The 461,373-nt window shown below is 63.9% G+C and carries 414 protein-coding genes, 2 tRNA genes and 3 pseudogenes (2 of these 419 only partly in view); 190 read left to right on the top strand and 229 right to left on the bottom strand.

The annotated features are described in order from the left end of the window. The 3 genes in view from G5S35_RS22985 to G5S35_RS22975 are tightly spaced (each overlapping or abutting the next) and all read right to left on the bottom strand, a layout consistent with a single transcriptional unit that may run on beyond the window. Nucleotides 1-185: the 5' portion of an NAD(P)/FAD-dependent oxidoreductase gene (locus G5S35_RS22985; RefSeq protein WP_237181401.1), read on the bottom strand. It extends 1,024 nt beyond the left edge of the window; 185 of the gene's 1,209 nt are visible here — the first part of the coding sequence; the start codon lies at nt 183-185; its stop codon lies beyond the left edge, outside the window. Then, nucleotides 182-1,606: an NAD(P)/FAD-dependent oxidoreductase gene (locus G5S35_RS22980; RefSeq protein WP_124260476.1), complete on the bottom strand. Its 1,425-nt coding sequence runs from the start codon at nt 1,604-1,606 to the stop codon at nt 182-184. The genes G5S35_RS22985 and G5S35_RS22980 overlap by 4 nt, the downstream gene beginning before the upstream one ends. Beyond that, a complete protein-coding gene (locus G5S35_RS22975) occupies nt 1,599-1,913 on the bottom strand; it encodes a (2Fe-2S)-binding protein (protein WP_231957782.1) in 315 nt (104 codons plus the stop codon). The genes G5S35_RS22980 and G5S35_RS22975 overlap by 8 nt, the downstream gene beginning before the upstream one ends. Before the next feature lie 146 nt (nt 1,914-2,059). Here G5S35_RS22975 and G5S35_RS22970 point away from each other — a divergent pair, with 146 nt between their 5' ends. The 6 genes from G5S35_RS22970 (at nt 2,060) to G5S35_RS22950 (ending at nt 6,327) form a co-directional block, all read left to right on the top strand. Then, the gene (locus tag G5S35_RS22970) at nt 2,060-2,887 is read left to right on the top strand and encodes a transporter substrate-binding domain-containing protein (RefSeq protein ID WP_065065465.1); all 828 of its coding nucleotides are present in this window, start codon (nt 2,060-2,062) and stop codon (nt 2,885-2,887) included. Between the two features lie 84 nt (nt 2,888-2,971). After that, complete coding sequence (locus G5S35_RS22965; protein WP_237181400.1) at nt 2,972-3,436, top strand: amino acid ABC transporter permease; 465 nt, start codon at nt 2,972-2,974, stop codon at nt 3,434-3,436. Beyond that, nucleotides 3,433-3,639: a hypothetical protein gene (locus tag G5S35_RS39540; RefSeq protein ID WP_237181399.1), complete on the top strand. Its 207-nt coding sequence runs from the start codon at nt 3,433-3,435 to the stop codon at nt 3,637-3,639. Before G5S35_RS22965 ends, G5S35_RS39540 begins: the two co-directional genes overlap by 4 nt. After that, a complete protein-coding gene (locus tag G5S35_RS22960; RefSeq protein WP_183039092.1) occupies nt 3,639-4,328 on the top strand; it encodes an amino acid ABC transporter permease in 690 nt (229 codons plus the stop codon). Before G5S35_RS39540 ends, G5S35_RS22960 begins: the two co-directional genes overlap by 1 nt. After that, nucleotides 4,306-5,043: an amino acid ABC transporter ATP-binding protein gene (locus G5S35_RS22955; RefSeq protein ID WP_074982509.1), complete on the top strand. Its 738-nt coding sequence runs from the start codon at nt 4,306-4,308 to the stop codon at nt 5,041-5,043. The genes G5S35_RS22960 and G5S35_RS22955 overlap by 23 nt, the downstream gene beginning before the upstream one ends. A gap of 51 nt (nt 5,044-5,094) precedes the next feature. Then, entirely contained in the window at nt 5,095-6,327 is a 1,233-nt protein-coding gene (locus tag G5S35_RS22950; protein ID WP_110326749.1) for an ArgE/DapE family deacylase, read from the top strand. Nucleotides 6,328-6,396: 69 nt separating this feature from the next. On the opposite strand, the gene G5S35_RS22945 is transcribed toward G5S35_RS22950, so the two are convergent. Then, nucleotides 6,397-7,068 (bottom strand): GntR family transcriptional regulator, encoded by a 672-nt coding sequence (locus tag G5S35_RS22945; protein WP_065057974.1) that lies wholly within the window; start codon nt 7,066-7,068, stop codon nt 6,397-6,399. 97 nt (nt 7,069-7,165) lie between these two features. On the opposite strand from G5S35_RS22945, the gene G5S35_RS22940 reads away from it, so the two are divergent. The 8 genes from G5S35_RS22940 (at nt 7,166) to G5S35_RS22905 (ending at nt 13,234) form a co-directional block, all read left to right on the top strand. After that, nucleotides 7,166-7,390: an FmdB family zinc ribbon protein gene (locus G5S35_RS22940; protein ID WP_074982515.1), complete on the top strand. Its 225-nt coding sequence runs from the start codon at nt 7,166-7,168 to the stop codon at nt 7,388-7,390. Nucleotides 7,391-7,546: 156 nt separating this feature from the next. Continuing rightward, nucleotides 7,547-8,290, top strand: coding sequence for an IclR family transcriptional regulator (locus G5S35_RS22935; RefSeq protein ID WP_065057973.1), 744 nt, complete (start codon nt 7,547-7,549; stop codon nt 8,288-8,290). 68 nt (nt 8,291-8,358) lie between these two features. Further along, nucleotides 8,359-9,411, top strand: a complete 1,053-nt coding sequence (locus G5S35_RS22930; protein WP_183039091.1) for a cyclase family protein — start codon at nt 8,359-8,361, stop codon at nt 9,409-9,411. A gap of 58 nt (nt 9,412-9,469) precedes the next feature. Then, nucleotides 9,470-10,171 (top strand): SDR family oxidoreductase, encoded by a 702-nt coding sequence (locus G5S35_RS22925; protein ID WP_065057976.1) that lies wholly within the window; start codon nt 9,470-9,472, stop codon nt 10,169-10,171. Nucleotides 10,172-10,173: 2 nt separating this feature from the next. Then, nucleotides 10,174-11,184 (top strand): 3-hydroxyacyl-CoA dehydrogenase, encoded by a 1,011-nt coding sequence (locus tag G5S35_RS22920; RefSeq protein ID WP_183039090.1) that lies wholly within the window; start codon nt 10,174-10,176, stop codon nt 11,182-11,184. A 68-nt stretch (nt 11,185-11,252) separates the two neighbouring features. After that, the gene (locus G5S35_RS22915; RefSeq protein ID WP_110326745.1) at nt 11,253-12,581 is read left to right on the top strand and encodes a short-chain fatty acid transporter; all 1,329 of its coding nucleotides are present in this window, start codon (nt 11,253-11,255) and stop codon (nt 12,579-12,581) included. Nucleotides 12,582-12,636: 55 nt separating this feature from the next. Further along, nucleotides 12,637-12,921 (top strand): muconolactone Delta-isomerase, encoded by a 285-nt coding sequence (catC, locus tag G5S35_RS22910; RefSeq protein WP_065057970.1) that lies wholly within the window; start codon nt 12,637-12,639, stop codon nt 12,919-12,921. 16 nt (nt 12,922-12,937) lie between these two features. Next, nucleotides 12,938-13,234: a YciI family protein gene (locus G5S35_RS22905; protein ID WP_065057969.1), complete on the top strand. Its 297-nt coding sequence runs from the start codon at nt 12,938-12,940 to the stop codon at nt 13,232-13,234. A 102-nt stretch (nt 13,235-13,336) separates the two neighbouring features. Here the strand turns inward: G5S35_RS22905 and G5S35_RS22900 are convergent, their stop codons facing one another. The 3 genes from G5S35_RS22900 to G5S35_RS22890 form a co-directional block, all read right to left on the bottom strand. Beyond that, nucleotides 13,337-14,773, bottom strand: a complete 1,437-nt coding sequence (locus G5S35_RS22900) for a purine-cytosine permease family protein (RefSeq protein WP_183039089.1) — start codon at nt 14,771-14,773, stop codon at nt 13,337-13,339. A 142-nt stretch (nt 14,774-14,915) separates the two neighbouring features. Then, the gene (locus G5S35_RS22895) at nt 14,916-16,055 is read right to left on the bottom strand and encodes an acyl-CoA dehydrogenase family protein (protein WP_074982522.1); all 1,140 of its coding nucleotides are present in this window, start codon (nt 16,053-16,055) and stop codon (nt 14,916-14,918) included. Beyond that, nucleotides 16,048-17,307, bottom strand: a complete 1,260-nt coding sequence (locus tag G5S35_RS22890) for a CaiB/BaiF CoA transferase family protein (protein WP_074982531.1) — start codon at nt 17,305-17,307, stop codon at nt 16,048-16,050. Before G5S35_RS22890 ends, G5S35_RS22895 begins: the two co-directional genes overlap by 8 nt. A gap of 140 nt (nt 17,308-17,447) precedes the next feature. On the opposite strand from G5S35_RS22890, the gene G5S35_RS22885 reads away from it, so the two are divergent. From G5S35_RS22885 to G5S35_RS22875, 3 genes are all read left to right on the top strand, one after another. Then, nucleotides 17,448-18,359: a LysR family transcriptional regulator gene (locus tag G5S35_RS22885; RefSeq protein ID WP_074982535.1), complete on the top strand. Its 912-nt coding sequence runs from the start codon at nt 17,448-17,450 to the stop codon at nt 18,357-18,359. A 125-nt stretch (nt 18,360-18,484) separates the two neighbouring features. Beyond that, complete coding sequence (locus G5S35_RS22880; protein WP_074982537.1) at nt 18,485-18,661, top strand: DUF1328 domain-containing protein; 177 nt, start codon at nt 18,485-18,487, stop codon at nt 18,659-18,661. Between the two features lie 372 nt (nt 18,662-19,033). Then, complete coding sequence (locus G5S35_RS22875; RefSeq protein ID WP_065057965.1) at nt 19,034-20,206, top strand: porin; 1,173 nt, start codon at nt 19,034-19,036, stop codon at nt 20,204-20,206. Between the two features lie 99 nt (nt 20,207-20,305). Here the strand turns inward: G5S35_RS22875 and G5S35_RS22870 are convergent, their stop codons facing one another. The 4 genes from G5S35_RS22870 to G5S35_RS22855 form a co-directional block, all read right to left on the bottom strand. Further along, nucleotides 20,306-20,701: a PPC domain-containing DNA-binding protein gene (locus G5S35_RS22870; RefSeq protein WP_124260472.1), complete on the bottom strand. Its 396-nt coding sequence runs from the start codon at nt 20,699-20,701 to the stop codon at nt 20,306-20,308. 265 nt (nt 20,702-20,966) lie between these two features. Then, nucleotides 20,967-22,124 carry a porin gene (locus G5S35_RS22865; protein WP_065057963.1) on the bottom strand — a complete coding sequence of 386 codons (1,158 nt, stop codon included), beginning with the start codon at nt 22,122-22,124 and terminating at the stop codon, nt 20,967-20,969. Between the two features lie 540 nt (nt 22,125-22,664). Continuing rightward, the gene (locus G5S35_RS22860; protein ID WP_183039088.1) at nt 22,665-24,218 is read right to left on the bottom strand and encodes a DHA2 family efflux MFS transporter permease subunit; all 1,554 of its coding nucleotides are present in this window, start codon (nt 24,216-24,218) and stop codon (nt 22,665-22,667) included. Nucleotides 24,219-24,413: 195 nt separating this feature from the next. Next, nucleotides 24,414-25,355 carry a carbon-nitrogen hydrolase family protein gene (locus tag G5S35_RS22855; RefSeq protein WP_065057961.1) on the bottom strand — a complete coding sequence of 314 codons (942 nt, stop codon included), beginning with the start codon at nt 25,353-25,355 and terminating at the stop codon, nt 24,414-24,416. A gap of 78 nt (nt 25,356-25,433) precedes the next feature. Here G5S35_RS22855 and G5S35_RS22850 point away from each other — a divergent pair, with 78 nt between their 5' ends. The 8 genes from G5S35_RS22850 (at nt 25,434) to G5S35_RS22815 (ending at nt 31,868) form a co-directional block, all read left to right on the top strand. Continuing rightward, a complete protein-coding gene (locus tag G5S35_RS22850; RefSeq protein ID WP_183039087.1) occupies nt 25,434-26,375 on the top strand; it encodes a LysR family transcriptional regulator in 942 nt (313 codons plus the stop codon). A gap of 174 nt (nt 26,376-26,549) precedes the next feature. Further along, nucleotides 26,550-26,867: a YXWGXW repeat-containing protein gene (locus G5S35_RS22845; RefSeq protein WP_183039086.1), complete on the top strand. Its 318-nt coding sequence runs from the start codon at nt 26,550-26,552 to the stop codon at nt 26,865-26,867. A gap of 140 nt (nt 26,868-27,007) precedes the next feature. Then, nucleotides 27,008-27,763, top strand: coding sequence for an RNA polymerase sigma factor (locus G5S35_RS22840; protein ID WP_373681590.1), 756 nt, complete (start codon nt 27,008-27,010; stop codon nt 27,761-27,763). Next, complete coding sequence (locus G5S35_RS22835) at nt 27,760-28,266, top strand: hypothetical protein (RefSeq protein WP_110326729.1); 507 nt, start codon at nt 27,760-27,762, stop codon at nt 28,264-28,266. The genes G5S35_RS22840 and G5S35_RS22835 overlap by 4 nt, the downstream gene beginning before the upstream one ends. After that, nucleotides 28,263-28,811, top strand: coding sequence for a periplasmic heavy metal sensor (locus G5S35_RS22830; RefSeq protein WP_065059916.1), 549 nt, complete (start codon nt 28,263-28,265; stop codon nt 28,809-28,811). The genes G5S35_RS22835 and G5S35_RS22830 overlap by 4 nt, the downstream gene beginning before the upstream one ends. A gap of 110 nt (nt 28,812-28,921) precedes the next feature. Then, nucleotides 28,922-30,409 carry a DUF1800 domain-containing protein gene (locus G5S35_RS22825; protein WP_183039085.1) on the top strand — a complete coding sequence of 496 codons (1,488 nt, stop codon included), beginning with the start codon at nt 28,922-28,924 and terminating at the stop codon, nt 30,407-30,409. A gap of 3 nt (nt 30,410-30,412) precedes the next feature. Next, a complete protein-coding gene (locus tag G5S35_RS22820) occupies nt 30,413-31,564 on the top strand; it encodes a DUF1501 domain-containing protein (protein WP_183039084.1) in 1,152 nt (383 codons plus the stop codon). 88 nt (nt 31,565-31,652) lie between these two features. Continuing rightward, on the top strand, nt 31,653-31,868 hold the full coding sequence (locus tag G5S35_RS22815) for a YXWGXW repeat-containing protein (RefSeq protein ID WP_065059919.1): 216 nt from the start codon (nt 31,653-31,655) through the stop codon (nt 31,866-31,868). Nucleotides 31,869-31,950: 82 nt separating this feature from the next. Here G5S35_RS22815 and G5S35_RS22810 read toward each other — a convergent pair whose 3' ends face one another. Further along, nucleotides 31,951-33,363, bottom strand: coding sequence for a carbohydrate porin (locus tag G5S35_RS22810; protein WP_183039083.1), 1,413 nt, complete (start codon nt 33,361-33,363; stop codon nt 31,951-31,953). Between the two features lie 1,191 nt (nt 33,364-34,554). Between G5S35_RS22810 and G5S35_RS22805 the strand changes: the two genes are divergently transcribed. Further along, nucleotides 34,555-35,817: a multidrug effflux MFS transporter gene (locus G5S35_RS22805; protein WP_065059922.1), complete on the top strand. Its 1,263-nt coding sequence runs from the start codon at nt 34,555-34,557 to the stop codon at nt 35,815-35,817. Between the two features lie 6 nt (nt 35,818-35,823). Here G5S35_RS22805 and G5S35_RS22800 read toward each other — a convergent pair whose 3' ends face one another. After that, nucleotides 35,824-36,324 carry a plasmid fertility inhibition factor family protein gene (locus G5S35_RS22800; protein WP_065059923.1) on the bottom strand — a complete coding sequence of 167 codons (501 nt, stop codon included), beginning with the start codon at nt 36,322-36,324 and terminating at the stop codon, nt 35,824-35,826. A 227-nt stretch (nt 36,325-36,551) separates the two neighbouring features. Between G5S35_RS22800 and purU the strand changes: the two genes are divergently transcribed. From purU to G5S35_RS22785, 3 genes are all read left to right on the top strand, one after another. Next, entirely contained in the window at nt 36,552-37,430 is an 879-nt protein-coding gene (purU, locus tag G5S35_RS22795; protein ID WP_074982552.1) for a formyltetrahydrofolate deformylase, read from the top strand. 36 nt (nt 37,431-37,466) lie between these two features. Then, a complete protein-coding gene (locus G5S35_RS40185) occupies nt 37,467-37,784 on the top strand; it encodes a hypothetical protein (RefSeq protein ID WP_065059925.1) in 318 nt (105 codons plus the stop codon). 147 nt (nt 37,785-37,931) lie between these two features. Next, nucleotides 37,932-39,038: a GlxA family transcriptional regulator gene (locus tag G5S35_RS22785; RefSeq protein ID WP_183039082.1), complete on the top strand. Its 1,107-nt coding sequence runs from the start codon at nt 37,932-37,934 to the stop codon at nt 39,036-39,038. Between the two features lie 10 nt (nt 39,039-39,048). Here the strand turns inward: G5S35_RS22785 and G5S35_RS22780 are convergent, their stop codons facing one another. The 13 genes and pseudogenes from G5S35_RS22780 to G5S35_RS22720 form a co-directional block, all read right to left on the bottom strand. Next, the gene (locus tag G5S35_RS22780; RefSeq protein WP_065059926.1) at nt 39,049-40,041 is read right to left on the bottom strand and encodes a GlxA family transcriptional regulator; all 993 of its coding nucleotides are present in this window, start codon (nt 40,039-40,041) and stop codon (nt 39,049-39,051) included. A 138-nt stretch (nt 40,042-40,179) separates the two neighbouring features. Next, entirely contained in the window at nt 40,180-41,076 is an 897-nt protein-coding gene (choW, locus tag G5S35_RS22775) for a choline ABC transporter permease subunit (protein ID WP_065059927.1), read from the bottom strand. After that, nucleotides 41,069-42,346, bottom strand: a pseudogene (locus G5S35_RS22770) (quaternary amine ABC transporter ATP-binding protein); the annotation flags it as partial. The gene choW and the pseudogene G5S35_RS22770, both read right to left, overlap by 8 nt. Nucleotides 42,347-42,570: 224 nt before the next feature. Then, a complete protein-coding gene (locus G5S35_RS22765) occupies nt 42,571-43,431 on the bottom strand; it encodes a glycine betaine ABC transporter substrate-binding protein (protein WP_237181398.1) in 861 nt (286 codons plus the stop codon). 124 nt (nt 43,432-43,555) lie between these two features. Further along, nucleotides 43,556-44,704, bottom strand: coding sequence for an FAD-binding oxidoreductase (locus G5S35_RS22760; protein ID WP_183039081.1), 1,149 nt, complete (start codon nt 44,702-44,704; stop codon nt 43,556-43,558). A 31-nt stretch (nt 44,705-44,735) separates the two neighbouring features. Then, entirely contained in the window at nt 44,736-45,977 is a 1,242-nt protein-coding gene (locus G5S35_RS22755) for an aromatic ring-hydroxylating oxygenase subunit alpha (RefSeq protein WP_183039080.1), read from the bottom strand. Nucleotides 45,978-46,027: 50 nt separating this feature from the next. Continuing rightward, nucleotides 46,028-46,819, bottom strand: coding sequence for a drug:proton antiporter (locus G5S35_RS22750; RefSeq protein ID WP_074982558.1), 792 nt, complete (start codon nt 46,817-46,819; stop codon nt 46,028-46,030). Beyond that, the gene (locus G5S35_RS22745; protein ID WP_183039079.1) at nt 46,816-48,009 is read right to left on the bottom strand and encodes an electron transfer flavoprotein subunit alpha/FixB family protein; all 1,194 of its coding nucleotides are present in this window, start codon (nt 48,007-48,009) and stop codon (nt 46,816-46,818) included. The genes G5S35_RS22750 and G5S35_RS22745 overlap by 4 nt, the downstream gene beginning before the upstream one ends. Nucleotides 48,010-48,013: 4 nt before the next feature. Then, nucleotides 48,014-49,942: a (Fe-S)-binding protein gene (locus G5S35_RS22740; RefSeq protein WP_074982561.1), complete on the bottom strand. Its 1,929-nt coding sequence runs from the start codon at nt 49,940-49,942 to the stop codon at nt 48,014-48,016. A gap of 3 nt (nt 49,943-49,945) precedes the next feature. After that, nucleotides 49,946-52,009: an NADH:flavin oxidoreductase gene (locus tag G5S35_RS22735; protein WP_183039078.1), complete on the bottom strand. Its 2,064-nt coding sequence runs from the start codon at nt 52,007-52,009 to the stop codon at nt 49,946-49,948. A gap of 77 nt (nt 52,010-52,086) precedes the next feature. Continuing rightward, entirely contained in the window at nt 52,087-52,620 is a 534-nt protein-coding gene (locus G5S35_RS22730) for a DUF5943 domain-containing protein (RefSeq protein WP_065059933.1), read from the bottom strand. A 99-nt stretch (nt 52,621-52,719) separates the two neighbouring features. Further along, entirely contained in the window at nt 52,720-53,691 is a 972-nt protein-coding gene (locus G5S35_RS22725) for a dipeptidase (RefSeq protein ID WP_065059934.1), read from the bottom strand. A gap of 75 nt (nt 53,692-53,766) precedes the next feature. Beyond that, nucleotides 53,767-55,050: a serine hydroxymethyltransferase gene (locus tag G5S35_RS22720; protein WP_074982564.1), complete on the bottom strand. Its 1,284-nt coding sequence runs from the start codon at nt 55,048-55,050 to the stop codon at nt 53,767-53,769. 542 nt (nt 55,051-55,592) lie between these two features. Between G5S35_RS22720 and G5S35_RS22715 the strand changes: the two genes are divergently transcribed. Beyond that, the gene (locus tag G5S35_RS22715) at nt 55,593-56,615 is read left to right on the top strand and encodes a GlxA family transcriptional regulator (protein ID WP_065059936.1); all 1,023 of its coding nucleotides are present in this window, start codon (nt 55,593-55,595) and stop codon (nt 56,613-56,615) included. Nucleotides 56,616-56,714: 99 nt separating this feature from the next. Here G5S35_RS22715 and fdhA read toward each other — a convergent pair whose 3' ends face one another. The 8 genes from fdhA to G5S35_RS22675 all read right to left on the bottom strand — a co-directional run bounded on the left by fdhA (nt 56,715) and on the right by G5S35_RS22675 (nt 66,532). After that, nucleotides 56,715-57,911 carry a formaldehyde dehydrogenase, glutathione-independent gene (gene fdhA, locus G5S35_RS22710; protein WP_183039077.1) on the bottom strand — a complete coding sequence of 399 codons (1,197 nt, stop codon included), beginning with the start codon at nt 57,909-57,911 and terminating at the stop codon, nt 56,715-56,717. Between the two features lie 160 nt (nt 57,912-58,071). After that, nucleotides 58,072-58,515, bottom strand: a complete 444-nt coding sequence (locus tag G5S35_RS22705; protein WP_074982567.1) for a dihydroneopterin aldolase — start codon at nt 58,513-58,515, stop codon at nt 58,072-58,074. Then, complete coding sequence (locus G5S35_RS22700; RefSeq protein ID WP_074982569.1) at nt 58,512-59,147, bottom strand: sarcosine oxidase subunit gamma; 636 nt, start codon at nt 59,145-59,147, stop codon at nt 58,512-58,514. Before G5S35_RS22700 ends, G5S35_RS22705 begins: the two co-directional genes overlap by 4 nt. Continuing rightward, entirely contained in the window at nt 59,137-62,145 is a 3,009-nt protein-coding gene (locus G5S35_RS22695; protein WP_183039076.1) for a sarcosine oxidase subunit alpha family protein, read from the bottom strand. The genes G5S35_RS22700 and G5S35_RS22695 overlap by 11 nt, the downstream gene beginning before the upstream one ends. Further along, nucleotides 62,142-62,453 carry a sarcosine oxidase subunit delta gene (locus tag G5S35_RS22690; protein WP_065059941.1) on the bottom strand — a complete coding sequence of 104 codons (312 nt, stop codon included), beginning with the start codon at nt 62,451-62,453 and terminating at the stop codon, nt 62,142-62,144. The genes G5S35_RS22695 and G5S35_RS22690 overlap by 4 nt, the downstream gene beginning before the upstream one ends. 22 nt (nt 62,454-62,475) lie before the next feature. Then, complete coding sequence (locus G5S35_RS22685) at nt 62,476-63,720, bottom strand: sarcosine oxidase subunit beta family protein (protein ID WP_065059942.1); 1,245 nt, start codon at nt 63,718-63,720, stop codon at nt 62,476-62,478. 40 nt (nt 63,721-63,760) lie between these two features. Next, nucleotides 63,761-65,146, bottom strand: coding sequence for an L-serine ammonia-lyase (locus G5S35_RS22680; protein WP_176080148.1), 1,386 nt, complete (start codon nt 65,144-65,146; stop codon nt 63,761-63,763). 243 nt (nt 65,147-65,389) lie between these two features. Beyond that, nucleotides 65,390-66,532, bottom strand: coding sequence for a porin (locus G5S35_RS22675; protein ID WP_065059944.1), 1,143 nt, complete (start codon nt 66,530-66,532; stop codon nt 65,390-65,392). Nucleotides 66,533-66,888: 356 nt separating this feature from the next. On the opposite strand from G5S35_RS22675, the gene betI reads away from it, so the two are divergent. From betI to betA, 3 genes are read left to right on the top strand one after another with little or no spacing between them, the layout of a single operon-like run. Beyond that, nucleotides 66,889-67,500: a transcriptional regulator BetI gene (gene betI / locus G5S35_RS22670; protein ID WP_065059945.1), complete on the top strand. Its 612-nt coding sequence runs from the start codon at nt 66,889-66,891 to the stop codon at nt 67,498-67,500. A gap of 16 nt (nt 67,501-67,516) precedes the next feature. Beyond that, a complete protein-coding gene (gene betB, locus G5S35_RS22665) occupies nt 67,517-68,986 on the top strand; it encodes a betaine-aldehyde dehydrogenase (RefSeq protein WP_183039075.1) in 1,470 nt (489 codons plus the stop codon). A gap of 11 nt (nt 68,987-68,997) precedes the next feature. Then, nucleotides 68,998-70,719: a choline dehydrogenase gene (betA, locus tag G5S35_RS22660; RefSeq protein ID WP_124260465.1), complete on the top strand. Its 1,722-nt coding sequence runs from the start codon at nt 68,998-69,000 to the stop codon at nt 70,717-70,719. Nucleotides 70,720-70,895: 176 nt separating this feature from the next. On the opposite strand, the gene G5S35_RS22655 is transcribed toward betA, so the two are convergent. The 9 genes from G5S35_RS22655 to G5S35_RS22615 form a co-directional block, all read right to left on the bottom strand. Beyond that, nucleotides 70,896-72,542, bottom strand: a complete 1,647-nt coding sequence (locus tag G5S35_RS22655) for a trimethylamine N-oxide permease (protein ID WP_124260464.1) — start codon at nt 72,540-72,542, stop codon at nt 70,896-70,898. Nucleotides 72,543-72,760: 218 nt separating this feature from the next. Further along, on the bottom strand, nt 72,761-73,711 hold the full coding sequence (locus G5S35_RS22650; protein WP_065060026.1) for a choline ABC transporter substrate-binding protein: 951 nt from the start codon (nt 73,709-73,711) through the stop codon (nt 72,761-72,763). Nucleotides 73,712-74,129: 418 nt separating this feature from the next. After that, nucleotides 74,130-75,320 carry a lytic transglycosylase domain-containing protein gene (locus tag G5S35_RS22645; protein ID WP_183039074.1) on the bottom strand — a complete coding sequence of 397 codons (1,191 nt, stop codon included), beginning with the start codon at nt 75,318-75,320 and terminating at the stop codon, nt 74,130-74,132. Nucleotides 75,321-75,652: 332 nt separating this feature from the next. Further along, nucleotides 75,653-75,740 (bottom strand) — tRNA-Ile (locus tag G5S35_RS22640). A 160-nt stretch (nt 75,741-75,900) separates the two neighbouring features. Beyond that, nucleotides 75,901-78,309, bottom strand: coding sequence for an RNA polymerase sigma factor RpoD (rpoD, locus tag G5S35_RS22635; protein ID WP_183039073.1), 2,409 nt, complete (start codon nt 78,307-78,309; stop codon nt 75,901-75,903). Between the two features lie 163 nt (nt 78,310-78,472). Beyond that, entirely contained in the window at nt 78,473-80,374 is a 1,902-nt protein-coding gene (gene dnaG, locus G5S35_RS22630) for a DNA primase (RefSeq protein WP_065059951.1), read from the bottom strand. 123 nt (nt 80,375-80,497) lie between these two features. After that, complete coding sequence (locus G5S35_RS22625) at nt 80,498-80,944, bottom strand: GatB/YqeY domain-containing protein (protein ID WP_065059952.1); 447 nt, start codon at nt 80,942-80,944, stop codon at nt 80,498-80,500. A 283-nt stretch (nt 80,945-81,227) separates the two neighbouring features. Beyond that, entirely contained in the window at nt 81,228-81,440 is a 213-nt protein-coding gene (gene rpsU / locus G5S35_RS22620) for a 30S ribosomal protein S21 (protein ID WP_065059953.1), read from the bottom strand. Nucleotides 81,441-81,540: 100 nt separating this feature from the next. After that, nucleotides 81,541-82,758: a BaiN/RdsA family NAD(P)/FAD-dependent oxidoreductase gene (locus G5S35_RS22615; RefSeq protein ID WP_183039072.1), complete on the bottom strand. Its 1,218-nt coding sequence runs from the start codon at nt 82,756-82,758 to the stop codon at nt 81,541-81,543. 138 nt (nt 82,759-82,896) lie between these two features. Between G5S35_RS22615 and tsaD the strand changes: the two genes are divergently transcribed. Continuing rightward, nucleotides 82,897-83,925, top strand: a complete 1,029-nt coding sequence (tsaD, locus tag G5S35_RS22610; RefSeq protein WP_065059955.1) for a tRNA (adenosine(37)-N6)-threonylcarbamoyltransferase complex transferase subunit TsaD — start codon at nt 82,897-82,899, stop codon at nt 83,923-83,925. 76 nt (nt 83,926-84,001) lie between these two features. On the opposite strand, the gene folE2 is transcribed toward tsaD, so the two are convergent. From folE2 to G5S35_RS22590, 4 genes are all read right to left on the bottom strand, one after another. Next, nucleotides 84,002-84,811: a GTP cyclohydrolase FolE2 gene (gene folE2, locus G5S35_RS22605; protein WP_065059956.1), complete on the bottom strand. Its 810-nt coding sequence runs from the start codon at nt 84,809-84,811 to the stop codon at nt 84,002-84,004. A gap of 182 nt (nt 84,812-84,993) precedes the next feature. Further along, nucleotides 84,994-86,901, bottom strand: a complete 1,908-nt coding sequence (dxs, locus tag G5S35_RS22600) for a 1-deoxy-D-xylulose-5-phosphate synthase (protein ID WP_110326689.1) — start codon at nt 86,899-86,901, stop codon at nt 84,994-84,996. Nucleotides 86,902-86,986: 85 nt separating this feature from the next. Beyond that, nucleotides 86,987-87,868 carry a polyprenyl synthetase family protein gene (locus G5S35_RS22595; RefSeq protein WP_065059958.1) on the bottom strand — a complete coding sequence of 294 codons (882 nt, stop codon included), beginning with the start codon at nt 87,866-87,868 and terminating at the stop codon, nt 86,987-86,989. After that, a complete protein-coding gene (locus G5S35_RS22590; RefSeq protein WP_065059959.1) occupies nt 87,865-88,179 on the bottom strand; it encodes an exodeoxyribonuclease VII small subunit in 315 nt (104 codons plus the stop codon). Before G5S35_RS22590 ends, G5S35_RS22595 begins: the two co-directional genes overlap by 4 nt. Before the next feature lie 309 nt (nt 88,180-88,488). On the opposite strand from G5S35_RS22590, the gene G5S35_RS22585 reads away from it, so the two are divergent. Continuing rightward, the gene (locus G5S35_RS22585) at nt 88,489-89,595 is read left to right on the top strand and encodes an aromatic ring-hydroxylating oxygenase subunit alpha (protein WP_065059960.1); all 1,107 of its coding nucleotides are present in this window, start codon (nt 88,489-88,491) and stop codon (nt 89,593-89,595) included. Between the two features lie 164 nt (nt 89,596-89,759). Continuing rightward, nucleotides 89,760-90,629, top strand: coding sequence for a sulfurtransferase (locus G5S35_RS22580; RefSeq protein WP_074982588.1), 870 nt, complete (start codon nt 89,760-89,762; stop codon nt 90,627-90,629). Between the two features lie 55 nt (nt 90,630-90,684). On the opposite strand, the gene G5S35_RS22575 is transcribed toward G5S35_RS22580, so the two are convergent. The 3 genes from G5S35_RS22575 to polA all read right to left on the bottom strand — a co-directional run bounded on the left by G5S35_RS22575 (nt 90,685) and on the right by polA (nt 96,038). Beyond that, nucleotides 90,685-91,557 carry a dienelactone hydrolase family protein gene (locus G5S35_RS22575; RefSeq protein ID WP_065059962.1) on the bottom strand — a complete coding sequence of 291 codons (873 nt, stop codon included), beginning with the start codon at nt 91,555-91,557 and terminating at the stop codon, nt 90,685-90,687. Between the two features lie 65 nt (nt 91,558-91,622). Then, on the bottom strand, nt 91,623-92,969 hold the full coding sequence (locus G5S35_RS22570) for an NAD(P)/FAD-dependent oxidoreductase (protein ID WP_065059963.1): 1,347 nt from the start codon (nt 92,967-92,969) through the stop codon (nt 91,623-91,625). A 267-nt stretch (nt 92,970-93,236) separates the two neighbouring features. Then, nucleotides 93,237-96,038, bottom strand: a complete 2,802-nt coding sequence (polA, locus tag G5S35_RS22565) for a DNA polymerase I (RefSeq protein WP_183039071.1) — start codon at nt 96,036-96,038, stop codon at nt 93,237-93,239. 1 nt (nt 96,039) lies between these two features. Between polA and G5S35_RS22560 the strand changes: the two genes are divergently transcribed. After that, complete coding sequence (locus tag G5S35_RS22560) at nt 96,040-96,795, top strand: LOG family protein (protein ID WP_065059965.1); 756 nt, start codon at nt 96,040-96,042, stop codon at nt 96,793-96,795. Between the two features lie 189 nt (nt 96,796-96,984). Here G5S35_RS22560 and G5S35_RS22555 read toward each other — a convergent pair whose 3' ends face one another. Then, entirely contained in the window at nt 96,985-97,896 is a 912-nt protein-coding gene (locus G5S35_RS22555; protein ID WP_065059966.1) for a transcriptional regulator GcvA, read from the bottom strand. 95 nt (nt 97,897-97,991) lie between these two features. On the opposite strand from G5S35_RS22555, the gene G5S35_RS22550 reads away from it, so the two are divergent. The 4 genes from G5S35_RS22550 (at nt 97,992) to G5S35_RS22535 (ending at nt 100,468) form a co-directional block, all read left to right on the top strand. Then, a complete protein-coding gene (locus tag G5S35_RS22550) occupies nt 97,992-98,600 on the top strand; it encodes a chromate transporter (protein WP_183039070.1) in 609 nt (202 codons plus the stop codon). Further along, nucleotides 98,597-99,124 (top strand): chromate transporter, encoded by a 528-nt coding sequence (locus tag G5S35_RS22545; protein WP_065059968.1) that lies wholly within the window; start codon nt 98,597-98,599, stop codon nt 99,122-99,124. Before G5S35_RS22550 ends, G5S35_RS22545 begins: the two co-directional genes overlap by 4 nt. A gap of 493 nt (nt 99,125-99,617) precedes the next feature. Continuing rightward, complete coding sequence (locus tag G5S35_RS22540; protein ID WP_124260457.1) at nt 99,618-100,166, top strand: hypothetical protein; 549 nt, start codon at nt 99,618-99,620, stop codon at nt 100,164-100,166. Continuing rightward, complete coding sequence (locus tag G5S35_RS22535) at nt 100,163-100,468, top strand: hypothetical protein (protein WP_065059970.1); 306 nt, start codon at nt 100,163-100,165, stop codon at nt 100,466-100,468. The genes G5S35_RS22540 and G5S35_RS22535 overlap by 4 nt, the downstream gene beginning before the upstream one ends. A gap of 63 nt (nt 100,469-100,531) precedes the next feature. On the opposite strand, the gene G5S35_RS22530 is transcribed toward G5S35_RS22535, so the two are convergent. Continuing rightward, nucleotides 100,532-102,058, bottom strand: coding sequence for an AMP nucleosidase (locus G5S35_RS22530; RefSeq protein WP_065059971.1), 1,527 nt, complete (start codon nt 102,056-102,058; stop codon nt 100,532-100,534). A 248-nt stretch (nt 102,059-102,306) separates the two neighbouring features. Here G5S35_RS22530 and G5S35_RS22525 point away from each other — a divergent pair, with 248 nt between their 5' ends. From G5S35_RS22525 to G5S35_RS22515, 3 genes are all read left to right on the top strand, one after another. Beyond that, complete coding sequence (locus G5S35_RS22525) at nt 102,307-102,720, top strand: hypothetical protein (RefSeq protein WP_065059972.1); 414 nt, start codon at nt 102,307-102,309, stop codon at nt 102,718-102,720. Between the two features lie 136 nt (nt 102,721-102,856). Further along, nucleotides 102,857-103,861 (top strand): homoserine kinase, encoded by a 1,005-nt coding sequence (locus G5S35_RS22520; RefSeq protein WP_074982596.1) that lies wholly within the window; start codon nt 102,857-102,859, stop codon nt 103,859-103,861. Further along, on the top strand, nt 103,852-104,643 hold the full coding sequence (locus G5S35_RS22515) for a BPSS1780 family membrane protein (RefSeq protein WP_183039069.1): 792 nt from the start codon (nt 103,852-103,854) through the stop codon (nt 104,641-104,643). The genes G5S35_RS22520 and G5S35_RS22515 overlap by 10 nt, the downstream gene beginning before the upstream one ends. A gap of 271 nt (nt 104,644-104,914) precedes the next feature. On the opposite strand, the gene G5S35_RS22510 is transcribed toward G5S35_RS22515, so the two are convergent. The 19 genes from G5S35_RS22510 to G5S35_RS22420 form a co-directional block, all read right to left on the bottom strand. Next, the gene (locus G5S35_RS22510) at nt 104,915-105,316 is read right to left on the bottom strand and encodes a hypothetical protein (RefSeq protein ID WP_183039068.1); all 402 of its coding nucleotides are present in this window, start codon (nt 105,314-105,316) and stop codon (nt 104,915-104,917) included. Between the two features lie 284 nt (nt 105,317-105,600). Continuing rightward, nucleotides 105,601-106,815 carry a hypothetical protein gene (locus tag G5S35_RS22505; protein ID WP_183039067.1) on the bottom strand — a complete coding sequence of 405 codons (1,215 nt, stop codon included), beginning with the start codon at nt 106,813-106,815 and terminating at the stop codon, nt 105,601-105,603. A gap of 20 nt (nt 106,816-106,835) precedes the next feature. Then, the gene (locus tag G5S35_RS22500) at nt 106,836-107,621 is read right to left on the bottom strand and encodes a hypothetical protein (RefSeq protein ID WP_183039066.1); all 786 of its coding nucleotides are present in this window, start codon (nt 107,619-107,621) and stop codon (nt 106,836-106,838) included. An 18-nt stretch (nt 107,622-107,639) separates the two neighbouring features. Next, a complete protein-coding gene (locus G5S35_RS22495) occupies nt 107,640-108,449 on the bottom strand; it encodes a hypothetical protein (protein WP_183039065.1) in 810 nt (269 codons plus the stop codon). Next, nucleotides 108,449-109,477: a hypothetical protein gene (locus G5S35_RS22490; RefSeq protein WP_183039064.1), complete on the bottom strand. Its 1,029-nt coding sequence runs from the start codon at nt 109,475-109,477 to the stop codon at nt 108,449-108,451. Before G5S35_RS22490 ends, G5S35_RS22495 begins: the two co-directional genes overlap by 1 nt. A gap of 47 nt (nt 109,478-109,524) precedes the next feature. After that, complete coding sequence (locus G5S35_RS22485; protein WP_183039063.1) at nt 109,525-112,707, bottom strand: glucosaminidase domain-containing protein; 3,183 nt, start codon at nt 112,705-112,707, stop codon at nt 109,525-109,527. After that, on the bottom strand, nt 112,707-114,593 hold the full coding sequence (locus G5S35_RS22480) for a hypothetical protein (RefSeq protein ID WP_183039062.1): 1,887 nt from the start codon (nt 114,591-114,593) through the stop codon (nt 112,707-112,709). The genes G5S35_RS22485 and G5S35_RS22480 overlap by 1 nt, the downstream gene beginning before the upstream one ends. Nucleotides 114,594-114,651: 58 nt before the next feature. Further along, entirely contained in the window at nt 114,652-115,044 is a 393-nt protein-coding gene (locus G5S35_RS22475) for a hypothetical protein (RefSeq protein ID WP_183039061.1), read from the bottom strand. Continuing rightward, nucleotides 115,045-116,766: a hypothetical protein gene (locus G5S35_RS22470; protein ID WP_183039060.1), complete on the bottom strand. Its 1,722-nt coding sequence runs from the start codon at nt 116,764-116,766 to the stop codon at nt 115,045-115,047. It lies immediately after the preceding gene. A gap of 20 nt (nt 116,767-116,786) precedes the next feature. Next, entirely contained in the window at nt 116,787-117,401 is a 615-nt protein-coding gene (locus tag G5S35_RS22465) for a phage adaptor protein (protein ID WP_183039059.1), read from the bottom strand. Between the two features lie 43 nt (nt 117,402-117,444). Further along, the gene (locus G5S35_RS22460; RefSeq protein WP_183039058.1) at nt 117,445-117,858 is read right to left on the bottom strand and encodes a hypothetical protein; all 414 of its coding nucleotides are present in this window, start codon (nt 117,856-117,858) and stop codon (nt 117,445-117,447) included. Between the two features lie 12 nt (nt 117,859-117,870). Beyond that, nucleotides 117,871-118,050, bottom strand: a complete 180-nt coding sequence (locus G5S35_RS22455) for a hypothetical protein (RefSeq protein WP_183039057.1) — start codon at nt 118,048-118,050, stop codon at nt 117,871-117,873. Continuing rightward, complete coding sequence (locus G5S35_RS22450; protein ID WP_183039056.1) at nt 118,050-118,325, bottom strand: hypothetical protein; 276 nt, start codon at nt 118,323-118,325, stop codon at nt 118,050-118,052. The genes G5S35_RS22455 and G5S35_RS22450 overlap by 1 nt, the downstream gene beginning before the upstream one ends. 3 nt (nt 118,326-118,328) lie before the next feature. Continuing rightward, nucleotides 118,329-121,034, bottom strand: coding sequence for a portal protein (locus G5S35_RS22445; RefSeq protein ID WP_183039055.1), 2,706 nt, complete (start codon nt 121,032-121,034; stop codon nt 118,329-118,331). Between the two features lie 166 nt (nt 121,035-121,200). Further along, a complete protein-coding gene (locus G5S35_RS22440) occupies nt 121,201-122,148 on the bottom strand; it encodes an SU10 major capsid protein (protein WP_183039054.1) in 948 nt (315 codons plus the stop codon). A 53-nt stretch (nt 122,149-122,201) separates the two neighbouring features. After that, complete coding sequence (locus G5S35_RS22435) at nt 122,202-123,353, bottom strand: hypothetical protein (protein WP_183039053.1); 1,152 nt, start codon at nt 123,351-123,353, stop codon at nt 122,202-122,204. 38 nt (nt 123,354-123,391) lie between these two features. After that, entirely contained in the window at nt 123,392-124,843 is a 1,452-nt protein-coding gene (locus tag G5S35_RS22430; protein WP_183039052.1) for a PBSX family phage terminase large subunit, read from the bottom strand. After that, entirely contained in the window at nt 124,843-125,289 is a 447-nt protein-coding gene (locus G5S35_RS22425) for a hypothetical protein (protein ID WP_183039051.1), read from the bottom strand. The genes G5S35_RS22430 and G5S35_RS22425 overlap by 1 nt, the downstream gene beginning before the upstream one ends. Nucleotides 125,290-125,487: 198 nt before the next feature. Continuing rightward, the gene (locus G5S35_RS22420; protein WP_183039050.1) at nt 125,488-126,006 is read right to left on the bottom strand and encodes a hypothetical protein; all 519 of its coding nucleotides are present in this window, start codon (nt 126,004-126,006) and stop codon (nt 125,488-125,490) included. A 187-nt stretch (nt 126,007-126,193) separates the two neighbouring features. On the opposite strand from G5S35_RS22420, the gene G5S35_RS22415 reads away from it, so the two are divergent. The 3 genes from G5S35_RS22415 to G5S35_RS22405 all read left to right on the top strand — a co-directional run bounded on the left by G5S35_RS22415 (nt 126,194) and on the right by G5S35_RS22405 (nt 126,878). Further along, nucleotides 126,194-126,424: a hypothetical protein gene (locus tag G5S35_RS22415; RefSeq protein ID WP_183039049.1), complete on the top strand. Its 231-nt coding sequence runs from the start codon at nt 126,194-126,196 to the stop codon at nt 126,422-126,424. Between the two features lie 11 nt (nt 126,425-126,435). Then, complete coding sequence (locus tag G5S35_RS22410; protein WP_183039048.1) at nt 126,436-126,618, top strand: hypothetical protein; 183 nt, start codon at nt 126,436-126,438, stop codon at nt 126,616-126,618. Nucleotides 126,619-126,680: 62 nt separating this feature from the next. After that, entirely contained in the window at nt 126,681-126,878 is a 198-nt protein-coding gene (locus tag G5S35_RS22405) for a hypothetical protein (RefSeq protein WP_183039047.1), read from the top strand. Nucleotides 126,879-126,990: 112 nt separating this feature from the next. Here the strand turns inward: G5S35_RS22405 and G5S35_RS22400 are convergent, their stop codons facing one another. Then, nucleotides 126,991-127,194: a hypothetical protein gene (locus G5S35_RS22400; RefSeq protein ID WP_183039046.1), complete on the bottom strand. Its 204-nt coding sequence runs from the start codon at nt 127,192-127,194 to the stop codon at nt 126,991-126,993. 207 nt (nt 127,195-127,401) lie between these two features. Between G5S35_RS22400 and G5S35_RS22395 the strand changes: the two genes are divergently transcribed. Continuing rightward, nucleotides 127,402-127,716: an H-NS histone family protein gene (locus G5S35_RS22395; protein WP_183039045.1), complete on the top strand. Its 315-nt coding sequence runs from the start codon at nt 127,402-127,404 to the stop codon at nt 127,714-127,716. A 52-nt stretch (nt 127,717-127,768) separates the two neighbouring features. On the opposite strand, the gene G5S35_RS22390 is transcribed toward G5S35_RS22395, so the two are convergent. The 7 genes from G5S35_RS22390 to G5S35_RS22360 form a co-directional block, all read right to left on the bottom strand. After that, the gene (locus tag G5S35_RS22390; RefSeq protein ID WP_183039044.1) at nt 127,769-130,510 is read right to left on the bottom strand and encodes a hypothetical protein; all 2,742 of its coding nucleotides are present in this window, start codon (nt 130,508-130,510) and stop codon (nt 127,769-127,771) included. A gap of 11 nt (nt 130,511-130,521) precedes the next feature. Next, on the bottom strand, nt 130,522-131,940 hold the full coding sequence (locus tag G5S35_RS22385) for an SPRY domain-containing protein (RefSeq protein WP_183039043.1): 1,419 nt from the start codon (nt 131,938-131,940) through the stop codon (nt 130,522-130,524). A gap of 21 nt (nt 131,941-131,961) precedes the next feature. Continuing rightward, the gene (locus G5S35_RS22380) at nt 131,962-132,324 is read right to left on the bottom strand and encodes a hypothetical protein (RefSeq protein WP_183039042.1); all 363 of its coding nucleotides are present in this window, start codon (nt 132,322-132,324) and stop codon (nt 131,962-131,964) included. A gap of 152 nt (nt 132,325-132,476) precedes the next feature. Then, complete coding sequence (locus G5S35_RS22375; RefSeq protein ID WP_183039041.1) at nt 132,477-132,809, bottom strand: hypothetical protein; 333 nt, start codon at nt 132,807-132,809, stop codon at nt 132,477-132,479. A gap of 57 nt (nt 132,810-132,866) precedes the next feature. Next, the gene (locus G5S35_RS22370) at nt 132,867-133,295 is read right to left on the bottom strand and encodes an antirestriction protein (protein WP_183039040.1); all 429 of its coding nucleotides are present in this window, start codon (nt 133,293-133,295) and stop codon (nt 132,867-132,869) included. A 53-nt stretch (nt 133,296-133,348) separates the two neighbouring features. Further along, the gene (locus tag G5S35_RS22365; RefSeq protein ID WP_183039039.1) at nt 133,349-133,588 is read right to left on the bottom strand and encodes a hypothetical protein; all 240 of its coding nucleotides are present in this window, start codon (nt 133,586-133,588) and stop codon (nt 133,349-133,351) included. A 254-nt stretch (nt 133,589-133,842) separates the two neighbouring features. Next, nucleotides 133,843-134,289, bottom strand: coding sequence for a hypothetical protein (locus G5S35_RS22360; protein WP_183039038.1), 447 nt, complete (start codon nt 134,287-134,289; stop codon nt 133,843-133,845). A 296-nt stretch (nt 134,290-134,585) separates the two neighbouring features. On the opposite strand from G5S35_RS22360, the gene G5S35_RS22355 reads away from it, so the two are divergent. The 3 genes from G5S35_RS22355 (at nt 134,586) to G5S35_RS22345 (ending at nt 137,597) form a co-directional block, all read left to right on the top strand. After that, entirely contained in the window at nt 134,586-135,479 is an 894-nt protein-coding gene (locus G5S35_RS22355; RefSeq protein WP_183039037.1) for a hypothetical protein, read from the top strand. A gap of 1,080 nt (nt 135,480-136,559) precedes the next feature. Further along, nucleotides 136,560-136,913: a GIY-YIG nuclease family protein gene (locus G5S35_RS22350; RefSeq protein WP_183039036.1), complete on the top strand. Its 354-nt coding sequence runs from the start codon at nt 136,560-136,562 to the stop codon at nt 136,911-136,913. Nucleotides 136,914-137,033: 120 nt separating this feature from the next. Continuing rightward, nucleotides 137,034-137,597, top strand: a complete 564-nt coding sequence (locus G5S35_RS22345; RefSeq protein WP_183039035.1) for an HNH endonuclease — start codon at nt 137,034-137,036, stop codon at nt 137,595-137,597. Nucleotides 137,598-137,620: 23 nt separating this feature from the next. On the opposite strand, the gene G5S35_RS22340 is transcribed toward G5S35_RS22345, so the two are convergent. Together G5S35_RS22340 and G5S35_RS22335 are read right to left on the bottom strand one after the other, a co-directional pair. Next, entirely contained in the window at nt 137,621-138,670 is a 1,050-nt protein-coding gene (locus tag G5S35_RS22340) for a hypothetical protein (RefSeq protein WP_183039034.1), read from the bottom strand. A gap of 54 nt (nt 138,671-138,724) precedes the next feature. Beyond that, nucleotides 138,725-139,381 (bottom strand): hypothetical protein, encoded by a 657-nt coding sequence (locus G5S35_RS22335; RefSeq protein ID WP_183039033.1) that lies wholly within the window; start codon nt 139,379-139,381, stop codon nt 138,725-138,727. Nucleotides 139,382-139,541: 160 nt separating this feature from the next. Between G5S35_RS22335 and G5S35_RS22325 the strand changes: the two genes are divergently transcribed. Genes G5S35_RS22325 through G5S35_RS22310 form a run of 4 tightly spaced genes read left to right on the top strand, consistent with a single transcriptional unit; the run spans nt 139,542 to nt 140,840 of the window. Continuing rightward, nucleotides 139,542-139,787, top strand: a complete 246-nt coding sequence (locus tag G5S35_RS22325; protein ID WP_183039031.1) for a hypothetical protein — start codon at nt 139,542-139,544, stop codon at nt 139,785-139,787. Further along, the gene (locus G5S35_RS22320) at nt 139,784-140,017 is read left to right on the top strand and encodes a hypothetical protein (protein ID WP_183039030.1); all 234 of its coding nucleotides are present in this window, start codon (nt 139,784-139,786) and stop codon (nt 140,015-140,017) included. Before G5S35_RS22325 ends, G5S35_RS22320 begins: the two co-directional genes overlap by 4 nt. A gap of 5 nt (nt 140,018-140,022) precedes the next feature. Continuing rightward, on the top strand, nt 140,023-140,535 hold the full coding sequence (locus tag G5S35_RS22315; RefSeq protein ID WP_183039029.1) for a hypothetical protein: 513 nt from the start codon (nt 140,023-140,025) through the stop codon (nt 140,533-140,535). Then, nucleotides 140,532-140,840 carry a hypothetical protein gene (locus G5S35_RS22310; protein WP_183039028.1) on the top strand — a complete coding sequence of 103 codons (309 nt, stop codon included), beginning with the start codon at nt 140,532-140,534 and terminating at the stop codon, nt 140,838-140,840. Before G5S35_RS22315 ends, G5S35_RS22310 begins: the two co-directional genes overlap by 4 nt. Nucleotides 140,841-141,111: 271 nt before the next feature. On the opposite strand, the gene G5S35_RS22305 is transcribed toward G5S35_RS22310, so the two are convergent. From G5S35_RS22305 to G5S35_RS22290, 4 genes are all read right to left on the bottom strand, one after another. Then, nucleotides 141,112-141,309 carry a hypothetical protein gene (locus G5S35_RS22305; protein WP_183039027.1) on the bottom strand — a complete coding sequence of 66 codons (198 nt, stop codon included), beginning with the start codon at nt 141,307-141,309 and terminating at the stop codon, nt 141,112-141,114. 25 nt (nt 141,310-141,334) lie between these two features. Beyond that, nucleotides 141,335-142,405, bottom strand: a complete 1,071-nt coding sequence (locus tag G5S35_RS22300; RefSeq protein WP_183039026.1) for a site-specific integrase — start codon at nt 142,403-142,405, stop codon at nt 141,335-141,337. 290 nt (nt 142,406-142,695) lie between these two features. Beyond that, entirely contained in the window at nt 142,696-142,875 is a 180-nt protein-coding gene (locus G5S35_RS22295) for a DUF3563 family protein (protein ID WP_183039025.1), read from the bottom strand. 124 nt (nt 142,876-142,999) lie between these two features. After that, nucleotides 143,000-144,193 (bottom strand): extracellular catalytic domain type 1 short-chain-length polyhydroxyalkanoate depolymerase, encoded by a 1,194-nt coding sequence (locus G5S35_RS22290; RefSeq protein ID WP_183039024.1) that lies wholly within the window; start codon nt 144,191-144,193, stop codon nt 143,000-143,002. 271 nt (nt 144,194-144,464) lie between these two features. Here G5S35_RS22290 and G5S35_RS22285 point away from each other — a divergent pair, with 271 nt between their 5' ends. Continuing rightward, nucleotides 144,465-145,175: a phosphatase PAP2 family protein gene (locus G5S35_RS22285; RefSeq protein WP_065059977.1), complete on the top strand. Its 711-nt coding sequence runs from the start codon at nt 144,465-144,467 to the stop codon at nt 145,173-145,175. 89 nt (nt 145,176-145,264) lie between these two features. Here G5S35_RS22285 and G5S35_RS22280 read toward each other — a convergent pair whose 3' ends face one another. Next, nucleotides 145,265-146,134 carry a TOBE domain-containing protein gene (locus G5S35_RS22280; protein WP_065059978.1) on the bottom strand — a complete coding sequence of 290 codons (870 nt, stop codon included), beginning with the start codon at nt 146,132-146,134 and terminating at the stop codon, nt 145,265-145,267. Nucleotides 146,135-146,198: 64 nt separating this feature from the next. Beyond that, complete coding sequence (locus G5S35_RS22275; RefSeq protein ID WP_183039023.1) at nt 146,199-147,635, bottom strand: CHAD domain-containing protein; 1,437 nt, start codon at nt 147,633-147,635, stop codon at nt 146,199-146,201. 530 nt (nt 147,636-148,165) lie between these two features. Here G5S35_RS22275 and G5S35_RS22270 point away from each other — a divergent pair. Together G5S35_RS22270 and ppk2 are read left to right on the top strand one after the other, a co-directional pair. After that, a complete protein-coding gene (locus G5S35_RS22270) occupies nt 148,166-148,384 on the top strand; it encodes an HP1242/YdcH family protein (RefSeq protein ID WP_065059980.1) in 219 nt (72 codons plus the stop codon). A gap of 365 nt (nt 148,385-148,749) precedes the next feature. Next, the gene (gene ppk2, locus G5S35_RS22265; protein WP_074982602.1) at nt 148,750-149,952 is read left to right on the top strand and encodes a polyphosphate kinase 2; all 1,203 of its coding nucleotides are present in this window, start codon (nt 148,750-148,752) and stop codon (nt 149,950-149,952) included. A 90-nt stretch (nt 149,953-150,042) separates the two neighbouring features. Here ppk2 and G5S35_RS22260 read toward each other — a convergent pair whose 3' ends face one another. Next, on the bottom strand, nt 150,043-150,426 hold the full coding sequence (locus tag G5S35_RS22260; protein WP_074982604.1) for a tautomerase family protein: 384 nt from the start codon (nt 150,424-150,426) through the stop codon (nt 150,043-150,045). A gap of 147 nt (nt 150,427-150,573) precedes the next feature. Here G5S35_RS22260 and G5S35_RS22255 point away from each other — a divergent pair. Beyond that, nucleotides 150,574-150,693, top strand: a pseudogene (locus tag G5S35_RS22255) (LysR family transcriptional regulator); the annotation flags it as partial. A 232-nt stretch (nt 150,694-150,925) separates the two neighbouring features. Further along, nucleotides 150,926-151,777 carry a LysR family transcriptional regulator gene (locus tag G5S35_RS22245; RefSeq protein WP_183039022.1) on the top strand — a complete coding sequence of 284 codons (852 nt, stop codon included), beginning with the start codon at nt 150,926-150,928 and terminating at the stop codon, nt 151,775-151,777. 30 nt (nt 151,778-151,807) lie between these two features. On the opposite strand, the gene G5S35_RS22240 is transcribed toward G5S35_RS22245, so the two are convergent. After that, entirely contained in the window at nt 151,808-152,542 is a 735-nt protein-coding gene (locus G5S35_RS22240; RefSeq protein ID WP_183039021.1) for a metallophosphoesterase, read from the bottom strand. A 226-nt stretch (nt 152,543-152,768) separates the two neighbouring features. Between G5S35_RS22240 and G5S35_RS22235 the strand changes: the two genes are divergently transcribed. The 8 genes from G5S35_RS22235 to treY all read left to right on the top strand — a co-directional run bounded on the left by G5S35_RS22235 (nt 152,769) and on the right by treY (nt 172,409). Then, complete coding sequence (locus tag G5S35_RS22235) at nt 152,769-153,431, top strand: DUF1345 domain-containing protein (protein ID WP_074982607.1); 663 nt, start codon at nt 152,769-152,771, stop codon at nt 153,429-153,431. Between the two features lie 329 nt (nt 153,432-153,760). Continuing rightward, nucleotides 153,761-157,279, top strand: coding sequence for an alpha-1,4-glucan--maltose-1-phosphate maltosyltransferase (locus G5S35_RS22230; RefSeq protein WP_183039020.1), 3,519 nt, complete (start codon nt 153,761-153,763; stop codon nt 157,277-157,279). Further along, a complete protein-coding gene (gene treS / locus G5S35_RS22225) occupies nt 157,276-160,752 on the top strand; it encodes a maltose alpha-D-glucosyltransferase (RefSeq protein ID WP_082991909.1) in 3,477 nt (1,158 codons plus the stop codon). Before G5S35_RS22230 ends, treS begins: the two co-directional genes overlap by 4 nt. Then, entirely contained in the window at nt 160,745-162,961 is a 2,217-nt protein-coding gene (glgB, locus tag G5S35_RS22220) for a 1,4-alpha-glucan branching protein GlgB (RefSeq protein WP_110326669.1), read from the top strand. The genes treS and glgB overlap by 8 nt, the downstream gene beginning before the upstream one ends. Before the next feature lie 66 nt (nt 162,962-163,027). Next, complete coding sequence (glgX, locus tag G5S35_RS22215) at nt 163,028-165,235, top strand: glycogen debranching protein GlgX (RefSeq protein WP_074982612.1); 2,208 nt, start codon at nt 163,028-163,030, stop codon at nt 165,233-165,235. 27 nt (nt 165,236-165,262) lie between these two features. After that, entirely contained in the window at nt 165,263-167,224 is a 1,962-nt protein-coding gene (treZ, locus tag G5S35_RS22210) for a malto-oligosyltrehalose trehalohydrolase (RefSeq protein WP_183039019.1), read from the top strand. Continuing rightward, nucleotides 167,221-169,488 carry a 4-alpha-glucanotransferase gene (gene malQ, locus G5S35_RS22205; protein WP_183039018.1) on the top strand — a complete coding sequence of 756 codons (2,268 nt, stop codon included), beginning with the start codon at nt 167,221-167,223 and terminating at the stop codon, nt 169,486-169,488. Before treZ ends, malQ begins: the two co-directional genes overlap by 4 nt. Further along, entirely contained in the window at nt 169,485-172,409 is a 2,925-nt protein-coding gene (gene treY / locus G5S35_RS22200; protein ID WP_183039017.1) for a malto-oligosyltrehalose synthase, read from the top strand. Before malQ ends, treY begins: the two co-directional genes overlap by 4 nt. An 8-nt stretch (nt 172,410-172,417) precedes the next feature. Here the strand turns inward: treY and G5S35_RS22195 are convergent, their stop codons facing one another. Together G5S35_RS22195 and G5S35_RS22190 are read right to left on the bottom strand one after the other, a co-directional pair. After that, nucleotides 172,418-173,881 (bottom strand): hemolysin family protein, encoded by a 1,464-nt coding sequence (locus G5S35_RS22195; protein WP_065059991.1) that lies wholly within the window; start codon nt 173,879-173,881, stop codon nt 172,418-172,420. A 195-nt stretch (nt 173,882-174,076) separates the two neighbouring features. Then, nucleotides 174,077-174,847 (bottom strand): sensor histidine kinase, encoded by a 771-nt coding sequence (locus G5S35_RS22190; RefSeq protein ID WP_183039016.1) that lies wholly within the window; start codon nt 174,845-174,847, stop codon nt 174,077-174,079. Between the two features lie 252 nt (nt 174,848-175,099). On the opposite strand from G5S35_RS22190, the gene G5S35_RS22185 reads away from it, so the two are divergent. Beyond that, complete coding sequence (locus tag G5S35_RS22185) at nt 175,100-175,441, top strand: FKBP-type peptidyl-prolyl cis-trans isomerase (protein ID WP_065059993.1); 342 nt, start codon at nt 175,100-175,102, stop codon at nt 175,439-175,441. A gap of 36 nt (nt 175,442-175,477) precedes the next feature. Next, nucleotides 175,478-176,323 carry a helix-turn-helix domain-containing protein gene (locus G5S35_RS22180; RefSeq protein WP_110326659.1) on the top strand — a complete coding sequence of 282 codons (846 nt, stop codon included), beginning with the start codon at nt 175,478-175,480 and terminating at the stop codon, nt 176,321-176,323. 30 nt (nt 176,324-176,353) lie between these two features. Here the strand turns inward: G5S35_RS22180 and G5S35_RS22175 are convergent, their stop codons facing one another. The 6 genes and pseudogenes from G5S35_RS22175 to folC all read right to left on the bottom strand — a co-directional run bounded on the left by G5S35_RS22175 (nt 176,354) and on the right by folC (nt 183,130). Further along, nucleotides 176,354-177,223, bottom strand: coding sequence for an MOSC domain-containing protein (locus tag G5S35_RS22175; protein ID WP_183039015.1), 870 nt, complete (start codon nt 177,221-177,223; stop codon nt 176,354-176,356). Nucleotides 177,224-177,230: 7 nt separating this feature from the next. Beyond that, a complete protein-coding gene (locus tag G5S35_RS22170) occupies nt 177,231-178,421 on the bottom strand; it encodes an O-succinylhomoserine sulfhydrylase (protein ID WP_183039014.1) in 1,191 nt (396 codons plus the stop codon). Nucleotides 178,422-178,673: 252 nt separating this feature from the next. Further along, nucleotides 178,674-180,218: an amidophosphoribosyltransferase gene (gene purF, locus G5S35_RS22165; protein WP_065059997.1), complete on the bottom strand. Its 1,545-nt coding sequence runs from the start codon at nt 180,216-180,218 to the stop codon at nt 178,674-178,676. Between the two features lie 138 nt (nt 180,219-180,356). Next, nucleotides 180,357-180,851 (bottom strand): CvpA family protein, encoded by a 495-nt coding sequence (locus tag G5S35_RS22160; RefSeq protein ID WP_065059998.1) that lies wholly within the window; start codon nt 180,849-180,851, stop codon nt 180,357-180,359. Nucleotides 180,852-180,858: 7 nt separating this feature from the next. Beyond that, nucleotides 180,859-181,757, bottom strand: a pseudogene (locus tag G5S35_RS22155) (SPOR domain-containing protein). 62 nt (nt 181,758-181,819) lie between these two features. Next, entirely contained in the window at nt 181,820-183,130 is a 1,311-nt protein-coding gene (gene folC / locus G5S35_RS22150) for a bifunctional tetrahydrofolate synthase/dihydrofolate synthase (RefSeq protein WP_176080119.1), read from the bottom strand. Between the two features lie 11 nt (nt 183,131-183,141). Here folC and G5S35_RS22145 point away from each other — a divergent pair, with 11 nt between their 5' ends. Continuing rightward, a complete protein-coding gene (locus G5S35_RS22145) occupies nt 183,142-183,360 on the top strand; it encodes a hypothetical protein (RefSeq protein WP_065060001.1) in 219 nt (72 codons plus the stop codon). A gap of 42 nt (nt 183,361-183,402) precedes the next feature. Here the strand turns inward: G5S35_RS22145 and accD are convergent, their stop codons facing one another. The 12 genes from accD to G5S35_RS22085 all read right to left on the bottom strand — a co-directional run bounded on the left by accD (nt 183,403) and on the right by G5S35_RS22085 (nt 197,179). Next, nucleotides 183,403-184,275, bottom strand: coding sequence for an acetyl-CoA carboxylase, carboxyltransferase subunit beta (gene accD, locus G5S35_RS22140; protein ID WP_065060002.1), 873 nt, complete (start codon nt 184,273-184,275; stop codon nt 183,403-183,405). Nucleotides 184,276-184,395: 120 nt separating this feature from the next. Then, the gene (gene trpA / locus G5S35_RS22135; RefSeq protein WP_065060003.1) at nt 184,396-185,211 is read right to left on the bottom strand and encodes a tryptophan synthase subunit alpha; all 816 of its coding nucleotides are present in this window, start codon (nt 185,209-185,211) and stop codon (nt 184,396-184,398) included. A 60-nt stretch (nt 185,212-185,271) separates the two neighbouring features. Then, nucleotides 185,272-186,216, bottom strand: coding sequence for a DNA-methyltransferase (locus G5S35_RS22130; protein ID WP_183039013.1), 945 nt, complete (start codon nt 186,214-186,216; stop codon nt 185,272-185,274). A 21-nt stretch (nt 186,217-186,237) separates the two neighbouring features. Continuing rightward, on the bottom strand, nt 186,238-187,431 hold the full coding sequence (trpB, locus tag G5S35_RS22125) for a tryptophan synthase subunit beta (RefSeq protein WP_074982629.1): 1,194 nt from the start codon (nt 187,429-187,431) through the stop codon (nt 186,238-186,240). A gap of 61 nt (nt 187,432-187,492) precedes the next feature. Then, a complete protein-coding gene (locus tag G5S35_RS22120) occupies nt 187,493-188,194 on the bottom strand; it encodes a phosphoribosylanthranilate isomerase (RefSeq protein ID WP_065060006.1) in 702 nt (233 codons plus the stop codon). Between the two features lie 85 nt (nt 188,195-188,279). Beyond that, nucleotides 188,280-189,083, bottom strand: a complete 804-nt coding sequence (truA, locus tag G5S35_RS22115) for a tRNA pseudouridine(38-40) synthase TruA (RefSeq protein WP_183039012.1) — start codon at nt 189,081-189,083, stop codon at nt 188,280-188,282. Nucleotides 189,084-189,093: 10 nt separating this feature from the next. Beyond that, complete coding sequence (locus tag G5S35_RS22110; protein ID WP_183039011.1) at nt 189,094-191,442, bottom strand: FimV/HubP family polar landmark protein; 2,349 nt, start codon at nt 191,440-191,442, stop codon at nt 189,094-189,096. A gap of 166 nt (nt 191,443-191,608) precedes the next feature. Continuing rightward, a complete protein-coding gene (gene asd / locus G5S35_RS22105) occupies nt 191,609-192,730 on the bottom strand; it encodes an aspartate-semialdehyde dehydrogenase (protein WP_065060008.1) in 1,122 nt (373 codons plus the stop codon). 364 nt (nt 192,731-193,094) lie between these two features. Continuing rightward, entirely contained in the window at nt 193,095-194,162 is a 1,068-nt protein-coding gene (gene leuB / locus G5S35_RS22100; RefSeq protein WP_065060010.1) for a 3-isopropylmalate dehydrogenase, read from the bottom strand. Between the two features lie 633 nt (nt 194,163-194,795). After that, on the bottom strand, nt 194,796-195,446 hold the full coding sequence (leuD, locus tag G5S35_RS22095) for a 3-isopropylmalate dehydratase small subunit (RefSeq protein WP_183039010.1): 651 nt from the start codon (nt 195,444-195,446) through the stop codon (nt 194,796-194,798). A 12-nt stretch (nt 195,447-195,458) separates the two neighbouring features. Next, nucleotides 195,459-196,868, bottom strand: coding sequence for a 3-isopropylmalate dehydratase large subunit (gene leuC, locus G5S35_RS22090; protein WP_065060012.1), 1,410 nt, complete (start codon nt 196,866-196,868; stop codon nt 195,459-195,461). Between the two features lie 143 nt (nt 196,869-197,011). Next, nucleotides 197,012-197,179 carry a hypothetical protein gene (locus G5S35_RS22085; protein WP_156773744.1) on the bottom strand — a complete coding sequence of 56 codons (168 nt, stop codon included), beginning with the start codon at nt 197,177-197,179 and terminating at the stop codon, nt 197,012-197,014. A gap of 112 nt (nt 197,180-197,291) precedes the next feature. Here G5S35_RS22085 and G5S35_RS22080 point away from each other — a divergent pair, with 112 nt between their 5' ends. Beyond that, on the top strand, nt 197,292-198,233 hold the full coding sequence (locus tag G5S35_RS22080) for a MipA/OmpV family protein (protein ID WP_080180226.1): 942 nt from the start codon (nt 197,292-197,294) through the stop codon (nt 198,231-198,233). A 70-nt stretch (nt 198,234-198,303) separates the two neighbouring features. On the opposite strand, the gene loiP is transcribed toward G5S35_RS22080, so the two are convergent. Then, a complete protein-coding gene (gene loiP / locus G5S35_RS22075; protein ID WP_065060013.1) occupies nt 198,304-199,068 on the bottom strand; it encodes a metalloprotease LoiP in 765 nt (254 codons plus the stop codon). Between the two features lie 279 nt (nt 199,069-199,347). On the opposite strand from loiP, the gene G5S35_RS22070 reads away from it, so the two are divergent. From G5S35_RS22070 to G5S35_RS22060, 3 genes are all read left to right on the top strand, one after another. Continuing rightward, nucleotides 199,348-200,331: a TerC family protein gene (locus tag G5S35_RS22070; RefSeq protein WP_065060014.1), complete on the top strand. Its 984-nt coding sequence runs from the start codon at nt 199,348-199,350 to the stop codon at nt 200,329-200,331. Between the two features lie 153 nt (nt 200,332-200,484). Next, the gene (locus G5S35_RS22065) at nt 200,485-200,751 is read left to right on the top strand and encodes a TFIIB-type zinc ribbon-containing protein (RefSeq protein ID WP_065060015.1); all 267 of its coding nucleotides are present in this window, start codon (nt 200,485-200,487) and stop codon (nt 200,749-200,751) included. A gap of 47 nt (nt 200,752-200,798) precedes the next feature. Then, nucleotides 200,799-201,209 carry a tellurite resistance TerB family protein gene (locus G5S35_RS22060; protein ID WP_065060016.1) on the top strand — a complete coding sequence of 137 codons (411 nt, stop codon included), beginning with the start codon at nt 200,799-200,801 and terminating at the stop codon, nt 201,207-201,209. Between the two features lie 107 nt (nt 201,210-201,316). On the opposite strand, the gene G5S35_RS22055 is transcribed toward G5S35_RS22060, so the two are convergent. Further along, the gene (locus G5S35_RS22055) at nt 201,317-201,973 is read right to left on the bottom strand and encodes a response regulator transcription factor (RefSeq protein ID WP_065060017.1); all 657 of its coding nucleotides are present in this window, start codon (nt 201,971-201,973) and stop codon (nt 201,317-201,319) included. Between the two features lie 48 nt (nt 201,974-202,021). Continuing rightward, nucleotides 202,022-203,356: a sensor histidine kinase gene (locus G5S35_RS22050; protein WP_124260443.1), complete on the bottom strand. Its 1,335-nt coding sequence runs from the start codon at nt 203,354-203,356 to the stop codon at nt 202,022-202,024. A 219-nt stretch (nt 203,357-203,575) separates the two neighbouring features. On the opposite strand from G5S35_RS22050, the gene G5S35_RS22045 reads away from it, so the two are divergent. Beyond that, nucleotides 203,576-204,040 (top strand): VOC family protein, encoded by a 465-nt coding sequence (locus G5S35_RS22045; RefSeq protein WP_074982634.1) that lies wholly within the window; start codon nt 203,576-203,578, stop codon nt 204,038-204,040. A 132-nt stretch (nt 204,041-204,172) separates the two neighbouring features. On the opposite strand, the gene gltA is transcribed toward G5S35_RS22045, so the two are convergent. The 7 genes from gltA to G5S35_RS22010 all read right to left on the bottom strand — a co-directional run bounded on the left by gltA (nt 204,173) and on the right by G5S35_RS22010 (nt 210,086). Continuing rightward, nucleotides 204,173-205,474 carry a citrate synthase gene (gene gltA, locus G5S35_RS22040; RefSeq protein ID WP_065060020.1) on the bottom strand — a complete coding sequence of 434 codons (1,302 nt, stop codon included), beginning with the start codon at nt 205,472-205,474 and terminating at the stop codon, nt 204,173-204,175. Nucleotides 205,475-205,553: 79 nt separating this feature from the next. After that, nucleotides 205,554-205,820 (bottom strand): FAD assembly factor SdhE, encoded by a 267-nt coding sequence (locus G5S35_RS22035; RefSeq protein ID WP_065060021.1) that lies wholly within the window; start codon nt 205,818-205,820, stop codon nt 205,554-205,556. 15 nt (nt 205,821-205,835) lie between these two features. Next, entirely contained in the window at nt 205,836-206,537 is a 702-nt protein-coding gene (locus G5S35_RS22030; RefSeq protein WP_065060022.1) for a succinate dehydrogenase iron-sulfur subunit, read from the bottom strand. 29 nt (nt 206,538-206,566) lie between these two features. Further along, entirely contained in the window at nt 206,567-208,342 is a 1,776-nt protein-coding gene (gene sdhA, locus G5S35_RS22025; protein WP_074982636.1) for a succinate dehydrogenase flavoprotein subunit, read from the bottom strand. A 4-nt stretch (nt 208,343-208,346) separates the two neighbouring features. Next, the gene (gene sdhD / locus G5S35_RS22020; protein WP_065064678.1) at nt 208,347-208,715 is read right to left on the bottom strand and encodes a succinate dehydrogenase, hydrophobic membrane anchor protein; all 369 of its coding nucleotides are present in this window, start codon (nt 208,713-208,715) and stop codon (nt 208,347-208,349) included. Nucleotides 208,716-208,717: 2 nt separating this feature from the next. Further along, entirely contained in the window at nt 208,718-209,134 is a 417-nt protein-coding gene (gene sdhC / locus G5S35_RS22015) for a succinate dehydrogenase, cytochrome b556 subunit (RefSeq protein ID WP_065064680.1), read from the bottom strand. 148 nt (nt 209,135-209,282) lie between these two features. After that, entirely contained in the window at nt 209,283-210,086 is an 804-nt protein-coding gene (locus tag G5S35_RS22010) for a GntR family transcriptional regulator (protein WP_420874529.1), read from the bottom strand. A 553-nt stretch (nt 210,087-210,639) separates the two neighbouring features. On the opposite strand from G5S35_RS22010, the gene G5S35_RS22005 reads away from it, so the two are divergent. The 5 genes from G5S35_RS22005 (at nt 210,640) to acnA (ending at nt 218,010) form a co-directional block, all read left to right on the top strand. Then, a complete protein-coding gene (locus G5S35_RS22005) occupies nt 210,640-211,623 on the top strand; it encodes a malate dehydrogenase (protein ID WP_065065354.1) in 984 nt (327 codons plus the stop codon). 240 nt (nt 211,624-211,863) lie between these two features. Next, entirely contained in the window at nt 211,864-212,880 is a 1,017-nt protein-coding gene (locus G5S35_RS22000) for an HpcH/HpaI aldolase/citrate lyase family protein (RefSeq protein ID WP_110325650.1), read from the top strand. Between the two features lie 314 nt (nt 212,881-213,194). Beyond that, entirely contained in the window at nt 213,195-213,731 is a 537-nt protein-coding gene (locus G5S35_RS21995) for a hypothetical protein (RefSeq protein WP_065065352.1), read from the top strand. 19 nt (nt 213,732-213,750) lie between these two features. Beyond that, nucleotides 213,751-215,205: a bifunctional 2-methylcitrate dehydratase/aconitate hydratase gene (locus tag G5S35_RS21990; RefSeq protein ID WP_183039008.1), complete on the top strand. Its 1,455-nt coding sequence runs from the start codon at nt 213,751-213,753 to the stop codon at nt 215,203-215,205. Nucleotides 215,206-215,292: 87 nt separating this feature from the next. Further along, a complete protein-coding gene (acnA, locus tag G5S35_RS21985) occupies nt 215,293-218,010 on the top strand; it encodes an aconitate hydratase AcnA (protein ID WP_124260441.1) in 2,718 nt (905 codons plus the stop codon). A 214-nt stretch (nt 218,011-218,224) separates the two neighbouring features. Here acnA and G5S35_RS21980 read toward each other — a convergent pair whose 3' ends face one another. After that, nucleotides 218,225-218,827: a response regulator transcription factor gene (locus G5S35_RS21980; protein ID WP_065065349.1), complete on the bottom strand. Its 603-nt coding sequence runs from the start codon at nt 218,825-218,827 to the stop codon at nt 218,225-218,227. 270 nt (nt 218,828-219,097) lie between these two features. On the opposite strand from G5S35_RS21980, the gene G5S35_RS21975 reads away from it, so the two are divergent. The 5 genes from G5S35_RS21975 to G5S35_RS21955 are packed head-to-tail and all read left to right on the top strand — an operon-like array spanning nt 219,098 to nt 224,444. After that, entirely contained in the window at nt 219,098-219,838 is a 741-nt protein-coding gene (locus G5S35_RS21975; RefSeq protein WP_183039476.1) for a TetR/AcrR family transcriptional regulator, read from the top strand. Then, on the top strand, nt 219,835-220,839 hold the full coding sequence (locus tag G5S35_RS21970; protein ID WP_183039007.1) for an HlyD family secretion protein: 1,005 nt from the start codon (nt 219,835-219,837) through the stop codon (nt 220,837-220,839). Before G5S35_RS21975 ends, G5S35_RS21970 begins: the two co-directional genes overlap by 4 nt. A 26-nt stretch (nt 220,840-220,865) precedes the next feature. After that, nucleotides 220,866-221,819 (top strand): ABC transporter ATP-binding protein, encoded by a 954-nt coding sequence (locus G5S35_RS21965; protein WP_065065357.1) that lies wholly within the window; start codon nt 220,866-220,868, stop codon nt 221,817-221,819. Continuing rightward, nucleotides 221,816-222,958 carry an ABC transporter permease gene (locus G5S35_RS21960; RefSeq protein ID WP_074980957.1) on the top strand — a complete coding sequence of 381 codons (1,143 nt, stop codon included), beginning with the start codon at nt 221,816-221,818 and terminating at the stop codon, nt 222,956-222,958. The genes G5S35_RS21965 and G5S35_RS21960 overlap by 4 nt, the downstream gene beginning before the upstream one ends. A 7-nt stretch (nt 222,959-222,965) precedes the next feature. Beyond that, the gene (locus G5S35_RS21955) at nt 222,966-224,444 is read left to right on the top strand and encodes an efflux transporter outer membrane subunit (RefSeq protein ID WP_183039006.1); all 1,479 of its coding nucleotides are present in this window, start codon (nt 222,966-222,968) and stop codon (nt 224,442-224,444) included. A gap of 22 nt (nt 224,445-224,466) precedes the next feature. Here G5S35_RS21955 and tcuC read toward each other — a convergent pair whose 3' ends face one another. The 6 genes from tcuC to G5S35_RS21925 form a co-directional block, all read right to left on the bottom strand. Next, complete coding sequence (gene tcuC / locus G5S35_RS21950) at nt 224,467-225,777, bottom strand: MFS transporter (RefSeq protein WP_074980961.1); 1,311 nt, start codon at nt 225,775-225,777, stop codon at nt 224,467-224,469. Between the two features lie 82 nt (nt 225,778-225,859). Continuing rightward, nucleotides 225,860-227,122 (bottom strand): tricarballylate utilization 4Fe-4S protein TcuB, encoded by a 1,263-nt coding sequence (tcuB, locus tag G5S35_RS21945; protein ID WP_183039005.1) that lies wholly within the window; start codon nt 227,120-227,122, stop codon nt 225,860-225,862. Beyond that, entirely contained in the window at nt 227,109-228,590 is a 1,482-nt protein-coding gene (gene tcuA / locus G5S35_RS21940) for an FAD-dependent tricarballylate dehydrogenase TcuA (RefSeq protein WP_183039004.1), read from the bottom strand. Before tcuA ends, tcuB begins: the two co-directional genes overlap by 14 nt. Before the next feature lie 141 nt (nt 228,591-228,731). Beyond that, nucleotides 228,732-229,655: a LysR family transcriptional regulator gene (locus tag G5S35_RS21935; RefSeq protein ID WP_183039003.1), complete on the bottom strand. Its 924-nt coding sequence runs from the start codon at nt 229,653-229,655 to the stop codon at nt 228,732-228,734. 191 nt (nt 229,656-229,846) lie between these two features. Continuing rightward, nucleotides 229,847-230,146 carry an AzlD family protein gene (locus G5S35_RS21930; protein ID WP_065065340.1) on the bottom strand — a complete coding sequence of 100 codons (300 nt, stop codon included), beginning with the start codon at nt 230,144-230,146 and terminating at the stop codon, nt 229,847-229,849. Continuing rightward, nucleotides 230,139-230,870 carry an AzlC family ABC transporter permease gene (locus G5S35_RS21925; RefSeq protein ID WP_065065339.1) on the bottom strand — a complete coding sequence of 244 codons (732 nt, stop codon included), beginning with the start codon at nt 230,868-230,870 and terminating at the stop codon, nt 230,139-230,141. The genes G5S35_RS21930 and G5S35_RS21925 overlap by 8 nt, the downstream gene beginning before the upstream one ends. 404 nt (nt 230,871-231,274) lie before the next feature. On the opposite strand from G5S35_RS21925, the gene G5S35_RS21920 reads away from it, so the two are divergent. Next, nucleotides 231,275-232,750 (top strand): amidase, encoded by a 1,476-nt coding sequence (locus tag G5S35_RS21920; RefSeq protein WP_074980965.1) that lies wholly within the window; start codon nt 231,275-231,277, stop codon nt 232,748-232,750. A gap of 62 nt (nt 232,751-232,812) precedes the next feature. Here G5S35_RS21920 and G5S35_RS21915 read toward each other — a convergent pair whose 3' ends face one another. The 4 genes from G5S35_RS21915 to G5S35_RS21900 form a co-directional block, all read right to left on the bottom strand. Beyond that, nucleotides 232,813-233,652 (bottom strand): ABC transporter permease, encoded by an 840-nt coding sequence (locus G5S35_RS21915; protein ID WP_065065337.1) that lies wholly within the window; start codon nt 233,650-233,652, stop codon nt 232,813-232,815. 13 nt (nt 233,653-233,665) lie between these two features. After that, the gene (locus G5S35_RS21910) at nt 233,666-234,943 is read right to left on the bottom strand and encodes an ABC transporter permease (RefSeq protein WP_065065336.1); all 1,278 of its coding nucleotides are present in this window, start codon (nt 234,941-234,943) and stop codon (nt 233,666-233,668) included. Between the two features lie 113 nt (nt 234,944-235,056). Then, on the bottom strand, nt 235,057-236,082 hold the full coding sequence (locus tag G5S35_RS21905) for an ABC transporter substrate-binding protein (RefSeq protein ID WP_231957773.1): 1,026 nt from the start codon (nt 236,080-236,082) through the stop codon (nt 235,057-235,059). An 87-nt stretch (nt 236,083-236,169) separates the two neighbouring features. Then, a complete protein-coding gene (locus G5S35_RS21900; RefSeq protein WP_065065334.1) occupies nt 236,170-237,273 on the bottom strand; it encodes an ABC transporter ATP-binding protein in 1,104 nt (367 codons plus the stop codon). A gap of 177 nt (nt 237,274-237,450) precedes the next feature. On the opposite strand from G5S35_RS21900, the gene pdxR reads away from it, so the two are divergent. From pdxR to ubiT, 4 genes are all read left to right on the top strand, one after another. Further along, the gene (pdxR, locus tag G5S35_RS21895) at nt 237,451-238,989 is read left to right on the top strand and encodes a MocR-like pyridoxine biosynthesis transcription factor PdxR (RefSeq protein ID WP_110325665.1); all 1,539 of its coding nucleotides are present in this window, start codon (nt 237,451-237,453) and stop codon (nt 238,987-238,989) included. 247 nt (nt 238,990-239,236) lie between these two features. After that, a complete protein-coding gene (gene ubiU, locus G5S35_RS21890) occupies nt 239,237-240,271 on the top strand; it encodes a ubiquinone anaerobic biosynthesis protein UbiU (protein WP_183039002.1) in 1,035 nt (344 codons plus the stop codon). A 34-nt stretch (nt 240,272-240,305) separates the two neighbouring features. After that, nucleotides 240,306-241,193, top strand: a complete 888-nt coding sequence (ubiV, locus tag G5S35_RS21885; protein WP_065065331.1) for a ubiquinone anaerobic biosynthesis protein UbiV — start codon at nt 240,306-240,308, stop codon at nt 241,191-241,193. A 25-nt stretch (nt 241,194-241,218) separates the two neighbouring features. Further along, the gene (ubiT, locus tag G5S35_RS21880; protein WP_065065330.1) at nt 241,219-241,680 is read left to right on the top strand and encodes a ubiquinone anaerobic biosynthesis accessory factor UbiT; all 462 of its coding nucleotides are present in this window, start codon (nt 241,219-241,221) and stop codon (nt 241,678-241,680) included. A gap of 118 nt (nt 241,681-241,798) precedes the next feature. Here the strand turns inward: ubiT and G5S35_RS21875 are convergent, their stop codons facing one another. Next, nucleotides 241,799-245,644 (bottom strand): DUF748 domain-containing protein, encoded by a 3,846-nt coding sequence (locus G5S35_RS21875; RefSeq protein WP_183039001.1) that lies wholly within the window; start codon nt 245,642-245,644, stop codon nt 241,799-241,801. Between the two features lie 334 nt (nt 245,645-245,978). Further along, nucleotides 245,979-247,412 (bottom strand): DUF1254 domain-containing protein, encoded by a 1,434-nt coding sequence (locus tag G5S35_RS21870; protein WP_065065328.1) that lies wholly within the window; start codon nt 247,410-247,412, stop codon nt 245,979-245,981. Between the two features lie 287 nt (nt 247,413-247,699). On the opposite strand from G5S35_RS21870, the gene G5S35_RS21865 reads away from it, so the two are divergent. Both G5S35_RS21865 and G5S35_RS21860 read left to right on the top strand, forming a co-directional pair. Further along, nucleotides 247,700-250,300: a heavy metal translocating P-type ATPase gene (locus tag G5S35_RS21865; protein ID WP_074980973.1), complete on the top strand. Its 2,601-nt coding sequence runs from the start codon at nt 247,700-247,702 to the stop codon at nt 250,298-250,300. A gap of 415 nt (nt 250,301-250,715) precedes the next feature. Continuing rightward, nucleotides 250,716-252,746 (top strand): methyl-accepting chemotaxis protein, encoded by a 2,031-nt coding sequence (locus G5S35_RS21860; RefSeq protein WP_074980975.1) that lies wholly within the window; start codon nt 250,716-250,718, stop codon nt 252,744-252,746. Nucleotides 252,747-252,911: 165 nt separating this feature from the next. Here G5S35_RS21860 and G5S35_RS21855 read toward each other — a convergent pair whose 3' ends face one another. Next, a complete protein-coding gene (locus G5S35_RS21855) occupies nt 252,912-253,793 on the bottom strand; it encodes a peptidylprolyl isomerase (protein ID WP_110325679.1) in 882 nt (293 codons plus the stop codon). A 696-nt stretch (nt 253,794-254,489) separates the two neighbouring features. Between G5S35_RS21855 and G5S35_RS21850 the strand changes: the two genes are divergently transcribed. The 17 genes from G5S35_RS21850 (at nt 254,490) to hypE (ending at nt 269,673) form a co-directional block, all read left to right on the top strand. Then, nucleotides 254,490-255,536 (top strand): HoxN/HupN/NixA family nickel/cobalt transporter, encoded by a 1,047-nt coding sequence (locus G5S35_RS21850; RefSeq protein ID WP_065065356.1) that lies wholly within the window; start codon nt 254,490-254,492, stop codon nt 255,534-255,536. A gap of 163 nt (nt 255,537-255,699) precedes the next feature. Further along, nucleotides 255,700-256,818 carry a hydrogenase small subunit gene (locus G5S35_RS21845; protein ID WP_110325681.1) on the top strand — a complete coding sequence of 373 codons (1,119 nt, stop codon included), beginning with the start codon at nt 255,700-255,702 and terminating at the stop codon, nt 256,816-256,818. Further along, the gene (locus tag G5S35_RS21840) at nt 256,815-258,605 is read left to right on the top strand and encodes a nickel-dependent hydrogenase large subunit (RefSeq protein WP_065065324.1); all 1,791 of its coding nucleotides are present in this window, start codon (nt 256,815-256,817) and stop codon (nt 258,603-258,605) included. The genes G5S35_RS21845 and G5S35_RS21840 overlap by 4 nt, the downstream gene beginning before the upstream one ends. Before the next feature lie 20 nt (nt 258,606-258,625). Beyond that, nucleotides 258,626-259,357, top strand: coding sequence for a Ni/Fe-hydrogenase, b-type cytochrome subunit (gene cybH / locus G5S35_RS21835; RefSeq protein ID WP_065065323.1), 732 nt, complete (start codon nt 258,626-258,628; stop codon nt 259,355-259,357). 1 nt (nt 259,358) lies between these two features. Next, nucleotides 259,359-260,045, top strand: coding sequence for a HyaD/HybD family hydrogenase maturation endopeptidase (locus G5S35_RS21830; RefSeq protein WP_065065322.1), 687 nt, complete (start codon nt 259,359-259,361; stop codon nt 260,043-260,045). Then, a complete protein-coding gene (locus G5S35_RS21825) occupies nt 260,045-260,398 on the top strand; it encodes a HypC/HybG/HupF family hydrogenase formation chaperone (protein WP_124260429.1) in 354 nt (117 codons plus the stop codon). The genes G5S35_RS21830 and G5S35_RS21825 overlap by 1 nt, the downstream gene beginning before the upstream one ends. Continuing rightward, on the top strand, nt 260,395-260,832 hold the full coding sequence (locus G5S35_RS21820) for a thioredoxin domain-containing protein (protein WP_065065320.1): 438 nt from the start codon (nt 260,395-260,397) through the stop codon (nt 260,830-260,832). Before G5S35_RS21825 ends, G5S35_RS21820 begins: the two co-directional genes overlap by 4 nt. Next, entirely contained in the window at nt 260,829-261,707 is an 879-nt protein-coding gene (locus tag G5S35_RS21815) for a hydrogenase expression/formation protein (RefSeq protein ID WP_065065319.1), read from the top strand. Before G5S35_RS21820 ends, G5S35_RS21815 begins: the two co-directional genes overlap by 4 nt. Next, a complete protein-coding gene (locus G5S35_RS39530; RefSeq protein ID WP_237181397.1) occupies nt 261,689-261,925 on the top strand; it encodes a rubredoxin in 237 nt (78 codons plus the stop codon). The genes G5S35_RS21815 and G5S35_RS39530 overlap by 19 nt, the downstream gene beginning before the upstream one ends. Then, a complete protein-coding gene (hybE, locus tag G5S35_RS21810) occupies nt 261,912-262,433 on the top strand; it encodes a [NiFe]-hydrogenase assembly chaperone HybE (protein ID WP_237181396.1) in 522 nt (173 codons plus the stop codon). The genes G5S35_RS39530 and hybE overlap by 14 nt, the downstream gene beginning before the upstream one ends. Then, nucleotides 262,430-263,515, top strand: a complete 1,086-nt coding sequence (locus G5S35_RS21805; protein ID WP_183039000.1) for a HupK protein — start codon at nt 262,430-262,432, stop codon at nt 263,513-263,515. Before hybE ends, G5S35_RS21805 begins: the two co-directional genes overlap by 4 nt. Next, on the top strand, nt 263,508-263,849 hold the full coding sequence (gene hypA, locus G5S35_RS21800; protein ID WP_183038999.1) for a hydrogenase maturation nickel metallochaperone HypA: 342 nt from the start codon (nt 263,508-263,510) through the stop codon (nt 263,847-263,849). Before G5S35_RS21805 ends, hypA begins: the two co-directional genes overlap by 8 nt. Nucleotides 263,850-263,912: 63 nt before the next feature. Beyond that, on the top strand, nt 263,913-264,776 hold the full coding sequence (hypB, locus tag G5S35_RS21795) for a hydrogenase nickel incorporation protein HypB (RefSeq protein ID WP_183038998.1): 864 nt from the start codon (nt 263,913-263,915) through the stop codon (nt 264,774-264,776). A gap of 28 nt (nt 264,777-264,804) precedes the next feature. Next, a complete protein-coding gene (hypF, locus tag G5S35_RS21790; protein WP_183038997.1) occupies nt 264,805-267,195 on the top strand; it encodes a carbamoyltransferase HypF in 2,391 nt (796 codons plus the stop codon). Between the two features lie 12 nt (nt 267,196-267,207). Further along, complete coding sequence (locus tag G5S35_RS21785) at nt 267,208-267,447, top strand: HypC/HybG/HupF family hydrogenase formation chaperone (protein WP_065065312.1); 240 nt, start codon at nt 267,208-267,210, stop codon at nt 267,445-267,447. Further along, on the top strand, nt 267,444-268,601 hold the full coding sequence (hypD, locus tag G5S35_RS21780; RefSeq protein WP_110325691.1) for a hydrogenase formation protein HypD: 1,158 nt from the start codon (nt 267,444-267,446) through the stop codon (nt 268,599-268,601). Before G5S35_RS21785 ends, hypD begins: the two co-directional genes overlap by 4 nt. 7 nt (nt 268,602-268,608) lie before the next feature. Then, nucleotides 268,609-269,673 carry a hydrogenase expression/formation protein HypE gene (gene hypE, locus G5S35_RS21775; protein WP_183038996.1) on the top strand — a complete coding sequence of 355 codons (1,065 nt, stop codon included), beginning with the start codon at nt 268,609-268,611 and terminating at the stop codon, nt 269,671-269,673. Nucleotides 269,674-269,761: 88 nt separating this feature from the next. Here hypE and G5S35_RS21770 read toward each other — a convergent pair whose 3' ends face one another. The 11 genes from G5S35_RS21770 to G5S35_RS21720 all read right to left on the bottom strand — a co-directional run bounded on the left by G5S35_RS21770 (nt 269,762) and on the right by G5S35_RS21720 (nt 282,943). Continuing rightward, nucleotides 269,762-272,347: a penicillin-binding protein 1A gene (locus G5S35_RS21770; RefSeq protein WP_408583562.1), complete on the bottom strand. Its 2,586-nt coding sequence runs from the start codon at nt 272,345-272,347 to the stop codon at nt 269,762-269,764. 109 nt (nt 272,348-272,456) lie between these two features. Then, nucleotides 272,457-272,753: a hypothetical protein gene (locus tag G5S35_RS21765; RefSeq protein WP_065065309.1), complete on the bottom strand. Its 297-nt coding sequence runs from the start codon at nt 272,751-272,753 to the stop codon at nt 272,457-272,459. Nucleotides 272,754-272,868: 115 nt separating this feature from the next. Next, nucleotides 272,869-273,483, bottom strand: coding sequence for a flavin reductase family protein (locus G5S35_RS21760; RefSeq protein ID WP_183038995.1), 615 nt, complete (start codon nt 273,481-273,483; stop codon nt 272,869-272,871). Between the two features lie 501 nt (nt 273,484-273,984). Then, nucleotides 273,985-274,254 (bottom strand): hypothetical protein, encoded by a 270-nt coding sequence (locus G5S35_RS21755; RefSeq protein ID WP_065065307.1) that lies wholly within the window; start codon nt 274,252-274,254, stop codon nt 273,985-273,987. Beyond that, a complete protein-coding gene (locus tag G5S35_RS21750) occupies nt 274,251-274,871 on the bottom strand; it encodes a hypothetical protein (RefSeq protein WP_124260697.1) in 621 nt (206 codons plus the stop codon). Before G5S35_RS21750 ends, G5S35_RS21755 begins: the two co-directional genes overlap by 4 nt. Before the next feature lie 107 nt (nt 274,872-274,978). Continuing rightward, nucleotides 274,979-275,818, bottom strand: coding sequence for a hypothetical protein (locus G5S35_RS21745; RefSeq protein WP_124260696.1), 840 nt, complete (start codon nt 275,816-275,818; stop codon nt 274,979-274,981). Between the two features lie 31 nt (nt 275,819-275,849). Continuing rightward, a complete protein-coding gene (locus G5S35_RS21740) occupies nt 275,850-279,812 on the bottom strand; it encodes a type VI secretion system Vgr family protein (RefSeq protein ID WP_183038994.1) in 3,963 nt (1,320 codons plus the stop codon). Nucleotides 279,813-279,820: 8 nt separating this feature from the next. Continuing rightward, nucleotides 279,821-280,075, bottom strand: coding sequence for a PAAR domain-containing protein (locus tag G5S35_RS21735; protein WP_183038993.1), 255 nt, complete (start codon nt 280,073-280,075; stop codon nt 279,821-279,823). Between the two features lie 541 nt (nt 280,076-280,616). Next, a complete protein-coding gene (locus G5S35_RS21730) occupies nt 280,617-280,772 on the bottom strand; it encodes a hypothetical protein (protein WP_167371389.1) in 156 nt (51 codons plus the stop codon). 226 nt (nt 280,773-280,998) lie between these two features. Next, complete coding sequence (locus G5S35_RS21725; RefSeq protein WP_183038992.1) at nt 280,999-281,925, bottom strand: hypothetical protein; 927 nt, start codon at nt 281,923-281,925, stop codon at nt 280,999-281,001. 331 nt (nt 281,926-282,256) lie between these two features. Next, the gene (locus G5S35_RS21720) at nt 282,257-282,943 is read right to left on the bottom strand and encodes an MgtC/SapB family protein (protein ID WP_065065691.1); all 687 of its coding nucleotides are present in this window, start codon (nt 282,941-282,943) and stop codon (nt 282,257-282,259) included. A 193-nt stretch (nt 282,944-283,136) separates the two neighbouring features. Here G5S35_RS21720 and G5S35_RS21715 point away from each other — a divergent pair, with 193 nt between their 5' ends. Further along, the gene (locus G5S35_RS21715) at nt 283,137-284,243 is read left to right on the top strand and encodes an AGE family epimerase/isomerase (protein WP_183038991.1); all 1,107 of its coding nucleotides are present in this window, start codon (nt 283,137-283,139) and stop codon (nt 284,241-284,243) included. An 82-nt stretch (nt 284,244-284,325) separates the two neighbouring features. Here G5S35_RS21715 and G5S35_RS21710 read toward each other — a convergent pair whose 3' ends face one another. Then, entirely contained in the window at nt 284,326-285,954 is a 1,629-nt protein-coding gene (locus tag G5S35_RS21710; protein ID WP_183038990.1) for a methyl-accepting chemotaxis protein, read from the bottom strand. Nucleotides 285,955-286,231: 277 nt separating this feature from the next. On the opposite strand from G5S35_RS21710, the gene G5S35_RS21705 reads away from it, so the two are divergent. After that, nucleotides 286,232-286,669 (top strand): PaaI family thioesterase, encoded by a 438-nt coding sequence (locus tag G5S35_RS21705; protein ID WP_065065688.1) that lies wholly within the window; start codon nt 286,232-286,234, stop codon nt 286,667-286,669. Nucleotides 286,670-286,772: 103 nt separating this feature from the next. Here G5S35_RS21705 and G5S35_RS21700 read toward each other — a convergent pair whose 3' ends face one another. The 9 genes from G5S35_RS21700 to G5S35_RS21660 form a co-directional block, all read right to left on the bottom strand. After that, nucleotides 286,773-287,621 carry an ureidoglycolate lyase gene (locus G5S35_RS21700; protein ID WP_176082048.1) on the bottom strand — a complete coding sequence of 283 codons (849 nt, stop codon included), beginning with the start codon at nt 287,619-287,621 and terminating at the stop codon, nt 286,773-286,775. Nucleotides 287,622-287,723: 102 nt separating this feature from the next. After that, nucleotides 287,724-288,467, bottom strand: coding sequence for an SDR family oxidoreductase (locus G5S35_RS21695; protein ID WP_065065686.1), 744 nt, complete (start codon nt 288,465-288,467; stop codon nt 287,724-287,726). Nucleotides 288,468-288,713: 246 nt separating this feature from the next. Next, entirely contained in the window at nt 288,714-289,583 is an 870-nt protein-coding gene (locus tag G5S35_RS21690; RefSeq protein WP_183038989.1) for an amidohydrolase family protein, read from the bottom strand. Continuing rightward, a complete protein-coding gene (locus G5S35_RS21685) occupies nt 289,580-290,629 on the bottom strand; it encodes an aldo/keto reductase (RefSeq protein ID WP_183038988.1) in 1,050 nt (349 codons plus the stop codon). Before G5S35_RS21685 ends, G5S35_RS21690 begins: the two co-directional genes overlap by 4 nt. A gap of 78 nt (nt 290,630-290,707) precedes the next feature. Beyond that, nucleotides 290,708-292,054, bottom strand: coding sequence for a UxaA family hydrolase (locus tag G5S35_RS21680; RefSeq protein ID WP_065065683.1), 1,347 nt, complete (start codon nt 292,052-292,054; stop codon nt 290,708-290,710). Between the two features lie 14 nt (nt 292,055-292,068). Continuing rightward, nucleotides 292,069-292,398: a UxaA family hydrolase gene (locus G5S35_RS21675; protein ID WP_065065682.1), complete on the bottom strand. Its 330-nt coding sequence runs from the start codon at nt 292,396-292,398 to the stop codon at nt 292,069-292,071. 15 nt (nt 292,399-292,413) lie between these two features. Then, nucleotides 292,414-293,454: an ABC transporter permease gene (locus G5S35_RS21670; protein ID WP_183038987.1), complete on the bottom strand. Its 1,041-nt coding sequence runs from the start codon at nt 293,452-293,454 to the stop codon at nt 292,414-292,416. Next, nucleotides 293,444-294,979 (bottom strand): sugar ABC transporter ATP-binding protein, encoded by a 1,536-nt coding sequence (locus G5S35_RS21665; protein WP_110325995.1) that lies wholly within the window; start codon nt 294,977-294,979, stop codon nt 293,444-293,446. The genes G5S35_RS21670 and G5S35_RS21665 overlap by 11 nt, the downstream gene beginning before the upstream one ends. 59 nt (nt 294,980-295,038) lie before the next feature. Next, nucleotides 295,039-295,986 (bottom strand): sugar ABC transporter substrate-binding protein, encoded by a 948-nt coding sequence (locus G5S35_RS21660; RefSeq protein WP_231957798.1) that lies wholly within the window; start codon nt 295,984-295,986, stop codon nt 295,039-295,041. Between the two features lie 461 nt (nt 295,987-296,447). On the opposite strand from G5S35_RS21660, the gene G5S35_RS21655 reads away from it, so the two are divergent. Then, nucleotides 296,448-297,314, top strand: a complete 867-nt coding sequence (locus G5S35_RS21655) for an IclR family transcriptional regulator (RefSeq protein ID WP_082992305.1) — start codon at nt 296,448-296,450, stop codon at nt 297,312-297,314. 157 nt (nt 297,315-297,471) lie between these two features. Beyond that, complete coding sequence (locus G5S35_RS21650; RefSeq protein WP_074981013.1) at nt 297,472-297,948, top strand: VOC family protein; 477 nt, start codon at nt 297,472-297,474, stop codon at nt 297,946-297,948. A 19-nt stretch (nt 297,949-297,967) separates the two neighbouring features. On the opposite strand, the gene G5S35_RS21645 is transcribed toward G5S35_RS21650, so the two are convergent. Continuing rightward, nucleotides 297,968-300,004, bottom strand: coding sequence for an O-linked N-acetylglucosamine transferase, SPINDLY family protein (locus G5S35_RS21645; protein WP_183038986.1), 2,037 nt, complete (start codon nt 300,002-300,004; stop codon nt 297,968-297,970). Between the two features lie 204 nt (nt 300,005-300,208). Between G5S35_RS21645 and G5S35_RS21640 the strand changes: the two genes are divergently transcribed. After that, nucleotides 300,209-300,754 (top strand): hypothetical protein, encoded by a 546-nt coding sequence (locus G5S35_RS21640; RefSeq protein ID WP_065065678.1) that lies wholly within the window; start codon nt 300,209-300,211, stop codon nt 300,752-300,754. A gap of 100 nt (nt 300,755-300,854) precedes the next feature. Here the strand turns inward: G5S35_RS21640 and G5S35_RS21635 are convergent, their stop codons facing one another. Next, complete coding sequence (locus G5S35_RS21635) at nt 300,855-303,215, bottom strand: bifunctional acetate--CoA ligase family protein/GNAT family N-acetyltransferase (RefSeq protein ID WP_183038985.1); 2,361 nt, start codon at nt 303,213-303,215, stop codon at nt 300,855-300,857. Between the two features lie 339 nt (nt 303,216-303,554). Between G5S35_RS21635 and G5S35_RS21630 the strand changes: the two genes are divergently transcribed. After that, nucleotides 303,555-304,745 carry a GGDEF domain-containing protein gene (locus G5S35_RS21630; RefSeq protein WP_065065695.1) on the top strand — a complete coding sequence of 397 codons (1,191 nt, stop codon included), beginning with the start codon at nt 303,555-303,557 and terminating at the stop codon, nt 304,743-304,745. A gap of 126 nt (nt 304,746-304,871) precedes the next feature. On the opposite strand, the gene G5S35_RS21625 is transcribed toward G5S35_RS21630, so the two are convergent. From G5S35_RS21625 to G5S35_RS21615, 3 genes are all read right to left on the bottom strand, one after another. Then, nucleotides 304,872-306,473 carry a peptide chain release factor 3 gene (locus G5S35_RS21625; protein WP_065065676.1) on the bottom strand — a complete coding sequence of 534 codons (1,602 nt, stop codon included), beginning with the start codon at nt 306,471-306,473 and terminating at the stop codon, nt 304,872-304,874. 501 nt (nt 306,474-306,974) lie between these two features. Then, nucleotides 306,975-307,271, bottom strand: a complete 297-nt coding sequence (locus G5S35_RS21620; protein ID WP_065065675.1) for an H-NS histone family protein — start codon at nt 307,269-307,271, stop codon at nt 306,975-306,977. Nucleotides 307,272-307,412: 141 nt separating this feature from the next. Further along, on the bottom strand, nt 307,413-307,640 hold the full coding sequence (locus tag G5S35_RS21615) for a hypothetical protein (protein ID WP_074981360.1): 228 nt from the start codon (nt 307,638-307,640) through the stop codon (nt 307,413-307,415). Nucleotides 307,641-308,018: 378 nt separating this feature from the next. On the opposite strand from G5S35_RS21615, the gene G5S35_RS21610 reads away from it, so the two are divergent. Further along, nucleotides 308,019-309,257 (top strand): helix-turn-helix transcriptional regulator, encoded by a 1,239-nt coding sequence (locus tag G5S35_RS21610; RefSeq protein ID WP_183038984.1) that lies wholly within the window; start codon nt 308,019-308,021, stop codon nt 309,255-309,257. 67 nt (nt 309,258-309,324) lie between these two features. Here G5S35_RS21610 and G5S35_RS21605 read toward each other — a convergent pair whose 3' ends face one another. Beyond that, nucleotides 309,325-309,648 (bottom strand): hypothetical protein, encoded by a 324-nt coding sequence (locus G5S35_RS21605; protein ID WP_338048720.1) that lies wholly within the window; start codon nt 309,646-309,648, stop codon nt 309,325-309,327. 55 nt (nt 309,649-309,703) lie between these two features. Beyond that, on the bottom strand, nt 309,704-310,207 hold the full coding sequence (locus G5S35_RS21600) for a BON domain-containing protein (protein ID WP_065065694.1): 504 nt from the start codon (nt 310,205-310,207) through the stop codon (nt 309,704-309,706). Nucleotides 310,208-310,492: 285 nt separating this feature from the next. On the opposite strand from G5S35_RS21600, the gene G5S35_RS21595 reads away from it, so the two are divergent. Together G5S35_RS21595 and G5S35_RS21590 are read left to right on the top strand one after the other, a co-directional pair. Beyond that, nucleotides 310,493-311,893 carry a GntP family permease gene (locus tag G5S35_RS21595; RefSeq protein ID WP_065065672.1) on the top strand — a complete coding sequence of 467 codons (1,401 nt, stop codon included), beginning with the start codon at nt 310,493-310,495 and terminating at the stop codon, nt 311,891-311,893. A 440-nt stretch (nt 311,894-312,333) separates the two neighbouring features. Next, nucleotides 312,334-312,792: a DUF2846 domain-containing protein gene (locus tag G5S35_RS21590; protein WP_074981018.1), complete on the top strand. Its 459-nt coding sequence runs from the start codon at nt 312,334-312,336 to the stop codon at nt 312,790-312,792. 3 nt (nt 312,793-312,795) lie between these two features. Here the strand turns inward: G5S35_RS21590 and G5S35_RS40310 are convergent, their stop codons facing one another. The 6 genes from G5S35_RS40310 to G5S35_RS21565 form a co-directional block, all read right to left on the bottom strand. Further along, on the bottom strand, nt 312,796-312,888 hold the full coding sequence (locus G5S35_RS40310) for a hypothetical protein (protein WP_373681575.1): 93 nt from the start codon (nt 312,886-312,888) through the stop codon (nt 312,796-312,798). 401 nt (nt 312,889-313,289) lie between these two features. Next, nucleotides 313,290-315,029, bottom strand: coding sequence for a ShlB/FhaC/HecB family hemolysin secretion/activation protein (locus G5S35_RS21585; RefSeq protein ID WP_183038983.1), 1,740 nt, complete (start codon nt 315,027-315,029; stop codon nt 313,290-313,292). Between the two features lie 53 nt (nt 315,030-315,082). After that, the gene (locus G5S35_RS21580) at nt 315,083-315,370 is read right to left on the bottom strand and encodes a DUF6881 domain-containing protein (RefSeq protein WP_124260681.1); all 288 of its coding nucleotides are present in this window, start codon (nt 315,368-315,370) and stop codon (nt 315,083-315,085) included. Further along, entirely contained in the window at nt 315,367-315,897 is a 531-nt protein-coding gene (locus G5S35_RS39300; RefSeq protein WP_202035002.1) for an HYD1 signature containing ADP-ribosyltransferase family protein, read from the bottom strand. Before G5S35_RS39300 ends, G5S35_RS21580 begins: the two co-directional genes overlap by 4 nt. Then, nucleotides 315,798-317,573 (bottom strand): two-partner secretion domain-containing protein, encoded by a 1,776-nt coding sequence (locus G5S35_RS21570; protein ID WP_183038982.1) that lies wholly within the window; start codon nt 317,571-317,573, stop codon nt 315,798-315,800. Before G5S35_RS21570 ends, G5S35_RS39300 begins: the two co-directional genes overlap by 100 nt. Nucleotides 317,574-318,008: 435 nt before the next feature. Next, nucleotides 318,009-319,718 (bottom strand): dihydroxyacetone kinase family protein, encoded by a 1,710-nt coding sequence (locus G5S35_RS21565; RefSeq protein ID WP_074981022.1) that lies wholly within the window; start codon nt 319,716-319,718, stop codon nt 318,009-318,011. 256 nt (nt 319,719-319,974) lie between these two features. Here G5S35_RS21565 and G5S35_RS21560 point away from each other — a divergent pair, with 256 nt between their 5' ends. Both G5S35_RS21560 and G5S35_RS21555 read left to right on the top strand, forming a co-directional pair. Then, a complete protein-coding gene (locus G5S35_RS21560) occupies nt 319,975-321,657 on the top strand; it encodes a hypothetical protein (RefSeq protein WP_074981024.1) in 1,683 nt (560 codons plus the stop codon). After that, nucleotides 321,654-323,150, top strand: coding sequence for a hypothetical protein (locus G5S35_RS21555; protein WP_202035001.1), 1,497 nt, complete (start codon nt 321,654-321,656; stop codon nt 323,148-323,150). The genes G5S35_RS21560 and G5S35_RS21555 overlap by 4 nt, the downstream gene beginning before the upstream one ends. Before the next feature lie 57 nt (nt 323,151-323,207). Here G5S35_RS21555 and G5S35_RS21550 read toward each other — a convergent pair whose 3' ends face one another. From G5S35_RS21550 to G5S35_RS21520, 7 genes are all read right to left on the bottom strand, one after another. After that, nucleotides 323,208-324,092: an alpha/beta fold hydrolase gene (locus G5S35_RS21550; RefSeq protein ID WP_074981365.1), complete on the bottom strand. Its 885-nt coding sequence runs from the start codon at nt 324,090-324,092 to the stop codon at nt 323,208-323,210. Between the two features lie 61 nt (nt 324,093-324,153). Continuing rightward, nucleotides 324,154-325,434 carry a 3-(3-hydroxy-phenyl)propionate transporter MhpT gene (gene mhpT / locus G5S35_RS21545; protein ID WP_074981026.1) on the bottom strand — a complete coding sequence of 427 codons (1,281 nt, stop codon included), beginning with the start codon at nt 325,432-325,434 and terminating at the stop codon, nt 324,154-324,156. Between the two features lie 116 nt (nt 325,435-325,550). Then, a complete protein-coding gene (gene dmpG, locus G5S35_RS21540) occupies nt 325,551-326,576 on the bottom strand; it encodes a 4-hydroxy-2-oxovalerate aldolase (protein WP_124260676.1) in 1,026 nt (341 codons plus the stop codon). 12 nt (nt 326,577-326,588) lie between these two features. Continuing rightward, complete coding sequence (locus G5S35_RS21535; protein ID WP_183038981.1) at nt 326,589-327,539, bottom strand: acetaldehyde dehydrogenase (acetylating); 951 nt, start codon at nt 327,537-327,539, stop codon at nt 326,589-326,591. Nucleotides 327,540-327,564: 25 nt separating this feature from the next. Beyond that, nucleotides 327,565-328,353, bottom strand: a complete 789-nt coding sequence (gene mhpD, locus G5S35_RS21530; protein ID WP_065064299.1) for a 2-keto-4-pentenoate hydratase — start codon at nt 328,351-328,353, stop codon at nt 327,565-327,567. A gap of 62 nt (nt 328,354-328,415) precedes the next feature. Then, complete coding sequence (locus G5S35_RS21525) at nt 328,416-329,375, bottom strand: 3-carboxyethylcatechol 2,3-dioxygenase (RefSeq protein ID WP_183038980.1); 960 nt, start codon at nt 329,373-329,375, stop codon at nt 328,416-328,418. A gap of 17 nt (nt 329,376-329,392) precedes the next feature. Next, nucleotides 329,393-331,243 carry a bifunctional 3-(3-hydroxy-phenyl)propionate/3-hydroxycinnamic acid hydroxylase gene (locus G5S35_RS21520; protein ID WP_183038979.1) on the bottom strand — a complete coding sequence of 617 codons (1,851 nt, stop codon included), beginning with the start codon at nt 331,241-331,243 and terminating at the stop codon, nt 329,393-329,395. A 240-nt stretch (nt 331,244-331,483) separates the two neighbouring features. Between G5S35_RS21520 and G5S35_RS21515 the strand changes: the two genes are divergently transcribed. Both G5S35_RS21515 and G5S35_RS21510 read left to right on the top strand, forming a co-directional pair. Continuing rightward, entirely contained in the window at nt 331,484-332,281 is a 798-nt protein-coding gene (locus G5S35_RS21515) for a DNA-binding transcriptional regulator (RefSeq protein ID WP_065064306.1), read from the top strand. A 95-nt stretch (nt 332,282-332,376) separates the two neighbouring features. Then, a tRNA-Val gene (locus G5S35_RS21510) sits at nt 332,377-332,453 on the top strand. Between the two features lie 154 nt (nt 332,454-332,607). Here the strand turns inward: G5S35_RS21510 and G5S35_RS21505 are convergent. The 3 genes from G5S35_RS21505 to G5S35_RS21495 form a co-directional block, all read right to left on the bottom strand. Beyond that, nucleotides 332,608-333,525 (bottom strand): glutamate/aspartate ABC transporter substrate-binding protein, encoded by a 918-nt coding sequence (locus tag G5S35_RS21505; protein WP_065064439.1) that lies wholly within the window; start codon nt 333,523-333,525, stop codon nt 332,608-332,610. Nucleotides 333,526-333,572: 47 nt separating this feature from the next. Further along, complete coding sequence (locus tag G5S35_RS21500; RefSeq protein ID WP_183038978.1) at nt 333,573-334,829, bottom strand: D-amino acid dehydrogenase; 1,257 nt, start codon at nt 334,827-334,829, stop codon at nt 333,573-333,575. Between the two features lie 170 nt (nt 334,830-334,999). Next, nucleotides 335,000-336,637: a methyl-accepting chemotaxis protein gene (locus tag G5S35_RS21495; RefSeq protein WP_074981038.1), complete on the bottom strand. Its 1,638-nt coding sequence runs from the start codon at nt 336,635-336,637 to the stop codon at nt 335,000-335,002. Between the two features lie 580 nt (nt 336,638-337,217). On the opposite strand from G5S35_RS21495, the gene G5S35_RS21490 reads away from it, so the two are divergent. Continuing rightward, nucleotides 337,218-338,852 (top strand): hypothetical protein, encoded by a 1,635-nt coding sequence (locus G5S35_RS21490; protein WP_124260672.1) that lies wholly within the window; start codon nt 337,218-337,220, stop codon nt 338,850-338,852. A 4-nt stretch (nt 338,853-338,856) separates the two neighbouring features. Next, nucleotides 338,857-339,990 (top strand): coiled-coil domain-containing protein, encoded by a 1,134-nt coding sequence (locus G5S35_RS21485; RefSeq protein WP_183038977.1) that lies wholly within the window; start codon nt 338,857-338,859, stop codon nt 339,988-339,990. Between the two features lie 96 nt (nt 339,991-340,086). On the opposite strand, the gene G5S35_RS21480 is transcribed toward G5S35_RS21485, so the two are convergent. Continuing rightward, complete coding sequence (locus G5S35_RS21480; RefSeq protein WP_065064315.1) at nt 340,087-340,995, bottom strand: LysR family transcriptional regulator; 909 nt, start codon at nt 340,993-340,995, stop codon at nt 340,087-340,089. Nucleotides 340,996-341,142: 147 nt separating this feature from the next. On the opposite strand from G5S35_RS21480, the gene gltP reads away from it, so the two are divergent. Continuing rightward, nucleotides 341,143-342,468, top strand: a complete 1,326-nt coding sequence (gene gltP, locus G5S35_RS21475; protein WP_124260671.1) for a glutamate/aspartate:proton symporter GltP — start codon at nt 341,143-341,145, stop codon at nt 342,466-342,468. A gap of 57 nt (nt 342,469-342,525) precedes the next feature. Beyond that, nucleotides 342,526-343,815, top strand: coding sequence for an aminotransferase class V-fold PLP-dependent enzyme (locus G5S35_RS21470; RefSeq protein ID WP_065064319.1), 1,290 nt, complete (start codon nt 342,526-342,528; stop codon nt 343,813-343,815). A gap of 84 nt (nt 343,816-343,899) precedes the next feature. On the opposite strand, the gene G5S35_RS21465 is transcribed toward G5S35_RS21470, so the two are convergent. The 10 genes from G5S35_RS21465 to G5S35_RS21420 form a co-directional block, all read right to left on the bottom strand. Next, nucleotides 343,900-344,412, bottom strand: a complete 513-nt coding sequence (locus G5S35_RS21465; RefSeq protein WP_124260670.1) for an HPP family protein — start codon at nt 344,410-344,412, stop codon at nt 343,900-343,902. Between the two features lie 6 nt (nt 344,413-344,418). Then, entirely contained in the window at nt 344,419-345,621 is a 1,203-nt protein-coding gene (locus G5S35_RS21460) for an NAD-dependent formate dehydrogenase (protein WP_183038976.1), read from the bottom strand. A gap of 156 nt (nt 345,622-345,777) precedes the next feature. Then, nucleotides 345,778-346,722 carry a LysR family transcriptional regulator gene (locus tag G5S35_RS21455; protein ID WP_176079737.1) on the bottom strand — a complete coding sequence of 315 codons (945 nt, stop codon included), beginning with the start codon at nt 346,720-346,722 and terminating at the stop codon, nt 345,778-345,780. Between the two features lie 259 nt (nt 346,723-346,981). Further along, nucleotides 346,982-347,569 (bottom strand): BPSL1445 family SYLF domain-containing lipoprotein, encoded by a 588-nt coding sequence (locus tag G5S35_RS21450; RefSeq protein WP_065064326.1) that lies wholly within the window; start codon nt 347,567-347,569, stop codon nt 346,982-346,984. Between the two features lie 210 nt (nt 347,570-347,779). Then, nucleotides 347,780-348,742 carry a DUF2950 domain-containing protein gene (locus G5S35_RS21445; protein WP_065064328.1) on the bottom strand — a complete coding sequence of 321 codons (963 nt, stop codon included), beginning with the start codon at nt 348,740-348,742 and terminating at the stop codon, nt 347,780-347,782. Nucleotides 348,743-348,762: 20 nt separating this feature from the next. Next, on the bottom strand, nt 348,763-350,220 hold the full coding sequence (locus tag G5S35_RS21440) for a DUF3300 domain-containing protein (RefSeq protein WP_183038975.1): 1,458 nt from the start codon (nt 350,218-350,220) through the stop codon (nt 348,763-348,765). A gap of 289 nt (nt 350,221-350,509) precedes the next feature. After that, nucleotides 350,510-351,868, bottom strand: coding sequence for a TAXI family TRAP transporter solute-binding subunit (locus tag G5S35_RS21435; protein ID WP_065064332.1), 1,359 nt, complete (start codon nt 351,866-351,868; stop codon nt 350,510-350,512). A gap of 161 nt (nt 351,869-352,029) precedes the next feature. Next, nucleotides 352,030-352,461, bottom strand: coding sequence for a MarR family winged helix-turn-helix transcriptional regulator (locus tag G5S35_RS21430; protein ID WP_065064334.1), 432 nt, complete (start codon nt 352,459-352,461; stop codon nt 352,030-352,032). Between the two features lie 128 nt (nt 352,462-352,589). Then, nucleotides 352,590-353,822, bottom strand: a complete 1,233-nt coding sequence (locus G5S35_RS21425; protein WP_183038974.1) for a thiolase family protein — start codon at nt 353,820-353,822, stop codon at nt 352,590-352,592. A 209-nt stretch (nt 353,823-354,031) separates the two neighbouring features. Then, nucleotides 354,032-354,568, bottom strand: coding sequence for a carboxymuconolactone decarboxylase family protein (locus G5S35_RS21420; protein ID WP_065064337.1), 537 nt, complete (start codon nt 354,566-354,568; stop codon nt 354,032-354,034). Nucleotides 354,569-354,727: 159 nt separating this feature from the next. On the opposite strand from G5S35_RS21420, the gene G5S35_RS21415 reads away from it, so the two are divergent. Next, on the top strand, nt 354,728-355,696 hold the full coding sequence (locus G5S35_RS21415) for an AraC family transcriptional regulator (protein ID WP_237181393.1): 969 nt from the start codon (nt 354,728-354,730) through the stop codon (nt 355,694-355,696). A 40-nt stretch (nt 355,697-355,736) separates the two neighbouring features. On the opposite strand, the gene G5S35_RS21410 is transcribed toward G5S35_RS21415, so the two are convergent. The 7 genes from G5S35_RS21410 to G5S35_RS21380 form a co-directional block, all read right to left on the bottom strand. After that, nucleotides 355,737-357,212, bottom strand: coding sequence for an efflux transporter outer membrane subunit (locus G5S35_RS21410; protein WP_183038973.1), 1,476 nt, complete (start codon nt 357,210-357,212; stop codon nt 355,737-355,739). 99 nt (nt 357,213-357,311) lie between these two features. Continuing rightward, nucleotides 357,312-358,847: a DHA2 family efflux MFS transporter permease subunit gene (locus G5S35_RS21405; RefSeq protein ID WP_065064441.1), complete on the bottom strand. Its 1,536-nt coding sequence runs from the start codon at nt 358,845-358,847 to the stop codon at nt 357,312-357,314. Between the two features lie 118 nt (nt 358,848-358,965). Then, a complete protein-coding gene (locus G5S35_RS21400) occupies nt 358,966-360,057 on the bottom strand; it encodes an HlyD family secretion protein (RefSeq protein ID WP_183038972.1) in 1,092 nt (363 codons plus the stop codon). A gap of 73 nt (nt 360,058-360,130) precedes the next feature. Further along, nucleotides 360,131-360,667 (bottom strand): MarR family winged helix-turn-helix transcriptional regulator, encoded by a 537-nt coding sequence (locus G5S35_RS21395; RefSeq protein ID WP_183038971.1) that lies wholly within the window; start codon nt 360,665-360,667, stop codon nt 360,131-360,133. A gap of 124 nt (nt 360,668-360,791) precedes the next feature. After that, a complete protein-coding gene (locus G5S35_RS21390) occupies nt 360,792-361,751 on the bottom strand; it encodes a LysR family transcriptional regulator (RefSeq protein ID WP_080180861.1) in 960 nt (319 codons plus the stop codon). 109 nt (nt 361,752-361,860) lie between these two features. Continuing rightward, a complete protein-coding gene (locus G5S35_RS21385) occupies nt 361,861-362,217 on the bottom strand; it encodes a helix-turn-helix domain-containing protein (protein ID WP_183038970.1) in 357 nt (118 codons plus the stop codon). An 11-nt stretch (nt 362,218-362,228) separates the two neighbouring features. Further along, a complete protein-coding gene (locus tag G5S35_RS21380; RefSeq protein ID WP_183039472.1) occupies nt 362,229-363,755 on the bottom strand; it encodes an aminotransferase-like domain-containing protein in 1,527 nt (508 codons plus the stop codon). A gap of 219 nt (nt 363,756-363,974) precedes the next feature. On the opposite strand from G5S35_RS21380, the gene G5S35_RS21375 reads away from it, so the two are divergent. Further along, nucleotides 363,975-366,296 (top strand): FdhF/YdeP family oxidoreductase, encoded by a 2,322-nt coding sequence (locus G5S35_RS21375; protein WP_074981059.1) that lies wholly within the window; start codon nt 363,975-363,977, stop codon nt 366,294-366,296. Nucleotides 366,297-366,423: 127 nt separating this feature from the next. On the opposite strand, the gene G5S35_RS21370 is transcribed toward G5S35_RS21375, so the two are convergent. The 5 genes from G5S35_RS21370 to G5S35_RS21350 all read right to left on the bottom strand — a co-directional run bounded on the left by G5S35_RS21370 (nt 366,424) and on the right by G5S35_RS21350 (nt 371,609). After that, complete coding sequence (locus G5S35_RS21370) at nt 366,424-366,789, bottom strand: response regulator (protein WP_065064350.1); 366 nt, start codon at nt 366,787-366,789, stop codon at nt 366,424-366,426. A gap of 41 nt (nt 366,790-366,830) precedes the next feature. After that, entirely contained in the window at nt 366,831-367,847 is a 1,017-nt protein-coding gene (locus G5S35_RS21365; protein WP_183038969.1) for a chemotaxis protein CheX, read from the bottom strand. A 78-nt stretch (nt 367,848-367,925) separates the two neighbouring features. Then, a complete protein-coding gene (locus tag G5S35_RS21360; RefSeq protein ID WP_074981062.1) occupies nt 367,926-368,468 on the bottom strand; it encodes a hypothetical protein in 543 nt (180 codons plus the stop codon). Then, the gene (locus G5S35_RS21355; protein WP_074981064.1) at nt 368,465-369,235 is read right to left on the bottom strand and encodes a methyl-accepting chemotaxis protein; all 771 of its coding nucleotides are present in this window, start codon (nt 369,233-369,235) and stop codon (nt 368,465-368,467) included. The genes G5S35_RS21360 and G5S35_RS21355 overlap by 4 nt, the downstream gene beginning before the upstream one ends. A gap of 19 nt (nt 369,236-369,254) precedes the next feature. Next, entirely contained in the window at nt 369,255-371,609 is a 2,355-nt protein-coding gene (locus G5S35_RS21350; RefSeq protein WP_183038968.1) for a HAMP domain-containing protein, read from the bottom strand. 241 nt (nt 371,610-371,850) lie between these two features. Here G5S35_RS21350 and G5S35_RS21345 point away from each other — a divergent pair, with 241 nt between their 5' ends. Next, complete coding sequence (locus G5S35_RS21345; RefSeq protein ID WP_110325767.1) at nt 371,851-372,705, top strand: AraC family transcriptional regulator; 855 nt, start codon at nt 371,851-371,853, stop codon at nt 372,703-372,705. 13 nt (nt 372,706-372,718) lie between these two features. Here G5S35_RS21345 and G5S35_RS21340 read toward each other — a convergent pair whose 3' ends face one another. Continuing rightward, complete coding sequence (locus G5S35_RS21340) at nt 372,719-373,306, bottom strand: LysE family translocator (protein ID WP_065064447.1); 588 nt, start codon at nt 373,304-373,306, stop codon at nt 372,719-372,721. Between G5S35_RS21340 and G5S35_RS21335 the strand changes: the two genes are divergently transcribed. Further along, complete coding sequence (locus G5S35_RS21335) at nt 373,293-373,535, top strand: hypothetical protein (protein ID WP_146229917.1); 243 nt, start codon at nt 373,293-373,295, stop codon at nt 373,533-373,535. The genes G5S35_RS21340 and G5S35_RS21335 overlap by 14 nt on opposite strands. After that, on the top strand, nt 373,532-374,302 hold the full coding sequence (gene cobF, locus G5S35_RS21330) for a precorrin-6A synthase (deacetylating) (protein WP_124260658.1): 771 nt from the start codon (nt 373,532-373,534) through the stop codon (nt 374,300-374,302). The genes G5S35_RS21335 and cobF overlap by 4 nt, the downstream gene beginning before the upstream one ends. A 9-nt stretch (nt 374,303-374,311) precedes the next feature. Here the strand turns inward: cobF and G5S35_RS21325 are convergent, their stop codons facing one another. Continuing rightward, the gene (locus G5S35_RS21325; RefSeq protein WP_124260657.1) at nt 374,312-375,235 is read right to left on the bottom strand and encodes a DMT family transporter; all 924 of its coding nucleotides are present in this window, start codon (nt 375,233-375,235) and stop codon (nt 374,312-374,314) included. A 139-nt stretch (nt 375,236-375,374) separates the two neighbouring features. Between G5S35_RS21325 and G5S35_RS21320 the strand changes: the two genes are divergently transcribed. After that, a complete protein-coding gene (locus G5S35_RS21320) occupies nt 375,375-376,286 on the top strand; it encodes a LysR family transcriptional regulator (RefSeq protein WP_183038967.1) in 912 nt (303 codons plus the stop codon). Between the two features lie 33 nt (nt 376,287-376,319). Here G5S35_RS21320 and G5S35_RS21315 read toward each other — a convergent pair whose 3' ends face one another. The 3 genes from G5S35_RS21315 to G5S35_RS21305 all read right to left on the bottom strand — a co-directional run bounded on the left by G5S35_RS21315 (nt 376,320) and on the right by G5S35_RS21305 (nt 380,275). Further along, a complete protein-coding gene (locus G5S35_RS21315; protein ID WP_176079723.1) occupies nt 376,320-377,003 on the bottom strand; it encodes a PepSY-associated TM helix domain-containing protein in 684 nt (227 codons plus the stop codon). Continuing rightward, the gene (locus G5S35_RS21310; protein WP_110325771.1) at nt 377,000-377,683 is read right to left on the bottom strand and encodes a Fe2+-dependent dioxygenase; all 684 of its coding nucleotides are present in this window, start codon (nt 377,681-377,683) and stop codon (nt 377,000-377,002) included. The genes G5S35_RS21315 and G5S35_RS21310 overlap by 4 nt, the downstream gene beginning before the upstream one ends. Before the next feature lie 312 nt (nt 377,684-377,995). Beyond that, nucleotides 377,996-380,275 carry a TonB-dependent receptor gene (locus tag G5S35_RS21305; protein ID WP_183038966.1) on the bottom strand — a complete coding sequence of 760 codons (2,280 nt, stop codon included), beginning with the start codon at nt 380,273-380,275 and terminating at the stop codon, nt 377,996-377,998. Nucleotides 380,276-381,213: 938 nt separating this feature from the next. Between G5S35_RS21305 and G5S35_RS21300 the strand changes: the two genes are divergently transcribed. The 5 genes from G5S35_RS21300 (at nt 381,214) to G5S35_RS21280 (ending at nt 388,190) form a co-directional block, all read left to right on the top strand. Further along, nucleotides 381,214-382,863 (top strand): methyl-accepting chemotaxis protein, encoded by a 1,650-nt coding sequence (locus G5S35_RS21300; RefSeq protein ID WP_183038965.1) that lies wholly within the window; start codon nt 381,214-381,216, stop codon nt 382,861-382,863. Nucleotides 382,864-383,438: 575 nt separating this feature from the next. Beyond that, nucleotides 383,439-383,684 (top strand): hypothetical protein, encoded by a 246-nt coding sequence (locus G5S35_RS21295; RefSeq protein WP_065064376.1) that lies wholly within the window; start codon nt 383,439-383,441, stop codon nt 383,682-383,684. A 344-nt stretch (nt 383,685-384,028) separates the two neighbouring features. Beyond that, on the top strand, nt 384,029-385,018 hold the full coding sequence (locus tag G5S35_RS21290) for a DedA family protein/thiosulfate sulfurtransferase GlpE (protein ID WP_065064378.1): 990 nt from the start codon (nt 384,029-384,031) through the stop codon (nt 385,016-385,018). 120 nt (nt 385,019-385,138) lie between these two features. Beyond that, the gene (locus G5S35_RS21285; protein ID WP_082992222.1) at nt 385,139-386,926 is read left to right on the top strand and encodes an FAD-dependent oxidoreductase; all 1,788 of its coding nucleotides are present in this window, start codon (nt 385,139-385,141) and stop codon (nt 386,924-386,926) included. Further along, a complete protein-coding gene (locus G5S35_RS21280; RefSeq protein ID WP_183038964.1) occupies nt 386,919-388,190 on the top strand; it encodes a winged helix-turn-helix domain-containing protein in 1,272 nt (423 codons plus the stop codon). The genes G5S35_RS21285 and G5S35_RS21280 overlap by 8 nt, the downstream gene beginning before the upstream one ends. Before the next feature lie 49 nt (nt 388,191-388,239). On the opposite strand, the gene G5S35_RS21275 is transcribed toward G5S35_RS21280, so the two are convergent. Beyond that, on the bottom strand, nt 388,240-388,515 hold the full coding sequence (locus G5S35_RS21275; protein ID WP_065064380.1) for a hypothetical protein: 276 nt from the start codon (nt 388,513-388,515) through the stop codon (nt 388,240-388,242). Nucleotides 388,516-389,137: 622 nt separating this feature from the next. On the opposite strand from G5S35_RS21275, the gene G5S35_RS21270 reads away from it, so the two are divergent. Together G5S35_RS21270 and G5S35_RS21265 are read left to right on the top strand one after the other, a co-directional pair. Further along, a complete protein-coding gene (locus tag G5S35_RS21270; RefSeq protein WP_183038963.1) occupies nt 389,138-389,944 on the top strand; it encodes a class I SAM-dependent methyltransferase in 807 nt (268 codons plus the stop codon). Between the two features lie 83 nt (nt 389,945-390,027). After that, nucleotides 390,028-390,339 (top strand): thioredoxin family protein, encoded by a 312-nt coding sequence (locus G5S35_RS21265; RefSeq protein WP_221415612.1) that lies wholly within the window; start codon nt 390,028-390,030, stop codon nt 390,337-390,339. A 34-nt stretch (nt 390,340-390,373) separates the two neighbouring features. Here G5S35_RS21265 and hpaR read toward each other — a convergent pair whose 3' ends face one another. Further along, nucleotides 390,374-390,769 carry a homoprotocatechuate degradation operon regulator HpaR gene (hpaR, locus tag G5S35_RS21260; RefSeq protein ID WP_074981377.1) on the bottom strand — a complete coding sequence of 132 codons (396 nt, stop codon included), beginning with the start codon at nt 390,767-390,769 and terminating at the stop codon, nt 390,374-390,376. 214 nt (nt 390,770-390,983) lie between these two features. Between hpaR and G5S35_RS21255 the strand changes: the two genes are divergently transcribed. Genes G5S35_RS21255 through hpaI form a run of 7 tightly spaced genes read left to right on the top strand, consistent with a single transcriptional unit; the run spans nt 390,984 to nt 396,983 of the window. After that, nucleotides 390,984-391,760 carry a fumarylacetoacetate hydrolase family protein gene (locus tag G5S35_RS21255; RefSeq protein WP_183038962.1) on the top strand — a complete coding sequence of 259 codons (777 nt, stop codon included), beginning with the start codon at nt 390,984-390,986 and terminating at the stop codon, nt 391,758-391,760. Continuing rightward, nucleotides 391,757-392,539 (top strand): fumarylacetoacetate hydrolase family protein, encoded by a 783-nt coding sequence (locus G5S35_RS21250; RefSeq protein ID WP_183038961.1) that lies wholly within the window; start codon nt 391,757-391,759, stop codon nt 392,537-392,539. The genes G5S35_RS21255 and G5S35_RS21250 overlap by 4 nt, the downstream gene beginning before the upstream one ends. A gap of 7 nt (nt 392,540-392,546) precedes the next feature. Next, nucleotides 392,547-394,004 (top strand): 5-carboxymethyl-2-hydroxymuconate semialdehyde dehydrogenase, encoded by a 1,458-nt coding sequence (gene hpaE / locus G5S35_RS21245; protein ID WP_183038960.1) that lies wholly within the window; start codon nt 392,547-392,549, stop codon nt 394,002-394,004. Nucleotides 394,005-394,042: 38 nt separating this feature from the next. Further along, complete coding sequence (hpaD, locus tag G5S35_RS21240; protein ID WP_065064390.1) at nt 394,043-394,906, top strand: 3,4-dihydroxyphenylacetate 2,3-dioxygenase; 864 nt, start codon at nt 394,043-394,045, stop codon at nt 394,904-394,906. A 30-nt stretch (nt 394,907-394,936) separates the two neighbouring features. Next, nucleotides 394,937-395,338 (top strand): 5-carboxymethyl-2-hydroxymuconate Delta-isomerase, encoded by a 402-nt coding sequence (locus G5S35_RS21235; RefSeq protein ID WP_110325794.1) that lies wholly within the window; start codon nt 394,937-394,939, stop codon nt 395,336-395,338. Between the two features lie 25 nt (nt 395,339-395,363). Beyond that, nucleotides 395,364-396,167: a 2-oxo-hept-4-ene-1,7-dioate hydratase gene (gene hpaH / locus G5S35_RS21230; protein WP_124260651.1), complete on the top strand. Its 804-nt coding sequence runs from the start codon at nt 395,364-395,366 to the stop codon at nt 396,165-396,167. Nucleotides 396,168-396,206: 39 nt separating this feature from the next. Then, the gene (hpaI, locus tag G5S35_RS21225; protein ID WP_074981093.1) at nt 396,207-396,983 is read left to right on the top strand and encodes a 4-hydroxy-2-oxoheptanedioate aldolase; all 777 of its coding nucleotides are present in this window, start codon (nt 396,207-396,209) and stop codon (nt 396,981-396,983) included. 29 nt (nt 396,984-397,012) lie between these two features. Here hpaI and G5S35_RS21220 read toward each other — a convergent pair whose 3' ends face one another. After that, nucleotides 397,013-397,456, bottom strand: a complete 444-nt coding sequence (locus tag G5S35_RS21220) for a MarR family winged helix-turn-helix transcriptional regulator (RefSeq protein ID WP_065064395.1) — start codon at nt 397,454-397,456, stop codon at nt 397,013-397,015. Nucleotides 397,457-397,631: 175 nt separating this feature from the next. On the opposite strand from G5S35_RS21220, the gene G5S35_RS21215 reads away from it, so the two are divergent. Beyond that, on the top strand, nt 397,632-398,405 hold the full coding sequence (locus tag G5S35_RS21215; RefSeq protein WP_183038959.1) for a class II aldolase/adducin family protein: 774 nt from the start codon (nt 397,632-397,634) through the stop codon (nt 398,403-398,405). Nucleotides 398,406-398,417: 12 nt separating this feature from the next. Continuing rightward, complete coding sequence (locus G5S35_RS21210) at nt 398,418-399,443, top strand: 2-dehydropantoate 2-reductase (protein WP_183039471.1); 1,026 nt, start codon at nt 398,418-398,420, stop codon at nt 399,441-399,443. 37 nt (nt 399,444-399,480) lie between these two features. Here G5S35_RS21210 and G5S35_RS21205 read toward each other — a convergent pair whose 3' ends face one another. Then, complete coding sequence (locus tag G5S35_RS21205; RefSeq protein WP_183038958.1) at nt 399,481-400,812, bottom strand: MFS transporter; 1,332 nt, start codon at nt 400,810-400,812, stop codon at nt 399,481-399,483. A gap of 383 nt (nt 400,813-401,195) precedes the next feature. On the opposite strand from G5S35_RS21205, the gene G5S35_RS21200 reads away from it, so the two are divergent. The 5 genes from G5S35_RS21200 (at nt 401,196) to G5S35_RS21180 (ending at nt 408,929) form a co-directional block, all read left to right on the top strand. Beyond that, nucleotides 401,196-402,389: a CaiB/BaiF CoA transferase family protein gene (locus G5S35_RS21200; RefSeq protein WP_183038957.1), complete on the top strand. Its 1,194-nt coding sequence runs from the start codon at nt 401,196-401,198 to the stop codon at nt 402,387-402,389. Further along, complete coding sequence (locus G5S35_RS21195; protein WP_183038956.1) at nt 402,377-403,678, top strand: CitMHS family transporter; 1,302 nt, start codon at nt 402,377-402,379, stop codon at nt 403,676-403,678. The genes G5S35_RS21200 and G5S35_RS21195 overlap by 13 nt, the downstream gene beginning before the upstream one ends. A gap of 42 nt (nt 403,679-403,720) precedes the next feature. Continuing rightward, nucleotides 403,721-404,887, top strand: a complete 1,167-nt coding sequence (locus G5S35_RS21190) for an acyl-CoA dehydrogenase family protein (protein ID WP_183038955.1) — start codon at nt 403,721-403,723, stop codon at nt 404,885-404,887. A gap of 69 nt (nt 404,888-404,956) precedes the next feature. Beyond that, nucleotides 404,957-405,709 carry an IclR family transcriptional regulator gene (locus tag G5S35_RS21185; protein ID WP_074981102.1) on the top strand — a complete coding sequence of 251 codons (753 nt, stop codon included), beginning with the start codon at nt 404,957-404,959 and terminating at the stop codon, nt 405,707-405,709. Nucleotides 405,710-406,178: 469 nt separating this feature from the next. After that, complete coding sequence (locus tag G5S35_RS21180) at nt 406,179-408,929, top strand: mechanosensitive ion channel family protein (protein WP_237181391.1); 2,751 nt, start codon at nt 406,179-406,181, stop codon at nt 408,927-408,929. A 298-nt stretch (nt 408,930-409,227) separates the two neighbouring features. Here the strand turns inward: G5S35_RS21180 and G5S35_RS21175 are convergent, their stop codons facing one another. From G5S35_RS21175 to G5S35_RS21145, 7 genes are all read right to left on the bottom strand, one after another. Next, complete coding sequence (locus tag G5S35_RS21175) at nt 409,228-409,995, bottom strand: hypothetical protein (protein WP_183038954.1); 768 nt, start codon at nt 409,993-409,995, stop codon at nt 409,228-409,230. Nucleotides 409,996-410,278: 283 nt separating this feature from the next. Further along, complete coding sequence (locus G5S35_RS21170; RefSeq protein WP_065064415.1) at nt 410,279-411,613, bottom strand: ABC transporter ATP-binding protein; 1,335 nt, start codon at nt 411,611-411,613, stop codon at nt 410,279-410,281. A 16-nt stretch (nt 411,614-411,629) separates the two neighbouring features. Then, complete coding sequence (locus G5S35_RS21165; protein WP_065064417.1) at nt 411,630-413,381, bottom strand: ABC transporter permease; 1,752 nt, start codon at nt 413,379-413,381, stop codon at nt 411,630-411,632. 208 nt (nt 413,382-413,589) lie between these two features. After that, on the bottom strand, nt 413,590-413,763 hold the full coding sequence (locus tag G5S35_RS21160) for a hypothetical protein (protein ID WP_161495606.1): 174 nt from the start codon (nt 413,761-413,763) through the stop codon (nt 413,590-413,592). Between the two features lie 872 nt (nt 413,764-414,635). Further along, nucleotides 414,636-415,100 carry a hypothetical protein gene (locus G5S35_RS21155; RefSeq protein ID WP_183038953.1) on the bottom strand — a complete coding sequence of 155 codons (465 nt, stop codon included), beginning with the start codon at nt 415,098-415,100 and terminating at the stop codon, nt 414,636-414,638. 222 nt (nt 415,101-415,322) lie between these two features. Next, nucleotides 415,323-415,775 (bottom strand): zinc-finger-containing protein, encoded by a 453-nt coding sequence (locus tag G5S35_RS21150; protein ID WP_074981106.1) that lies wholly within the window; start codon nt 415,773-415,775, stop codon nt 415,323-415,325. Nucleotides 415,776-416,165: 390 nt separating this feature from the next. Then, nucleotides 416,166-417,434 carry an MFS transporter gene (locus G5S35_RS21145; protein WP_065064423.1) on the bottom strand — a complete coding sequence of 423 codons (1,269 nt, stop codon included), beginning with the start codon at nt 417,432-417,434 and terminating at the stop codon, nt 416,166-416,168. Between the two features lie 274 nt (nt 417,435-417,708). On the opposite strand from G5S35_RS21145, the gene G5S35_RS21140 reads away from it, so the two are divergent. Together G5S35_RS21140 and G5S35_RS21135 are read left to right on the top strand one after the other, a co-directional pair. Next, on the top strand, nt 417,709-418,311 hold the full coding sequence (locus tag G5S35_RS21140; RefSeq protein WP_074981108.1) for a hypothetical protein: 603 nt from the start codon (nt 417,709-417,711) through the stop codon (nt 418,309-418,311). A 236-nt stretch (nt 418,312-418,547) separates the two neighbouring features. Beyond that, complete coding sequence (locus G5S35_RS21135; protein ID WP_124260648.1) at nt 418,548-419,882, top strand: DUF2325 domain-containing protein; 1,335 nt, start codon at nt 418,548-418,550, stop codon at nt 419,880-419,882. Between the two features lie 32 nt (nt 419,883-419,914). Here the strand turns inward: G5S35_RS21135 and G5S35_RS40305 are convergent, their stop codons facing one another. The 3 genes from G5S35_RS40305 to G5S35_RS21120 all read right to left on the bottom strand — a co-directional run bounded on the left by G5S35_RS40305 (nt 419,915) and on the right by G5S35_RS21120 (nt 421,608). Continuing rightward, entirely contained in the window at nt 419,915-420,238 is a 324-nt protein-coding gene (locus tag G5S35_RS40305) for a winged helix-turn-helix domain-containing protein (protein ID WP_065064456.1), read from the bottom strand. A gap of 230 nt (nt 420,239-420,468) precedes the next feature. Beyond that, nucleotides 420,469-421,020, bottom strand: a complete 552-nt coding sequence (locus G5S35_RS21125; RefSeq protein WP_065064458.1) for a nitrogen fixation protein NifQ — start codon at nt 421,018-421,020, stop codon at nt 420,469-420,471. A 159-nt stretch (nt 421,021-421,179) separates the two neighbouring features. After that, on the bottom strand, nt 421,180-421,608 hold the full coding sequence (locus G5S35_RS21120; RefSeq protein WP_065064460.1) for a TOBE domain-containing protein: 429 nt from the start codon (nt 421,606-421,608) through the stop codon (nt 421,180-421,182). Between the two features lie 206 nt (nt 421,609-421,814). On the opposite strand from G5S35_RS21120, the gene G5S35_RS21115 reads away from it, so the two are divergent. The 3 genes from G5S35_RS21115 (at nt 421,815) to G5S35_RS21105 (ending at nt 424,973) form a co-directional block, all read left to right on the top strand. Continuing rightward, nucleotides 421,815-422,699: an extracellular solute-binding protein gene (locus G5S35_RS21115; RefSeq protein WP_065064429.1), complete on the top strand. Its 885-nt coding sequence runs from the start codon at nt 421,815-421,817 to the stop codon at nt 422,697-422,699. Nucleotides 422,700-422,709: 10 nt separating this feature from the next. After that, nucleotides 422,710-424,563 (top strand): ABC transporter ATP-binding protein/permease, encoded by a 1,854-nt coding sequence (locus G5S35_RS21110; protein ID WP_183038952.1) that lies wholly within the window; start codon nt 422,710-422,712, stop codon nt 424,561-424,563. 113 nt (nt 424,564-424,676) lie between these two features. Continuing rightward, on the top strand, nt 424,677-424,973 hold the full coding sequence (locus G5S35_RS21105; protein ID WP_183038951.1) for a hypothetical protein: 297 nt from the start codon (nt 424,677-424,679) through the stop codon (nt 424,971-424,973). Nucleotides 424,974-425,210: 237 nt separating this feature from the next. Here the strand turns inward: G5S35_RS21105 and G5S35_RS21100 are convergent, their stop codons facing one another. Beyond that, on the bottom strand, nt 425,211-426,245 hold the full coding sequence (locus G5S35_RS21100) for a hypothetical protein (RefSeq protein ID WP_183038950.1): 1,035 nt from the start codon (nt 426,243-426,245) through the stop codon (nt 425,211-425,213). 809 nt (nt 426,246-427,054) lie between these two features. Here G5S35_RS21100 and G5S35_RS21095 point away from each other — a divergent pair. The 11 genes from G5S35_RS21095 (at nt 427,055) to G5S35_RS21045 (ending at nt 440,619) form a co-directional block, all read left to right on the top strand. After that, nucleotides 427,055-428,422, top strand: coding sequence for a DUF2957 domain-containing protein (locus tag G5S35_RS21095; RefSeq protein ID WP_074981118.1), 1,368 nt, complete (start codon nt 427,055-427,057; stop codon nt 428,420-428,422). A 123-nt stretch (nt 428,423-428,545) separates the two neighbouring features. Then, the gene (locus G5S35_RS21090; protein WP_065064437.1) at nt 428,546-429,820 is read left to right on the top strand and encodes a DUF2957 domain-containing protein; all 1,275 of its coding nucleotides are present in this window, start codon (nt 428,546-428,548) and stop codon (nt 429,818-429,820) included. A gap of 196 nt (nt 429,821-430,016) precedes the next feature. Next, nucleotides 430,017-430,841, top strand: a complete 825-nt coding sequence (locus tag G5S35_RS21085; protein WP_065064462.1) for an OmpW/AlkL family protein — start codon at nt 430,017-430,019, stop codon at nt 430,839-430,841. Between the two features lie 129 nt (nt 430,842-430,970). After that, nucleotides 430,971-431,876 carry a MerR family transcriptional regulator gene (locus G5S35_RS21080; RefSeq protein ID WP_183038949.1) on the top strand — a complete coding sequence of 302 codons (906 nt, stop codon included), beginning with the start codon at nt 430,971-430,973 and terminating at the stop codon, nt 431,874-431,876. Between the two features lie 351 nt (nt 431,877-432,227). Further along, nucleotides 432,228-433,784, top strand: coding sequence for a flavin-containing monooxygenase (locus G5S35_RS21075; protein ID WP_237181390.1), 1,557 nt, complete (start codon nt 432,228-432,230; stop codon nt 433,782-433,784). A 29-nt stretch (nt 433,785-433,813) separates the two neighbouring features. Continuing rightward, complete coding sequence (locus G5S35_RS21070) at nt 433,814-434,752, top strand: SDR family NAD(P)-dependent oxidoreductase (protein WP_074981124.1); 939 nt, start codon at nt 433,814-433,816, stop codon at nt 434,750-434,752. Then, nucleotides 434,749-435,651, top strand: coding sequence for a metal-dependent hydrolase (locus G5S35_RS21065; protein ID WP_065061694.1), 903 nt, complete (start codon nt 434,749-434,751; stop codon nt 435,649-435,651). The genes G5S35_RS21070 and G5S35_RS21065 overlap by 4 nt, the downstream gene beginning before the upstream one ends. 6 nt (nt 435,652-435,657) lie before the next feature. Further along, the gene (locus G5S35_RS21060) at nt 435,658-436,578 is read left to right on the top strand and encodes an alpha/beta fold hydrolase (RefSeq protein WP_176079699.1); all 921 of its coding nucleotides are present in this window, start codon (nt 435,658-435,660) and stop codon (nt 436,576-436,578) included. A 93-nt stretch (nt 436,579-436,671) separates the two neighbouring features. Then, the gene (locus tag G5S35_RS21055; protein WP_420874535.1) at nt 436,672-437,718 is read left to right on the top strand and encodes an alpha/beta fold hydrolase; all 1,047 of its coding nucleotides are present in this window, start codon (nt 436,672-436,674) and stop codon (nt 437,716-437,718) included. A 140-nt stretch (nt 437,719-437,858) separates the two neighbouring features. Beyond that, nucleotides 437,859-439,619, top strand: coding sequence for an AMP-binding protein (locus G5S35_RS21050; protein ID WP_183038947.1), 1,761 nt, complete (start codon nt 437,859-437,861; stop codon nt 439,617-439,619). Nucleotides 439,620-439,677: 58 nt separating this feature from the next. Further along, complete coding sequence (locus G5S35_RS21045) at nt 439,678-440,619, top strand: DUF1571 domain-containing protein (RefSeq protein WP_110325823.1); 942 nt, start codon at nt 439,678-439,680, stop codon at nt 440,617-440,619. Between the two features lie 320 nt (nt 440,620-440,939). Here the strand turns inward: G5S35_RS21045 and G5S35_RS21040 are convergent, their stop codons facing one another. Both G5S35_RS21040 and G5S35_RS21035 read right to left on the bottom strand, forming a co-directional pair. After that, nucleotides 440,940-441,554, bottom strand: coding sequence for a thioredoxin fold domain-containing protein (locus tag G5S35_RS21040; protein ID WP_065061689.1), 615 nt, complete (start codon nt 441,552-441,554; stop codon nt 440,940-440,942). Between the two features lie 8 nt (nt 441,555-441,562). Beyond that, the gene (locus G5S35_RS21035) at nt 441,563-441,826 is read right to left on the bottom strand and encodes a hypothetical protein (protein WP_146229922.1); all 264 of its coding nucleotides are present in this window, start codon (nt 441,824-441,826) and stop codon (nt 441,563-441,565) included. A 444-nt stretch (nt 441,827-442,270) separates the two neighbouring features. Here G5S35_RS21035 and G5S35_RS21030 point away from each other — a divergent pair, with 444 nt between their 5' ends. The 15 genes from G5S35_RS21030 to G5S35_RS20960 all read left to right on the top strand — a co-directional run bounded on the left by G5S35_RS21030 (nt 442,271) and on the right by G5S35_RS20960 (nt 451,900). Beyond that, on the top strand, nt 442,271-442,948 hold the full coding sequence (locus G5S35_RS21030) for a Crp/Fnr family transcriptional regulator (RefSeq protein ID WP_065061688.1): 678 nt from the start codon (nt 442,271-442,273) through the stop codon (nt 442,946-442,948). A gap of 98 nt (nt 442,949-443,046) precedes the next feature. Then, nucleotides 443,047-443,601: an RNA polymerase sigma factor gene (locus tag G5S35_RS21025; RefSeq protein WP_065061687.1), complete on the top strand. Its 555-nt coding sequence runs from the start codon at nt 443,047-443,049 to the stop codon at nt 443,599-443,601. 144 nt (nt 443,602-443,745) lie between these two features. Continuing rightward, nucleotides 443,746-443,982, top strand: a complete 237-nt coding sequence (locus G5S35_RS21020; RefSeq protein WP_065061686.1) for a RebB family R body protein — start codon at nt 443,746-443,748, stop codon at nt 443,980-443,982. A gap of 22 nt (nt 443,983-444,004) precedes the next feature. Continuing rightward, nucleotides 444,005-444,724, top strand: a complete 720-nt coding sequence (locus G5S35_RS39525; RefSeq protein WP_237181388.1) for a hypothetical protein — start codon at nt 444,005-444,007, stop codon at nt 444,722-444,724. 29 nt (nt 444,725-444,753) lie between these two features. Beyond that, nucleotides 444,754-446,169 carry a patatin-like phospholipase family protein gene (locus G5S35_RS21010; protein WP_074981134.1) on the top strand — a complete coding sequence of 472 codons (1,416 nt, stop codon included), beginning with the start codon at nt 444,754-444,756 and terminating at the stop codon, nt 446,167-446,169. 223 nt (nt 446,170-446,392) lie between these two features. Continuing rightward, nucleotides 446,393-446,860, top strand: a complete 468-nt coding sequence (locus G5S35_RS21005; protein ID WP_074981136.1) for a hypothetical protein — start codon at nt 446,393-446,395, stop codon at nt 446,858-446,860. Then, entirely contained in the window at nt 446,848-447,966 is a 1,119-nt protein-coding gene (locus G5S35_RS21000) for an extracellular catalytic domain type 2 short-chain-length polyhydroxyalkanoate depolymerase (protein ID WP_237181387.1), read from the top strand. The genes G5S35_RS21005 and G5S35_RS21000 overlap by 13 nt, the downstream gene beginning before the upstream one ends. Continuing rightward, the gene (locus tag G5S35_RS20995) at nt 447,963-448,625 is read left to right on the top strand and encodes a hypothetical protein (RefSeq protein ID WP_183038946.1); all 663 of its coding nucleotides are present in this window, start codon (nt 447,963-447,965) and stop codon (nt 448,623-448,625) included. The genes G5S35_RS21000 and G5S35_RS20995 overlap by 4 nt, the downstream gene beginning before the upstream one ends. A gap of 43 nt (nt 448,626-448,668) precedes the next feature. After that, complete coding sequence (locus tag G5S35_RS20990; protein WP_183038945.1) at nt 448,669-449,109, top strand: lysozyme; 441 nt, start codon at nt 448,669-448,671, stop codon at nt 449,107-449,109. Nucleotides 449,110-449,202: 93 nt separating this feature from the next. Then, the gene (locus G5S35_RS20985) at nt 449,203-449,406 is read left to right on the top strand and encodes a hypothetical protein (protein WP_065061679.1); all 204 of its coding nucleotides are present in this window, start codon (nt 449,203-449,205) and stop codon (nt 449,404-449,406) included. After that, on the top strand, nt 449,399-450,109 hold the full coding sequence (locus G5S35_RS20980) for a hypothetical protein (protein ID WP_065061678.1): 711 nt from the start codon (nt 449,399-449,401) through the stop codon (nt 450,107-450,109). The genes G5S35_RS20985 and G5S35_RS20980 overlap by 8 nt, the downstream gene beginning before the upstream one ends. A gap of 71 nt (nt 450,110-450,180) precedes the next feature. After that, nucleotides 450,181-450,504, top strand: a complete 324-nt coding sequence (locus tag G5S35_RS20975) for a RebB family R body protein (RefSeq protein ID WP_065061677.1) — start codon at nt 450,181-450,183, stop codon at nt 450,502-450,504. 28 nt (nt 450,505-450,532) lie between these two features. Further along, on the top strand, nt 450,533-450,859 hold the full coding sequence (locus G5S35_RS20970) for a RebB family R body protein (protein WP_065061676.1): 327 nt from the start codon (nt 450,533-450,535) through the stop codon (nt 450,857-450,859). A gap of 56 nt (nt 450,860-450,915) precedes the next feature. Then, nucleotides 450,916-451,242, top strand: a complete 327-nt coding sequence (locus tag G5S35_RS20965; RefSeq protein WP_065061675.1) for a RebB family R body protein — start codon at nt 450,916-450,918, stop codon at nt 451,240-451,242. Nucleotides 451,243-451,351: 109 nt separating this feature from the next. Then, nucleotides 451,352-451,900 (top strand): hypothetical protein, encoded by a 549-nt coding sequence (locus G5S35_RS20960; RefSeq protein ID WP_065061674.1) that lies wholly within the window; start codon nt 451,352-451,354, stop codon nt 451,898-451,900. Nucleotides 451,901-452,089: 189 nt separating this feature from the next. Here the strand turns inward: G5S35_RS20960 and G5S35_RS20955 are convergent, their stop codons facing one another. Further along, on the bottom strand, nt 452,090-452,689 hold the full coding sequence (locus tag G5S35_RS20955; protein ID WP_231957649.1) for a hypothetical protein: 600 nt from the start codon (nt 452,687-452,689) through the stop codon (nt 452,090-452,092). Between the two features lie 31 nt (nt 452,690-452,720). On the opposite strand from G5S35_RS20955, the gene G5S35_RS20950 reads away from it, so the two are divergent. Next, a complete protein-coding gene (locus tag G5S35_RS20950; RefSeq protein ID WP_124260639.1) occupies nt 452,721-452,912 on the top strand; it encodes a hypothetical protein in 192 nt (63 codons plus the stop codon). A 40-nt stretch (nt 452,913-452,952) separates the two neighbouring features. Here G5S35_RS20950 and G5S35_RS20945 read toward each other — a convergent pair whose 3' ends face one another. Next, nucleotides 452,953-453,444, bottom strand: coding sequence for a nuclear transport factor 2 family protein (locus tag G5S35_RS20945; RefSeq protein WP_065061672.1), 492 nt, complete (start codon nt 453,442-453,444; stop codon nt 452,953-452,955). Between the two features lie 83 nt (nt 453,445-453,527). After that, nucleotides 453,528-454,133, bottom strand: coding sequence for a TetR/AcrR family transcriptional regulator (locus G5S35_RS20940; protein ID WP_065061671.1), 606 nt, complete (start codon nt 454,131-454,133; stop codon nt 453,528-453,530). A 248-nt stretch (nt 454,134-454,381) separates the two neighbouring features. On the opposite strand from G5S35_RS20940, the gene G5S35_RS20935 reads away from it, so the two are divergent. Beyond that, nucleotides 454,382-455,050, top strand: coding sequence for a YceI family protein (locus G5S35_RS20935; protein ID WP_065061670.1), 669 nt, complete (start codon nt 454,382-454,384; stop codon nt 455,048-455,050). A gap of 10 nt (nt 455,051-455,060) precedes the next feature. Here G5S35_RS20935 and tdh read toward each other — a convergent pair whose 3' ends face one another. Continuing rightward, complete coding sequence (gene tdh, locus G5S35_RS20930) at nt 455,061-456,098, bottom strand: L-threonine 3-dehydrogenase (protein WP_074981145.1); 1,038 nt, start codon at nt 456,096-456,098, stop codon at nt 455,061-455,063. Beyond that, nucleotides 456,095-457,315 carry a glycine C-acetyltransferase gene (locus G5S35_RS20925; protein ID WP_074981146.1) on the bottom strand — a complete coding sequence of 407 codons (1,221 nt, stop codon included), beginning with the start codon at nt 457,313-457,315 and terminating at the stop codon, nt 456,095-456,097. Before G5S35_RS20925 ends, tdh begins: the two co-directional genes overlap by 4 nt. 123 nt (nt 457,316-457,438) lie before the next feature. Between G5S35_RS20925 and G5S35_RS20920 the strand changes: the two genes are divergently transcribed. From G5S35_RS20920 to G5S35_RS20910, 3 genes are all read left to right on the top strand, one after another. Next, nucleotides 457,439-458,104 carry a helix-turn-helix domain-containing protein gene (locus tag G5S35_RS20920; protein WP_183038944.1) on the top strand — a complete coding sequence of 222 codons (666 nt, stop codon included), beginning with the start codon at nt 457,439-457,441 and terminating at the stop codon, nt 458,102-458,104. 112 nt (nt 458,105-458,216) lie between these two features. Continuing rightward, nucleotides 458,217-458,621 (top strand): DUF2471 family protein, encoded by a 405-nt coding sequence (locus G5S35_RS20915; RefSeq protein WP_183038943.1) that lies wholly within the window; start codon nt 458,217-458,219, stop codon nt 458,619-458,621. 117 nt (nt 458,622-458,738) lie between these two features. Then, entirely contained in the window at nt 458,739-459,776 is a 1,038-nt protein-coding gene (locus G5S35_RS20910; protein ID WP_065061665.1) for a tyrosine-type recombinase/integrase, read from the top strand. Nucleotides 459,777-459,859: 83 nt separating this feature from the next. Here G5S35_RS20910 and G5S35_RS20905 read toward each other — a convergent pair whose 3' ends face one another. Beyond that, nucleotides 459,860-461,080, bottom strand: a complete 1,221-nt coding sequence (locus G5S35_RS20905; RefSeq protein ID WP_074981150.1) for a DNA-binding protein — start codon at nt 461,078-461,080, stop codon at nt 459,860-459,862. A 128-nt stretch (nt 461,081-461,208) separates the two neighbouring features. After that, on the bottom strand, nt 461,209-461,373 hold the 3' portion of the coding sequence (locus G5S35_RS20900; protein WP_074981152.1) for a hypothetical protein. The gene runs 81 nt beyond the window's last position; only the last 165 of its 246 coding nucleotides appear in the window; the start codon falls outside the window, past its right edge; it ends in the stop codon at nt 461,209-461,211.

Below are 461,373 nucleotides of genomic sequence, written 5' to 3'. Positions count from 1 at the left end.
CCCGCGTTCACGCCGGACGCCGCGCGGCACAGCGCATCGCGTTCGACGAGCGCCACGCGCATGCCGCCGCGCGCGAGAAACAACGCGGTGGTGCAGCCCATCACGCCGCCGCCGACCACGACGGCGTCGAAGTCGCGCGCTGCTTGCGCGTCGGTCGCTGCGTTCGAATTGATTGCGGTATTCACAGCGGCGCCGCCTTCGGAATGGGAATGTCGTCGTAGGTGTAGGTGCCCGTGAGCGCGGCGACGGAGACCGGACGCAACGGCGTGCGTGCCGACCATGCGCCCACGTCTTCGCGCGTTTTTCCAGGCACGCAATGCGTCAGCAATTCAGCGGCGACGTCGCCGCAACTGCGACCCTGACACGGCCCCATGCCGCAGCGCGTCCATGCCTTCAGTTGATTGGCGTCCTGCGCGCCGGCTTCGCAGGCGGCTTCGATGTCCGCGCGCGTGACGTCCTCGCATCGGCATACGGTCGTGTCGGGGCCGATGCCTTGCACATGTCCCTCGCGCAGCGCCATCAGACGCGCCATCGCACGACCAAAACGCGCGTCGCGTTCGTGCGCGGCGCGCGCCGACGCCAGCGCGGCATCGGAGACGCCGGACGGGTTCGCGCCGAGATCGCGCGCGCACGCGAGTCCGGCCAGCGTGCCGTGCGCGGCGGCGGCCGCCGCGCCCGCGATGCCCGCGCCGTCGCCGCAGACGTAGAGGCGTTCGCGCGAGGTGCGGCCATCGCGGTCGATATCGGCGATCCAGCCGCCCGCCGCGCGTTCGTATCGATGGCGCGCGCGCAGCAGCCGCGTGATCTCCGTCGACGGCACGAGGCCGTGCCCCACCGCGACACAGTCCACGTCGACGGTGCGCCGCGCGCCGGCGACCGGACGCCCGCTCGCATCGCAAGGCGCGAGCGTCGCGCGCAGGCGCTCGCCCACGGGTTCGACGCGCTCGAGCGTGTGACGCGCATAACGCGGCGTGCCCGCGCGGCGAATCGCGCGCCACCACGCAATACCTTGCGCGAGCAAGTCGGGACGCGTGACGAGCGCGGGCAGCGTGCGCAGCCAGTCCGCGCTGCTCGCGAGATCGGCGATGGCCACGACTTCGCCGCCGCCCGCGATCGTCTTGCCCGCAACCGCCGCGAGCAACGGACCGCAGCCCGCCACCAGCGTCGTGCGCCCTGGCAGCACGCCCTGCGCCTTCAAGAGAATGGTCGCCGCCGCGAGGCCGATGACGCCCGGCGTCGTCCAGCCGTCGAACGGCACGACGCGCTCGGTCGTGCCCGTTGCGACGATCAGCGCCCGCGCGGTGCAATGCAACGGCCCGTCCGGCCCGACCGCATCGACGCGATAGTCGCCCGTCACGGCCCAGACCGAATGCGCCGCGAAGACACACACGGGGCTCGCGGCCAACGCGTGCCGCAGCGCGTCGCCGGCCTGGCGGTCGGCCTCGCCATGCGCCGGGATGCCCCCATGCGGCGCGCGATACACCTGGCCGCCCGCCTGTGCGTTTTCATCGAACAAAGCGACAGCAAGGCCGCTCGACGATGCGGCGAGCGCCGCTTGCACGCCGGCCGGCCCGGCGCCGATCACGATCAGGTCGAACTCATTCATGACGCGCCGGGCCCTTGTCCAGATCCACGGTTTCCACGCGCATCTGCGCACGCACGGGTGTTTGACACGCCAACGCGCGCCGGCCGTCCACCATCACGAGACACTCCTGACACGAACCCATCAGACAAAACATGCCGCGCGCGCCGTGCGCCCGGGGACTCGTGCGCAGGCGCCGGATACCCGCCGCGAACAGCGCCGCCGCGACGCTCTCGCCGTCGCGCGCGGACACGGGCCGGCCGTCGTAAATCAGCTCGACGCACGGCGCGGCGCGCAGACCGTGCACATGCATCCCATCGTCCGAAGCCATCTTTTTCACCTCGCTTGACAAGGAATTTAGGCGATGTTTTGATCCTATCGTATACGAACCGTATACGACAAATCGCCAAAAATAAGGCGCACGCGCAGACGGTTCGTCACCTCGATCCACCCTCACGCTTCTCACGGAGTCAGCAGATGAAACCTTCGATGTTGGGACGCATGCTCGCCGCGACGGTCGCGGCAGCCGCGTTGTTCGGTTCTACCGGCGCTCACGCGCGCACGCTCGACGAAATTCTCGCCTCGAAAAAAATCGTCTTCGGGATCAATCCGAACCTGCCGCCGCTCGGCACCTATGACGCCAAGAACAACATCGACGGCTTCGACGTCAGCGTGGCGCGCAAGATCGCCGACGGCCTTGGCGTGAAGCTGGAAATCGTGCCGGTCGGCTCGAACGACCGCGTGCCGTTTCTGATGACCGACAAGATCGACGCGGTGATGGGCGGCATGACGCGCAACGCCGACCGCATGAAGGTGATCGATTTCACCGACCCGGTGAACACCGAAGTGCTCGGCGTGCTGACGACGGCGGGCAAGCCGTACAAGGACTGGACGCAACTCAACGACCCGTCGGTGCGGCTCGTGCAGGTGCGCGGCACGACGCCGGTGAAGCTCATTCAGGACAAGCTGCCGAAGGCGCAACTGCTGCTGCTCGACAACTACCCGGATGCCGTGCGTTCGATCGCGCAAGGCCGTTCCGACGCGCTGATCGACGTGCTTGATTTCATGCTCAGTTATACGAAGCAATATCCGGTTAAGTGGCGCGTGGTCGATACGCCGATCGAAGTCGATTACGACTGCGTGGGCGTGAAGAAAGGCAATACGGCGCTGACCGAACGCCTGAACAAGGAGATCGCGGCCATGCAGAAGTCGGGTTACATCGCGTCGAGCTGGAAAACCTGGTTCGGCAGCCCGATGCTGTACGACCCGACCGCCGCGCCGCCCACCGTCGCCGCCGCGCAGTAAGCAACACGCTCGCGGGCGCTGCAAGGCAGCCTGCGAGCATTTCACCTTGATTGTTTATTTCCGCTTCCAGGGAGCGCCCACGACATGACGCTTCAATTCGGGCCCGTTCTCGAGCAATGGCCGTATCTGCTCGGCGGCGCGTGGCTCAGTCTGCAGATCGCCGTGCTGGCCTTCGCGTTCGGCATGCTGATCGGTCTCGCGTGCGCGTCGATTCAGCGTTTCGGGCCGGCGTGGCTGAGCCGCATCGTGCGCCTGTACGTGACGTTCGCGACGAATACGCCGCAACTCGTGCAGATATTCTTTCTCTTTTTCGCGCTGCCACAAGCGGGCATCACGCTCTCGCCGTACGCGGCGGTGCTGATCGGCGCCACGTTCAACGCGGGCGCCTATCTTTGCGAAATCCAGCGTGCCGGGTTTGCCTCCGTGCATCGCACGGAAATCGAGGCGGCCGAAGTGCTGGGCTTTTCCTCGCTGCAAATCGTTCAGCACGTGATCTTTCCTCATGTGGTCAAAGTCATGTTTCCCCCTTGTCGAACCAGTTCATCATGATGACGCTCGGCACCTCGATGGCGTCGGTGTTCGGCGTGGAAGAACTCACCGGGCGCACGTACAACATCAGTTCGGAAACCTATCTTTCCGTTGAGGCATTCACCGTGACGGCAGGGATTTATATCGTCATCACGCTGCTGGCCACGCTCGCGCTCGCCATCTTCGGCCGATACGTGTGCCGCGCCAGAGTGAAGGTGTGGTGATGGCAGATTCGACCATTCAGGAAATCGCGCAGCTGTTTTCGCATTACAACCTCCTGCTGCTACTGGAGGGATTCGGCACCACGCTCGCGCTCTCCGCCATCGGTTGCCTCGCGGGATTCGCGGGCGGCTTCGCGATTGCCGTCGTGCGCGCGACGCGTTCGCGCGCGGCCGCCCCGTTGCGCGTGCTGGCATTCGTCTGGTGCATGCTGTTCCGGCGCGTGCCATTTCTCGTCACGCTGATGCTGGTGTTCTTCGCGACGCAATCGCTCGGTGCGAATTTTTCGACATTCACGGTGGCGCTTGGCAGCGTGTGCCTGATCGCAAGCGCGTATCTCGGGGAAATCGTGCGCAGCGGTCTCGACGCGGTCCACCGCAATCAATGGGAAGCCGCGCAAACCCTGAACTTCAGTTTCATGCAGACGCTGTGCCACGTCGTCATGCCGCAAGCGTGGCGCGTGATCCTTCCGCCGACCTTCGCGTTCTTCGTCATGTTCATCAAGGACACCGCGCTTGCCTCGCAGATCGGCGTCATGGAACTGACGTCGGCGGGCAAAGTGCTCAGCAACAAGGGATTTTCCGCGACGTGGGTGTACGGCACGGTGCTGGTGCTCTATTTCGCCATGTCCTATCCACTCTCGCGTCTTGGTAAGCGCCTGGAGAAGAATTTTGCCGCAACTCGAAATCGTTGATCTCAAAGCGTCCTATGGCACGCAAACGGTGCTGGAGCGCATCAACCTGCGTGTCGACAAAGGCGAGATCGTCAGTCTGATCGGCCCGTCCGGTTCCGGGAAAAGCACGCTGCTGCGCGTGCTGATGGGCCTGCTGCCGCCCGAAGCGGGTGCGGTGCGCCTGAACGGCAAAGAAGTCGATTACGCCAGCAAGGCTGCCGTGCGCGCGCTGCGTTCAGATATAGCCATCGTGTTCCAGCAGTACAACCTGTTCCAGAACATGAGCGTGATGGACAACGTGACCATCACGCCCACGCGTATCAAGGGCTGGCCGCGCGCCGAAGTCGAGCGCGACGCGAAGCGGCTGCTCGAACGCGTGGGACTCGGCCATCGGCTGAAAGCGTATCCCGACGAATTGTCCGGCGGACAGCAGCAGCGCGTCGCCATTGCGCGCGCGCTCGCGCTCAAACCCAAGGTCTTGTTTCTCGACGAAGTCACCGCGGCGCTCGATCCCGAACTCGTGAACGAAGTGCTCGACACGATTCGCGAACTGGCCTCGGACGGCATCACGATGTTTATCGTCTCGCACGAAATGAGCTTCGTGCGCGAAGTTTCGTCGAAGGTCGTGTTCATGGCGGGCGGCCATGTGGTCGAAACCGGTACGCCGCAGCAGATCTTCGACGCGCCGCAAGAAACGCGCACGCGCGAGTTCGTCGGCAAGATCCTGCGCCATTAACGGCATGTTCGGGCGTTTGCATCAAACGCCCCTGTTTTCAAGGCAAATCGAATGACAGACGCACACTTCACAACTGCATTGTTCCAGGCCGTCGATCACAACTTCGACAACGAGATCGCATTTCTCGCCGACCTCGTGCGCCGCCCTTCCGACAATCCGCCCGGCTACTGCGCCGAGCACGCCGAACTCACCGCGCAGGCGCTCGAGGCACTCGGCTTCGACGTCGAACGCCATCGCGTGCCGACGCCGGTCGTCGAGCGCGCGGGCATGATCAGCGCGACGAATCTCGTCGTGCGGCATCGCTTCGGCGCGGGCCCGGTGATCGCGCTCAACGCGCACGGCGACGTGGTGCCGCCCGGCGAAGGCTGGAGCGCCGATCCTTATGGCGCGGAGATTCGCGACGGCTGGATGTACGGGCGCGGCGCGGCCGTCTCGAAGTCCGACTTCGCAACCTATGCGTTCGCGCTCAAGGCGCTGATCGACGCGCGCGCGCCGCTCGCCGGCACGGTCGAACTGCATCTCACCTACGACGAGGAAAGCGGCGGCCTGATCGGTCCTGGCTGGTTGCTCAAGGAAGGCATCGTGAAGCCCGATTACGCGATTTGCGCCGGGTTTTCCTATGCGATCACGACGGCGCACAACGGCGCGATCCATCTCGAAGTGACCGTGCGCGGCAAGTCGGCGCATGCGGCCCGTCCGGACACCGGGCACGACGCGCTCGAAGCCGCCGTGCGCGTGCTCAACGCGCTGTACGCACATCGCGAAGACCTGCGCCAGATCCGCTCGGCCACGACCGGCATCGAGCACCCGACGCTCGTGGTCGGGCTGATCGAAGGCGGCATCAACACGAACGTCGTGCCCGACAAGGTGACCTTCCGGCTCGACCGCCGCGTGGTGCCCGAAGAATCCGCGCAAGACGTGCTGGCGCAGTTGCGTGCCGTGATCGAGACGGCCGCGGCGCTGCCCGGCATCTCGGTCGAGATTCGCGAAGTGCTGGTGACGTCGCCGCTGCGTCCGATCGACGGCGCGCAGCGTCTCACGTCGGCGTTGCAGGCGGCGGCGGAAGTCACGCTGGGCGCGCGCATCCCCGAGGAAGGCGTGCCGCTCTACACCGATGCGCGGCTGTATTGCGAAGCCGGCGTGCCGACGGTGATCTACGGCGCCGGTCCGCGCACGCTGCTGGAAGCGAACGGCCATCGCGCGGATGAGCGCGTCAAGGTCGAGGATGTGCGGCTGGCCACGCGCACGGTGGCGCTGGCGTTGACGAATCTGCTGGGCGTTTGAGCCATCGGGAAAGAAGCGGCGCGCAGGCGCCGCTTCTTGTGACGCGACTGCGCGGCGTGGCGACCGGATTCAGCCGACCGATCCTTCGGCAAGCCGTTCGAGCACGAAACGGCGCAGATTCTGAAGATGCGTGCGCATGGCGCTGCGTGCGAGATCGGCATCCTCCGCGAGGCAGGCTTCGAGAATCGCGACGTGTTCGGCGCGATCTTCTTCGATCCGGTTGAACGGCGTAGCAAGTTCGAACAGGCGGCTGTTCGTGCGCACGATGTCGATGGTGCGCGCCAGCACTTCGTTGCCGCCCGCGCGCGCCATGAGCGTGTGAATCTGGTCGTCGACCTGCCAGTGCGCCTGCTCCTGCTGGCCGCTGCTCAGGGCGCGCGTTTTCTTGATGAGCGCCTGAAGCTGCTTCTTGTCGATCTTGCCGACCGCGAGACCCACGGCTTCGACTTCGAGCATCTCGCGCACTTTCATCGCCTGAAAGTATTCCTGCACGCTCACGAAGCGCACGGAATAGGAACGCGCGCCTGCGCGCACGAGCAGGCCTTCGCCTTCGAGACGCAGAAGCGCCTCGCGCATGGGCGTGCGCGAGATCTTGAGATCTTCCGCGAGCCGCCCTTCGACGACGGCGCCGCCGCTGCGCAGGGCCTTGTCGAGAATCATGCGGCGCAGCGTCTGATAGGCGAGCTCGCCTAACTTCTCTGAACTGGAGGTGGACGGATTGGACACGATATCGAATGACAATGTTATGCGCTCAGTATACGGTAAGTATACGATCAGGCATAGAGCGCAGGACGAGCGCTCACGCTCCACGCCCTGAAATTTGAACGAGGAAGGTGACATGCCCCTGTACGACTATCGATGCGAGCGTTGCGGTGTCTTTGAATGCACGCGCAGCGTGGCCACGCGAGACAGTGCGCCGCCGTGTCCGGAATGCGGCGAGGCCACGCAACGCGTGACGGTGACGATGCCGCGACTGGCTCGCTCCTCGGATCAGGACAGCCAGGAGACCCCGCCCGAAGGGCGCTACGGCATGCGCCACGCAGCCGCGTGTTCCTGCTGTTGAACGCCGACTCCAACGCGTTCGCCGCGAGCGACCGGATCGGCACGCGCTGCCCTGCGGTCGCCACACGCATCGGCTTCCGGCTGGCGCTCCGGTCGTCTTAGGTGTTTACCCGTAAGCGTATTGTCAGACCACTATCGATATGTCGATAATGCTCTCATGGATGTGAAAACTGCAGTCCGCGTCTTCGACGTGATCAACCTCTTTGCCGAAGTCCGGCAACCGATGATCTACAGCGAAATTGCGCGTCGAACCGAGATCCCGCTTTCGAGCTGTCATGCCCTGTTGCAGACGATGGTGGCCAAGGGCTACCTCTACGCGCCGGGCGTGAAGGCGGGCTATTACCCCACGCAACGCCTGCTGCACGTCGCGCGCGACATCTGCAGCGAGGACCCGTTGACGCTGATGTTCCAGCCGCTGCTCTCGGCGCTGCGCGACGCGACCGGCGAAACCGCCGCGCTCGCCACGCTCGCGGGCAATCGCGTCGTCTATCTCGACGTGATGGAGTCGCGCCAGAAGATCCGCTACAGCGACGAACCCGGCGGCTTCATGTCGATCGCGAGCGCCGCAGGCAAGGCGCTGCTCGGCGCGCTCGCGCCCGCCGCGCGCCGCAAGCTGCTCGACAGTTGCTCGCCGCCGCTGCTCACGACCGACGGCCGCGAGATCGACCGCGCGGTGTTCGAGCGCGAAGTCGACCAGGGCGTGATCGACGGCTGGCATCGCTCGACGGGCGAAAGCGTGGAAGACGTGGCCGGCCTCGCGCGCGGTTTCCTGATTCATGGCGAAGCGTTCGCGCTCGTCATCGGCGCGCCCAAGGCGCGGCTCTTGAAGAACGAGCAGCATGCCGTGCAGGCGCTGCTCGAGGTGTACGCACAAATCCCGCCGTCGCTGCTCGCGATCTGAGCGCGCCGCCGCGCCATATCGTGCGCCGCGTGCGCCGCGCGCGAAGGCGGGGAATGGAGGAAGACAGCATGCGTTGGAAGAATCGGCCGGACGGCTCGAACTGGGGCGACTTCGGTCCCGACGATCAATTGGGACGCCCCAACCTCATCGGCACGGAACAGGTGCTCAAGGGCGCGCGCGAGGTGCGTGCGGGCCTGAGCTTCACGCTCTCGCTGCCGCTCGACTTTCCGGGCGAGAGCAAGCTCAACGTGCGCCGCCATCCGCCGGTGCTGCGCCCCACGATGCGCGACGGCCTGCCCTACGTGAATTTCCCGTTCGCGCGCAACGAAGCGGGCGCGACCGATGTCGTCAGCGACGACCAGGTGCTGCTCTCGCTGCAATATTCGACGCAATGGGACGCACTCGCCCACGTGGGCGCGCGCTTCGACGCCAATGGCGACGGCGTGGCCGAAAGCGTCTATTACAACGGCTATCGCGCGAACGAGCACATCGTCGGGCCAATGGACTATCGCGCGGAAAACAACTTCGCGCCGCACGCCTGCGGCGGCGAACACAGCCACGCGGATGTGCTCGGCATCGAGAATCTCGCGGTCAAAGGCATGCAGGGCCGCGGCGTTCTGATCGATTTCGCCGCGCATTTCGGGCGCGAATTCCGCACGGTCGGCTATGACGATCTGATGCGCGTGATCGAAGCGGACAAGGTCGAAGTCGAACGCGGCGACATGCTGGTGCTGCGCACGGGCTTCGCCGAAATGGTGCTCGAAATGAATCGTCAGCCCGACGAGGCCGTGCTTGCGAGCCATTGCAGCGCGCTCGATGGCCGCGACGAAAAACTGCTGCAATGGATCACCGACTCGGGCATCGCCGCGCTGGCCGCCGACAACTACGCGGTCGAGCGTTATCCCGCGCGCGCACCGGCCACGCCGGGCGAGCATCCGCTGATGCCGCTGCATCATCACTGCCTGTTCAAGCTCGGCTTGCCGCTCGGCGAGCTTTGGTACTTGCGCGATCTCGCGTTGTGGCTGCGCGAGCATGGGCGCACGCGCTTCATGCTCACCGCGCCGCCGCTGCGTCTGCCGGGCGCGATGGGTTCGCCCGTCACGCCGGTCGCCACGGTGTGATTCGAATTTCAATTCGATTCCTTTTAGTTAGCATTCCTGCTATTTTCGATTGACCGACATGGCTAAAGAACGAGTTCTGATCACCGGCGGCGCTGCCGGCATCGGTGCGGCATGCGCCGCGCGCTGCGAAGCCGACGGCTACGAAGCGGTCGTGATCGATCGCATCGGCGACGGCATCATCGCCGATCTTTCGGATACGCAGGCGACGGCCGCCGCGCTCGAACGCGCGCTGCAAGGCGGCCCCATCACGCGCCTCGTCAACAACGTGGGCGTGGTGCTGCCCGCCGACGCCGAACATCAGACGCTCGACGAACTCGAACGCGCGTGGGCGCTCAACGTGCGCTGCGCGCAGCAGTGCATGCAGGCGCTGCTGCCGGGCATGAAGGCGGCGGGCTTCGGGCGCATCGTCAACATGTCGTCGCGCGCGGCGCTCGGCAAGGAATTGCGCACCGCGTACTCGGCGACCAAGGCCGCGCTGATCGGCATGACGCGTGTGTGGGCGCTCGAACTGGGCGCGTTCGGCGTGACCGCGAACGCCATCGGTCCCGGCCCGATCCGCACCGAACTCTTCGACCGCGCCAATCCGCCCGGCGCGCCGCGCACGCAGGCGATCATCGACGCCGTGCCCGTCAAGCGCGTGGGCACGCCCGACGACGTCGCGCACGCCGTTTCGTATCTGCTCGACGCGCGCAGCGGTTTCGTGACCGGCCAGGTGCTCTACGTGTGCGGCGGGATGACCGTCGGCGTCGCGGGAGTCTGACGATGTCACCGACTTCGTCGAACGCCATCGCTTCCCCGCAAGATTCGCGCCGCGCGGGCATCGTCGGCGCGGGCAGCATCGGCGTGGCCTTCGCCATCGTCTTCGCGCGGGCGGGCTGGCGCGTGCGTCTGTTCGATCCCGACGCGCAACGCCGCGCCGCCGCGCCCGCCGAAATCGCGCTGCGTCTCGACGACCTCACGCGTTTCGCGCTGATCGACGAAAGCGCCGCGCAAATCGCCGCGCACGTGGAGATCGTCGATACGCTCGAAGCCGCGGCCGCCGACGCCGATCTCGTGCAGGAATGCGCGCCCGAGCGCGCGGAACTCAAGCGCGACCTGTTCGCACAACTCGATCGCGCCGCGCCCGCGCAGGCGATCCTCGCGAGCGCTTCGTCGTTTCTCGCGGCGTCGAAATTCGTCGACGAAAGCCTGCCGGGCCACGCGCGCTGTCTCGTCGCGCATCCGGGCAATCCGCCTTATCTCGTGCCGGTGGTCGAGATCGTGCCCGCGCCCTTCACGTCGGCGGCGGCCACCACGCGCGCGATCGCGCTCTATGGCGAAGCGGGCCTCATGCCCGTGCGCGTGAAGCAGGAAGTCGCCGGCTTCATCTTCAACCGCCTGCAAGGCGCGGTGCTGCGCGAAGCGTATTGCCTCGTGCGCGACGGCGTGGCTTCCGTGGACGACATCGACACCGTGATGCGCGAAGGACTCGCGCCGCGCTGGTCGGTGATCGGTCCGTTCGAAACGGTCGATTTGAATACGCGCGGCGGCATTGCTTCGCACGCGCAAAAGATGGGGCCGTCGTACGAACGCATGGGCGCCGAGCGCGGCCAGCACGATCCGTGGACGCCCGAGCTGGTCGCTCAGGTGGAAGCCGCGCGCCGCGCTGCGCTCCCGCTCGATCAATGGGACGCGCGCGTGGCCTGGCGCGACCGTCAACTGATGCAACTCGCGCGTCAGCGCAAAACCGCTTCGAACAAGGACGCCGACACGCCCAACAGCCGCGACGATTGAACCACACGCTCGCGGCATGGACCGCGAGAGAGACCCAAGAACTACTACGAATTGAAAGAGACACAGCCATGCAAAGAGTCACCGCCTTCTTCACCGAGCTGATGCGCCGGTATCTGCCCGATCCTTTTGTCTTCGCCATCGGCCTGACGTTGCTCACGATGGCGCTCGCCGTGATCGTCCAGGGCCAGGCCGTCACAGCGCTCACCACGAGCTGGGGCAAGGGCTTCTGGGCGCTGCTCGCGTTCACCACGCAAATGGCCGTGATTCTCGCAATGGGTTACGTGCTCGCAACCGCGCCGCTCACGGACCGCTTTCTCGATCGCCTCGTCTCGCACGTGAATTCGCCGCGTATGGCGATCATCGTCGCGACGCTGGTGGGCGGCATCGGCAGTTATCTGAACTGGGGCTTCGGTCTCGTGGTGGGCGGCATCGTCGCGCGCAAGCTCGCGATGCGCGTGAACGGCGTGCATTATCCGCTCATCATCGCCTCCGCCTATAGCGGCTTCACGCTCTACGGCCTCGGGCTGTCGGCCAGCATTCCCGTGCTGATCTCGACGAAGGGCCATCCGCTCGAAGCACAAATGGGCGTCATTCCGTTGTCCGAAACAATCTTTTCGCCGACGATGCTGATCACGAGCCTCGTGACCATCATCACGCTGCCACTGCTCAATGCGTGGCTGCATCCGAAGGCCGGCCAGCCCGTGAAGGAAATCGACCGCGCGCGCGAAGCGCAGTCGAAGGCGGACACACCCGCCATCGACGTGGACGACGGCAAAACGCTCGCCAACCGCCTGAACAACAGCCGCGTGCTGAGCTACGTGATCGGTCTGATCGGCATGGGTTATGTGGCGCTGCATTTCGTGCAGGGCGGCAGCATCGACCTGAATCTCATCAACTTCTTCATTCTGTTCCTCGGCATCCTGCTGCTCGGCACGCCGATCCGCTATGTGGAGAAACTGAACGAAGGCATTCGCACGATCAGCGGCATCATTCTGCAATATCCGTTTTATGCGGGCATTATGGCGATCATGGCGTCGTCGGGGCTCGTCAACACGTTTTCCGAAGCGTTCGTGAAAGTCGCCACGCCGGCCACGCTGCCGTTCTGGGGCTTGATCAGTTCGTTCGTGATTAACTTCTTCGCGCCCTCGGGCGGCGGCCACTGGGTCATTCAAGGCCCGTTCATGATCGAGGCGGCCAAGACCCTCGGCGCGTCGGTCGGCCATACGTCCACGGCGGTGATGCTCGGCAACGCGTGGAACGATCTGGTGCAGCCGTTCTGGATTCTGCCGGCGCTCGCGCTGTCGAAACTCAAGCTCAAAGACATCATGGGCTACACGGTCATCATGATGATCTGGATCGGCATCGTGTATTCGGCGGCGATTCTCATCTGGGGCTAACGCTCGAACCGGCATTTTTCTTCGCTCGCCTCATTCGAATCAACAGGAGTTCACGATGCTGTTTCTCGTTCATATGCAAGTCCAGATCCCGGCCGACACCGACAAGGCTTTCGCCGACGCGCTGAAGGCCGAGGAAAAGGCCTTTTCGCAGAAGCTCCAGCAGGAAGGCAAATGGCGCCATCTGTGGCGCGTGGTGGGCGAGTATGCGAATTACAGCGTATTCGACGTGGAATCGAACGACGAACTGCACACGATGCTTTCCGCGCTGCCGCTGTTCCCGTTCATGAAGATCAGCGTCACGCCGCTCGCGCAGCATCCTTCGGCCATTGCGCCCAATTAAGCGGAGTGCGATTGCCATGCCCTTTCTGATCGAAACCTTCGACAAGCCCGGTCACGCGCATGTACGCGCCAGCGAGCGCGAGGTGCATCTCGCGTTTCTCGAAGCCAACAAGGCGCTGCTGCTCGCCTGTGGCGCCAAGCTCAACGACGACGGCAGCAGCGCGGGCGGCGGCATTTATATTGTCGACGTTGAAACGCGCGACGCGGCCGAACAGTTCATCGCCCAAGATCCGTTCTGGAAAGTGGATCTGTTCGAGCGCGTGAGCATCGTGCGCTGGCGCAAGGCCTACGTGGACGGCACCTGCTACCTCTGAGCACGACGCTCGTTTAAAGCATCAACCCTCGGACGGCGCCGTGCCTGTACGGCGCCGCTGTTTGGCCCGGCGTGCGCCCCTCCTGCGCGTCTGGGCCGTTTTTTATCGGGCTTCGATACTGCCCGCCGCTTCCGGCAGGATCATCTGCTCGGGCACGTTCGAGCGGGCAAACCGCGTCGCGCAGTAATACAGCGCGCCCGGCACCACGATGCCGACGATCCACGAAATATCCACGCCGCCCAGCCGATCGACCCACGGCCCCGTATAAAAGCCCGTGGCGACAAACGGCAACTGCACCAGCACGCCCAGCACGTACACCGCGATGCCCACGCCGTTCCAGCGTCCATAGCGGCCATTCGCGTCGAACAGCGCCGGGACGTCGTAGCGTTCGCGCGTCACGCAGTAGTAATCGACGAGATTGATCGCGCTCCACGGCGTGAAGAAGATCAGCAGAAACAACAGAAACGACGAGAACGCTTTCAAAAACGCGTGCTGCCCCGCGAGCGCGATCGCGCTTGACACGCTCACCGTGAGAATCACGAATGCAATCCGCGTGCAGCCCGAAATCTCGCGGCGCTGGCCGATGCCGGTAATGATCGCCGCCACCGACATCACGCTGCCGTAGGCATTGAGCGTGGTGATCGTGAGCTTGCCCAGCGCGATCGTCAGATAGAGAACGCCCGCGATCGCACCCGTTGCGCCGAGCCCGACCACGAAGGCCACCTCGTGGCCCGCGAAGCGGTCACCCGCCAGCGCGGCGGCGAACACGCCGAAGGTCATCGCCACCTGCGCGCCGACCACCGTGCCGCTGAACACGGCGAAAAAGGTTTTCAGCGGCGACGTCGACTTCGGTAGATAGCGCGAGTAATCGGCCACGTAAGGACCGTAAGCGATTTGCCACGACGCCGAAAGCGACACCGCCAGCAGAAACGAAGCGGGCGTGAAATGCCGGTTGGCCGCCAGCGTCGCCCACGCGTGACCGTGCAACAAACTCGCGAACAGATACAGAAACGCCAGCGTGCCGACCACGCTCGCCACACGCCCCATCGCATGTATGGTGCGATAACCGAGACCCGCCAGCAGGATCACGATAGCCGCGAAGATCAGGATGGCCGAGGTATTGCCCACGTTGAGCAATTCAGCAATCGCCTGCCCGGCCAGCACGGTGCCGCCCGCCGAAAATCCCACATACATCACGCAAACGAGCACGAGCGGAATAATCGCGCCGTACACGCCGAATTGCACGCGACTCGAAATCATTTGCGGCAAACCGAGTTGCGGACCCTGCGCGCCGTGCAGCGCCATCACGACACCGCCCAGCAATTGCCCGATGAGCAAACCGATAACCGACCAGAAAACGTCGCCGCCCAATACCACCGCGAGCGCGCCGACCACCACGGCGGTGATCTGCAGATTCGCGCCGAACCACAGCGTGAACTGACTGCGCAGGCTGCCGTGGCGTTCGGCGTCGGGAATATAGTCGATCGAGCGCCGCTCGACCAACGAAGGTTTTGCAGTACGTGTTGCGGTGCGAACCATGCTTCGCTCCTTGTGGGCAGAACTGCTGGGGTATGAGAGTGCGAATAAAACGGCTTAAAAAACCGGCTCGATGAATTTATATGAACAAAAACCGTGTGTGCCAGACTTGATAAACCCTGTGTGCGTCCGGCATCCGCAGCATTCAGGCGAGCACGGCGCGCGCGATCACCGTGCGTTGAATCTCCGATGAGCCTTCGTAGATCCGCAGAATCCGCGCGTCGCGCACGAGTCGCTCCACCCGCAGCTCGCGCGTAAAGCCGTATCCTCCATGCATCTGCAACGCGGCGTCGGTGACGAATCCCACCATTTCCGAGGCGTAAAGTTTCGCCATCGACGCGGCATCCGTGAACGGTTCGCCCGCGCCTCGCCGCGCGGCCGCCTGCAAGGTGAGCAACCAGGCGGCTTCGAGCCGCGTCTTCATATCGGCGAATACCCACTGCAAGCCTTGCTTGCGCGCGAGCGCTTCGCCGCCCACTTCGCGTTGCTTCGCCCATTCCACCGCGTCGGAGAGCGCCGCTTCGGCAATGCCGAGACTCGTCGCCGCCACGTCGAGGCGGCTGTTATCGAGCACTTTCATCGCCGTGCGAAAACCCGTGCCCTCTTCGCCCAGACGATTCGCCTCAGGCACAAAGCAATCGAGCGCGATTTCGTGCGCCGGTGCGCCGCGTATGCCCATCAGCTTTTCCGCGCCTGAAATGGTGACGCCCGGCGTGTTCGTATCCACCACGAATGCGCTGATGCCGCGCGTGCCCTGCTCGGGCGACGTCTTCGCATACACCACGATAAAGTGCGCCGCGCCCGCGTTTGAAATGAAATGCTTGGTGCCGCGCAGCCGGTAGCCGTCGCCTTCGCGCAGCGCGACGGTTTTCATGCCCGCGGGATTCGAACCAGCCTGGGGTTCCGTCAACGCGAATGCGCCGAGTTTGACGCCCGCCGCCGCGTCGGGCAAATAGCGCTCGCGCAATGCGTCGTCGGCGCCGATCAGCAGCGAGTCGGTGGCGAGATAATGCGCGCCGATCATCGACGATGTGGCTGCGCATGCGGCCGCGATTTCCGAAAGCGCGAGGATGATCGCGGCAGGCGTCGCGCCAATGCCGCCCCATCGCTCCGGCAGATTCATGCCCATCACGCCGAGTTCGGCGAGCGCGCTCACGTAGCGCGTCGTGGCGATTTCCTCGTGATCGACCTGTGCCGCGCGCGGCGCAAGTTCGGTTTGCGCGTAACGGCGGATTGCATCGGCGATCTCCAGATCGGCGTCGCTCACACCCAGTCGCTTAAGCATGCGTATTCTCCTCTTTTATTTCGTTATACGAATCTTTGTTCGCGTGATGATGTAGCGCGGTGATTGCACCGGCATCGCACAACGCGGCGATCTGTTCGTCGTCGAGTCCAAGCTTTTGCGACAGCACGGCCAACGTATGCTCGCCGAGGCGCGGCGCGCGCGTCGAACGCGTGTTCGGATACGCGGAAAATTTCACCGGCTGGCGCGGCAGACGCACGGTCTTACCGTTGCCTGAAGGCGCGTCGATCAACAAGCCGCGTTCGCGCGCCTGCTCGCTTTCGAGCGCCGCGCGCACGCTTTGAATCGGCGCGACAGGAATGCCGGCGTCGCTCAACGCCGCGTTCACCTGTGCGACGGTCAATTCGCTCGACCATGCTTCGATACGCTCGCGTAGCGCCGCTTCGTGCTCGCAGCGCAAACTGTCGCTCTCGAAGCGCGGGTCGCCGGGCAGTTCCGGCGCGCCGATCGCCTGCGCCAGCCGCGCAAACAGCCGGTTATTCAGCACGGCCACGACGAAGTGGCCATCGCACGCGCGGAATGCCCCGAACGGCGCCGAGGACGGATGGCGATTACCCACGCGCCGCTGCGAAGCACCGGTCGTGGCATAGCGCGAGACGAGCGTGGCGGTCAGGCTCAGCGTGGCGTCGAACATGGCAACATCGACGTGCGTGCCTGTGCCCGTGCGCTCGCGAGCCAGCAGCGCGGCGAGCACGCCCCACGACGCGAAGATGCCGCTCACCACATCGGACACCGATTCGCCGATGACCGTGGGTTCGCCATCGGGCGCGCCGGTCGCGTCCATGAGCCCGCACATCGCTTGCAGGATGATGTCGTAAGCGGGTCGATGCGACTCCGGCCCGCTCTGCCCGAAGCCCGACACGCTCGCATAGACGAGCGCCGGATTGCGCGCCACCAGCGTCTCGTAGCCAATGCCGAGCCGCGTCGCCACGCCGGGGCGAAAGTTCTCGACCACCACGTCGGCCTGCGCGCAAAGCGACTGCGCGAGCGCGCGCCCCGCGTCGGTCTTCAGGTCGATCACGACGCTCTGCTTGTTACGGTTCATCGCGCTGAACAAGCCGCTTTCGCCTTCCGCGAAGGGGCCGATCGCGCGATAGTCGTCGCCGCCCGGCGGCTCGATCTTGATGACCTCCGCGCCCAGATCGCCGAGCAGCGCGGAGCACAGCGGCCCCGCCAACACGCGGGAAAAATCGATCACACGAATACCTTGCAGCGGCAACACGGAATCAGTCACGGCGGAGTCTCCTGAACATCCGGTCGAGTCGACCGGTGAGCCGATTCTGCACCGCGCCAGCCATAAGATAAAATACTGGAATAAATTAACGCCTATACGTTTTTTATATAGCCTCGCGCGCACCGATCCGAGCTAGCCGAATGAGCCTTTCACTGCGACTGCTGCGTTACTTCGCCACCGCCGCCGAAACCGGCAGCACGACTGCCGCCGCCAAACATCTGAACGTTTCGCAGCCGTCGATCTCGGTGGCCATCCGCGAACTCGAAACGCATTTCAGCGCGCCACTATTTTCGCGTGGCGCGGGCACGGGCATGACGCTCACGCAGTTCGGGGAGCGCAAACTCACGGAAGCGCGTGCGCTGCTCGCCTCGGCCTCGGCATTCGAAACCGACGACACGGGCGACGAAGACGGCGGCCACGTACAGGTAGGCGTGTTCCGCACGATTGCGCCGGTCTATCTGCCGCGCGTGCTCAAGATCGCACAAGCGCGTTTCCCGCGCCTGTCGATCCGGTTCGTGGAGGGCGATCTCGCCCAGCTCGACACCTGGCTGCACAAACGGCAGATCGACTTCGCGCTGATGTACGACGTGGGCCTGCCCGACGACATCGAACGCGAGTGTCTCGCCGAACTGAAGCCGTATGCGCTGGTGCCCGCCGACTCCGCGCTCGCGAAGCGCAAGCGCGCCGTATCGCTGCACGATCTCGCGAAAGAGCCGTTTATCCAGATCGACCTGCCGCAAAGCCGCGACTTCCTGATGGCGCCGTTCTGGCAATGCGGGCTGTCGCCCAACGTGCGTTATCGCGCGACCTCGATCGAACTCGTTCGCTCGATGGTGGCGAGCGGGCTGGGCGTTTCGCTGCTCATCACGCAAAGCCCCGGCGTGGCGCAGACGACGCTCATCGCCGAACGCCCGATCCGCGAATCGACCATCGTGCAGCCGCTCGTTATCGCGCGCCCTGCTCGCGCGGCGCACACGCACGCGTCCGATCTGCTCGCGGCATGTGTGCGCGAAGCCGTGGCGCAGGCCATGCGCGAGCGCACCGGGCGTTGAAGCGCCGGCGAAACCGCTCCGGGAACACCGTTTGCTCTCTGTCCGGAAGGTCAAACTGGCCTTGGCCGGGCGCCTGAAGCAATCAGGCGGTGTCCGGCTCGCCCACGCTCGTCAGGAGAAAACGAATGCTCAAGATGGCATTGTTCTTTGCTATTGTGGCCGTTGTTGCGGCCTTGTTTGGTTTTACGGGAGTCGCCGCCGGTGCGGCCGCGATCGCCAAGATTCTGTTTTTCATTTTCCTCGTGCTGTGCATCGCGTTTCTGGTGCTCGGTGTCTTCGTGGCTAAAAAGATCGTCGATTAGCCGTTCGTCGCGTTCGTCGATTAGCGCGTCAATCAGCGCATCAATTAGCGTCGCTCCCGCGCCACACATTCTGCAACGTGGCGCGGTTCGCCTGCCCTGTGCATCCGCTTTCAAGACCTTTCGGTGTGCTTCTCCGCGCACCTCGCCTCCCCTGTTCCGCGCGGTGTTCACGCCTGCCGTGCGCGATTCTAAATTTTCCGCATCAACAACTTAAACCATGTTTCATTTTTCAGGCCGTTTTCGACACGGACCTGTAATTGCATTTCCTTAAATTCTCGGTTCCCGCCGCACGGGCCCACAGATCCCCATCGGACTACTAATCACACGCTCTCCTGTCCGCGCGGCGAAATTCTTTTCATCTACGGAATCGACATGAAAAAAGCGTTGTTGAATACTCTCGCCCTCGCCACCGTGGCAGCGTCGTCGATGGCGCACGCACAAAGCAGCGTCACGCTGTACGGTACCGTCGACGCAGGGATCGACTACATCAGCAACCAGAAGTCGTCGGCGGGTCACGGCACGGCCTGGGCCGTGCAGTCGGGCAACCTGAGCACGAGCCGCTGGGGTCTGCGCGGCTCCGAAGATCTCGGTGGCGGCCTCAAGGCGATCTTCCAGCTCGAGAACGGCTTCTCGGTCGTCAACGGCAAGGGTTCGAACGGCGGCTATCTGTTCGGCCGGCAAGCCTGGGTCGGCCTCGCCAGCGATCAATACGGCTCGCTCACGCTGGGCCGCCAGTATGACGCGCTCGTCGACATGATCGCGCCGATGTCGGCAACGGGCTCGGGTTTCGGCGGCAATATCGCCGATCACCCGTTCGACAACGACAACCTGAATAACGACGTGCGCATGAACAACGCCGTCAAGTACCGCAGCCCGATCTACTCGGGCTTCCAGGTCGAAGGCGCCTACGCGTTCAGCAATCAGGGCGGCGGCTTCTCGATGAACAACGCGTACACCTTCGGCGCGTCGTGGAACGGCGGCCCGATCAACCTCGCGGTCGCGTACTTCCAGGGCAACAACCCGGGCTCGACCACGGGCGGCGCACTCTCCGCGGGCAGCAGCACCGACAACGATCCGATGTTTGTCAGCGCGCGTACGCGCACGCTCGGCGCAGGCGGCAGCTACACGATCGGCGCGGCCAAGGTGGGCGTGGTGTTCACGCGCACCATGATCGCTTCGCCGACGGAAATCGCGCAGGGCGGCTCGCTCAACACCTTCGACGCCGACTACCTCACGTTCAACAACTACGAAGTGAACGGCCGCTACCAGCTCACGCCGCAATTCAGCCTGGGCGGTTCGTACACCTACACCGACGGTTCGCTGAGCCGCGCGGCAGGCAATGCGTCGCCGCACTGGAACCAGTTCATGCTGCAGGCCGACTACGCGCTGTCGAAGCGCACCGATCTGTATCTTGAAGGCACGTATCAGCGCGTCTCGGGCGCGAACGGCATCGCCGTGCTGGGCAACGCGTCGATCTATAACCTCGCGGCTTCGTCGAGCAACACGCAAGCCGTGGTGGCCGCGGGCATGCGTCTGAAGTTCTAGGTCGCGCGCAGCGGTATAGCGGCTTAGCCGACAAGAAAACGGCGGCACGGTCATCGACCGTCCGCCGTTTTTTCACGTCCGCGTTTTTCGCGCTACACGTTACGCCTTGCGCACGACGAGTTCCATGAAGCCGGTTTGCGCATCGTGCTCGCGCGTGAACGCGTAGTCGGGCAACAGCATGAGCAGCACTTCGGCAGTTGTGCGCACGATGCAGCCGTGCGCGACGTGGCCGCCCGATACGCGGCCGTGTGCGTCGGACACGCTCGCATGCAGATGGGCGCCGTCGCGCGACAACGAACCGGCCAGCGTGAGAATTTCGAAATCGCCGCGCAGCGACGCCGGTGTATCGACGCCCGCATAGCGCAGTTCCACCGCGCTCAGGCTGCCGATGCCCTGCACCACGAACGCCGCCTGCACGCCGTGCTGGGCGAGCGCGGCGGCCAGTGTTTCGCGCAGATCGTCTCCGGGCGACAAACGTAAGGGCAACGCTTGCATCGGCGGACTCCGGTGTGAGATGGCGACTCACAGGGTAAAGCGGTTCCGTGCGCGCTGCAATAACTGACGATGCGTTCGTACGCACGATCGGGCGGCGCAAAAACATGCGCCACCAAAACAAACTGGCCCGCCAGCGAAACGCGCCTTGTGAGCGCGATCCGCATGACGGGCCAGTTCGATCGCCAGTCGAGCAGCGCGGGACCGGACCGGCCGATCCGGTTCGCGCGCCCTTCGTCCGACGATGAAGGCTTACATCAGGCTTCGATTAGAAGCGGTGACGCAGACCAACCGTAGCAGCGATCTGGTTCGGCGTCGTCGACGGCGACAGCGTGTTGATCATAGCCACGTTTGCCTGGTTGCCCAGCGAACCCGATGCGTGCTGGTAGACGCCTTCGACGTACACATCGGTACGCTTCGAGAGCGAGTAGTCAGCTTGCAGCGAAACGGTGTGCCACTTCGGATCCGTCGAGCCAGCCGAGTTCTTCAGCTTGCCGTCCGTGAACGTGTACGACGCGTCCAGGCTCAGAGCCGGGGTCAGCGCGTAACGGCCGTTCAGTTCGAAGTTGTCGAGGTGCAGGTTCGTGTTGTTCGCGAACGTGTACAGCGTGTCGCCGCCTTGCGAGCCAGCGATCAGGCCTTCGTACTGCGTGTGGGTCCACACGAAGCCGACCGTTGCCGGGCCGTACGAGTAGTTCACGCCAGCGCCGAACGTGCGTTGCGTTTCAGCCGACAGGTTCGTGTTGTTGCCTGCGCCAGCCGAGTTCGCGCCGCTCGTGTTTGAGTTCGTGCGCGAGTTGTTCATTTGCAGGTAAGCAGCGGCTGCGTTCAGCGGGCCGTTGTTGTACGAAGCACCGACGCTCCATGCGCGGTTGTTCGAGAACTGGCCGGCGTCGTTGCTGAAGCCGTACAGGCCGCCGACCTTGAAGCCAGCGTAGTTCGCGCTCGTGTACTTCACTGCGTTCTTGATCGAGAACGAGTGGTCGAGGTTGTCGTTGTCGAACGGGTGAGCGGCCAGGTTGTTGCCGTAGCCAGCGCCTGCTTCCGACAGCGGCGACAGGTAGTCAACCATCGAGTCGTACTGGCGGCCCAGCGTCACCGTACCGAAGCGATCGCTTTGCAGACCAACGTAAGCCTGACGGTTGAACATGGTGTTGCTTTCCGTGTCCTTGCCGTTGTTCAGGTTAAAGCCGTTTTCCAACGTGAAGATCGCATGCAGACCGCCACCGAGGTCTTCGCTGCCCTTCAGGCCGAAGTACGTGTCGGACAGAGCGCCGCTGCCCTGGTTCCATTGCGAATGGCCGCCTGCGTTGTTCGCGTAGACGATACCCGCATCCAGCGAACCGTACAGCGTGACGCTGCTTTGTGCGTGAGCCGAAACTGCGAAGGCGCTCAGGACGCCCGCGATAATCAGAGTGTTCTTCATGACTTTCCTTAAATTGACATTCAGACTGACCTGAATGGATCCGGGTATTGGAGCCATCCCGGCAATCTCGCAGCGAAGTTTAAGTGCCAAAGTGCGCAAATCGCAGTACGCAAGTGCTGGAACAGATATTTGCGAAATCTGGAAATATCCGAAAATCGACGCTTAAAACCTTGTGCGCAAAGGGAAAAATCGAATCGCCCGCGTCATCTGTCTGTCACACGGCTGTGGCAATCACGCGACGCCACTGTCAAGATCACGAACTTGATTATTGTCAAAAGTGCGTTAATTCAAGGCTTGAGGCCATGGTAATATTTCCGGGTCTGAAGAAACTCCGGAACAGTTGCAACGGACAGGTGGGGTGGTCCGTTGCTGCGGGCCGCCCCATTTTTATTGGCGGCCCATGCGGCCAAACGTCGCGATTTCGCTGCGACAATGCGCTGTCAATTACGCCCGGCTTTCGCGTGCGTTTCAATCCCCGATTAAAAAACAACGGCCCGAAATATCGGGCCGTATTCATTTAAACGCAAAAAGTTCCCGTAATCAGTGGGCGCCGGCAGTATTTGAAGAATCTGCGGAACTTTTTGAAGGACGCGTAATCCAGATGAGCGGAATAATGGCGATAAATATGAACGCCGAGATATAGAAAATGTCGTTCAGCCCCATTACCGCGGCCTGTGCATCCACCGAGAAGTTGAACAGCCCATAGGCCGCGTCGGTGCTCACGTGCAGCGACTGGCGCGCCGACTCCACGCTCTGCATGAAGGCCGGATTGGTCACGCTGGCCTGCTCCGTGAGCCGCACGTGATGCAGGATCGTGCGGTCGTTCCAGGCGTTGCCGATCAGCGAGGTGCCCACCGCGCCGCAGAATGTGCGCGCGAAGTTCGAGAGCCCGGCGGCCGCCGGAATCTTCTCGGGCGGCAGCCCCGAAAGAATGATCGAGGTAAGCGGCACGAAGAACATCGCCATCGGAATGCCCTGCAGCAGCGTGGGCAGCACGAGGTCCCAGTGCGAGACGTCGGTGTAGAACTGCGTGCGCATGAGGAACACCGCGGCGAAGCCGATGAACGCGAGCGTGGCGATGTAGCGTGGGTCGCTACGCGGCAGAATGCGCCCGATGATCGGCGTGAGCACCACGGCGAAGATGCCGAGCGGCGCGGTGGTGAGACCCGAATCCACGGCACGGTAGCCGAGATAGCCCTGCATCCATTGCGGCAACAGCACGAGCGTGCCGAAGAACATGCCGTAGGCCACCGAGATCGAGATCGTGCCGCCCGCGAAATTGCGCTGCGAAAACAGGCGGATGTCGACCACCGGATTCTTTTCGGTCAGTTCCCACACCACGAAGAACGCGAAGCCCACCAGCGCCACGATCGCGAGCGTCACGATCAGCGGCGAATCGAACCACGCGAGATCCTTGCCCTTGTCGAGCATGATCTGCAGCGAGGCCACCCACACGACGAGCAGGATCAGCCCCACGCCGTCGATCGGCACGCGCCGCGTGGCCGACTCGCGGTCGCGATAGATGAACCACGTGACGGCGGCGGCGAACAGGCCCACCGGCACGTTGATATAGAAGATCCACGACCAGTTGTAGTCGTAGGTGATCCAGCCGCCGAGCGACGGCCCGGCGATCGGCCCGATCAGCGCGGTCATCGACCAGAGCGCGAGCGCCGTCGACGACTTCTGTTTGGGCCACGAGCCGAGCAGCAGCGCCTGCGAAAGCGGCGCGAGCGGTCCGGCCACCACGCCCTGCAGAATGCGCGCGGCGAGCAGCGTGGGCAGGTTCGGCGCCATGCCGCACAGCCACGAGGCCAGCACGAACAACAAGATCGAGGTGGTGAACAGTTTCACCTGGCCGAAACGCTGCGTGAGCCAGCCGGTGAGCGGAATGGAAACGGCGTTGGCGGCCGCGAAGATCGTGATGACCCACGTGCCTTCGTCGACGGACACGCCGAGGTCGCCGGAAATGGTCGGGATGGCGACGTTCGCGATCGACGAATCGAGCACGTTCATGAACATCGCCAGCGACACGGCAATGGTGCCGAGCGCGAGCTTGCCGCCGCTGAGCGGCGCGGTGGATTGCGGTGCAGACATGGAGCGTGCGTGGAGTGATGGGCGGCGCCTCGCGGGCCACCCGGGAGCCTAACGGCCCCTCGCACGCCGATCAATGTCGCCGCGCGCATCAATCAATGACGCGGGCGGCAACAATGCGGCGCGCGAATCGCGCCGCGCGGCGCATGTTTCATCAGCAAATTACTTAGCGATACGAATCAACTCGACGCAGGCGATTCACAGGCCGCCAGGCTCGCCGCCCGTGAACTGCACGCTGCGCTTCGCGCGCTCGTCCACGTTCAGCGCGAACACGTCCGGACGGGCGTAATGGCCCACCACGTCGAAGTCGTAGCGCGCGCGGATCAGTTCGTCGGTGTCGATCTGTGCGACCACGAGGCCGGTCTCGCCGTGCAGCGGTCCCGCGAGGATTTCGCCGAGCGGCCCGACGATCACGCTGCCGCCATTGATCAGCGGACGCGCCGGATCCCAGCCCGGCACCTCGATGCCGAGCGCCGACGGCGACGGTTGCACCTGGCACGCGCTGATCACGAAACACCGCCCCTCGTGGGCAATATGTCGCATCGAGCATTGCCAGATCTCGCGCTCGTCGACGGTCGGCGCGCACCAGATCTGCACACCTTTCGCGTACATCGCCATGCGCAGCAGCGGCATGTGATTCTCCCAGCAGATCGCCGCGCCCGCCACGCCCGCCGCCGTGTTCACCACGGGCAGCGTCGATCCGTCGCCCTGCCCCCAGATCAGCCGTTCGGTGCCGGTCGGCATGAGCTTGCGGTGCTTCGCGACCAGCCCCGCCTGCGGATCGAAAAAGAGCGCCGTGCAATACAACGTGCTGCCCGCGCGTTCGATCACGCCGATCACGATCGACGCCCCGCAGCGCGCTGACAATTCGGCGAGCGCGGCCGTTTCCGCGCCCGGCACGTCGATGGCGTTCTCGTAGTAGGCCGCGAACGCCTCGCGTCCCTCGGGCAGACGGTAGCCCAGCCGCGTGCCGAAGATCTCGCCCTTCGGATAGCCGCCGAGCAGCGCCTCGGGCATGACCACGAGCTGCGCGCCCGAGTCGCGGATCGCCGCCTCGAATGACAGGATGTGCTCGAGCGTTGCGGCCTTGCCCTGCGCCGACGAGCCGATCTGCAATGCCGCCACCTTCGATTTCGACATGATGTTCTCCGTATGTGTGCGTGTCCGTATCATGGCGGGATCGCCACCGCGCGCCCACCGGCGCAGTCCATTTCAGCTATGCCTGCGAGTGATATCTCCGACGTCGACCTGAATCTGCTGAAGATCTTCGAAGCACTCTTCGAGGAAGGCGGCGCGAGCCGTGCGGCGATCCGCCTCGACATGACGCAGCCCGCGGTCAGCGCGGCGCTCAAGCGTCTGCGGGAACTCTATGCCGACCGCCTGTTCACGCCGACCGGACGCGGCCTCGCGCCGACCGCGCGCGCCCGCGAGCTGAAGCCGCTGATCAGCGAAGCGCTCGACAAATGCCGCCAGTCGCTCGCGATCGCCTCGCCGCACGCGACGCACTTTCACGGCCGCGCCGTCGCCATCGGCCTCTCCGACGACTTCGAACTCGCGCTCGGCCAGCCGATCATGATGCACCTCGCGCGGCACGCGCCGGGCCTGCGTGTGATCTTTCGCCAGACCTACAGCCAGATCGTGAGCGACAGCCTCGCCAATCAGGAAATCGATCTGGCGATCGCGGCGGGCGGCTTTTCCGCGCGCGGGCTCAGCCATCAGGCGCTCGGTCAGGGCGATTACGCGTGCCTGCTGGACGCCGCGTCGTGCCCGCCCGGCGACAGGAACACGCGTGAGAGCAACGGCCTGACGCTCGATGCCTTCGTCGCGCGCGGCCATATTCTCGTGTCGTCGGGCGGCGTGGTGGGCATCGTCGACGAAGCGCTCGCGGCGCACGGCCTGAAGCGCAACGTGATCGCATCGACCACGCATTTCGCGGCGCTGCCGCATCTGCTCGCGGGCACCCGGGCCGTGGCCACGATTCCGCGCCACGCCGCGCGCGCCATCGCGGCGCTCACCGGCCTGCGCATGGTGGCGTGCCCGCTCGCGCTGCCGGGCTATCCGATCGAACTGGGCTGGCGCGCCAGCGCGATGCGCGACGCAGCCGTCGTGCGCGTGCGCGACGCCGTAGCGGCGTGTGCGCCGGCGTTGCTCGCACCGTAATGCTTGCACCGTAAACCGAACGCAACGATCGCGCTCGAAGCACCGAAAAACGGCCCACTCGCCGCATCGAAAAAATTTTCACCTCTCCCGCGACGGATTTCTCCGCCTCACTCCGTTCAATTCGCACAAGGGCCACGCCAGCACCGCGCCCGTCACGAAAGAGGGAGAGTTTCCATGTCGAACCCATCGCTTCGCACGCTCGTCAGCGCCGCCGTTCTGGCGCTCGCCAGCGTTTCGTTTGCCGTGCCGGTCACCGCATTCGCGCAGACCGTCATCATCGCGCCGCACGGGCCGCCGCCGATGCGCGTCGAAACCGTACCGCCGCCGCGTCCCGGCTTCGTCTGGGATCCGGGCCACTGGCACTGGGCACACGGAGACTACGTCTGGCGTCCCGGTCACTGGCAGCCGGTGCGCGCGGGCTACCGCTGGGTGCCGGGCCACTGGATCGCGCACGGTCCGAACTGGCGCTGGGTGCCGGGCCACTGGGCCTGAACCCGTCCAGGTGAATGACTCCGACCGAACCGGCGCACGATCATGAAGATCCTCATCCTGCTCACGCTCGCGGCGGCCATCCTGACCGGCTGCGTCGTGGTACCGGCCCGTCCGGCCTACTCCCGGCCCGCGGTCGTCGTATATTGAACGTTCGCGAACCGGCCGACGCCGCTACGGCGGCGCACCACGCACCGGCCCACGCCCTGGGAGGGGACGACGATGAGACTCGTGCGGCGCAGGCAGGCGGCACCGCGCCCGATGCCGCGGCGGCAGTTGCTGCACCGGCAGCGGCCCCATCCGCGCCACCCGCATCCGCCGCGCCGCGGCGTCGCGCCTTGAACGAGCGCGACCCCGACGCGGAACTCGTCGCGCGCGTCGGCGCACGCGACGCCGGCGCGGTGCGCACGCTCGTCCTGAGCAAGCTGCCGCGCCTGCTCGCGCTCGCCACCCGCATGCTCGGCGACCGCATGGAAGCCGAAGACATCGCCCAGGAGGCCTTCGTGCGCATCTGGAAACAGGCGCCCCACTGGCGCAGCGGCGAAGCGCGCTTCGACACCTGGCTGCACCGCGTCGCGCTCAATCTCTGCTACGACCGTCTGCGCGGCCGTCGCGAGGAGCCCGCCGAGACGCTGCCCGACGAAGCCGATCCGGCCGCCACGCCCGATCTGCGCATCGAAGCCCGCACGCGCGACGAACGCGTGCGCGCGGCGCTGGCCGCGCTGCCCGTGCGGCAACGCGAAGCGCTCGTGCTCACGTACTATCAAGAGCTTTCGAATCTCGAGGCGGCCGGCCTGATGGACATTTCGGTCGACGCGCTCGAAAGCCTGCTGGCGCGCGCCCGGCGCACCCTGCGCGCACAACTGGCCGGTGATGGCGCCGGCAAGGACTCCGCATGACACCCGAACGATTCCACACTCTCGTCGAAGCGTGGGGCGCCGACCCGCGGCGCTGGCCGCAGGCGGAACGCGCCGACGCGCTCGCCTGGGCGCGCACGCATCGCGCCGAAGCCGATGCCGCGCTCGAAGCCGCGCTCGAACTCGACGCGTGGCTCGCCCGCGACATGGTCGCGCCGCCCTCGCGCGCGCTCGTCGAGCAGATCGTGGCGAGCGCGCCCGCGCCGGTGCCCCAGCGCCCCGTTCGCGCCGATGCATCGTCGAAACGCCGGCGCTTCTGGTGGTCGGGCGCGGCGTTCGCGGGCGCGGGACTCGCGGGCGCCGTGGCGGGCGCGCTCGCGATGTCGCTGATGCTGCTCGGCCATCCGGCGGCGTCCGTGTACGGCCCGCGGGCCGCGTTCGAATCGCGCGACGCGGCCCGGGACGCCGCGCACGAATTCACCCACGAAAGCAGCTATCTGGGATCGAGTGTCGGCGATGCCGGCGACGACGGGAGCGACGAATGAACGGCCGTTCCTGGAAAGCGCTGCTGGTGGGATCGGTGCTGCTCAACGTGTTTCTGCTCGGCGCGATTGCAGGCGGCGCGTGGCGCTGGTTCGCCGCGCGCGGCGCGATCGATACGCTAACGCAGATGCAGACGCAAAGCCCGCCGACGCCGATGGCGCGCGCGGCGCTGCGTTTCGCCACCGACGGCCTGACGCCCGAGCGTCAACAACAGTTCATCGACGCGCTCAAGGCCGCGCGCCGCGCAGGCCGCGAGGATGCACGCGCCGCTCGCGAAGATCGCCGCGAGGTGCTCGATCTGCTTGCCGCGCCGCAACTCGACCGTGCCGCGCTCGACACCGCGCTCGCGCACACGCGCGAAGCGGACAGCGCCTTGCGCGCGAAGGTGGAAAGCGGCGTCGCCGACTATGCCGCGACGCTCACGCCCGACGAGCGCCTGAAGTTTGTCGAAGGTTTGAGGCGCAGCGGTCAATGGCGACTGCCCGCGCCGCGCAAAGCGCCGCGCGCCGCCGCGAGCGCGGCCAGCGAAGCGGGCGAGACGAACTGACGTCGCGCGGCATCGCGTGACAGAACAAGCGCAAAAAAATCGCGATCCTCGCGACGGATTCCCGACGCCACCGCGTTTAAGGGAAATACGCCACGTCACGAGGAGCGCGCATGAACAGCTTGCCGACCGCCCGCGCCGCCGCGATCGCCATGAATCGCTTCGGCCTCGGCGCGCGCCCCGACGAAGCGCCGCCCGACAATCCGCCGCATTGGCTGCTCGATCAGTTCGCGCGCTATGAAGCGCTGCCCGCCGCCTGGCGCGATCAGCCCGGCGCGATCGCGCTTACGACGCGCTTCGGCGAGGAGCGTCAGCAAGGTTTGAGCGGCGATATGGCGGCCAACAGCGCGGCCAACAGCGCGACGAACAGCGCGATGAAAGACGCCGCCAGCGACGCCGCGCCCGCCACATCGACTCAGGCCAAACGTCAAGCCGTGAATCGCACGATCCGGCGCGAAGGCGTCGAGGTCTATCGCAGCGCCGTGAACGCGCGCCTCGACAGCGCCTTGCAGACGGACACGCCCTTCGTCGAGCGCCTCGTCCACTTCTGGTCGAATCACTTTGCGGTTTCCGTCGACAAACCCGCGCTCGCCGGACTCGCCGGTTCGTTCGAGATGGAAGCGATCCGCCCGCACGTGCTCGGCACTTTCGACGCGTTGCTGGTCGCCGTCGAACAGCACGCGGCCATGCAGGTCTTTCTCGATCAGATCCGCTCGGTCGGCCCGAACAGCCGCGCCGCGCTGCGCGCCGATCAACGCGATCCCTCGCATCAACGCGGTCTCAACGAGAATCTCGCGCGCGAAATCATGGAGCTGCACACGCTCGGCGTGCGCACCGGCTACACGCAGGCCGACGTCACCGAATTCGCGCGCGCGCTCACGGGCTGGAGCGTGGCGGGCGTGCGCGGCCCGCAACCGGGCAACGCCGCGCCCGGCGCGTTCGTGTTCCGGCGCGCGCTGCACGAGCCCGGCACGCGCACCGTGATGGGTCGCCAATATGATCAGGATGACGAACGACAGGCGCGCGCGATTCTGCACGACCTCGCGCACGCGCCGCCGACGAGCCGCCATATCGCGTTTCAGCTCGCGCGTCATTTCGTGGCCGACAATCCGCCGCCCGCGCTCACCGACCGCCTCGCGCAAGTGTTCGAACAAAGCGGCGGCGATCTGCCGAGCGTCTATCGCGCGCTGGTGGAAGCGCCGCAAGCCTGGTCCGCCGACGACGCCAAGTTCAAGACGCCGTGGGACTGGACCGTCTCGTCGATGCGCGCGCTCGGCTGGCGCGATCGCGGCGGCTCGGGCGGCCTGAACGCCGCGCCGCTGCTCACGCAACTGGGCCAGCCCGTGTGGCGGCCCGGCTCGCCCGCGGGCTACGACGACATCGCCGCAAGCTGGGCCGCACCCGACGCGCTCGTGCGCCGCGTCGAAGTCGCGCAACGCTTCGCCGCGCGTGTCGGCGACACGCTCGACCCACGCACGCTCGGTCAGAGCGTGCTGCCCGGCACGCTCGGCGCGCCCACGGCCACGGCCGTCGCGCACGCCGAAAGCGCGCAGACCGCCGTCGCGCTGCTGCTCGTCTCGCCCGACTTTTTGAGGAGATAACGCATGCTCTCCCGTCGCCACTTTCTGCGCGTCGCCGCCGCCGGCGCGGGCGCGATGCTCGTCGCGCCGCAACTCGTTTTCGCGAGCGCGGCCACCGATCGCCGCTTCGTGTTCGTGATCCAGCGCGGCGCCGCCGACGGCCTGAACATCGTCGTGCCCTATGCCGATCCCGCTTACGCGTCGCTGCGCGGCGCGCTCGCCATCGACACGGACAAGGCCGCGAAACTCGACGGCACGTTCGCGCTGCATCCGTCGCTCGCGCAGACCGCGCAACTGTATCGATCGGGGCAGGCGCTGTTCGTTCACGCGATCGCTTCGCCGTATCGCGACCGCTCGCATTTCGATGGCCAGAACGTGCTCGAAACGGGCGGGCGCGCGCCGTATCAGGTGAAGGACGGCTGGCTCAATCGCCTCGTTGCGCAAATCGGTCCGACGCGCGGCGACAGCGCCATCGCGCTCGCGCCCACGGTGCCGCTCGCTTTGCGTGGCGCGGCGCACGCAACGTCGTATGCGCCCTCCGCGCTGCCCGCCGCGTCGGACGATCTGCTCACGCGCGTCTCCGCGCTTTACGAGAGCGACGCGCAATTGCGCGGCCTCTGGACCTCGGCGATGAACGCACGCGGCCTCGCGGGCGACGCGAGCGCGAAGCAGGACCCGACCAGTCTCGGCAAGCTCGCCGCCGATTTTCTGGCGCGCCCGGACGGCCCGCGCATCGCGATGATCGAGACCGGCGGCTGGGACACGCACAGCGCGCAGAACGCGCGGCTCGGCAATCAGTTGAAGGCGCTCGACACGATGCTCGCCGCGCTGCGCAGCGGGCTCGGTCCGGCGTGGGACAAGACCGGCGTGCTGGTGGCGACGGAGTTTGGCCGCACCGCCGCCGCGAACGGCACCGGCGGCACCGACCACGGCCAGGGATCCGTGGGGATGCTGATGGGCGGCGCGGTCGCGGGCGGACGCGTGATCGCCGACTGGCCCGGCCTGCGCCACGCCGACCTCTACGAGGGACGCGATCTCAAACCGACTGCTTCGCTCGATGCGCTCATCGCAGGGGCCGCCGCGGAAAGCCTCGGCCTCGATCCGCAACGCACGGCTGCCGCGCTGTTCGCCGAAGCAGGCACGACGCGGCCGATGATGGGTCTGATCCGCACATGACAAGACGCCTGGCGCGACGCAATTCGCAGCGCCGGACGCATCCCCGCACGACCAACAAGCCAATCACACATCAAGGAGGAACCCGATCATGAAAACGAAGCCGATGCTGCTCACCGCTTTGTTCACGAGCGCCGCGCTGCTTTCGGCCTGCGTGGTGGAGCCCGCGCGGCCGCCCGAGCCGGCCCCGCGCGTCGAGGTCGTGCCGCCCGCGCCGTCGCCCGGTTATCACTGGGTGAAGGGCCACTACCGCTGGGAAGGCAATCACTGGGCGTGGGTGCCTGGACACTGGGTTGCGGCTTATTGATCGCCACGAATCCGGACACAAAACCGGACACAAAGCGATAAAAAGGCGCGCCACGCACGGCGCGCCTTTTTATTGGCATCGATCAGAACGCAACGACGGTCCTCACGCCGACCACCGCCTCGTCGCCGATACGACGGGACGTATTCTGCGGATCGGGCACGCCGCCGCCCGGACGGAACACGTACTGAAAGTCGGCCTGCACCTGCCACCACGGCGCAATCTGAAACTGATACGTCGCTTCCAGCACCGTTTCCGAACTGAGCGCCGGATAGCCTGGCGTCACAGCCGCCGTATCGTTCGCGAGACCTCGCGCGTGCGAGCCGATTTTCGCGTAGCTCACCGCGAGCCCCGCCACGTCGTTGTCGCGGTCGGTGAACGGCGCCTTGAGCGTGACGCCCGCATTGACTGCGAGATCGACGAGATTGCGATCGCCCGGCGCGCCCATCACGCGTGCGAACACGCCAAGCGATTGCGGACTGTCCGCCGAGGGACGCCAGACCATCTGATCGGCCACGGCGTACAGGCCGTAATCGCCGCGATGCGATTGCGCCATGCCCGTGCTCGCGGGATTGGCGAGCGAAACACCGCCGGTATCGAATTGCTGATCGGCGAAATGTTGCGTGTTGTACCAGAACCCCAGTTTGTAGGTACCTGGCAATCCTGATGATTTGGCATCGGGCGCAGATGTATCGGACGCATTCAACGCATATTGCACTTCGCCGATGAACAGCGCGCCATCGTGCAGATTGAAATTCGTGCCGTGCGCGTCGCCGTTGCTGTTGGCGCTTCCGCTGCCGATGCCCGAAGGATTGCCGTCGAATACGCCCGCGAGCACGGTCCACGCATTCGACGGCGTCACGCGCAACCGTACGCCGAGCGACGAAAGCGGATACGCGGGGCCGCCCGCGGGCATATCGACGGACGGCAGCACCGGCCAGCCGAACGTGGCGTTCATGAACGCGCCCGCGTACTCGCTGGCCATGAATTCCTGATCGGCGCTTTGCTGGCCGATCTTGATGTCGGCCTTGCCGCTCGCGAACGACTGCTGATACCAGAGTTCCCACAGACGCGTGCCGGCATCGGCTTCGACACCGGACACCGCCTGCAGCGCCTGAAGATTGCGTTGCGTGAGGCTCGTGCCGTGTATCTGCAGCGCGGAAACATTGAAGACGCCGCCAGGCCAGCCGAACGCTTTTTGCGTATCGACGCCGACGCTCAATTCCGTGAATCCGTCGTACGCGCCGCTCCGGTGCGTGCCGCCCGAGAGATTGTTCAGATACTCGCTGGTTTCCTGCAGCCCGAACGTCACGCCACGCGCATCGAGCCAAGGGCGCAGCCCGCCCAGATCGCCGAACAGCGTCGAGCGGCTCCACAAACCAGTGGGCGCATCCGCACTTTGCGCGAATGCGGACTGCGCGAGGCAAAGTGCGATCAGCGCGCCAAGGCGAACGGGCGTCGCTGCCTGCATCACTGCGCGTTTGCGGGGCATTTTCATGATTGTCGCGGCGAGTGCGTCCGGCGCAATTGCCTGGACGATTGCGAGGTCATTAAGCGATTTCTTTTTTAAAGCCGCGTGAAATACGGCAAATACATCTCGCGCGACCACGCCACGGTGCGATACCGAAAAATTTTTGACGAACATAAGCCCACCTCCGTCCGGCCAGACGAGCCGGAACGGCGAATGATGACGCGACGGCGCAACGCAAAACGCGTGTGCGCGCGACACGATTCAATTCAACAAAGGGAGCGTGCTGATGGCGACACCAATGCGAGCACAAGCCCGACAATCGGCGCGACGATGAAGCGCGCTAACCCGACAAAGCGAGCTAGCGGCGAAGGACATGTCCTGTGCGACGAATTCGCGGCTAACTCGCGGCTGCGACGCCGGCGTGGACCGGCATCGAACTTCCACTGCTAGAGCTTGTGTCCACGAGGGACTCCTTTCGTTGTGACGCGGCGGATTGTATTCGGGTCTTCTGCAGAACCGCAAGCAAAAAAAGCAGCCGATGGGGCATCGCGTCCCCTTCAATCGAATTGATTCTCAATGCACAGGTTGGCTGTGCAATTCGCCGTACGATTCTCGCAATATTGCGTGCTCTGCCTACCACGTCCCTTTCAAACTCCCAGCTTCATACCGACCGGAAGTTTATTCGATGCGCGGCGTAAGACCGTGTTGACGCGCCATGTGCAGCCGCCGTCTCGTCGGCAGGCCGATCGAGCGCGCCGTAGCGATCTCTCTTCAGCACCTTTGAATCGCGTCTCCCGGATGCCGCTTTCGCACGTCCGTTCGCACGCATGCCGCCGCGCACAAACCCGCCGCCGCCGCAGCGGCATTTGCCGCCTTTCAAAACGCATCGGGATGGGCGTAATGCGTGGTTATCTTTTTGCTCGCGGCGACGCTCGTCTGCGCAAAAATCGCGCAGATACTGTTTTTTGCCTGATTTTCAGGGCGCGAACGCGTAAAAACCCACGCATTTCGCATGCGGCCGAAGGTTGTCGCCGATGGCCACAACGCGGCGATGTCGATCCGCGCGAGCCACGTCGAGCAGACTCGCGCAAGCACAGGCACAATATCGGCTATTCACGCGGTCAAAACACGCGGCGTGCGCGGATCACGCGCGCGCCGCGCGCCTGCATCCGGCCCCACCCCCGCCGCGCCGCCGCATTCCGCCTCTTCGACGCTGTGATGAACCACGATAACGCCAATCCGCCCGCCATTGCCCGGCGCGCGACGAATACGCCGGGCTTTTTGCTGTTCATGATCTGCCTGTTTTCCTCGGCCGGACAACTCGCAATCGATATTTATGTACCGGCGCTGCCCGCCATGGCGCACTTCTTCACGACTTCGCCGCAAGCGATCCAGTCGAGCGTTTCCGGTTATATGGCCGCGTACGCGCTCGGCCAGCTGATTTTCGGCCCCATTGCCGACGCCCACGGACGCAAGCGCGTACTCGCGTTCGGCATTGCGATCTTTACGATTGGCTGTCTGCTGTCGCTCGTCGCGCCGAATCTGGAAACCTTCGTGCTCGCGCGCTGCCTGCAAGGCTTCGGCATCGCGACCACGAATCTGCTGGCGAAAGCCATCATCACCGATTCGTTTTCCGGCACCGCGTTGCTGCACGCGTTCACGTATATGTCGATTGCGTGGGGACTCGCGCCGATTATCGCGCCCGTGATCGGCGCGCATTTGCAGACGTGGTTCGGCTGGCGTTCGTGCCTCGTGTTTCTGCTTGTTTGGGCCGTGGTGATGTGGGGCGTGCTGTGGCGCTATCACGATACGCTGCGCCAGCCGGTGAAGCTCGAAACGCGCACGCTCATCGCCAATGCGCGCAAGGTGCTCGCGAGCCCGGTGTTTCAGAGCTGTTTTCTTGCGCAAGGACTGTGCTACAGCATCTTGCTGGTTTTCAATATCGTCGGGCCGTTCATGGTGCAGAGCACGCTGCACAAACCGCCGACGTTTTTCGGCTATCTCGCGCTCGGCATCGGTCTGATGTATTTCCTCGGCGGACTTTCGAACCGTCTGCACGGCCCGCGTATGCCGACGCCCGAAGTGCGTTTGCGCGCCGGTTCGTTCGCGATGGCGGCGTCGGCCATCGTCATGCTCGTGCTCGCGCTGACCGTTGGCCTGCGCGTGTGGACGCTCGCCACGCCGGTGCTGTTCATGGGCTTCTGCGCGGGCGCGATGTACCCCACGCTGATGGCCAAGGGCAACTCGCTGTTCCCCGAAGTCGCCGGGCTCACGAGTGCGATTCTCGGCTGCGCGCTGCTGCTGGTTTCCTCGGCGATGATGGGACTTGCAGGTTTTGTCTCCGTGCAGATTCTCACGCCGCTCGCGGTGTTCTTCGTCGTGCTCGCGCTGACGGTCGTGATGATGGTGTCGAAGCTGTTGCGCCATCTCGCGCAGCTGGAGAACGTGCAGGCGTTGCAGCGCGAGGGGAAGGCGGCGTAAGGACACTCAGGCGGGCGCAACCGGAATCAGCTCCGCCACCCGCCTCCACTTGTGCGCGCCGGTCCCCGCGTGGCGCGCGAGCCGCGGCGCTTCGTCCACGCGGCACTCCACCGGAAAGCACGATGCGCCGTGCGCTGCGAGCCAAACCGTGCGGATCACACCGTCGCTTAACGCCACCCACGGCGTCTCGCCTCCGGCGCAGCGCACTTCGGCCAGCGGCACCGGATCGTACTCGCCGAAACTGAACCCGTCGGTCGCCAGATCGAAGCGCCCGTCGACGCGCCAGGTAAGCATGCTGCCGTCCGCATACGCGGCATGCAAACCTTGCGGATCGCGACGCCATAACGCGAAAAAGCGTTCGCGCTCCACTTCCACCACGGCGCGCTCCTCGTTGCCGTAATTCGAGCGAATCACTGCCATATAGACGTCGTCAAACGACGTGCGCACGCGAAACAGCGCGTGGCAGTGCTCCGCCGCGCCCGCGCGCAAGCCAACGAACGTTTCCATCACTCACTCCCGGTCAAAGCACCGCACTTCGCCTTTTAATCGTCACCGGACTAAAAAGCGGCAACGCGATAAAAAGCGACACCGTGCGACTCAAACACGACCTGGCGTTTCCATACGTGCTAAAGAGCGCAACCGTTCTATCTGTGATGCACCAAACAATGGCTTACTCGCGACATCGCCTTTCGCGTGCGATGCGAAAGGCGCACCACGATAACCGGAGAATCCGCATGTCCGCCGACGTTCGTCCGCATCAATACGTCCTCACGCTGTCCTGTCCGAGCGCCGCTGGCCAGGTGGCCGCCGTCGCGAGCTTTCTGGACCGGCACCACTGCTATATCGACGAGCTCACCGTTTTCGACGACGACATCAGCGAACGCTTTTTTCTGCGCTGCGTCTTTCACGAAGTCGTGCGCGACACGACGGCACGCTGCAATCTCGCAAGCCTGCGCGACGAATTCGCGCCCACCGCGCGCGAGCACACGATGACGTGGTCCATCCACGATCTTCAGGTGCGTCCGAAAGTGCTCATCATGGTTTCGCGGCTCGAACATTGCCTCGCCGATCTGCTGTTTCGCTGGCGCATGGGCGAATTGCCGATGGATATTGCCGGCATCGCGTCGAATCACCGCGATTTCGAAACGCTCGCACATCAGCACGATTTGCCGTTTCATTATTTGCCGATCACGCCCGACACGAAACGCGAGCAGGAAGCGGCGATTCTCGATCTATTCGATTCGACCGGTTCCGAATTGCTCGTGCTCGCGCGCTATATGCAGATTCTTTCCGACGAAACGAGCCGCCGCCTCGCGGGTCGCGCGATCAATATTCATCATTCTTTTCTGCCCGGTTTCAAGGGCGCGCGGCCTTATCACCAGGCGCATGTGCGCGGCGTCAAACTGATCGGCGCGACGGCGCATTTCGTCACCGACGACCTCGACGAAGGACCGATCATCGAACAGGAAGTGCAGCGCGTCGATCACAGCTTCGATCCGGAACGGCTACTGGCTGTGGGGCGCGACGTCGAATGCGTGGTGCTCGCGCGCGCCGTGAAGGCGTTTCTGGAGCGCCGCGTGTTCATCAACGACGGGCGCACGGTCGTGCTCTGACGCACCTGCCTGAGCGACCGCGGCAGACTCGTCGCGATGGCGCCGCTGCGCCTGCGCCGCGAGTGCCGCGAGGGCTCGATCGCTCATTTTTTCAGCCACGCGCCGCGCATAATCATGATGCCGCGGCTCCAGCGCGGCGCCCAGCCGGCGCGCCTGCCAATAGCGCAACAGCCCGATGCGCCCGTGGCCCCGACCGATGCTGTGCTCCAGCAGCGCGAGCGCCGCGGCGGCATCGCCATGGCAGGCGCGATCATTCAGCTCGACAGTTTGGGCACGCGGCACGCGGGGCTCCTTTCGGTGCAGGGAACACTGACCACGCAGTTGACCAAAGGCCGCTGCAAACCGATAGAATGAAAACGCCAGCGCGACGGTACGCCGTCGCCAGCACGCCCGCGATATGCGCTTTTGCGAAAGTCGATGGCGGAAAAACACAAGCGCGCGCCCTTTCGATCGGCGACGCTTGCGAAAACCGCCTCGCGCCTCCCACTTTCACGCGCCGCCATGTCTAACCCGCTCCCGATCGTTCCCTCGCCCGAGACCGCCGAGAAGGCGCGCATCCGCTTCGGCATCGTGCTGTTGCCCAATTTCACGCTGACCGCCTTTTCCGGTTTCGTGGACATGCTGCGCCTCTCCGCCGACGACGGCGATTTCAGCAAGCCGGTGCGCTGCTCGTGGCGCGTGCTGGGCGAAACGCTCGCGCCGGTACGCGCGAGTTGCGGCATTCAGATCACGCCATGGGAAACCTTCGACAACGCGGAGCCGGTCGACTACCTCGTGATCGTCGGCGGCCTGCTGCATTCCGGACCGCAGGCCAGCGAGGCCACGCTGCAATACATCCGCCGCGCCGCCGCGGGCACGACCACCGTGGTCGGCATCTGCACCGGCGTATTCACGCTGATGCGCGCGGGCGTGCTCGATGCGCACCGCATCTGCGTGAGCTGGTTTCACTATTGGGACTTTATCGAGCGCTTTCCGTCCGTCAATGCGGACGCGATCGTGGCCGACCGTCTCTTCGTGATCGACCGGCGGCGCATTACCTGTTCGGGCGGACGCGCGTCGATCGACGTGGCCGCCGCGATTCTGTTGCGCCATTTCGATCACGCCACCGTGCAAAAAGCGCTGCGTATTCTGCTGGTGGGTGAAATGCAGAAAGGCAACGCGCCGCAGCCGCATCCGCCGGGACTCGAACCCGCCACGCATCCGAAAGTCAAACGCGCGATCCTGCTGATGGAGCAACAGGTGGGACGCAACGTGCCGCTCGAAGAGCTGGCCTGCAAGCTCAATCTTTCCGCGCGGCAGCTCGAACGCCTGTTCAAATCGGAAACGGGCAAAAGCCCGCGCACCTTCGCCAATGCGCTGCGCCTGCGCACCGCTGCGTGGCTGCTCACGAGTTCCGACCGCACGGTGGCCGATATTGCATCGAGTTGCGGCTTTTCGGACGCCTCGCATCTCGGGCGAGAATTCCGCAAGCAATTCGGCGTGCCGCCGAATATGTTTCGCGAGCAACGCAGCGGCCAGGAACCGACGCAACTCCCCGATCTCGACGCATTCTTTCGCCCCGATTCCTCGCTGACAAGCGACGTGGAACCCGGCGCGTCGCTGCACTAGGCGCTGATCGTTAGCCCGGCGCGCGCCGCTCGTGACTAGGCGCGTGTCCGAATTGCACGCGATACGCCTTGCTGAAATGACACGGCGAATTGAATCCGCAAATCGACGTTACGCGTGCAATCGACGTATCGGTCGTACGCAGTAATTCGCGCGCGCGTTTCAATCGCAAACTCAAATAATAATGTGTCGGCGACACGTTCAAATATTCCTTGAACATGCGCTGCAAATGGCGTTGCGATAGCCGCACGAGGCGCGCGAGTTCTTCAAGCGAAAGCGGCTCCTTGATATTGGCTTCCATGAGGCGCACGACTTCCACGAGTTCCGCACGCGAAAATCCAACGCGCGCATCCACGGGAATCGGCTGCAGATCGGTCGAGCCGCGAATGCGTTCGAGAATGAATTGTTCGGAGACTTTTGCCGCAGCTTGCCGTCCGAGACGCGCGCCCACCAGTTCAAGCATGAGATCGAGCGGCGCGGTGCCGCCGGTGCACGTGAGCCGGTCGCGATCGATCACGAAGAGCTCGTCGGCAAATTGCACGTCGGGAAACGACTCGTAGAACGTCGAGAGATTTTCCCAATGCACGGCGCAACGATATCCGTCAAGCAAACCGCTCGTAATCAGCGCATAAGCGCCCGTGCAGATACCGCCGAGCGGAATGCCGCGCGCGGCGACCTCGGCCAGCACGGCGCGCACGCGCTCGTCCACGGCTTCCTGAATGCGAATGCCGCCGCACACGATCAGCACGTCGGGCAGCTTGTTCAGATCGAGGCGTTGCGCGGGACGTACCGCAATGCCGTTGCTCGCGCGCGCAGGTTCGCCGTCGAGCGTATAGACCGACCATCGATAGTGATCGCCACGGCCCACGTAATTGGCCATGCGCAAGACTTCGACCGCGCTGGAAAACGCGATCATTGAAAAGTTCGGCAAAGTCAGGAAACCGAAATGCTCGAACGTCGATTCAATCGCCGCTTGCACGGCGGTCGAGGCGAGGGCGGACGTCACATTGCGCTCCTGCTGGGCGCGCCGGGCCGATATTCACGTGCCCGCGACGGACAGAAATAAACCGGCTTTCGCACGCAATCGCCACAAGCCGGGCAAGCAGTCCGCGCGCCAACACCGCGGCGCGCGGAACGCCATACTTCAAGCCTCGGCAATCATCGGCCGCGGACGAAACAGTTGCTTGATGCCGGAGAACAGCGGCGCTCTCACGGCGCCGGGTGCGCGGCCAAAGCTCTCGGTAATCCGGTCTAGCATGATGGCGAGCAGCACGACCGACAAACCGCTCTCGAAACCGAGCCCGATATCGAGGCGTTGAATACTCGCCAGCACGTCGTTGCCGAGACCGCCCGCGCCCACCATCGACGCGATGATCACCATCGACAGCGCCATCATGATCGTCTGGTTCACACCTTGCATGATCGACGGCAGCGCATTGGGAAACTGCACCTTGTAAAGCAGTTGCCACGGCGTGCAGCCGAATGCCTGACCGGCTTCCACGATTTCGCGGTTCACGTGCTTGATGCCGAGGCTCGTGAGCCGCACGGCCGGCGGCATCGCGAAGATCACCGTGGAGAGAATGCCCGGCACGCGGCCAAGACCAAACAGCATCGCAGCGGGAATCAGATAAACAAAAGCCGGCATCGTTTGCATCAGGTCGAGAATCGGCCGCACGATGGTTTGCACGAGTTTGTTCTTCGCGGTCCAGATACCGAGCGGAATCCCGACCACGAGACTGATCAATGTCGACGACAACGTCAGCCCAAGCGTGACGACGGTCTGATCCCAGAAGCCGGTCGCGTAGATCAGCAATAGCGACGCCGTAGCGAACATGGCGAAACGCCAGCCCACGCGCCACAGGCCGACAGCAATGAAGAACGCCATCAGCGCCCACATGGGAATGGCCTGCAAGCCGTGCTCGATAAACGCGGCAAAGCTCTCGATGGCCTTGCCGACGGCGTCGAAACTATTCGCGTCATGATCGAGCAGATAATGAACCGACTGATCGACCCAGCGGCCAAGGGGAATGATCTCAGACATGGGCACTCCTGTTACGCGTAATGACCTTCAGGACCGCAGCCTGATCGATGGACCCGCAATAGCGGCCCTCTTCGTCGACCACGGGCAACGCGGTGACGTTCGCGCATACGCGCGAGACGACCTGTTCGAGCGGCGCGGCGAGCGAAATGCATTCCACCTTGCGCACCGACGGTTGCGCCACGCCGATCGCATCGCGCGTGACAAAGCCGCTGATGCGGCGTTGCGCGTCGAGCACGAACGCGTAATCGGCGCTGCCGTTCAACGAAGCGGCCACGCTCTTCGGATCGAGCGCGTGGACGAGCGGCACAGCTTCGCGCTGCATGAGATCGCCTGCCGTGAGATAGCGGCTGGTATCCACGCCATCGAAAAACGCACGCACATATTCATCGGCAGGATGACTGATGATTTCCTGCGGCGTGCCGATCTGCACGATACGACCGCCTTCCATGATCGCGATGCGCGTGCCGATGCGCAGCGCCTCTTCCAGATCGTGCGAAACGAACATGATGGTGCGCTGCTGTTCCTTCTGCAATTGCAGCAACACGTTCTGCATTTCCTTGCGCTTGAGCGGATCGAGCGCGGAGAACGCTTCATCCATGATCATCAGCGACGGATTCACGGCCAGCGCGCGCGCAAGGCCCACACGCTGCTGCATGCCGCCGGAAAGCTCGGCGGGCAGCTTCTGCGCGAAGGCGGCCAGCCCGACCTGCTCCAGCACCGCGAGCGCGCGTTGCTCGCGCTCCTTGCGCCCTACGCCGGCCACTTCGAGGCCGAACGCGGCATTCGACAGCACCGTGCGTTGCGGCATCAGCGCGAATGACTGGAACACCATGCTCATGTCGGTGCGGCGCAGCGAAACCAGCTCGGAACGCTTCACCGCCGCAATATCGCGGCCATCGATCACGACTTTGCCCGCCGTGGGTTCGACGAGCCGGTTAATCAGACGAATCAGCGTGGACTTTCCGGAACCCGAGAGGCCCATCAGCACGAAGATCTCGCCTTCCTGCACCGAGAACGACGCCTTGTTCACGCCGAGCACGTAGCCGGTCTTTGCGAACATCTCGTCTTTCGTCGCGCCGCTCATGAGCAAATCGCGCGCGGTTTTCGGATTCGGTCCGAAGACCTTACTGAGTCCTTCGACTACGATCTTGGGGGCTTTCATCGATTCCGTCTCCTCGTGCCGCACGCGCCGCACACTGTATCTACATGGTTGCCAGAAAAAACCCCGCGGGGATGGCGATTTGCGACAGACGCTTACGCAAAAGCGACACGGCTATTCAACGCCTGCCGCAATCGGCGCAGCAAGCCGGCCGCGCCACCGCGCGCACCTGAACGGGGCACTGTGTGGGCGAAACACCGCTGAAAAACGAGCTGATTGAAAAACGAACCAAGGCGCGTTGCGCGCCTCGCGCATGCTGCATTGCACCCGGCGCGCCGTCGCGAAACATCAAGCCTGTTCGCTTCGCGACGCACGCACGGGGCGCTGGCTCACGCTTACTGCGCCGCAACCCAGGTATTCACGCGGTCGCCATGAGCAGCGATCCATGTATCGGCGGCGGCATCCGGCTTTTCGCCGTTTTGAATCGCAAGCATCACGCTATCGATTTCGCCGGGCTTCCACTGAAACTTCTTCAGGAACGACACGACTTGCGGCGCTTTCGTTTCCAGCTCCGGATTCGCCACGTTGTCGACATGCTCCGCCGCGCCATACACATTCTTCGGATCGTCGAGGAAGCGCAGTTTGTATTTCGCAAACATCCAGTGCGGCGTCCAGCCCGTGACGATCACCGGCTTTTTCGCATTCAACGAACGCGCGAGTTCCGCCGTCATCGCGCTGCCCGAACTCGGCATGACGGTGTAGCTCAGATCGTATTGCTTGACGGCCTGATCGGTCTTGGTCATCACGCCCGCACCGGCGTCGATGCCCACGATACGGCCACCGAATGCGCTCTTTTGCGCATTGAGATCGTCGATGCTTTTCGCGCCGACATAATCGGGCACGACGAGCCCGATTTTCGCGCCTGGAAAGTTCGTGCCAAGATCGACGACCTTGTTCTTGAACTGCGCCCAGTACGCGCCCTGGGTCACCGGCAGCCACGCGGAGAGCGTCGCGTCGAGGTCGCCGCGCGCGACGCCCTGCCACATGATGCCCGCGGCCACGGGCACGAGTTGCACCTGATAGCCGAAACGCTTTTCGATAATGCGCGCCGCGACGTTGGATGTCGCCACGCTATCGTCCCAGCCTTCGACGTAGCCGATTTTCAGCGTCGGCTTGCCGTCGGCCCACGCAGGGGCGCTCAGGCCCACCATCGCCGACAGCACGCCGGCCCACACATATTTTCCTGGCAGCTTCAAGGTCGATCTCCTGTAACCGGGCAACGCGCCCCGTGCACCTCCAGATTCCCCCGCCACAATTTGCCGATATCGTCGAATTCCGACGCAATCTTGTCGTCTAGCGACGCGGGCTTTTTCCCTGCTTTTATTTATCGACGACGAGATCCGAAAGCGGCTTCGAACAGCACAGCAACGCCATGCCCTGATCGATTTCGCGCTGACGAATGCCGCCGCTGTGCTTCATCTCCACCTGCCCGGAAACGAGTTTGACCTTGCAGGTTCCGCACATGCCTTGCGCGCACGACGAGGCGAGACGCACGCCGGCCTGGCGCGCCGCTTCAAGCACGGTTTGCTGCGAGTTGCAGGCAATCTCGCGACGGCTTTTTGCGAAGGTGATCGTGTACGTGGTCGCGTCGGCGAAAGTTTGCGTGGCAGCCTGCGCGAGTTCGTGCGTCTGCGTGTCGGGTTCGTCCGCCGTCAGTGTTTCGAACGAGAAACTTTCTTCGTGATAGTGTTCGCGCGCATAGCCCGCTTCGTCCAGCAGATTGCGCACGGCCTGCATATAAGGCGCGGGCCCACAACAGAAAATCTCGCGCTCCATGAAATCCGGTGCGATCAATTTGAGCAGGGGCAGCGAGAGAAAGCCCGTCACGCCATGCCAGTCCGTCCGTGCGCCCACGCGTTCGCAGACGAACGCGGTGCGAAAATGCGCATGACTCGATGCAATCAATTCGAGTTCTCGCGCGAAGATAATGTCGTCCGGCGTGCGTGCGCTATGCGTGAATACGATATCGCGGTCCTCAGCAAGATCGTGATGCGCACGGCTCATCGACATCAGCGGTGTGACGCCCGAACCCGCCGAGAGAAATAGAAATTTGTTCGCCGGATGCCGTGCACACGTGAATTCGCCCGCGGGACCGAGCACGCGCAAGGTCGCGCCCGGTTGCAGATTATCGTGCAGCCAGTTGGAGACCTTCCCGCCCGGCACGCGCTTCACCGTAATGGAAATAGTATGCGGCCGCGCGGGCGAAGACGAAATCGTATAGCAGCGATTCACCGACTCGCCGTCTATTTCGAGTTCGAGCGTCACGAATTGCCCGGGTTCGAACGAGAACGTGCGCCCTTGCGGCGAGCGCAGAAAAAAACTCTTCACGTCGTGCGTTTCCTGCCGCACGTGACAGCACACGAGGGTTTCCTCGACGTCGCTCGTCCAGCGTTCGGGCAGCGTGCCCCAGAACGCCGGGCGCGTCACCCGGCTGTCCGTGGGATCGAATTGGGCCGCATCTCGCATCATGTCAGACTCTCCGCGTCATACGCGTTCTACGTTATGCGCCGATCTTCTCGGCAAGACGGCCGACATACCAGGCCGTGAACTTCTCCACCAGCCCTTCCGTGTACGGCGAATACGGGCCCGGCTCATACGCGCTGCTGGCCGCGCCGCGCTGCGAATATTCCACCAGCGTACGGTCCTGGTCGTTGGTCGCATTCCATACCGCCGTGAGATTCGCCACGTCGTAATCGATCCCTTCGCGCGCTTCCTGATGGACGAGCCAGCGCGTACGTACGAGCGTTTCGCCCGCCGACAACGGAATCACCGAAAACGACACGATGTGATCGCTCATGAAGTGATGCCACGAATTCGGCTGCGTCCAGAACGACAGACCGCCCAGATCGGCATTGCGGAATTCGCCGAGCAGTTTCTTCGAGGCCACTTTCGCATCGAGCGTCTGCGATTCACCGCTGCGATCGAGCGGCAGTCGTTGCGTGCGAAATCCCGTGACGTCCAGCAGTTTTTCGATTTCCACCGACGGCAGATTCATTTGCTCCCATTGCTGCGCGCGTTCCGTGCAGGTGCGCTCGAACGCGTCCATGCCTTCGGCATTTGCCGTCGTGCGCTGGTAGCCGAAGCCGTATTCGTAGAGCGAAATCGTGAGTTCGGGATGGTTGGCAACGCAGTGATAACACTCGCGATTGTTTTCCATCACGAGCTTCCAGTTGCCTTTCTCGATGATGTCGACCTGCGCGGCGACTTTGCACGCCGGCAAATCGTGCGGCAACAGATACGGCTCCATGGCGGCGCGCATCATCGCGAAGTCGGCGGGCGGTTCGTCGGCGAGACACACGAAGATCAAGCCGGCCAGGTTTTGCACGTGCACCGGCTTCAGGCTGTGCTTGCAACGGTCGAATTGCTCGCCCATATGCTCGGCGAACATCAGTTCGCCGGTGAGGTTGTACGTCCAGCTGTGATACGGGCAAACGATATTGCCCACGGTGCCTTTCTGCTCGTTGCACAAACGCGCGCCGCGATGGCGGCAAACGTTATGAAACGCGCGCACCTGCATGTCGTCGTCGCGCACGATCAGAATCGAATCGCCACCCAGTTCCACGGTCACATAATCGCCCGGCTCCGGCACTTCCGGCTCCACGGCGACCTGAATCCAGTGTTGGCGGAAAATCGCCTCCATATCGAGCGCGAAAATTTCTTCGCTGCGGTAAAACGGTGCTTCGAGGCTATACCCTTCTTCGCGGCGCGCCAGCAGTGCGCGAATGTCTGCCGATACGTTCATCGTGTGCTCCGGATTTTGCATCCCTGGTTCTTGCCGACAGACCGGCAAATTCAGTAATCGATGAGTTGATGCTCGCGCAAATACGCGAGAATCACTTGTGCTTTTTCGACCGAACTCCCTTCAATTACGACGTTGCCGCCGCGGCTTTCGGTCGTGGTGGCGGAAAGCATGCGCGCATGGCCCGAACGCTTTTCGGCGGCGGCGAATTTCACCGGTTTGCGCTCCGCCGGCCCCACGCGCCACGCGCCCGATTCGTCAGACTTGAAACGTCCGATCACGGCAGGCTGGATCGTGCCGGCACGCATGCGCGCGTAGGCATAGCGCGGTTGCGCGTTCGCCAGTGGATGCACCGCAATCACGGCGGGCAGTGCGATCTGCACGCGGCGACGCAACCCTTTCGGCAAGAACTGGCGCACGATGGCGCTGCGACTCGCCGCGTCGACGTCGATGTCGACCGCACCGCCGACGATCGGCAACGCCAGCGCCGCCGCCACGCCATACGGCAACATGCCCGAATCGTGCGCGCCTTCCGCGCGCGTGCCGGTCAGCACAAGGTCATAGCCGCGCACGCGTTCGGCGAGCACGCGCGCCGCGTCGTCGTGTTCCGCACAGGCGAGCACTTGCACTTCGCGCGCGCCGAGCGCGAGATAGTCGTTCAAAGCGGGATCGTGCGGATCGCCCGCGTGAATCACGTCGATCAATGCACGATGGCGTTGCGCGAGTTGGTGCCCGAGTTCGAGCGCGAGCGCATCGTTACGGCTATAGCGCGGCGTACCGCTCACCGGATGGCGTCCTGTCGAGACGAGCACCGCGATGCGTTCGATCCGTCCAGGTGCGTTCATGCGGCCACTCCTGCGGGATGACGTTCGCGCGCGACGACGCGCGTTTCAGCGGGCGTCGCGCGACTCGCGCCGCGCGCCGCCTGCACCTGTTCGATCAACGCGGCGATTGTCGCCTGTGCATCGCCCACCACGGTGAGATTCGCGCGTTTGGCAATGGGCGCGCTGCCGTCGAGATTCACGGCGATCACGTGACGGCAATCCTTGATACCCTGCAAATGCTGCACGGCGCCGGAAATGCCGAACGCGATATACACACTGGCCTCCACCGTCTTGCCAGTCGCGCCCACCTGCTTGTCGCGCGTGAAATGACCGTTGTCGACCGCCACACGGCTCGCGCCGATCGCTGCGCCAAACACGCCAGCAAGGCATTCGAACTGAGCGACATCGCTTACACCGTTGCCCGCGGCGACGATAAAGTCCGCCTCTTCCAGCGCGACCTGCGCAGCATCGATCTCTTCGATGCCGAGATCGCGATACGGTTGAGAAAGATCGCTTGCCGGTCGAATGAAATCGCCAGCGAGGCGCTCGCCCGCACCGATAAACGGCAGCTTCGCTTCCACCGCATTGGGCGCCAGCAGCATCACATCCGGCAGGGCGCGCGTCGCGAATGCACGCTTCGCCTGCTCGTAGACCCCCACATGTTTCGCGTCGATTTCCACCACATGCGCGGCCACGCTCGCGCCGGTCGACGCGGCATAACGGCGGCCGAGATCGCCGTCGCCGCTCGCGTTGTCCGGCAGCAGCACGTGACGCGGCGCAAGCGCCGCAGCACACGCCTGCAGCGCGCGCAATTCGCTTTCCGGCGCGAACGTGCGGCGGTCGTAGTCCGTCAATTCGATCAGTTTGTCCACGCCCAGCGCGGCCGCGTCGTCCTTGAGTTCACCGAATACCAGCAGCGCGACTTCGGTTTGCGCATCGGCGAGCAGCGCGGCGGCCGCAATGACCTGGCACGCGTGATCGTCGAGCGCACCTCGCTCCGTATGGGCCGTGGCCAGAATGATTTGATTCGGATGCCTGATCGTTCTTTTGGGTTTGGCGATATCACCGTGCGCACGATGCGCGTCCCACTGACCATCGCCTGTATTGGCACTTCCGGTCTCGCCCAGCGTGATCCGCTTGAGCCCCGTCGCCGTGACAATAAAAGGCCGACGCGGATCGATCCGCTTGATTGCGTTCGTCGTTGCGTTCATCGATTTACTCCAGCGAAGCGGCTACGAGTTCGGCCACGTCAAGCACTTCCGCGCGCGGGCCCACGACGCCTTCGAGCATTGCCGTGCAATTCGGGCACGCCACGGCGACGACGTCCGCCCCCACTGCGCGCGCATCGGCCATACGAATATCCGGAATACGCTGCTTGCCCGGAATATCCGTAAGCGGCGCGCCGCCGCCGCCACCGCAGCATCGTCCGCGCAGACCGTTGCGCTCCATTTCCACGACCTGAATGCCAATGGTCTTGAGCAATTTGCGCGGCGCTTCGATCTCGCCGTTGTAGCGGCCCAGATAACAGGGATCGTGGTACGTCGTGCGTTTCTCGCGCAGCGCTTCGGCTGCCTTCGGTGCGATGCGACCGCTCGCGGCCAGTTCTGCGAGCAAGGTCGTGTGATGCAGGACGTCGTAGCGCGCACCCAACGCGCGATATTCATTGCGCAGGCTGTGCATCACATGCGGATCCGCGGTGACGATGCGCGCGAAACTCAGCGTCGCCAGCGTGCGCATCATCTGCTGCGCCATGTGCTGGAACGTGGCCTCGTCGCCGAGACGACGCGCGACGTCACCCGTATCCGCTTCCTGCGCGCCGAGCACCGCATAATTCACGCCCGCCTTGTTCAGCACTTTCACGAACGCCCGCAGCGTGCGTTGATAACGCATGTCGAACGCGCCTTCGCCCGCGACGAGCAGCACGTCAACGCGCTGGCCCGCTTGCGCGATGGGTGCATTGAGATCGACCGACCAGTCGTAGCGAGCCGCCTTGTCGTAGCCGCCCGCCGTCCCCGTCTCGCGCAGATTCGCCAGCACTTCCGGGCCTTTGCCCGGCACGGTGCCGTGTACGAGCGTCTGATTGCGACGCATATCGACGATGGCATCGACATGCTCGATCAGCATCGGGCACTCCTGCACGCACGCGCGGCAGGTGGTGCACGACCACAGCGTTTGCGCTTCGATCAAGCCGGAGACGATCGGACCATTCGGCGTGCCGCGATGCTGGCCGACGGGAATGCCCGGCGTCGGGCTACCTGCATACGCGGCGTCCGTTCCGCCCGCCATGCCCACGACGAGATCCTGAATCAGCTTCTTCGGATTGAGCGGTTGACCGGCCGCGAAGGCGGGACACGCCGCCTCGCATTTGCCGCATTGCACGCAGGCATCGAAACTCAGCAATTGATTCCAGCGAAATTCCACCGCCTTCGCTACGCCATAGTCCTGTTGCTGCTCGACATCGGCGAGTTTCAGTGCAGTGGGCGGCGTGGCGATGCCATTGCCAGTCCACGCTTCACGTGTAGCGGCGAAGCGTTCCTGGCGCGGATGAAACGCGAGATGCAGCAAACCCGCCACGGCGTGTTTCATCGGGCCGCCTTTTGCGGCGCCAAACGTCATCGCGAACGCACCCACACCGATCAGTGCCGCACACAGCACCGCGAATCCGCCCGACATCGCGCTCGCGGGCACCAGTGTAAAGAGCGCGATGCCCAGCGCGAACGAACCCAGCAGCCACGGCAGTGCATTCCACGGACCGCGGGAAAGTCGTGCGGGCAGCTGCTTCGCACGACGTCGGCGCCACACGAACACCACGCCGATCAGCATGGCGATTGCCGCGAGAAAAATGAGCTTGTCGATCCACGGCGAATAAATAGCCAGCCCATAATTGATGAACACGAGCGCCAGCGCCGCAATCGCGCCGCCTGCCGTCGCCACGTGCGTCTTGGCGATATAGGGATCACGCGCGACCACATGATGCAGATCCACGAAATAACGCTTTGGAATGCTGAACAGCTTGTCGACGCCAGTAGACGAAGGCGCTGCTGCGCGTCCCACTCGCCAGTATGACGCGCGCCTCGCGACTGCGAACGCCAGCCCCGCCATCGACAGCCACAGTAGCGCGGTAATCAGCCAGGTCGGGTTCATGGTTCAGAAGTCCTTCGCGAGGCGCAGCGCGTCGTAAATTGCACCGTGGATGTTGTGCATCGAAATGCAGTCGCCCACGCGGAACAGCAGGAAACGGCCATTGCCCAGTTCTTCGGACAATGAGGGCTGCGGTTCGGCAGCAAACAGTTTGTGCACATCCACCTGGCCGCGATTGAGCGATTCGGGTTTGAGTTTCCAGTACAAAGCGTCATTGGGCGTGCTGCCGTTTTCGATCACCACCTGATCGACCGCGCGCTCTTCCTGCTCTTCCGTATATTCGTTGCGCAGTACGGCGATCTTCTTGCCGTCCTCCTCGTACACGCGGTCGAGCCAGTAATTCGGCGTGTGAATGACGCCTTGCGCGTAAAGTCGGCGATAGAAAATCGGGAATGTCGTGCCGCCCACGTCGTCGGCCACTTTCACGTCCGGCGTCACGATCTCCACCTTCGATCCCCGGCTCGACATGAAGTCGGCCACGCCCGCGCCCGCATGCGTGCTTACGCCGTCGTAGACGAGCACATTCTGCTTCGGCGCCACGCGGCCCGAAAGAATGTCCCACGAACTCACCGCAAGCCCCGTGTCGACGCTCCACGCAGGCACCTGTTGCGTGAAGGCCGAGCCCCCGGTCGCGAGCACGATGATGTCGGGCCTCTCAGCGAGAATGGTTTTATCATCCGCTTCCACGCCCAGGCGACGATCGACGCCAAGACGCTTCGTTTCCATATCGAACCAGCGTACGATGCCGGCCATCTGCTCGCGCTGCGGCGCTTTCGCGGCAAGCAGAATCTGACCGCCAACGGCGTCGCCCTTTTCGAACAGCACGACGTCGTGACCACGCAAACGCGCTACGCGCGCCGCTTCCAGTCCCGCCGGACCCGCACCCACGACGACCACCTTGCGCTTCGCTCCGCGTGATTTTTCGATCACATGCGGCATGGTCGCTTCACGCGACGTCGCCGCGTTCTGCACACAGAGCACGTCGAGCCCGTTGTACTGGCGGTCGATGCAATAATTCGCGCCCACGCATTGCTTGATTTCGTCTTCGCGGCCGTCGCGAATCTTGATGACCATATGCGGGTCGGCAATCTGCGCGCGCGTCATGCCCACGAGATCGACCATGCCGTTCGCGAGCAGGCGCTCGGCCTGGCCCGCATCGCGAATGCTCTGTGCATGCATCACGGGCAGATTGACCACCGACTTGATACCCGCCGCGAGATGCACGAACGGCTCAGGCGGCAAGGCCATCGGCGGCATGCAATTCGCGAGCGTGTTGTGCGTATCCGCGCCCGAGCCGATCACCCCGAGATAATCGATCAAACCGGTTTCCGCCATGGCCTGCGCGATCTCTTTTAATTGCTCGTGATCGAGACCGTCTTCGTGGAATTCGTCGCCACACATGCGCAAGCCCACGCAAAAATCCTTACCGACCGCTTCGCGCACGGCTTCGAGCACTTCCACGCCAAAGCGCAAACGGTTCTTCAGCGAACCGCCCCATTCGTCGGTGCGAAAATTGGTGCGCTGGCTCCAGAATTGATCGATCAAATGCTGATGCGCGGCGGAGATTTCTATGCCGTCCATCCCCGCGTCCTTCACGCGCTTTGCAGCCGCCGCAAAGTCCGCGATGATGCGGCGAATTTCCTCCACCTCGATGATCTTCGCATTGCCGCGATGCACCGGTTCGCGCACGCCCGACGGCGTCATCAGATGCGGCCAGTGCTCGCCATGAAACGCCGAACGGCGTCCCATGTGCGTGGCCTGAATCATGATCTTCGCGCCGTGACGATGCATCGCCTCGGCCAGACGCGCGAGCGGATCGATAATCTTGTCGGTCGAGAGATTCACCGACTTCCACCATCCTTGCGGGCTGTCGATCGACACCGGACTCGAGCCGCCGCACACCGCGAGGCCCACACCGCCCTTGGCTTTCTCTTCGTAGTAGCGGATATAGCGGTCGCCCGGCAGCCCGCCCGGCTCGGCATAGACCTCGGCATGGGCAGTGCTCACGATGCGGTTGCGCAGCGTAAGCTGATTGAGCGTCAAAGGTTTGAACAGGTGGGGATAGCGCATCGCTGACGGCCTCGGGTATTCGGGTAATTCGTAATGCGGGCTTTTTTTAAGGCTGATGATCCGGTCGCGAGAATGCGTCAGGACGTGATTGGCGAAACCTCGAAGACGCAATGCGCATGACCTTCGGCGGCGCATTGCACCTCCCTGGATTGCGCACGCGGCGCATGCGCGCCGGCACCGGCCGTGTCGTTGACCCAGTCCATCGCACCTGCAAACCAGCCCGCGAACATGTAGCAGAGCTTGCCGTGCTTACCCGGCTGCGCGAGCACGAACGAGGAATGACGCAATTCGATGCGTGCGTGCGCCGTAGCGGGATCGGCTTCGACGATCGTGAAGAGGCCCCAGCCGCGTTGCGAGAGGCGCTTCAGATAATGCTCGAAGACGGCCATGCCGCTCATTCCGTGCTTTTCGGCTTCCTTCGCGCACCAGTGATACGCCGATTTATAGCCCGCCTTATAGAGAATCTCCGCGTAGGTCTCGCGGCCCAGCGCCTCTTCGACTGCCGTGTGATTGTTGGTGAAGAAGTGGCGTGGCACATACAGCATGGGCAGTGCGTCCGTGGTCCAGACGCCGGTATTCGCGTCGACGTCGATCGGCAATTGCGGTTGCATTTCGTGGGGCTCCGGAATAATCGTTTTATCGGTTTGCAGCTTTTAGGGTTCGGAATGGCTAAACGTATTTTTGTTTTCGCGTTACGAGACGTCTGAAAATCACGCGCCCCAGACGTCGCGAAACACTCGCACCCAGTTTTCACCCATGATCTTGCGGATACGCGATTCTTTCCAGCCGGCGCGTTCCATGGCCGCCGTGAGATTCGGAAACTCGCCGATCGTGCGAATGCCTTCCGGATTCACGACCTTGCCGAAATTCGTCAGACGGCGATAACGGCCCTTGTCGTGCGTGAGCCAGTCGAAGAAGTCCACGCTATAACCCTGCGTGAAGTCGGTGCCGATGCCGACCGTATCCTCGCCGATCAGATTCACCACGTAGTCGATCGCTTCGATATAGTCTTCGACGCTCGCGTCGATGCCGCGCTTGAGGAACGGCGCAAACATCGTTACGCCGACAAAGCCGCCCGCGTCGGCGATTTCCTTGAGCTGCGCGTCGCTCTTGTTGCGCGGATGTTCCTTCAGGCCCGAAGGCAGACAGTGCGAATAGCAGACCGGCTTCTTCGAAAATGCGATGGCTTCCGAAGACGTATTGCCGCCCACGTGCGAAAGATCGACCATGATCCCCACGCGATTCATTTCCGTGATCACTTCGCGGCCGAAATCGGAGAGGCCGCCGTCGCGTTCATAACAACCGGTGCCCACGAGATTCTGCGTGTTGTAGCAAAGCTGCACCACGCGCACGCCCATATCGGCGAATGCTTCGATATAGCCGATGTTGTCCTCGAACGCATGCGCGTTCTGGAAGCCGAGAATCACGCCCGTGCGGCTTTCCTTTTTCGCGCGCAGGATATCGTCGGTCGTGCGCACGAGCGTGAGCAATTCGCCGTTGTCGCGAATCTGCTGTTTCATCTGCGCAATATTATCGACGGTCTTCGTAAAGCTCTCCCACACGGACACCGTGCAGTTCGCCGCGGTAATGCCGCCTTTGCGCATGTCTTCGAATACCGAGCGGTCGAACTTGGAAATGTTCAGACCATCGATGATGATGCTGTTTTCGTGCAGATTGCTCATTGCTGACTCCGAAACGGGCGTGGGGTTTGAATGGGTAGGTATTGCGCGTGAAGCGAATGATGCATACGACGCCGGTTATGCGTGCGTGTAAATCGGGAAGCGCTCGCAGAGCGCGAATATCTCGCGGCGCACGCGCTGCTCCGTGGCGGCATCGCCTTCGGGATGCGTGCGCAGCGCATCGACGACCTCGAGAATCAGCCTGCCGATGTCACGGAATTCCGCCACACCGAATCCGCGCGTCGTTCCCGCCGGCGTCCCCAGACGAATGCCGGAGGTGACCGTGGGCTTTTCGGTATCGAAAGGAATGCCGTTCTTGTTGCAGGTAATGCCCGCGCGCTCGAGCGCCTGTTCGACCTGCGCGCCATTGAGGGCCTTGGGCCGCAAATCGACGAGCAGCAGATGGTTGTCCGTGCCGCCCGTCACCAGATCGACGCCGCCCGCCTTGAGCACCTCGCCGAGTGCGCGCGCATTGGCGAGCACGCTGTCGATATAGGTTTTGAAACTGTCGTGAAGCGCTTCGCCGAACGCCACCGCCTTGCCCGCGATCACGTGCATCAGCGGGCCGCCTTGCAGACCCGGGAACACGGCCGAGTTGATCTTCTTCGCGATCTCCTCGTCGTTCGTGAGCACCACGCCGCCGCGCGGGCCGCGCAGCGTCTTGTGCGTGGTCGACGTCACCACATGCGCATGATCGACCGGATTCTGATGACGGCCGGCGGCGACGATGCCCGCGATATGCGCCATATCGACCATCAGCTTCGCGCCGACGCGATCGGCAATCGCGCGAAAGCGCGCGAAGTCCAGCGCGCGCGGATAGGCGGAAAAGCCCGCGATGATCAGGCTCGGCTTGTGTTGTTGTGCCAGCTCCTCGACCTGGTCGTAATCGATCAGCAAGGTGTCGCGATTCACGCCGTACTGCACGGCGTTGAACCACTTGCCCGAGAGCGCCGGCTTCGCGCCATGCGTGAGGTGGCCGCCTGCGTCGAGCGACATGCCCAGCACGGTGTCGCCTGGCCTGGCAAGCGCAAGCATGACGGCGCCATTGGCCTGCGCGCCCGAATGCGGTTGAACGTTGGCAAAGCCGGCGTTAAAGAGTTTCTTCAGACGATCGATGGCGAGCGCTTCGATTTCGTCTGCAAATTCGCAGCCGCCGTAATAGCGCTTGCCCGAATAGCCTTCGGCATATTTATTCGTCAGCACCGATCCTTGCGCTTCGAGCACCGCGCGCGACACGATGTTTTCCGACGCGATCATTTCAACCTGCGACTGCTGACGTTCGAGTTCTTTCAGAATGCTGCCGCGCACGGCCGAGTCGTGCTGCGCGAGCGTTTGCGAGAAGAAAGATTCAGTGTGCGACATAAGGCGTCCGTGACGAATGGAACAGCATTTCCAGTAACGCGCAAGGCCCGCCCCGCCTGGCTTTGCAGCCGCTGCGCAAGGTTCTGGCCGACGGCTCTATTCTTGTCGTTCGAATTCCCCGCCGATGTATGAATTCAGACGCGTTCTTTTCCTTTTCCGCCATCCGCGTCCATTTTTCACAAGTCAGCGCGCAAGCCATTCAACGCATGGCGTGCGCAGGCGGTCGATGCAAGTGGACTTAAAGTGGATATGTCAAATCGAATATTTCCCGATCCGAAACAAGTTTTCGATGCACCGCGCGTGGGCGACGTGCAGGTGATGGTGCAAGCTGTCCATGTTTGCTCACGCTTTGCCAGTTAAGCGGGCAACGCTGCACCAGCTTCGCCGCACGTTCGTGTTTTTTACGCCTGAAGGATTTTTGACGTCGTGGACTTAGGGTTTTGCCGCATGGCACACTGCCCTTGCCCGATTCCAGAATTGCGGTAGCCTGGCCCGGGACCCCGGCCTTCTCAGGCTGCCGACTACAAGGAATGGCCCCCCACATGTTGCCCGACCGCACAGCGTCGTTAGCGCACTTCGCGTTCATGCCGCTGCCCGACTTCACGATGATCGCGTTCACGAACGCCATCGAAGTGCTACGCATGGCTAACTACCTTAGCGGGCAACCCCTCTACCGCTGGTCGATCATCAGCCCGGACGGCGGCCCGGTCGCATCGAGCAACGGCCTGTCCATCGACAGCGGCCCGGCCGAATGCGCGGGCCAGCCCGATATCGTGTTCGTCTGCGGCGGTGTCGACGTGCAGCGCGCGACCACCGCGGCGCATCTTGCCGTATTGCGTCGCTTCGCACGCTCGGGCGTCGTGCTGGGCAGCCTGTGCACCGGCACCTATGCGCTCGCCAAGGCCGGACTGCTGGCCGGCTATGCATGCGCGATTCATTGGGAAAACATGTCGGCGCTGAAGGAGGAATTTCCGTCTACGCGCTTTCTCAAAGAGCTATTCGTGATCGACCGCGACCGCGTGACCTGCACGGGCGGCGTCGCGCCGCTCGACATGATGCTCAATCTCATCACCACGCGCGTGGGGACGGCGCGCGTCACGCAGATCGCCGAACAGTTCGTGGTCGAGCACGTTCGCGACACCAGCGCGCAGCAGCGCATGCCGCTCGTGGCGCGACTCGGGTCCGCGAACAAATCGCTTTTCGAAGTCATCTCGCTCATGGAGAACAACATCGAGGAGCCGCTTTCGCGCGAGGACCTCGCGCGGCTCGCGAATATGTCGCAACGGCAATTGCAGCGACTCTTTCACGAGCATCTGGGCATGACGCCCACGCATTACTATCTGACCTTGCGCCTGCGCCGCGCGCGTGAATTGCTGCTGCAAACCGATATGTCGATCATGCAGATCACGATGGCCTGCGGCTTTCAGTCGGCGTGTCATTTCAGCAAGAGCTATCGCGACGCATTCGGCAGCGCGCCCACCGGCGAGCGTCGCAAGCGCCTCGCGCCGCTTTCGGGCGCGGATACACCGAAGCCCTTATTGCCGATGCTCAGCGCACACGTCTAGCGATGCCATGCGTTCAGGCAACGCAAAGCGGGCGACCGGCTTTAAACCGGTTGCCCGTTTTTTATTGCGCGAGGGCGCAAATAAATCGAATGCTTCCGATCACGCGGCCAGCAAGCCGTGCGGATCGATCACAAACTTGCGCGGCGCGCCGCCATCGAATTGCTTATAGCCTTGCGGCGCTTCGTCGAGCGAAATCACCGAGACGTTAACGATTTTCGCAATCGGCAAACGGTCGAACAGAATCGCCTGCATGAGATTGCGGTTGTATTTGAGCACCGGCGTCTGACCGGTATGAAACGTATGCGATTTCGCCCAGCCGAGGCCGAAGCGGATGCTCAGGCTGCCGTGTTGCGCGGCGAGATCGCGCGCGCCCGGATCGTCGGTGACGTAAAGACCGGGAATGCCGATCATGCCTGCGGGCCGCGTGATTTCCATCAGCGAATTGAGCACGGTTGCGGGCGCCTCTTCCGCATGCCCCGATGCGCCGTGACCATGCGCTTCGAAACCCACGCAATCGACCGCGCAATCGACCTCGGGTTTGCCGAGAATCTGCTCGACCTGCTCGCCGAGCGTGGCGTCTTTCGACAGATCGACGACTTCGAATCCCATCGCTTTCGCATGCGCGAGACGTTCCGCGTTCATGTCGCCGACGATCGTGCAGGCCGCGCCCAGCAGCCGCGCCGATGCGGCCGCCGCCATGCCGACCGGTCCCGCGCCCGCGATATAGACCGTCGAACCCGGCTTCACGCCCGCCGTCACGGCGCCGTGATAGCCCGTGGGCAGAATGTCGGAGAGACAGGTAAGGTCGCGAATCTTCGACATCGCCTGATCGCGATCCGGGAATTTGAGCAGATTGAAATCGGCGTACGGCACGAGCACATATTCGGCCTGACCGCCGATCCAGCCGCCCATATCGACATAACCATACGCGCCGCCCGCACGCGACGGATTCACGTTCAGGCACACGCCGGTATTCTGGTCCTTGCACATCGCGCAGCGTCCACACGCGACGTTAAACGGCACGGAAACAAGATCGCCGAGTTTGAGCGTTTCGACATCGTTGCCGATCTCGACCACTTCGCCCGTGATTTCATGGCCGAGCACGAGGCCGACTGGCGCCGTCGTACGACCGCGCACCATATGCTGATCCGAGCCGCAGATATTCGTGCTGACGACCTTGAGAATCACGCCATGACCGATCTTGCGGCCGCTCGGATCCACCATCTTCGGATAGTCGATCTTCTGCACGTCGACCTTGCCCGGGCCCATGTACACGACGCCTCGATTGCCACTCATCGCTTGTCTCCGTTTCGTTGTTGATGAAAAGCGCCGCTGCGTCTTTGCGCACGCGCTGCAACGGCGATGATTCGAGCGTAGCGCCGTGTGCCCTCTTCAAACCATGCAAAACCCGACGCGCGTTTGCACCACGCCGACACTCAACTGCACCACGAAGTGGCTATGCGTGCGCGTGCATCTGCGCTGCCGTTGCGTTCCATTGCAGATAATCCGCACGCGTCCAGTCGAGCGATACGCCCACGCGGCGCGTGCCGGGCCGGATCTTCGGCTTGTGCACGGCCAGCGTGAGCGTCTCGAGCGCGGGCCATTCGCGAAACGACAGCGCCGCCACATCGGCTACCAGCGTTTCGAGCAAACGCGTATGGGATTTGTGCGCGAGAAAGTCCGCGATGCGCGCACACCAACTTTCGTAATCGATCCAGTCGCCTTCCTCTTTCGGCGCGCGGCCATATCCGAGCTGCGCGTCGATCACGAGCGGCTGCGGCTGCCCGTGTTCATGCGGATGAATGCCGATACGCGCCGGCACACTGAGCGCGTCGACGAACACGCTCCAGCCGCGCCCGCATGCAGGCGCATTGTCGAAGGTGCCATCGACGATCTTCATGGCGCGAGCGATGCCGCGGCATCGAGCATGATGCGGCAGAAGTAATCGGCGAAACTGCGTCGCACGACCAGTTCGTAGCGATCCGCCGCAATCGGAATCAACACGATCGAGGCCTTGAAATACAGGCTCTGCGCGCATTGCCCCGGTTTGAACAGCGACGGATGCAGATCGAGCGGACAGCCGCGCGACAGCACGTCGCGCACACGCGTGCCTTCGACTTCGACCACGGTATAGCCACTGCCGACGTCGACGGCCGCCGCGTAGCATTCGCCAATTTCCGGCGCGAGTTTCGCTTCGAGCACACCCGCAGGCACAGGCGCACTCGAACGCACGAGCCATTCGTCGGGGCCGAGCCACAGCACGTCGTAATTGGCGCTGCGCGCAACGGTATTCGGCGCGGCGGGCGGACGGCAACCGACCGTCCGCTCGAATGCCTCGACAAAAGCTGCATCGCTCAATTCGCCGCGCACATTCACCAGATCGCGAAACGGCTGCTCGCGCATCGCGAAGGCCTTCGATCCGCGTGCATCTTGCACCTTCAACAGATCTTCCACGCCGATAAACGGCGACTCCAGATTCACGCTCACGGCACGCTCCGCGAGGGGCATCGGATCTCTCGTTTCATTCCACATGCTGACGCACCCCTTCGATGTCGTAGAAAACCGGGCTGACAATCTTCGCGCCCACACGCCGCCCATCGGCGAGCGGAATCACCACGCGTTCGCCCATCCTGTCCAAACCGCCTTTAATTACCGCGAGCGCAATCGAGCGATCGAGTATCGGGCTCTGATAACTCGACGTGACATGACCGAGCATGGGCGTCGTGCCGTCGTTTCGAGCGCGCGCGTTTTCGTCGACGATCTGGCTGCCTTCGGTCAGCACGAATTGCGGATCGTCGGTGAGCAGACCGACGAACTGCTTACGCCCTTCTTTTGCCGTATCGGAACGCTTGAGCGAGCGGCGGCCCAGGAAGTCCTTGGTTTGAGAAACCAGACCGCCCATGCCGAGATCGAACGGCGTCACCGAACCATCGGTGTCCTGGCCGACGATGATGTAACCCTTCTCCGCCCGCAGCACGTGCATCGTTTCCGTGCCATAAGGCGTGATGTCGAATTCGGCGCCCGCGGCCATCAACGCTTCCCACACGGCGCGCCCCGCATTCGCCGGCACATTCACTTCATAAGCGAGTTCGCCCGAGAAGCTGATGCGCATGACGCGCGATTTCACGCCCGCGACCGTACCATTGCGATACGACATGAACGGAAACGCCGCATTCTCGAAGTCGATATCTCCGCAAACCTTTTGCAGCACCTTCCGGCTCTTCGGGCCGACCACCGCGAAGGTCGCCCAGTGATCGGTCACGGAAGCGAGCCGCACCTTCATATCGGGCCATTCCGTTTGCAGCCAGCGTTCGAGCCACGTGAGCACGCGCGCCGCGCCGCCGGTCGTGGTCGTCATCATGTAATGCTGCGGGCCGAGGCGCACCGTCACGCCGTCGTCGAACACCATGCCGTTTTCATCGAGCATGAGGCCATAGCGGCATTTGCCGACTTCGAGTTTGCTCCACGGATTCGTATACACCCAGTTGAGCAGTTTCGCCGCGTCCGGTCCTTGAATATCGATTTTGCCGAGCGTCGACGCGTCGAGTATGCCGACGCCATTACGCACCGCGAGACATTCGCGCTTCACCGCCGCGTGAAGATCTTCGCCGCCCTTCGGGAAATACCACGGGCGTTTCCAGTTGCCCACGTCCTCGAACAACGCGCCGTGCTCGACGTGCCATTCGTGAACGCAGGTCTTGCGCACCGGATCGAAAAAGTCCCCGAGTTCGCGGCCCGCAAAGGTGCCGAACGTCACCGGCGTGTAATTCGGGCGGAACGTCGTCGTGCCGGTTTCCGGAATCGTTTTGCCGAGCGCCGCCGCGAGAATCGCCATGCCGTTGATATTGCCGAGCTTGCCCTGATCGGTGCCGAAACCCATCGCCGTATAACGCTTGACGTGTTCGACCGATTCAAATCCTTCGCGCGCGGCCAGCAGAATATCGGCCGCCGAAACGTCATTCTGGAAATCGACAAACTGCTTCGGGCCGCGCGACGCTTCCGTGCGGCTGCCGACGAGCCACAGCGGCTCGAGCGGCGATTCGCTCAATTCCGCCACCTTGGGCACATTCGGACGCGCGAGCTTGAAGCCGAGACTTTGCGCCGCGTCGAGCCCGGCATCGACCGCGAGCGTCAGGCCGCGCGCCAGACTGAATTCGCCGACCGCCGCGCCCACGCTGACTTCGGGCTGCACGCGCTTGCCCGGCATGAAACACGCTTTCGTGTCGTTCCAGAGCGCCTTGCCGCCCGATTGCGCGAACAGATGCAGCACGGGGCTCAAGCCGCCCGACATCGCCACGAGGTCGCACGGAATCGTTGCCTGCTTCGCGCCGGTTTTGCCGTTCGCATACGCGACCACGTCCACGGCATTCACGCGCAGTTTGCCGTGCGCCGTCATGATCGCGGCATTGTTCATCACCTTCACGCCCTGGCGGCGCGCGGCACTTTGCACTGCGCCGCTGCCTTGTGTGCGCGAATCGACGAGCGTCACGTTTGCACCGCACGCCTTGAGATCGAGCGCGCAACGATAGCCCGCGTCGTTATTCGTGAACACCACCGCATTACGGCCCGGAATCACGCCATAGCGATGCAGATAAGTCGATACCGCCGACGCGAGCATGACGCCCGGCAAATCGTTATTGCCGAATACAACCGGACGCTCCTGCGCGCCGGTGGCGAGAATCACGCGCTTCGCACGAATCTTCCACAGCAGTTCGCGTGTGCCGTGACGCGTGGACACCGGCAGATGCTCGGTCAACCGTTGCGCGACGGTCACGAGATTGTGATCCTGATAGCCGAATGCCGTGCTGCGCGAGAGAATCTTCACGTCCGGCATGGCGGCCAGTTCGGCTTCGATCTTTTCGACCCATTGCAGCGCGGGCTTGCCGTCGATCTCCGCCTTGCAGCCGAGCAGGCTGCCGCCGAGTTCGCGCTGATCGTCGATCAGCATCACGCGCGCGCCGCTCAACGCGGCCGTGTGCGCGGCCGCCAGACCCGTCGGGCCGCCGCCGATCACGAGCACGTCGCAATGCGCGAAACACTTGTCGTAACGATCGCCGTCACGCACTTCAGGCGATTTACCGAGACCCGCCGCATCGCGAATCTTTTCTTCGTATTTCGGCCACCATTTACGCGGCCACATGAACGTCTTGTAGTAAAAGCCCGCGGGCAAAAAGCGCGAGAACTTTTGATTGATCGCCATGCGATCGTTTTCGAGGTTCGGTTCGGCGTTCACGCTATTCGCCACCAGCCCCTGATACAACTCGATCTCGGTCGAGCGCGCATTCGGCACGGTATGCGCGCCGCGCTCGAGTTGCACGACGGCATTCGGCTCGGCCACGTCCGCCGTGACGATGCCGCGCGGACGGTGGTATTTGAAACTGCGCGCCACGAAATGCACGTCGTTCGCGAGCAGCGCGGAAGCGAGCGTGTCGCCCTGATAACCCTGATACGTGCGACCGTTGAACGTGAACGTCAGCGGAATCGCGCGGTTGATGCGCCCACCGGCGCCGAGGCGGTTCTTCTGGCTCATCGCTGTGCGCTCCCTTTTTCCAGATCTTTTTCGTTGCTCGCGTGATTGCCCGCGCCAAACTTCTCGTAGCTTTGAATCTCGTACGTCACCGTATCGCGCGTCGCCATGAACCAGCGGCGGCAACCTTGCGCATGCAGCCATTGCTCTTTATGCACGCCGCGCGGATTGTGGCGCATGAACAGATAATCGCCCCACTCCTTGTCGCTCAGCGCGTCGGTATCGAGCGGGCGAGCGATTTCCGCTTCGCCGCCGCAGGTGAATTCGATTTCGGCGCGCGGCCCGCACCAGGGGCATTCGATCAGCAGCATGATGTGTCTATCCTGTGTGCGGTTAATGCGCCACGGCGGCAGCGCCGTGTTCGTCGATCAAATGACCGGTGTAGAAACGGTCGAGCGAGAACGGCGCATTCAGCGGATGCGGTTCGTCGTTCGCAATGGTGTGCGCAAAGACCCAGCCCGAACCCGGCGTCGCCTTGAAACCACCCGTGCCCCAACCGCAATTGAAATACAGGCCCTTCACATCGGTCTTGCTGATAATCGGGCAGGCGTCCGGCGAGACGTCGACAATGCCGCCCCACTGGCGATTCATGCGCACGCGCGAAAAGACCGGGAACATTTCGACGATCGCCTGCAACGTGCCTTCGATAATATTGAAACTGCCGCGCTGGCCGAATCCGGTGTACTGATCGACGCCCGCGCCAATCACGAGATCGCCCTTGTCGGACTGGCTGATATAGGCGTGCACCGCGTTCGACATGATCACCGTATTGACGACCGGTTTGATCGGCTCCGAAACGAGCGCCTGCAACGGATGGCTTTCCAGCGGCAGGCGCACGCCGGCCATATCGGCGAGCGTGGTGGTATTGCCCGCGGCGACCACGGCCACTTTCTTCGCCTTGATAAAGCCTTTCACCGTATCGACGCCCGTCACGCGGCCGCCGTCGCGGCGAATGCCCGTGACCTGGCAGTTCTGGATAATGTCCACGCCGGCACGGTCCGCGCCGCGCGCGAAGCCCCACGCCACAGCGTCGTGACGCGCCACGCCCGCGCGGCGCTGAATCGACGCGCCCAGCACCGGATAGCGGCTATTCAGATTGATCGTCGGCTCGATTTCCTTGATCTGTTCCGGCGTGAGGAATTCAGCGTCCACGCCGTTGAGCCGGTTCGCATTCACGCGGCGCTCTGTATCGCGCACGTCCTGCAGCGTATGGGCGAGATTCATCACGCCGCGCTGACTGAACATCACGTTGTAGTTGAGATCCTGTGCGAGACCTTCCCACAGCTGCATCGCTTTTTCGTAAAGCGCGGCCGACTCGTCCCACAGATAATTCGAGCGCACGATGGTCGTATTGCGCGCGGTATTACCGCCGCCAATCCAGCCTTTCTCCAGAATGGCGACATTCTTCACGCCGTGTTCTTTGGCGAGGTAATACGCGGTCGCGAGACCATGTCCGCCGCCGCCGACGATCACCACGTCGTACTCCTTTTTCGGCTCGGGACTTCTCCACTGCCGCTCCCAGTTCTCGTGATACGACAACCCGTTGCGGAACAGACTGAATATCGAATAGCGGCTCATCTCGCAGACCCCTTTGCGTGTTTCCGTTTGCGCGTTTCCATTAGCATTCGATGACGTTCACGGCGAGTCCACCGCGTGACGTCTCCTTGTATTTCGTCTTCATGTCGGCGCCCGTTTCGCGCATCGTCTTGATGACGTTGTCGAGCGTGACGTAATGCTGGCCATTGCCCTTGAGCGCCATACGCGCGGCGTTCAGCGCCTTGATCGCGCCCATCGCGTTGCGCTCGATGCAGGGAATCTGCACGAGGCCGCCGACGGGATCGCACGTCATGCCGAGGTTGTGCTCCATGCCGATCTCGGCGGCGTTCTCGACCTGCAAAGGCGTGCCGCCCATTACGGCCGCGAGCGCGGCGGCGGCCATCGAACAGGCGACGCCCACTTCGCCCTGGCACCCCACTTCGGCCCCTGAAATCGAGGCTGTTTCCTTGTAGATGACGCCGATCGCGGCGGCGGTCAGCAGGAAATCCACGATGCCTTTTTCGTTCGCACCCGGCACGAATTTCACGTAGTAATGGAGCACGGCGGGAATCACACCGGCCGCGCCATTGGTCGGCGCGGTGACGACGCGGCCGCCCGCGGCGTTTTCTTCATTCACCGCCATCGCGTAGAGATTGACCCAGTCGAGCATTGAAAGCGGGTCACGCAACGACTCCTCGGAGCGCGCGCGCAATTGCACGGAAAGATCGGCGGCGCGGCGCTTGACCTGCATCGGACCTGGCAATTGGCCGTGCATCTTGCAGCCGCGCTCCACGCACGCAGCCATCGTGCGCCAGATCGCCATCAAGCCTTCCCGCACCTCGTCCGGCGATCGCGTCGCGCATTCATTGGCGAACGTAATCTCCGCAATGGATAGCCCGCTTTCATTGCAGACGCGCAGCAGATCGTCGCCGGTGCGAAACGGATACGGCATCTCATGCGCCGTGCGCACGCCATTGACGCGATCGCCCTCGCGATTCACGACAAAGCCGCCGCCAACCGAGTAATACTCCTTCTCCACCAGCAACTGGCCGTTTTCATCGAAAGCCTGAAAGCGCATGCCGTTGGAATGCAAGGTATTCGCGCCGCCCATCGTGCGACGAAAGAAACCGATGCCTTCTTTTTCGTCGAAACGAATCGACTGCTTGCCGAGCAGCATCAGGGTCTTCTCGCGACGAATCGCGGCAAGGCGCGGTTCGATCTGATCGGGATCGATCACATCGGGCAGATGCCCTTCGAGACCGAGCAGCACGGCCTTGTCGGTTCCGTGGCCCTTGCCGGTGGCGCCCAGGGAGCCGTACAGCTCGACCTTCACGCGACGCACGAAGGCCAGCAAATTGGCGTCCTCGATATGGGACACGAAGCGGCAAGCGGCAACCATCGGACCGACGGTATGCGAGCTCGACGGGCCAATCCCAATCTTGAACAGGTCGAAGACGCTGACATTCATCTGACTTCTCCGGCTTGGCGTGGCATGAGTGACGTTGGAATCAGTAGACCAAATTGGCGCCCGGATCAGATAGAACAAAAGCGCCATTGCGCGTGGACGGCCCCGCCAGACGGGGCGTCGGGGCTTCTGGCCGGGCGGTTTGACGATGATTCGCAGTCAAAAAGCGCAAGCCGGCATGACGCCGGCCTGGTGCGGAAAATTCGATTTGCTGCACCGCGCAAACTGCGGCGAACGATTAAAGTTTCAGAACGAATGGCGCATACCGATTCGCACATCGGCCTGCGTCGTGGTCGAAGACGGCGTGAAGCTGTAGCCGATCACGGCATCGACGCCTTGCGAAGCCTTCAGCCAGTCGCCGGACAGATAAACTTCGGTGCGTTTCGAGAGCGCGTAATGCAGCCCCGCCGAAAGCTGATTCCAGTGATGGCCGTCGAAGTGCGTGTACTGGTAACCGCCAATCAGCGCGAGCGCGGGCGTGATTTGCCAGTCGGCGCCGCCTTCGGCCACGAGCATGTGTTCGCTTTCGCCAAACGCCTTGATTTGCGTATAGGTGAAATCGCTCATCAGCGTGACGTCGCCAATCACATAACTCGCGCCGATGCCGAATGTGCCTTGTTTATCGACGGGAAACGCGCTGTCCGCGTATAGATCGGTGACCGCGCCCGTGGTGGGATCGACGCTCACGGTCGGGCGGCCGAAGAAGGTATGCACGCCGATCATCGCGTAAGGATCGAAACCGTAAATTCCGGATGGATTATTCAACTGCGTATAAGCCGCGCCCATCGCGAATGCACCGTGCTGATATTGCGCGCCCACGCTCCACGCGCTGCCCGTGTGAAAATCGCCGGGCGTATTGCTGAATGAATACATGCCGCCGAACTGGAAACCGCCATACGTGTTCGACATGAACTTCACTGAGTTCGGCAGATGGTCGCCATTCATGCGGTCGAAGTCGCCCTGATTGATGGCGTAGCCGCTCGCCCACGCGGTAACGTTGAAGAGATAGACCATCTCCTGCGTCATGTCGATTTGATTGCCGAACGTGAGCGTGCCCCAATCGCTCTGCAGACCCACATACGCCGCGCGGCCGAATAGCGAGCCGCCATTCGCGAGCGTGCCATTGCCGAGGTGAAATCCGCTTTCCAGATCGAAAACGGCTTTCATGCCGCCGCCGAGATCTTCCGTGCCTTTGATGCCCCAACGGTTCGCGTACGAAATGCCGTCGTCGAATTTGACTTGATGCGAGCCGCCTGCATTGGTGACGTACGTCACCCCCGCATCGATGATGCCGTACATCGTGACGCTGCTCTGCGCATGACTCGAATTCGATAGTGCGGACAGCGCCAGTGCGATTGCGGTCAGTACCAGTGCGTTTGCTTTTCTCATGGTGTCGGTTTCTCTTGACTCGCGATACGGTTGAAAAGTGCCGCAATTCAGGGCCTGGCAGCGCGCCGGGCAGCAGTGCGGACGGAGCAAACGTAAGCGTCCAAATCGCGCGCAACTTGCGCACACACGACGCGCACTGGCGCTATCGCGACATGCCTGATGCGTGAGTACCCCTGTAAGCAGCGCTCGAATCCATACGCAGCAAGGCTCGCGAGACGATGCGCACGATCCCAACCATCGACAATCCGACGCGCGCTTTTGAAAATGCGCCGCAGCGCGCGCGCAACGTTTTTATTGATTGATCATTCAATAAAAAATAATTAGAGTGGAGTCCTCCCCGTGCGTCCTGAATCACCATGCCCAAGATCGGAATGCGCGACCTGCGTCGCGCCCAACTCATCGATGCCACCCTGCAGACCATCGACCAGTCTGGTTTGTCGGGTACGACGCTTGCGACCGTCGCGCAGCGCGCGAATATCTCGACCGGCATCGTGAGCCACTATTTCGGCGGCAAGGACGGGCTGCTCGAAGCCACCATGCGCCATGTGCTCCGCGATTTGTGGGAAGCCACCATGCGCCGCCGGCTGGCCGCGAAGCCCGAACCACGCGCGCGTCTGCGTGCGATCGTCGCCGCTAATTTCGATGTTTCCCAGGTCAACACGCCGGTCATGAAAACGTGGCTCGCGTTTTGGGCCGAGAGCATGCATCAGCCCACGCTGCGCCGTTTGCAACGCGTGAATACGCGCCGGCTGTATTCGAATCTGTGCGCGGAATTCGAAAAAGCCCTGCCGCGTGCCGCGTCGCGGCGCGCCGCCACCGGGCTCGCCGCCATGATCGACGGCCTCTGGCTGCGCGGTGCGACCACCGGCGAACCCTTCGACACGAAAGCCGCCTTGCGGCTGGCCAACGATTACATCGACTTGCTGCTCGACGCGCGCGCGAAGGCGCGCACGCGCAAGTCGGCCTGACTACGGAGTCCTGGCGATGCCCCATTACCCGCTCGAGCGCCTCTTCATTCACGGCGCGTACGTCGACGCCACCAGCGGCGAAACCTTCGAAACGTTCAACCCCGCAACCGGTGAAGCGCTCGCGACCGTGCAGCAGGCGAGCGCCGCCGATATCGAGCGCGCCGTCCAATCCGCGCGCGACGGTCAACGCGTGTGGGCCGCAATGACGGCCATGCAGCGTTCGCGCATCCTGCGCCGCGCTGTCGAGTTGCTGCGCGAACGTAACGATTCGCTCGCCGAACTCGAAACGCACGACACCGGCAAGCCCATCGCCGAAGCGCGCGCCGTCGACATCGTCACGGGCGCCGACGTGATCGAATACTATGCGGGCCTCGCGCCCGCACTCGAAGGTCAGCAGATTCCGCTGCGCGAAAGTTCGTTCGTGTATACGCGGCGCGAACCGCTAGGCGTGACGGCGGGCATCGGTGCGTGGAATTACCCGATCCAGATCGCGTGCTGGAAATCGGCGCCCGCTCTTGCGGCCGGCAATGCGATGATTTTCAAACCCAGCGAAATCACGCCGCTGTCCGCTGCGAAACTCGCGGAGATCTATCTGGAAGCGGGCGTGCCGCCCGGCGTCTTCAACGTGGTGCAAGGCGATGGCCGCGTGGGCGCGCTGCTCAGCAATCATCCGGACATCGAGAAGATTTCGTTTACCGGCGGCGTGGAAACCGGCAAGAAAGTCATGGCCACGGCGGCTGCCTCGTCGCTCAAGGACGTGACGATGGAACTCGGCGGCAAGTCACCGCTGATCGTGTTCGAAGACGCCGATCTCGACCGCGCCGCCGATATCGCCGTGACGGCCAACTTCTTCAGTGCTGGCCAGGTGTGCACGAATGGCACGCGCGTTTTCGTTCAGGCATCTATACGCGACGATTTCGAATCGCGCGTCCTGCAACGCGTGGCGCGCATTCGCGTGGGCAAACCCACGGATCCGTCCACCAATTTCGGTCCGCTCGCGAGCGCGGCGCAACTGGACAAGGTGCTCGCCTTCATCGACAGCGGCAAACGCGAAGGCGCACGGCTGATTGCAGGCGGCTCGCGGCTGACTGAAGGCGACTTCGCACGCGGTCAATACGTGGCCCCCACGGTCTTTGCCGATTGCCGCGACGAGATGAAAATCGTGCGCGAAGAAATCTTCGGCCCCGTGATGAGTCTGCTGACTTTCAGCAATGAAGAAGAAGTCATCGCGCGGGCGAACGATACGCTTTATGGACTCGCAGCGGGTGTCGTCACGGAGAATCTCTCGCGTGCGCATCGCGTGATTCATCGCCTGGAAGCGGGCATTTGCTGGATCAATACATGGGGAGAGTCGGCCGCCGAAATGCCCGTGGGCGGCTACAAGCAATCGGGCGTGGGCCGCGAAAACGGCATCACGACACTCGAACATTACACGCGCCTCAAATCCGTCCAGGTCGAACTGGGACCGTATCAGCCCGTCTTTTGAGGGAGCCCGGCATGGCAGCGCAAGACTATGACTACATCATCATCGGCGCGGGCTCGGCTGGCAATGTGCTCGCGACGCGGTTGACCGAGGACCGCGATGTTCGCGTGCTCCTGCTCGAAGCCGGCGGCCCCGATTATCGTTTCGATTTCCGGACGCAAATGCCGGCGGCACTCGCGTATCCGCTGCAAGGGCGGCGCTACAATTGGGCCTACGAAACCGACCCCGAACCGCATATGAACAACCGGCGCATGGAATGCGGGCGCGGCAAGGGATTGGGGGGCTCGTCGCTGATCAACGGTATGTGCTATATCCGCGGCAACGCGCTCGATTACGACGGTTGGGCCGAGCGAAAAGGCCTCGAAAACTGGAGCTATCTGGATTGCCTGCCGTATTTTCGCAAGGCCGAAACGCGTGACATCGGCGCGAACGATTATCACGGCGGCGACGGGCCCGTTCACGTCACCACCAGCAAGCCCGGCGTGAATCCGCTATTCGAAGCCATGATCGAGGCGGGCGTGCAAGCGGGTTATCCGCGTACCGACGACCTCAATGGCTATCGCCAGGAAGGCTTCGGCCCGATGGATCGCACGGTCACGGCAAAAGGACGGCGTGCGAGCACCGCGCGCGGCTATCTGGATCAGGCGAAGCAACGTTCGAACCTCGATATCGTCACGCACGCCGTGACCGACCGCATTCTCTTTAGCGGGAAACGCGCGAACGGTGTGGTTTTTCTGGACGGCAATGCGCGCATCACGCGTCGCGCACGTCGCGAAGTGTTGCTGTGTGCGGGCGCGATTGCGTCTCCGCAGATCTTGCAGCGTTCGGGCGTAGGTCCCGGTGCATGGCTGCGCGAACTCGATATTCCGGTCGTGCTCGACTTGCCTGGCGTTGGGCAGAATCTTCAGGATCACCTCGAAATGTATATGCAGTACGCGTGCAAGGAGCCCGTTTCGCTCTATCCCGCGCTACTGCTGCACAATCAACCGGCTATCGGTCTCGAATGGATGTTGCGCGGCACCGGCGTCGGTGCGAGTAATCATTTCGAAGCGGGCGGCTTTATCCGCACGCGCGATGACGATCCGTGGCCGAATATTCAATATCACTTCCTGCCGGTCGCGATCAATTACAACGGCTCGAATGCGATCAAGATGCATGGCTTTCAGGCGCATGTCGGTTCGATGCGATCGCCCAGCCGCGGCCGCGTGAAACTGCGTTCGCGCGATCCGCGTGAGCATCCGTCGATTCTCTTCAACTATATGGCGGAAGCACTCGATTGGCGCGAGTTCCGCGACGCGATTCGCATCACGCGCGAGATCATCGCGCAGCCAGCGCTCGACCGCTTCCGCGGACAAGAGCTAAGTCCCGGCGCGCAATTGAAAAGCAATGCGGAGATCGACGCGTTCGTGCGCAGCCGCGCGGAAACCGCGTATCACCCGTCGTGCTCCTGCGCGATGGGCTACGACAACATGGCCGTCGTGGACAACGAAGGCCGCGTACACGGGCTGGAAGGCTTGCGCGTGGTCGATGCGTCGATCATGCCCCGCATTACTACGGGCAATCTCAATGCGCCGACTATCATGATGGCCGAAAAGATTGCCGACCAGATTCGCGGAAAGCAGCCGCTTGCGCGTTCGACAGCGGACTACTTCGTCGCGAATGGTTCACCGGCGCGCGGTGACGCAAAGGATTGCACGACCACCCGGCCCGTGAGACATGCACACGCGATGTCTTGAAGTCACCAACTCAATTCGCTGACTCAATCGTTCGTTAAATAGAAATGCCGAAGCTTCGCGAGAAGCATCGGCATTTTTTATGATGCTGAGGAAATAAAAAGACGCCGCGTCGAATCGGTGACAAAAACCGATTCGACGCGGCGCGATTCAATACGCCATTAACGGCGCAAAACAGTTCAAACGCTCGCGGCCCAATGATGCGAAAGCGCAATCGTCAACGCCGCCGCAATCAGCGCGCCATACGGTGCAAGATTGAACCAGATGCTCCGCTTCGGCACGACCACTTCCATATCGAGTGCACTTCCCGCCGGAAATCGCCCGCGGTCCTGCAAATAATGACGAAACGCGAACACGGGCACGATCAGCAGCATCGCAATCAGACCATCGCGCAACGTGCCCTCGCCTTGCAGATTCGCGCCCGCGCCCACGAATACCAGATTCGCGTAGCCGCACAGCGCGCCCAGCGCGAGCAGCCATGTCGGGCAGCGGAACGGGCGCTCCCATTTGCCGCGATCCATGCGGTGTATCCAGCCCGATTGCAGATTGAGAAACACGAACAACATATAGCAGACGTTGGAAATCGACAGCACCGTCATATAGTCCGACATGGCGAGCAGCACGAGATTGAAACCGAGATCAGTCCACATTGCGGCCGTCGGCGCACCGTGCTCGTTGACGCGCGAAAGATAGCGCGGCAGCCAGCCATCGATCGACGCCTGATACAGCGTGCGCGACGATCCCATCATCGACGTCATGACGATCAGCAGAATCGACAGCATCAACATGACGACCACGGCATTGCCGACCCATGCGCCGCCACCCACCATCGTGGCCATCGCCGTGCCTACGCCGGTGCCATCGCCAATGCGCGGATCGAGCATGGCCTGCATGCCCAGCGAGCCCTGGAAGGCGAGCGGAACGAGCGTCATCACGACGAGACACAGGGCGCCCGACCAGAAGATCGCGCGCGCCGTGTCGCGACGCGGATCGCGGAATTCGCGCGTATAGCACACCGCCGTTTCGAAGCCATACGAGGCCCAACCGGCCATGAACATCGCGCCCAGTGCCATCACCACGCCCTGTCCGTTCCATGCGCCGAAGAACGATGCGGCGAGATTGCCGTGCGCGTCGTGGCCGAGTGGCAGCAAGGGAAAGAGATGCGTGGCGGGCACGTCGCCCGTAATGAACGGCACGAGACCGACGATCAATAACGGCGTGAGCGAAGCAATGCCGAGTATCTTTTGCGTCTTCGCGGCCTTCGAAGCGCCGCTATGTTGGAGGCGAAACGTGATGAGCAGAAACGCGGCGGCGATCAGAAACGTTGCGTTGATGCGCAGCGTGAGGCCCGGCTTGATGAAGTCCAGATGCGCGAGCGTCAAGCGCCATTGCAGGATCGCCGCATCGGGCGAGAACAGGGCGGCGAGCGCGTAATTCGCGGCGAGTCCGCAGCCGAGCGCGAGCATGGGCGACCATGCGAGCCAGTTGCACCACACCGAAACGGGCGCAATCATCTTGCTGTAGCGCACCCAGCCAATCGCGCCATACACCGACGCGCCGCCCGATTTATGCGGAAAGAGTCCGGAAATTTCCGCATACGTTGCGCTCTGCACGAGGCCCATCGTGATCGACGCAATCCAGATCGCCCACGCGGGCTGACCGATGGTCGCGCACACACCGCCGATCGTGAACAGCACGCCCGCAGGCACGCCACTCGTCACCCAGAATGCGTCTTTCCACGTGAGGCCGCGCTGCAATGCGTGGCCCTGGGCGCTGCGAGCGCCGGCCTCGTCGGCCGAGCGCGGACGAAATCCCGCTTGCTCCATCTGCCTCCTCCTCTCGCTGAACGCTAAACAACCAAAATCACCGGGCCAATAGGGAGAAATCGGGAAGCACGGTCATGACGCTGCGTGAAAGCGAATGCGCGAAGATGCAGACGCGCACGCTATTCAACACGTATTTGCAGGCGCTTTTCACGCACACCGACTCCCTATGCCGCCGCGCGTACTCGCAAGAGGCGCGCCCGGCTCGATGCCTGGTCGAGTCAGTTCGCGCCGAGATAGGCGCGCACAGCGGGCAAACCGGGCTTGCCGTCGAGTGTCGTGACGCCCGCCAGCCATTTGTCGAGCACTTGCGGATTGCTCTTGAGCCAGTCGGCCGCCGCCTTGTTGGGATCTTCCTTGTTGGCGATCGGCACCATCAGATGATTTTCGATGGCGGTGGTGAATTGCAGATTCGAAACGAATTTCGCCACGTTGGGGCAACGCGCGCTGTAATCGGGCGGTTCGGCCGTGAGCACGCGCGCCGCGCCGTAATTGGGACCGAACACGTCATCGCCGCCCGCGAGATAGTCGATCTTCATCTGCACATTCATCGGATGCGGCTCCCAGCCGAGAAACACAATCCACTGCTTCTCGCGCACGGCGCGATTCACCTGCACAAGCATGCCCGCTTCGCTCGACTCGACCAGCTTGAATTTGCCAAGGCCATATTGATTGCCGTCGATCATTTTCTGAATCAACTGATTGCCGTCGTTGCCCGGTTCGATGCCGTAAATGCGGCCCTGCAATTTGTCCGCGTATTTGGCGATGTCCTGAAACGAATGCAGGCCGCCTTGATAGACGTAATCGGGAACCGCCAGCGTGTATTTGGCGCCGGTGAGATTCGGCGTTTGCAGCACCTTGATGGTGCCCGCCTTCTTGAACGGCTCGATGATCGGGTCCATCGTCGGCGACCAGTAACCGAGGAATACGTCGATCTGCTTGCTCTTGAGTCCAGCGAACGTGATCGGCACCGAAGCGATCGTCTTCGTCGGCGCGTAGCCCAGGCCCGCGAGTATCGTCGAGGCGACGCCCGTGGTCGCAGCGATATCGGTCCAGCCGACATCGGCGAAACGCACGGCCTTGCACTCAGCCGGATCAGCGGCGAAGGCGCTCGAACAGGCGGCTGCGGCAAACAGGAGCGCGCAGGCTTGCAGTGTCTGGAATCGGCACATCTTGTTCTCCTCGAGATTGCACAGCGTCGGTCGGTTCCGCATGGACGGGCCGCCGCGACGCCGTGCAGCCCATGACACATGGTCGTCCGGCAAAAAGCCGGTCAACGTAGCAATTGCGACGAGCAATTGCGCGGAAACGACAAGACCTGCCGGCAATACGCGCAGAACAGGGGTTTATGTTGATTGAACGATCAATTTACCTGCGAAGGAACAGGCGATGCTTTCAGAGCGATTTCGGAACGGTGGCGGGACTCGATGCGCGATCGGACCGATTGCGGCGTGATCCGATATACACCGGATAATCATCAGGATATCGAAATAAATAAAGCGAATGGCTCGATAAGATTCATCGAGTCATTCGCTTTAGGGGCGCTTACAACACGGCAAATGCCGTATCCGACGGACTAGCCCGCTTGGCTTACTTCGTGACGTACCAGAGCGCGCTGGTGCCCGGGTTCGAGGCGGCCGGTTTCGAGGCGGGTGCGAGTGCGGAGTTCGACGGTGCGGGATTCGAAGGCGCAGTCACCGCCACCGGCTCGACTTGCGCCGCAACCTTTGACGACGCAGGAATCGGATGCGACATGGTCGCGTACCAGAGCGCGTCGGCCGATTTATCGGCTGCGTTGCGCGCGCCGGCTTGCGGCGCAGGCGACGGCGCCGCGCTGCTCGCCCCATTGGCCGCCGCGTTGCTTGCCCCATTCGCCGCCGATTGCGTGGGCAATGGAGGCAGCGTGCCGGTTCGCTGCGCGGTCGCCTCCGCGCCGCCGATCTGGAAAATGAGCCGCTGCTCCGATGACACGATCACCGCATACGGCGGCTGCGCTTCCCAACGCAGCACGACACGCCCGCGCGGCGTATCGGCGAAGATCGCGGGCACACGCTTCATATCGCTGAACTGGACGTAGATCTTCGCGCCGTCGTCGAACACCTGCACGGGTTTCGCACCATCCGCGCCCGACACCGCCCAGCCGAAGTTGTACGCGCCAGGCGGCGCTGACGCGATCGCTGACGAGCCGGGCTTCGCCATCAACGCCGTCGGCACGCGCGGCGCGGCGCCCGCGTGCGGCTGGTTCACCTCCAGACTCGCAAACGGGTTGTAGTCCTGAGGCGGAATATATGAAGGCGGCAGAATAGGCATGGACGAATCCGGCGAACTGGAAAGCGATTGGGCAGCAGCATAAACCTTACGCGCATACGCGAGACGCTTATCCGCCGATGGGGAGTTATACGCGCCAATGGCATTCCATGTCGGGCCGAATTGGCGAATATTTTCCGCGAGTATCCAGGCGCCGACATAAGCATTGGTACAGGGATCGAACAGACTCTGCTCGGTAATACCCTCCTGCGCGAGCCGCGGCAGCCATGAACTGTTGATCTGCATGAGGCCGATATCGACCGTGCCATTGCTGTTGGTGTTGATGACGCGCGTTTGCGTGCCCGACTCCACTTGCGCAATGGCGCGCATCAGGCTCACGTTGACGTGCTGAAAGGCAGCGGCGTCATCGATGCAATCCGCGAAGGCGAGGCCCGGCATCGCGCAGGCGATCAGCGCGCACAGCAGACCGCGGCCGAATGCGGCCGCCATCGAAATGATTTTCTGGTACTGCATGTTCTTTGAATGCCCGGTTCGCGCGTGGGTGAGCCGCGTTTGAATCGCTGCGTCTCACTTGTGTTCAATCGTAATATCGGCCGATTTTAAAAAGGTTTGATGATAAATGCCAATCACGGGTAAGCGCGCTGATTCAGAGCGCATCGAAATCGCGAAGAAAATGGCGAAATGAATTCGGGCGGGGTTGCGTGACGCGTGAATGGCGCTGAGCGGCGCCGAATGGTGGCCGAATGGTGGCCGAATCGACGAGGAAATAAAAAACCGGCCATGAAGGCCGGTCTTTTATGGGCGTGAATCCCACAGATTCACGCGTAATGCGAGTGCGTATAACCTGGTGGGCCGGGTGGGGTTCGAACCCACGACGTCCTTTCGGAGGCGGATTATGAGTCCGCTGCCTGCAACCAACACGGCGTCCGGCCCAACGACGCTACAACAAAGACAGCGTCAACAAAAAAGCCCGGTCTGCCAAAGGCCGGGCTTTTCGACGGCAGGCCGACATACTACACGAAACCGGGCCAGCCTGACCATCCGATCCCTGCTTTCGCTTGCGATAACTCCGAATCGCAAGCGCGCAAAGCGATCAATTGCCTTCGAGGAACGACTTGAGCTTGTCCGAGCGGCTCGGGTGACGCAGTTTGCGCAGCGCCTTCGCCTCGATCTGGCGAATCCGCTCGCGCGTCACGTCGAACTGCTTGCCGACCTCTTCCAGCGTATGGTCGGTGCTCATCTCGATACCGAAACGCATGCGCAGCACCTTCGCCTCGCGCGGCGTGAGCGAGTCGAGCACGTCCTTCACCACGTCGCGCATCGAAGCGTGCAACGCGGCGTCCGACGGCGCCACAGTGTTGGTATCTTCGATAAAGTCGCCCAGATGCGAATCGTCGTCGTCGCCGATCGGCGTTTCCATGGAGATCGGTTCCTTCGCGATCTTCATGATCTTGCGGATCTTGTCCTCCGGCATTTCCATCTTCTCGGCGAGCGTGGCCGGATCCGGCTCGAGACCGGTTTCCTGCAGGATCTGCCGCGAAATGCGGTTCATCTTGTTGATCGTCTCGATCATGTGAACCGGAATACGGATCGTGCGCGCCTGGTCCGCAATCGAACGCGTGATGGCCTGACGGATCCACCACGTGGCGTAGGTCGAGAACTTGTAGCCGCGCCGGTATTCGAACTTGTCTACCGCCTTCATCAGGCCGATATTGCCTTCCTGAATGAGGTCGAGGAATTGCAGACCGCGGTTCGTGTACTTCTTCGCAATCGAGATCACGAGACGCAAATTGGCCTCGGTCATTTCGCGTTTGGCCTGTCGCGCCTTCAGTTCGCCCGCCGCCATCTGGCGATTGGTTTCCTTGAGGTCCTTGAGCGGCAGCACCACGCGCGCCTGCAGATCGAGCAGGCGCTGCTGCTGTTCGCGGATCGCCGGAATATTGCGCGACAGAATCGCGCTATACGCGTGGTTCTCGCCGACGATCTTCTCGGACCAGTCGAGGTCGGTTTCATTGCCCGGGAACCGGGCGATGAACTCCGAGCGCGGCATGCCGCACTTGTCCACGACCGTGTGCAGGATCTGGCGTTCGACCTGGCGCACTTCGTCCACTTGCGCGCGCAACGTGTCGCACAGACGCTCGACGGTACGCGCCGTGAAGCGGATCGACATCAGCTCGGTCTGGATGGTTTCCTGCGCCTTCAGGTAGGCCTTCGACTTGTAGCCTTCCTTTTCGAACGCGCGGCGCATCTTGTCGAACCATTCGCTGATGAGCGCGAATTTTTCGAGCGAGGCGCGCTTGAGCGCTTCGAGCTGCGCCGCGTTGGCCGTCGCCTGCGCCGCGCCGTCGTCGTCCTCTTCCTCTTCTTCCTCTTCCTCTTCGTCTTCCTCGCTTTCGTTCTCGATCTCTTCCGCTTCCTTGGCGTTGAAGCCGTCGGTGTCTTCGGCGTTCGGATCGACCAGGCCGTCGACGAGCTCATCGACGCGAATCTCGTCGTTCGCGACGCGCTCGGCCATGGCGAGGATGTCGGCAATCGTGGTCGGGCAAGCGGAGATCGCCATGACCATGTGCATGAGGCCGTCTTCGATACGCTTGGCGATTTCGATTTCGCCTTCGCGCGTCAGCAGTTCGACCGTGCCCATTTCGCGCATGTACATGCGCACGGGGTCGGTCGTACGGCCGAATTCGGAGTCGACGGTCGAGAGCGCGACCTCGGCTTCTTCCTCGACTTCGTCGTCGGAAGAGGCGTTCGGTGCGTTGTCGTTGAGGAGCAGCGTTTCGGCATCCGGCGCCTGTTCGTAGACGGCGACGCCCATGTCGTTGAACGTGCTGATGATGCCTTCGATCGCCTCGGTTTCCGTGAAATTATCCGGAAGGTGATCGTTGATTTCGGCGTAGGTGAGGTAGCCGCGCTCCTTGCCAAGCTTGATGAGCGCGCGAAGCTTGTTGCGACGTTCCTCGAGTTCCTCGACGGTACCGGGCTGCGACGACGCGAACGCGTCTTTCAGCAGCGCCTTTTCCTTCGCTCGCCGGTCGCGCGCACGGGTGGTCTTCTCACCCTTGGCCGCCGGGGTGGGCGTGCTTTCCTCGCTCTGGTTTGCGTCGTCATCGACGGGCACTTCATTCAGCTTTTTCGTCATGGAGTTCGCCGTACCGGCTGTAGTCTCGACTCGCGGCTGTTGGACATCAGCCTCTTGAACCGTGGATACTGGAGCCTCGCGCTCTGCCGCATCGTCCGCAACGGCAGGCACTTGCCTTGCACTACTCGGACCACCGGACCGCTTCGTTGCCGGATGAGTTGCAGCTTTCGCCGCACGGGTTGGCGCCGCTCGCGCGGCCGAAGCAGCCATGGCTTTCTTCCGGACTGCGGGTACTTCATGACTGGCGGTTGCCGCCTTGCGGCGGGAACTGGCGGATGGGGCGTCCTGGGCATTCGTGACCTTGCCGGTCGGCTCCGTCGAGCCTGTGCCTGTCGCCTTTTTTCCGCCTGTAGTCTTTGCCATTGCCATTCCGCCCCTTGCTGGAAACTGGACACCTTTCGGCATCACCCGGCGAAACGACCTCCGAGTGATACTTGAGCTGCCCGCCCGGAAAAAACAAAAACAAACCGCTGAAAACCTTTTATTATAGCACGCACGGTAATAATCACCCCCGCACACGCCTCCCTTACAGTCCGAGCTGACGTTTCATGTCAGCCCGCGTCTGATTCAATTTAACGTATTCGGCCAATTCTTCAGGCGTGTGCCTCGATTGCCGCGAAAGCACGTCCAGCCGTTCGCTGCAGGCGTCGAAGCGCATTTTGAGGATGGCAGCCGTCATTTCCTCGCTCACGAGCCGTTCCTGCTCGCGGCGCTCCTCCTGCACGGCACCGTCTTCTGGATTTTTCATCAGCAAATCCCGAACGTTTTCATCATAGTCCAGAATTTCGCGAAAAATCTCCTCGAACGTGGGGGCGTTAGCCCCATTGCGCAAGAGATCCGAAAGCAACTGGAACTCCGCCGCGTCGCCCAGCGCACGCGCATGGGTGGTCACTTCCTCGAACAGCTCGCCGTGGCGCGTGAGCGTGATGAGCGCCTGTTCGGCCTCCTCGTCGAGCTGCGCCACGATGCGCGGATACATCACGAGGTTGCGCAGCGCCTTGCGCTCGATACCGGTCACGAGGTGCCGGTCCTTGCGCGCGGGCGCCTGGCGCGCCGCCTGGGCGATGCGCGCGTCGACCTCGCAGAGTGCCGCCACTTCCTCGAACGGCACGTCGAGCCGGTCGGCGAACATGTGCATGATCTGCGCACGCAACGCGTTCGCCGGCAGCGCCTGGAGCAGCGGCTTGGCGTCGAACAGCGCGCGGGCGCGGCCTTCCGGCTGATCCAGCTCCTTGCCCGCCAGCACTTCGTTCAGCATGAACTGCGACAGCGGCATGGCGCGGTCGACCTGCTCCTTGAACGCCTCCGTGCCGAATTCGCGCACGTAACTGTCCGGATCGTGTTCCGTGGGCAGGAACAGGAAGCGGATCGTGCGGTTGTCGGCCGCATGCGGCAGGCACGCGTCGAGCGCGCGCCGCGCCGCGCGCCGGCCGGCCGAGTCGCCGTCGAAGCTGAAGATCACCGTATCGGTCTGACGCATCAGCTTCTGCACGTGGATCGGCGTGCAGGCGGTGCCCAGCGTGGCCACCGCGTTCTGAAATCCGAGCTGGGCGAGCGCGACCACGTCCATGTAGCCTTCGACCACCAGCACGTAATGCTGTTCGCGAATCGCGAGACGCGCCTCGAACAGCCCGTACAGTTCGCTGCCCTTGTTAAATAGAGGCGTTTCGGGCGAATTCAAATACTTCGGTTCGCCGCCGTCCAGCACGCGGCCACCAAAGCCGATCACCTGCCCCTTCACGTTGCGGATGGGGAACATCACGCGGTCGCGGAAGCGGTCGTAGCGGCGCGCCTGGCCCTGTGCGTCCTGCTTTTCGCTGACGATCACGAGGCCGGCTTCGACGAGCGAGTCGTCGCGATAATCGGTAAACGCGGTTTCGAGGTTCTGCCATCCATCGGGCGAATAGCCGAGCCCGAAGCGGGCCGCGACTTCGCCGGTCAGGCCGCGTTTTTTGAGGTACTGGATCGCATTGGGCGCGCTGCGCAACTGCTTGCGGTAGTAGTCGCAAGCCGTCTGCATGATGTCCGACAGCGCGTTCGTGACCGCTTTCGAGACACCGGGCGCATAGCCGCCCTCACCGCTCTGGCCGCCCTGTCCGGGGCGGCCGCCGCCAAAGCCACCGCGCATCGGCGACGGTTCCTGCGGCACGGTCAGGCCGACCGACTGCGCGAGTTCATTGACGGCTTCGGGGAACGTGAGCCCGGCGTGCTCCATCAGGAAGCCGATGGCGGTGCCGTGGGCGCCGCAACCGAAGCAGTGATAGAACTGCTTCGTTGGACTAACGGTAAACGATGGGCTCTTTTCGTTGTGGAACGGGCAGAGACCCATGAAATTCGCGCCGCCCTTCTTGAGCTGCACGAAGCGTCCCACCACGTCGACGATATCGACGCGGTTTAGCAGATCCTGCAGGAACGAATGCGGAATCATCGGGGCCTGGTCGCTCGGTTGGCGTAAAACGGGGGCGCGCTTGCGCGGCGCCCATGACGGGCAGTCGCCTCGCCGCGGCGGCAGGCTGTCATGCAGACGCCGGCGCCGCGCGAGAGCGTGCCGTTACTTCGAGAGCGCGGCCTTGACGAGACCGGAGACGGCCGTCATGTCGGCGCGGCCGGCCAGCTTCGGCTTGAGCACGCCCATGACCTTGCCCATGTCCTGCGGGCCCGCCGCGCCCACCTGGGCGACCGCGGCCTGCACTTCGGCGGCGATTTCGGCGTCCGAAAGCTGCTCGGGCATGTAGGCAGCCAGAACGACCAGCTCGGCCTGCTCCTTTTCGACGAGGTCCGCGCGCGCGGCGGCTTCGAACTGGCTGATCGAGTCCTTGCGCTGCTTGATCATCTTGTCGATGACCGCCGTAATGCCCGCGTCGTCGAGCGTCACGCGCTCGTCGACTTCACGTTGCTTGATGGCGGCGAGCAGCAGACGAATCGTGGCGAGACGCTCGCTTTCGCGCGCGCGCATCGCGGCCTTCATGTCGTCGTTGATCCGGTCTTTGAGACTCATCACTCACCTGAATTGCGTTGGTTGCAGAAACCCGGAAAACCGGGGCAGTGAGGTCGTCCTGCCGAAACATCGTAGCGAAGCATCGGAGAAACGCAAAAGCGAATGCAAAAACCCGCCTGGAAGCGTTTCCAGGCGGGTCGGTGCGGATTCGGCTGGGTTGCGACCACACCAGAGAACAACACGGCGCGCGACGGGATCCTGCAGGAACCCTGCGGGCCGGCGCGCCGCGCTGCTTGCGCCGTCATGGATTTCCGCGGACGGAACGGCCATGGCGGCGCGGAAATCAGTACATCTTCTTCGGCAGCATCTGGCTGCGCAGACGCTTGAAGTGCCGCTTTACCGCCGCCGCCTTCTTGCGCTTCCGTTCAGCCGTAGGCTTCTCGTAAAACTCACGCGCACGAAGCTCGGTCAGCAGCCCGTTCTTCTCGATCGTGCGCTTGAAGCGCCGCATGGCGACTTCAAAGGGTTCGTTTTCTTTTACGCGGATGGTCGTCATTTTCCAATAACGGATCGGGGGTAAAGAGGATCGAGTATAGCAGAGGGTTTTTCAAAAGACAGGTAAACGTCGAGCCCGTTTTACCCGCCTCAAAACCCGCTCAAGCCGCGCCGGTAAAAGCTGCGGCGGCTTCGCCCGCCGCCACGCCGGAGGCCCAGGCCCACTGGAAGTTGTAGCCGCCGAGCCAGCCCGTCACGTCCACCGCTTCGCCCACGAAATAGAGTCCCGGCACGCGCTGGCTCATCATCGTCGCCGACGACAGTTCGCGCGTATCCACCCCGCCGCGCGTGACCTCGGCCTTCTTGTAGCCCTCGGTGCCGGTGGGCGTGAGCGTCCACTTCGCGAGGCCGTCGCCGATGCGGCGCAGCGTCTTGTCGGGCAGATCGGCAATACGCGCCTCCAGCGGCACCTGATGCGTCTCCAGCCAGGCGTGCGCAAGCCGCGCCGGCACCCACTCGGCGAGCAGATTGCCGATCTGGCGCTTCGTCGCGCCCTTCGCCTCGATCAGCGCCTCGGTGGCGTCGCGATCGGGCAGCAGGTTCACGCGGATCGGTTGCCCAGGCTGCCAGAAGCTCGAAATCTGCAGGACGCCGGGGCCGGACAGGCCGCGATGCGTGAACAGCAAGTCTTCGTCGAAGGCGCCGCCGGTCTTGCGCTCGCCCGTCGCCACGTTCACCTCCAGCGAGACGCCCGCGAGCGGCACGTACGGCGCCCATTCGTCGTGTGCGAAGGTCAGCGGCACGAGCGCCGGACGCGTGTCGATCAGCTTGTGGCCGAACTGTTTGGCGACGCGATAGGCGAAATCCGTCGCACCGATCTTGGGGATCGACAGACCGCCCGTGGCGATCACGAGCGCCTTCGCCCTGATCTGGCCCTGCGGCGTGCCGAGCACGAAGCCCGTGTCGTCGGCGTGGCCGACCTGCTCGACCGGCAGCGGACGGCGCCACGCGACGCGCCCGGCGTCGCATTCGGCGCGCAGCACGTCGATGATGGCTTCGCTCGACTGGTCGCAGAACAATTGGCCCTTGTGCTTCTCGTGCCACGTCACGCGATGCTGGCGCAGCAGCGCGAGAAAGTCGCGCGGCGTGTAGCGCGCGAGCGCCGAACGGCAGAAATGCGGGTTGTTCGAAAGATAGTTGGCGGGACTGGCGTGCAGATTCGTGAAATTGCAGCGTCCGCCGCCCGAGATGCGGATTTTTTCCGCGAGGCGCGGCGCGTGATCGATCAGCGCCACGCGGCGTCCCTGCTGGCCGGCCACCGCCGCGCTCATCATGCCGGCCGCCCCTGCGCCGATCACGGCGATGTCGAATGATTCCATGGCGCGCATTTTACCTGTGCGGCCGCTCGCCATCGCCCGCCAGCCGTCTTGCGCGTGCGCTGCTATACTTTCAGGCTTCCCTTTTACTTTGTTTTAGCGACGGTTCGCGCCTCTTTGGCGGCCGTTGCGCGCCCCACCATGCTCGTACTCGGCATCGAAAGCTCCTGCGACGAAACCGGCCTCGCGCTCTACGACAGCGAGCGCGGCCTGCTCGCGCACGCGCTGCATTCGCAGATCGCCATGCATCGCGAGTACGGCGGCGTCGTGCCCGAACTCGCTTCGCGCGACCACATCCGCCGCGCGTTGCCGCTGCTCGAGGAAGTGCTCGCGAACAGCGGCGCGGCGCGCACCGACATCGACGCCATCGCCTTCACGCAAGGCCCCGGTCTCGCGGGCGCGCTGCTGGTGGGCGCGAGCATCGCCAACGCGCTCGCGATGGCGTGGAACCGGCCGACGGTCGGCATCCACCATCTCGAAGGGCACCTGCTCTCGCCGCTGCTGGTGGACGCGCCGCCGCCGTTCCCGTTCGTCGCGCTGCTGGTCTCGGGCGGCCACACGCAGCTCATGCGCGTGACCGACGTGGGCGTCTACGAAACCCTCGGCGAAACGCTCGACGACGCCGCCGGCGAAGCCTTCGACAAGACCGCCAAGCTGCTCGGTCTCGGCTATCCGGGCGGCCCGGAAGTCTCGCGACTCGCGGAGTTCGGCACGCCCGGCGCGATCGAATTACCGCGTCCGATGCTGCATTCGGGCGATCTCGACTTCAGCTTCAGCGGCCTGAAGACCGCCGTGCTCACGCATGTGAAGAAGCTCGGCCCAAATATCTGCGAGCAGGGCAAGGCCGATATCGCGCGCGGTTTCGTCGATGCCGCCGTGGACGTGCTGGCCGCCAAGTCGCTGGCCGCGCTCAAGCAGACGAAGATGAAGCGCCTCGTGGTCGCGGGCGGCGTGGGCGCGAACAAACAGTTGCGCGAAAAGCTCTCGGCGGCGGCGCAAAAGCGCGGCTTCGAGGTGCATTACCCCGACCTGTCGCTGTGCACCGACAACGGCGCGATGATCGCGCTTGCGGGCGCGCTGCGCCTGCAGCGCTGGCCCGACCAGGCCACGCACGACTACGCGTTCACGGTGAAGCCGCGCTGGGATCTGACCTCGCTCGCGCAGCAGTGAGCGCGACGTCGGCGCAATAAAAAAGCCGCCTTTTCAGGCGGCTTTTTTACGTCAGCAACACACGCTTTCGACCCGATCAGGCCGACACGCGCTTGTCGTGTTCGATCACGGCGTAGGCGCTGTGATTGTGGATCGACTCGAAGTTTTCGGCTTCGAGCGTATAGGCGATCACGCGCGCGTCGGCGTTCAGACGCACGGCCACGTCGCGCACGAGGTCTTCGACGAACTTCGGATTCTCATAGGCGCGCTCGGTCACGAACTTCTCGTCCGGACGCTTGAGCAGGCCCCACAGTTCGCACGAGGCTTCCTGCTCGGCGATGACGATCAGCTCCTCGACCGCCAGTTCGCCGTCGAACTCCACGTTCATCGTCACGTGCGAGCGCTGGTTGTGCGCGCCGTACTGCGAGATCTTTTTCGAGCACGGGCACAGGCTCGTGACCGGCACGAGCACCTGCAGGAACAGGCGCGTCACACCGTCGCGCACGTCGCCCGTCAGCGTCACTTCGTAGTCCAGCAGACTTTCGACGCCCGACACCGGCGCGACCTTCTTCACGAAGTACGGGAACGACACTTCGATGCGGCCCGCCTGCGATTCGAGCTTCGCGATCATCGCGGTCAGCATCGCGCGGAACGTCGACGGTTCGAGCGGCTGCTTGTTCTCTTCGAGCAGCGCCACGAAACGCGACATGTGCGTGCCCTTCTGGTCGGCGGGCAGATGAACGTCGAGATTCCACGTGCCGACGCTCGGCTGCACGTCGCCTGCCGCCGTCTTCACGGTCAGCGGATGGCGCACGCCCTTCACGCCGACGCGCTGGATCGGGATCTGGCGGGTATCGACGGAACTCTGGACGTCCGGCATCACGAAAGCCGGATTCATCTGATTCATGTTCTTATCCTCAGGCCGCGCCGAACTGCGGCGCGCAAATGGCAAGCGCCGGCATGAGCCGGCGCTGGCTGGCGGAGCGCGGGTGCAAGACCCGTCCGCCGGTTCAATTGTGGAGTGGGCGGCGGCGGCGCGCGCGACGGTTTTCCGATGAAAACCCGCGGCGCCGCTCAGCGCGATCCAACTCAGGCGACGCGCATCACCGACTTGCCGGACGCGTTCGCCGCGCGGTCGAGGAAGCGCTCGCGAATCGACTTCGCGATCCCTGCCGCGTCGAGGCCACAGCCCGCCAGCAGCTTGGCCGGGTCGCCGTGATCGATGAAACGGTCGGGGAGGCCCAATTGTAGTACGGGCTTGATAACCCCACTTTCAAGCAGGGATTCCACGACGGCCGAACCCGCGCCACCCATGATGCAGCCTTCCTCGACAGTCACGAGGTAATCGTGCGTCTCGGCGAGCTGCTTGACGAGCTCCGCGTCGACCGGCTTCACGAAGCGCATGTTCGCAACGGTGGCGTCCAGCTCTTCGGCGGCGGCCAGCGACGGCGCAACCATCGTGCCGAACGCGAGGATCGCCACGCGCTTGCCTGCCGGCGCGGCGCTTTCGCGGCGCACTTCGCCCTTGCCCACCGGCAGCGCGGCCATCTGCTTGACGGTCGCGACGCCCGTGCCCGCGCCGCGCGGATAGCGCACGGCCGTCGGGCAGTCCTGCTGGAGCGCCGTGTACAGCATCTGACGGCATTCGTTTTCGTCCGACGCCGCCATGATCATCATGTTCGGGATGCAGCGCATGAACGCGAGGTCGTAGGCGCCCGCGTGCGTTGCACCGTCCGCGCCGACGAGGCCCGCGCGGTCGATCGCGAAGATCACCGGCAGGTTCTGCAGCGCCACGTCGTGGATCAGCTGGTCGTAGCCGCGTTGCAGGAAGGTCGAGTAGATCGCGACCACCGGCTTGAGGCCTTCTGCCGCGAGACCGCCCGCGAACGTCACCGCGTGCTGCTCGGCGATGCCGACGTCGAAGTAGCGATCCGGGAAACGCTTCTCGAACTCGACCATACCCGACCCTTCGCGCATGGCAGGCGTGATGCCGACGACGCGGTTATCGAGCTCGGCCGCGTCGCACAGCCACTCGCCGAACACCTGCGTGTAGGTCTTCTTGGCGGGCGTGGTGGACGGCTTGATGCCTTCGGCCGGGTTGAACTTGCCGGGACCGTGGTACAGGACCGGGTCGGCTTCGGCGAGCTTGTAGCCCTGGCCTTTCTTCGTCACCACGTGCAGGAATTGCGGGCCGCGCAGTTCCTTGATGTTCTGCAGCGTGGGAATCAGCGAGTCGAGGTCGTGACCGTCGATCGGGCCGATGTAGTTGAAGCCGAATTCCTCGAACAGCGTGGCCGGCACGATCATGCCCTTCGCGTGCTCTTCGAGCTTGCGGGCGAGATCGAGCACCGGCGGCGCGTGACGCAGCACGCGCTCCACGCCCGCGCGAGCGGCGGCGTAGAAGCGGCCCGACATCAGGCGCGCGAGATGGCGATTGAGCGCGCCCACCGGCGGCGAAATCGACATGTCGTTGTCGTTGAGGATGACGAGCAGCGGCACGTCGTCTTCGACGCCGGCGTTGTTCATCGCCTCGAAGGCCATGCCGGCCGTCATCGCGCCGTCGCCGATCACGGCGATGCCCATGGCGTTATCGCCCTTGAGCTTGCTCGCGATGGCCATGCCGAGCGCCGCCGAGATCGACGTGCTCGAGTGCGCGGTGCCGAACGTGTCGTAGTCGGATTCGTCGCGCTTCGGGAAACCCGAGATACCGCCGAACTGACGCAGCGTCGGCATCTGGTCGCGGCGACCCGTGAGAATCTTGTGCGGGTAGGTCTGATGGCCCACGTCCCAGACGATGCGGTCGCGCGGCGTGTCGAACACGTAATGAAGCGCGATCGTCAGTTCGACCGTACCAAGGTTGGACGACAGGTGGCCGCCCGTTTGCGAGACGCTGTCGAGAACGAAAGCACGCAGTTCGTCGGCAAGCGGTTGCAACTGGCGGCGATCAAGGCGGCGCAAATCCGCCGGGTCGTCAATGGTTTTCAGCAAGTCGTACATCGTCGTTCCATTGTAGGAAATCGGGCGCTCCCGCACTTCTGTCGCGCATTACTTCCCGTTCATGCGCGCGGGCGGGTTGGCGCAATCAGCTAACCCGGTTCACCACCAGGTCAGCGAGTTCGGCGAGGCGCTGGGCGCGCGCGCCGAACGGTTCGAGCGCCGCGTGCGCGTCGGCGCGCAACTGCTGCGCGAGGGCGCGGGAAGCATCCAGACCGATGATCGACACGTAGGTCGGCTTGCCGTCCTTCGCGTCCTTGCCCGCGGTCTTGCCCAGCGTGGCCGAGTCTGCGGTCACGTCGAGAATGTCGTCCACCACCTGGAAGGCGAGGCCCACGGCCGCCGCGTACTTGTCCAGTGCGGCGAGGGTATCGGCGGAAGGCGTTTCGCCCGCCACCGCGCCCATGCGGACCGAGGCGCGCAGCAGCGCGCCCGTCTTCAGGCGGTGCATCGTTTCGAGCTGCTCGCGCGTGAGCGAATGGCCCACGCTCGCGAGGTCGATCGCCTGACCGCCGGCCATGCCGATCGAGCCGCTGGCGAGCGCCAGTTCGCGCACGAGCGACGCCTGACGCGGCGCGTCGACTACATCCGACGTCAGCGTGATGAAAGCTTGCGATTGCAGCGCGTCGCCGACCAGCAGCGCCGTCGGTTCGTCATATTTGACGTGTACCGTGGGCTTGCCGCGGCGCATGTCGTCGTCGTCCATGCAGGGCATGTCGTCATGCACGAGCGAGTAGACGTGGATCATCTCCAGCGCGCAGGCCGCCGCGTCGAGCGCCTCGGGCGTCGCGCCGGTCAGTTCGCCGGCCGCGTGGCACAGCAGCGGGCGCACCCGCTTGCCGCCGCCGAGCACGGCATAGCGCATCGCGTCGTGCAGCGGCGCGGGCTGGACGTCCGCTGCCGGCAAATAGTGATCGAGCGCGCTTTCGACCCGGTCGAGCACCAGCCGGGTCCATTGGTCAAATGTCATAGATCGTCGTCTCCGCCCATTGCGGAGCCTGTCGTATTGAGGGGCACGGGCCGCAGCGTTTCGCCGTCCAGCACGCGCACCTGTTGTTCAACCTTTTCGAGCTGCTGCTGGCAGAACTTCACCAGCACGGCACCGCGACGATACGCGGCCAGCGATTCCTCGAGGCTCAGGCTGCCGCCTTCCATGCGCGCCACGAGCGCGTCGAGTTCGGCGAGCGCGGCCTCGTAGCTGTCCGGCAGAGCCTCGGCTCCGTCCGGTACGCCAGCTTCCTGAGCCGCGCCAGCGCGGTCTTTCGATGCCGTTTTCGCCATCAGTGGTCGCCAAAATGAAACAAGGCGGACATTCTACGGCAAAAGCCCCCCATGCGCCCCGCTCGCCGGCTTCTGTACCGTCACGACCACATCACGCGGGCTTACAGGAATCGGTGCCGGAAGGTCGCGGTCGCCGCGATATTGTCGCTTTTTCGTCGCCTTCCCGCCGCAATTTCGCCGCAAACCGGGCAAAAATCAGTCACTTAGCCACCCCACCCCGGGGTAAACCAGTTATACTAGCCGGCTCCCTAAATCGAATCTTCGATGGTTGGGTTGTTCACTGCTTTCACGTCTTCATCGGGAGTGGGAATGTCCAATCTGAGCAATGCATTGCAGCTGAAGTCCATTCAAAGCCAGCTGCCAGTCACGGCTTACTTTGACGAAGCGCTTCTCAAGCGCGAAATCGAAACGCTTTTCCAGAAAGGTCCTCGCTACGTCGGCCACGAATTGATGGTGCCCGAAGCGGGGAATTATTTTGCGCTGCCCGGCGAAAAAGAGGGCCGCGTGCTGGTGCGCAACAAGAGCAACGAGATCGAACTGCTCTCAAACGTTTGCCGCCATCGCCAGGCCATCATGCTAAACGGTCGCGGCACCGCAGACAACATTGTATGTCCGCTGCATCGCTGGACGTACGACCTCAAGGGTGAACTGCTCGGCGCGCCGCACTTCGCGGACAAGCCCTGCCTCAACCTGAACAACACGCCGCTGCAAAAGTGGAACGGCCTGCTCTTCGAGTCGGCCGGCCGTGACGTCGCGCGCGATCTCGCGCGCCTCGGCCCCGCGAAACATCTCGACTTCACGGACTACATGTTCGATCACGTCGAGGTGCACGAGTGCAACTACAACTGGAAGACCTTCATCGAGGTCTATCTCGAGGACTACCACGTCGTCCCGTTCCATCCGGGTCTCGGCCAGTTCGTCTCCTGCGACGACCTGAAGTGGGAGTTCGGCGAGTGGTACAGCGTGCAGACCGTGGGCGTGCACAGCCAGCTCGGCAAGCCGGGCAGCCCCACGTACCGCAAATGGCACGACGAGGTCCTGCGCTTTCGCAACGGCGAGCCGCCCGAGTTCGGCGCCATCTGGATGGTCTACTACCCGAATCTGATGATCGAGTGGTATCCGCACGTGCTCGTCTGTTCGTGGCTGATTCCGAACGGCACGCAGAAGACCACCAATATCGTCGAGTTCTATTATCCCGAGGAAATCACGCTGTTCGAGCGTGAGTTCGTCGAGGCCGAGCGCGCCGCCTATATGGAAACGGCCATCGAAGACGACGAGATCGCCGAGCGCATGGACGCCGGCCGCCGCGCACTCATGGAACGCGGCGTCTCGGAAGTCGGCCCGTACCAGAGCCCGATGGAAGACGGCATGCAGCACTTTCACGAGTTCCTGCGCCGCGAACTGGGCGACATCTGAGCGCGGCTTCGAGGTCGCGCGCGGCCACGCCGGCGCACACTTCATGCCATCGACGGCATCACGGAAAGACGGGCTTCGGCCCGTCTTTTTGTTTAGACTGACGGCATCGGGCCCACGCTGTGCACACGCACATCCGGCGGCCGCGCACGATACCAGGAGCCGTCATGCCCCACACTCACTACACCACGCTGATCTCCGCCGCCAACCTGCACGAGCGCATGAGCGCCGCGCCGGGCAGCGTGCTCGTCTTCGACTGCCGTTTCGATCTGCTCGATCCCGGCGCGGGTGAAACGGCCTACGCCGCCGGCCATCTGCCGGGCGCGCGCTATCTGCATCTCGATCGCGATCTGTCCGGCGCCAAAACCGGCACAAACGGCCGCCATCCGCTGCCGGACCGCGCCTCGCTCGTCGCCACGCTGGCGAGCTGGGGTTTGAACGCGGGTCAGCAGGTCGTGGCCTACGACGCGCAAGGCGGCTCGTACGCGGCGCGGCTCTGGTGGCTGCTGCGCTGGCTCGGCCACGACTCAGTCGCGGTACTCGACGGCGGCCTGCAAGCCTGGGAAGCGGCGGGCCTACCGCTCGCGAAGGACGTGCCGGCGGCCACGCCGGGCACCTTCAAGGCGGGCGCGCCGCTACAGGTGACCATCGACGCCGCGGCTGTCGTGCGCAACCTCACGGCACGCGAACTGACCGTGGTCGATGCGCGCGCCAGCGACCGCTATCGCGGCGAGAACGAAACCATCGATCCGGTCGGCGGCCATATTCCCGGCGCGAAGAACCGCTTCTTCAAGGACAACCTGAGCGCCGACGGCCGCTTCAAATCGGCCCATACGCTGCGCGAGGAATTCTCGGCGCTGCTGCCGGGCGTGACGCCCGAGCATGTGGTGCTGCAATGCGGCTCGGGCGTGACCGCCTGCCACAACGCGCTGGCGATGGAAATCGCCGGCATGCATGGCGCGGCGCTCTACGGCGGCTCGTGGAGCGAATGGGTCGCCGATCCGTCGCGCCCGGTGGCGACGGGGGCGAATCCCTGATCCGCTGTGATCCTCGGATCGCCGCGCGAACGTTGTGCGACGAAAGGCGTCGGCCTCAACCGACGCCGTGTTCCTTGAACCACGCGATCGCGCGCTTCCAGCCATCTTCGGCATCGGCCTTGCGATAGCTCGGCCGGTAATCGGCGAAGAACGCATGGCCCGCGTCGTCGTAGACGACGAACTGCGAGCCGCGCGCGCCCTGCGGTCCCTGCGCGATCGCCGCCTTCATCTGCTCCAGCGTGTCCTGCGGAATGCTGGTGTCCTGCCGGCCGTACAGCCCGAGCACCGGCACCTGCAGCGTGCCGGCGAGATCGAGCGGATTCTGCGGCGTATTCGCGGTGTGATCGCCCACCACGCGCCCGTACCACGCCACTGCCGTCTTGATGCGCGGATTGTGTTCCGCATAGAGCCACGCGTAACGCCCGCCCCAGCAAAAGCCGTTGACGCCCACGCGCTTCACGTCGCCGCCATGCTGGCCCGCCCAGGCGATGGCCGCGTCGATATCGCCGAGCACCTGCGCATCGGGCACCTTGCTCACGATGTTTTCGTTGATCTGCTGGATCGTCGGATACACCGAGGCGTCGCCCTCGCGCACGAAGAAGTCCGGCGCGATCGCCAGATAGCCGAGCTTCGCGAAGCGGCGGCACACATCGGCGATATGTTCGTGCACGCCGAAAATCTCGTGAATCACGATGATCACCGGCAGATGCGTCTTGCCGCGCGGCTGCGCGCGATACGCCGGAATGAGCGTGCCGTTCGACTGGAACGCGACTTCGCCCGCGTCGAGACCTTCGCTATCGGTGTGGATGGTTTGCGCGGACACCGGCAGCACCGCGGCGGCGAATCCGCTGCCGAGCGCGGCCTTGAGAAAAGTGCGCCGATCGAACGGCACATGCGGGACGAGACTATCGACTTCGGGCTTGAGCATGCAACGCTCCTCGCGATAAGAACAACGCCATCAAAAAAGAATGCGCCCGCAGGCGCATCACAGGATCAATGCAGTTTCACGCGCGGCAGCGTCGTGCGCCGCAGCCAGTGCGCGACGGTGTCGAGCACCATGCGCGCGTAGCCGTGCAGCGCGGCGATATGCAGCCGGTAGAGCGACATGTACATGAAGCGCGCGAACAGGCCTTCGATCAGCATGCTGCCGCCGATCAGGCCGCCCATCAGATTGCCGACCGCGCTGAAGTGACCGAGCGACACCAGCGAGCCGAAGTCGCGATAGGTGAATTCGGGCAGCGGCCGACCTTCGAGCCGCATGCCCATCGAGCGGAACAGGAACGACGCTTCCTGATGCGCCGCCTGAGCGCGCGGCGGCACGCCGCGTTCGTTGCCGGGCCACTCGCAGGCGGCGCAGTCGCCGAGCGCGAAGACGTTGTCGTCGAGTTCGGTTTGCAGCGTGCGGCGCACGATCAGTTGGCCCAGCCGGTTGACGGTCAGGCCGTCGAGTTCCGAGAGAATCTGCGGCGCCTTGATGCCCGCGGCCCACACCGTGAGATCGGCGCGCACGGCCTTGCCGCTCGCCGTGCGCACGACGCCCGGCGCGACCTCGGTCACGCGCTCGCCGCTCAGAATGCGCACGCCGAGTTTCTCCAGCAATTCGGTCGTCGCCGACGACACGCGCTCGGGCAGCGCAGGCAGAATGCGCGGCCCCGATTCGATCAGCACGATCCCCACGTCGTGGCTCGGATCGAGCTTGTGCAGACCGTACGCCGAAAGCACCTGCGCCGTGTTGCGCAATTCCGCCGACAGTTCGACGCCGGTCGCGCCCGCGCCGACGATGGCCACCTGCACGCGCGGCTCTTCCTTGCCTTCGTGATCCCGCGTGACGGGTTCGGGCGCCTGATGTTCCGCGCGCATGCACGCGGCGATGAGCTTCTTGCGAAAGCGCTCGGCCTGCCCGACGGTGTCGAGCGCGATGGAATTCTCCGCCGCGCCCGGCACGCCGAAGAAATGCGTCGTGCTGCCGATGGCGAGCACGAGCGTGTCGTAGTCGAGCACGCGTTCGGGCAGCAGTTCGGCGCCGTCTTCGTCGTTGACGACACCGAGCGTGATGCGCCGGGCCGCGCGATCGATGCCGACGAGTTCGCCCTGCTGAAACTCGAAGCCATGCCAGCGCGCCTGCGCCGCGTACTCGAGTTCCTGCGTGAAGGGGTCCATGCTGCCCGCGGCCACTTCGTGCAGCAGCGGTTTCCAGATGTGCGTGGGATTGCGGTCGACCAGCGTGACCGAGGCGGTCGGGCGGCCGCGTTTCGCGCGCGTTTCGCCGTAACGGTCGCCCAGCCGCGTCGCCAGTTCGAGCCCGCCTGCACCTCCGCCCACTACGATAAAGCGATGCATAGTTTCTCCGTGCATGTCGATTGGCGATAGAACGTCCGATGCGCGCCGCTTGTCCGCATCGAGTTGGACACGATGCATACAGCGGCAGGGCCATCGGCCGTCGGTTCATTGTCGGATGACGGAGCGCGCGGCGGCAAGACGGGCGGCACACATGCATCACATGTGCTCCGCCCACTTGCGCGTGGCCGCGCGCGCGGTTACGGCTTAGTTACGGTTCGACTACTGCGCACGCGTCATACGTAAGCTCAGTGCGCGTTCAGTGCGCCCTCAGTGCGCTTCTTCCCAGTTCGCGCCCACGCCCACTTCGGCGACGAGCGGCACCTTCAGCTTCGCCACCGAGCACATCAGTTCCGGCAGGCACTTGCGCACTTCGGCGAGCTCCGCCTCGGGCACTTCGAGCACCAGTTCATCGTGCACCTGCATGATCATCTTCGTGCCGATCTTGCGCTCGTCGAGCCACTTCTGCACGGCGATCATCGAGAGCTTGATGAGGTCGGCGGCCGTGCCCTGCATCGGCGCGTTGATGGCGGCGCGCTCGGCGGCCTGGCGGCGCGGACCATTCCCGCCGTTGATCTCGGGCAGCCACAGTCGGCGGCCGAACACCGTCTCCACGTAGCCGCGCGATTTCGCGTCCATGCGCGTCTCGTCCATATAACGCGCGACGCCCGGATAGCGCGCGAAATACCGGTCGATATAGAGCTTCGCGGCGTCGCGCGTGATGCCGAGATTCGACGCGAGCCCGAATGCGCTCATGCCGTAAATCAGGCCGAAATTGATGACCTTGGCGATACGGCGCTGATCGTTGCTCACTTCGAGCGGCGTCACGCCGAACACTTCGGCGGCGGTCGCGCGGTGAATGTCGTCGCCGCGCGCGAAGGCCGCGAGCAGCGATTCGTCGCCCGAAATATGCGCCATGATGCGCAGCTCGATCTGCGAATAATCCGCCGACACGATCTTGCAACCCGGCGACGCGATAAACGCCTCGCGAATGCGACGGCCTTCGCCGGTGCGCACGGGAATGTTTTGCAGATTCGGATCGTTCGACGCGAGACGGCCCGTGACCGCGACGGCCTGCGCGTAGTTCGTGTGCACGCGGCCCGTCTGCGCGTTGACCATGCGCGGCAGCTTGTCCGTATAGGTGGACTTCAGCTTGGCGAGGCCGCGATGTTCGAGCAGCAGCTTCGGCAGCGGATAATCTTCGGCGAGCTTTTGCAGCACTTCTTCGTCGGTGGACGGCGCGCCGCTCGGCGTTTTCTTCACGATCGGCAATTGCAGCTTCTCGAAGAAGATCTGGCCGATCTGCTTGGGCGAACCGAGATTGAACTCGCCGCCCGCGAGCGCATACGCTTCCTGCTCGAGTTCGACGAGACGCACGGCGATCTGCGCGCTCTGCTTTTCCAGCCGCTCGGTGTCGATCAGCACGCCGTTGCGCTCCATCTTGCGCAGCACGCGCGACGTGGGCAGCTCGATGCTGCGATACACGTAATCGAGGCCCTTCTCCGGCGCAATCTGCGGATAGAGCGCGCGATGCAGTTGCAGCGTGACGTCGGCATCTTCGGCGGCGTATTCGGCGGCCGTTTCCAGCGCCACTTCGTCGAAACCGATCTGCTGCGCGCCCTTGCCCGCCACCTCTTCGTACTTGATCGTCTTGATGCCGAGATGGCGCAGCGCGAGGCTGTCCATGTCGTGCGTGCGATGCGATTCGAGCACGTACGATTCGAGCAGCGTGTCGTGCTCGACGCCGCCGAGTTCGATGCCGTAGTTCGCGAGCACCTGCTCGTCGTACTTCATGTGCTGGCCGACTTTCTTGTGCTGGGCGCTTTCGAGCCACGGCTTCAAGCGCGCGAGCACCTCGTCGATCGGCAATTGCTCGGGCGCGTCGGGGCCGCGATGCGCGAGCGGCAGATACGCGGCCACGCCCGGCTCGGTCGAAAACGACATGCCGACGAGTTTCGCAACCATCGGATCGAGCGCGGTGGTTTCGGTATCGAACGCGGTGAGTTCGGCGGCTTCGATCTTCTTGAGCCAGGCGTCGAACTGCTCCCACGTCTGAAGGGTTTCGTAGTGACGCGGCGCGTCGACGAACAAGGCGGGCTGCACGTTCGCGTCTTTCGCGGGCGCATCGCCTTGCGTGGCGGCAGCCACCGTTTCGCTCTGCTGAGCCGCTTCGGTCACTTCGCGCAGCCACGTCTTGAAGCCGTGACGCGCGAAGATATCGCGCAGTTCCTCGCGCGCTTCGGGGCGCGTGGCGAGCGACGTTTCGATCGATTCCAGATGCGGAGCGAGATCGCACGCCGTCTCCACGGTGACGAGTTTTTTCGCCATCGGCAGGAAGTCGAGCGCATCGCGCAGATAACCGCCCACGGCGCCCTTGATTTCGTCCGCGTGGGCAATCACGCCGTCGAGCGAATCGTATTGCGTGAGCCACTTCACGGCCGTTTTCGGTCCGCACTTGTTCACGCCCGGCACGTTGTCGACCGTGTCGCCGATCAGCGAGAGATAGTCGATGATGCGCTCGGGCGGCACGCCGAACTTCGCGATCACGCCTTCGCGGTCGAGCGTTTCGTTCGTCATCGTGTTGATGAGCGTAACGCGCTCGGTCACGAGCTGCGCGAGGTCTTTGTCGCCGGTGGAAACGATCACCTTCATGCCGAGCTTTTCGGCCTGCGCCGCGAGCGTGCCGATGACGTCGTCGGCTTCCACGCCGTCGACCATCAGCAGCGGCCAGCCGAGCGCGCGCACCGCCGTATGGATAGGCTCGATTTGTGCTGCGAGCGGTTCCGGCATGGAAGGACGATTGGCCTTGTACTCCGGATACCAGTCGTCGCGAAACGTCTTGCCCTTGGCATCGAACACGCACGCGCTATACTCTGCCGTAACGTCCTTGCGCATTCGACGCAGCATGTTGATGATGCCGTAAAGCGCGCCTGTGGGTTCGCCGTCGGGACCGCGCAGATCCGGCATTGCATGGAAGGCCCGATAGAGATAGCTAGAACCGTCGACCAGTAATAAGGTCTTACCTTCCAGCTCAGTTTGTAGCTTCGTTTCCACGCGTAGTTCTTCAGGCATTATGGACAAGAGAAAAGTGATTCCGAGTCTGCGTTCACTCGCAGATCAAGAGCGCGCAACGGCCAAGAAGGCGCGCGCATCGTGGCAGATGTTCACGATTATGGCAGAGTTTATCGAGGCGACCGAATACCTGTCCGAGATCCGGCCAGCGGTCAGCATCTACGGCTCCGCGCGCCTGAAACCCGACTCGAAGTACTACCAGCTGGCCAGCACGATCGCGCGAAAAGTGTCCGACGCGGGCTTCGCCGTGATCTCCGGCGGCGGTCCCGGCATCATGGAAGCGGCCAACCAGGGCGCGCACGCGGGCAAGTCGCCGTCGGTGGGTCTGAACATCGAGTTGCCGCACGAGCAGTCGGGCAATCAGTGGCAGGACATCTCGCTGCGCTTCCGTCATTTCTTCACGCGCAAAGTCACGTTCGTGAAGAACTCGGACGCGGTCATCGTCATGCCCGGCGGCTTCGGCACGCTCGACGAACTGGCCGAAGTGCTCACGCTCATCCAGACCCGCAAGTCGCGTCACGTCCCCATCATTCTGGTGGGCGCGGAGTTCTGGGCGGGCCTGCTCGCGTGGTTCCGTTCGGCGCTCGTGCCGATGGGCCTCATCAATCCGGAAGACATGGATCTGATGCAGGTAATCGACGACCCCGACCAGGTGCTCGAAGCGGTGCTGAAGTTCTACGAGGACAGCGGCGAGGAGGCGGAGAAGGAACATCCCGCACGCGGCGACTCCGACGAAGACCGCATGTTCTATCTGTAATGGCTTGATGGAGCGTGCTTGACGCAACGGCGCGCGGGCCTCCCGAGGTCCGCGTGGCGCGGCGTAACGCTTTATCGCTATCGAGGCGCGATCGCTGCAAGGCATCGCGCCGTTTTTATTTCTGCGGCTTTCGGCGGCTTTCTTCAGGCTTGCAAGCGCCGATGTTGCGCATGCTTGCGCACATGCGCATCACGCCGTCACGGCCTGCGCCATCTGCGCCGGTTGCGCGCGCGCCTGCTCCTCCAGCCACGCGCAGAACTGCGCGACTTCGGGCACGTCCGCCACTTCGCGACGCGCCACCCACCAATAGCCGCGCGCATCCAGCAGCGGTCCCGCGAGCGGCGCGACGAGCCGGCCCGACGCCAGTTCGTCGTCGAGCAGCGGCAGCGGTCCGAGCGCGACGCCCAGACCATCGACCGCCGCCTGCAAGGCCAGATAGAAGTGATCGAACGACTGCTTCTTGCGGCAGCGCGCCTTCACGTCCGCCGCCGCGAGCCACGCGCGCCACGCATCCGGACGCGTATCCGAATGCAGCAAAACGTGGCGCGCGAGATCGTCGGCGTGCTGGATCGGCGCACGCTTGAGCAGCGTGGGACTGCAGACCGGCAACTCCATTTCGTCGAGAAAGTGGCCGCTCGCACAGTCGCGCCAATGCGCCGGGCCGCGCCGCACGGCGACGTCGAACGCTGCGAGCGTCTCGACCGGCGCGTTCGACGTCGACAGACGCAGTTCGACATTCGGCGCAAGCCGCTGAAACTGCGAAAGACGCGGCAGCAGCCATTTCATGGCGAAGGTGGGCAGCGCACTCACGCGCAGCACCCGCACGGCGCCCGTGTCGCGCAACTGCTCGGTGGCGCGCGCGATGTCGTCGAAGGCGGCCTGAACGGACGCGAGATAGCGCCGACCGTGCTCGTTGAGCGCGACGCGCTTGCCGTGCCGATGAAACACCTGCACGCCCACCCACGCCTCGAGCGCGGCGACCTGACGGCTGATGGCACCGTGAGTCACATGGAGTTCGCCCGCGGCGGCCGTGAAACTGTTATGCCGAGCGGCGGCTTCGAACGCACGCAGCGCCGGAAAGGGAGGAAGCGATCGGGACATGCTTGTGATTCTAGATCACAAGAGACGCGCTAAAAAATCGTTTTGTGGCGCAGCGATTCGGCGCTACCCTCGCTGCTTGCCACAGAGGTTCCCGCATGCATAAACATCCCGCCGATCCGCCCCACCACAACGAGCCCGCGCCGCAGAACGCGCTCCACCAACCGAGCGTGCGCGAAATCTTCCTCGGCTTCCTTGGTCTCGGCTTCACTTCGTTTGGCGGCGCGCTTCCGCTGGCGCGACGCGCCATCGTCGAGCAGAGACGCTGGCTCAGCGGCGCGGAGTTTACCGATCTGCTCGGCTTGTGCCAGTTCCTGCCGGGTGGCAACGTCATCAACCTCTCGGTGGCGATCGGCATGCGCTTTCACGGCTGGCGCGGCGCGCTCGCGGGACTGCTCGGGCTGATCGCGGGACCGTCGATCGTCGTGGTCGGGCTCGGCGTGCTCTACGAGCGCACGCAAAACGATCCGCACGTGCGCCATCTGTTCGTCGGTCTCGCGGCGGCGGCGGCCGGGCTGCTCGTGTCGATGGCGCTGAAAATCGTGCTGCCGCTGCGCCACGACAAGGCGGCGGCGGTCGTCGCGCTACTCGGCTTCGTGGCCATCGCCGCGCTGCGCGTGCCGCTCCTGCCGACCATGCTCGTGCTGACGCCGCTCGGCGTCGCACTGGCCGCGCGCGCCGCGCGTCGCGAAGGTGGTGCGCGATGAACTCGACACTCGTTGCGCTCGCCGCAATCTTCAGCCAGCTCTCGCTGCTCGCCTTCGGCGGCGGCAACACCATCCTGCCGGAAATGCAGCGCCAGGTCGTCGAGGTGCATCACTGGATGCCCGCCAGCGAATTCAGCGCGCTGTTCGCACTCGCGCAGGCCGCGCCGGGCCCGAACATGATGATCGTGACGCTCGTCGGCTGGCACGTGGCCGGCTGGGCGGGCATGCTGGTGACCTCGATCGCGAAGTTCGGCCCGTCGTCGCTGGTGACGATCGCGGCGCTGCACGCGTGGGACCGCTTCAAGGACCGGCCGTGGCGCCGCATCGCGCAGCGCGGACTCGTGCCGGTCACGGCGGGCCTCGTCGCGGCGAGCGCCGTACTGATCGCCAAAGCCTCCGACCCGACGTGGATCGCCTGGGCGATCACCGGCGTTTGCGCCGTGCTGGCGTTCCGCACGAAGATCCATCCGCTCTGGCTGCTCGCGGCGGGCAGCCTGATCGGACTGACCGGATTCGGGCAGTGACGCGGCACAATGCTGCGGCCCTGGATTGATTCGGAATGCGATTTGAATCGACGGACACCGCATTGCAACGCGACGACCAACACCCGCCGCGCAATGCTTGTCACGATTTCTTCTGAAGATTATGCGCGCTGATTTTGCAGTGCAGCAATTCGTCGCCTAGAGTGAAACTTGTCTCACTCGTGTGTTTCACAGGCACGATTCGCGGGCCGCTGACGAGCGGCTCTTTTTTTGCGCGTTGACCGTTCGGCAGACTTGCGTGGCCTCATCGGCACGCGGACGGCGGCCGTGCGCATTCGCCACTGGCCGAACGGCTTGCTACACCGCTTTCCCCGCCTTTTCCGCACGCGATTTGAACGAACGCACAGCACGCCGCCTCGGCGTGTTGCGCGTATGCATCACGCGCTGCCACGGCGCCACGGCCTGACTAGATTGATGAGCAGGACAACAGGCGACGGCAGGTGACGAATTGGTGGAACCGCATTCCGACTGCACGATGACGCAGACGTTCGAGCCGCGCACATGGACATACGGCTGGAATTTGTTCGTGACCGCGATCGTGGTGATCGCGCCGCTCGCGCTCATCCTCATCGAATACAAGTTACGCGACGAGATCTGCGCGCTGCGCGGCCGCGAAGCGTGTCACGCGCTGGAATTCTTCACGCCGGCGATGATGGCCGCCGCGCTCGCCATGGTGCTGCCGTGCATGAATCTCGCGTTCACGCGCCCTCCTTTGCAGCCCTTACCGCCCGCGCCTTCGTTCACGCGATTTGCGGCGCGCCGCCGCTGGGCGCATCGAAATCGCGTCGTCAGACGTCGAAACCGCGCGAATACTTTGATCTGGATACTCGATCACGGCATTGCCTTCTTTGCGCTAGTTTTATCGTGCGGCATCTTTGCGATGTGGCTGCTGAGCCTCCATCCCGAAGGCAGCCCCGGTGCGGGAGAAACATGGGGCACCCCTCACAAGCTGAGTTGCGCAACTTACGCACTGGCCACGCTACTCACCTTGTCCAAAATCACCCTGGAGCGGTACAGAAAATGAATGAATGGCCTGTAGAAGTCCTGTTCGGCATTCCGGCCGCGGCGATTGTCGTTGGCATCATCGGATCGTATGCGCTGCACCGCTGGCTATGCTCGGTCGACCGGATGAACGCGCTCTTCGCTCAGGCGGACGCCGCCGAGTTGGCGCTGCGGCGCGTGTCCTATCGACAACCTACAGCGGTTCCCGTGGATCCCTTCACGCGTATCGGCATGAACGTGAAGGCGCGCGACCTCGCTATCCGCATCGATGGCGGTCGCTATGCGCGGCTGCCCGCAAACGTCATGTATGCCGCGCCGGCGTGAACGGCGGGTGGCGCGATACGCATTCGCGCATCGCGCACAGACACCCGCCGCCGAATCGCGTCGTTACTGGAACGCCACTTCCGCGAAGCTGCGCAGCTTGCGACTATGGAGCTTGTGCAAGCCGTTCGTGCGCAGGATCTCCATCGCCAGCACGCCAATCTGCAAATGCTGATCGACCTGCGCGCGATAGAACGAATCGGCCATGCCGGGCAGCTTCAGTTCGCCGTGCAGCGGCTTGTCCGACACGCACAGCAAGGTGCCGTACGGCACGCGGAAACGGAAGCCGTTCGCGGCAATCGTTGCGCTTTCCATATCGAGCGCGATTGCACGGCTTTGCGACAGGCGCTGTACCGGTTCGCGATGATCGCGCAGTTCCCAGTTGCGGTTGTCCACACTCGCCACCGTGCCCGTGCGCATCACGCGCTTGAGTTCCACGCCGTCGAGCTGCGTGACCTGAGCAACCGCGCGTTCGAGCGCCACCTGCACTTCGGCGAGCGCGGGAATCGGCACCCAGAGCGGCAGGTCGGCATCGAGCACGTGATCCTCACGCACATAGCCGTGCGCGAGCACGTAGTCGCCGAGACGCTGCGTATTGCGAAGCCCCGCGCAGTGGCCCAGCATGATCCAGGCGTGCGGACGGAGCACCGCGATGTGATCGGTGATCGTCTTCGCATTCGACGGCCCCACGCCGATGTTCACCATCGTGATGCCGCTGCCGTCCGCGCGCTTGAGGTGATACGCGGGCATCTGCGGCAGACGCGCGGGCGTGGTGCCCTCGACATCCTGTTCGCCGAGATTCGCGTTGTACGTAACCACGTCGCCGGGTTCGACAAAGGAGGTGTATTCGCTGCGATAGTTGCGCAGATCGGCGTCGTCGGTGCGCGCCATCATGGCGCGGCCCAGCTTCACGAACTCGTCGATATAGAACTGATAGTTCGTATAAAGCACGTAGTTCTGGAAGTGCGTGGGCGCCGTGGCCGTGTAGTGTTTCAGGCGATGCAGCGAGAAGTCCACGCGCGGCGCCGTGAAGAGCGCCAGCGGAAACGGCTCGCCGGGCGCCGGTTCATAGGTGCCGTTCACGATGCGGTCGTCGAGTTCCGCGAGGTCGGGCGTGTCGAATACGTCGCGCATCGCGAACAGGCGCTCGCGGTCGAGATCGCCTTCGAGGTGGATGCCTTCGGCGAACGCGAAGTGAATGGGAATGGGCTGCTGCGAAACGCCCACTTCGATCGACACATGATGGTTCTTCGCGAGCAATCGCAATTGTTCGCGATAGTAGTTGCCGAACAGGTCCGGGCGCGTGATGGTGGTTTCGAATTCGCCGGGGCCGGCCACGAAACCGTACGAGCGCCGCGAGTCAATATGCGTATTGACGGCCGTGCGAATGCACACGAACGGATAGCATGCGCGCACGCGCCGCTCGAATGCCTCTCCGCGGCGGTAGCGCGCGAAGGCATCGCGCAGGAACGAGGTATTCGCTTCGTAGATGGCCGCGAGGCGCGCCACGGCGTCGGCGGCGTCTTCGAAGGCTTCGACGGGAAAGTCGTGTGGTGGCGTCATGAAGGCCCGCCCGTTGATGTCGTTTTTCATTGTCGTTTGCCCTGGTTCGTTTCAACGACATTAGCACGGAAGCAGGACAATCTGACATCGCCCTGTGCGCAAACGGGAGATTCTTCATCGCTGCGCGAGCCCCCGCCGCGCGGGGACGCGGACCGCCCCGCCGGCGCGGACCGACACGCGAATCGAGGCGCGAATTTGCTAGAATTGGAGGATCCCGGTCTGTGCCGGGACCAGATTACGGCGTTGACCTGCCAGGTCTGGTCAACAGGAGAATCACAATGAAGTCGCACCTTCTAGCCGCCGTCGCGGCGACGCTCGCGTTCAGCGGGTTCGCCATGGCTGCGCCGGCCGACGACGCCCAGACCGCCGTCGAGGCCCAGTCCGCCCAGCCTGCCCAGTCCGAGAACGAACGGGCCGGCTTGCCTAATCTGGAGAAGATCAACCGTCCGGCTGCGCGCGTCAGCTCGAAGGTCGACATCAATGACGTGCCTCGCACGCCGAGCTTTCATGAAGTGAGCCCGACCGGCACCGAAATCACCGAATACCGCGACAAGGGCAAGCCCGTCGAGATCAACGTGCATTCGAACTTCGGCACGCATTACACGATGAGCTCGAACCCCGACACCTCGCCGCAAGTCCGCCAGAACGGCCAGGCCAGCACGCGCCTGCCGTCGATCAACCTGCATTACTGATACGTCCCTTCGCGCGCGGGCGGCGTGCGCTGTCCGCGCCGCCTCCCGCCCGGCACGCCGCCCCTGAAGCTACTCTGGCGCGAGCGGCCACGTCCGCGAACCGGGCCCCGATTACGAACACCTCACGACCTCAGGCATGGCCGTCTTCACCGCTGTCACCGACACCCAGCTTGCCCATTGGCTGCACGACTACGATCTTGGCGACGTAGTCGATTTTCGCGGCATCCAGTCCGGCATTGAAAACAGCAATTTCTTTCTGACGACGACGCGCGGCGAATACGTCCTGACGATCTTCGAAAAGCTCACGGCGCAGCAACTGCCGTTCTATCTGGATCTGATGCGCCATCTGGCCTCGCACCGCGTGCCGGTGCCCGACCCGATGCCGCGCAAGGACGGCGCACTGTTCGGCCTGCTGCACGGCAAACCCGCGGCCATCGTCACGAAGCTCGACGGCGCGCCCGAACTCGCGCCCGGCGTCGAGCATTGCACCGAAGTGGGCCAGATGCTGGCGCGCCTGCACCTCGCGGGCCGCGACTTCAGCGGCGACCAGCCGAATCTGCGCAGCCTGCCGTGGTGGGAAGAAACGGTGCCGACGGTCGCACCGTTCCTCGACGGCGCGCAGCGCGAACTGCTCGAAAGCGAGCTGGCGCATCAGCAGCAGTTCTTCGCCAGCGACGACTACGCCGCGCTGCCCGGCGGCGCCTGCCATTGCGACCTGTTCCGCGACAATGCCCTGTTCGCGCACGCCAGCCCGGAAACGGGCCACACGGTGCGCCTCGGCGGCTTCTTCGACTTCTATTTCGCGGGCTGCGACAAGTGGGTGTTCGACGTCGCCGTCACCGTGAACGACTGGTGCGTGGACCTCGCGACCGGCGAACTCGACATCGCGCGCGCCGAGGCACTGCTGCGCGCCTACCAGACCGTGCGGCCGTTCACGCCCGAGGAAAACCGCCACTGGGCCGACATGCTGCGCGCGGGCGCGTACCGCTTCTGGGTCTCGCGCCTGTATGATTTTTACCTGCCGCGCTCGGCCGAGCTGCTCAAGCCGCACGATCCGGGCCATTTCGAGCGCATCCTGCGCGCGCGCCGCGCCGGCGTGCCCGACGCTCTTCACGCACACGCTCACCGTTCATGCAACTGATCGAAGTCCCCGCGAAGCAGGGTTATGTGTGGTTCCGCCAGGGCATCTGGCTATTCCGCCGCAATCCGCTCGCCTTTCTCACGCTGTTCTTCGCGTATCTGCTCGCGATGAAGCTCATCTCCGCGGTACCGGTGATCGGCGGCGTGCTGCCGCTCATCTTCGTGCCGGGCATCGCCGTGGGTTTCATGGCCGCGTGCCGCGACACCATCGCGGGCAAGCCGGTGTTCCCGACCATCCTCGTCGACGGCTTCCGCTCGTACGGGCAAACGGTCACGAAGCATCTGTTCGTGCTGGGCGGGATTTACGTCGTAGCGATGACGCTGGTGCTCGCGGCATCGGCGCTCGTGGACAGCGGGACGCTGCTGCGCCTCATGACGCTCGGCGGCAACCTCGACACCGAAACAATCGAGAACAGCAACATACCGCTCGCCGTGCTCGCCTCGCTGGCGGCCTACGTGCCGGTGTCGATGATGTTCTGGTTCGCGCCGGTGCTGACCGCCTGGCACGACGTGCCGCCAGTCAAGGCGATTTTCTTCAGCATCGTGAGCTGCTGGCGCAACAAGGGGGCGTTCGTGGTGTACGGCGCGCTGTGGTCGGCCGTGTCGATCGGAGTGTCGCTGGGACTGTCGACGCTGCTGCGCGCGCTAGGCGCCGGCGACTTCGCGCTGGCCATCCTGATGCCGGCGCTCATTCTGGTCACGACGATGCTTTACTGCTCGTTCTACGCGACCTACCGCGGCTGCTACGGCGTGCAAGAACCAGAAAAACCAATTTTGTCCTGATTTTTCAATAACTTACGCCAACTGTCGATCAAGGTACTAGACCGTCAAACCAAAGTTTTCGCCTACAGTCTCAGGATCGTTATGCACTGCGTTGTACACAAAACTCCGCCTAGGCACCTGTGCATAACACCTGAGAAAACAAGCACTTAGCGGCGTGCGTGACAAAGAGCAGTACAGCGTAGATTCTACAGACAGGTGGCTAGGCATCAAGTGCGCTTCCTGTGTACATCGGGGCTGATTCCCTTGGACAACAGCAGGGAATTTTGTTGCGTCAAAACAACAGCTTGAAAGTTGTAAGGCCGCCCAAATCGTAGAGGTTGACTATGATCTGGAACGTTTTTAGGGCTAGAGCGCCTTGAAATGTCCCGTTGCGGTCAAACCACTTCTGCATGTCTACAGCGCAATCCGGCTCCCCCTCGAACTTGATTACCAGACGCACCGGCTCTCCTATGTCTTGCAGAACGGGCTTCTTTGCCTTTACTGCTTCCTCGTAGGCTGCTTCAAGCTGGCTATCTGCGTACTTGTCCTTGTCGAAGGGATCGTAATACTGCATCCACCAGTCTCTAATATTCCGGTAGAGAACGACGGCTTCTAGCTCGCTTTGCACCTCTGTTACATAACAAACTTCTGCGCCCTGCTCCCGGTATTTCTCGTTTTTCTCCCAACTTGCCATTAGCACTCCTTTAAAAAAGAAAGGGCGCTCCACTCCGAAAAGCATAACGAAGTGCTACTAGCCGCCCTGAATAACTACAGTAGGAAAGTTGCCTGTGACGCAGACAACGGAAGCAATCGTAGATTCGTTCTAGTTACGAAGCAACGAGTTTTTACCATGTTTACTTTTAACGCCTCTTTCTCGTTCAAAATCAATGGCTTGAAGACTTGCATTTGCTGATGTAACGATCCAAAAAGAAAGGCACCAGCCTAAGCCAGTGCCCTTCTCTCTCCAACTTCTTGCGTTTAGTACAGACCGGGAATGATGTAGCCGGGATTTACATTTGTGCCGTAACCCGGAACACCAGTAGAGCCGTATTGACCAGCTAACAACTGCGCTTCTGGATTGCTTGCTGTGTTCGACAACATATTCTGCAACAGCGTCCCATAGGAGCTATTAGTTGGCAGCGTATTTGCGCCCGGCATTGGGATCATGCTTTGCGTTGGATTGCCCATAGATGGCAATGGCGCAGGAATAGGCATGTTATTGCTCGCTGCTGATGTACGGCGATAACCACCGGGAACAGGAGGCGCTTGCGGTGCTGCGTATGGTTGTTCTGCGTTAGATGCGAGTCTCATTGCAGACGTTGCCCCGTTAGCAAAACGTGGAAACTGACCCATTCCCATCATTAATCTGCTATTGGCAAGTCCGCCCATAGTTGCATCGCCGACGCCTTGCGAACCTGCTGCTGCGCCCGAAATACCACCACCTAATGCACCGGACCCTGTACCTGTCATACCACCACCCGGCAATAATCCGGAGAATACGCCAGTAGGTGCATCACCCAATGCAGTGCTCATATTTGCACCCATCAGGCCGTTATACCCAGCAGCAGAATTAGCAACCCCGCCCATAAGTCCAGTGTCGCCGTAATAAGCAGCACCGTTCATAGCGCCTTGGAAACCTAAGCCAACTTGACCAGCACCAGCACCAATTGACGAGCCGATTGCATTACCAACTCCAGTAATACCGGGAGTGGCCATTCCTGCGCCAGCAGAACCAGCACTACCGGCTAAAGCACCTGTTGCCCCTGCGCTTGCTGCTGAACTTGCGGCTGGCGTTGCCGCTGCGGCTGCTCCAAGTGTTGCACCTGTACCTAATCCAGCGCCTAAACCACCACCGAAAGCGCCTGCAAAACCTCCTGCGGTTCCAGCACTACCCATCATGCCTAAAGCGCCTGATGCGCCTAAGTTCGCGGCTAATGCACCACTACCTAATGCAGTTCCAGAAGTACCAGCTAATAGGCCTGAACCTAATCCTGCTGCCGTACCTACGTCTGCTGCACCCGCTCCAACTGCTGCGGCTGTACCGGTATCTGCGGCTGCTGTACCTGCTGCAATACCTGCATCTGCACTTGCTGCGGCTGACCCTGCTTCTGGCGCTGCTGTACCCATTGATGCAACAGAAGCCACTAACGCAGCGGCAGTAATACCGCCCATTTCCCAATCTTGACTACTCATAGCCCACCCTATTCTTATTATTAGTTACTTATCTTCATTACATAGCAAAGCGCATAGTATGGCGGGATAATATTCATTGCCTGACCAGAACCCGAATTTTGAATGCTGATGCTTGTCCCTGCTCCGTTAATACCAATGTTGGAACCACCCCATTGAATAGAAATACCGGTCCCACTTACACCAGTCTGCACACTTTGATCGCCAACCCAACATGATGTTGAACTACCAGACTGCACCAACTCAGCAGTACGGTAAATGTATGAGTGGCTGTGTCCAGGGTCATTAACGCCGTGTCCGTGTCCTGGGTCATAAACACCGTGACTATGGCCGGGATCACTAACACCGTGACTATGGATAGGCATGTTTGCTACTGAGAGCGTATAGCTAGAAGCACCACCTGTAGAACCGGGAGCGTAGATGTTACCTGCACCGACGACAAACTTATCCATTAAGTTAGGTGTGCCGTTCTGACCATTACACAAAGCCCACTTAGTACCGAAAGCGCTCGCGATGTTAGCTACTGCGCCCGAATACATCAGGATAGTTCCTACAGGCAAATATGCGTTCAACTGGTTAAGATTAACTGCGTCAGTGCCTGCTGTAGCAGGAGCAACGTTATTAATCTTGTAGTTGTTCATGTTCAGCGCTTGCGCTTGCGCCAACCCACTACCGTTTGCCAACTGTGCAATAAACGCAAATGCAGCATTTAGGTATGGCGCGAGACTGTTACCAATAGGCTCTGTACCCGCTGGCGAATTCAGTGATGCAGTTGTGTTCAACTGACTAATACTTGTTGGAACTGACATTTATTATTTTCCTTATTATCAGTTGTTTGCGATCTTCATTACATAGCAAAGCGCATAGTAAGGCGGAATGATCGTTAAAGCTGCACCAGAACCCGCATTCTGAACACTGATACCTGTACCAGAGCCGTTAAGCCAAATCCCTGTTCCGCTTGCGTTAAGCCAAATACCAGTCCCACTGCCGTTAGTCGTACCGTTATATTGACCATCCCACCCAATATTCTGGGAACCACCGGTCAATGCGCCCTGACCATTAGAGTCAGTGTTATACGCAGTCACTACAAATCCGTGAGCGTGACCCGGATCATTAACCCCGTGATTGTGACCAGGATCATTGACGCCGTGGTTGTGTCCAGGATCGTTAATGCCGTGACTGTGAACAGGCATGTTAGCAACAGACAATGTGTAGCTTGTAGTACCACCTGTTGCACCACTTGCGTAGGCATTACCCGCACCAATTACAAACTTGTCCATTAAATTAGGTGTGCCGTTTTGACCGTTACACAAAACCCAATTTGGGCCGAACGCGCCGTAAATGTTTGCGGGCGTACCAGACCATAATTTAATGGTGCCGATAGGCTCGTAGTCTTTTAGCTGCGCTACTGTCAACGCGTCTGAATTTGCAACACCGGGGGCCAGATTGTTGATCTGGTTGTTCTTCATGTTCAAAGCTTGCGACTGATTCAAACCGCTACCATTTGCAAGCTGCGCTATAAACGCAAACATGGTGTTGAGATACGGAGCCAAGTTATTACCGATTGGCTCTGTACCTGCTGGCGAATTAAGACTTGGTGTTGTCGAAAGCTGGCTAATACTTGTAGGTACTGACATTACAGGTAGCCTCCCTGTGCCAGCGAACCCATAAGACCGATACCTGCTGTACCTAAACCTGCAACAGCACCCCACGGACTTGCCGATTGTGATGTTGATGACACACCTTGCGCACCGTTACCCAATGCAGCAGACAAACCTGATTCCTGAATACCAAGTTGCTCGTATGGCTGCATAGCTTGCTGATACCACTTCTGATAAGCAGCGTTGTTTTGATTCTGCGCATCTGTCTGCATTGCTGTACCACCTGTGTAAGCGGCATTGAGCAAGTTGCTTTGTTCTGAATCGAGTGTTGGCGTCAAGCCTGCTGCTGCCAATGATCTACCTTGTGCTGTGTTGTAGTTGCTGCTATTCAAGTTCTGAGCACTGAGGTAGTTATTAGCGTTCGCCAAGTTAGTCTGCGTACCAAGCTCTGCATTAACGTTTGCTGCATTAGCCGCAGTGTTGTAGGCATTGCCGTAAATGTTTGCAGAGTTATTAGCAAGCGCAGTAGCCAATGTCTGGTTTTGCTGATTCATTGCATTCTGATATGCAGAACCACCAAAAGCACCTGTACCCGCAAACTGAGCATTCATGTTCATTGCATTCTGATTGAATGCGTTTGTTGTTTGCTGGTTTGCCGCTTGTGTTTGCTGTGCCAAGTATGGGTTTGACATATTGGCATATGGGTTTTGTGCAGCTTGTGCAGTAGGTGCGCTAATGTTGCCGTAGTTATTACCGCCGTTGTTTGCCATACCTGTGACAGCACCAGTAACAGCACCTGACGCACCACCGCTATTTGCGAGATTTGACATCCCGTTAATAGCATTGGTTTGTGTGCTATTCATCCCCGAATAAGTCTGTCCTGAGTATGTAGGGACTGCCTGTTTCGATAGGTCTTGACTTGTGTTGAGAATGTTTTGTGCTACTGGTTGCGCATAGCCCGGGAGTTCTGTTGTGGTTGTACTGTTACCACCTCCACCGCTACCACCACCTTGCAGGATGCGCTTTTCCCATAGCGCTTTGCGCGCAAAAACGTGAATTGACATCTTTGTTCCTTTATTATTATTGTTCTGCGGAACGTTTCAACCGCTAGTTAATTATTTAATCCTCTGCTTGCATTGCCAGCACTTAACGCACCGATCAAACCACCAAGCTTTTGCTTACCCTTGATGCTTGATTGCAGGTTCTCTTTGATGCCATCAACGACAGCTTTGTTTGTCTCTGCTGCCTTCAATGCGTCTGACAAACGCTGTGGATTCAACATCAAGCTTTCGAGTGCTTGCTTGTTTGACGCGACTTCCTCTGCAACTTGCTCTGCGCTCTTTGTGCCTAGCTTCTTTGCGACTGCGCCAACTGTCTTGTCGATCGCGTAACCTGCTACAGCGCCTACAGGACCAGCATGAGCACCAAGCTTTGTAGCTAGATGGCCTAATGCAGCGTCGCCGAGTGTACGCATAGCACGCTCACCACCTTCGCTACCAAGCCATTTCTGCAAGCCGGGCTTCAATGGGTTTGCTTCTGCAAGCTGGTCTAAGCCATCACGTGATGCGAGATTAGAAGCTGTGTTACTACCTCGTACTTTTGCCGTCTTGTTTGCGTTTGCTTCCAAGTTAGCGCGGACATTCTGCAACCCTGTATATTGCTCTGGTGTGAACTGGTCAGCTTGTGTGCCCAAGTTCTTGACGTCATGCCATGCAACATTGCCATCTGCGCGGGTATCAAACTTCTGCAAAATCTTTTGGTAGTTTTGATGCTGCGCCAACTGCTCTTGCGTGTTATAGAAGTTCTGATAGTTAGGGCTTTGCTGAGTAAGGTACTGCTTAACTTGCGCTGCTGCTTCTGGATCTGTCTGTGCAGCTTGACGCAGATAGTTATAGCCACGTCCTTGCAAACCAACCGCATTATTTGTTCTAGACATAGCCGCCAAGTCGTCACGCATCTGTGTCAACTGAGCAAGCTTTGCGTTTGAAACTAACTTAGCTGGGTCATGTTCGTTCAGGTTTGCCTTACCAGCTTGAATCTCTTTAACTAACGCATCCAACTTGTTTAGGTTCATGCGCCCCAAAGCGTCTGTCATGCCTTGGTTAGTCAAGAACTTGCTTTCCGCCATTTGCTCAGAAGCAGTTTGATAAGCACGGTTTGCTTCTGCTAGACCTGGCACCTGATTCTCAAGCGTGGTGTTAATTTGATCGCGCAATCCTGCCAATGTTGACAACTGGAACTTATCAGCAGAAGATGGATCAGCAGAAATCATCGCAATGCGCTTGTCCAAAGCCATACGTGCTTGGTTCAAGTCGTTTGCGGATATAGACTGAGCATAAACGCTACCATCGGGTGAAACAGCTTGACGGCTTTGAATAACTGGCTCGTCGATACGTGCGTTAAGCTTGTTTGTCTCAACTTGTCTTAACGCGTTCTGCATTGCTGGCGTATTAACCATACCTGCTGTTTCAGGATCAAGCGCAATTTGTGGACCACCACCTTCGAACACTTCCTGATACATTGGCCCGGTAGTAATTCTACGTTCCAATTCCAGATTAGCCGTCTTTTGTGGTGTACCTGCGATTGCTTCCCATTGATTAGCAGCGTTTGCATTAGGTTGATCCAAAACAGACTGAATAACGTTTGAACCGTCGTTGTTAGCAACAGCGTTTGCTCGTGACAAAGTACGTTGCATTGCAGGTGTACCAAACGGAGTCTGGTCTGTTACTGGCCCGATCTCTTGATTGCCCCATGCCGCCTGTTGGTCAGCTTGCTTACCCAGTGCTGAAATAGTTGCATCGTCCCCACCAAGGCTCTGTAGGTGCGCCGTATTAGCATTTGCGTTAGCTTGGCTACGTGCTGTCAGACCTGAATTAACGCCCGAGTTGTCTAAGCCTTGTTGTGTGCCTTGAATAACTGGGTTCTGCGTTGCTTCTGCTGCTGTGCGTTGATAGCCTGGAACTGCGGAATTCGCGTTGCTTGCCAACTCGTCGGCGACTTGACCGGTGCTTTGACCTGTTTGCTCTGCCGCGCCGTTGATCTTGTCTGCAACACGGCTTGCCATCTGCATTTCTTCGGGGCTGAGACCTTGGCCGGTAGCTGTACCTGCATTTGCGAAGTCTGTACCAGCTTGTGACAATGCCTTGCCTGCACCTGTCAGCTTGTTGACGACGCGACCAGCTACGTTACCGACTGCACCACCTACGGCACCCCCTGCTGCCCCCGCTACAGCGCCTGTGAATGGGCTGTCTGGGTTAGCGATAGCGCCTTGTGCTGCGCCTGTGATAGCGAGCGCTGGGAGCGATGTACCAGCTACGAATGGATGCGTTGCCACATCACCGGCAATGCCTGTAGCTGCACGAGCGATGTTACCTGCCGTCGAGTGTTGAACAGAGCCATACGCTTGCTGTTGTGCTGCATCTGTCGCTTGCAAGTCCTTGTAACCCTGTGCCGCTGCTTTTGCAAAATCTGAATCTGGAGCAATAGCATTCGCGCCTTTAGACAACCAACCAACTACAGGAGCAACGGTGTTGTAGATGGCATCACGCGCACCCATCGCAATAGGATTGGTTGTAGTAGTTACTTTGCCGGGTGCGGATGCGGCAGTAGGCATACCGTACTGGCTAACAAAAGCATCAGCAGGATCGCTATTGCTTGTGTTTTGTGCGCTTGTGCTACCTGCAAGACTTGGACTGCCGTATTGCTTAATAAAGCTATCAGCAGGGCTAGAAGTTGGTTGCGGGGCTTCATCAGCGTTTGCATCTGTTGAACCTGTCACTGCACCAAGTACGCCTGACATCATTTGTGCTGCTTTGCTTACTTTACCAACATAGTTAGGGTCTTCAGCATAGCCGCCTGCTTTTAACGCGGAAGCATACTGTGTTGCGTTTTGCGCACCTACTGCGTTTGGATACTTGCTCTTGATTAAGTTGACGTAGTGGTTAGCAAAAGCATCAGTAGTTGGATAGGCGTTATATGTGTCTGTTGAACCTGTTTGATTATCAACCGCACTTACACCCTGTCCGTTTGTTGACTTGATGTTACCCAGATTGTTTGTACCGGGAATAACAGACTTGCCGAAACCAGTTTCAAGCCCAAGCTGACCAGCAATGATCGAAGGATCAACATTCAATTGTCCTGCGATATTGCTGATTGTCGGACCGTATGTCTGAGCAAAGCTTTGTGGTGTACCTGCTGATGCGTTGCTACCCCACGTAATACCGCCTGCACTAGAGCTTGCGCTAGAACCAGAAGCGGAACTAGCTGGGCCCCATGTAATTCCTGAATCGGCCATTACTGACCTCCGTTTCTCATATTAGATGGCAACAAAATACCTGCTGCTCTTAGTTTTGCTCGTTGCTTTTGGTCTTGTGCTAACTTCAAAGCTTGCTGAATTTGCTGATCGGAAATGCCTGATTGATCAGCCCACTTTGGATTGACAAGTGCTGGATCCCAATCTACTAACTTAGAAGTAGCTGCATCTGCTGCCTGTTGAATGGTTGCGCCCTTAGGCAAGTTCATTGTCTGACCTTGAACAGTAATGGTTGTTGGCTTTGGTAACGGTGTTTCCATACCGCCATTAGCACCCACATATGCGGCTCTTACTTCGCTGTCGATAGAGTCACGTTGCGCAACAGAACGCGCAAATGCGGCGGTTTGCATCATTTGCTCTGGAGTTGCGTTGTCTGGATCGGCCATTGTCTTCTGAACCATCTTTAAGTAGGTCTGATCCATACGTGAGCCTGCTGGCAGCATTGACATTTCCTTCTGAATATTCAGAGTTTGGAATTGTTGGCGCAAATTCGAATTGTTATCGAAAATACCTGCTGCGCTTTCGACATTACGGAATGCAGCAGGAGCTAAACCGCCTTTACCGCTACCAGTAAGCGCCTGCTTTGTTTGCACTTGGTTCAAGAACTGATCTTGTGTTTGTGCTTGCTGTGAATACTGCTTCTGCGTAGTGTTGTAACCAGATACCGCCTTTGCTACGTCAGCAGGGGCTAACCCGCCTTGAACTAACGGCTGTGGAGTAACGGGAGCTACGCTTGAACCTGCGCTACCTGCATTTGAAGCACCTACACCACCTTGACCACCGAAGTTGTAAATGGAAGCACCTGGAGCAACAGAAGTAAGCTTAGAACCATTAATGTGCGCAACGACTTGGCCAGTCTGCGGATTAATCGCAAAGATATTCCCTGCGTCGTCCATTGGTGTAACTGTCAAGCTTGGATGCAGTGTCTTGAACATATCCATTGCTGCTGTTGGATCGGCACCCGCTGCAATTGCTTGGTTAGGATCGAAATTAGAACCAGCTTGTGACGCATACTTTTGCAATGCGACTGTTTGTGCTGTCTTCTGTTGTGTTGCTGCTGTAGAGGCATTCTTAGAAGCAATATCTGCTTGATCTAATGAGTTCTGACGTTGGTAATTCAGAGCAGCCATACGGTTAGCAATCTGCTGTTGAGCAAGTTGGTTGTATGTCTGCAAGCCTGTTTGCGCACCTTGACCGATAGCAGAGAACCACGGTGTACCGGGACGTGATGCAGCCATCATGCCGAAACCCGCATTCATCAATGAAGTGTCGATCAAAGGGTTTTTCAAAACAGACATAAGCTTTGAACCAAACGACGGCTCTGCTTGTGCTGGCGATTGATCGTTAGACTGGTTATTAGAGCCGCCAACTGCACCAAGTAAACCGCTTGATGCGTTACTTGGCTGCGCTGTATTACCGCTTTGGTCTACGCCTGCATTGCTTGCCGCGCTTTCGTTGTCTGGGTTATTTGGAGAAGCATTCGCGCCACTTGAGGAGCCTGTGCTGTCGTCGCTTGAAGTACCGGACTGGTCAACATTTGCGGCTTGTTGAGCATCAGCGGCGTTGGATGCATCACCCTTCGCTACCTTGGTATCTTGCGATGCAACATTGCCAGTTGAGTCACCAGCTACGGTGCTTGCGTCTTGTGCGCTTGCTTGTGAACCGTCGTTTTGCTGTGCAGATTGAGGCATACCGGCCTGAGCCATGTATTGCTGTACCTGCTGCGGAGTAATCCCGCCTTGCTGTGCGCCCATGAGAGCAGACCACCCAGAACTAGGTGATTGCGCCATGAGCTGCGCTGTTTCGTCGTCTAAGGAAGTAGGAACCCCTGCACTTCCAAGACCTAACATTGATAGAAGATTGGCCATCTTTTATTCCTTCTTGTTGTTATATTTATAGCCGCAAGTGAACGTGTTATCTCTGGGTTTAAGGATTGACTATGCAGTTCACATCAGCGAATGTGGGTGGTGTATGCGTACCAGCATTACCGGCGGAAGTACATACCCAACCTAAGGTGATGTATTGCTTGCCATCAGTGCCGGTAAAGATCGAAGGTTTTTCGTTCTTGATGTAGTCACCGATACCGTAAGTAATACCAAGAATTCGACCTGTAGGATTGGTTGTGATACCGGTCAAAGCTGTAGGTGGTTGTGATGCTGCATTCCATGTCCCTGCTACTGAACCTGAACTTATCAAGTCCAGCTGTGCAGCTATCTTGTTTAAGATAAACTGCAACTGTGTTGAATCTGCGTAAGTAATGTTTTGACCGCTGATGCTTGCCGTGATTGTTGGCAAGTTGATGTTTCCAATACGTGACATTTAGTTTCTCCCCAACTGAACCATTGACGGCACCCATTCCATAGCCTCAAAGTCACCGTTGAATGTGAGGATCAAGTTATGCCAGCGACTAGCTTGGTCTACGTCAATACGGCTATCTGCAAGCACTAACGGACCTGCATTTACGTTTGTGATGGTCGAAGGGTCGCTACTACCTAAGGTGGTCTTTCCTTGCCATACAGCAGCACCAGAAGACGGTTGTGTTTTAAATCTGATTCTGAACTGCTGCATAGTGGAATACATCATGTCATCACCGAACGCATTTGTTGTAATGGTTGCGCCGCTTGATGTACCTGCTAATGCTTGCAACGTATTAGATGCGTCGAAGTAACCCGGTGTAGTGCGGAAGTTATTCCAGAACGAACTGTTGTATGAAATGCCCGGCAAGTCGTTATATGTGTTCCACTCGACGCCCAATGAGTTATACGTGATTTCACCGTTAAGGATAGTCACGAAGCATTCCATATTGGCATTCATGACACCCCATGACCCTGTTGACCAGTTGTAGCAAATGCAGGTGTCGATAGCGCCATTTACAGAGTTGTTGCTTGGGAATCCCCAGTAAATCACCTTCTGGTCTTTATCATAGAAGCTGCTAATGTTTCCCTTGCTGTTTGCGTTCAACGTATTGAAGAACCAGCGACGCACGTTTTGACCAATAGGAACAGGCAAGCCGTTACCTTGGTATGCGTAGAAGTCATCAGGGCCGATAAAGTAAAGTGTGTTGGCTACAGTAACGACACATTCATGATTCAATGCACCAACTGACTTACTAACCGCTTGGAAGTCCCAACCCACTGGGTAGCCTGTTTGTGTACCCAGATACATACTGTTCTCTTTGAAGATAACTGCGTTAGGACCGAGAGAAGCACCCGCTGTAATTGGCCCCGGTGTATCAATCAATGGACCGTATGCACACAACGTTTGCAAGTTGGTTGTGTCCCATTGCGTATAGTCATAAATGCCTGAGCAGAACCAGAAGTCACCACCAGCTACTTGCGGAGGGTTTGAACAGTTGCAAACAAACACCTGACCGTTAGCAACAAAGATGATCTCCCCAATAGGAGCGGAAACAAGCTGTGCTGTAGCTGCTGCGCCTGTACCTGCGCTATCAGTGATTGTGATTGTCGGCGCAGTTGTATAACCAGTTCCGCGGTTTGTAAGTGTGATTGCTGTAATTACACCGCTTACTACTGTTGCCGTTGCCGTCGCTTGAACACCGCTGCTGATATTAGGTGCTGAGATTGTGATAGTCGGACTAACGTAACCAGAACCACCAGCATTAACAGTGACGCCTGACAATGCAACTGGTACATTGGTAAATGCGCTAGACAATGAAGACTGCAATACGGTCTGTCCGTTGACAGCAAGACAAGCATTACCGAATGCAGCGTAACGCCACTTACTGTCTGAACCTAGTGCGTAACCGCCGGGTGCTGATTGATCGACCCAAGAGCCGTTTACGTCCTCGTACAAGTTGGATGACGTGCCTGCAAACATGCGAGCAGTACCGTCGAGCAAGAGCATCAGCGCGGAGCCAACAGCAGGCTTGCTGAGTGTTGATAGTCCTCCGTTAATAGGACTTGGTGCGCCCTTGAAGCCGATAAGCGTTGGTACTACGTTATTGCAGTCTTGAAAGATACCCGGTGTACTTGGGTCTAAATCTGGTGCGAACCCTTTCAATGGTTGCGGTTCAATATTCATGCGTGTTGCCATACTTCACCTTAGCTTCTTTTAATTGTTAGTTTTGTGCGCTCAGGTGTCATTTCCTTCTTAGCAGCCATCTGCACTTCTGTAATACCTTCTTCAAGCATACCCTCCCATACCTCGATACGTTCGTCGTCAATGAGATATGGTGTTGCTTCAAGCAATGTCGCGTACAAATACAGGTTTGGATAATCTTCCAACAACCAGTTTGATTCGTTTGAAGATGACAATCCCTCAAGCTCTTGGTAGTAATACATCGTTAATGGCGAGCTACCATCAATGTAGGTCTGCAACAGAATGTTGGTGCCGATGATTGTGTACTCGTAGAGATAGTCGTTTGCTTTCTCTAATTGCAACTGGTCGGGTGTGATGTACGTCATTGGGATGCTGTTGTACGTCACACGGATCATTGCGCCGTAATCGGACGGCAAAGCCACAACTTGGGAACCTTGACCGGGAACCAGTGTGTACGGTAGCTGTACTTGCTGAGGTAATGTGCGAATGACGTTACGCAAACGCACTTCCGCTAGTTGGATGAAAAGCGGAATCTGCGCAGACAGGTTTGCACGTTGCAAGTATGTAGCGACAACCTTCTGCAAGTCGTCGTATGAACTAAAGTCTAATGATGCCAATTTGTGGCCTCCTTTCTTATTGTTTTTCTAGGCCGGTTACTACTTAGACGCCACTTGGACGCAAACGGAAGTAAGCTAAATCTGGGTCTTTCAACACACGGCGAATGTGTTCCTTGTTACCGATGAACTCATGCAGTGTGATACCGTGAATGTTGCAATACTGCTCGACAATAGCTTCTGGGATTTCCATTACGGGGCGCATTTCCTCCCCATAGCTGGACTTGCTTTCCAAGTTAGTGCGCCATGCTTTGATCTGCTCGATGGTGTCGCCTAGATCAAACGTGCGCTTAACCATGATCTTTTCGCCTGTTACGTCCTTGTCGAAGATCAACTCAGTAGATCGGTCTGCATGAACTGGTGCGTTTGGGTCAGTGATGATCTTTGGCACGTCTTGCTGTTTGGAACCGGATATGTCGAAAGATGCGTTACTGCCAGATGCGAAAAACTTGTTACTCATTGGGACTCTCCTTCATTTTATCTTCGCAGCCAAAACAATCGGGTGACTGACAACCTTGTTCCAGTCGTCGGTATTGACGAGGCTAATATCGTTTCCGTCTGGTCGCTTGATACCTAATGCATCGATAGCATTCAAGATGGCGTCTTTCGGAATAAGCCCTTTCAAGCTTCTTTTTAATGTTTTACTAAGCATTACTGGTCCCCTGCTGTCTTTTTCTTCTCTGCTGCAATACGGCCTGTTGCACTAATCATCTTCAGCTCTTGCTTGAAGTCCTTTACTGCACGTACTTTGTGCCACTGCAACTCGCGTTGAGCTTGGTCTAGTGAGTCGATCATCTTTTGTGTTGCGTCTGCTTCCATCTTGTCTAATACCTCGTTCAAGATTGGATTGCTCAACAATGCGTTCGCCTCGTTTGCGCGGGCGATTTGTGCGTCGTACTCGTGTGTGCTTTTTACTTTACGTTCCATTTTTTATACGCCGTTATATGGGTTTTTGTGTTGTGTTCCATCTGGTTCTGGTGCAGAAATGACACTGTTTAAGAAGTTGTCATACTCACCGCTTGCATGCAGGTTAATCTTGGTCAATGCAGCATTCATTGAGTCTGTTGTGCTCTGGAATGTCTCGTTGAACATAGCTGCTTCTGCTTGAGGATCTACCATTGCTTTAAGCGCTGCTGCTTCGCGTTGAATTGCGGCTTGCAGGTAAAGCTTCTCAAGCTCGATCTTCTGCTGCATTTGCAACTTGGCTAACTCTCGTTCGTGTGCCATCAGTGCTTGTTGGTCATCGCTCTTAGCTTGTGCTTCGATACGCATTGCATCTAACTGCGCTTGACGTTCCTGACGTTGTGAGTCGTTCTGAGCTTGCATTTGCTCAATTTGAATCTTTGCCTGTACCTCAGGCGGAACTTGTGGCTGTGGCGGTTGTGGCATTGGTGATTGTGGTTTCTTAAAGAACTCGTCCACATTAGTGAAGTTCATTGCATGCACCAGCTTCTCTACCGTGTTGTGTACGTTGTACAGGTCGGCCATACCTGTTGATTGAGCAATAGCTGCTTGCTGCAATCCAAGGATGGTGTTTAGGTATGCAAGCTCACGTGACTTATCACCTGTACCCAAGCCGACACGTACACAAGCATCGTATTGGTGTGCCGCATCCATCGGATCAGCTTCAACAATCTGGCCGTTCAAACGGATTTGCATTAGGTCGTTCTGGTACTGCGCTAACAGCTTTTGGATACGCAAGAACAATGGTTTAAAGCCGTTCTCTGCAAACTCACGTGCCATCAGCTTAATGCGCTGTTCTGCACGCTCTGTCATTGCCTGATAGCCTGTTGCTGTCTCGTTGATAATGTCTGCGTCAGAGCCTTGTGTAAGCTTTTGAACACCTGTGCGTTCCTGCTTCATTGTGTCGATAAGCTCTAGCAACGTGGTCACTGATGCAACATCGCCTGATCCTGAACTAAGCACACCAACTGCTTCGGGGTTCTTGACGCGGATAATGCCGCCAGGACGGCTATCTAACAGGTCGTCTAAGTTGACATTGCCATCCACTGCCCACATTTGCGCATTTGCACCCAAGTTGACGTTATCAACAAGAGCACGCATTAACTGTGTTTGGTTAAGCTGTGCGTTTTGTGCTTGCTCTGCTACAGATACACCGAATGACAAGTGAGGCAATGGGTTCGACACAAGCATGATGAATGGATTGCCGTCACATGGCTCGTTAAGCAGGATTGTGTTACCGCAACGGATGATCTTGCGCCACTCAGCGATACCAGTTTGCAGGTAATCCAGTTTGCAATACGACTCAACAATGATTACTTGGCGCATTGATGGGTCGATTTGGTTGTTCATGTAGGACCATGCGTATGCACCTTCTAACTCTTTACGTGATAGGTAAGTGCGTGTCATTTCTGGGTCATACGCTGTATTGCTTACTTCCTCCAATACCTCAGAATCAAAGCCCATTGCTTTCAGGTCGGAAATAGTGATACGACGCGCATGAGCAGCGTAGACAGCTTCATCCAAGCTACGTGCTTGTGGGTCGATATAGAACTCTTCCAGCGGTACATTGACGATCTTTACCTTGCCTCGCTCGCTGTTCTTATGGTCTACGTCCTCATGCACTACGACGTCATGCAAGAACTTGCTGATAGCTGGCTCAGTCGGATCAATTTGTACTTGTGCGGCTTGCTGCAATACTTGCGCAGGGTTAGCGCCTTGCTGGATTGCCTGCCCTGCTTGTGCTACTTGCGGAGTAACTAATGTTGGTTGCTGGCCTGTTGCTTGTGCTCTTGCGATGGCTAGACCGTGCTGAATTGTGGTCAGTGGCTCGAAATCTGGGTTCTCATACATGCGATGCTTGACGATCGCAAACTCACCCGCATCTGCTGACTCTTTCAACAAAGCAAATTGCAGATCGGTCAAACCACGGTACTGCGTTGTCTTTGCTGTTAGATCAGGCTCCCAATACACCTTGACAATGCCGCCCGGAGACATTAACGCGTCGTGAATCCATGTACGTGCGATCTTGTAACCGTGGTTCTGTTCATTGAACACGTAGTTACACATGGCTGTAGTAAGAGCAGCACTTTTATTTTGCTGTGGCTGGCGTGCTTGGAACTCGACAACGTTTTGTGTGCCGCAGAACACGTCAAGCAATGGTGGTAACAGCCAGTTGATAGTGTCTGCAACAGAGCTATCAACCCAGTTGGAACGACCCGGGCTTAGTGGAGGTGTAAAGATGCCTTCCGGCTGTGCGAGATAGAACTCGTTGCTAACAGCAGCACGAATGCTGATCTCGTCTTGAACGTAAGCACGAGAGCGGGTTTCAAACACGTTCAAGTAGGCGATGACTTCTTCATCGGACATTGGGCCTACTTCGTTACCGTGCTCGTCGGTGCTTACCTCGTCGGCAGAGACTTCAAGCTCTGTTTGCTCATGTTGTGGTAATACGCCGGGAAGCAGCTCGTTCATTTGCTGCACTAGCGCGTCTGTCTCGTCTTGATCCTTGCGCTTTGCGAACAGTGGATTGTTGGGATCGAGGTTTTGAATCGCAGAGTTCTTGCGCTTCTTTTGAATTGGTTGACCGTTTAGGTCTTTCTGTTGTCCTGCTCCGTCTGAGTTGCTTTGATTGTCAACCGGCAGTGTAGGACGTGGTGTTTTCTTATTAGCCATAAAGGGATAACTCCAATGGAATTCCCTTTATTTATTGGAATGAATCTACTGTTATCTCCTGCTTTCACCAGAAACACAAAAGCCCCAGCTTTTAACTAGGGCCTTCGTGCTTTTGAGGAATATTATGATTACAAGCTGTTGCCTGCAATCATATTTATCTCACTGCTTAGACGTTGTTCAAGTCTGCAATTGTGAAGCCGGAAGCTTGGTTACGTGCTTCCAATGTACCTTCCCAACGGATCTGGAAGTTACGTGCATCACCAGTTGTAGCCAGTTCTTCTGTATCGAAGCCACGCAGAACAGCCAATGACCACATATCTGTGTCGATACCGAATACTTCCTTAGCGCCAGTAATAACACGGTTTGGAACGCAAGTTACTTCACCGAAGTCGGACTGGTAAATTGTGTAGGAAGTCTTCAATGTGACTTTACCGTCGTTGTTGACGTCTTGCATACGTGTGATGTTGCCAGTGAAGCTTGACTGTACTTGCTTACCTGCTGGGGTAAGGATAAGCATGTCAACGTTACCACCGGCAATGTATGCCTCTTGCAGAGCTTGCTTCAACAGTGTTTCTGTATAAGCTTGTGCTGTACCTGCAACTGGTGCTGTACCTGGGTTACCTGCTACTGGAGCGGAACCACCTGAACCACCGATGTAGTTGGATGAGTTCCAACCGAAAACACCCTTCATTTGACGTGCTACTGAGCTTGAACCAGTTGTTGAAGTTGTATTGAGCAATGCTGAGTACTCAATGTCCTTCTTCAATTGCATCATTGTTTTAGCTTGCAAACGTGCAATCTGGTTTGGACCTGCGTGCTTAACTGCTTCCTGTGTGTTTGAGACTGAGAAAGAGTCACCGACGATCTGTGAGTAATTGCCCAGACGAACTGTTGGAGCTTCTGCTGTGTAGCTTGCGTCTGCACCTTCAACGAGTGCAACGTTAGCTGGTGATGACAATGCATCTGTTTGCCATTCGTGGTAAATGGCTGTTGCACCAGTTTGTGAGATTGCTGATACGAATGGGGTATCAGTTGGTGAGATCATGAATACTTTGTCGATCAGATCTTCACGGTTACCTACTGTTGCGTAGGTTGTTACTGTATTGCTTGGCATGATTTATTATCCTTTTTGTTATGCCATCTGGTTGTCCAGACTATTGTTTTTGGTTATTTCTTTTTAGCCCATTGGCTTGCCAAATAAGCTTCCAAGTTTTTAGCTGTCGGTTCGTTACGCAAGGTATCGTTCCACGCTTTAGCTTCACGTGCATTCGCTGTCTGAGCCTGTCTATTTCTAAAGCCAGGATCGTTGTTCGTTGCAGTTCCACTATTCAAAGTTTTCTTAGAAGGAGCAATCTTTGCCTTCTTGGCATTGTTGTCCTTTACCAATTTGTCGTACATCGCAGCTTTGTGCGCCACTTTCAACAAACGAGCATCAACCAAAGTATTGAGTTCATCAGTAGTAAACCCTTCGTCAGTGAGGTAGGTATTAACTCTTGATACCGCCTTTGCTGCAACGTCTGGGTTCTTCCACTGCGGAAAATAATCTAGAATCGCTTTCTTCTGCGACTCCAAATAATCAAGCTGTCTCTTTTCAAGTTCAGCGTGCTCTTGCTTTTTAATGTTCGCCTGCAGAATTTCTGCTTGCTGTTTCTGGTGCAACTTCACTTGATACAGTTCCTTTTGCTTGAAGTACTCAAGTGGGTCTGTGTCATACAAAGTTTGCCAGTCAGGTTCATACTGCTGTGTCTGACTATCAATAAACTCCTGATATTGTTGTAACAAGCCCTTTAGCGTCTCACGCTCCTGTGCGTAAGCGCTCTTAATATCATCAGCTTCTTTGCGCATTTTTGAAGCTTCTGCGAACTTGTCAGTAGATGCACGCCACTTTTGTGCATCAGCAATCAATTCAGACTTCTTAACTTCGATCTTCTTACCATCAACGTTAATCTCGAAAACTGGTTCAGCGTCGCTATCTTCATCACTCTCTACGTTGGTATCCTCTTCGGAATCGCTGTCGAGCAGTTCTAAATCTAGGTCTTCTGCATCAGTGTCGGATTCGGCATTGCTATCAGAATCTTTATCATCCCCAGCGGAATCTTGTTCTTGGCTAAAACCAAAAGGATCAGGCAGCTTTTTGCCACCTTTGAATTCTTCCGATTTGCGCCCTTCAAACTTCTTAGGGATAGGCTTTTCATTTAGGTATGACGCAAGGTCAAACTCTGTATCGCCGTTAAGGGATACGCCGTCACTAGCATCGTTTCCAACTTGACTTGCGCTGTCGAAGTTGTCATTGGTAGCATCGTTAACATTAGTGTCCATGATTATTTATTTTCCTTATTCATCTGGAATGTTGGTGTTTATCTACGGTCAAATACCGTAGTGTTTTTATAGTTAATGGGTTTGCCCCATGAACTAGTTTGGTTACTGCTTTGCAAATTCTCTACATTGATTGCCAGATATCTAAATGCATCTGCTCCGTGGGAGTAGTTGTCATGCACTGGCTTTCCTAAACTGCCATCTGGTCTTTCTGCGTAGTGGTAGCGTTTAAGGTTCTCAAGCAATAGCGCCGTGCTGTCTCGATCAAAGATGACGTTGGAGAACATTTGCTTTGCTGCACGAATACCAGCTTCGATAGTCATGCTTGGCGTGATCTCTACGCGCCAACCAAATGCCTGCATAATCTCTTGTGCGGACTGGCCTGTTTTAAAGTCCTTATGGGCGCCGTCGTGTGGTAAGTAGCAGGTTCCCCAATTAACTTGGTGCTGTGCTCCCCACTCTCTTAGCTCATGGTTATATTCAGAAAGCGTTTTACGGTTGCTCTCGATGTAACCAACAATGCGTGCGTCTGAGTAAATCTTTTGCACTAGGATGATTGCTGTTTGGTCAGCCCAACCTAAGTCCCAAATTGCATGCACTGGTAACTTGGGGTCGATTCTGAGCTTTGTAATGCGTTCTTCTTCGTACGCTTTTGATAGCTCGCGAAAGTAAACTGCGCCGACTTGTGCGGGGAGTATCTGCCCTTCCCAGATGTTTTTGTATTCATCTTCTGGGAGTCGTGCTTTGTCTGCTCTACGCTCCACATCAAGCACCGCTGGAAACCAAGGGTTATGATTCCAGTTAGCTTCTACGTCCTTTACGTCTTCACGCGTGTTAAGCACGTAGCGTTGATATACCGCATCCGTATCTAGGCTTGGGTTCCATGTAAAGAAGAAGCGCGAACCTTCAGCACGGATTGTCGGGATCAAAATTTTCAGGGATCGATCTGTGAGCCCTGCTGCTTCTTCACCCCAACACAAGTCAATACCCTGGAATGACTTGATACTTTCTACTGTTTGGTCACTAAGCCCCTTGAAGATGAATACAGAGCCGTTATTGCAACGTATCTCGTTCAAGGTAGAACTAAAAGCATGACTAAGGCCAAGCTCTTGTATCAAGTCCTGCAAGCTTTGATAGACCGAATCCTTAATACTGTTCTGGACTTCTCGGAAGCAAAGAATCTTTAACTGCTTGTGGTATGCGAGCAATATCAGGATCTTTGCTACAGTCACAGACTTACCGGAACCACGTCCACCGCGCATTGATACAAAGCGGTACTTCTTGTCTAGCAGTGGCAGGAAGTCTTCCGTGATGCTGGTGTCAAACTCCGTTCCCTCCAACGGTTTGCCCTCGATGTCAACCACTCCAATTAACTCAGGGGCAGAACTCGATTTGAAAACACCAATGCGGAAATGTTTCTTAATCGCTGCTGCTTTCTTGTTCGCGAGCACTTTCTCTAGTGCTTCTAGTTTGTTCTTTAATGCACTGCTCATTACATACTGCCGAAATTACGAATTAGTTCCTCAAGTTCATTCAGGCGCTTTTCTAGCTCTGTAACTTCGTGAATGCTTGCAATGTGTTTAATGGACTGGATTAGGTCTTGACCTACATCTGGTGGAATTTGACCATTCGCCACTGCCTCAATAATCACATTGCACTTATCTGGGTAGCTTGCATTGCGGTCATACTGGAAGTGAACAGGTTGCAATGTTGTTCTGGGAATTGGTACAGCAGTCTTAATAACAATCTCGATCATGTCCTTGTTGTTATTAACGAAAGCTTCACTGACGATATGCTCATACAGGTCATCTTCGGACCAGTTCATTTTCTTTTTAAGAGCACTCAGGATTTTTGTCTTGCTTGATCTGCCGCGTGTGTTACCCGGTGTAGGTTGATTACCGGGACCGAAAGCGTTTGATGGGGCTTTAGAATTAGCCATTTGATTTCCTCGTCATTCGCCAACTGGTAGAAAGTTGCGAGTTTTATTCTTTTATTTATTACGAGGAATTTTGACTAATCTGGGTGCTTATGTAATCGTGTGGTTAAGCAAGCTTTTCTAAATTGTGCTTGCGAAGTAAGACGACCGTTCCAAATGAAAAAGGCCCCTTAATTGGGGCTCTTTTCATTGTTGCGTAACTTACGCAGCTTTGCTTTTAGGCCACGGCCACGGTGCAGGGTCTGCTTGCTCGGGCGCAGCTTTGCGAGCAGGTGCTTTCGTTGCCGCCGGCGCAGCTTGCTCAGGTTGCGCTTGCTGTTCCGCGGGAGCTTTGGCGCGCTGATCTACCTTCCCATCGGCCAACGTCTGCTTGTACTTGTCGAATAGGCTTTGCGGCCAATCAGCGCCAAGCAGTTCGGTTTGCTTGCCCGCGTCCAGGTCTACGTGCTTGAGCTTCTTCGCATCAGTACCATCGAGCTTCTGCTGGTACAGCGCAAGTGCCTCGTCCATGCTGTCGGCAAACTTGAAACGCAGCGCACCACCACGTCGGCCGAAGAACTTCACTACCTTGTCCCCTGCTTGCAGCAATCCCCAGAGACTGTCTTTCTTGGCCTTGTCATTCGGCCCCTTGCCCTTGATGAACGCGTGACCAACCTTGATAACTGCAAAGTCGATCTTGGTTACGGTTGCCTTCGTGCTGCTTTTGCGTGCGGTTGCCATGTTCTTTCTCCTTGATGTTGACTAGGACTGCTTACCATGCCGCGATGGTAAGTTCACCAACCACCAATGCAAGCAAAGATTGATACTTGGTGACGAATATTTCTTAGCTGGTCGTCACTCTTTTGTTGATGCCTATAACCAGTTCAATAGACTTGGTTTGTGGTTAGTACAACTTAGGAGAAACGCAATGAGCTATGAATTGCCCCGCGCAGCAAAGTTGAAAAAGGAAGTTGAATCGAAGTACATCGGCCTGAATGCTGGTCGCACGCACAAGGCTGGGAAGAAGTGCAAAGTTCAACGCAGCCCCGCAGAGCCCGGCCTGTTCATCATCTGGTTTGGCAAGACCGAGATTGCAAAGATTCCTGCGCTGCAACTCACCGACACCATCGAGTACCTCGACGGTCGCCCGCAACTGTAAGGGGACGCAGCATGAACACTCAACGCCTGATCGCGTGGATTGAAACGCACTACACACCGGAACCGACTATCGACAACGGCGACGGCACGCTCACGGTCGCATCTGTTGTCGTTGATCGCGATGGGAAGACGTTCATCGAGCACGACGTGATCCCCGCAACCCTGCAAGCTGCACGCGACCTACTTGGTTACTGAGCTTTGAACACACCGCACATTTTTGCTATAACATACAAGGAGCTAACGCTGTGAGAGATCAAATGGACCTCGCAAAATTTGAAGCTGACATGCAGCTCATGCGCGATACAAGCAACAAGCTGGCTGCGGAGACCGCGAAGCTGGTCGAGGAAAGCATCAAGCTCCGCAGGGAACACACTTGGTTGCCGTTCGTCTGGGGCGCGTCCTCCGCATCAGTGCTGATCGGGGCGACCGTAGCGATGGTGAAGCTGCTGCACTGACCTACCCTAGCTGTTCTACAAAAGGCTCCGCAAGGGGCCTTTTTTCATGGCCCTGCGGCAACCAGACGCACGAAAGGCCCAATTAAGGGCCAAGTTTTACAGCAAAGTCAGCTTACTTGAGGGTTACTTTTCCCCATACGCTTGCAAGCGTTTGACCGTTAAGCTTGTAGTTAGCGCGGTACTCGCAATCTGTAAGCGCGCGTTCAAACGGGCTGTTGAGCACTGCAAAAATGGCGTTAGTGCGTGCTTCGCGCAACGTAGCACCTTCCTTGGTAACGATCGTTTGGCCTTCGTATTCAATGTTCAACTCGTACATTCCGTGCCTCTTAGCTAGTTAGTTGTTTGCGGACTTAACCCGCACAACCAAGTCTAAAGACATGGTTAGCCACATCAACAACCAGTACGTTTGTATTTGCCTATTGATCCTACTTACTCAGTAAACATAAAGTGGTGTACACTTGGCCCACTTTGCTACCATCCCGGTTGGCAGCACTGTTCAACTTTTTGTGAGGAGAAGCTAAGTATGGCAACGAAAAAGGATAACCGCACGCTGGACGAACTGCTCGCAGCACAAGCGGAACTTGAAGCAGCTATCGAAGAACGCCGTCAAGCAGAAGCGGGCGAAGCACTTGAGCAAATCGCCGAATTGGTTCAAAAGTTTGGCTTCACTAGCGAAGACATTTTCCCGACTAAGCGCACGCGTCGCCCGTCCGATCCGTCGAAGGCCAAGCTGTTCCGCAATCCCAAGACTGGCGAGGAATATCATGGGCGCGGCAAGCCTCCGCGTAGCTTTGCAGAGGTAGGCAAAGACGTATGGCAGACCTGGCTTGTGCAGTAAGCACAAAGCGGTGCAGCAAAGATTTGGGGAGCTTAGTGCTCCCCATTTTCTTTTACAGCGTATTGCCTGCTGCTAACCACTCCAAGTACAGGCCAAGTCCGCGGAATATCTCACCCGCCCAAAAGCCGTAGAAGTAATGGCCGTTAGCCCAGCTTGAGAACGAGCCAGTCATATCCGCGTCCGTGCCTTGCGCAACCACGTAGGTTGAATACAACTGCGTAAGCAAGCCGCGTATTACCTGCTTGGGATACCCAGACGTATCGCCCGCGTTCAACATCTCGACACAACCAGCGAGGAACAGCGCTGTCATGTGACCCACGTTGTCAGGATCGTTCTGCGTCGGTATAGGGCTGTAGCCATCGTTGTAGGGTGGCGCGTTACGTGGGAATTTCGATGGTGTCAGGCCGCCGTTGTTCTGCTGGAACGTGAGCAGGAACGATGCATAGTTCTGGCATACAGTCACAAGCTTAGGATCAACGGTTTTCCCTTTGCGCACCAGCTCCGCCCACAAGTGACATGCTGACCAAAAGCCGCGTGCTTCATAACCGGCCCACGGATACGGCTGATCCGAACCCCAATCAAACGTGCCGACTGTGCCCTCGCCCAAGTCGTCGTAACGCGGCCATACATACACTGGCGCAAACGGACCTAATACACCAATTTTCGTGTTATACGCTTGCTGTGAGTCATACCAAAACTGAATTACGTTCGCGTAATAGCTTGGCAAATTGGCATCAATCCAATTTACCGGGTATTGATAACCTGAGTATGGAGTACCGCGCCAAAACTCGTTACGTCTTAGTGAAGGCGAATACTGGTTAGAGAATGGCACCACACCCGGAGTATATTTCAGTGGCGCAGTTCCAGAGTTTCCAATAGTCACATCGCCAACCAACCATGTAAATGCATTGACGTCGTTAGCGTGCATAAACCATTGCGTTGACCACTCGTAATTTGGATTGTAGTAAGTTGGCATATCACCCCAACAATACATTGCAATAGACGCGGCGCTATCTTGAGTTTCAAAGACTACTTGCGTCATTGCTGTGTTTGGCGTTGGTGTCGGCGAAGGAGTGCCACTTTGATACGGAACCAAAGTAAACATACTCCAACTCAATGACAGAGTTGTCCAGTTATTCGCTTGTGGTAATTGATACCAGTAATTCACGCCCAATGCATCAGTGATCTTGAGATACATTGTCCCTGACAACGTTTTGTATGTCAGTGTTTCGAGAGGCGCCGTATTAGATGGTAAATGCCAAAAACCAGCAACCACACCTGAGTTATTGTCAGGCACGTCAGCAATACCAATATAGTCTGAATAGCTTGTAGAGCCAACAGTAAATGTCGCGTACTGACTAAGCGACGTGGCATTACCGTAAGAAACCAAGTTATTTCCATCGAACATCACAACAGGAGTGCCATCTGTGCGATTTACAGTCAGCATCTTGTTGAAATTAATATTCATTGGTGCAGGCACACCATTAACGCCCGGTGCTGCTGAATAGCGGTATTGTGTGCCAGTTGACGCATCAACCGCAGTTTGAATGTATGTCAAGAAGTCCAAACGTGCAGTTGGGCTAGTCATCGCAGAATTTACCTGCATGTAGCTGTTTGGCGCAATTTGGTTGAATACCGCGATCTGCTCAAGCGCAACTGTACCTGCACTTGTGCCCGATTCCGCTGTCTTTGTCGCCTCGATGTAGCCGTTGCTATCACGTGTGACGGTTGCCGTGCTCGTTGTTGGTGTGTAGTTCCACCAGTACGAGATACCGTAGTCCATCGGGTCTACGCCCACTTCTTGACGGAAGTAATACGTGACGTCATCAACGACAGAAGCCTCAAGACAGGTTTGCAATGCCGACTGATAGACCTGGTTGTAGTAGCTGTTCCCTGTTGCGTTGTAGAGCAAGAGCGCAGCTTCGGTAAACCACTGCTCCGCGTCGATAGCGTTACCGTACTGGTCTGGGGTCAACGAGCGCCATGTAGGCCATGCGTCGAACGGAGCATTGCGTGGGATCATGACGCCCGCAGGGATGACGTAGCTCACATTCGCAGTGCCGTTGAACGTGGTGTCTTGCAGCACAATCGTACCGACTGCTGGCGTTGGTGATGGTGCTGGGCTTACTGCGTCACTGTTGGAGTCCCAAGCGCCGTTTGTCGCCATGTAGTACGAGAACGGCAAGCTAGTACCGCCGTGCGCTGGACCTGCACGTACCGAGTCATACGCATTCTTGCCAGTGAACACCTTGTAGACGCGCACAAGCTGATCGCCGTATGTCGGGCTACCTGCTGGAATCACACCCACGCCGTTGTTGAACAAGACTGGCTGTGCATAAAAGCCGGGGCTTTGGTCATCAAGTGGATTAGGCGGGCCATACACCTCGAATGGGTTTTTGCCGTTCAGAATCCAGTTCGAGCGGTACACTTGTGGCGTTGTCGGAACTGGTTGCCCTGCGTAGAAGTAATTCACGTATGCCTGAAAGTAATATTCAGCTTTCTGCAAATATGCAGGATTGCCAGTTCCTTTCCATGCGTAGTAGTAACCGAGAATCAAAAGTGATTGACCCTCGGTTGTCGCGCACTGTGTAGGTGTATAGTCTTGCGGGCCACCTTCAAAGTGCAGATTGTTTGCAATCACGCCTTCATTGTTGATAATAAACTTGTTTGCAACGTTATCGCCGTTATCGTCCACATCGCCGGTATGACGTACGAGAAAGCCGTCTAGGCCATTAATAATGCTGATAGCGTTTTGAGCTAGTGCGTGGTTTGCTGCTAATAGTCCTGGTCTCATTTTTCTACCTATTAATTAATTTGACCAACGTAGTAGCCAGCAAATGTAGTACCGTCGATACTTTCAAATTCAACAACGTTGCGGTTGCCTACTGTGTAGCCTAAAACTGGTGGAGAGCCACCTACCCAATGAATGCGCGAATCCCATGACGTGATTGTGTTTGAGCCTGTACCTTGTTCAATGTAGAAAGTCAGGCGCAATGCTTTACCAGTTGGCAAAGAGAAGTTCGCAAAGCTGAAAGTGGCTGTTGCTGCGTTAAGCACGACGTGATAGCCGGGAGATGGGTTTGTCAGGTCGATGCTGACTGTTGACGAACCACTCACCTGTACCAAGTCGTAGTAGCTGTCTGCGCTCAGTTGGCCTTGTGTGTTGACGATCAAGCCCGGACCAGCGGAAACGATACCTGGGGTAGCTGCTGTAGCTACAGGCACCACGTAGTGATATGCGTCGGTAGTCCAAGGGTAGTAGCCTGCCGGCTTTGTCCCTGTGAAGCTGCCTGTGAAGTTGGCAGTGAACACTGTTGATGAGTCGGTACAGATCGCGGGATACATCTTGCCCGTGTCGGTGTATGAGATACCTCCGACCTTCGTAACGGGATTAGCAGTACCGCTGCCGTTCCAATTGCCAGTACCTGTACGGAACCATACCAGCTTGTCGTCAAGGTCTACAGCTACACCAATGACATTTCCTGCTGTACTGTATGGCGTTGCGCTACCTACGCTTGAGCCGTTGATGTAGATATTGCCGCTGTTCTGGAAACACCCAACTGCACCGCTGTTATCGTCGTAACCAATTTGGTTAGTCAAAGGCTCGTTGTATGGCGCAATACCCACGCTGGCGTTACCGCTGTTGTTGCCACTAGTGAATGTAACTTCGAAATAATACTTGCCTGCTGAATAGCCTACATTGCCGAGAATACCAGCTTGAGTGCCGGGAAATGTAGCTGTCAAGTTTCCGTTACTCAGGTTAATGCCTGAGTATTTGTTTGCAGGGTCAAGTGATGCAGCAATAGCCACAACCGCTTGAGACACACCGGCCCAATACTGTGATTGCTCAGAGTAGTAATAGGATGAATAGGACGTTGTGCCGTTGACTGTGCCGCTTGCTTGTGACGCCCAATCTTGCGAAAGTATTGAGTAGTTGCCCGCTGTAGTTGATGACGTGCTTGCCGCTGTTGCTGATGCAGCCGCATTTGTAGAGCTTGTATAAGCTGCTGTTGCTGAGTTTGCTGCATTAGTCGCAGACGTAGCCGCTGCGCTTGCAGAGTTGATAGCGTTTGTTACGGAGCTTTCTGCGTTATTGACCAAGTTAAGAACATTCTGCAATGTTCCACTAATAGGCAATGGCAAAAAAGGACCGAAGTTTGCAACCAAGGTTGATTGGTCGCTTTGCATTGTAAAAATTAATCTTGTTGTTCCATCGCTGCTCATGGCGCTTCCTTATTATTGTTTTTAAATTAAAGGCGTCGCCTTGATGCGGAACCAAATCGGGTCTGCATACATGATCGAGCCGTCAGCAGCAGTCACTTTCAAATTTAGCTGCGCTTTACCGACAGGCCATGTGCTAGTTTGTGATGATGTTGCGGTTAGGTTATACAAGCCGTTGGTAGTAGGATCACCACCTGATAGGTTTGCTACTGCGATAGAGCCGTAATTTACTACACCTTCGGAGTCGTACATCGCTGCTGTAATAGCCCACTGGCTAAAGTCAGGTTGGTTTTTGTTGACGCCTGATGTACCGCCAACTACCGAACCTGTAAGCTGCAATGTCCCTGCGAAATTGAAAGTAGAGCCCTGATAGAAGTCGTAGGCCATTTGCTTTCTCCTGCTTGGATCCCTGCAATTCGGGATTGATTTATATTTCTATTTATTCGCAGGACGAACGCGTAATACGTAACGTTTAGGGACGAAAAAAAGCCCCGATGGTTAGTCGGGGCAAACGATCACTACTAGCTACGAGGGAAAACTTAGATCATGTGAAACAGTGCAAAACCAAGTGCGATGCAAAAACCTACAGCAATCCACGGTAGCGCGCTGACCAACGCCCATGAACCTAGTGCAAAGACCATCACCACCAAGCTCCAGACGAACTCAGCAACGTACATACCGACGACACCAAGCAGAAGCAAGGGGATGAACATGCAAAGCACCAAAGCACTGATCTTCACGTGCTCAAAGTTGTGCGCGATCTGAAACCCCACGGGGATCAGTCCGAGCACTATGCTGATGAACAGCGTACCTACGATGAGTTTGTCTTTGGTCGATTGCATTTTCTTCCCCTTCTTCTGTTGTTTATCCATTGGTAGTCTTAACTAATTTCGGGACGAGAACAAGCGAAGACTACCACCTTCAAACCATCAGTCAATAGCGCGGAAAATCAGCTTTGCCTCTGGGTGCTGTTGAACGTAGTCCAGCAGTTGATGGTAGTGATCGTGCAACGTCTCGTTTGCGGCTTGTAGCTCCTTCATGAACGCGTATGCACATGAACCACTCAACGCGAACAGCGTGCAGACAATCCCGAAAGCCTCCTTCCCTAGCGTCCCCTCAAAACCATTGCCTGAGACTCGTATGTCGAATTTCTCGGGGCTGTCTGGGTACGCGTATCCGCTGCCGTTACTCAGTCTCACAAACTCCCAGTGACCACCAGCGTACTGCTTACTGAGTTTGCGTGCTGTCCTGAACATGGTTTGCTCGCTCAGGATGAAGCAGCGTGCGGTGTACAAGTGCGGCATGAATTTCGGGCGCTCATGCTCAGGAACTGGTGTAGCGGTGATTTCCTTTTTCATTCACTACCTCTAGTCTTATGGGGCCATGAGGATAGTTTCAGAAAAACCAGAAATCAAAGTCCCTTGAAAACGAAATGCACAAGCAAGAAGCCGATTACAGCGAGCAACAAAGCAATCAATCCTGCGGCTGATCCAACTATTACGTCGGCAAGCTTTTCTACTGTCTTTGCTAGGTAATCAATTTTCGAGTTCTGCGCTTGCGTCTCCGACTTCAATTCTTGATAGTTTGCAGCACACTCTACTAGGTGTACCTGCAAGTCGGTTTTTACTTGGTCTAGGTCTTGTTCCTGCATGTTTTCGTTCCAAATGATGGTTATCCATCTATTTAAAGAACGATACCAAGTGATTCTGGATAGCGTTAAGCGTCTTCGAAATCGACCATAAACTCATACGCAATGTCTTGGTTGTCAAACGAAAATACTATGTGCTGTTTCGGAGGGTAATAGTCCCAGACTGCATTAAGTGATCTGTCTCGATGCCATCTAGCAATAGCTAGTCTTAGCCTCAAGAAGTCTTCACAAGGGATGCGTACCGGGACCATATTCATTTAATCATCTGGGTTCTCTGTATCTTTATTTACTAAGCTGACAACGTATCGTTCTAGCTGAGTAGCTAACCCGTCCTTTTTGAATTCAATGCTGATCCAGCTTGCGCGCGGGTTGCCAAACTTCAAGTCCCACACCGCATCTAAACCTCTGTCCGATATGAACTGCGCAATTTCATGTTGATATTTTTGCGCGTGTTCTTTTAGCACTCTTGCCATAAAGCGCTGCGACGACCCGCCTTCTGATACCTTTGGTCTACCTGGCCCTTTCCTTACTGGCTGTTCACCAACAGGTTCTGGCTTTACTTCTTCCTGCCCTACTTCTGGCTTACCAACAAAGCGGTATTTGCAGTTGTCAAAGTGGTAGCGGCGCATGTGTCCTTTTGCACCCTCAAAATTGCAATGCGGGCATAGACCTCTTTCGTGTTTAAATCCTACTGGCACTGACATTCAAACTCCATATTATTTTAATAACCATTCTAATTTATGAACTGGCTAGAACCAAATCGTTGAGTCACAAAAAAGCCCAAGGGGTTTAGTCTCGGGCTTCTTTGCTTATCTGGGAGAAATAATATGCACTACCATTTGGAGCCCTACCGGCCATGACTAAACCGGTAGAGCTGTTCACGGAGTTTTGAGGAATAGTTACCCTCGCATCTATTTAGCTCCCTCTAGATTGGAGTGCTCGCAGCAGACCTTCTTCGGGAGTAGAATGCGATACAGTTTGACTTTACGGGGTTACGACAATGAGCACAGACGAGGCGCAAGAACCAGCAGATAGTGCGGCAGAACCTGAGTTGTCGGTCGCAGACTTCTTGGAAGACATAGCACCTGGGCAGGTTGTGGCAATCCGTGGCCTTGCCTATCAAATATCTACATCGTATGGTCGAGGCACCGTTTTTCGCGCCCCGGACCTGCAATTGCACTGTCCCAGCGAGCAATGTAACGGCTTGCGGTTCTTCCGTAACCTATCCGAAGAGAAGCACCATCTCGACCATAAAAGTTACACGCACTTCTACGTTACCTATACCTGTTCAAACTGCCGCAAATTTGAAAAGACTTATTCTCTGGCCGCAATATTAAGCGGCAAGGCTGATTTTTCTGGACAGGTATATAAGTTCGGGGAACTGCCGCCTTTTGGCCCACCTGTTCCGTCAAGGTTGATTAAACTTATCGGCCCTGATCGCGACACGTTCCTTAGTGGCCGTCGCTGCGAGAATCAAGGGCTAGGTATAGGTGCATTTGTCTACTACCGGCGAGTGATCGAGAATCAAAAGAACAGGATACTTGGCGAGATCATCAAGATCTGCGAAAAGATAAAGGCGCCCGCTGAAAAGATCGCGACTCTCAAAGCTGCGATAGAAGAAACGCAGTTCAGCAGAGCGCTGGATATGGCTAAAGATGCTATGCCTGAAAGCTTGCTGATTGACGGCCATAGCCCTATCCAACTCCTTCACAGCGCTCTTAGCGAAGGCGTACATGCTCTGACCGATGCGCAGTGCCTAGAGCTTGCCGGTAGCATCCGTGTCGTACTTGGTGAGTTGTCTGAGCGCATCACGCAAGCGCTAAAGGACGAAGCGGAGTTAAGCAAGGCACTGTCTCACCTCATGCACTTCAAGCGGGACCTTACCACCAAGTAGCCATGTAGCGGCGTTTGAGGTCACACTACTCCCATTAATCCAGGTTCTAAATCTGGGTTTTTGGGACTTGCTTTCCTGTACTTCTTGTTCTGGATTTCAACGGGTAATTTTCGGGCGTACTTGGTTTCGCATGTGCTAGTAATTCTGTACTTGCCAAGCACTTGATTGAATTTCTACTGCAACAGCACATTCGCCTTCTGCTCATGTAGCTGTGCAGGGCATTTCGTGAAATACGCGGTGGCAAGCACACGCGATTTCACTCAAGCCACCGAGCTATCGCTTAACTTCTGGACTTCCAGAACAAGATTATTAACACGTCGTCCCAAGTAAAACGCGCCTGCTTGTCAGGCGAAGTTTTACGGCGGGACCACCGAACTGCGCTAACTGCGAAGTAGTTAAGCAGTTCAGGTGACGTATATTAGTGGTAAGTAGCAGAGGAAAATTAAGCAGAAAATTTAGATAAAATGAATCTAAATCCCTCTCCGGTTTAACCAGATACTAGATTTAGTTGTTGTTCTTCGTAAAGACCAACTGCCCTTGGACACCCTCTCCTAACGTTCTCAACAGGAGTTGAACCTGTATCTGTACCGTCTACATTAGTCCCCCGGAAGTAATCTTGTTACCACGAGTTCTCGTCCTGTCGCTTTGTTCTGGTTACGTAGAACACCAGAGCGCTTTATAACTTTCGTTAACGGTGCATACTGTTTCGAGACATAATTACTCTAACCTCTGCCCTATGGCTACCTAGCAACTACCGGGGAACTTACGTTCGCATGCGTCATTGCCGTGTATGTGCTTGTTAGCTGGAATTTGTATTTCTGGGAGTAAAAAGGAAAAGGCGCTAACAGCGTTGGGACTAGCAAGCACTGTAGCGCCTTTAAATTTGCCAAATTTAATTTTGCCAAATTTGAGTATTCTGTGATAAGAACCGACCTAGTCCGTCAAATTCTTCTTGTACATCTATTTAGCTTCGTAGTCTAAATCTGTGTAACAAAGCTGTCAATATTCAAGTTTTGATACCCAGAACCCGCGGAGAGTGCTGTTTCGACACCGACCTAAATACAGGAAAAGGTTCGAAACATGGAAACAGAACAAACTTGGGTGCCGAAGAAGCCCTTCCACTACGTCTATTTGCTTCACCACGCGGATACTGGCCTCTACTACATCGGAGTACGGTCTAGCTATAACAAGCCCGAGAAAGACCTGTATTTCGGTTCTGGCTCCCTGCTTTGGGACGTGTATAACCAGCAGGGCTACTTCTCCATAGATCAGGGCAAACCCAAGGGCTGGGAGAAATATATCATTGCCAGCTTTCCAGATCGAATATCCGCTAACCAGTTCGAGCTACAGGCCATAAACGGGGAAAGGAAGAACCCCTTCTGCTTGAACTGCTCCAATTCGAAGAAGCTCAGACTAAAGCAGTTGCTAAAATAATATCAAAGAAAGATATTGACAAAATCGTTGTTATTCGGGCTTTAAGCGTGCTCGTACGGCATGCAAGCTAAATATGAAGTGTGACAGGAGATGAACCTGCGCACTTCACGGATAACAACAATGACTAGAAAAATCCTCTTGTGCGGCCGCAAAGCCGAAGCCCGCATTTCATACGAAACAGCTAACGAGTTTTTCCACTACGACGCCGAAACCGGTGCAATCACCTTAAAAAACGACGTCGCAACTCTCAAGACAAAGCAAGGCGAACAAGTCGGTAGCAAGATAGCTTCTGGATATATCCAAGTATATGTTCCAGAAATTGGCTCTGTTTATGCTCACCGCCTAGCCTTTCTGCTAATGACTGGTAGCTGGCCGAAGAACATCGTAGACCACATAAACCACATTCCAGATGACAACCGCTGGGAAAACTTGCGCGACGTAGATTACTCAGCCAACAACCATAACTCCAAACTGCGCAAAGACAATACCTCTGGTGTGCGTGGCGTTCGTTATGAAAAGCGCAAGAACAGATACTCTGCAACCGTTAAACACCAGAAAAAAGGCTACTGGCTCGGCTACTTTGACACTATCGAAGAAGCGACAGCAGCTTTACTTGCGAAGTACGAAGAACTTGGCATCTACAAAGACAACGACTGCATCTTTGCAAGCAATCAAAATCTTTGATTCTCGACGCTTTGCTGCACCCGTTAATCCCTGAAATAAGGAAAAGCAGAAAATTGTCTATCGGAACCGGTATTTGGAATATACAATTCCGACGCACTGAACTTAGGCCATTTCGTCACAAAAAACGGACTGAAGTGGTCGCCATAGAATCTGTCGAACAATTCCGGCCCCCACTGCGCCGCCTGTATGATATGCAATGCCGCCATGGCCGATAACAAGTCACCGAGATTCGCGCGCGAGAAATTTGTTTCTCGATCATGCTTCGCAGCGTTATAAGAATCATACCAAGTTAAAGACTTTGTGGGACACGCTTTGGACCATTCTGAAAAAGGTGAAAACTCACCGAGGTTTGGATAGTCTTTTAGGGCCACGCTCCACTCGCCGAGACAAAGTGGCTCCTTTGTCCTGAAATAATCATCCGTTCTGTACGACTTCTTGCGCGTGGTCGTGTTCGCTTCCAGCACCGCACGCCAACCTGCCTCAACTTCGGTGCAGACCAAAATGAGAAGTTCGCGAATCTTATGCCCGAAGGTGGTCAAGTTTTCGCTTGCAGGCTCAACATTGCGAAATATGTCTATCAAATAGGAGAACAGACTTGATGCAGCTACCGTAGACTGCACAAATTTCGTCTGATAAACCATTCGTGCATCGACCGGATTGTAGGTCGAAAGTGTATAGTCCCCTGAATACCAACCTCTCCATATTCTTGGCCAGTAAGTACCAAGTGAAATTTGGGAACGCTCTACCTTGCGTTTGTCCAAGAACAGCATCTGCTGACCTAATATATGCCAAGCAGCATTCACCGTTTCGTTAAACCCATCGAGTTCGCCGCTTGCCTCGTAATGCGACCGGGACTCTACGAAACTTTGCGTACCACTTGTAAAGTGAGTTTCGTGCATTGATGACGGATTGTAAAAGGCAATCTCATTTTCTCGACTTTCCCAGAACGCGACAAAGTTGCCGTTAGCGTCGAATGCCGCATAGACAGGCGTCGGCTGGGGTGTTATCTCGCTTATCCCACTTTCCTCTATTTTCTCCACTTCGCGATTTGCCAAGTTGCTGCTCTCTTCCATCTTGCTCTCCAGTCGTTTTGACCTTTAAAACTGAAGCTAGCTGCCTCTTATTCGCTAGCGCATCTGCTCAAGCTGTTTTTCAAGATCGGCAATAGTGGCACTCATAGACTCCTCCATACTTTTCACTGTCCCAAAGAAGTCTTCAAACATTGCCGCATCCATCTTGCGATGCGTGTCAAACACTATTTCTAGCTTGATCTTTACCTGTCTAAAAGTCTCTGCAACCAAGAGCGCAGGTGCTATTAGGTTTGCAGGCAAGTCATGCAGAGCAATCCGGTCTAGCTGCCTTTCCATCGTGTAGACCATAGGCATATCGAACGGCAATCTATTGTCCTGTGCAGCGAAGTAAATTTTCTCGCGCGAGTCCAACTTGCCTGTTACATGCTTCTGGAGCTTCAGCGCGCTTTTGGCGATCTCAAGCAACGTGTTAGCCATACGCAAGTTGTCGGCCTTGCGTTGCTGCTCGATGGCATACAACGTCTGCTTCCGCGCCCTGTTCATTTGCCACCAAGCAACCAGAACAGAGAAGATGATTGCACCGATTGATCCCCATGCTTGAACCCATGCCGCTGTATCGCTTGCTGTTGCTGGCGTCGGGCAAGTAGCCATCGTGTGACCTTTTTCTTTGTTAAACGTGTTGAGTGTACCATTGGTTTGCAAGCTAAATACATTGTCTACAACAAGAAGGAAAATAAAGACGAGGAACAACAAAAAATATGGACGAATCTAAGCTTAAAAAGATGGACCGTACCGGCACTAGACACTCTGAGGAAACGAAGAAGAAGATCAGTGAAACGCAGAAGGGAAAAAAACGTGGCCCTTATAAACCTAGAGTGAAGAAATCTAATAATGAACCCGGAGACAAACAACAATGAATCACTATCCACATCAATGCGCATGCGATTGCTTGGCACTTCCTGATACCGCTCAAACGCTGACGTACCAGTACAAAATTAACCTGCCACAAGGCACTTACTTCGCAAACGAATACCAGATTGTGGGAAGCCTGATTCAGTTCAAGCCTGTAGCGAAGGAAAGCTATCTCAAAGACCCAGATCCAGTTGCTTGCTCAGAGCGTTTGATTCTGGCAAGTCACTTTACGATCTTTGAGCTATGAAACTCATCACCATCTCAGGTGATGGAACACCAGTATCGGAGCAGAAAGCAAAAGCAGCAAGGGCTAGGCTTGTTGAGTTCCTAGAGCGCTACAACATCTTCTATGAAAAGCTGTCGGACGAAGTGTTTGTGTTCGATAACGACAGTCCTGAATATCACACAGGATGCGTTTTCCAGAAGGTGCATAAAAACAATAATTCGGCACACGCTATTAAGTTGCCAGGAGAATAATAATAATGAACAACAACTTTGACGCAACTAAAGAGAAGCAACTGATTCTCATTGACAAGACAGAACTTCGTAACTACTGGGAGCTTGTTAGACCAGGCCTAGTAGCACTGCAAGCGGAGCAAGAAACCGCTGATAAGTGGATTCCAGAGGAACTTTACGCCAGCATCGCAGCGGGCAATTCCTCCCTAGTCTTCTGCTCAATGACACGTCAAGCTGGCATGACATACAAGGACAGAGAAGCAGCAATCAAAGATAGTTGCGGGTTCTGCATCCTCCAGAAAGCAAGTAACTTCAAAGAGAGCGCTTTGCATATCTGGGTATGTTGCAGCAACGAACATACAAACAAGAACGGCGCAGGCTCAGTAATGCGCTCCTTCAATCAAGAACTGTCTGATTTAGCTACTACCATCGGTTGTACAGCAATCACCTTCTCAAGCAACCGTAACTTCTGGCTTGAGATTGGCCCTCGCTTCGGCTTCGAAATTAACGAGATTCGCTACCGTAAGGAGATCAAGTGATGACGCTGCAATTTAACGAACTCGCCATAGATGGCATCAAACCTCACTTTGGTACTTACGTCTATTCGGCATACATCGGCGATCAAAACACGGCACAAGCTGCATATTGGCATATCAAGACTTGGTTAAAAGAACAAGGCATCTTCCCTAACATCCAACTAACCAGAGTCATATCAAGCCTGTATGTCTATACGGATACTACTGGCGACTTTGATACTGGCACTGCTGTTCAAGACATGCTCAAACTTGAAGTACAGATGGATAGCAAGAAAGACGCAGCACTGTTCAAGCTCAACTTCCTATGATCTACGAATGGACGCCTACTGCATTGATTGTGTATGTAGGCAATCACGCAAAAGCTATTCGTGAAGTACGACTAAAGCTCAAAGTTAAAGTCATCCTTAGCAAGAAGTACGGCAACTTTGAGCAAGCTGCACATTCACTAAAGGCGTATTGGGATGATGCTGATGAGACAGTATTGTGTGTTTTGTTTAGCTCAGAAGATGACGCGAGCTTCGTCAAGGAAAGATGGTAGTAGAAAGAGCGAGGCATTGCACCCCGCTCTTTTGTCATCCGTTAAGCCTGACGCATCGAAAACGGCTCGCCATTCTCTGACAGCAAATAACTTGCTTGTTTAGAGGCAAGAACTTCCATAACACTTTCCCATTGCAGGTCGTCATATTCAAACGCGACCCATTGCAAGTCTTCATCAGGAACACCAGCCCCGATCATGTTGGTAGTGTCGTCAGGACGTACCTTTACGGTGAAAGCCATACTCTTCTCCTAGTTGTTGAACTTCCTACCCCAATTTTAGCGCAAGTTCTTCCGGTCTGGTGCTGTAGTAACGCGCAAGCATCTTTAAGTTGCTATGCCCAGAAATACGACTTAGCTCGATCACATTGGGTATCTTTTTCGCCATGTTAGTAATGGCCTGATGCCTAAGATCGTGAAACCTAAAATCCTTGATCCCAGCACGTTTTACAGCACGCACCCACGCCTGATCTACAACACGGTAAGAGATGGGAAACACACGGTTAGAAGTAGCTTCTAGCCCTTCCAATGGCATCTTTTTACGTGCCTCCAAAACCTCTTGGAAGATAGCAATTGCACCCGTGCTCAATGGTACTGTTCTGGGTTTGCCATTTTTAGTTTTAAGCAGATAGGCAACCCTGCGTTCCAGATCAACACGATCCCAAGTGAGTTCCAACATCTCACTTCTGCGCATTGCTGTTTCCAGAGCAAGTTTAGCCAATGGCAACAAATGCGGGTTGATATTGTTTTTTGCCTTTCTAGGCTCCCACAATTCATCGGTGCTTTTCAACGATTCCCATAGACGCGCCAATTCCGTCTCTGTGAGAATGCGGTCACGTTCGCCGTGATATTGCGGGCGTATAAACTTCTCGAATGGGTTTGGAAGCTTCATACCCCAATCGCCACGTGCTTTCTTGAACAGCCCTTCCAGAACTGCAATCTCGCGCAGTAACGTACCTGGACTTACGATCTTGAGCCGTTCGTCCCGGTATTTTGCAAGCACTTGTGGGGTTAGATTTTCGACACTGTATGCACCCAGACGCTCTTTCATGTTGAGCAGTCTGTATTTTAGGTACATCGTGTTTTTTGTGACCAATGGGCCATTAGGTAATACATGCAAGGCTGGATCGGTGTCCAAACGCCTCTGTATTAACTCGCCAATGGTTATAGCTAGGTCGGCTTGGTTGTCCTCAAACGTCCCCGCAAGCATTGAGGCTTCAACCTCAGTAGCCCAACGCTTGCCTTCTTCCTTGGTGTCGAAGGTCTTGCTTTTGTTTGGGAAGCCCTTCTTTACGACACGTACTAACCACTTATCGCCTCTACGAACAAACGTAGCCATGTTTCACCTCGTTATGCACAAAAATGTACACAACCTGAGATTTTCAGCGGAAACTTTGGCCTAAACTGTTGATTCCAAAGGTCTTTTTACCGACAGTGTAAAGTACGTTCTACGCGACCTACCGCGGCTGCTACGGCGTACAGGAAAAACCGGCCGCCGATCTGCCCGATTCGTCGAATTCGACCGGTTCGGGACGTTGACGCTGGCCGCGCGATGCGGCTGGTCACACCTGCGGGGCGCCATGGTGCGCCCCGTTTGCTTTTCAGACTACTAACGCACTGCCGACTGGCTTAGCCGTAGTGGTTCATCCACGACGGTTGACGGCCGGTCTTCTCGCGATCGAGCTTGCGCATGCGGAATTCCAGGTCATAGATGTCGGCCGATTCAGACAGATAGGCTTCTTCACGCTCTTTGCGCGAAGCTTCGGCGGATTTCGTGAGGAACAGGAAGAGGCGGCTGATCAGGTACATGGTCTGGCTCCGATAATTGGGCACATGCCCGCGGAAGGAATAGAGCTATTATAGGGAAAACCCTGACTAGGGTAAACCCTGAATGTGACACGGATTGTCGCATCTGTTCAACGAACTGCCCGGATCAATCCGCGCCTTGGGCGAGCTCGCCGTCTTCGTAGTAATCGTCGCTTACGGCATCGCGGCGCCAGGATTCGAAAAAGTCCCAGATCATCGCGCTGGCGTCCGGGCCTGCTGACGAGTGGAACGGCACGCTGTCGTCGCCGCCGCTCCAGGCGTGATCGAGTGTGTTCACGCGGCACAGCCGCACCACGCTCGCGCCGTCGCGCGCGTAGTCGTGGAGCGTGTAGCCGTCGCCCTCGCTTTCGTGCGACACGACGCCCTGGCGCACGCCATGCGCATCGGCCAGATTGTTCAGACGCAGAAATTGCACCGCGAGTTGCTCCGCATTGACCGGCGCGACTACCGCGTCGGCGTCGCCCTGCACAATCAGCGCGGGCATGCCCGGATACGGACGGCCTGCCAGTTGCTCTTCAACGAGTTCGACGGGATCGTGGTGCAGCCCGCGCCGCATCACGTCGAGCGCGGAGACGCCCGAGCGCGCCTCGCCGAACGCCGGCCCCGAATGCAGCGCCACCGCCGCGAAGCGGCCCGGCGCACGCACCGCCAGCATCGATGCCAGCCCCGCGCCCGCGGACAGACCCGCCAGATAGACGCGCGAACGGTCGAAACCGTGGCGCTGCGCGAGCGAATCGACGAGCGAGATGATCGCCGTCACCTCGCCGCCGCCTGCGGGCTGACGCGCGTCATACCAGTGCCAGCACTGATGCGGATGCGCCTGCGCCGATTGCTCCGGATACAGCACGGCGAAACCGTGCTTGTCGGCCAGCAGATTCATGCGCGTGCCTTCCGCGAACGAATCCATCGTCTGTTTACAGCCGTGCAGCATGACCACGAGCGGCATGCCCTTCGTGTCGAGGCCTGGCGGGAGATACAAGCCGTAGGCGAGCGGCCGCGTCATGCTTTTGGCGAGATACTCGTCGCGGTGCCATTCGCCCGCCGCCCACGCCGCAGCACGCGGCCCGACGCGCGATTCACGCACCGGCGGCCGCGCGGGCGCGGGCGACTGCGCCACGTGCACCGCGCGCGCCACCGCTTCGCCTGCGGCATGCGCGGCATGCTGGGCGTCGCGCCACATGGTCTGCACATCCGGCGCATGCACGCCGGCTTCTCGCAACGCCTCGCGGGCGGCGCGTTTCTGGATGGCGAGCAGACGCTGCATGCCACCCGCCCATAGCTTCGTCAGATTCTTCGTCATCAGCGGCCTCGTGAAAGGGGGTCGAACACCCGAGGCGATTTGCCACGGCGATTCGTTGTGCGATGCACAATAACACCATTCCGCGCTGCCTGCAGAAATGCTCATCCGGCTGTCTGGCCGCACCGATCGGGCACTTTCGTGCAGTGCACCGCACCGGCTCATTTCGCGACGCCGCTATACTGGAAGATCACGCAACGCCATGTCGGCCTACCCGGCCGCTTGCGCGTTAAACAATGGATACCCTCTAACGCCCGCGTCACGGCGCCATGCCATGCCCGACTTACCCGCACACCTCTGGATCTCGATCACCAACCTCGGCGGCGCAGGCCTGACGTTGCCGCTCGCGCTCGGGATCGCGCTGTGGCTGCTCACCGGCTATTCATGGCGCATGGCGGCGAGCTGGCTGCTGCTGCTGGGTGCGTCAATCGGACTCGTCACCGTCACGAAGATCGCGTTTTTGGGCTGGGGCGTGGGCGTGCGTTCCTACGACTTCACGGGCCTGAGCGGACACGCCATGCTCTCCACGGCGGTCTATCCGGTCGCCTTTTTCCTGATGCTGCAAGGCAGCCGCACGGCGCTACGCGCCACGGGCGTGGCGATCGGGCTCGCGGTGGGCATCGCGGTCGGGACGTCGCGTGTGGTGCTGGTCGCGCACTCGCCGTCCGAAGCCGTGACGGGCTGCATCGTCGGCGCGCTCACCGCGCTTGCCTTCGTGGTCTATTGGTGGAAGACGCCGTCCACGCGCATTTCGGCCGCCGTAGTCACGCTGAGTCTGGCCGTGCTCGCATTCGCCGTGCACGACGTGCGCGTGCCCACGCACCGTTGGGTGACGAATCTGGCGCTCACGGTATCGGGGCACAATCAGCCGTACGTGCGCGCCAAGTGGAAAGCCAATCGCAACAGGCTCGCGCCCGGTACGCCGAACGCGCCGGTCTCGCAAACCCGCGACACGCTCACGCCGACGCTGCAACGCGTCGCCTGAGTCCGCATCGGGCATACGCGGCTGCGGCGCTCGCGCGAAGGCGCGCTCGAAACCGGCTCGAAGCCAGCTCAAGCCACCGCCAAACCACGCTATCCGGCCACGCCCAGCAGCACGCTCGACGCCTTGAACGCGGCCGTCGCGGCCACGCCCACTTCCAGTCCGAGCGCGTCCACGCTCGCCTCCGTGACGATCGCCGCGATCACCACGCCGCCCGGCAACGCCAGCGTCACCTCCGCATTCACCTCGCCGCGCCGCAGCGCGCTCACCGTCCCGCTCAGGCGATTGCGCGTGGAGAGCCGCGCCGCCTCTCCGTCCGCGCCACCGGCCACCAGCAGCACCGACGACGCCTTCACGAGCGCCACCACGTCCGCGCCCACGGCCAGCCCAAGCGACTCGGCGCTCTCGCGCGTCACGATGGCGGCGAGCGTCTGGCCGCCCGGCAGCGCGATCGACACCTCGTCGTTGACGGCGCCGCGCACGAGCGCCGTAATCGCACCGTAAAGCTGATTGCGCGCGCTGGTGCGCAGACCGAAGCGCCCGAGCACGGCGAGGTCGCCGCTCGCGCCTTCCAGCGCGCCGCCCAGCTCGCTCACGGCCTGCGCCGCGCGTTCGAGGAAACGGCGATGCTCGCGTTCGATCGCGCGATACGTGTCGATGAGGCGCAGCGCACGCGGCGTGAGCGTCGTGCCGCCGCCGCCCTTGCCGCCGGCCGCGCGCTCGACGAGCGTCTCGCCGGCGAGGTTGTTCATGGCGTCGATGGTGTCCCACGCGCCCTTGTAGCTCATGCCGACGGCCTTGGCCGCGCCCGTGATCGAGCCGGTCTCGCGAATCGCCGCCAGCAGCGCAATGCGCGCCGCACCGCCGAGCATCTGCGCGCCCGCCTGGAACCACACCGAGCCGCCGACGCCCAGCTCGCGCGCGTCAGCGTCGGGAACGGGCGGGGAAGGAAAATCGCTCATCGCGCCAACCTGGAAAGAGTTCGGATCGAGCGTCGATTATAGGTATCGCGGCAGACGCCAGGCGTCACGCGCCGCGCGACACCTTCGGCGGCGGCAACTCGCGCAGCAGCCGCTCGCCCTCCTTCGCCGTGTAACGCTTGACCGCCTCGCACCAGCCGCGCGCGAAACCAAGCTGATACGGCTCGGCATCCATGCGTTCGAGATAGCGCAGCGCGACGGCCGCGTCGTTGCCGTCGCCGAGCACGCTTTGCAGCCGCGACAGCGTGCGCGCGGTCTGCGTGCGCGTGCGGCGCGAGGTGATCGACGTGAAGAATTCGAGCGTGTAGCGCAGATATTTCGCGGCGATACGCACGCGATGGCGGCTGGCTTCGTCGATGGCGGTGAGCTTCTGTGTCTGCGCGAGGCGCTCGTAATAACGCCGCACGCGCTTCCTCGCATGCCGATACAGCGAACGTCCGTCCTCGTTCGACGCACCGGACCGACGCGCCAGCGCCGCCAGCCACTGAAGCCACGCGAGCGCCGCGTGGGCGTAACGCGGCGACGCCAGCGCCTCGCGCACGCGCGCACGCGCGGCGGCGCGTTGCGCTTCGGCCGCGTCGCGCAGCTCGTTCCAGCGCGCGGGTTCGGTGTCGGCGCCCGCGAGCGCGGGCAGCGTCGATTCGACGAACACATCGCGATCGCGCGCCTCGCCGAGCAGGCCGCCCAGCCATTTCAGCTCGGGCGCGATGTGCGTGTTCCAGACCGCGTCGCGCCAACGCGAAAAAATCCGCATCGCCGTGCGCAGTCGCCGCTGCGACACACGCATCTGATGAATGAACTCCGTGTTCGGCGAATCGCGCACGCCCGCGTCGTTGCCGAACCATTGGGCGCTGATGTTCGCGCCAATCGCGAGCAGCGCGGCCTCGGCGGTCGCCGCACCGCGCAGATCGACGGGATCGGCGTGAACGGCGGCGACGTCTCCCGCCGCGCAGCCCGCCGCCGCGCGCTCGAGCGCATCGGTCACACGCACGAAGGCCGGCAGCACGTCGACGATGTCGTGCGCGCAGGCGAACAGCGCATCGACGAGCGGTGCGGCGTCGGCGCCCTCGTCCCACGCGACGCTCACGCGCAATTCGTGCAGTTCGTGCAGTTCGCGCAATGCATTCCGTTCCTCGGCCTCGCGCGAGGGCGCGAGTGCGTCGCGCACATCGGCATCGAGCACGACCTCGGTGCTCACGCCTTCGCGCGTCCAGCGCCACGCATGGCGTTCGCCCGCGAGCGCCGCCACCGGCTCCGGTACGCCCGCCGCCGCCAGCGCTTCGCGAAAGGGCGCGGGCGCGGCGTCGAACAGTGCGCTCTCGATATCTTCGGCTTCGAGCGGCGCGTCGAAAATCGGCTCGACGATGCAGAGGCCCGGCGTGAACGTGCGGCGACGCGACACCACCACGCCATGCACCGCGCCGCGCGTCTCGACGGCGAGCCGCCAGCCGCCCCGCGCGAGCGCGCCGCCCCGATCGAACATGACGCGGCGCATCGACGCACCTGCATCGGTGGCATCGGTGGCATCAAGCGCGCAGAGCTGCGGCAACGCGGCGCTGACGATAGCGGCGAATGCGCCGGGAGCCGAGCCGCGCGAAGCGGACGCATCAGGCGAAACAGCGGAACGAGGCGCAGTGGACGAGGCGCAAGATGCGGTAGATCCGGCGGACCGGTCGGCATGAGCGGCCGGAGCGGCTGGTGGGGCGGCGCGCACGACGTCGAGCACGATTTCCAGAACGCGGGTCATTGACGCTCCGAGTTGTCGGTGGGCGGCAGGTGGGGCGGCAGAGGGGACGGCATGCAGCAAGGTCGCCAGTCATTGGAGCGGCATCCTGCGGCGGCGGCGCTGCTGTCCTGATATTACACGCGCGCCGTACGCTCTGCGCCCGACGGCATCCCCCGATTGACTCACACGATTTGTACGACTTGATAACGGTCAAAATCGCAAAAACGCGACGGTGAAACAATGCTTACATAACCTGTCGATGTTCTCCGTTCCATAAGGAGTGTTGAGTGTTTCCCGAATTCCGCGAGCTTATCTCCCACCTCAAGATTCAGGACGATCATTTCGCCCGCCTCTTCAATCGCCACAACGATCTGGACCAGCAAATCAAGAATATGGAAGCCGGCATCGTGCCCGCGAATGGCATGGCCATCGAGCAACTGAAGAAAGAAAAGCTGCAACTCAAAGATTCGCTCTATCTGATTTTGCGCAAGGCAGCAGACGCGTAAGCGGCGGCCTCCGGCAGCGTGTCGCGCGGTTGCCGGTTACCGGTTGCCAGTTGCCAGTTGCTGGCAGCCGTGTCCCGGCGGCCAGCGCCGACAACACGCGCACGCCATCGGGCGCAACCTGGCCTGGCCGCCCGAACGGCCGACCGCCTGCCGCCCCGGGCATCCGTCCTTCGCGGTATCCAACGCTTTGTCGCTATCAAGCGTTGTCCAGCGCTTTCCAGCGCCGCCTTGCGGACTCCCGAACGCTTCGTTCGCACACGTCGCGCAAGCCGCACGCGTCGCGCCTCGCGAGTCTCACCTGTTGCGCCTGTTCAATGCAGTCGGATCGATACCGGCTCACCGTTTCCGTCGAGAGAACCTGACTTATGCCCAAAATCGTTCCCAACGTTTCTTCGCTGACGCCCGCTTCCGCAGGCGCCCGCAACCGCAGCGCGCGCAATGACGACGGCCCCGCCGCGCGCCAACCGGCACTCACGCCGCTCGGCGCGGAACGCCGCACCGTCGACGACGCCGTGGAAGCCGCGACCCAGGTCATCGCCGGCGCGATGCACGATCTCGTCGTGGCCAACGGCGTTGCGCCGCCATCGGCCAATGGCGATGCGCGCAACCATGCAAACGGCGCCGAAACCGACGCCGCAGAAGTCGGCGTCGACATGCCCGCGCCGCTGCTCGACTCCATCGCCGCCCTGATGAAAGGTCTGTCGCCCGACGAAGCCGTGCAATTGCGCAGCCTCATCCTCGAAGGCCAGCCGGCCGAGTGGCGCAAGCCGCGCGCGCGTCATCCCGACGAGGAACTCTCGAGCGGCTGGCGCGACGGCGAGTATCCGTATCGCAATCTCATGTCGCGTCGCGCTTACGAGCGGCAAAAGTACCGACTGCAGGTCGAGTTGCTGAAGCTCCAGGCGTGGGTGCGCGAGACCGGCCAGCGCGTCGTCATCCTGTTCGAAGGCCGCGACGCCGCCGGCAAGGGCGGCGCGATCAAGCGCTTCATGGAGCATCTGAATCCGCGCGGCGCGCGCGTGGTCGCGCTCGAAAAACCCACCGAGGTCGAGCGGGGCCAGTGGTATTTTCAGCGCTACGTGCAGCATCTGCCTTCGGCGGGCGAAATCGTGCTGTTCGATCGCTCCTGGTATAACCGCGCCGGCGTCGAGCGCGTGATGGGCTTTTGCTCGCCCGCCGAATACACCGACTTCATGCAGCAGGTTCCGGAGTTCGAGCGGCAGTTGATCCGCAGCGGCATTCACCTGATCAAGTTCTGGTTTTCGGTAAGTCAGTCCGAGCAGCGCCGCCGTTTCAAGGAGCGCCGCGTGCATCCGCTCAAGCAGTGGAAACTCAGCCCCGTCGATCTCGCCTCGCTCGACAAATGGGACGAGTACACGCAAGCCAAGGAAGCGATGTTCTCGCAAACCGATACGGCAGACGCGCCCTGGACCGTCGTGCGCTCGGATTGCAAGAAACGCGCGCGTCTGAACGCCATGCGCTACGTGCTGCACAAACTGCCGTATGCGAGCCGCGAAACCGAGTCGATTGGGACGGTCGATCCGTTGCTGGTGAGTCGGGCGCTTTGAGGGTTTGAGGGGTTGTCTCGGTCGAGAGGCCAGCCAGGAACGCGCCGCGGGAAACTGCGGCGCGTTTTTCTTTGGCGCGTGGTGCGACGCCTACGTCGCATACTGCGCCGCCCCGTTCCCAAACGACCAGTTCTCCCGCGCGACATCGACGAGATTGATGAACACATCTTCGCGCCGCACGCCCGGATCGCGCGCGAGGTTTTCCGCGATCTGCGCGAACAGCGCTTTCTTCTGATCCTGCCCGCGCGTATTGCTCACGGCAATCTGGATCATCACGATGTCGTCGCTGCGTTCGATGTCGAGGTAGTGGCGGCCGAACACGAAATTATCGGCATCGTGCTCGGTGACGATCATGAACTGGTCGTCCTCAGGCGCCTTGAACACTTCCATCAGCGCGAGATGCACGCCCTGCATCAAGGCTTTGCGATAGGTTGCGGGCTTGCCGGCGCGCACGGCGATTCGGGTGAACGGCATGTCAGTCTCCTTCGAGGTCAGTGGGAACCTGCGTCGGTGGCAACGGTGCGAACCACTCGCACCGTCACGTTCGACATGACATCAGCTTAGTCGCCGTCTATCATAATAAACAGATATCACTCCATATTTCATCCATTTACGTTTGAAATGAAACCGCTCGATCTCGATGCTGTGCGCGCCTTCGTTCTGGTCGCCGAATTGCGCAGCTTCACGCGCGCGGCCGACGCGCTCGACACCACGCAATCCGCCGTGAGCCTCAAGCTCAAATCAGCGCGAGATGCACGCCCTGCATCAAGGCTTTGCGATAGGTTGCGGGCTTGCCGGCGCGCACGGCGATTCGGGTGAACGGCATGTCAGTCTCCTTCGAGGTCAGTGGGAACCTGCGTCGGTGGCAACGGTGCGAACCACTCGCACCGTCACGTTCGACATGACATCAGCTTAGTCGCCGTCTATCATAATAAACAGATATCACTCCATATTTCATCCATTTACGTTTGAAATGAAACCGCTCGATCTCGATGCTGTGCGCGCCTTCGTTCTGGTCGCCGAATTGCGCAGCTTCACGCGCGCGGCCGACGCGCTCGACACCACGCAATCCGCCGTGAGCCTCAAGCTCAAGCGGCTCGAAAGCCATCTGGGCCGCCAGTTGCTCGAACGCACGCCGCGCGTGGTGCGGCTCGCGCCCGACGGTCACGCGTTCCTGGGTCCCGCGCGCGATCTGCTGGGCGCGCACGAGCGCGCGCTCGGCACCCTCAGCGGCGGCGCGCGGCGGCTGTCGCTCGGCCTCAGCGAGCATGTCGCCGACGCGCAGCTCGCGCGCCAGCTTGCGCTGTTGCGCGCGCACGATCCCGGCCTCGTGATCGCGCTGCATCTCGGTCTGAGCGCGCAGTTGCTGACGCAATTCGACGAGCGGCGGCTCGACGCGGTAATCGTGCGTCAGGAAGCCGACGAAGCGCCGCGCGGCGACGCCCGCACGCTGTTCGAGGAGCCGCTCGTCTGGCTCGCCGCGCCGGAATGTCCGTGGTCGCCCGGCACGCCGCTGCCGCTCGCGCTGCTCGCCGGTCCCTGCGCCGTACGCGCGGCCGCGATCGCGGCGCTCGATGCGGCCGATATCGCGTGGAACGAGGTGTTCGTGGGCGGCGGCGTGGCGGCCGTCGGCGCGGCGCTGGAGGCGGGACTGGCGGTATCGGCGCTGGCCCGGCGCGTGGCGCCGCGCACGCTCGTCGACGTGGGCGCGAAGTTCGGTCTGCCGCCGCTGCCGGTTTCGCGCGTGTCGCTGTTTTCGCGCGTGCGTGATCCGCGCTCGGCGGCGACGCTGCAATTGCTGGCTTCGAGTCTGGGCGCGGGCTGAGCGCCCGCAAGATGGATCGACGAGGCGAATTCAGGGCAGCGCCAACGCCGCCGCGCCCTGCTCGCGCGCCGCCTGGGTCGACACCGACCAGTTGCCCAGCGACAGCGCCTCGACCATCGTGAGCCGTCCTTCGGCGATGTACGCGCCCGTGTCGATATACATCTGCGAGCCGATCTGGCGCGGCTCGCGCATCGGCGTATGGCCGCAGTAAGTCAGCGAAAGCGCGAGACTCGCGGGCGTGCCCGCGTTGAAGGCGAGTTCGCGGCCCCAGAGCATGCGCTCGCGCACGTGCTCGTTGAACTGGCCGGCGTCGAGTTCGGTGTCGTCGCCGAAAAATTCCGCGTGCAGCACGTTAAAGCGCGCGCCGCCTTCGCCGACCGTGCGCACCAGCGGCAACTGGCGCAGGCGCTTCGCGTACAGCGCCAGCACGCGTTCCGGCACGTGCTGCGCCCAGCCGCCGCCAATGCCGTACCACTGATGGCGCGGCAGCCGCCCTTCGACGACCGCGCACAACGCGTCTTCGTGATTGCCGAGCACGGCGTAAAACCACGGCTTGTCGAGCAGCGTGAGCGCCTCTTCGCACTGCTCGCCGCGATCGATCAGGTCGCCGACCGAAAACAGGCGATCGGTCGTGGCGTCGAAATTCACTTCGCGCAGCAGGAAGCGCAAGGCATCCACGCAGCCGTGCAGGTCGCCCACGACAAAGTCGCGGCCGGCCTCGTTGCTGGCGTGATGCTGAACTTCGGTGGCGAGAGTGGGCGTCATCTTTTCATCATAGCGCCAGGCGCGCGCGATGTATGCGCGCCAATTATCGTTTCCTGGCGCTTTTTTCGGCCGCCTTCGCGCACGGTCGGGCGTGATGCCGTCCGTCTGCCAGCCCGCCCCGCGTCGGCACACCCTGGCCGCGATCCACGAGATCACAGCGCGACGCGCGCCTGGTTAGAATCGCGGCAACACCGCGCGTATTCCCCGCACATTCATCAGGGCATCGATGCCAATGAAGGTCTATCCGCAAGTTTTGCGTAATCGCCCGCACATGATGATCGGCCTCGTGCTGGGCGTGCTGATCGGCGCGCTCGTGCCCGCGTCGATCCAGCCGGTGGCGCGCGTGCTGGTCGGCTGGGACGTGGCGATCTGGACCTACCTCGTGCTGATCTGGATTCACATGATGCGCACCGACGAAACCAGCGTGCGCCGCAACGCGCAGCGCGAGGATCAGAACGCGGGCACGGTGCTCATCCTGCTGTGTACGGCGACGGTGGCCAGCATCGTCGCGATCGTGCTCGAACTCGGCTCGTCCAAGGACCTGCACACGGCCTCGAAGGTGCTGCACTCGCTGCTCACGGGCTTCACGCTGATTGGCGCGTGGTTCCTGATTCCCACCCTATTCACGCTGCATTACGCGCGCGTGTATTACGGCTCCGATCGCGAATCGCCCGCGCTCGCGTTCCCCGACGCCAAACTCCAGCCGGATTATTGGGACTTCCTGTATTTTTCCTTCACGATCGCCTGCGCTTCGCAAACCGCCGATGTCGGCCTGCGCGGACGCAGCGCGCGGCGCAGCGTGCTCGCGCAATCGATTCTGTCGTTCTACTTCAACGTCGCCGTGCTCGGGCTGTGCGTGAACATCGCGGCGAGCATGGTGGGGAACTAGACCGGCATCGATTGCAATCCCTGCGCAATCCATGCGCAATCGGTGCGCATTGGCGCGCGCGCCGCCGCGCAGGAAACCGGCGTCGCCGCCAGCCGGCTTGGCGGCGCGGCGATCGCGCGTCACAGGCACATGCCTTGCTGAATCCCGCATCAAGTCGCCGCGCGTCGCCGACGCTTTGGTTCCGGCCTGCTCTTGCACTACATTGAACAGGACACGCGCCATCGCCCGGCCCCGCGCGGCCCGCCCCGGCAGCCCACGGGCAACGTGATCGCATCCGGTGGTATTTCGGCCCTGCATCCACGCTGTCCGACGTATCTGGAATACGACCGATGGAACCTCCTCACGCCTATGCGCCGCGGATCTACTTCGTCCATTCCGTCCTTGCCGGGCCGCTCGACGCGTGGCCCGCGCATTTCGCGCATGCGGCCTCACTGGGCTTCGATCATGTCCTGATCGGCGCCCTGTTCGCGCCAGGCCGCTCGGGCGACGACCGCATCGTCGCCGATCATCAACGTCTGCATCCCGCGTTCGGTTCGCCGGAGCCGGTGCTGGACGCCGTGCGCCGGCTCGCGAGCGCCGCGCGCGAACGCGGCCTCACGCTGCTCGCCGATCTGACGCTCGACCGCGCGGCCGCCGACGGCGCGCTCTATGCCGGGCATCCGGAATGGTTTCATCCGTTCGAGCCCGAGGACGCGCGGCTCGATCCGCGCCACGGCCATCGCGACGCGAACGTCGCCTATGCCGATTTCGAACGCGCGGGCGCGCCGCTCGCGGTCTGGTGGACGCAGTTCGCCACGCGGCTCGCCGATGCGGGTCTCGGCGGCTTTCGCATCGACTCGCCGCATCGCGTGCCCGCCAACGTGCTGCGCGCGATCTTCGACGGCGTGCGCGCGAGCCGTCCGCAAACGCGCTGGCTCGCCGCCACGCCAGGCCTCGCGCGCGACGCCATCGCGCAACTCGAACACGCGGGCTTCGACGCCGCGTTCACCTCGCTGCGCTGGTGGGACTTCTCGTCGAGCTGGATGGTCGAGGAGCACGAGGTGGTGCGCCGCGTGGGCTCGCCGATCGCGTTTCCCGAAGCGCCGTACGGCACGCGCTTCATCCACGATCTCGACGGTGCCACCGACGCGCGCGCGGTCGAGCGCGCCTACCGGCGCATGTTGCGCACGGCGGCGGCCACGGGCACCGGCTGGCTCGTGCCGATGGGCTTCGAATACGGCGTGGAAGAAGCCAGTGGCCACGGCGGTCCGCACGCGCACGATTACGGTGCACGCGAACCAGCGCTGAGCTGGCAGGAGATGAAAGCACGCGGACCGTTCGATCTCTCGGCCGACATCGCGCACGCGAACGCCTTACAGCGCGAAACCTTCATCCTTCAGACCAAGGGCGAACTGCGCGCGCTCAACGGCCCCGGCGCGCCGGTCGCCGCGTTGCTGCGCGGCGATCACGCCGATCTGCGCGACGCAGGCGAAGCGCTCCTCACGCTCGTGAATCCCGCACTCGCCGCGCCGGTGCGCGTGAACATGGCGCATCTGCTGGCGGGCGCGCCCGGCGGCTTCACGCGCTTCGAGCCGCTCGACGCGCAGTCGCTGCGCGGCGTGCGCGAACGCTCGCCGCGCGACGCGAGCGCGATTCCCCCGACGTTCACGCTGCCCGCGGGCGCGTGCTGGATGTTCCGCGCGCTGGCGACGCCGCTCGTCGCGCTCGCGCCGCCCGAGGATCTGGCGAAGTCGCCGACGAGCGGCCACAAGAGCGTGATCGAAGCGATCGCCGCGCCGCGCATCGCGATCGAAAGCGTGTGGCCGTCCGTCGATCACGGACGCTTCGTCGCCAAACGCATCGTGGGCGAGCAATGCGAAGTGCGCGCCGCGATTTTCGCGGAAGGCCACGACCGCATCGACGCCGCGATCCTCTGGCGCGCCGCCGACGAAACCGCCTGGCACGAATCGCCGATGAAACCGCTGCCGCCCGCCGGCACCGACCTCTGGAGCGGCACGTTCCCGCTCGAACGCGTGGGACGTTACGAATTCGTCGTGATTGCGTGGCGCGACGACTTCGCCTCGCTCGCCGTACATCTGCAAAAGAAGCGCGACGCCAACCAGCCGGTCGATCTCGAACTCGAAGAAGCGAGCCGCCTGCTCGCGCTCGTGCTCGCGACCGCCGACACGTCGGACGATCACAGCGAAGCGCACCTGCAAACCCGTGCGGCGCTCGACGCGCTCGTCAAACGCTTCGTGAGCGCCGACACCGACACGCGCTGCGCGCTGCTGGCCTTGCCCGCCACGGCCGCCGCCGTGCGCGCCGCGAATCACCGGCCGTTCCTCTCGCGCGACGCCACGGTGCAACGCGTGGACGCCGAGCGCGCCGCTGCGCGTTTCGCGAGCTGGTACGAGATCTTCCCGCGTTCGATGAGCGACGACGAAACGCGCCACGGCACCTTCGACGACGTGATCGCGAAAATGCCGCGCATCCGCGACATGGGTTTCGACGTGCTGTATTTCCCGCCGATCCATCCGATCGGGCTCGCGAACCGCAAGGGCCGCAACAACGCGCTGAACGCGCAGCCCGGCGACGTCGGCAGCCCGTACGCGATCGGCGCGGCCGAAGGCGGCCACACCGCCGTGCATCCGGAACTGGGCACGCTGGAAGACTTCTGCCGCATGCTCAACGCGGCGCACGCGCACGGCCTCGAAATCGCACTCGATTTCGCGATTCAATGCTCGCCCGACCATCCGTGGCTGAAGGCGCATCCGGGCTGGTTCGCGTGGCGTCCCGACGGCACGCTGCGCTACGCCGAAAATCCGCCGAAGAAGTATCAGGACATCGTCAATCCCGAGTTCTACGCGCACGACGCCAAGCCCGAACTGTGGCTCGCGCTGCGCGACGTGATTCTGTTCTGGGTCGATGCGGGCGTGCGCATTTTCCGCGTCGACAATCCGCATACGAAACCGCTGCCGTTCTGGGAATGGATGATCGCCGACGTGCGCGCGCGCCATCCCGACGTGATCTTCCTCTCCGAAGCCTTCACGCGTCCGCGCCTCATGTACCGGCTCGCGAAGATCGGCTTTTCGCAGTCGTACACATACTTCACGTGGCGCGAATCGAAGCGCGAGTTCATCGACTATCTGACCGAACTCACGCAGAGCGAAGTGCGCGACTTCTACCGGCCCAACTTCTTCGTCAACACGCCCGATATCAACCCGCGCTATCTGCAAAGCGGCGCGCGTTCGATCCACCTGATCCGCGCCGCGCTCGCCGCGCTGCTCTCGGGATTGTGGGGCGTGTATAGCGGCTTCGAATTGTGCGAAGCGCGGCCGCTGCCCAACAGCGAAGAATATCTGGATTCCGAAAAGTATCAGCTGCGTGCGTGGGACTGGAACCGGCCCGGCAATATCGTGGCGGAAATCGCGTCGCTCAATCGCATCCGGCACGCGAATCCCGCGCTGCAATCGCATCTGGGCATCACCTTCCTCGGCGCGCACAACGACAACGTGCTGTGCTTCGAAAAGGCCACGCCGGCGCGCGACAACGTGATTGTCGTCGCGATCAACCTCGACCCGTGGAACGAGCAAGGCGCCGATATCGAACTGTCCTGGGACACCTTCCAGGCCTGGCAGATCGACGATCACGCGCGGCTCGCGGTCGTCGACGAAATGAGCGGCGAGCGCTTCGAATGGCAAAGCCGCTGGCAGCACGTGCGGCTCGATCCGCACGCGCGGCCGTTCGCGATCTGGCGCATCGCGCCGATCGACGGTCTGCCGCGCGACACCCCGCCCGACGCACTCGACGAACCGGTCGAAGGCCACCCCGAATTCAACGCGGACTTCCCTCCCGGAGGAGCCACATGAAACGCGATCCCGCTTCGCACGAGGCGCCGCCGAATCCGGACGCCGCGCCGGTCTCGGACCCGACCGCGCAGCACGACGACGAGCACGGCCATCGGGCGCACGCCACGCAAAAGCGCGGCAAGCCCTCGCCGCTCTCCGACGACCCGCACTGGTACAAGGATGCGGTGATCTATCAGGTGCACGTGAAGTCGTTCTTCGATGCGAACAACGACGGCGTGGGCGATTTCGCGGGCCTGCTTTCCAAGCTCGATTACATCGCCTCGCTCGGCGTGACCGCGATCTGGCTGCTGCCGTTCTATCCGTCGCCGCGCCGCGACGACGGCTACGACATCGCCGACTATCGCAACGTGCATCCCGACTACGGCCAGCTCGCCGACGTGCGCCGCTTCATTCAGGAAGCGCACGCGCGCGGCATGCGCGTAATCACCGAACTGGTCATCAATCACACCTCGGATCAGCATCCGTGGTTTCAGCGCGCGCGGCGCGCGAAGCCCGGCTCGAATCATCGCAACTACTACGTGTGGTCCGATACCGATCAACGTTATCAGGGCACGCGCATCATCTTCATCGACACGGAGCCGTCGAACTGGACGCACGATCCCGTCGCGGGCGCGTATTACTGGCACCGTTTCTATTCGCACCAGCCCGACCTGAATTTCGACAATCCCGCCGTGCTGCGCGAAGTGCTCCAGGTGATGCGCTTCTGGCTCGACATGGGGATCGACGGATTGCGGCTCGACGCCGTGCCGTATCTGGTCGAACGCGAAGGCACCAACAACGAGAACCTGCCCGAAACGCATGCGATTCTGAAGAAGATTCGCGCGACCATCGACGAGCATTATCCCAATCGGATGCTGCTCGCCGAAGCGAATCAATGGCCCGAGGACGTGCAGGAATATTTCGGCAACGAAGACGAATGCCACATGGCGTTCCACTTTCCGCTGATGCCGCGTCTGTACATGGCGATCGCGAGCGAGGACCGCTTTCCGATCATCGACATCATGAAGCAGACGCCGGATCTGCTGCCCAGTTGCCAGTGGGCGATTTTCCTGCGCAATCACGATGAACTCACGCTCGAAATGGTCACCGATTCCGAGCGCGACTATCTCTGGAACACCTATGCGAGCGACCGGCGCGCGCGGCTGAATCTCGGCATTCGTCGCCGTCTCGCGCCGCTCATGGAACGCGACCGCCGCCGCATCGAACTCATCAATTCGCTGCTGCTCTCGATGCCCGGCACGCCCGTGATCTATTACGGCGACGAACTCGGCATGGGCGACAACATTCACCTCGGCGACCGCGACGGCGTGCGCACGCCGATGCAGTGGTCGTCGGATCGCAACGGCGGTTTTTCGCGCGCCGATCCCGAACAGCTCGTGCTGCCGCCGCTGATGGGCTCGCTCTACGGCTACGATGCGATCAACGTGGAAGCGCAAAGCCGCGATCCGCATTCGCTGCTCAACTGGACGCGCCGCATGCTCGCCACGCGCCGCTCGAAGCAGGCGTTCGGGCGCGGCACGATCCGCTTTCTGCGGCCCGCGAATCGCAAGATCCTCGCGTATCTGCGCGAGATGCCGGGCGAGCCGTCCATTCTGTGCGTCGCCAATCTCTCGCGCGCGCCGCAAGCGGTCGAACTCGATCTGTCCGAATTCGCCGGCACCGCGCCTGTGGAAATGACGGCCGATTCGGTGTTTCCGCCGATCGGCCAGTTGCCGTATCTGCTGACTTTTCCGCCCTACGGTTTCCTGTGGTTCCTGCTGTGTCCGGGCAGCCAGCGTCCGTCGTGGAGCCAGCCGGCGTCCGAGCAGTTGCCCGAATTCGTGACCGTGGTGATCCGCGAAGGACAGACCGGCGCCACGCCCGAAAACGTGCGCCTGCTCGAATCGGAAGTGCTGCCGTCGTGGCTGTCGCGGCGTCGCTGGTTCGCGTCGAAAGACAAGCCGCTGCGCTCGGTGCGGCTCGCGGCGCTCACGACCATCACGGGTGCGGGCTTCGCGTTCACGGAGATCGAAGCCGAACTCGCCGACGGCGCGACCGAACGCTACGTCCTGCCGATCGCGATCACCTGGGGCGCGGACACCACCACGCCGCTGCACATCCAGCTCGCGCTCTCGCGCGTGCGGCGCGGGCGCACGATCGGTTATCTGACCGATGCCTTCGCGCTGCCGTGGTTCGCCTACGGCGTGCTGCGCAAGCTGCGCGAGCGCGCGCAGGTGCCGACCGTGCAAGGCAGCACGATCCGTTTCGAGCCGACCGATCGCATCGAGGAACTCGATCTCGGCGATGAACCCGAGATCCGCTGGCTTGCCGCCGAACAGAGCAACAGCTCGCTGATCATCGCCGAAACGCTGGTGCTCAAGCTCGTGCGCCGCCTGATGGCGGGCGTGCATCCGGAAGCGGAAATGAGCCGCCATCTGACGAAGCTCGGCTATGCGAACACCGCGCCGCTCTATGGCGAAGTGGTGCGCGTCGATCCGCAAGGCGTGCCGCATACGCTCGCGATCCTGCAAGGCTTCATCGACAACCAGGGCGACGCGTGGGAATGGGCGCTCGATTATCTGCGCCGCACGATCGACGAACTCGCGCTCGCCGCCGACGACGGCGAAACCGGCGAGCAGGATCAGGCCCACGAAGACGAGGTGATGCAGAACTACGCCGCCGTGATCGGTGCGATCGGCAAGCGTCTGGGCGAACTGCACGCCGTGCTCGCGCTGCCCGACGACGACGAAGCCGATTCCGCCTTCGCGCCCGAGGCCGCGACGCCTGACGACGTGCGCCAGTGGGTCGGCGACGCGCGCAAGATGCTCGTGACGGCGCTCGACATCGTGGCGCAGCATATCGGCGACGACGACCACACGCTCGACGCCGACACGAAGGAACTCGCGCGCAGCCTGATCGAGCGCCGCGACGCGCTGCTGGCCAACGTGGACACGCTCGTGCCGCTCGACGCCGCCGCGTGGCGCATCCGCATTCACGGCGACTTCCATCTGGGCCAGGTGCTGCTCGCGCAAGGCGACGCGTATCTGATCGACTTCGAAGGCGAGCCCGCGCGTTCGCTCGAATACCGCCGCACGAAGCAATGTTCGCTGCGCGACGTCGCGGGCCTGTTGCGCTCGCTGTCGTACGCGAACGCCGCCGCGCAATCAACGACCGAAAGCGCGCCGCAGCAGATCGCCGAGCGCAAGCGCGCGCTGTTCGAGCGCTTCCGCGGCCACGCCGCCGAAACTTTCCTGAGCCAGTACCGCGCGGCGGTCGCCAACGCGCCGCTCACGCTCGTCGGCGCATCGCACGAACAGGCGCTGCTCGACCTGTTCCTGATCGAGAAGGCGGCCTACGAGATCCGCTACGAAGCGGCCAACCGGCCTTCGTGGCTGGGCCTGCCGGTGCGTGGCCTCGCCGCGCTCGCGAGCCGTTTGCTCGGCCAGACGCCAACCCATACTCACACTCACACGGGAGGAAGCGGACATGCCTGAGCGCGCCCCGGACGCCGGCCTGCATCATCACGACATCGACGCGCTGATCCACGCGCGTCATCGCGATCCGTTCGCCGTGCTCGGGATGCATTGGGTCGACGGCGCGCCATACGTGCGCGCATGGCTGCCGAACGCCTCGCGCGTGCGCGTGCTCGCGCGCGACCGCGCGCATACGCTCGGCGAACTCACGCGCGTGCATCCCGCCGGTTTGTTCGCCGGACCGATCGCGGAAGGCGTGGCGTATCGGCTCGATATCGACTGGCATGGCGTGGCGCAGGAAGTCGAAGATCCCTATTCGTTCGGCGCGCAACTGCCGCAGGAAGCGCTGCATCGACTCGCCGACGGCGACCCGTATGCCGTGCTCGAATGCCTCGGCGCGCGGCCGCTCGTCTACGACGGCGTGCCGGGCGTGCGCTTCGCGCTGTGGGCGCCGAACGCGCAACGCGTCTCCGTGGTCGGCGACTTCAACGCGTGGGACGGACGACGCCATCCGATGCGGCTGCGTCACGAAGCGGGCGTGTGGGAACTGTTCGTGCCGCGCGTGGCCGCGGGCGCGCGCTACAAGTTCGAGATCCTCGGCGCGCGCGGCGAGGTGTTGCCGCTCAAGGCCGATCCCTGCGCGTTCCAGACCGAAGCGCCGCCCGCCACGGCGTCGGTGGTCGCGCCCGTGGACGCGCTCGATCATTTCGCCTGGCACGATCACGACTGGCTGCAAGGGCGCGCCGAACGCCAGAACGCGCGCGCGCCGATCTCGGTGTACGAAGTGCATGCGTCGTCCTGGCTGCCCACGCAGGGCGCCGACGCGCCCGCGCCCGACTGGCGCGCGCTCGCCGACCGCCTGATTCCCTACGCGCAGGGCATGGGCTTCACGCATCTGGAATTGCTGCCGGTGGCCGAGCATCCGTTCGGCGGATCGTGGGGTTATCAGCCGCTTTCGCAGTTCGCGCCCACGGCGCGTCTCGGCTCGCCGCTCGACTTCGCGGCGTTCGTCGACCGCGCGCACGAAGCCGGGCTCGGCGTGATTCTCGACTGGGTGCCCGCGCACTTTCCGAACGACGCGCACGGCCTGATCGAATTCGACGGCACCGCGCTCTACGAACACGCCGATCCGCGCGAGGGCTATCACCCCGACTGGAACACGATGATCTACAACCTCGGCCGCCGCGAGGTGAGCGCGTTCCTGATCGCGTCGGGGCTCGCGTGGCTGATGCGCTATCACGTCGACGGCCTGCGCGTCGACGCCGTCGCTTCGATGCTCTATCGCGACTATTCTCGCGCGCAGGGCGAGTGGGTGCCGAACATGTACGGCGGCCGCGAGAATCTGGAATCGATCGCCTTCCTCAAGCGCCTCAATCACGAAACGCAGTACGTGCCGCAGCGGCCCGGCGTCATCACCATCGCCGAAGAATCGACCGCGTGGCCGGGCGTGACCGCGCGTCCCGAGGACGGCGGCCTCGGCTTCCAGTTCAAGTGGAACATGGGCTGGATGCACGACACGCTGCACTTCATGCACGAAGACCCCGTGCATCGCCGCTATCACCATCACGAGATGACGTTTGCGATGGTCTATGCGTGGTCCGAGCGTTTCGTGCTGCCGCTCTCGCACGACGAAGTGGTGCACGGCAAGGGCTCGCTGCTCGGCAAGATGCCCGGCGACCGCTGGCAGAAGTTCGCCAACCTGCGCGCGTATTTCGGCTTCATGTGGGCGCATCCGGGCAAGAAACTGCTGTTCATGGGCGGCGAGTTCGGCCAGATGGCGGAGTTCGATCACGACGGCACGCCGCACTGGAATCTGCTCGACGACCCGCTGCATCGCGGCGTGCAAGCACTGGTGCGCGACCTCAATCGTCTTTATGCCGACGAACCCGCGCTGCACGTGCTCGACACCGAGCCGGGCGGTTTCGAATGGCTCGTTTCCGACGACAGCGAGAACAGCGTGCTCGCGTGGCGGCGCGTCGACGGCGCGGGCAACGAGATCGTCGTCGTCTGCAATTTCACGCCGGTGCCGCGCCACGGTTATCGCATCGGCATGCCGCAGCCGGGGCAGTGGGAAGAAGCGCTCAACAGCGACGCGGAAGTCTACGGCGGCGCGAACATCGGCAACGGCGGGCTGGTCTCGACCGAACCGGTGCCGAGCCACGGCCGGCCGCAATCGGCGGCGCTCGTGCTGCCGCCGCTCGGCACGCTGATCCTGCGCTTGCGACGTTGACAGGGGCACACGCGAAGTTCATCAGGAATCCGATGCAATACAAGAATCAGCAGAAGGAGCATCGATATGGCTAACGGCATGCCCGACCGGCTGCTGCCCGGCGCGCCCTACCCGCTCGGCGCGACGTGGGACGGGCTGGGCACCAACTTCGCGGTGTTCTCGGCGCACGCGTGGCGCATCGAGCTGTGCATTTTCGACCCGACTGGCCGCAAGGAACGCATGCGCTACAAGCTGCCCGAATGCACCGACGAAATCTGGCACGGCTATCTGCCCGACGCGCATCCGGGCACCGTGTACGGCTTTCGCGCGCACGGCCCGTATCAGCCACACGAAGGCCATCGCTTCAATCCGCACAAGCTGCTGCTCGATCCGTACGCGCGCCGTCTCGTCGGCCAGATCCGCTGGTCCGACACGTTGTACGGCTATCGCGTGCATTCGAACCGCGCCGATCTCTCGCTCGAGCGGCGCGACTCCGCGCCCGCGATGGCCAAGGCCGTCGTCACGCACGACACCTTCGACTGGTCGCAGGATCAGCGGCCCAACACGCCGTGGAGCGAGACCGTCATCTACGAAACGCATGTGCGCGGCATTTCGATGCTCCGCCGCGATTTGCGCAGCCATCAGCGCGGCACCTTCGCCGCGCTCGGCTCGCCGTATTTCATCGAGCATCTGCACAAGCTGGGCGTGACCGCCGTGGAGCTGCTGCCCGTGCACGCGTTTCTTTCCGAGCGCTTTCTCGTCGAGCGCGGCTTGCGCAATTACTGGGGCTATAACTCGGCGGCGTTTTTCGCGCCCGAGCCCTCGTATCTCGCGGGCCACGACACCGACGAAATGCGCATCGCGATCCGCCAGCTGCACGCGGCCGGCATCGAAGTGTTGCTCGACGTGGTCTACAACCACACCTGCGAAGGCGGCGAAGTCGGCCCGACGATCTCCTGGCGCGGTCTCGACAACGCGAGCTATTACCGCTGCGTGCCCGGTGACGAACGCCATCTGATCAACGACACGGGTTGCGGCAACACGCTCAATCTGTCGCATCCGCGCGTGCTGCAGATGGTCGCCGACTCGCTACGCTACTGGACCACGTCGTATCGCATCGACGGCTTTCGTTTCGATCTCGGCGTCACGCTCGGACGCGAGCCGCACGGTTTCAATCCCGACAGCGGCTTCTTCGACGTGCTGCGCCAGGACCCCGTGCTCTCGCAGGTCAAGCTGATTTCCGAGCCGTGGGACGTGGGGCCGGGCGGCTATCAGCTCGGCAATCATCCGCCCGGATTCGGCGAATGGAACGACCGCTATCGTGACAGCGTGCGCCGCTACTGGCGCGGCGCGCCCGCGCAGCGCGCCGATCTCGCCGCGCGGCTCACCGGTTCTGCCGATCTGTTCGACAAGCGCAAGCGCCGCCCGTGGGCCTCGCTGAATTTCGTGACCTCGCACGATGGCTTCACGCTCGCCGATCTCGTGTCCTACGAGCGCAAACATAACGATGCGAACGGCGAGGAGAACCGCGACGGCCACAACGAGAACTGGAGCGCGAACTGGGGCGTCGAAGGCCCGAGCGACGATCCGGCGATACTCGACACGCGCGCACGCGTCGCGCGCTCGATGTTCGCCACGCTCTGCATCGCGCTCGGCACGCCGATGATGCTGGCCGGCGACGAAACCTGCCGCACGCAGCAAGGCAACAACAACGCGTACTGCCAGGACAACGAAATGTCGTGGGTCGACTGGGCGCTCGCCGCGACGCCGCAAGGCGAAGCGATGACCGCGTTCTGCGCGCGCGCGATCGCGCTGCGCCGGGATCATCCCTTGCTGCGCGAAGCACGGTTCCTGTTCGGCGACCGCGAGGTGATGCCCGACGTGCACGACATCGACTGGTTCGACGAACACGGCGAGCGGCTCACGCCCGCGGCGTGGCAGGACCCCGAAGCGCGCGCGTTCGCGGTGCGGCGCGCGGGCCCGGGACTCGACGGCGAAATCGAAGTATTGTTGATGATGCTGAACGCGTCCTCGCAGGCGGTGACGTTCAGCACGCCCGCGCCGCGCCTCGCGTGGAGCGCGCTGCTCGACACCGCGCACCCCGAGGACGCGCCGCACGCGCTCTACGACGCCAGCTTCGAAGTCGCCGCGCACGCGCTGGTGGTGTTGTGCGCGCGGCCCGCGCACGGCGCGCACGCGGCGCACGAGAGCGGGCACGACGGCGCCGCGTCCGCGAGGACGCCGCCGCCCGACCCGCGCCAGCCGCACGCCGCGCAGGAAAACGCAGCTCGATAGCTCAGGAATCTGCTACAGGAATCGGCCATGTCCCCGCTTTCGCATGATTCGCCCATCCGCCACTATTCGCATTGCCTGCCGTTCGGCGCGCAGTTGACGGGCGTCGCGCCGGGCAAACCGCACACGCGCTTTCGCTTCTGGGCGCCGTCGTGCAGCGCGGTGCAGATCGTCTTCGAGACGGCCGACGGCAGCGCCGCCGCGAGCGCGCCGCTCGACATGACGCCCTCGCATAACGGCTGGTTCGAGGCGCAGGCGCCGTGCGCGCCGGGCGCCTTGTACCGCTACCGGATCGACGGACAACAACTCGTGCCCGACCCCGCTTCGCGCTTTCAGCCGCAAGGCGTACACGGCCCGAGCCAGGTCGTCGATGCGCGCGCGTTCGCCTGGCGCCACGCGAACTGGCAAGGCCGTCCGTGGGAAGAAACCGTGCTCTACGAGCTGCACGTGGGCGCGCTGGGCGGCTACGCGGGCGTGATGAACCGCCTGCCCGCGCTCGCGGAACTCGGCGTCACCGCCATCGAACTGATGCCGCTGAACGACTTTCCCGGCGAACGCGGCTGGGGCTACGACGTCGTGCTGCCCTACGCGCCGCACGCGGCCTACGGCACGCCCGACGAACTCAAGGCGCTGATCGACGCCGCCCACGGTCACGGCCTGCAGGTGCTGCTCGACGTGGTCTACAACCACTTCGGCCCGGACGGAAACTGGCTCGGCCAGTACGCGAAGCCCTTTTTCAAGGCCGGAAAACGCACGCCGTGGGGCGACGCACTCGACTTCGAACGCCCCGAAGTGCGCGACTTCTACAGCGACAACGCGCTCTACTGGCTCAACGAATATCGCTTCGACGGACTGCGACTCGACGCCGTGCACGCCATCGACAATCCCGACTGGCTGCGCGAACTCGCCGACCACGTGCGCGCGCGCGTGGAGCCCGGCCGTCACGTCCATCTCGTGCTCGAAAACGAGCACAACGAAGCGAATCTGCTGGAATCGCATTTCACCGCACAATGGAACGACGACGCGCATCACACGCTGCACGTGATGCTCACCGGCGAATCGGAGGGCTATTACCGCGCGTTCGCCGATCATCCGATCGCGCAGCTCGCGCGCGTGCTCGGCGAGGGTTTCGCGTATCAGGGCGAGCCTTCACCGGTGCACGACGGCCGGCCGCGCGGCGAGCCGAGCGCGCATCTGTCGCCCACGTCGTTCGTGATGTTCCTGCAGAACCACGATCAGATCGGCAACCGTGCGTTCGGCGACCGTCTGCGCACGCTCGCCAACGACGACGACGCGCTGCGCGCAGCCACGGCCTTGCTGCTGCTCTCGCCACAGATTCCGCTGCTGTTCATGGAAGAGGAATACGGCTCGACGCAACCGTTCCAGTTCTTCACCGCCTTCGAAGACGATCTCGCGGATGCGGTGCGCGAAGGCCGTCGGCGTGAATTCAAGGCGTTTGCCGCCTTCACCGACGCCACGCGCCGCGAGCAGATCCCCGATCCGAACGACGTGCGCACGTTCGAGAACTCGTCGCCGCCCGCGCAGTCGCCCGAGCAATCGCCCAATGCACCGCTCGACGGCGACCGGCTCGACTGGATGCACTTCTACAAGTCGGCGCTCGCGGTGCGCGCGCGTTTGCTGATGCCGCGTCTGCGTCACGCGCGCGCGCTCGGCGCCACCGTGCTCGCCGACGATCGCCATGACGGCGGCGGCGACGGCAACACGCCGCGCCGCGCGGCGCTGATCGCGCGCTGGCGTCTCGACGACGGCGAGATCTACACGATCGCGCTGAATCTCGGCCACGAATGCGTGCGCCTCGAACGCGCGCCCGAAGGCATGGTCGTGTTCGAAACGCCGCCGCGCGCACGCGATCTCACCGACAACGGCGTGCTGCCCGAGCGCGCGTGCGTGGCCTGGCTGACCGGCGACGTGCCCGATTACGCGCTGCATCACGATGCACGCGAAGTCCGCCGCGAGGAGCCGCACGCATGAGCACCGCGCGCCGCAGCGACACGCTGGAAGCCCTCGCCCGCCGCGCGGGCTTCGAGGTCGAATGGTCCGACGCCCACGGCGTCATGCAGCGCGTGCCCGACAGCACGCTCGCCGCCTTGCTCGAATGCGCGGGCCTGCCCTGCGCGAACGCCACGCAGTTGCGCCACAGCACCTCGCTGCTGAACGCCGAGCAATCGACGCGCCGTCTGCCGCCGCTCATCACCGCCGAGTACGAAAGCGCGATCGAGTTGCCGCCCTCGGCGGTGCGTTCGGGCAGCCACTATCGGATCGATCTGGAAAACGGCGAGCATATCGAAGGCCGCTTCACGATGCCCAAGGGCGAGCCCGCGCTGCTCGCGCCGCTCTCCGAGCCCGGCTATCACACGCTCACGGTCAACGATCATCGCCTGACGATTGCGGTCGCGCCGCCGCATTGCTGGCGTGTCGGCGACGCGTGGCGCGCGCATCGCGGCGCGGGCGCGCGCGTGCCGCCGCTGTGGGGCGTCGCCGCGCAACTGTATGGACTGCGCCGTCATGGCGATGGCGGCATCGGCGACTTCAGCGCGCTCGCGACGCTCGCGACGCAGAGCGCGCAGCGCGGCGCGCAGGCGGTCGCGGTCAGTCCCACGCACGCGATGTTCAGCGCCGAGCCGGGGCATTTCAGTCCGTATGCGCCGTCGTCGCGGCTCTGGCTCAATGTCGCGCATATCGATCCGGCGGCCGTGTTCGGCGCGCAGGCGGCGCACGACGCCATCGTCGCCGCGCACGCGGAGGACGCGTGGCGCGAACTCGAAGCGCTGCCGCAGATCGACTGGCCGCGCGCCCAGCCGCTCAAGCTCAAGGTGTTGCGCGCGCTGTTCGACCGTTTCGACGCCGACGAGCGCAACAGCGGCTCGCCGCGCGCCGCCGCGTTCGACGCGTTCTGCGCGCGCGGCGGCCAGGCGCTCGACGATCACGCGCGCTTCGAGGCGCTGCAAGCCGCGATGCTCAGCGGCCCCGAAGGTCTGCGCCACTGGCGCGACTGGCCCGAGACGCTGCGCGATCCGCGCAGCGCGGCGGTCGCGACCTTCGCGACCGAGCATCGCCGCGAAGTGGACTTTCATCGCTTCCTGCAATGGCTCGCCGCCGAAGGGCTCGCGCGCGCGCAACGCGAGGCGCGCGAAGCGGGGATGTCGATCGGCCTCGTCGCCGATCTCGCCGTCGGTTGCGACGGTGCGGGCTCGCATGCGTGGTCGCTGCCGCAGGACATGCTGCAACGCGTCTCGGTCGGCGCGCCGCCCGACATCTTCAATCAGGCCGGACAAAGCTGGGGACTCACGACGTTCTCGCCGCGCGCGATGCACAACACCGGCTTTCGCGCCTTCATCGACATGCTGCGCGCCGCGTTCGCGCATGCGGGCGGCGTGCGCATCGACCACATTCTCGGCTTGCGCCGCCTGTGGCTCGTGCCCGAAGGCGAGAGCGCGAAACACGGCGCGTATCTGCGCTATCCGTTCGACGATCTCGTGCGCCTGATCGCGCTCGAATCGTGGCGGCATCGCGCGATCGTGATCGGCGAGGATCTCGGCACCGTGCCGCCTGGGTTGCGCGAACGGCTCGCGTCGCATGCGCTCTACGGCATTCGCGTGCTGTGGTTCGAGCGCGACGGCGGCGGCTTTCTCGCGCCCGCGCGCTACGATCCGCACGGCGTGGCGACCACCACCACGCACGATCTGCCGACCGTCGCGGGCTGGTGGCGCGGCGCCGATATCGACTGGCGCAACCGCATCGGCCAGACCTTGCCGCGCGCGGACGGGCGCGATCCCGTCGCGCTCGAACACGCACAGCGCGCCGCCGATCGCGACGCACTCTGGCACGCGCTGCAGGACACCGGTTTCGCGCCGCGCGAGGCCGCCGCGCCGCCGTCCGATGCGCCGCTCGACGCGCTGCCGGTCGCCGGCGCGCTCGGCTACGTGGCGGCGAGCGCGAGTCCGCTCGTCACCTGTCCGCTCGAAGATCTGCTCGGTCTCGTCGATCAGCCGAATCTGCCGGGCTCGATCGACGAGCATCCGAACTGGCGTCAGCGTTTGCCCTTGCCCGTCGATACGCTTTACGCCGACGCCGCCGTCGCGCAACGCGTGAGCACCATCGTGCACGCGCGCGAGACGGCGCCTGTATCCGCGCATGAATCGGCGCATGAATCCGCGGATTCATCGCCAGACGCATCGCAAAACGCTTCAACCGACACCCTCAGCGCCACGCCCTCCGGTCCGCCCACGCCATGACACTTCCCCGCGCGACGCTGCGCCTGCAGCTTCATCACGGCTTCACCTTCGACGACGCGCTCGCGCAACTCGACTATGTCGCCGCGCTCGGCGTGAGCCATCTCTACCTGTCGCCCGTCACGACCGCGCAGCCCGGCTCGATGCACGGCTACGACACGGTCGACTATCAGGCGGTCAGCGCGGAACTCGGCGGCGAAGCGGCGCTGCGTCGTCTCGCGGAGGCTGTGCACGCGCGCGGCATGGGCCTGATCGTCGATTTCGTGCCGAACCACATGGGCGTGGGCGGCGCGCACAACGCGTGGTGGCTCGACATCCTCGAATGGGGACGGCACAGCGCCTACGCGCGGCATTTCGATGTGGACTGGCATTCGCCCGACCCCGCGCTGCGCGGCAAGGTGCTGATGCCGTTTCTCGGCGCGCAGTACGGCGAGGAACTCGCGGCGGGCCGCATCGAACTGAAATTCGACGCGGCCCACGCGCGCTTTTACGTGCAGTACGGCCCGCACGTCTGCCCGATCTGCCCGACCGATTACGCCGCGATCCTGCAATCGGCGGATCGCGCCGATCTCGCCACGCTCGCGAGCGCGTTCCAGGGTTTGACCACGCAGCCCGAGGACCAGACCCGCGCGAGCGCCGCGCGCGATGCGCTGCGCGCGTTCGTCGAACGCGAAGGCACCGACCCGATCGAATTTGCGCTGGAATCCTATGCAAGTGCCGATCCGGTCCCGCGCGACAGGCTGCATCGGCTGCTGGAGCGCCAGCACTTTCGCCTCGCGTGGTGGCGCACCGCCACCGACGAAGTGAACTGGCGGCGCTTTTTCGACGTGACCGCGCTCGCGGGCGTGCGCGTCGAGCGGCACGACGTGTTCGAAGCCGTGCACAAGCTCGTGTTCCGTCTGTATGCGGACGGCGTGATCGACGGCCTGCGCATCGATCATATCGACGGGCTCGCCGATCCGCGCGAGTATTGCGAGCGGCTGCGCCAGCGGCTCGCGTCGTTGCGCGCGACGGTGCCGTATATCGTCGTCGAGAAAATTCTCGCGCGCGGCGAGGCGCTGCGCGAAGACTGGCCCGTGCAAGGCACGACCGGTTACGACTTCATGAACGACGTGGGCGCGCTGCTGCACGATCCGGCGGGCGCCGCGCCGCTCGCCGAGAGCTGGGCCGCGATCTCGGGCGACGACGCGCCGTTCGCGCGCGTGGCGCTCGACGCGCGCCGCGAAATCCTCACCGCGTATCTCGCCGCCGAACTCGATCACGCGGCACGCGCGCTGCATCGCATCGCGCGCGAGCAGCCGGGCACGCGCGACTTCACGTATGCCACCGTGCATCGCGTCGCCGCACAGCTTGCGATGCATTTCCCGGTGTATCGCATCTATCCGGTCAACGGTTTGCGCGGCGCGACCGACAACCGCTATTTCAACGTGGCGCTGGAGGCGGCGCGCGAGGCGCTGCCGCGCGCGAGCCGTCTCGCGCTCGATCAGGTCGACGCGTGGCTCGGTGCGCGCGCGCCCGATAGCGCGAATGGCAACGGCAACAAACCCGCACGGCCCAACGGTTCCGGCGGCGCCAACAGCCACGCGCAGCAGCATGCGTCCGGCGCGAAAAACGCCGCACGCAACTCGCCGAAAAACGCCGCGCAAAGCAGCGCGCCCGCGCCGCTCAGTCATGCGCTGATCGCCCAGCGCACCGCGCTCGCGCTGTTCTCGCAACTGAGCGCGCCGCTCGCGGCCAAGGCCACGGAGGACACCGCGCTGTATCGCTACGGACGGCTGCTTTCGCGCAACGAAGTGGGCGCCGATCCCGACGACTTCGCGATGAGCGCCGCCGACTTCCACGCGGCCAATCAGCAACGTCAGCGCCGCGTGCCCTACGCGCTGCTCGCCACGGCCACGCACGATCACAAGCGCGGCGAGGACGTGCGCGCGCGTCTCGCCGTGCTCAGCGAGATCGCGCCGGAATGGAACGCGACCTTGCGCGCGTGGTCGACGCTCAATCAGCCGCAGCGACGCAACGACGCCGCGCCGCCCGCGCAATGGTCGCCCGGCCCCACGGCGGAAGCGATGCTGTATCAGACGCTGGTCGGCTGCTGGCCGCCCGATCTCGATCCCGGCGACGAAACGGGCGTGCGCGCGCTCGCCGAACGCGTCGCGCAATGGCAGCTGAAAGCGCTGCGCGAAGCGAAGCTGCGCACCAACTGGCTCGTGCCCGACGAAGCCTATGAATCGGATTGCCAGGCGTTTTTATTCGATATTCTCGCGCCGCAGCGTCGCGAAGGTTTTCTGCATGCGCTCGCGGCGTTCGTCGCGCGCGTCGCGCCGGCCGGGGCCGTGAATACGCTCTTGCAGACGGTGCTGCGGCTCACGTCGCCGGGCGTGCCCGATCTGTATCAGGGCACCGAGTTCTGGGACTTCAGTCTCGTCGATCCCGACAATCGGCGACCCGTCGATTACGCGCGGCGCGCCGCGGCGCTCGACCACGACACGCCCGCCGCGAAGCTCGCGCAGTGGCGCGACGCGCACGTGAAGCAGGCGACGATCCGGCGCGTGCTCGCGCTGCGCGCTCGCGCGCCGGGATTGCTGCGGGAAGGGGAGTATGTGCCGCTGGAAGTGCGCGGCGCGCAGGCTGCGCATGCGATTGCGTTCGCGCGCCGCCACGGCGATGCGTGGGCCGTCGTGATCGGCACGCGCCACGCGGCGGCGCTGCTCGACGACGACACGCCGCGCGTCGCGCCCGAACGCTGGGAAGACACGGCCGTGGTGTTGCCGAAAACCTGCACGGCCACGGCGCTGCACGACTGGCTCAGCGACGCGAGTCACACGATCACGCACGATGCTCAGGAACCGCTGCTGTATCTGCGCGACGCGCTCGCCGCGTTGCCGGTCGCCGTGCTGTCGAATCTCGCGCGCGAGGACGCTTGAGGATGCGCTCAACCGCCCTCGTCTTCGAGATCCTTCGGATACACGCGCACGAGCACGATGCGCGGTCCCTTCATTTTCTTCACGACGATGTCGAAGCGATCGAACGACACGCGCTGACCTTCGGTCGGCAAGTCGTTGAGCGCGTGAATCACGAGGCCGCCCACTGATTCCGCGCGGCCTTCGTCGATATCGATGCCGAGCGCCTGTTCGAGCGACACCACCGGCAGGCTGCCGCGGCCCATCAGCGTGCCGTCGTCCATGCGGGTCCAGTCGGTATCGGCCTGATGGAATTCGTCGTGAATCTGGCCCACCAGCGCGCCCAGCAGATTGTCGAGCGTGAGAAAACCGTTCGGCCGCTGGCCCTTGCGGCCCACCAGCGCGAAATGCGGCGCGCCTTTGCGAAAGCGGCGGAACAGCGCGAGCGCGGGCGTTTCGGGCTTCACGTACTGCACGGGGCGCACGAACTTGCCGAGGTCGTCGAGCGCGTGGCCGGCCTCGCGCGCGAGCAGCAGATCCTTCAGGTGAATCAGGCCGACGACTTCTTCGCCGCTGCCGTCCTCGAACAGCGGATAGCGGCTGAAGCGATGGCGCGCCACGATCTGCATGTTGTCCTTGAGCGGCACGTCGCGGCGCAGGCCCACCATTTCGTGCGTCGGACGCATGAGGTCGGAAACCGTGAGGCGCGAGAAGTCGAGCGAATGCGCGAGCGCGTTCCACTCGTCGGCGCTCCAGTTGTTCGCGGCCTGCGCGAGCGACGCCTGCGAGCGGCGCGGCGAGCGCATCTGGGCTTGCCCCGTGGCCGCTTCGCGGCCTTGGGCGTGACCGTTCGCGTGGCCGCTTGCTTGACCGTTCGCGTTCGCGTGCGCGTCGGCTTCGGCTTGCGCGGCGGTGCGGCGGCTGCGCAGGATCAGCTTGAGTTCGTCGGTCGAATAGTGCGCTTCGGTGCCGTGTTCCGACGACAGGCCCGCGAGGCGCAGCACGGCGCTCGCGCTCGAATTGAGCGCCCAGATCGCGGGATACATCGTCCAGTAGAAGCCATAGAGCGGCGCCGCGCACCACAGCGAGATCTTTTCCGCCTGGCGGATGGCGAGCGACTTCGGCGCCAGCTCGCCCACCACGATGTGCAGAAACGAGATCACCGTGAAGGCGAACACCAGCGAGATGCCGTGAATCAGTTCGGGCGAGCGGATGCCGACGATGTCGAACACCGGCTCCAGCAGCTGCGCGAACGCGGGCTCGCCGATCCAGCCGAGGCCGAGCGAGGCGAGCGTGATGCCGAGCTGGCACGCGGACAGATAGGCGTCGAGCTGGCCGTGGACCTTGGCGAGCAGCCGTCCGCGCATGCCGTGTTGCGTCGCGAGGGACTGCACGCGCGTGGCGCGCAGCTTGACCAGACCGAATTCGGCCGCGACGAAGAAACCGTTGAGGGCAACGAGGAACAGCGCGCCGATCAGGGCGATAACCTGCATCAAGAGATAGGGCTCCGGAAAACGAAGCGATCAGTATAAGGGGTGCAAGCGGCCTGTAAGGCTAAGTCGGGCGTTTCGATCGGCGCGACGCCGGGTGGGATTGCGTCAGCTCACATGCCGTTGCGTATGACGCGAAGCGGGCCGCACAGGCGGCCCGGGTGTCGGCTGCTCGATTCCGGCGCGCCGTTCAGCCGCCGTTCAGCCGCCGGTCGCCGACACGCTGAGCGTGAGCGTGGCAGCCTCGCCCGCCACGAGCGGCTGCGCGTCGAAACGGCCGCCATGCGCCTCGGCCACGCGCTGGCACAGCGAGAGCACCCACGCGGCGCGCCCGGCCTCCTGCGGCTCGGCCGCCTGCGCGAGCGCGAAGGATTCGAGCACGTGCGGCAGCGCGCCGTCGAGAAGCGTCTGCGGGCTGGCCGTCCACTTGACCTCGAACTGCGCCGAGGTGGCCGTCGCGCTCACATTCAGCGCGATCTGCGCGCCCGGCTCGCTGGTTTCCGCCGCGAACACCAGCATCAGCCAGAGCGACTGGGCGAGGCGTTCGCGGTCGGCTTCGACGCTCGCCGCCGCCGGATCGACGGCCGCGACGTGCACCGTGTAGCTCACGCCGCGCGCGTCGCCGAGCGCAGCGCGCGCGTCGTTGACGGCTTCGTCGACGAGCGTGTCGAGCGCGAACGGCCCGCGTTCGATCGCGAGCTTGCGCGTTTCGGCGCGGGTCGTATCGACGAGCGTTTCGAGCAGATGCACCTGCTGCTCGACACCCGTGCGGATGCCCGCCAGCGCGCGCTGCGCGGCGGCGTCGGCTGTGTCGATCTTGCGTTCGAGCACATAGGCCCAGCTATGAATTGCGTTCAGTGGGCTGCGCAAATCGTGCGACACACGCGAGAGCACGTGGTCGCGCATGAAGCGCGCGGCTTCGGCGCACAGACGTGCCGTGCGTTCAGTACGGGTTTGTGAAGTCGACGCCATCGGATTCCTCTTCTATCGCCCGCTGCGGGCGGACCGTCCCCTTCCGGTACGGCCAGGCCCCATTATAGGCAGGCAGCGGCGCGCCGGAAGCCGCGCATGCGCCATGCCCGAAGCGGCATGATCGCAGTGCGGCTTGCCACGCGACTCGCGGCGCGGCTCGCGACGTTGCCCGTCGCTATCGCCCGCGCCCTCTGCGCAACCTGCAAACCGCCTACAATACCGTTTTTACCCTTTCCGATTCAGGAGTCTTTCATGTCTATCGTGACCACCGCATCCGGCCTCAAGTACGAGGACCTGACCGAAGGCACCGGCGCAGAAGCCACCGCCGGCCAGACCGTCAGCGTGCACTACACCGGCTGGCTGACGGACGGCCAGAAGTTCGATTCGAGCAAGGACCGCAACGACCCGTTCGCCTTCGTGCTGGGCGGCGGCATGGTCATCAAGGGCTGGGACGAAGGCGTCCAGGGCATGAAGGTCGGCGGCGTGCGCAAGCTCACGATCCCGCCGCAACTCGGCTACGGCGTGCGCGGCGCGGGCGGCGTGATTCCGCCGAACGCCACGCTCGTGTTCGAAGTGGAACTGCTCGACGTCTAAGCGCGTCGGCTTCGCGCGCCCACCGTTTTCGCCACCATGAATCCGCATCATCATTCGCCCGTTACCGCGCCCGGCGTCGAGCTGCGCCGGTACGGGGCCATCGAGGAAACCGATCTGCACGACTTTCACCAGATCGTGCTCGGTCTCGACGGTTCGATGGAGATGACGGTGGGCGGCGTGGGCGAGCGCATCGACCCGTGCTCCGCGTGGCTGATTCCGGCCGGCGCGCGGCACGACTATGCGGGCATCGGCGAAAACCGCCAGCTCGTGCTCGATTTGCCCGCGGCCTCGCTCGCGGTGCCCGAGCGTCTGTTCGACACGGCGCGCGCCGTGCGCATCGATCCCGCGCTCGCGGCGCTGGTGCGCCAGATCGCGCAGCGCGCGGTGCTGGCGGGCGCGAGTTATCTGTCGGCGTCGCTGGATACGTCTTCGGTTTCCGGATCGTCATCGTCCGGCGACGACTTGCGCGCGCGGCGCTTTCACTGGGACGCGTCGGCGCGCCTGTGCGCCGCGGTGCTCTCGCAAACCGGCATCGCCGGCAATAGCGCATTCGACGCCGCCGCAGGCCTCGACTTCGCGCGCATCGACCGCTGGTTGCGCGCGCATCTCGCGCAGCCGCTGCGTATCGCCGATCTGGCCGCGCATTGCGGCTTCGGCATGCGGCGCTTTCATCAGTTGTTTATCGAGGCATTCGGCGAAACGCCGCATCGCTATCTGCAACGGCTGCGTCTGGATACGGCCGTCACGCTGCTCGCCGATCCGCGCCATTCGCTGACCGACATCGCGCTCGAAGTAGGTTTCGGCGATCAGAGCGCCTTCACGCACGCGTTCACGCGGCGCTTCGGGCTCGCGCCCGGACAGTGGCGCGCGCTGCCGCATTGAGCCGCGCGCGCTTCACCCACGGCAACCCCGTCACTCGAAGCGATATTCCCACTGCGCCTGCGCGCCCACCGCGAGACGTTTGCCCGCGCCCGCCAGCACCGTCGCGTTCTGGCCGAACGTGAGACCGCCGTCCACGCGCGCATCCGCGCGGAAGGTCTGCAAGGTGTCGAGCGGCTCGGCGGGCCATTGCGCATCGCGCTCGCCGCTTAGCTGATCGATCGTCGTGATCGGGCAGCGTGCGCACGGCTTCACGAAACGCAGCACCACGGCTTCGCCGCCGTCTTCGTCTTCGATCGACAGCGTGTCGATGAAGTCCTCGTCGAACGCCTCGCCGCCGTCGACCACGATGTTCGGACGAAAGCGGCTCATCGGCAGCACGGGCGCGCCCTTGGCCGCGAGCCGCGCGTTCAGCTCGGCCAGCGACGACTCGCTCGTCACGAGAATCGGAAAGCCGTCGGCGAACTGCGTGGGCGCGTCCTGGTCGAGCGTCCACTTCTTGCTCGCGAGACGCGTGACGTCGTGCGCGAAACGCACGAGCCGCACCGGCACGCCGAGCGCGCGCGTGAACCAGTGCGCGGCTTCGTCGCCTTCGTCGAGCGCCTCGAAGGTGTCGCCCCAGACCGTCGCCTGCACACGCGCCTCGTCGCCGCGCGGCGCGAACGGCAAGTGCAGGCCGCCGCTCACGCCGTCCATCGAGAGCTGCACGCCGTCCTGCGCGAACACCGGCACGATGCGCGCCATCGACGCGTATTCGCGCTGCGAAACGAAGCGCCCGTTCGCGTCGACGACCATCCAGTGACGGTCCCACGCGAGGCCCTGCGTTTCGAGCTGCGCGTGATCGAGCGCGATCGCGCCGCACGACTTCACGGGATACACGAACAACGCGCGGATGACGCTCATGACGCGCTCACTGCCCGAGGCCGCGCGCGAGATCGCCGCGCACGTCCTGCGGATCTTCGAGGCCCACGGCCAGACGGATCAGCCCTTCGGTGATGCCCGCCGCCGCGCGCGCTTCCGGCGAGATGCGGCCGTGCGTGGTGGTCGCCGGATGCGTGATGGTCGTACGCGTGTCGCCGAGATTGCCGGTGATCGAGCACACCTTGGTGTTGTCGATCACGCGCCATGCGTTCGCACGCTGTTCCTCAGGCGTGTCGCCCTTCACTTCGAACGAGACGATCGCGCCGCCCGCTTTCTGCTGGCGCATCGCCAGTTCATGCTGCGGATGCGAGGCGAGGCCCGGATAGTAGACGCGCTTGACCGACGGATGCGCCTCCAGCCAGCGCGCGATTTCGAGCGCGTTGGCCGACTGCTTTTCCACGCGCAGCGAGAGCGTTTCCATGCCCTTGAGCAGCACCCACGCGTTGAACGCGGAGAGCGTCGGGCCCGCGCTGCGCACGAACGGGAACACCTTCTCCATGATGAACTGCTTCGAGCCCACCAGCGCGCCGCCGAGCACGCGACCCTGACCGTCGAGGAACTTGGTGGCCGAGTGCATCACCACGTCGGCGCCGAGCTTGAGCGGCTGTTGCAGCGCGGGGCTGCAGAAACAGTTGTCGACGACGAACAGCGCGCCCGCTTCCTTCGCGATCTTGCTGACGGCCGTGATGTCGGCGACTTCGGTCAGCGGATTCGACGGCGTTTCGAGGAAGAACATCTTCGTTTCGGGACGCACGGCGTTCTTCCACGCGTCGAGATCGGTCGGATCGACGAAGGTGGTCGTGATGCCGAACTTGCTGAAGATCTGCGAGAACATGCCGAGCGTCGAGCCGAAAATGCTCTGCGAACTGACGATGTGATCGCCCTGCTGCAGCGCGGACATCACCACCGACATGATCGCGGCCATGCCCGAAGCCGTGGCCATGCAGGCCTCGCCGCCTTCGAGTGCGGCCAGGCGGTCCTGGAACATGGTGACGGTCGGGTTCGTGAAGCGCGCGTAGGTGTAACCCGTTTCCGAGTTCTTGAAGCGCTCGGCGGCCTCGGCGGCGCTGCCGAAACAGAAGCTCGACGTGAGGTAGAGCGCTTCCGAATGTTCGTTGAACTCGCTGCGCAGCGTGCCCGAGCGAACTGCCAGCGTGTCGAAGTTGAGGTTGTCGTCCATGTTCGTGTTTTCCGTAGCCAGAACCGTGTTTCAGGTCTGCGCGCGGCGCGCGCAAACGCAAAAAAGCCCGCTTTGCGTCGGCAGAAGCGGGCTTTTCGGGAATTCGGGGGCGCTGTAGCAAATGAGCGGCGGCCAATGCTGCACCGTTCGCTTTAGCTGTTTTGGGTTGCCCCGCGTCCGCAAGCTGAGATCAAATCGACGCAAGCCCACATGCTAACACGGGAAACGCACAGGCGTTTCCCGTCGCGCAACTCATTCGACCGACAGTTGCAGATGCAATTGCGAGCGCGAGCCGCCGTCCTGCGCGTCGCTCGCGGCGTCGCGGTCGGATTGCGCCTGCGGCGCGAGGCGCGCCGTTTCGATTTTGTCGAGATAGGCGCTCGTGATGTCGCCGGTGATGTACTCGCCGTCGAAGCACGATGCCTCGAATTCCTCGATCTCGGGATTGATGTCGCGCACGGCCTGCTTGAGCGATTCCACGTCCTGATACACGAGGTAATCCGCGCCGATGATGCGCGCCACTTCTTCGTCCGTGCGGCCATGCGCGACCAGCTCGCCGCGCGTGGGCATGTCGATGCCGTAGACGTTCGGGAATTTCACCGGCGGCGCCGCCGAGGCGAAGATCACCTTGGTCGCGCCCGCATCGCGCGCCATCTGCACGATTTCCTGCGAGGTCGTGCCGCGCACGATCGAGTCGTCGATGATCAGGACATTCTTGCCCTTGAACTCGATGCCCATCGCGTTGAGCTTCTGGCGCACCGACTTCTTGCGCATCGCCTGGCCCGGCATGATGAAGGTGCGGCCCACGTAGCGGTTCTTGAAGAAGCCTTCGCGGTATTCCACGCCGAGCTTGTTCGCCACCTGCATCGCGGCGGGGCGCGACGAATCGGGAATCGGCATCACGACGTCGATCTTCACGTCGGGCAGTTCGCGCTGGATCTTCTCCGCGAGATAGTCGCCCATGCGCAGACGCGCGTTGTAGACCGGCACGCCGTCGAGCACCGAGTCCGGACGCGCGAGGTACACGAGTTCGAAGATGCAGGGGTTGAGCTTCGGCTTCTCGGCGCATTGCTGCGAATGCAGGTTGCCGTCGAAATCGATGAACACCGCTTCGCCCGGCTCCACGTCGCGCACGAACTCGAAACCGATGCCTTCGAGCGCCACCGACTCCGACGCCACCATCCATTCCGTGCCTTCCGGCGTTTCGATCTTGCCGATGCACAGCGGACGGATGCCGAACGGGTCGCGGAACGCCAGCAGGCCGTAGCCCGCGATCAGCGAAACGATCGCGTACGAGCCGCGCACGCGGCGATGCACGCCCGAGACCGCCTTGAAGAGCGCGGCCGGGTCGAGTTGCAGACCGGTGGTCGCGAGCTGCACTTCGTGCGCGAGCACGTTGAGCATCACTTCGGTGTCGGAGTTAGTGTTCACGTGGCGGCGATCCACGCGGAACATCTCTTCCTTCAACTGTTGCCAGTTCGTGAGATTGCCGTTGTGGGCGAGGATCAGGCCGAACGGCGCGTTCACGTAGAACGGCTGGGCCTCTTCTTCGCTCGACGCCGAGCCGGCCGTCGGGTAACGCACCTGGCCGATGCCGCAGGTGCCGGGCAGGCTACGCATGTTGCGCGTGCGGAACACGTCGCGCACCATGCCGTTGGCCTTATGGAGGTGGAACGTGCTGCCGTTCGCGGTGGCAATGCCGGCCGCGTCCTGACCGCGATGCTGCAGGAGCAGCAGCGCGTCATAGAGGAGCTGGTTGACGGGAGAGCGGGAAACTACGCCTACGATGCCGCACATGGCAGGTCCTTCAAAAAAGCGAAATCGGTAACAGCTCGCGAACAGTCGGATCGCGGCGGCCGGTCGAGTCCGGCCGGAGTGCCGCGAGGCAGCGCCGCCTGACAATCCCGGGCCCTGTCACAACCGATCAGCTGATGATCAGACGTGAACGTAGGCCGCGAGCGTATCGGGCAACATGGGTTTCAGTTCGTGCACGCCCTGCACGGCATAAGGCCGCAGCAGTGCGTTGCGCCAGAAGTCCTGCTGGGGCAGCTCGGTCAGTCCGCCAAGGACGACGAGAATCAGCACCAGCACGACGCCTCGCGCGAGGCCGAACAACAACCCGAGCGAACGGTCCACGCCGGACAATCCGCTCACCTGCACCAACCGGCCGAGCAGCGCGTTCGCCACGCCGGCCACGAGCACCACGCCGATCACGATCAGCGCGAAGGCGATCAGCCATTGGGTGAGCGCCTGACCCGGCAAATGCGCCGGAATCCAGGGCACCACGCGGTCCACGTAGCGGCACGCCACGATAAACGCCGCAATCCAGCCGATCAGGCCAAAAATTTCGCCGATGAATCCCCGCCACGCACCGCGCAGCGCGGACAAACCGATCACCGCCATTACAGCGTAGTCGAATGCCGTGAACATCGGCGGCTTATTCCGCGTTCGCGTTCGAACCGGCCGTCAGACCCGCGCCGCGCACCTTCGCGATCGCCTCCGTGGCGGCCGCGCGGTCGGCGAACGGGCCGGCGCGCAGCAGCGTGCGCGTCGTGCCGTCGGCATCCTTGCGTTGTTCGGTATATGCGGGTACACCCGCGGCTTTCAACTTCGTGACCCATTTATTCGCGGCCGCGTCGCTGCTGAACGCGCCGAGTTGCACCGCGAAACGCGCGCCAGGCGGCGCGGCGGGCGCGCCGGAATCGTCGCTGCCGGTTGCGGTTTTGGCGCTGCCGGTTGCGGTGTTGGTCGCGCTATTGGTCGCGTTATTAGCAGCAGATTGCGCGGGCTTCGCGGCCGGCTTCGGCTGCGCTTGCGCGGTTTGGGCGGTTTGCTGCTGGGCGGGCTGGGCTTGCGTCTGCGCCGGCGCGCTTTGTGCGGTCTGCACGGACGGCGCCTTCACCGCCGGTGCGGCTGCGGGCGCGGACGCCGCAGCGAGGCTCGACGCGCCCGGCGCGGGCGGATTGTCGGGCGCGACGCCGGCTTGCGTATCGTCGTCGTCATCGCGCGCGGGGCAGCGGCCCCCTTGGGCGCGGGATGGCTCGGAATGTCGATCGCGATGTCGTCGGTGACGGGCTTCGGATGGGAGTCGAGCACCATCGGGAGAATCACGATGGCGGCCAGCACCAGCGCGATCGCACCGACCAGGCGGCGGCGCGCGCGCTGCTTCTCCGGCAAGGTGGGATCGAGGAGCATGGCCTCGGCGTCGGCGGACCGGTCCGTGCGGCGGCTGCGCCGCTCAACGCGCGTGTTCTGGCTGCTCCGTCGGCTGGAGCCGGCATCGGCGCCGCGTCGGCGGGGCGCCTCGTCTTTCTTGCCGAACGAGAAAATTCCCATGTATGGCTGCTTTTGGCCTGTCTGCGTGGTGCTTGCCGTGGTGGCGTAGATTCGCCGCGCGTTCAGTGCTGCTGTGACTTTCGCCAGGCCATGACGCCGGCGACGGTCAAGAAACTCCCGAAAACAATAATTCTATCATTTTCAGTCGCTCGTTTTAGCGCATCTTGAAATGCAGCGGCGGGCGATTCGTAATGCGTGATGCTGCTGTCTGCGCTGTCTTCCACACCGGCCTCGCGCAGCGCGTCTTCGAGCTGTTGCGCGGACGCCGCGCGCGGCAGCGGCAGATCGGTCACGCACCAGTGGTCGATTTCGCCCTTCAGATGGCCGATCACGCCGGCGATGTCCTTGTCGCGCATGGCGCCAAATACCGCGTAAGTGTACGGAAAATAGCCCATGCTGCCGAGATTTTGCCCGAGCACGGCGGCGGCATGCGGATTGTGGCCGACATCGAAAATGATCGCGGGCTTGCCCGGCAGCACCTGGAAGCGCCCCGGCAATTCCACGTTCGCGAGACCCAGACGGATGTCCTGCGCCGAAACCGGCACGCGGTCGCGCATCGCTTCGAGCGCGGCGAGCGCGGCCGAGGTATTGATCAGCTGATTCGCACCGCGCAGCGCCGGATACGCGAGCGCCGAACGGCGTTGCGTGCGGCCCACATAGCTCCATTGCTGGCGCTCGCTGCCCGGCGAGCCTTCGAAGCGGAAATCGCGGCCGAAGAGCCACAGATCGGCGCCGATCGACTCAGCATGGTCGATGAGCGTTTGCGGCGGCAGCGGGTCCGAGCAGATCGCGGGCTTGCCTGCGCGGAAGATGCCGGCCTTTTCGAAGCCGATCTTCTCGCGCGTGTCGCCGAGATATTCGGTGTGATCGAGGTCGATGCTCGTGACGATCGCGCAGTCGGTGTCGAGCACGTTCACGGCGTCGAGGCGGCCGCCCAGGCCCACTTCGAAGATCACGGCGTCGAGCCCGCGCGAAGCGAACAGATGCATGATCGCCAGCGTCGTGAACTCGAAATACGTGAGCGAAACCGGCGTGGGCAGCGCGTTGCGCGCGGCTTCCACGGCCTCGAAGTGCGGCAGCAGATCGGCGTCGCTGGCCTGTTCGCCGTCGATGCGCGCGCGCTCGTTGAACGAGAGCAGATGCGGCGACGTGTGGCAGCCCACGTGATAACCGGCCTTAAGCAGAATCGTTTCGAGAATCGCGCAGGTCGAGCCCTTTCCGTTCGTGCCGCCGACGGTGAAGATCGGACACTCGAACTGGAGCTTCAGCGCCTCCTTGACCTGGGTGATGCGGCCGAGGCCCATGTCGATGCCGACCGGGTGCGCGGTTTCGAGATGCGTGAGCCACGCGTCGAGAGTGGGAAAGGTGCTCATGAATACGCGATGTGAAACGATTCGAATGGAAGGCCGGACAACTGCTGCTGTGCCATGACGGCGCAAACAACAAACAGCGGACACGCGGCGCGGCGTCCTGCCCGCGCGCACCGCAATCGAACATCCTCTATTCGACCGCGATCTCGCGCGAACGATCCGCCACGAAAGAACGGCATTATCGCGGAAATGACAACGCGCCGCTTGCTTTCGCTCGCGGCGCGTTGGCTTGAGTGCGGATGACGGCGGTTTTCGCCCGGTCTATCGCCCGGTCGTTACGCCACGGCGTCGGCCGGCTGGCGCTGCAGCAGCGCCATGAGCTGGGCGATTTCCTCACGCAGCTTGCGGCGGTCGACGATCATGTCGATAGCGCCCTTCTGCAGCAGGAATTCCGCGCGCTGGAAGCCTTCCGGCAGCTTCTCGCGCACCGTCTGCTCGATCACGCGCGGGCCGGCGAAGCCGATCAGCGCCTTCGGTTCCGCGATCACCACGTCGCCGAGGAACGCGAAGCTCGCCGACACGCCGCCCATCGTGGGATCGGTCAGCACCGAAATGAACGGCAGCCTGGCTTCCGAGAGCTTGGTCAGCATGGCCGTGGTCTTGGCCATCTGCATCAGCGACAGCAGGCTTTCCTGCATGCGCGCGCCGCCCGAAGCGGTAAAGCAGATGAACGGCACTTGCTGCTCGAGCGCGGTCTGCGCGCCGCGTGCGAAACGCTCGCCGACCACCGACCCCATCGAGCCACCCATGAAGGCGAACTCGAAGCAGGCGACCACGCAGGGCAGCGTGTGGATCGCGCCGCCCATGACGACCATCGCGTCGGTTTCACCCGTATCGTCCATCGCTTCCTTGATGCGATCGGGGTACTTGCGACTGTCCTTGAACTTCAGCGCGTCGACCGGAACGATTTCCTGACCGAGCTCATAGCGGCCTTCCGGATCGAGCAGGCCGTCGAGGCGCTCGCGCGCATTGATGCGCATGTGGTGGTCGCACTTCGGGCAGACGTGGAGGTTCGCTTCGACGTCGTTGCGGTACAGGACCGCTTCGCACTTCGGGCACTTGATCCACAGACCTTCCGGAATGCTCTTGCGGCTTTTCGGATCGGTTTGCTTGATCTTGGGCGGCAGCAGTTTATCGAGCCAGCTCATGTATTTTCTTCCTTGACCTTCGTGATGCGCGGGCGCGGCGGATCGAGCTGACCCGACCGGTAAAACCGACCGGGTTCCGACCCCGACCGCGCATGGCGAAAAGTGGATTTTACAGCACTCTCATTTCGCGTTGTCCGACAGCGCGTCGAGCGCCGCGCGGATGCCCGCGATGAACTGCGTGAGCGCCTCGGCGGCCGAGTCGGCGGGCGCCTGTTCGAGCAGCGTGACAATGCGGCTGCCGATCACCACGGCGTCGGACACTTCAGCCACCGCGGCGGCGGTTTGCGCGTCGCGAATGCCGAAACCCACGCCAACCGGCAGCGGCACGCCCGCCTTGATCGCCGGGATTTTACTCGCGATGCTCGCGACGTCCAGATTCGCCGCGCCCGTCACGCCCTTGAGCGAGACGTAATAGACGTAGCCGCTGGCCGCGCGGCCCACTTCGGCGATGCGCTCCGCCGTGGACGTGGGCGCGAGCAGGAAGATCGGATCGATGTCGGCCGCCTTCATCTTCGCGGCGAATTCCACCGATTCCTCGGGCGGATAGTCGACCACCAGCACGCCGTCCACGCCCGCGTCCTTCGCGGCGGCCGCGAAAGCGTCGGCGCCCATGCGCTCGATCGGGTTGGCGTAACCCATCAGCACGACGGGCGTGCTGTTGTCGGTTTCGCGGAAGCGCTTGACGTCGGCCAGCACGCTCTTGAGCGTGACGCCCTTCGCGAGCGCGCGCTCCGACGCCTGCTGGATCACCGGGCCGTCGGCCATCGGGTCCGAGAACGGCACGCCGAGTTCGATCACGTCCGCGCCGCCGGCGGCGAGCGCGTGCATGAATTCGACCGTGCGGGCCGGATCGGGGTCGCCTGCCGTCATGAACGGGATCAGGCCTTTCTTGCTGGCGGCGGCGAGCGCCTCGAACGTGGTTTTGATACGGGACATTTCAGGGTCCTCAATCTCAATGGATACCGCGCGTCGCAGACCGACGGCGGCGGCGGCGCCTCAGGCGCCGGCCGCGACAGCCGTGGCGCGGGCAGCGGACGCGGCAGCTGCCGCGCTCACGCGTTCGCGCGCGATCGCGCAGTAACTTTCGTTGATTTCATAGCCGACGAATTCGCGCTTTTGACGCGCGCAAGCGACTGCCGTGGTGCCGCTGCCCATGAACGGGTCCAGCACGCGGCCGCCCGGCGGGCAGCTCGCGAGCACCATGCGCTCGACGATTTCCAAAGGCTTCTGGGTCGGATGATCGACACGTTCCGCGTGCTGCCGATGCAGCCGCGAGACCGACCAGACGTCCTTGGGGTTGTAGCCGAGCTCCAGCCACTTGCTGCCTTCGAACAACTTGCGCGAACGCGCCTTCTTCGTGGCGGCATCGTACGGGATGCGGACGGGATCGAGATCGAAGTAATACTCCTTCGAGACCGCGAAGAAACCGATGTTGTCGTGCACGGAGGTAAAGCGGCGGGTGGTGCCGCCCATGCTGGGTACGCGACGATCCCAGACGATCTCGTTAATCATCGTCATTTTCGACTTCAGATAAACGAAGATCTCGGGCGCGTACTGCCACGTGCAAAACACATAGAGCGAGCCGCTGGCCTTGAGCTTGGGAATCGCCAGATCGAGCCAGCCATACGTCCAGGCGAGGAAGTCCTCACCCGAACGCATATCGGAGTCGTTGCCGTAGTCCTTGCCGAGCCCATAAGGCGGATCGGCGACGATCAGGTCGATCGAGGCATCGGGCAAATTCGCCGCATCGGTCAGAAAATCGCGGTTCAGGAGCCGGATGCCGTCGGGCACTGCCGGCGGCACCACGGACACCGCCGCCGCGGGCAAAGCGGCGGCGTGAGCCAGCGCCGCGGCGGCTTCCTGCTCCGCCGTCCGGCTGCTCACTTCGCCCGTCTCGCCTGTGGCGGCCGGCAGGGTCGGCTCGTCGAACTCGTCACGCATCGCTGGTGTCGCTCCCGGCGCCTAGAACTGGATGCCCGATCGCTCGGCGACCGTGTGCATGTCCTTGTCGCCGCGGCCCGACAGGTTCACCAGCAGAACCTTGTCCTTGGGCAGCGTGGGCGCGAGCTTCGCGGCGTACGCGAGCGCGTGGCTCGATTCGAGCGCCGGAATGATGCCTTCGATGCGGCAGCAGTCGTGGAAAGCCTTGAGCGCTTCCTCGTCGTCGATCGTCACGTACTGCGCGCGGCCGCTGTCCTTGAGCCACGCGTGCTCGGGACCGACGCCCGGATAGTCGAGACCCGCCGACACCGAATGCGTCTCGATGATCTGGCCGTTCTCGTCCTGGAGCAGATAGGTGCGGTTGCCGTGCAGCACGCCCGGCGTGCCCGCTGCGAGCGAAGCCGCGTGACGGCCCGTTTCCATGCCGTCGCCGGCCGGCTCGACGCCGATCAACTGCACCGAACTTTCGTCGATATACGGATAAAAGATACCCATCGCATTCGAACCGCCGCCCACGCACGCGATCACCGCGTCGGGCTGGCGACCGGTCATTTCGGGCATCTGCACGCGGCATTCGTCGCCGATCACGCGCTGAAAGTCGCGCACCATCATCGGATACGGGTGCGGACCCGCGACGGTGCCGATGATATAGAAGGTGTTTTCGACGTTGGTGACCCAGTCGCGCATGGCTTCGTTGAGCGCGTCCTTGAGCGTGCGCGAGCCCGACTCGACCGGCACGACCGTCGCGCCCAGCAGCTTCATGCGGTAGACGTTGGCGGCCTGGCGGCGCACGTCTTCCGCGCCCATGTAGACGACGCATTCCATGCCGAAGCGCGCCGCGATCGTGGCGGTCGCCACGCCGTGCTGGCCCGCGCCGGTCTCGGCGATCACGCGCGGCTTGCCCATGCGGCGGGCGAGCAGCGCCTGGCCGATCACGTTGTTCACCTTGTGGGCGCCGGTGTGGTTGAGGTCTTCGCGCTTCAGATAGATCTGCGCGCCGCCGAGCATTTCGCTCCAGCGCTGCGCGTGATAGATCGGCGACGGACGGCCGACAAAATGCTTCAACTCGCGCTCATATTCCGCGCGGAAGTCGGGATCGTCCTTGTATTTCGCGTAGGCGTCGCGCAGTTCGTCGATCGCCTGCATGAGGGTTTCGGCAGCGAACACGCCGCCATATTGGCCGAAATGGCCACGTTCATCTGGCAAATTGTACATAAGTCACTCGCTCCGACCGGATGGTGCCTTGCGTTGCGCAAGGACTTGCCGGTCCAGAAAATTATCCCGCGTCCGCTTCGCGCACTGCGCGCACGAACGCCGCCATACGGGCGTGATCTTTCACGCCCTTCGCGCCCGGTACCTCGATGCCACTGGAGACATCGACGGCGTACGGACGCACCTGGCGAATCGCATCACCGACGTTTTGCGCGTTCAAGCCACCACTCAAAACGGCCCGACGCGCGAGCCCTGCGGGGATAAGTGACCAATCGAAGACCTTCCCGCCACCGCCGTAACCGTCGACATGGGTGTCGAACAGGAGGCCGCTGGCTGATGAATAACTATTCGCCGATTCTACCAAATCGGTCTGCCGAGTATCCGCCGCCACTCGCAACGCCCGCAACCAGGGCAAACCGGCAACCGCCGCCAGCGACTCGCACTGTGCGGGCGTTTCGTCGCCGTGGAATTGCAGCAGCGTGAGCGAGACGTTGCTCGCCACTTCGCTGAGCCATTGCGGCGTGGGGTTCACGAACAGGCCCACGACCGAGACGAACGGCGGAATGTCGTGCGTCAGCTCGACGGCCTGCGCGATGCTCACCGAACGCGCGCTGGGCGGATAAAACACGAGACCGATCGCGTCCGCGCCGAGGTCGATCGCCCGGTCCACCGCCTCGGGCGTGGACAGCCCGCACAGCTTGATACGCGTGCGATGCGCGGCGCGCTCGGCTTGATCGACCTGATCGACTGGCTCGGCTTGCGTCATGACTTGAGGCTCGTTGAAATCTCGGTGGTTAAAGGCAGCTTGTGCGGATTTGAGCGAACTTGCGTGCGATTGCGACGCTGCGGCATCAGGCCGGATCGTCCCAGATCGCGCTCCACGGCACGCTCGCCGTATGCGGCGCGGGTACCGCGAACTCGTCAGGATAGCCTACCTGGGCGAGATACAGGCCGTCCGGCATGAATGTCGGCGCGGCTTTGCCGCGGTCGAGTCCCGCCAGCACCTCGGCCATCCACGTGGCCGGATAGCGCCCGCGCCCGACCGCCACGAGGCAGCCCATCAGGTTGCGCACCATGTGATGCAGGAACGCGTTGGCGCGGAATCGGAAGTGGATGAAGTCGCCCTGCGGCCGGATGTCAATCTGGTACAGGTGCTTGACCGGCGTCTTCGACTGGCACTCCGAGGAACGGAACGCCGAAAAATCGTGCTCGCCGATCAGGCATTGGGCCGCCTCGCGCATCGCGTCGACGTCGAGCGGCGTATGAATCCAGCCGGAGCGGCCCGCCAGCATCGGCGAACGCACCGGGTGCACGTAGAGCACGTAGTAATAGGTGCGCTCGAAGGCCGCGAACCGCGCGTGGAAAGCCTCGGGCATGGGCTTGGCCCACTGCACCGCGACCGTCGACGGCAGGAACGCATTGGTGCCGCGCACCCACGAAAAATCGGTGCGATCGAGATCGGTGTCGAAATGCACGACCTGGCCCAGCCCGTGCACGCCCGTGTCGGTGCGGCCCGCGACCACCGTGGAGAGCGGCACCGTGGCGAACTCGCGCAGCGCGCGCTCTAGCGCGTCCTGCACGGTCTTGCCGTGCGGCTGCGATTGCCAGCCGCAGAACGCGGCGCCGTCGTACTGAATGCCTAACGCGATTCGCATGCGGCAGGCGTCAGGACAGCGGCGAGAGCGTCGACAGCAGCGCCTGCGCGTCGGCGCGCGTGGCGTGGTCGCTCGACTCGATCACTTCGTTGATCAGCGCACGCGCGCCCGACAGATCGCCCAGCGCGATGTATTCGTGCGCGAGATCCAGCTTGTTGCGGGCGATGCGCGCGAGTTGATCGGGCGAGAAAACCGGCAGCGGCTCGGCGGAATCCGGCGGCAGGTTCAGGTCGAAATCGAGCGAAAGCGTGCCGAAACGCGGCGCGCCCAGGCCCGCGATGGAGCCGATGCCCGCGGTACCGGCTTCGATCGCCTGGCCGGCGAGCGGCGCGGGCGGCTGGCCGAACGGCAGGGGCTGACCGAGCGTCGCGCCCGACGTGGCGGACGGTTCGGTCGTGAACGGGAAATCGGGCATGGCCGGCGCATCCGGCACTTCCACGCGCGGCGGCAACGACATTTCGATACTGCCGAGCGCATCGACTGCGGTTTTCGGAAACTCTTGCGGGACTTCTTGGTAGGGCATTGATTCTTCTGCGGAAACTGCGGGAACAACGGGTTCTGCGGGCGCAGCCGGCTCGGGCTCAGGATCGCCGGGCATGCGCAATTCGAGCGGCTGCGGTTCGCGCGCGTGCGGTGCGAACGGTGCGGGCTCGCCTTCCGCTTCGGTGGCTTCGGTCGCGAGCGGCTGGTCGTGAGTCTCGGAGTGAGTCGGGTCCTCGCCCGGCATCGTCATTTCGATGGGGTGCGGCTCGGCCTCGGCGCGGCGCGCGTGCTCGTCCATTTCACCGACCGTGCGCTGCGCGGCCAGACCTTCCGGCGGCAGCGCCGATGCGCCCAGTTCCGCGGCCGCGGCGAAGCTCGCGGCGTCGGTGGCGTCGGCGAGCGTTTCCGGTTCACCCGGCGCCACGCCTTGCGGATGCGTGCCGTGCTCCGCGCGGTCTTCGCGCAGCGCGTCGGGGCCGTGCGCTTGCGTGGGCTCCAGCTTGTCGAACAGCGTCGGCGGCAAGGCGTCGGCGCCCAGCTCCGCAGCAGCGGACAGGCTCGCAGCGTCGGTGGCGTGATCGAGCGCCGCGTCGGCGTCCGTGTGAGTTTGCGCGTACGCGGCCGCTCCGGCCGCCGCAGCCGCGGTGGCGGCGGGTGCGAGCGTCAGCGGCTCGTCGAGCACGGGCACGTCGGCGTCGGCTTCCGTGCCTGCGGGCGGTGCGACCGGTGCGGTCGGCGCGACCGGCGTTTCCGTAGCCGCCGGCGCATCTGCTGCCGCTGCGGGCTTGCGGCGCTTGCGCATCAACAGACGCACGAGCAGCGCGACGAAAGCCAGCACGATCGCCGCCACGATGCCGAGCGTCACCGGCGACACTTCCGGCTGTTGCGCATCCTGTGCGCCAGCGGGCGCGTGCTGCGCGCCCGATGCACCGTTCGCGCCACCGGCAACTTGCGCCGGCTTGCCGATGCCGTGCTGCAGGGCCATCAGCACGCGATTCTTGAGCGCGAGCAGTTGCTGGAGACTCGACACCGAAACCGGCGCGGATGCTGCGGACGCCGCCGAAGCGGCCTGAACCGATCCGCTGAACGAATGTTGATCGACGCCCGAGGCGCCCGACGCGAGGGCAGCCGAAGCGCCCGCAGCCGATGCCGCCGTCGCCGTCGCCGCCGATGCCGATACCGTTTCGGGGGCCGAAGCGCCTGCCGCTTCGCTCGCAGCGCCAGCCACCGTTGCCGGGCTCGACGCGGCATTACTTGCGGTCGCTGCGGTCGCCGCCGTCGCCGCGCTCGCACCCGCGTTCGCCGTGGCCACCGCCGAAGCCGCAGCAGCAGTCGCGCCAGTCGCAGCCGCCGTATTCGGCGTCGACGTCGTGGCGGTTGCCGCGCTTGCGGGTGCCGTCGCGGCAGCCGGCGCGCTGGCGGTCGTGGCCGGGGCGGCCGGAGCCGAAGCCGCGCCCGCCGACGCCATGTCGGGCGTACCCGGCACATTGAGCATCGCGCCGACCTTCAGGCGGCTCGGGTCATGCTTCATGAACGCGTTGGGATTGGCGTCGAACAGCGCCGAACTCGCACGCGCGAGCACCGTCTTGTCATGCGACTGCGTGAGATCCACGGCCACGTCGTGCAGCGACTGCCCCGGATGGACCGTGTACTGGCCGACCACGGGCAGCGCCGCCGACGCAGCCGAAGCGCCCGCCGCAGCGGCCGATGCGCCGGTCGCGGCCGTCGCCGCGCTGCCCGCCTGGGCCGCGCCGCCTTGCGCGTGCGCCGCGCCGGTTGCCGCAGCCAGCGCGAACGCCGTGGCCGCGATGGCGGCGCGCAGCGTCAGGCGCACTTGCGGAAATGGAGTGGAAACAGAGTCGAGTCGAACGGTCATCAGTTGCCCTGGCACACCGCTCGCGCGGCTGTCGATGAAACGGGAATTCGTTGCGGATGGTCGCGGACGTCGCGCGAGCGCCGATCCGCGAAAATAAAAAAGCGCCGCGACTGGCGCGGCGCTTTTTCCACCTTCTACGCGTCATTAGCCGCGTAGTTTAAATTATTCACTTGTCGAGCAGAATGCGCAACATGCGACGCAGCGGCTCGGCGGCGCCCCACAGCAGCTGATCGCCGACCGTGAAGGCCGACAGATACTCGCCGCCCATTGCCAGCTTGCGCAGGCGGCCGACCGGCACCGACAGCGTGCCCGTGACCTTCGCGGGCGACAGATCCTGCATCGACGCTTCGCGCTCGTTCGGCACGACCTTCACCCAGTCGTTGGCCGACGCGAGGATGCCGTTGATCTCGTCGAGCGGCACGTCCTTCTTCAGCTTGATCGTGAGCGCCTGGGAGTGGCAGCGCATCGCGCCGATACGTACGCACAGACCGTCGACGGGGATCGACCCCGGCTGGCCCATGGCCGGCTTGCCGAGAATCTTGTTCGTTTCTGCGCCGCCCTTCCACTCTTCCTTCGACATGCCGTTGCCGAGATCCTTGTCGATCCACGGAATCAGCGAACCGGCGAGCGGCACGCCGAACTGGCTGGTGGGCATGGCGTCGCTGTTCATGGTGGCGAGCACCTTGCGGTCGATGTCGAGAATCGCCGACGACGGGTTCGCCAGATCGGTCGCGACGGCCGCGTTCAGCGCGCCCATCTGCGAGAGCAACTCGCGCATGTTCTGCGCGCCCGCGCCCGAAGCGGCCTGGTAGGTCATGGCCGTCATCCAGTCGACGAGGTTTTCGCGGAACAGGCCGCCGAGCGCCATCAGCATCAGGCTGACCGTGCAGTTGCCGCCGACGAAGTCCTTCTGGCCCTTGACCAGCGCGTCCTTGATGACGTTCAGGTTGACCGGGTCGAGAATGATGACCGCGTCGTCCTTCATGCGCAGCGACGAAGCCGCGTCGATCCAGTAACCGGTCCAGCCTGCCGCACGCAGCTTCGGATACACGTCGTTCGTGTAGTCGCCGCCCTGGCAGGTGATGATGACGTCGCACTTCTTGAGCTCGTCGACGCTGTTTGCGTCCTTGAGCTTCGTCTCGTTTTTGGCGAACGACGGAGCCGCGCCGCCTGCGTTGCTGGTGCTGAAAAACACCGGTTCGATCAGGTCGAAATCACGTTCTTCCTGCATGCGCTGCATCAGCACGCTGCCGACCATGCCGCGCCAACCTACGAGACCTACGTTCATGACTAACCCTTGATTTGGACACTTCCCCGCTTCGCTCGCCCGGCGTGGCCGCGCGGGGAAGATGAGCGGGCACGACGAGCGATCAACGCGTGATGATCGTTTTCGTAATGGTTTTCGTGTTGATGGCGAGCGAAATCGCACGGGCCGTTTTATCGCCGTGGATGTTCGAAACAATCGTGATCGGGGAGATCTTCGCCATCGGAACAATATACACGAAACAGTTAAATTGCGCGGCAAAAACCGCACTTTCCGCTATGTAGCGCCCGCGTTTCGCCAGCGCGAAACACGGATGCAAAACACGGGCGCGAAATCATGCGAAAACAAAAAAGGGCACGCCACCGAAGGCCTGCCCTTTCGTTCTGCTTTACAGCGCGGCGAGCACTGCGTCGCCCATTTCCACCGTGCCGACCTTCTTGCAGTCCGGCGTGACGATGTCGGCGGTGCGATAGCCCTGCTCCAGCACCTTCTTGACCGCGGCTTCGATGCGATCGGCCTGCTCTTCGCGGCCGAGCGAGTAACGCAGCATCATGGCGGCCGAGAGGATCGTGGCGAGCGGATTTGCAATGCCCTTGCCCGCGATGTCCGGCGCCGAACCGTGCGACGGCTCGTACAGACCCTTGTTGTTCTTGTCGAGCGAAGCCGAGGGCAGCATGCCGATCGAGCCCGTGAGCATGGCCGCTTCGTCCGAGAGGATGTCGCCAAACATGTTGCCCGTGACCACCACGTCGAACGCCTTCGGCGCCTTCACGAGTTGCATGGCCGCGTTGTCGACATACATGTGCGAGAGCTCGACTTCCGGATATTCCTTCGAGACATCGATCATGATGTCCTTCCAGAACTGCGAGGTTTCGAGCACGTTGGCCTTGTCGACCGAGGTCAGCTTCTTCTGGCGCTTTTGCGCGGCCTGGAACGCGACGTGCGCGATGCGACGCACTTCGGGTTCCGAATAGCGCATCGTGTCGAAGCCTTCGCGGGCGCCCTTGAAGAGACCATCCGGCGATTCGCGCAGACCGCGCGGCTGGCCGAAATAGATGTCGCCGTTCAGTTCGCGCACGATCAGGATGTCGAGGCCCGACACGATTTCCGGCTTCAGCGACGACGCACCCGTGAGTTGCGGATAGCAGATGGCCGGGCGGAAATTCGCGAACAGTTCGAGGTGCTTGCGCAGGCCGAGGATGGCTTGTTCCGGGCGCAGTGCGCGTTCGAGCGAATCGTACTTCCAGTCGCCGACGGCGCCGAACAGGATCGCGTCAGCGGATTTCGCGAGCGCGAGCGTGGCTTCGGGCAGCGGATGGCCGCTCGCTTCGTAGCCCGCGCCGCCAACCGGCGCTTCTTCCAGCTCGAACTTTTCGCCGAGCGCGTTGAGGACCTTCACGGCTTCCTTGACGATCTCGGGGCCGATGCCGTCGCCCGGCAACACTGCAATCTTCATTTTTTGATTCCTCGGGGGTGGTTCGGGGTGGTCTGGTTGGGGGATGTTTTTTGCGGTTTCGCGTTGCCTTTTTTCGCGTTTCCTTGTTTTCTTGTCGGTCTGCCAGCGTCGCCCCTGTGCGGGGCGGCACCTACTTTTCTTTGCAGCCGCAAAGAAAAGTAGGCAAAAGAAAGCGGCTCACACCGCCAATGTGACGCCGTTCACCCCGCACCTTTGCACGTAGTGGCTCCGGAGCATCCGTCACCCCGCACATTCCCACTCAGTGACAAAGGACTCATCCATCCCGCCTCGCGCTACGCGCTCAGCGGAAGGGTTCACCGAAAACCCTGGTGATCCACCGTTTTCGGTTATGCCCCGCGGCGCGCGGCGCGCCGCCGGAGGAATGAGCCCTTTGTCACTCTGTTGGGTGGCGAGTGATGCCGGATGCTCCGGAACCACTACCTGCAAAGGTGCGGGGTGGACGGCGTCACATTGGCGGTGTGAGCGGCTTTCTTTTGCCTACTTTTCTTTGCCGCGGCAAAGAAAAGTAGGTGCCGCCCCGCACAGGGGCAACGCTGGCAAACCGACAAGAAAACAAGGAAACGCGAAAAAAAGCGCCTACCTCAAAAAAACATCCCCACCAACCAAACCCACTTACATAACGCGATTCTTAAGCCACGGCTGACGCACAAGCCGCTCGGCTTCGTACTGACGAATTTTGTCAGCATGCCGCAGCGTAAGCCCGATATCGTCAAACCCGTTCAACAGACAGTACCGACGAAACGCCGCCACTTCAAACGGATATTCCTTCGACCCATCGGTTGTACGCACAACCTGCTTATCCAGATCGACAGTCAACTGAAACCCATTAAACGCATAAGTTTCGTTGAACAGATGATCGACATCCGCTTCGCTCAAAACGATCGGCAGCAGCCCGTTCTTGAAGCAGTTGTTATAGAAAATGTCCGCAAAGCTAGGCGCAATGATCGCGCGAAAGCCGTACTGATCGAGCGCCCACGGCGCATGCTCGCGCGAGCTGCCGCAACCGAAGTTCTTGCGCGTCAGCAGCACCGAAGCACCCTGATAACGCGGCTGATTCAGCACGAAATCCGGATTCAGCGGGCGCTTCGAATTGTCCTGCCCCGGCTCGCCATGATCCAGATAACGCCATTCGTCGAATGCGTTCGGCCCAAAGCCCGTGCGCTTGATCGACTTGAGAAACTGCTTCGGAATGATCGCGTCCGTGTCGACGTTCTCGCGATCGAGCGGCGCCACGACGCCGGTGTGTACGGTGAATTTTTCCATGATCGTGTTGCCTTAACCGAGCTTGCGAATGTCGACGAAATGACCTTCGATGGCAGCTGCGGCAGCCATCGCCGGGCTCACGAGGTGCGTGCGTCCGCCCGCGCCCTGACGGCCTTCGAAGTTACGGTTCGAGGTGGACGCGCAACGCTCGCCCGGTTCCAGACGGTCCGCGTTCATCGCGAGACACATCGAGCAGCCCGGCTCGCGCCATTCGAAACCCGCTTCCGTGAACACCTTGTCGAGACCTTCGTGTTCGGCTTGCGCCTTCACGAGACCCGAACCCGGCACCACCATCGCGAGACGGATATTCGGCGCCACGCGGCGGCCGAGCTTCTTCACGACATACGCGGCCGAGCGCAGATCTTCGATACGCGCGTTCGTGCACGAGCCGATGAAAATCTTGTCCGGCTGGATCGACTCGATCGGCATGTTCGGCTCGAGCGCCATGTATTGCAGCGCGCGTTCCATCGCGTCGCGCTTGACCGGATCCTTCTCGCGCTCGGGGTCCGGCACGCGGCCGTCGACCGACGTGACCATTTCCGGCGAGGTGCCCCACGTAACCTGCGGGACGATGTCGGCCTCCGACAGTTCGACCACGCGGTCGAAGTGCGCGCCTTCGTCGGAACGGAACGTCTTCCAGTATTCGACGGCCTGGTCCCACTCCACGCCCTGCGGCGAGAACGGACGGTTCTTCAGGTAGTCGACCGTGGTGTCGTCCACCGCGACCATGCCGGCGCGCGCGCCGCCTTCGATCGCCATGTTGCAGACGGTCATGCGGCCTTCCATCGTGAGACCGCGGATCATCGAGCCGCCGAACTCCATGGCGTAGCCCGTGCCGCCCGCCGTGCCGATCTTGCCGATGATGGCGAGCACGATGTCCTTCGCGGTGCAGCCGCGCGGCAGCGTGCCTTCGACCTTCACGAGCATGTTCTTGCTCTTCTTCTGCAAGAGCGTTTGCGTGGCCAGCACGTGCTCGACTTCCGACGTGCCGATGCCGTGCGCGAGCGCGCCGAACGCGCCGTGCGTGGACGTGTGCGAGTCGCCGCAGACGATCGTCATGCCCGGCAGCGTCGCGCCCTGTTCCGGACCGACGATGTGCACGATGCCCTGACGCTGGTCGGTCATCTTGAATTGCGTGATGCCGAAGGCGTCGCAATTCGAATCGAGCGTGTCGACCTGGAGCTTCGAAACCGGGTCGGCGATGCCGTGGCTGCGGTCCGTGGTGGGCACGTTGTGGTCGGAAACGGCCAGGTTCGCGCTGATGCGCCACACCGGGCGCTCATGCAGCTTCAGGCCTTCGAAAGCCTGCGGGCTGGTGACTTCGTGCAGCAGATGACGGTCGATGTAAAGGAGCGTCGTGCCGTCGTCTTCCGTGTGGACCACATGCGAGTCCCACAATTTGTCGTAGAGCGTCTTTGCCATGATATGCGGGGAGTTAGTGACTGCGGGGGCAATACTTTGTGAATCGATTATGCCACGCGAAAGCCGCACCCCGCATCGTCACGATTCAAAAAAAGCGATAAAAAACAGTGAGTTGGGTGGTAGTGGCGATACCTGTATCGCTGTTACCCGGCGTGGCGCGCACGGGAAATCCGTCGCGTTTCCGGCGCAATTTCCGTGTGCTTTTCGTGAGCACCGAAGCGGAAGCCTTTGTTTTTCCGATTGATTTCCGGCGGCCCCTCGCTCGCGCGGAAACGATGACGCGAGTGCAGCACGGCGACCGTGAGTGCCATATCAGGCACGTCGTTTGCGAGATGTGCGCCGCCGCACGATGCCCGGTTCTGTGGTTCCATCACACTGAAATAACGGTCACGTCGCGGCAGCACAGGCAATCATGGAGGCCTCATGCCACTTGCAACCCGTACCGCGTACAAGAAAACAAGCAGAACAAGCCTGATCCCGCGGCGGCAACCGCAGGCCAACCCGGACCACCGCCGGCGCGGCGCGCGCCACGCATCGCTCGCCGTGGCGGCCACGGTCTGCGCATTCGCGTTCACGCCGCGCGCCCACGCACAGACGCCTTCGCCGCTCGGCGAGTGGCAGTACTCGGCGGGGATCCCGCTCGAAAAGCTCTATCAGCCCGACCGGCCCGACTTCGAGGCCCGCCTCGGCGTGGGCGCGACCTTCGAGCCGCGCTACGACGGCTCGGACCGCTATCACATGATGGCCGGACCCAGCATCGACCTGCGCTACAAGGACACCCTGTTCGGTTCGACCGGCGAAGGCTTCGGCGTGAACTTTCTGCAAGGGCAGAACTGGCGCCTGAGCATCGCCGCCGCCTACGATCTCGGCCGGCGTGGCAACGACGATCCGACGCGTCTGAACGGCATGGGCAACATCAATCCGGCGCCGCTGATGAAGATCGCGGGCGAATACGTGATCTCGAAGGACTTCCCGCTGGTGTTCCGCGGCGCGTTCACGCGCAGCTTCGGCGGCTCCAACGGCTGGACCGCCGACTTCGGCGCCTACATGCCGCTGCCGGGCAGCAGCCAGCACTTCTACTGGTTCGCCGGCCCGTCGGTCACGTTCGCGGATTCGAACTACATGCAGAGCTGGTTCGGCGTGACGCCGCAGCAGTCGGCTGCGTCGGGCTACCGGCAGTACGACGCGAGTCCCGGCCTGAAATCGGCGGGCTTCGGCATCACGATGGTGTACTTCGTCAACAAGCACTGGTTCGTGAGCGCGGACGGCGCGATCAAGCGTCTGCTCGGCAGCGCCGCGCACAGCCCGATCATCCAGACGAAGACCGAAGGCGTCTGCGACGTGTCGATCAATTACCAGTTCTAGTGGGTTCCATCGCCCTCCGGCCTGGCGGCCGGCACACGCCCGCCGCCAGATCGGTCGGATCAGGTCTGTCTTACCCTTCCTTCTTGATCCGATTCTGAATATGCTGCGCGCGGCTCGGCGACGACGGATGCGAACTCAGCATCGAACTCTGCCCGCCGTCCATTTCCGCCAGCTTCTGGAAGGCCGTGACGAGGCCCGCGCGGTTCATGCCTTTCTTCTTGAGCAGGTCGAAGGAGTAGTCGTCGGCGGCGCTTTCCTGCGACTGCGAAAACTGCGCGTTGATGAACTTCTCGGTGAGGTCGCCGAGCTGCGACGTGCTCAACGCCGATGCCATCGAATTGCCCGTTGCGCCCGCCGCCGTGCGCGCCGCGCTCACGGTGTACGCCGTCTGCATGGCCTTCTTCGAGTGGCCGAGCGCGACGTGGCCCATCTCGTGGCCGATCACGCCGCGCAGTTCGTCGTCGCTCATCTTGTCCATCAGGCCGCTGTAGACGCGCACGCAGCCGTTGCCCATCGCCCACGCGTTGATGTCGCTCGTCTCGTAGACCTTGTAGTCGATTTTCTGGCCGTTCAGCGTCATGTCGCCGAAGCCGCTCATGACCTTCGTGAGACGCTTGCCGTAAGCGCTGCTCGACGCGGCCACCTTCGACTGCGCGTCGCTCGCCTTGCAGGCGTCGTTCGAAACCGCGACGATGTCGCTGTCCGACAGCGTGGCCGCCTTGAACAGCGTCGCGCCCGCCGACACCGCCGCGTTGGGGTCCAGACTTTGCAGCGACGAACAGGCGCTCAGCGCAACCGCGAGCCCGCACGCGAAGCCAATCTTGCCAAATGTCATTCTTGCCATCCTTTCACTGTTGTAAGGATCGACGAATCTAGCACTGCCCCTCTTTCCCATATTTGCGCGGTGCGGCGTTCAAGCGCTGCGCCTGGATCTTCGTCAATCCGGCGTCAGTCTGCGCGCCTGCTCGTCCGCTGACTGACGCAAACGGACACAGGCCGACGCAAACGGACACGCCTCATTCCTCGCTCATTCTTCAGGATTAAGCTAGACCGTTGAGCCCCTCGGGCTCGCCCTTCCCCGCTATCCGATTCGAGGCCAAAGGACCTGACCGCCATGCTCACGCCGATCCTCTCCGCCAGCTTTCTCGGCCAGCCCGCGTGGCTGTGGGTCGCCTTCATCGTGGTCGTGATCGTGCTGCTCGTGCTCGATCTCGGCGTGCTTCATCGCGACGATCACGAAATCGGCATCCGCGAAAGCCTGTGGCTCTCGCTCGGCTACATCACCGTCGGCGTGCTGTTCGGCGGCTTCGTGTGGTGGCAACTGGGCGCCGAGCCCGCGACCGAGTACCTGACCGGCTATCTGATCGAAAAATCGCTGTCGCTCGACAACGTCTTCGTGATCGCGTCGATCTTCGGCGCGCTCGCGGTGCCGCGCGTGTACCAGCATCGCGTGCTGTTCTGGGGCATCGTCGGCGTGCTGGTGCTGCGCGCGCTGATGGTCGGCCTCGGTGCCGCGCTGGTCGCGCGCTTCGAGTGGATGCTGCTCGTGTTCGGTCTCTTTCTCGCGATCACGGGCGTGAAGATGCTGTTCGGCTCGAAGGAAGAAGCGCACGTGGAAGACAGCCGCATCCTGCGCGTGATTCGCCGCGTGCTGCCGGTCGCGCCGCAACTCGAAGGCGGCGCGTTCGTGGTGCGGCGCGCGCATCCCGTCAGCGGCAAGCTCAAGCGCTACGCGACGCCGCTGCTCGTCGCGCTGCTGATGATCGAATTCGCCGATCTGATCTTCGCGGTCGACTCGATTCCCGCGATCTTCTCGATCACGACCGATCCGTTCATCGTCTATACGAGCAATATCTTCGCCGTGCTCGGTCTGCGCGCGCTGTTCTTTGCGCTCGCGGCGATGGCGCACCGTTTCTACTACCTCAAGCACGCGCTTGCGCTCGTGCTGGTGTTCATCGGCGCGAAGATCTTTCTGGTGCATTTCATCGGCAAGATGCCGGCGCTGGTGAGCCTCGGCGTGACGGCGGCGCTGCTCGCGGGCGGCGTGCTGCTGTCGCTGGTGAAGACGCGCGGCGGCGATGTGAACGCCGCGCGCTAGCGCTCTGAACGCGCCACAAACGGCGCCTCAAACGCGCTCCTCATTTTTCGCTCATTTTCGTCTGCGAGGATGAATTCCATCGGGGCCGCGCAGCGTGCTACGGCAAGGCTCAGGCGGCGCCCGATGGCCTGTCCATTCATCACGGAGCGCATCATGAAATGCCCGAACTGCCCTGACGTGACGCTTGCGATCTCGGAGCGTCAAGGCGTCGAACTCGACTATTGCCCGGAATGCCGCGGCGTCTGGCTCGACCGCGGGGAACTCGACAAGCTGCTCGACCGCACAGCCGCCGCGCAAACCACGCAGTCGCGCCCACTCGACGACGGCTACAGCGCGCAGCAAGGTTCGCATCATCGCGCGCATCGCGACGAGTACGCGCCGCGCCGCCGCAAATCGTGGCTCGGCGATCTGTTCGACTGAAAGCGCGACCGACGGCGCGCCCCGTTCAACCTCAAGGACATCTGACCATGCGAACCTACACCAGCAACAGCCCGCAGGCCGCGGGCCGGATCGTCGCCATCGCCCTGCTCGCCGATGGCCACCTCAGCAGCAGCGAACTGAGCGCCGTGCATCATGCGCGCATCGCGGAACGCCTCGGCCTCGAACCGGGCGAATTCGGCGCCATCCTGCAGGGGCTCTGCGAGGATCTGCTCGTGAGCGCGCACCTGAACTGGAGCGACGCGTGCAAGCTCGACTCCGACGTCATGCAGCACGTCCTGCGCGAGTTGCAGGACCCGGTCATGCGCGCCGAGGTGCTCAATCTGTGCCACGTCGCGGTCTATGCCGACCGTCACGTGGCCGATAGCGAAGCCGCCTTGCTCGCAGCGCTCTCGCGGGCCTGGCAGGCGCATCCGTGGCAGCGTCTGCTGGCGTCGTAAGCGCGCCCGTCCGCCTCCATCGTTTCGCGCGGGCGACGCGGCTTTCCCCCCGCGTCGCGCGCCTCGCGGCGAGTCGTCCGCTCGCCGCGTTTTTCTTCGCGTTTGCGTCAGACGCACACCGCCCAGCCGAGCCCGCGCACGTTGCGGATAACCGCATGACCGAATTTGCGCCGCACGCTGTAGATCACCGCGTCGACCGCGTTGCTCTCCACTTCCTCGCCCCAGCCGTAAAGCCGCTCCTCGATCTGCTGACGCGAGAGAATCGCGCCGGGGCGTTCGAGCAGCGCGAGCATGAGCGCATATTCGCGCGCGGAGAGATCGTCGCTCTGGCCGTCGAACGTGAGGCGGCGCGCATTCATGTCGAGCGTCACGCGCCCGCTGCCCATCGTCGATGACGCGAAACCCGACTTGCGCCGCACCACCGCGCGGATGCGCGCGAGCAGCTCCTTGCTCTCGAACGGCTTCACGAGATAGTCGTCGGCGCCGAGATCGAGCCCTTCCACGCGCGTATCCACATCGTCGCGCGCGGTGATGACGATGACCGGCGTCGTGTCGTTCGACTCGCGCAGCCCGCGCAGCACGTCCAGACCGCTCATGTCGCCGAGCCCGAGATCGAGCAGGATCGCCGTGTACGACCCGTCGCGAATGGCCGCGCGGCCGCTTTCGCCCGTGCGCACCCAGTCGACGCTATAGGTCGCGTCCTTGAGCGCGCGCAGCAGCGCGGGCCCGATCAGCAGATCGTCTTCGATCAGCAGAATCCGCATCGCCCCATTTCCTCAGTATGCCTGTCGATATGTGCTCGACCCGCGCCCTCACGCGAGCGGCAGCACGATGCGCGCGACGATGCCGGTCTGGCCGTCCGCGCGGTTCTCCAGCGTGACGCGCCCGCGATAACCGTGCGCGAGCGCCTGCGCGATCGCAAGCCCGAGGCCGCTGCCTTCGGCGTCGTTCGCGCCCGCGCGGAAAAAGCGGTCGAAGATGCGCGGCAAATCGGTTTCGGCGATGCCAGGCCCGTCGTCGAGCACCTCGATCGTCACGCTGCGCGCCTCGCGCCGCACCGAGACGTCCACGCGACCGCCCGCATGCACGTAGCGAATTGCGTTGTCGATCAGGTTACGCGTCAGCACGCGCAGATCGGCCTCGGTTGCGTGCACGCTCGCCTCATCGAGACGCTCGACGCCGAGATCGACGCCGCGCGCGTCGGCGAGCGGCAGCAGGTCGGCCAGCACCTCGGTCACGAGCGGCGCGAGCGCGACGTCCGCGAGCGCGCGCTGCGCCCCGCCGATCTCCGCGCGCGCGAGCCCGAGCAACTGCGAGACGAGCGCGCCCGTGCGCGCCACGCCGCGCCGCAGTTCGTCGAAGCGCTCGCGGTATTGATCGGGCGGCGCGTCGTGCAGATTGTCGATCTGCAACTGCATCGCGGAAATGGGCGAGCGCAATTCGTGCGCGGCATCGGCGATGAACTTGCGCTCCGTGTTCACGAGTAGCGCGAGGCGCTCGATCATGCGGTTGATCGACTCGATGAACGGCCGCAGCTCGACGGGCGCTTTCGCCACGTCGAGCGGCTTCAGTTCGCGCAGATCGTGCAGATCGACCTGCGCCGCGCGACGCCCGACGCGTTCGAGCGGACGCAGCGACAGGCGCACCGTCACCGCAATGGTGAGCGCGAGCAGCGGCAGCAGCGCGAGCACCGGCAACAGGCTCCAGAACGCCACGCGCAGCGCGTTGCGATTGCGCATGCTGCGCGATTCGGCCACCTGGATGTGTTCGTCGCCGGCGGCGAGCGCGAAGACGTCCCACGTCTCGCCGTCGTAGTCGATCGATGAAAAACCGGCCTGCGCGCGCGGCAACGCGATATCGGCATCGCTCGTGCGGCTCGGCGCGGCGGCGTCGCTCGCCGACCAGATCTGCACCACGAAATCGTCCGACGGACGGCGCGCGCCGTTCGCTGTGGCCGCGTGGTGGCGCTGCGGCGGTGCGCCCGCCTGCACGTGCGCGGCGGCGTCGCGCAGGCTCGTGCTGAACTCGCTCGCAAGGCTGCGCACCACGAGGAAGGTGCCGAGCGCGCCGAGCAGGCCCACGACGATCGCGAGCGTGCCGATGGCGATGCTCAGACGGCGATGCAGGGAATTCGCGGCGAAGAACATGGAGCGGCTCGGCGATCTGGACGATGCGGGCGATCGTGGCAGAAAAGGGGGACGCGTCCATGATAAAGGATTCGCGGGGTGCGGCCGTGCGCGGATGAACGGCGGCAAGCGGATCGTCACGGCACACGCGAGCGCCGCGCGACGGTGCTAGATTCGTCTCACGCAGTGCCCGCGCAGTGCGTCCGCATTACGTCATTCGAGACACGACAGGAGACGATCATGAGCGACACCTCGCAACGCCCGGCCTTCGGCAGCGCGATCTATTACCGCGACCCGCGCGCCGCGCTCGCCTGGCTGGAGAAAGCGTTCGGCTTCACGACGCAGTTCGTCGTCACCACGCCGGACGGCAAAGTCTGCCACTCGGAAATGCGCTTCGAGGATGGCTACATCATGGTCTGCGGCGAGTGGCCGGGCATGCCCTCGACGAGCCCCGCCGCCGTCGGCGGCAAGAACACGCAGTCGGTGCACGTGCAGCTCGGGCGCGGACTCGACGCGCATTGCGAACGCGCGCGCGCCGCCGGCGCGACGATCGTGCGCGAGCCCGAGGACCAGTTCTACGGCGACCGCGTCTACGCGGCCTGCGACCCGGAAGGCCACGTGTGGAGCTTCGGCGAAACGGTGCGCCAGGTTTCGCGCGAAGAAGCCGAACAGGCGAGCGGCCTGAAGATCGACGGCTGGATTTGAGGGCGGACCAGGGCGGATCTCGAAGTCGAGGCCCGAAAAAGAAAACGCCCCGCCGGGACAAACCCGGCGGGGCGTTTTTCGCTTGCCGCACGACGCGCCGCAAAGGCACGCCGTACGAACAGGCGATGATGCTTAGCGTTGCGAGATCGGCTTCGCTTCGCGCGGCGTGTTGCCGATGAACAGCTGACGCGGACGGCCAATCTTCTGTTCGGGGTCGGCGATCATTTCGTTCCACTGGGCGATCCAGCCCACCGTACGTGCCATCGCGAAGATACACGTGAACATCGACGTCGGGATGCCCAGCGCGCGCTGAACGATGCCCGAGTAGAAGTCGACGTTCGGGTAGAGCTTGCGCGACACGAAGTATTCGTCTTCGAGTGCGATCTTTTCGAGCGCCATCGCGAGCTTGAACAGCGGATCGTCGTGCAGGCCCAGTTCTTCGAGCACTTCGTGGCACGTTTCGCGCATCAGCTTCGCACGCGGATCGTAGTTCTTGTACACGCGGTGACCGAAGCCCATGAGCTTCACGCCCGAGTTCTTGTCCTTCACCTGCTTGATGAATTCGGGGATGTTTTCCACCGAACCGATTTCCTCAAGCATGTTCAGTGCGGCTTCGTTCGCACCGCCGTGCGCCGGGCCCCACAGACACGCGATACCGGCCGCGATACACGCGAACGGGTTCGCGCCCGACGAACCCGCCAGACGGACCGTCGAGGTCGAGGCGTTCTGTTCGTGATCGGCGTGCAGGATCAGGATACGGTCGAGCGCGCGCACGAGCACGTCGTTGACCTTGTACTCTTCGCACGGGTTCGAGAACATCATGCGCATGAAGTTCGCGCTGTACGACAGATCGTTCTGCGGGTACACGAACGGCTGACCGATCGAGTACTTGTACGCCATGGCGACCAGCGTCGGCAGCTTCGCGATCATGCGGATTGCCGACACTTCGCGATGCTTCGCGTTATTGATGTCGAGCGAATCGTGATAGAACGCCGACAGTGCGCCGACAGCCGCGACCAGAATGGCCATCGGGTGCGCGTCGCGACGGAAGCCACGGAAGAAGAACTGCATCTGCTCGTGAACCATCGTGTGCTGCGTGACGGTCTTCACGAACTCGTCCTTCTGCGCCTGGTTCGGCAGTTCGCCCTTGAGCAGCAGATAGCAGGATTCGAGGAAGTCGGCGTTTTGCGCGAGGTTGTCGATCGGGTAGCCGCGATACAGCAGCTCGCCCTTGTCCCCGTCGATATACGTGATCGCCGAGTTGCACGATGCCGTCGACATGAAGCCCGGGTCATACGTGAACTTGCCGGTCTGACCGTACAGTTTGCGGATGTCGATCACATCCGGGCCCATGGTGCCCTTGTAGATCGGCAGTTCGACGCTCGGCGAATTGTCGCTGAACGATAGCGTGGCTTTTACATCAGACGGGGTCATAGCACATCCTCAATCGAAGATAAACACAGGATTCGATAGTTTGCACGTCCGGCGCGGCGCCTCCTGGCGTCACCGCGTCTCAGACGTTGCGAAGCAGCTCCAGCACCCGCTTCACGTCCGGGTCGGCAAGGTCGCCTTCTGGTTCCTTGCGCGCGAGCAGCAAGTCCATCAGGTCGTTATCGCTCAGCTCGAGCAGGCGCGTAAGAGCGCCCACGTCGGCGTCGCTGAGGTCATGCTCGTAGCGGTCGAAAAATCGCTCGAAAATAATGTCGTTTTCGAGCATACCGCGCCGCGCGCGCCAGCGGAGGCGCGCGCGGCGATGAGGGTCAGACTGGTGCGAGTCCATACGTTCTCGCCGTGGTCAAACCGCGCGGCGGACCATCAGTTCCTTGATCTTGCCGATCGCCTTCGTCGGGTTCAGGCCCTTCGGGCAGACGTCGACGCAGTTCATGATCGTATGGCAACGGAACAGACGGTACGGATCTTCGAGGTTATCGAGACGCTCGCCGGTGGCTTCGTCGCGGCTGTCCGCGATGAAGCGGTAAGCCTGCAGCAGGCCGGCCGGGCCGACGAACTTGTCCGGATTCCACCAGAAGCTCGGGCACGACGTCGAGCAGCTCGCGCACAGAATACACTCGTACACACCGTCGAGTTCGTCACGCTGCTCGGGCGACTGCAGACGCTCTTTCTCGGGCGGCGGCGTGTCGTTGATCAGGTACGGCTTGATCGAGTGGTACTGGTTGAAGAAGTGCGTCATGTCGACGATCAGGTCGCGCACGACGGGCAGGCCCGGCAGCGGGCGCAGCACGATCTTCGCCGGCAGGTCGTTCAGGTTCGTGAGGCACGCCAGACCGTTCTTGCCGTTGATGTTCATCGCGTCCGAACCGCACACGCCTTCACGGCACGAACGGCGGAACGACAGCGTTTCGTCGACTTCCTTGAGCTTCACCAGCGCGTCGAGCAGCATGCGCTCGTGCGTGAGTTCCAGCTCGTACGTCTGCATGCGCGGCGCCGAGTCCTTGTCCGGATCGTAGCGGTAGACTTCAAAAATACGTTTGGCCATTTCCCAATTCCTTTTGACTGGCGTGTGCCTTAGAACGTACGCGCCTTCGGCGGCACGGACTCGACGGTCAGCGGCTTCATGTGAACCGGCTTGTAGTCAAGACGGTTGCCTTCGCTGAACCACAGCGTATGGCGCAGCCAGTTTTCGTCGTCGCGGTGTTCGTAATCGCTGTGTGCGTGCGCGCCACGGCTTTCCTTACGGGCTTCAGCCGAGACCATCGTTGCCTGCGCAACTTCCACGAGGTTCGCCACTTCGAGCGCTTCGACGCGCGCGGTGTTGAACACCTTCGACTTGTCCTTCAGGTGAATGTGCTTCGCCTGTTCCGTGACCTGCGCGATGTCCTTGACACCTTCGGCCAGCAGCGCCGAGGTACGGAACACGCCAGCGTGCTTCTGCATCGAGCCGCGGATTTCGTTCGCGACGCTCTGGGCGTATTCGCCCGAGGTCGAGTTGTCGAGCTTGGCGAGGCGAGCGAGCGAGAAGTCGGCGGCGTCGGCCGGCAGCGGCTTGTGCTCCTTGAGCTCCTTCACGTGCTTGACGATGTGGTTGCCGGCCGCACGGCCGAACACCACGAGGTCGAGCAGCGAGTTCGTGCCCAGGCGGTTCGCGCCGTGCACCGAGACGCACGAGCATTCGCCCACGGCGTAGAAGCCGTTGACGACTTCTTCGTGGCCCTTCGGCGTGCCGACGACCTGACCGTTGATGTTCGTGGGGATACCGCCCATCTGGTAGTGAATCGTCGGAACGACCGGGATCGGTTCCTTGATGCAGTCGACGTTCGCGAACTTCAGCGCGATTTCGCGGATCGACGGCAGACGCTTCAGGATGGTCTCGGCGCCGATGTGCGACAGGTCGAGCAGCACGTGATCCTTGTGCGCGCCCACACCGCGGCCTTCCTTGATTTCCTGGTCCATCGAACGCGAAACAAAGTCACGCGGCGCGAGATCCTTCAGCGTCGGCGCATAGCGTTCCATGAAACGTTCGCCATTCGAATTACGCAGAATGCCGCCTTCGCCGCGCACGCCTTCGGTAATCAGCACGCCCGCGCCGGCCACGCCGGTCGGGTGGAATTGCCAGAATTCCATGTCCTGCAGCGCGATGCCCGAACGTGCGGCCATGCCCAGGCCGTCGCCCGTGTTGATGAACGCGTTCGTCGATGCCTGGAAGATGCGGCCCGCGCCGCCCGTGGCGAACAGCGTGGTCTTGCCTTCGAGAATGTAGACGTCGCCCGTTTCCATTTCGAGCGCGGTCACGCCCAGCACGTCGCCTTCGGCGTCGCGGATCAGATCCAGCGCCATCCATTCGACGAAGAACGTGGTCTTCGCGGCGACGTTCTGCTGATACAGCGTGTGCAGCAGCGCGTGGCCGGTACGGTCCGCGGCCGCGCAGGCGCGCTGCACCGGCTTTTCGCCGTAGTTGGCGGTGTGGCCGCCAAACGGGCGCTGGTAAATCGTGCCGTCGGCGTTACGGTCGAACGGCATGCCCATGTGTTCGAGTTCGTAGACGGCGTTCGGTGCTTCGCGGCACATGAACTCGATCGCGTCCTGGTCGCCGAGCCAGTCGGAGCCCTTGATCGTGTCGTAGAAGTGGTAGTGCCAGTTGTCTTCGCTCATGTTGCCGAGCGAGGCGCCGATGCCGCCCTGGGCCGCGACCGTGTGCGAGCGCGTCGGGAACACCTTCGAGAGCACGCAGACGGACAGACCGGCGCGCGCCAGTTGCAGCGAAGCGCGCATCCCCGAGCCGCCCGCGCCGACGATAACCACGTCGAACTTGCGACGCGGCAGAGAATTCTTGATTGCAGCCATGCTTTTACACTCTCCAGAGAATCTGCGCGGCGTAGCCGAGGCTGCCCAGCAGCCAGGCGATCGTCAGCACGTCCAGCGCGATGCGCAGGCCGACGGGCTTGATGTAGTCCATCCAGATGTCGCGCACGCCGATCCAGGCGTGATAGAACAGCGCGAGCAGCGTGACGAACGTCGCGAGCTTCATCCATTGGGCGGAGAAAATCGACGCCCAGCCGTCGTACGAAAAGTCGTGTGCGCCAAAGAAGAGGACGAGCAGCACGACGGTGTAGATCGCCATGATGACGGCGGTGGCGCGCTGGGCGATCCAGTCACGCAGGCCGTAATGAGCGCCGACGACGAGGCGCTTCGGACCGATACCGTTTTTAGCCGACATTCTTAAAACGCTCCGAAGAGTTTTGCCGCGAAGGCGATCGTGAGGATCGTGGAGATGACGACGACGACGAGCGAGGTCGACTTGCCCTTTTCTTTGGCCGCGAGGTCATGGTTGAAGTCCATGAACAGGTGGCGCACGCCGGCGCAGAAGTGAAAGAGGAAGGCCCAGCCGAGCACGAGCACGACGAGCTTGACGATGATGTTCGAGAGGAAGCCCTTGAAGACCTCGAAGCTGAGTTCGGAGGTGAGGCTCTGGTCGAACAGGAACAGGATGAAAGGGAGGAACAGGAATAGAAGTGCACCGCTCACGCGGTGACCGATCGATACGCGACCGGCCAACGGCAGGCGGTATGCGAACAATATCTGCCCAATCCCGATGTTCCGGTATTCCGGCCTCGGTTTTTTTGCGGCTTCTGCCATGCTAGACCCCTACTATGTGTTAACACTAATACGCAATTTTACCGCCTTTTCATTTCGCGCTGCAGCGAAATCCGCCTTCGGAAACCGCAGTTGCGCGCGAACGCAGGCACGTGGGGAAGGCCGCCCGCACCGGTGCGCGGGCATCCTTTCAACTCAAATCATTGTGATAGTAGTACCCGGTTGTGACATACCAACCGCGGCGCACTTCGACTGGCCGGTCCCCATAGGTATAGGACACCCGATCAACCGATAGCAAAGGAAAACCTGCCGGAACATTGAGCAGATCGGCCACCGCAGGCTCGGCGCCCACCGCGCGGATCTTCTCAGTTGCCCGAATCATGCGCGTGCCGAAGTCCGCTTCGAACATGGCGTAGAGCGGTCCTTTATACTCGGCGAGGCGCTCGGCCGTCAGACCGCGGAACACGCCGCCGGGCAGCCAGATTTCGTCGAGCACGGTGTTTTCGCCGTCGAACTGCAGCAGGCGCTTGATCAGCACCACCGGGTCGGCGGGCTTGAGGTCCAGCTGGCGGGCGATCTCGGCCGACGCGCGCAGCCGCCGGCACTCCAGCAGCCTGCTGATGTGCGGATGTTCGGCGCCGTCATCGGCCAGCAATCTGAGAAAGCGAAACTGGGCGCGATCTTCGTTGTGCGTCGCAACAAACGTGCCTTTGCCCTGGCGGCGCACCAGCAGGTTGTCGGCGGCCAGTTCGTCGATCGCCTTGCGTACGGTCCCCTGGCTCACCTTGTAACGGGCGGCCAGTTCGACTTCGCTAGGGATGATTTCGCCGGGCTTCCATTCGCCGAACTCGAGACTCTGGGTAATGAGCCCCTTGATCTGCTGATAAAGCGGACTGAAGGTCGGGGACGGCGAAGCGGGCGCAGACGCCGAAGGGCCGCTCTCTGGAGCGGTGGAATTCGCGTTGCTGACCGGGTTCGCACTCATGGCGCGCATTTCAACATAAAGCCCCCGGAAATCTACCCTTTCGCTTCAATAGATATGTCTTATATAAGACATAAGATACTGTTGACTTTGGCCCTTACGGCTCCTACACTGCCGATCGAGCAAGGGTTTGCGGGCGACTCATGGGAGCCGCCGGCAGCATCCACCTCGTGGCCAACTGCGCCGCGGACCGCCTTGCACATGCTGTTCCTTCATGCAGTAGAGGTTTCGATCCGCCCCGCCCGCGCCGCTGCCTGATTCAATAGCGCCCGCGCCGCGCCCGCGGACCTTCCGAAGCGAGCTGTGGCAGGAGCCGGCACACGCGAAGCGGCCAGCGTCAGGCGTCCCTGTCCAGGGTGTCCCCGTCATTCCCTTGAGCATTGTCGCACCGGTAACGGTCCGCGGCCCCGCCTCCCGGCGTGCGGCGCTGCGCTTGCAACCCGCTTGCATCCGCCGCGCGCGTGCGTTCGGCAAAAGGACCGCCTGATTCCTGAACGCTTCGCGTAACGCGCATATAGAATGGCGTTTTACCCTGGCGTCTAACGCATCTTCCTGGAGATTTTCAATGGCTAAGCCCGCAAAGCGCGTTGCCGTCACCGGCGCCGCAGGTCAGATCGCATATTCCCTGCTGTTCCGCATCGCGAACGGCGACCTGCTCGGCAAGGACCAGCCCGTCATCCTGCAACTGCTCGACCTGCCGCAGGCACAAGCCGCCGTCAAGGGCGTCGTGATGGAACTCGACGACTGCGCATTCCCGCTGCTCGCGGGCGTGGTCATCACGGACGATCCGAAGGTCGCGTTCAAGGACGCCGACGTCGCGCTGCTCGTGGGCGCACGTCCGCGCTCGAAGGGCATGGAGCGTAAGGATCTGCTGTCGGCCAACGCCGAAATCTTCACGGTTCAGGGCAAGGCGCTGAACGACGTCGCCAGCCGCGACGTGAAGGTGCTGGTCGTCGGCAACCCGGCCAACACGAATGCGTACATCGCCATGAAGTCGGCGCCGGATCTGCCGAAGAAGAACTTCACGGCCATGCTGCGTCTGGACCACAACCGCGCGCTGTCGCAACTGGCCGCCAAGTCGGGCAAGCCGGTCGCGTCGATCGAAAAGCTCGCCGTGTGGGGCAACCACTCGCCGACGATGTACCCCGACTTCCGCGTCGCAACCGCCGAAGGCGAGTCGCTGACGAAGCTGATCAACGACGACGTGTGGAACCGCGACACGTTCATCCCGACGGTCGGCAAGCGCGGCGCAGCGATCATCGAAGCGCGCGGCCTGTCGTCGGCGGCTTCGGCTGCCAACGCGGCGATCGACCACGTGCGTGACTGGGTCCTCGGCACGAACGGCAAGTGGGTCACGATGGGCATCCCGTCGGACGGCTCGTACGGCATCCCCGAAGACATCATCTACGGCGTGCCCGTCACCTGCGAAAACGGCGAGTACAAGCGCGTCGAAGGCCTCGAAATCGACGCGTTCTCGCGCGAAAAGATGGACGGCACGCTCAACGAGCTGCTCGAAGAGCGCGAAGGCGTCGCTCACCTGCTCAAGTAATCGGGCAGACCGGCCGGCCTCCCGTCGCCACGCGGCGGGCACCGGCCTCGCGCGCGCCATGCCACATGGCGCGCGAGCGTGAGCGCGGCGCGGTTCGTCGCGGGTCGCATGCGGCGCACGCCGCCGCGCACCCGTACCCCGCCCGCCTCGCGCCCCAGATCCGCACGCGCCTTGCCTCGAGTTTCGCAGGACGCATCCGAATCCGGTTCCCCCTCCAATATTCGACACCCGCCGCCGAAGATGCGCGCCATCACACCCGCCGAAGTGCTGTTTGACGGCGAAGCGCCGCCGACCATCCTGCCCGCGTGCGACCACTACGCCGGCAGCGAGAAGCTGATGCTGAAATCGCTCGCGCTGCAGCAGCAGCTCGGCCCGGTATTCGACATCACGCTCGACTGCGAAGACGGCGCCCAGGTGGGCCGCGAGGCCGAACACGCCGAACTCGTCGCCTCGTTCCTCGGCGGCGAACACGACCGCTTCGGGCGCGTCGGGGTGCGCATCCACGACTTCCACCATCCGCATTGGCGCGACGACGTCCGCCTGATCCTGCGCGCCGCCCGCCGGGCGCCGGCGTTCATCATGCTGCCGAAGATCCGCGCTGTGGGCGACGCGGCGGAAATGACGGCGTTCATCGAAGCCACGCGCGTCGAGATGGGCATCGACCAGCCGATTCCCGTGCAGTTGCTGATCGAAACGCATGGCGCGCTCGCGCGCGTGTTCGATCTCGCGGCGCTGCGCGGCGTGCAGTCGCTGAGCTTCGGTCTGATGGACTTCGTCTCCGCGCACGACGGCGCGATCCCCGACACTGCCATGCGCTCGCCCGGCCAGTTCGATCACCCGCTCGTGCGGCGCGCGAAGCTCGAAATTTCGGCGGCCTGCCACGCGTTCGGCAAGGTTGCGTCACACAATGTCAGCACGGAAGTGCGCGATATGGAGGTCGTCGCCAACGACGCTCGTCGCGCGCGCAACGAATTCGGCTACACGCGCATGTGGAGCATTCATCCCGCGCAGATTCCGGCCATCGTGGCGGCCTTCGCGCCGCGCGACGAGGAAATCGCCACCGCTGCCGAGATCCTGCTCGCCGCGCAGAGCGCGCAGTGGGGTCCGACGCGTCACGGCGACACCTTGCACGACCGCGCGAGCTACCGCTATTACTGGTCCGTGCTGCGCCGCGCGCGCGCGACGGGCCGCGCCGTACCGCAGGACGCCGCGCCGCTGTTCGCGCCGGGCGAGCTGGCGCAGGCCGCCGCGTCGTGAGCGCGGCCCGGGCTCGGGTTAAGGTCAGGCTTGGGGCCTGAAAACGTTTTCGGCGGCCGCGCACGCCTCTTGCGCGCCGTGCCGCCCAGTGAGTCATCGAGGAGATGCTTTGCGATGAGCAACACAGTCGACGGAAGCCTGACAAGAGCCACGGCAAGGCAATTTGCAACAGACCGCAAAATCTGCAGTTCATACCGATAAATAGGTGAAAATAGCGTTCGCTGCGTGCTTTCGGGGCGCGCGCAGTGCATCCGGCGGCTGCAAGGCGCAGCCGCGCACTGTTCAACCGATTTGAGAGATAAAGGTCTGACTCCATGAAGAAATTGCTGATCGCTGCCGTTATCGGCGCGCTGTCCTCGACGATGATGCTGGCTGCGACCGACGCCGCCGCACAAACCTCGTCGACCACGGCCAAGAAGGCTACGCCGAAGAAGCCGGCTCCGAAGCATCGCATCATCAAGCGCAAGGCCAATCCGGCCAAGGAAGCGAAGGTCGACCCGATCCCGGAAGGCTCGGAACACTGGAACTGCGCGGAAGGCATGCAGTTCGACCTGAAGGGCGACATGGCGCGTGACCAGATCGTCACGGTTCACTGGGCGAACAAGAACTACAACCTGCCGCGTCAAACGACGACGACGGGCGCCGACCGCTTCCACGATGCCGCCACCGGCCTCGACCTGGTCGTGATCCCGACGAAGGCCATGCTGTTCTCGGACAAGGACAGCTCGCGTCTGGCCGACGAGTGCAAGACGACGGCCATGCAGCAAGGCGCACCGGCGCCGACCCAGGCTAACGCGCTGAACCGCAACGCCGCTCCGGCTGCGGGCGCGAGCGCCGCTTCGGGCCAGTAAGAACGGCCGGGACGCCTCGATGTCCGCGCCGAATCCCCATGTCAGGCCACAGCCGGATCAGGTCCTCGTCGATATCGTCGACTACGTCCTGAACGGTCTGCCCGGCGACAGCGCCACCGCGCTGACGACGGCGCGCTACTGCCTGCTGGACACCCTCGGCTGTGGACTCGAGGCGCTCTCCTATCCCGCCTGCACCAAGCTGCTCGGGCCCATCGTGCCGGGCACGATCGTCCCGCACGGCGCGAAGGTGCCGGGCACCGCATTCCAGCTCGACCCGGTTCAGGCCGCCTTCAACATCGGCGCCATGATCCGCTGGCTCGACTTCAACGACACCTGGCTCGCCGCCGAATGGGGCCATCCGTCGGACAACCTGGGCGGCATACTCGCGACCGCCGACTGGCTCTCGCGCACGGCTGTCGCCGCGGGCAAACCGCCGCTCACCATGCAGCACGTGCTTGAAGGCATGGTGAAGGCGCACGAAATCCAGGGCTGCATCGCGCTGGAAAACGCGTTCAACCAGGTCGGTCTCGACCATGTGCTGCTCGTCAAGCTCGCCTCGACCGCCGTGGTCGGCCAGTTGCTCGGGCTCACGCGCGACGAACTCATCAACGCCGTGTCGCTGGCGATGGTCGACGGCCAGGCGCTGCGCACCTATCGCCACGCGCCCAACACCGGCTCGCGCAAGTCGTGGGCCGCCGGCGACGCCACCGCGCGCGGCGTGCACCTCGCGCTGATCGCGAAGACCGGCGAAATGGGCTATCCCTCGGCGCTCACGGCGAAAACGTGGGGCTTCTACGACGTCTCATTCAAGGGCCGCCCCTTCACGTTCCAGCGCCCCTACGGCACGTACGTGATGGAGAACGTGCTGTTCAAGATCGCGTTTCCCGCCGAATTCCACGCACAGACCGCCGCCGAAGCGGCCATGACGCTGCACGCCCTGCTCGTTCAGCGCGGCAAGAGCGCCGAAGACATCGCGCGCATCACGATCCGCACGCACCAAGCGGCGATCCGCATCATCGACAAAACCGGCCCGCTGGCGAATCCGGCGGACCGCGATCATTGCATCCAGTACATGGTGGCCGTGCCGATCCTTTTCGGACGACTGACGGCCGCCGATTACGAAGACGATGTCGCGCGCGACCCGCGCATCGACGCCCTGCGCACGAAGATCGTCTGCGTGGAAGATCCGCAGTTCACGCGCGATTATCACGATCCCGACAAGCGTTCGATCGCGAATGCGCTGACCGTCGAGCTGAACGACGGCACGACGCTCGACGAAATCGTGGTGGAGTATCCGATCGGCCACAAGCGACGCCGCGAAGCCGGCATCCCGCTGCTGATCGAAAAGTTCAGGACCAACCTCGCGCGGCGCTTCGCCGCGAAGCAGCAGCAGGCGATTCTCGATGTCTCGCTGGATGCGGCACGGCTCGAAGCCATGCCCGTGCACGAGTACGTCGACTTGTATGTGACATGAGCGTGATCCGATCAGTCTTGTACCTGTAAGTACCCGCAGCAAACGTGCAGTAAGCGTTATTTCCGCGATTAAACGAAGGAAAATACCATGGCCCACAACCTCCACAAAACGCTAAAGGAATTCGACAGCGGTTCCGGTAAAGGCAAGTTCTACTCGCTGCCGCAACTCGGCAAGCAGCTCGGCGTGAAGATCGACCGCCTGCCGGTGTCGATCCGTCTCGTGCTTGAGTCCGTGCTGCGCAACTACGACGGCAAGAAGATCGCGGAAGAGCACATCGAGCAGCTCGCGAACTGGAAGCCCACGGCTGCGCGCGTCGATGAAATCCCGTTCGTCGTCGCCCGCGTCGTGCTGCAGGACTTTACCGGCGTGCCGCTGCTCGCCGACATCGCGGCCATGCGCGGCGTCGCCAAACAGGTCGGCAAGGACCCGAAGGTCATCGAGCCGCTGGTGCCGGTCGACCTCGTCGTCGACCACTCGGTGCAGATCGACTACTTCCGCCAGAAAGACGCGCTCGACCTGAACATGAAGCTGGAATTCCAGCGCAATAACGAGCGCTACCAGTTCATGAAGTGGGGCATGCAGGCGTTCGACACGTTCAAGGTCGTGCCGCCGGGCATCGGCATCGTTCACCAGGTGAACCTCGAATACCTCGCGCGCGGCGTGCACAAGAAGGCCGACGGCGGCGACACGGTCTACTACCCGGACACGCTCGTGGGCACCGACTCGCACACCACGATGATCAACGGCATCGGCGTGGTGGGCTGGGGCGTGGGCGGCATCGAAGCGGAAGCCGGCATGCTCGGCCAGCCGGTCTACTTCCTCACGCCCGACGTGGTGGGCGTGGAACTGAAGGGCAAGCTGCGCGAAGGCTGCACGGCCACCGACCTCGTGCTGACGATCACCGAAATGCTGCGCAAGGAGAAGGTCGTCGGCAAGTTCGTCGAGTTCTTCGGCGAAGGCACGGCGTCGCTCTCGCTGCCGGACCGCGCGACCATCGGCAACATGGCGCCGGAATACGGCGCGACCATGGGCTTCTTCCCCGTCGACGACAAGACCATCGACTACTTCAAGGGCACGGGCCGCACCGAAGCCGAAATCTCGGCGTTCGAGAACTACTTCAAGGCGCAGGAACTGTACGGTGTCCCGAAGGCCGGCGACATCGACTACACCAAGACGCTCACGCTCGACCTCGGCACGGTGGCGCCGTCGCTGGCCGGTCCGAAGCGCCCGCAGGACCGCATCGAAATCGGCAACGTGAAGTCGACCTTCAGCGACCTGTTCTCGAAGCCGGTCGCCGAAAACGGCTTCAACAAGAAGTCCGCCGACCTCGCCGCCGAATACTCGGCGGGCGAGAAGGTCAAGCTGCATAACGGCGACGTGCTGATCGCCGCGATCACGTCGTGCACGAACACGTCGAACCCGAGCGTGCTGCTCGCGGCCGGCCTGCTCGCGAAGAAGGCCGTGGAAGCGGGCCTGACGGTCGCGCCGCACATCAAGACCTCGCTCGCGCCGGGATCGCGCATCGTCACCGAATACCTGACGAAGACGGGCCTGCTGCCGTTCCTCTCGAAGCTCGGCTTCGAACTCGCGGCTTACGGCTGTACGACCTGTATCGGCAACGCGGGCGACCTCACGCCGGAGCTGAACGAGTCGATCGTCAAGAACGACGTGGTCGCGGCGGCGGTGCTCTCGGGCAACCGCAACTTCGAAGCGCGGATTCACCCGAACATCCGCGCGAACTTCCTGGCCTCGCCGCCGCTGGTGGTTGCGTACGCGATCGCGGGCACGATCACGCGCGACCTGATGACGGAACCGGTCGGCAAGGGCAAGGGCGGCCGCGACATCTATCTCGGCGACATCTGGCCGACGAGCGAGGAAGTCAACGCGCTGCTCAAGTTCGCGATGGACGCCGACGTCTATCAGAAGAACTACGCGCAGCTCACGAAGAAGGGCGACCTGTGGAGCAAGATCGAGGGCGAGGAAGGTCAGGTCTACGACTGGCCGAAGTCGACCTACATCGCCGAGCCGCCGTTCTTCGGTTCGGACTTCTCGATGACACCGTCGTCGACGGTGGCCGAAGTCAAAGGCGCGCGCGCGCTGGGCATTTTCGGTGACTCGGTCACGACCGACCACATCAGCCCGGCCGGTTCGATCAAGGAAGACTCGCCCGCCGGCAAGTGGCTCAAGGAAAACGGCGTGCAGAAGGCCGATTTCAACAGCTACGGCTCGCGCCGCGGCAACCACGACGTGATGATGCGCGGCACCTTCGCGAACGTGCGGATCAAGAACCTGATGATCCCGGCGAAGGCCGACGGCACGCGCGTGGAAGGCGGTCTGACCATTCATCAGCCGAGCGGCGAACAGCTGTCGATCTACGACGCCGCCATGAAGTACATCGACGCCGGCACGCCCACGATGGTGTTCGCGGGCGAAGAGTACGGCACGGGCTCGTCGCGCGACTGGGCGGCCAAGGGCACGCAGTTGCTGGGCGTGAAGGCCGTGGTCGCACGCAGCTTCGAGCGTATCCACCGCTCGAACCTCGTGGGCATGGGCGTGCTGCCGCTGCAGTTCAAGGGCACGGACAGCGTGCAAACGCTCGGCCTGACCGGCGAGGAAACGTTCGACATCGAAGGTCTCACCGACGACTTCAAGCCGCAGCAAGACCTGACGCTCGTGATCCATCGCAAGGACGGCAAGGACGAACGCGTACAAGTGCTGCTGCGTATCGACACGCCGATCGAAGTCGACTACTACAAGCACGGCGGCATCCTGCCGTTCGTGCTGCGCTCGCTGCTGGCCGCGTAAGCAGGCCGCGACGCATCGTAGTTTTTGCAGGTACCGCGCCCGGCAACGGGTGCGGTTACACTTGGAGCCCGACGCGAGTCGGGCTTTTTTTTCGGCTGTATTTGCGCTGCGTGGTGTTCCGGACCGGGTTCCGGACCGGCTTCGCGCGGCCAATAAAAAAGCGCGCCACACGCGACGCGCTTTGCCCGCCATGCGCCTGAACGCGCACAGCGACTCAATCGATCAGTTTGTTCAACGTAGCAAACTCGATCAGCGCCGCCAGCGACGACACGCCCAGCTTGTCGAGCACGCGCGTCTTGTAGGTGCTCACGGTTTTATCCGACAGACCGAGCCGCGCCGCGACGCCCTTGTTGCTCATGCCGCGCGCGAGATATTGCAGCACCTCGACCTCGCGCGGCGACAGCCCGTTGAGCGCGACGTCGCGGCCGCCGCCGCAACTGCCCGCCGGGAAGCAGTCGTAACCGAGCAGCACCGCCTTGACCACGCCGCACAACTCCTCCACGCCCCGGCTCTTGCTCACATAGCCGTTCGCGCCCGCGATGCGCGTGTGGTTCGCCATGACCTGCTCCGGCTTGGCCGACAGCACGATGATGCGCGTGGCGGCCTGCTTCGCGCGGATGCCGCGAATGACCGACAGCCCGTCGAGCTTCGGCAATTCGAGGTCGAGGATAACCAGGTCGGGTTGCAGCGTCTGGACGAGATGGAGGCCCTCTTCGCCGTCACCGCATTCGCCCACGAGCGCGTATTCGGTGTTCAGCACGTTGGCGAGCATCTTGAGGACGATTGGATGATCGTCGATGACCACGATGCGCTTCATTTGTTGTTCCATTTTCTTTTTGGGGCGTGAACCGGGCGTACCTTGCGGCACAAACCCACAGACTGAACGACACCCTCTTCTTTTTGTATAGGAAAGTTCCGAAAGGGGGCCCAATTCGATAAACGGGTTAACCCCTTGCGCTAACGCATTGGATTTAACTAATGCGTGAATTAGACTGAAACGATGAAGACGCGTGCCGTCACCGCCGCATCGCCCAGCCGGGCCGCCGTGAAACCACGCGGCCGGCGTCGCCATGATCCCGACCTGCATATGCGCGAGCGCCTGCTGGCCGGCGCCACGCAACTGTTCGCCGACCAGGGCATCGCCACCACCACCATGACGCAGATCGCCGCAGCCGCCGGCGTCACGTCGGCCATGGTGCATTACTACTTCACCAATCGCGAAAAGCTGCTCGACGCCGTGGTCAACGAGCGCATCGCGCCCGCCATCGCTTACGTGTGGGGCGGCGAAGCCAGCGAGGTCGGCGAGATCAGCGGAATCAGCGGAGGCGGAGAACGCCCCGCCCATCCACAGGCGCTCGTGCAGGCGCTCGTCGAACGGCTATTCGACGTCACCGCGCAACTGCCGTGGCTGCCGCCGCTCTGGCTGCGCGAGATCGTCAACGAAGGCGGCCTGCTGCGCGAGCGCATGCTCAAACGCCTGCCCATCGAGCAGTTGCAGCGCTTCACCGCGCAGATCGGCGCGGCGCAGCAGGCGGGCGCCGTGAATCCTGGCCTCGAAGCGCCACTGCTGTTCATGTCGATCCTCGCGCTCGTCATGCTTCCGCTCGCGACTTCGAAGCTCTGGCAAAGCACGCGCGGCCTGCCGAAAGTCGAGCGCGAGGCGCTGCGCCGTCACGTCACCGCGCTGCTCGCGGGCGCGATGCGCATGCCGGAAGGCGCAGGCGCGCCGGCGGCCGACCGCGCGAACCTCGAACACGGCGGCCCCGAAGCCGCCACCCGCACGAGCACGCGCGCGCGCTCACGCCGCGCGCCGGGAGCACGCTCATGAGCCCGCGCATCGCCATCGCCCATCGCCTGGCAGCCCATCGCCGGGCAGCCCGCGCCGCGGCCGTCGCCCTCACTCTCGTTGCGGTCGCTGCGCTGCCCGCCTGCTCGCGCCACGAAGCGCCGGTCTATCAGGGTTATGTCGAAGGCGAGTACGTCTATCTCGCCTCGTCGCAAGCCGGCACGCTCACGGAACTCGACGTCCGGCGCGGCCAGCAGGTCGCCGCCGCCGCGCCGGTATTCGCGCTCGAATCCGTCAGCGAAACCGCCGCGCTCGACGAGGCGCGTCACCGGCTCGTAGCGGCGCAGGCGCAGTTCGCCGATCTGCAAACGGGCAAGCGCCCGCCCGAAGTGCGCGTGACCGAAGCGCAGCTCGCGCAGGCCGAAGCCAACGCGCACAAAGCCGCGCTCCAGCTCACGCGCGACGAGGCGCAGTGGCGCGCGGGCGGCATCGCCCAGGCGCAGCTCGACGACTCGCGCGCGCAGGCCGCCAGCACCGCCGCGCAGGTGAGCGAGCTGCGCAATCAGGTGCGCGTCGCCAACCTGCCCGGCCGCACGGCGCAGATCGCCGCACAGGCCGCCGACGTCAAGGCCGCGCAAGCCACGCTCGCGCAGGCGCAGTGGAAGCTCGACCAGAAGCGCGTGGCCGCGCCGCGCGACGGGCTCGTCTACGACACGCTCTATCGTGTCGGCGAATGGGTGCAGGCGGGCAGTCCGGTCGTGCAGATGCTGCCGCCGCAAAACGTGAAGCTGCGCTTTTTCGTGCCGGAAAGCGCGGTCGGCGCGCTCGCGCCGGGCCGCAAGATACTCGTGCATTGCGACGGCTGCGCGGCCGACGTGCCCGCCACGCTCAGCTATGTCTCGAACGCCGCCGAGTACACGCCGCCCGTCATCTACAGCAACGAGAGCCGCAGCAAGCTCGTGTACATGATCGAGGCGCGCCCGAGCGCCGCCGACGCGCCGAAGCTCCATCCGGGCCAGCCGGTGGAAGTGCGGCTGCAATGAGCAGAATGAGCAGCAATGAGGCGGCGATGAGCGACCCGGCCCGCTACGCGATCGACGTGCGCCATCTGAACAAGCGTTTCGGCGACAAGCACGTGGTCAACGACGTCTCGCTGCGCGTCGCGCCCGGCGAGATCTTCGGCTTTCTGGGGCCGAACGGCAGCGGCAAAACCACCTCGATCCGCCTCATGTGCGGTCTGCTCACGCCCGACTCGGGCGAAGGCACCTGCCTCGGCTACGACATCGTGCGCGAGAGCGCGCAGATCAAGCGGCGCGTCGGCTATATGACGCAGCGCTTTTCGTACTGGGACGATCTCACGATCCGCGAAAATCTCGACTTCGTCGCGCGCATCTATCAGATGCCGAACCGGCGCGAAACCGTCGACCGCGCGCTCGAATCACTCGGCCTCGCCAGCCGCGCGAGCCAGCTCACCGGCGCGCTCTCGGGCGGATGGAAACAGCGTCTCGCGCTCGCGGCGTGCATGCTGCACGAACCGCAACTGCTGCTGCTCGACGAACCCACGGCAGGCGTCGATCCCACCGCGCGCCGCGACTTCTGGGAAGAATTGCATCGACTCGCCGCGCGCGGCATCTCCGTGCTCGTGAGCACGCACTACATGGACGAGGCCGAGCGCTGCCACAAGCTCGCCTATATCGCCTACGGCAAGCTGCTCGCGCAAGGCACGGCCGCCGAGGTAATCGCTTCGCAGAACCTCGAAACCTGGGCGATTCACGGCGACAAGCTCAGCGAACTCTCCACGCAATTGCGCGCGCAACCCGGCGTCGATCAGACGGTGGTGTTCGGCTCGTCGCTGCATGCGAGCGGGCGCGATCACGCCGCGCTCGCCGCCGCCATCGAACACGCCGTCAAGCACGCCGCCGCGGGCAAGCCGCTGCGCGCGGAGCGCATCGACACGGGACTCGAAGACGTCTTCATCTACATGATGAGCCACGCTCAGGATAACTATGGAGGCGCGACATGAAGTTCGCGCCCGTGTTCTCCGTCTCGCGCTGGTGGAGCATCGTGCTCAAGGAGTTTCTGCAACTCAAGCGCGACCGCGTGACTTTCGCGATGATCGTCGGCCTGCCGATCATCCAGTTGACGCTGTTCGGCTATGCGATCAACACCGACCCCAAGCATCTGCCCACGGCCATCGTGATCCACGACGACAGTCCGTTCGCGCGCAGCTTCGTCGCGGGCATGAAGAACTCGGCCTATTTCGACGTGATCGAAACGCTGCCCGACGAAGCCGCCGCGCAACACGCGCTCGCGCGCGGCAGCGTGCAGTTCGTGCTGAGCGTTCCCGTCGACTTCTCGCGGCGTCTGCTGCGCGGCGAGCGCCCTGCGCTGCTCGTCGAAGCCGACGCCGCCGACCCCACCGCCATCACCACCGCGCTCGCGGCGCTGCCGGGCCTCGTCGCGCCCGCCGCCGCGAAGGATCTCACGGGACCGCTCGCGCGCCTGAACGGCACGCCCGCCGCCTTCGACGTGCGGATCCACCGCCTCTACAACCCCGAGGGCATCACGCAGTACAACGTCGTGCCCGGCCTGATGGGCGTGATCCTCACGATGACGATGGTGATGATGACCGGCCTCGCCATCACGCGCGAGCGCGAGCGCGGCACCATGGAGAATCTGCTCGCGACGCCCGTGCTGCCCATCGAAGTGATGACGGGCAAGATCGTGCCTTACGTGGCGATCGGGCTGGTGCAGGCGAGCATCATCGTGCTGGCCGCGCGCTACGTGTTTCATGTGCCGTTCGCGGGCAGTCTCGTCGCGCTGTATCTTTCGGCGCTGCTGTTCATCGCCGCCAATCTCACGGTGGGCATCACGCTCTCCTCGCTCGCGCAGAACCAGTTGCAGGCCATGCAGCTCACGGTGTTCTATTTTCTGCCGAGCCTGCTGCTGTCCGGCTTCATGTTCCCGTTCGCGGGCATGCCGCGCTGGGCGCAGTGGATCGGCGGCGTGCTGCCGCTCACCTACTTCAACCGCCTCGTGCGCGGCATTCTGCTCAAGGGCAACGGCTGGGCCGATCTGTGGCCGTCGGTGTGGCCGCTCGCGGTCTTCACGGCGATCGTGATGGCGATCGCCGTGCGCTTCTACCGGCGCACGCTCGACTGAGACGACGATGACGACGCCCGCCCGCTCTCTTGTCCTCGCGTCGAGTTTCGTGCTCGCGGCGTGCGCCGTCGGTCCCGATTTTCACGCGCCCGCCGCGCCCGATACACCGACCTACACGCGCGAGGCGTTGCCCTCCGCCACCGCCTCCGCGCCGGGCACGGGCGGCGCGCCGCAAACCTTCGCGAGCGCCGATCACGCGCCGCGCGCCTGGTGGACGCAGTTCGGCAGTCCCGCGCTCGACGCGCTCGTCGACGAAGCGCTGCGCGCGAGTCCCACGCTCGAATCGGCGCGCGCGAAGCTCGTCGAAGCGCGCGAGAACTACAACGCGCAAGCGGGCGCGACGCTGTTTCCTTCCATCGACGCCAAGCTGAGCGGCACGCGTCAGAAAATCGACCTGGCCGCGTTCGGCATCACGCAGGTGCCGAATCCGGGCCCGTTCACGCTCTACGATGCGTCGGTCAGCATCTCCTATGTGTTCGATATTTTCGGCGCGAACCGGCGCGCGCTCGAAGCCACGCTCGCGCAAGTGAATTATCAGGAATACGAACTGCAAGCGGCACAACTGAGCGTGGCGGGCAACGTCGTCGCTGCCGCGCTGCGGCGCGCGTCGCTGCGCAGTCAGATCGACACGACGCAGCAACTGATCGACGCGCAAACGCGTCAGCTCGCGATCATGGAAGCGCGGCTCGCGGCGGGCGGCGTCGCGCGCCTCGACGTGCACAGTCAGCGCACGCTGCTCGCGCAAACGCGCGCCACGCTGCCGCCGCTCACGACGCAACTCGCGCAGACCGATCATCAACTGGCGATCCTGCTGGGCGCGCCGCCGTCGAGCGATGCCTACGCGCAAGCACGCGATGCGCTCACGCTCGACGCGCTGCATCTGCCCGACACCGTCGCGCTCACGCTGCCCGCCACGCTCGCGCGCGAGCGGCCCGACATCCGCGCGTCGGAGGCGCTGCTGCATCAGGCGAGCGCGAATATCGGCGTGGCGACGGCGAATCTCTTTCCGCAGATTTCGCTCTCGGCGAGCGTGGGTTCGGAGCGCACGCGCGTCGCCGATGTGATCGGCGGGCTGAATATCTGGAACGTCGGGCTCGGTCTCACGCAGCCGATTTTTCACGGCGGCGAGTTGCGCGCGAAGCGGCGCGCGTCGCAAGCGGCTTACGACGCGGCTTTCGCCGATTATCGGCAAACCGTGCTGCTCGCACTGCAACAGGTCGCCGATACGCTGCACGCGCTGCAGGACGACGCGCTCGAACTGCAGGCGCGCGACACGGCCGCGCGCGAGGCGCAGGCGAGCGCCGATATCGCGCGCGCCAGATATGCGGCGGGCGGTGTGAGCGAGTTCGATCTCGTCGATGCGCAGCGCCAGGCGCTGCAAACCGCGCTCGACCGCACGCGCGCGCAGGCCACGCGTCTCGCGGATACCGCCGCGCTCTATCAATCGCTCGGCGGCGCGGCGCTGCCTGGCGACGCCGCGCCATAACGCCCGTCGTCGCGATCAATATCTACGATTGTGCGACCGCGAGCGGCGCGCCGCGCCGGTACAGCGCCAGCGTCGCGCCCAGCCCGCACGCCGCCGCGAAACACAGCCAGTAACCGGGCGCGGCCTTGTCGTGCGTGACCTGAATCAGCCACGTCGAGACCGCCGGCGTGAAGCCGCCGAACAGCGCCGTCGCGAGGCTGAACGCCAGCGAGAAACCCGCGACCCGCACCTGCGCAGGCATCACTTCCGTGAGCGCGGCGACCATCGCGCCGTTGTACATGCCGAAGAAAAACGAGAACCATAGCAGCACCGCGAGCATGCGCGCGAAGCTCGCGCTCGCCACCAGCCAGGACAGCGCGGGATACGCCGTGAGCAACGCGAGCACGGTGATGCCGATGAGAATCGGCTTGCGGCCGATACGATCGGAAATCGCGCCGCCCACCGGCAGCCAGAAGAAGTTCGAGACGCCCACGCACAGCGTCACGATCAGGCTCTCGGCGGTCGTGAGCTTGAGCACGGTCTTGCCGAACGTCGGCGTATAGACGGTGATCAGATAGAACGTCGTGGTCGTCATCGCGACGAGCAGCATGCCCGCGATCACGATGCGCCAGTTGGCGAGCAGCAGCGCGAACACTTCACGCGCGCGCGGATGATGCGTGCGCGCCGCGAACGCCTCGGTTTCCGCGAGCGTGCGGCGCAGCAGAAACAGGAACGGCACGATCGCGCAGCCGATCAGGAACGGAATGCGCCAGCCCCACGCGGCAATCGCGCTCGCGCTGAGCCACGAGTTGAGCGCATAACCGAGCGCTGCCGCCACGACGATCGCCACCTGCTGACTCGCCGACTGCCAGCTGGTGTAGAAGCCTTTGGTGCCCGGCGTCGCGAGTTCGGCGAGATAGACCGAGACGCCGCCCAGTTCCGCGCCCGCGGAAAAGCCCTGCAGCAAGCGCCCAAGCAACACGAGCAACGGCGCGGCCACGCCGATGGCCGCGTAGCCCGGCACCGCCGCGATCAGAATCGTGCCGCTCGCCATGATCGCGAGCGTGACGATCAGGCCGCGTCGGCGGCCCACTTTGTCGATATACGCGCCAAGAAAAATCGCCCCGAGCGGCCGCATCAGAAAGCCCGCGCCGAATACCGCGAACGTGAGCATCAGCGAGGCGAACTCGCTGTCGGCGGGAAAGAACACGCGTGAGATCGAGGTCGCGTAAAAGCCGAACAGAAAGAAGTCGAATTGCTCGAGGAAGTTGCCGCTCGTCACGCGCAGCACGGCGGCAGCCGTCGATGCGCGCGTGCGGGCCGGGCGCGTCCCGGCGACGGTGGACGGGGTCACGATGCGTGTCTCCTTGTGGTTTTGTGGGGTGCTGCGGGTGCTGCGGGTTTTGCTTGTGCTGCTTGTTTTTCGGGGGCTCGCGTCAGTCCGATGCCGTGGCGGGCGCCTTCGCCGTACGCCTTTCGATGGCCGCTTTCACGAGCGCCGCGCTGCGAAAAATGCCGTGCGCGAACTTGCCGTAGGGCATGGTCGCGAACAGCGCCATCACCGCGCCCAGATGCACGACCAGCAGCCCGGCCATCGCGGCGGTGTCGCGCCAGGCAAGCAGCGCGAGTCCGCTTGCGCTCGTCATGATCAGCAGGGCGATGAACGCGCGGTCCATCGGACGCTGACGCAAGTCCGTGCGCGCCGGATCGCGATGCAGATTCAGCCACAGCAATCCCGATGCGCCCGCCAGCAGACTCACGCCGCCCACCGTGCCGAGCAGCACCGGCGCGCTCAGCAACGGATACGGCGCTTCCAGCCCGAACGCGTAGTGATAGAGCGTGGCGACCGCCGTGGCCGCGAAGCACAGCATGAAGCCGTAGAACGTCAGATGATGGAAGCGGCGGCGCGCGAGCGTGAAGCGGTCGTCGGCCTCGTTGCAGCCTTCGCCGTGGCCGCCGTCGAGATACTTGAGCGTGAGCGCATCGTGCGCCGCTTCGACGAGTGCGCCCGGCGTGGCGTCGCCGGTCGAGACGTCGCGCAGAAAACGCGTGACGCCGACGCCCAGCGCGAGCATCGCGAACAGAAACACCGCGCCGAACAGCGTCGCGAGCACGTTGTGCGGAAAGATCGCGTAGAAGTTGGCGCCAGGAGTCGCGCTGCCGAATGCGCGTCCGAGTGTGCGTCCGACTGCGGGACCGCCGAGCACCGCGCCCAGCGCGATGAACAGCGCAAGGCCGAGCGCCAGCGCGAACGCGACCGTTAAACCGTTGCGCTTGTAGAGCGCGCCGAACGCGCGCGGCCACGCATATTCCGTGTAAGTGTCCATGCGCACCTGCGCCATCGCCTTCGGCACGTTCACGGCGAATTCGTGCGGCGGCGCGTACTGGCACGCGTGATAACACGCACCGCAGTTGTGGCAGAGATTGGCGAGATAATTGACGTCGGCTTTCGCGAACGAGAGGCGCTTCGTCATCGCCGGAAAGACCGCGCAAAATCCCTCGCAATAGCGGCACGCGTTGCAGATCTGCATCTGCCGCGCGACTTCGCTTTCGTGCGCGGTCATGGCTTGCGGCGCGAAGCGGATCGCCTGTTCGCGCAGCGCCGGTTGCGGCGCGCCTGCGTTCGTTGCCGTGTCGGCGCGCGCGCCGGACGCGGCCAGTTCGCGCGCCTCGCGCGTCAATGCTTCAAGCTGCTGCACGTGCTGCTCCCTTCGATTCGAATGCGGCCCGCGCCGCCTGCGTGCCCGCGATGCGCCCGAACGCGGTGCCGATCGACATCCCCACGCCCGCCGTATAGCCCTTGCCGAGCACGTTGCCCGCCATCATTTCGCCCGCCACATAGAGGTTCGCGCTCGGCTCGCCGCCGAAGTGCACCTGCGCGTGCGCGTTCACCTTGAGCCCGAGATACGTGAACGTGATGCCGGGCCGCAGCGCATAACCAAAGAACGGCGGCGCGTCGAGCGGCAGCGCCCAGTGCGTCTTGGGCGGCTGCAAGTGCTCGGTGTGACAGTCGTCGAGTGTCGTGTGATCGAACGTGCCTACGCGACACGCCGCGTTATAGCGCTGCACGGTCTCGACGAAGCGCGCCTCGGGCAAGCCGAGCTGGCGCGCGAGTTCGGGCAGCGTGTTCGCCTGCACGCCCGGAAACACCGGCGGCATGAAGCGGCCCACGGCCTTCGAGTCGATAATCGAATAGCCGATCTGGTCCGGCTGCTGCGCGACGAGACGTCCCCAGATCGCGTAACGCTTGGGCCAGAAGTCCTCGCCTTCGTCGTAGAAGCGTTCGGCGTCGCGATTCACGACCACGCCCAGCGACACGCAGTCGATCCGCGTGCAGATGCCGCCATCGTAGAGCGGCGCGCGTGCGTCGATGGCCACGCAATGCGATTGCGACGGGTCGCCGATCGCGTCCGCGCCCGCCTCGATCATGTGCTTGAGCAGCACGCCTTCGTTGAAGCGCGTGCCGCGAATCAGGAAGTTGTCGGCGGGCCATTCGCCGCGTTCGTTTTGCCCCCACGCTTCGCGCAGCCACGCGCGGTTCGACTCGAAGCCGCCCGCCGCGAGCACGCAGGCGCGCGCCGCGAAACGCTGCGCGCCGCTGTACGCCGCGACGAAACGCGTGCCATCCATCTCGATGCGATCGACGGGCGTTTCATAGCGGATCTGCACGCCGAGCGCTTCGGCGCTGCGGTAATACGCGTTGACGAGCGCCTTGCCGCCGCCCATGAAGAACGCGTTGGTGCGCGCCACATGCAGCGCGCCGGAAAGCGGCGGCTGGAAATGCACGCCATGCTTGCGCATCCACGGACGACACGTCGACGACGCGCGGATCACGAGGCGCGCGAGCGGCTCGTTCGTGATGCCGCCCGTGACCTTGAGCAGGTCCTGCCAGTATTCTTCCTCGGGATAGGCGTCGACGAGCACGTCTTGCGGCGCGTCGTGCATGCAGCGCAGATTGCGCGTGTGCTGCGAATTGCCACCGCGCCATTCACGCGGCGCGCTTTCGAGCAGCAGCACCGAGGCGCCGGCTTCGCGCGCCATCAACGCGGCGCATAGCGCGGCATTGCCGCCGCCGATCACGAGGACATCGGCGACGCTATCTGCGGGGGTCGCGGTGGGGATCGCGCGGTGGGTCGCGCTTTGGATCGCGTTGGATACTTCGGCCATCTTCGTATGTCTCCTTCGAGACGCACTCTAGAGGGCACGCGCCGCGCGCGCCAGCAGGCCCACGGCAACAGGGCTTCACGATTCGTGAAGGGTCGCGGCGAAGCGCTGTGACGAACCGCTGCGGCAACCCCGACCGCGACGTTATGCGCGCAACGCAGCGCCGGGCCAGCGCCCGGCCTGCACGAGTTCGCGCGCAACGTCGGCGAGCACGACGCGGGCCGCAAGCGCGGCGGGCGAGAGTTCGTCGTCGGAAACACTGGCGAGCAGATTGGGGCGCAATGCGTCGCGGTCCGCAACGCGCACGCTCGCGAGCGCGACTGGCGCGACGCGCGCGAGGGCCGCGCCAGGCTGGATCGTCGCGGCGAGGCCGTGGCAGACGGCGTCCATCAGCACGGCGAGACCGTCGACTTCTGCGACCACGTTCGGTGCGCTGCGCGCGCGCTCGAACGCCTTCGAGAGCAGGCTGCGCAAACCATGCGACCCGCTCGGCAAGATCAGCCGCAGATCGCCGAGCTTCGCGAGCGCGACGCGCGAACCCGTCGGCATGCCCGCGAGATCCTTCGCGCCGATCACGAACAGACGCTCGTCGAGCAGCGGCATCACGCTCCAGCGCTGCGCGGGCTCCTCGCGGAAAATCACCGCGAGATCGATCTGCCGCGCGCCGAGCATCGACCCAAGATAACCCGAGAGACTTTCGACGATACGCAGACGCACATCGGGATAGCGCTCCTGCATCGCGCGCATGAACGGCACCGCGAGCACGCCGCTCGTGCTGGGCGCGAGGCCCACGCTCACCTGCCCCGAGAGGCGCTTTTCGCGCGCGGCGGCCGCGGCGGCATCGACGTGACGCAGCGCGAGCTGCGCCTGACGCCAGAATGCGAGACCCGCGTCGGTGGGCACGACGCCGCCCGAAGTGCGCTGCAGGAGACGCGTCGAGAGTTCGCTTTCGAGCCGGCTGATCTGCTGGCTCAGCGCCGAAGTGACCATCCCCAGTTCGAGCGCCGCACGGCCCATGCTGCCGTGCTCGATCACGCTGACGAAATAGCGCAGTTGGCGTAGCTCCATGTTCTCTCCGCTCGCGGCTCCGGTGGCGACAGACGCTATTGTCGATAGCGACGCCGCAAAACGCAAACACGGCGCGCAACGAAGCTGCTATGCGGACGCATCAGCAATCATTTGGCATCCGAACTATCTTGCTCGAACGGCGAGTGATTCAAGGACGGCGCGCGCTCAGCGCGACGACGCTCCCCTCACGATCAGCCGACGAAGTGCCGCAACAGCCCCGTCGCCACTACGCCGATCACCACGGTCGGCAGCAGCGAAAGCCGCATGGCGGCGGCGAGCGTGACCGCGAGGCCGAGCAGATCGGCGGGACGGCTGGAAACAAACGCGGGCGCGATCACCGAGATCAGCACGCAGCCCGGCACGTTCTGCATGATCGCCTGCATGCGCGGGCTCAGCGTGCGATCGCGCAGCACCACGAAGCCGACCACGCGCGTGGCATAGGTCGATGCCGCCATCAGCACGATGACAAGTACGGTGGTCCAGTCAAGCATCGCGCTTCTCCATGGCAACCGCCGCGAGCAGACCGGCGCACGCGCCCGCCGCAACATACCACGCGCCCGGCACGAGGCGGTACGTGACGCCCGCCACCACGAGGCTCACGAACCACGGGCTCGACGCCCGCGCGCCCTTCCACATGCCCTTGAGCAGCACGAGGAAAACGGCCGTGAAGGCCATGTCGAAGCCGTAGCGCTCGACATCGCCGAGCACCGGGCCGAGCACGGCGCCAAGTGCCGTGAACGCGACCCACGTGAGCCACAGGTTGACGGCCGCGCCGAGGTAGTAAGCGAGGCTGATCGAGTCCTGCTTGCGGCCGTTGGCGTCGGCGAGCGCGAGCGCCCAGCTCTCGTCGCACATCAGGAACAGCGCGGCCAGCGCGCGCGGCAGCGGCACGTGACGCAGGCGAGGCGCGAGCGCGGCGCCCATCAGGATATGGCGCGCGTTCACGAGCAACGACATCAGGACGATCAGCGCGATATGCGGCGGCGAGGTCCACAGACGGACGGCTGTGAACTCCGAGCCGCCCGCAAAGTTCATCCCCGTCATCATGGGCACTTCGAGGACGCTGAGGCCCTTCTGGGCGGCCTGCGCGCCCAGCACCAGCGCGAACGGCACGAAACCCAGCATGACGGGCAGCGCGGCGCGCATCCCTCGGGCCATTTCGGCGCGGACCTGCGAGCCGCGCGACGCCATCGAGGGCGAATACAAACTGCTCATTACCTTTCCTTCAACCAGATCTTCAATCAAGCGACGAGCACGAAGCCTACCGCGCCAACCGGGCGTCGGGCTTGAACGTTCCTGCGGTCGGCGTGTGGCCGTACGGCGCTCGGGGCGGCGCATATCCGGCGCATATCCGGCGCATATCCGGCGCATGGTCGGCACGAATGCGCCCTGAATACCGCCGACATGCACCCCGGCGCGCGAGAGGCGCTATTGTCGTCATCGCGCTTACAAAAAGCAAACGCCGCATATCGACGACGCACAAGCAACGCACCCAAGGCGGCAACCGCTGATTCACGCGGCAACCAGCCGTTCGCTTTCGCGCGCGCGCAGGCCAGGCGACAATAAACCGGAGCCCGCTCCAGCCGCCCATCCGTCACCATCTTCACCGAGAGTCACGCATGAATCAGGCATTGCCCCCGTCCGCCCCGCTCGCGCCCCACGACATCGTCGCCGCCGACGCGCTCGAACTCTCGCAGTGGATCCGCCTGCGCAAGGTCTCGTGCCGCGAAGTGATGCACGCCTTCCTCGACCACATCGCGCGCGTGAACACGCCGGCCAACGCCATCGTGTCGCTGCGCGAACGCGGCGCGCTGCTGGCCGAAGCCGACGAACGCGACGCGCAACTCGCGCGCGGCGAGTATCTCGGCTGGCTGCACGGCATCCCGCAGGCGCCCAAGGATCTTTCGGCGACGGCCGGCCTCGCCTCGACGCAAGGCTCGCCGATCTTCCGCAACGAAGTGCCGAAGACCGACGCGCTGATGGTCGCGCGGCTGCGTGCGCAAGGCGCGATCTTCATCGGCAAGACCAACTCGCCGGAGTTCGGACTGGGCTCGCACACCTACAACACGGTGTTCGGCACCACGCTCAACGCGTACGATCCTGGCCGCAGCGCGGGCGGCAGCAGCGGCGGCACGGCCGTGGCGCTCGCGCTGCGCATGCTGCCGGTCGCCGACGGCAGCGACATGATGGGCTCGCTGCGCAATCCCGCGGGCTGGAACAACGTGTTCGGCTTCCGGCCTTCGCAGGGCCGCGTGCCGGCCGCGCCCGCCGTCGATCTCTTCTACAACCAGCTCGGCAGCGCGGGGCCGATGGGCCGCAGCGTGCCCGACCTCGCCATGCTGCTGGCGACGCAGGCGGGCTACGACGCGCGCGCGCCGCTCTCGCTCGGCGACGATCCCGCGCAGTTCACGGCGCCGCTCGCGCGCGAGTTCGGCGGCACGCGCATCGGCTGGCTCGGCGACTACGGCGGCTATCTGGCGATGGAAGACGGCGTGCTCGCGCTCTGCGAGACGGCGCTCGGGGACTTCGGCGCGATCGGCTGCTCGGTCGAGGCCGCGCGCCCCGACTATCCGATGGAGAAGCTCTGGGAATGCTGGCGCACGCTGCGCCATTTCTCGGTCGCGGGCACGCTCGGCGCGCTCTGGCGCGATCCCGCGAAGCGCGCGCTGCTCAAGCCGGAAGCGCAATGGGAAGTCGAAGGCGGCCTCGCGCTCTCGGGCGAGGACGTGTGGCAAGCCTCGGTCGCGCGCAGCCAGTGGTACAACGCGCTGCTCGCGCTGTTCGAGCAGTACGACTACCTGGCGCTGCCGAGCGCGCAGATCTTCCCGTTCGATGCGAACGAGCATTGGCCGAAGTCGATCGCGGGCCGCGCGATGGACACCTATCACCGCTGGATGGAAGTGGTGATCGGCGCGAGTCTCGCCGGGCTGCCCGTGGTGAGCGTGCCGGCCGGCTTCAACGCGCAAGGGCTGCCGATGGGTCTGCAACTGATCGGCAAGCCGCGCGCGGACTTCTCCGTGCTGCAACTGGCGAACGCCTATGACGAAGCGACGCGCTGGGTGAAGCGGCGCGTGCCCGCGAGCGTCGCGGTTTAAACACAACGAGTGGACAAGAAAAAAGCGGCGCATCTGCGCCGCTTTTTTTGAGCCGAAGGACTTCAGGCCTTGATCGCACGCGCCGCATTCCTGCCGCGCAGCCATTCGAGCGCCAGCAGCAGACAGGTCGAAAACACGATCAGGATCGTCGCGAGCGCGGCAATCGTCGGACTGATGTTTTCGCGGATGCCGGTGAACATCTGGCGCGGCAGCGTCGTTTGATCGGCGCCCGCGAGGAACAGCGTGACGACCACTTCGTCGAACGACGTCGCGAACGCGAACAGCGCACCCGAAATCACACCCGGCGCGATCACGGGCAGCGTGATGCGGAAGAAGGTCGTGACCGGATTCGCGCCCAGCGAGAGACTCGCGCGCACGAGATTGTGATTGAAGCCCGCGAGCGTGGCCGACACCGTCGTCACCACGAAGGGCACGCCCAGCGACGCGTGCGCGAGAATCAGCCCGATATACGTGTTGGCGAGGCCGAGCGGCGCGAAGAACAGATACATGCCCACGCCCACCACCACCACGGGCACGATCATCGGCGAAATGAGGATCGCCATCAGCAGCGACTTGCCGCGGAAATCAGCCTTGTTCAGACCGATGGCCGCGAGCGTGCCGAGCACCGTGGCCACCACCGTCGCGAGCGGCCCGACGATGAAGCTGTTCTTCGCGGCCATGCGCCACTCGTCGGACATCACGAGGTTTTCGTACCAGCGCAGCGACCAGCCCGGAATCGGATAGACGAGAAACGTGCTCGACGAGAACGACAGCGGCACGATCGCCAGCACGGGCAGGATCAGATACAGCAGCGTGAGCACGGCAAGGCCGCGCAACGTGAAGTACCAGATGCGTTCGATGCCCGAGGTATGCGGCGCAAACAGCGGTTTCGCGAATTTCATGACGTGGCCTCCGTTAGCCGAGGCTCAGGTTCGTGCGCGTGAAGCGCACGTAGACGAAGTACAGCACGGTCGTGGCGGCGAGCAGCAGCGCGCCGAGCGAGCACGCCATGCCCCAGTTGATCGACACGTTCGTGAAGTACGCCACGTAGTAGCTCACCATCTGGTCGGCCGGACCGCCGAGCAGCGCGGGCGTGATGTAGTAGCCGATCGAGAGGATGAAGACGAGCAGCACACCCGCGCCGATGCCCGGATAGGTCTGCGGCACGTACACGCGCCAGAAGGCCGCGAACGGATGGCTGCCGAGCGAGACGGCCGCACGCTGAAACGTCGGCGGAATCGATTTCATCACGCTGTAGAGCGGCAGCACCATGAAGGGCAGCAGAATGTGCGTCATCGAGATATAGACGCCCACGCGGTTGAACAGCAGCGCGAGCGGCGACGAAATGATGCCGGTGCCGATCAGCGCCTTGTTTACGAGCCCTTCGCTTTGCAGGATCACGATCCACGCGGCCACGCGCACGAGAATCGACGTCCAGAACGGAATCAGCACGAGGATCATCACGAGATTCGCGCGGCGCTCGGAGAGCGTCGAGATCCAGTAGGCGAGCGGATAGCCGAGCGCGAGCGCGAACAACGTGACGAACACGCTGATCACGAAGGTGCGGCCGAAGACGGCGAGATAGATCTGCTGCTCGGGATCGGCGGCCACGATGCTGCCGAATGCGTCCTGCTTGTGATCGAGCGACGCGAGCAGATAGAACGGCGAATAGCGGCCGCTGTTCTTCGCGATGGCTTGCCAGTACGCGACGTCGTTCCAGCGGTCGTCGAGTTCGACGATTTTGGCGCGCGTCTGTGCGGGCGTGAGTGTGAGCGGCTTGCCGTCGTCGTCGGCGAGCGGCATGGCGCGCGCGGTCTTGGCGACGAGCGAGCGGTAGCCCGCGATTTCCACGTTCAGGCGGCGCGCGAGCGCGCCCATGGCGTCGCCGTCCTGCACTGCGGTGAGGTCCTGCGCGAGCGCGGCATACGCCGCGTCGGGCGGCGCGCTCTTGCGGTCCCAGCCGTGCAGCGCCGCGACCGTGTGCGGCAACGCGGTGGCCACTTCGGGATTCTGCACGGCGCGCGTGAGCAGCGCCGCGATCGGCACGACGAAAATCAGCACCAGAAAGATCGCCAGCGGCGCGATCAGCAGCAGCGCCATCGTGCGTTTCTTCGCCTGCGCGAGGCGCAGCTCGCGCTTGAGGCGCGCGCTCGATTCGCCTGCGTTGTCGGCGACTTGGGTCGCGGTCGTCATCGTTGTCACATCAAGTCTCCTGCACTGCCTCCGTTGCCGCGCGGCGCGCCCCGCGAAAAACGAGGCGCGCCGCGCAACGGATACTTCAACGGTTCATGCGTCGATTCAGGCGCTTACTTCGCGGCCCACGATGCGAAGCGCTGCTCCAGTTCGTCGCCGTGGTCGGTCCAGAACGTGAGGTTCTGCTGCACCGCGTTCTTGCCGTTGGCCGGCGAGTTCGGCAGGTTTTCCAGCGTCTTCTCATCGAGCGCCTTGATGGCGTTCTGGTTCACCGGACCGTAGGCGATGTGCTTCGCGTACTCCTGCTGCGGCTTCGGCGAGAGCGTATAGGCGATGTACTTGAGCGCGGCGTCCTTGTTCGGCGAGCCCTTCGGAATCGCCCAGTAGTCCAGATCGTAGATGCTGCCGTTCCAGACGACCTTGAGGTTCTTGCCTTCGCGCTGCGCGGCGTCGATGCGGCCGTTGAAGGCCGTGGACATCACCACGTCGCCGGCCACGAGGAACTGCGGCGGCTGTGCGCCCGCTTCCCACCACTGGATGTTCGGCTTCAGTTCGTCGAGCTTCTTGAACGCGCGGTCCTGACCCGCCTTCGTCGAGAGCACCTTGTAGACGTCCTGCGGCGCGACGCCGTCGGCCATCAGCGCGAATTCGAGGTTGTACTGCGCGCCCTTGCGCATGCCGCGCTTGCCCGGGAATTTCTTCGTGTCCCAGAAGTCGGCCCAGCTCGTGGGCGCGGTCTTGAGCTTGTCGGCGTTATAGGCGAGCGCCGTCGACCACACGAAGAAGCCCGCGCCGCACGGCTGCTGCGCGGCCTTGATGAAGTCGCTCTTGTTGCCGAGCTTGGACCAGTCGAGCTTTTCGTACAGGCCTTCGTCGCAGCCGCGCGCGATGTCGCCCGTTTCGACTTCCACCACGTCCCAGTTGACGTGCTTCGCCTCGACCATCGCCTTGACCTTGGCCTGCTCGCCGTTGTACTCGACGGTGGTGATCTTGGTACCCGATTGCGCCTGGTACGGCTCGTTGAAGGCCGCCTTCTGCGCGTTGCCATTCGCGCCGCCGAAGTTCACGACCGTGAGTTCCGCCGCGTGCGCCGCGCCGAACGAGAGTGCGAGCGTGGCCGCGACCGCCGCAACGCGCATGTTGCCGATCTTCTTCATGGTGAGTCCCTTCTCCTTGGTGGTTGTCTTGCCGGGCCCTTCAGCACGCAAGGCGTGGCCCGGTCGTCTTCACGCGAACACGCGCAGATGTTCGGGCGCAAACTCGAGCGCGACCGGCTGACCGGGCGCGAAACCGGCGAGCGCCGCGGTGCCGAGCGGCACCTTCACGAAGCACTCGTCCTGCTGGGGCAGACCGCAGCGCATGCGCACGTGGTCGCCGTAATAGATCAGACTGCGGGCCTCGCCCGCGATGGCGTTCGCACCGTTCAGCGCGCCATTCGACAAGCCGTTCGCGGCGAGCTTCATGCGCTCGGGACGGATGCACGCGATGGCGTCGGCGCCCGCCTGCGCGCCCGCAACGTTGCGGCCCTTGAGACGCGTGCCGTCGGCCAGATGGATTTCGCAGAACTCGCCTTCGACGGAGGCGATCTTGCCGCGCAGGCGATTGCTGTCGCCGATGAAGTTCGCGACGAACTCGTTGCACGGCGACTCGTACAGGCGGTCGACGCTGTCGAGCTGCTGCACGATGCCTTTGTCGAACACCGCGACGCGGTCCGACATCGTGAGCGCCTCGCCCTGATCGTGCGTGACGTAGACGAAAGTGACGCCAAGCTTCTCGTGCAGCGACTTCAGTTCGTACTGCATATGTTCTCGCAATTGCTTGTCGAGCGCGCCGAGCGGTTCGTCCATCAGCACGAGCTTGGGCTGGAACACCAGCGCGCGCGCCAACGCGATACGCTGCTGCTGACCGCCCGACAATTGCGCCGGGTAACGCTTCGCGAAGCTTTCCATGCGCACCATCTTGAGCGCATCGTTCACGCGCGCGGCGCGCTCGCCGGCGGGCACCTTGCGCACGCCCAGCGGATACGCCACGTTCTGCTCGACCGTCATGTGCGGGAACAGCGCGTAGTTCTGGAACACCATGCCGATGTCGCGCTTGTGCGGCGGCACGTTGTTGAGCAGCTTGCCTTCGAGACGGATCTCGCCGCCGGTGGGAAACTCGAAGCCGGCGAGCATCATCAGGCACGTGGTCTTGCCCGAGCCGGACGGCCCCAGCAGCGTCAGGAACTCGCCCTGATAGATGTCCAGATCGAGTTGCTTCACGACCAGCGTTTCGCCGTCGTAGGTCTTGCGCACGCCGCGAAAGCTGACGATCACGTCCGAGTGCTTCATCGCCCAGTCTCCTGTCTCTATTCCCGTATTGCCGCGAGCCCGTATTGCCGCGAACCGCCGATCCGGCGCGATTAAATAAATTCTGTCGCTTGCATTAACCAGATCTGACGTGCGGATTACTATAGTCTGTCCCGGCTCTATCCAATGGAGCCATTTCATTATTCCTGATGGAACCACTTGGTCATGGTCATCTTGTCCGACTGGCTGGCCGCGCAGCTTGACAAAAACGACGTCGAACCCGTCTACCGGCAGCTCCTGCGCCTGATGCAGCAGGCCATTCTGACCGGAAAACTCGCGCCCGGCACCAAGCTGCCCAGCTCGCGCACGCTGGCCGGCGATCTCGGCATCGCTCGCAATACGGTGCTGCACGTCTACGACCAGTTGAGCGCCGAAGGCTACGTGCTCTCGACCACCGGCAGCGGCACCTATGTGGCCGACACGCGCCCGGATTCCGCCGCGGTCGGCCCGCGCGCGACCGCGGCCACGCCGGACGGCGCCGACGCGTCGGCCGCGAATGCCGCGAATGCCGAACCGGCGGCGTGCCCGCGCGGCGACATGTCGGTGCGCGGGCAGCGCCTGATCGACGAAGCGGGCGTCTCCGCCAAGCAATGGGGCGCGTTCATGCCCGGCGTGCCGGACGTGGCCGAGTTTCCCGCGCGCACCTGGAGCCGCCTGCAATCGCGGCTCTGGAAGTCGGCGAGCCACGATCTGCTCACCTACGCGCCGGGCGGCGGCTATCGGCCTTTGCGGCGCGCCTTGTCGGACTATTTGCGCGTCGCGCGCTCGGTGCGCTGCACGCCCGACCAGATCATCATCACCACGGGCATTCATCAGTCGATCGATCTCGCCGTGCGGCTGCTCGCCGACCACGGCGACCGCGCGTGGGTCGAGGAACCGTGCTACTGGGGCGCGCGCAGCGTGCTGCAGGCCTCGGGCATCAAACTCGCGCCGATTCCTGTGGATGCCGAAGGATTGAATCCGCGCGAATCGGACCTGCGCCATCCGCCGCGCATGGCGCTCGTCACGCCGTCGCATCAGTATCCGCTCGGCATGGTGATGAGCCTCGCGCGCCGCCGTACGCTGCTCGAATACGCGCGCCAGCACAAGGTCTGGATCATCGAAGACGATTACGACAGCGAGTTTCGCTACGGCAGCCGGCCACTTGCGTCGCTGCAGGGGCTCGACGAATCGGATCGCGTGATCTATGTGGGCAGTCTCGGCAAGCTGCTGTTTCCGGGTTTGCGCGTGGGCTATATGGTGGTGCCGGAACGACTCGCGGCGACCTTTCGCACCGGTGTGGCGGAACTGTATCGCGAAGGTCAATTGATGCAGCAGGCCGTGCTGGCCGAATTCATCATGGACGGCTATCTGACTTCGCACGTACGCCGCATGCGCACGCTCTACGGCGAGCGTCGGCAATTGTTGATCGATGCCGTGACGCGGCATTTCGGCGACGCGCTGCCCGTGATGGGCGACGAAGCCGGTCTGCATTTCGTGCTCAGACTGCCGGATCATTGCGACGACCGCGTGGTGACGGCGGCGGCCTATGACGCGGGCGTGATCGTGCGGCCGCTTGCTTCGTATTATCTCGGCAAGCAGCAACGCAAAGGATTGCTAACCGGTTACGCATGCGTGCCGCACGAGCACATCGAGCCAGCGTTCGACACGCTCGCGCGCGTGATCGAGAAACATGCGTTCGGGAAACGTGCGGCGTGAAGCAAAGCGAAGTGAAGTGAAGCGAAGTGAGGTCAGAAATCGCGGTATATCTATACCGTTTTGTCTTTTCATCGATATCAAAACGGTAATTTCCCTTCGTGCCGTAGTTGCCTATATTCATTTTCAACCCAACTCCATAAAAGCATTCGTCGATTACGCGGCGCCGCTCGTTGCCACTGGAAATCAAGTGGCGACGTGACGCACCGCACTGAATTCACGCCTGCTTTTGCCTTGAGTGAAGTCGAAAATGCATTTCCCCAAAGACGCTCAACCGGACCCGTCGCCGATCGAACTGGTCTGCCCCGCCGGCAATCTTCCCGCACTGAAGATCGCGGTCGACAATGGCGCCGACTGTGTCTATCTCGGCTTTCGTGATGCGACAAACGCACGCAACTTTTCCGGGCTGAATTTCACGCGCGAAGCGATAGAAACCGGCATTCGCTACGCGCATGCGCTCAAGCGCAAGGTCTTTCTCGCGCTCAACACCTATCCGCAACCGGACTCGATCGCGAACTGGCACAGCGCCGTGGATGCCGCCGCGGATCTCGGCGTCGATGCCGTGATTCTCGCCGACCCCGGTCTCATGCGTTACGCCTCGCGACATCACCCGGGGTTGCGATTGCATTTATCGGTGCAGGGATCGGCGACCAATCATCAGGCGGTCAACTTCTATCACGAGCAATTCGGCATTGCGCGCGCGGTTTTGCCGCGCGTGCTGTCGCTGTCGCAAGTCGAGCAGTTGATCGGCGAAACGCCGGTCGAAATCGAAGTATTCGGTTTCGGCAGTCTGTGCGTGATGGCGGAAGGCCGTTGTGCGCTGTCGTCGTATGTGACCGGCGAATCGCCGAATCTGAACGGCGTGTGTTCGCCCGCGAAAGCCGTGCGCTGGTTGCAGACGGCGGGGGGACTCGAATCGCGGCTCAACGGTCTGCTGATCGACCGCTACGACGTCAATGAAAAGAGCGGCTATCCGACGCTGTGCAAAGGACGTTTCGTGGTCGAAGGCGAAGCGTATTACGCGATCGAAGAACCGACCAGCCTGAACACGCTCGAACTGCTGCCGAAGCTGATCGAGATGGGCGTACGCGCGGTGAAAATAGAAGGACGGCAACGCAGTTCGGCGTATGTCGAACAAGTCACGCGTGTCTGGCGCGAAGCGATCGACCAGTGTTTGCGCGACCCGCTGCGCTTTCGCGTTCAACCCGACTGGCAGACGGATCTTTCGCGGCTTTCCGAAGGACATCAGCAGACTTTGGGCGCACTGCATCGCCCCTGGAAATGAGTCATTGCCACGCGCATCGCACGGAGCGTCAATCTTGAAGATCTCGCTTGGACCCGTTCAATATTATTGGCCGCGCACGACATTGCTCGCGTTCTACGAGCGCGTGGCGACCCTGCCGGTCGATATCGTCTACCTCGGCGAAGTGGTGTGTTCGCGCCGCCACGAAATGCGGTTTTCGGACTGGATGGACGTTGCCGCACGCTTAACCGATGCGGGCAAGGAAGTCGTACTGAGCACGCAAACCTTGCTGGAATCCGGCAAGGACATGCGCGTGCTTGCGGACATCGCGGATAACGGCCGCTACGGCGTCGAGGCCAACGACGTGGGCGCCGTGCAGCGTACGCGAGGAAAGCCCTTCGTTGCAGGCGCATCGCTGAATATTTTCAATCCGCCGACACTCGACATCTTCGCGGAGGCAGGTGCAAAACGCTGGGTGGCGCCGCACGAAATGCATCAGTTCGATTTGCGCGCGTTGCAGCATGCGCGACCGGCCGGCATGCAAACCGAGGTGCTGGCTTATGGACGTTTGCCGCTGGCGTATTCCGCACGCTGTTTCAGCGCACGCAACCGCAATTTCCCCAAAGACAATTGCCAGTATGTGTGCAAAGACTATGCCGACGGCATGCTGCTGGAAACGCGCGAATTGCAGCCGCTTTTCGTGCTCAACGGCATCTCCACGCAGACCGCGCATATCTACACGCTGATCGACGAAATCGGCACGATGAAAAACATGGGCGTCGATATCGTGCGCATCAGTCCGCAGCAACATCACACCGAAGAACTTGTGTCGCTCTTTCACCGCGTCATTCGCGAGCCGTCCGAATCCGCGGATGCCTTGGCGCACATGCTCCCCTTGATGCCCGCCGCGCCGTGCAATGGCTATTGGCATTCGAAACCCGGCTTCGAATTCGTTCGATCCTGAATGGATGCCGTGCAGAGGACCTGAAATGAATGAACTGTTTCATCGCATTCCGTCGCCCGTCAAGCGCATGCTGTCGCTGTTACCCGCGTATCCCGGCACGATACTGTTCGCCAGAGCGCTGAATCTCGCACTTCGCCCCCATCTTCCCGGCGATCTGAAATCGTCGATCGAGGGGCGCGCGCTGCGCATCGACGTGAAAGATGCGGGCCTCGTGCTCGATTTCATGTTTCGGGCGAACGCCTTTCATGCGTTGCGCTCGTCCGGGCAACCCGATCTCGTCATTAGCGCCGTTGCGCGCGATTTTTTCGCGCTCATGCGCCGTAAAGAAGATGCCGATACGCTTTTTTTCAGCCGCCGTCTCGTGATGGAAGGCGATACGGAACTGGGCGTGTGCATCAAGAGTTCGCTCGATTCGATCGAATGGCCGTGGTTCGAATTTGAGCGAGTGTTGGGACGCATTCGCGGCAAGGTGGCGGGAAGCCCGTGAAGGTTCGAAATGCAGTGACGTGGTGTATTGCTGCAATGGCGCAAACCCGGCCCATTGCACGCACAGGAATAAAAAAGCGCGCCTCACAAGGGCGCGCCTTTTTTGCATCGTCAGCCGCTTACTTCAGGCCGAAATCCACCCGCGTCGTCGCGCCCTTGTCGTCGATACCCTTGGCATCGAGCTTGGGCGCCACCACGAACACGCGGCTCGGATCCACCTTGCCCTCGAAATACTGCTGCACCGCCTGCGCGCGCCGCTGCGCCAGATCGCGCAGCGTCGCGTCGTCCACGGGCGCGTGTTCGGCGAGCGCCTGCTTCATGTCGTCCTCGGGCAAGCTCTTGGTCAGGCCGATCATGTTGCGCGGCTTCTTGAAGTCGCCCGACTTATAGGCCTTCTCGAGATACTTGTTGTACTCCTTCGGATCGACCTTCACTGCCGAGGTGTCCACGCTTTCGCCGTTGCCCACGGTGTCCTTCACCTTCTGCTGACGCACGAGACGATCCACGTATTGCTCGCGCAGCGCAGGCGTATCCACGGCCGGATCGACGCGGCCGATCAGATCGATCTTGATCGACGGCTTGTCGTCGAGCGCCTTGGCGATGGTGTCGAGCTTCTTCGTATCGGCGTCGGTGAGCGTCGCCGTGCCCGGCGCGAATTCCACATAACCGAGTTCTTCGCCGCTGCCGCCGAACGCATTCGCGAGCAGCGAGAACGGCGCGGTCACGGCCTTTGCGATCAGGTTCAGCACCGCTTTCCAGATCAGCCCGCCAATGCTGAACTCCGGATTCGAGAGCGAACCCGACACCGGAATGTTCACGTCGATTTCGCCGCGACGGTTCTTCAGCAGCGAGATCGCGAGGCGCACCGGCAGCTTCGTCGCCGTGTCGTTGTCGACGTGATCGCCGAACGTCAACTGGTCGATGAAGATGTGGTTGTTCGCCGTGAGCTGATCGTCGGCGAGCTGATAGTGCAGGTCGACGTTGAGCTTGCCCTTCGTGATCGGATAGCCCGCGTACTTCGCGGAGTACGGCGTGAGATTGGTCAGTTCGATGTCGTGCGCGCTCGCGGTGAGATCGAGCGACGGCTTGGCGATCAGCGGATTCACCGTACCCTTGATCGTGATCGGACCGTTGGCCGCGAGCTTCGCCGAGACATCGACGGGCGCGGGCGTGGTCGACTCGGTGCCGAACGCGCCCACGGTCCCCTGGATCTGCACGAGGTCGGCGGTGTAGTTCGGCTTGATGAAGTTGTCGGTGTAGTTCACGCGGCCGTTTTGCAGCACGAGCTGGCCGAAGTGCAGGCGCACCGGATTCTTCGGCGGCTGCGCGGCCGTCACGGTCGCGCCCGCGCCCGACGCGGCGGCAGGCGCCGACGCCGTCTGCACCGGCGCGGCTGCGGGTTCGCTTGCGGCCTGCGGCGTGAGCGGCACCGGCTCGCGGCCGCCGCGCTGCGCGGCGCCGGTGTCGCGCGTGAGCGACTGCGCCTGACCGCTCTCGTGCGCCACCACGTCCTTGAGGTTCAGCTTGCCCTGCGAGTCGAGCAGGACGCGCCCGTAGAAGCCCGCGAAGGTCACGCGGCTCGCGTCGACGTCGGTGCCGCGCGCCTCGTCGTAATTCGCCTTGAGGTTCGTGAGCGCGAGCGAGCGCCAGCCCGCGAACGGGTCCGAGGTCGCCTTGTCGAGCATGCGCACGTCCACGAGCGCCGCGTCGCCGCGATAGTTCGCCCGCATCGCCTTGCCCTGCTCGACCGACAACTGCCCCTTCATGTTGAGCAGCGCGCTCGCGATCACCGCGTTCAGCTGGTTGCCGAAATACGGCTCGAACGCGGCGGCATCGAGCCGGTTCGCGTCGATCTTCAACTGCGCTTTCAGCGGCGTGGGATTCACGTTGCCGTCGAGCGCGAGCGTGCCCTTCTTGTTGACGGTCGCCTTCAACTCGATCGGCAGCGCGTGTTTCATGTCGTCGCTGATCTGCTGGACCTTGAGGTCGAGCGGCGCGATCGAGAGCTTCACGGGGCGCGGCGTGGTGCTGTCGGTGAAGTTGACCGAGCCGTCGTTCACGCTCACCGCGTCGATCTTGAAGCGCCACGTCGGGCCTTCCTGCACCGACTTCTGCGCCGCGTGAATCGCCGTGCGCTGCGGCGCGGCTTCATGCGTGGCCGCCAGCTCCATCAGATCGATCTTGCCGTTCTTCAGGCGCTCGGCGTTGACGGCCAGACCCGTGGTGTCCACCGAGGCGACCTGCGCCGTGCGCGCCGCCAGATCGACCTGGGTCAGCTGCACGGTGCCCTTCGCGAGCGCGAGCGCGGGCGCCTTCGCGCCGCGCGCGGCGACCTTCAGGGCGTCGAGCGTCAGCGTGCTCGCGCCGACCGTCACGGCGGCGGGCTGCTTCGCCCAGTTCGCGTTGACGAGCGCATCGAGGCTCAGCTTGCCGTCGACGATCTGCGCGGCCGTGACGTTGTCGATATAAGGCTGCAGCGCCGGCAGCGCGAGCGCGTTGAGCGCGATCTTCGCGTCGGCGCTTTGCGCGGCCATGCCGAAGTTGCCCGAGACCTGCGCCGTGCCGCCTTCGGGCGCGGCGAACGCGAGCGTGTAGGCGGCGGGCTGCTTCGCCGTCGACGAGAAGTTGGCAAGCGTCGCCGTGAGGTTGTTCAGGTCCAGTTGCACGGGCCGCGCGGCGGCCTCGTCGTGCACATGCACCGTGCCGCCCGTGAGTGCGAACTGGCGAATCGAGAGGTCGAGCGGCGGCGCTTTTTCGGCGGGCGCGGCCGGAGTGCTCGCGGTAGCCTGTGCGCCGGACGCCGACGACGCCGACGCCGACGCCGCAACCGGCGGCATCGCCGCGACGCCCGCCGACGCGCCGCTCGCGGCGGCGGCAGCTTCGGCCTTCGCGGCAGGCGCGTTGGCGAGCTTTTCGAAGCTCAGCACGCCGGCCTTGTCGCGCGCGACCCAGACCGTTGGCGCATCGATCTTGATCTGGTCGAAGCGATAGCTGTTGCTGAACGGTTCGAGCGAATTCGCCGCCACGTGCAGGCTGCGCGCGTTGAGTAGCGGCGCGCCCGCGTTGTCGCTGGCATCGATGTCGTTCAGGTCCGTCGTGCCCGAGACGCGCAGCGTGGGCTTTTCGCCCGACATCACGAAATCGAGCTTCAGATTGGTCGAGAGCTTGCCGCTCTTGAGCGTGACCGGCAGCTTCGACGGCGCGTACGTGAGCAGCTTCGGCACGTCAAGATCGGCGAGATGCAGTTCGACTTCCGACTCGCGCGAAACGGCGAACGGCTTGGTCTTGCCGTCAATGGCGAGCGTGCTCGCGCCGTCGATGCGCGCGCGCAGCATCGGCTGCACGAAGATATCGGTCTTGGAAGGCAGCGTGGCGATGAACGGAATGCCCAGCGTCCAGCGGTCGATCACGTGCTTCTCGTTGAGCAGGCGGTCGTCGAACGTGATCTGGCCGTTCTCCACGCGGATATTCGAGACGGAGAACTCGGCGGGCTTGCTGCTCGGCTTGTCGGACGGCTTCGAGAACTTGTCGATCAGATCGGAGAAGTTGAAGCGCTGCGCGTCGAGCCGCACGATGGTCGCGCGCGGCGAGTCGAGCCGCACTTCGTCGACGATCGGCGCGAGGCGGAACAGCGACGACCACGACGGCTTCACCACGAGCCGTTCGACGTCGAAGAAGTCGCCCTGGCCGCCGCGCTCGCCGATATGCACGCGATCGGCTTCGAGCCGCAGCGTGTACGGATTGAGCCCGATGCGGCCGATCGTGACGGGGCGGTCGAGCTGCTTGCTCAACTGCTGTTCGGCGATGTGGCGGATCAGCGGCGGCGCGGCGAAGAAACCGAGCAGGCCGAACACCACGAGGAAGATCAGGACGCCCGTGAGGATGCGTCGTGTGCGGGGCGCGCGCGCGACGGCGCGTACCGATTGCAGGGAAGTCGTCAGCGATGCTTTGTTGATGCTTGCCATGCTTGCTGGCCAATGACGCGACAGTACGTTGTCGCAGAGTGAAAGACTGGGGCGTTTTGTCGGAAAAGTCCGACAGCCGGAAGTATAGGCCCGATGCCGTTTTGCGCGGCAGTAAAACGCCCGGCGTCATGGGCTTCGCAGCCGGCGCGCGATGACGCGGCGGCACATCCGCGCGCGCGGCGACCCGCGTGGTGAGCGGTTTGCTGGCGTCGGCGCGCGCGGTGGCGGCGCATGTCCGTCAGGCGCACGGCATCCGCTCCGACAAAAAAACAGCGGCGCACATCCGGGGAGGATGGCGCCGCCGCTCTATGCGCGTTTCATCGACGCGTCGATGTCACTGACGCTCGACCGCGGGCGGTTGCCACGAGCCGTCGGTGGCTTGCGGTTTCGGTGCGTACAGACGCAGCACGAGGCGGAAATCGCCCTTCGGCACCGGCACCCAGTTGGCGCCGCCGCGCGGACGCTCGGCGCTCACGTGCACGTCGAGCGAGCCGTCGCGGTTGCGGCGCGCGCCGTTGCGGTCGCCGAACGCGACGCGCACCGGGCCGTCGCTGTCGAGCGCGCCGTCGGTCGTGTAGGCCGTGATCGACCAGAAGCCGCGCACCGGCGGCAGTTGCTTCGCGGTGAAGTGGATCACGTAGCGGTTCGCGCCGTTGAGCGTGTGGCCGTCGCTGTCCTGGGCGACGCGCGCGCGCACTTCGTCGAGGCTCGTCGGCAGACCCGGCGAGGTGTAGGCCGCGTAGGCGCGCAGCGCGTAGTCGGGGCCGTAGTTGCCCGCGTCGTCGCCGATCCAGAGCCAGCCGTTGCCCGCCAGCAGATTCGCGGGCGGCGTGGCGACGCGCGCGCGGCCGTCCTCGAAACCGGCCGCGACGAGCGCGGCGTCCTTCGAACCGGACGGCAGTTGCGCCGTCTCGCCCGCGTGCACGCCGATGTCACCGAGAATCTTGATCGCGTGCGGATCGTCCGGCATCGACGGGTTGTCGTCGATCGCCTGCGCGAGACGCGTGAAGAAGCCGTTGGCGTCGAGCGCCGCGACCTGCGCGCCCGGCGCGCCCGTGGCGACAGGGTCGCCGCTCAGGCCCGCGCCCGAGGACGCATCGGCTTGCGCGCCGCGCTTGCCGTGTTCGTCCCAGGCCGACAGCGGCGCGACGCGGATGCCGCGTTGCAGGCGGCGCACCGCCGCGATATCGCCGCCGCCGCGCGTCTGGATGCGCGCGAGGAACCAGACGTAGCGCGTGCTCACTTCGATGCGCTTCACGCGCGCGGGCAGCGTGCCTTGCCAGCCGGCCGGCACGAACGCAATCGTTTGCGCCTTCTGACCGGCAACGCGTTCCTTCGGCGGCGCGGCCGTCGACCAGACCACATTGGTCCACATGTCGAGCGCACGGGCGTCCATATAGCGGCCGTGGGTGTCGGGCAGCGCGACGATGACCGGCTCGCGGCTCACGTCGAACCAGCCGGACGAGGCCAGCGTGTCGAGATTCGGCTCGGGCGGGCTGGAGGCGCCGACGGGCGGCAGCGATTGCGCGTGGCGCAGCGTGTTCGTCTCGGCCTGGCCGGGCGCGCTGCCGGTGGCGGCTTCACGCGAGACGTCCATCAGCACGAGCGGATAGCCGAACACGTAGGAATCCGACACCTCGTCCTTGACCCAGCCATTGCTCCTGGGCGCGACGCCCGCGGGCGCGGACGCGCAACCGGCAATCAGCGCAATCCCCGCCAGCGCGGCGCAGGTGCGGAAAAAGGGAAACTCTCGGCGTTTTCTTTTCATTTCTATATAGGTGCGAAGCAGGGGCGGTCCATGAAGTGACGTCGACCGGCTTCCGACGCGGCGCGCGGCCCCCCCAGGGCCGTGGTCTCGTGCGCGCAGCAAGGTGCCAATGCCGCCGGGTGGTATCGTATCGCCCGCGCCTTGCCGTGAAAAGTCTGACGGAAGTAAATCTGCTTTACCCGGCGTGAGGGGGATCGAAAGAGCCCTTGACCTTCCCATCATGGGAACGTAGATACTGCGTGAAGTCGAATCGTCATTGCGCGCGTTCACGTTCGCGCCCCAACATCATGAACGAACCTCTCGTTGCCGACAGCGCCGCCGCCAGCCGCGTCGCCGAGCTTGAAATTCACGGCATGACCTGCGCCTCGTGCGCGATGCGCGTGGAAAAAGCGCTCGCGAAAGTGCCGGGCGTCACACGCGCGTCGGTGAATCTCGCGACGGAAAAAGCCACCGTCGAAGCCAATGCCGACGCCGAAGGCGCTCAGGTTGCCGCCTCGGCCTTCGTCGATCGCCTCGTGGCCGCCGTCGAAAAAGCCGGCTACGAAGCCGCGCCTATTGTCGACGAAAATCTCGCATCGGCCGATAACGGCGCCGATTCCCCGGCAATCGCGCATTTCGCCATCGGCGGCATGACCTGCGCCGCCTGTTCGAACCGCGTCGAGAAAGTGTTGGCGAAAGTGCCGGGCGTGGCGAGCGTCAGCGTGAATCTGGCGACCGAGGAAGCCGCCGTCACGCTGAACGGGCCGCTTTCGGGCCAGATGAGCGATCAACTCGTCGCCGTCGTGAAAAAGGCCGGCTACGAGGCCACGCCGATCGTCAAGGACGCGCCCGCCGGGTCCGCGGCTCACGCCGCCACGGATTCGGCCGCCCACGGCGGCGCGCCGTCACGCGCCGCGGCCGCCGAAGACGCCGCGCGCCGCGAACTGCGCGCCGTGCTGATCGCCGCCGTGCTCACCGCCCCGCTCGTCGTGCCGATGTTCGGCCACTGGCTCGGCCTGCACTGGATGCTGCCCGCCGCCGCCCAGCTCGTGCTCGCGTCGATCGTCCAGTTCGGCTTTGGCGCGCGCTTCTATCGCGCCGCCTGGAAGGCCGTGCGCGCGGGCGCGGGCAACATGGATCTGCTGGTCGCGCTCGGCACTTCGGCCGCGTGGGGCGTCAGCGTCTACGCGATGCTCGCGCATCCGGGCGACACCGCGCATCTCTATTTCGAAGCCTCGGCGGTCGTGATCACGCTGGTGCGCTTCGGCAAGTGGCTCGAAGCGCGCGCCAAGCGCCAGACCACCGACGCGATCCGCGCCCTCAACGCGCTGCGCCCCGAACGCGCGCGTCTGCGCGAGAACGGCGCGGAGCGCGACGTACCGCTCGCGCAGGTGCGCGTGGGCGCGATCGTGGTCGTGCGGCCGGGCGAGCGCCTGCCGACCGACGGCGTCGTGCTCGAGGGCCGCAGTCATGTCGACGAATCGCTGATCACCGGCGAAAGCCTGCCGGTGCCGAAGGAGCCCGGCGAGCCCGTCACCGCCGGTTCGATCAACGGCGAAGGGCTGATCGCGGTGCGCACGACGAAAATCGGCGCGGAAACCACGCTCGCGCGCATCATCCGTCTCGTTGAAAGCGCGCAGGCGGAAAAGGCGCCGATCCAGCGTCTCGTCGACCGCGTAAGCGCCGTGTTCGTGCCCGCGATCCTCGTGATCGCCGCGATCACGCTGGGCGGCTGGCTGCTCGCGGGCGCGTCCGCCGAAACCGCGATTCTCAACGCGGTCGCCGTGCTGGTGATCGCCTGTCCGTGCGCGCTCGGGCTCGCCACGCCCGCCGCGATCATGGCGGGCACCGGCGTGGCCGCGCGTCACGGCGTGCTGATCAAGGACGCTGAAGCGCTCGAAACGGCGCACAACGTCGGCGTGGTCGCCTTCGACAAGACCGGCACGCTCACGCTCGGTCAGCCCTCGCTGACGGCGTTCGAGCCCGCCGGCGGCTTCGTGCGCAACAAGACGCTCGCGCTCGCCGCCGCCGTGCAGCAGCACAGCGATCATCCGCTTGCGAAGGCCGTGGTGAAGGCCTACGACGACGCCTCGCAGGGCGCGCCGCTGCCCGCCGCCGCCGACGCGCGCGCGGTGCCCGGACGCGGCGTGCAGGCGCAGGTCGAAGGCTGGCAGCTCGCCATCGGCAGCGCGCGCTGGGTCGCGGAACTCGCGCTCGACGTGCCGTCCGCGCTCGCGGCGCGCGCCACGGCGCTGGAAGCCGAAGGCAACACGATTTCGTGGTTGATCGGGACGCAGTCCGGCGCAGAGCCAAACGCGAAAACCAACGCAAAACCCGACACCGTGCTCGCCCTGCTCGCATTCGGCGACACCGTGAAGCCGACCGCGCGCGACGCCATCGCGCGTCTGAAGTCGATGGGCATCCGCAGCGTGCTCGTGACCGGCGACAACGCGGGCAGCGCTCATGCCGTGGCCGCCGAACTGGGCATCGACGAAGTCCACGCGCAGGTCCTGCCCGACGACAAGGCGCGCACGATCCGCGACCTCAAGATTCGCAGCGGCGCGATCGTCGCGATGGTCGGCGACGGCATCAACGATGCGCCCGCGCTGGCCGCCGCCGACATCGGCATCGCCATGGCCACCGGCACCGACGTGGCGATGAACGCCGCCGGCATCACGCTGATGCGCGGCGACCCGGCGCTCGTCGCCGCCGCGATCGACATCTCGCGGCGCACGTGGCGCAAGATCCAGCAGAACCTGTTCTGGGCCTTCGTCTACAACCTGATCGGGATTCCGCTCGCCGCTTTCGGGCTGCTCAATCCGATGCTCGCAGGCGCGGCGATGGCGTTCTCCAGCGTGAGCGTCGTGACCAATGCGCTGCTGCTGCGCACCTGGCGCGACAAACGCTAAAGCGCCCGCCTCAGCGCACGATCCTTTTTCAAACACATTGTTCAAACTGCGCGCGCGACGGTCACCGCCGTCGCGCGCTTTTTTGTTGCGCCATGCATTCCCATCTATTGCGCGGATCGGAATGCATTATTTTCGTGTGCGAAGTATTGAGTGCATGCTGCTAACGCGTGGCTAACGCGCAATTATTGCGGTTGATGCATCGTACGCACGCGCGCCGCGAGCGCTATTCATCTGAAGATATAACGCAAAAATCGCGATGTATCGCGGATTTTCTTGTCTGTGCCGCGCGTTTCGTTGCATCGCCGCACATTTTTTCGCGTACCCCTCAAGGATTCACGAAGCTGGCCGTAAATCGTTTGCCAGCGCTTCGAAAGCGCCCGGTCCCTCCGCATTATTCTTTTCAGGAACCGCTTCAATGATTCCATCCGTCCAGCGACGCACGAGCGTCGGCGTGCGGCTCGCGCTACTTTCGTGCGTGCTCGTCGCCGCGATCTTCGCGGCCTTCACATGGGCGCTCACGAACAGCGCCGCCAACCAGGTCGGCGACCAGGTGCGCGCGCGCATCGCCGAGAAAGACCATTCGGTCGCCTCGACGATCGCCCTCATCGACAGCGCACTCGACGCCGAAGTCGACCGCTCGATGTCGCTCTTCGCGAGCTTCCTGCCCGGCGAGTTCGCGCTCGATCCCGCGCAGACCGTCGACATCAACGGCAAGGCCACGCCGACCTTCAAGGTCGGCGACCACGTGCTGAATCTCGACTTCTCGATCCCCGATCAATTCCTCGCACGCAGCGGCGCCATCGCGACCGTGTTCGCGCGCAGCGGCGACGACTTCGTGCGCGTGACGACCTCGCTCAAGAAGCAGGACGGCTCGCGCGCGATCGGCACGCTGCTCGACCGCAAGGGTCCGGCTTACGAGCCGATCGTCGGCGGACGCAGCTACGCGGGCCTCGCGCAACTGTTCGGCAAGCAATACATCACCGAATACCGGCCGATCACGGACGCCGGCGGCAAGGTGATCGGCGCGCTGTTCGTGGGCGTGGACGTCGACAAGCAGATCGACGCGATCAAGTCGGAAATCGGCAAGCTCAAGCTCGGCCAGACCGGCTATTACTTCGTGCTGGATGCGTCGAACGGCGCCACGCGCGGCAATTTCATCGTCCATCCGGCCGACGCGGGCAAGCATTACGACGACGCCAACGCGCCCTACACGCGCATGCTCGAAGCCGGCGAAGGCACCTTCGAGTTCACGGGCGCGGACGCCTCGCTCGGCGAGCGCGACTCACGCGCGAAACTGGTCTCGTTCGTGAGCGCGCCGCAATGGCAATGGCTCGTGGGCGGCGTGGTGCCGCGCGACGAGATCATGGCCGAAGTGAACGCCACGCGTAACCGCTTCGCCGCGATCGGCTTCGTGCTCGTGGTGCTGTTCGCCGCGCTTTCGATCTACGCCGCGCGCCGCATGGTGAGCCAGCCGCTCGACGCCGCCGCGCACGCCGCCGGCCGGCTCGCGGCGGGCGACCTCACGGTGCGCATCGGCGCGTCGCTCGATCCGCGCGGCGCGCAGTCGATGCAAGCATCATCCGTATCATCCCCCTCGCTCGACGACGCGCAGAACCAGGGCGCTGACGAAATCGGCCGCCTCACGCGCGCGATCGACGGCATCGGCGTGGGGCTCGCGCAGATCGTCTCGCAGGTGCGCAGCGCGAGCGCGCAAATGAGCGACGGCACCTCGCGCATCGCCCAGGGCAGCGGCGAGATCGCCGAACGGATCGCGAGTCAGGCGAGCAGCCTCGAAGAAACGGCCGCGAGCATGGAAGAGATCACCTCGACCGTGCAGCAGAACGCCGACCACGCACAACGCGCCAACACCGTGGTGACGGGCGCCGCCGAGGCCGCGCTCGAAGGCGGCCGCGCCGTCGAACGCGTGGTGGCGACGATGCAGGACATCAGCCGCGCCTCGCAGAAGATCGGCGACATCACGAGCGTGATCGACGGCATCGCGTTCCAGACCAACATCCTCGCGCTCAACGCCGCCGTGGAAGCGGCGCGCGCGGGCGAGCACGGCAAGGGCTTCGCCGTGGTGGCGAGCGAGGTGCGCGCGCTCGCGCAGCGCAGCGCGGCAGCGGCCAAGGAGATCGCGGAACTGATCACCGAATCGACCTCGACCGTCGATACCGGCTACCGTATCGCGGGCGAAGCGAGCACGACGATGCGCGCGATCGTCACGCGCGTGGAAGAGGTGCGCTCGATCATCGCCGAGATCAGCGTAGCCTCGCGCGAACAGTCGGGCGGCATCGAGCAGGTGAACATCGCGGTCTCGCAGATCGGCGAGGCCACGCAGCAAAATGCCGTGCTGGTCGGCGACGCCGAGCGCGCCGCCGCCGCTTTGTCCGAACAGGCCGCGACGCTCGCGGAACTCGTGAGCGTGTTCAAGGTGCGCGGCTAGGCAAAAGTTGGTGCGCTTCGGCGCGCGGGCCGCAACGAAAAAGCCGGACGGCGCATGGCGCGCCGTCCGGCTTTTTTTATCGACTGCGAATTTTGGAATACGAAATTCGGCATGCGAAGTTGGCCGCGAATATGGCCGCAAAGCACGCGGCTTCGCGCAAAGGTTTTAACGCACGATGGTCGCGCGGCTCGCGAGCGACTGCACGCGCTGGTTCACAGCGGCGTCCAGCGCTTCGGCCTTCAGTTGACGACGGATTTCGTCCTTCACTTCGGCGTAGCTCTGCACCTTCATCGGACGCTTGTCCTGCAGCTTGACGACGACCCACGCGTCGTCCGACTTGACCGGCTGCGGCGCGACGCCGCCCACCTGCAACTGCGCGAGGGCTTGCGCGACGTCCGTCGGCACGCCGCGCGTCTTGCCGTCGACCACGGGCGTCTTGAAGCTCACCCACGGCATCTGGCCGCCGTTCGCCTTCGACGGCGCCAGGCTGACCTGCTTCGCCACGGCGTCGAACGTCTGCCCTGCCTTCAATTGCGCGATCGCGTTTTGCGCTGCGGCCTGATCGGCAACGACGATCAGTTGCGGCTTGAACTCGTACTGGCCGAGTTCGGCGTTCACGGTGGTGTACCGCGCCTTGATCTGGCGCTCGGTCGGATCGGCGGCGCGCACGTTCGCTTCGAGCCACGCGCGGATCGCCATGTCGGTCTTCTCGGCCTCGGGCGCCTGGGCGACTTCCGGGCGCTTGTCGAAGTGGTCGTGGACGGCTTGCTGACGCAGCAGTTCGCGGGCGATCAGACCGTCGCGCAGCGCTGCGCGCAGTTGCGGCGCGTCGGGTGCGCCGTTGGCGGTGACCTTGCGGACGGTGTCGTCGAGCGCGGACTGAGGAATGGCCACGCCGTTGACGACGGCGACCGCGCCGGCCGGCAGCGCCGCCGACTGCGACGTCGCGCCGGATTCGCCGGCCGCGTGGGTGAGCGTGGGCAGCACGGTGCTGACAGCCACGGAAGCGAATGCGGTCACGCACAGCGTGCGGATCAGGTGGGACATGCGGATCACTGCGGGGAACTCCAAGGTTTGAATGCGTGTGCGCTTCGCGGCGGAAGGCCAATCGAGGGAATCTAGCGGAACTTCGCTCAGGAATGCGTCAGCAAGTGTCAAAGCTAAAAAGTAGTCACCCGGGATGTGACTTAGGTCAGCACATGAATGGAGCTGCTGAGGTGGCTTACTGAGTGTCCGTTGCGAGGAATCGCTGCCAGATCAACGGCCTGGCAGAGATGCAGACAGCTTGTCCACAGGGCTGCCAACAATTTCTGTGGACAAGATGGTGCCTGTTTTTGCGGCACACGGCGGGGTGTGCCAAAACGGGGCATCGCGGGGGAAAACGCTTATTCATCAGCAAGTTGGCGCACTCACCCCAAGGTTACTCACAGGGCTATCAACGAAAACTGTGGAAAACTTTGGGGTGCTGCGCAGGGGCTGCGAAGCGGCGGCGAAGTTCGCGCCAGACTTTCGGCGAGCACCGCACACGCCGGCGAATCCATCCGCTCACACTGTCCGCTCATCATCCTCCGGCACCCCGCCAAAATCCGCGCGCATCGCCCCCCTTGCGCCCGATCAACCATCACGCAAAACCCGCGCTCGCAATCACTCGATGCTGTTACCGTGCGCGCTCAATTTCGCCTGAGCGCCGATTCGCCAACGCGCCAGGCGCCCGGCACCCCGCACCAGCCCGAGCACCGCTTCATGACGCCCGCCTCCCGGCCGCCTTTGCGCCACAAGATCGCCGCCCTCTACGCCTTCCTGCTGGCCCTGAACACGGGCGCGTGGCTGTGGGCCATCTGCGTTTTCCGCGATCATCCCGCGCTGCTCGGCACGAGCCTGCTGGCCTGGTCGCTCGGTCTGCGCCACGCGTTTGACGCCGATCACATCGCCGCCATCGACAACGTCACGCGCAAGCTCATGCAAGCCGGACAGCGTCCGCTCGAAGTCGGCCTTGCGTTCTCGCTCGGCCACTCGACGATCGTTGTCATCGCCACCATGGCGATCGCCGCGACGGCCGCCTCGTTTCAAGGTCCTCTGGAGCGCTTTCGCGACACCGGCGCGCTGATCGGCACCTGCGTTTCGGCGGCGTTCCTGTTCGCCATCGCGCTATTCAATCTGCTGATCCTGCGCTCGGTCCTGCGCACCTACCGGCGCGTACGGCGCGGCGAGGCCTGGAGCGAAGCCGATCTCGACGTGCTGCTCGCGGGCCGCGGTCTGATCGCGCGGCTGCTGCGTCCGCTCATGCGGCTCGTGACGCGCGGCTGGCATATGTATTTCCTCGGCTTCCTGTTCGGTCTGGGTTTCGACACCGCGAGCGAGATCGGCCTGCTCGGCATCGCCGCCGCGAGCGCCACGCAGGACCTGCCGATCTGGGCGATCCTCGTGTTCCCCGCGCTTTTCACCGCGGGCATGACGCTCGCCGACACCACCGACAGCCTGCTCATGCTGGGCGCCTACGGCTGGGCGCTCGACGACCCGTTGCGCAAGCTGCGCTACAACCTGTCGATGACCGCGCTCTCGGTCGTCGTGGCGGTCGTCGTGGGCGGCATCGAAGCACTCTCGCTGATCGGCCAGCGTCTCCATCTCGAAGGGGGCGTCTGGCGCGCCGCCGATACGCTCGGCGACCAGCTGGGTCTCGGCGGGTTCATCGTGGCCGGTTTGTTCGCCGCTGGCTGGCTCGCCTCGATGGCGCGCTTTCGCGCCCGATCCGGCACGCCCGCATCGCGCACGCCGGCCGGTCATTCCTGACGAATTCTGACAGTCCCGCATCTCGGCGTGCCGCTGAATAAGCCCTCACGCATCGGAATTATCCGATAGCCAATCTGAATTGACTCCGGTCAAAACAAGATGGCCACCCAGGCCAGATCATTCCATTTTTTCGCAGCCCACACGGTCCATCAAGGAGGCCATCTTGGAGACGTTCTACGACGCCATGCGCGCACAGGGTGTGACGCGGCGCAGCTTCCTGAAGTTCTGCAGTCTCACGGCCACCGCGCTCGGTCTCGGTTCGGCGTTCGTGCCGCGCATCGCACACGCGCTCGAAACCCGTCCGCGCACGCCGGTGATCTGGCTGCACGGGCTCGAATGCACGTGCTGCACCGAATCGTTCATCCGCAGCGCACACCCGCTCGCGAAGGACGCGATTCTCTCGATGATCTCGCTCGACTACGACGACACGATCATGGCCGCCGCCGGCCACCAGGCCGAGGCGATCCTCGAAGACATCCGCACGAAGTACAAGGGCAACTACATCGTCGCCGTGGAAGGCAATCCGCCGCTCAACGAAGACGGCATGTTCTGCTTCCCCGGCGGCGAGCCCTTCGTCGAAAAGCTCAAACGCGTGAGCGCCGACGCCAAGGCCGTCATCGCGTGGGGCGCGTGCGCCTCGTGGGGCTGCGTGCAGGCGGCGAAGCCCAATCCCACGCGCGCCACGCCGATCGCCGACGTGATCCTCGACAAGCCCATCGTCAAGGTGCCGGGCTGCCCGCCCATTCCTGAAGTGATGGCCGCCGTGATCACCTACATGGTCACGTTCGACCGACTGCCGCCGCTCGACCGCCAGGGCCGCCCGAAGATGTTCTACGGCCAGCGCATCCACGACAAATGCTACCGGCGTCCGCACTTCGACGCGGGCCAATTCGTCGAAAGCTGGGACGACGAAGGCGCGCGCAAGGGCTACTGCCTCTACAAGATGGGCTGCAAGGGCCCGACCACCTACAACGCCTGCTCGACGGTGCGCTGGAACGACGGCGTGTCGTTCCCGATCCAGTCGGGCCACGGCTGTCTCGGCTGCTCCGAAAACGGCTTCTGGGACAAGGGTTCCTTCTACGACCGCGTGGTCGACATCAACCAGTTCGGCATCGAGCAGAACGCCGACCGCATCGGCATGAGCGTCGCCGGCGTGGCGGGCGCGGCCATCGCCGCGCATGCGGTCGTCAGCGCGATCAAGAGCACCGTGCTCAAGCGCAACGACCTCAAGCCGCTGCACGAGATCCACGACAACAATAACCATCAGGAGCCGCGGCAATGAGCTACGCAACCCAGGGCTTCACGCTCGACAACAGCGGCCGCCGCGTGATCGTCGACCCGGTCACGCGCATCGAAGGCCACATGCGCTGCGAAGTCAATCTCGACAGCAACAACGTCATCACCAACGCGGTCTCCACGGGCACGATGTGGCGTGGTCTCGAAGTGATCCTGCGCGGTCGCGATCCGCGCGACGCGTGGGCCTTCGTCGAACGCATCTGCGGCGTCTGCACGGGCACGCACGCGCTCACGTCGGTGCGCGCGGTGGAGAACGCGCTCGGCATCGCGATTCCCGAGAATGCGAATCTCATCCGCAATCTCATGCAGGCCACGCTGTGGGTGCACGACCACCTCGTGCACTTCTATCACCTGCACGCGCTCGACTGGGTCGACGTGGTGAGCGCGCTCAACGCGGACCCGAAGCGCACCTCCGAACTCGCGCAGAGCATTTCCGACTGGCCGCTGTCCTCGCCGGGTTACTTCCGCGATCTGCAATCGCGGCTGAAGCGTTTCGTCGATTCGGGCCAGCTCGGGCCGTTCCGCAACGGCTACTGGGGCCATCCGGCCTACAAGCTGCCGCCCGAAGCCAATCTGATGGCGGTCGCACATTACCTCGAAGCGCTCGATTTCCAGAAGGAAATCGTCAAGGTGCATACGGTGTTCGGCGGCAAGAATCCGCATCCGAACTGGCTCGTCGGCGGCGTGCCCTGCGCGATCAATATCGACGACGTGGGCGCGGTCGGCGCGGTCAACATGGAGCGCCTGAATCTCGTCTCGCAGATCATCGACCGCACGATCGAATTCGTGCAGCAGGTGTATCTGCCCGACGTCGTCGCCATCGCCTCGTTCTACAAGGATTGGGCCGCGATCGGCGGCGGCATTTCGGGGCAATCGGTGCTCTCGTACGGCGACTTCCCCGACCACGCCAACGACTACGGCGACAAGAACCTGCTGGTGCCGCGCGGCGCCGTGGTGAACGGCAACTTCAACGAGATCCTGCCCGTCGATCTGCACAACCCCGAGGAAGTGCAGGAGTTCGTCGCGCACTCGTGGTATCGCTATCCGGACGGCAAGCAGGGCCTGCATCCGTTCGAGGGCGTGACGGAGCCGCATTTCGAACTGGGTGGCGCGACCAAGGGCCATCGCACGAAGATCGAGCAGATCGACGAATCGGGCAAGTATTCGTGGATCAAGGCGCCGCGCTGGCGCGGCCACGCGATGGAGGTGGGGCCGCTCGCGCGCTATCTGATCGGTTATCACCAGAATCGCGCGGACATTCGCGAGCCGGTGGACGCGCTGCTCGCGAAGCTCGGCGCGCCGGTTTCCGCGCTCAATTCCACGCTCGGCCGCACGGCGGCGCGCGCGCTCGAAGCCGACTGGGCCGCCACGAAGATGAAGTACTTCTTCGACCGCCTGATCGGCAATCTCAAAGCCGGCGACACGGCCACCGCGAACGTCGACAAATGGGAGCCCGCGTCGTGGCCCGCGCAGGTCAAGGGCGTCGGTTTCACCGAGGCGCCGCGCGGCGCGCTCGGTCACTGGATCCAGATCCGCGACACGAAGATCGACAACTACCAGTGCATCGTCCCGACCACATGGAACGGCTCGCCGCGCGACGAGCAAGGCCAGATCGGCGCGTTCGAGGCCAGCCTCATGAACACGAAGATGGCGAAGCCCGACGAGCCGCTCGAAATCCTGCGCACGCTGCACAGCTTCGACCCGTGTCTCGCCTGCTCGACGCATGTGATCGGGCCGGCGGGCGAGGAACTCGTCAACGTTCAGGTGCGCTGAGGCGCGCAAGCGAGGTCGCAATGTCCAGGCAAAAGCAACTCAAGACCTACAGTTTCGACGGCAACGCGCCCGCCGAATTCGAAGGCAAGCGCGTCACGTCGGTCTATGTCTATCAGGCGCCCGTGCGGCTGTGGCACTGGCTCACCGTGCTCGCGGTGATCGTGCTGACCGGCACGGGCTTTCTGATCGGCAAGCCGGTTTTTCCCACGCTCTCGGGCGAGGCGAGCGCGCATTTCATGATGGGCTGGCTGCGCTTCGCGCACTTCACGGCGGGTTACGTGCTCGCCGTGGGGCTCGTGTTCCGCGTGTGCTGGGCGTTCTTCGGCAATCACTTCTCGCGCGAGATATTTCTCGTGCCGGTCTGGGATCCGCAGTGGTGGCGCGAACTTTTTTACGAGTTCCGCTGGTATCTGTTCCTCGCGCGCTATCCGAAGAAATACGTCGGCCACAACCCGCTCGGTCAACTCGCGATGTGCGGCTTTTTCATCGTCGCGGTGCTGATGTGCGTGAGCGGTTTCGCGCTCTATGGCGAAGGCCTCGGCACGACGAGCTGGGCCTCGCACACGTTCGGCTGGGTCATCTCGCTCGTCGGCGGCAACAGTCTCGCGCTGCATAGCTGGCACCGTCTGGGCATGTGGAGCATCGTGCTGTTCGTGATGATCCACGTGTATGCGGCGATTCGCGAAGACATCATGTCGAAGCAAAGCATGATCTCGACGATGATCAGCGGCTTCCGCATGTTCAAGAACTGACATGCGCGACTCGATCTCTCATTCGCAAGACGTGCCGCAAAGCGCGCCTCAAGCAGCGCCGCCGCACATCGTCGTGCTCGGCATCGGCAACGTGCTGTGGGCCGACGAAGGCTTCGGCGTGCGCGCCGTGGAGGCGCTCAACGCGCAATACGCCTGCGCGCCGAACGTCGAACTCGTCGACGGCGGCACGCAAGGTCTCGCGCTGCTGCCGCTCGTGGAGTCGGCGCACAAGCTGATCGTGTTCGACGCGATCGACTTCGGTCTCGCGCCCGGCACGCTCGACGTGCGCGAAGGCGACGAGGTACCCGTTTGCCTGCAGGCGCGCCGCATGAGCCTGCATCAGATGGGTTTCGCCGACGTGCTCGCCTGCGCGCAGCTCAAGGGCAACTATCCGCAGGAAATCGTGCTGATCGGCGTGCAGCCGGTCGAACTCGACGACTTCGGCGGCAGCCTGCGCGACGCCGTGAAAGCGCAGATCGAACCGGCTATCGCGCAAGCCTGTCGTTTCCTCGAACGCTGGCAGGCCGCGCCGCGCGCGCGGCCGGCTTCCTCCGCGTCACCTTCTGGCGCCGAGCCGCTGAACGCGGCGAGCCTCGCGCTCGCGGCCTACGAAAACGGACGCCCGAGCGAGCGCCTCGCGAACCGCGACGGCGACACGCGCTTCTGGCGCCCACAGGAGAACGTCTGATGTGCATGGGCATTCCCGCACGCATCGTCTGCGCCGAAGGTCTCGTCGCGCAGGCGGTCACGCGTCACGGCGCGTGCGCCGTCGATCTCGCGCTCACCGGCCCGCTGCCCGCGGGCGCGTGGGTGCTCACCTTCCTCGGCGCGGCGCGCGAGGTGATCGACGCCGACCGCGCGCGCGACATCGACGCGGCGCTCGACGCGCTCGAAGCCATCGCACGCGGCGAGATCGACAGCACGCAGGCGGCAGCGGGCCTCGACCGCTTTTTCGCCGACCTCACGAACCGCGAGCCGTCCCTGCCCGCGCATCTGCGCACGCGCGCCGGTTCACCGGACACTTCGGATACCCCATCATGACGCTCGCAACGCTTTCCGGCGGCCCGACCCTCGACACGCTGCGCGAACGCCTCGCGCGCCACGGCTACGTGGAAGTCGACGAGCACACGCTCGACGGCGTGGCCGCGCGCGCCGCGCAACTCGTGCTGCTGCCGCTCGACAATCCCGCGCAGCGCCCCGAATTCGCCGACCTGCTCGTGATCCTGCCCGAGCTGCTGCGTCAATTCGGCGACGACGCCTTCACGGTCGCCTACGCCTGCCCGCCCGCCGCCGTCGCGCTCGCGCGCCGCTTCGGCGTGCTGCGCCAGCCCGCGCTGGTGTTCCTCCACTTCGGCGCGCTCGCCGGCACGATCGAAGGTCTGCGCGACTGGCGCGAATACGTGCAGGCGTTCGCGCGACTGTGCGCCTCGGGCGCCGCCACAGGCGTCACGGAAACCAAGGGAGTCACGCGATGAACCGCGCCGATTTCATTCCCATCCTGCCGCTCGTGAGCGGCCCCGGCTCGCAGCCGCAGCAACCCGGCGACGAAGCCTGGTCCTGTCTGCCGCTGCCCGTCGAAGTCGAGACCTGGCGCGCGCCCGCGTTCCCCGAGCCGGGCGAGCCTGGCGCCGCCGCCGTATTGCATCTGCTGCACGGCATGATCGACGCGCTCGAAAGCCTGGCGTCGCCGGACAAAGCCATCCGCTTCCCGCTCGATGCGCTCGACGCCGACGCGCATCGCCTGCTCGCGCAGGTCTTCGGCGAAGGCGAAGTCTCGGCGCGCGTCGCACTCGACGACGGCGCGACCGTGCAGATCCAGGAAGCGCGCTACGCGGGCGTCTGGCGCGTGATCACGCTCGGCGCGCAAGGCGAGCGCATCGCCGATTACGTCGAGATCGCGCCCGCGCCGTCCGTCGTGTTCGAAGCGTCGGCGCGCGGCGCGGCGCACGCGGCCATTCCGCCCGTCGGCGAAGCCACGCTGATGAACGCGCCCTCGCTCGCCAGCGAAATCGCCGCCATTCACGCGCGCGCCGTGCAAACCGGCGGCGCGGGCCAGCACACCATCAACTTCAGTCTGCTGCCGGTCAGCCCCGACGATCTCGCGTGGCTCGAAGGCATGCTCGGCGAAGGGCGCGTCGGGTTGTTCTCGACGGGCTACGGCAAATGCATGGTGATGGCCACGGCGCTGCGCCACGTCTGGCGCGTGCGATATTTCGACGGCACGAGCAAGGTGCTGCTCGACACCGTCGAGATCACGCGCCTGCCCGAAGTCGTGCTCGCCGCGCCCGACGATCTGCGCGATTCGTTGCAGCATCTGCGCGAAATCGTGCAATGGCTGGAGTCGCACTGATGTTCGAAGGCAGCTACCTCGGCGACAACGGCGCGCTGCGCCCCGCCAGCCGGCTCGAATGCAAGATCTGCTGGTGGGTCTACGATCCCGCGCTCGGCGATCCGGTCTGGGACATCGCGCCCGGCACGCCGTTCGCGGCGCTGCCCGCGCACTGGAAATGCCCCGTCTGCGACGGCGCGCGCGAGCAATTCATGGTGCTCGACGATGCACGCGCCTGACGTCGTTCGCCGCGCCGCCACCGATCCCGCGCACGATCCGTCGCGCCGCGTCGAAGCCGCGTTCGCGCAGATCGCCGCCACGCGCATGCGCGATCTGCCGTATCTGAATCCGAGCCTTGCGGTCGCGGCCGTGGGCTTTCGCCTCTGGCAGTCGAGCTGGATCGGCGTGCTGGTCACACCGTGGGGCATCAATCTGCTGCAACTGCCCACGGACGACGCGCCGTTCGCGGCCTGGCGCGCGGCGGACGCCATCGACGTGACGCTGCCCGGCGCGATGCTCGCGTTCGTGCCCGCGCGGCTCGATGCGCTCGGCGAGTATCGGCAATGCTCGCTGTTTTCGCCCGCCCAACAATTCGCCGATCAGGCCAGCGCGCTCGCCACCGCGCATGAAGTGCTGCGTCTGCTGTTCGAGCCGGAAGCGTCGGCCGATGCCACCGCCGCTACCGTCGCCACGCCCGCGCCGCCCGCCGACCCGCGCCGCCGCCGTTTGTTCGGACTCCGGCCATGAACCGCAGCCACGTTCTCACGCTGACACTGCGCGGCGACAGCAAATGCGTCCGCGACGTGAGCGCCGAATGGCAGCCGCTGCCTGTCGAACGCCTGCTGATCGGCGCGCGCGTCGCCGAAGCGGAAGCGCTCGTGCCCGCCGCGCTCGCCTTGTGCCGTCATGCGCACTGCGCCGCGGCTCACTGGGCGCTCGCGGCCGCGCAACCGGGCCCGCTGCACGCGCTCGACGCCCGGCGCGATGCGCGCGTGCGCCTCGAAGCCGCGCGCGAAACGGTGCGCCGCTGGCTCATCGATCTGCCCGGCGAACTCGGCGAACAATGGGCGCCCGGCACGCTCGCGCTCTGGCCGCAGCTCGACTCGCACGCGGCCATTGCGGCCTGGTGCGCCGACCACGTGTTCGGCATGCAAGCCGCGCAGTGGCTCGCGCTCGATAGCCGCGGCCAACGCGCCTGGGCCGCGCGCGGCACGCGCGTCCCGGCGCGCTGGCTCAACACGCTGCTGCACGATGCCGACCGCGCGTGCATCGCGACGTCGGCGGGCGTGCTGCATTACGTCGATCGCGCGGGCGTCGCGCTGCTTGCGGGCGCGCCGTGCATACCGTGTGCGCCGGGTTCATCGTCGACAAGACCCGCCGACGCCGACGCGCCGCCGCACGCCGACCTCTGGGACACGCCCACGTGGATGCCCGATCTCGCAACCGGCCTGCTGATCGCGCGGCTACAACGCCTCGCGCACTACTGCGCTCACGGCGACGACGCACCGCCCGTCTCCGGCGGCTGGCGCGCGGGCGCGCTCGGCATCGGCTGGGCGCGCGGCGCACGCGGCCTGCTCGTGCACGTGGCGCGCGTCGAGCACGGCGTGATCGCCGCGTGGCGCATCGTGCCGCCCACGCAATGGAATTTCGGCGCGCCCGCCTTGCTGCGCCAGGCGCTCGCGCAGCGTAGCTGGGACGACGCGCAACGCCGCGCCGCCCGTCTCGCGCTGTTGCTCGACCCCTGCGTGGCGCACGAGATCGTCGTGCAGCGCGGCGCGGCGCACGTCATCGATTCGGGAGCGTTACAAGGAGCCCAGCCGTATGCATGAAATGGCCATCGCGCACAGCATTCTGGACCTCGTCGAGCACGAGGCCGCGCGCCAGCACGCCACGCGCGTGCGCACGCTCGAACTGGAAATCGGGCAACTGGCCAATGTCGATGTGGGCGCGCTGCGTTTCGCGCTCGACGTCGTGCTGCGCGACACGATCGCTCACGGCGCGCGGCTCGAAATCGCCGAACCGCCGGGCCAGGCGGTGTGCCTGCGCTGCGGCGACGACGTGGCGCTCGCGCGCCGCGGCGAACCCTGCCCCGCCTGCGGCAGCTACCAACTGGCCGTGACCGGCGGCGACACCTTGCGCGTCGCCGGCATGATCGTCGACTGAGTGCGTCGGCGCGAAATCCAACGCGTCCGGTTCGCGCCGGACGCATCGAGAAAGGACATCATCATGTGTACGACCTGCGGCTGCGGCCCGGACAACGTGCGAATCGAAGGGGCGCAGATGCGCGAGCATTCGCACGGACACGAACATGCGCACGGGCACGATCATGGACATGCGCACGCGCATCCGCACGAGCACGAACATGCGCACGATCACGATCACAACCACGCGCACGAACACAACCACGCGCCCGGCCGCCGCGTCCGCATCGAGCAGGACATCCTGCGCGAGAACGACCGTTACGCGCTGGCCAATCGCACGCGTCTGCGCGCGCACGGCGCGTTCGCGCTGAACCTCGTTTCGAGTCCCGGCTCGGGCAAGACCTCGCTGCTGGTGCGCACGATCGAAGCGCTCAAGGACGAACTCGCGATCGCCGTCATCGAAGGCGATCAGCAGACCTCGAACGACGCCGAGCGCGTACGCGCCGCCGGCGCGCCCGCCGTGCAGATCAACACGGGCAAAGGCTGTCACCTCGACGCGCACATGGTCGGTCACGCGCTCGACCGCCTGCCGCCGCTCGACAACAGCCTGCTGCTGATCGAGAACGTCGGCAACCTCGTCTGCCCCGCGTCGTTCGATCTGGGCGAGGCGCACAAGGTCGTCGTGCTCTCGGTGACGGAGGGCGAGGACAAGCCGCTCAAGTATCCCGACATGTTCGCCGCCGCCGACCTCATGCTGCTCAACAAGACCGACCTGTTGCCGCACCTCGATTTCGACGTCGATGCCGCGCTCGATTACGCGCGCCGCGTCAATCCGCGTATTCAGGCGCTGTGCGTGTCCGCGCGTTCGGGCGAGGGTTTCGCGCAATGGCTCGACTGGATTCGCGCGGGCTGCGGCGCGGCGCGGGCGCTGCGTCCCGACGCGCGCTAGCAGAACAACCAGCGAGGACATCACGGCGATGAGGCGAGAGCAACTGCGCGTGAGCGGGATCGTGCAAGGCGTCGGGTTCAGACCGTTCGTCTGGCGGCTCGCGCAACGCTTCGGCCTGACGGGCGAGGTGCGCAACGACGCGAGCGCCGTGCGGATCGACGTGCAGGGCACGCGCGCGGCGCTGAGCGCGTTTCGCGCAGCGCTCGCGCAGGAAGCGCCGCCGCGCGCGCGCATCGATGCGATCGATACCGAACGCGCGCAACCGCTCGATACGGCGGGGCGCCCGGGTTTTCGTATCGTCGAAAGCGGCGAGACGCACGCGCGCGACGGCGAAATGGCAACCGACAGTGCAATCTGCTACGCCTGCCTCGCGGAGATCTTCGACGCGGGCGACCGCCGCCATCGCTACGCGCTGAACAGTTGCTGCGATTGCGGCCCGCGCTACACCGTCACGCGCACGCTGCCGTTCGACCGCGCCAACACGAGCATGGCGCCGTTCGCGCCATGCGCCGATTGCGCCGCCGACTACGCCGATCCCGCGAACCGGCGCTTTCACGCCGAACTGATCGCGTGCCCCGTCTGCGGACCGCGTGTGCGTTTCGAAGCACCGCTGGGCAGCGCGCGCCGCGATCACGCCGATCACACCGATCCCGTCGCTGACGCGTGGCGAGCGATTGCGCGCGGCGAGATCGTCGCGGTCGAAGGGCTCGGCGGCTTCCAGCTGATCTGCGACGCGACGCAGCCCGACGCCGTCGCGCGTCTGCGCGCCCGCAAGCGGCGGCCCGCGAAACCGTTCGCGCTGCTCGCGCTCAACGCCGCTTCGGCGGCGCGCTGGATCGTCTGCGACGCCGCCACGCGCGCGCTGCTCGACTCGCCCGCGCGCCCCGTCGTCGTCGCCGCGCGATGCGACAACAACGCGCTCAGCGGCATCGCGCCCGGTCTCGCGCAACTCGGCGTGATGCTGCCGTGCACGCCGCTTCAATATCTGCTGTTCCACGAAGCGCTCGGCCGTCCGTCGGGCGACGCCTGGCGCGACGCGAACCAACCCACGCTGCTGGTCGCCACGAGTGCGAACGTCTCGGGCGAGCCGCTCGAAATCGATCCTGCGCACGCGCGCGACGCGCTCGCCGGTATCGCCGATGCCATGCTGTTTCACGACCGCGCGATCGTCGCGCGTTGCGACGACAGCGTGCTGCTCGCCGCCAACGCCGACGACGCTGACCACGCTGACGCCGCCGCCCCGCAAGCGCCGCTGCCGCTGCGGCGCGCGCGCGGTTACGCGCCGCAAGCGCTCGCGCTGCCGCACGCGGGGCCGTCCGTGCTCGCGCTCGGTGCGCATCTGAAAAGCACCGTCACGCTCACGCAAGGCGCGCGCGCGTTCGTCTCGCCTTACCTCGGCGACCTCACGAGCGCGGCGGCGTGCGCCGCGCTCGACGCCGCCGCGAACCGGCTCGTCGATGCCTGCGGCGCGCCGCCCGCCGCGCTCGCCTGCGACCTCCAGCCCGATCTTTACTCGACGCGCCTCGCTCATACGCTGGCCGCGCGCTGGAACGTGCCTGTCGTGCCGGTGCAGCATCACCACGCGCACATCGCCGCCGTGCTGGCCGAGCACGGTCACGCGGATGCGGCGCTCGGCGTCGCGCTCGACGGCTTCGGTCACGGCGACGACGGCACGGCGTGGGGCGGCGAGTTGCTGCGCGTCGATCCCGGCCGTGCGACGCGTCTCGGTCATCTCACGCCGCTGGCGCTGCCCGGCGGCGATCTGGCGGCGCGCTCGCCCGCGCGCATGGCGCTCGCGCTGCTCGATCGACTCGATCGGCTTGATCGTGCCGATGTGCAAGCCAGCACCAAGAACCGCATCCCGCCAGGCATCGACGCCGCCACGGCCGCACGTCTGCGCGCGCAACTCGCCAGCGGCTTCCACTGCCCGCCGACCACGAGCCTCGGCCGCTGGTTCGACGCCATCGCCGGACTCGCGGGCGTCTGCGCGGAGCAAAGCTATAGCGGCGAAGCCGCGCTGCGCCTCGAAGCGCTCGCGCGCCCGTGCGCGCCGCTCGTTGACGGCTGGCGTCTCGACGGCGGCAACCTCGATCTCCTGCCGCTCGCGCACTGGCTCGCCGCCCAAACTGAAGCCGCGACCATCGCGAGCGTCTGGCACGCCACGCTCGGCCATGCGCTCGGCGCGTGGATCGCCCAGGCCGCGCGCGCGCACAACCTGAACGTGGTCGCGCTCGGCGGCGGCTGCTGCGCCAACCGGCTGCTGATGCGCGCGCTCGCCGACGCGCTGCGCACCTCGAACCTCACTCTGTTCACCGCACGCGCGCTGCCCAGCGGCGACGATGCGATCAGCTACGGCCAGGCGTGGGCCGTCATCCAGCAACTCACATCGTCCGCCACCGTCACGCGGACGACACCCTAAGGAATCCGCATCATGTGTCTTGCGATGCCCGTCGAGGTCATCGAACTCTTGCCGGAACAGCGCGCGCGAGCGAGCGTCGATGGCGTCACGCGCGAGATCTCGCTCGCGCTCGTCGACAACGTCGTACCCGGCGACTTCGTCCTCCTGCACGTAGGTTTCGCGATCGGCAAGCTCGACCGCGCCGCCGCCGAAGCCACGCTCGCGCAACTGGCCGAACTGGGCCGCCAACCCGGCGAGGGCGCCACGCCATGAAATACGTCGACGACTTCCGCAACAGCGAAATCGCGCGCGGCATGGCGGCGCGCATTCACCGCGCCGTCGAACGCCGCCGCCGCTACCGGCTCATGGAGTTTTGCGGCGGTCACACGCACGCGATCGCGCGCTACGGCCTCACCGCGCTGCTGCCGCCGCAGATCGAGCTGATTCACGGTCCCGGCTGCCCGGTCTGCGTGCTGCCGGTCGGCCGCGTCGACAGCGCGATCGAACTCGCGCTCGACCACGGCGTCACGCTCTGCACCTACGGCGACACGCTGCGCGTGCCGGGCTCGAAGCGCATGAGTCTGTACAAGGCGCGCGCGGCGGGCGCGGACGTGCGCGTCGTGTATTCGGTTTCCGACGCGATCGCGCTCGCGAAAGCCGAGCCCGCGCGCGAGGTGGTGTTCTTCGGCATCGGCTTCGAGACCACCACGCCGCCCACCGCGCTCGCGCTCGCCCAGGCGCGCGAGATGGCGCTCGATAACTTCAGCGTGTTCGGCAACCACGTGCTCACGCCCGCCGCCATGCGCCATCTGCTGGCCGAGGACGCCGACCAGAGCGCGCGGCTCGACGGCTTCATCGGGCCGTCGCACGTGAGCACGGTGATCGGCGTGGCGCCTTATCGCGCCATCTCGCGCGACTTCGTGAAGCCCGTCGTGATCGCCGGGTTCGAGCCGCTCGACGTGCTGCAATCCGTGCTGATGCTCGTCGAGCAGATCAACCAATGCCGCGCCGACACCGAAAACCAGTTCACGCGCGCCGTGACCGAAGCGGGCAACACGCGCGCCCAGGCGCTCGTGCACGCGGCGTTCGAGACGCGCGACAGCTTCGAATGGCGCGGGCTCGGCGCGGTGCCCCAAAGCGCGCTCGCGATTCGCTCCGAGTTCGCGCAGTGGGACGCGGAACGCCGCTATGCGCTCGTGCCGCGCGTCGCCGCCGACGTCAAGACCTGCCAATGCGGCGCGATCCTGCGCGGCTGCGCGAAGCCGAGCGACTGCAAGCTGTTCGCCACCGTCTGCACGCCCGCCACGCCGTTTGGCGCCTGCATGGTGTCGAGCGAAGGCGCGTGCGCCGCGCACTATCAGTACGGCCGCTTCGTCGCGCCCGCCCTTTCCTCCGCACGCGCGCCGCGCGCCGTGACATCCGCATGAGATCCGCATGACTGCCTTGCCGACCTCTCCCCGCCAGCCCGAATTCGGCCGCAAACTCGACCTCAAGCAAGGCCGCATCGACCTCACGCACGGCGCGGGCGGACGCGCGAGCGCGCAGCTCGTCGCCGAGCTGTTCGCGCCCGCGTTCGCCAACGAGTGGCTCGCGCAAGGCAACGACCAGGCCATCGTGCCGATGCCCGCTGGCCGCCTCGCGCTTACCACCGACAGCCACGTGGTCGCGCCGCTTTTCTTTCCGGGCGGCGACATCGGCACGCTCGCCGTGAACGGCACCGTCAACGATCTCGCCGTGGGCGGCGCGACGCCGCTCTATCTGACCGCAGGGTTCATCCTCGAAGAAGGGCTCGCGCTCGCCTATCTCGCGCGAGTGGTGACATCGATGGCGCAAGCCGCGCGCGCGGCCAACGTGCGCATCGTGGCCGGCGACACGAAAGTGGTCGAGCGCGGCAAGGCGGACGGCGTGTTCATCACCACGGCGGGCGTGGGCGTGGTGCCGGAAGGCGTGCGGCTCGATGGCGCGCAGGCGCGTCCCGGCGACGCCGTGCTGGTCTCCGGCGCGCTCGCCGAGCACGGCCTCGCGGTGCTCTCGCAGCGCGAGAACCTGGGCTTCGACAGCAGCATCGTGTCGGATTGCGCGGCGCTCAACGGCTTGACGGCGGCGATGCTCGCGGCGTGCCCGTCGCTGCGGCTGATGCGCGACCCCACGCGCGGCGGCCTCGGCAACACGCTCAACGAGATCTGCGCGCAGTCGGACGTGGGCATGCGGCTCGACGAAACCGCGCTGCCGCTGCGCGCGCCCGTGCGGGCCGCGTGCGAGTTCTACGGCCTCGATCCGCTCTATATCGCCAACGAAGGCAAGCTGATCGCGGTCTGCGCCGATGAAGACGCCGACGCGCTGCTCGCGGTCATGCGCGCGCATCCGCTGGGCCGCGACGCGGTGCGCATCGGCACGGTCATCGACGACGCGTATCGCTTCGTCCGCCTGACGACGTCGTTCGGCGGCGAACGTCTGGTCGACTGGCTGCACGGCGAAATGCTGCCGCGCATCTGCTGAAGGGGAAGCGAGCCGGCCGCGGTGGCTTCGCGAGGCGCGTCCGCTTCATCGTGTGCGGACGCGCGGCGCGAACCGCCTGGTCAGATCGTCAATTGTTCTGCGGCGGCGTGTACTGCGCAGGCGCGCCGCCGCTCGAATCGGAATCGTCGGGCGTGGGCGTCGGCGCGAGCGAGGGCTCCTGCGGCGGATAAGGCGGCAATTGCTGCGACGCGCCCGACGGCCCGAGAATCGGCGGCTCGCTCGACGACGGCGTTTGCGGCGCAGTGCCGTTGAGAATCGCCGCCGCGCGCGCCGCATCCGACGCGGCAGCCGCCGACGCCGGCGCGATCGCCGAAGCCGACGACGCAGACGAAGCCGCCGCCACGCCGCTCGACGGCGGCACTTCGGCGGGCTCCGGCGCAGGCTCGGGCGCACGCTTGATCGGCGTACCCGGGCGCGGCGCCTCGGCCTTTTCCTTCGACGCAAACAGCGTATCCATCCACGCCTTGAGCTTGTCGCGGAACTGCTCGAACGCGCCCGGCGTCACTTCGGTGTCGAAGCGCGCATGCGGATCGACGATGCGCGAGCGGAACGCGCGCTGGAAGAAGTCGCCGACGATCGGCAGCGCGCTGCGCGCGCCCTGGCCCCAGTAGTCGCTGTTGAGCGTCACGCGGCCGTCGTCGAAACCGACCCACGCGCCCGCCACCAGTTGCGGGTCCATGAGGATGAACCAGCCGTCCGCGTTGTCCTGCGTGGTGCCGGTCTTGCCCGCGACGTCGGCGCGAATGCCGAAGCGCGTGCGGATGCTCGAACCCGTGCCGCGATTCACGACGTCGCGCATCGTGTCGAGCAGCGTGCGGTCCGCCGACGCCGACAAGGCGCGCTCGGGCGAAGCGCTGCCGAACTGCGCGAGCACCTCGCCCTTGCTGTCCTCGATGCTCGTGACCATGCGCGGCTCCAGATACTCGCCGTCGTTCGCGATGGTGCTGTACGCCGAGACCATTTCCTTGAGCGTGACCGGACTCGTGCCGAGCGCGAGCGACGGCACCGCGTTGAGCTGGCTGTCGCGCACGCCCATCGCACGCGCGAGACGCGCGACCTTGTCCGGCCCCACCGCCTGCATCACCTGCGCGGTGATGCGGTTGCGCGAGAACGCGAGCGCGTCGCGCAGCGTCATCGGCTTGTTGCTGGGCGGCACGTCGTCGTTCGGACGCCAGATTTCGCCGCCTTCGAGCGGCATTTCCACCGCCTGGTCGATGACCGTGTCGGTCGGCTTCGCGCCGTTCGCGAAGGCCGCGCCGTACACGAAGGCCTTGAACGTCGAGCCCGGCTGACGGCGCGCCTGCTGCACGTGATCGAACGGCTCGTCCTGGAAGTCGCGGCTACCGACCCACGCCTTGATCTGGCCGTCGCGCGGATCGATCGCGACGAAACCGGCCTGCACGTCGGTCTTGTCCTTGCAGAGCGCGCGCATGAACGCGCGGTTGGCCGCGAGCTGCTTGAGCGCGTCGTCGTCGTTCGCACCGGCGTCGCGCGCGCTCTTGTAGTCGGGCGTTTCGCGCATGAAGGTCTTGAACAGATCGTTGCTCGCCGAACAGCCGTTGCGGCCGCTCCACGCGCCGTTCGCGATGCCCTGCAACTGGTTCGCGTGCTGCTTGAGCGCGGCCGTCGCCATCGCCTGCAGACGCGAATCGATCGTCGTGTGCACGACGAGGCCATCGGAATAGATGTTGTAGTCGTTACGGTCGGCCCACGCGATCAGCCATTTGCGCAGTTGCTGCGCGAAGTGCGGCGCGGGGCCGGGCGGCTCGGTCTGGCGCTCGAAGTCGAGGCGCAGCGGCTGCTTCGAGAGCGTCGCGGACTGCGCCGGCGTGAGCTTGCCGTACTTCACCATCTGGCCGAGCACGGTGTTGCGGCGCGCGAGCGCGCGCTCGGGATTGATCACCGGGTTGTAGTAGGCGTTGCCCTTGAGCATGCCGGTGAGCGTCGCGGCCTGGAGGACCGTGAGCTGATCCGCCGACACGCCGAAGTACGTGCGCGCCGCCATCTCGATGCCGAACGCGTTGTACAGGAACGGCACCGTGTTCAGATAGGTTTCGAGAATCTGCGGCTTGCTGTAGACGGCCTCGATCTTGAAGGCCGTGATCGCTTCCTTGATCTTGCGCGTGAGCGTGGGCGCACGGCCGATTTCGTCGGGATAGAGATTGCGCGCGAGCTGCTGCGTGATGGTCGAGCCGCCCTGGCGGTCGCCCGAGAAGGTGTGCAGCGCCGCGCCCGCCGTGCGCTTGAAGTCGATGCCGTGATGCTCGTAGAAGCGGTGGTCTTCGGTCGAGATCAGTGCGTCGACCATGTGCGGCGAAATCTGGGCGAGCGGCACCCATTCGCGGTTCGACGGCTTGAATTCGGCGAGCACCTTGCCGTCCGCCGACAGAATCTGCGCCGGCCGGTCGACGCGCGCCTTGCGGATGTCGCCGATGCTGGGCGTGAACGGAATCAGCACCAGCACGTAGAGCAGCATGGCCGCCGGCAGCGCGCCGATGGCGAACAGCACGCCGCGCCGCGTCGGATGGCGCAGGTGATGCAGCCCGCGCGCGAGGCGCGGACGCGCGAAGGCGCAGACGCTCGCCGCAGCGGGCTGGAGACGGGAGGACAACTTCGCGACGAGGTCGCGGATGAACGGCACGGAACGCTTCACGCGGGGCTTCGGGGTCGGCTGGCAAAGCGTGCATCGTACCAAAACTGCCGGACACGGCTTTCATCGGGCCTGCGGGCGGGGCCGCGGTGAGGGGCGCGAACCCGTGCGCTCAGAAAATCAGCGACAGCGCGATAGCCATCCAGACCGCCAGCGCGCCCGCGAGAAAGACGCGCCGGGCCAGCAGAAAGCGCGTTTCGTCGCCGGGCGGCGCGGGCGAGGTGGCGAGCCACGGCACGCTCGCGAGACAGGCGAAGCCCGCCAGCGCGATCACGACGACCATGCGGTCGGCGATCCGCCACGGCGTGGGCTCGTGCAAGCCCCAATATCCGAGGAAGACGATGCCGATCGAGAACATCGTCGACGCGGCCGAACTCAGTGCGACGACCGATCCGGTCGGTGATTGCATGGCGAACCTCCCGCGCGCCGCGCGATGGACGGTGCGGCCATTATCGGCGCGGGCGGCGGCAGGGGCAATGCGGGGCGGTCCCGCCGCCGAACCGGGCCCGGGTTCAGCTTCAGGCTCAGGCCTTGGGGCGCACCATCTGGAACATCTCGCCGATCTGCGCGTAGTCGGCGCGATAGCCCGCGCGCATGATCGGCTGGGCGGCGTGCGTGTCGAACAGGCCGTCCTTCAGGAAGCGCTGCTGGATATGCACGCCGACCACCTGGCCGAGCGCGAGCCAGTTGTCCATCGGCGTGCCGTCGAGCGTGTGCAGGCGGATGACCTGCAGCAGCTTGCATTCGAGCGCGGCCGGCGATTCGGCGACGTGCGGCACCGTTACGTTGCGGCCCGGCGCGGGCGTGAGGCCCGAGAGCGCAAATTCGTCGACGTCGGCGGCGACGGGCGCGGAGCTGCGGTTCATCTGCTCGGCCAGCGGGCGCGAGGCGAGATTCCAGACGAATTCGCCCGTCGCCTCGATGTTGGCGATGCTGTCCTTGCGGCCCTCGCTGCTGAATCCGATGATCGACGGAAACGAGGAAAACGCGCCGAAGAAGCTGTAGGGCGCGAGGTTGAGCACGCCCTCGGGCGAACGGCTCGAGATCCAGCCGATCAGACGCGGCGCGACGATCGCCTTGAACGGATCGTGCGGCAGCCCGTGGCCGGCGGCGGGGTCGTAGAAGTAGGTGTCGGACATGGTCGTGTGGCGGGTTTGATGCGGCCCACACTATGACACGACGGGGCGGGGCTTGCTGGGCGGGGCTTATCCACAGTTTTTGTTCACAACTCCGTGTCTAAAGTCGGTCGGGCATAGCTCAAGTCCGTTCCGCAAGGCTCGGCAGGCGGAAGCAGAGAAAGAGATTTTTGCACCGGCGCTTCCGTTCGTCTATTCACCCAACGGTTTCCTAATCCGGCAGTGCAGCAGCTACGCCGCCCGTGAGGAGATCTCGCCGACCTATTAGACATCCGCTGTGTCTAAAATCCAACACAACGCCGATGCCCCAGTCAATTTTTCGAAACAGATGTCGAGTCAGTTACCAGACGGAATGCCCGTCAATGCTGCATCGCACGCACACAACGGAAGCAGCGTTCCATTCCCAGGCCCCCCGCAAAAAATCACACCCTGTGATTTTGGTACGTCATCGGCGCGTAGCCGTCATGCAGAGCTGCCTTAACTGTTGCCCGTCATTCTCCCACTTCAGTTCGGGCCGGAGCCGCTACTCAGCAGCAGAGCTCCCCCGTCAGGTTCAGGTGTGCGCAGGGAATAGATGTTCGTACCGCCTCGCAGCGCCTGCGTGTGCTGCTCCACTTCACGACGCGCCAGCGCGAGCCGCAGCACGGTCCGAACCGACGACGTGCTGTTGCCCGTCAGCGCCGCCTCCTGATGCGAGTGATACCGCTCGCCCTCGCGCATGGCACGGAGGACTTCCGCCAGCACGGCTTCTTCCGATTTCACCCTGAAATTCATCTGGCCGCTCCTTTGCCGAAAACCGTGGTGTCTGGAGGAAGGTCCACCAGATGCCACTGCCTCGCCTCGGGATCAAACAGCGCGAACTGGTTGCAATGTTCCACGCCCACCTCGGCAAGCTGTATCGACTTCACGGCGGCGCGCACCGTAACGTTCACCTTTTCGATATTCCAGTCCAGCACCTGTCTGTTGGTGTCGCGCCATGCGAACAGGCCCGCGCGTTCATGAACGCTGTCGAGCAGCATCATTCCGCGAGAATCGACTTCAAAGCGGTTCTCCTGGGTCAGTGGGCGCTCAACAACCAGCGAAGCGCTTGCAGGACTCCCATCGGCTTCCCGCACGATGCAGCCGTTCGCTGCGGGCCAGCCGAAGCGCAGGTTTGCGACCAGACCGAGCCCGTCACGCCGCCTGAAAAGGCACCTGGGTGCGTCTGATGCGTTGATGATCGTGTAGGTTCCCATGCTGCTCGCCCCGGCAAGCATGAGATCAATCAGCAGGTGAAGCGGTGAAAGAAAGCAGGAGACCGCTGGTCCGAACTCGGTATCCAGTGCCCTGAACCCGAAATTCTCCTTTCCGTCATAGATCCTGCTTTCGCAAACCACTGTCCACAGCGGCATGTCAGTGAAATATGGTGTGTGCCCGTCTGCGTGGCCACTCGCCCCTATCATTGTTCGGCATCCTCATGATTGACGTTGCACCCCTGCCTGGTCGGAGTGCCGGTCGATTATCCGTTAAGCGTGAAGCCCTTCCACTGGAAGCCGCGCGCTTCCTCCAATGAGCACAGCCACATCCATTGCCCGGGGACCATCGGGCAGGACGAACGGTCTGTGGTCAGCGGTACGGTGCGTACCACGTCGAACTTCTGCCCCTTCTCGACGCGCAGGATATCGGTGGGTCCGGACTCCTTCGTCCAGCCCTCCCAATAGCCGGTTTCCGGGCAGACGCCCCCCGTGCAGAGGCTCATGTAGCCGTACTTCTCACGCTTCTTGAGCCGTTCCTCTTCGCGTTTCTGCTTGCGCATTTCGGGTGTTAGCAAAGGATAGGCGCGGGTGATATCGATTATCCAGAGCCTTGGTGGTGTACCGGCCGGGTCTCCCTCCCGTGGGTCAATGTAGCTCACGTCAACATTGACGGCAAAACGGCTATCCGCGTGCCCATTCGCTCGGAAACGATATGCGTGTGTGTTAAGCCTCGGATCAGTTGGCGGCCCCATGTCGTTGTAGTTGAATCGCACGCCATCGGTGCTCATCCAGTAGTCAGCAAGATCCAGTTCCTGCCGCAACATCGAGGGAGTGATTCCGGCCAGAGGCGAGTTGAAATTCAGCCAAATACGATACGGAACGAGGCTGACTTTTTCCCGGTCGTCGGAATAATCCAGTGGGTCGTCCTGTGTTGAGACTTCGAGGGAAGCGCCTGGGATCTGGGAGTTCCTATAGCTATAGAGCTTTCCCGGTTGTTTGTACTGATCTTCCGTCTCGTACAGCACACCAAATGCAGGGTTCTCTTCATGACGGAACGGTTTGTCGTCCCGCAGGATCAAGAAGGCCTCACGCAGCGTGGCCATGAGCGCATTCTTTTGTGCGTCAGTTACCGGACTAGCCATTTCCGAGGACTCCGATTTGATCGAGGGACGTGCGGTAGGTTCTTGTGCATGTACCAGGATTGACCAGGTCAGCATGGTCAGGATCATCCCAATACTTCGTAACAGTGTCCTGTGTGGCATATGCATCCTCCTCGTGATAGTGAGTGTGGTAGCCGGGATCTTTTCTCTGTCCCATTTGTAAAGCCTGATCGAGCGTTACGCCCCGCATTTTCGCGACATCAGCTTGCACCTTGTCCGCATCTGCAAATATCGGTTTCCAAGGTTCGTACCCACTTGCTCTTTCACGATTGACGACGATAAACCACCAGTAGTAGAAAACGAGCATGCGGTGCAAACCAATCTTGGCAAGATCGTCCTTCGGAAATGACGTTCGTTCGGCTAGCATCCTGATACTCTCCATTGCTACGCCAGAGAACATCGGCGCGATGCCCGGAAACTGCGTGTAGTCTTTGGGGTAGGTGTAGAAAAGTGACATCATCCAGAAGGTCTGCTGGCAGTGCCGCGCTTCGTGATAGATCGCCACTGCGATCGCCTTCAATTCTCCATCTAAGCCCCTTAGCGCGGCCTCCTTTCTGACTTCGCTTGGGGCTGCATCGACGGCGTCCAGAGCTGTGAAAAGACTGTTTATCCGCGCATCGGAAAGTGCCATTACCCACTGATAAGCAGCAAATACTGCCGCCTCCGTGCCGTCAAGCTCAAATCCGTACTGCTTTGTATTGCCACGCACAGCGACGACGAGTTTTGGCATCGCGGAGGCCGGTAGGCCAAACACGCCGCTTCCCAACGCGTCGTATAACGACTGTTTGACAGCCGCTGAAATTGCCCTGCCGATATCCTCGTGAGACTTCAACCTCAACATCTTCCAATCTAAGGCAGTAAGCGTCTTTTTGACCGCTGCCGTATAGGCTTTCGCGACCGGGTATTCAACGTCTTTCCGTGTCAGTCCAATTGAAATATCCGCCTTGGCGTTGCCAATAAAGCGATATGTCCGCAGGCCGAAATTCATTGGATCGCATGACAGAAAGGCTGGAACGTTACCCGTCGACGTTGCCCCCGTCTGCGCCGTGGAAACGGTCTTGTTGCCAACCTGCATGGTCTGCGCCGGCGCCACTGCGTTCGGTGGTGGTGGCAGGCTGGCATCCTGGTAGACCGTCGTGCTGACCAGCCCGACGACGTGATCCGGCTCGCTCTGCGACATCAGCTCGATCATGCCAAACGTCGTTGCATTGCTTGTGACCAGCTCCATTTCCCCCAGCTCATTTGTCACACCGCTGATGACCCGCCCATCATCGAGCGTCATGCGGTACGGCTGGTTTGGGATCGCGAAGCCCCCCTGGTGCTCCACCAGCACGTGATGCGCTGCGAACTTGCCAGGGCTGTCCGGCGTCACCGGAAACTGCACCGGTTGACCTTGCGGGTCCGCTGTCGCATGTCCTGCCGCGTGAATCAGATGCTGTCCGTTGGTGTAAACGTAGAACCCATCCGGTCGCAGGCTGACAAGCGTGTTGTTGCAGCGGAGATTGATCCCCTTCGGCGCATTGATGTCGACACGCCCCTGGGTGCTCGTTACCGTCATGTCATCCTGCGACATCAGCGTCATCGTGCCGTTGCGCGACTCGGCATGGACCGGCCCGGTCGATATCAGCCGGATGGTCTCCTGTGCATAGAAGGCAATCTTCTCCAGCACCGACACCAGCAACGACTTGCCCGCCGCAAGCGACACGTGACCCGTGGCGCTTGCCGCCAGATGCCGCCCGCTCGACAGGTGCAGGTCGTCGGTCGCCGCCGCCTGGATGCCCGCCGCGCTCGCGAGCAGCAGGTGAGGCCGCTCGAATTCAGGGAAATCATCCGCGCCCGCGCGCGGGTTCGCGCTGCCGCGCAGCTCATCGTTCGCGGTCTTGATCGCTGTCACGGCGTCGCTCTGATCGCGCCCCGGCTCCTGTGCGCCGCGCTGCTGCGCGAGTTGCGCCGCGTTTTCGTGGATGTCGCGCGCCGCCGTCAGCAGCGCAACCGCTTCACCGTTCTCCTTGATCTTGCCCTTCGCCAGCAGACGCGCGAACGTGGTGAACATGCCACCGAGCGCCGCGCGCAACGCCATGAACCCGTCCGTGCGCAGCTCAACCCCGATGCCGCGCGCGTCCTGTCGCCCTTCGTCACCGGCAACGCGGTGGTGATTGCCCAAGCTAATGCTGCTCATTGCGAAATCAGTCGCAAGCTGCACCTGCTGCTTGCCGTGGGTGTCATCGAACACCAGATGGTTCGAGCCGCTTCCACCGGACTCCCTCGTGCGGATGTCGGTCAGCCACATGTTTTTCGCCAGGTCCCAGGGCGGCGGATTGTCCCTGTTCCCCAGGCCGCCCGCGACGTAAGGCATGTCGGGATTGCCGTTGATGTGCTCCACCACCACTTCACTGCCGACACGCGGCAGGAACACCGAGGACGCCCGGCCGTTCTGCCAGGGCTGCGCGGGCCATAGCCAGATGAACGAGTCGTTGTCGTATTTTCCCTGCCGGTCAGCGACGAGTTGTACGCAGATACGCCCCTGGGCGTCCGTCCAGAGTTCACTTCCTTCGGGGCCGGTCACGATTGCCCGCTCGGCACCAATCACCGGCCACGGCGTGACAATCGGCAGGCGGAAGTGACAGCCTTTGGCGGGCTGTGCCTCGAACTCGCAGTCGCAGCGAAAGGCCTGTTCCGTGCCGCTCGCCTGGTCGTTGCACTCGATATCGAGATTCATCGACAAGACCAGCCATTCCTGATTGACCGTGGCGAGCGGATGTTCCGTCAGCTCGAAGGTGTAGCCCGGACGCAGGCCCCGAAGATGACCCGAACCCCGGATGCGCATGCCCTGGCAACGGATGGACTGCATGCGCACCATCGCCGCCTGCCGTGCCTGCTCATCGTTATCGAGCGGCCTGCCGTTCAGCCCCATCGCACCTTGCAGGGGCTGGCTCACATTCACGCCGTACTCATAGAACTCCTGATCCGCCTCCGCTGTCTCGCGGGGATCGTGGTCAGTCTCCCGCAAGGGGGTGTTGGAGCGCCGCAGGCGCGGTGCCATGGGATCGTGGTCTACGACCGTCACCTTGCCCTCGGTCCAGTGACTGTCCAGCTCCAGCCACTCGATGCACTCCTCGTCCACGCGGTTCTCACCCGGCGCGTAGCGCAGCGTCTCGTACGCTTCGCCGTGCCGATGGAAAGCCCCCATCGTGTCTGCAATGATCAGCCGGTGGAATCCTTCCGAGTGCTCAAACCAGAAGAACAGACCCGCGCGCTCGCACCAGCGCCTGAAGCACGTGAAGTCGGTTTCGAAGTGCTGTCGTTGCAGGTCGCGCACGGGATAGTGTCCACCGTGGATCGGTCCCGCGACTCGCCAGTCAATCGATACCGGGTAGTCCGCCAGCAGTTCGCGGATCGCATCGATCACGGTTTTGTTCTGGAAAACGCGATAGTTCTGCCCCATCGACGCCTGCTTCAGCGTCGGCTCCAGCACGAATTCGTAGACCATCGTGCGATCGTTACGCTCGATGAAGCGCGCCGTGCTCACCCGCCCGGTAATTTCGCGCACGTGAAAGCCGATGTTGCCCCGCCCCGTATCGCCTGGCATGCCGGGAATGAACGTGCCACGTCCGGGAATGTCGATGAACACCGTGATCTCGGTGCCGACGATGGCGTCCAGATCTAGCGCGGTGTCGAGCGTCCACGGCGCGCGCAGATCGGTTTTTGCGCGCACGGTGTAGTGAAAAAGGCCGCCGACCGACTCCGTACCCTTCAGGCTGATGGGGACCAGCAGGGAATGCGTCACTTCCTTCTGCGGCACGGTGGGGTTCAGACGCCAGTACCAGTCCTCGCGCGGCGTGAGCGGTGTGAATCGCGGAATGGCCGCGCCGTCCATCTCCATCGGCCGCTCGGGGGCACGATAGCGTTCCCGGCTGGAATCGCTGTGGTTTTGCATGGAATGCCTCACGCCCCGATGAGCGTGGCACCGCACGCGGTTGTGTCGCCGATGAACATCACCTTCACGCCGTTATGCGTGCGCGAGCCCGATGCCTTCCCCGGATAGTCGCCGCCGCACTTCGGACAGCGCACCCGATGCCCTTCGAGCATCACCGGCACGCCGTGGTGTTGCAGATTCGGCGCGGCTTCGATGACCTCGCCGCCATGATCCGTGGCGTCGCCCAGGCGGGCGACTTCGCGCCCCGTTATGTCGTCTCTCATCTGCCGTTGCTTTCCGTGAAATCCACTAAACACGCATTGGCGCATGGGGGATAACAGGGGCGATATGAGAGCAATCCGAATAGCGAATGCGCGGTGCCTGGTTTGGGGGCGTTTTGATCTGGGCCAGGATCCCGGGATCGTTCGCTATCCAAATTCTTTCTGCGACACGAGCGAACAAGCCGACTTGCTGGCACTTCGCGCCGCAAGAGAACGGATCGATCAACACTGCCGGCGCAACGGTAGTTCAGCGCAATCGCGGAAGACTTATCCCCAGTTTTTGTTCACAGCCCTGTTGATAACACCGGAGCAGATGACACAACCCTTTGTCGCCAAAGCAAAAACCTGCGCTGCATCCCACGCGCGTCCGGCGCTTGCCTGGACATTGCCCCGAGCATTGCGCCAAGCCCCAACGCAACAAGGCCGACTCTCTTTCGAGAGCCGGCCTTGTTCGGCGTATTCGGTGCAGATGCGGCGCGGACTGCGGACGGCGGCGTGTTACCGCGCCATGCGCTGCGCCTCGATTGCCTTCGGTCCGGTCGACTTAGTCGCGCGGCAGGCCGAAAGGCGTGTACTGCGAGCGGCGGATGCGTTCGGCTTCGCGGTGACGCGCTGCGTACGAATAGTCAGCATCCATCGGCAGATACGGCGACGCGAAGAGGTCGCTCACCTTTTGGATCAGTGCGAGGATATAGCTCATTGCGACTCCCGGTTGGTTGGCGTTTAAGGGATTTCCCAGATCAATTTAAGGGTTTTCCCTGACCAAACCGATTATAGGGTTTTCCCTAGGACAACGCTAGTGCAATGCAGCAAAAAAACCGCGGCAGCGCGTCGCAGACACGCGTTCACAGCCTATGCGTTGCATCAAGGCAACACATAGGCATCCTGTGATTTAGGGGGTCGAAACGATTCAGCCGCGAACGGGCCTAGCGCGAGGTCTGCTGGGAATGCGCGTGCGCTTTGGTCTTGCTTTTGGTCGCGGCGTGTTCGGCGGCATGCTCGGTCGGCTTCGCCGCGCGCTTGACGTGACGCGGCTCGGCGGGCGCAACCGGCTTGCTGACCGGGGCGGCAACCGGAGCAGGCGGCGCGATTGCGGCGACCGGAGCTGCCGCTGCGGCGGCGAGCTGCGCCGACATGGCGTCCAGCGAAGCCTGCTGCTTCTGCATCAGCACCTCGATGCGCTGCTGCTGCGCCAGCGAATCGGACGACAGCGTCGCGATCATCAGCGTTTGCGCAATCGCCACGAGCACCGTGACGACCAGCGCCGCGACCGCCACGATCAGCATCCACTTCGTGCGGCGCGCCTGCGCGCCTAGCGTCGCGACGGTGTCGGCGAGCGAGGCGGTCAGCGCGGGTTCGGGGTGCGCGGCGCTTTCAAATTTCGCGGCGGGTTCGAAACCCGATGCTGAACCGCCCGTCGCTGCGGCAAATGGCACGAACGGCTCCCAGCCCGGCGTCATCGGTTTGGCCTGCGGCTCGGCTTGTTCCGACGATGCAGACAAATCGGGCGCAGGAGACAAAACGGAAGACACAGGCGGCGCGAAGTCGAACGGCTCGGCAGGCGCGGACAGAGGCGCCGGCGTCTCGGCCACTGCGGCCTCGGACACGGCTGGAGCCGCCGCAAACACCGGCTCGACTCTCGGCCCTTCCATGCCAAACGCGCCCGCTCCGGTCGCCTCGTCGCCTTCCGGCGTCGGCATGACCGGCGCTTTCTGGCGTGCGGCGCGGCGGGCGGCGGGCGCGGGCGACAGACGCGGCTCGCGCAGGTCCCCGGCATCCGGAGACGCCGAATGGGCCTCAGCCGATCCCAAACCAGCGTCCGGGCTGTCGCCGAACAGGTCGAGCGTGCTCACTTCGCGCGCGTCGGGCGCTTGCGGGTCGGGGGATTCGAGGGATGGCGCCGGGGTCCGGCGACGGGAAGGCGCGCTGCGTGACGCGCGCTCGGGACTCAACAGTCCGTTGTCTGCTTGATTGACGGATTCGGCCATGGATCAACGACAGGGCTTGCATCTTATTGACACTCGCGTCGCACGGCCGTCCCGCCTGGCCGCAGTGCGACAGCCGCGCTCGCTCCTCGGGCGCACGTGGTCTCGTTGGTCGCGCGCCCATGGGCAGCCATCTTATCCGCAAACGTTCGCCCTGTCCCCCTGGCCAATATGAAACATGCGTGACGCATGCGTTCGATCAGCTTTGCGGTCCGTCCTCGCGGAACTCTCTCACCACCTGCAGCTTCTTCAGCGCCTCGCAGATCGATGCATATTCGGGCGACGAGACGCGGCTCAGCACGATCATCACCTCGTCGAGTTCGGGCGAGTCGTCGCTCTGCTGCACCACGAACTGCTTGACGCGCGGGCTCGACACGCCCAGCGCGTCGTGCAGCGAATGGAACGTGAGCGCGCCGCGATCGACCAGTAGCGAGATGCGGCGGCGCTGCCGGAACGTGATGAAGCGCCGTTCGAGCGGCTTGATGCCCGCGAGGATGATGAGGATGATCACGGTCGCCGCAATCGACGCTGTATAGAGCCCGCCGCCCACCGCGAGGCCGATGGCGGCCACCGACCAGAGGCTCGCGGCCGTAGTCAGCCCGCGCACGATCTCGCCGCGCAGGAGGATCGAGCCCGCCCCCAGGAAGCCGATGCCCGAGACGACCTGCGCCGCCATCCGCGACGGGTCGAGCACGACGTGGTCGCTGTTGAGCACGTCCGCGAAACCGAATGCCGAGACGATCATGATAAGCGCCGAGCCCACGCACACGAGCATGTGCGTGCGCAGCCCGGCGGCCCACGAGAGGCGTTCGCGCTCGAAGCCGATCACGCTGCCCAGCAGCGCCGCCATCACGAGGCGCGCAATGATTTCCCAGTTATTGATCATGATGTTGCTCTCCGTTACGTCGTGGGCGCGCTCCGCTGCGCGACTTCCTGCATCGCGCGCGGGCCGCCCTGTCGTTGGTATTGCCGCGGCGCACCGCAGCCTGCTCCACCTGCCCGGCCCAATCTTCGAGACGCCGTGGCCGGGGCGTACAATCGCGGACACTGTCCGGCTCTGCGTGCCTCCTTGCGCGCCTATGCAATCTATGAACACCGCTACCGGCGCAGCCAGCCTGCGCAATCATTTCGACCGCGTCGTGCTGCCGTTGTGGCGCGGCCCCGGTTTCAACACGGCGCTGCGTCTGCCGCACGAAGCGCTCGCCGTGCGCGACGGCCACGCCGCGCCGCTGCCCGACACGCGCTATCGCGCCATGGCCTGCGCGCGCCAGCTCTTCGTGTTCTCGCAGAACGGCGACGCCGCGCATGCGCACACGCTGTTCGATTCGCTACGCCACACCTTTCAGGACCGCGCGCGCGGCGGTTGGTTCTATAGCGTCGATCCGGACGGCGCGCCGCTCGACACCACGAAGGACCTCTATACGCATGCGTTCGTGGTGTTCGCGTGCTCGGCGTACGGCCAGCGTTTCGGCGTGATGGAGGCGCTCGACACGGCGCGCGAGACCTCGTCGCTGATCGTCGAGCGCTTCGCCGCCCACGACGGCCTGCTCAACGGCGCGCTCGACGCCTCGTTCGCCACGGTCACCGGCACGCCGGTGCAGAACCCGCTGATGCATCTTACCGAAGCCTGGCTCGTGGCCCGCGAGGCGACTGGCGACGCCGCCTTCGACACGGCCATTACGCGGCTCGTCGAAGCCGTGGCGCGCAGCTTCCTGCACGCGCCCACGGGCTCTATCGCGGAGCTGCCGCTGGGCACGGCGGACAATCGCCTGGAGCCCGGTCATCAGTTCGAGTGGTTCTGGCTCGCGGCTCAGGCCGGTGCGGCGCGCCTCGGCGCTTCGGGCCTGCAGGAAGCGCTCGGGCGCGCGTTCGACTTCGCGGTGAAGCACGGCGTGGACCCGGTCACGGGCGCCGTGGCCGCCGCCACCGACGAACACGGCCGCGTGATCGACGCCACCCAGCGCATCTGGGCGCAAACGGAGTATCTGCGCGCGATCGCCACGCACGGCGAGTCCGTTGCGCGCGCAACGCTCAGCGAGCAGATCGGGAAGTTCGAGCAGCGCTTTCTCACGCCGCAGGGCTGGGTGGAATGCCGCGACGCGAGCGGCGCGGTCGCGCGCGCGGACATGCCGTCGACCACGCCGTATCACTTGCTGACGGCGTATCAGGCGCTGCCGCAAGGCTGAAAACGACAACGGCGCGGTGTGACCGCGCCGTTGTACTGGTTTCGATGCGCCGCCGCCCGAAAGGCGGCGGTCGATCCAACGATCAATACGCCCCGGCCATCGCCGCCATGCCCGAGGGCTCCGCGCGCGACGCCATCGGCGCCAGCGCACGGCCTTCCGCCAGCACCGAAGGCGAGATTTCGAACGCCGCCACGGCATCCGCGAGCTGACGCGTCTGCTGATGCAGCGACGAAGCCGCCGCCGCCGCTTCCTCGACCAGCGCCGCGTTCTGCTGCGTCATCTGGTCCATCTGCGAAACGGCCGTGTTCACCTGATCGATGCCCGCGCTCTGTTCGAGCGACGACGCGCTGATCCCCGCCATCATCTGCGTGGCGCGCGAGATCGACGCCGACACTTCGCGCATCGATTCGCCCGCGCGCTCGACCAGCTCCGCGCCGCCGCGAATCTGCGAAACCGATTCGCTGATCAGCGTCTTGATTTCCTTCGCCGACTGCGCGCTGCGTTGCGCGAGGCCGCGCACTTCGCCCGCCACGACCGCGAAGCCGCGGCCCTGCTCGCCCGCGCGCGCCGCTTCCACGGCGGCGTTCAGCGCGAGGATGTTAGTCTGGAACGCGATGCCGTCGATCACGCCGATGATCTCGGCGATCTTGTCCGAACTCTTCGCGATGCCGTGCATGCGCTCGACCACTTCGCCCACGACATGGCTGCCGCGCGACGTGGCGTCGAGCGCCGCTTCGGCGAGCTGGTTCGCCTCGCGGGCGTTGTCGGCCGTGTTGCGCACCGTGCCGGTCAGCTCTTCCATGCTGGCCGCCGTTTCTTCGAGCGACGCGGCCTGCGATTCCGTGCGCGCCGACAGATCGGCGTTGCCGGTCGCGATTTCGTCGGCGCCCACGTTGATCGAGCCGGCGGTCTCGCGCACCGTATGCACCGTGCGCGCGAGGCTCGCCTGCATCACCGAAAGACCGCGGAAAAGGCGGCCGATTTCATTGTCGCCGCGCGCCACGATGACTTCGTCCAGACGGCCGCGCGCGATGCGGTCGAAGTGACGGCCCGCTTCCTCGAGCGGCGCGACCACGCCGCGGCGCAGCGCGTAATGCACGCCGGTCGCCAGCGCGATCAGCCCGAGCAGAATGATGATGCCGACGGTCTGGAACACCGCGAGGCGCGTGTCGATCGAATCGAGCGACGCGTGGCTCGCGGCGGACGTAAAGCGCGTGAACGCCTGCAGTTCGGCGAGGTAGGCGTCCTGATACGACTGCGTCGGCTGGTCGAGGAACGCCTGGATGTTGTTCGCGTTGAGGTCGTCCACGAGTTCGGCGAGCGCCTTGTGATAGACCTGATAACGCTGGCCGAGCGCGGCCACGCGCGCGCGATCTTCATCGTTGATCGACTCGACGGCGCTCAGCTGCGCGTACGACTGCTCGGCGGCCGTGAGCTGCTCGTTCGCGTGGCCGATCATTTCCGTCGGCGCCGTGCCGCCGCGAATCAGGCGGGTGCCCGCGCGCGACAGGTTGATGCGCGCGTCCATCAATCGCTGCGTGATGTCGTTGGCGGCGCTCGCCTGGCGCAGCGCCACCTTGGAGAGGTCCTTCACGTCGTCGTGCGTGCGGGTCAGCGCCCAGAAACCGAGCCCTTCGGTCACGAGCTGGAGCACGCAGAACGCGACGAGAACACATAGCAGGCCGGATGCGACCTTGATCTTGCTGAACATCTTGAACACCCTGGTATGGCAGTGAGTAGGTTCGGCGCTCGCATGTGATCGCTCGCGCCCGCACTGCGTTTACGGCCTGGCAAACGTTGTATTAAGGCCAGTTTCATGAAATTTCCGCGTCAAACGCGCAATTCAGCATTGCAGAAAAAACCGCCAGATCATTGACGCTGTTTTTCGCAACAATATCGGGGGTCGACCCTCCGATTTACCTTGCGCCGCCGCAAGACGCTTCCTAGAGTGGTTAGGAAACCACGGGGCGCGGGCCCAGGGGACAGTGATGACAGATCTGGTGGATCGCGCGCGCGGCGCGCTGCACGCGCAGCCGTTCAGCGTGTTGCTGGGTACGGAGCTGATGCACGTCGGCGCCGACGAGCTCACGCTGCGCCTGCTCGTGCGCGACGAACTCAAGCAGCAGCACGGGTTCGTGCACGGCGGGGTCATCAGCTATCTCGCCGACAACGCCCTCACGTTCGCCGGCGCGCTGGCGCTCGGGCCGCGCGTGGTGACGGGCGAATACAAGATCAACTATCTGCGGCCGGCGCTCGGCGGCACGCTCATCGCGCGGGCGCGCGTGGTGCACGCGGGGCGTCAGCAGGCCACCTGCCAGTGCAGCGTGTTCGTGATGGAGGACGGCGGCGAGCGGCTGGTGGCGCTCGCGCAAGGCACCATCAACCGCATGGGCGATAACGGCGACAACAACGGCCACGCCGCCTGACGCCGTCGGCACGGCACGCCTTACCGCGCCGAAAGACAAACGGCCGCGGATTTCCCGCGGCCGTTTGCTTGTCGCCCGAGGTGCGGCGACTACACGTTCGCCGTCATTCGGCGGCGCGCGTCTTCTGCGTCTGCTCGCCCAGACCTTCGATGCCGAGGCGCACCGTCTGTCCCGGCTTGAGATACACCGCGTTCGGCTTCACGCCCATGCCCACGCCCGGCGGCGTGCCGGTCGAAATCACGTCGCCCGGTTGCAGACTCATGCACTGCGAGAGATACGACACCAGCTTCGCGACCGTGAAAATCATCGTGCGCGTGTTGCCGTTCTGATAGCGATGGCCGTCCACTTCGAGCCACAGCGAGAGATTCTGCGGATCGGGCACCTCGTCGCGCGTCACGAGCCACGGGCCGGTCGGGCCGAACGTATCGAAACCCTTGCCCTTGTCCCACTGGCCGCCGCGCTCGATCTGCCACTCGCGCTCCGACACGTCGTTGATCACGCAGTAGCCCGCCACGTGATTCAGCGCCTCGGCCTCGCTCACGTTCTTCGTGGGCTTGCCGATCACCACGCCCAGTTCCACTTCCCAGTCGGTCTTGACCGAGCCGCGCGGAATCTCGATGTCGTCGTTCGGGCCAACGATCGCGCTCGTCCACTTGTTGAACACCACGGGCTCGCCCGGCACCGGCATGTTCGATTCAGCGGCGTGATCGGCATAGTTCAGGCCGATACACACCATTTTGCCGATGTGGCCCACGCACGGACCGAGACGCGGATTGCCTTCGACGAGCGGCAGCGTTTCGGGATCGATCGTGCGCAGTTGCGCGAGGCCCGCGTCGGAAAGCACGTCGCCGGCAATGTCGGCGATCGCGCCCGAGAGCGCGCGAATGCGGCCTTCGGCGTCGAGCAGACCGGGCTTTTCGTGGCCCTTGGGGCCGTAGCGGAGCAGTTTCATCGTGAGCGTTCCTTGTCTCTTGGGTGTCTCTGTTGTCTCTGGTGTCCTGCGCGCGGCTTACTGGCGTCGCGCGCGAATAGCTGGCGCCGCGGCGGCCGCGGACTAGTTCGACCACCCGCCGTCGATCACATGCGCCTGGCCGGTCGTGAAACCCGACTCGTCCGAGGCCAGATAGAGCGCGAGCGCCGCGATTTCCTCGGGCTTGCCCACGCGGCCCATCGGCTGGCGCGCGACGAACGCGGCGCGCGCCGCATCGACCGTGGTGCCCTGCGCCGCTGCCTGCGTGGCGATGCGCTCCTCCAGCGAGGGCGAGGCCACCGTGCCGGGACAAATCGCGTTACAGCGGATGCCGCGCGTCACGAAGTCGGCGGCCACGGCCTTCGTCAACCCTATCACAGCCGCCTTCGACGCGCCGTAGACGAAGCGGTTCGGCACGCCCTTCACGCTCGACGCCGCCGACGACATGTTGATGATCGAGCCGCCGCCCGCCTCCAGCATCGCGGGCAAAAACGCGCGAATCGTGCGGTACATGGCCTTGGCGTTCAGATCGAAGGCGAAATCCCAGTCTTCCTCGCTCGCTTCCAGAATCGAGCCCGCATGCACGTAGCCCGCGCAATTGAACAGCACGTCGACCTGGCCGATTTCCTCGGCGAGCGCGCGAATCGCGGGGGCGTCGAGCACATCGAGCTTGCGCGCCTCGACCGGCAGCGTCTTGAGCGCGTCGATGCGCAGGTCGGTCGCGATGACGCGGGCGCCTTCACGCGCGAACAGTTCGGCGGCCGCGTAGCCGATGCCCTGGCCCGCCGCGGTGATCAAGGCCGTCTTGCCGGCCAGTCGTTGTCCCATCTGCCACTCCCAAAGAAAGCGCGATTGATATGAAGCCGAAGATGAAGCCCGATCGAGGCGATGCCGCAAACGGCCATTATGGCCAGAGGCACGCCCATCATGCGATTTGCGCGGATGTTTTCTAACCGGCTGGATCGGCGCGGCGCGCGAGACAGCCTCGCGCCAGATTGCCGCCAGCCTCAAGCCAGTTTCGGGCGAGCTTCAGGCGAGATGCAAAGCGAAACGCACACGCCACTCACACGCCACTCACCCGCGGTCGAGACGATAAAACGCCGCCGCGTTGCCGCCGAAGATCGCGGCGCGCTCGTCGTCGGTGAGATCCGCGAAAAGATGCTGCGCGCAGTCGTGCCAGCGCGCGTAGTCGCCGTTGAGGTTCAGCACCGGCCAGTCGCTGCCCCACATCAGGCGGCGCGCGCCGAAGCAGGCGAGCAGATGCGCGATCCACGGACGCAGCGTGGCGTCGCGCCAGCCCGGCGCGGCTTCGGTCGCGAGCCCGGACACCTTGCAAAACACCTGCGGAAAGCGCGCGAGCCGCGCGATGGCATGCGACCACGCCGCGTAGCCAGGCGACGCCGCGCCGCCGTCGCGAATCGGCGGCTTCGCGCCGTGATCGACCACCACGCGCAGCGTCGGATGCCGCGTGAGAAACGTTTCGAGCGCGCGCGCGTGGCGCGTGAAAATCAGCGCGTCGAAGGCGAGGTCGTGGGCGATCAGCGCATCGACGGCGCGGGCGGTATCGGCGTTCGCGATCCAGTCGTCATCGGGCAGGTCTTGCAGCATCGGGCGCACGGCGCGCAGTTTCGGCTCGCGCGCGAGTTCGGCGATCAACGCGGGCGCGCGCGCGTCGTCGAGCGGCACCCAGCCCACGACGCCCGCAATCGACGCGTCGTCGCGCGCGAGGTCGAGCAACCAGCGCGTTTCCTCGACGGTCTGCGCCGCCTGCACGAGCACCGTGCGCGCGACGCCGCACGCGGCGCGCAACGGCGCGAGATCGGCGGATAAAAACGGACGATAAAGCGTGCGCGACTCCGGCGTGAGCCAGCCGTAATCGCCGCGCGCCGGGTCCCAGTAATGCTGATGCGCGTCGATCGCTTCGTGCCAGACGTGCTCGCTCATGATGCGACCTGCGTCGGCAGCGGCGCACGCGCGTCGATAAGCCCCTCGTCGCGCAACGCAAGCCAAAGCTCGCGCGGCAGCGCCGTCTCGAACGACGCCACGTTCTCCTGCAATTCCGCCGCGCTGCGCGCGCCCGTGAGCACCGTCGCCACGGCCGGATGCGCATACGGAAACTGCAAGGCCGCCGCCGCGAGCGGCGCGCCAAACGAGCCGCACACCGCTTCGAGCCGCGCCACGCGCTCCACCACTTCGGCCGGCGCGTCGCCGTAATTGAACTTGCGATCGCCGGCCACGCCGCGCGCGAGAATGCCCGAATTGAACGCGCCGCCGAGCAGAATACTCACGCCGCGCTCGACGCACGCGGGCAGCAGATCGTCGAGCGGTTGCTGTTCGAGCAGCGTGTAGCGGCCCGCGAGCAGCGCGCAATCGATATCGAATTCGCGCATCGCGTCGAGGATCACCTCGCGCTCGTTTACGCCGAAACCGATCGCCTTCACCGCACCCGACGCGCGCAATTCGTCGAGCGCGCGAAAGCCGCCGCCCTCGCTCAGTTGCCGCCAGTAATGCGCGTTGCGCTCGCCGTGCGTGAAGCGGCCAATGTCGTGCACGAGCAGCATGTCGATATCGACGATACCCAGACGCATCTGGCTATCTTCGAACGAACGCAGAATGCCGTCGCGCGTGTAGTCGTAAATCGCCTCGAACGGCAGCGGATTCTGCCAGCCTTCGCTGCCGTCATACGCGTGCGTGCGCGGCACGAAACGGCGCCCGACCTTGGTCGACAGCACGTAGGCCTCGCGCGGATAACGGCGCAGCGCGTCGCCGAGTCGATGCTCCGCCTTCGTATGGCCGTAGTGCGGCGCGGTGTCGAAGTAGCGCACGCCCGCGCTCCACGCGGCGTCGACGGTTGCGCGCGCCTCGTCTTCGCTGAGATCGCGATACAGGCCGCCGAGCGGCGCGGTGCCCAGACCCAGCGCGCTCACTTCGAGCGTCGTGCGCCCGATGCGCCGACGCTGCGTCACCTGCGGATGAAATGCCTGCGTCATGCGGCTCGTCTCCAGAAGTCGCCGATCAATGCCCTGTTCGATTCGAAACGCGATTCAAAGCCCGCTTCAAAGCCCGCTTCAATGCTCGACCGCCACATGCACCGGCACGCGCGCATTCGCGGGCAGACACGCGGGGCCGACCGGCTCGAAGGTCTTGTACGTGAGAATGAATTCCTGATGCCCGAGCGATTCCGACTTCGAACGCGCGCCCTGCGCCACCGCGAGCGTGACGTCGAACACTTCGCGGCCCACCTCGTCGAGCGTCGCGCGGCCTTCGAGAATGCGGCCCGCGTCGATATCCATGTCGCCCGCGAGATTGCGATACGTGAGCGGATTCGCGCATACCTTGATGACGGGCGACAGCGCCGATCCCACCACCGAACCGCGCCCCGTCGTGAACAGAATCACGTGCGCGCCGCAGGCGATCAGTTCGGCGATCTCCGCGTTGTCGCTGATATTCGGGAATCCGAAACGTGGTTCGCCGTCGGGCACCACGTCGAGCAGATACAGGCCGCCCGTGGGCGGCACGTCGCCCGGCTTCACGATGCCGACAATCGGCGACGCGCCGCTTTTGGCATACGCGCCCAGCGACTTTTCCTCTTGCGTGGTCAGCCCGCCATCCGCGTTGCCGACCGCGAACGAACCGTGCCCGAGAATCGAGTAATAGCGCGCCGCCTTCGCCACGCATTCGACGATGGCATCGCCGAGTTCGGGCCGCGCCGCGCGGCTTTTCATGTGATATTCGCAGCCCACCAGCTCGCCGGTTTCCTCGAAGATGCACGCCGACCCCGCCTCGATCAGATGATCGAACGCGCGCCCCACGGCTGGATTCGCCGTGATGCCGCTCGTGCCGTCCGAGCCGCCGCAGATCGTGCCGACCACGAGTTCGTCGAGCCGCATCGGCACCTTCGTTTGCTGCGCGAGTTCTGCACGCGCGCCACGCACCCAGTCCACGCCGTATTGAATCGTGCTGCGCGTGCCGCCCTTTTCCTGGATCGTCAGCACTTCGACGGGGCGTCCGCTCGCGCGCACCTGCTCGACCAGATAATGCTTGTTCATGCTCTCGCAGCCCAGCGAGACGAACAGCACCGCGCCGACGTTCGGATGCGTGGTGAGGCGCGTCATCATTTTCTCGGCATAGCTGTTCGGATAGCAGCCCGGAAAGCCGATCAGATGCACGGGCGATTCGTTCGATTCGTGCGATGCTTTCGAAGCGCGCGAAACGTCTGCATCGTCGAACGCGTGCGCGTCGTCGTAAAGCGGTTCGCGAAACTGCGCGACGATCTCGCGCGCCACGTGATGCGCGCACTCGACCAGATACGCCACGGCCACCACGTTGCGAATGCCCTTGCGGCCGTCGCTGCGCGGCCAGCCTTCGAGCATCGGCGCATCGGCGCGCGCGGCTTCGGCGTTGAATGAAGTCATGGCAATGTCCCTTGCTAGCGGTGCGGCACGAACTCGTGGCCCGCGTCGTGCGTGTACGTCGGCAGATAATCGCTTTCGAGGTTGTGCGTATGCAGATGCGCGCCGCGCGCCACGTCCTCCGTCACGTGGCCGATGCGCGCGCCGTAGCGCAGCACTTTTTCGTCCTTCGCGAGCGCGCGCCGCGCGATTTTGTGGCCCAGTTCGATGGTCTTCGCAAGCGTCACGCGTTCGCCTTCGATCTCCAGCGTCTCGCCCGCCGCGAGACGCGCGGCGGCGATCAGGCAGTTGTCGTCGGGGGCGAGCAGGATGAGGCGCGCATCGGTGTGTCCGGAACGGCTGTTCAAGTTCTCTCTCCGCGTTCAGTTCTGCGCTTCGCCGCCCGCCAGCCGCGCCACCATCAGCGAGCCGAGGATGATCGCGCCGTAAATCGCCTGCACCCAGAACGACGGCACCTGCGCGAGCGTCAGCAGGTTCTGCACCACGCCGAGCAGCAGCACGCCCAGCAGCGCGCCGAACATCGTGCCCTTGCCGCCGTCGAGCGAAATGCCGCCGATCACCGCCGCCGCGAACACCGTGAAGATCATGCCGTTGCCCTGGTTAGCGTTGATCGCGCCCACGTAACCGGTCACGATCAGCCCGCCGATCGCCGCGAGGATGCTGCCGAGCACGAACACGCCCCACGTGATGCGCTCGACGCGAATGCCCGCCGCGCGCGCCGCGTCGGGATTGCCGCCGATCGCGTAGAGCGCGCGGCCCACGCGGTGATAGCGCAGCATGAAAGCCGCGACCGCGAACGCCGCCGCCGCGAGCCACACGGAAAGCGGCAGACCGAGCACGATGGTGGTGGCGAGCGCGAAGAACGACGGCGGCATGTCGAACAGCGTGCCGCCCTTGGTCGCGCCCACCAGCATGCCGCGCAGCACGATCAGCATCGCGAGCGTGACGATGAACGCGTTCAGGCGCAGCCGCACGACCAGAAAGCCGTTGACGAAGCCGATCAGCGCGCCCACCGCGACGATCGCGATCAGGCCTGCAAACGCGGGCCATTGCAGGCCGAATCCCGCCGACGCCGCCGGCATCACGAGCATCGCGCCGATGGCAGGCGCGATGCCCACGGTCGATTCGAGCGAGAGATCGAACTTGCCGGTCAGCACGATCAGCGACTCGGCGAGCACGACGAGCGCGAGCGCCGCCGACGCGCCCAGCACGCTGATGAGATTCGCCCTCGTCAGAAAACTCGGGCTCACGAAACCGCCGATCACGAGCAGCAACACCAGCGCCGGCAGCAGCGCGAGGTCGCGCAGACGCGCGAACTCGATACGCGGACGCGCGCGTTTGCCGGTGGCGGCGAGGTCGCCTTGCGCGGCCGCGAACGCGGGCGTCGAAACACTATTCTTCATGGAGATCGACTCCTTCGACCGATGCAATCAGTTCATGGTCCTGCCAGCCCGCCGCGAATTCCTGCACCACGTTGCCGCGAAACATCACGAGCACACGGTCACAGGTACGCAGATCGTCGAGTTCGCTCGACACCACGAGCACAGCCTTGCCTTCGTCGCGCACGCGGTCGACGACCGAGAGCAGCGCCTCTTTCGATTTCACGTCCACGCCCGCGGTGGGATCGATCAGCACGAGCACATCGGGATTGCTCGCCAATGCGCGCGCCATCACGACCTTCTGCTGATTGCCGCCCGATAGCCCCGACACCACGTGATCCGGTCCCTGCGCGACGATGCCGAGCGCTTCGATCATGCGTCGGCCGACCTGCTGCTTCTTCGCGGGCGGCGCAAAACCGAGACGGCCGAGCAGGCCCGCGATCGTCATCGACGCGTTCTCGGCCACCGACTGCGTGAGCACGAGTCCTTCGTGATGGCGATCCTTCGGCACGCAGCCCACGCCGCTCGCGAGCGCGTGCGGCACGTCGCCGGGCTTGAGCGCCGCGCCGTTCACGCGGATTTCGCCCGACTGCTGCGCCGTGAGCCCGGCAATCGCCTCGCCCACGCTCGTGCGTCCGCTGCTGGTCGCGCCCGTGAGGCCCACGACTTCGCCGCGCCTCACCTGCAACGAAACATTCGCGTAATCGGCGCCCGTGATGTTGCGCACGTCGAGCGCGAGCGCGGCGTCGGCGGGCAATGCGGCGCGGGCGGCGGCATCGGCGACGTTGAGGCCGCCGCGTTCGCCCGTCATCGCTTCGATCAGGCGTTCGCGCGGCAACTCGGCAACCGGCGCGCTCACGATATGGCGCGCGTCGCGCAGCACCGTCACGGCCTGGCAAATCTCGTACACCTCCTGCAAATGGTGCGAGATGAACAGGAACGTCACGCCTTCGCGCTGCAATTCGTCGATCCGGCGAAAGAGCCGTTTGATCTCTTCGCCGTCGAGCTGCGCGGTGGGTTCGTCGAGGATGATGAAACGCGCGCCGTACGACAGCGCCCGCGCGATCTCCACAAGCTGGCGCGCCTCAACCGTGAGGTCGCCCGCCCGCGCGTCCTCGCGCACATCGATGCGCCAGTGGTCGAGCAGCGCGCGCGCGTCGCGGCGCATGCTCGTCCAGTCGATCACGCCGCGCTTCACCGGCTGACGGTTGATGAAAAGATTCTCCGCGACCGTGAGATCGCGGATGATCGTCGAGTGCTGATAGACGCAGGCCACGCGCTCGCGCCACGCATCGCGCTCGGCAATGGGCGGCGCGGGCTCGCCGTTGAAATGCACCGCGCCTTCGTCGGGCTTGCGCAGTCCCGTGAGGATCGACACGAGCGTGGACTTGCCCGCGCCGTTGCGCCCCACGAGCGCGTGCGACTCGCCCGCCGTCACGCACAGGCTCACGTTCGCGAGCGCCGCCGTGGAGCCGAAGCGTTTGGTCACGCCGCTCGCTTCGACCACGGGCGGCTGCGAGCGCGCCGCGCGCTCGCGTGACAGCGTCATCGTCTGCGCAGGCGGCGCGGTGTCAAGCCGATCGCGGGTTCGATCGCTCATTTGACGGCTCATTTGACTGTATTGCCCCAGAGGTTCTTGTCGTCGACGTTCTGCTTCGTCACGAGCGGCGCGGGCAACTGGTCTTCGAGCACGCCGGGCTGCAACTGCACGATGTTGCTGTCGTGATCGGTCTTGCCCGGCTTGAACGTCTTGCCCTCCAGCGCGGCCTTGATGTAATAGAGACCGTATTTCGCGTAGAGATCGGCAGGCTGCGAAATCGTCGCATCGATCTCGCCCTTGCGGATCGCTTCGTATTCCTGCGGAATGCCGTCATTCGAGACGATCACGATATGCTTCGCGTCGCCCGCCGGAAACAGCAGTTGCTTGCGGCGCAGCGTCTGCAGCGTGGGAGAGAGATAGACGCCGCCCGCCTGCATGTAGATCGCCTTGACGTCCGGGTTCGCGGTCAGCAGGCTGTCGAGCGCGCTCGCCGCCACGTCGCCCTTCCAGCCCGCCGGAATCTCCAGCAGCGAGAGCGACGGATACTGCTTCAGGCAGGCGCGGAACGCCTCGGAGCGGTCGCGCCCGTTGACGGAAGCCAGATCGCCCATGATCTGCACGACCTTGCCCGACTTCACGTGCTCGCCGATGTACTTGCAGGCTTTTTCGCCGTAAGCGTGATTGTCGGCGCGCACGACCATCGCCACGTTGCCCTGGGTGGGCGCGACGTCCACGGCCACGACCTTCACGTTCTTCTGCGCCGCGTTGTCGAGCGCGCGGCTGATGGCGGCCGAATCGATCGGCCCGACCACGATGCCCTTCGCGCCCAGATTCACCATGTTGTTCATGTCGGTGATCTGCTGCGCGGGGTCGTTGTTCGAGTTGACGGGCGCGAGGATGTCGATGCCCATCTGTTTCGCGTACACGCCGAGGTAGTTGTTGTACGACTGCCAGAACGGCGACGTGAGCAGCGGCAGGCCGAGGCCGACCTTGCCCGCGTCCGCGGCCTGCGCCATGCCCGATACGCCGAACGCGGCCGCGCAGACGGCCGCCGCGCCCAGGGTCTTCGCGGCGAGGCGCAGCGACGCGCGCGCCTTGCGCGTTTGAATCAAGCGGCGGGCCGCGTGCGGCCCGGTTGCGAACGCCATGTCAGTCTCCAAAGTTGTCGTTGTTGAACCATCATGTGCGCGACGCGTCCGCCTGAAAAAGCGACACGCGCCCGCGGCGCTGCGACTGCCTTTCCCAACCCTTTCCGTTGCCTTTTTCCTTCCCGACGCCACTGGCGCATATTTACCAGTGAACCTATTATTCATATACGCACGATCCAAGGTCAAGGAATGTGCAGTGCAGCAAGGCTCCGGAATTTCCCTGGGCACGTCAGGGTTTTGTCGCTGTTTGTGTCGGTAAGGCGCTTTGAAATAATCGCGAGAGGCGCGCCGCGCAAGGTGGCGGCGCGCAGGCAAGGAACAAGGACACGATGAAAGCGAACGCACGTACGCGGCGGCCGGCGGCGGCGCCCGAAGCCATCGAAGCGGAGATCGGCGATCTGCACGACGAAAAGCACGACGAGAAAGACGACGGCGACCGCTACCGCGCGCCCGCGCTCGACAAAGGTCTCGACATCCTCGAACTGCTCGCCGAGCAGCGCGGCGGCCTCACGCGCGCCGAGATCACGAAGGCGCTCGGGCGCAACGCGAGCGAGATCTACCGCATGCTCGAACGGCTCGTCGCGCGCCAGTACGTGATGCGTTCGGAGGCGGGCGACCGCTACGCGCTGAGCCTCAAGCTGTTTGCGCTCGCGCATCGTCATCCGCCGATGGAGCGTCTGATCGCCGAGGCGCTGCCGCTCATGCAGCGCTACGCGAACGACGCCGAGCAGTCCTGCCATCTCTCCGTCTACGACCGCGGCAATCTGCTCGTGATCGCGCAGGTGGACGGCCCGGGCACGTGGGGCATCGCGGTGCGCCTGGGTTCGCGCGTGGGTCTCGTCGATACGAGTTCGGGGCGCACCATGCTCGCGTTCCAGTCGTCCGAGCAGCGCGCGCACATGCTCGCGGAACACACCAAGGTGAAGGGCGAGATCGCCATCGATCACGCGGCGCTGGAAAGCGCATGCGAGCAGATTCGCGCGGCGGGCGTCTCGCGCACGGACAGCCAGCAGATCTTCGGCGTGACCGACGTGACGTTCCCGGTGCTCGGACCGTCGGGTCAGGCGATCGCGGCGCTGACCTGCCCGTTTCTCAAACGTATCGACGACTACGTCGCGCCCTCGCTCGACGAAGCCACGCAGATGCTCGGCGCGACCGTGCAGGCGCTGTCGATGTTCCGCGAAGGCGATGCTTAGGAATCCGCGAAATCCGCGCGGTTGCGAAGGCGGCTGCACCGACCGCTGCAACGCCCGCTGCGACGTCGAGTGAACGCGCTGGCCGCCTCGCGCATCCGGTGCTACGCTCGAAAGCCCTGCGTGCAATGCGCGCCAGTGTTTCAGCGAGGAGACAACGATGACCGATCTCGTGACATGCGTGTGGTTCGATCAAGGCCAGGCGCGCGAAGCAGCGCAGTTCTACGCCGCCACGTTCCCCGACAGCCACGTCGATGCGGGCCATGTCTCGCCGATCCCCGGCATTGGCGTGGGCGCGGAACTGCTGGTGGATTTCACGGTGCTGGGCCGGCGTTTCGTCGGTCTGAACGGCGGCCCGAACTTCAAGCCGAACGAGGCGGTGAGCTTCATGGTGCTCACCGACAGCCAGGAAGAAACCGATCGCTACTGGAACGCGATCCTCGCGAACGGCGGACAGGCGTCCGATTGCGGCTGGTGCAAGGACCGCTGGGGCTTTTCGTGGCAGATCACGCCGCGCCGTCTGCTCGAATTCGTCGGCGGTGCCGACCGCGAAGCCGGACGCCGCGCCATGGAAGCGATGATGACCATGCAGAAGATCGACATCGCCGTTATCGAGCGCGCGGCGGCGAGCGAATAGCGCTTTCAACCGCAGTTCATCAACCGGCGACGACGAACGGCGCGCGATCGCCCGCGTCCTGCGCCTCGCGCGCCATGATTGCCACGTACAGGCGCTCCAGATCGCGGGTGAAGCGCTTCGTATCGAACAGGGGCGCGTCGTTGCGTGCTTGCACGAGCCGCTCGCGCACCTGCGCGTGCCACGCCGGATCGTTCGCGAGCGCCAGCGCGATCTGGAAATAGGCGTCGAGATCGCGCGCGATCAATTCCTCCAGCCCGACCGCGCGCAGCAGGCTCGCGCCCACGCGTCCCGCGAGCAGCATGCCCGGCGCGCTGACCATCGGCACGCCCGCCCAGAGCGCGTCGCTGCCCGTGGTGTGCGAGCCGGTCGGCAAGGTGTCGAGCGCGAGATCGGCGAGTTGCAGACGCGCGAGGTGCAGGTCGTGCGGCACGCGCGGCGCGAAAATCACGCGCGCCGCCGCCACGCCCTGCTCCGCGAAGAACCCGTGCAGATGCGAGCGCGCGCGCGGCTCGCCCGGATCGAGCAGCCACAGCACGCTGCCGGGCGTGGCCACGAGCAGGCGGCGCCAGATCGACGCAATGCGCGCATTGAGCTTGAAGATCTGATTGAAGCTGCAAAACACGAAGCCGCTCGCGGGCAGGCCCGCTTCGGCGCGCGTGGGGCGCGGCCCGCATTCGCGGCGGTGGTCGTGAGGCTGATAACAGTGCGGCATCAGCGCGAGCGTTTCGCTGTAGTGCGCCGCCGTGACGGGCGGCGTCACCACGACATCGCCGATCAGATAGTCCGCCAGACGCGGCGCGCCGAGCGAGCCCGGATAACCGAGCCAGCTCACGATGACCGGCGCGGGCCGCAGCGCCGTGATGCCGAGCCGCGTGCCGGTCGTGTAGCCCTTGAGATCGACGAGCAGATGCACGCCGTCGTGCGCGATGCGCGCGGCCGCCTGCGCGTCGCTGAGCGCGCCGATCTCGTGCAGCGTGGCCGGGCACCGCGCAAGACGCTCGCGCCACGCGTCGTCGGGCGCGCTGTCGCCGTACGCGTACAGATGGATGTCGAAGCGCGCCGCGTCGTGCAGTTCGAGCACGCCCGCCAGCAGACGCAGCGTGGCGTGATCGTAAAAATCCGCCGACAGATAGCCGATGCGCAAACGCGCGCCCGCCTCGCCCGCCTCGAACGCCGCCAGCGCCTCGGCCAGTCCCGCGCCGCGCGCGACGAGCGGCGTCGCCGCCAGTTCGCCGCGCCAGCGCGATTGCGCGAACCGCCTGCCCGCCTCGCGGTGCAGCTCGGGCGTGAGCGCCGGGATGCCGAGCAGCCCCCACGGCGTGAGCTGCTCCGCCTCGCCCGACGCGATCATCGCGAGCGCCGCCTGATCGATCGGCTCCAGGCCTTCCCAGTGCGCGAGACGCCGCCGCACGGACTGCACCGCCTCCCAGCGCCCGCCGCGCGCGTAGGCCGCCTCGGCTTCGTCAAGCCGGTTCTGGCGCTCCAGCAGGCCGCCATAGCATTGCCACGCATGCGCGGCCTGCGGATCGAGTTCGAGCGCGCGGCGCAAACACGCTTCGGCTTCCTCGTCGCGGCCCGTTTCGGCGAGCAGCACCGCGAGATTGCCGAACGCGAACGCGTAGTGCGGATCAGTTTCGATGGCCGCGCGATAGGCGGCTTCGGCATCGGCGAGATCCTGGCGCTTCTTCAGCAGGTTGCCGAGATTGTTGAACAGGCGCGCCTCGCGCACGCCTTGCAGGACCGCCGAGAGATACGCCTCGACCGCCGCTTCGTCGCGGCCTTGCCAGAGCAGCGTCCACGCCAGATCGCGCCGGTACGCGCCACCCTCGCGCACGGCCAGCGCGCGGCGGATCGCCTGCTCGCCTTCGGCGTGACGCTGCTGGCGCGCGAGCGCGACGCCGAGCTGATGCCAGGCGTCGGCGTGACGCGGATCGGCGGCGACGGCCTCGCGCAGCAGCGCTTCCGCGTGCATGATGTTATCGGCGTTCAGACGGTCGAGGCCGCGCTTGAACAGCGCGTCGGAACGGGCGGACGGAGTGGGGACGGATGAGTTCATCCCGCGAGGATAGAAAGCGCGGGCCGCCGCGACCATCAGAGCCGTCCTGGTTTCGCGCGCGACACGCGCACGACGTTCCGTCCCCTTGCGCACGCGCGGCGCGACTGGAACCGCGCCGCGCAAAACGGTTAGAATGGCGGCCCTCTTCAATTCCGTCCGGCGCACGATCTCGCGGATCGCACCCCGGACGCGTACTCCGATCTCATGGCGAAACTTCTGACCGATCAAGAATTCCAGCGCTTTTCCGAGCTTCAGCAGAAACAGGCGAGCTTCACGATTTCGGCCGAGGAAGCCGACGAGCTGCGCGACATCGTGGCCCGCGCGCAGCAGAAGCGCGACGACCGCGCCGACGCGATGAAGACCGTCGAAACCGCGATCGCACAATTCGAGATCACGCCCGACGAGCTGTTCACGGCGGAGCAGATCGCCGAAGCCGCGCGCAATTTCGGCCTGATTCCGGCCACGCGCAAGGAGCGCGTGCTGCCGCCGTCGCTGACGTTCAACGGCAAGACGCATCAGTGGACCACGCGCGCGCTGCCCGACGAGATCCGCCTGCCGCTGTTCGAGGCGTTCCAGGGCGGCCAGTCGGTCAAGCCGTTCATCGCCACGCCGAAGGACGGCGCGCGCTGCGCGGCGACCATCGCGCGTCTGGAAAAGGAAACCGGCGCGCAGTACGCCGAGGCGTGGCTCGAAGAACTGTCGCTCTCGCGCGCGCAGGTGGACGAAGCGCTGGCGAAGATCGCGGCGTGAGTTTGGCGTCGATGCGTGTGCGGTGACACATCCGCACGCACCATGAAAAACGGCCGCATAAAGCGGCCGTTTTTATTTCCCCCTCGCCTGATCCGCCGCCTCAATCCAGCGGCATCCGGAAACCCACCACGCCCGGGTCATCCGTCGGCGTAACCGTGAAGCCCATGGCGCGCGCCAGTGCGATCATCGGCGCATTCTCGCGCAGCGCCTCGCCCAGCAGCCAATGCGTCCCGCGCGAGCGCACGTAGCCGATGATGCGCTCCATCAGCAGCCGCCCCAGCCCGCGTCCCTTCAAGGTGGAGAGCACGGTGACCGCGAACTCGGCGGTTTCGTTGTCCGGGTCGGCGACCGCGCGCACCACGCCCAGCGTGTGCGGACGGCCGTCCTCGCCCGGCACGCTCGCGACGAGCGCCATCTCGCGGTCGTAGTCGATCTGCGTCATGCGCGCCAGCTGCGTGTGATCGAAGCTGCGCACCGCCGAAAAGAACCGCAGACGCAGATCGTCCGGCGTCATCGACTCGACGAATGCGCGGTGCATTTCCTCGTCCTCGGGCCGGATCGGGCGGATCGTCAGGCGCTCGCCGTGCCAGTCGATCGTCTCTTCGAGACGGCGCGGATACGGCATGATCGCGAAACGGCTGCGCTTGTCCGCCAGCTCGATGCGCGGCGCGACCACCACGGCGGCGTCGGGCAGCACGCGCAGCGTGAGCCGCATGCCGACGATCTCGCGCACCTCGCACACCGCCTGTGACAGCGCCGTGAGCGCCGCGAGCGTGGGCGCGGGCGACGCACGGCGCGCATACGGCGATTGCGTGACGATGTCGCGCGAGAGCACCGGGTTCAGCGGCGGCAGGCTGTAGACGCGCATCGGCGGCGAAAAGCCGTCCGGCGACGGCGCCTCGAAATGAAATACGGGACCGAAGTTTTCGTCGTCGCGAAACGTCACCGTCACGTCGACGACGGCGGTCGCGCTCGCCTGCTGCGGCGCCGTCTCGAGCCCGAACGCCTTGAGCAATTGCGTGGCTTCCTCGCCTTCGAGCGCCGCGCGGCCCGCCGCCAGCGCGCCGCGCGCGATGCCCAGCGCCACGTCGATGGCCGCCATGCCTTGCGCGGGCAGGCTCTCGGGCGTCTGCATCAGCAGCTCGCGCCCGAGCCGGTAATCGACGAGACGCGCGAACGCGCGCGCCAGCCGCCGCGGCGTGGTGTGCACCGGAATGCCGTGCGCATGCAGCGCGTCGCGCGTGGCCTCGTCCACGCCGCCGAAAAAGCACGCGAGCATGCCGCGATACGCAAAACGCTGATGCTCGATGAGCGTGCGCGCCACCTGCTCCACCGGCGCGCTGTGCGTGGGCGCGTGCACGACGAAGGCCGTGCCGGTGCTGCGTTGCGAGGCCAGCGTCTGTAGCGCGAGGCCGAAATGCTCGGGCCGCGCGGTGTCGCCGAGCACGAGCGGATTGCCCGCCTGCGCGTGCGGCAGCGCCGCCGCCACGGCCGCGCGCGCTTCGTCGCTCCAGGCCGCGAGCGTGTCGCCGGCCTTGTTGAAGGCGTCGCGCGCGAGCGTGGCCACGCCGCGGTCGCTGGTGATGAGCGTGGCCGAGTCGCTCGCGGCCACGCGGCCCACGCCGAGCGTTTCGATTTCGTCGAGCAGATCGTCGAGCGTATCGACGCGCACGAGGCCCGCGCGCCGGAACGCCGCCGAATAGAGCGCGTCGCCCGGATCGTCGCGGCCGCTGCGCAGCGCCAGCACGGGCTTGTTGCGTGCCGCCGCGCGCGCCGCCGACATGAACTTGCGCGCCGCGCGGATGCCGTCCACTTCGAGCAGGATCGCGCGCGTGGTGGGATCGCTCGCGAGATAGTCGAGCACGTCGCCGACATCGACATCGGCTTCGTCGCCGAGCGCGATGACGTGCGAAAAGCCGAGGCCGCGCGCGCCCGCCCAGCGCAGCACGGCGTTGGTCAGCGCGTTGGACTGCGAGACCCACGCCACGCCGCCCTTGCGCGCGACCGTGGCGGCCGCGCCGAGCTGCGCGTTGAGCGCGGGCGTCAGCGCGCCGAGGCTGCCCGGCCCGACGATTCGCAGCAGATGCGGACGCGCCGCCGCGAGCGCGTGGCGCAGGTCGGCGCGGTCTTCGTCGTTCTTCACCTCGCCTAGAATGATGGCCGCGCGCGTGCCCATGCCGCCGAGCCGGTGCACGAGCGCGGGCCACGTGGACGGCCGCGTGCAGATCAGCGCGACGGTGGGCGCTTCGGGCAGATCGCCCACATCGGCGACCACGGGACGGCCGTCGAACTGCGCGAAATCGCCCGCGTGACGCGGATTGACCGCGAACAGCGGGCCGTCGAAGCCGCCTTCGATCAGGCGCTGCCACACCATGTTGCCGATGCTGCCGGGCCGCTGCGAAGCGCCGATCACGGCCACCGATTTCGGCTGGAACACCGCGTCGAGATTGCGTACGGTCACTGCTCCTCCTGTTGTGCGACGGCGCGCGCCGCGTGCGCGGGCGGCCGGAAATCCCTACCGATCGACACGAATGAGAATAGGCGAATCGGCCTCGCGCTGCGCGCATTTCGCCCGCCGCGCTTGCGTTCGCGCGGCGGCGGCACGGCGTCGCAGACCGCGGGATACGGCGCGGCGCGCACCGGCGATCGATTCGCGCGCTTCGACGTGCATCTCGACGTGCATCCGGCATGCATCGTGTCGTGGTCCGGAAGAAAAATGACACGCATTGTCTGGCAGTCATTTCGGCGTAAAATGCCCCACGCCGCCGTGAAGTACCGGCGTAGCACCTTTACGCCCGCGATGCACGTCGATCTATTCACCCTCTATCTCCTCGCGATCGGAACTCTTTTCGCCAGCGCCGGCATGACGCTCTGGGAGCATCGCACGCACCCCGGGCGCAGCAAGGAACTGAAAATCCTCGCCGCCGGCTATGCCACGCTCGGCGTCGGCGTCGGCGCCGCGATCTGGCGCAGCGCGCTGCCCGGCGCGTGGGGCGCGGCGCTGAGCAATCTGGTCATTGTTACCGGTTATCTGCTGATCGCGCACGGCCTCGCCGTCATGAACGGCCGCCAGAACCGAGCGTTGTCGGCCGCGATTCTCGGGGTGCTCGCCATCGCCTGGATCGTTGCGGGCACGCGCGGCGAGTCCGTCATGTGGCTCTATCTCACGGCCATTCCGATCTCGCTCGCCTCCGCGATGGCCATGCGCGAGCTGCTGCGCAATCACGCGCTCAAGTGGTCGCAGGCGCATCGCATCGCCGTGATCGCGACGGGCGTCCATACCTTCGTGTATGCGTTCCGGGCCGCCGTGCTGCCGTGGCTCGCGACGCGCTACGGTCAGGCGCTGCTGCCGGTCGTCAGCAAGGTGACGATGTATGAGGGCGTGCTGTATTCAGTCGTGCTGCCGATGACCTTGCTGCGGCTCGTGCGCGACGAAACCCACGGGCAGCTTTTGCAGGAATCCCAAACGGATTATCTGACCCGGCTCGGCAACCGCCGCTGGTTCTTCGAGGAAGGCGCGCGCGTGCTGAGCCGCGCCGGCACGCGCGAGCGCGTGGCGCTGCTGGCGTTCGACCTCGACCAGTTCAAGGCGATCAACGACCGTTACGGCCATCAGACCGGCGACGACGTGCTCAAGACCTTCGCGAGCATCGCACGCGCGGCGCTCGGCGACGACACGCTGCTTGCGCGCATCGGCGGCGAGGAGTTTGCCGCGCTGATCGCCGGGCGCGACAGCGATCAGGTGCAGGCGCTCGGCGAAACCATCGCGGCCCGCTTCGCCCGGAGCGCCGCGCAGCCCGTCGACGGCACGGGCATCCGCACCACCGTCAGCATCGGTCTCGCGCTCACGCACGGCGCGCAGGCGCACGCCGAAGCGGCCGCGCTCACCGACCTGCTCGCCGCCGCCGATTCGGCGCTGTATCGCGCCAAGTCGCTGGGCGGCAACCGGCTCGAACTGGCGCAGGGGATCGAGCGCTCGTCGCGGGTGTGAACGCCGGATACGCAGCGCGCTTCCAGAACTCCGGAAAGAAAGCGCACATGAAAAAAGGCCGCTCGGAAGCGGCCTTTTTCTTTGCTGGCAGCGGACCGGCGAATCGCCCGGCCCGCGCGCCGCGCGTTACATCGACTTGCGGAACGGCGCGCCCGAATGTTCGCGCAGCTCGTTGAAGACGATCTTCGGCCACGCCTTCTGGGCGACTTCGATTTCCGACACGTGCGAGGCCAGATAGGTCGGCGCGTTCGACGCGTCGTAGGCCATGCGGGCTTCGTACGAATCGGTGAAACGGCGCAGTTCGGCGGGATCGTCACAGGTGACCCAGCGCGAGAGGCGATAGCGCGCGGGCAGCAGGCGCACGGCCACCTTGTACTCGGCCGACAGACGGTGCGAAACCACTTCGAACTGCAGCTGGCCGACCGCGCCCAGAATCGTCGCGCCGCCGTGGATCGGTCGGAACACCTGGATCGCGCCCTCTTCGCCGAGCTGCTTGAGCGCTTCGCCCAGCTGCTTCGCGCGCATCGGATCGACGACTTCGACGGTCTGGAAAATTTCCGGCGCGAAGAACGGCAGGCCCGTGAATTGCAGGTCTTCGCCTTCGGTCAGCGTGTCGCCGAGACTCAGCGTGCCATGATTAGGAATACCGATGATGTCGCCAGGGTACGCCTCGGCCACGGTTTCGCGGCGCTGCGAGAGGAAGCTCACGACGTTGTTGGCGCGGAAGGTCTTGTTGTTGCGCGTGACCTTCAGTTGCATGCCGCGCTCGAAATGGCCCGAGCACACGCGGATGAACGCCACGCGGTCGCGGTGCGCGAGGTCCATGTTGGCCTGCACCTTGAACACGACGCCCGTGAACTTCGCTTCTTCCGGCGAGACCGCGCGCTGCACGGCCATGCGCGGCGACGGCGGCGGCGCGAGATCGACGAGCGCGTCGAGAATTTCCTTCACGCCGAAGTTGTTGATCGCCGAGCCGAACAGCACCGGCGACTGCTCGCCGGCCAGGAACGCGTCGCGGTCGAACGTGGGCGTCGCGCCCGTGATCAGCTCGACCTCTTCCTTGGTGCGCTTCCAGTGATAGCCGAAGCGCGCTTCGCCGTCGGCGTCGCTGATGTTCTGCAGCGTTTCCACCGCGCCGCCGAGCGACTCCTGGCCCGCGCGGAACACGCGCACCTGATCGCGCTGGATGTCGTAGACGCCCTGGAATTCCTTGCCCATGCCGATGGGCCAGGTGAACGGCACCGCCGCCACGCCGAGATGCTGCTCGATTTCGTCGAGCAGATCGAGCGGCTCGCGCACTTCGCGGTCGAGCTTGTTGATGAACGTGAGAATCGGCGTCTTGCGGCTGCGGCAGACTTCGAGCAGCTTGAGCGTCTGCGCTTCCACGCCGTTCGCGCCGTCGATCACCATCACGGCCGCGTCGACGGCCGTCAGCACGCGATACGTGTCTTCCGAGAAGTCCTCGTGGCCCGGCGTGTCGAGCAGGTTGATGACGGCGTCGCCGTACTCGAACTGCATGACCGAGCTGGCGACCGAAATGCCGCGCTGCTTTTCGATCTCCATCCAGTCGGAGGTCGCGAAGCGGCCGCTTTTCTTGCCCTTCACGGTACCGGCGATCTGAATCGCGCCCGAGAACAGCAGCAGCTTTTCGGTGAGCGTGGTCTTGCCCGCGTCCGGGTGAGAAATAACCGCGAACGTGCGGCGGCGTCTGAGTTCAGCAACTGACATGGATGGAGCGGGTATACGGATGAATTCGGGCAACCGGCCGCACGGCGGGGGTTACGGGGACGGCCTGAGCGGCGAATAGCACGAGCGGTCGGAAAAACCGGGGCCGGCGTGCGCGCAGAAAGGCGCCAGGGGACGAATGATACACGTCATTACAGCCCCCGACTAAAAGTTCGACGCAGCTCGCGACAGCGCAATCCTGCACGGATTCGCAACGGGCGGCGGCGGCGCATCGCCGGACGCGCGCGGGTGAGCTTTTACGGGAGACGCGCGGACACGGTTGCGACGTCCACGAACCGCGCAGGCGAGACGCAATCGAGATGCAATCGAGATGCAATCGAGGTGCAAGCGCGGCGCGCGAAGCACGCGGCGGTGCGGCCGCGCAAGGCGGCGCACGGCATATGAGCAGTCGACGGGATCGCGCCGGAGGGTGCGCGCGGCGCGTCCGCGCTGAGTCGACGGTGAGCCTTTACGGGAAGCGCGCTGCCGGCTTCCCGCGCCCGCTCATTCCTTGATCAGGAAACGATCGCGGTTCTTCAGACCGGACAGCCAGCCCGGTGCGCGGCCGCGGCCACTCCAGGTTTCGCCGGTCTTGGGATTCTGATAACGCGCCGGCAACGGCTTCTTGCGCGGCGCGGGTGCGCGCTTCGCGCTAAAACCCAGTTCTTCGGGCGTAATGTCGTACTCGGCGATCTTTTCCTTGATCTCGGCGATGGCCAGCTCGATTTCCTTTTCGCGAGCCGCCGCAACTTCCTTATGGAGTTTTTCGAGTTGCGCGGTCAATTGCTTGTAGCTCGGCATAAAAAATAATCTCCGGTTCGGTCAGACACGGCCATTGTGACCGTTCTGGCGCCAAAGAGTGCCGGTTATCGCGCATTTTTCTCGCACTTCACCGATTTTCATTGCGATTTATTACATAAACGCCCCAAAAACAGGCAAAGACTAACGCACCGATTCGTGTGAAGAACACCCCTTGGCGCGGCGCTCCAACGCGCACAGAGCCTCGGAAAGACGCTTCACGCGCTGCATTTGCGAAGGCACCAGAATCGCCACCTGCACCGAATCGAGACGGCCTCGCCAATAAGAAAGTGGAATGCGGTCCTGACCTGAAAGCCTTGCAATCACATGTTCGAGATGTTCTAAATCCTTTTCAAGTTGGTGGTGATTCATTACTGCCCCCGGCATGAACTGTCTTTATGGAAGACGTCGATTCAAAACGCGTCCGCGCATTCGATGATTTATCGCCCGATTTCGATTAATATTCGTCACCGCCTTAAATGTCGTGCTGCTTCTCCGCTATCTGCCCAGGATAGCGAACATTCAAATCGCATTGCTTCTCAAGAATAAAGTCGGCGCGCCCGCCAATCCGTTGCCTACCGCACGGAACCCCATGGACAGGGCGCTCACGATGATGACCGTTCGGTCAGCTTTACGGACCGAAGATTAACGGCGGCTATTCAATCTGTATATTCCTCAATTGTGGAAGAAATATGCATTGCGCATTTTCCACGACTGGCGGGCCGCGGCGGGTATCAAAATGAGAACGGCGTGAAATCGAACGAATTGCAATACGACCGGCTGCTGAATGTTATTTACGAAACCCTCGAGCACCCTTCCGCATGGAAGGATTTTTGCGCGGAATTGAGGAAATCGACGGGGGCCGCTTCGGTGCATCTTTGTGCATTCGAGCGGCAGCGTGAATTGTTTTCCTGGGCCGACGGTTTCAGCCTGCTCGAAACGGAGCCGCTGGAACGCATCGGCCCGCTCTATCGCGACGACCCGCGGCTCGAGTGGCTGCGCAGCGCGGCGCCCGGGGAATGGCAGCACTGCGGGCCGCAATCGGCGCTGCAGGACGCGGCGGACAATGTAAGGAACGAACCGGATGGCGCGCGGCATCCGGTGCTGGAGCCGTGTCTGCTCGCGGCGGGTTCGCGCTGCGTTTCGCTGTGCAAGCTGATCGACGGCGGCGCGCTCACGGCGATGCTCGCCCTGCGCGGCGAAGCGGACAGCGGCCCGTTGTCCGACGAGGCCCGCGCGCTGCTGGAGCGCATCACGCCGCATCTGATGCGCGCAGTGCGCGTGACGGCGCGCCGCCACGTGCCGGACGCCGACGCGCTCGCGAACCGCGCACGCGTGCCCGCCATGCTGGTGAATGCGAGCGGCGAAGTGCTCGACAGCAACGACGCCGCGCAGCGTCTGCTGCGTGCGACCTCGCTGGTGCGCGTGCGCGGGCGGCGGCTCGCACTGGCCGCGCCGCATCAGGCGCGCTTTCTGGAGGACGTGGCGATCAGCGAGGCGCGTCTGAAAAACCGCGTGAGCGGCGCGCGCGCGGCGGCGGCGCGGCTGCGCGCGCTGCGCATCGTGGCCGGCGAAGGGCCGGAGGGCGTGGAGCCGGATTCCGCAACGGAACCGCTGTCGTCCGGCACGCAGGGCGCGGGCGGACCCGAAGTGCTCTACGCGTTCTACAACGTGCTGACGCCCGGCGATGCCTCGGCGGCCGAGCCGCACGCCGTCGCCGCCCTGATGTTCTATCACCCGCGTTCCGCGCCCGCCGTGGACGAGCAGGTGCTCGCCGAAGCGTTCGACCTCTCGCCGGCCGAATGCCGGATCGTGCATCTGCTGGTGGAAGGGCACACGCAGAAGGAGATCGCCGCGCGCGTGGGCGTGCAGCACGACACGGTGCGCAAACAACTACAGTCGATCTTTCAGAAGACCGCCACGCGCCGTCAGCCCGATCTCCTGCGTCTGCTGATGAACCTGCCGTCCTGCGCGCCGCCGGGCGGCTGACGGACGCGAACGGCGCCCGGACGTCGAGGCGCTCGACACGCTCCGGGCGCGGACCGCACCGCCGCGCTTACTTCGCGTGGCAGGCGAAGACGAGCGTGTACACGTCGCCGCTGGTCGAATTGTCGACGGTGTCATACGTGCCGCCGCAGCGCGCACGCGCCTGCTGCACGCAGGAATCGCGGTCGCCGGCGGCAGGACACTGGACCTGGACCGTCGGACGGCCATCGGACAGAAACAGCGGCGGGCCGCTGCTGCACGCGGACAGCGCCGCGAGCAACGCGCAAGCGCCTGCCGCGAAAGGCAGCCTGCGAAAACGGAACAACGACGAACCGAAACGAGTCATGGAGTACCCCGGGGGCTTTCTAGTTTTTCGACGATGCGATTGTGCCATGCCCGCTCGCGCCTGCGCGGCATCCGGGGCGCATCGGCGTGCGCGCGGGCGACGTTCAGTGCACCGGAGTGGACGACGCAGCGGGCGCGGTCGTCAGCGTCTTGTAGGGCAGCGGCGCGCGCGGATCGGCCGCGAGGCGCACGAACACCTGCTCGACATCGGCGATCGCGGCCAGCCGACGCTCCAGCGCCGCGCGGTCGAACGCGGCGGGCGCGCAGCCCTCCGCATAGACGAAGCGCCGCTGCACGGTGATCCAGATGCTGGTGCCCGCGAGCGAGGCGTCGCCGGAGAAGGCGGCGCGGACGGCGTTCGCGATGTCGGCGTCGTAGAGGTAGGAGTTCGGCTTCGTGCACTTGTGCGCGAGCCAGCAGGTCGTGCCGCGCTCGACGCGATAGTGCGCGTCGTCGTCGGCTTCGGCCTTGCTCATGCGCGGGCCGAGCGGCTGCGGACATGCGCTCGACGCCGCCGACAGCGCGAAGAACGGATCGTTGTACCAGTTGCGCATGTCGCCGTCCTGCGCCCATGCCGACGTCGGCGACGTTGCCAAAATCGTCGACATCGCCATCACTATCGATGCCGCCGCAAGCGTGCGTCGACACGCATCGCGCGCGCCGCTTGCCGCCCTCGCTGACCGTCCGCGCATCGCGCTCTCCTTGCCCCGCTCCTTGCCGTGTCCGATGCTCGCCGCGCTAACCGCGCGCGTCAAGGCGCGCCGCGCAATCTCCTCTCGCGCGCGCGAGCCGATTCGGTACAATCGCTGCGGCGCACCATGAACGGCCGGTGCAGCCAAAGATATGCAATAGAAGTGCATCGACGAAGTGCAACACGCATTGCAGGAGACTCCATGTCGTTCATTATCGTTCTCGCGGCCCTGGCATTTCTGATGCTTGCGGCCTATCGCGGTTACAGCGTGATTCTGTTCGCGCCCGTCGCCGCCCTCGCAGCTGTGCTGCTCACCGATCCCGCGGCCGTCGCGCCCGTGTTCTCCGGCATCTTCATGGAGAAAATGGTGGGCTTCGTGAAGCTCTATTTCCCGGTGTTTCTGCTCGGCGCCGTGTTCGGCAAGGTCATCGAGCTTTCGGGTTATTCGGAGTCGATCGTCGCGGCCGCCATCCGCTATATCGGCCGCTCGCGCGCCAACGCGGTGATCGTCGCGGTCTGCGCGCTGCTCACTTACGGCGGCGTCTCGCTGTTCGTGGTGGTGTTCGCGGTCTATCCGTTCGCCGCCGAGCTGTATCGCCAGAGCGGCATTCCCAAGCGGCTGATGCCGGGCGCGATCGCGCTTGGCGCGTTCTCGTTCACGATGGATTCGCTGCCCGGCACGCCGCAGATCCAGAACATCATCCCGACGACGTTCTTCAAGACCACCGCGTGGGCCGCGCCCGCGCTCGGCGTGATCGGTTCGCTGTTCATCATCGTGGTGGGGCTCACGTATCTCGAATGGCGCCGCCGCAGCGCGATGGCCAAAGGCGAGGGCTACGGCACGTCGCTCGTGAACGAGCCCGAACACGTACAGACCGACCACCTGCCGAATCCGCTGCTGGCCGTCACGCCGCTCGTGCTGGTGGGCGTCGCGAACTTCTTCCTGACGCGCTGGATTCCGCAGTGGTATGGCGACACCTACACGATCGCCCCCGACGTGCTGCCCGGCATCCACGCGCCCGTGACCACGACGGTCAAGCAGGTCGTGGCGATCTGGTCGGTCGAAGGCGCGCTGCTGCTCGGCATCGTGTTCGTGGTCCTGACGGCGTTCTCGCGCGTGAAGGATCGCTTCGCGATCGGCACGAAGGCGGCCGTCGCGGGCGCGCTGCTCGCGTCGCTCAATACGGCATCGGAATATGGCTTCGGCGGCGTGATCGCGGCGCTGCCCGGTTTTATCGTGGTCAGCGACGCGCTCAAGAGCATTCCGAATCCGCTCGTGAACGCCGCCGTTTCGGTGAGCGCGCTCGCGGGCATCACGGGGTCGGCGTCGGGCGGCATGAGCATCGCGCTCGCGGCCATGTCCGATCTGTTCATCAAGAGCGCGCAGGCCGCGCATATTCCGCTCGACGTACTGCATCGCGTGGTGGCGATGGCCAGCGGCGGCATGGACACGCTGCCGCACAACGGCGCGGTCATCACGCTGCTGGCGGTGACCGGGCTCACGCACCGCGAGTCGTACCGCGATATTTTCGCGGTCACGGTGATTAAAACGCTCGCGGTGTTCTTCGTGATTGCCGTGTTTTATACGACGGGGATTGTTTAAGTCCTTTGTCGCGTTTTTGTTGTGCTCGCGATCGTTGCTGAAGCAACGACAGTTTGACGCTGACGCACAAACTCTGCTTTTAAATTCTCCTGCGAAACGTACGGCGCCAGCCTCGGCGCTGCTACGTTTCGCTCACTCCCGTCGCAAGCTGTCTTCCTCAAGACCTGAAAATATCAACGCCACCGCAGTCGCCTTCCTTTGCATTCAGAGCGGAATAAATTCAATGCAAATCGCATTTATGTAATACATAAGAATGTAACTTGAAGGTATTTTGAATCAATTTCCCACCTCGAATTTCTGTAGTTCCACGACAGCTCGAAAAACAATAAAGAATTGAAGCCGGCTGCCGTAAATCAACCATGTCTGTGTTGGGTAAGCCGTGTTTAGCAAGCAGACATCTTGGTGTTTCAAACAATTGAAAACCTACCGGGGATAATGAAATGACGAAGTTCTATCGAACCCTGTCGCTCTCTGTCGGCGTCGCGATGCTTGCAGCAGGATGCGCATCGGGACCGCAGTACAAAGACGTGGCATCGTCGATACCGACGCTCGCTGCCGATCATGGCCGCATCTACTTTTTCCGCTCGGACAGTTTCGGCGGCGCCATGATCCAGCCCGAGATCAAGCTTAACGACAAGGTCGTCGGGCACTCCGTTCCGGGTGGATTCTTCTACGTCGATGAAACGCCTGGCGACTATACGGTGTCGACCACGACGGAGACGAAGAAAGAAGTAACGTTCGCGCTCCACGCGGGCGATACGAAATACGTGCGGACGTCGATCAGCATGGGCATTCTGGTGGGGCATATCACGCCGACACTGGACGATCCGGACACCGCACCTCACGAGATCGAGCAGCTCAAATACATCGGCGCACCGGCGACTACCGCCGCCCGATAAAACTCATGAGTTAAACCGGCCGGACAAGCACTCTTCTGTATAGAGCCGGTAGACGCGGTTACGATTCACGCCCAAGCCTTGGTGTTCAAGCACCAGATGTACCCGACGTTATGGGACGCTCACTGGCAGAAGCTGATCGTAGCCGCCCTGTTCTATGCGCCCATTCAGGCATCAAATCTGGCGGCGTTAATGCATTAGCGAATCAGTCTTTATCGCTCACGTTTTCGTGCTTTCAACCCTTCGCGTGCCTCATGAACACTTTTTCGCGCGATGTGTCGAGACATCCGCAAAGTTCATGCGTTACTGAGTTGATATGCGCAACGTGCGTCGCGACCGTCAAATTTGCGGTGAACCGGCGACGCTTTGCACGTCACCGGCCGTGAAGAGACGCTCGCTCGATAGCGATAAGTGGCCGAAAGTCGAAGTATTTGAGTCATCCGGTACGTTGGCTTAGCAGACTATCGAGAACGCGAACCTGCATGTGTAATCGAGCAGACCTAAAATTGTCCTGTCACCTGGAAGCCGAGCGTCACGCGCGACGCCGGAAAATCAGCCGGCTTATAAACCGGCGTGCCAGCGAACACGTCATAGCTCAAGATGGCAAAGCGCGTGTGAACGGCGCCCTTTAAGCCGACGACCGCGCCTGCCAGTTGCGTACCAACCAGATATTGCGCTGACGGTCCCCACACGTGGCCGTAGTCCAGTCCTGCATAGAATGCCTGGCCTGTGCTGCCAATCGGATATTGCAGTTCGTTGCGCCAATAGAACCCGCGCTCAGCCGCAAGCATCGTCTCTCCGTCGAAGCCGCGCACGGTGTAACGGCTACCGATAGAGAGGTCATCAATGTAATTGAGTTCGTCGTTCGTGTACTGGCCGTGAATGGTCCCGACATACGCTAAGCGCTGACCTGCAACGGCAAACGGCACGGACAGGTTCGCGTCAAGCGTCGCCATGTGGAAGCGGTACGAGGGCCCGTCCGCCGTGTCAGGCGACGCACCAAGCCAACCGATTCCCTGTCGATACGCGAGCGTGCCGTCGAACTGCGAAGCGCCGAAATAGTGGCGGTCGGTCAGACCCAGTTCGATGAAGGTGTTGTCGCGATGCTGTGCTGCGATTTCCGTATCTTCGATGAAGCTCGCGCCGAAGCGCTTGATGAGCTGAAACTCCGCGCCGAACACATCACTCTGGCTGCGCCGCAGGACGCGTTGCAATTTGACGCCCGCGGTCTGCGAATTTCCGCTGACCACATACGTCTGGTTCACTCCCGCGACGTTCTCGTAATACGTGTTCGTATAGCCGAACAGCGTCGCTGTCCAACAGCCCCACGGTACCGAGTACGAACCGTTCCAGCCGTGCGTGCCGACTCCGTGATCGCCAAACTGCAAATCCTGATTGAATCCGGCGGTAAGGATATCGTTCAGCCCGAGCAGGTTGTCGACGCCGAGCGTGACCGTGCCTATGATGCTGCCCGTCTCGCGCGTGCCGGAGTCGTCCACGGACGCGACGAAAGTCCAGGGCTTTGTGCGCTTGACTGCGATTTCCACATCGCTCTCACCGGGCACGCTGGCAGCGACAAGTTCCATCGTCGCGTCCTGGCTGCTGACCCGTTTCATCTGCTCCATACCCTGCTCCAGATCGCGCAGGTTAAGCACGTCGCCATCGCGTGCTGGAAACGCGGTTTTCCACGTGCCACGCGTGGCCGCATCCTTGAAGCCCAGTTTGCGAATGACGCCGGGAATGAGCGCGAGTTTGAGCGTGCCGCCGGAGAGGTCCTGCGCGGGAAGCATCACCCGCGTGGTGACATAGCCGCGACTGAGAATCACTTGCTGCACTCCTTTAACAAGGGTGTCGAGGCCTTGCTTGCCGACGCACTGGCCCCGGTAGTGCTCCAGCCATTCGCGGGCGAAGGCGAAACGATCCTGCGGCAGCGCGGACGCGCCCTTGACGCGCATGTCGTCCGGCAACGCTGCGGGCACGTCGAGCGCGAACGTTTCGATGCGAAAGCAGGGCGTCTCAACAGGCAGGTCCGGCCATTCACCTTTCTTCGGAACCTCTGAACGTACCCTAGGCGCGGTGACCGTCGCCGCACGCTGCTGCGCGTCGCGCTGCTGCTGCACCTGCTGATCCTGCTGCGCGTTCGCGCGCGCCGCCGCAACATCGGGCGACGTCTGTGCGTGAACGGCGAGAGGGACGAGAATCGCAAGCGGCAACCCCGTAAGTATCTTTTTATTTTCCATTACTAATCAAATTCCAAGCTCCGCGCTTTCAGCCGGGCGAATTACGTGCACCTCTACGGCTGTGTTTTAGTAATCGCTTTCAACCACACCTGCTCAAACTCACTCTTACTTACTTCCGCCGGTTCAAACTGCGGATCGCCCGCAATTTCACTTAGCTGTGGAAGTGGCTCCTTGCTGAGACCACTGCCGCCAGCGCACACAGTTGCGCTTGCAAAACCGATATGCCCGTCCGGGTATAGTTCGATCTTTCGCAACTCCCACCGATCTACATCAAGTTCACTATAGATAACTGTCGGCTCAGTTGGTATTGAATGAATCCATTTAACGCGGATATAACTCATTTCTTCGTCACCGCCCCACTTCCAGTGATCCGGCCACTAATGTCCAGCGGTATCTCGTTGGGCACAACATAGACACCTGGACGCCCTTGTACGACGTTAAGCCCCGTCACGTCAACCGCAACAAAATTTGAATATCGCGCACCTTGAAACGGGTTGTTCACGAATGCCCGCGATAGCTGCGCGGGCGTCATAGTACCTGGCGGAATATCGGACAGATACTGTCCATTTCCGTATCTTACGTCATTCGGATTAAGCGCTTTCAAAGACGGATTAAGCGCCTCCGACTCCAAAATTGCGTTCATAGCAGCTTCGTTTGTGTAGTGATACAGCGTTGCTGGCGACGTGGAGATACTATCGGACACGGTTCTCGTCACCGCCGCTTCGACCGCTTCAACCGCCGACGTAACTGCTTTACCTTCGCCTCCAGTCAACACACCAAGCGCCGCATCGCCGATTGAGCCAACAGCCAGCGCCGCAGCAGTGCCGTAGTTACCGTTCGCGAATGCCGTTTGCGCCTGGTCGGCCATCTGCTTGCCAGGCACAACGTTAAGCATGGCTTGGCCAAATGCTTTCGCATACTGGACAAAGCTACCGACCCGGCCTTTACCGATGCTGCGCCAGCGGCCTGCAAGATACCCTGCTGGTTCGCAAGCGCACCCGCTGTCTGCACGTTAAGCGCGCCGCCCGCAGCGACCTGGCCGCCATTGTTCGTGATTTGTGCGCCCGAGAGCTGGGTGTTGCCACCGCTGCCGATCTGCGCCCCGCTCGTATCGAGCGTACCAGCCGCGCTGGCTGTGAAAATCGTCCCGGCACCCGCCGTTGCGCCAGTCAGCGCGAGATTGCCGCCTGTTGCAGTCAACGCGAGCGCGGATCCGGCGGAAGTCTGCGACCCCGCCAGATTGAGCGACACGCCATAAAGCGTGACCTGTCCGGTTGCCGCGTTCGTACCGGTCGCTGCGAGCGAGCCCGCCGACACCACTTTCAGGCTGCCGCTGCCCGTCAGGTTGCCGCTACTGTCCAGGGCCGCCGCGAGCACGCCTGACGATTCCACACTACCCGCGTTGAGGTTCAGGTCCGACTGCGCGGCGAGGGTACCGGTGCTGGAGAGCACGCCGGACGTACTGACAGTGGTTGTGCCCTGCGCGTAAGCGGTGCCGGAATTCGCGACGCTGGCGGCATTGATCGCCAGATTGCCGCTTGCGCTCATCTTGCCGGACTGCACGAGTTGGCCCGCGCTGGTGAGCGTCAGATCGCCCGCCTGGGCTTCGATAACGCCGGCGTTGTTGACCCCCACGCCGTACTCGTTGGAAGTCAGCAGAATCGTATTTGCGTACATCCCACCAAGCTGCGCGACGTCGATCGAGACGCTCGGCACGGTACCGGTGCCGGTCGTCGGCGTCGAGTTCAGGCTGGCGTAGTCGACGTTGTTCGCGCCCGTGACGACATTCAGCTTGTTCGCGTACAGGGCAGCGTTCACCTGCACAGCGCGCGCGATCAGATCCACCTGGTCCAGGTTCGACGCATTAAAGCCATCGCCCTGAACAGCGATATTGCCCTGAGTGACGTTGAATCCAGTGAGATTGCCATTGGCGTCAAACAACGGATTGCCGGTCGTGAGAATGCCGCGCGAGGTATTGATGAAACCGCCGCCGTCAACGACGATTCCCGATGGGTTCGCCACGACCACATCCGCCTTCTTGCCCGCGACCTCGATATAGCCTCGCAGTTGAGAAGGGTTATTGCTATTGACCTGGTTGACAATGATTTTGGCGGCGTCATTCGCACCGAAATTCGGATTACCGCTAATCTGACCTGCGAGCTGGGTCGACGTAATAACCGACGAATTGTTCAGAATTGCGCCACTACGCGATACGTCGAATTGCGAATAGGTGTTTAGCGATACGCCGGCGCCTGAAGGCTTCTGGATGTTCACCTGCGGCAGCCCATTGGCCGTGCTGATGACGCCCGGCGCGTGCGCGCCCGAAGGCACGATCTGCGCAATCGATAATGCAGGACTCAGCCCGAGCAGCGTGAGCGCGGCGAGCGCCGCGTGACGCATTACGCGCTTCGCGATGCGTCGCGATGGCCCCGACGATTTTGTTTTGACTCGCCCCGCACTGCCGTTTGCGATCGCCGTTTCGGCGACGGCAACCACCATTCCCCGCGACTTGCTGAACACAAGCCGGTGACAACCGCTATTCATTTTTCTGGTACCCGTCACGCTGGAAGAGGTCTCGCCCGCTCCTCAAGGCGTCTTCCCATTGCTACACACGACACCCGCGCACCGTGGCATCGCCCCCGAATTGCTTTTTATATATTTCTAGTGATTTCAACCTGTTACGGGGCGCAGGCTAACAGATTTGCAACTGTGTCGGTTGTTTTTTAAATGTTTAACGAAAAATATGCAGATTGGGCAAAAAATCGACGAAGCAAAGCGTCATTCTCTTTTGCTGAAGATGCTATGAAAATGAAAAGGCCTAGCGTCGTCAATAGCCGAATTGCGCGTCATGCCGGAATATCTAAACAGCGCGTCTGCGGCATCTTGTCATCGCGCCAAAGTCCGTACCGGAAATCGAAAATACGCTAAACATTCCGGCGCAAGTATCAAACTTGAACGCTTGAGCGATCCCAAACCCCATCACTTCCCCACATGCGGCCGCAGCGCCGCCAGCCAGCAGACCACCGCCACCGCGCCCGCATCGGGCGACCCCACGGCGCGCGCGCCCAGATAACTCGCTCGCCCCACGCGCGGAAGCATATGCGCCGTCGCCTGCGCGCCATGCTCCGCCGCCGTCACCGCTTCAGCCCACGCGCGTTGCGTGTCGAGCCCTTGTTTCAGGGCCGATTCGAACGCATCGCTCGCGGGAATCAGCGCATCGAGCATCGTTCGGTCTCCTGCCTTTGCGCCGCCGAGTTCGCTGATCGCGTCGATCGCGCCGCGCAGTGCCTGCGCCCATTCTTGCGCCGCCGGTTGCGCCGATCCCTGCAGATGACGCGACGCGCGCAGCAGCGCCGTCGCGTAGAACGGCCCGGAACTGCCCGCGATCGCCTTGTGCAAACTCACGCCCAGCGACGACAACGCATCGGGCGCCGTCGCGAGCGCGTGCATCGGCGTGGCGTTCATGGCGTCGGCCGCGCGGCGCATGCTCGCGCCGAGGTCGCCGTCGCCCGCTTGCGCGTCGAGTTCGGTGAGCCGCGATTCGTTGTCGGTCAACGCCTGGGCCACGGCATCGAGCACGGCCTTGATGCGCGTCGCGCGTTCGGTGCCTGCCGCATCGAGCACCGGCGCGGCATGGTCCTCGCGCTGCACGCCGGACGTGTCGAGCCGTACCGTGCGATTCAGGCAGCCCTTGCCGGGCCACGCATGTGCTTCGGTCGCGGCGTCGAGCAGCGCGAGTTTGCCGTCGTCGACACGCATCAGCGAAATCGAACAGCCCGGCATGTTCAGCGCCGATAGAAACGTTCCCGCCCACGCGCGCTCCACGCGCAACTCGCGGCGCGTGAGGCTCGCGCAGGCCGCGCGCAGCACGATGGCGAGTTCCATCTGCGGCGTGGCACCCAGACCGTTGACGAGCAGCGCGACGCGCTCGCCGCGCGTGATCGCGAGTTCGTCGAGGACGTTCACGAGCAGCGCTTCGGTCAGTTCGTTCGCGGGCAACGGCGCGCTGCGCTCGACGCCTTTTTCGCCGTGGATGCCGAGGCCCAGCTCGATTTCATCGTCGGCGAGCGTGAAGCTCGATTGCGCGACGCCCGGCAGCGTGCAGCCATCGAGCGCCACGCCCATCGTGCCGAGATTGGCCACCGCGTCGCGCGCGACGGCGGCCACCACTTCGAGCGTCGCGCCGCGCGCCGCCGCCGCGCCCGCGATCTTGTGGATCAGCACCGTGCCCGCGATGCCGCGCCGCTGGCTGCGCTCGGCGTGGCCGCGCAAGGCCACGTCGTCGGCCACGGTCACGACTTCGACGGGAATGCCCTCGGCGCGCGCCAGTTCCGCCGCGAGGCCGAAGTTGAGGCGGTCGCCCGTGTAGTTCTTGACGATCAGCAGCGCGCCTTTCGGCCCCGCCGTCGCGCGGATGGCCGCCAGCACGGCGCTCGTGGGCGGCGACGTGAAGACCTCGCCGCAAACGGCCGCGCTCAGCATGCCCGCGCCCACATAGCCCGCATGCGCGGGCTCGTGGCCGCTGCCGCCGCCCGAGATCAACGCGACGGGCCGCGACGGCGGCTCCGGAATGTCCCTGCGAATAAGCACGTTTTCGTCGCCGAGGATGACGACGTTGGGCGCCTGCAACGCAATGCCTTCGAGCATTTCGTGCACGACGTCGGACGGGTGATTGACCAGTTTCTTCATGACGACCCTGTCGAAAGCGGTTGGACATCCCGGGTGCCATGCAGCGCGCATCGCGCGCCGCCGGGTTCAGCCAGTGTACGCCGCTCGGGGTGGGCGTGGGCAGACGTCGCGACAGCCTCCATCGCTTGCCGCATATCGGGCAATCCCTAAAGCGGCGTGGTCTGATGCCGTTAACTCGCGGATAACGCCAAAGACACCCGGCGCCGCGCGCAATCGCGGCGTCATCGACCTGCACCGTGCCCTGCTGGAGACCTGAGTGAGCAACATCAACGTATTCCTGCGCGAAAATCTCGCGGCCGTATCCGCCAAAAATCTTCACGTCGCGCCCAACATTCCCGAAAAGAAACTGAACAACGCCGTTAAGTCGTTCGACTATGCGGGCAGCGTCGCGCATGTCGTCGCGCTGTTCGACAACACGATGTTCGGCAGCGGGAAAGACGGTCTGCTCTTCACCGGCGAACAGCTCATCTATCGCCCCTCGTTCTCCGATCCCGTGAAGATCAACTACGCGATGATCGAGGCGGTCACTCACGAAGTCGAATTCACCGGCAGCAAGAACGACAAGAAGGTCGAGCGCGTCGATATCCGCCAGCAAGGTGGTGGCGTCGTCGCCCTCAAGGATCTGCTCGAATGCGACTACGCGGAACTCGCGCGCGTGTTGCAGGCCGCGACGCAATCGTTCGAGGACTTCACGGAAGAGGCCCAGTTCATTGCGATCAGCGAGATGAGCGAAGCGCTGAAGACGGCCTACGTGAAGATCATCGTCAACATGGCCTATGCAAACGATGGCACGATCGACCAGCACGAGTTCGCTGAAATCCTGATGCTGATGACGCGTCTCGATCTCGATTCCGATTCGCGCCTCGCGTTGCGCACCTATATGTCCGGCGCGGAATCGCTCGAGCCGGTTCAGGCACTGATCGGCGCGCTCGATGCAGCGGTTCCTGCGGGCCAGTTGCGCTCCGTGCACGTCTCGCTCGTCAAGGACCTGCTGAACGTGCATCTGAGCGTGGGCGGCAAGAGTCTCGCGGACTTCGGCTTCCTGCGCGAGCATCGCGCGTTGCTGCAAGTCTCCGACGAGGAGATCGACCTCGCGCTCGACGTGATCAACAACGACCGCGCGATGCTCAAGGACGATTGCACGGACGATCAGATCGTCGCGGCCATCAAGGTGATCTCGGCGAAGGCGGCCGCCGTGGGCACGCCGCTCGCCGCCGTCTATCTCTCTGGCTCGGTCATCGGCATGTCGGCGGCCGGCATGACCTCGGGTCTCGCCGCACTCGGCATGGGCGGCGTGCTCGGCATGTCGAGCATGGCAACGGGCATTGGCGTGGCGATTCTCATCGGCGTGGGCACCTATGCGGGCGTGCGCAAGCTCACGGGTGCCAACGAGCTCACGCGCGCCAAACGCCGCGAACTGATGCTCCACGAAATCATCAAGCAGACGCAACGCACGCTTTCGCTGCTGATCGAAGACATCAACTACCTGACGATCCGGCTCAACGGCCTGATCACCACGCAAGGCGTTCAGGACGAAAAGATTCGCAAGCTCACGATGCTGATGGCGCAAATGACCGCCGCCGGCACCGTGCTCGCAAGCCGCTCGGACGAAGTGCAAAGCAGCGCGACGAAGTTGCGTTGCGCGCAGTACCTGGACCTCGACAAACTGCGCACGCTCACGCGCGAACCGAGCAAGGCGGACTTCCTCGACTTCATCTCGGGCTATTACGAAGCACGCGATTTCCAGGTGGAAAAGGACGGCGAAAAGCAGACGGTTTCGCGCCTTGTCATCAAGAGCGGCGTCACGACGCGCGATCTCGAGAGCCTCGCGAAAGCGTTCGAAGTGGTGGGCTATTTCAATGTCGGCGACGTGCTCAAGGGGTCGGCGCTCGACGTCGCGGGCAAGGCCAAGGATCGCCTCACCGGCATGTTCTCGTGAAGCGGGCCGACTCGCTGGAAGCCGAGGCGCGAGCGATGCTCGCGCAACAGGATCAGGCCGCGCGCGCCGGCGCCAAGCTCGGCGAAATCGGTGCAACGCTCGACGCGTTGCAGCACGCGCAAAGTGCTGCAACGACGTCGCTCGACGACCTGATCGCGCAGGCCGAGCGCGCAATCGCCACCAATACGGCGCCGTCCGCAGCGGCGCATGTGCATGCCATCGTGCAATCGATCGAGATCGACATTGACGTGACCGGCACATCGCCCCATTCTTCGATCGCGCGTATCGACACGCTCGAATCGATTCGCGTCGATCGCGAGGCGAGCTGGGAAGCCTATATGGTGCAGGTCGAGTCGTATTGCGCGCGCCAGCGCGTGCAAGGCGTCGACTCGCCATTCCAGCAGCTGATGACGCCGTCGCAGCGCGTGGCATTCGAGCGCCGCGTCGAGCAGGACTTCGCGATCAGGAACGCACGCTGCGACAAGTACGATTACATGATTGCCGGCACCTGCGGGCTGATCGGCGGACTGATCGACATTCTGCTGGTGGGCGCGCCCGGCGAAGGCCTGCTCACGCGCGCCGCGGACGACTGGACCGACTCGGCGGTGCAAAAGTTCGCGCGGCTGGTGGGTTGGAAAGGCCCGAAGGAAGGCAGCGACCCGACGCACAGCGCTATCGGTTTTCTCGAAGGCAAATACAAGGTCAATTACGACCATCGTCACGGCGTGGATGTCGGCGGTGCGTTCAAGATGAGCACGAAGAACCACCACATCAAGAGTCTTGGACACTCGCCCGATCTGGTCGGATTGTTCTTCTCCATTCTCGATCAGTTTTGCAGCACCGCGCATTTCGTTTCCGACGGAAAGCTCATTTCCATCGACACGGATACGTTCGAATTGCGGGGCGGCACGTTCGCGGCGAAGCTGTTCGCCGGCTTTGCGAACTGGCTCGGCCATTTGTTTTCGGACGTCGCCGGGTCGTCGGGAGCGCAAGGCCGCGGCTCGGGCATTCCGATTCCGTTTTACTCGCTGCTGCAATTCGTGAACGTCGGCGAATTCGGCCAGCACCGGCAGACATTCGCCACCGTGGCGGTGCAGGTATTCGAACGCGGCTACGATATGCGGCACGGGATTGCCATGTCAATTCCGGTGATCGTCGCCGAACTCTTCACGCGGCTCGCCTGGACCGTCAAGCAGCGTTGCTATCACGAGCGTCCGTGGCGCGAATGCCTGCCGGTCTCGAACGCTCCTGAGTTGCGGCGCATGTTGCTGGTCGCGCACGGCACGCTATGCATCGTCGATGCCACCGATGCCGGTCTGCGCTCGGGCGGTGAAATGATCCAGTTCCTGCTGCGCAGCAATCTGATCGCCTGGGCGCGGTTCGGCTCGCTCGCGTTGCGCGAGGTGCTCGCGCTCGTTCGGGAAGGGCAACTGGATCATGCGGCTGTCGACGAATACCTCGACGCGGAATATCGGCGCATGCTCGTTGCGTAAACGCCGCGCGGCGCGCCGGTTGTAGAGCCGACGCGCCGCGACTCGCGCATTGCAGCCTCAATGCGCGAGAAAATCCACCACCATGCGATTGAACGCGTCCGCATGTTCCCATTGCGCCCAATGGCCGCAACGATTGAACACGTGCAGCTGCGCGTTCTGCATGCCCGCAAGCAGACGCAGCCCCGTATCCATCGGCACGAAGCGGTCGTCGCGGCCCCAGATCACCAGCGTGGGCGCGGCGATTTCGCCCAGACGCGGACCATAATCGTTGAACTGCTTCGGATTCGCCGCGAGGCTCTTCACGAAATTCTCGAGGTGATCGCGGCGCGCGAGCATATTGTCCAGACGCGCCTGCATCAGGTCCTCGGTCAGCGCGCTCGCATCGTAGACGAACACGTTCATCATGCGCTTGAGGTTCTCGATGGTCGGCTCGCGATACAGCCCTTGCAGCAGTTTGATGCCTTCGGTGGGCATCGGCGCAAAGTTGCTCGGACCGCCCGTGCCGCCGCCCATCAGCACGAGTTTGCCCACGCGCTGCGGATTGCCGAGCGCGAACGCCACCGCGCTATGGCCGCCCATCGAATTGCCGAGAATATGCACGCGCTCGATATCGAGCGCGTCGAGCAGGCCTTTAAGAATACGGCCATTGAGTTCCGAACGCGAGGTCGTGCAGACGATCGGATCGCTTTTGCTCCAGCCCGGGCAGTCCATCAGGATCACGCGATAGCCCGCCGCCACGAGGGGTTCGACATTGCGATTGAAGTTGGCCCAGCCGCTCGCGCCGGGGCCCGAGCCGTGCAGCATCACCACCGTTTCGCCGTTCGCGTTGTCGTTCGGCGCGCCGGTGTCGTTATAGTGAATCCGCAGCGTTTGATCGCCGTCTTTCACGTTCGCGAAGCGGCTCGTCGCGGTTTCCGTAATCGCTGATGCAGTTGCAGTCATGATGTTGTCCTTGCTGTAAAAGCTCGTCACGGAGAAAGCCATGCTTTCTCCGTTAAATTAGTTAGACACCCTGAATTTCAGGCGATTGCTTTTCCATCGACTCTCGCCGCGCGAATCCACCCACCACGGTCAAGGCTGCGATCGCTGCGATCACGACGAGCGGAATGCTCGACGCCACCAGCATCGACGGGCTTTGTCCGATCGCGAACAATTGGCCGGCGACGAGCGGCCCGAGAATCGAGCCGAGCCGCCCCACCGCCACCGCCGCGCCCACGCCCGTGCCGCGCACTTCGGTCGGATACGCGTGGCCTGCGAGCGCGTAAAGCACCGACTGGCCACCCACGAGAAAGAGCCCGCAGAGCAGGCCGCCGCACGCCATCGCGGTCGCGCCGCCCGCGCTCGCGAGCGCCGCCAGCGCCACGGCGATCCCCACGTACATGCCGATCACCGTGCGCCGACGGCCGAAGCGGTCCATCACAGTCGCGATCGTCACCGCGCCAATGCCGCCGCCGATGTTGAACATCATCAGCACGATGTTCGATTGCACGCGCGTGAGGCCGCGCGCAAGCACCATCGAAGGCAGCCAGTTCATCAGGAAATACAGCACGATCAGCGTGCCGAGATAGCTGATCCATAGCGAGATCGTCGTGCGTGCGCGACCCGCGCGCCAGAGCGCTTCGCCGATACCCGGCACCTCGTCGCGCGCGGCGCTGGAGACGCGCGATGCACGCGCCGCCACGAATTGCTGCGACTCGCGCAGGAACGCGCCGAGCAGCGGCAACATCACGATCGGCCCGAGGCCGCCGACGTAAAACACGTCGCGCCAGCTCGTCGGGCTCGCGCCGAGCATGCCGATCAGCGCCGCAATCGCCGCGCCGAACGGCATGCCGCAGTACATCGCGCCCACCGCCGTGCTGCGCTGCTGCGGACCGGCCGCTTCCGAGCACAGCGCGATCAGGTTCGGCATGGCCGCGCCGAGTCCGAGCCCCGTCATCAGGCGCGCGATCAGCAGGCTTTCGAAGTTCCAGACCAGCGTGGTCGCGAGCGAGAACACGCCGAACAGCGCGACCGACACCATCAGCACACGCTTTCGGCCAAAGCGGTCCGCGAGCCGTCCACCGCACGCCGCGCCCGGCAGCAAGCCGATCGCGCCCGCACTGAACGCCCAGCCCATCTGCGCAACGCTCAGCGCGAACTCCTTCGCCATGCGCGGTCCCGCCACGCCCGCCGATTGCAGATCGAGTCCTTCGAGCAGCGCGATCGCAAGACACAGCCCGATCGTCACCTTGTTGCTCGCCGAACTGCCCATGCTTCCTCCAGCACCACCGATTCGCGACGTCATGTGAAAAGTCTCCAAAGTTGTCTTCAGCCGATCTTGTTCGCCGGCTATGGTTTGAATATCGAATCGCCCATCGCAACAACGCCGCGTATCGCTCGATGTCGATACGCGGCGTTGCATTACGGCTGACGCGCGGCGGCGCGCTGCTTCAGATCGAGCGCGACATCCACGATCATGTCCTCCTGTCCGCCCACCATTCGGCGCTTGCCCAGTTCGACGAGAATATCCACGGTTTTCAGGCCGTATTTCTTCGCCGCCACTTCCGAGTGACGCAGAAAACTCGAATACACGCCGGCATAACCGAGCGCGAGCGTTTCGCGGTCCACGCGCACCGGACGATCCTGCAACGGACGCACGATATCGTCGGCGGCGTCCATCAGCGTGTAGAGATCGGTGCCGTGATGCCAGCCCATGCGTTCGGCCGCGGCGATAAACACTTCGAGCGGCGCGTTACCCGCGCCGGCGCCCATGCCCGCCAGCGATGCATCGATGCGATCGCAGCCTTCTTCCACCGCGACGATCGAATTCGCCACGCCCAGCGAGAGATTGTGGTGCGCGTGCATGCCCGTTTGCGTTTCGGGTTTCAGCACCTGTTTGACGGCGCGAAAGCGATCACGCACGTCGTTCATCGTGAGCGCACCGCCCGAATCGACCACGTAAATACAGGTCGCGCCGTAGCTTTCCATCTTCTTCGCTTCGACGGCGAGATTGGCGGGCGTGGTCATGTGGCTCATCATCAGAAAGCCGACCGTGTCCATGCCGAGTTCGCGCGCATATTCGATGTGCTGCTTCGAAATATCGGCTTCCGTGCAATGCGTGGCCACGCGCACGACGCGCGCGCCTGCCTCATAAGCAGCCTTCAAATCGTGAATCGTGCCGATGCCGGGCAACAGCAGCGTGGCGATCTTCGCGTGCTGCACCACGTCCGCGACGGCTTCGATCCATTCGAGATCGCTATGCGCGCCAAAGCCGTAATTGAAGCTCGATCCTTGCAGACCGTCGCCGTGCGCGACTTCGATCGAATCGACTTTCGCCTTGTCGAGCGCGCGTGCAATGTCCTGCACGTTCTGAATCGAGTATTGGTGACGAATGGCGTGACTGCCGTCGCGCAGCGTCACATCGGAGATATAAAGTTTCTTGCTCATCGCTTGTGCTCCTTACGCGCCTTGCACGCTCAGCAGCGTGTGCGCCATGCGCTCGGCGGTCGCGAGCGCGGCGGACGTCATGATGTCGAGATTGCCTGCGTAGGCGGGCAAATAATGGGCGGCACCTTCCACTTCGAGAAACACCGAGGTTTTCAGACCGCTGAATTTGCCGAGGCCGGGAATCGTCAACGGTGCGTTCGCCGGAATTTCGTCGAATTGCACTTTTTGTTTGAGCCGATAACCGGGCACGTAGGCATTTACTTTCGCCACGGTGTCTTCAATCGATTTTTCAATCGCGTCTCGATCGGCGAGTTCGGACAGCGTGTAGACGGTATCGCGCATCATGACTGGCGGTTCCGCCGGATTCAGCACGATGATCGCCTTGCCTTTTGCCGCGCCGCCGACCACTTCAATCGCCTTCGAGGTGGTTTCGGTGAATTCATCGATATTCGCGCGCGTACCCGGCCCCGCCGATTTGCTGCTGATCGACGCGACAATTTCCGCGTAATGCACCTTCGCCACGCGCGAGACCGCCGCCACGACGGGAATGGTCGCCTGGCCGCCGCACGTGACCATATTCACGTTGGGCGCGTCGATCTGCGCATCGAGATTCACCACTGGCACGCAATATGGACCGATCGCGGCGGGCGTCAGATCGATCATGCGAATCGACGGCTTCAGCTTGCGCAACAACGCGTCGTTCTTCACATGCGCGCTCGCCGATGTTGCATCGAACACGAAGTCAACATCGTTGAAAACGGGCAGACGCGTAAGTCCTTCCGCACCTTCGTGCGTGGTCGCCACGCCGAGCCGCGCGGCGCGCGCGAGGCCATCGGAGTTCGGATCGATGCCGACCATCGCCGCCATCTCCAGATGCCGGCTGTTGCGCATGATCTTGATCATCAGGTCCGTGCCGATGTTGCCGGAGCCGATAATCGCTGCCTTGAGTTTTTCGGAAGCCATGTTAATTCCTGTTTCGGCCTGTCAATCAGGCAGTGAAAGTCGCGCGAACGCCGCCGAGGCCTTCGATCTGCGCGGTGTAGGTGCCGGGTTCCTTCACGGCGACCATCGGGCCGAGCGCGCCCGTAAGCACCACGTCGCCGGCGCGCAGCGGCGTGCCGAGCTGCACCATGCGATCGGCGAGCCACACGGCTGCGTTGAGCGGATTGCCGAGGCACGCGGCGCCGTTGCCGCGCGAGAGCACTTCGCCGTCGCGCGACAACTCCATCGCGCACGCCGTCAAGTCGATCTGCGCGAGCGGCACGGGGCGGCTGCCGACCACGAAACGCGCGCTCGATGCGTTGTCGGCGACCGTATCGACGAAGCGAATATCCCAATCACGAATCCGGCTATCGACGATTTCGATCGCCGCGAGTGCATACGCACTCGCATTCAGGATGTCGACGAAGGTATGCTTTTCATGCGTGAGATCGCGTGCGAGCACGAGCGCGATTTCCGCTTCCACTTTCGGCTGGATCAGTTGCGCGAGCGAAATGGCTTCGCTGTCGCCGTGCGCCATGCTCGCGAACAGCGCGCCAAAATCGGGCTGATCCACGCCCAGCTGCTTTTGCACCGCGAGCGACGTGAGGCCGATCTTGCGGCCCACGATGCGCTCGCCGTTCTTCACACGCAGGTCCACGTTCGCCTGTTGCACGGCATAAGCCGTGGCGATGTCGTCGAGCGCGATCTCGCCGCGCACGGGCTCGACCACGTTGCGTGTACGCTCCGCTTCGCGCAGTTGCGCGGCGAGCGTCGCGATGCGATGCTGATCGGTCATGCAAACTCTCCTTGTTTCTATGAATCGCGATCGATTGCTTTGATCGTTTCGATCGGCGTCGATCAGGCCGCCGCACGCCATTCGCTTGCGGGCGACGCGTGCATGGCGGCGAAACCGGCGATCCACTCGGGAATCTCGCGGTAGTAATCGAGCGACGCGCGATAGTCGCCATACGCGGCGAGCGTGCCGAACGCGGCCACCCAGGTGCGGATCTCGTGCGCCGACTTGCCGCCGTCGCGCGTAATGGCGGCGTTGGTCATGCCGTCCACCGCGGTCAGTTCGCCCGATGCGAGCTGCGCGAGAAACGCCCGATCCCATTCGGGATTGAGCGGATGCAGCGGGCTGTCGCCTTGAGAAAACGCGCGCGCCGCCGCCACGGTGCGCGCCTGACGCGCCTCGCGCGATTCGGCCGAGGGATTGCGGCCCGCGATCAAACGCTCGGCCACTTCAGGCGTCGCGCCGATCAGTTCGGGCACCGGCGGCTCATGCGAGATGCCGCCGGAACCCACCACGAGCACGCGCCGATTCGTGCGCGACAGCGCGCGCCCAATCGCATCGCCGAGCAGACGCGCGCGGCGCAGCGTCGCCATCGGCGGCGCGACGGAATTGATGAACACCGGAATCACCGGATAGCGATCGAGACCGCCCGTCAGCACTTCGAGCGCCTGCGCGCAACCGTGATCGACCTGCATGCGATACGAAAGCGCGACGTCGATATCGGCGGCCAGCACGTGCTCCGTGAGTTCATGCGCGAGCACCGACGGCACCGGCAAGTCGCCCGCGAGGCTCTTGAAATCGCCGATCGCCTGCGCCTTCGCGCCGATGCAGAACGGCGGCATCACATCGTAGAAAAAGCCGTTGAAGTGATCGGGCGCGAACACCACGATCAGATCGGGATTGAAGGCATCGACGCGCGCACGCGCCGCGCGGCCCACGCGTTCGACTTCCTCGACGACGTCGGGACGCGGATCGAAGTAGCCGTGCAACGGCGTGTGCGAGAGACATTCGAGGTGAATGGGCATGGTCGTGAGGCTCCTGCTCAAGCTTCGGCGACGCGCGCGACGGCAACGTCGGCAAGCGCGGGGCGCGATATCGGTGCTGCGGCTCGCCCGTCGTTCACGGCGGCGGCGCTCATGCCGAGCTTGCCCGCAAGTTCGACGATGGCGTCCGAGACCTGCTGTGGCGTGCATACGCCCGCCACGAAACGATCGGGGCGCAGCAGCACGACCGACTCCGGCAGACGGCTGAACCAGTCCTTGAGGCGGCCCTGCACGTCGCCGATCGCGAGCACGTCGGGCGGCACGTCGTCGCCGTAGTCGAGTTGCACGTCCGGCTTCACGACCACGAAGCGCGCGCCCAGGCGCGCCCACAACGCACGCGCCTGCGGCGTGAGGCCGAAGGTCGGGTCCGCGCCCCAGGCGAGCAGCGCGAAACCGTTGCCGATCGCATCGTCCAGACGCACGACGCGGCCATCGGCCCGACGCACGCGCGGCTGCACGAACATGCGGCCCACCGGCGACGCGGCATGCGGATCGCGGCCATACGCAAGACGCCCGAGCAGCGAATCGCGCTTCTGGCTCATCAGTCCGAGCAGGCGACCGACCGGTCCGCTGCCTGCGCCTTCGAGCGTGCGCGCGAGCCAGCCGCCCTGCGCTTGCGGCGGCGGCAACAACACGACGCCCGCTTCGTATCGCGGCATCGGCTTGAAACGCATTTCGACGAAATAGCGCTTCACAGAAGGGAAAACGTTCATCGACTTCACGAACGCATCGCGAAAGCGCGCGCCGAAACGCGTGGTCGGCGCGAAGATATCGCCGGCGACTTCGGAGAGGTGAATCATCGAGCGTGCATGCGCGCGGCGCTCGACCGTATAGGTGTCGAGCAAACGGCCATCGGCGAGACCCTTCGCGACCATCGCGAGTTTCCAGCCGAGATTGTTCGCGTCGCGAATGCCGCTGTTGTAGCCCTGCCCTTGCCACACCGGCATGATGTGCGCCGCGTCGCCCGCGAGCAGCACGCGATCCACGCGAAACGTTTCGGCGAGCCGCGCATTGTGCGTATAGACGCGCTTGCGGATGTAGTCGACCTTGTCCGGGTCCGCGACCACCTTGCGGATCAGCGCGGCCATGTTGGCGGGCTGCGAAAGTTCTTCCTCGGTTTCACCCGGCATCACCATGAATTCGAAACGGCGAATGCCGTGCGGCAGCGCCGCCGACACGTAAGGCCGCGTGTGATCGCAATGCATGTAGATGTGCGGCGAGCCGATCGGATCGTTGCGCACATCCACCACGATCCACTGATTCGGTTTCGTGCGGCCTTCGAACGGCACGTTCAGCGCGCGGCGCACGAAGCTGTTGCCGCCGTCCGCGCCCACCATGTACGCGGCGCGAATCGTGCGCTGCTCGCCGCTGGCGTCGCTCACGTCGATCGACACGCCTTGCGCGTCCTGCACGAAGCCATTCACGTCGTGGCCAAACAGCACGTCGACGTGCGCGAAGCGCGCGAGCCCTTCGTAAAGCACGCGATCCGCGAGCGGCTGAATAAAGGCATTGCGGCGCGGCCAGCCGAATTCGTCGGTGCGCGGTTCGATCGACGCGAAACAGTGGCCGTCTTTCGTCACGAAGCGCATCCAGTGATCGGGCGTGGTGTGCGGCGCGAGTCGATCGGCGAGACCGATCGACTGAAACACGCGCAATGCTTCGTCATCCAAACCAATTGCGCGCGGATAGTCGATAATCTGATCGAGCTTTTCGATGAGCGTGACGCGCACGCCTTGCAGACCGAGAATATTGGCGATCGTGAGGCCGACCGGACCCGCTCCGATGATGGCGACGTCGGTAACGTGCTGGCGCGGGCGGACGGAATCCGCCTGATGAGGCGTGGTGTGCATGGTGTCTCCTGTTTGGATCGCGCGGGCGTTCGTGCGCCGCGTGCGATCCCATGCAGATCTGTCGCGCGGCTCGGCGGCCGCTGCGGGTGCTGACAGGTTTTGCCTGAAACGGATCACCGCCGTGGGCGTTTTGCCGCAGGCCGGTGAATGAAAGCGAGTCTAGGGGCGCGCCCACGCCCGCTCAACAATTTCGCAGAAATGTGCATAGAATGCACACAGTTGATTTAAAAGAGATTTTTTATGACGAAGTATGCAAACGTGCGAGGTCTCGCGCGCGGTCTGCAGGTGCTCCGGGCGCTCAACGCGATGGAGAACGGACGCGCGACGAGCCAGCAACTGAGCGAGGCCACGGGCCTGCATCGCACCACCGTGCGGCGTTTGCTGGAGACGCTGGTCGAAGAAAACTTCGTGCGGCGTAGCGCCTCCGACGACAGCTTCCGGCTCACGCTGAACGTGCGCGAGTTGAGCGAAGGCTTCACCGACGACGAACTGATCGCCACCGTCGCGCCGCCGATCATGGGCCAGCTGATGCAACGCATCGTGTGGCCGTCCGACCTCACGACGCCCGACGGCGACGCGATGATCGTGCGCGAGACCACGCATCGTTTCAGCCCGCTGTCGTTTCACCGCTCGATGGTCGGGCGCCGCTTGCCGCTGCTGCTCACGGCGGCGGGCCGCGTCTATCTGGCGATGTGTCCCGAGGCCGAACGCGAGGACATGCTCGATCTGTTGCGCGCGGGCGCGGGCGGCGAGCAGCAGCAGAAGCTCGCCTCGGACCCGGCCTTCATCCGCAATCTCGTCAAGCAGACGCGCGCGGACGGCTTCGGCTCGAATCACGGCGACTGGGCCGACCAGCGCAAGATCGGCGCCGTTGCGGTGGCGATCGAAGCGCATGGCCGCGTGCTCGCGAGCCTTAACGTGATTTATCTGGAGCAGGCCATGCAGCCGCAGGAAGCGGTGCGCCGGTTCGTGCCCGAGTTGCAGCGCGCGGCGAAGGAAATGGTGGAGGCGATGGAGCGGCAGGAAGGCGAGGCGTGAACGCGCCCGCCCACGCGCTTTTCAATAATTTTCGCGATTTGTGAAAAGGGGGCTTGCGCACCTGCGAGAGTGTCTCTATAATTCGCGCTCTCTACAGGCTCGTAGCTCAGTTGGTTAGAGCACCACCTTGACATGGTGGGGGTCGTTGGTTCGAATCCAATCGAGCCTACCAACGAATATAGTGGTATCGCGTAGCGGCTTTATCATGCTTACGCAGTGAATATGGCGCATTCCCTCACGGGTCTGCGCCATTTTCTTTTGTGCCTTCATACGCGCACATCAGCACGCTATTCAGCACGCGCCAATCGGCGCATCACACTCGCCATTCAATCGAGTGCCTTGTCGTTCGGATGCGCGAACAGTTCCTTCATCTGCTGCGAAAGCGGATAGTCGAGATTCATGCCATTCGGCGGAATCGGCTGCGTGAACCATTTCGTATAGAGCTTCGCCATCTCGCCCGAGGTCTGCATCTTCGCGACGGTTTCGTCGACGAGCGCCTTGAATTGCGGATCGTCGCGACGCAGCATGCACGCGTAGTTTTCCGACACCGGCGGCGTGCCCGTCACCACATAATCCTGCGGACTCTTCGTCTTCGCGCGCTCGCCGTACAGCAGCGGCTCATCCATCACGAATGCGATTGCGCGGCCCGTCGTGACGTTGAGGAACGATTCGGCGTGGTCCTTCGCGCTGATGATCGTCATGTTCATATGCTTCTCTTCGTTCATCTTGCGCAGCATGCGTTCGTCGGACGTGCCCGCCGTGGTCGCCACCGTCTTGCCCGCGAGATCCGCGAAATCCTTCACGCCCGAATCCTTGCGCGTGATAAAGCGAATGCCGTACAGAAAAATGCTGTTCGAAAACGCGGCCTGATTCTGGCGCTCGAACGTATTCGTGGTCGAACCGCATTCGAGGTCGATCGTGCCGTTCTGCACAAGCGGAATGCGATTTTGCGAGGTGATGGGAATCGTGCGCACCTTGAGGTTCGGCGTGTCGGTTTTCTGCTTCACCGCTTCGACGATCTTCAGCGCGATTTCCTGCGAATAACCAATCACGTTCTGATTCTGGTCGTAATACGAAAACGGAATCGACGACTCGCGCGTGCCGAGCACGATGACGCCCGTATCGTGCACTTTCTTGAGCGTGCCCGTGAGTTCTTCCGCTTGCGCCGCGCTCGCGAACAGCGTTGCCGCCAGTGCGCTTGCTCCAATCGCACCGATCACACCGACCACCCCGATTTTTCTCATGCCGATCATCGTCCTGTTCTCCCGACTGGTGTAGTGAAACAAATCGTTCAACGCGTCCAACGCGCCGGCGCGAAGGCGTCGCCGTCGAGCGGCAGCGCGCGGTTCGCGAGCCGGTCCGCCAGCAGTTGCGCGCTGCCGCACGCGAGCGTGAAGCCCAGCGCGCCGTGCCCCGTGTTCATCCAGAGATTGCGAAAGCGTGTCGTGCCGATCAGCGGCTTGCTGTCCGGCGTGGCAGGCCGCATGCCCGTCCACGTTTGAATTGCGTCGTAATCGCCGGCTTGCGGAAACGTCTCGCGCGCCTGACGCGTGAGCAACGCGATACGCTCGCGATCGGCGTGCGCGCTCATGCCCGTGAGATCGACCATGCCCGCAATGCGCAGACGTTCGCCGAGCGGCGCGTAGACCACCTTGTGATGCGCATCCGTGACCGACACGCGCGGCGCGCCGTGTTCGCGCGCGTCGGGCAACGTGAGGCTGTAGCCTTTGAGCGGATAAACCGGCACGCTCACGCCGAGCGAGGCCAGCATCGGCTGACTCTGGAAGCCGAGGCACATCACGAAGGCATCAGCTTCGATATCGCCTTGCGACGTGATGGCTGCCTGCACATTCGATTCATTGATATGGAGTCCGGATAATTCAGTCGCGAGTTGCAGTTGCACGCCGTCGCGCTGCGCGGCACGCGCCAGATGACGCGTGAAGCTGTCGCAATCGCCGGCTTCTTCACCGGGCGTATGAATGCCGCCTGCAATATCGCCGCCGATATGCGCGAGCGCCGGTTCCAGCGCCACACACGCCGCGCCGTCGAGCGCGTGCTGTTCGCAGCCGAATTTCGCCTGATACTGCGCCTGGCGGCACGCGCCCTCAAAACCTTCGCGATCGCGAAACACAACAAGTTTTCCGTTGCGCACATAGTCGAAATCGAGCGATTCGCGCGCGACGATTTCGTGCATCAGACGCTGGCTCAGAAAGCCGAGACCAAGCAATTCCGCTGTGGTCTGCTGGCTGCGCGCACGCGTGCAGGCGCGCAGAAACTCCACGCACCAGCGCCACTGATGCGGATCGAGACGCGGCACGAAACGCAGCGCCGCATCGCGTGAAAACAGCCATTGCGGCAGCTTGGGCAGCACCGAGGGATCGGCGAGCGGCGCCACGTAGCTGTAGCTCAGCTGACCGCCGTTGGCGTGGCTGGTCTCCTGCGCCACGTCCGCGCGACGCTCGACGAGCGTCACCTGATGTCCATCGCGAGCAAGAAAATAGGCCGTCGTCACACCGATGACGCCGCCGCCCAACACGCAAATTCGCATAACCCGTTATTCAGTCCACTGGTTTTGACCGGGTCACGCGAGGCTTTCGCTGCCACGCTCGCGAGACCGACCACACCAGTCTTACCGGGCAAAAAACGGAACTCAATTGCGAATTGCGCGGGGGATATAACCTCAGGTTAAGTCCCGATGACGCGGCGCGCCCGGCGAATTCAGGCCAGCGCCGGCTCCGCACCCGCATGCCGTGCGCCTTCCAGGGCCGGCGCGCCCGGTTCGCCCCGGCGCGCGGCATGCCCTTGCGCAGCGCCGAGATTGAATACCGACACCGCCTCGCGCAGCGTGTTGGCCTGCGCTTCGAGCGACTGCGCGGCAGCCGCGGCCTCTTCCACGAGCGCCGCGTTGCGCTGCGTGACCTCGTCGATCTGCGCGACCGCGCGATTCACCTGCTCGATGCCGTCGCTCTGCTCGTGCGTCGCCGCCTCGATCTCGCCCATGATGCTGCTCACGCGCGCCACCGCGTCGCGCGCCGCGCCCATCGTGTGACGCGCTTCGTCGACGAGACGCGCGCCCGCGCCCACCGTCGCGACCGACGCCGTGATCAGCTCCTTGATCTCCTTGGCGGCCGTGCCCGAGCGCTGCGCGAGGCTGCGCACTTCGGCGGCAACCACCGCGAAGCCGCGCCCTTCCTCGCCCGCGCGCGCGGCTTCGACCGCCGCGTTCAGCGCGAGGATGTTGGTCTGGAACGCGATGCCTTCGATGATGCCGGTGATTTCCTCGACCTTGCGCGACGACGACGAGATGTCGTTCATCGTCTCGTTCACGCGCGCAACCACGTCCGCGCCGCGCGACACGGTGTCGAGCGCGCCTTGCGCAAGCCCGCTCGCCTCCTTCGCCGCCGACGTGTTCTGGCGCACCGCCGATGCCAGCTCCTCCAGGCTCGCCGCCGTCTCTTCGAGCGCCGCCGCCTGCTGCGACGTGCGGCTCGACAGATCGGCATTGCCCGACGCGATCTGATCCGCGCCCAGCGTGATCTCGTGCGTGCTGCCGCGTACGCGCGCGACGGTGCCCATCAGCCCTTCGCGCATCTGCGCGAGCGCGCCGAGCAACTGGCCCATTTCATTGTTCGAGCGCACGCGCACGTCCACGGTCAGATCGCCGGCCGCAATGCGCTGGAAGTGGCGAATCGCCTGATCGACAGGCTTCACGACGGCCGCCGCGAGCCCCTTTCGAGCGAACAGACCGAGCACGACGCCAATCACGGCAATCGCGCCGAACACGATGACCGACACCTGGAAGCGCTCGGCGGCGATCTCGCCGTCGCGCTGTTCGCGGGCGGTCTGCCATTGTTCGAGCGCGTCGATCGCTTTCGCGTAGATGGCGTAATAGCGGTCGGCCGTCTCGCCCTGGATGGTGCGGAAGGTGTTGAAGTCGTTGTCGACGAGCGCCTTGTACTCCGGCTCCAGCGCCTGCTCGACGAGCGCCGTACGCGCCTGCGCGACCGCTTTGGCGAGCCGTGCTTCTTCGTCGTCGGTGAAAGGGCCCGCGCTGTAGCCCGCGAAATCCTTGTTCGAATCGACGAGCACCTTGTGCGCCTGTTCGAGCAGGCCCTCCGTGGACTTGCCCACGCTGAACAGCGTCTCGTAGCCGCCCAGCGCGAGGCGCACCTGCAGAAGCCGCTCCGAACTCGTCTTGAGCGCGGCGAGCGACTGGGCGCTGCGCTGCGTATCGACGAGACTCTCGTTGGTCAATTTGAGGGCCCCGTACGCCACGCCGATCACCACCAGCAGAAAGGCGACGAATAGGCCAATGACGAGGGTAAGCCCGCCGCGAATAGTGATATTCCTGAGCATCTGGTCGGTCTCCTGGCTTTTTATCGCGGCGCGTGGCCGCCCGCGCAATCTCGCGCTTCGCAGGGACTAACGGCAGGTTTAATTCACTCCCTTATAGGGGATATCCATGAGGAAAGCGGAACATTCGCGACGTTCGTTTCAATTATTGGGAAATTCGTGGAATTACCACTCTAATTAAGCATTGGCGATGGCCGATGTGGCCGGCGCGTCGTCCGGCCACGCGCAAGAGCAGGCATTGCGGTAAATAGTGTTTTACCTGGCGGGCAATAATCACCCAGGCATGCTCAATGGATTTTCTAGCGATCTTTTTCCGCCTTTCCAAATGGGCTTTCTTTTGCAATTTATCGCAGCAAACGTTTCCTTTTATCGAAATTTCTCTAAATCTCGATTTGTTTAAAACATGTCTGAATTCATTGACACGAATTCAGACACCAGCACTGGGCTTTATCGACTTTTAACGCCCCTCAAGAATGACAACTCGCCGCCGATATCCCGACGGTATTCCGTCCGACTGGCTTCATCGTAATTCGGACGTTGCCTGACTAAAGCAGGCTTTTATTGACCCGCATTGCGTTCCGATATGACTACATTAGAACCCGTCGCGGCTTTATCGAGCCGCACCGCGCTTTCCACGGAGACATCGGCACCGAGTTCGCGCGAATTGCGCGAGCGGCGTCTCGACGAACTGCTCGAAAGCTGCAAACAGCAAACGCTGCAACAGATCATCGGTCCGTTCGGCCTCACGCCCGCCATGTTCGACGACAAGACCGGCGGCAATGTCACTACGCTGCGCAATTTCGAACAAGGCATTACGGCGACGCAAAACGATGCCGCGGCCTATACGGAATGGCACGACAAGCAGTCGAATCCCATCGACCGCACGGCGTACGGCAAGACGTTTCCCGCAAAGCGCAAGGCGATGTTCCAGAATGACGAGCCCATCATCAGCGCTTATACGGGCAAGGAACTGCCGCGCGATGGACGCACGCATCTCGATCATGTGAATTCGGTCAAAAGCATCGAGATCGACCCTCGCGCCAATCTCTTCATGAACGAAGCGCAGCGCGTGGAGATGGCGAATGCGCCGGAGAATCTCGTTCCGGCCGAGCACGATATCAATCAGTCGATGCAGGACAAGGTCAAGCTCGACTGGGCGAATGCGGAGCGCAAGAAAACGCCCGGGCAAACCAACGCGGAGTCGTTCGGCGTCGACGTGGAATTGCTCAAGAGAACGCAGGATAAAGCCGATCGTCATCGCAAGATCGAAACGCTCAAGGCTCAGGCAAAGAAGCAAGGCGCGGAACTCGCCTCCACCTGCGCCACGGAAGCGGGCAAGAACGCACTGCGCCAGGCGATGGGCGTGCTGCTGCACGAGTTCGTCAACAGCAGCTATGTGGAAGTCGCCACGCTCGTGCGCACGCCGGCGCCCACGGAGAATCTCGTCGACCGCGTGACCGAGGCGCTCAAGCGCACGCTCGATCGCGTCACGGCGAAGCTCGGGCATGCGTTCGACGCGCTCATCGAAGGCGGCGTTCAAGGCGCGGTGAGCAATCTGCTCACGTTCATCATCAACAATGTCGTCACGACGTCGGCGAAGATCGTCACGGTCATCCGTGAAAGTTTCAAGGGACTCTGGCAGGCCATCAAGATCGTCTGCTTCCCGCCCAAGGGTCTCTCGGCGATGGACGCCGCGCGCCAGGCCACGAAGATCATTGCGGGCGTGATCACGACCAGCGTCGGGCTTCTGTTCGAGCAGTCCATCAAGGGCTTTCTGGTCAGCATTCCCTTTCTCGCGCCGCTGGCCGCTTATGTCGCGCCCGTCATCACCGGCATTCTGACCGGGCTAATGACCGCGTTGACGGTCTATGCGATCGACCGCCTGTTCGACTGGCTGTCGCAAACCGGCACCGAACATCTCGAAGCGCAGATCGACACGCTCGAAGCCGATTCGGCGCTCGGCGAGCGTCTTGCGACCTTCATCGAGCAGCAGTATCAGCACTCGCAGCGCTACCAGGAAATGCTCGCCTGTTACGAGGCAATGGCCGAAGACCTGGAAGAAGCCGAACACCACTTGCTGGCTGCCGTGGATACGGCCGCCGCCACCGTCGAGATCGGTGCCAGCACGCACAAGGCGCTTGGCACCGGCCTCGCAAACATGAAGCAGATGGACGACGAACTCGAGCGCCTGCTCGCAGACTATTGCACCAAACCTTGAAACCATGAACGACCTGATCCAGGACATTGCCAAGATTGAAGTCCCGCACGATCTGCTTTCGCAGATCGACGTGAACGACGTGCTCTTGAAGTTCCGCAACAACTTCAAGCGGCTCGACGAACTGAAGCGCGCGCGTAACGAACATGAGCAGCGCAACGCGCTCATGCGCTGGTGGCACAACGACAAGCTGAAGGACGCGCAACTGGATGCGCAGGAGTTGCAGGCGGAGTTCTCGAAGAGCCTCGCGCAACTGATGGTCATCAGCATGATGCAGTCACAGAAGCTCGCGCATCAGCAAGATCAGATCGGCTCGCAGCAACGCGACCTCAAGCGTCAGACCGAACGCCTCGAATCGCATACGGTGCAGCTCGATCAGCAGCAACAGAAGCTGCATATTCAGGCTGTCGAACTGAAAAATCTGATCAACGATTTCTTCGAGCTGCGCGGTTTGACGCAAGAAGGTGCGAAGCAACTTATCGCCATCGCGTCGGAGGTGAAAGGCACGCGCAACGAGCTGATTCAATCGGTGCAGGCAACCGCCGCCAGCATGCGCGACGACCACGCCGCGCTCGAACAGTTCGTGAAGGACGTGGCGGCTTCGCTCAGCGCGTCGGTGATGGAGAAAACCGGGCAATTGAGCCAGCAGGTTGACGCGCAGTGCGCCGCATTGACGAGCCGTCTCGAAACCGCGCAAGCGCACGGCGCCGCGCGTCTCGACGAGATCGCCGCAACGCTCGGCGGCCATATGAGCCATACGCAGGCGCAGGGCGAAGCGCTCGTGGCGCGCATCGAAGCGACGGACGGTCGTCACGCGCAAGCGCAACTCGCCATCGACGCTCTGAGCGCGCGCCAGCAAGCGATGAATGCGGGTATCGAGGCGAACGGCACGCGTATCGGCGTGCATGCCGATTCGATCGCCCAACTCAAATCGGAACTCGACGCGAGCAAAAAGCAGTCGCATGAATTGAAGGCGCAACTGGAACAAGCCGAAAACACGGCCAATCTGAATGCGGCGAAATTCAACGATGCGAACGTGCGTGTCCGGCGTCTCGCGCGAATCAGCGCGGCATGCTCGGTTGTCGCGCTGGTGGGCGTCGTGGTCAGTCTCGCCAACGCGGCACACTGGATTCACTTCTAGAATCGGTTAGCGAGCGAGCGCGCCTGCGCCATGCCCGCTCCTCGCGGGAAGGCGGCAAGCGTGCTCGCGTTGCGGCATCTCGCTGCGCTTTGCGCTTCAACTCCCCGGATCAAGCAGGTTCGACGAGAAGTCACACGACTGCGCCGCGAGCCGCGCCACCGCGGCGCTCAACGAATGCGCCCGCTCCGCGCGATGCATCGCGACGTATTTAACCGGCGGCAACTCGGGCCGCGTCGGGACAACCACTAGCGCGCGCCGCTTGAGCATGCGTGCAAGACACGCCCGCGGCAAATAACTGACGCCCAGCCCCGAAAGCGTGAGCCCGATTTGCGCGATCAGGCTGTTGCTCGCGAGCACCTTCTGCAAGGCCACGCCTTGCTCTTCCAGAAACCGGCTATACACATACCCGGTGCCCGACAATCCGCCCTGCAGAATCAGCGGATATTTCGCGATCTCCGCGAGCGCGATCGCACGCTTGCCCGGCGCGAGGCTCGCCGCGCACATCCACGCGTTCTGCACCTCGCCCACGAGCGTCGACGCATACGGCTCGACCTCATGCGTCTGCGGCACGATGATGACGTCCACCGTCGCCGCCGCCAGCCGTTCGCGCAGGGTCGCGTTGAGATCCACCTCCGCTTCGACCTTCACCTTCGGATACTCGGCCTGAATCGCCCCGATCAAACGCGGCAGCCAGGTCAGCGCCGTGAGTTCCGTGACGCCGATGCGAATCTGCCGAACCAGCGCTTCTTTCGAGCTCATGCGCTCGACAATCTGATCGCGCCGCTCCAGCAATTCCTTCGCGTGCTCGAAGAATTCCGTGCCCTTCTCCGTGAGACGCGCGCTGCGATTCGCGCGGTCGAACACGGCCACGTCGAATGCGCGTTCGAGTTCCTGCACGCGCTTCGAAATCGCTGATTGCGTGGTGTTCAGGCGCGTGGCCGCCGCCTCGAAGGAGCCAAGCTGAACGATCCAGTACAAGGCTTCCATTTGTTTGAACGTCAGCATGGCCCGAATTTCACATCACTAAAAGCGATAGTTTCTCATAGAAAAAAATCGCTTTTTTAGTTCATTTTGGCTGGTTAATTTTTCTCTCGACGAGTCCCGGACGAGGCTCGGTTTATCCAAATCAATCGATACGTGTCTGGAGAACGCATGGAATCCGTCATGGAAGCACCTCAACCCGAGCGCGCGGCGCGCAAGCCGCGCGTCGGGCTCGCGTGGCAAATCGTTATCGGGCTTATCGTCGGTATTGCGGTGGGGCTGGTGCTCAACCGTCTGCCCGGCTCGCGCGAATCGGTCATCAACGGCTTTCTGCAACCGGCCGGCGACATCTTTATCCGTCTGATCAAAATGGTTGTCGTGCCGATCGTGTTTACGAGCATGGTGATGGGCATCGCGGGGGTCGGCGACGGGCGTTCGCTCGGGCGTATCGGCCTGAAAACGCTGATCTATTTCGAAGTCGTCACGACCATTGCGATCGTGCTGGGCCTCGTGCTCGGCAACGTGCTGCATCCGGGACTCGGCACCGATCTGTCCCAGCTCGGCCACACCGATATCTCGCGCTATCAGCAGACCACGCAGCAGACGCAGGGCCATCACGGCTTCATGGCGCTGTTGCTGAGCATCATTCCCGACAACATCGTCATGGCGATGGGTCGCGGCGATCTGTTGCCGGTCATTTTCTTTTCCGTGCTGTTCGGTCTCGGCCTGCAAACCGTGCCCGCCGAATATCGCCAGCCCGTGCTGGCTATGTTCAAAGGCATGAGCGACGCGATGTTCAAGGTCACCGGCATGGTGATGCGTTACGCGCCGTTCGGCGTGTGCGCGCTGATCGCGGTCACGGTGGCGAGTTTCGGCTTTGGCTCGCTGCTGCCGCTTATTAAACTCGTTGCGGTGACGTATCTCGCGATCATTCTGTTTGCCGTGTTCGTGCTCGGCCTGGCGGCGCGGCTGTTTGGTTTCAGTATCTTCACGCTGCTGCGCGTCATCAAGGACGAATTGATCATTGCGTTCTCCACCTGCAGTTCGGCAACGGTCCTGCCGCAATTGATGAAAAAGATGGAGGACTACGGCGTGCCGAAAAGCATCACGACGTTCGTGGTTCCCACGGGTTACACGTTCAATCTCGACGGCGCATCGATTTACCTCGGCATCGGCACGCTGTTCGTTGCGCAGCTTTATGGCGTTCACCTCGGCCTGCAAGAACAGATCGTGCTCGTCCTGACGATGGTGGTGACGTCGAAAGGCGCGGCCGGTGTGCCCGGCTTCATGTTCGTCATTTTGCTGACCACGCTCGCGAGCGCCGGATTGCCGCTCGAAGGGCTCGCCTTTATCGCGGGCGTCGACCGGATCATGGATATGGGACGCACGGCGCTCAATGTCGTGGGCAATGCGCTCGCACCGCTCATCGTCGCAAAGTGGGAAGGCCAGTACGACGCGGAAAAAGGCAAAGCCTATGTCGCGTCGCTGGACGTATGAGATTCAAAAAGAACCGATCAGTCAGGAACAGCAATCATGGAACGAGGAACCAAAGAGATGAGCAGCCATCGCGGACAGTTGTTTTCCGATTCGCTCATGGAGGCCATCAAGGGCCGCTTTCATTATGTCGATCACGATATCGACGGCAAAGCGCGCCTCTTTTTCGATAATGCCGGCGGCTCTTTCAGATTGAAATCGGCGCTTGAAGCGTTCGCGCAAGTCGATGCGCTGCCCGATTGTCCCGAGCGCATTCACGAACGCGCGCTCGTTTTGCAGGACATTCAGGCACGCGGCGAAGACGACGTTCGCCGTATGCTCAACGCGCGCAACGGCAGTGTGTATCTTTCGCTGACCGCGTCCGCGGCGATGTTCGAGATGGTGCGCGCGGTCATGGAGAACGTGCCCGGCACGAACGCGGTCACGACCATACTCGAACATCCGTCGTCGTTCGATGCCATGACGATGTATTGCGAGCGCACCGGTAAAACGCTGCGCGTCGCGCCGAGCAACGTGGAAACCGGCGGTATCGATGTCGATGCCATCGTCGCGCTCATCGACGACGACACGGCGTTATTGAGCGTGATGTACGCGTCGAACATTTCGGGTGCCAAGCTCGATATTGCCGAGATCGTCGAACGGGCGCGCGCGCGCAAGCCGGATATCTTCATCATCGTCGACGCGGTTCAGCATGCGCCGCACGCCGCAATCGATCTGCAAAAGACGCCGGTCGACGGTATCAACTTCGCGCCGTACAAGTTTTTCGGCTGCCGGGGTTCGGGCGTGACGTGGCTTTCCGAACGGCTCGCGGCGCTTCCGCATCATCGGCTCGCCGCGAAGGAAAAAGGTGTCTGGGAACTCGGCAGCCCCGCGCCCGCGCAATTCGCGGTGGTGAGCGCCATCGTCGATTACGTGACGTGGATCGGCGCACAATTCAGCGACGCCGACGACCGGCGAGAATTGTTCGTGCACGGCATGCAACGTATCGAAATGCACGAGCGAGCCTTGCTTGCGCTATTGCTCGACGGCGTAGACGGTCAGCGCGGACTGCGGGCAATCGAAGGCGTGCACGTATTCTGGGATCACGACGACCTTACGCGCCGAGATCTGATCGCCGGCATCGGCTTCGATCATCTCGATCCGACCGCCGCCGTGCGCGCTTATGAAGAACGCGGTGTGATCGTCTATGAACGGATCGCGACCAGCCTGTATTCCGGGCGCATGCTGAAATCGTTCAATCTCGACGGTGCGGTTCGCATCTCGCCGTTGCATTGTCACGCGCCCGGCGATATGGCGAAGTTTCTCGCCGTGACGGAAGAGATTGCCATTGCGAACCGGCGCAGCCAATAACGCAAAATGAAATGCAGACGCGCCGGAATTCGATTCGCTGACCCGGCGCGTCTGCATACCAACCCGCACGATCCCCTTCGCCAATCATTTCGGCCGATGCGGCCACGCTCCCCGCTTGACGACCGACCAGTAAATCCAGCCGATCAGCACCAGCGCGACGGCGCCCAACATGGTTGGGAGTACCAGGAAAGACCAGCCTGGCTGCGCGGCGAAGATAATCACCGGATTGCTGCCCGCAGGCGGATGCACCGTGCGCGTCAGCATCATCAGCATCAGTGCGGATGCGGCCGCAATCGCCATCGGCATATAGCCGGGACCGAACAGATGCAAGCAGACGAGTCCCGTTAGCGAGGTCAGCACATGGCCGCCGATGATGTTTCTCGGTTGCGAAAACGGGCTGGCCGGAAAACCGAACAGCAACACGCAGGTGGCCCCGAATGAACCGAGAATCCACGGTTCCGAGGTCTCTTGCGCCATTACGCCCACGAGAGCCAATCCAACGAACGCGCCCAGGCCGGCGAGCAGAATACCGCCGGCCTGGGTGCGCCACGTCGAGGCTTCGTTAGCGCTTGCGGAAGCGGCGGACGGAGTCGTCATAAGCGATCAGGCCGCCTTGAAGCGGGCGGCTTCTTCCGAACCCTTCGTCGCGTTGCCCGCGCTGTATGAATGCGCGCCCACGCCGGCGAGTTTGCCGCCTTGCACGATCAGATACTCGTCGCGAATCGGACGGCCCTCGAAATAGCATTCGAGGATTTCGCGCGTGCCCGCCGCATAACGCGCCTGCGCGGACAGGCTCGTGCCGGAGATGTGAGGCGTCATGCCCTGATGCGGCATGCTGCGCCACGGATGATCCGCGGGCGCGGGCTGCGGGAACCAGACGTCGCCGCCATAGCCCGCGAGTTGACCGCTTTTCAGCGCATCGACAATCGCGTCGCGATCGCAGAGCTTGCCGCGCGCCGTGTTGATCAGATACGCGCCGCGCTTGAAATTTTTGAGCGTTTGCGCATTGATCATGTGTTCGGTTTCGGGATGTAGCGGGCAATTCAGCGTGACAACATCGCACACGCGCGTCAGGCTTTCGAGGCTCGTGTGATGCGTGAGATTCAGTTCCTTTTCCACCGACTCCGGCAAACGGTGGCGATCGAGATAATGCAGCTTCATGTCGAACGGCTTGAGCAGACGCAGCACGCGCAAACCGATGCGGCCCGCCGCCACCGTGCCCACGTGCATGCCCTCGATGTCGTACGAGCGCTCGACGCAATCGGCAATATTCCAGCCGCCGCTATTGGCCCAGTTATGCGAGGGCATGTAATTGCGCACGAGCGCCAGCGTCGTCATCACCACATGCTCGGCGACGCTATTGCTGTTGCAGTACGTGACTTCCGCCACCGTGATGCCGCGATCCATCGCGGCCTGCAGATCGGTGTGATCGGAGCCGATGCCCGCGGTCACGATCATCTTGAGTTTCGGCGCCTTCGCGATGCGCTCGGCCGTCATGTACGCGGGCCAGAACGGTTGCGAGATCACGATCTCGGCGTCGTGCAGTTCGCGGTCGAGCACGCTGTCCGCGCCGTCCTTGCTCGATGTCACCACGAGTTGATGATCCTTCGATTCCAGATATTTTCGCAGGCCCAGTTCACCCGATACGCAACCGAGCAAATGACCCGGCGTGACGTCGATGGCGCGCGGCGTCGGCGTGGTTTGTCCGTCGGGATAACGCGTGATTTCGGGAATCGTGTCGCGCGCGTACTGCTTCGGCATACCGTTGACCGGATCGTCATAAAGCACACAAACAATTTTAGCCACGATGTTGTCTCCACTCTAATGGACGGGAATCCGGCGGCTCTGGGCGCCGCCGGTTGTACGACCGCGCTGCATGCGATCGATCGACGGACAGAGTGTCGACGAGAAGCTCGATGGCGATCCAATTCTTTCGACGTATGAACTGATAAACGCGACTTATCAAACGGCGGGCAACGCTTCTCGCGGTGCGTGTGGCCGCGCTATGAAAGCGTCGAAACGCGTTTGCATGTCGAGGTGTTTCGCGGCCTTCCACAAGGCCGCAACGAGTGGCGGACGCGACGGCAGATCGCGCGCGATCAGACCGATCTCGCGCGTGAGTTCGGGTTCGAGCGGCGTCACGGCATCGCGCCGCGTGCTGTCCATCACGCTCAGCACGCTATGCGGCAGCACCGTGTGCAAACCGGCGTGCTGCACATTCGACATCAGCGTGAGCAGCGAATCGGCTTCGAGCACGACTTTCGGTTGAACGCCCGCGCGGCGAAACGCAGCGTTGATCACCTGCCGGTTCTGCATTGAGGAATCCAGAAGACCGAATTGCAGATCGCCGAGCGCGTCCCAGCGACGCGCGCCCGAGCACGAGCTCTCGCCCGCGCCGGACGGCGAAACCAGCACGTAGCGTTCGCGATACAGCGAATGCACTTCGAAACCGGCCTGGGTGTGATCGTCGAGATAGGTGAAGCCGATGTCGAGTTCGTAGTCGTCGAGCTGGCGCAAGATGGCGTCCGAACTCAGCGAGCGCACCGCGAAACTCAGCTTGGGATGCGCCGCGCGGCACGTTGAGATGAGCATGCTCACGACCGGCATCGTCGTGGGAATCACGCCGATTCTGACCGTGCCGGTCAGCAGGTTCGACGCGGACACGTCCTGGCGCATGTGATCGAGCGCGGCGATGGTTTGGCGCGCCCAGCCGAGCACGCGTTCGCCCTCCTCGGTGAGGCCGAGAAAGCGGCGCCCGCGGCGTACGATCACGAGCCCGAGTTCGTTTTCGAGGCTGCGTATCGCCGACGACAGCGCCGGCTGCGTGACGTTGCATAGCTCGGCGGCGCGCGCGAAGTGCTGCTCGCGGGCCAGCGTCACCAGGTAGTTGAGTTGCCGGATGAACATCGCCTGTCTCCCGATCCGGTGGGCGCCGCGCATCTTTTTTCATGACGCGTCCGCGACGTTCCGCCCGTTATGTCCGCTGATATATTACGCTAACTTTGTACGTCATCGCAGCGTGTTCCTCTGCCGGCGTCGTAGAGAGGGGAAATATCGACAGAATCGGGCGTGTAAAAAAGAAAGGGCAAGACGTTTCGTCTTGCCCTTTCTACATCGAGTGACACCGGCCCGGCGGCCGGCGCGGTCATGGATCGCCTGGGTCAGCTCAGATCTTCAGACGCGAGACCTTGGTGCCCGCGAGCGAGACGTCGGCCATCAGACCGGCGTTGGTCATCACGAACACTTCGACCGGATGGGTCGCCGTGTTGGTGTCGACCGCGCCGTTCGCGCCGATCGTCACGAGCGCGACCGAGGCGTCGGCGCCTGCGGCCCAGCCGTCGGTTGCGCGGAATTTCTCGAGCGACTCCTGCGTCATGAACGCAAAGATGATGGCCTTCGACTGCGCACCCGCCTGCAGGCCGAACGAGCCCGACACCGTGCTGTAGTAGCCCGAGGTCGAGCCGCCCACGCGCAGCGCGCCTTCGCCGTACTGCGCGCCGACGATGAAGCCGGCCTGCAGCACCGACGGGAACACCAGCACGCCGCGCGACTTGGCGATCAGTTCGCGCGAGCCCGGTACCGTCGAGTACAGCTTGGTCATGGCGTTGTCGACGCTCGCGTCGATCGACTGGCGCTTCGACATATCAGTCGCCGCGTTCGAGTTGTTCGTACCCGTAGTCGTACAGCCCGCGAGCGCGAAACCGCCGGTGGCGAGCGCCGCGGCCGCCGAAAGCATGAAGTTGCGTCGTTGCATGTCGTTATCTCCACACGAATAAGAATTTGCGCAGTGGTACAGCAATCCGCGTGCCCGACGTCTGACGGGCGCCACGCCTGTCCTGTCCGCAGGCGCAAGCAGGGCGACGCTCGCGCGCCGCACCCCGCTCGGCAACGATTCTGCCCGATTTATCGTGACCGGGCGTTGAAGGCCGACACGCGCGCCCTCGCCGCCCGCCCGCTCAGCCGCTCAAGGCGTCGCGGGCTGCCACGACGGATCGGGATCGAAAGCCTTCAGCGACGCCGCCACGCGCGCCCCATTCGGCCCAAGATTCTTCTGATACAGCTTGCCGTCCTGATCGACGATAAAGCTCATTACCCCGGTCTTGCCGTACTGCGCGGGCCACGCCACCAGCGCGAAGCCGCCCGTCAGTTCGCCGTTCTCCACGTAATTGCGCGCGCCGCCGCTCGCATGCGCGCCCTGCGCCGTGAGGATGCGGAAGTGATAGCCGTGATAGCCCTCCTGCGGCGTGATCTTCGCGTTGTGCGGCATGGTTTCGGCAAGCGGGCCGAGCGGGCTTTCGGTATCGCCGGGACCGGCCGGCCAGTAAAGGCCGTCGTGCGTGCCGGGCGTGCTCACGAAGCGCTGCGCGTAGTGCTGCGTGAGACCTTTGTAGTCGTTCTGGGCGTCGACGTAGGCGAGCGCCGTGAGCATCGCCGAGCGCTCGTTGCGGCCGATGCGGCGAGTGAGCACTTCACTCGCGCCTTCGCGCGGATCGAAGCGCCAGCCGCCCGCGCCCTGCACGATCGGGATCGGCAAGGTCCAGCCGCTGTCGCCCACGGCCAGATGCGCGCTGGCCTTGCCCGCAACCGGCGGCGAGTCGGGCACGATCTCGTGGCCCTTGGACCAGGCGCCGAGGAAGTCGTCGATGTCCTCGCGGCCAATGTTCTGCGTGGGAATGAACTGCTGGAAGTCGCTGCCGAGCACGTGCTTCATCGCGTCGTGGTCGTTGGTGGCGAGCGCGTTCGTGAACGCCTCGGCCGCAGCGTCGGGTGTGGGATAGACGGCCTGCGCGAATGCAGCGGGTGCGGCGCCCAGCGCGAACGCGAGCGCGGCGGCAGCCGACACCCCGGCGCGTATCCACCCGCAGGAGCGGGGCTGCGCGCGGCGCGGCGCGCCTTGCGGCAAACGGCGTGCTTGATTGCGGATCATCGCGAGTCTCCTGTCGGGGTTCAACGGTTGCGGCCAAAGTGGCGTTGGCCGCCACCGCCTGCGCCGACCCGGCCGCCACCACCGCCGCCGCCGCCGAACGAGGGACGCGCGCCGCCGCCCGCCTGAGCGCCTCCGAAGCCCCCGCCGCCGCGGTTCTGCAGCGCCTGGCGGCTTTGCTGACCGCGCTGCGAATCGGCGCGCGCCGCGCCGCCGTCGCCCGCGCCGCGCAACGCGTTGTCGCGATTCGCGTTTTGCGCGCGATTGCCGATCTCGTTCTGACGATTCGCGTTCTGCGCCCGATTGGCGGCGTTGTTCTGCGTGCCGCCCTGGCCACCGATGCGTCCGCCTTGCGCACCCTCGCCGCGATTGCTGCGATTGTCGCGATTGTCGCGATTGTTCAGCGCGTTGGCCCCGCCGTTCGGCCCGTTCCCGCCCGGCCGGTTCGCGCCGTTCGCGCCAGGCCGGTTGCCGCCCTGCTGAATGTCGTGCAAACGCTCGCTCGCATTGCCGCCCATGTTCTGCCCGGTGCGGTTCTGCAAGGTCTGCATGGCCTGCGAACGCGACTGGTCGTAGCCGCGGAAATTATTGCGCTGGCCATTCATATTCGCGTTGTTGAAATTCTGGTTGCGGCGCTCGACGTTGGTGTTGCGATTCCAGTTCGCCGTGCTGGTGTTGGCGTTGATGCGGTTATTGACGTTAATGTTGTTGTAGCGATTGACGTTGATATTCACGTCGTGGGTGCCCCAGCCGAAGCCGCCCCACAACGAATTCGCCACCGCCACGCCCGCGCCGAACGCGAGCCCGCTCACGAAACCGGTGGCGAGCGCGTAACCCGGAGGCGGCGGCATGTAGACGGGCGGATACGCCGGATACGGCCACGCGCCGTACACCACCGTGGGGTTATAGGTCGGCACGTAGACCACCTGAGGATTCGCCGGCTCGATGATGATCGTCTGCGTGCTGCTGCTCGGCGCCTGCTGCACGACCACCTTCTGCTGCTCGTTCGATTTGAGGTTGCCCGCCTTCTGCGCCTGCGTGCGCAGACGCTGCACCGAATCCATCACATCATTGGGCTGCGCGAGAAACGCATTGCCGATCTGCGCGACCCAGTCGGGCTTCGACTCCATCGTCGCCAGCACCTGCGGAAACGCGACCAGCGACTGCACGCTCGGGTCCCACGGCTGCGAGGCCACGGCTTTCACGGCGTCGTCGCCCTGCAGTTTCGGGTTGGCCTTCGACCACGCGGCCGCCGCCTGCACGTCCTGCGCAAACGTGGCGGCCATCAGCACCTGCGCGAGCAGCGCGTCCGGATAAAGCGCGATGGGCGCCGTGAGCGAATCGAGTTGCTGGCTCGACAGGTGCGCGGCATTTTGCGCGAGCGCGGAACGCGGCCCGGACGGGCCAATGAAGAGCGGTGCGGCCGCGAGCGCGGCGCACAGGAGCCAGGCAGCACGCTGGCGTACACCGGACGAGTTCACGTAACGGTCCTCCTGATTGCTGATGGGCGCGATGGTGTGTGTTCTGATGCGCTCTGCAAAGTGCGACGCGTGCGAAGTGCGTCAAGAACATGAAGCACGCGACGTACTGTTATATAGCGCACTTGTGCATATCCCTGCGCGCAAAACGTACCCGCCAAAATACGAGCCGCGCAGCCGCGGTGTCAACCGCGCAGCCGCGAAAGCGCAGCGTTTCAGGAGACGCATCAATGAAGCGCGCAAATGCGCGGAACGCAACAATGCGCAGGACATCGAAGCGCGCCTCGCCGGATCAGTGCTCCGCGTTGGCCGTGCGGCGCTCGGTCGGCGCGAGATGCATGCGCACGAAGCCGATGTGCTCGCGCAGCACGTAGAACGCATCCGCATACGCAAGCGGCATGCGCAGCGTATTGAGCGAACGTTCGATCTCGTCGAGTTCGTCGATCAGCGCATGGCGTTCCTCTTCGTTGGTGTGCTTGAGCGCGTCGCGCTCGATGGCGATCAGCGCGCCGTAATAGCGATAGATGCGCGAACGCACGCGCCAGCGGTACAGCGCCGGAATCGCACGCAGCGCCGGAAACACCAGCACCGCGAGCGGCAACAGCAGCACGAGCAGCCGATCGGTCACGCTCGCGAGCCAGAACGGCAGGTTGCGATAGAGAAAACTCTTGCCCGACTTGTAGTAACGCGTGGCGTCTTCGCTGATGCGGAAATCGTGCGCCACCGGGCTCGGAAATTCGCCGGAGCGCTGCAGCAGCCCCGGCACGCCGTTCACTTCGCTCGCGGCCTCGATCAGCAGATCGGAGATGGCCGGATGCAGCGTGTCGCGCGCGACGATCTCCACGGTCGGCCCGATCAGATGCACGGTCTGCGGCGGCACGCGGCGGCGCAGATCGAGCACGCCGGTCGGCAGGTCGATGGCCTCCAGATACGGAAAAAGCCGCGTATATGCCGACGATTCCTCGAAGCTCATCACCGAAATGCCGGGAATGTTCAGCAGGCGCAGCATCAGCGTGCGCGTGGTGGAATCGCCGCTCAGCATGGCGGCGTCGACGCGGTTCGAGACCAGCGCCGTGGCCGCCTCCATGCCGTCGAGCGGCAGGAAGGTGGCGTCGCCGCCCGGGTCCATGCCGTTCGCATCGAGCAGCTTGAGCGACAGTTCGCGCGTGCCGCTCCCCACGCGGCCGATGGCGATGCGCTTGCCGTCGAGATCGGAAAGCTGCGTGAGTCCGGAGCCGCGATAGAACACCACGATCGGCAGATATGCCACGCTGCCAAGCGACATCAGCGAGCGCGTGTCCTGGCCGTCGGCCACGCCGCCCTGCACGAACGCGAGATCGACTTTCGATTTGGGATCGAGCAGACGCTGGAGATTCTGCACCGAGCCGTCCGATTCGAGGATCTTCAGCTTCACGCCGTTGCGCGCGAGGACCGTGCGATACGCCTCGGCCATCTGCATGAACGAGCTGTCGCGCGGACCGGCGCTGAGGGTGATGGCGCGCGGCGGCGCCGGATCGACGAGCCACACGACCAGGCCGATCACGACGATGCAGAATAGCGCGACCGGCAGCGTGGAGAGCGCGATGTCGCGCCACGCCGGATGCGACGGGTCACGCATGAAATGCGGCAAAGGTGGACGGTGGCGTCTCATGAGAACCCGGCGGCGATGCGTCGATCTCTGGAAGCCCCATCATGCCATTTTCGCGCCGGATCGGGACGCAGGGGGATACTCGGGGATGCCCGTGCTGGCGAGTGGTTGCGAGGCTGCCCGCGCGCTGAAAGCTACGTAAGCGCGCGCCTACGCACAACGCATCACGCCGCCGCTTTGGTGAGCGCGAACAGTTCGGCGCGCAGCGCCTTCGCGCGATCGCGCTTCATATGCTTTTCGAATTCCGCCTGGGCGTCCTGCCAGAGCGCGTGCGCCTTGTCGTAGCGGCGCAAGCCGCTCGCGGAGAGCCGGTAGACGAGCGTGCGCGTATCGTGCTCGGCGGCGGCCGTGAGCACGAGGCCGTCGCGCTGCAGCGGCTTGAGCGCGCGCACGAGCGTGGTGCGGTCCATCACGAGGTCGTCGGAAAGTTCGGCGGCGGTGGCGTCGGGGCGGCCCGCGAGGCGCGAGAGAATGGTGAACTGCGCGGCCGTCACGCCCGCCTGCGCGAGATGGCGCTCATAGAGCTGCGTGACGAAGCGCGCCGCCTGCCGCAGTGCAAAACAGTTGCATTCCTCGCGCGTCACTCGCTTCGTCATTGCCGGTCACCTTCTCGTGCTTCGTTCGCCATCACGTGAATCTCGTGAATTTCGTGGATCTGGAGCGCGCGCGCCGTTTCGTCGATCACGTCGATCACGTCGATCACGCCGATGCGCGCGCCCGGCCATCATACTTTCTCGAGCGCGAGCGCGATACCCTGGCCGCCGCCGATGCACAGCGTCACGACGCCCCGGCGCACGCCGTCGCGCTGCATCGACCAGGCCAGACGCGTGGTCAGAATCGCACCCGTCGCGCCGATCGGATGACCGTGCGCAATCGCCCCGCCTTCCACGTTGACGATGTCGTCGGGAATGCCCAGTTGCTTGATGACCGCGAGCGGCACCGCCGCGAAGGCCTCGTTGATCTCGAAGCGCTCGACGTCGCCGAGCGACCAGCCCGCACGCCGCAGCGCGAGCTGCACGGCGGGCACCGGGCCGAGGCCGAACAGACCCGGCTCGACCGCCGCCACGCCCCACGCCACGAGCCGCACCATCGGCGCGAGACCGTGCGCCTCGGCGAAACCGCGCTCGGCCACCAGCATCGCCGACGCCGCGCTGTTCAGTCCCGGCGCGTTGCCCGCCGTGATCGTGCCGTCGGGGCGGAACGCGGGCTTGAGCTTCGCAAGCACCTCGAAGGTGGTGTCGGGGCGCGGCGCTTCGTCGGTGTCGAAACGCTCCACGCCTTTCTTGCCCTTCAATTCCACGGCGACGATCTCCTCCTTGAGACGCCCCGCCGCCTGCGCCGCCGCGAAACGCTGCTGCGAACGCGCGGCCCAGCGGTCCTGCTCGTCGCGCGTGAGTTGCGCCTGCGTCACGAGGTCTTCGGTGTGCCAGCCCGAATGCTCGCCCGAAAACGCATCGACAAGACCGTCGCGCAGCATGCTGTCGTGGATCTGCGCGTTGCCCATGCGATAGCCCCAACGTCCGCCGTCGAGCAGATAGGGCGCGCGGTCCATGTTCTCCATGCCGCCCGCGAGCGCGACATCGGCGAGACCGAGCAGCACTTCCTGCGCGGCGCTCGCCACCGCCTGCGCGCCCGAGCCGCACACGCGGTTCACGGTGAGCGCGGGCACCTGCACGGGCACGCCGCCGCCCAGTTCCGCCTGGCGCGCGGGATTCATCTTGTTGCCCGCCTGGATCACGTTGCCGAGCACGACCGAGCACAGCAGCGCGGGATCGAGCTTCGCGCGCGCGAGCGTTTCGCGCACCGCGATCGCGCCCAGTTCGGTGGCGGGCACGCCCTTGAGCGCGCCGTTGTACGCGCCGATCGCCGTGCGCACGGGATGGCACAGCACGATCTCGCGCGCGGCGTTCGCGCCCGTATTGAGGGGGGAATTCGGGGTGGAATTCGACAGGCTCATCGTGTTCTCTCCAGAGTCATTCGATGGAACAGCATGGACACTCACAATCGCTGCATGCACCGTTTCATTCTATGTATGCATATGCACACATCCAAGGCGTTTCCTCGAATCGATACTCATGATTCGTGGCACGTTTTATGTCGGCGGCGCACGTGGCCTGTCGCCGGGTTCGACGCCCTCGCCTCGCGGCGAAAGGCGCGTGAACCCGCTTACGCGACGGCCGGAAAATCGAGCGTCGTATCGTTGATGCGGTTCACGAGGTTCGTGAACGTGATCGACGCAATCGCCAGCGCAATCTCCACGATCTGGCGCTCGGTATAGCCCGCGGCGCGAATCGCCTGCACCTCGGCTTCCGCGACCGTGCCGCGCGTTTGCACGAGCAGACGCACGAAGTGGACGAGCGCGTCGCGCTTCGCGTCGCCGCTGGCGTCGCCCGCGCGGATCTGCTTCATCGTCTCCGGCGCGAGGCCCGCGAACTTGCCCGCCAGCGTGTGCGCGGCGAGACAGTAATCGCAGCCCGCCACTTCGCTCACGGCGAGTTTCACGGCTTCGATATCGGGCTTCGACAACGCGCCGCCCGCGAGCACGGCTTCCACGCCGAGTATCGAGGCAAGCGCTTCCGGGCTGTGCGTGCCGATGGTCGCGTAGGCGTTCGGCACCTTGCCGACGGCCTTGCGGATCTTCGCGAAAACGTCGGCGGCGACGCCGGTGGCTTCTTCGGGCTTGATGGAGGAAAGACGGGACATGATCGACTCCTGGTTCGTTGAATTCGCTGCATTCGTGGATCAAGCGCGCCGCGCGGAAGTGCGACGGCATCGCGTTTCTGCTGCACCGCCATCGTCGATGGCATGACGCCAGTCTAGGTGCGCACGCCGACGCTTTTAATGCCAGAATGACGCGAATTCATGCTCGATCGTCTCACCGCCCTTCCACCCATACCGCCGCTCATGGACATCCTCAGCCGCTTGCTCTCGCTCATGCCCGTCGCGGGCCGACTCGACGTGCGCTGCCACTTCGGCGCGCCGTGGCGTATCGACGAGCCCGGTGCGGGCCCGCGCGAGATCCGCTATCACGTGCTGATCGCGGGCTCGGCCATCGTCGAGGACGCGCACGGCACGCCCACCGCGCTGCATGCGGGCGACATCGTGCTGTTCCCGGCGGGCGGCGCGCACGTGCTGCACGACGGCAGCGGCGAAGCGCCCTCGGCGGTCGAAAAACGTGTGGAAAACGGCCTCGAAGTGGCGACCAACCAGACCGACGCGCACCGCACCGACGTGCTCTGCGGCCGCTTCCTGCTGCCCGCCGTGCCGCAACGGCTGCTGCGCGAGAACCTGCCGGGCCGCCTCGTCGTGCACAGCGCGCCCGCGGGCGGCCATGCGCCCGAGCGGCTCGTGCGCCTGATCGCGCTGCTGCGCGACGAGGCGCTCGAAGCGGGGCCGGGCAGCGATTCGCTCGTCAACCATCTCTCGGGCGCGCTGTTCGCGCTCACGCTGCGCTACGCGAGCGGCACCGACGCGCCGCCGCGCGGCCTGCTCGCGCTGGCCCGGCAACCGCGTCTGCAACCGGCGATCGACGCCATGTTCGAGACGCCGGGCCGCCCGTGGACGCTGCCCGATCTCGCCGCGCTCTGCCACATGTCGCGCGCGACCTTCGCGCGTCATTTCGATGAAGCGATCGGACGCTCGGCCGCCGACGTGCTCACCGACATCCGCATGACGCTCGCGGGCCGTCTGCTCGCGCAGGGCAATCAGCCGGTGGCGGAGATCGGCGAATTCGTCGGCTATCAATCCGATGCCGCGTTCCAGCGCGGTTTCAAGCGCCACGTGGGCATGACGCCCGCGCAATGGCGCGCCGCCGCGCGCGCCGAAGCCTGAACGCGCGGACGCCGACTGAGCCAACGACTCATCCAGCGACTCAGCCGCCGCGCGCCGCGACCGGCGACGATGCGACCACCTCGCCGCTTTCGCTCCAGCCGCCGCCGAGCGAGCGGTACAACGCGACCGCCGCGAGCGCGCGCTCGCGCTGCGCGTCGTTGAGCAGATCGGCATCGGCGAGCCAGGTTTGCTGCGCGCTCAGCACATCGAGAAAATCCGTCGCGCCGCCTTTGTAAAGCTGATTCGCGAGCTTGAGCGATTGCGCCGAAGCCGTCACGGCGTCGTGCAACTGCTGCGTCTGCGCGGCCGTGCTCACGAGGTCGGTGCGGCTGTCCTCCACTTCGCGCAACGCCTGCAACATCGTCTGCTGCAAATTCAGCTGCGATTCGCGCATGCGGCTTTCGCTCTGCGCGATATCGGCGCTGATGCGGCCCGCGTTGAAGATCGGGCTCGTCGCGCTCAGCGCCGCGCTGAAGAGGTTGTCGGTGAGCGTCGGCAGCCCGAGATACGAAGCCGCGAGCACGCCATCCGCGAGATTGAGCGAGAACTTCGGATACCGCTCCGCGCGCGCCACGCCCACTTCCGCCGCGCGCTGCTCGACCGTCGCGTAAGCGGCCTGCACGTCGGGGCGACGCAGCAGCGCTTCGGAAGGCAGCAGTTGCGGCACGCTCGCGGGCGCGGCCGGAATCGGCGCGGGCGTCGCGAGCGCGAGTTGCGCGACGGCTTCCGGCGTGCGGCCCGTGTACACCGCAAGCAGATTCAGTTGATGATCGATGCTCGCCTGCGCGCGCGGAATCCGCGCCTGCAGTTCGCTCAACTGCGTTTGCGCACGCGTGACGTCGAGTTGCGTGGACAGCCCGTATTTCAGGCGATCCTGCGTGAGCTGCAAGGTGCGCTGACGTATCCCGACGTTGTCCTGAAGAATCTTCAGTTCCGCCTGCGCCCAGCGCAGATCGACATACGCGGACGCCGTATCCGCCGCCAGCGCGAGACGCACGGCGTCGAGCGCGTGTTGCTGACCGACGAGATTCGCCTGCGCCGCCAGCAGATCGAGCCGCTCGCCGCCGAACACATCGGGCGACCAGCTCAGCGCGAGGCCCGCGCCCGCCTGCTTCACATAACCGAGCGGCGGCGGCGTGTTCTGCCGCGCATACGCACCCTGCGCCGTGAAGTCGAGTTGCGGCAGCAGCGCCGCGTGCTTTTGCGTCGTGATCGATTGCGCCTGCTTCACGCGCTCGGCGGCGGCCTGCAAGTCGAGATTGCCGCCCAGCACCGTGGCGAGCAGCGCGTCGAGCGTCGGGTCGTCGAATTGCGCCCACCAGGCGCGGGCGTCGATGGCGTCCTGCGGGGCGTCGATGCGCCACGCGGCGGGCGCGGTGTCGTGCACCGTCGCGGGCAGATCGGCGTGTTGCGCGGGCTGCACGGCGCAGGCCGCGAGCGCGGCGAGCGCGAGTGCCGAAAGCGTCGACCGCGCAAGACGGATCGGCTTCAGAGGAGAAAGCGTCGAACGTGACATGGTGAACCTCGGAGATTCAATGCAAACTTCGGTGCGAACTTGATTGCGGACTTGATTGCGGACTTGATTGCGGACTTGATTGCGGACTTGATTGCGGACTCAATGCGCGTCCGGCGGCGGCGCGGCGGTCGTGATCGGCCGCGAAAACGCCACGCAGGCAATCGCCACCACGAAGCACAGCGACAGCACGAAGAACGTATCGGAGAACGTCATGACGAGCGCTTCGCGCAGCACCAGCGCGTGCAGTTGCGCGAGTCCCGTTTGCGCGGCGTCGAGCGTGTTGCCCGCCATCGTCGACCAGTACGCGGTGCGTCCGGCGAGCAGGAGTTCGACTTGCGGCACGCCGTGCGTCACGCTCTCGTTCAGACGCAGATAGTGAAAATTCAGGCGATCGTTGAGCATCGTCGCGCTCACTGCAATGCCGATCGCGCCGCCCAGATTGCGCATCAGATTGAACAACCCGCTCGCCGATTTCAGCCGCGAAGGCGGCAGCGAGCCGAGCGACATCGTCACGATGGGCGGCACCGCGAATTGCTGGCCGATGCCGCGCAGCGCCTGCGGCAGCAGGAATTGCTGCCAGCCCCAATCGTGCGTGAGCGGCACGTAGAGATAACAGCCGAGCCCGAAGCACACGAGCCCGAACAGCAGCAGCGCACGCATGCTGAAATAGCGCGTGGCGAACGCGTAGAAGCCGAGCGCGATCAACTGGAACGCGCCCACCGAAAGCAGCGACAAACCGATCTGCAACGAGCTGAATCCGCGCACTTCCGCGAGAAACAGCGGCGTGAGAAACACGGCCACGAAGATGCCGATGCCGGTCACGAACGACAGCACGCTGCCGATGCCGAAGTTGCGCACCGAGAGCGCGCGCAGATCGACGATCGGCTCTTTCGCGGTGAGCGCATGCACGATGAACAGAAAGCCGCCGATGGCCGCGATCCACGCGCAGAACACGATCGCGTCGTCGCCGAACCAGTTCTTGCGCGGCCCTTCTTCGAGCACGTATTCGAGGCAGCCGAGAAACGCGCTCATCAGCACGATGCCGAGATAATCGCCGCGCTTGATCAGCGAGAGATCCGGTTCGTCGATATGCACGTACTTCGGCACCAGTGCGGCCACGGCGATGCCGGGCACGAGGTTCAGATAGAACAGCCAGTGCCACGACCACTGGTCGGTGATCCAGCCGCCGATCACGGGGCCGAGCGTGGGCGCGAGCGAGGCCAGCGCGCCGATGGTCGTCGAGGCCACGATGCGCTGTTTGCCGGGAAACAGCACGAATGCCGTGGTGAACACGGTGGGAATCATCGCGGCGCCGAGCGCGCCTTGCAGCGCGCGGAAGATGATCATCGAGTTGATGTCCCACGCGAGGCCGCACAGCATGCTCGTGATCGTGAACCCCACCGCCGAGCCGACGAACAGCCAGCGCGTCGAGAACACTTTCGAGAGCCAGCCCGACATCGGAATCACCATGATTTCGGCGATCAGATACGCGGTCTGCACCCACGAGAGTTCGTCCTGGCTCGCGGACAGTCCGCCGCCGATATCGCGCAGCGACGAAGCGACGATCTGGATATCGAGCGTCGCCATGAAGAAGCCGATGCACATCAGCGCGAACGCGAAAGCGCGCTGCGCCATCGGCTGTTCGTGCGGCTGAAGCGGGCGCGGCGCGGCTGCGTTCAGAGTCTCGCTTGCGGCCGCTGTGGGGCGCACTTCGAGTTCGGTGGTCGGGGCGTTCATGTCGGGTCCGTGGCGTTCATTGCGCGGCGGCGTGCTGCGCGCCGCTGTCCAGATGCACCTTCACCGTCGCCGAGAGGCCCGGACGCAGCACGCCCTCCATGCCCGGCGGCACCTGCACGCGAATGCGCACCGGCACGCGCTGCACGATCTTCGTGAAGTTGCCGGTCGCGTTCTCGGCCGGCAGCACGCTGAAGGTCGCGCCCGTGGCCGGCGCAAGACTTTCGACGCGGCCATGCAGCGTGCCGCTCGCGGCGTCGAGTTCGACGTCGGCGGCATCGCCCGCGTGCATCTTGCGGAGCTGATCCTCCTTGAAATTCGCGTCCACCCAGAGGTCCGACGCGGGCACCACGGTCAGCAGCGGCGCGCCCACGTTCGCGAGCATGCCCACCCGCGCCGTGCGATTGCCGATGAAACCGTCCACCGGTGCGCGGATCGTCGTGTAATCGACGTTGAGCGCCGCGAGACGGCGGCTCGCTTCGGCGGTTGCCACGCGCGCCTGCGCGTCGACGATCTGCGCGGCCAGCACGTCGAGCTGACGTTGCGCGGCCAGCACCGCCGCACCGCTTTTCGCGACCGAGGCCTGGGCTTTCGCGGCGTCGGCGTCGGCGCGTTCGACGAGTTGATTCGACACCGCGTCGTCCTTCACGAGCGCGCGGTAACGCGTCTGGTCCTGCGCGCTGCGCGTGAGTTCCGCGTTCGAGGCGCGCGCCTCGGCCTGGCTCTGATTGATGACGGCGGCTTGCAGCGTGCGGCGCGCATCGAGCTCCGCCACGGCGGCGCGTGCGCTCGCGAGTTCGGCGTCGGCCTGCGCGAGCTTCGCGTCGTAGTCGCGCGCGTCGAGCCGGATCAGCACCTGGCCGGCCTTCACGCGCTGGTTGTCCTGCACGTCGATCTCGGCGACAAAGCCGCTCACGCGCGGCGCCATCACCGTGACGTTGCCGCCCACGTAGGCGTCGTCGGTGGATTGCACAAAGCGCAGCACGAGGAACCAGTAGCCCAGCGCCGCCGCGAGCACGAGCGCCACGGCGCCGACTGCGAGGCGCATCCAGGGCAGACGCGCCCGTTCGCGCGGCGCGACGCCCGTGGCAGGAGTGGAAGGACTCGACATGACGTTCACCTGTGTATATGCACTAATGAGAATAAAAAAATGCCGCAGCGTGATGAAACCGATGCGTATCAACTCACACCGCCCGCGTGATGCGCAGCAATTCGCGCCTGAGCCACGCGGCGCGCTGCGCGCCGAAACGGCGCTCGAATTCGTCCTGCGCGGCGCGCCAATGCACGCCCGCTTCGTCCAGCCGCGCGCGCCCCGCCGCCGTGAGCGCAACCTGGCGGCGACGGCAATCCGCGCCTTGCGGCGCCTGCTCGCCGTCCGTTGCCGTATGTTTTGCCACCGCCAGATCGGCGACCAGACCGCTGCGCAGCAAGGGCCGCAGCGCGCGCACCAGCGTCGTGCGTTCCATCACCATCGTGCGGGCGAGTTGCGCCATCGTCAGCGAGGGTTGGTCTTGCGCCGGGTCCGCCGGGTCCGTCGCGCCGAGCGCGCCGAGCGCGCCGAGCAGGCTGAACTGCGTGGGCGTGAGCCCCGCCGCGCTCAGATGCCGCTCGTAAAGCTGCGAAAGATGGCGCGCCGCCTGACGCACTGCGAAGCAGTCGTCGTGCTCCAGGGCGAGGGCGGAAAACGACTGCGCCGGCGAAGAACGGTCGGATGTGTGCATACGCACAGATTAGACGGCCTGGCGGGCCGCCACAACTGCCGCGCGCGGCATCAATTTACGACCGCGGCGGCAACAATCGCTGCGCAACGCGCTATGAAGCGGCTATGAAGCGCACGCTGAATTCTCAACCGACTTGCTGTGCCTGCGCATCGGCGAGCGCCTGAGTATGCGGCTGGGCGTGCGTGACACCGCCGAAAAACTCCGTCGCGTGATCGATGAAAGCGCGCACCTTGGCGGGCAGCAGCGTGCGCGAGGTGTACGCGAGACGGATCTCGATCTGCATGTCGCTGATCGGGAAGTCGTCGAGCAGCGTGACGAGGCGGCCCGCCGCCAGATCCGCCTGCACCAGCGCGACCGGCAGAATGCCGATGCCGAAGCCTTCCAGCACCATCGCGCGATTGAACTCGGGATTGTTCGACGCGATCTCGTACTTCAGTTGCACGGTCACGTCGTCCTCGCCTTCGGGGCCGCGAAACGTGAGCGAGGGCTTGCGCAGCGACGGCGGCATCGGCACGAAGACGTGCTGCGCGAGATCGGCGGGATGGCGCGGCGTGGACGTGGCCGCGAGATACGCGGGCGAGGTGACGAGCGCGAGCGGAATGCGTTCGAGCAGCTTCGTCACCGTGGTGTCGTTGTTGAGCATGAACGGCAGCACGAGGCCGAGGTCGTAGCCGTCCGCGACCAGATCGACCTGGCGCTCGGTCAGCATCACGTCGAGCGTGACTTTGGGATGCGCGCGCTTGAAGCTCGAAATGAGCGGCACGAGCCGGTTCACCGTGGCCGTGGTGTGCGCGACGAGACGCAGCACGCCGTTGGCTTCGCGCGTCTGCTCGGTGGCGCCCGCCTCCAGCGCGTCGAGGTCGTCGAGCACGCGGCAGCAGCCGTCGTAGAAGCGCTCGGCGGCCTCGGTCAGCGACACCGCGCGCGTGGTGCGGTGAAACAGGCGGCTGCCGAGCCGCTTTTCCAGCCGCGCGATCGCGCGCGAGACGACCGGCGTGGCGAGGCCGTGCATGTCCGCGGCGCGCGTGAAGCTGCGCGCCTCGACCACGGAACGGAAGATCCGCAAGGTGTCGATATAGTCCATGGCGATGACGATGAAGTTCGAGCGAGTGTAATGCGCCGCGCGCAAACGCGCTTGACCGGCCCGGCGTACGCGGCATACGCGGCGTACGCGGCGCGTTCGTCTCCCAGGCTCAGTTCGTCCCCTCCGCGCCGTCCGCGTCGCCGAACACCTCCAGACAGAACGCGCAGCCGTCTTCCGAAAGGCTCGCCCGGCCCGTGCCGTCCTCGGCGAGCGTGGTCACCACGAGGCCGCTGTCGACGAGTCCGGTCAAGTGGCGGCGCAAACCGCTCATCGGCACGCCCGCCTGCTTCGAGAGCTTGGCGAGCGACCACTCGCGTCCGGGCGTCTCGCGATGCGCGCGCCAGAGCTGTTCGAGGATCGCGACCAGCGCGGGATCGACGTCGCCGTCCGCGCCGTCTTCGTCGCCGGGCACGCCGTGGCTGCCGTTGCCGTTATGCAGGTCGTCGTCCTTGTCTTCGTCGTGCATCGTGCGTCTCCTCAGGCCATCTTCGCGGCCAGCTCGCCGAGCGTCTTCAGCGCCGCCTCGGTCTGCGCGGTCCACGGATAGCTATAGTTCAGGCGAATGTAGTGGTGAAAGTCGTTGCGCATCGAAAACATATATCCCGGCCCGATGGTGATGCCCTGCGCGAGCGCGGCCTGATAGAGCCGCATCGAATCCACGCGCGGCGGCAGTTCGACCCACAGCACGTAGCCGCCCTGCGGATCGGACGTGCGCGTGCCCGCCGGAAAGAAACGTTCGACCATCGCCTTCATGAGCCGTGCCTGCTGCCGGTAGAAGCGCCGCAGACGACGCAGATGACGGTCGTAGCCATCATGGCGCAGATAGTCGGCGAGCGCCACCTGCGGCACCGACGGCGTGGTGAGCGTGTTGAGGAACTTGAGCTTTTCGACCTGCGCGCGATAGCGGCCCGGCATCGCCCAGCCGATGCGGTACGAGGCCGAGAGACTCTTCGAGAACGACGCGCAGTGCAGCACCAGCCCGCGCGTGTCGAACTGCTTGAGCGACGATGGCCGCGTATCGCCGTAATACAGCTCCTGATAGACGTCGTTCTCGATCACGGGCAGATCGTGCGCCTGCGCGATCTCCACGAGCCGCGCCTTGCTGGCGTCCGGCATGCGAAAGCCCAGCGGATTCTGGAAGTTCGGCATCACCATGCAGGCCGCGACCTTCTGGCGCGCGAGCACGCGTTCGAGCGCGTCGAGGTCGATGCCGGTGTCCGGGTGCGTGCTCACTTCGATGGCGCGCATGCCCAGACGCTCGATCGCGTGCAGCATCGCGTAGTAGGTGGGCGATTCGACGGCTACCGTGTCGCCCGGACGCGCCACGGCCTGCAGGCTCAGGTTGATGGCCTCGGTCGCGCCCACGGTAATGACGATCTCGTCCGGGTCGATGGTCGCGCCGTTCTCCGCGTAGCGGCGCGCGATCTGGCGGATCAGCTCGGGATTGCCGGGCGGCAGGTCGTCGATCAGGTTCCAGCTCGCGTGACGCCGCGCGATAGCGTTCGCGTACTGATTGATGCGTCGCCAGGGATACAGCGCCGGGTCCGGATACGGCGAGCCGAGCGGCACCGCGTCCTGCGCGCCGATGGTGCGCAGGGTGGAGAGCACGAGGCGGCTCACGTCCACGGGCGCGGGCGCCGAGGCCGGCGGCAAAGCGGGCGTCGCGGCCGCCGCGGCAGCGTGTCGGGACGCGCCGCCCGGACGGCGCGCGCGGCCGTCGTGCGCCGCGCCGCCGCCTTCATGGCCCGCTTCGCCGCCGTTCTCCCGCCCGGCCTCGCCCGTCCCGCGCGCCAGCGGCCGCGCGCGCACGAAAAAGCCCGACTGCGGCCGCGACTCGATCACGCCCCGGCTTTCCAGCAGCGCATAGGCGTGCAGCACCGTCTTGATGCTGACGCCGTGCTGCTGGCTCGCGCGCCGCACCGACGGCACGCGCTCGCCCGGCCCGAACACGCCGCGCCGCACGGCGGCCTCGATGTCGTCGGCGAGCTGTTCGTAGCGGGTAATCGAGGAAGACGGCGAGGAAGGCGGCGCGGGCATGGCAGAGGCAAACCAGGGCAAACGAAAGGCAAGGGAAAGGACGGGCAACACAAACCCCACCAGTCTATGGCAAATCGTCGCAACTGTATCCCTCGGCTTTCCGGATTTCTGTGATCACCGGGAGCACAGGAACACAGTAGTCTCGCCTCATCGGGCGAACCGCCCTCACGAATCCGAAGCCGAAGCATGAAGAAGCCGCAAGGTCGCATCGAACCGTATCACCACCCCGCCGCAGGCTGGGGCGCACTCAAGCAGGTCGCGATCAACCTGATCAAGGAGAAGGTGTCGGGCGGCAACTACCGCACGCTGCTCAAGCAGAACCAGCCGGACGGCTTCGACTGCCCGGGCTGCGCGTGGCCGGACCGCGAGCACGCGTCGACCTTCGAATTCTGCGAGAACGGCGTGAAGGCCGTGGCCGCCGAAGCCACCAGCAAGCGCGTGACGCCGGCCTTCTTCGAGCAGCACACCGTCACCGAACTGATGGCGCAATCGGACTACGAGCTGGAGCAGCATGGCCGTCTGACCGATCCGATGGTCTACGACGCGCAGCGCGACCGTTACGTGCCGATCGAATGGGACGACGCGTTCAGGTTGATCGCGAAGCATCTCAACGCGCTCGACAACCCGGACCGCGCCGCGTTCTACACCTCGGGCCGCGCGAGCAACGAAGCCGCGTTCCTGTATCAGCTGTTCGTGCGCATGTACGGCACCAACAACTTCCCCGACTGCTCGAACATGTGCCACGAGGCCACCAGCCGCGGCCTGCCGGGCACGGTCGGCATCGGCAAGGGCACGGTCACGCTCGACGACTTCGAGCACGCCGACACGCTGCTGATCTTCGGCCAGAATCCCGCGACGAATCACCCGCGCATGCTGGGCGAACTGCGCGAATGCGCCAAGCGCGGCGCGACCATCGTCTCGATCAATCCGCTCAAGGAACGCGGGCTGGAGCGCTTCGCGAGCCCGCAGCACACGCTCGACATGCTCTCGCCCAAGGGCGTGGAGATCAGCTCGGTGTTCATCCGTCCGCGTATCGGCGGCGACTTCGCGCTGATCAAGGGCATGGCCAAGCGCGTGATCGAACTCGACGATCAAGCCGCGGCGCAAGGCACGGAACGCATTCTCGACGTCGCCTTCATCGCCGAACATACGGTCGGCTTCGACAGCTTCGCCGCCGATCTGCGCGCGGAATCGTGGGACACGATCGTCGCCGAAGCGGGCGTGCCGCTCGACGAAGTGCTCAAGCTCGCCGACATCTACGTGAAGGGCAAGGCCGTCATTTCGACGTGGGGCATGGGCATCACGCAGCACAAGAATTCGGTGGCGACGATTCAGCTGCTCTCGAATCTGATGATGATGCGCGGCAATATCGGCCGCCGCGGCGCGGGCCTGTGCCCGGTGCGCGGCCACTCGAACGTGCAGGGCGACCGCACGGTCGGCATCGAGGAAAAGCCGACCCAGGCGTTCCTCGACCGTCTGGGCAAGGCCTACGATTTCGAGCCGCCGCGCGAGCACGGCTACGACGTGGTCGAAACCATTCACGCGATGCTCGAAGGCCACGTGAAGGTGTTCATCGGTCTGGGCGGCAACTTCGCGATCGCCACGCCCGACACGCCGCGCACCTTCGACGCCATGCGTTCGTGCGCGCTCACCGTGCACGTGACGACCAAGCTCAACCGCAGCCATCTTGTGCACGGCGAGGACGCGCTGATCCTGCCGACGCTCGGCCGTACCGAAATCGACCTGCAGAACGGCGTGCCGCAAGGCGTCTCCGTCGAGGACTCGATGAGCATGGTGCACATCTCGTACGGCATGAACCGTCCGGCGTCGAACAATCTGCTGTCGGAAATCGCGATCGTCGCGCGCATGGCGCACGCCACGCTCGGCAGCGAGAAAGTGGACTGGCTCGATCAGGCGAGCGACTATGCGAAGATCCGCGACGGCATCGAGCAGGTGTTCGACGGCTTCCAGAACTACAACGAGCGCCTCAAGCATCCGGGCGGCTTCCACCTCGGCGTCGCGTCGCGCGACCGCGTCTGGAAGACGCCGAGCGGCAAGGCGCAGTTCGTGGTGCACGCGATCGCGCTCGACACGCCGATCCATCGCGCGCGCGCCGAACACGGCCAGAAGCTCATGACGCTGATGACCACGCGCTCGCACGATCAGTACAACACCACGATCTACGGTCTCGACGACCGTTATCGCGGCGTGTACGGCCTGCGCCGCGTGCTGTTCGCGAACCGCGAAGACATGACGATGCTCGGCTTCGAGCCGGGTCAGTTCGTGGATATCACGAGCGTCTGGGACGACGGCATCGAGCGTCACGTCACCGACTTCATGCTCGTGGAGTACGACATTCCGCGCGGCTGCCTCGGCGCGTACTATCCGGAAACAAATCCGCTCGTGCCGCTGGAATCGATCGCCGACGGCGCGGGCACGCCCACGTCGAAATCGATTCCGGTGCTGCTGATGCCCGCGAAGGCGGGCGCGGCGGCGCTCGCCGCGTAACGATTCGAAGCGCGTTCGACACGCCGCGCCGCTTCACGCGGCATCGATAGAAAAGGCCTGCAAACGCAGGCCTTTTTTCATTTTCGCGAGACGCTAACCGAGCGCGAACCAAGCGCTAAACGAGCGCTCAGCCCGCCATCTTCCTGAACGTCTCCAGCACCGCCTCGCCCTTGAACGGCTTGACGATCCAGCCGCGCACGCCGGCCGCCTTGCCACGCTCCTTCATCGCCGGGCTGCTTTCCGTCGTGAGCATCACCACGTTGACGGCCGTGTTCGCGAGTTCGCTGCGGATCTTCTCGACCATCGTGAGGCCGTCCATGTTCGGCATGTTCACGTCGCTCACGACGAGCTTCACGCCCGGATTCGCCTTCAGCTTCGCGAGGCCGTCCTTGCCGTCCACCGCCGTGTCGACGTCGAGGCCGTTCTTGCGCAGAAAGCCCGCGACTTCGTCACGCACCGTGCTCGAATCGTCCACCACCAGAATCTTAGCCATGTTGTCTCTTTCCTTTGCGCCGTGCACGGCGCATCTTGACGTCAAAACAGTTCGAGTTCGCCGCTCACCGGTTCCGGCCCGGCGGCGGCCGCGGCCAGTGCGGCCGTCTCGTCGAAACCTTCGCGCGACCAGCCGAGGCTGAACACGAAACGCTGATCGATCACCGCCTCGCGGCCCGTCTTCGGGCACGTGAGCCGGTACTTGATGCATAGCTGCGGATTGTCCGAGCCGAACGACAGATAGCGCCGCCGATGATTGATGAGCAGCGGCACCTGCACCTGCGCGCGGACCCAGTCGCCGTCGCCCGCTTTATCGACCGCTTTATCGCCCGCGCCCGCATTGCGCGCGTTCCCGAGATAGCGGTTGCGAAACGCACCCCATACGAGATTCGTGAGTTCGCCGAGCACGCCGTTCAGATCGCGGAAATCGCTCGCTTCCTCGCGCGCGCCGCGCCCTTCGCGCGGCGGCAGCATGTCGATGAGCGGCGTCTCCTCGGTCTGCATCAGCAGCCAGCCGCGGCACCACGCGGTCTCGATCGGGATCAGCGTAAGCACCTCGCCGAAGATAATGCGGTCGCGCACGATGCTCGGCGTGTCCCAGTTCACTTCGAGGTCCGGAAACAGCCCGCGCAGACGGCCGAGCGTCATGTCGGCGATACCGTCCACGAGCGGGTCCGGGTAATCCTGCGAAAACACATGCGCGTCGAGCGCCGCCTGCAACGACTGCGGCTCGCGCTCGTTCCAGCTCGCACGCGGCACGCGCCGCAGCGCTTCGGGCAATTCGCCGTCGGTGGTCCGGCGCAGCACGATCGGCAACTCCGGGCGCGCGACTTCGAGCGCCACGGCCACCGCCGCCGCCGCGTCGGGCGAACCGCCAAAGTCCTCGCCGAGCAGCACGCCGCCGAGGTCGTAATGCGTGTGCAGCGCGGCCGCGAGCGCGTCGCGGCGCACCGGCACGCCCATCAGGCGTTGCCCGGCATCGGGTTGCGCCAGCGCGAGCGCGCGGGCGGAATCGCTTTCGAGCAGCAACACCTTGCTCACCGGCTTGTTCGTGTTCATACGTCTCTTTCCGACTTCCCTGCGATACGAAACTGCACGACATTGCACGACACTACATGCCGACGCGCGCGCGGCGCGTCAGAAGAATTCGAGTTCGCCTGCGCTTTCGCTCGCGTCCGCCATGTCGGCGGCCACGAAATCGAGCGGCGCGCGCGTGCAGATGCACAGCGTCGCGCCGAGGCGCACCGAACCGTCGATCGTCAGCGCCCAGGACTTCACGCTATCGGGCTTCAGCTCGCGCAGATACGGCAAACACTGACCCGACAGCGCATACGGCGTGGACATGCCGAGGTCCGGAAAATGCTCGACGAGCTGCTGGTTCATCGACCCGCAGCAGAGATTGCCGAACTCCGTGAAGGTCTCGATGAGCGGCCGTCCCGCACCGGCTTCCGTTTCGCCCGTGTAGTACGCGCGCGTGGCTTCGTCATCCTTAAGATGAATCAATAGCAGCACGCGAAACTGCATCGACGAGATCGTCAGCACGATCACGTGTTCGCCTTGCGCCACCTCGTTCGAGGCGGGCGAGAACTCGCACGCGTGCTGCGCATCGGTCACGAGCCGCGAGCGCGCCGCCGCGAAGAAAATGCGCTCGAAACTGTCCTGCGCGTTCGTGCCGATCATGCGTGCGCCTGCGTGTGCGACTGCGTGTGCGTATCGGCGCGCGATTCGCCGAGTTGCGCATACAGTTGCTGCGTCAGCGAATCCACACTCGCGAGCGAGGCCGCGATCATCTTGCCGCCCGCCTGCACGTCCTGGAACGTCGCGGCGGTGATCAGATCGTTGCGATGCAGGCTGTCGCGATAGCTCTTCGACAACTCCTGCGAACGCGTGGCGAGCGTACGCACTTCGCCCGCGACGATCGAAAAGCCCCGGCCCGCCGGGCCCGCGCGCGCCGCTTCGATCGACGCATTCAGCGAGACGATCAGCACGTGGCTCACGATCGACGACAGCTCCTGGTTCTTCTGGTGCATGTCGTGGTTCTGCGCCATCAGCGAGATCATCTGCTCGTGCCAGCGCTCGAAGGTCATCGACATCTGCCTGAGACGCGCCGCTTCGGCAGCGATGCGCTCGACGCGCTGCAAGGCGTCGGCGCCACGCGAACGCTCGGCGGCCAGCGCCGCTTCCATCGCGTCGGCCACCGACTTGCGCTGCGCGAGTTCGGCGCGCAGCGTCTCGATCTGCGCCGCCAGCGCGTCATGTTCTTCGGCGGCGCGCGATTGCGCGTCGTCGGCTTGCGCACTCGCCTGGGCGAGCTGTTCATCGTGCTGCGCGCGTTGCGATTGCAGCGCCGCGTTCGTACGCGCACGCGCGCGCAGATGCAGCACAACCGCGCCAATCGCCACGATCACGGCGCCCGCCAGCGCGCCTGTCAAATACGGAAACACCACAGCCACCTCCGAACCGCGCCTAGCTCAGCGCTTCCTCTTCCTGCTGCGTGGCGCGCGCCGGTTCGCCTTCGACGGCGCACGCGCGCGGCAGATACACGATCGTTTCGAAGTGCCGGTAATCGGCGCCTTCCCGGTTGTCCGTGAAGCGCAGTTCGATGCGGCCGCCCTCGCGTTCGAGGAAGTCGCGCACCGCGTCCATGCCCACGCCGCGCCCCGACACTTCGGTCACCTGTTGCGCCGTCGAAAAACCCGCACGGAAGATGAAGGCCGCGATGGCGTCGTCGCTCGCCATCTCGTCTTCGGCGAGCCAGCCGCGCTCGACGGCGATGCCGCGAATGCGTTCGAGCGCGAGGCCGCGTCCGTCGTCGGCGAGCGCGAGGCGCAGCGCGCCGTCGATCACGTTGACGTCGACCTGAATCCGGCCCGCGTCGTCCTTGCCTTGCGCGCGGCGCTGCGTCGGCATTTCAATGCCGTGATCGAGCGAGTTGCGCAGCAGATGCGTGAAGACGTCACGGACCGTGCCCGCCGCTTCGCTGCGCAGACGCCAGCCGTGATCGTCGATGCGCACGACCGGCGCGACCTTGCCCAGCTCCTGCGCCAGCGACGGCAGCGAATCGAGCACGCCCGCGAGCGCGTCGTGCACGCTCTCGGTGCCGAACGCGCCCAGCACGCGGCGCAGCTCGGCGCGCATCGCGCGCAGCGAGGCAAGATCGTCGTCGCGGGTGTTGTCGATCAGACGCAGGCTCGCGTCGATCTGCTCGCGGCCGATCGCGATGCTGCCGTCCTGCGTGCGGCCGCCGCGACCGAGACTTTCGGTGTTGATCGACGCATAGTGATCGACCGCTTCGCGCACGCGATGCAGGTCGGCGATCAGCGCCTGCTGATCCCACACGTGATCCGGATCTTCGCGGCGCAGCGCGTCGTAACGCTGCTCGACTTCGTGCACCACGCCCGTGAGATGCTGGAGGCTGTACGTGCGCGCGTTGCCCTTCACCGTGTGCATGTTGCGGAACAGCGCCGCGACGGCGTCCATGTCCGCGCAATCGTGCTGGCGAATGATGCGTTCGTTTTCGTGGATGAAGGTCTTCGAGCTCTCCACGAAGCGATGGAACTTCTCTTCGCTGACCGCGAGAATTTCGCCGATCATCTGCAGACGGCGCTTCTGCTCGCCCGCTTCCGCCGCGAGTTCGCGCAGCTCGGTCACGTCGCGCACGCAGAGCATCAAACGCACGACGATGTCGTTCTCGTCGGTAATCGCCGACCACGACAGATCGAGCACCTTGGTGCGGCCATCGGGCATCGTGCGCGTGATTTCGTTCACGAGCAGATGCTGGTTGAACGCGAAATTCACGTCGTCTTCGCCGAGGCACGCGTGCACGGCGGCGTCGATCTGCGAGAGCGTATCGGCGTCGAGTTCCGTGTTCGAGAACACGAGGTCCATCAGCGAGCGGCCCGCGATCTCGTTCGTTTCGAAAATCGCTTCCAGATAGGCCGAATACTCGTTGTGGATGGTCGCGCCTTCGACCACCGTGAGAATGCCCTGCTGCATGTTCTGCAGCATCGCCTGAATGTCGGCGGTCTTGCGCTTGAGCTGCGCCGAGCTGTGCTGGATCTTCTCGATCATGCCGTTGAACGCGACGATCGAATGGCCGATCTCGTCGAGACGGCCCACCGGCACGCGGCGCGTGAAGTCCTGGCTCGACGCGATCTCGCTCATTTCCTGCTGCATGCGCGAAAGCGGGCGCGTGATCTGGCGATACAGCAGCAGGCCGATCACGGTGAGCAGCAGCACCGCGCCGCCCGTCACGCCGGCGATCGCGCTGGTGGTCGTGTCGAGCATGCCGTTGAGCGCGCTGATCGCGTCGTCCTTCTGGCGGTTCTTCTCGACGCGCATCGTGGTGACGATGCCTTCGAGTTCGTCGCGATACTGCGCCACGTTCGCGAACAGATAGGCCTGCGCCAGTTCGTTCTTGCCCGCGGCCTTCATCTTCGCGGTGTCGGCGATGGCGTTGAAATAGTTCGTGATGCTTTCCTGCGCCTGCGCGACGAGGCCGTCCTGCGCGTGGCTCGCGGCGGCCTTGCGCTGCACGTCGAGCGCGGCGCGCAAGTCGGCTTCCTTCTTCTTGAGATCGTCCTGAGCGAGTTGCGCGGTGGTCGCGTCGGGCGCGTAGACGAGCGTCATCGTCGCGAGCTGCACGTCCTTGACGAGCGAGACGAGGTCCGAGGAAGCGAGTGCGCTCGGCACGACGCCCTGCGTGACCTGGTGGACGTCGGTGGCGCTGCGGCGCGTCTGATAGACCGCGTAGCCGCCGATGGCGGACAACGCGACGAACATCAGCACGATGAGAAGCGTGATGCGGTGACGAATGGTCATGTTGAAATCCCCGAGCCGCGCCGTGCCGGTCGCGCTATCGTTACGCGACTCGTGACAAGGCAGGCCAATTTATTCAACGCGAATTATCGGCGCATCCGTATGACGAAATGATGAACGTACTTAATTAGTGCGTTAGCGCACGGACTCTAATTGTTTATGATGCTTGCCGCGCCGCGCGTGACTGCCACCGCGTTTGCGCTACCATCGAGCTTCACGCTGTTTCGTTTCCGCGAGCCCATTCATGCCGTCCACGTCCGCCATCGCTGCAGGCACGCCGAGCTTCTGGCGCGACGACGCCCTGCCTTTCATCGAAGTGCGCGCCATCGCCGATGGCCGCAAGGTCAGCTATGGCCGTCACGCGCACAGCACGTTTTCGATCGGCGCGGTCACGGGCGGGCACAGCACCTATCTGAACGGCAATACGTTGCAGCATATCGGCGCGGGGTCGGTCGTCATCATCAACGCGAACGTCGTGCACGCGTGCAATCCGGCCGCCGATGAAGCGTGGGCCTATCGCATGTTTTACGTCGACGTGGACTGGCTCGCGAAGCTGCAACGCGAACTCGGCTGCGGCGCGCAGGACGGCCTGCGTCCCTTCGAGCAGACGCTCACGCGCGATCCCGCCTTGTTTGCGGGGCTCAACGCGCTCTACGACATGCTCGTCGATCCGCATGAAGATAACGCGCGCAAGGAATACGCCGTGAGAGCGTATTTCACGGCACTGCACGATGCGCTCCAACCGGCACGCCAACCAGCGCTCGAATCCGCGCCGCTCGCCGCGCGCGAACCGAATCCACGTCTTGCGCGCGCCGCCGAATTCATCGACGGCAATTACACGCGCGCGCTCAAGCTCGACGAGATCTGCGCGGCCGCCGACCTGTCGCCGTCGCATCTGATCCGTGCGTTTCGCGAGCAGTACGGCATGACGCCGCACGCGTATGTCGTGAACCGGCGCATCGAGTTCAGCCGCGCGCAATTGCGGCGCGGTCACGCTATCGCCGACGTCGCCGCCGAAGCGGGTTTCGCCGATCAGGCGCATCTGCAACGCGCGTTCCGGCAGTTCGTCGCGGCCACACCGGGTCAGTATCGCGGCTGAAGCTTCGACGCAATCAGCCCAGCAGCAGCCACAGTGCGCTCGCCGCCAGCAGCGCGGCCATCAGCCGGTTCACGAAGCGCACGCGCGACGGCTCGCGCAGCGCCTGACGCAGCGACGCGCCCGCCCACGCCCAGCACGCAATCGACGCGTAGCAGACCACGAAATAGATCGCGGCGAACTGCCAGACCAGTGCCTTCTCGCCCGAGGCCGCATACGCGCCCATGCCCGCCACCGACGCGAGCCACGCCTTCGGATTGAGCCATTGCATCGCCGCGCCCGTCATCAGCGAGGGGCCGCGTGATTCGCGCGAGGCGTCGATATGGCCGTCGTCGATGGCGAGCCGCCACGCCACGTAAAGCAGAAACGCCACGCCCGCCCATTCGATCGCGCGCGTGAGAAACGGCCATTGCGCGAGCAGTTCGTGCAGGCCGAGGCCGATCAGCAGCAACAGCAGCGCGAAGCCCACGGTCGCGCCCGTCACGTGGCGCAGGCTCGCGCGCAAGCCATAGCGCGCGCCCGCGCCGAGCGCGACGATGTTCACGGGTCCGGGGGTGATGGAAGTGGCCAGCGCGAAGGCGGCCATGGACATGACAGTGCTCACGATTCTCCTCGATACGCCAGACGGCGATGATTCAGCGTCGAGCGTACGCAGCGCGCGAGCGCGCGTATTGAAGAAAATGACCGTGTACACACAGCCCGCGAAATGGGCGCGCGCGCCAACTCGCGCTATCATTTCCGGCCTTCCGCTCGCCCGGCGCGGCCCTTGGCAGCGCTTCTGCGGCCCTTTTGAGGCCCGCCTGGACGACGCACTCACCGGACTATCGACGTGAAAAAGATCCTCATCATCGGCATCGGCGCGGGCGATCCCGACTATCTGACCATGCAGGCCGTCAAGGCGCTCAACGCCGCCGACGTGTTCTTCGTGATGGACAAAGGCCCCGCGAAAGACAAGCTCGTGGCGCTGCGCAAGGAGATCTGCGCGCGCTTCATCGAGAACCCCGATTACCGCATCGTCGAGGCGACGAGTCCCGAGCGGCGGCGCGACGGCGTCGAATACAAGGCGGCTGTCGACGAACTCAATCGCGACAAGCAGCGCGTATTCGAAGGGCTGATCGAGCATGAACTCGCCGACGGCCAATGCGGCGCGTTCCTCGTCTGGGGCGATCCCGCGCTCTACGACAGCACGATCCGCATTCTCGATGCGATCCTCGGCGAAGGGCGGCTCGCGTTCGAGTTCGAGGTGATTCCGGGCATCAGCAGCGTGCAGGCGCTGGCCGCGAAGCATCGCGTGCCGCTCAATTTCATCGGCAAGCCGGTGAGCATCACCACGGGGCGGCGGCTCGTCGAAAACGGTTTTCCGCGCGACGCCGACAGCGCCGTCGTGATGCTCGACGCACAGAACGCCTATACGCAGCTCGATGGCGAGGAGCTCGACATTTACTGGGGCGCGTATGTGGGCACGCCCGACGAAATTCTCGTCGCGGGCAAGCTCGACGACGTGAAGGACGAAATCGTGCGCGTGCGCGGCGAGGCGCGCGAGGCGAACGGCTGGATCATGGATACGTATCTGTTGCGCAAGCGCGGCGTGAAGGACTGAACCGAGCGTTCATGCGTTGAGCGCTTCGCTCACAGCCTTCGCTGCGGCACGCCGCCACGGCACCACCGCGAACAGCGAGGCCGCGACGATCAACGCGCCGCCCGTCCACGCGGCCACGCTCAGGCGCTCGCCGAGCCACACGCAGGCGAACAGCGCGCCGAACGCCGGTTCGCTGCCCATCAGCAAGGCCACGCGCGTCGGGCTGCTGCGGCGCACGGCGTAGTTCTGGATGAAGAACGCGAACAGCGTGCACGCGCCGACGAGCCACGCCACGCTGCTCCAGAACGGCAGATGCGCGGAGAACGTCGGCAGCGGCTGCCACTGGCCGTGCGCGAACACCAGCGCGAGCACCGCGCTGCCCGCCGCCACGCAACCCGCCTGCACCGCCGTCACGGCGAGCGGCGCAATGGCGGCGTCGCGCATCACGCGCCGCGTGACGCAGACGGAGATCGCGCGCAGGAGCGCCGCCAGCAGGATCAGCGCATCGCCGGCGTTGGGCCGGTAGTCGCCGCCCGCCAGCAGCCACGCGCCCGCGAGCGAGACCGCCACCGCCGCCCATTCGGCGCGCGACGGCCGCCGGCGCAACATCGCCCATTCCGCGAGCGGCGTGAGCACCACGCACAGGCTGATGAGAAACGCCGCATTCGAGGCGCGCGTCAGCATCACGCCGAAGGTCTCGCACAGAAAAATCCCCAGCAGCAGCATGCCCGCGCACAGCACGCCGCCGAGCGCGCGGCGCGACGCCGTGCGCAGCGTCCGCAGCGCGGGCGAGAGGAGCACGAAGGTCAGGCCGAAGCGCAGCGCCAGCAGGCCCAGCACCGGATAGAACACGAGCGCGTCCTTCACCACGCCGTAACTCGTGCCCCAGACGAAGGCGACGGCGAGCAGGAGCCAGTCGGCGAGATGCATCGATGGGTGACGGGCGGCGGACATGGCGTGGACCTCTCTGGCGGGCGTTCGCAGCGGAAATCTGCGGAGAGCGCCTATTGTCCATCCTTGCATTCGTCGCGATAATCGGGTCGTCGCGCACAGCTTTTATGTCGCAAACGCACAAATTGCATCGTCCATCCCGATGAATCCGACCACGCTTTTCGCGCTGCTGCCCGATCTCGCCGCCTTCGCGCGCGTGGTCGAAGCGGGCAATTTTTCGCTGGCCGCGCGCCAGCTGGGCAGCACGCCGTCGACGGTCAGCCGCCAGATCAAGCGTCTCGAAGAGGCGCTTGGCGCACGCCTGCTGGAACGCTCGACGCGCCAGGTGCGCGTGACCGAATCGGGCGAGGAGGTGTATCGGCACTGCCGCGACATGGTGAGTGCGGCTGCGGGCGCCGTCGACGCGGCGGGCCAGCTCGCGGCGAAACCGCAGGGACGCGTGAGCGTCAGCGCGCCCACGGCCTACGCGAAAACCGTGATTCATCCGCTGATTCCGGGCTTTTTGCGCGACTACGCCGACGTGGACGTGCAGCTCGTGTTCGCCGATCACGAAGTCGATCCGCTGCGCGACGGCCTCGATCTCGTGATCCGCCCGACGCGCACGCCGCCGCCGGGGCTCGCCGCGCGTCAGCTCGGCGAGGTGCGCTGGCTGCTGTGCGCGTCGCCCGCGTATCTGAATGCGCGCGGCACGCCGAAGACGCCGCGCGATCTGGCGCAGCACGACTGCCTGTGGCTGGGAGAAACCTCCGACGATCATCGCTGGCGCTTGCGTCAAGGCACGCACACGCAGACCGTCGAGGTGAAGGGCCGCTATGTGGCGAACCACGCGGGCGCGCGGCTCGAAGCGGCGCTCGACGACTGGGGCATCGCCTGCCTGCCCGAATTCACCGCCGCCGACGCATTGCGCGCCGGCGGCCTTGTACAAGTGCTGCCGCAGTGGACCTTCGAAGCGCGTGCCTACTCGGGCCCGGTCTGGCTGCTCTATCCGCCGAACCGGTTTTTACCGCCGAAAGTACGCGCGTTCGTCGACTATCTCGCGCGGCATCTGGGCTAGCCAGGATCAAACGGGCAGAACAACCCGGCAGGATCAACCGAGGCCCACGCACACGCCCACGACGATCGAGCCGATCAGCAGCAGCGCGCCGATGGTCTTGCGCTTGTTCAGCTCGGTCCACAACAGCACGCCCGTGAGCGACAGCAGAATGAGCGCGCCCGCGAAGGTGTCGATGAACAGCACCCAACCGACGCTCATGCCCACGCCCTTGTGCAGATTCGTGATGGTCGCCATCAGCGAATTGTCGGTGCGCTTGAGCGTGACGACATCGTTGCCCACCCAGTATTCGACGGCCACGGTTTCGTGCGGCGCCGTGAACATCATCTGCCAGTGCTCGGGCTGCACGGTCTCGCGATCGCCCCAGGCCACCTTGTGCTCGGGTTCCTTCTGCACGCGGCCCATGCGCTGCGGCAGCTTCAGATCGGGCTGCGACTTGAGCCACTTCGCCATTTCGCGCGGCGTTTCCGGCGCGGGATCGGGCACGGGAAGCTGCATCGACGAAACCTGCGGCGCGCCCGGCGAAATGCGCAGCGGCTCCATGCGGTGATTGAGCACGAAGCCCGTCACGCCGAACAGCAAGCCGAGCGCCGCGCCCCACAAACCCACCCAGCCGTGCACCTTGCGCAGCCACTTGATGAAAGTGGCGCGGCGCGAACGTTTCGCACGTTCGGCGCGTTGGCTATCGTCGATCAATACTGCCGATTCGGTAGAACTCACGTCTCACTCCAGATACGCAAAAGATTGTGGTAGCAACCCACGAGACTGCGCCGCGCCTGGGCGTCGGCGTCGCTCGCGTTCAAACGTTGGATGGCCGTATCCATGTCGAAGAGCAGCGCGCGTTTCGTGTCGTCGCGCACGAGGCTCTGCACCCAGAAGAAGCTGCCCATGCGCACGCCGCGCGTGACGGGCTTCACCTGATGCAGACTCGTGGCCGGATAGACGATCATGTCGCCCGCGGCCAGCTTCACTTCCTGCACGCCATAGGTGTCTTCGATCACGAGCTCGCCGCCGTCGTACTCCTCGGGCGCCGAGAGAAACAGCGTGGCCGAGACGTCGGTGCGCAGCTTCAGGCCGTTGGGCAGCACGCGCACCGCACCGTCGACATGCGAGCCGAACGTCATGCCGCCTTCATAGCGATTGAAGAGCGGCGGATACACCTGATTGGGCAACGCGGCGCTGATGAAGAGCGGATTGCGCTCGATGGCCGCCAGCACGACGTCGCCGAGTTCGCGCGCGATCGGCGTGTGTTCCGCGATCTGCTGATTGCGCTTGACGGGCGCGCCCTGCCAGCCGGCCGTTGCACGGCCGTCGACCCAGGCATCGCCCGCGTTGTCGAGCCGTGCGCGCAGCGCGCGGACCTGCTCGTGTGTCAGTACGTTGGGGATGTGAATCAGCATTATCGCTTCCTTCTTCGCTGGCTTACAGGTTGACAGCACGGCGCGCATGTTACGCGGTATTTCAGGCCTTGTTTCAGGCGCTATTCTGAACTTCGGGCCAGGCTCACTTCGGACTCTTCGCACTGCATGCGCGCCGGACGCGCCAAAGCCCGCATGATGATGCGGGCTTTGCGTGACATGCGCGTTGCCGCGCGCGCGTGCATCCAAACGTAGTCGAAGCGGCATCGAAACGTCGCCGAAGCAACGACGATCGATGCGCGCGCACGCTTTTCCGTTCACACGACTGCGCGGCGACGCTGCTCGCCGAAGCGATCAGAGCCGGTAGTCGAACGTCGCGAGCACCGTGCGGCCGACGCCCGGCACCGAGCGTCCGCCATCCGACTGGATCAGCGCGTCGTAGTAGAACTTGTTGGTGATGTTCAGCACGTTCAGACGCACGTCCCACTTCTTCGCATGGTATCCGGCCATCGCGTCCCAGCGCGTGTAGCCGCCCACTTCGACGTAATTCGTGTTGGCCGCATAACGCGAGGACATATAGGTCGGACCGCCGCCCACTTCCCAATGCGGCGTGAGCGCATACGTGGTCCACAGCGTGAAGGTGTTGCGCGGCGTGTTCGCGGGCGTGTGGCCCTGCGTGCCGTCGGCGGCCTGCAGCACGACGCCGTCCATATAGGTGTAGCCCGCGAACACCTGCCACTTGTCGGTGATATGGCCGGTCGCGCCCGCCTGGAAACCGCGCACGCGAATATCGCCTTCGAGCGTGTATTCGCCCGTCGACGTCTGCGTGCGCGCGTTATCCATTTCCTGCTGGAAGAACGCCGAGGTCACCGAAAGATTGCCGCCGAGCAAGTCCCACTTGCCGCCCACTTCATACGATTTGGTGTGCTCCGGCGCGAGATTCTGCGTGTTGTTCGTGACCGTCAGCGCCTCGAGCGACGGATCGAACGAGGTGCCGTACGAGAAGTAATACGACTGCCAGTCGGTCGGCTGATAGATCGCGCCCGCGCGCACGCTCGTGAACGTGTTGGTCTGATCCGCATAACTCGGCGCGCTGATCGTATTCGCGATGTGCGCCTGGAAGCGATCCCAACGCACGCCGCCAATCAGTTTCCAGTGCTCGCCGATCGACATCGTTTCGTTGAAATACGCCGCGAACGTGGTCGCGCCCGACTCCGCGTGATTGCCGACCGTCTGCGTGACGTTCGAAGGCGTCGGCACATAGACCGGATCGAGCAGCGACAGAATCGGCAGGTTGTTGCGCGTATAGGCCTGATTCGTATAACTGTCGTGGCCGATCTCGATGCCCGCGAGCATCTCGTGCCGCAGCGGCCCCGTGTTGAACTTGTACGTGGCCATCGTATCGTTGTAGATCGAGTGATTCTCGATCACGCGGTCGTGGCTCGCGAGCTTCACGTAGAGATCGGACAGCGGCAGCGTCGTGTAGTTGCCGTTCTTGAGCGCCGTGCTCGACGCGAGCGGCCCGGTCAGCACCGCGCCCGCCGCGGTCTCGCGCGCATCGGTGAGCGAGTGCGAGAACTGCGTCTGGTTGCTGATCTTGAACTGATCGTTGAACTTGTGATCGACGCGCGCGGACACGGTCTGCACGTCCTGAATCGTGCGGTCGTCGGTGAGACCGTAGTACGTGCCCTTCGACGGCGAGAACGGATGACCGTTGATCGACTGCACGCCGTAATCGGGCTGATCGTAGTTGTGCTGGATGAGCGCGGAAAGCGTGACTTCCGTGGGCGTGCCGATGCCGAAACGCAGCGTCGGCGCGAAGCCGTAGTCCTTGTTCTTCATCTGGTCGCGCGTGGAGCCGAGCGACTGGCCGAACGCGTTCAGGCGGAACGCCGCGTGGTCGCCGAGCGGACGATCGACGTCGACGGTCGCGCGATAGCGGTCGCTGGTGCCGACCGTCGTCGAAACTTCGGTGATCGGCTTGAGACCGGCCTGCTTGCTCACCTGATTGATCACGCCGCCCGTGGAGCCGCGCCCGAACAGCATCGACGAGGGGCCGTACAGCACGTCGATCGATTCGAGGTCGAAGGTGTCGCGATAGTACTGGTTGCGGTCGCGAAAGCCGTCGAGATAGATGTCGTTCTGGGCCGTGAAACCGCGCAGGTTGATGTTGTTGCCGATCTGGCCGCCTTCCGCGCCGCCGATGGTGATGCCGGGCGCGTTACGCAGCGCGTCCTGGAACGAGGTCGCGCCTTGCGACTGCAGCAGCGCCTTGTTGATCACCGTGACCGACTGCGGAATGTCGCGCAGCGCCGTGGGCGTCTTCGCGCCGACCGACGATTTTTCGGCCTGAAAGTCCTGCGAGGGCGCGTCGGCGGACACCGACACGGCGGGCAGCGTGGCGCCGTCCGTCGTGGCGTTCGTCGTGGCGTTCGTCGTGGCGTTCGTCGTGGCGTTCGTCGTGGCGTTCGTCGTGGCGTTCGTCGTGGCGTTCGAGCCGGCGTTCTTGCCGGCGGGCGCGGCGGCGCTCACCGCCGAAGCGGCGACGGGCGCGCTCTGCGCGAACGCGGGCGAAGCGATAGGTACGGCAAAAGCCAGCGCGAGCGCACTCGCGAGCGGCGTCCTGTTCAACATGGGGGTCCCTGTGCGGCGAAAAGCCAGTCGATGGAACGCGCGAAGGAGGCGCGATCGACGTGGATTCAGGTGGCTGGCTGGCCGCCCCTTCATGCAGACGAAGGCTCGGCGACAGGCTGGCTAGGTTGGATTTAACAAGCCCGAAACGGCCTGGATCCGTGCGGGCGAATGAGAATCAGTATCATTCCAGATATTTCTGTTTATTTCAAATGATTGATGCGTTTCAGCTACACCGTGTGGGGTTTTTGCCGATTCAGCCAAAAAAAATAATGGAAATGTAATTTTTTGGATTGGCTTGTGTAATTTTCTGTTTGCTGGCGCGTATTTGTCTGATTTATTCTAGTGAGCGGGTTTTAATTCGACGCGCAACGTTCATCCAATTCTTTTGCATTCCTCTTTATTTTTTTAGAATTGAAAACCGCGATAAAGCGGCTTTTCTTTCGCGTCAAATTTGATTAGCGATACGAACTGTTTAATTTTTCCGCATTTCCATTTCGACTGACTTCGTTGCGCCCCCGCGAAGGATTGACCGCCCGCTCCCCGCCCAACCTTATCCACAGAAATTGTTCAAAGCCCTGTGCGTAACTTCGGGACATCGACGCTAACTGGCTGATGCGAATCGGATTCCACGCGGGACACTCGCGATTAGCACCGAATCTGTCAACACACTCTGCCGCCCCATGGATTTATCCACAGAAACCGTGAGCAACCCTGTGCATATCTCGCCGACACATTCGGCAGGTCATTGAACGCACAGCGAATTTCTGGCGCGCCTGCGCGTCCGACACGCGACCGTTTTCGCCGTGCGCCACGCCGACGTCGATGCGCCATGACTCGCACAGCCAATCCCCTCGCCAAAAGCCCTAAAGAAATGAAGGGAAATGCCGTTATTCCCGGCATGTTGTTGGGTCAGCGTAGACCCCCCTGGAAGGAATCCCATGCGCAACAATCAACCCGTCACGCAGCAGGAGTTCGACTATCCTGCTTCGCAGATGCTTGTCTCGGCCACCGACCTCAAAGGCCGCATCCAGTATTGCAATCCCGCTTTCGTTGCCGTTTCGGGTTTTACGAAAGATGAGCTGATCGGCAAGCCGCACAACATCATCCGCCATCCCGACATGCCGGCCGAGGCGTTCGCCGACCTGTGGGAGACCGTTAAAGCCGGCCGGCCCTGGACCGCGCTCGTCAAGAACCGCCGCAAGTCCGGCGACCACTACTGGGTGCGCGCGAACGTGACGCCCGTGTCCGAGCAAGGCACCGTGGTCGGCTATCTGAGCGTGCGCGTGAAGCCCACGCGCGACGAAGTGCGCGACGCCGAAGCGCTCTATGCGCAGATGCGCGAGGGCCGTCTGCGCGGCGTGCGTCTGCTGCACGGCGAGCTCGCGCGCACCGGCTTCATCGGCGCGGTGAAGTCGGTGATGCGTCTGCCGATCGCCACGCGCATCGCCATCGGTTACGCGCTCGTGCCCGCCGCGCTCGCCGCCGCGGGTTTCGCGGCGTATCAAGGTCTGCCGCCCACGCCGTTCTGGTGCGCATTCGGCCCGGCCGCCGTGTGCAGCGTCGCGGCCTGGCGTCTCTCGACGCGTCATCTCGGCGAGCCGCTCGCGCAGATGTCGGCGGCCTCAACGCGCATGGCCGCGGGCGACCTCACCGCCACGCTCGCGATCGCATCGAAGGACGATCTCGGCGACGTGCTGCAGGCGCTCAACCAGCTTCAGGCCAATCTCACGGCCATCGTCTGCGACGTGCGCTCGCAGATCGACGGCATGCTCGACGCCGCGCACGAAATCTCGACCGGCAATCTCGACCTCTCGCGCCGCACCGAATTGCAGGCCGCCTCGCTCGAAGAAACCGCCGCCACGATGGATCAGTTGACGACCACCGTGCAGGCCAACGCGGAAGCCAGCACGCGCGCGCTCGATCTCGCGCGCGAAGCGCAGGAAGCGGCCGCCGAAGGCGGTTCGATCGCGGGCCGCATGGAACGCACGATGTCGGGCATCACCGACGCCTCGAAGCGTATCGCCGACATCACCGGCGTGATCGACGGCATCGCGTTCCAGACCAACATCCTCGCGCTCAACGCGGCCGTCGAGGCGGCGCGCGCGGGCGAGGCGGGCCGCTCGTTCGCCGTCGTCGCGGGCGAGGTGCGCATGCTCGCCCAGCGTTGCGCGGCATCGGCGAAGGAAATCAAGCAGGTCGTCGATGCGAGCGTCCACGAGATCGCGCGCGGCACCGAGCTGGTCGGCCACACGACTTCGCAGATGCGCGCCATCGACGAAGCCGTGAGCCGCGTGCAATCGATCATCGTCGAAGTCGCGAACGCGAGCGGCGAGCAGGCCGAGGGCATCCGCCAGGTCAACCAGGCGGTCGCGCATCTGGACAGCGCGACGCAGCAGAACGCCGCGCTCGTCGAGCAGGCCGCCGCTACGGCGCAGCGCCTCGCCGAACAGGCCGACGTGCTCGACGAAGCCGTGCGCCTCTTCACGGTCGCGGGCAGCCAGTCGACCTTGACCACCGCGGCGGCGCGCAACAACGCGCAGCGGCCGGTCCACGCCCGCACGCTGGAGGACGAAGCCGTCGAGGTGTGAGCGCGGAGCGGGCGCCGCCTGTCGCCGATCTCGCGCAACGCGCGCGTACCGTAATTCGCATACGCGCTCGCGGATCGATCACGCAACAGGCAAACGCAGATTGTTCAGATAGATCGGCATTAGTCCCATCTCGACAGCGCATGCGCCACGCCTCACACTGAACTCGTCAGCGCTCACCCAGTGGGTGTCTGATCCGAGTAACAACGGCGTTTCAACGGCTCGCCCGGCCTCTACCGGGCGAGCCGTTTTTTCTTGCCCGCATGGCGGGGACGCTCGCGAGCCGGTAGAGCCGCATTGCGTCATAACCATGACAATGCCGTGCGCCGCAATACGTGCCGCATCCACCGTTGCAAGACGCGCAAAAATGCGTGAAAACCCGCGCAGTCGCGTTACACTCACCAGACGGCAGGGAGGCGAGCGCGCTTGTGTGCGCCCGCGCTCACTCGGTCGAGACGCCGTGCGACCGAGACCGTACAATGAACTGGCCACGTATCGCACGTCGCCCGCGTACCACGTAACTGGCTCGACCCCGCTTCGACCACAGTTCGACCACCCAACGCACGAGGACAACATCAATGCGCATGACCGGGTCTTCTGGAACCATGACCCTGCTCACCGAGCATGACGAAGCCACCGGACGCGAGCTGCGTTCGCTGCGCCTCGAATCGGCGGCCGACGGCAAGAGTCTTTTGCTGATCGAAGTCGACGAGCGCAAGGCAGGTATCCACCGCGAAGTGCGTTACGAGATCACGCCCGCGGAGCTGATTGCGGCCATCCGCGCGCAAGGCGCCGAGATACCCGGGGAATCGCATAACCGGTAAGCCGGAAAGTCGGTCTATCACGGGCGTTTCGCCCTCGCCCACCGGCGCGTTCGCGCGGCGTCGTGGGCACGACGCGCGTCGGGTTTCCGTCGCGCGTTTTCGTTTGGCGGGCCGACGTTTGATCGACAGTTAAGTCGATGTTTAAGCCGATGTTTGATGCATCGTCTCGCGCGTACAACGCAGCATTCGGCGCGCCGCCGGTTAAACGCACCCGAACCGCATTCGGCGTATGCTTTGGCGCTCGCTTGCACGCCTTCGAAATGCGTCCATAATCGTTACGTTACCCTTCCCATTGCGCCGCTCCGGCCCCACCGGCGCGGCATTCAGGCGACGGAAGTAAGCCGATGCTACATGACCTGATCGCGCAGTACGGGCCTGCGCTCGTGTTTCTGAACGTGCTCGCCGGCTCGCTCGGCTTGCCCGTGCCCGCCATGCCCGCGCTCGTCCTGTTCGGCGCGATGGCCGCCATGCATCCCGGCTCGGTCGGCCAGCAGGTCGCGCCGGTGCTCGGCCTGTCGATCGTCGCCATGCTGATCGGCGACAGCGTCTGGTTCCTCGCCGGCCGTCTCTACGGCGGCAACACGCTCAAGACGCTCTGCAAGCTCTCGCTCTCGCGCGACACCTGCGTAAAAAAGACCGAACGCTTCTTTGGCCGCTGGGGCGTGCGCGTGCTCGCCATCGCCAAGTTCGTGCCGGGACTGTCGCTCGTCTCGGTGCCGCTGGCCGGCGCGATGGGCACGCCGTATCGACAGTTTCTGGGTTTCGACGGCATTGGCGCCGCGCTCTGGTCGGGCACCGGTCTGCTGATCGGCGTGCTGTTCGCACCGCAGATCGACATGATGCTCGCCGGCGCGAGCCGCCTCGGCCGTTTCGCGGCGGTCGTCGTGCTGGTCCTGCTGCTGCTCTACGCGATGTACCGCTGGACGCGCCGCCGCCAGCTCATCAAGAAGCTCGCGAACGCGCGCATCACCGTGGACGACCTCTATCGCGCGATGGCGAACAAGCCGCCGCCCGTGGTGTTCGACATTCGCTCGGAGGAAAAGCGCAAGCTCGATCCGTTCATCATTCCGGGCGCGCTGTTCGCCGACGAGCGTCAGCTCGAAGAGATTCTGAGCCGGTATCCGCGCGAGCAGAAGCTCGTGATCTACTGCTCATGCCCCAATGAAATTTCCGCGGCCTGGATGGCGAAGAAGCTCGTCGAGGCCGGTTTCGTCGACGTAGTGCCGCTGCTCGGCGGCCTCGACGCCTGGCGCGACGCAGGCCGCACGCTCGAATCGCTGCCCATGGCGCCGCATCCCGAGGTTCCGGTCAGCATCACGCCGAAAGCGATCTGATTCACGCGATTCACGCGATTCCTGCGTTCTTTCCCGCGCGCATCCGGTTCGCTTTCTGTCTGCATCGTGTCCGTTTCGCGCGCGGCGCCGCCGCATCGCGCGCACGAGGAGAAACGCCTGATGGGCTCACTTGCCACCGAGCCGCCTCGCTACGAGGCTGCGCCGTCCACGCCTGAATCCGCCTCGCATTCCACGCTGTCCGACACCCAGCCGCAACCCGCCGAGGCGCCGTTCTCGACGCTCGCCACGCGGCGGCACCAGATGTTCCCCGAGCTGACCGAAGACGAAATCGCGCGCCTCTCGCGTTTCGGCGAGCAACGGCATTGGGAAGCGGGCGAGCTGCTGTTCCACACCGGCGACACCGGCCCCGGCATGTTCGTGCTGCTCTCGGGTTCGGTGAAGGTGTTCCAGCGCGACGGCCTGGGCCGCGAACGGCTGATCGTCGAGCACGGACGCGGCCATTTTCTCGCCGAAGTCGGGCAGCTTTCGGGCGGCCCGGCGCTGGTCGACGGCATCGCGCTCGAACCCGTCGATGCGGTCCTGATTCCGCCCGAACGCCTGCGCGCGGCCATCGTCGCCGAAGCCGAACTGGGCGAGCGCATCGTACGCGCGCTGATCCTGCGCCGCGTTTCGCTGATCGAAAAGGGCGCGGGCGGCCCGATCCTCGTCGGCAAGCACGACGACCCCGCGATGCTCTCGCTGCAAGGCTTCCTCTCGCGCAACGGCCATCCGTATTCGGTGCTCGACGAGCGCGACGAAAGCAGCATGATCTGCGTGATCGAGCGTTTCGCGGCGCGCTGCGAAGACCTGCCGCTCGTGATCTGCCCCGACGGCTCGGTGCTGCGCCATCCGTCCGCGCCCGAACTCGCGACCTGCCTCGGCCTGCTGCCCGAACTGAACGGCGAACGCGTCTACGACGTGGCCGTGGTCGGCGCGGGTCCGGCGGGACTGGCGACGGCGGTGTACGCCGCGTCCGAAGGGCTTTCGGTGATCGTGCTCGATTCGCGCGCGCCGGGCGGCCAGGCGGGCGCGAGTTCGCGCATCGAAAACTATCTGGGCTTTCCGACCGGCATTTCGGGTCAGGCGCTCGCGGGCCGCGCGTTCGTGCAGGCGCAGAAGTTCGGCGCGCACGTGGCAATTCCGGTCAACGTGAAAAAACTCCATTGCGACGAGCAACCGCGCCGCCTCGAAACCTGCAGCGGCGACGTGCGCGCGCGCAGCGTGGTGATCGCGAGCGGCGCGATCTACCGCCGCCCGACCATCGCCGGGCTCGACCGCTACACGGGACGCGGCGTTTACTACTGGGCCTCGCCGGTCGAAGCGAAGCTCTGCAAGCACGAAAACGTCGTGCTGGTCGGCGGCGGCAATTCGGCGGGCCAGGCGATCGTCTATCTCTCCACGCACGCGCGCCAGATCGACGTGCTGATCCGCAAGGCCGGTTTCGAATCGACGATGTCGCGCTATCTGATCGACCGCATCGCCTCGCTGCCGAACGTGAACGTGCATCCGCTCAGCGAGATCGGTGCGCTCGACGAGGACGAAGCCGGGCTCGCCGCGATCCGCCTGAAGTCGCCGTGTCCTGCGGGCGTCGACCACTTCGACGCGCGCCATCTGTTCCTCTTCACGGGCGCCGATCCGAACACGAACTGGCTGCAGGATTGCGGCGTGGCGCTCGATGCCAACGGCTTCGTGCTGACCGGCGCGGGCGACGAATCGTGCAGCCTCGCGACCTCGGTCGAAGGCGTCTACGCGATCGGCGACGCGCGCGCGGGCTCGACCAAGCGCGTCGCGGCCGCCGTGGGCGAAGGCGCGGCCGTGGTCGCGCAGATCCACCAGATGCTGGGCGCCGCGCCCGCGCCGAACGCGAGCGTCACGCCCGTGGCGGCGATGGCGGGCCTGCATGCGTGACGAAGACGGCTGCGATACTGCAAACGCGCCCGATGCGCCCGTCGCGAGCGGCGGCCTGACGCTGCCGCTCGCCGCCGTGCGCACGTTGCATCTCGCGGCGCAGGGTCTGCTCGCGCCGCCGCGCCGCAAAGCCACCAAAGACGACGTGCTCGACGCGATCCGCCGCATGGCGCAATTGCAGATCGACACGATCCACGTGGTCGCGCGCAGTCCGTATTTCGTGCTGTTCAGCCGCGTGGGCGCGTACGATCCGCGCTGGCTCGACGCGCATCTCGCCGAAGGGCGGCTGTTCGAATACTGGGCGCACGAGGCCTGTTTCGTGCCGATCGAAGACTACGGGCTGCTGCGTCATCGCATGCTCGACCCGTCGGATATGGGCTGGAAATACGCGGGCGAATGGCACGCGAAGCATCGGCGCGAGATCGACGCGCTGCTCGAACGCATCCGCGCGAGCGGCCCGGTGCGGTCCGCCGATTTCGCGCGCGCGGCGGGCGAAAAAAGCGACGGCTGGTGGGACTGGAAACCGGAGAAGCGCCACCTCGAAGTGCTGTTCGCCATCGGCGCGCTGATGGTGGCCGAGCGGCGCAATTTCCAGCGCGTCTACGACCTGACCGAGCGCGTGCTGCCGCATTGGCGCGACGCGCGCGACCTGCCCTCGCGCGCCGACGCCGAACGCGCGCTGCTGCTGCGCACCTGCAAGGCGCTGGGCGCGATCCGCGCCGACTGGGCCGCCGACTATTACCGCCTGCCACGTCGCCCGTACACCGAAGCGCTGCACGCGCTCGCCGACGCGGGCGAACTCGTGCCCGTGCGCGTGGAAGGCTGGAAGCACGACGCGTTCGTGCACCGCGATTACGCGACGTTCGCCGGCGACGCCGCAAATGGCGCGCTCGCCTCGACGGTCACCACGCTGCTCTCGCCCTTCGATCCCGTGGTGTGGGACCGCAAGCGCGCGGTAGCGCTGTTCGACTTCGATTACGCGATCGAATGCTACGTGCCCGCGCACAAGCGCAAGTACGGTTATTTCGTACTACCGATATTAAATCGCGGCAAGCTTGTCGGACGCGTCGATGCGAAGGCGCATCGCACGCAAGGCATATTCGAGGTGAAGTCGCTGCATCTGGAACCGGGCGTGCGCACGAGCGGCCGTCTCGTGACCGACTTGCGCCGTGCGCTACAGCGTTGCGCCGACTGGCACGGCACGCCGGAGTTGAAGATCGGCGACGCGCCAGGCGAACTGGCCGCGGCGCTGCTCGCCGAGTGATGCTTGACGCAAGCGACGCAAGCGCGAAATTGCGCGAGTGCCGCCTGCGTCAGCGCTCGATTTTCACGCGCAATTCGCGCGCCGCTTCGAGCAGGCCGACATAGCCCGAGCGGGCATGTTCGGGCAGATCCGGGTCGCCCACCAGCGCGCCCAGCGTTTCGATCAGGCTGTACACGAGGCCCTTGGCCGCGCCTGCCGCGATATTGCCGCTCCGCACGCCTTCGTCGACGTGCGAGAACGCCGCGTTCAGATGTTCCAGATCGGGTTGCGGCGTGGCCCCGGAGGGCGTTTGAGCGTCATGCTTTTGCGTGTCGTCGCTCGTCATGATGAACAGGTTCCTCTTGCTGAAACGAAATCGAAAGAATGGCTTAATGCAGTTATATACCCATCGCGTGCAGCCGTCCAATGGGCACCCCGTGACCGCCCGGGCGTCGCGCAGGCGGCTCCCGAATCTTCTCACCTTTGGGCGACGCACGGCGCGCAAGTCGGCAGGATGATTTGACGCCGTCGTGGCGCGTGGGCGCGAATAGCCCTTAAAAGCAGGCGTCGATAGATCGATCCGGTGTGCGCAGCCACGGTGCAGGATGCGCGTCTTGCCCGCTCGCCGCGCGGTATCGGCGTGCTCCCGCAAACGCTCACCTTAACGCCTGCGATCGCCCGAAACGCCGTGAAGTCTGTCGCACGAAACGTGCCGCGTCCGTTTTCCGCCTGGCGTTGGAAACGCGTTTTATCCCTTGTTTTAAGGCATAAAGCTTCTCCTCGACGACAACCGGCGTTGCGCGCCGCCAATCGAACGGTGCGCGTTTTCTGCGCTCCATGCTCACTCCCGGAAAGGCTCACCTTTCGCTGATTCACCTGGCTTGAACCCTGCCTGGACCCTGCTTGACGCCGCCGCCGCGCATCCGCAGACTGGGCGGACTCTTCCCACCGCCCTGCCCGTCCGCGCCATGAACCAGATCACGCCCTTCGTGCCCGACCGCTTCCGCAACGCCGCGCCGCATTATCTGATCGGCCGCCCCGCGTACTCGCCCGCGCTGATTCGCCGCGTCGCGCAACGCGCCGGCCTCGACGGCTCGCAGCGCCTGCTCGATCTTGGCTGCGGCCCCCCCGGCCAGCTTTCGCTCGCCTTCGCAAGCTGGGTGGCGAGCGCCGTGGCCATCGATCCGGAACCGGCCATGCTCGAAGTCGCCGCGCAACTCGGCGCGGGCATCGCGCCCAATATCGACTATCGCCAGGGCAGTTCGTACGACCTCTCGCCGGACCTCGGCCGCTTTCATCTCGCGGTGATCGGCCGCGCGTTTCACTGGATGGATCGCGTCGATACGCTCGCGCGGCTCGACGCCTTGCTGGACACGCGCGGCGCGGTCGCGCTGTTCAACACCACGCATCTCGACGATCCGCAGCGCCCCTGGGCCGCGCAATACCGCGACCTGCTCGACCGCTACGCGAACGCCGACGCCGCGCGCGAAATGCGCCGTTCCGCCGATTACGAAAGCCATACCGACGTGCTCGCGCGCTCGGCGTTCAACGCCATCGAGCGGATCTCGGTCATCGAATATCGGCGCGTCAGCGCGGAGCAATTGAAGGCGCGGCCCTTGTCGATGTCGAGTCTCTCGCGCGAACGGCTCGGCGACCAACTCGACGTGCTGCTCGCGGACATCGACACGCTCGTCGCCACGCAAGGCAGCGACGGCTGGCTGACCGAGCGCATCGAATCGAGCGCCACGTTCGCCACGCGCGCCGAACTGAGCTGACGCCGCGCGGCCGATGCACGCCAGCGCGCGCGGCCCGGTTGCGGTATCGTATGACGATGCACGGACACGCCCCTGGAGACGCGATGAGCTATGCCACGAAAGCCCCCGCACGCAACGAGATCGACGCGCTGAGCGGCCCCGCCGTACTCGAATTCGGCACCGACTGGTGCGGCTATTGCCAGGGCGCGCAGCCCTTGATCGGCGACGCGTTCGCGAAGCACCCCGCCGTGCAGCGCATCCAGGTCGAAGACGGCCCGGGCCGCGCGCTCGGCCGCTCGTTTCGCGTGAAGCTCTGGCCCACGCTCATCTTCCTGCGCAACGGCGCGGAAGTCGCGCGCGTCGTGCGTCCGACCGACGCCGCCGAACTCGACGACGCTTTCGAAACGCTCGTCTGAACCCCGGCCGTTCAGATCCTCCCCCGCGCCGGGTTCATTCGAGCCCGGCCAGCAGATCGTCGATGGCGCGATAGACGCGCTCGACCACTTCCGGCCCCACCTCCGCTTCAAGCGCCGCGTAGCGCGCCTCCAGTTCCTTCGAAATCGCCTTCACGAGCTGTTGGCTCTTTTTCGTGAGCGTAACGAGCACGCGCCGCTGATCGTCGGCGAAACGTTCCTTCGTCACGAGGCCGAGCGCCTCCATGCGCGCGAGCACGCCCGCCATGCTCGGGCTCGAAATCGTGCAGATATCGGAAATCTGCCGCGGCTCCAGCGGCCCGCTTTCGTTGAGCGCGCGAATCACGCGCCACTGCTGCTCGGTGAGTCCGTGCGCGGTGATCAGCGGACGAAAGCGCTCCATCATCTTTTCGCGCGCACGCAGCAGCAGCATGGGCAGATTGCGATGCGCGACGCGCGTGGACAGGCGTGAGGAATCGGACATGGTGGCTTCGTTGAAGGCGCGGAATCGAAAAGTCGGAAAGTCGGTTGCAGCAACCAACGAGGCCTGGGGGAAACCCGCAAAATCCTCGTCGACGGTTGACGCTCGATGCTCGCCAGCGCAAACTCACTCACATATTAGCATTTTCGGGAAAGCACGACACGCCATGTTTGCCGTTGCCGATCATCTGCTGCATCTCGAAGGCGAAGCGCTGCCGCGCGACGTGAGCGCCGAAGCCGTTCACGCGCTGCTCGCCGATGGCGTTCGTGGCGTCCGTGGCGTCCGTTGTCGCGCGCCGGTCTCGGGCGCGGTCTACGGTACGCTGCTCAACGACCGTCACGCGCTGGACGCGCTCGGCGACGCCGTGCATGCGCCACCGTACAAAGCGCCGCCGCGCGCGCCCATTCTTTACCTCAAACCGCGCAACACGCTCGCGGGCCACGGCGCACGCGTGAGCGTGCCGGACGCGAACGGCGTGCAGGTGGGCGCATCGCTGGGCATCGTGATGGGCCGCACGGCTGCGCGCATTCAGGCGCGCGAAGCGTTCGATTACATCGCGGGCTATACGCTGGTCGCCGATCTGAGCGTGCCGCACGCGAGCGTCTATCGTCCTTCCGTGCGCTTTCGCGCGCGCGATAACTTCTGCGTGATCGGCCCGGCGGTTCTCGCTCGTCGATATGTTAGCGATCCTGATGATTTGGCGATTCACGTCGAGCTTTCCGGCGAACCGCGCTTCAGCGCCTCGACTTCCACGAACGTGCGCGGCGTCGCGCAACTGCTCGCCGACGTCACCGATTTCATGACGCTCGCGCCCGGCGACGTCATCACGCTCGGCGTACCGCACGGTGCGCCCATCGCGCACGCGGGCCAGCGCGCCGCGCTCACCATCGGCGGCTTTCCCGCGCTGAACATCGACTTCGTCGCTGAAGGAGACGCAGCATGATGCGCGCCCGCGTCGCCTACGCAGGCGCGATTCACGAAGCCACGCCCATCGTCACCGAGCACGGCCCGCGCTTGCGTCTCGCCGACGGCCGCGTGCGCGACGAGCGCGACGTGGTCTGGCTCGCGCCGTTCGAAGCGGGCACGATCTTCGCGCTCGGCCTCAATTACGCCGAGCACGCGAAAGAACTGCAATTCACGCAGCAGGAAGAGCCGCTCGTCTTTCTCAAGGGACCGGGCAGCGTGATCGGTCATCGCGGCGTCACGCGTCGCCCCGACGACGTCACGTTCATGCACTACGAGTGCGAGCTTGCAGTCGTGATCGGCCGCACGGCGCAACACGTCAAGCGCGAAAGTGCCATGCAGTATGTCGCCGGCTACACGATCGCGAACGACTACGCAATCCGCGACTATCTGGAGAACTACTATCGACCGAATCTGCGCGTGAAGAATCGCGACGGCGGCACCGTGCTCGGCCCGTGGTTCGTCGATGCCGCCGATATCGCCGACGTCAACGCGCTCGAATTGCGCACCTACGTGAACGGCGAACTGAAACAGCGCGGCAACACGCGCGATTTCGTCACGGGCATTGCGGAACTGATCGAATATCTGAGCAGCTTCATGACGCTCGCGCCCGGCGACGTCATTCTCACCGGCACGCCCGAAGGCGTCTTCAACGTGAATACGGGCGATGAAGTCATCTGCGAAATCGACGGTCTCGGCCGCCTGATCAACACAATCGCGTCCGATGCCGAATTCGGCCGCGCCTCCACCACGGAATAAGCACGCCATGCGCATCGACCATCTGATCGACGGCCGCGCCCACCCGGGCCGCGACTACTTCGAGACCGTGAATCCCGCGAATCAGGACGTGCTCGCCGAAGTCGCGCGCGGCGGCGCAGAGGAAGTCGATCTCGCCGTGCGCGCCGCGAAAAACGCCTTTCCCGCGTGGGCCGCGCAGCCCGCGAGCGAACGCGCGAAACGCGTGCGCAAGCTCGGCGAACTGATCGCGAAGAACGTGCCGGAAATCGCGCAGACCGAAACGAAAGACACCGGCCAGACGATTTCGCAAACCGGCAAGCAACTCGTGCCGCGCGCCGCCGACAACTTCACGTATTTCGCGGAGATGTGCACGGCCGTCGACGGTCACACTTATCCGACGAACACGCACCTGAACTACACGCTGTTTCATCCGGTCGGCGTGTGCGCGCTGATTTCCCCCTGGAACGTGCCGTTCATGACGGCCACCTGGAAAGTCGCGCCGTGCCTCGCGTTCGGCAACACGGCGGTGCTCAAGATGAGCGAACTGTCGCCGCTCACGGCGTCGATGCTCGGCCAGCTTGCGCTGGAAGCGGGCATTCCCGCAGGCGTTCTGAATGTCGTGCACGGCTATGGCCAGGAAACCGGCGAACCGCTCGTCGCGCATGCCGACGTGCGCGCTGTCTCGTTCACGGGATCGACGGCCACCGGCAATCGCATCGTGAAGAGCGCGGGCCTCAAGAAGTTCTCGATGGAACTGGGCGGCAAGTCGCCGTTCGTAATTTTCGACGACGCCGACTTCGAGCGCGCGCTCGACGCCGCCGTGTTCATGATCTTCTCGAACAACGGCGAACGCTGCACGGCGGGCTCGCGCATTCTGGTGCAGCGCTCGATTTACGCCCAATTTGCCGAGCGCTTTATCGAGCGCGCGAAACGCATCACGGTCGGCGATCCGCTCGACGAAAACACGCTGGTCGGTCCGATGATCAGCCCCGGCCATCTCGCGAAAGTGCGCAGCTATATCGAACTCGGACCGAAGGAAGGCGCGACGCTCGCCTGCGGCGGCCTCGACGCGCCCGATCTGCCGGAGACCCTGAAACAAGGCAATTTCGTGCGTCCGACCGTGTTCGTCGATGTCGATAACCGCATGCGGATCGCGCAGGAAGAAATCTTCGGGCCGGTCGCGTGCCTGATTCCCTTCGACGACGAAGCGGACGCCATCCGTCTTTCCAACGACATCGCCTATGGTCTGTCGAGCTATGTGTGGACGGAAAACACGGGCCGCGCCTTGCGCGTGGCCGCCGCGATCGAAGCCGGCATGTGCTTCGTGAACAGCCAGAACGTGCGCGATCTGCGCCAGCCGTTCGGCGGCACGAAGGCCTCGGGCGTGGGCCGCGAAGGCGGCACGTGGAGCTACGACGTGTTCCTCGAGCCGAAGAACGTGTGCGTGTCGATGGGCGCGCATCACATTCCGCGTTGGGGCGTTTGAATCGGGGTGTTTGAGCGAGTCACAACAAGGAGACCGCGATGGGCAAACTCGCGTTGGCCGCAAAGATTACCCACGTGCCGTCGATGTATCTTTCCGAACTCGATGGCCCACACAAGGGCTGCCGCCAGGCCGCCATCGACGGACACAAGGAAATTGGCCGCCGTTGCCGCGAACTCGGTGTCGATACGATCGTGGTGTTCGACGTGCACTGGCTGGTGAACAGCGAATATCACATCAATTGTGCGCCGCATTTCGAGGGCAATTACACCAGCAACGAGCTACCGCATTTCATCAAGAATCTGCAGTACGCGTATGCGGGCAATGCCGCGCTCGGCCATCTGATCGCCGACGTGGCCAACGAAATGGGCGTGAAAACGCGCGCGCATAGCGACACCACGCTCGGACTCGAATACGGCACGCTCGTGCCGATGCGCTATATGAACGCCGATCAGCACTTTAAAACGGTGTCGATCGCGGGCTGGTGCAACTGGCATGATCTCGCCAGCAGCGCGCGTTTCGGCCTCGCGGTGCGCAAAGCGATCGAGGAACGCTACGACGGCACGGTCGCGATACTCGCGAGCGGTTCGCTGAGCCATCACTTCGCGAACAACGGCAGCGCCGAGCCATTCATGCACAAGGTCTGGGACCCGTTTCTCGAACAGACCGACCGTCATGTGGTGTCGCTCTGGGAACGCGGCGACTGGAAAACGTTCTGCGGCATGCTGCCGATGTACAACGAAACGTGCTGGGGCGAAGGCGGCATGCACGACACGGCCATGCTGCTCGGCGCGCTGGGCTGGGACCGCTACGAAGGCCGCGCGGAAATCGTCACGCCGTATTTCGGCAGCTCGGGCACCGGCCAGATTAACGCCGTGTTGCCAGTCACGCCGTTGCCCGCCTGATGCTGCGTTCGATCTCCGGAGACACGCACCGTGCCCCATCTCACGCTTGAATACAGCGCCAATCTCGCCGATGCCGCGAGCATCGGCACCCTCTGCGCCACGCTCGCGCAGGTGCTCGACGCGCAGCGCGACGCCCACGGCGCGCGCGTTTATCCGCGCGGCGGCATTCGCACGCGCGCACTGCGTTGCGAACAGTATTTCATCGCCGATGGCGATCCGCATCACGCCTTTCTGCACGGCTGCCTGAAGATCGCCGCCGGGCGCAGCGCCGACGTGCGCCGCGCAACCGGCGACGCGCTGTTCGCCGCGATCAAGCAGCATTTCGCCGAGGCCTTCGAGGCGCACGGGCTCGCGCTTTCGCTGGAGATCGTCGAGTTCAGCGAGGAAGGCGCGTGGAAGCACAACAATCTGCACGCGCGGCTCAAGACGTGAGCGCGCGCTCGCACAGGACATCATCATGCTCGATCCGCAACGCATTCGCGAACTGGCCGCGCAACTCGACGAAGCCGAACGCACGCGCACGCCGCTACGCCACTTTTCACGCGTGCATCCCGAGATGACGATCGACGACGGTTATGCGATCCAGCGCGAGTGGGTCAAGCTCAAACTCGCGGCGGGACACGTCATCAAAGGTCGCAAGATCGGCCTCACATCGCGCGCGATGCAGCGTGCCTCGCAGATCGACGAACCCGATTACGCGCCGCTGCTCGACAGCATGTTCATCGCGCAAGGCGCCGATATTCGCGCAGATCGCTTTATCGCGCCACGCGTGGAGGTGGAACTCGCGTTCGTGCTGAGCCGTCCGCTGCAAGGCCCGGACGTCACGCTGTTCGACGTGCTCGACGCCACGGCTTACGTCACGCCCGCCATCGAAATCATCGACGCGCGCATCGAGCAGTTCGACCGCGAAACCAAGGCGCCGCGCAAGGTCTTCGACACCATTTCCGATTTCGCCGCGAACGCGGGCGTGGTGCTCGGCGGCCGCCCCGTGAAGCCGCTCGACGTGGATCTGCGCTGGGTCGGCGCGCTGCTCTACAAGAACGGCGCGGTCGAGGAAAGCGGACTCGCCGCCGCCGTGCTCAATCATCCGGCAACGGGTGTGGCGTGGCTCGCGAACCGGATTGCGCGCCACGACGAGCGGCTCGAAGCGGGCGATGTGATTCTCAGCGGCTCGTTTACCGCGCCGATTGCGGCACGCGCGGGCGATACGTTTCATGCCGATTATGGTCCGCTGGGCGGCATCGGTTTTCATTTCGTCTGAATGCACCGCCTCACAATCATCAGGATATCGAACTGATTTATGCCCGTTATCGTCAATCCGTTCAAACAGGCGCTGACTGAGAACCGCCCGCAAATCGGCCTGTGGGCCGCGCTCGCCGATGCCTACGTGACCGAACTGCTCGCGACCACCGGCTTCGACTGGCTGTTGATCGACGGCGAGCACGCGCCCAACGATCTGCGCAGCACGCTTGCGCAATTGCAGGCCGTCGCGCCTTACGCCACGCATCCGATCGTGCGTCCGGTTCGCAACGACAACGCGCTCATCAAGCAGTTACTCGATATCGGCGCGCAAACGCTGCTCGTACCGATGATCGAGAACGCCGACGAAGCACGCGCCGCCGTCGCCGCCACGCGCTATCCGCCGCATGGTGTGCGCGGCGTCGGCAGCGCGCTCGCGCGCGCCTCGCGCTGGAACGGCGCGGCCGATTATCTGCGTGGCGCGGCCGAGCAATTGTGCGTGCTCGTGCAGGTGGAAACGGCCCACGCGCTTGCGCAACTCGACGACATCGCCGCCGTCGAAGGCGTGGACGGCGTGTTCTTCGGTCCGGCGGATTTGAGCGCGTCGATGGGCTTGCTCGGCCAACCGGGCGCGCCGGCGGTGCGCGCGGCGATCGTGGAAGGCCTGCGCGCCGTGCGGGCGCGTGGCAAGGCGGCGGGCGTGCTGGCCGCCGATCACGCCATCGCGCGCGAGTATCTGGAAGCGGGCGCGACCTTCGTCGCGGTCGGCAGCGACGTGAGCCTGCTCGCCCGCAGCGCAAGCGAACTGGCTAGCCGGTTCCGCCAGCCGCAAAGCTGAACGTTAGCAAATCAGGCCTGAATTCAGGCTCAATCTTGCGCGCCGCCCTGTTCGACCAGCTTCGCCAGCGCCGCGTGCAGCACTTCGCGCTCATGCGCGCTGAGCACGCCGAGAATCGCTTCGTTGCCCGACTTCGAGATGGCCGACGCGCGCCGATACGTATTGCGCCCCTGCGCCGTGAGTTTGATGAGCACGCCGCGCGCATCGGCGGCATTGGTGGTTTTTTCGAGCAGGCCGCGACGCTCCAGCACGTCGGTGGCGCGGCTCGCCTGGCTGCGGTCGAGATTCGACGCGCGCCCGAGATCCGACACCGAAATCGGCCCGAACGCGCCGACGCTGATCAGCAGCCGCGCCTCCGTGAGCGACAGCGCGAGCGCCGACGCAAACGCCTCGTTCATCGTGCGGTCGGTTTGCTTCTTCAACACGTGCAGCCGGTAAGTGAACAACTCTTCGATTGGGTGTTTGCCCGTCATGTCCGTCTCGCGCAAAGGTTCTCGACACCTCATCAACGCAACCTGAAGGCGTCTTCGTCGCTAGCATACCATTTCATAAAGCCTTTAAAACACGGTCGTTCTCGCAGTATTTGATGCTTGCACACGCATTTATTTGCGCGTAGCATCAGCCTATCGACGAGGAGACGGAGACACCATGAGCGCAGTCCCCGAAGCATCCGCGCGTCCCGCCTGGTGCGAGCCGCAGGAGTGGGCCGCCCGCGTGAAGCTCGCGGCCACGTATCGCGTGTTTCATCAACTCGGCTGGACCGAGTTGATCTTCAATCACATCACGCTGCGCGTGCCCGGCTCGCAGCCGCATTTCCTCATCAATCCGTTCGGGCTCACGTATGACGAAATCAAGGCGTCGAATCTCGTCAAGATCGATCTCGGCGGCCGGATCCTGAGCCCGAGCGACTATCCGATCAATCCCGCCGGCTTCGTCATTCATAGCGCGATCCACGCGAACGTGGCCGACGCGCATTGCGTCATGCACACGCACACCACGGCGGGGCTCGCCGTCGCGTGCATGGAAGGCGGGCTCGCGCCCACGAACTTCTATTCGGCGCAGTTGCACGACATGGTCGCGTACCACGACTTCGAAGGCATCACCGTGCACGACGACGAAAAACCGCGTCTGCTGAAGTCGATGGGCGATCGCCGTCTGCTCATCCTGCGCAATCACGGGCTGCTTGCGCACGGCGTGAATCTCGCGCACGCTTTCGCGCTACTCTGGACGCTCAATCGCGCCTGCGAAATTCAGCTCGCCACCGATTCGATGCGCGGCCAGGCCATTCCGATCGATCCCGCCATCACCGCGCGCGCCACGCGCGACGCGTTGCAGTTCTCGCCCGAGCATGGCGCGGGCGAGAACGTGCTCGCGGCACTGATCCGCCGCGTGGAGCGCATCGATCCCTCGTACAAGGAGTAAGCCGTGAGTCTTTTGCAGTCCAGTCCGCGCTCGATCGCCGTGGTCGGCGCAGGCGCGATCGGCGGCCTGATCGCCGCCCGTCTGTGGCGCGCGCATCGCGACGTGCAGATCAACGTACTCGCGCGCGGCGCGCATCTGCAGGCCATGCGCCGCGACGGTCTCACCATCGTCGAAGGCCCGGACGACGCCACGCGCTACACGGCCCACGTGAATACCGCTGACAACGCCGCCGATCTCGGCGTGCAGGACATCGTGTTCGTCTGCCTCAAGGGTCAGGCGCTGGTGCAGGCGGCCGCCACGCTCGCGCCGCTCGTAGGGCCGCGCACGCATATTGTCTCGGCGATGAACGGCGTGCCGTGGTGGTTTCTGCACGCGTTCGGCGGCGAGTACGCGAACGGGCGGCTCGAGTCGGTCGATCCGGACGGCGTGGTGTCGGCGGCGCTGCCGCCCGCGCAAACGTCGGGCTGCGTCGTGCATCTGTCGTCTGCGATTGCGGGGCCGGGCGTGATCCGCAAGGGCAACGGCAACGGGCTGATCCTCGGCGCGGCGTCGCCGCAGATGGCGGCGCGCGCGGACGAAGCGCGCGCGCTGCTCGCGCAGGCGGGCTTCGACGTGCAGGCCAGCGAGCACATCCAGCACGATATCTGGGCCAAGCTCTGGGGCAACATGACGATGAACCCCATCAGCGCGCTCACGCGTTCGACCGCCGACGTGATCCTCGACGATCCGCGCACGCTGGCGCTCGTCGCCGCCGTGATGGCCGAAGCGCGCGGCATCGGCGAGGTGCTCGGCATTCATCTGGCGATGACGATCGAGGAGCGCAACGCGATCACGCGCAAGCTCGGCGCGTTCAAGACGTCGATGCTGCAAGACGTCGAAGCGGGCCGCTCGTTCGAAGTGGAAGCGCTGCTCGGCGCGCCCGACGAACTCGCGCGGCGCACGGGGATCGCCGCGCCGTCGCTCGGCATGCTCTACGGGCTCGCGCGGCAGCTCGACGCGAATCTCGAAGCGGCGCGCCAGGCCAACGCGTCGCGCTGATTGGCGCTGATCCGCGCGAGGTCCGCGATGCGTTCGTTCAATCTTCCAGCGGCTTGCCCGTGAGGTCGCGAATGAACGGCAACGCGAGGCACGAAATCGCCACGCACGCCATCACGTACCACGCGGGCGCGAGCAGATTGCCCGTCGCCTTGATGAGCCACGTGGCGATCGCCTGCGCGAAGCCGCCGAAGATCGCCACGCCAATGCTGTAGACGATCGCCATGCCCGTCGCCCGCACGGCGCGCGGGAACATCTCGGGCAGCATGGTGATCGACGGCGCGGCCTGCAACGCGAGCAGCACGCTCAATCCGCCCACCGTGATCAGCAGACGCGCGGCATCGGGCGCGCTCGACAGCCACAGAAACGCGGGATAGATCAGCACGACCACCGCCACGCGCGGCCAGAAGATCAGCGCGCGGCGGCTCAATCGGTCGGAGAGCCAGCCCGCCAGCGGCCCGACCAGAAACGTCACCACGCCCGACACGAGGCCCGCCAGCAGCGCCGTCGGCGCGGGCACCTTCAGTTCGTGAATCGCGTAGGTCGGCATGTAGAACGTGACGACGTAGGCCGTCACCGTCGAGCCGATCGTCAGCAGCGTGCCGAGCGCCGCACGCGCACCGTGATCGCGCAGCACGGCGAGCACGGGCGCACGCGCGGCGTTTTTCGTCTGCGCGCTTTTCATCTGCGCGTTGGCATCGTGATGCGCACGCGGCGCCGCCTGTTCATCGATGCGGCGGCGTATCCACATGCCGATCGGCGCGATCGCGATGCCGAGCAGAAACGGCACGCGCCATCCCCATGACATCAGCGCGGCGGGTGTGAGACACGTCGTCAGCACGGCGGCGGTGAGCGCGCCGAGCGACACGCCCACGCCCTGGCTCGCGAACTGCATGCTGCCGAGCAGGCCGCGATTCGCGGGCGTGCCCGCTTCGATCAGCAAGGTGGTGGACGCACCCACCTCGCCGCCCGCCGAAAAACCCTGCAACAGCCGCGCGAACACGATGATGACGGGCGCGGCGAGCCCGATCTGCGCGTAAGTGGGCGCGAGACCGATCAGCGTGCAGCCGAGCGCCATCAGGAAGATCGTGAGCGTCATCGCCGGTTTGCGGCCCGCGCGGTCGGCATACGCGCCGATCACGACGCCGCCGAGCGGCCGCATCACGAAGCCCACGCCGAAGGTCGCCACCGACGCCAGCAACTGGCCATAGCTCGACATCGTCGGGAAGAACAGCTTGCCGATGGTCAGCGCGAAGAAACTGTAGACGGTGAAGTCGAAGAATTCGAGCGCATTGCCGAGCGTGGCTGCGACGATCAACTGCGCGCGGCTCAAGTGGCCCTTCCGCACTCCGGCGACGCTGACGCTGTTCATAGGCACGCGCTCCGTGGCCGCCGCGCGGCCCGTGTGTGAGTTGGCTGCCCGGCGAATCGACTGGCGCATTCGCTGGAGGACAGCTTGGGGACAGACGGGCTAACGGTAGCATCGGCGCTGTCGCGCGCGCCACTGATCAAAACCCCGCACCAGGGACAGTCCTGGGCTCACCGAGGGCGTCTTGCCTTGACCTGTAAATTCATGTGTGTGAATATTGATTCATGCACATGAATTTATGATCTGCGGTTCGTGGCCACAAGCTGGGGACTTATCGGTCTTTGTGAGTTCCGCGAGACATCCACTTCGTGGATGCGTCTTTCGATTGGCTGTTAGTTGCGATTTAAGCCCGTAAGCGCGCAGCCCGCCATCGATCAGCAGTCCCTATGAAGGAGACAAGCGCCGTGTCGTTCATTCCCGGTTCCCTGCATGGCCTGCGCGTAGTCGATCTGTCGCGCGTGCTGGGCGGTCCGTATTGCACGCAGATCCTCGCCGATCACGGCGCGGAGGTCATCAAGATCGAGCCGCCGAACGGCGACGAAACGCGCACCTGGGGGCCGCCCTTCGACGGCGACACGGCCGCCTATTTTCAGGGCGTGAACCGCAACAAGCTCGGCGCGGTGCTCGATCTCTCGCAGCCCGCGGATCGGGAACGTCTGCTCGCGCTGCTCGACAGCGCCGACGTGCTGGTCGAAAACTTCAAGATCGGCACGCTCGAACGCTGGGGTCTCGCCTACGAGGCCACGCTCGCGCCGCGCTTTCCGCGCCTCGTGCATTGCCGCATCTCGGGCTTCGGCGCGGACGGCCCGCTCGGCGCGCTGCCCGGCTACGACGCCGCGATCCAGGCGCTGACCGGTCTGATGAGCGTGAACGGCGAAACGGGCGGCGCGCCGCTGCGCGTGGGCGTGCCGGTTGTCGATCTCGTGACGGGACTGAACGCCGCGCTCGGCATCATGCTCGCGCTGCGCGAGCGCGATACGAGCGGACGCGGCCAGTTCGTCGAATCGACCTTGTTCGATTGCGCGCTCTCGATCCTGCATCCGCATTCGACCAACTACTTCTATTCGGGCAAGGAGCCGCAGCGCAGCGGCAACGCGCATCCGAACATCACGCCCTACGACATGTTCCATACGGGCAGCACCGATATCTTTCTCGCGGTCGGCAACAACGCGCAGTTCGCCACGCTGTGCCGCGTGATCGCCGCGCCCGAACTCGCCGACGACACGCGCTACGCCGACAACAAGCTGCGCAGCCAGCATCGCCGCGAATTGCGCGAGGCGCTCGAAGCGCACTTCGCCGCCTGGGACGGCGCGCAACTTGCCGACACGCTGATCCGCCAGGGCGTGCCTTGCGCGCCCGTGCTCGGACTCGGCGCGGCGCTCGCGCATCCGCACACGGCGCATCGCGCGATGCGAGTGGAGATCGCGGCGGAGCACAACCCTGGCCGAACGTATAGCGGCATCGCCTCGCCGATCAAGCTCGGCCGCACGCCCGCCACCTATCGCAGCGCGCCGCCCGCGCTCGGCGAACACACGGCGCAGGTGTTCGGCGCAGCGGAGGACCCGTCGTGCTCGCGCTAATCGGAACGCTTGCCATCGTCGCGCTGTTCACGCTGATCATCACGAAGCGGCTCTCGCCGCTCGTGGCGCTGATCGCGGTGCCGATCGTCGCCGCGCTCGCCGCCGGTTTCGGCCTCTCGACGGCGAAATTCATCGTGCACGGCGTGCAGACTATCGGCCCGGTGGCCGGCATGTTTGTTTTTGCGATTCTTTTCTTCGGAATCCTGACCGATGCGGGCATGCTCGACCCGATCATCAACGGCGTGCTGCGCATCGTCGGCTGCCATCCAACCCGCATCGTCATGGGTTCGGCGCTGCTCGCGCTGCTGATCCATCTCGACGGCTCGGGCGCGGTGACATTTCTCGTCACGCTGCCCGCGATGCTGCCGCTCTACACGCGCCTCGGCCTCGATCGCCGCATTCTCGCCTGCGTGGCGTCGATGGCGGCGGGCGTCAACTTCCTGCCGTGGGTCGGGCCGATGCTGCGCGCGAGCGCCGCGCTGCACATTCCGGGCACCGTCATCTTCTATCCGATGATACCGGTGCAGATCGTCGGCCTCCTGTTCGTGTTCGGCACCGCGTACTGGCTCGGCAAGCGCGAGGAAAAGCGCCTCGGCCTCACGCGCGCCCACGCCGCCTCGATCGCCGCCACGCCGCGCGCGCTCACGCCGGAAGAAGCCGCGCTGCGCCGCCCGCAACGCTTCTGGATCAATCTCGCGCTCACCTTCGTCGTGCTCGGCACGCTGGTCTCGGGCATCGTCGATCCGATGGTGATGTTCATGATCGGCACCGTGCTCGCGCTCGTCATCAACTATCCGGACGTCGCCATGCAGCGCAAACGCGTCGACGCGCACGCCAAAGCCGCGCTGATGATGGCGAGCGTGCTGCTCGCGGCGGGCGCGTTCACGGGCATCATGTCCGGCACCGGCATGCTCAACGCGATGGCCGAGGTGGTCGTGCGCCACGTGCCCGCCGAACATGCGCGCCATATGCCGTTCGTGCTCGGGCTCGTGTCGATGCCGCTGAGCCTGCTGTTCGATCCCGATTCGTTTTATTTCGGCATCCTGCCTGTTCTGGCGCAGAGCGGCCAGATGCTCGGCGTGCCGCCCGTGCAGATGGCGCAGGCCGCGCTGCTCGGGCAGATGACCACCGGTTTTCCCGTGAGCCCGCTCACGCCCGCGACGTTCCTGATCGTCGGCATGACCGGCGTGGAACTGGCCGAACACCAGAAGTTCACGATTCCGTTTCTGTTCGCCGCCACCGTGCTGATGGTGTTCACCGCAGTGCTGTTCGGCGTGTTTCCGCTCTGAACGCCGTCGATTTCGTTTTTTCGTTTTACGAGGATGTCCGCCATGCAATTCAATCTGACCGATGACCAGCAAGCGATCGTTGCCGCGATCGAAAAAATCTGCGCGCGTTTCGACGACTGCTACTGGCTCGAACGCGACCGCGAAGGCGGTTTTCCGCACGACTTTCACGGCGCGCTCGCCGACGCGGGCTGGCTCGGCATCGCCATGTCGCCGGAGCACGGCGGCTCGGGACTCGGCATGACCGAAGCCGCGCTGATGATGCGCACGATCAGCGGCTCGGGCGCGGGATTGTCGGGCGCGTCGGCGGTGCATATGAACATCTTCGGGCTCAATCCCGTGCAGGTGTTCGGCAACGACGAACAGAAGCGGCGCTTCCTGCCGCCGCTGATCGAGGGCCGCGACAAGGCCTGCTTCGCCGTGACCGAACCAGACGCCGGTCTCGACACCACGCATCTCAAGACCCAGGCCGTGCGCGACGGCGATCATTACGTGCTGTCCGGCCGCAAGATCTGGATTTCGACGGCGCAGGTCGCCAACAAGATGCTGATCATCGCGCGCACCACGCCGCTCGATCGCGTGGCCAAACCCACCGACGGGCTGAGCCTTTTCTACACCGACCTCGACCGCGCGCGCGTGGAAGTGCGCGAGATCGAGAAAATGGGCCGCAAGGCGGTCGATTCGAACATGCTGTTCATCGACAATCTGCGCGTGCCGGTGAAGGACCGCATCGGCGAGGAAGGCAAGGGCTTCCACTATTTGCTGCACGGGCTCAATCCGGAGCGCATCCTGATTGCGTCGGAGGCGGTCGGACTCGGCCGCGCGGCGCTCGCGCGCGCCACGCAGTATGCGAAGGAGCGCGTGGTGTTCGGCCGGCCGATCGGCCAGAACCAGGCGATCCAGCATCCGCTCGCGCAGGCGTGGATGTCGCTCGAAGCCGCCGATCTGATGGTGATGAAAGCCGCCACGCTCTACGATGCGGGCCAGCCCTGCGGCGCCGAAGCGAACTCGGCCAAGTACCTCGCCGCCGAAGCCGCGTTCCAGGCGTGCCAGACCGCCATCGCCACGCTCGGCGGCATGGGCTACGCGAAGGAGTATCACGTCGAGCGCTATCTGCGTGAGTGTATGATTCCGAGGCTCGCGCCCGTCAGTCCGCAGATGATTCTCTGCTTCATCGCGGAGAAGGTGCTCGGGTTGCCGAAGTCGTACTGAGTTGCGCCGCGTGGTTTGGGGCGCGGCCACACACGCAGGCGCGCGCCGCCTCGCTTTCATCGCGTATTTATGGACGTCAAACTCGTTGCCCGCACGCTCGACCTGTTCGAGCTTTTCGCCGCCGAACAGCGGCCGCTGCCGCTCGTCGAAATGGCGCGGCTGCTCAACGTGCCGTCGTCGAGTTGTCTTGCGCTCGCGCGCACCCTCGTGAGCCGCGGCTATCTCTACGAGGTGCGCAAGCGCGGCGGCTACTATCCGACGCGGCGTCTGCATCTGCTCGCCAGCGCGATCGACGCCGTCGATCCGGTCGTGGAAATGCTGCATCCGACGCTCGTCGCGTTGCGCGACGCCAGCGGGGAGACCATCGTGCTCGGCAAGATTCACGGCGCGGCGGTCGTGTACCTCGACGTGGTCGAATCGGAAAAGTCCGTGCGCTACGCGTGCCAGCCCGGCGCGCTGCGGCCGCTGCACGCGAACTCCATCGGCAAGGCGATCTTCGGCGAACTCGCGCCCGACGCGCAGGCCGCGCTCGGCGCGAAGCTCGATTTCGAGCGCTATACGGAAGCGACGGCCACCGATCTGCCGACGCTCGTCGAACAGGCCGCCGCCGCGAAAGCGCGCGGCTGGTACGCGAATATCGGCGAGAGCGCGCCCGAGTTGTCTGCCGTGGCCGTAGCGCTCGACTTCGGCGGTGACTGTTACGGACTCTCGATTGGCGGGCCGACCGAGCGCATCCGCCAGCAGCTCGACACGCACGTTGCCACGTTGCTCGATGCCAAGGCGCGCATTCTCGCGCATTGGCGCGAGAGCGAGGCGGGCTAAGGTCGCCGCGCTTTCTCTTTCTCCTCCTTGACGCACGGACTTACCCATTGCCGTCGCGACTGCGCCAGTGTTAGCCTGGCGACACACAATCGCCATCCGGCGCATACTTTGGGGCCTCGCGCCGCGCTGATCGCTTCGATGGTGTGCTCGCCTGGCTGCGTCCCTTGTTGTGCCCATGTTTCGCTCCGCGTTAGCGCCCGATTTCAGGCCCTGATTTCCTACCCGTTTTCACCCCCGTTTTCACGCTGCGGGGCACGAGATTTGCGGCGCGGCGTCGAATGTTCCGACGAAACCTTGCCGCGCGCATCGTAAGCCGGAGGCGGCGCCCGACGCCGGCAGCGACGTTACCTGAACCGGCCAACCGGCACGCTGTCCGACATCCGGCCATCGCCGCCAATCCTTGACGCTCATCGACCGTCACCGACGCCCGACTCCGTATTTGCCTATGCCCAGGATGCTCCTTTCTTCCGTGTTACGAACGCTGCGCCTGCCGCGCTGCGCCGCCCTGCTCGCCGCGTTTGTCTGGATAACGGCGCTCGCGTGGACACCGTGCGCGTCGGCTGCTGCCGCTGCACCGGCCCCGGCCGCGACGCCCGCCAATCCCGCCGCACCGGTCGTGCTCACGCCTGCGCAGGCGCACGCCGCGCTGCAGGTCCTCGACGATCCGGTGCAGCGCAGCCACATCGAAGACACGCTGCGCGCCATCGCCGCCGCCGGCGCGCTGGCCACGCCCGCGTCGAGCGCAACGCCCGCGAGCGCGCCCGCGACTGCATCGGCGGCCACCTCGGCTTCCGCGCCGCTCACCGACGCGCTGCGCTCGAACGGCCTTGTCCTGCAACTCGCCGATCACGCCGCGCACAGCGCGCGCCTCATCGGCGATCGGCTCGTGCACGCGCGCACGGCGCTGTTCGACACCGGCTCCGCGCGCGGCTGGTGGCGCGAGCGCCTGAGCACACCTGAAGGTCACGCGATGCTGCTCGGACTGCTGCGCGTGCTGCTGCTCACGCTCGTGCCCGCGCTGGCGATTGAAGCGCTGCTGCGCCGCGCGCTCGCCAAGCCACATCGCTCGATCGTGGCCCACGCGGCCGCCACGCTCGACGACGCCAGCGACGCTGCCGCGCCCGCCCAGCCGCCGCAAGCGCAACCTCAGACACCCGAAGCGACCGGCACGGCCACCGCGCTCAAAGCCGCCGCGCAACCCGGCGACGATGACGACGCCCTGCGCGTCGCCGCCGGCATGGAAGCCGCCGACGCGCCTGCTACGGGCACGGCAGACGCTGCGGACGCGAAAGCCGCAAACGTCACGACCACAGCAAAAGCCACAAAAGCGGCTGACGCCGATCCGAACGCCGGCCCCAACGCGAACCCGGCCGCCAACGCCGCAGCACGCGAGACCGTGAATGCCGCCGCAGCCGACGATGCCGCGCCCGACGAGGACCCGCTCTCGCGCGCACGCGAAGCGCGCCATCGCAGCCGCGGCGCCCATCACTGGCGCCTGCTGCAACGCCTGCCCGCCGCACTGCTCGTGACGCTGCTCGACCTCGTGCCCGTGATGGGCTTCGGCCTGATCGCAGCGGGCGTGCTCTCGCTCTTTGGCGCCGACGACGCCGCACCCGCCGCCGCCGTGGGCGAGCTCGTCGACACGTGGGTGATTTGCCGCGTCGTGATCGCCCTGGGCGCCCTGCTGTTTGCGCCCGACTCGGACGCGCTGCGCCTCACGCGCATGAGCTCGACCTGGGCCGCGTTCACGCAGCGCTGGGTCGTGCGCATCGTCGCGATCGGCGGCGTGGGCGGCGCGCTCGCGGGCGCAGTGCCGCTCGGCATGACCGAGGACGCGCACCTCGCGCTCGTGAAGATCGTCACACTGGTCGGCCACCTCGCGCTCGCCGTCATGATCCTGCAATGCCGCAAGCCCGTGGCCGCCTGGCTGCGCAACGTGGCCGCGCAGCGCGGCTCGCTGGCCTGGCTCGCGCACTGGTTCGCCGACATCTGGGCCGTGGCCGCGATCTTCGTGGTCATGGCGCTCTGGTTCGTGTGGGCGCTCGACCTGCGCGGCGGCTACCGCGAACTCATGCGCGCGGGCGGCCTCTCGCTCGCCGTGCTGCTGGCTGCGCGCGTGGCCGCCATCGTCGCGCTCGGCGCGCTCGGACGCGTGTTCGATCCGCTCGGCAACCGCGCCGACATGACCATCTCGCAGCGCCGCGCCTACCGCTACTACCCCGCCTTGCGCCGCGTGGTGATCGCCGCGCTATGGATCGTGACGATCGACGTGCTGCTGCACGTATGGGGCCTGCGCCCGGCACGCCTGCTCATGAACGCGCCGATCGGGCACCTGCTCGGCTCCGCGCTGCTCACGATCGCCGTGGCCGTGGCCGTGGCCATCGTGATCTGGGAAGTCGCGAACGGCGCAGCCGAACGCCGCCTCAACGCCTGGACCGACGCCGGCGACTACGTACGCGCCGCACGTCTGCGCACGCTGCTGCCGATGTTCCGCACCACGCTGTTCGTCGCGATCTTTGTGATCGTGGGCCTCACCGCGCTCTCGCAGCTCGGCGTGAACACCGCACCGCTGATCGCGGGCGCGAGCATCTTCGGCGTGGCGCTCGGCTTCGGCTCGCAGAAGCTCGTGCAGGACTTCATCACCGGCATCTTCCTGCTCACCGAAAACGCGATGCAGGTCGGCGACTGGGTGACCGTGGCGGGCGTCTCGGGCACGGTGGAGTTCCTCTCGATCCGTACGGTGCGTCTGCGCGGCGGCGACGGCTCGCTCTACACCGTGCCCTTCAGCTCGGTGACGACCGTGAACAACACGAATCGCGGCATCGGCAACGCCGCGGTCAAGGTGGTGATCGCGCACGGCAACGACCTGCAACGCGCGATCGACACGCTCAAGGATATCGGCGCTTCCATCCGCGCCGACGACGCCTTCAAAAACGGCATACTCAGCGACTTCGCCTACTGGGGCGTGGATCAGGTCGACGGCGCCAGCGTCACGCTCGTGGGCCAGATCCAGTGCAAGGACTCTTCGCGCTGGGGTGTCCAACGCGAATTCAACCGACGCGTGCTCGCGCTTTTCACGGAGCGCGGCATCGAACTGGCGAACCCGCAGCGCAACTTTGTGATCGGTGTGCCGCACGACAGCGATGTGGAAGGCCATGTATTCGGCAACGACGAACGCGACGACGACTCGCGCACGACACCGCGCCGCAAACCGTCGTGATCCCGTAAAAGCTCACCTTCGTGCACGCACACTCGCTGTGCGGCGCGCGAAGCGTGATGGGATTTCACGCAACGGCGGGGCTTTGCGCGTGATCGCATCTTGCGAATCGCGCGCAAAACACGCGCGATTCGCTCTCTCCCGAAGAAGCTCACCTTTGCGCTTCCTGCGTTGTCGATTCGCAGCGCGCGCCGATTGATCGTGGCGTTCGCGCACGACGGGACCGCGCGACGCCTGTCGGCCTCGCGCGCCGGTTCGAGCAACATACGCCCGGCTGTATCGATGCACGCCTGCGCCGACATCAGGCCGTCTCCCTCTCTGCAAGATCGATCGCGAAGGCGGCGAGCGGATAAGCCTCCACGGCATCGGACAGCGCCTCCGCCAACGCCTCATCCAGCTGCGCGACCTCGTCGTGCTCTCGCGCAATCTGAACGGTTACATACACGGTCTCCTCCCCCGGACCGTCGTCGACGAATTCACACGCTGCAAGCGCGCGCACGCGGCGCGTGGCGAGAAAACCATAGAGCGCGTCGTGCAACGCCTCGACCGCCGACAGCGGCACCGCGTGGCGTTCCAGAATCGCCACCGCCTTGCGCCGATACGCCTCGGTTTCGCGATCCGTGGCATTCGAGCGCGGACTGAGTGCCTGCATGAGTTCCAGCGCACGCGCCCAGCGCCCCGCCTGCCACGCCATGTCGATTGCGCCGCGCAGCGCAAGCAGGCTGGACGGCTGCGCCTGCCACGCACGCTCGGCCACTTCCGCGGCTTCGCCGAAACGATTGCAGGCCGCGAGCGCCACCGCACAGTTGATGCCGGCCTGCACCCCGCGTTCGCAGCGCAACGCGTTCGCGTACGCCACTTCGAGCGCCTCGCTGTCCCAGCGCTCGGCGGCGAGCATGCCCAGCGTTTGCCACGCAAGCGCCGGATGCGCTTCCATGCTTTCCTTCGCGATGCGTTCCAGGCGCTTGCGCGTGGCCGCGTCGAGCTCGCCCGCGTCTTCGTCGAGATGCGCGCAGATCTGGTTGAACGCCGCCGTGACCGCTTCCGCGGAGAGTGTCCTTCGATCCATCGACATAATCGTGTTCTCCCTTCCGATGACCGCAAAAAATGCAACCGATTCGATGCTCATTCGATTTCAAATCGAGGCGCATCTCGCGTGCGAGGTGACGTACGTCGTGCACCGCTCGCGTCGAAAAAATACTAGCAGCGGAGAATCGTCACTTCTTTGAGGTTCGTACTGCGAAGTTGTCGATGGCACAAAAAAAAACGCTGCGGTCAACGGCACAATTGAGCCGTCATCCACAGCGTTTTTTTCAGGAGGAGCGCCGCGTGCGCTGCGTCCCTTGCGAACCTTAAGCTTCCACGTCCTCGAGACTGAAAATTTCCGACTGGTCGTTATACGAAAAAATCTCGCCGTAGCGGCCCCAGTCGATCACGGTATCGAGCGTTCCTTCGGCCGCCGTATCCGAGAGGAAATCTTCCAGTTCCTGCTCGAAGCGCACGCGCGGCGCGCGGTGGCCCGGGCGTTCGTTGAGCACCTTCTTGATCCGCGCCGCGAGCGGCACGTTGCGCAGCAAATGATCGGCGAACATCAGCTTGCGCGCCTGCGTGCCCATCTCGGCGAATACGCGCGCGGGCGGCGTGAGCAGCAGGTCGCCGTCGCGCACGTCGGCAAAGCCGAGCAGTTGCATCATTTCCGCAATCGGAAACAGGTCGTCCACTTCCAGATGCAGCGAGCGCGCGATTTCCGGCATGTCCGCGCGGCCGTGGTACGGCGCGGCCGCCAGCGTTTCGATCAGGCCGGCCATCAGGTTGGTCGAGACGTCGGGCAGGCGGCTGCCCACTTCGAGACGGCGCGTGGTCGTTTCGGCGGCGTCGCGCGCGGTCATCTTCGCGTAGATCTCGTCCACGAGCTTGCGGAACGCCGGGTCCAGACGATTGCGCGGGTGCTTGAACGGCACCTTGATGTCGGCCACCAGGCGCCCCGGGTTCGACGAGAGCACGAGAATGCGGTCGCACATGAACACCGCTTCCTCGATGTTGTGCGTGACGATCAGCATCGACTTGATCGGCATGCGGCCCTGCGTCCAGAGGTCGAGCAGGTCGGTACGCAGCGTTTCGGCCGTGAGCACGTCGAGCGCGGAAAACGGCTCGTCCATCAGCAGCAGCGCCGGGTCGACCACGAGCGCGCGCGCGAAACCCACGCGCTGGCGCATGCCGCCCGAAAGTTCGCGCGGGTAGGCGTTTTCAAAGCCGTCGAGACCGATCAGGTCGATCGCGGCCAGCGCGCGTTCGCGGCGCTCGCGCGCGGGCACGCCCTGCGCTTCGAGGCCCGCTTCCACGTTCTGCAGCACCGTGAGCCACGGAAACAGCGCGAAGGTCTGGAACACCATCGAGACGCCTTTCGCCGGGCCGTCGAGCGGCTTGCCGAGCCAGTTCACCTCGCCCGCGCTCGGTTCGATGAGGCCCGAGATGATGCGCAGGAGCGTCGATTTACCCGAGCCGGAGCGGCCGAGCAGCCCAACGATTTCACCTTCGCGCAGCGAGAGGTTGACGTCGTCGAGCACGAGGCGCTCGTCGTCCTTTTTCGCGAAACCGCGCGACATGTGCTTGACCGACAGCACTTCGTCGCCGAGCGTGGGCCGTGCGGGCAGCAGGTCGGATGAGACGATTTTCGGATTCAGCATGATGTATTACTCCATCTCAATCGAGCCGCAGCCTGGACTCGGCGTGGGTGTACAGCGGACGCCAGAGCACGCGGTTGAACAGCGTCACGAACAGGGACATCATCGCGATGCCCAGAATGATCTTCGGGAAATCACCGGCGGCAGTCGTTTGCGCGATGTACGCGCCAAGGCCGTGCGCCTCGAGCTTCGTATCGCCCCACTGCACGTATTCGGCGACGATGCTCGCGTTCCACGCGCCGCCCGAGGCCGTGATCGCACCCGTGATGTAGTAGGGAAAAATGCCCGGCAGGATCGCCTGACGCCACCACTGCCAGCCGCGAATGCGGAAGTTTTTGGCCGCTTCCTTGTAGTCGTTCGGATAGGCGCTTGCGCCCGCAATCACGTTGAACAGGATGTACCACTGCGTGCCGAGCACGATCAGCGGCGACAGCCAGATGTCCGCGTTCAGATGGAAGCGCACGATCACAATCACGAACACCGGGAACAGCAGGTTCGCCGGGAATGCCGCGAGGAACTGTGCGAGCGGCTGGACCTTTTCGGCAAGCGCCGGACGCAGGCCGATCAGCACGCCGAGCGGCACCCAGATCACCGAGGCAATCGCGATCAGCACGATCACGCGCAGCAGCGTGATGAGGCCGAGCACGAACACGTGACCCACTTCGTCGAGCGAGACGCCTGTGCGCACGTAGGCCACCACGCGCCAGACCACGAACAGCGTGAGCGCGATCACGAACACGGCCCAGATCGCGTCGCCGAAACGCGAGCGCTTGCTGAGCGTGAGGTTCACGGCAGGCATCGCCTTCGGCAATTGCACGCGGAACGGAATACGTGCGAACGTCGCGAGCAGGAAGCCCATCGGCACCAGCAGGCGGTGAATCAGATGCGTGCGGCGGATCAGGTCGAGCAGCCAGGATTCGGGTGCGTCGCCGGAACTCGTGTTTTCCATGCGGAACTTGTCGGCCCATGCCACGAGCGGACGGAACAGCAACTGGTCGTAGGCGAGAATCACGACCGTCATCGTCAGGATCACCCAGCCGATGGCGTGCAGATTCTTTTCGGAAATCGCCTGCGCCAGATACGCGCCGATACCCGGCAGCGTGATTGTGTTATTGCCCACCGTGATTGCTTCGGAGGCCACCACGAAGAACCAGCCGCCCGACATCGACATCATCATGTTCCAGATGAGGCCCGGCATCGAGAACGGCACTTCCAGTTTCCAGAAGCGCTGCCAGCCAGTCAGGTGGAAGCCCTTCGAGACTTCGTCGAGATCGCGCGGCACCGTGCGCAGCGACTGATAGAAGCTGAAGGTCATGTTCCACGCCTGGCTCGTGAAGATCGCGAAGATGGCCGCGAGTTCAGCGCCCAACACGCGCGAGGGAAACAGCGCGAGGAAGAATGTGACCGTGAACGAAATGTAGCCCAGCACCGGCACCGACTGCAGGATGTCGAGGATCGGCACCAGCACGAGACTCGCGCGACGGCTCTTGGCCGCGAGCGTGCCGTACACCAGCGTGAAGATCAGCGAGGCGACCATCGCCGCCAGCATGCGCAGCGTCGTGCGCATCGCGTACTCCGGCAGGTTCGACGGATCGAGCGAAATCGGCTGCGCCTTGAGCGTGGCGATAGGCGCCATCGTTTCGTGGAAGCCCACGGCCGCCATGGCGATCAGGCAGATGATGAGCGGGAACGCTACAAAGTCCCAGCGGTTGGGCAGCACGCGCCACGCCGAAGCGTTGGCCGTACGGTTCAGGTTGAATCTGAACTCCATTAGCGGCCTCCCAGGGCGATGGCATGCGCGACGCCGCCTGCACGCGCGGCGCGGCGGGTCGTTCGCATGGAGCGGTTGATCTGATTCATGTCTTGTTGCACCGGCGATCTGGATGATGCGCGGCTCGCGCGTCGAGCGCGCCGCCATTCGGGCGGCGACGCGTTCGGGCGGGGGCCGTTCTTTCTTGTCTTACTGCGTTCAGCCCCGGTCAACCTCGCCCCGACGCGCGGAACACGCGGGCGCGCAAATCGCGCCAGCGCGCGGCAAGGCGCGACGGCGGGCACGGCGGCGTGTCGCTCGTGCGCTCGCGGGCGCCGAGGTGGTCGGGATGAAGGGTGTGCTGCGTTTGCGGCAGGTACGGCAGAAGAAGGCCGAAGTTCATGCTGGATCTCCTCACGTCGCTCAGGGAGCGAACGCGGTTGCGAGGAAAGCCAGCAGACCCGGCTGCGCGCGGCGTACGCGCGTCAGCGGCTCACGTCTGCGCGCTTTCCTCAGGGAACGAAAAAAGGAAGCGGCATAACGGATAACTGTCACTGTCGGACATCGGAACTCCTTATCGTCACGGCGGCGCGCTGGAAACCGGTCCCAGGCGGCGCATGTGGCGATCCGTGCGTCGCGCGAATTCCGCAAGGCGGATGATCGGCGTGACGAACGGACCGTGCCGCGAGCGAACAGGGCTCACGGCGCGATATCGGCCTGGCGCGCTGCGCATACGACGCTGCGGCGCCTGGTCGACGCTAAAAAGAGTGCACGAGAATGTACTGCTGGACGCGCACCATCTGCCTGGCTGGCAAGACGGCGGCTGAGAGAAAAGGGAGCGCGGACGTCCTGCCGGTCAGGCAGCGAAACTGTTCGAAGATCGACTACTGCTACTGTCCAAGGCGTCAGCCCCTTTTGTTAAGACGGGCGAATTTTAGTCACGCACGCTGTCGGAAGTCAACACGATTCGCGCCGCGCGTCAAATCCCGTGCCAATGCCGCCACAGCGCCGCCGGACGGCGCATTGGGCGCGATCGGGCTGAATGCTTCACTGCGCACCGTGAACCCGTTGCGTGGCACGGTCGGCCGGGGGCCGAATCATCGCGTCGCGTCTGCGTCATCACTGCGCGCTGTGGCTGCTTTGCTTACATTTTGCTTCGTGCTGTCTGGTACATCTGCCGGGCCGGTCCGCTTCGTACGCCGCCTGGACGTGCGAGCGTCGACTTCCGCGTTGTCACCCGCAATCGACATGCCCACCGGACACGTCACGCGCACGTTACGCACGCTTGCGTGCCTGCGCGGCTTCGCCCGCGCGCATGCGCTCGAGCCGCTCGCTCGCGTCGGTCAGCACCCACATCGGCGCACTTTGCAGTTGCACGTCGTAGACATTGATGACAGGGCGCACGGCTTCGAACTGCGCCTCGTCGAGACGCCACTCGCCTTGCGCGCCGCCGCGCGAGAAGCACGCGATGATCGCTTCGTCGGCGGGACGGACCTGCTCGGGCGTCAGATCGCCGTAACCGGCATCCGCGATCGATTGCGCCAGCACATGCGCGTGCAGGAGCGCCTGGGCGTCATGCTGTGAGCCGCCCGCGCGCAACGCGGCCAGCGCCAGATGCACCTGGAGCGCCAGTTCATCCGCGCTTGCACGCGGCATCGGCAGCAACTCGGCTTTGGCCTTGTGGCGCCGTGCGCGCGTGGCCTGGATGTGTTGCGCCGGAAAGGGGATCGTCTTGGCCATGGCACAGGAAAGAATCAGTTCAGGTGCAATAACGGCACGTGGCGGCCAAGGTTGAGCGCCGTTTTGCGACGAGGATGTAACTAAAGGTGTCCGCGAGGTCGTGAACGGGCGCGAATGCGCGTCGATTTGCGGATATTCGCGGCGATACGCGGATGCGGGCGGAAACTGCGGAATCGGCGGAATCCGGCGAGCGGTGGATGGTTGCGTGCGTTCGCCGACGCGTCAGCGCTCGTCGTCGCTGGCGCGGCGCGCGGCCATGAAGGCCTCGACGTGGCGGATTGCCGCTTCGCACTGATCGAGTGTCAGATGATGGATCGACGGATTGGGCAGGTCGAAGCCCAGTTCATCGGCGAGCCAGCGCAGCGCGCGGCCGCGCGCCTCGAAAATATTGACCTTGTCGCGCCGCACCTTGGCCGCGACGAGCGGTTCGAGCGCGTCGTGCAGGCGGCTCTTGGCGTCGCGCAGCGCGCCGTTGGCGAGGCGGCCGAGCGGCACGTTGCGCGTGCTGCGCGCGGGTACGCCGATCCACGCTTCGCAGGCGGCACAGACCCAGAGCGTGCCGTGATCGTCTCGGTACGGGTAGGCTTCGTCGCCGAAACGCGCGAGTACTGCCTTCGCGCCGCAGTAGTCGCAGAGCGGTTGCGGCAGCGCCTTGACCGGACGGCCTACGCGCATGGCGTGCTCCGGGAAGCGGACATTGGCGATGGCTGACGGGATGACTGGGACATGCGGGTGACGGGTGTGACCTGGGTGTGGCTGGACAGAACTGGACGCGGCGACGCGAACGCGACGCTTCGGCGAAAGGATACCGGGAATTGACGCGTTTGCCTGGTATCGGCGAGCAGAATAGGGGCGAAAAGGGACCGAAAGGCGTCGAAACTGGCTTCAAAGAGGCAGCAACGAGGCCAGATCGACGTGAAATGAGACAGGATGACGCGCCAGGCCGGCGGCGGCGCGCGGGCTTTTCTTCAGCACTTCAGCGCAAGACCGAGCGGCGACGTACGCCGCAGTTAGTTGCGTCGATCGCCGCCGCTAGTCGCCGCCGCTAGTCGCACCCTCTCCCGCTCAACCCGCCGCGCTCGCCGTCGCGTGCGCATCCTCGCGTTCGAGCGAGCGCGTGTCGCGCAATCCCGGAAACAGCTTCATCCACAGCAGCGCGACGCCGATGGTCGCGACGCCACCCACCAGCACCGCCGGTTGCGCGCCCCACCATCCGGCGGTCAGGCCAGACTCGAATTCGCCGAGCTGGTTCGACGTGCCGATGAACAGCGAATTCACCGCGCTCACGCGGCCGAGCTTTTCATCGGGCGTGCGCAACTGGACGAGCGACGTGCGCACGACCACGCTCACCACGTCCGATGCGCCCAGCACCGCCAGCGCGATCAGCGAGACGACGACGTTATGCGACAGCCCGAACACGATCGTCGCGCAGCCGAACAGGATCACGCCGCCGAACATCGACAGCCCCGGGCGTCGGCGCAGCGGAAAGTGCGCGAGCCAGATCGTCCCGGCAAGCGCGCCCGCCGCGGTCGCCGAGCGCAGCAGCCCCAGTTCGAGCGGCCCCGCGTGCAGGATGTCGCGCGCGAACACCGGCAGCAGTGCGGTTGCTCCGCCGAACAGCACGGCGAACAGATCGAGCGACAGCGCGCCCAGAATCACCGGCTGCGAGCGGATGAACGCGATGCCCGAGAACACCGATTCGAGCGTGACGGGCGCGCGCGACGGCGGCCGCGCCTTGAGCGGAATCGTCGCCGAAAGCGTCGCCGCGATCGCGAACGACACCGCGCAGGCCAGGAACGCCGGCCCCGCGCCGAGTCCGTACAGCAGGCCGCCCAGCGCCGGACCGACGATCTGCGCGGTCTGCGTCGCCGAGGTCGACCACGCGGTGGCGTTCGGCAGTTGCGCACGCGGCACCACGCCCGGCAGCAGCGACGAGATCGCCGGCGACTCGAACGCGCGCGCCGCGCCCACGCAGGCCGCCAGCACGTAGATCATCGGCGCGCTGAGCCAGCCGCCGAAGGTGCCGAGCGCGAACGTCAACGCGGCCACGCATTCGATGCTCTGGCAGACGGCGGCGATGCGCCGGCGGTCGTAGCGATCGGCGACATGGCCGACGACGAGCGTCAGCAGAAACATCGGCAAAAATTGCGCGAGACCGAGCAGGCCGAGCGCGAACGCGCTTTTGGTGAGCGCGTAGATATGCCAGCCCATCGCGACGGCCAGCATCTGAAACGACATCGAGGCGAGCACGCGGGCGCCCCAGAAACGCTGGAAACCGCGATTGCGCGCGATGCTCTGCGGCGCGTCGCCGGGAGCGGGAGAAGGTGTGTTCATGTACGGCGGAAGGCGAAAGGGCGCGGCGAGGGCCACGGCGGCGCGGTGACGTTACCGGGTCATCGGGGCTTCACCGGGGCTTCATACAAAGCGGCTGATTTTAGTCGATTGGGCGCGACGTCACCGAAGCGCGTCGGATTCATGCACGCAGGCCATTATCGGCATCGATATATACATTAGAATATAACGACTGCGCCAGCGATCCTTGCCGGGATCCGCACGGCGACGATTTCCGCAGATGACACGAGGTGGGTAAGTGAGCAGTCGGCCACGGATGATGAATGCAGTTGCGCGCTCCGCGCCGCCGCGCGTAACGGCGAGCATGGCCGCGACGATCACGGCGCTGCGCCCCGCTTCGGGCCACGAGCGCGCCGAGCGCATGCGCGACGTGATCGACGCGTTCCGGCGTCTGCGCGAGAGCGTCGAGCGCTTCAACCGCTCGCTCGCGCCGGACGCCGACGCGCCGTCCGCAAGCGCCGACGCCGCGACCTCGCTGCAACCGCTGCTGACCTCGCTGGCGCGGCGCGCCGAACTCGCCGGCTTCACGCGTCAGCGCGAACTGAAACGCGCGATCCGCGACGCGCGCCGTCTCGACAAAACCCGCGACGCCATGTTCTCCGACGCCTTCTGCCTCGACACCGAGGCGATGCGCGCGACGGCCGCCGAACTGGAGCATACCGATACGGCCCTCGTGGCGCTGTGCGTCGAGCACGTCATGGCGCGCCATGCGCAGTCCGCGAACGGCTCGGCCAGCGCGACGCCCGCGCATCGGGTCATACGTCCGACGTCCGCGACCACCGCGACGCGACGCATGCAGACACTCGCCAATCCTGACACCCGCGCCGACGCCGCGACCGAACACCGCGACGCGGCCTGACGATCGCCGAAAACCGCTGCTGCAACACGCAAGGGATGCGGACAAGCAGGCTGCGCGCCGTCCCGATGACTGGACGGACCCCGCTATATTCCGTGATATATTGCGCTGACGGTGCGCGGCAGCGTCTGAAGTGAACCTGAAGTCACGTCGACGTCACCCTGAACGTACCCTGCGCGAACCCGGACGCCGCGCCACGCGCTGCGCCCTCGCGCGCTCCTAACCGGACAGAGGTCACCATGCACGCACCGCCGTTTCGCCTCGCCCGCACGCCGGGCACCGCGACGCCGGACGACGCGCCGCATCTGCGCGCCTTCGCCCCGTCCGCCGACTGCTGCGGCCCGTCGCAGGACGAACTCGACCGTTCGCGCCGCCGCACGCGTCTCGCCGAACTCGACGCGCATCTGCACTGCTCGATCATCGGCACCTGTCTGTCGACGCATGAACTGCGCAAGCTCGTGCCGAAGTTCGCGCCGCTCGACGCGCGCCACGCGAGCGATCTGGAGATTCATCACACGGCCGTCGAACTGGCGATCCAGGGCGGCGCGGGCGGCAAGGCGCTGCAAAAGGCGCTCGACACGCGCTATGCCGGCGCGCTGCGGCGCTTTGCCAGCGCGCGCGACGCCGATGCGGTGCTCGCGCTCTGGAACGAGGCGCGCGCCAACGGCGACATTCCGCCCGCCTACTGGGCGCTGATGAGCCATCCGGCCACGACGATGGAAGTGCGTCAGGCCGCGTTCGGCGAACTGCACATGCTGTCGCATCTGGTCGGCGCGGCGAATCGCGCGGATCTGCGCCGCCTCGTCGCGCTCGAAGAGGACAACGCCGAACTGCACGCGAAGATCGAACGCCAGCAGGCGCGTCTGCACGACATGAGCCGCGAGCGCGACGCCGCACGCGATGCGCTCGCCGAGCAGACCTCGCGCGCGGCCGCCCAGCGCATGGACCGCGATGCGTCCGCGCTGCACGCAAAACACGCCGCGTTGCAGGACGCGCTGGCCGCGCGCGACGCCCGCCTTGCGCTCGAAACAAGCCGTCGCGAAGCCGCCGAACAGCGCGCGAACGCCGACGAAATCGCGCTGCACGCGCTACGCACGCAACTGGACGACGCGCTCGCACTGATCGACACGTTGCGCGCGGAAGCGCAGGCGCTCGAAGACGCCGCGCAACCCGACGACGACGCAGTCGCAACCCGCGCCCTGCCGCGCGACGCGCTCAAGAACCGGCGCATCGTCTATGTGGGCGGACGGCCGGGATCGAATCACGCGCTACGGCGCTGGGTGGCCGCGGCGGGCGGCGAATTGACGGTGCACGACGGCGGCATCGAAGACCGCAAGGGTTTGCTCGCGGCGGCGCTCACGGGCGCGGATCTCGCGGTGTTTCCCGTCGACTGCATCGACCACGATTCGATGAACACGCTCAAGCGCGTGTGCGAACGGCATCAGGTGAGCTATCACCCGCTGCGCACGGCGAGTCTCGCGAGTTTCGTCGAACTGATGACACGCCTGCATACGAACACGGTGCCCACGCTCACCGCAGTGCCGCTTTCGCGCTTCTGTCTGCGGCACGGTTGAAAGCGTCCCGCTGACGCGCCGTGACGGCGCGCTCAGCCCTTCACGAGCTTCCTGAGCGCGGCGATTTCGGGCGCACAGGCTGCGGCCGCGCGCTCCTCGATGCCGCGATAGAGACGGATGATTTCCTCGCCGACGGGCGTGAGCATGCTGCCGCCGCCGCTCTGGCCGCCGTGCTCCGACACCGTGGCCGGCGATTCGAGCGCGCGATTGAGTTCGTCCATGAGCAGCCACGCGCGCCGGTACGACATGTTCAGGCTGCGCGCCGCCGCCGAAATCGAGCCGTGCTCGCGCACCGCTTCGAGCAATTGCACCTTGCCCGGTCCCAGCGCGATGGTGTCGTCCTGCATCACGCGCATACGAAAACGCACGCGCGGTTCGCGGCGCACGCCGCTCGCGGCTTCGGGCGTTTCGGCTGCGGTTTGCGGCTTCGATTTCGCTGTTTCGCTCGTCTTCACGGTCGCTGTTACGTTCGCATTCACATTCGGGTTGGCAAGGGGCAAAGCGCCCGTCTGCACGCGGTCTTTTGCGGGTCTGGTCATGCGCGCAAGCATACACGATGGCCTCGCGCGCGAGCCTGGCCGATTGGCTAACGCGCGTGGCCGAAGCAGAAGCCGAAGTCCTCGCAGCCGGGACAGCCCGGCGCGGGTCCCGGCACGCCGCCGGTGGCCAGCGCGAGTTCGCGCGCCAGCAGCTTTTTCCAGCGCAGGCCTTCGGTATTGCGCGCGACCATCGCGGGGAAAAAACGCGTGAGCATCTGCGTGACGTCGTCGCGTCCGCTCAGGCCGAGATCGCGCCACAGATGGTCGGGACGCAGACACGCATGCGCGAGTATCGCGGCGAGGCAGCGTGCGTCCTCGCCGTCGACATCGGGCGCGGCCAGGCCGAGCAGAAAGTCGCGCATCGCGGCGACGAACGACGCATGCGTGTCGTCGGTCATCGTGACGATCGCGAGGTTCGCAACATTCGACAGCGGCGCATCAGGCGCGCTGTCGAGCGATCCCGCCACGAAATGCCGCCTCGCGAGCTCGGCGAGTTCGGACGCCGATAAACCGAGCAGCGCGCATTCGCCGCGCACGGCGCGCGCCGCCACGAGTCGCGCGAACAGCCATGCGTCCGCCGTGGGCGCGCCGCCGGGCATGCCCGTCAAGCGGTCGCGGCACGCGGCGGCCAGGCGCTCGACATCCGGGGCTGCGCTCGCGGCTTGAACCGCGGGTTGATTCACGGGCTGATCCGCGGATTGGCGGTGCGCCGGATTGCCCGTTTCGCGCTGCGTCATGCTGCGGTGAAACCGCTGCGTTCAGTCGTCCACGCCGACGATCACGCTCGACGCCTTGAACAGCGCCGACGCCGCCTTGCCCGCCGCGAGACCGAGGCGGTCAACGCTCTCGTTCGTGACGATGGCCGCGATCTGCGCACCGCCCGGCGCCGCGATCACGACTTCGGCGTTCACCGCGCCCTTCGTGACCGACGCCACGCTGCCCGCGATCACGTTGCGCGTGGACACCTTGCTCGCATCGCCGTCGACCATGACGATCACCGACGAGGCCTTCACGAGCGCGAACGCGCCCTTGCCCGCCGCGAGACCCAGCGACGCCGCGCTGCCGTGCGTGATGATCGCGACGATCTCCAGGCCGCCGTCGGCGCGCAGCGTGATCTCGTCGTTGACGGCGCCGGGCTTGACGGCGGCGATCTGACCGGTGAAGTGATTACGGGCGCTCGTACGCATGTTGGTCTCCATGAAGATACGCGGCGCGGTGACGGCCGGGGCCAACCGCGCAGGCGATGCAAAGGGGGAAATAAAGGAGCCCAGTGTAGTCGTCCCGATGCCTCCCGCACAGGGCCAATACTAAAAATTGGCCGTTCGGCCAGGTATATAAACGCAGCACGCCTGTCGTAATATAGTGGCCTTTATAACGGAACGGGGTAGAACAGATGATCCGCAAGCTGATCGCATCGGTCGTGATGATGTCGGGCGTGCTCGCCGCAAGTTCGAGCGCATTCGCCGCCGATGACAACGACGTGAACGTGCTCTATGCAGGCTCGCTCGTGAACCTGATGGAGAAAAGCGTCGGTCCCGCGTTCGAAAAGGAAACCGGCCTGCATTTCAAGGGCTACGCCGCCGGTTCGAACAAGATCGCCAATGAGATCAAAGGCAAGCTGCGTCGCGGCGACGTGTTCATCAGCGCGAGCCCCAAGGTCAACGCGAGCCTGATGGGCGAAGCGAATGGCAATCACGTTTCGTGGTACGTGAATTTCGCGGAATCGCCGCTGCTGATCGGCTATAACCCCAAGAGCCGTTTCGCCAACGACTTCAAGACGAAGAAGTGGAGCGACGTGCTGCAACAGGACGGCATTCGTCTGGGACGCACCGATCCGAAGCTCGACCCGAAGGGCGCCTTCACCGTCGAACTCATGACGAAGGCCGCGCAGGCGTATAACCAGCCGGACCTCGTCGAGAAGACGCTGGGCGCGCCCGAAAATCCCGCGCAGGTGCTGCCGGAAGAAACGCTCGTGGGCCGTCTGCAATCGGGTCAGCTCGACGCGGGCTTCTTCTACTCCACCGAAACGTCCGACCTGAAGATTCCGTCGATCCACCCGGCGCCCGAACTGAAGATCAAGGCGAACTACACGCTCACGATCCTCAACGACGCCCCGAACAACGCGGGGGCCGCGCGCTTCGTCAACTTCCTGCTGTCGGCGGAAGGCCGCAAGCTGCTCGCCGAACACGGCGTCGACGTGACGAAGCCCGGCGTGAACGGCAACGGCCAGGCAATTCCGCCGTCGGTGCAAGCCGTGATCGACGCCGCGCAGCAGTGATCGCGCCGTCATGACCCAACCCGTGCAGCGCGCCGCGAGGCCGCTCTGGTGGCTCGGCGCGCTGCTCGCGGTGTATCTGTGCGCGCCGTTTCTCGCCAGCATTCCGCAGATCGGCCAGGCCGACTGGGCCGGCGTCGACTGGCATCAGACCTGGTCGGCGGTCGCCGTCTCGGCCGCGAGTGCGAGCGTCGCGTCGCTCGTGATTCTCGTGGGCGGCGTGCCGCTCGGTTACTGGCTCGCGCGTTCGCATGCGCGCGGCGTGGCGCTGCTCGGCTTCGTCGTGCAGTTGCCGCTCGCGTTGCCGCCGCTCACGAGCGGCGTGCTGCTGCTGTTCCTGATCGGCCCGTATAGCGGCATCGGCCAGTTGTTCAACGGTACGCTCACCGATTCGTTCACGGGCATCGTGCTCGCGGAAACCTTCGTGGCCGCGCCCTTTCTGATCGTCGCCGCGCGCTCCGCGTTCGCGGCCGTCGATCCCGTTTTCGACGACGTCGCGGCCACGCTCGGCCATCACGCCGCCAGCCGTTTCTTCCGCGTCACGCTGCCGATTGCGTGGCCCGCCATCCGCGCGGGGCTCGCGCTCGCGTGGCTGCGCGCGTTCGGCGAATTCGGCGCGACCGTGATGGTCGCGTATCACCCGTATTCGCTGCCCGTCTATACCTATGTGGTGTTCGGCGGTCAGGGCCTGCCCGCGATGATGCCGCTGCTGCTGCCCACGCTCGGCATCGCGATCGTCTGCGCGATGCTGTCGGTCTACACGCGCGGCGCGCGCGCCACGCTGCCGGTGAGCACCGACAACGGCGACGAACTCACCGCCATCACGCCCGCCGCCGCGCCCGAACACGCCGGCCTGCGGCTCGCGTTCACCGCGCGACGCAAGCTGGGCGCGTTCACGCTCGACGTCGCCTGGCAGCCGCGCACGCGGCGGCTCGCGATCATCGGACCGTCGGGCTCGGGCAAGTCGCTCGCGCTGCGCATCGTCGCGGGGCTGGAGCCGAACGACGCCGGGTCGGTCACGCTTGGTGCGACCGACCTCGGCGCGCTGCCGCCGGAGCGTCGTCAGATCGGCTACATGCCGCAAGACTACGGCCTCTTTCCGCACATGACGGTGGCGCAGCAACTCGCGTTTCCCGTCGACGCCGACGCCGCCAGCGCGCGTTACTGGCTCGCGCATCTGGGCCTCGACGCGCTCACGCAGCGACTGCCGCGTCAGCTTTCCTTTGGCCAGCGTCAGCGCGTCGCGCTCGCGCGCGCGCTCACGCGGCACAGTCAGTTGCTGCTGTTCGACGAGCCGTTCGCGGCGCTCGACACGCCGCGCCGCCGCCGCCTGCAACAGTCGCTGCGCGCGCTGCAACGCGAGATCGGCGCGGTCACGGTGATCGTCACGCACGATCCCGACGAAGCCGCGCTGCTCGCCGACGAAGTCCTCGTGATCGAACACGGCCGCGCGCTCCAGGCAGGCGCCGTGGACGCGGTGTTCGCGCAGCCCGCGAGCGTGCGCGTGGCTGAACTGCTCGGACTGCACAACATCGGCGAGGGGATCGTGCGCGCGGTGGGCGAGATCGAAACGGCGTCCGGGCTGCGGCTGCGTTTCGCGGACGGCGCAGGCGCGCCGCTTGAGGTGGGCGCGCGCGCGATGTGGCGCGTGTCGTCGCGTGCGCTGCGCGCCGCGTCCGATGGCCGTTACGAAGGACGGCTCGCGGGGACGTCGCTGCGTCACGGGGATCGCTATGTGACAGTCGAACTGGGCGGCGAAACGTTCGACATCGCCGCCGACGATGCGCCACATGCGCCCCAGGCGCAGACGCTGCGTTTCGATATCGACGAGGCGGGCGTGTCGGTGTGGGCGGCGGACGGGTCCTGAAAAGGCTCACCTTTAGTGTCCGCGCCGGACCTGAACTGTCAGGCCGATTCGTAAAAAAAGCCCTGTTTTCATGGCTTTTTCTTTTTGGTCGCTGCTGAAATACGACCAGGAATGTGGGTCCTGAAAAGGCTCACCTCAACGGCGTTCGTTCGGATTCGCACGCGATCGACATCGTGATCCGGATCGCTAAGCGCATCGATCGCAATCGGGAAAATTCGCATCGCTTAACCTGGGACTACCAGGAAAAACTCGCGAAATACGCTGGAAAACGCGGGTTTCCGCGCCTTCTGCACGCGGAAGCGACCGGCGAATCCGCTCGCATGTACGGTGATGAACAAGCGGTTCACCGACCTCACCAGGCACACCTGAATCTCGACGCGGCGCGTGCCCCCCGTAAATCCTCACCTTGATCGATCGGCATGCGTGCGCGCGTCGGATCAACAGAACGCTTCGCTTCGAATCGCGTGACCTGGGACTCCCAGGAAATTTTCTGCCTTGTTTTACGCGCTCAACGCGTCATGTCTTGCCGACGCGCGCGAGACAAGGTGAGCATCACCTTCACGCTCAGCATCACCTGACGTCATCCACGTTGGAGTGCGTAACGATTCCCCGCACTCCCGAAAAGCCTCACCTTTCGCGTACGGCGTTCAAATCACGAAGCGGCTGTCCTCGTCGAGCACGCGCGGCAGCGGCTGCAGATCCTTGCGCGCGAAACGCACCAGCGAGAACGCACGCACCCCCGCCGGGCTCGCCGGAATATGCGCGAGCGGCACGACGATCGGCGCACCGCTGACGCCGCCCGTCTCGGCCATGCCCGGTTCGATCAGCACGTTCATCGGGCTCAACCGCAGTTGCCGCATCTCGACGTTCGCGTGCTGCGCCGGATGCGCGAGCACCTCGCAGATCACGCTCAGTTCGTGCTCCAGCGCGTCGGTTTTGAGTCCCAGCGCCGCCAGCGCCTGCTCGTTCGCGGCGATCAGCGCCTCCAGCCGCGCAAGCTCCGCTGCGTCCGCCACCGCCCGCTCGCCGACCATCCGGTGCGTGCCCGCGCCGTGACGCGTGAGCAATTGCAGTCGCGTGCGCAGTAGCGCGCGCTCCTGCTCGAGCGCGTCGCGGCGCGTTTCGTCGGCGCTGATCTGCGCCAGCCCTTCAAGCGCGATCTGCTCGACCACGCGCTGCACGATCAGCGCGCGCAGATCGGCTTCGGTCTCGCCGCACACGCGCACCTGATGGTCGTCGAAGCTCAAGGTCGTCTGCGCGACGTCCGCATGCACCTGATCGCCATGTTGCGCGACGCCGAACGAGCGCCGCTCGCTCATCGCCATGCCGAGCACCGCGTAGGTTTCGTTCGCGAGCGGATGGCTCTCGAACCACGCATGCAGTTCGGCCGAGCGGCTGAGCACATGCGCGATCTCGTCGGGCGCGGCGAAAAACGCGTGGATATAGGGATCGGCGAGCCAGTTCGCGGCGCTCGCCTCGTGCGCGGGCGGCAAGGTCCGCACCACATCGCTCACATAGCTCAGCGATTGGGCGAGCGCGGGCGTGAGCCGCGCGCGCCAGTCGCGCGCGAGCTTCAGCGGCGGGCTCAGCTCGGTCAGCCGGTCCGCCAGCGCGCGTGTCTGTTCGGTTTGCGGGTCGGGCCGCGCGGGCTTGCGCGGCCACAGTCGATCGAAAAAAACCATGAGACGGCTCCCGTAGCGCCGCGCCGGCCGGTGGATTCGAGTTGCCGCCTGGCCGGCGCGCATCGTCGTCGACTATACCGCGTCGGGCCTCGCGCTCCCTGAAAGGCCGGCAACGAAGCGTGTGCGCGCCGCGCGCCTGTGCTCCTGAAAACGCTCACCTTTGGATTTTCTTCCAGACACTTGATGTTAAAAAATCCGCGAAGCAACTTGACGACATCAAGCCACAAAACGCGATTGGGTGTCGATCCCGTGAATAATGGCTCCCGCAAACACTCACCTTTACGGTTCGCGGGCGGTTCGATCGTGCAGTTGGGTGGATCGGTGAGTGCGGCGACACACTCGCCTTCACGTTTCCTGGCACTCCCCAGGTCTGGCTCCCGAATGTCCTCACCGTTGGCATCCGGTCGAGCGCAAACGTTTCCCGTATCCCCTCACCTTCGGATTCGCGGATAAGCGTGGCTCCGCTTCAGAACGCGTCGCCGATTGCCAGGCATATGCCTGGCATATCGAATCATTGCGCGAACATCCAACCGTAAGCGATCCGCTTTCCCACACCGTTTCGTGCACCGTGCCCCCGGCCAGATCGCGCCTCCGGGCCGCGTTTTCTCCGGGAATACGCTTTGCTCAGCGACGCCGGCGCGTCTCAATCACACATCAGGACAAACCCGCGTTGCATCCGCCCCGGCCGCGACGGAGCAAGCGGAAGCGCCCTGATGGCGGCTTTTAGAGTGATTCGTTCAATTGACAGCGGTCAATGTAATGATCCAATCTTCACCGCACAAATTATTACGAGACAGGGAGGCAGACACATGTTGGAGAGCATTGTCCGCTGCGTCGCGCTGGCCGCAGCCGCAACGCCGTTACTCGTCGCTTGTGGTGGAGGCAACGCCAGCGACCCCGCGCCGATCACGCCGGCGCAATGTTCGGGCTCGACCTGCACGAACCAGGGCGCGCCCACGAGCCAGCCGGCCGCCACGGCGCTCTGCCCCGCCGATGCCGACATCGCGAAGAACACCTATCTCGGCGGCGCGGGCAGCGGCGAGGTCGTGAGCCTGAACATCGATCCGACGAAGATGACCTACACGCTGACCTATCTTGCTTCGCCGATACCGGCGCAATCGAGTTCGGTGTCGGCCACGCGCGCGGGCCTCACGGTCACCGGCGCGGTCCAGCATCCGCCGAGCGGCGCGCTGCCCACGGCCGCGCAGATCGCCTGCGCGTTCCAGCTCCAGGCGGGCACCGGCACGCTCAACGGCAACAGCTACACCACGGCCTATAACGCGGACAATCCGCCCACGATCTACGTGGGCTACGGCGTGGCGGGCGGCGGCATTCCCGGCGCGACGGTCAACCTCCAAGGCGACAGCCTGGCCGCGCTGCTGTTCCCGAATGTCCAGTCGCGCACCTTCGACTTCTATCCGTTTCTCGCCTTCTCGTCGGTCAGCACGAACATCGCGGATCTGCAGGGCAACTGGAACGCGCTGCTGTATCACATCGTGCCGACGCAGAGCTTCGCGGCGGCCGCGACCACGGCGCAGGAGACCTACGACGCGAGCGGCAATTGCAGCGTGACGAGCGGCGCGACCAACACGCAATGCGATACGTCCTCGTCGCAATGGGCCACCGATCCCAACGGCAGCTATTTCACGAGCAGCAACGCGCCGCACATCATCACGCCGCAGTTCTCGGGGCTGGCGACCGGCGGCGCGAGCCACCTGATTCTCGGCAAGCTCAACGGCAAGATCGTGCCGGTCGTCGTGCGCACGGGCTACGTGAACGAGAACCTGCTGACGATCGCCATCGACGACGAATCCGGCATCGCGATGATGGCGCCCGCCACGTCGCTCACGTCCGGTTCGTTCGACGGCAGCTACATCGGCGCCGATTCGAACTTCGCCTACACGGCCACGCTGATCAACGGCCAAACCGCCGGCTTCCTCAAGCCCTCGACGATGACGACGCAGAGCACTTTCACGCTCGATTACACGCAAACGCATCCGGGCCTGATCGGCGCGACCGACAACAACGGCAATGCGGGCAACGTGATCGCCGTGGGCGGCCTGTACGGGATCTTCCTGAACGGCGAGGAGAACGGCGGCGTGACCTCGACATCCGCGAACAGTCAGACGTCCAACTCGCCGTACTTCGGTGTGGGCGCACTGATCCAGCCGCAGTAAAACCGCCGGCGCGCCTCCTCGAGCCATCGCTCAGGATGCCGAAATAGCAGCAAGCAAGCTCGAAAAGGGGCGCAAGGACAGGGAGCCTGCGCCCCGCCAACAAGAATATTCCGGAGACGCGGTATGACATTGAAGCATTCCGTAAAGCACCTCGCGAAGCTCTCGGCGCTCGGCGCGCCGCTGCTGCTCACGCTGAGCGCCTGCGGCGGCGGGGGCAGCGGCAGCCCGCCGCTGGTCGAAACCGCCCTGTGCCCGACCTCGCTCGACTACAACACGGTCTACACGGGCGGCGGCGGCGACGGCGAACTGGTCAAGCTCCAGCTCGACACCACGAAGAAGACCTGGCAGATCACCTATGTCGAATCGCCGATTCCGGCCACCACCGGCACGGTCACGCCCACGCGCAAGGGCCAGGTGGTCTCGGGCACGATTACCCAGGAAACCGCGCTGCCCACGGCGAAGCTCAATCAGTGCGCGTTCCAGCTCAACGGCGCGAGCCTCGATGCGAGCCGTCCGGCGCGCGTGTTCATCGGCTTCGGCGTCGCGGGCGGCACGATTCCCGGCGCGGAAATCCAGTTCGCGGGCTCGGGCGGCATCGGCGTGGTGCCGGACACGAAGTTCCCGTACTACCCGTTCATCGGTTTTTCGACGCTCGAAACCAATATCGCCAACGTCGCGGGCACGTATAACCAGCTCGGCTATCACCAGGTGCCGTCGCAGAACTTCCTGCCGGCCGCCGTCGACGCGAAGATCACCATCAACGCCGACGGCACGTGGCAGGAGTGCGACAACAGCGGCGTGAACGCCGGCACCTGCCAGCAGCCCGGCACGAATTTCGTGCAGTCGAGCGACGGCAGCGGCGCGTTCGAAACCGACAACTTCCAGGGGCAGGTCAAGCCCACGCTCGTCACCGGCAAGAACGCGGCGAAGGGCTTCATGATCGTCGGCAAGCTGCGCAATCAGCTCGTGCCGGTGCTCGTGCGCACGGGCGTGGCGTATCCGCAGGTCGGCGTCGATCCGCAGAGCGGCGCCACCGGTCCGGTCGCCGACGACGAGTCGGGCATCTCGGTGCTCGCGCCGCAGACGGCCGTCGCGCAGGGTTCGCAGGACGGCGAGTACATCGGCGTGGACAGCCAGTTCGATTACCGCACGCTGGCGCTGTCGGGCACGCAGGGCACGCTGCTCGATCCGTTCAACGCGTCGCAGGCGGCGCTGGCCACCGCGCTCGATCTGAACTTCACCGAGAGCGTGCCGGGTCTCGTGACCACCACGCACGTGAATGCGTCGACCGGCACCACGCCGACCGGCAAGATGATTTTCACGGGCGGCGTGTTCGGCTTCCTCGACCTGACGAATGCTTCGTCGCCGTACTTCACCGCGGGCGCGTTCGTGCAGTAATCCGCACGCCCGCCACGCGCATCGATCGACACATGACGATGCCGTGCCCATGAGGCAACCGCTCTCCGTGTGCGCCGCGCCGCCGGCAACGCGCACACGGGCCGCAAGGCACGCGCAGGACCGGCCGTTCATGAGACGGCCGCCGCGCGCAGGCAGGTTTGCCCGAACCTGAGAGAAACAGGGAGGAACAACAATGATGAGACGTCTTGCGCTGGCGGCGGTGGCCGCCGGCTTGTCCACGGCTGCGCATGCCCAGCATGCGGGCGACAACGTGGCCGTACTCGGCTGGTTTCACGTCGCGCCCCAGCAATCGAGCACGCCGCTCACCACCACGGTCGCGCCGACGCCGATCAACACGCCGCTGCGTCTGCCGGACTCGTTCACCTCGCCGGGCACGAGTCTGTCGACGAACAACGCGAACACGCTCGGCCTCGTTTTCAGCCACTTCCTGACCGATCACATCGCGATCTCGACGGTGGCGGGCGTGCCGCCCAAGTTCAAGCTCTACGGCCACGGCACGATCAAGCCGCCGGGACCGGCGGGCGCGCTCGGCAGCCAGAATCTCGACGATCCGGCCACCAATCCGATCGTCCAGAGCGTGCGGCAGTGGAGCCCGGCGGTGATCTTCCAGTACTACTTCCGCGACGCCGATGCCAAGTTCCGGCCGTTCGTGGGGATCGGCGTGTCGTACAACTGGTTCTCGGACATCCAGCTCAACCCGAACTTCGTGAAGGCGACCCAGGACAATCTGGGCTCGGTGCTCGCGGCGGGCGCGGGCAAGACGGGGCAGACGCAGATCAGCGCGAAGGCGTCGTCGTCGTGGCAGCCGGTGTTCAATATCGGCGCGGAATATCAGATCACGCAGCATCTCGGGCTGGTGGCGTCGTTGACGTATATTCCGCTGAAGACCACGTCATCCGTGATCATCAAGGCCGCCGACGGCACCGAACTCGGCGTGAGCCGCGCCGAACTCAAGGCCGACCCGATCATTTCGTTCCTCGCGGTCTCTTACAAGTTCTGACCGGCGCTTACGCATGCACGCCGCGTTGCGCGTGCATGCGCACACTTGCAGCAATATAAGGCGGATAGCGGGACGATTTCGGCGGACATCGGCTCGCGCGAGCACGGCGGCTCGCGCTAAAATCGGCGCATGCCGAAAACGCCCACGACTCCCGTTCCCGATTCCGCGCCCGAGCGCCCCGACGACAGCGAGTACACCGTCGACGAACTCGCGCGCGTGACCGGCACCACGGTGCGCAACGTGCGCGCCTATCAGGACCGCGATCTGCTCATGCCGCCCGACAAGCGCGGCCGCGTGGGCATTTACAACGACTCGCACGTGGCGCGGCTCAAGCTCATCAATCACCTGCTCGCGCGCGGCTACACGCTCTCGAATATCCAGGACCTCATCAAGGCCATCGACGACGGCGGCGATCTGCGCTCGATCCTCGGCCTCGAAAACGCGATCGGCGGTCCGTGGTCGCATGCGCGGCCCAAAACCTATTCGCTGCCCGAACTGATCAAGCTGTTCGGCCCGCAGGCGCCCAGCAGCCTCACGCGGCTCGCCGAATTCGGCCTGCTGGAACGCAAGGGCCTGTCGTTCGTCGCGCGCAATCCGGCCATGCTCGACGCGGCCGCGGCCACCGTGCGCGAAGGCATTCCCGCGCGCGACCTGCTCGACGTGCTGGAGAAGGCGCGTCCGCATTTCGACGCCATCGCGCGCGTGCTGGTGGAAATGGTCGTGCGCCATCTCGACCGCTACGACGCCGGCGCTCTGCCGCCCGCGACCGACATGCCGGGACTCGTCGAGGCGATCTGGCGGCTGCGTCCGCTCTCCTCGGTGTTCGTTGAGAACGAGATCCTGCGCGCGCTCGAAGCGCAGTCGAGCGAGTATCTGGGCGGCCGCGTGGCCACCATCCTCGACGCCAAACTCGGCCAGCGCGCGAGCGCCGATCCCGATGCGGATAGCGGCGCCGATGCGCCGCCGGCCGCGCGCAAAAGCGCCTCGCGCACGGCAAAGAAACCTTCGCTCAAGTCCGCGCTGAAGAAGCGCTGATCTCACGCCGATCCGGCTTCTGACGCGCGCCGCCACGGCGCGCGTTTCGGCTTTTGCGCGGCTTTCGCGTGCCTTGCGCGTGCCTTGCGCGCGACGCCTGAAAACGCCCCAAACACGCTCCCGCGTTTTCGGCCCCGTTTTTTCCTCTCCGTTTTTTCCCGCTCCCACGTCCGTCCGAGTCGCGCCAAATCCGCCTGAAACCCATGCCAGGCAGGCGTTTTCGCGTATTCGCAGCCGCCGCGCGTTGTGTCCCGAATGCTCCCTCTAGCCCCTTGCGCGATCTCGCCGCGCGCACTATGTTTACATCATCCAATGTAACAGTTAAAAATGAACCATAGGGAGACGCTCCGGATGAACGCATCCACCCGGTCTTTGGGCGAGCCGCTTGGCGTCGCCATCATCGGCACCGGTTTCGCGGGGCTGGGCATGGCGATCCGTCTGCTGCAGCGCGGCCACACCGATTTCGCCGTATTCGAGAAGGCCGGCTCCGTGGGCGGCACCTGGCGCGACAACCATTACCCCGGCTGCGCGTGCGACGTGCAATCGCACGTCTACTCGTTTTCGTTCGCGCCGAACCCGCGCTGGACGCGCATGTTCGCGCCCCAGCCCGAGATTCGCGCGTATCTGAACCGCTGCGTCGACAAGTTCCGTCTCTCGCCGTGGCTCAACTTCGACCACGAGCTCCAGAGCGCGCAATGGGACGACGCCGCGCATTGCTGGCGCCTTGCCTTCGCGAACGGCCGCCGCATCAGCGCGCGCGTGCTGATTTCGGCGATGGGCGGTCTCTCGCGCGCCGCGCTGCCCGCGATTCCCGGCGTGGAAAGCTTCGCGGGCAAGGCCTTCCACTCGCAGCACTGGGACCACGGCTATGCGCTCGAAGGCAAGCGCGTGGCCGTGATCGGCACGGGCGCGAGCGCGATCCAGTTCGTGCCGCAGATCGCGCCGAAAGTGGCGAAGCTCGACCTGTTCCAGCGCACGCCGCCGTGGATCATGCCCAAACCCGACCGCGCGCTCTCGCCGTTCGAGCAGTGGATGTTCCGCACGCTGCCGTTCACGCAGAAGATCATGCGCACGGGCCTGTACTGGCTGCTCGAATCGCGCGTGCTCGGCTTCGCGATTCATCCCTCGCTGATGAAGAACGTGCAGAAGATCGCGCTGCGCCACATCCGCCATCACGTGAAGGACCCGGCGTTGCGTGCGGCCGTCACGCCCGACTACACGATCGGCTGCAAGCGCGTGCTGATCTCGAACGACTACTATCCGGCGCTCACGCGCGAGAACGTCGACGTGGTGACGAACGACATCGCGCGCATCGACGCCACCGGCGTCATCACCGCCGACGGCCGGCATCGCGAAGTCGACTGCATCATCTACGGCACCGGTTTTCAGGTCGCCGATCCGTTTCCGCGCGGCGCGATCATCGGCCGCGACGGCGTGGATATCGTCGATACGTGGCGCAACGGCGCGCATGCGTATCTGGGCACCGCGCTGCCCGGCTATCCGAACTTCTTCATGCTGGTCGGCCCGAACACGGGGCTCGGCCACAACTCGATGGTGTTTATGATCGAGTCGCAGATCGAATACGTGCTCGGCGCGCTCGACGCCATGAAGAAGGACCGCGCCGATTCGATCGAGGTTCGTCCGAGCGTCGAAGCGCGCTTCAACGAGCGCATCCAGCAGAAGCTCGATCGCGCGATCTGGTCGGTGGGCGGCTGCAAGAGCTGGTATCTCGATCCGCGCAACGGCAAGAACACCACGCTCTGGCCGGGCTTCACCTGGCGCTTTCGCCAAGCCACCGCGAGCTTTTCGATCGGCGAATATCAGGTGTTCCGCAAAACACATCATCAGGATGCCGAACTACTGTTGAGCGTCGCGGCGCACACGACACACACGACCGAGGCCGCCTGAGCGGCCCAACAGGGAGAGGGAGCACTGACATGAAACACTTCGACAACAAGGTCGCCGCCATCACGGGCGCAGGCTCGGGCATGGGCCGCTCGCTCGCGGTGCAGCTCGCGGGCGCGGGCTGCCATCTCGCGCTCGCCGACAAGAACGCCGTGGGCCTCGCCGAAACCGAGCGCATCGTGCGCGCGCTCGCGCCGAGCGTGCGTGTGACGACGCGCGTGCTCGACGTGGGCAAGCGCGACGCGATGTTCGCGTGGGCCGACGAAACCGCCGCCGCGCACGGCCGCGTGAACCTCGTGTTCAACAACGCGGGCGTGGCGCTCTCCAGCACCATCGACGGCATGTCTTACGACGATCTCGAATGGATCGTGAACATCAACTTCTGGGGCGTCGTGCACGGCACGAAGGCGTTTCTGCCGTATCTGAAAGCGTCGGGCGACGGCCATATCGTCAATACGTCGAGCGTGTTCGGCCTGTTCGCGCAACCGGGCATGAGCGGCTACAACGCCACCAAGTTCGCGGTGCGCGGCTTCACCGAATCGCTGCGCCAGGAACTCGACATGATGAAGTGCGGCGTCTCGGCCACCTGCGTGCATCCGGGCGGCATCCGCACCAACATCGCCCAGGCGAGCCGCGTCGCGTCGAACATGGTCGGCTTCATGGTCGCGAGCGAGCAGCAGGGCAAGGACGAATTCGAGAAGTTCTTCATCACCACCGCGGACGACGCCGCGCGCACGATCCTCACCGGCGTGCGCCGCAACGCGCGCCGCGTGCTGATCGGGCGCGACGCGCGCGCCGCCGACTGGCTCGCGCGCGTGCTGCCGTCCGCGTACCAGGCGCTCGTCGTGATGAGCGCGCGCCGCGAAGCCGCCAAGGCGAACCGCCGCGCCCGACGCGCCGCGCGCGAAGCCGCGCTCAACGGCGGAGCAAGAAACAACAACGCAGGCAATAATCAGGGAGAAACAGCATGATCATGCCGGTCCGACGCGATATCCGCTTCGCGCTACCGCCCGAACGGGCTTGCGACTGGCACGTCGAAGGCGTGCCGGTCACCCACTTCTTCAACGCGCTGTCGCTGCTTTTTCCCGCGGGCGAGCGCTTTTTCATGGACTCCGTGCGCCACTATCGCGACCAGATCGACGACCCCGACCTCAAGAAGCAGGTGATGGGTTTCATCGGCCAGGAAGCCATGCACACGCGCGAGCACGTCGAGTACAACGACCTGCTGCAAGCGGCGGGACTGCCCGCGCACAAGCTCGACAAGCGGCTGTGGGCGATCCTCAACTTCGGGCGCAAGGTGTTGCCGCCTTCGCTGCAACTCGCGCAGACGGTCGCGCTCGAACACTACACGGCCATGCTCGCGGATCTGCTGCTCGCCGAGACCGGTTCGCGCATCGAAGGCTCGGTCGAAGGCTACAAGCAGATGTGGCTCTGGCACGCGCTCGAGGAAACCGAGCACAAGTCGGTCTCGTACGACGTGTGGAATACGGTCATCAAGCCGGGCCCGAAGCGCTATCTGATGCGCACCGGCACGATGCTCGCGACCACCGTGCTGTTCTGGCTCATCGTGTTCGACTATCACCTCGCGCTGATGCGCCGCCACAAGCGCCGCATCGGCAAATTCAGCGGCTGGTGGAAGCTGTTCAAGTTTCTCTACGGTCCGCGCCACGGCGTGTTCCCGAGCATCGCGATGGAATGGCTGCGCTTCTTCAAGCCCGGTTTTCATCCGTGGGATCACAACAACCGCCAGCATCTCGAACGCATCGACGGCCTGATCTCGCAGATCGACGCCACCAACGCGCAGTACGCCTCGCAGGCCGCGCCGCGCCGTGTGCCGCTGCATCCGGCGGGCTCGCCGCGCGCGGCCTGACGCATCATGGCCGCGATCGAAACCTTCGAAGTCGATGCCGGCGACGTACGGCTCGCGGTCTATGCGAGCGGCCCGCGCGACGCGCCGCCGCTCGTGCTCGTGCACGGCTATCCCGATTCGGCGCGCGTGTGGGACGCGTTGCGGCGCGAACTGGACGCGCGCTATCGCGTGATCGCGTACGACGTGCGCGGCATGGGCGCGTCGAGCGCGCCGTCGAATCGCGCAGGTTATCGGCTCGAACGGCTCGCGCACGATCTGATGACGGTCGCCGAGGCGACGTGCGGCGCGCGGCCGTTTCATCTCGTTGCGCACGACTGGGGCTCGATTCAGTGCTGGGAAGCTGTCACCGATCCGGCCAACGCGGCGCGCCTCGCGTCCTATACGTCGATTTCGGGGCCGTGCCTCGATCACGTCTTTCGCGCGCCGACGAATTTCCGCCAGACGCTCAAGTCCTGGTATATCGCGTTCTTTCATCTGCCGCTGGTGCCGCAGCTCGTCTGGCGGCTCGGCGGCGCGGCGCTCTGGCCGTGGTGGCTGCGCAAGACCGAAGGCGTACGCGCCGAACGCGATCCGCAGCAACTGCGCAACTGCCTGAACGGTCTCCAGCTGTATCGCGCGAATTTCATCACGTGCGCGCGGCGGCCGCGCGAGCGGCGCACGCAGGTGCCCGTGCAGTTCATCGTGCCGCGCTTCGACCGCTATGTGACGCCCGCGATGTCCGAGCACGTCGCGCAATGGCTCGGGCGTTACCGGCGCGAGCTCATCGACGCGCCGCACTGGACCGTGGTGCGCGACGCGCCGCTGATCGCCGCGCGCGTGCATCGCTTCATCGCGTGGGCGCGCAACGAGGCGTCGCCGCCGGTGCAGGCCGTGGAGGCTTCGCAGACGAGCGACGCCCGCGCGAGCGTGTTGCCTGAGAGAACCTGAGCAGCGTCGTTACCGCGCGCATCGCCACGCAGCAACGCGCGGTCATGACAACATCGAGACACACCCCTTCGGAGAGGTCCGCCGGTGAACGCCATCGCCCTGCCCCTTGCAACCGGAATCGCCGTGATCGTGGCCGCGTGCGCCGCGCTCGCGCTCTATACGCGGCGCACCACGCGCCGCATCGAAACCGCCGTGCCGATGGACGGCCGTCACATCGAGATCGACGGCGAGCGCCTGCATTACGTCGAATTCGGCAACCCAGACGGTCAGCCCGTCGTGTTCGTGCACGGTCTGTGCGGCCAGTTGCGCAACTTCGCGTATCTGCCGCTGGAAGCGCTCGCGCGCGACCATCGCGTGATCCTGCTCGATCGCCCCGGCTCCGGCTACTCGACGCGCGCGCCGAACGGCCCGGCGAATATTCGCGCGCAGGCCGATAGCGTCGCGCACTTCATCGCCGCGCTGGGGCTCGAACAGACCGTGCTCGTGGGGCATTCGCTCGGCGGCGCGCTCGCGTTGTCCGTCGCGCTCGATCATCCGGAAGCAGTGGCGCGTCTCGCGCTGATCGCGCCGCTCACGCACGTGCAGACCGAGGTGCCGAAGGCGTTTCGTCCGCTCGTGCTGCGCTCGAATGCCGTGCGCCGCTTCGTGTCGCGCACGTTCGCGACGCCGTTCGGCCTCGCCACGAGCGCGAGCACGTTGCGCGCGGTGTTCGCGCCCGAAGCTGTGCCGCGCGACTTCCGCACGCGCGGCGGCGCGCTGCTGAGCCTGCGTCCGCAGGGCTTCGTGAACGGTTCGCGCGATCTCGTCGCCATCGAGGACGCCGACGATCTCGACCGGATGACGCAGCGTTATGCGCAGCTGGGCGTGCCCGTCGACGTGCTGTTCGGCCGCGACGACATCGTGCTCGACTGGACGCGTCACGGCGAGGCGCTGCGCCTTGCGTCGCCGCGCGTGTCGCTCAAGGTCGTGAACGGCGGCCACATGTTGCCCGTGACGGCGCCGTCGACCACGTACGACTGGCTGCGCAGCGCGATCGCGGGCACGGCGCACGCGAGCGCCGAACGCGCGATCGCCGTCGATCAGCGTGACGAACGCGAGTTGCCGCTCGACGCGCCCATGCACGGACGTCCGGCGATCTGAACGGCGCGCGGCCACGCGCCGCTAGAGTGACTGCTCGGTACTGATGCAAGCGTTTTGCGAGGCGTCGTTGTTATCGTAAGGGCGGCCGTGTCGATCAGCACGCGCGCGGCGCCCAAAACAAAGACAGACTGGAGACGACCATGGCAGCCCAACTGCAAGCGCAGACGACGGCTCGCGGCGCGCAGCATGCCGCGCCCGACACCGACGGCATCTGGTACGCGTCCTATCCCGCCGGCGTTCCGCCCGAGATCGACGTTACGCAATACGAAACAATTTCGCAGTATTTCGACGAGTGCGTCTCGCAGTTCAGCGAACGCGTGGCCTATGTGAGCGTGGGCGCGTCGCTGACTTATGGCGCGCTCGCACGCAAGGCCGAAGCGTTCGCGGCGTGGCTGCAAGGCGTGGGCATCGCGCCGGGCGAGCGCGTCGCCATCATGCTGCCGAATACGTTTCAGTATCCCGTCGCGCTGTTCGGCGCGCTCAAGGCGGGCGCGGTGGTCGTCAACGTCAATCCGCTCTATACGCCGCGCGAACTCGCGCATCAGTTGAAGGACAGCGGCGCGCGCGCGATCGTGGTGTTCGAGAACTTCGCGAAGACGCTCGAAGAAGCGCTGCCCGGCACGCGCATCGAGCACATCGCGGTGACGGGTCTCGGCGATCTGCTCGCGGACGGCCTCAATCTCAAGGGTCGTCTGCTCAATTTCGTGCTGCGCCGCGTGAAGAAGATGGTGCCGAACTACACGCTGCCGAACGCGGTGCGTCTGCGCGCGGCGCTCGACATCGGCGCGCGGCGCACGCTCGCGAACGCGCTGCGCACGAGCGGCGACCTCGCCTTTCTGCAATACACCGGCGGCACGACCGGCGTGGCGAAAGGCGCGATGCTCACGCATCGCAACATTCTCGCCAACGTGCTGCAAGCGAAGGCGTGGTCGGCGTCGCAACTCTCGGGCGAAGTCGAAACGGTGCTCACGCCGTTGCCGCTCTATCACATCTATTCGCTCACGGTGAATGCGCTGATCTTTCTCGGGCTCGGCGGACGCAATATCCTGATCGCGAATCCGCGCGACACGAAGCGCATGATGATGATCCTGCGCCGCGAAACCTTCACCGGCATCACGGCGATCAACACGCTCTACAACGCGCTGCTCGACAGCGAGGCATTCCGTCGGCGCGACTTCTCCGCGCTCAAGCTCGCGATGGCGGGCGGCATGGCCACGCAGAAGGCCGTCGCCGACCGCTTCAAGACCGTGACCGGGCAGCCGATCGTCGAAGGCTACGGACTCACGGAGTGCTCGCCGATCGTCGCGACCAATCCCGTCGATCTACAGAACATGCGCGATTTCGAAGGCTCGATCGGCTTGCCCGTGCCGTCGACGCAAGTCCGTTTTCGCCGCGAGGACGGCACGTGGGCCAACATCGGCGAACCCGGCGAACTGTGCGTGAAAGGCCCGCAGGTGATGCTCGGCTACTGGAATCGTCCCGACGAAACCGCGCAGGTGCTAGACGCCGACGGCTGGCTCGCGACCGGCGATATCGGCGTGATGGACGCGCAGGGCTTCATCAAGCTCATCGACCGCAAGAAGGACATGATCATCGTGTCGGGTTTCAACGTGTATCCGAGCGAGATCGAGGACGTGGTGGCGATGCATCCGGACGTGCGCGAAGTGGCCGCCATCGGCGTGCCCGATTCCGTGCAGGGCGAGCGCGTGAAGGTGTTCGTGGTCGCGCGCGATCCCTCGCTCACGGCCGAGGCGGTGATCGCGCATTGCCGCCGTCAGCTCACCGGTTACAAGGTGCCGCGCCTCGTGGAGTTTCGCGAGGCGCTGCCGCAAACCAACGTCGGCAAGATCCTGCGCCGCGCGCTGCGCGACGAGGAAATCGCCCGGCAACGCGCGGCGTAGATCGCGCGGGCTACACCGGCTTTTATCGAGCAGGCCAACATAAACAGGGAGACGCATCATGAACACCGCTTCAACGCTTGCTTCGCTGCCTCGCCAACCTCGCCGCGCATTCAGGGCGATCGCGTGCGCGGCGCTCGCGCTCGCGTGCGCCGGCGCGTTCGCGCAGGACGACAACGCCGCCAGCGAACAGATCGGCGCCGCCGCACCGCAAGGCGCCGCGCCGTCGGCAGCCGAAGTGAGCAAGCTTTCCGTCGATCAGCAGGTGCGCTGGCTGCAGAAGGCGCAAAAGAGCGGCGCGCTCGTGAAGATGGACGACGCGCAGCTCACCGCGCTGTTCCAGGCGCTCGATCCCCTCGTGGTGCCCACGGTCATCAAGCTCGGGCCGTCGGGTTATCCGTCGTACGAGTTCACGCTGTCGCGCTGGGAGCGCCTGAACGGCAAGTGGCCGAGCAAGCCCGCGCACATGCTCGTGAAACTCGATCACGACCCGCTGCGGATCTACGCGAAGTGGCTGCCCGACGGCGAGCATTCGGGCGAGGAAGTGATCTACGACGCTTCGAAGAAGTCCGATGAAATGTACGGCCACCTGGGCGGCCTGCTCGGCGTGATGCCGATGTGGACCGCGCTCGACGGCACGCTCGCGCGCTCGCAGTCGAATCACAAGATCACCGATCTCGGGACCGAGTTCATCGTCAGCCAGTTCATGACCGACGCGAAGAAGTATGTGGAAGTGGGCGCGCCGTACAAGCCCGAAGTCGAGGTGAAGACGATGAACGGCGTGCGCGTGGTCGCGCTCACCTACACGTCGCCGAGCGGCAAGCCGCAGTTCTACGCGAAGAAGCAGACGCTCGGGCTCGATCTGCGTCATCCGTATTTCCGCACCGTGGAAGCGTACGGCGACGACGGGCAGATCTTCGAGAAGATCGTGATCGACAGCATCACGCCGAAAAGTTTCGATGCCGAAGCGTTCGATCCGAAGAATCCGGACTACAAGTTCTAGTTCGCGCGTGCGTCGCGATCAAGGTGAGGGTTTTCGGGAGAGTGGACGGGGTGAAGCGCGGGTTGCATCGCGCGCTCACCGGAAAATACGGCCTCTGACTCCTGGAATTCCTCACCTTTTGCGTTTTTGAAGCGCGTGGCCGACCGTTTCGGGTCATTCCAGGTGATTCCGACTGCTTCGGGTGATAGATCGGCGTACCAGGCGACTCACCTTGATGGTTGATCGCCTGGAATTCCTCACCTTCAGCGCTTTTTGCCTGCGTGCGGTGAAGCGGCGATGCGCGCCGCGTCTCACCCTCGACGCGCATCTCCTGGAACGTCTCACCGATACTTCTGCAACTCCGGATCCGTGATCGGCTGCTCGGGCAGATTGAGCAGGCCCGGCAGCGCGCTCAGCTTCGGCACGCCGTCATAGTCGGCCCAGCGGCCGCCCGAACCTTGGTAGATGATCGACGGCGTGCCCTGAAAACCGAGGTCCTGGAACAACTGCATATTGCTGTCGAGTTGCGCTTTCGCCGCGGCGGGAATGGTGGCGAGCGGCGCGATGCCGCCCGATTCGTCCTTCTCGTTGTAGCGCGTTTCCAGCACCTTCAGGAGCGCCGCGCGGTCTTTCGCCTGCAATAGCGCAGCCGCCTTGCCCGGCGAATCGGGCTTGAGGAAGCCCATCGGAATCCAGTGCACCTGCAGGCCCGCCGCTTCATACGGTTGCAGCGCCTTCCACACCAGGTGACAGAAAATACAGTTCGGGTCCATGAAGACGTAAAGCGTCGACTTCACGTTCGCGCCGCTCGCGCCTTCGACGATCGCGCTCGCGCTCTGGAATCGCGCGGCTGCCGTGGCGGGCAGCCAGACGGTCGCGGGATCGTCCGCGGCCATGGTGGGCGCCGCCGCGCCGAATGCGCTCGCGGCGATCAGAATGCTGATCCACTTCTTCATTATTCACCTCAGGTTCGTTCCGCGCGCGTCGAATGCAGGCGCGTTGCCCGCGCGCGGAGCCCGTATCTTATGGCGCAGACGTGGCCCGCCCCTGACGCGAACCTGGCAGAAATGTCAGGAGGCGCGACCAGGCGATCGAAGGTGAGAGTTTGCGGGACGCTGCGCGACTCGAAATCGGCGAGCGACGAATTGGCGATGCGCATTGTTTGAATGCGCAATGCGCGCGATTTTCCGTCGCGACGACGGCCGGCAAATGCGTTGTGATTCTTCACCCAGATATCGCCCGGCAATTTAATCTGGAATGCAAATTAATTTGAAGTCAATCGATTCGATACCCGGTCTCGCGTTTCGGTAAGCCGACGCATCGCGCTTCCTTTCGCGATCGCAAACTTCGCTACCGCATTCGACCGATTCTTTCGCCGCCCTTTCTCTCGCGCGGCGGGCGATTTCTCGAATCCTGCCCTGAAACAAGGCATATTACGCATCCCGCATGACGCTCGCCTCGCGGCGGTCGGCCTATGCGCGATGCAATGCGCTCCGCATCATCCGCTCATCGCACACGTTCCGCACGTGCGACACGTGTCGCGCGCAGGCGCGGCGCGGGCGAGCGCAGCTATCAACATTGACAGGGTAAAGGGGCCTGCGCTTCACATCCGGCATGGCAGGACGTTTCCGCCAGTGAGTCGCCACACCACATCAAGAAAGGCAAGGACGTCATGCCAGCCGCCAAAGACCATTACGGGGTTCGCTCATTCGCGTTGCTACAGGGGCTGCCCGAATCACTCGTGCAGCATATCGACGAACGCCTCACGCCCTGGCCCGCTCAACGCAGCCGGCTGTTGTTCTTCAAGGGCGATACGGAGAATTTCGTCGCCTTCGTGCATCGCGGACACATCTATCACACGCTGCACGAGCCGGGCGGGCGCGAAATCATCCTCGACTACACGCTCGCGGGCGGGCTTGTCGGCGAGAGTGCGCTGCTGCATCCGCGTCGCCGCAGCTTCAATGCGCAACTGAGTCCCGACTGCGAGATCTCGCTGCTGCACGAAGCGCATTTCGCCGTGTTGCAGGCCAATCCGCTCTTCATGCTGCGCGTCCAGCAACTGCTCTGCAATCGCCTCGAGCAACTGAGCGACTTCGTGGAATCGGCCTGCCTGTACCGGCTCGAAGCGCGGCTCGCGCGCCATCTGCTCACGCGCATGGGCGACGGCGAGCGACACGAAGTCCGTCTGCCTGGCAATCAAAGCATCATGGCCGCGATGCTCAACGTGAGCCGGCCGCGCCTGAATTCGCTGCTGCAACGCTGGCAGCGCGAAGGGCTGATCCGACCGCAGGCACACATGCTGTGCATCGAAAATCCGGAGCGCCTTCGCCATATCGCCACGGCCGGATGAAGCACGCTGCATGGGCATCGCGCGCGTTGTTACGTACGCGACTGCTTTCTTCACACGATTGGCCGGATCCTGCTGATTCCATCCACGGAGGACGCAGAATGAACATCACAACTTGTGGCGGCGACGAGACCACGGCCTACCGCGAGCAATTCGATTGCACCTGGAGAGATGTGCAAGGCAAGTTGCGCCGACGCGCGCGTCTGCTATGCAAGGGCGATCCCTCGCGCGCCGACGATCTGCTCTCCGACACCGCGCTGAAAGTCCATCTCTACATGCAGCGCTCCCCGGATCGCGTGAAGAACCTCGCGGGCTTTTTCTTTCTCGCGCTCAACCATGCCTTTCTCGATCATGCGCGCCGACGCGGCCGCGAGGATCGCGTGATCGAGCACGGCGCCGAATGGGAAGACGAGCAGTGCATTGCCGTCGCCGATCGCGCGCTGCCCATCGATCAGCAACTCGCGCTCAAGCAGCAACTCGCGCGCATGGAGGCGGCCGTCGCCGAACTCGCGCCCGCGCAACGCACGCTGTTCGCCCTGAAATTCGAGGATGAACTGCCGTATCCGCAAATCGCCGACACGCTCGGCATCAGCGAGGCGCTCGCACGCAAGCGCGTCGAACTGCTGCGCAAAAAGCTGCGCCAGAAGCTCGACTAGGCGCGACGCGCATGCGCGTCGCCGGCCGGCTTCGCAGCCTTCACAAGCACGCCGGCGATGCGTCCGTATTCAGGCAAACCACGCAGCGCGATGCCAGTCGCCTCGCGCTTTCCGCCACCCCCATGCCGTACTTAAGGAGTCGTCATGGCAGACAACACCGCCGTCAACGGCCAGATCACCGACGCCGTCACCCAAACCAACGTCAAGGTCGTGGCCGAAGCCCCGGCCCAGGCGCTCGCTTCGCTCTATCAGTTCGCCAGTCATTCGGCGGGCCTGTCGTTGCAGAACGCCGTGCACAGCCAGCAGGCGCTGAACCAGATTTCCAGCGCCGTGATTTCCAAGGCCGTGACGATGATTCTCGCCGTCGGCGACAAGAGCTGACGCGCGTGCGGAGACCTGAACCATGAGCCTCAAGGACCTCTTTGGCGGCAAGTCCGCCGCGAACGCCGCCAGCGCCGCACCGCCCACACCGCCGCCCGCTGCGGCGTCGCCCTCATCGTCGGCCTCATCACCTGAGGCTGGCGCGACGTCAGGCGCGGACAACGCCGGCGCGACCGCCGCGAGTCAAAGCGCCACCGGCACGGCAAACGGCGGCGCGGCGACCGCCGGCCCGTCCACGGCACCGGCCACCCCGCCCACCCCGGCGAGCCCGCCCGCGAGTCCGCTTGCGGGCTTCACCGCGCAGATGCAAGGCGGCGCGGCCGCTGCGCCCGCCACCGACGCGCTCAACAGTCAGATCGTGCAGGCGGTCCAGTTGACCAACGCCGAGACGACCGCCTACGCGAGCAGCCAGATCGCCGCCGGTCCGAACATGATGATCAGCCAGGCGAGCGGACTCGTCGCGCAGTCGGCCGCGAACTACTTCGACGGTGCGAGCAAGCTCGCGCTCGCCAGCAAGAGCGTGCTGCTCAAGAACATGACCGAGAAGCTGCTCCAGGAAGACATTAAGGGCGCGGCCGAGGATGCGCTCGGCGTGCTGATCACCGATCTGCTGGTCGGCACGGCGGCGGCCGTCGCGGCGGCCGCAGGCGCCATCGAAGGCGAATCCGCGCATTTCGCGCTCGAAAAGATCGACCAGAGCATCAACAAGTATCAGTCGCTGCTGGACCGCAAGGGCGGCTAGCCGACCCATTCCATCAACAGGAGAACGACATGCTCGACCTACATTCGCTCGTGCTCGGCGGCGGCGGCGCCAAAGGCGTGGTCTACCCCAAGGCGCTCCAGAAACTGCATCGCGACCGCCAGATCGATCTGCGCGCCGTGCCCCACGTGGCGGGCGCGAGCGCGGGCGCGCTGACCGGCTTCATCCTCGCGCTCGGCGGCACGCCCGAAGCGATCGCACGTCTTTCGCCGACCATCAGCGAAGCGCTGCCCTTCGCGACCAAATCGTTCGCGAATCGCAGCGAAAAGCGCATCGCCCTGAGCCGCGCGTCGACCGTCGTCGACTACGCGGCCGACAAGCTCGACGGCTCGGCGATTCCCTCGGTGCTGATGATCTGGGCCGAAACCGCGCTGCTGCAACTGATGCGCCGCATCGTCGAGCAAATCGACCTCGACGACGAAGGCGACAGCTACCTCGCGCTCGACGGCGAACGCTATTACCTGAACGAGCTGCATGGGCGCGGCATGGGCTGCTTCTGGGACTACGACGTCGACCCGGGCGGCCCGCACATCGCCGCGCTGCGCGCCGCGCTCGCCACCGGCCTGCGCGATCTGCGGCGCTTCGGCTGCTATCTTGTCGGCACGCATCACCGCATCGTCACCCTGCTGCGCGACGCGGGCATCGACGCCGGCTGGAAGCATCTGAGCGTCACGCTCACACGGCTCTATCCGGCGCAGGTCGACAGCGAGGCGCTCGCCGAGACCTTCGGCTCGCTGAACTATGTGTCGACGCTGTTGCCGCCGGGAACGTGGTCGACCGATCGCAATCCCGTCCATAAGGCGTTCGTGCGTCACGAAGGCGTCTGCCTGCTCGCGGCCGCGCAGGCGAGCGGCGCCTTTCCGCTGCTGTTCGCGCCGACACCGCTCGGGCCGTCGCCGTCGCTGCGCGACTTCCTCTACACGGATGGCGGCTGCATGAGCAACATGCCGATCGAAGCGCCCATCTTCGCGGACAGCATCATCGGCAGACCGCCCGCCGAGCGCGACATCCTCGCGATCGGTCTGAACGACGGCGACGAAGCGAGCAGCCTGCCCTCCGGCTGGCAGATGTGGGCCGTCCAGCGCCTGATGCTGCCGTCGGCGCACAAGACCATCGTCGTGCCCGCCGACAACTCGTTCTACGCGAACGCGCGGCGCGACATTTGCAGCATGCCGCCCGCCGCGCAAACCGAGCACGGCGCGTTGTTCCGCTTCAGCATGAAACCCGAAGGCGACTACCGCATCTTCTACGCGAGCAAATTGCCGGACGCACCGATTTCGCTGACGGCGGAAATTCCGACCGGCGCGCAAAGCCGCAGCGTGCAGGACGCCATCGACGCGTATGCGGACACCATCGCGCGCAATCTCGCGCAGCTCGTGCAGCAGGCCGGACAACCACGCGGCGGGCTGGTCTGGGGCGGACTGTAAGCGGCCGCGTGCGTTAGCGCCATCGCATCGATCGTGCTCGCGCGGTTTGGGTGAGCACGATCGATGCCTCGTCGCTCCATCGACTATATTTTGGCATCCGAATTATTTTGATTCGATGCCTGCGTGGGTCGCTTGAAAATCGCGCTCCAAAACCGCGCTTCATGGTGGCTTCCCGCGCGAGCTTCTTCCGCAACCCGTTAGCCGTTTTCACGGATCGACCGACATGTCTCCGCCCGCACCGGCATCGCGTCAAGAAGGGCCCCGCGCGGGCGGACTGCCTTCGCTGAGCCGCAGTCCGATTCATCTGCTGTCCGCGCTCGTCACGGTATCCGTCGACAAGCTGTGGGACAGCATGTTGCTCGACATGGCCAAAACGCTGCCGTTCGAGCAGAAAGCGCATTTCCTGCTGATCGTGGCGCTGTTGCTGTTCGTCGTCACCACGCTCAGCACGACGCTCACGCAGTCGAGAGTCGACTCGGACTCGCCCGGCGTCGCGCTCGCCAAAGGTCTCGCGATGGGCGTGCTCGCCAGCCTGCCCTACACCTTCAGCGCGACGGAAATGGATTTGCTGTTCATCGGCTGGTCGGGCATCAACGAGTTGCAGCAGCAGCATCGGAAGACTCGGCAGGACCCGAAGCCGGATCACCGCTTTTCCCCCACCCAACAGGAGAACGTCCCGTGGACTCCCTGATTTGCTTGTCGCGACGCCTCGCCGCCGCCCGATTCTCACGCTTCACACGCTTCACGCTCGCCACATTCGCCGCACTCGGCCTGCTGGCCGCCGGCAGCGCGCGAGCCGCGGACGCGCCGCCGTTGCCCGCCCTCGCTGCCGATGCAAGTCAGGTCACGGTCTCGGGCTTGTCGTCCGGCGCGTTCATGGCGGCGCAATTCAGCGTCGCCTATTCCCAGAGCGTGGCGGGCGCCGGCATTGTCGCGGGCGGCCCGTTTTACTGCGCGGGGCTCAATCCGAACGGCGGCCGCGACCGCTTTCTGATCACCGCAAGCACGCTCTGCATGACGCCGCCGGGCGCCGCGCCGTCCGGCGCCGCGGCATTCAAGGCCGCCCAGCGCTTCGCCGCCGACGGCCTGATCGACGACGTCGCGAACCTCAAGCGCCAGCGCCTGTATATCTTCACGGGCGCCTCGGACAAGATCGTCCTGCCGAAGGTCGTCGCGCAGACGCGCGCCTTCTACCGTAGCGCTGACGTCCCCGATGCGCAGATCGCCTATGTCGACACCATCAACGCCGGGCACGCGCTCATCACCGCGAACCGCAACGATCTGCCCTGCGCGGCCAACGCGCCGCCCAACCTCAACAACTGCAACTTCGTGCAGTCGCACGACATCCTGCGCCAGCTATATGGCGAACTCGCGCGACCGGCCACCAAGCTGAACGGCGAGCTGCTCGACTTCGATCAGACCGAGTTTTTCCAGGGCGGGCGCACGGGACTCGCCGATGTGGGCCACGTCTACATCCCCGCCGACTGCCTCACGCAGACATGCCGCGTGCACGTGGTCTTTCACGGCTGCACGCAGGAGGACAGCCGTCTCGGCGATCGCTTCTTCACGACGACCGGCTACAACCAGATCGCAGACAGCAATCGCATCATCGTGCTCTATCCGCAGATCCGCACCGACAACCGGCGCAATCCGAAGGGCTGCTGGGACTTCTGGGGTTACACCAGCGACGATCCCGCGCACCCGGACTTCTTTATCAAATCGGCTCCGCAGATGTCCGCCATCGAGGCGATGGTGCAACGCCTTCTCAGCGCGCGCAAAGCAAAGGATGAACGATGAACCCTTCGACTTCACATCGCAGGCGCGCCGACGCCACCGGCGCTTGCGCCACGAACGGGGCTGCGGCTCCCGCGTCCGGGCCGCTCGCGGCCACGCTGTTCGGGCCGATCGCAGGCACCCTTGCCGAGCCGTTTCTGCAGGCGTTTCTGCGCTGGGCGCCCGCACCGACATTCGCGGCCCCGCCGCCGTCGGCCGCGCAATGGAAGCCATGGCTCAAGGCCGTGCTCGACTGGCGCGAGGCCGTCGGCGAGCGCATCGAGGACAACGCGTGGGAAGGGCCGCGCGCCTGGCATCAGCGCTACGACACGGCCGGGCTCGTCGAATTCGGACGGCAGGTCGCGCACACCACCCATCAACTCGGCAAGCAATGGCTCGACGCACAACTGCTCGCGGCGGCGCAGTGGCGCGAGCAAGGCTTCGCGCTGTTGCCGCAATGGCTCGATGCACGCGGCCAGGCCGACGCCGCGCTGATCGCCGGCGAAGCCCAGCAGGCGGCGCGCCGGCAATGGGACACGCAAAACGAAGCGCTGATGCAATGGTTCAGCGACGCGGGCCCCGCCTATCAAGCCTGTCTTCAGCAATGGCTCGACGACGATCCCGACGAGCGTCGCGCTCGTGCAGACGCCAACGTCGACGCTCCCGCGCCCGATCCCGCTTGATCCAGCCTGATCCCGCCATCGACACATTCAGCGAGGAACCCTCATGAAAGCCAATTCCGCCGGTCTCGCACTCATCAAGCATTACGAAGGATTGCGCCTGATCGCTTACGCCGACGTGGTAGGCGTGCTGACGATCGGATACGGACACACGGGCGCCGATGTCACGCCGGGGCTCGTCATCACGCAGGCGCACGCCAACCAGTTGCTCGGCGACGACCTCGCGCGCTTCGAGAGCGGCGTCGGCAATCTCGTAGACGTGCCGCTCAACGCGAACCAGTTTTCTGCGCTCGTGAGCTTCAGCTACAACCTCGGGCTCGGCAATCTTCGCCAGTCGACGCTGCTGCGCTGCCTGAACCGCGGCGACTTCACGGCCGCCGCCAACCAGTTCCCACGCTGGGACCGCGCCGGCGGCCGGGAACTGACGGGCCTGCTCAAGCGACGTCAGGCCGAACAGACGCTGTTTCTGACGCCACTCGCAAGCTGAGCGTTCACAACCGGCGCGCACGCAGCGTCCTGACCACGACAGGCGTGCGCGTTTCGCGTCTGTCCCGTCACGTTCACTCCCGGAGAATTCATCATGCAGAACGACCTGAACCAGATCCACGACGTCGCCACGAAACTGCTCGGCAGCCATCTGGCCCAATGGGGCGAAGCGATCCTCAACGCTTCGGCCGGTCACGACGACAACAAATACCTCGGCGTGCTGCACGCGCTGCTGTCGGTGCGCAACGCGCTCGAGCCGTTCGTCGGCGGCCACGCGCAGGACGCGAGTCATGGCTGATGCCGCGCTCAACCCCGCGCTGCGCCAGATCGCCGAGCAGTATCTGAACCGCTCGCTCGAAGCCCAGGAAGAAGCCACCTTGCTGCGGCTCCAGCAAGGCTTCCAGGGCCAGGCAGCGACGCCGTCCGCGACGCAGTCGCTCGACGCCGTCGAGCAGGCGCGTCGTCAGGTGCAGGCCGCCATCGGTCAGGGACAGGCGCAGGCGGCGTCCGGCATGCGCACCCTCCTCGAGACGATCCAGACCAGCTCCGCTCAGGCGCTCGAAGTCCAGGACAGAGAGGAACAGGCGATTCTCGCGCTGCTCGAGCACTGCAAGACGCTCTCCGATCTGCGGCCCGCGGCGCTCAATCCCGAACTCGCGCAATTGCAGCCCGGCAACCAGCTTGCGCTCACGCAGATCGCCGCGCATCTGGCCGGCCTCGCGAAACAGGAAGTCGAGCAGTGCTTCAACCAGCAATTCGGGCCGCTCGTCACGCAGTTGCAGGACCTGATCCAGCGAATCAACGCGCAGGAAGCGGCGAAGGCCGCGCCCGGCAACAACGGCGGTCTCGACAACGGCGGCGCGAACGCTCCCGCCGTGCCGAACCACGCGGGCAATCCCGCTGCAGGCAGCACGACGAACGCTGGCGCAGCGACGCAAAACACCCAGACCGAGCAGGCAAGCGGTGTTCACGAGCCGTCCGGCGGCTCGTCCATGCAGTAGCACGGCGCGACGCGCAACGCTGCCGCCCGTCGGCGCCGTGCATCCACACTTCAACCTCAAGGAGCAACACCATGTCTTTCCCGACCTCTGTCAACGACCAGATCACGGACGCCGTCACGCAATCGAACGTCAAGGTGCTCGGCGAATCGCCGGCGATGGCCATCGGCTCGCTGTACCAGACGATGGCGCACTCGACGGGCATCCTGTTCGAGAACTCGGTCTCGGCGCAGCAGCAACAGAACACGCTCACGCAGGCCGCCTCGAACATGGGCGTCATGCAGATCTACAGCATGGATACGATGGCCGGCGCCGCGGGCACGGAGAAAGTCGCCCAGGGCGGCGTCGCCGACAACCTGACGAGCCTGCTCACCGTGTTGCAATCGTTCCGCCGCTGATCGACTGCCTCGACACCGGAGCTGAACCATGGCCTACACCACCGCCGTCAACTCGCAGATCACCGACGCCGTCACGCAGGCGAACGTCAACGTGCTCGCGCAGGCACCCGCGCTCGCGCTCGGCTCGCTGTTCCAGAGCCTCGCGCACTCGACCGGCATTCTGTACGAGAACACGGTCTCGGCGCAGCAGCAGCAAAACACGCTCGCGCAAGCCGGCGCGAACATGGGCGTCATGCAGATCTACAGCGTCGACACGATGGCCGACGCCGCCAGCACCGAAAAGGTGAGCCAGGGCGGCGTTTCCGACAACCTGACCAGCCTGCTCGCCACGATGCAGGCCTTCCAGAACCGCTGATCGCGCGCTGAGCGCGTGCAGAGCGCGCGCGGCCGCTGTCTCAAAGGAGAACTCAAATGACCTTTCCGACTTCCGTGAATAACCAGATCACCGACGCCGTTACGCAATCGAACGTGAAGGTGCTCGGCGAAGCGCCCGCCATGGCGATGGGCTCGATTTACCAGACCATGGCGCACTCGACCGGCATTCTGTTCGAGAACGCGGTGTCGGCGCAGCAGCAACAGAACACGCTCGCGCAGGCCGCTGCGAATCAAGGCGTGATGCAGATCTACAGCATGAACACGATGGCCGGCGCGGCCGCCACCGAAAAGGTCTCGCAGGCCGGCATCGCCGACAACCTGACGAGCCTGCTCACCGTGCTGCAAAGCTTCCAGAATCGCTGACTTCCCTCGTTCCGCGGCCGGCAACGCCCGACGCCTGCTGCGGAACGCGTCCTTTGCCCTGCGTACGTGGCGCGTAGCAGGGCTTTTTTACCGCCTTTGGAGACGGATCATGACGATTCATCGAGTTTATGTGCGCGGCCATGGCGGCCTCGACAAGGGCCCGCTTCCGCCAGCCGCCGACGCGCCGATCGACATCGTGACCGTCGGCGAGTTCGGCTGCACGATGTCCGGCCAGGTCGCCGACGCCTATATCTACGGCCACGTCACCCGCGCGGGCATCGCCAACGATATCGAATCGGCGCGGATCATCTACTGGACATTCGAACAGAGCGACGCCTACGACGGAAGCGGCGATCTCGACCTGCCGAAGCCACCGCTGAACGTCACGCCCGAAGAAAGCGCGACGCACAACCTCGTGTTGCAGGGCGACGGCGGCCTCGGCGAATGCGGCGTCTGCTACTGGAGCGCCGCGAGTTCGGAACTGCGCTGGCTCGTTGAACTCGGCGACGGCGACGAAATCACGCTGGCGCAGATTCTCGACTTGCTGCGCAATCTGCCACTCGCCCCCGACGACGCGATCGAGCTTTACTGGACGGCCTGCATGAGCGCGAAATACTGGCGCGGCTCGCGCAAGCGCGTGTCTTTCAAACCCCAGTAGTATTCGCGTCGCGACGCCGTATATTCCGCGCTGTCGCTCCTGAATACGCTCACCTTGGTCTTGCATGGCGGCGAAACGGACGGCGGTCGGTGAGCGTACACCGACCGAATGGATCACCCGCGACGCAGATTCACCGGTCCGTCCGGCATCGCGGCTTCATCGCGGCTTTCACGAATCGCGACACGCGCACTAGAACTTGAACCGCAACTGAAACCCGACCGTAAACGGCAGGTCGTCGGAAGGAATCGGCGGAATGACGATGAAGTTCACGCCCACGCGCTTGTACGCGACCATCACGATCGGCGCGACGACCGGACCGACTGTGTGATTACGTCCGAGCCCCCAGTTGCCGTAGTTGTAGCCGGAGATGATGCCGCCCATCGCCGCGAGCCGCACGAAGCCCCAATGCAGGAATTCGGGCGCCCAGACCGCGCCGCCGTACCACGACGGCCGACGCAGCGAGTTGCGGAAACCGCCCGCTGTGAGCGCCCAGGTATCGCTCGGCCAGCATTCGATGCCGAGACCCGGATTGAACTGCTCGAAGTCTTTGTCGGGATGGATGTGATACGAGCCGACCATGGCGTCGACCCAGAGCCCCGCGCCGCACCAGTCGGCCGCGTGCGCGCTGCTTGCCGCGCCGAATGTGCCAAGTGTGCCGAACACGGCGCCGAATGCGAACAGCAGCCATGCCGCGACCTGCCGTCGAAGCGGCCTGGTGCGCTTGCGCGTATCGGTTGCTGTGATGCCGCTCGTCCCTGTGATGCCATTGCGCGCTTGCCCAAACCGCATGGATTCTCCGTCCTCGCTCGCGGCGGATCGCATGGTCCGCGCACTCGCTGTCTTGTTCTTCGATGGCGACGGCAAACTGTACCGCAAGGCGCTGCGCACGCCTATCGACTCTGTCGAGCACACGCTCGGATCGCGTCTTGCTGCCGGCCTGCCGTGTCGCCTGTTCGCCGACGACACGCGGCGGCGCGACCCATCATGCCAGCCCGATGAGTCGCGCCGATGAACGCGAAGAAGAACGCAAGGAACAGCGGATAACGCGCGGCTCAGAGCCCGAGTTCGCTCAGGCCCGGATGATCGTCGGGACGGCGGCCGAGCGGCCAGTGATAGAGACGGTCGGCCTCGCGGATCGGCAGATCGTTGATGCACGCGAAGCGGCGCGCCATCAGGCCGTGCTCGTCGAACTCCCAGTTCTCGTTGCCGTACGAGCGGAACCAGTTGCCCGAATCGTCGTGCCATTCGTAGGCGAAACGCACCGCGATGCGATTCTCGGTGTACGCCCACAGTTCCTTGATGAGCCGATAGTCGAGCTCGCGCGCCCACTTGCGCGCGAGAAAACCGACGATGGCCTCGCGCCCCGTGACGAATTCCGCGCGATTGCGCCACACGCTTTGCGGCGTATAGGCCAGCGAAACGCGCTGCGGATCGCGCGAATTCCAGCCGTCTTCCGCGCCGCGCACCTTCTGGATGGCGGTTTCGCGCGTGAACGGCGGCAGCGGCGGACGGACTTCGGCGGTGCTCTGGACGGGATCACTCATGTTCGGACTCCTGGGAACGGGCGGCGCGCCGGGTTGGCGTCCGCGAAAACTTGTGGGATGGGCCGGTGGAAAGCGGCGTCGGCTTACGGCGCGAGCGCGTCGAGCATCACCTGGGCGGCGGCGCGGGCGTCGAGCGCCGCGTCGGCTTCGCCGCTGACGAGCGCCACGCCGATCGCGCCGTCGATCAGGATCAGCCATTGACGCGCGAGCCGCGCCGCCACGCGACGGTCCGCGCCCGCGGCGGCGGCCCATTCATCGCTCTGTTCGCGCACGAAAGCGAGCAGGCGCGCTTTGTGCTCGCGCGAGACGCGCCGGATCGGATCGTCCGGCGAAGCGATCTCACCCGCAGCGTTCAGAAACGCGCAGCCGTGGAAATCTTCCGACGCGAACCATTCGCGCAGTACGTCGAACATGGCCAGCAGCCGCGTACGCGGCGTGCGTCCGCGCTTGAGCGTGCCGTCGATGAACCAGCGCATCCAGCGCTCGTCGCGGCGTTCGAGCGCGGCGGCCACGAGCGCGTCCTTCGAATCGAAATAGGTGTAGAAACTCTTGCGCGCAGCGCCCGCCGCACGCACGATCGCATCGACGCCCGTGGCGTGGATGCCGCCCGCGTAGATCAACGCCTCGGCGGCTTCGAGCAGGCGCTCGCGGACGTCGGTGCTGGGGGCGTGATCGGTGGTGGTGTTCATGGCGTGGCTGCTTCTGGCTAACAGCGGGAATATCCGCGATTTCCGGAGAACGACCGTTCTCCATGACGCGTAGAGTAGAACGATCATTCTCCCGCGTCAAGCAGGTTTTCACACGCGGCCGCGCAATATGGAAAAATGGTGGACCGACGGAAGCTTCTCGCGCCGCCAAACGTAGTGAAAGAACGCGTATTGAAGTAACGCGCATTGCACGCGCACTGTCACGCGAATCGCCAGCCACTGGAGACATCATGAATCGACGTTCGATTGTTGCGTTCGCCGCCGCGTCCGCCGCCACATGCGCGCTGCTCGCCTGCACGCCGCTGCGCGTGGTGACGCACAGCGTGAGCGCGAGCGAAACCGCCGTGCCGGCGGGCGCCTACACGCTCGACGCGCATCACTGGAGCGTCGTGTTCGACGTCGATCATCTGCACTACACGCGTTTCGTGATGCGCTTCGACCGCGCGAGCGCGACGCTCGACTGGCGCGCGAACGGGCTCGACGATGCTGCGGTGCATGTCTCGATCGACGCCGCGAGTCTCGACACCAACGTGCCGGTGCTCGACCGCATGGTCACCGGCTCGCAGATGCTCGACGCGGCGCAACATCCGCAGATCCGCTTCGCGAGCACGCGCTTCGTGCGCGGCGCCGACGTGAACGGCAAGCCTGCGGGCAAACTCACGGGGAATCTGACGATACGCGGCGTGACGCAACCGGTCACGCTCGACGTGGTGTTCAACGGCTACGCACCAAATCCGCTCACGAAGCAGCCGACGATCGGCTTCTCCGCACACGGCGCGTTCAGCCGCGCGAAGTTCGGTTTGTCGACGTGGTATCCGGCAGTGGGCGACGACGTCGACGTGCGTATCGAGGCGGAATTCGAACAGCAGGCGCAAGCCGCCGAACCCGCCTCGCAATAATCGCAGTGGCTCAGGCTGCGGCCTGCGACCAGTCGAGGATCACTTTGCCGCTTTCGCCCGAGAGCATGGCGGCAAAGCCTTTCTCGTAGTCGTCCACGCTGAAGCGGTGCGTGATGATCGGCGACAGATCCAGACCGCTCTGCAGCATCGCGACCATCTTGTACCAGGTCTCGAACATCTCGCGGCCATAAATACCCTTGATTTCAAGGCCTTTGAAAATGACCTGATTCCAGTCGATCGCGGTCTGCGCGGGCGGAATGCCGAGCAGCGCGACCTTGCCGCCGTGGTTCATCGCTTCGAGCAGCGCCGTGAAGGCGCTCGGTACGCCCGACATTTCGAGGCCCACGTCGAAGCCCTCGGTCATGTGCAGGTCGGCCATCACGTCGCGCAGCGATTCGCGCGACACGTTCACCGCGCGCGTCGCGCCCATCTTGCGCGCGAGTTCGAGCCGGTAGTCGTTGACGTCGGTGATCACGACATTGCGCGCGCCCACGTGCTTCGCAATCGCCACGGCCATGATGCCGATCGGCCCCGCGCCCGTGATCAGCACATCCTCGCCGACCAGATTGAACGACAACGCCGTGTGCGTGGCATTGCCGAACGGATCGAAGATCGCGGCGAGATCGTCGGAAATTTCAGGCGGAATCTTGAACGCGTTGAAGGCCGGAATCACCAGATATTCGGCGAACGCGCCCTCGCGGTTCACGCCCACGCCCGTGGTGTTGCGGCACAGATGGCGACGCCCCGCGCGACAGTTGCGACAGAATCCGCAGGTGATGTGGCCTTCGCCCGAGACGCGGTCGCCAATCGCAAAGCCACGTACTTCCTGGCCCATTTCGACAATTTCGCCGACGTATTCGTGACCCACGTGCATCGGCACCGGAATGGTTTTCTGCGCCCAGTCGTCCCACTTCCAGATATGAATGTCAGTGCCGCAGATCGCCGTCTTGCGAATCTTGATCATCACGTCGTTGTGGCCGACTTCGGGTTTTTTCACACGTGTGAGCGTGAGGCCGGGCGCGCGTTCGAGTTTGGCAAGCGCTTTCATGATGGTTCGTTTTCCTTCTGAATCACGCCAAGCTGCTTGCCTACGCGTGCAAATGCGCCGACGGCGCGCTGAATCTGTTCGGGCGTATGCGCCGCGCTCATCTGCGTGCGAATGCGCGCGCGTCCCTTCGGCACCACCGGATACGAAAAGCCGATCACGTAGACGCCTTCTTGCAATAGCGCGTCGGCCATCTTCGACGCGACCTGCGCATCGCCGAGCATCACGGGAATGATCGGATGTTCGCCCGGCACGAGCGTGAAGCCGAGTGCACTCATTTCACGGCGGAAATGCGCGCCGTTTTCCTGCACGCGGCGGCGCAGTTGCGCGCCCTCGTCGCTCGCGATCAGATCGAGCACGGCGAGCGAAGCCGCAGCGATGCTCGGCGTGAGCGTGTTCGAAAACAGATACGGACGCGAGCGCTGGCGCAGCAGATCGATCACGGGTTGCTTCGCCGCCACATAGCCGCCCGATGCGCCGCCGAGCGCCTTGCCCAGCGTGCCGGTGATGATGTCCACGCGTTGCGCGACACCACAATGTTCGGGCGTGCCGCGGCCGTGTTCGCCGATGAAGCCCACGGCGTGCGAGTCGTCGACCATCACGAGCGCCTGGTAGCGATCGGCGAGATCGCAGATGCCCTTGAGGTTCGCGATGATGCCGTCCATCGAGAACACGCCGTCGGTCGCGATCAGCTTGTAGCGCGCGCCCGCTTCGTCCGCCTCGCGCAGCTTCGCTTCGAGATCGGCGAGATCGTTGTTCTTGTAGCGATAGCGGCGCGCCTTCGACAGCCGCACGCCGTCGATGATGCTCGCGTGATTGAGTTCGTCGCTGATGATCGCGTCTTCATCGCCGAGCAGCGTTTCGAACAGGCCGCCGTTGGCGTCGAAACAGCTCGAATAGAGAATGCAGTCGTCGGTTTGCAGGAATGCGGCGAGCGCGCTTTCGAGCTGCTTGTGCACCGTTTGCGTGCCGCAGATGAAGCGCACCGACGCCATGCCGAAACCGTCGCGATCGAGTCCGTCCTTCGCGGCCGCGATCAGACGCGGGTCGTTCGCGAGGCCCAGATAATTGTTGGCGCAGAAGTTCAGCACCTCGCTGCCGTCGGCCAGTCCGATCGCCGACGATTGCGGCGTGGCGATCACGCGCTCGCTTTTGTAGAAGCCATCGGCGCGGATCTGGTCGAGCGTCGCGCGCAGGTGGTCGAGATAGGGTGTGGCCATGGCATCGTGCTCCAGACAGGGGGAGCCGCGGCTGTTATAGTCGCCGTCAGCTCTGAGCGAATATTTTCGTTTTTTCGAACTCAAGTTCGATATACCGAACAACTCTAATCGATGAGGCAGCGTATGGCAAGCAGTGGCGCCGACACCGGCGCGAAAGCCGGCGGCACCGGCACGCGCAAATCCCGCTCCAAAACAGCGACGTCCGCGGTGGATGCGCCGCTTCCCGTGAGCTCGCCGGCCGCGCCGCCGCGCGTCGGCGAGCAGATCCAGCGGCTGCGCGCGGAGCGCAAGATGACACTGGACGAACTCTCACGCGCGGCGGGCGTGTCGAAATCCATGCTATCGGAAATCGAGCGCGACAAGGCGAACCCGACCATCGCCGTGGCCTGGCGTCTGACTAACGCGCTCGGCGTGAAGCTTGACTCGCTGTTCGCCGCGCCCAAGGCGCCGGATGCGATCAGCGTGGCCGGTCCGCACGACATCCCGACGCTGCTCGGTCACGACGCGGGTTATCAGCTGCGTGTCTGGGGCCCGATCGAGCTGGCGGGACATTTCGAGTGGTACGAGCTGACGCTCAAGCCGGGCGGCTCGCTCGTGTCGAACGCGCACGAGCCTGGCACGCGCGAGCATCTCACTGTGCTGCAGGGCAGTATCGACGTGGAATCGGCGGGCGAGCGCCGACATCTGAAAGCGGCCGACACGGCGCGCTACATCGCCGATCAGCCCCACGCGATCCACAACGTGGGGAAAGGCGAGGCGCGTGCGCTGCTGGTGGTGATTCACGGCTAGGCCGGCGGGCCGGATCGTTCCGGCCCGATTCCGGCACCTGGCCATACGGACAGGCTGCAAGATCGGCTTCGGTACTGTATATTTATACAGTAAAAGAATGACCGGAGCCGTCATGGACCTTTCGCCCACCCCGAACGACCAGGCACTCGCCGCCTTACGCTTTCAGTCGGCCGCGCGCGACCTGGAGCACATCGTGCGCAACATCGCGCAACGCTACATCGGCCAGCAGGTGCCGCTTACCTGGCGCCTGCTGCACGCGATCGAGGCGGAGGCGCTCGCGGACCTCGGTTTCGCCAGCCGTCACGACGCGATCATGCTCGGGCTGTTCCAGCGTCCCGGCGACTTCGCCTATCCCGAAACCGACGACACTGTCGACTTCGGTCATTCCAATGCACTTCCGGCGGTGTTCGCCTTCGCCGTGTCCGCTTACGAACAGGCCGCGCAAACGGCCGAGCAAACTCAGCGCGAAAACCGTCGCCGCGAAGCGGTCCGGCGCACGCGCGCCTGGGGCGGCTGATCGCGGTTTTCGGATCGCGTCGGCTCCCAATGCCGCCGCACGTTACCGCGCACGCACCGTCTTCGGCACACCTTTTCTCAACTTCGCTACAATCGCAGCAGTAATGCAACTAACGGAATGACAGCGATGACTTCTCAACCCCGCGACCTCTTCGACCAGCGACGCGCCGACTGGCAGAACGATCCTGTCGCGGCGTTCGACGCCTGGTTAGTTTCGCAAGATCTTCGCCGCTCATCCGCCGATATCTATCGTGTGCAATGGGGGCGCTTTCTCGAATGGCTCACGCTCAAGCGCCAAACCATTCTGTCGGTCGAGACCGGCACGATCTCCGAATTCGTCGCCGGGCTCGACGTGAAAAAGCCGCAGCGTCTGCGCTACCTTCGGCTCATCGAGCGCGTGCTCGATCATGTTCGCCAGATCGAACTGGCATCGGCCAATCCGGCACGCTTCATCGCCCAGGACGGTGAAGCCGCCTGGCGCAACGCGCGTGAAAACGACCCCACGGGTTTTTTGACCGCGGCGGAACGTGCTGCCGTCATCGGCCAGTTGTTCGCCCCGCTTACGGAGCACTCGGCGGCCAAGCGCTGGCGCGAACGGCGCGACCGCGCACTCGTCGCCGTGTTTCTGGGCGGCGGCCTGAAAACCGGCGACGCGATTTCGCTCACGCTCGACGCAACCTCGATCGGTTCGGAATGGCTCACGATCGAAGCTGACAATCCGGCGCTCACGCACAGCACGCGGCTCGCGCCGTTCGCGGTCGACGTGATGGGCGCGTGGCTCGAGGCACGGCGGCTCGCGCAACTGCCTGGCAAACTGGTCTTTCCCGGCTCGCCGAATGGGCGGCCGATGCACAAGGCCACGGTGTTGCGTGCGATCGACGCGCAAATGGAAGCGGCCGGCATCGCCAGCACGCGCGCCGAGCGCGCGAGTCCGCAGACCCTGCGCAACAGTTTTGCGGCGGATCTGTTCGAACGCGGCGTCGATCCGGATCAGGTAGGGCAATGGCTCGGCTTCATGCAGCCGATTTCGTCGGGACGCCTGCATCGCGCCTGGCGCGTGTGGGCCGAGCGCGCGGCGACGGCACAGGCCATCGCTTCGGCAGACAATGAAACGGCGCATCCAGAGCAGAAAGCCAGCGCGTCGGGCGACGCCTGAAAGTGCCGCTATTTCAATGGGCCGCGGCTTCGCGGCTCCCGTAAAGACTCACACCCGACTCGCGCGGCGGATCCTGTAAAAGCTCACCGCGTGAGATCGTGGCTGGCGTGGGGATCACGCTTGCCTGCGGAAAATCGCGCGACGGCTTCCAGGCGTGATGCCCCGAGACCCGACGTGTAATCGCACTCGGGGCACGACAATTCAAAGCGGCCATCGACCTGGGACAGCTCCGGCTCGCCCTCTTCGCAACCCGGGCAACGAGAGGGGAGGGCGACATGGCCGTCCACCCGCGTGCCGAGCGCCGCCAATTCTTCCTCGCCCAGCCGGCCGGACGTGGCCAGCGCACACAACACCTGCGCCACCGAACCATCGACACCTTGCTGCGAGCGCAGTTGCGCAAGCTGGCTCGTCAGCGCATCCACTTCGTCCGAACGTTCGCGCAACACCACGTCGAGCCGGTCCGCGCGGGCCTTCGCCGTGGCCAGTTGCTGGATGAACTCGAATTCTTTCTTGCTGGCTTCGCGCTGGGCCGACTGCCATGTCGACGACATCGTACGCAGCGCATCGAGTTCCACCAGCATCGGTTTTACGCGACGCTCGGCTTCGGCGAGCGCGTCCTTGATCTGCTGCGCGTAGTGCTCGGTGCTGCGGCGCATTTCTTCGTGCAGACCGTCGATCCGGTCGCGCAAACCGGCATTGGTCGTCTGCTCGGCTTCGAGCCGTTTTTGCAGCGAGTCGTTGTCCGCTTCGAGGCGACGCACCGTCGCCTGCAAATTGTCCTCATGCGAAGCGCCATGCGCTGACGAGGCCGCGAGCTGATTTTCGAGCTCGCGCACGCGGGCCCACGCGGCTTCGGTGCGAGTTTCGCTGCGCTGAAGTAATTCGTCCGCGGCCAGGCGACGGGCTTCGGCATCGCGCAACGCCTGATCGGCGTCCTGACGACCCACTTCGATTTCGTCGCGCTCGGCCTGCAAGGTCTGGCGCGCGAGCGTGCGTGCTTCCTCGAACAAGGCGCCGAGCAATTCGCCGGCGCGTTCTTCCAGTGCAGGCGGAATCGCGCCACCGCCGACGCGGACTTTCGACGCCGTACGGATGCGCTGCCAGAACAATTCGATATCTTTGGGGATGTCGCTGGCGCTGCCGGTCTGCGTGAGATCGCGAACATTGGCCATCGAGGGTCGAATACCCAAATCGAAGAACAGCCGCTTGCAGGCATGAAGCGATAAATCCTGGCGGCGGGCGCCGTCTTCACGCAGGCGTTCGAGTTCTTCGCGGATGGCCGCGCGTTCTTCGTCTCGGATCATGAGGGTCTCGGCAAGCAGTATCGGATCGAATAATAACAAATTACGTAGTATTCGATACGTTTTATTGGGCGCTGCTGAGATCAATCCGAATCTGGGCAAAAAAGCCCGAAGAAAACGCGCCACAGGTGTCAATCGCTGCCGATTTCGTGAAACAAATCGAGCTTTATTTTATAAGCCATTGTAAACGTTTGATTTTCCAATAGCGACAGGATTTTGGCGAGTGTTTCACGAAGGTCTCTCCGGTCCTGGTCGATCGTGACCTCAGGGCCTTCTTCGAGGGGATTGGGGATATC

Source organism: Paraburkholderia tropica (assembly GCF_014171495.1).
In the GTDB taxonomy this organism is placed as follows: domain Bacteria; phylum Pseudomonadota; class Gammaproteobacteria; order Burkholderiales; family Burkholderiaceae; genus Paraburkholderia; species Paraburkholderia tropica.
The sequence above is the reverse complement of the archived record's forward strand: the minus strand, read 5'-3'. Positions and strand labels throughout refer to the sequence as shown.

Coding starts and splice junctions, on each gene's coding strand:
- G5S35_RS22980 (WP_124260476.1), bottom strand. CDS start 1,606: ATGAATGAGTTCGACCTGATCGTGATCGGCGCCGGGCCGGCCGGCGTG.
- G5S35_RS22975 (WP_231957782.1), bottom strand. CDS start 1,913: ATGGCTTCGGACGATGGGATGCATGTGCACGGTCTGCGCGCCGCGCCG.
- G5S35_RS22970 (WP_065065465.1), top strand. CDS start 2,060: ATGAAACCTTCGATGTTGGGACGCATGCTCGCCGCGACGGTCGCGGCA.
- G5S35_RS22965 (WP_237181400.1), top strand. CDS start 2,972: ATGACGCTTCAATTCGGGCCCGTTCTCGAGCAATGGCCGTATCTGCTC.
- G5S35_RS39540 (WP_237181399.1), top strand. CDS start 3,433: ATGATGACGCTCGGCACCTCGATGGCGTCGGTGTTCGGCGTGGAAGAA.
- G5S35_RS22960 (WP_183039092.1), top strand. CDS start 3,639: ATGGCAGATTCGACCATTCAGGAAATCGCGCAGCTGTTTTCGCATTAC.
- G5S35_RS22950 (WP_110326749.1), top strand. CDS start 5,095: ATGACAGACGCACACTTCACAACTGCATTGTTCCAGGCCGTCGATCAC.
- G5S35_RS22940 (WP_074982515.1), top strand. CDS start 7,166: ATGCCCCTGTACGACTATCGATGCGAGCGTTGCGGTGTCTTTGAATGC.
- G5S35_RS22935 (WP_065057973.1), top strand. CDS start 7,547: ATGGATGTGAAAACTGCAGTCCGCGTCTTCGACGTGATCAACCTCTTT.
- G5S35_RS22930 (WP_183039091.1), top strand. CDS start 8,359: ATGCGTTGGAAGAATCGGCCGGACGGCTCGAACTGGGGCGACTTCGGT.
- G5S35_RS22925 (WP_065057976.1), top strand. CDS start 9,470: ATGGCTAAAGAACGAGTTCTGATCACCGGCGGCGCTGCCGGCATCGGT.
- G5S35_RS22920 (WP_183039090.1), top strand. CDS start 10,174: ATGTCACCGACTTCGTCGAACGCCATCGCTTCCCCGCAAGATTCGCGC.
- G5S35_RS22915 (WP_110326745.1), top strand. CDS start 11,253: ATGCAAAGAGTCACCGCCTTCTTCACCGAGCTGATGCGCCGGTATCTG.
- catC (WP_065057970.1), top strand. CDS start 12,637: ATGCTGTTTCTCGTTCATATGCAAGTCCAGATCCCGGCCGACACCGAC.
- G5S35_RS22905 (WP_065057969.1), top strand. CDS start 12,938: ATGCCCTTTCTGATCGAAACCTTCGACAAGCCCGGTCACGCGCATGTA.
- G5S35_RS22900 (WP_183039089.1), bottom strand. CDS start 14,773: ATGGTTCGCACCGCAACACGTACTGCAAAACCTTCGTTGGTCGAGCGG.
- G5S35_RS22895 (WP_074982522.1), bottom strand. CDS start 16,055: ATGCTTAAGCGACTGGGTGTGAGCGACGCCGATCTGGAGATCGCCGAT.
- G5S35_RS22885 (WP_074982535.1), top strand. CDS start 17,448: ATGAGCCTTTCACTGCGACTGCTGCGTTACTTCGCCACCGCCGCCGAA.
- G5S35_RS22880 (WP_074982537.1), top strand. CDS start 18,485: ATGCTCAAGATGGCATTGTTCTTTGCTATTGTGGCCGTTGTTGCGGCC.
- G5S35_RS22875 (WP_065057965.1), top strand. CDS start 19,034: ATGAAAAAAGCGTTGTTGAATACTCTCGCCCTCGCCACCGTGGCAGCG.
- G5S35_RS22870 (WP_124260472.1), bottom strand. CDS start 20,701: ATGCAAGCGTTGCCCTTACGTTTGTCGCCCGGAGACGATCTGCGCGAA.
- G5S35_RS22865 (WP_065057963.1), bottom strand. CDS start 22,124: ATGAAGAACACTCTGATTATCGCGGGCGTCCTGAGCGCCTTCGCAGTT.
- G5S35_RS22860 (WP_183039088.1), bottom strand. CDS start 24,218: ATGTCTGCACCGCAATCCACCGCGCCGCTCAGCGGCGGCAAGCTCGCG.
- G5S35_RS22855 (WP_065057961.1), bottom strand. CDS start 25,355: ATGTCGAAATCGAAGGTGGCGGCATTGCAGATCGGCTCGTCGGCGCAG.
- G5S35_RS22850 (WP_183039087.1), top strand. CDS start 25,434: ATGCCTGCGAGTGATATCTCCGACGTCGACCTGAATCTGCTGAAGATC.
- G5S35_RS22845 (WP_183039086.1), top strand. CDS start 26,550: ATGTCGAACCCATCGCTTCGCACGCTCGTCAGCGCCGCCGTTCTGGCG.
- G5S35_RS22835 (WP_110326729.1), top strand. CDS start 27,760: ATGACACCCGAACGATTCCACACTCTCGTCGAAGCGTGGGGCGCCGAC.
- G5S35_RS22830 (WP_065059916.1), top strand. CDS start 28,263: ATGAACGGCCGTTCCTGGAAAGCGCTGCTGGTGGGATCGGTGCTGCTC.
- G5S35_RS22825 (WP_183039085.1), top strand. CDS start 28,922: ATGAACAGCTTGCCGACCGCCCGCGCCGCCGCGATCGCCATGAATCGC.
- G5S35_RS22820 (WP_183039084.1), top strand. CDS start 30,413: ATGCTCTCCCGTCGCCACTTTCTGCGCGTCGCCGCCGCCGGCGCGGGC.
- G5S35_RS22815 (WP_065059919.1), top strand. CDS start 31,653: ATGAAAACGAAGCCGATGCTGCTCACCGCTTTGTTCACGAGCGCCGCG.
- G5S35_RS22810 (WP_183039083.1), bottom strand. CDS start 33,363: ATGAAAATGCCCCGCAAACGCGCAGTGATGCAGGCAGCGACGCCCGTT.
- G5S35_RS22805 (WP_065059922.1), top strand. CDS start 34,555: ATGAACCACGATAACGCCAATCCGCCCGCCATTGCCCGGCGCGCGACG.
- G5S35_RS22800 (WP_065059923.1), bottom strand. CDS start 36,324: ATGGAAACGTTCGTTGGCTTGCGCGCGGGCGCGGCGGAGCACTGCCAC.
- purU (WP_074982552.1), top strand. CDS start 36,552: ATGTCCGCCGACGTTCGTCCGCATCAATACGTCCTCACGCTGTCCTGT.
- G5S35_RS40185 (WP_065059925.1), top strand. CDS start 37,467: ATGGCGCCGCTGCGCCTGCGCCGCGAGTGCCGCGAGGGCTCGATCGCT.
- G5S35_RS22785 (WP_183039082.1), top strand. CDS start 37,932: ATGTCTAACCCGCTCCCGATCGTTCCCTCGCCCGAGACCGCCGAGAAG.
- choW (WP_065059927.1), bottom strand. CDS start 41,076: ATGTCTGAGATCATTCCCCTTGGCCGCTGGGTCGATCAGTCGGTTCAT.
- G5S35_RS22760 (WP_183039081.1), bottom strand. CDS start 44,704: ATGATGCGAGATGCGGCCCAATTCGATCCCACGGACAGCCGGGTGACG.
- G5S35_RS22755 (WP_183039080.1), bottom strand. CDS start 45,977: ATGAACGTATCGGCAGACATTCGCGCACTGCTGGCGCGCCGCGAAGAA.
- G5S35_RS22750 (WP_074982558.1), bottom strand. CDS start 46,819: ATGAACGCACCTGGACGGATCGAACGCATCGCGGTGCTCGTCTCGACA.
- G5S35_RS22745 (WP_183039079.1), bottom strand. CDS start 48,009: ATGAACGCAACGACGAACGCAATCAAGCGGATCGATCCGCGTCGGCCT.
- G5S35_RS22740 (WP_074982561.1), bottom strand. CDS start 49,942: ATGAACCCGACCTGGCTGATTACCGCGCTACTGTGGCTGTCGATGGCG.
- G5S35_RS22735 (WP_183039078.1), bottom strand. CDS start 52,009: ATGCGCTATCCCCACCTGTTCAAACCTTTGACGCTCAATCAGCTTACG.
- G5S35_RS22730 (WP_065059933.1), bottom strand. CDS start 52,620: ATGCAACCGCAATTGCCGATCGACGTCGACGCGAATACCGGCGTCTGG.
- G5S35_RS22725 (WP_065059934.1), bottom strand. CDS start 53,691: ATGAGCAATCTGCACGAAAACAGCATCATCATCGATGGTCTGAACATT.
- G5S35_RS22720 (WP_074982564.1), bottom strand. CDS start 55,050: ATGTCGCACACTGAATCTTTCTTCTCGCAAACGCTCGCGCAGCACGAC.
- G5S35_RS22715 (WP_065059936.1), top strand. CDS start 55,593: ATGTTGCCCGACCGCACAGCGTCGTTAGCGCACTTCGCGTTCATGCCG.
- fdhA (WP_183039077.1), bottom strand. CDS start 57,911: ATGAGTGGCAATCGAGGCGTCGTGTACATGGGCCCGGGCAAGGTCGAC.
- G5S35_RS22705 (WP_074982567.1), bottom strand. CDS start 58,515: ATGAAGATCGTCGATGGCACCTTCGACAATGCGCCTGCATGCGGGCGC.
- G5S35_RS22700 (WP_074982569.1), bottom strand. CDS start 59,147: ATGTGGAATGAAACGAGAGATCCGATGCCCCTCGCGGAGCGTGCCGTG.
- G5S35_RS22695 (WP_183039076.1), bottom strand. CDS start 62,145: ATGAGCCAGAAGAACCGCCTCGGCGCCGGTGGGCGCATCAACCGCGCG.
- G5S35_RS22690 (WP_065059941.1), bottom strand. CDS start 62,453: ATGCTGCTGATCGAATGCCCCTGGTGCGGGCCGCGCGCCGAAATCGAA.
- G5S35_RS22685 (WP_065059942.1), bottom strand. CDS start 63,720: ATGAGCCGCTATTCGATATTCAGTCTGTTCCGCAACGGGTTGTCGTAT.
- G5S35_RS22680 (WP_176080148.1), bottom strand. CDS start 65,146: ATGAATGTCAGCGTCTTCGACCTGTTCAAGATTGGGATTGGCCCGTCG.
- G5S35_RS22675 (WP_065059944.1), bottom strand. CDS start 66,532: ATGAGAAAAGCAAACGCACTGGTACTGACCGCAATCGCACTGGCGCTG.
- betI (WP_065059945.1), top strand. CDS start 66,889: ATGCCCAAGATCGGAATGCGCGACCTGCGTCGCGCCCAACTCATCGAT.
- betB (WP_183039075.1), top strand. CDS start 67,517: ATGCCCCATTACCCGCTCGAGCGCCTCTTCATTCACGGCGCGTACGTC.
- betA (WP_124260465.1), top strand. CDS start 68,998: ATGGCAGCGCAAGACTATGACTACATCATCATCGGCGCGGGCTCGGCT.
- G5S35_RS22655 (WP_124260464.1), bottom strand. CDS start 72,542: ATGGAGCAAGCGGGATTTCGTCCGCGCTCGGCCGACGAGGCCGGCGCT.
- G5S35_RS22650 (WP_065060026.1), bottom strand. CDS start 73,711: ATGTGCCGATTCCAGACACTGCAAGCCTGCGCGCTCCTGTTTGCCGCA.
- G5S35_RS22645 (WP_183039074.1), bottom strand. CDS start 75,320: ATGCAGTACCAGAAAATCATTTCGATGGCGGCCGCATTCGGCCGCGGT.
- rpoD (WP_183039073.1), bottom strand. CDS start 78,309: ATGGCAAAGACTACAGGCGGAAAAAAGGCGACAGGCACAGGCTCGACG.
- dnaG (WP_065059951.1), bottom strand. CDS start 80,374: ATGATTCCGCATTCGTTCCTGCAGGATCTGCTAAACCGCGTCGATATC.
- G5S35_RS22625 (WP_065059952.1), bottom strand. CDS start 80,944: ATGAGTCTCAAAGACCGGATCAACGACGACATGAAGGCCGCGATGCGC.
- rpsU (WP_065059953.1), bottom strand. CDS start 81,440: ATGACGACCATCCGCGTAAAAGAAAACGAACCCTTTGAAGTCGCCATG.
- G5S35_RS22615 (WP_183039072.1), bottom strand. CDS start 82,758: ATGGAATCATTCGACATCGCCGTGATCGGCGCAGGGGCGGCCGGCATG.
- tsaD (WP_065059955.1), top strand. CDS start 82,897: ATGCTCGTACTCGGCATCGAAAGCTCCTGCGACGAAACCGGCCTCGCG.
- folE2 (WP_065059956.1), bottom strand. CDS start 84,811: ATGAATCAGATGAATCCGGCTTTCGTGATGCCGGACGTCCAGAGTTCC.
- dxs (WP_110326689.1), bottom strand. CDS start 86,901: ATGTACGACTTGCTGAAAACCATTGACGACCCGGCGGATTTGCGCCGC.
- G5S35_RS22595 (WP_065059958.1), bottom strand. CDS start 87,868: ATGACATTTGACCAATGGACCCGGCTGGTGCTCGACCGGGTCGAAAGC.
- G5S35_RS22590 (WP_065059959.1), bottom strand. CDS start 88,179: ATGGCGAAAACGGCATCGAAAGACCGCGCTGGCGCGGCTCAGGAAGCT.
- G5S35_RS22585 (WP_065059960.1), top strand. CDS start 88,489: ATGTCCAATCTGAGCAATGCATTGCAGCTGAAGTCCATTCAAAGCCAG.
- G5S35_RS22580 (WP_074982588.1), top strand. CDS start 89,760: ATGCCCCACACTCACTACACCACGCTGATCTCCGCCGCCAACCTGCAC.
- G5S35_RS22575 (WP_065059962.1), bottom strand. CDS start 91,557: ATGCTCAAGCCCGAAGTCGATAGTCTCGTCCCGCATGTGCCGTTCGAT.
- G5S35_RS22570 (WP_065059963.1), bottom strand. CDS start 92,969: ATGCATCGCTTTATCGTAGTGGGCGGAGGTGCAGGCGGGCTCGAACTG.
- polA (WP_183039071.1), bottom strand. CDS start 96,038: ATGCCTGAAGAACTACGCGTGGAAACGAAGCTACAAACTGAGCTGGAA.
- G5S35_RS22560 (WP_065059965.1), top strand. CDS start 96,040: ATGGACAAGAGAAAAGTGATTCCGAGTCTGCGTTCACTCGCAGATCAA.
- G5S35_RS22555 (WP_065059966.1), bottom strand. CDS start 97,896: ATGTCCCGATCGCTTCCTCCCTTTCCGGCGCTGCGTGCGTTCGAAGCC.
- G5S35_RS22550 (WP_183039070.1), top strand. CDS start 97,992: ATGCATAAACATCCCGCCGATCCGCCCCACCACAACGAGCCCGCGCCG.
- G5S35_RS22545 (WP_065059968.1), top strand. CDS start 98,597: ATGAACTCGACACTCGTTGCGCTCGCCGCAATCTTCAGCCAGCTCTCG.
- G5S35_RS22540 (WP_124260457.1), top strand. CDS start 99,618: ATGACGCAGACGTTCGAGCCGCGCACATGGACATACGGCTGGAATTTG.
- G5S35_RS22535 (WP_065059970.1), top strand. CDS start 100,163: ATGAATGAATGGCCTGTAGAAGTCCTGTTCGGCATTCCGGCCGCGGCG.
- G5S35_RS22530 (WP_065059971.1), bottom strand. CDS start 102,058: ATGAAAAACGACATCAACGGGCGGGCCTTCATGACGCCACCACACGAC.
- G5S35_RS22525 (WP_065059972.1), top strand. CDS start 102,307: ATGAAGTCGCACCTTCTAGCCGCCGTCGCGGCGACGCTCGCGTTCAGC.
- G5S35_RS22520 (WP_074982596.1), top strand. CDS start 102,857: ATGGCCGTCTTCACCGCTGTCACCGACACCCAGCTTGCCCATTGGCTG.
- G5S35_RS22515 (WP_183039069.1), top strand. CDS start 103,852: ATGCAACTGATCGAAGTCCCCGCGAAGCAGGGTTATGTGTGGTTCCGC.
- G5S35_RS22510 (WP_183039068.1), bottom strand. CDS start 105,316: ATGGCAAGTTGGGAGAAAAACGAGAAATACCGGGAGCAGGGCGCAGAA.
- G5S35_RS22505 (WP_183039067.1), bottom strand. CDS start 106,815: ATGAGTAGTCAAGATTGGGAAATGGGCGGTATTACTGCCGCTGCGTTA.
- G5S35_RS22500 (WP_183039066.1), bottom strand. CDS start 107,621: ATGTCAGTTCCAACAAGTATTAGTCAGTTGAACACAACTGCATCACTG.
- G5S35_RS22495 (WP_183039065.1), bottom strand. CDS start 108,449: ATGTCAGTACCTACAAGTATTAGCCAGCTTTCGACAACACCAAGTCTT.
- G5S35_RS22490 (WP_183039064.1), bottom strand. CDS start 109,477: ATGTCAATTCACGTTTTTGCGCGCAAAGCGCTATGGGAAAAGCGCATC.
- G5S35_RS22485 (WP_183039063.1), bottom strand. CDS start 112,707: ATGGCCGATTCAGGAATTACATGGGGCCCAGCTAGTTCCGCTTCTGGT.
- G5S35_RS22480 (WP_183039062.1), bottom strand. CDS start 114,593: ATGGCCAATCTTCTATCAATGTTAGGTCTTGGAAGTGCAGGGGTTCCT.
- G5S35_RS22475 (WP_183039061.1), bottom strand. CDS start 115,044: ATGTCACGTATTGGAAACATCAACTTGCCAACAATCACGGCAAGCATC.
- G5S35_RS22470 (WP_183039060.1), bottom strand. CDS start 116,766: ATGAATATTGAACCGCAACCATTGAAAGGGTTCGCACCAGATTTAGAC.
- G5S35_RS22460 (WP_183039058.1), bottom strand. CDS start 117,858: ATGAGTAACAAGTTTTTCGCATCTGGCAGTAACGCATCTTTCGACATA.
- G5S35_RS22455 (WP_183039057.1), bottom strand. CDS start 118,050: ATGCTTAGTAAAACATTAAAAAGAAGCTTGAAAGGGCTTATTCCGAAA.
- G5S35_RS22450 (WP_183039056.1), bottom strand. CDS start 118,325: ATGGAACGTAAAGTAAAAAGCACACACGAGTACGACGCACAAATCGCC.
- G5S35_RS22445 (WP_183039055.1), bottom strand. CDS start 121,034: ATGGCTAATAAGAAAACACCACGTCCTACACTGCCGGTTGACAATCAA.
- G5S35_RS22440 (WP_183039054.1), bottom strand. CDS start 122,148: ATGCCAAGCAATACAGTAACAACCTACGCAACAGTAGGTAACCGTGAA.
- G5S35_RS22435 (WP_183039053.1), bottom strand. CDS start 123,353: ATGGACACTAATGTTAACGATGCTACCAATGACAACTTCGACAGCGCA.
- G5S35_RS22430 (WP_183039052.1), bottom strand. CDS start 124,843: ATGAGCAGTGCATTAAAGAACAAACTAGAAGCACTAGAGAAAGTGCTC.
- G5S35_RS22425 (WP_183039051.1), bottom strand. CDS start 125,289: ATGGCTAATTCTAAAGCCCCATCAAACGCTTTCGGTCCCGGTAATCAA.
- G5S35_RS22420 (WP_183039050.1), bottom strand. CDS start 126,006: ATGGCAACCGCACGCAAAAGCAGCACGAAGGCAACCGTAACCAAGATC.
- G5S35_RS22415 (WP_183039049.1), top strand. CDS start 126,194: ATGAGCTATGAATTGCCCCGCGCAGCAAAGTTGAAAAAGGAAGTTGAA.
- G5S35_RS22410 (WP_183039048.1), top strand. CDS start 126,436: ATGAACACTCAACGCCTGATCGCGTGGATTGAAACGCACTACACACCG.
- G5S35_RS22405 (WP_183039047.1), top strand. CDS start 126,681: ATGGACCTCGCAAAATTTGAAGCTGACATGCAGCTCATGCGCGATACA.
- G5S35_RS22400 (WP_183039046.1), bottom strand. CDS start 127,194: ATGTACGAGTTGAACATTGAATACGAAGGCCAAACGATCGTTACCAAG.
- G5S35_RS22395 (WP_183039045.1), top strand. CDS start 127,402: ATGGCAACGAAAAAGGATAACCGCACGCTGGACGAACTGCTCGCAGCA.
- G5S35_RS22390 (WP_183039044.1), bottom strand. CDS start 130,510: ATGAGACCAGGACTATTAGCAGCAAACCACGCACTAGCTCAAAACGCT.
- G5S35_RS22385 (WP_183039043.1), bottom strand. CDS start 131,940: ATGAGCAGCGATGGAACAACAAGATTAATTTTTACAATGCAAAGCGAC.
- G5S35_RS22380 (WP_183039042.1), bottom strand. CDS start 132,324: ATGGCCTACGACTTCTATCAGGGCTCTACTTTCAATTTCGCAGGGACA.
- G5S35_RS22375 (WP_183039041.1), bottom strand. CDS start 132,809: ATGGATAAACAACAGAAGAAGGGGAAGAAAATGCAATCGACCAAAGAC.
- G5S35_RS22370 (WP_183039040.1), bottom strand. CDS start 133,295: ATGAAAAAGGAAATCACCGCTACACCAGTTCCTGAGCATGAGCGCCCG.
- G5S35_RS22365 (WP_183039039.1), bottom strand. CDS start 133,588: ATGCAGGAACAAGACCTAGACCAAGTAAAAACCGACTTGCAGGTACAC.
- G5S35_RS22360 (WP_183039038.1), bottom strand. CDS start 134,289: ATGTCAGTGCCAGTAGGATTTAAACACGAAAGAGGTCTATGCCCGCAT.
- G5S35_RS22355 (WP_183039037.1), top strand. CDS start 134,586: ATGAGCACAGACGAGGCGCAAGAACCAGCAGATAGTGCGGCAGAACCT.
- G5S35_RS22350 (WP_183039036.1), top strand. CDS start 136,560: ATGGAAACAGAACAAACTTGGGTGCCGAAGAAGCCCTTCCACTACGTC.
- G5S35_RS22345 (WP_183039035.1), top strand. CDS start 137,034: ATGACTAGAAAAATCCTCTTGTGCGGCCGCAAAGCCGAAGCCCGCATT.
- G5S35_RS22340 (WP_183039034.1), bottom strand. CDS start 138,670: ATGGAAGAGAGCAGCAACTTGGCAAATCGCGAAGTGGAGAAAATAGAG.
- G5S35_RS22325 (WP_183039031.1), top strand. CDS start 139,542: ATGAATCACTATCCACATCAATGCGCATGCGATTGCTTGGCACTTCCT.
- G5S35_RS22320 (WP_183039030.1), top strand. CDS start 139,784: ATGAAACTCATCACCATCTCAGGTGATGGAACACCAGTATCGGAGCAG.
- G5S35_RS22315 (WP_183039029.1), top strand. CDS start 140,023: ATGAACAACAACTTTGACGCAACTAAAGAGAAGCAACTGATTCTCATT.
- G5S35_RS22305 (WP_183039027.1), bottom strand. CDS start 141,309: ATGGCTTTCACCGTAAAGGTACGTCCTGACGACACTACCAACATGATC.
- G5S35_RS22300 (WP_183039026.1), bottom strand. CDS start 142,405: ATGGCTACGTTTGTTCGTAGAGGCGATAAGTGGTTAGTACGTGTCGTA.
- G5S35_RS22295 (WP_183039025.1), bottom strand. CDS start 142,875: ATGTACCTGATCAGCCGCCTCTTCCTGTTCCTCACGAAATCCGCCGAA.
- G5S35_RS22290 (WP_183039024.1), bottom strand. CDS start 144,193: ATGACGAAGAATCTGACGAAGCTATGGGCGGGTGGCATGCAGCGTCTG.
- G5S35_RS22285 (WP_065059977.1), top strand. CDS start 144,465: ATGCCCGACTTACCCGCACACCTCTGGATCTCGATCACCAACCTCGGC.
- G5S35_RS22280 (WP_065059978.1), bottom strand. CDS start 146,134: ATGAGCGATTTTCCTTCCCCGCCCGTTCCCGACGCTGACGCGCGCGAG.
- G5S35_RS22275 (WP_183039023.1), bottom strand. CDS start 147,635: ATGTTCGATCGGGGCGGCGCGCTCGCGCGGGGCGGCTGGCGGCTCGCC.
- ppk2 (WP_074982602.1), top strand. CDS start 148,750: ATGCCCAAAATCGTTCCCAACGTTTCTTCGCTGACGCCCGCTTCCGCA.
- G5S35_RS22260 (WP_074982604.1), bottom strand. CDS start 150,426: ATGCCGTTCACCCGAATCGCCGTGCGCGCCGGCAAGCCCGCAACCTAT.
- G5S35_RS22245 (WP_183039022.1), top strand. CDS start 150,926: ATGAAACCGCTCGATCTCGATGCTGTGCGCGCCTTCGTTCTGGTCGCC.
- G5S35_RS22240 (WP_183039021.1), bottom strand. CDS start 152,542: ATGACGCCCACTCTCGCCACCGAAGTTCAGCATCACGCCAGCAACGAG.
- G5S35_RS22235 (WP_074982607.1), top strand. CDS start 152,769: ATGCCAATGAAGGTCTATCCGCAAGTTTTGCGTAATCGCCCGCACATG.
- G5S35_RS22230 (WP_183039020.1), top strand. CDS start 153,761: ATGGAACCTCCTCACGCCTATGCGCCGCGGATCTACTTCGTCCATTCC.
- treS (WP_082991909.1), top strand. CDS start 157,276: ATGAAACGCGATCCCGCTTCGCACGAGGCGCCGCCGAATCCGGACGCC.
- glgB (WP_110326669.1), top strand. CDS start 160,745: ATGCCTGAGCGCGCCCCGGACGCCGGCCTGCATCATCACGACATCGAC.
- glgX (WP_074982612.1), top strand. CDS start 163,028: ATGGCTAACGGCATGCCCGACCGGCTGCTGCCCGGCGCGCCCTACCCG.
- treZ (WP_183039019.1), top strand. CDS start 165,263: ATGTCCCCGCTTTCGCATGATTCGCCCATCCGCCACTATTCGCATTGC.
- malQ (WP_183039018.1), top strand. CDS start 167,221: ATGAGCACCGCGCGCCGCAGCGACACGCTGGAAGCCCTCGCCCGCCGC.
- treY (WP_183039017.1), top strand. CDS start 169,485: ATGACACTTCCCCGCGCGACGCTGCGCCTGCAGCTTCATCACGGCTTC.
- G5S35_RS22190 (WP_183039016.1), bottom strand. CDS start 174,847: ATGGCGTCGACTTCACAAACCCGTACTGAACGCACGGCACGTCTGTGC.
- G5S35_RS22185 (WP_065059993.1), top strand. CDS start 175,100: ATGTCTATCGTGACCACCGCATCCGGCCTCAAGTACGAGGACCTGACC.
- G5S35_RS22180 (WP_110326659.1), top strand. CDS start 175,478: ATGAATCCGCATCATCATTCGCCCGTTACCGCGCCCGGCGTCGAGCTG.
- G5S35_RS22175 (WP_183039015.1), bottom strand. CDS start 177,223: ATGAGCGTCATCCGCGCGTTGTTCGTGTATCCCGTGAAGTCGTGCGGC.
- G5S35_RS22170 (WP_183039014.1), bottom strand. CDS start 178,421: ATGGACGACAACCTCAACTTCGACACGCTGGCAGTTCGCTCGGGCACG.
- purF (WP_065059997.1), bottom strand. CDS start 180,218: ATGTGCGGCATCGTAGGCGTAGTTTCCCGCTCTCCCGTCAACCAGCTC.
- G5S35_RS22160 (WP_065059998.1), bottom strand. CDS start 180,851: ATGTTCACGGCATTCGACTACGCTGTAATGGCGGTGATCGGTTTGTCC.
- folC (WP_176080119.1), bottom strand. CDS start 183,130: ATGAGCACCTTTCCCACTCTCGACGCGTGGCTCACGCATCTCGAAACC.
- accD (WP_065060002.1), bottom strand. CDS start 184,275: ATGAGCTGGCTCGATAAACTGCTGCCGCCCAAGATCAAGCAAACCGAT.
- trpA (WP_065060003.1), bottom strand. CDS start 185,211: ATGTCCCGTATCAAAACCACGTTCGAGGCGCTCGCCGCCGCCAGCAAG.
- G5S35_RS22130 (WP_183039013.1), bottom strand. CDS start 186,216: ATGCGTGACGAGTTCGACGAGCCGACCCTGCCGGCCGCCACAGGCGAG.
- trpB (WP_074982629.1), bottom strand. CDS start 187,431: ATGTACAATTTGCCAGATGAACGTGGCCATTTCGGCCAATATGGCGGC.
- G5S35_RS22120 (WP_065060006.1), bottom strand. CDS start 188,194: ATGACGCAAGCCGAGCCAGTCGATCAGGTCGATCAAGCCGAGCGCGCC.
- truA (WP_183039012.1), bottom strand. CDS start 189,083: ATGCGAATCGCGTTAGGCATTCAGTACGACGGCGCCGCGTTCTGCGGC.
- G5S35_RS22110 (WP_183039011.1), bottom strand. CDS start 191,442: ATGACCGTTCGACTCGACTCTGTTTCCACTCCATTTCCGCAAGTGCGC.
- asd (WP_065060008.1), bottom strand. CDS start 192,730: ATGAACGTAGGTCTCGTAGGTTGGCGCGGCATGGTCGGCAGCGTGCTG.
- leuB (WP_065060010.1), bottom strand. CDS start 194,162: ATGAAGATTGCAGTGTTGCCGGGCGACGGCATCGGCCCCGAGATCGTC.
- leuD (WP_183039010.1), bottom strand. CDS start 195,446: ATGGAAAAATTCACCGTACACACCGGCGTCGTGGCGCCGCTCGATCGC.
- leuC (WP_065060012.1), bottom strand. CDS start 196,868: ATGGCAAAGACGCTCTACGACAAATTGTGGGACTCGCATGTGGTCCAC.
- G5S35_RS22085 (WP_156773744.1), bottom strand. CDS start 197,179: ATGGCACTCACGGTCGCCGTGCTGCACTCGCGTCATCGTTTCCGCGCG.
- G5S35_RS22080 (WP_080180226.1), top strand. CDS start 197,292: ATGCCACTTGCAACCCGTACCGCGTACAAGAAAACAAGCAGAACAAGC.
- loiP (WP_065060013.1), bottom strand. CDS start 199,068: ATGACATTTGGCAAGATTGGCTTCGCGTGCGGGCTCGCGGTTGCGCTG.
- G5S35_RS22070 (WP_065060014.1), top strand. CDS start 199,348: ATGCTCACGCCGATCCTCTCCGCCAGCTTTCTCGGCCAGCCCGCGTGG.
- G5S35_RS22065 (WP_065060015.1), top strand. CDS start 200,485: ATGAAATGCCCGAACTGCCCTGACGTGACGCTTGCGATCTCGGAGCGT.
- G5S35_RS22060 (WP_065060016.1), top strand. CDS start 200,799: ATGCGAACCTACACCAGCAACAGCCCGCAGGCCGCGGGCCGGATCGTC.
- G5S35_RS22055 (WP_065060017.1), bottom strand. CDS start 201,973: ATGCGGATTCTGCTGATCGAAGACGATCTGCTGATCGGGCCCGCGCTG.
- G5S35_RS22050 (WP_124260443.1), bottom strand. CDS start 203,356: ATGTTCTTCGCCGCGAATTCCCTGCATCGCCGTCTGAGCATCGCCATC.
- G5S35_RS22045 (WP_074982634.1), top strand. CDS start 203,576: ATGAGCGACACCTCGCAACGCCCGGCCTTCGGCAGCGCGATCTATTAC.
- gltA (WP_065060020.1), bottom strand. CDS start 205,474: ATGACCCCGTCTGATGTAAAAGCCACGCTATCGTTCAGCGACAATTCG.
- G5S35_RS22035 (WP_065060021.1), bottom strand. CDS start 205,820: ATGGACTCGCACCAGTCTGACCCTCATCGCCGCGCGCGCCTCCGCTGG.
- G5S35_RS22030 (WP_065060022.1), bottom strand. CDS start 206,537: ATGGCCAAACGTATTTTTGAAGTCTACCGCTACGATCCGGACAAGGAC.
- sdhA (WP_074982636.1), bottom strand. CDS start 208,342: ATGGCTGCAATCAAGAATTCTCTGCCGCGTCGCAAGTTCGACGTGGTT.
- sdhD (WP_065064678.1), bottom strand. CDS start 208,715: ATGTCGGCTAAAAACGGTATCGGTCCGAAGCGCCTCGTCGTCGGCGCT.
- sdhC (WP_065064680.1), bottom strand. CDS start 209,134: ATGGCAGAAGCCGCAAAAAAACCGAGGCCGGAATACCGGAACATCGGG.
- G5S35_RS22010 (WP_420874529.1), bottom strand. CDS start 210,086: ATGCGCGCCATGAGTGCGAACCCGGTCAGCAACGCGAATTCCACCGCT.
- G5S35_RS22005 (WP_065065354.1), top strand. CDS start 210,640: ATGGCTAAGCCCGCAAAGCGCGTTGCCGTCACCGGCGCCGCAGGTCAG.
- G5S35_RS22000 (WP_110325650.1), top strand. CDS start 211,864: ATGCGCGCCATCACACCCGCCGAAGTGCTGTTTGACGGCGAAGCGCCG.
- G5S35_RS21995 (WP_065065352.1), top strand. CDS start 213,195: ATGAAGAAATTGCTGATCGCTGCCGTTATCGGCGCGCTGTCCTCGACG.
- G5S35_RS21990 (WP_183039008.1), top strand. CDS start 213,751: ATGTCCGCGCCGAATCCCCATGTCAGGCCACAGCCGGATCAGGTCCTC.
- acnA (WP_124260441.1), top strand. CDS start 215,293: ATGGCCCACAACCTCCACAAAACGCTAAAGGAATTCGACAGCGGTTCC.
- G5S35_RS21980 (WP_065065349.1), bottom strand. CDS start 218,827: ATGAAGCGCATCGTGGTCATCGACGATCATCCAATCGTCCTCAAGATG.
- G5S35_RS21975 (WP_183039476.1), top strand. CDS start 219,098: ATGCGCGAGCGCCTGCTGGCCGGCGCCACGCAACTGTTCGCCGACCAG.
- G5S35_RS21970 (WP_183039007.1), top strand. CDS start 219,835: ATGAGCCCGCGCATCGCCATCGCCCATCGCCTGGCAGCCCATCGCCGG.
- G5S35_RS21965 (WP_065065357.1), top strand. CDS start 220,866: ATGAGCGACCCGGCCCGCTACGCGATCGACGTGCGCCATCTGAACAAG.
- G5S35_RS21960 (WP_074980957.1), top strand. CDS start 221,816: ATGAAGTTCGCGCCCGTGTTCTCCGTCTCGCGCTGGTGGAGCATCGTG.
- G5S35_RS21955 (WP_183039006.1), top strand. CDS start 222,966: ATGACGACGCCCGCCCGCTCTCTTGTCCTCGCGTCGAGTTTCGTGCTC.
- tcuA (WP_183039004.1), bottom strand. CDS start 228,590: ATGGCCGAAGTATCCAACGCGATCCAAAGCGCGACCCACCGCGCGATC.
- G5S35_RS21935 (WP_183039003.1), bottom strand. CDS start 229,655: ATGGAGCTACGCCAACTGCGCTATTTCGTCAGCGTGATCGAGCACGGC.
- G5S35_RS21930 (WP_065065340.1), bottom strand. CDS start 230,146: ATGCTTGACTGGACCACCGTACTTGTCATCGTGCTGATGGCGGCATCG.
- G5S35_RS21925 (WP_065065339.1), bottom strand. CDS start 230,870: ATGAGCAGTTTGTATTCGCCCTCGATGGCGTCGCGCGGCTCGCAGGTC.
- G5S35_RS21920 (WP_074980965.1), top strand. CDS start 231,275: ATGAATCAGGCATTGCCCCCGTCCGCCCCGCTCGCGCCCCACGACATC.
- G5S35_RS21915 (WP_065065337.1), bottom strand. CDS start 233,652: ATGAAATTCGCGAAACCGCTGTTTGCGCCGCATACCTCGGGCATCGAA.
- G5S35_RS21910 (WP_065065336.1), bottom strand. CDS start 234,943: ATGACGACCGCGACCCAAGTCGCCGACAACGCAGGCGAATCGAGCGCG.
- G5S35_RS21905 (WP_231957773.1), bottom strand. CDS start 236,082: ATGCGCGTTGCGGCGGTCGCGGCCACGCTCGCACTCTCGTTCGGCGCG.
- G5S35_RS21900 (WP_065065334.1), bottom strand. CDS start 237,273: ATGAAGCACTCGGACGTGATCGTCAGCTTTCGCGGCGTGCGCAAGACC.
- ubiU (WP_183039002.1), top strand. CDS start 239,237: ATGCATTTCCCCAAAGACGCTCAACCGGACCCGTCGCCGATCGAACTG.
- ubiT (WP_065065330.1), top strand. CDS start 241,219: ATGAATGAACTGTTTCATCGCATTCCGTCGCCCGTCAAGCGCATGCTG.
- G5S35_RS21875 (WP_183039001.1), bottom strand. CDS start 245,644: ATGGCAAGCATCAACAAAGCATCGCTGACGACTTCCCTGCAATCGGTA.
- G5S35_RS21870 (WP_065065328.1), bottom strand. CDS start 247,412: ATGAAAAGAAAACGCCGAGAGTTTCCCTTTTTCCGCACCTGCGCCGCG.
- G5S35_RS21865 (WP_074980973.1), top strand. CDS start 247,700: ATGAACGAACCTCTCGTTGCCGACAGCGCCGCCGCCAGCCGCGTCGCC.
- G5S35_RS21860 (WP_074980975.1), top strand. CDS start 250,716: ATGATTCCATCCGTCCAGCGACGCACGAGCGTCGGCGTGCGGCTCGCG.
- G5S35_RS21855 (WP_110325679.1), bottom strand. CDS start 253,793: ATGTCCCACCTGATCCGCACGCTGTGCGTGACCGCATTCGCTTCCGTG.
- G5S35_RS21850 (WP_065065356.1), top strand. CDS start 254,490: ATGACGCCCGCCTCCCGGCCGCCTTTGCGCCACAAGATCGCCGCCCTC.
- G5S35_RS21840 (WP_065065324.1), top strand. CDS start 256,815: ATGAGCTACGCAACCCAGGGCTTCACGCTCGACAACAGCGGCCGCCGC.
- cybH (WP_065065323.1), top strand. CDS start 258,626: ATGTCCAGGCAAAAGCAACTCAAGACCTACAGTTTCGACGGCAACGCG.
- G5S35_RS21830 (WP_065065322.1), top strand. CDS start 259,359: ATGCGCGACTCGATCTCTCATTCGCAAGACGTGCCGCAAAGCGCGCCT.
- G5S35_RS21825 (WP_124260429.1), top strand. CDS start 260,045: ATGTGCATGGGCATTCCCGCACGCATCGTCTGCGCCGAAGGTCTCGTC.
- G5S35_RS21820 (WP_065065320.1), top strand. CDS start 260,395: ATGACGCTCGCAACGCTTTCCGGCGGCCCGACCCTCGACACGCTGCGC.
- G5S35_RS21815 (WP_065065319.1), top strand. CDS start 260,829: ATGAACCGCGCCGATTTCATTCCCATCCTGCCGCTCGTGAGCGGCCCC.
- G5S35_RS39530 (WP_237181397.1), top strand. CDS start 261,689: ATGGCTGGAGTCGCACTGATGTTCGAAGGCAGCTACCTCGGCGACAAC.
- hybE (WP_237181396.1), top strand. CDS start 261,912: ATGCACGCGCCTGACGTCGTTCGCCGCGCCGCCACCGATCCCGCGCAC.
- G5S35_RS21805 (WP_183039000.1), top strand. CDS start 262,430: ATGAACCGCAGCCACGTTCTCACGCTGACACTGCGCGGCGACAGCAAA.
- hypA (WP_183038999.1), top strand. CDS start 263,508: ATGCATGAAATGGCCATCGCGCACAGCATTCTGGACCTCGTCGAGCAC.
- hypB (WP_183038998.1), top strand. CDS start 263,913: ATGTGTACGACCTGCGGCTGCGGCCCGGACAACGTGCGAATCGAAGGG.
- hypF (WP_183038997.1), top strand. CDS start 264,805: ATGAGGCGAGAGCAACTGCGCGTGAGCGGGATCGTGCAAGGCGTCGGG.
- G5S35_RS21785 (WP_065065312.1), top strand. CDS start 267,208: ATGTGTCTTGCGATGCCCGTCGAGGTCATCGAACTCTTGCCGGAACAG.
- hypD (WP_110325691.1), top strand. CDS start 267,444: ATGAAATACGTCGACGACTTCCGCAACAGCGAAATCGCGCGCGGCATG.
- hypE (WP_183038996.1), top strand. CDS start 268,609: ATGACTGCCTTGCCGACCTCTCCCCGCCAGCCCGAATTCGGCCGCAAA.
- G5S35_RS21765 (WP_065065309.1), bottom strand. CDS start 272,753: ATGCAATCACCGACCGGATCGGTCGTCGCACTGAGTTCGGCCGCGTCG.
- G5S35_RS21760 (WP_183038995.1), bottom strand. CDS start 273,483: ATGTCCGACACCTACTTCTACGACCCCGCCGCCGGCCACGGGCTGCCG.
- G5S35_RS21755 (WP_065065307.1), bottom strand. CDS start 274,254: ATGAATTTCAGGGTGAAATCGGAAGAAGCCGTGCTGGCGGAAGTCCTC.
- G5S35_RS21750 (WP_124260697.1), bottom strand. CDS start 274,871: ATGCCGCTGTGGACAGTGGTTTGCGAAAGCAGGATCTATGACGGAAAG.
- G5S35_RS21745 (WP_124260696.1), bottom strand. CDS start 275,818: ATGGCCACGCTGCGTGAGGCCTTCTTGATCCTGCGGGACGACAAACCG.
- G5S35_RS21740 (WP_183038994.1), bottom strand. CDS start 279,812: ATGCAAAACCACAGCGATTCCAGCCGGGAACGCTATCGTGCCCCCGAG.
- G5S35_RS21735 (WP_183038993.1), bottom strand. CDS start 280,075: ATGAGAGACGACATAACGGGGCGCGAAGTCGCCCGCCTGGGCGACGCC.
- G5S35_RS21730 (WP_167371389.1), bottom strand. CDS start 280,772: ATGAGCTATATCCTCGCACTGATCCAAAAGGTGAGCGACCTCTTCGCG.
- G5S35_RS21720 (WP_065065691.1), bottom strand. CDS start 282,943: ATGATCAATAACTGGGAAATCATTGCGCGCCTCGTGATGGCGGCGCTG.
- G5S35_RS21715 (WP_183038991.1), top strand. CDS start 283,137: ATGCAATCTATGAACACCGCTACCGGCGCAGCCAGCCTGCGCAATCAT.
- G5S35_RS21710 (WP_183038990.1), bottom strand. CDS start 285,954: ATGTTCAGCAAGATCAAGGTCGCATCCGGCCTGCTATGTGTTCTCGTC.
- G5S35_RS21705 (WP_065065688.1), top strand. CDS start 286,232: ATGACAGATCTGGTGGATCGCGCGCGCGGCGCGCTGCACGCGCAGCCG.
- G5S35_RS21700 (WP_176082048.1), bottom strand. CDS start 287,621: ATGAAACTGCTCCGCTACGGCCCCAAGGGCCACGAAAAGCCCGGTCTG.
- G5S35_RS21695 (WP_065065686.1), bottom strand. CDS start 288,467: ATGGGACAACGACTGGCCGGCAAGACGGCCTTGATCACCGCGGCGGGC.
- G5S35_RS21690 (WP_183038989.1), bottom strand. CDS start 289,583: ATGAGCGAGCACGTCTGGCACGAAGCGATCGACGCGCATCAGCATTAC.
- G5S35_RS21685 (WP_183038988.1), bottom strand. CDS start 290,629: ATGACGCAGGCATTTCATCCGCAGGTGACGCAGCGTCGGCGCATCGGG.
- G5S35_RS21680 (WP_065065683.1), bottom strand. CDS start 292,054: ATGACTTCATTCAACGCCGAAGCCGCGCGCGCCGATGCGCCGATGCTC.
- G5S35_RS21670 (WP_183038987.1), bottom strand. CDS start 293,454: ATGAAGAATAGTGTTTCGACGCCCGCGTTCGCGGCCGCGCAAGGCGAC.
- G5S35_RS21665 (WP_110325995.1), bottom strand. CDS start 294,979: ATGACGCTGTCACGCGAGCGCGCGGCGCGCTCGCAGCCGCCCGTGGTC.
- G5S35_RS21660 (WP_231957798.1), bottom strand. CDS start 295,986: ATGGCGCAGGCCGCGGACGCGGGCAAGGTCGGCCTCGGCCTGCCGCTG.
- G5S35_RS21655 (WP_082992305.1), top strand. CDS start 296,448: ATGAAAGCGAACGCACGTACGCGGCGGCCGGCGGCGGCGCCCGAAGCC.
- G5S35_RS21650 (WP_074981013.1), top strand. CDS start 297,472: ATGACCGATCTCGTGACATGCGTGTGGTTCGATCAAGGCCAGGCGCGC.
- G5S35_RS21645 (WP_183038986.1), bottom strand. CDS start 300,004: ATGAACTCATCCGTCCCCACTCCGTCCGCCCGTTCCGACGCGCTGTTC.
- G5S35_RS21640 (WP_065065678.1), top strand. CDS start 300,209: ATGGCGAAACTTCTGACCGATCAAGAATTCCAGCGCTTTTCCGAGCTT.
- G5S35_RS21630 (WP_065065695.1), top strand. CDS start 303,555: ATGCACGTCGATCTATTCACCCTCTATCTCCTCGCGATCGGAACTCTT.
- G5S35_RS21625 (WP_065065676.1), bottom strand. CDS start 306,473: ATGTCAGTTGCTGAACTCAGACGCCGCCGCACGTTCGCGGTTATTTCT.
- G5S35_RS21620 (WP_065065675.1), bottom strand. CDS start 307,271: ATGCCGAGCTACAAGCAATTGACCGCGCAACTCGAAAAACTCCATAAG.
- G5S35_RS21615 (WP_074981360.1), bottom strand. CDS start 307,640: ATGAATCACCACCAACTTGAAAAGGATTTAGAACATCTCGAACATGTG.
- G5S35_RS21605 (WP_338048720.1), bottom strand. CDS start 309,648: ATGGCACAATCGCATCGTCGAAAAACTAGAAAGCCCCCGGGGTACTCC.
- G5S35_RS21600 (WP_065065694.1), bottom strand. CDS start 310,207: ATGTCGACGATTTTGGCAACGTCGCCGACGTCGGCATGGGCGCAGGAC.
- G5S35_RS21595 (WP_065065672.1), top strand. CDS start 310,493: ATGTCGTTCATTATCGTTCTCGCGGCCCTGGCATTTCTGATGCTTGCG.
- G5S35_RS21590 (WP_074981018.1), top strand. CDS start 312,334: ATGACGAAGTTCTATCGAACCCTGTCGCTCTCTGTCGGCGTCGCGATG.
- G5S35_RS21585 (WP_183038983.1), bottom strand. CDS start 315,029: ATGGAAAATAAAAAGATACTTACGGGGTTGCCGCTTGCGATTCTCGTC.
- G5S35_RS21580 (WP_124260681.1), bottom strand. CDS start 315,370: ATGAGTTATATCCGCGTTAAATGGATTCATTCAATACCAACTGAGCCG.
- G5S35_RS39300 (WP_202035002.1), bottom strand. CDS start 315,897: ATGGCCGACCAGGCGCAAACGGCATTCGCGAACGGTAACTACGGCACT.
- G5S35_RS21570 (WP_183038982.1), bottom strand. CDS start 317,573: ATGAATAGCGGTTGTCACCGGCTTGTGTTCAGCAAGTCGCGGGGAATG.
- G5S35_RS21565 (WP_074981022.1), bottom strand. CDS start 319,718: ATGAAGAAACTGGTCAATCACCCGTCCGACGTCGTGCACGAAATGCTC.
- G5S35_RS21550 (WP_074981365.1), bottom strand. CDS start 324,092: ATGACTGCAACTGCATCAGCGATTACGGAAACCGCGACGAGCCGCTTC.
- mhpT (WP_074981026.1), bottom strand. CDS start 325,434: ATGACGTCGCGAATCGGTGGTGCTGGAGGAAGCATGGGCAGTTCGGCG.
- dmpG (WP_124260676.1), bottom strand. CDS start 326,576: ATGAGCAAGAAACTTTATATCTCCGATGTGACGCTGCGCGACGGCAGT.
- G5S35_RS21535 (WP_183038981.1), bottom strand. CDS start 327,539: ATGGCTTCCGAAAAACTCAAGGCAGCGATTATCGGCTCCGGCAACATC.
- mhpD (WP_065064299.1), bottom strand. CDS start 328,353: ATGACCGATCAGCATCGCATCGCGACGCTCGCCGCGCAACTGCGCGAA.
- G5S35_RS21525 (WP_183038980.1), bottom strand. CDS start 329,375: ATGCCCATTCACCTCGAATGTCTCTCGCACACGCCGTTGCACGGCTAC.
- G5S35_RS21520 (WP_183038979.1), bottom strand. CDS start 331,243: ATGCACACCACGCCTCATCAGGCGGATTCCGTCCGCCCGCGCCAGCAC.
- G5S35_RS21515 (WP_065064306.1), top strand. CDS start 331,484: ATGACGAAGTATGCAAACGTGCGAGGTCTCGCGCGCGGTCTGCAGGTG.
- G5S35_RS21505 (WP_065064439.1), bottom strand. CDS start 333,525: ATGAGAAAAATCGGGGTGGTCGGTGTGATCGGTGCGATTGGAGCAAGC.
- G5S35_RS21500 (WP_183038978.1), bottom strand. CDS start 334,829: ATGCGAATTTGCGTGTTGGGCGGCGGCGTCATCGGTGTGACGACGGCC.
- G5S35_RS21495 (WP_074981038.1), bottom strand. CDS start 336,637: ATGCTCAGGAATATCACTATTCGCGGCGGGCTTACCCTCGTCATTGGC.
- G5S35_RS21490 (WP_124260672.1), top strand. CDS start 337,218: ATGACTACATTAGAACCCGTCGCGGCTTTATCGAGCCGCACCGCGCTT.
- G5S35_RS21485 (WP_183038977.1), top strand. CDS start 338,857: ATGAACGACCTGATCCAGGACATTGCCAAGATTGAAGTCCCGCACGAT.
- G5S35_RS21480 (WP_065064315.1), bottom strand. CDS start 340,995: ATGCTGACGTTCAAACAAATGGAAGCCTTGTACTGGATCGTTCAGCTT.
- gltP (WP_124260671.1), top strand. CDS start 341,143: ATGGAATCCGTCATGGAAGCACCTCAACCCGAGCGCGCGGCGCGCAAG.
- G5S35_RS21470 (WP_065064319.1), top strand. CDS start 342,526: ATGAGCAGCCATCGCGGACAGTTGTTTTCCGATTCGCTCATGGAGGCC.
- G5S35_RS21465 (WP_124260670.1), bottom strand. CDS start 344,412: ATGACGACTCCGTCCGCCGCTTCCGCAAGCGCTAACGAAGCCTCGACG.
- G5S35_RS21455 (WP_176079737.1), bottom strand. CDS start 346,722: ATGTTCATCCGGCAACTCAACTACCTGGTGACGCTGGCCCGCGAGCAG.
- G5S35_RS21450 (WP_065064326.1), bottom strand. CDS start 347,569: ATGCAACGACGCAACTTCATGCTTTCGGCGGCCGCGGCGCTCGCCACC.
- G5S35_RS21445 (WP_065064328.1), bottom strand. CDS start 348,742: ATGATCCGCAATCAAGCACGCCGTTTGCCGCAAGGCGCGCCGCGCCGC.
- G5S35_RS21435 (WP_065064332.1), bottom strand. CDS start 351,868: ATGAGACGCCACCGTCCACCTTTGCCGCATTTCATGCGTGACCCGTCG.
- G5S35_RS21430 (WP_065064334.1), bottom strand. CDS start 352,461: ATGACGAAGCGAGTGACGCGCGAGGAATGCAACTGTTTTGCACTGCGG.
- G5S35_RS21425 (WP_183038974.1), bottom strand. CDS start 353,822: ATGAGCCTGTCGAATTCCACCCCGAATTCCCCCCTCAATACGGGCGCG.
- G5S35_RS21420 (WP_065064337.1), bottom strand. CDS start 354,568: ATGTCCCGTCTTTCCTCCATCAAGCCCGAAGAAGCCACCGGCGTCGCC.
- G5S35_RS21415 (WP_237181393.1), top strand. CDS start 354,728: ATGCTCGATCGTCTCACCGCCCTTCCACCCATACCGCCGCTCATGGAC.
- G5S35_RS21410 (WP_183038973.1), bottom strand. CDS start 357,212: ATGTCACGTTCGACGCTTTCTCCTCTGAAGCCGATCCGTCTTGCGCGG.
- G5S35_RS21405 (WP_065064441.1), bottom strand. CDS start 358,847: ATGGCGCAGCGCGCTTTCGCGTTCGCGCTGATGTGCATCGGCTTCTTC.
- G5S35_RS21400 (WP_183038972.1), bottom strand. CDS start 360,057: ATGTCGAGTCCTTCCACTCCTGCCACGGGCGTCGCGCCGCGCGAACGG.
- G5S35_RS21395 (WP_183038971.1), bottom strand. CDS start 360,667: ATGCACACATCCGACCGTTCTTCGCCGGCGCAGTCGTTTTCCGCCCTC.
- G5S35_RS21390 (WP_080180861.1), bottom strand. CDS start 361,751: ATGGACTATATCGACACCTTGCGGATCTTCCGTTCCGTGGTCGAGGCG.
- G5S35_RS21385 (WP_183038970.1), bottom strand. CDS start 362,217: ATGCACGACGAAGACAAGGACGACGACCTGCATAACGGCAACGGCAGC.
- G5S35_RS21375 (WP_074981059.1), top strand. CDS start 363,975: ATGAAGAAGCCGCAAGGTCGCATCGAACCGTATCACCACCCCGCCGCA.
- G5S35_RS21370 (WP_065064350.1), bottom strand. CDS start 366,789: ATGGCTAAGATTCTGGTGGTGGACGATTCGAGCACGGTGCGTGACGAA.
- G5S35_RS21365 (WP_183038969.1), bottom strand. CDS start 367,847: ATGAACACGAACAAGCCGGTGAGCAAGGTGTTGCTGCTCGAAAGCGAT.
- G5S35_RS21360 (WP_074981062.1), bottom strand. CDS start 368,468: ATGATCGGCACGAACGCGCAGGACAGTTTCGAGCGCATTTTCTTCGCG.
- G5S35_RS21350 (WP_183038968.1), bottom strand. CDS start 371,609: ATGACCATTCGTCACCGCATCACGCTTCTCATCGTGCTGATGTTCGTC.
- G5S35_RS21345 (WP_110325767.1), top strand. CDS start 371,851: ATGCCGTCCACGTCCGCCATCGCTGCAGGCACGCCGAGCTTCTGGCGC.
- G5S35_RS21335 (WP_146229917.1), top strand. CDS start 373,293: ATGACAGTGCTCACGATTCTCCTCGATACGCCAGACGGCGATGATTCA.
- G5S35_RS21325 (WP_124260657.1), bottom strand. CDS start 375,235: ATGTCCGCCGCCCGTCACCCATCGATGCATCTCGCCGACTGGCTCCTG.
- G5S35_RS21320 (WP_183038967.1), top strand. CDS start 375,375: ATGAATCCGACCACGCTTTTCGCGCTGCTGCCCGATCTCGCCGCCTTC.
- G5S35_RS21310 (WP_110325771.1), bottom strand. CDS start 377,683: ATGCTGATTCACATCCCCAACGTACTGACACACGAGCAGGTCCGCGCG.
- G5S35_RS21305 (WP_183038966.1), bottom strand. CDS start 380,275: ATGTTGAACAGGACGCCGCTCGCGAGTGCGCTCGCGCTGGCTTTTGCC.
- G5S35_RS21300 (WP_183038965.1), top strand. CDS start 381,214: ATGCGCAACAATCAACCCGTCACGCAGCAGGAGTTCGACTATCCTGCT.
- G5S35_RS21295 (WP_065064376.1), top strand. CDS start 383,439: ATGCGCATGACCGGGTCTTCTGGAACCATGACCCTGCTCACCGAGCAT.
- G5S35_RS21290 (WP_065064378.1), top strand. CDS start 384,029: ATGCTACATGACCTGATCGCGCAGTACGGGCCTGCGCTCGTGTTTCTG.
- G5S35_RS21285 (WP_082992222.1), top strand. CDS start 385,139: ATGGGCTCACTTGCCACCGAGCCGCCTCGCTACGAGGCTGCGCCGTCC.
- G5S35_RS21280 (WP_183038964.1), top strand. CDS start 386,919: ATGCGTGACGAAGACGGCTGCGATACTGCAAACGCGCCCGATGCGCCC.
- G5S35_RS21275 (WP_065064380.1), bottom strand. CDS start 388,515: ATGACGAGCGACGACACGCAAAAGCATGACGCTCAAACGCCCTCCGGG.
- G5S35_RS21270 (WP_183038963.1), top strand. CDS start 389,138: ATGAACCAGATCACGCCCTTCGTGCCCGACCGCTTCCGCAACGCCGCG.
- G5S35_RS21265 (WP_221415612.1), top strand. CDS start 390,028: ATGAGCTATGCCACGAAAGCCCCCGCACGCAACGAGATCGACGCGCTG.
- hpaR (WP_074981377.1), bottom strand. CDS start 390,769: ATGCTGCTGCTGCGTGCGCGCGAAAAGATGATGGAGCGCTTTCGTCCG.
- G5S35_RS21255 (WP_183038962.1), top strand. CDS start 390,984: ATGTTTGCCGTTGCCGATCATCTGCTGCATCTCGAAGGCGAAGCGCTG.
- G5S35_RS21250 (WP_183038961.1), top strand. CDS start 391,757: ATGATGCGCGCCCGCGTCGCCTACGCAGGCGCGATTCACGAAGCCACG.
- hpaE (WP_183038960.1), top strand. CDS start 392,547: ATGCGCATCGACCATCTGATCGACGGCCGCGCCCACCCGGGCCGCGAC.
- hpaD (WP_065064390.1), top strand. CDS start 394,043: ATGGGCAAACTCGCGTTGGCCGCAAAGATTACCCACGTGCCGTCGATG.
- hpaH (WP_124260651.1), top strand. CDS start 395,364: ATGCTCGATCCGCAACGCATTCGCGAACTGGCCGCGCAACTCGACGAA.
- hpaI (WP_074981093.1), top strand. CDS start 396,207: ATGCCCGTTATCGTCAATCCGTTCAAACAGGCGCTGACTGAGAACCGC.
- G5S35_RS21220 (WP_065064395.1), bottom strand. CDS start 397,456: ATGACGGGCAAACACCCAATCGAAGAGTTGTTCACTTACCGGCTGCAC.
- G5S35_RS21215 (WP_183038959.1), top strand. CDS start 397,632: ATGAGCGCAGTCCCCGAAGCATCCGCGCGTCCCGCCTGGTGCGAGCCG.
- G5S35_RS21205 (WP_183038958.1), bottom strand. CDS start 400,812: ATGAACAGCGTCAGCGTCGCCGGAGTGCGGAAGGGCCACTTGAGCCGC.
- G5S35_RS21200 (WP_183038957.1), top strand. CDS start 401,196: ATGAAGGAGACAAGCGCCGTGTCGTTCATTCCCGGTTCCCTGCATGGC.
- G5S35_RS21190 (WP_183038955.1), top strand. CDS start 403,721: ATGCAATTCAATCTGACCGATGACCAGCAAGCGATCGTTGCCGCGATC.
- G5S35_RS21185 (WP_074981102.1), top strand. CDS start 404,957: ATGGACGTCAAACTCGTTGCCCGCACGCTCGACCTGTTCGAGCTTTTC.
- G5S35_RS21175 (WP_183038954.1), bottom strand. CDS start 409,995: ATGGATCGAAGGACACTCTCCGCGGAAGCGGTCACGGCGGCGTTCAAC.
- G5S35_RS21170 (WP_065064415.1), bottom strand. CDS start 411,613: ATGCTGAATCCGAAAATCGTCTCATCCGACCTGCTGCCCGCACGGCCC.
- G5S35_RS21165 (WP_065064417.1), bottom strand. CDS start 413,381: ATGGAGTTCAGATTCAACCTGAACCGTACGGCCAACGCTTCGGCGTGG.
- G5S35_RS21160 (WP_161495606.1), bottom strand. CDS start 413,763: ATGAACTTCGGCCTTCTTCTGCCGTACCTGCCGCAAACGCAGCACACC.
- G5S35_RS21155 (WP_183038953.1), bottom strand. CDS start 415,100: ATGGCCAAGACGATCCCCTTTCCGGCGCAACACATCCAGGCCACGCGC.
- G5S35_RS21150 (WP_074981106.1), bottom strand. CDS start 415,775: ATGCGCGTAGGCCGTCCGGTCAAGGCGCTGCCGCAACCGCTCTGCGAC.
- G5S35_RS21145 (WP_065064423.1), bottom strand. CDS start 417,434: ATGAACACACCTTCTCCCGCTCCCGGCGACGCGCCGCAGAGCATCGCG.
- G5S35_RS21140 (WP_074981108.1), top strand. CDS start 417,709: ATGATGAATGCAGTTGCGCGCTCCGCGCCGCCGCGCGTAACGGCGAGC.
- G5S35_RS21135 (WP_124260648.1), top strand. CDS start 418,548: ATGCACGCACCGCCGTTTCGCCTCGCCCGCACGCCGGGCACCGCGACG.
- G5S35_RS40305 (WP_065064456.1), bottom strand. CDS start 420,238: ATGCGCGTGATGCAGGACGACACCATCGCGCTGGGACCGGGCAAGGTG.
- G5S35_RS21125 (WP_065064458.1), bottom strand. CDS start 421,020: ATGCCCGGCGGCGCGCCCACGGCGGACGCATGGCTGTTCGCGCGACTC.
- G5S35_RS21120 (WP_065064460.1), bottom strand. CDS start 421,608: ATGCGTACGAGCGCCCGTAATCACTTCACCGGTCAGATCGCCGCCGTC.
- G5S35_RS21115 (WP_065064429.1), top strand. CDS start 421,815: ATGATCCGCAAGCTGATCGCATCGGTCGTGATGATGTCGGGCGTGCTC.
- G5S35_RS21110 (WP_183038952.1), top strand. CDS start 422,710: ATGACCCAACCCGTGCAGCGCGCCGCGAGGCCGCTCTGGTGGCTCGGC.
- G5S35_RS21100 (WP_183038950.1), bottom strand. CDS start 426,245: ATGGTTTTTTTCGATCGACTGTGGCCGCGCAAGCCCGCGCGGCCCGAC.
- G5S35_RS21095 (WP_074981118.1), top strand. CDS start 427,055: ATGTTGGAGAGCATTGTCCGCTGCGTCGCGCTGGCCGCAGCCGCAACG.
- G5S35_RS21090 (WP_065064437.1), top strand. CDS start 428,546: ATGACATTGAAGCATTCCGTAAAGCACCTCGCGAAGCTCTCGGCGCTC.
- G5S35_RS21085 (WP_065064462.1), top strand. CDS start 430,017: ATGAGACGTCTTGCGCTGGCGGCGGTGGCCGCCGGCTTGTCCACGGCT.
- G5S35_RS21080 (WP_183038949.1), top strand. CDS start 430,971: ATGCCGAAAACGCCCACGACTCCCGTTCCCGATTCCGCGCCCGAGCGC.
- G5S35_RS21075 (WP_237181390.1), top strand. CDS start 432,228: ATGAACGCATCCACCCGGTCTTTGGGCGAGCCGCTTGGCGTCGCCATC.
- G5S35_RS21070 (WP_074981124.1), top strand. CDS start 433,814: ATGAAACACTTCGACAACAAGGTCGCCGCCATCACGGGCGCAGGCTCG.
- G5S35_RS21065 (WP_065061694.1), top strand. CDS start 434,749: ATGATCATGCCGGTCCGACGCGATATCCGCTTCGCGCTACCGCCCGAA.
- G5S35_RS21060 (WP_176079699.1), top strand. CDS start 435,658: ATGGCCGCGATCGAAACCTTCGAAGTCGATGCCGGCGACGTACGGCTC.
- G5S35_RS21050 (WP_183038947.1), top strand. CDS start 437,859: ATGGCAGCCCAACTGCAAGCGCAGACGACGGCTCGCGGCGCGCAGCAT.
- G5S35_RS21045 (WP_110325823.1), top strand. CDS start 439,678: ATGAACACCGCTTCAACGCTTGCTTCGCTGCCTCGCCAACCTCGCCGC.
- G5S35_RS21040 (WP_065061689.1), bottom strand. CDS start 441,554: ATGAAGAAGTGGATCAGCATTCTGATCGCCGCGAGCGCATTCGGCGCG.
- G5S35_RS21030 (WP_065061688.1), top strand. CDS start 442,271: ATGCCAGCCGCCAAAGACCATTACGGGGTTCGCTCATTCGCGTTGCTA.
- G5S35_RS21025 (WP_065061687.1), top strand. CDS start 443,047: ATGAACATCACAACTTGTGGCGGCGACGAGACCACGGCCTACCGCGAG.
- G5S35_RS21020 (WP_065061686.1), top strand. CDS start 443,746: ATGGCAGACAACACCGCCGTCAACGGCCAGATCACCGACGCCGTCACC.
- G5S35_RS39525 (WP_237181388.1), top strand. CDS start 444,005: ATGAGCCTCAAGGACCTCTTTGGCGGCAAGTCCGCCGCGAACGCCGCC.
- G5S35_RS21010 (WP_074981134.1), top strand. CDS start 444,754: ATGCTCGACCTACATTCGCTCGTGCTCGGCGGCGGCGGCGCCAAAGGC.
- G5S35_RS21005 (WP_074981136.1), top strand. CDS start 446,393: ATGTCTCCGCCCGCACCGGCATCGCGTCAAGAAGGGCCCCGCGCGGGC.
- G5S35_RS20995 (WP_183038946.1), top strand. CDS start 447,963: ATGAACCCTTCGACTTCACATCGCAGGCGCGCCGACGCCACCGGCGCT.
- G5S35_RS20990 (WP_183038945.1), top strand. CDS start 448,669: ATGAAAGCCAATTCCGCCGGTCTCGCACTCATCAAGCATTACGAAGGA.
- G5S35_RS20985 (WP_065061679.1), top strand. CDS start 449,203: ATGCAGAACGACCTGAACCAGATCCACGACGTCGCCACGAAACTGCTC.
- G5S35_RS20980 (WP_065061678.1), top strand. CDS start 449,399: ATGGCTGATGCCGCGCTCAACCCCGCGCTGCGCCAGATCGCCGAGCAG.
- G5S35_RS20975 (WP_065061677.1), top strand. CDS start 450,181: ATGTCTTTCCCGACCTCTGTCAACGACCAGATCACGGACGCCGTCACG.
- G5S35_RS20970 (WP_065061676.1), top strand. CDS start 450,533: ATGGCCTACACCACCGCCGTCAACTCGCAGATCACCGACGCCGTCACG.
- G5S35_RS20965 (WP_065061675.1), top strand. CDS start 450,916: ATGACCTTTCCGACTTCCGTGAATAACCAGATCACCGACGCCGTTACG.
- G5S35_RS20960 (WP_065061674.1), top strand. CDS start 451,352: ATGACGATTCATCGAGTTTATGTGCGCGGCCATGGCGGCCTCGACAAG.
- G5S35_RS20955 (WP_231957649.1), bottom strand. CDS start 452,689: ATGCGGTTTGGGCAAGCGCGCAATGGCATCACAGGGACGAGCGGCATC.
- G5S35_RS20950 (WP_124260639.1), top strand. CDS start 452,721: ATGGTCCGCGCACTCGCTGTCTTGTTCTTCGATGGCGACGGCAAACTG.
- G5S35_RS20945 (WP_065061672.1), bottom strand. CDS start 453,444: ATGAGTGATCCCGTCCAGAGCACCGCCGAAGTCCGTCCGCCGCTGCCG.
- G5S35_RS20940 (WP_065061671.1), bottom strand. CDS start 454,133: ATGAACACCACCACCGATCACGCCCCCAGCACCGACGTCCGCGAGCGC.
- G5S35_RS20935 (WP_065061670.1), top strand. CDS start 454,382: ATGAATCGACGTTCGATTGTTGCGTTCGCCGCCGCGTCCGCCGCCACA.
- tdh (WP_074981145.1), bottom strand. CDS start 456,098: ATGAAAGCGCTTGCCAAACTCGAACGCGCGCCCGGCCTCACGCTCACA.
- G5S35_RS20925 (WP_074981146.1), bottom strand. CDS start 457,315: ATGGCCACACCCTATCTCGACCACCTGCGCGCGACGCTCGACCAGATC.
- G5S35_RS20920 (WP_183038944.1), top strand. CDS start 457,439: ATGGCAAGCAGTGGCGCCGACACCGGCGCGAAAGCCGGCGGCACCGGC.
- G5S35_RS20915 (WP_183038943.1), top strand. CDS start 458,217: ATGGACCTTTCGCCCACCCCGAACGACCAGGCACTCGCCGCCTTACGC.
- G5S35_RS20910 (WP_065061665.1), top strand. CDS start 458,739: ATGACAGCGATGACTTCTCAACCCCGCGACCTCTTCGACCAGCGACGC.
- G5S35_RS20905 (WP_074981150.1), bottom strand. CDS start 461,080: ATGATCCGAGACGAAGAACGCGCGGCCATCCGCGAAGAACTCGAACGC.